The sequence below is a fragment of the Pantoea sp. GM_Pan_4 genome (assembly GCF_026541005.1).
GTDB lineage: Bacteria > Pseudomonadota > Gammaproteobacteria > Enterobacterales > Enterobacteriaceae > Pantoea > Pantoea dispersa.
This window is the reverse complement of sequence record NZ_JALNUZ010000002.1, coordinates 229,754-598,202: the sequence shown is the minus strand read 5'-3', so window position 1 is coordinate 598,202 and position 368,449 is coordinate 229,754. Positions and strand designations below refer to the sequence as shown.

Here is a 368,449-nt window from a genome sequence, read left to right as displayed (position 1 = left end):
CGAACTTATGGAAGCGCAAGTGCAAATTTCAACTTTTTTACTGTTCGCTTAAGATTTGTGCAGAAGGCCTGATTTCAGGCCTTTTTCATGCGCGCCGGCAGTTCTGCGAGACTATCAATTACCCAGTCCGCGGCCGCTTCGCCTTCGGCGGTGACTGGCTTACCGCTGCGCACCAGCACTTTGGTTCCCACGCCTGCCGCCTTTGCTGCCAGCATATCTTCCAGCTTATCGCCCACCATATAAGAAGCTGCCATATCGATGTTCAGGTGTTTCTGCGCCGAAAGCAGCATGCCCGGTTGCGGCTTGCGGCAATCGCAAGTCTGGCGGTACTCCACGACCGTTGCATCAGGCAGATGCGGACAGAAATAGATGCCGTCGAGATCGACATCGCGATCGGCCAGCGACCAGTCCATCCACTCGGTGAGTTGCATAAACTGATCTTCGGTAAACATGCCGCGCGCGATGCCAGACTGGTTGGTCACCAGCACCAGCGCGTAGCCCATCTTCTTTAACGCCTGCAGCGCTTCAATGGTGCCATCAATAAACTGAAAATTATCGATCTCATGAACATAGCCGTGATCGACATTCAGGGTGCCATCACGATCGAGAAAAATAGCCGGGACTGGGTTCGCCACGTAGAAACTCCTGCTGCAAATAGTGCCGCGCAGTATCGCATGATTGCGCGTACCGTGAGAATGGCAGATTGAATGACTTTGATTGATTTAGCCGTCTGGATGCCTTACCATCCATCCAGATTTCGCCTGCCCCGGCGGCGCGAAGACCGATACACCACGGACAACGCAACACGATAACAATTAAACTAATGATTAAACTCGAAAATATCACCAAAGTGTTCCAGCAGGGTTCACGCACTATTCAGGCGTTGTCAAACGTTAGCCTGCACGTGCCTGCCGGACAAATTTATGGCGTCATCGGTTCATCCGGTGCCGGTAAAAGTACGCTCATCCGCTGCGTCAATCTGCTGGAGCGCCCGACATCCGGTCGCGTGCTGGTTGACGGTCAGGATCTCACCGCGCTCTCTTCCGGGCAGTTGACGCTGGCGCGCCGCCAGATTGGCATGATCTTCCAGCACTTCAACCTGATGAACTCCCGCACCGTGTCGGGCAACGTTGCGCTGCCGCTTGAGCTGGGTAACCTGTCACGCGAGGCGATCAAAAAGCGCGTCAGCGAACTGCTGGAGCTGGTCGGTCTGGCGGACAAACACGACAGCTGGCCGGCGAATCTGTCCGGCGGTCAGAAACAGCGCGTCGCGATTGCCCGTGCGCTGGCCAGCAATCCGAAGGTCCTGCTGTGTGATGAAGCCACCAGCGCACTGGACCCGGCCACCACCCGCTCGATTCTGGAGCTGCTGAAAGACATCAATCGTCGTCTCGGTATCACCATTCTGCTGATCACCCACGAGATGGATGTGGTGAAACGCATCTGCGATCAGGTGGCGGTGATCAGCAACGGCGAACTGATTGAAAAAGACAGCGTCAGCGAAGTGTTCTCGCACCCGAAAACGCCCCTGGCCCAGCAGTTTATTCAGTCAACGCTGCATCTGGATATTCCGGATGATTACCAGCAGCGCATGCAGGCGAGCGCGGGCACCGACAGCGTGCCGCTGCTGCGGCTGGAGTTCACCGGTAAATCGGTGGATGCGCCGCTGCTGTCAGAAGCCGCGCGCCGTTTCAACGTCAATAACAACATTATCAGTGCCCAGATGGATTACGCCGGTGGCGTGAAGTTCGGCATCATGCTGGCCGAAATGGACGGCAGTGAAACAGATACACAAGCCGCTATTGCCTGGCTGAAAGAAAATCATGTGAAAGTAGAGGTGCTGGGTTATGTCTGAAGCGATGCTGTGGTTACTGACGCGTGGCGTCTGGGAAACGTTGATGATGACCTTCGTCTCTGGTTTCTTTGGCTTTGTGCTTGGCCTGCCGGTTGGCGTACTGCTGTACGTCACGCGTCCGGGGCAGATTCTGGCCAACACTGCGCTGTATCGCGTGCTGTCAGCCATCGTCAATATTTTCCGTTCTATTCCTTTCATTATCCTGCTGGTGTGGATGATTCCGTTTACCCGCGCCATCGTCGGCACCTCTATTGGTCTGCAGGCGGCCATCGTTCCGCTGACCGTGGGCGCAGCGCCGTTTATCGCCCGTATGGTGGAAAACGCGCTGCTTGAGTTGCCGACCGGACTGATTGAAGCCTCGCGCGCCATGGGTGCCACACCGCTGCAGATCGTGCGTAAAGTGCTGCTGCCGGAAGCGCTGCCAGGGCTGGTGAATGCCGCTACAATTACCCTGATTACGCTGGTGGGCTACTCCGCCATGGGTGGTGCTGTGGGCGCGGGCGGTCTGGGCCAGATTGGCTATCAGTATGGTTACATCGGCTATAACGCCACCGTGATGAATACCGTGCTGATTTTGCTGGTGGTGCTGGTGTATTTAATTCAGTTCTGTGGTGACCGCATCGTGCGTGCGGTATCACATAAATAAGCAAACAACATCAATAGTCCTCTATTAAGGAAAGGATATGTCTTTCACATTTAAAAAGATTGCCGCTGTGGGTGCTCTGATTGGCGCGATTGCGCTGGCAGGATGCGATCAGAAAGAGAAAGATCCCAACCACATTAAAGTGGGTGTGATTGTCGGGGCTGAACAGCAGGTTGCGGAAACTGCCGTGAAAGTCGCGAAAGAGAAATACGGTCTCGATGTTGAACTGGTTACCTTTAACGATTACGTGCTGCCTAACGAAGCGCTGAGCAAAGGCGATATTGACGTTAACGCCTTCCAGCACAAGCCGTACCTCGATCAGCAGATCAAAGACCGCGGTTACAAACTGGTGCCGGTCGGCAACACCTTCGTTTATCCGATTGCCGGCTACTCGAAAAAAATCAAATCGCTGGATGAGCTGCAGAACGGTGCGCAGATCGCTATCCCGAACGATCCAACCAACCTCGGTCGTTCTCTGCTGCTGCTGCAGAAAGTGGGCCTGATCAAACTGAAAGATGGTGTGGGCCTGCTGCCAACCTCACTGGATATTACTGAGAATCCAAAGAACCTGAAGATTGTTGAGCTGGAAGCGCCACAGCTGCCACGTTCACTGGACGATCAGCAGATTGCGCTGGCGGTGATCAACACCACTTACGCCAGCCAGATTGGCCTGACCCCGGCGAAGGACGGCATCTTCGTAGAAGATAAAGACTCGCCGTACGTGAACCTGATCGTTAGCCGCGAAGACAACAAAGACGCGGAGAACGTGAAGAAGTTTGTTGAGGCTTATCAGTCAGACGAAGTGTCTGAAGCCGCCAACAAAATCTTTAACGGCGGCGCAGTGAAAGGCTGGTAATTATCCCTTTCATGCGGTGCAGGGCGGCTTCGGCCGCCCTTTCTATTTCAGCATGTGGCAGCTGACTTGTTATTTCTGGTCGTCCTTGTTTCAATAACGCCACTTTTTATTACATGAGGATGTTGCCATGCGTTTTTTACCGCTCTGCTTGTTGGCATTGATGCTGACCGGGTGCGTGCGTGAATATCACCCAATAAGCAGTGCTCCGTCTCGCCCGCAGCAATCAACCAGCGAACCTCAGCGCAAACCGGCTGCGCGTCCGGCCCCGGTGAAGATCTATACCGATGCGACCGATCTGGTCAGCAATCCGTTCCGCGACCTGGGCGAAGTGTCGGGTGATGATTGCCAGAGCAGCACCCAGGACTCGCCGCCGAACCTCAATACCGCGCGTAAACGCCTGCAGATTAAAGCGGCCGGCATGAAAGCCAACGCCGTGCTGCTGCACAAGTGTGAAATTGTCTCCAGCACGCCAGGCTGCTATCGCCAGGCCGTATGCCAGGGCTCCGCGCTGAAAGTCTCCAATCAATGAGTGAATTTGCCTTTGCGCAAATCGGCGTGATCCGTTCGCCGTGGAAAGAGAAATTTGCCGTACCGCGCCAGCCGGGTCTGGTGCAGGACGGCGGTGGCGAACTGCATCTGCTGGCGCCGTACAATCAGCCTGAAGCGGTGCGTGGACTGGAGGCATTCAGCCATCTGTGGGTGCTGTTCGTCTTTCACCAGACCATGGCCGGCGGCTGGCGCCCAACTGTACGCCCGCCGCGCCTCGGCGGTAATGCCCGCATGGGCGTTTTTGCCACCCGCTCGACCTTTCGCCCCAATCCTATCGGCATGTCGCTGGTTGAGCTCAAAGGCATCCGCTGCGAGCAGCAACAGGTAGTTCTGCAATTAGGCAGCCTCGATTTGGTGGACGGCACCCCTGTGGTGGATATCAAGCCTTACCTGCCCTTCGCCGAAGCGTTGCCTGAGGCGCGCGCGGGTTTCGCTCAGAGCGCGCCCGACGCCAGCATGCCGGTGCGTTTCTCCGCGCAGGCGCAGCAGCAGTTGCAACAGCAGCAACGCCACTACCCGCAGCTGGCGCGCTTTATCACTGAAGTGCTGGCGCAGGATCCGCGCCCGGCTTATCGCAAAGGTGAAAGCCCTGGCCGTGAATATGCCGCCTGGCTGCTCGACTTTAATGTGCGCTGGCGCATTGACGCGGCGGGAACCGAGGTGATCGCGCTCGATCCGCGCTAAAACAAGCTTTTGAGTGACGGATCTCGCTGGTACACTAGCCGCCAGCAAATTTTTTGTTCGTATCCTTCCGTACAACTGGAATCGTAAATTAATGCGTACTACTCAATATCTGCTCTCCACCCTGAAGGAGACGCCTTCCGATGCTGAAGTGATCAGCCACCAGCTGATGCTGCGCGCCGGTATGATCCGCAAACTGGCTTCCGGTCTCTATACCTGGCTGCCGACCGGTATTCGCGTGCTGCGAAAAGTTGAAAACATCGTGCGCGAAGAGATGAACAACGCCGGTGCGATTGAGATCTCAATGCCGGTGGTTCAGCCAGCCGATCTGTGGGAAGAGAGCGGTCGCTGGGAGCAGTACGGCCCGGAGCTGCTGCGCATTAAAGACCGCCACGAACGTCCGTTTGTGCTGGGTCCGACCCATGAAGAAGTGGTCACCGACCTGATCCGCAACGAGCTGAGCTCCTATAAGCAGCTGCCGCTCAACGTCTATCAGATCCAGACCAAATTCCGTGATGAAGTACGCCCGCGTTTTGGCGTGATGCGTTCGCGCGAATTCATCATGAAGGATGCGTATTCGTTCCACACCTCGCAGGAGTCGCTGCAGGAAACTTACGATGCGATGTACCGCGCCTACAGCCAGAGCTTCAGCCGCATGGGGCTGGATTTCCGCGCCGTACAGGCCGATACCGGTTCGATTGGCGGCAGTGGCTCGCATGAGTTCCAGGTGCTGGCGCAGAGTGGTGAAGATGATGTGATCTTCTCCAGCGAGTCCGATTACGCGGCCAACATTGAGAAAGCCGAAGCGCTGGCTCCTGCCGGTGAGCGCCCGGCGGCAACGCAGGCGCTGACGCAGTTCGCTACGCCAAACGCGAAAAGCATCGCCGAGCTGGTCGAACAGCACCAGATCCCGGTAGAAAAAACGGTGAAAACGCTGATTGTGAAAGCCAGCGAAGAGAGCGGTCATTCGCTGGTTGCGCTGCTGTTACGCGGCGACCACGAGCTCAACGAAATCAAAGCCGAGCATCTGGACATTGTGGCCGCGCCACTGGAAATGGGCAACGAGGAAGAGATTCGCGCCGCCATCGGTGCCGGTTTTGGCTCTCTCGGTCCGGTCGGTCTGACCATCCCGGTGATTGCTGACCGCACCGTGGCAAAAATGAGTGACTTCGCGGCAGGCGCCAACATTGATGGCCAGCACTATGCCGGCATCAACTGGGGCCGCGATCTGCCAGAAGCACGCGTAGAAGATATTCGTAACGTGGTAGAAGGCGATCCGAGCCCGGATGGCAAAGGCGTGCTGATGATTAAGCGCGGCATTGAAGTCGGCCACATCTTCCAGCTCGGCACCAAATATTCGGACGCGATGAAAGCAGCGGTACAGGGTGAAGATGGTCGCAATCAGATCATGACCATGGGCTGCTACGGTATCGGTATCACCCGCGTCGTGGCGGCGGCTATCGAACAGAACCACGACGAGCGCGGGATTATCTGGCCAGCGGCGCTGGCACCGTTCGAAGTGGCGATTCTGCCAATGAACATGCACAAATCCTTCCGCGTGAAAGAGCTGGCGGAACAGCTGTACAACGAGCTGCGCGCCAAAGGCATCGATGTCATTCTTGACGATCGTAAAGAGCGTCCGGGCGTGATGTTCGCCGATATGGAACTGATCGGCGTACCGCACACTATCGTGATTGGCGACCGCAACCTGGATAACCAGGAGATCGAGTACAAAGCCCGCGCCGCCAGCGAGAAGCAGATGATTAAGCAGCACGACATCGTCGACTTCCTCAGCCGCGCCCTCAACAAGTAATCCCCTGACGCCTCCTGCCGGAGGCGTTTTTTTTAGCGCAGCTTGCCGCGCAGCGCCTTCACATTGCTGCGTCGTGATTTACCTTCCAGCCGCCGCTCTCGGGACGCCCGCGTCGGGCGCGTCGCGCGGCGCACTTTCTCCACCGTCGTCAGCTCGCGTATCAGGTTGATCAGCCGCTGCAGCGCCGCTTCGCGGTTCATCTCCTGGCTGCGATACTCCTGCGCTTTGATAATCACCACGCCATCGGCGCTGATCAAATGGTGGTTCGCCTCCAGCAGCCGCTGTTTATAAAACGGCGGTAGCGACGAGGCGTGAATATCGAAGCGCAGATGGATAGCGGTCGACGTCTTATTGACGTGCTGGCCGCCCGCGCCCTGAGCGCGAATGGCACTGAGCTCCACTTCATTGTCCGCAATTGAAACACTACGTGACAGCACAATCATCTGCCACCTGCCGTTATCAGCGCGGTTGTATCCGGAAATAACCTGTTCATCAACTTAACCTTTTGTGCGCCGCCAGGCTGGCTGAGACCAGTGCTGGCTGTCACTTTTTGCCCTTTCTTTGCCACCTTCCCTGCGCCCCCTGGCTGATTTCCAGCGAACCCCTGTGATATAGTCGCATATCAACCAGAGTATTGATGCTCTGCTGAGGAGGTGTATGTGCAAAAGTATTGTGAGTTAGTTCGCCAGAAGTATGCCGGGATTGGCAGCGGCGACCTGGGGTATGTGCCAGACGCGATCGGATGCGCACTGAAAGCACTCAATGATATTGCCGCTAATTCTGCGCTAAACTCTTCTGTCAGGGAACAGGCAGCGTATGCCGCTGCAAACTTATTGGTGAGCGACTATGTTGACGAATGAAGCCTACAAACCCATCAACTGTGATGACTACGACAACCTCGAGCTCGCCTGTACCAAACACTGGACGCTGTCGCTGGAGCTCAAAAACGGCGACCAGCTGAAAGCGAAAGCCGTGGACATGGTCTCACGTAAAAACGTCGAGTATCTTGCGGTCGACCTCTCCGGTGAAACGCGCGAGCTGCGTCTCGACCACATCGCCAGCTTCAGCCATCCTGAGCTGGGCACCGTTATCGTCAGCGAAGACGAATAATCTCTCCCCGGGCGGGAAAGCTGTTCCCGCCCACCTCGCTTAAGGCTGCAGCGAAGCGTAGTACGCCGCTAAATCATCCATATCCTGATCGCTCAACCCGGCAACAAAGGCTTTCATCACCTCTGCCTGACCGCCACTGCGCTCGCCTTTTTTGTAGGCCTGCAGCGAATGCAGCAGGTAGGGCGCATGCTGCCCGGCCAGATTAGGGTAAAGCGGCACCGCGCTCTTACCTTCCGCGCCATGGCACGCCATACAGCTGGCGGCTTTCTGCGCGCCAGCCTTGACGTCGCCCTGCGCAAACGCCGGCAGCGCAGCAGCCAGTAGCGCCGCGACAATCCACTGTTTCATCATTGCTGTTCCTTTTTAGGGTGTTGACCAGATCGCCTGCCAGCCTTGCGTCTCGCCCGCCGCGCCTGCGCAGGTGACAAACAGCCCGGGCGCAGCAATCAGCGTCTGGTTGTAGTAAATCAACGGAATGCGTTCGCGCTGCCACGGCGGGACGCCCAGCTCCTGCCACAGTTTTTTCATTTCGCGACCACCAGCCCGGCCGACAACATGGTGATAGCCGCGGGCCTGAAAGCGCACAATAACCTGCTCATCCGCCGCCGGCTGGCGCAGTTCCGCCTGCGCCGGGCTGGCGCGCAGTTCACCCAGCCCATCAGGCAAAATTAATGGCTGCGTCAGCGGCTGCCAGGTTAGCGAGTGCTGACTCAGTGAGTGCTGTCGCGGCAGCCAGTAAAGCCGCTCCCGGTAGCGCCGCAGTTCGTGCGCGCCAAAGCGCAGACACGGCTGCGCATCTTCACGGCTGTGCATCACCTCGTCGGTAATGCGCTGCAGCGCGTCGCGCGCGGGCATTGCGCCACCGCGTTCGCCTATCCAGCGCCGCAGCAGCGCGTGCCGCCGTGCCTCGCTACAGGCCAGCAGCGGCGGAAAACGCAGCGCGCCCTGGGCATCGGTCAGCTGCGCCAGCTGCTCGCTGAGCAGCTCATCCAGCAGTTGCTCCTGCTCACCGCATAGCGCTGCGCTGCGGGCACTGGCCGCGCTGAAGTGCGGCCAGCGCGCCTGCAGCAGCGGCAGCACGTCCTGGCGCAGGAAATTGCGATCGTAGCGACGGTCAGCGTTGCTCTCATCGTCAATCCAGTCCAGCTGGTGCCCGACAGCGTAAGCTTCCAGCTGCTGACGGCTGAGGTTGAGCAACGGGCGCAGATGCCAGCGGCCGTTAACCTGCCGCTGCTGCGGCATCGCCGCCAGACCCGCCGGACCGCTGCCGCGTTTCAGCGCCAGCAGCAGCGTTTCAGCCTGGTCATCGAGGTGCTGAGCAGTAAGTAAGTACTCACCGGGTTGCAGGTGAGTGAATAACGCCTGATAGCGCGCCGTGCGGGCTGCGGCTTCGATACCGCCGGCGCGAGCGTCCACCTGCACGCGCAGCACCTCGCAGGGAATGTGCCACTGCTGACACTGCTGCTGGCAGTGCGCCGCCCAGCGATCGGCGTTGGGGCTTAAACCATGATGCACGTGTAATGCGCGCACGCGCAGCTGCGGCTGCTGGCGTTGCCAGCTCACTAACTGATGCAGCAGAACGCTGGAATCGAGCCCGCCGCTGAATGCCAGCACGCAGCGGGCATCGGCTGGCAGCAGCGCAGCAAGATGAGAAAAGGACATGCACGCATTCCGTTGAGGTGAACCGCCGGATTGCGGCTCACTGCGCGCGCTATTTTACGCCTGATACAGCTCCAGCGGCAAACCATCCGGATCGGGGAAGAAGGTGCAGACTTTACCGGTGAGAGCATCGATGCGGATCGGCTCGCACACCACGCCCTTTTCTGCCAGCGCGGCAACCGACTGTTCGACATCATCCACACAAAACGCCAGATGGCGCAGCCCGCACGCTTCCGGCCCGCTGACGCGCGGCGGCGGCGCAGGAAACGAGAACAGCTCAATGGTATAGACGCCATTAAGGCCAAGGTCGCCTTTCCATGAGTCGCGCTCAGCGCGATAGTATTCGCCCAGCAGCTCAAAGCCCAGCACGTCGCAGTAAAACGCCTTACTGCGCTGATAATCGGTGGCAATAATGGCGATGTGGTGGATCTGTTTTATCTGCAGCATAGCGGCTCCGAAAGTATTCTGAGCCGCTTAGCCTACGTGCCCGGCGCGGCGCTGAAAAGAGGCAATTATCTGAAGTTAGCGCACAGGCTCGTCACGCAGCACGCGCACCAGATAGCGACCGTCGTCGGTGAGCGTGGCACCGTGAATATCCGTTTCAAAGCCGGGATAGTGCCGCCCGATGGTACAGAGCATCAGCAGGAAATCCAGCACCGCCCGGCTCTGTTCGGTAATCATCTCGCCCGGCATCACCAGCGGCACGCCTGGCGGATAAGGCAGGATCATGTTGGCTGAAATCCGCCCAACCAGCTCGCGAATGTCCACGGTTTCCACCTGCCCCTGCACCTGCCGCTGAAACGCCTGGTGCGGCGTCATCTTCATCTCCGGCAGAACGTCGAATGCCCGCAGCATCAGACGCGGCAGATCGTGCTGCAGGATCAGCTGATGAATGCCCTGCGCCAGCGTCTGGATGCGCATGTTACGGTAGAAGTCAGGATCTTCAGCATAGAGATCCGGCAGCATGTTTTTTACCCGCAGATTGAGATCGTAGGCGCGTTTAAACTCCGTCAGTCCGCGCAGCACGCTCATCGCTTTGGTTTTATCAATGCCAATGCTGAACAGGAACAACAGGTTATACGGTCCGGTCTTCTCCACCACGATGCCACGCTGGTCGAGGAATTTCGCCACCAGCGCGGCCGGAATGCCCTCTTCCGCCATCTGGCCCAGTTCGCTCATGCCCGGCGTAAGTATGGTGACTTTGATGGGATCAAGGTACATATGATCGCGATCGGCGTGGGTAAAGCCGTGCCACGCCTCGTCGCCCGGCTGAATCGGCCAGCATTCGGCTTCATCCACCTGCTCCGGCTGCCAGATATCAAAGAACCAGCCGTCAGACTCTTCGCGCAGCCGCTGGATCTCGCGGCGAAAATGCAGCGCGCGCTCCACCGAGCGATTAATCAGCCGCCGGCCCGGATTACCGCGCAGCATCGCCGCCGCGGTCTCAATCGAAGAGACGATCGCGTAGCTCGGCGAGGTGGTGGTGTGCATCATGTAGGCTTCGTTGAAGGTGTCGTGATCGTAATCGCCCTTGATGTGAATCAGCGACGCCTGTGAGAACGCCGCCAGCAGTTTGTGGGTCGACTGGGTTTCATAGATCACTTTGCCGGGAATGCGCTCGCCGCTCATGCCGCTTTTGCCGCTGTAGATAGGGTGAAAATTGGTGTATGGCACCCAGGCAGAATCGAAATGAATGGACGGCACGTCCAGCGTCTGTTTGATGTATTGCGTGTTATACAGCAGACCGTCGTAGGTTGAGTTGGTGATGACCGCATGCACCGGCCAGCGGGCGCGCGGTGTGTCGTTAACTTTCTGCTGGATGCTGTCGCGGGTGAATTCGCGCTTAGGGATGCCACCCAAAATGCCCAGGGCGTTGCGCGTTGGTTTGAGCCAGATGGGGATGATGTCGCTCATCATCAGCAGATGAGTCAGCGATTTGTGGCAGTTGCGGTCAATCAGCACCGTGCTGCCGGCCGGTGCGGCGTACATTCCGACGATTTTATTTGAAGTCGACGTGCCGTTGGTGACCATATAGCTCTGTTCAGCGCCAAAGGTACGCGCCACATACTCTTCTGCTTCGAGGTGCGGACCGGTGTGATCGAGCAGCGAGCCCAGTTCGGTGACCGAGATCGATACATCCGCTTTCAGCGTGTTGGCGCCGAAGAAATCATAGAACAGGCTGCCGACCGGGCTTTTCTGAAACGCCGTGCCGCCCATGTGGCCCGGCGTGCAGAAGGTGTATTTCCCCTCTTTGACGTAGGTGAACAGCGCTTTGGTCAGCGGCGGCATAATTTTGTCGATGTACTCATCGGTGTACTGCCGGATATGCAGTGCAATATCGTCAGCGGCGTTGAGCGCGTATTCGAAGAAGTGCAGCGCCATGCGCATTTCATTAATGCTGACATCCATCTGCGAATGGGTGTTGATGAAGGCATACAGCGGCAGTGATTCGTTAAGCTGATTGATGTCGCTGCACAGCGCCAGGCTGTAGTCGTCCCAGTCAAATATCACCCCGCAGACGCGCGGGTTGTGTTCAATCAGTTTCAGCAGGTCGCTGGCATTGTTGGGATAAACGGTCTGGAAACCCTGCAGCTTCAGCGCCGCGTCCAGTTCGCGAATCGGTTCATCTTTGTAGAACGCGCCGTGCGGTCCCATGATCGCAATAATATTCAATGCTCACCTCCTGTGGTGTTGTGGCACGGAATAAGGATAGCGAAAAGTGGCGGGTGAATGTTCCGGAATCGCGCCGTTGTTGGCCTGATGTTTGTCAGCGATGCATCTCAGGTCGCCATGAATGGCGACCCTACAGGATTACTACCCGGTTTTTCCCAGGGTGCGCATTGAGGTACAAACAGGCATAAAAAAAGCGGACCGGGGTCCGCTTCTGTGAAGGCTTTTCGGCGCTTACGCGTAGCCGTAGCTCATCAGGCGCTGATAGCGGCGGTTGAGCAGCTCTTCCGTGCTCAGCACATCGAGATCGGCCAGATCGGCCAGCAGCTGCTGCTTGAGCGCTGCCGCCATGTCCACCGGATGACGGTGCGCGCCGCCCAGCGGTTCCGGGATGATCGAATCGATCAGCTTCAGCTCTTTCAGACGCCCGGCGGTGATGCCCATCGCTTCTGCGGCCAGTGGCGCTTTGTCGGCGCTCTTCCACAGAATTGACGCACAGCCTTCCGGTGAGATCACCGAATAGGTGCTGTACTGCAGCATATTCACTTTATCGCCAACGCCAATCGCCAGCGCGCCGCCGGAGCCGCCTTCGCCGATCACGGTACAGATCACCGGGATCTTCAGGCCTGACATCTCGCGCAGGTTGCGGGCAATCGCTTCAGACTGACCGCGCTCTTCCGCGCCCACGCCCGGATAGGCACCCGGCGTGTCGATGAAGGTGATCAGCGGCATCTTAAAGCGCTCGGCCATCTCCATCAGACGCAGTGCTTTACGGTAGCCCTCGGGTGCTGGCATACCGAAGTTACGCCGGATTTTCTCTTTGGTTTCGCGGCCTTTCTGATGGCCAATGACCATCACCGGACGCCCATCCAGACGAGCGATGCCGCCGACAATGGCTTTATCATCGGCATAGGCGCGGTCACCGGCCAGCTCGTCAAAATCGTCAAACGCATTGCGGACATAGTCCAGCGTATAAGGACGCAGCGGATGGCGCGCCAGCTGCGCAACCTGCCATGCACCCAAATCGGAGAAGATTTTACGGGTCAGCTCGACGCTTTTCTCGCGCAGACGCTGCACTTCTTCATCCAGATTAATATCGTGTTTCTCATCCGAACGACCAATCGATTTCAGCGAGTCGATTTTCGCTTCCAGTTCAGCGATTGGCTGTTCAAAATCCAGGTAATTAAGACTCATAATGTTCCTGTTTTAGTCAAACTCCAGTTCCACCTGCTCCGACCCTACTAACGACCGCAAATCGTTGAGTAAACGATCGCTGGGCGAAATACGCCACGCTGCACCAAAGCGCAGCTTCGCCCGCGCATCTGCTCTCTGATAATAGAGATGCACCGGAATGGTCCCGGAGCGATGAGGCTCCAGAGACTGGCGGAGACGGTTTAAAAGCTGGTCATCAATTTGCCTGTCCGTCAGCGAGATAGCAAGTCCGCGCGCGTATTTTTCCCGCGCTTCGTCGATGTCCATGACTTCCCGGGCGGTCATTTTAAGCCCACCGCTAAAGTCATCAAAGCTGACCTGTCCACTGACGATCAGGATACGGTCTTTCTCCAGCAGCTGCTGGTATTTATCTAACGCATCGGTAAATAACATCACCTCAAGACGGCCAGAGCGGTCGTCAAGAGTACAGATACCAATTCGGTTGCCGCGCTTGGTGACCATGACGCGGGCGGCAATCACCAGCCCGGCCGCAACGGTCACTTTACCACGTTCTGTTGGATGCATGTCTTTCAGGCGCATGCCGCCAACGTAGCGCTCAATTTCTTTAAGATACTGATTGATCGGATGACCGGTGAGATACAGACCGAGCGTCTCACGCTCGCCGTCCAGCTGCACCTGTTCCGGCCACGGCGTAATGGCCGCGTAAGATTGCTCAACCTGCTCGGGCTCTTCCGCCAGCACGCCGAACATATCCGCCTGTCCCGTCGCTTCGGCTTTGGCATGCTGATCCGCCGCCTTCAGGGCGTCACCCAGCGCGCTCATCAGCGCCGCGCGGTGCGGGCCAAGACGATCGAACGCGCCGGACATGATCAGTTTTTCCATCACGCGACGGTTGATCTTTTTGGTGTCGGTGCGTGCGCAGAGATCAAACAGCTCTTTAAAGTAGCCGCCCTGATTACGCGCTTCGAGGATCGCTTCGATCGGCCCCTCACCCACGCCTTTGATGGCGCCGATGCCGTACACGATCTCCCCGTCATCGTTGACGTGGAACGGATAGAGCCCGGAGTTAATGTCTGGCGGCAGCACTTTCAGCCCCATGCGCCAGCACTCATCCACCAGTCCAACCACCTTCTCGGTGTTATCCATATCGGCGGTCATCACCGCCGCCATGAACTCGGCCGGATAGTGCGCTTTCAGCCACAGCGTTTGATAGGAGACCAGCGCATAAGCAGCAGAGTGCGACTTGTTAAAGCCGTAGCCTGCGAACTTCTCCACCAGATCGAAGATTTTCATCGACAGTTCGCCGTTGATGCCCATCTTCTCAGCACCGTCCTGGAACACCGAACGCTGCTTGGCCATCTCCTCCGGCTTCTTTTTACCCATGGCACGACGCAGCATATCCGCGCCGCCCAGCGTATAGCCGGACAATACCTGGGCAATCTGCATCACCTGTTCCTGATAGAGGATGATGCCGTAGGTCGGCTCCAGCACCGGCTTCAGGCTCTCATGCTGCCACTGAATGTCCGGGTAGGAGATGGCTTCACGGCCGTGCTTACGGTCAATAAAGTTATCGACCATGCCCGACTGCAGCGGCCCCGGACGGAACAGCGCCACCAGTGCGATCATATCTTCGAAGCAGTCCGGCTTCAGGCGCTTGATCAGATCTTTCATGCCGCGCGATTCAAGCTGGAACACCGCGGTGGTTTCCGAGCGTTGCAGCATGTCGAAGCTTTTTTTGTCATCCAGCGGGATGGCAGCGATATCGATTGGCGGTAACCCCTGCTTTTCGCGCCGCGGATTGATCATCTTCAGCGCCCAGTCGATGATGGTCAGCGTGCGCAGGCCGAGGAAGTCAAACTTCACCAGTCCGGCGTATTCCACGTCGTTTTTATCGAACTGGGTGACCGGGAACTGGCCGTTCTCATCGCAGTACAGCGGCGCAAAATCGGTGATTTTGGTCGGCGCAATGACCACGCCACCGGCGTGCTTGCCGGCGTTACGCGTGACCCCTTCCAGCTTGCGCGCCATGTCGATCAGCGCTTTGACCTCTTCGTCAGCTTCGTAGATCTCCGGCAGCTGCGGTTCCGCCTGGAACGCTTTTTCCAGCGTCATGCCCGGATCCGGCGGGATCAGTTTTGAGATGCGATCAACAAAGCCGTACGGATGACCCAGCACCCGGCCGACGTCACGAATCACCGCTTTCGCCGCCATGGTACCAAAGGTGATAATCTGCGACACCGCATCGCGGCCGTACATCTCAGCCACGTGATCGATCACCTGGTCACGTTTTTCCATGCAGAAGTCGACGTCGAAGTCGGGCATCGAGACACGTTCCGGGTTAAGGAAACGTTCGAACAGCAGGTCAAACTCCAGCGGATCGAGATCGGTAATTTTCAGCGCGTAGGCCACCAGCGAACCGGCGCCGGAACCACGCCCCGGCCCGACCGGAATGCCGTTGTCCTTCGACCACTGGATAAACTCCATCACGATCAGGAAGTAGCCGGGGAAACCCATCTGGTTAATGACGTTGAGCTCGATGTCGAGACGCTCGTCATACTCCGGCCGGCGTTCGGCACGCACCTGCTCATCCGGGAAGAGAAACGCCAGGCGCTCCTCCAGCCCTTCGCGCGACTTCATCACCAGGAAATCTTCGGTCGACATGTCGCCGGTCGGGAACTGCGGCAGGAAATATTCGCCGAGGCGCACCGTGACGTTACAACGCTTAGCAATCTCTACGCTGTTTTCCAGCGCTTCCGGGATGTCCGAGAACAGCTCGCACATCTCCTCTTCGCTGCGCATATATTGCTGAGGACTGTAGTTGCGCGGACGTTTAGGATCGTCCAGCGTGTAGCCGTCGTGAATCGCCACGCGGATTTCATGGGCATCAAAATCTTCTTCATTGAGGAAGCAGACTTCATTGGTGGCCACCACCGGCACCGATTCAGCAATCGCCAGCTCAACCGCGGCGTGCAGATAGGCCTCTTCGTCTGGCCGGCCGGTACGCGTCAGTTCCAGATAGTAGCGGTTAGGGAAATGCTGCTGATAGAAACTCAGGCACTGCGCCACCAGCGCGCTATTGCCGCGCAGCAGGCTGCGACCGACGTCGCCGCGCCGTCCGCCCGACAGCAGAATCAACCCTTCGCCCAGCTCCAGTAGCCAGTCGCGATCAATAATCGGTCCGGCGATACCGTAACCGCGCTGGTAAGCGCGCGAAATCAGCAGCGTCAGATTCTGGTAACCGGTGTTATTAGCGGCCAGCACGGTGAGCTGCGTCAGCTCATCGCCCATCAAATCGCTGGCCACCTGGAAGTCAGCCCCGACGATCGGTTTGATACCGGCGCTGTGCGCGCTGCCATAAAAGCGCACCAGCCCGCACAGGTTGGTGTAGTCGGTGATGGCAATGGCTGGCATGCCGAGCGCGGCCGCCTTTTTTACCAGCGGCCCGGTCTTGGCCAGACCATCAACCATGGAGTAATCGCTGTGTACGCGCAGATGTATAAAACGAGGTTCAGCCATATCAGTTTCCGGTTAAAACAGCGTCAGGCTATTAAAGCGTAGTCGGCTGGCGCGCGGCCAGCACATCAGCATCAATCAGGGCGTTACGCACCGGCGCAAAGCTGCGGCGGTGGTGAGGTGTGGCACCAAACTGCGTCAGTTTTTCCATGTGCAGCGCGGTCGGATAGCCTTTGTGCTGGGCGAAACCGTACTGCGGAAACAGCAGGTCCAGCTCGGCCATTTCACGGTCGCGCGTGACTTTGGCGATGATCGAGGCGGCGCTGATTTCCCGCACCAGACTATCGCCCTTCACCACTGCCTGCGACGGCATCGGCAGCGCCGGACAGCGGTTGCCATCAATCAGGACAAAATCCGGTGCAATATGCAGACCGGCAACCGCGCGCTGCATCGCCAGCATGGTGGCGTGCAGGATGTTCAGCTGATCAATCTCTTCCGGTTCAGCGCGGCCCAGGCTCCACGCCAGCGCTTTCTCTTTGATCTCATCAAACAGCGCAAGGCGGCGCTTTTCAGACAGCTTTTTGGAATCCGCCAGGCCGGCAATCGGCAGCGCCGGATCGAGGATCACGGCGGCGGTCACCACGGCACCGACCAGCGGGCCACGTCCGACTTCATCAACGCCGGCAATCAGCCGGGCGTCAGGATAGATAAATTCAGCCATTGGCAATCTCCAGTACCGCATCCGCCGCCTGTTCGTCGGCGTTCCAGCGAATCTGCTGATGCAATTGGGTGAAAGTGGCCAGCAGCGCATCACGCTCCGGACCGGCATGCAGCAGCGGCTCCAGCGCCGCGGCTAACGCTGCAGGCTGGCACTCCTCCTGCAGCAGCTCCTGCACCAGCTCACGGCCGGCCAGCAGGTTAGGCAGCGAAACGTACGGGGTTTTCACCAGCCGCTTCGCCAGCCAGAAGGTGAACGGCTTCATACGATAGCCCACCACCATCGGGCATTTCGCCAGCATGCACTCCAGCGCTGCAGTGCCGGAAGCCAGAATCGCTGCGTCGCTGGCGATCATCGCCTGGCGCCCTTTGCCATCCAGCAGGTGCATTGGCAATTCCGGCGCGACGCTGGCTTTGATCTGCTCGAACTGCGCGCGCCGCTTCGCGTTAACCAGCGGCACCACGATCTCCAGCGCCGGATAGCGCTGGCGCAGCAGCTGTGCAGCGCGCAGGAAATCGGCGCTGAGCATCTCCACTTCCGCGCCGCGGCTGCCCGGTAGCAGGCCAAGGCACAGCGCATTATCAGCAATGCCTAATTCACGCCGCGCGGCCAGTTTGTCCGGCTGCAGCGGCATCGCATCGGCCATGGTGTGCCCGATGAAGCGGCACGGCACGTTGTAGCGATCGTAAAACGCTTTTTCAAAAGGCAGAAACGCCAGCACCAGATCGGTGTTGCGGCCAATTTTGAACACGCGCTTTTGTCGCCAGGCCCACACGGAGGGACTGACGTAATGAATGGTGCGAATGCCGGCACGCTTGAGGTTGCCTTCCAGCGTGATGTTGAAATCCGGGGCATCGATGCCGACGAAAACATCCGGCCGCAGCTCGGTAAAGCGCTGGGTTAAATCCTTGCGGATGTGCAGCAAACGGCGCAGGCGGCCAAGCACCTCAACGATGCCCATTACCGCCAGCTCTTCCATCTCGTACCAGGCTTCGCAGCCTTCGGCCTGCATCAGCGGACCGGCAACGCCAACGAAGCGCGCGTCAGGATGGCGCGCTTTCAGCGCACGAATCAATCCGGCACCAAGAATATCGCCGGAGGTTTCTCCGGCGACCAGGGCAATCGTTAAGGGACGCACTGACATGAATTAACGAATCAATCCACGGGTAGAACGGGCAAAGAAGTCGTAGAAAGGCTGCACTTCGCTATGAAGTTTGGCCAGTTCTTCGATCTCCGGCTTCACTTCATCCAGCGTTTTACCGCTGCGGTACAGCAGCTTGTACGCGTTACGAATGGCGTGCAGTGCTTCTTTGCTGAAGCCACGACGCTTCAGGCCTTCGATATTGACACCGAACGGCGTGGCATGGTTGCCCTGCGCAATCACGTACGGCGGCACGTCCTGCGCGACGCCGGAACAACCGCCTACCATCACGTGGGCACCAATGGTGCACCACTGGTGCACCGCCGTCACGCCGCCGATGATGGCAAAATCATCCACGGTAACGTGGCCGCCCAGCGTTACGTTGTTGGCCAGAATACAGCGATTGCCGATCACGCAGTCATGAGCAATGTGCGCATTGACCATCAGCAGGTTGTCACTGCCGACTTTGGTCAGGCCGCCACCCTGCGTGGTGCCACGATGAATGGTGACGCTCTCGCGGATGCGGTTGCGATCGCCGACTTCAACGCGGGTCGGTTCACCGGCATATTTCAGATCCTGATTCACTTCGCCAATCGAAACGAACTGGTAGATCTGGTTATCTTTACCGATACGCGTGTGGCCATTCACCACCACGTGCGATTTCAGCACCGTGCCTTCGCCAATTTCCACGTTCGCTCCGACAACACAAAACGGACCGATTTGGACGTTGGCGCCGATCACCGCACCTTCTTCAATAATGGACGTTGGATGGATGCTGGCGGTTGAATCAATCACTAATTATGCCTCCCGGCTACGGGCACACATCATGGTCGCTTCACAGACAATCTTACCGTCTACGGTTGCCACGCCTTTGAAGCGCGTCAGGCCACGGCGGGTCTTCTCGAAGGTGACTTCCATGATCATCTGGTCGCCCGGCACTACCGGACGCTTGAAACGGGCTTCGTCGATACCGGCGAAATAGTACAGCTCGCCCGGCTCCAGTTTTCCAACGCTTTTAAACGCCAGAATACCGGTCGCCTGCGCCATCGCTTCCAGGATCAGTACGCCTGGGAAAATCGGTTTACCAGGGAAGTGTCCCTGGAAAAACGGTTCATTAACAGAAACGTTCTTTACCGCACGCAGGTATTTATGCTCTTCAAATTCCAGCACGCGGTCAACCAGCAAAAACGGGTAGCGGTGCGGCAGCAGTTCTAAAATCTCTTCAATTTTCAGAGTATGCGTTTCAGTTGTCAAAATACTCTTCCTGTCCTAAAAAATCTGATGGCAACAATAACACGGCCTGCACCGATCAAAATGATCTTTCGCAGGCCGCAAATCAGTTCAGTGGCGTTTCGCTTACCATGATACCTGCTGCCGCACTCTGGTTAACCCCGAGGTGAAAGAAGGTACGCTGCTTTATTATGAAAGCGGGTAGAGCCGGGATGTGCTCAGTCGTCTTTGCCGACCTTGCGTTCGATGGCTTTTAAGCGTTTGCTCATGTCATCGATGTTCATCACCAGCGCTGCCGTTTTACGCCAGGTTTTGTTGGGTTGCAGCGGGATACCCGATGAGTATACCCCAGGCTCTGTGATGGGACGCATGACCATGCCCATGCCGGTTACCGTCACTTTGTCACAGATTTCCATATGGCCGTTAATGACGCTGGCTCCGCCAATCATACAGTAACGCCCAATCTTCAGACTACCCGCCATGATCACACCACCGGCAACCGCGGTGTTATCACCAATCACGACGTTATGCGCAATCTGACACTGGTTGTCTATGATAACACCATTGCCGATCAGAGTGTTATCCAGCGCACCGCGATCGATCGTGGTACAGGCACCAATTTCTACCCGATCGCCAATCACCACGGTGCCCAGCTGAGGAATTTTCACCCAGTTGCCGCGGTCGTTAGCATAACCGAAACCATCGGCACCAATCACGGTGCCAGACTGAATCAGACAATCCTGACCAATCTGGATCTCATGATAAACCGTAACGTTGGCCCACAAACGGGAACCACGGCCAATGCGCGTGCGCTTGCCGACAAAGCAGCCGGCGCCAATCACCACGTCATCACCCAACTCAACGCCGGACTCGATGACCGCGTTAGCGCCCACCGAGACATTGTTCCCCAGCTTCGCGCTCGGATCAATCACGGCGCTGGGCGCGATATTTTGCGCGGGCTGCGGCGTGGTGTCCAGCAGTTGTGCCATGCGGGCATAAGTCAGGTAAGGGTTTTTCACCACCAGCGCGGCGGTTTTACACCACTCCAGATCCGCTTCCGTCAGCACCACGGCTGAGGCCTGAACCTGTGCGAGCTGCTCGCGGTAGCGGCTGTTGGCAAGAAAAGTGATTTGACCAGGGGTGGCGGATTGCATAGAAGCAATGCCGGAGATGGCGATATCGCCATCTCCGTGCAATTCTGCATCCAACTGCTGGGCTAAATCAGCCAGTCGAATTGATGACATCGATTATTTAACCTGTTTCAGCACGTCAGCAGTAATGTCTTTCGCGTTAGAAGCATAGGCAACGGCATTGGCGTCGATTACCACGTCATACCCTTCGCTGTCCGCCACTTTCTTCACTGCGTCCTGAATACGGCTCAGCAGTTTGTTACGCTCTTCCATCTGACGACGGCGGTTATCCTGATCGAAAGCCTGCGCTTTCGTCGAGAATGCTTCGCGCTGTGACATGATGTCTTTTTCCATGCGGCTGCGGTCGCTGGCCTTCATGGTTGAACCATCACGCTGCAGTTTCTGCATTTTAGTCTGCAGATCGCGCTCCTGGCTCTGCAGCTCAGTAGCACGGCCCTTGAATTCGTTTTCCAGCTGTTTAGCAACGGTCGCACGTTGCGGTAACTGTTGGAAAATGCTGGACACGTTTACCACTGCAATTTTGTCAGCAGCCTGAACGCCCGCGGAAACCGCTAAAGCAAGACCCAGACCTGCGGCACACAACAACTTTTTCACTATAAACTCCTTACCATCAACGTTTGTGTCAGCGACACAGTGTTGGCATCGTCCGGCTCCCGTCTGGCGCCGGCGCGATGCCGTACTACGACTCTGCTTCCGTGCTCAGAACCTTACCAGGTTTTACCGATGTTAAACTGGAACTGTTCTGCTTTGTCTCCCTCGACTTTCTTCACTGGCTGTGCGTAGGAGAACACCAGTGGTCCAAGTGGCGACATCCACTGCAGCGCAAGACCGGCAGAGACGCGAATGTTGTTCGGGTCGCTGTAGTCCGGAATGCCCGCCGCGCGGGTTTCCGCGGTGTTCTGCCACTTGGTATCCCAGACGGTACCGGCATCCATAAATACCGAGGTACGTACTGAGTTTGCATATTTCTCGCTCAGGAACGGCGTTGGCGTAATCAGCTCAAGGCTGGCAATCGCCATGGCGTTACCGCCCACCGCATCGTCAGACTTACAGATGCCGTCCGGATCGGTCAGATTACAGCTCGACGAGCGATCGTTCAGGTAAGCGGCTTTCGGACCAATGGTGTTGGACTGGAAGCCACGCACGGTACTGGAACCGCCGGCGTAGAAGTTCTCATAGAACGGCATCTCTTTGCCACCGAGTCCGTCACCGTAGCCAACACGGCCACGACCCAGCACCACCCAGGTGCCATCACGGTTCAGCGGCACGTACTGCTGGGTGTCCAGCGTCGCTTTATAGAACGAGTTATCCGAGCCCGGAATGGTCACTTTACCGTTCAGGTTGGTACGGTTACCGCGCGTCGGGAAGAAACCACGATCGAGCGTGTTGTACGTCCAGCCGTAGTTGAAGGTGAAGTCATCCGCAGAGAAATCACCGTCATCATTCAGCCCCTGATGACGCCCCACCGAGTCAAGGTAACGCCACATCGCCACCTGCGGACGCATGTTGGACAGGTCGTTGTGCACATAACCTAAGCCGACGCGCAGCGTGTTGTTTTCGTTAACCGGGAAGCCGAGCGTCCCGTCCACACCGTAACTTTTGTTGGTGTAGTCGGAGAGATCAGCATCATCCGCTTTAAAGTCGTTGTAGAAGAGGCGGCCGCCGAGGCTCACACCGTCCACCGTGAAGTACGGATCGGTGAGTGAGAATTCTGCGTAGGTCTGGTAGTCGTTCTTGGTACCGCTGATGCCGACGGTATTACCGGTGCCGAGCCAGTTCTCCTGGGTCACGCCAACCTGGAAGCTGACGCCACTCTCCGTACCGTAACCCACACCAAAGTTGAAGGTACCGGTGTTACGCTCTTTGACTTTGTAAACCACGTCAACCTGGTCTGGCGAGCCCGGAACGCGCTGGGTATCAACGTCCACGGTTTCGAAGTAACCGGTACGGTTCAGGCGCTCTTTGCCCTGATCGACGAGGTCGCTGCCCAGCCATGCGCCTTCCATCTGACGCATTTCGCGGCGCAGTACGGCATCTTTCGAAGTATCGTTACCTTCAAAACGCACTTTACGCACGTAGTAACGGTTACCGGCATCAACGTTGATGTGCAGCTTAACGGTTTTATCCGCATCGTTGATTTCCGGCTGCGTCACCACGCGTGGATAGGCGTAGCCATAACGGCCCAGCAGCTTCTTGATGTCATCTTCCATCTGGGTGACTTTGGTGCCGTTATACAGCTCACCGTTAGGAATCTGCGTCAGGTGCTCAATTTCCGCCGAGTGGCCCGCCATGCTGCCGTTGACGATCACGCCGGCAATCTTGTACTGATCGCCTTCAGTGATGTTGACGGTGATGTAGATGCCTTTCTTGTCCGGCGTCAGGCTCACCTGCGTGGAATCAATATTGAAACGCGCATAACCGCGATCCAGATAGAAGCTGCGCAGGGTTTCGAGATCGCCCGCCAGTTTCTGTTTCTGGTATTTACGATCGCCCACCACGTTCCACCACGGCACTTCATCGCGCAGCTGGAAGCGGGAGATCAGTTCGTCTGAGCTGAACGCTTTGTTGCCGACAATGTTGATCTGCTGGATCTTGGCCGATACGCCTTCCTGGAAGACGAATTTCAGATCGACACGGTTACGCGGCAGCGGCGTCGCGATGGCTTTGACGCTGGCGGTATATTTACCGACGCTGTAGTAAAAGTCCTCCAGCCCCTTCTCGATGGAAGAGAGCGTGGTGCGGTCAAGCGCTTCGCCGACGCGCACACCGGAGGCCTCAAGGTTCTCCTTCAGCTGATCCTCTTTCACCGCTTTGTTACCGGAGAAGGTGATGCTGGCAATGGTCGGACGTTCCTTCACCTGAACAATCAGGGTGGTGCCGTCACGCAGAACCTGGACATCTTCAAAGTTACCGGTAGCGAACAGTGAGCGAATGGTGTTTCTGATGTCATCATCATTCACCGTATCACCGACGCGTACCGGCATGCTGAGCAGAGCCGCGCCGACGGCGACTCGCTGTAGACCTTCGAAATGAATGTCCTTCACTACGAAATCGTCTGCACCGTAAACGGTGGCGCTGCTAAACAGCAGCGACGCTATGAGCAACTTTTTCATCGCCATCGTTGTTATGCGTTTTCCTAACACATCCCGCGCCTGTCTGCGTTCCAGCGATTACAGACGAGAGAAATCATTGAAAAGTGCAAGCCCCATTAAAAGCACCAGCAGAATTGAGCCGATACGATAACTGAAGTCCTGAACTCGCTCGGACACTGGTCCACCTTTGATCTTTTCGATCGCCAGAAAGAGCAAATGCCCACCATCTAAAACCGGCAGAGGGAACAGATTGATGATCCCTAAGTTGACACTAATCAGCGCGAGGAACATCAGGTAGTAAATCACCCCGTATTCGGCTGATAACCCGGCACCCTGCGCAATCGAAATTGGCCCGCTCAGGTTATTCAGCTTGACGTCCCCGGTTATCAACTTGCCCAGCATCGAAACCGTCAGCTTCATCAGTTGCCAGGTTTTGACACCGGCTTCACCGATAGCGGCAAAAGGCCCGTACTGTTTTACCGTTTTGTACTCATCCGGCAGCGGGATCACGCGCGGTATCACCCCCGCAAAACCTTCCGCTGCATTGCCCGGCTTGGCTTCCGGCGTTAGCGTCAGCGTTAACGGTTCACCGTTACGTTCGACTTCCAGCGCCATGTTTTTGCCGGGGTTATCCCGAACCTGAGCCGCAAAAACCTGCCATTGCGTTAATGGCTGACCATCGACTTTAACGATCCTGTCGCCGGCTTGCAAACCGGCAGCACTTGCCGGTGAACGCGCCTGCACTTCTGCCAGCGTGGTTTCAATTTGCGGCCCGCGCGGTCGAATACCTAAAGCGACCACCGGGTCCTGTTTGTCCGGTTCAAATTGCCAGTCGCGCAGATCCAGCTGCTTCTGCTGCGTCGCCTGCTGACCAAACTGCGACACGGTCAGCGTGGCGTTGCTGTCACCGATCTTGCCGATCAGCGCCAGGCGCACAGCATCCCAGTCAGGCGTTTCGATACCGTCAACCGCTTTAAGTTCCATACCGGAGGTAATTTGCGCTTCGGCCGCGACGGAACCGTTCACTATTTCGCCGACGACCGGACGCACACCCGGTACGCCATGGATGAAAACCACCCAGTAAGCGAATACGGCAAAGATGAAATTAGCGATGGGACCGGCGGCAATGATTGAAGCACGCTGCAGCACGGTTTTATTGTTGAAGGCCTGATGACGTAGCTCTGCCGGCACGCTCTCGACGCGCTCATCCAGCATTTTGACGTAGCCACCGAGCGGAATCAGCGCAATCACATATTCCGTGCCCTGACGATCGGTACGGCGCCACAGCGCTTTACCGAAGCCGATCGAGAAGCGTTCTACTTTGACACCGCAGCGACGCGCCACCCAGAAGTGGCCGAACTCGTGCACGGTAATCAGCACGCCGAGCGCCACGATAAAGGCGACAAAACTCCAGAGTATGCTCAACATTGTCGCTTATCCTCAGAGGGTGCGGAACACCAGCAGCAGCAGGCAGGCAAAAACCGGCACGGCAGCTGTCAGGCTATCAATGCGATCGAGGATACCACCGTGGCCCGGAATCAGGTTACCGCTGTCTTTGATACCGGCTTCACGTTTGAACATACTTTCGGTCAGATCGCCCAGCACCGAGGCCAGCGTGGCAATCACCGCACAGATAATCAGCGTGCCCGGCGCCACCGACAGCGGCGCCAGCAGCGCAAACAGCCAGGCGATAATCGCGGAAGAGAGCAATCCGCCAAAGAAGCCTTCCCAGGTTTTGCCCGGTGAAACCTTCGGTGCCAGCTTGTGCTTGCCAAACAGACGACCAAACATGTAGGCGCCGGAATCCGCGCCCCAGACGAGGAACATTACGAACAGCAGCCACCAGGCGCCGGCGAAGTGATCGGTATCGTAGTGATACTGACGCAGCGCCATCATGCCCCAGAAGAACGGCACCACGGTCAGCACGCCAAACAGCAGGCGCAGCGGACGCGATGCGCGCCACAGCGCAGCCGAGGCCGGATAGAACAGCACGAGAAACAGCGCGACAATCCACCAGCCCAGCGAGGCCCAGAGCGAGCTCTCCATCTGAAGCTGGTGCAGATTGCGTTGATAGGGTTGCAGGGTGAAGAGCATCACCGCCAGCAGCAGGCCGCACAGCACCGCCAGCCAGATACGCTGCTGACGCGTCGCCATACCCGCCAGCTGCCCCCACTCCCAGGCGGCAAGCATGCAGATGATGATGGTGGTAATCGCAAAACCGGACAGCGGCAACCAAAACAGAGCAGCGATCACCAGCGGAATCAGAATAAACGCGGTGATCAGACGAGACTTCAGCAAAGGTTACCCCCAGGTTGCTCAGGCGCCGCCTGGTGCAGCGCCGCCATAGCGTCGCTCCCGCAGAGAGAATGCATTCAGTGCACCTTCAAAAACGTGTTCATCAAAATCAGGCCAGAGAACATCGGTAAACCAAAACTCAGCATAGGCGATCTGCCACAGCAGGAAGTTGCTGATCCGATGCTCTCCCCCGGTCCTTATCACTAAATCCACCGGCGCTTGCTCCTGCATACACAGATGCGGAGCCAGACTTTCTTCAGTTATCTGGTCAGGACGTAGCAGTCCTTCCTGAACCTGTTCAGCCAGTTTTTTTACACCCTGGATAATATCCCAACGGCCGCCATAGTTGGCAGCAATGTTGAGGGTGAGTCCATCATTTTGCTGAGTCAGTTCCTCGGCGCGGCGAATGCGTTCCTGAATGCGGTTATTGAAACGGCTGATATCACCAATAATGCGCAGACGCACATTGTGCTTGTGCAGGCTTTTGACTTCGCTGTCGAGCGCCCAGACAAACAATTCCATTAAGGCCGTCACTTCCTGTACCGGTCGGCTCCAGTTTTCACTGCTGAACGCATAGAGCGTGAGCGCTTCCAGCTTGTTGCTGACCGCAAAGCTGACGGCCCGGCGTACTGATTTTACCCCGGCTTTGTGGCCTGAAATACGCAGTTTGCCCTGATTTTTTGCCCAGCGACCATTACCATCCATAATGATGGCCACGTGACGTGGCGTGCAGTACGACCCGTCATCGATTGTATTGTGATTGTTGGACGACATAACGCGTAATAATTCCTTTCATCAGAAATGCTGTAGTTTCTGAATACATTGCGCCTGCGGCAAACGCCGGTAACCTCACCGGATGACATCGAAACAATGTCGGGCCGTAAAACGCGAGCGAGCGACTATACCATTTTCACCCTGAGCGAACAAATAGCGCCACCATCAACCGGCTAAACGAAAGCGCGGCAGCAACGCCGTAGCCCGCACGCGTGCGATCCGATCAATCTCCATCACGTCATCCACGCTGCCCGGCTCCTGACACTGCAGGGTTGCCAGCACTTCACTGTTGATGGCCGCGATATCGGTAAAGCGAATCTGATGCTGCAGAAATGCCGCTACCGCGACTTCATTGGCTGCGTTCAGCGTGGTGGTGGCCGCCTGTCCGGTTGCGCATGCATCGATTGCCAGCTTCAGGCAGGGATAGCGTGCGTAGTCCGGCTCAGCAAACGTCAGCGCCTTCATTCGGGTAAAATCAAGCGGCGTTACGCCTGCGGTAATACGTGCCGGCCAGGCCATGCTGTGGGCGATTGGCGTGCGCATATCGGGTGAACCCAGCTGTGCCAGCACGCTACCGTCGCAGTATCGCACCATGGAGTGAATCACCGACTGCGGATGCAGGATGACTTCCATTTGTGCGTCGGTGGCGTTGAACAGCCAGCGGGCTTCAATGTATTCAAGACCTTTATTCATCATGGTGGCCGAATCAACGGAGATTTTACGCCCCATTGACCAGTTCGGATGCGCACAGGCCTGATCTGGCGTCATAGCAGCCAGCTCGGCTAATGGCGTGTCACGAAAAGGGCCACCCGATCCCGTAAGGAGAATCGACTCGATGCCATTCTCCCGCAGATCAGCGTACCCCAACTGATGCTGTATGGAAGCGGGCAAACTCTGAAAAATGGCGTTGTGCTCGCTGTCGACCGGCAGCAGCTGCGCCTGATGCTGGCGTACCGCCTCCATAAACAAACGGCCGCATGTGACAAGCGATTCTTTATTGGCAAGCAGGACGGTTTTGCCGGCGCGAATGGCGGCCAGCGTCGGTTGTAAGCCGGAAGCGCCCACAATGGCGGCCATTACCTGATCGACCTCATCCAGTGCGGCCAGTTCGCAGGCGGCCTGAACGCCGGAGAGCACTTCCGTATCGATGTTGAGTGCTTTCAGTCGTTCACGCAGCGCCGCAGCGGAAGCGTCGTCGGACATCGCCGCGTAGCGCGGTTTAAATTGCTGACACTGTTCGGCCATCAGCGCCACATTTTGACCTGCCACCAGCGCAGTCACCTGATAGCGTTCAGGATGCGCCGCCACTACCGCCAGCGTGCTGGTGCCAATTGAGCCGGTCGAACCCAGCAGAGTTAATCGCTTCATGGTGCTGTCCCTGTGAAGTCGTGGTGCGCGCCCGCGCGTACGCCGGGCACAATGTAAAACGCCGCCAGAGTCGTACTACGTCTCTGAACGGCGTTTTGTCAGGCAAATGACGGAATCAGAATTCCATAAGTTCCTTCTCTTTCTCGGCCAGCGCCGCATCAACGTGCTTGATGCGAACGTCGGTCATTTTCTGGATCTCGTCCTGCGAGCGACGTTCGTCGTCTTCGCTGATCTCTTTGTCTTTCAGCAGCGCCTTGATCTTGTCGTTCGCGTCACGGCGCACGTTGCGCACGGAAACACGGCCCTGCTCGGCTTCGCCACGCACAACCTTGATCAGATCTTTACGACGCTCTTCGGTCAGCGCAGGCAGTGGAACACGAATGTCGCTACCGGCTGAGCTTGGGTTGAGGCCGAGGTCAGAAGCCATGATGGCTTTCTCGACTGCCGGACCCATTGAGCGATCGAACACGTTGATTTTCAGCGTGCGTGAATCTTCAACGGTGACGCTGGCCAGCTGACGCAGCGGCGTTGGCGTACCGTAATATTCCACAACGATGCCGTCGAGCAGTGAAGGCGAAGCACGACCGGTGCGCACTTTGCTGATGGTGTTTTTGAATGCTTCCACGCATTTGTCCATGCGCGTTTCAGCATCTTTTTTAATATCGTTAATCACGTTGAAACCCTTGGATTCGGTTTGACCTGGCCACTTCCGGACGCAGCGGAACGGAAACGGTATCGATAAACATCGATCATCCTGAATGCTGCGCGACAGCAGTGCAGCGCGCCAACAGAATATACCTTATTTTATCCTGCGTCGGGTATTAATGCGTAATCAGGGTGCCTTCTTTTTCACCCATCACTACGCGACGCAGCGCGCCAGGCTTGTTCATATTGAAGACGCGGATCGGCAGTTGATGGTCGCGCGCCAGCGTAAAGGCGGCCAGATCCATCACTTTCAGCTCTTTTTCCAGCACTTCACCGTAGGTCAGCTGTTCATACAGCGTGGCATCCGGATTTTTCACCGGGTCGGCTGAGTAGACGCCGTCGACCTTGGTAGCTTTCAGTACCACGTCCGCTTCGATTTCGATGCCGCGCAGGCAGGCCGCTGAGTCGGTGGTAAAGAACGGGTTGCCGGTACCGGCAGAGAAGATCACCACGCGGTTATTACGCAGCAGGCTGATGGCTTCTGCCCAGCTGTAGTTATCACACACGCCGTTCAGCGGAATCGCCGACATCAGGCGCGCGTTGACGTACGCACGATGCAGTGCGTCACGCATTGCCAGGCCGTTCATCACGGTCGCCAGCATCCCCATGTGGTCGCCGACCACGCGGTTCATACCTGCCTGCGCCAGACCCGCGCCACGGAACAGGTTACCGCCACCAATTACCACACCCACCTGAATGCCCAGCTCAACCAGCTCTTTCACCTCTTGCGCCATACGGTCAAGCACGCTCGCGTCGATACCAAAACCTTCGGCACCCTGCAGTGCTTCGCCGCTCAGTTTCAGTAAGATACGTTGATATACAGGTTTTGCGTTGGTCGCCATGGTCAATTCTTCCTGGAAGATAAGATGAATGAGAAGTTAAATCTGATCGATCATCCGCTTAGCGCGTGAGAAAAGCTATTGGGATGAGACTGAAAATTGCTGCGCCAAAACGCAGACAAAAAAGAACCGCCTCTCGGCGGTTCCTGCAAACCATTAAGACTGTTTGGACATGGCAGCAACTTCGGCTGCAAAGTCAGACTCGACTTTCTCAATGCCTTCGCCCACTTCGAAGCGGATGAAGTTGATCACGTCAGCGCCCTGCTCTTTCAGCGCCTGGCCAACAGTTTTGCTTGGGTCGATAACGAAAGCCTGACCGGTCAGAGAGACTTCGCCGGTGAATTTCTTCATGCGGCCTTCAACCATCTTCTCTGCGATCTCTTTTGGCTTGCCAGACTGCATCGCGATGTCCAGCTGAACCTGGTACTCTTTCTCAACCACATCAGCAGAAACGTCTTCTGGTTTAACGAATTCAGGCTTGCTCGCTGCTACGTGCATCGCGATCTGTTTGATCAGATCTTCGTTAGCGCCTTTCGCTGAAACCAGAACGCCGATACGCGCGCCGTGCAGGTAGCTACCCAGCTCTGCGCCTTCGAGGACAGCAACACGACGGATGTTGATGTTCTCACCGATTTTCGCAACCAGTGCCACGCGCTCTTCTTCGAACTGCGCTTTCAGAACTTCCACATCAGTCACTTTACCGGCAGCAGCAGCATCCAGCACTTTGTCAGCAAAGGCCTGGAAACCGGCATCTTTTGCTACGAAGTCAGTCTGGCAGTTCACTTCCAGAATCACGCCATAGTCGCCAGCGATTTTGGTTTTGATCACGCCGTCAGCAGCCACGTTGCCTGCTTTCTTAGCAGCTTTGATCGCACCAGACTTACGCATGTTCTCGATCGCCAGCTCAATGTCGCCGTTCGCTTCGGTCAGCGCTTTTTTGCAGTCCATCATGCCTGCGCCAGTACGCTCGCGCAGTTCTTTTACCAGTGCAGCGGTAATTTCAGCCATTCCAGAATCCTCGATTCGTCTCGCAGTGCTTTCACACTGTCAGAAACTTGTTGCGGAAAATTTACTTGCCCCGCCAGCCCGAACAGGGTGCGTGACTAAGTGAGATAAATAAAGGGGCCTTCACGGCCCCTTAACAGATCACATCTGATGTCTAAGGGCTCTCAGAAAGAGCGAACCTTATTAAGCTTCAGCAGCTTCTTCAGCCTGCTCAGCCAGGTCCTGTGAACGGCCTTCGCGCACGGTAGTGGCAACGGCAGTCAGGTACAGGCTTACAGCACGGATCGCATCGTCGTTACCTGGGATAACGAAATCAACGCCGTCTGGATCAGAGTTAGTATCAACGATAGCAAATACCGGGATACCCAGGTTGTTTGCTTCTTTGATTGCGATGTGTTCGTGGTCAGCGTCAACAACGAACAGTGCATCCGGCAGACCGCCCATATCTTTGATACCGCCCAGGCTGTTTTCCAGCTTGGCCAGCTCACGAGCACGCATCAGTGCTTCTTTCTTGGTCAGTTTGTCGAAAGTACCGTCCTGAGACTGAGTTTCCAGATCTTTCAGGCGTTTGATTGACTGACGAACGGTTTTCCAGTTGGTCAGCATACCACCCAGCCAGCGGTGGTTAACGAAGAACTGGTCGCAGCTCAGTGCAGACTCTTTTACCGCTTCGGCAGCAGCGCGCTTGGTACCAACAAACAGAATCTTACCTTTACGGGAAGAGATCTTGTTCAGCTCAGCCAGGGCTTCGTTGAACATTGGTACGGTTTTCTCAAGGTTGATGATGTGAACTTTGTTACGCGCACCGAAAATGAATGGCTTCATTTTTGGGTTCCAGTAACGGGTCTGGTGACCGAAGTGAACACCAGCCTTGAGCATGTCGCGCATGGAAACAGTTGCCATGATTACCTCTAAAAGTTTGTTTGGGGTTGGGCCTCCATGTATCCCATACAACCGACCTCTTACGAGGCACCCCGGCGTACGTGTCGATACATGTGTGTTTTAGTACACATAATGAGATTTATGCGTTTCCTGCCCTCTCATACGAGGTGACAGAGAATCGTCGGCGCGCTTTATACCACAATGCGCAGGAATACGCCAACAGTTGTTAGCATGAGCGGCAGGCTGTAATCCCGATTTGGCAGCCCATTTGCTGACTGCTAACATGACTGCCACAGAACTCATTATTGTCGAAAATTGCGGCAATTGCGGATTATTTAATGGCCATTTCAATCAAAACCCCAGAAGAAATCGAAAAAATGCGCGTGGCGGGCCGTCTGGCTGCAGAAGTGCTGGAGATGATCGCTCCACACGTCGTGCCGGGCGTCACCACCGGCGAGCTCGACCGTCTGTGCCACCAGCACATCACCGAAAAGCAGCAGGCCATTTCAGCCTGTCTCGGCTACCACGGTTTCCCGAAATCAGTGTGTATTTCGGTCAACGAAGTGGTATGTCACGGTATTCCCAGCGACGATCGCGTGCTGAAAGACGGGGATATCGTTAACGTCGACGTCACGGTGATCAAAGATGAGTACCATGGCGATACGTCAAAGATGTTCATCGTCGGCAAACCGACGATTCAGGGTGAGCGCCTGTGCCGGGTTACGCAGGAGAGCCTGTACATTGCGCTGCGTCTGGTGAAGCCGGGCATTCGCCTGCGTGAACTGGGCCGGGCGATTCAGAAATACGTGGAAGCACAGGATTTTTCCGTGGTTCGCGAGTATTGCGGACACGGCATCGGTAAAGGCTTCCATGAAGAGCCGCAGGTGCTGCATTACGATGCCGACGACAGCGGCGTGGTGCTGCAGGCTGGCATGACATTTACCGTCGAACCGATGGTAAACGCCGGTGATTATCGCATCCGCACCATGAAAGATGGCTGGACGGTGAAAACCAAAGATCGCAGCTTGTCCGCACAGTATGAGCATACTATTGTGGTGACGGAAAACGGCTGTGAAATCCTGACGCTGCGCGCAGACGACACTATTCCAGCGGTGCTGGAAAACAACGCGTAACGCTCGTCATCAGGATAACAGGCCGGCTCAAAACGAACGCCTGTCAGTTTAGGTTCACCCATCCCTGCACCTCCCGTAGCGGCGCCATCAGTTGCGCGTTAACCCGCGCCGCTACTGCGGTGATGTCACGGACGGTGGCTAACTGAACGGCATCACGGCGTTAAGCCCGCTTTTATGGCGCAGAAGAGGCATGTTGATGAGTGGTAGCGTGACCGAAGCAGTACACAAAGGCCTGACCGATTCCCCCGCCAGCTGGCCAGACGACGCGCTGACGCGCGACAAACTCAAACAGTATCTTGAACAGTTTCAGCAGCATCTGGGCAGCGCTTTTGACGCCGGCAGCGATATCGAATCGCTGATTGATGCGCGCACGCTGTTTATCGATCGCCTGCTGCGCCGGCTATGGCGACTGTTTGGCTTTGACCAGATGAAAGAGATCGCGCTGGTGGCGGTGGGCGGCTATGGCCGCGGTGAGCTGCATCCGCTGTCGGACATCGACGTGCTGATCCTGAGCCGTCAGCCACTGGACGAAGCTGCCGCGCAGCGCACCTCAGAATTGCTGACGCTGATGTGGGATCTCAAGCTGGAGGTCGGCCACAGCGTACGCACGCTGGAGGAGTGTCTGCTGGAGGGCTTGTCGGATCTCACCGTCGCCACCAATCTGATTGAGTCGCGCATGCTGACCGGCGACGTGGCGCTGTTTCTCGAACTGCAAAAGAATATCTTCAGCGACGGTTTCTGGCCGTCGTCACGCTTCTTCGCTGCCAAAATTGAGGAACAGCTGGAACGCCATCAGCGTTATCACGGTACCAGCTACAACCTCGAACCGGATATCAAAAGCAGCCCGGGCGGGCTGCGCGACATTCATACTCTGCAGTGGGTCGCGCGCCGCCACTTTGGCGCCACCACCATGGATGAGATGGTCGGCTTTGGCTTTCTCACTGAAGCCGAACGCAATGAGATTAATGAGTGCCAGGAATTTCTCTGGCGCATCCGTTTCGCGCTGCACCTGACGCTGCCGCGCTACGATAACCGCTTACTGTTCGATCGTCAGCTCAACGTGGCACAGCGCCTCAACTATGGCGGCGAAGGCAATGAGCCGGTTGAGCGCATGATGAAAGATTTCTATCGCGTCACGCGCCGTATCGGCGAGCTGAACCAGATGCTGCTGCAGCTGTTTGACGAAGCCATTCTGGCGCTGTCGACCACCGAGAAGCCGCGCAGCATCGATGAGGATTTTCAGCTGCGCGGTAATCTGATTGACCTGCGCGATCCCACGCTGTTTGAGCGCGAGCCGCAGGCGATTCTGCGCATGTTTTACGTGATGGTGCGTAACGAAACCATCACCGGCATCTATTCCACCACGCTGCGCCAGCTGCGCTACGCCCGCCGTCATCTGCAACAGCCGCTGTGTCAGATCCCCGAAGCGCGCCGCACCTTTATGGCGATTCTGCGCCATCCAGGCGCGGTAAAGCGCGCGCTGCTGCCGATGCATCGCCACAGCGTACTGTGGGCCTATACGCCGCTGTGGGGCAACATTGTCGGCCAGATGCAGTTCGACCTGTTCCACGCCTACACCGTGGATGAGCACACCATCCGCGTGTTGCAGAAGCTGGAAAGTTTTGCCGACGAAGCCACGCGCCCGATGCACCCGCTGTGCGTCGAGCTGTGGCCGCGTCTGCCGCAGCCGGAGCTGCTGCTGATGGCCGCGCTGCTGCACGATATCGCCAAAGGGCGCGGTGGTGACCACTCGATTCTCGGCGCGCAGGACGCGCTGGACTTTGCTGAGCTGCATGGCCTCAATTCGCGCGAAATGCAGCTGGTGGCCTGGCTGGTGCGTCATCACCTGCTGATGTCGGTGACTGCTCAGCGTCGCGACATTCAGGACCCCACGGTGATTCAGCAGTTTGCTGAAGTGATGCAAAATGAAAACCGGCTGCGCTATCTGGCCTGCCTGACGGTTGCCGACATCTGTGCCACCAATGAAAGCCTGTGGAACAGCTGGAAACAGAGCCTGCTACGTGAGCTGTTCTTCGCCACCGAAAAACAGCTGCGCCGCGGTATGGAGAACAGCCCGGATCTGCGCGAGCGCGTGCGTCATCACCGGCTGCAGGCGCTGGCGCTGCTGCGCATGGAAAATCTCAACGAAGAGCGCCTGCATCATATCTGGAGCCGCTGCCGCGCCGACTACTTCCTGCGCCATACGCCCAACCAGCTGGCGTGGCACGCGCGGCATCTGATCAACCATGACCTTAGCAAACCGCTGGTGCTGGTAAGCCCGCAGGCCACGCGCGGCGGCACCGAGATATTCATCTGGAGCCCGGATCGCCCTTACCTGTTTGCCGCCGTAGCCGGAGAGCTCGACCGCCGTAATCTGAGCGTGCACGATGCGCAGATCTTTACCAGCCGCGACGGCATGGCCATGGACACCTTTATTGTGCTGGAGCCGGACGGCAGTCCGCTGGCAGCGGATCGTCATCCGCTGATTATTCAGGCGCTGGAGCAGGCGATCACCCAAACGCAGTGGGTGCCACCGCGTACGCGCCGGCCGTCGTCACGTCTGAAACACTTCAGCGTCGATACCGAAGTCAACTTTTTGCCCACCCATACCGACCGCCGCAGCTATCTGGAGCTGGTGGCGCTGGACCAGCCCGGTTTGCTGGCGCGCGTCGGCGAAGTGTTTGCTGACCTCGGTGTTTCGCTGCACGGCGCCCGCATCAGTACCATCGGCGAACGGGTGGAGGATTTGTTCATCCTTGCCAACAGCGAACGACGTGCGCTGGATGCCGAAATGCGCTCCGTGCTGCAACAACGGTTGACAGAGGTACTTAATCCAAACGATAAAATGTGACCCGGCTTCCATTCTTCACGTTGCCGATGCATTGGCCTGGTGACCCGGCCCATCCGTGGATCTCGCTCCGATAGGCGCGCCACCGTTCTGCAGCATGAAGGATGTTTGCCCGATAATTTTACTCTGCACGCCAGCTGGCGTGCATCCGCAATGACAGACTCAGGAATTAAATATGCAACAGTTACAGAGCGTTATCGAATCTGCCTTTGAACGCCGCGCCGACATTACGCCGACCAGCGTGGACAGCGCCACCCGTGAAGCGATCAACCAGGTGATTGGCCTGCTGGACAGCGGTGAACTGCGCGTGTCAGAAAAGATCAACGGCGAATGGGTAACGCATCAGTGGCTGAAAAAAGCGGTACTGCTGTCGTTCCGTATCAACGACAACCAGGTGATCGACGGGGCAGAAACCCGCTTCTACGACAAAGTGCCGATGAAATTTGCCGGCTGGGATGAAGCGCGCTTTAAAAGCGCCGGCTTCCGCGTCGTGCCACCGGCCGCAGTGCGTCAGGGTGCATTCATCGCGCGCAATACCGTGCTGATGCCGTCCTATGTCAACATCGGCGCGTATGTCGATGAAGGCACGATGGTTGATACCTGGGCCACTGTCGGCTCCTGTGCGCAGATTGGTAAAAACGTGCACCTGTCCGGCGGCGTCGGCATCGGCGGCGTACTGGAACCGCTGCAGGCCAATCCAACTATCATTGAAGATAACTGCTTTATCGGTGCCCGTTCTGAGATCGTTGAAGGCGTGATCGTCGAAGAAGGTTCGGTGATCTCCATGGGCGTTTACATCGGCCAGAGCACTAAAATTTATGACCGCGAAACCGGTGAAGTGCACTACGGCCGCGTACCGGCGGGTTCGGTGGTGGTTTCCGGTAACCTGCCGTCTAAAGATGGCAGCTACAGCCTGTACTGTGCGGTGATCGTGAAGAAAGTTGACGCGAAAACGCTGGCAAAAACCGGCATCAACGAACTGCTGCGTACCATCGATTAAGTTTTTTCTTCCCGCTTATTTCCAAACCCACGGGCCTGTATTCAGGCCCGTCATTTTTTCTTTACACTCCTGCCGCCATTACCTGTTTCGCGCCGCGAATTAACAGGTGCGTTTGTTTTTCAAACAGGTCATAATCCGCGCCAGTTAACTCCGGTCGCGCACTGTTCATCCCGGTTTTTGTGTCTACAGTTGATTAAGTATGCCGTAAGCGTTCGGTTCGTTGCGCTTATTACGCAGCCGAATGATGATGATAATCCTGCGCGCTCACTCACTCTCAGATGGAATATAAACGCTATGTACGACAACCTGAAAAGCTTAGGTATCAGCAATCCTGAAGACATTGACCGCTACAGCCTGCGTCAGGAAGCCAACAACGACATCCTGAAAATCTACTTCCGCAAAGACAAGGGCGAGTTCTTCGCCAAAAGCGTGAAGTTTAAATACCCGCGTCAGCGCAAAACCGTGGTGGCCGATCACACCACCCAGGGTTATAAAGAGATTCAGGAAATCAGCCCTAACCTGCGTTACGTGATCGACGAACTGGATCAGATCTGCCAGCGCGATCAGGTTGAGGTAGATCTGAAGCGCAAAATCCTCGCCGATCTGCGCCATCTGGAGAACGTGGTGTCGAACAAAATCGCGGAAATCGAATCCGATCTCGATCAGCTGACCCGCAACGGTCGCTAATCCCCGCCGCTTCTCAGGCCAGCCGCTGCTGGCCTTTTTTATGCCTGCTCATCAAGCTGCAGCGCCACATACAACAGCAGCCGATCGTCAAAGTTCGCCAGATTAAGGCCGGTCAGTTCCGAGATGCGGTTCAGGCGGTACTCCAGCGTATTGCGATGAATAAACAGCGCGCGCGCCGTGGCGCTCGGCTGCACGTTATGGCTGAACCACGCAACCAGCGTGCGCCGCAGCAAACCGTTATTGTCCATGCTCTTCAGCTTAGCCAGCGGACGTGCCAGCTCGCTGGCCTGCCAGCCGCCGCGCAGGCTATCCAGCAGCACCGGCAGCACCAGATCCTGATAGAAGAAGCTCCGCTGCTGCGGCATGCGCTGTTTGCCCACCATCATGGTGGTGCGGGCGGTGCGGTAAGAGCGCGCAATGCTGCCGGGCCCGGTAAAGAAATTGCCGAGCGCGATGCGCATCCGCACCTGACCGCTCTCTTTCATGCGCTGCAGCAGTTGATCGACGCGGCGGCGATGATCGTCCTGATCGTAACGGCCATGTGCATTCAGCGCTGGCTTCAGCACCACCATTTCGGTGAGCGAAACAATGGCGATCAGGTTGTCGCGATCGGGCGTGGTCAGCAGCGTCTGTAATTGCTGCAGTTCCGACATCGCGCTGTCGACCCCCAGCTGTCCGCTGTCCACTTCCACCACCGCCACCACGCGCGGCTGATTGAGATCGATGCCCAGTCGCTGCGCCCATTCGTTCAGCGCTGGCGACAGCGTATCGCTGCGGATCAGGTTCAGCACCAGCTCCTCACGCAGGCGGCTGTCCTGCGCCAGCATATGCAGCAGGCGCGCCTGTTCCAGCATCATCTCTGCCGTCATGCACACCAGCTCGCCGTAATGGCGTAACGTGCTGGGCTGGCCGGTGAGGCCAATCACGCCGACGATGTCGCCGTCAATGCGCAGCGGTAAATTGATGCCCGGCCGCACGCCGTGCAGGTGTTTAGCCACCGCTTCGTCAATATCAACCACCCTGCCCTGTGACAGCACCAGCAGCGCGCCCTCGTGCAATTCGCCAATACGCTCGCGATCGCCACTGCCAATAATGCGGCCGCGCGCATCCATCACATTGACATTGCTGTCGATAATTTTCATGGTGCGGGCAACGATATCCTGAGCCAGTCGCGCATCAAGATGATAGGTGGCCATCAAACACTCCAGAATTCGGGACGAACCGACAGAATACGCATCCCGATTCCCCCTGGCATTGTGCAACTGCACATAGCCGCAGGGCGATTACCGGAATTGCGGCAGCGGTCACACTGGGAAGGCACAGATGACTGGGGGCGCAGCAGCATACAGGCAATAAAAAGGCGAGCCGAAGCTCGCCTGAGAGACCAATAAAAGGATTACTGCATCAGCAGATAGAGGCTGCTGTCGCCGCGCTTGACGTTGAGCGCCAGCACCGACGGTTTGGTGTCGAGGATTTTACGCAGCTCGCCAAGGTTGCTTACCGCCTGCTGGTTCACACCGAGGATCACATCGCCTTTCTTCAGGCCGATACGTGCCGCAGCGCTGCCGGCTTTCACGCTGTCAACGCGCACACCCTTCTGGCCATTGCTGTCGATGTTGCTGAGATCGGCACCTTCAATGCCGGTGTAAATCGTCGCGGACTGCACTTTATCCTGTGAGCTCTGCTGCAGCTCAACCGTCACGTTCAGCGGTTTGCCGTCGCGCAGCAGGCCCAGCTGCAGTTTGGTGCCGACCGGCAGCGAGCCGACTTCCGCACGTAGCGCCGCAAAGCTGGTCAGCGCTTTACCGTTCATAGAGACCACCACATCGCCCGCTTTCACGCCGGCTTTCGCCGCCGCGGAGTTTGGCAGCACCTGGCTGACAAAGGCGCCGCGCTGCGCATCCACTTTCATCGCTTTAGCCAGCTCGGAGTTGAGCTCGGTGCCCATAATGCCCAACTCGCCGCGTTTCACCTGGCCATACTCCACCATCTGCGCGGTCAGGTTTTTCACCATGGAACTCGGGATGGCAAAGCCGATACCGATGTTGCCACCGTCCGGTGCGAGGATCGCGGTGTTAATACCGATCAGCTCGCCGTTCAGGTTAACCAGCGCACCGCCGGAGTTGCCGCGGTTGATGGCGGCATCGGTCTGGATAAAGTTTTCGTAATTTTCGACGTTAAGGCCGCTGCGCCCCAGCGCCGAGACGATGCCGGACGTGACCGTTTCGCCCAGGCCGTACGGGTTACCGATGGCCACGGTGTAATCACCGACGCGCAGATTGTCGGAGTCTGCGATCTTAATTGCCGTCAGGTTTTTCGCATCCTGCAGCTGGATCAGCGCGATGTCAGACTGCGGGTCTTTGCCGATGACCTTAGCATCGTAGCGACGGCCATCGCTCAGCTGTACCTGAATTTTGGTGGCGTTATCCACCACGTGGTTGTTGGTAACCACATAGCCTTTGTCGGCGTTGATGATTACTCCGGAACCGAGCGCGCGGAACTGCTGCTTCTGCGCGTTGGCGCCATCGTCGCTACCGTCACCGCCGCCGCCCTGGCACATGGGTGAACCCTGGAACGGCGATCCGTCCTGACAGAACGGGGAATTATCGCCAAAGAATTGCTGGAACTGCTGCGGCATGCGCGGGGTTTTCACCGTGGTGCTGCCTTCCACGCTGATACTGACCACGGAAGGCATCACTTTTTCCAGCATGGGTGCCAGGCTGGGCAGTTGCTGACTGGAGGAAGACGCTGTCTCCGCCGCGAAAACACTGACAGGGCTTAACGCCATGCCCAGACTAAGCGCCAGCGCACTTAACATTAATGTGCTTTTTTTCATTCGTCTGTGTCTCTCTGAAATTAACGTGCAGACCATTGCTGTGGTCGTGATGATGAGATTAAGTTTTTAGCGCGAAGTTCCTGATAAAGTATTGGGCAAAGGTAAAAATTTATTCTTCGTCTTTACAAAACTGCGCTTATTCCACCGCCATCAACCGACGATACTCATCCCAGGCGTAATTGTCCGTCATCCCGCTGATATAGTCCTGAATCAGCCGCGAGCGATAATAACGTTCCCATAACAATCGCTGATATTTATGCTGCACCACCAGGTTACGCATCTGTTGCTGATAAGCTTTACGATGTTTACCGGAAAGTTTATGAAACAGTCGGGTTTCGATCGGATGTTTCGCGAGAAAATCCTCATTCATTAACGTGGTAAACTGTTCATAATCGAGCTGCATCAGCGACTGATAAATTTCCAGTAATCCTTTAATGACCCGATAACCCTGTAATTCCAGCTGCTCAACTTCAGGGTGATTAAACACCTGCTGGCGCGCCACGGTTTTAAATAATTTTAACAGGCGCCCTTCATCACCGTCGTCTTCCAGTAGCGCATGGTTAAAGTTGCCGGCAAAAATGGCAGGTAAATTATCAACAAAGCGGCGCACCGCATGGCTGACCAGCACGCTCTGGACGTTAACCCGCAGCGACATGAAAAACTGATCGCTAATACTGCGACGCTTTTTCTGATTGGCCTCTTTCCACGCTTCATTAATGGTGCGGCTAAACGCGTCGCCAGGTTTCACCGGGCCCCAGGCGTTGAGCAAAGAATGATAGAGCGTATCGACGGTGAAGATGTCTTTTTCTACGGCGTCATCAAGGTCGGCAATACAATAGGAGATATCGTCAGCCGCTTCCATTATCCAGGTCAGCGGATAACGATGGTGCTCAGGTATATCCGTTGCCGCGCGAAGATCGGCCACATATTCACGTTCGGATAAATAGAAACCCGGCTTTTTCATTAATACGCTGAACTCCGCCGGCTTATCGCCCTGCCACCACGCCGGCGCGGTGTATTTTAAAATACACGCTACCTGCGCATAGCTAAGATTTAGCTGCAGCAGGGTATGCACCAGCCGAATGGCCTGCGCATTCCCTTCGAAATGGCACAAATCCTGACGAATCATTGCATTTAACCGGTCGAAATCGGCACGCTGCGCGTCATCCGCCACGCCCGCCACCAGCGGATCCACCAGTTCGGCCGGCAGGTTGTCATCAAACCAGTCATTGATCGCCGCTTCACCAAAATGGCCAAACGGCGGGTTGCCGACGTCGTGCAGCAGGCAGGCCATCTCCACCAGGCTCTCGACCGCGCCCTCAAAGCCATCGAGGCCGTAAGCCGCCAGCCCGCCGCCCTGGGTTTTCAGCGTATGCAGAATCTCTTTGGTGATGTAACGCCCGGTTTGCTGCACCTCAAGCGAATGGGTCAGGCGCGAGCGCACGGCCGCATTCCGCTCCAGCGGAAACACCTGGGTTTTTTGTTGCAGACGGCGAATCGCGGCAGAATTAATAATGCGTCCACGATCGCTTTCAAAGTGGCGGGTAATAAAGTATTCGCCTTCGGGATCTTTGCGACTGGTATAAGGGCGGGTGAAACTGATCTTCTTCCTGAAATTGATCGTCGCCATTGTTACCCCTTATTTTTCCTGAATTGATCCCCATTGAGCCATGTTAGACTATGCCTCACTTTAGCCTTATACATCCATAACTACAGCGAGATTCTTTATGAAAGCAGGCATTATTGGCGCGATGGAGCAGGAAGTCACACTGCTGCGTGACAAAATTGAAAACCGTCAGACGCTGACGCTGGCCGGCTGCGAAATTTACACCGGTACGCTCAACGGCGTTGAGGTGGCTCTGCTGAAATCGGGCATCGGCAAAACCGCGGCGGCGCTCGGTACCACGCTGCTGCTGGAGCTGTGCAAACCGGATCTGGTGATCAACACCGGTTCCGCTGGCGGTCTGGCGCCAACCCTGCAGGTGGGCGATATCGTGGTGTCCGACGAAGTGCGTTATCACGATGCCGATGTCACCGCTTTTGGCTATGAGCCTGGTCAGATGGCGGGCTGCCCGGCGGCGTTTGTCGCGGACAGCGCGCTGATTGCCGCCGCAGAGCAGGTGATCAAACAGCTGGATCTCAACGCGGTGCGCGGTCTGGTGGTCAGCGGTGACGCCTTTATTAATGGCGCCGCACCGCTGGAGCGTATCCGCAGCACCTTCCCGCAGGCGATTGCGGTAGAGATGGAAGCCACGGCGATTGGTCACGTTTGCCATCAGTTTAAGGTGCCGTTCGTGGTGGTACGCGCTATTTCTGACGTGGCCGATAAAGCGTCGCATCTGAGTTTCGAAGAGTTCCTCAGCGTGGCGGCTAAACAGTCGTCGCTGATGGTGGAAAACCTGCTGGCTCAGCTGGCGCGTGGCTAAATATCTGCTGCTCGGGTTGTGGCTGCTGTGCCACAATCTGCTGGCCGCACCGCGCGTCATTACCCTGTCGCCGCATCTCACTGAACTGGCGTTTGCCGCCGGCATCACGCCGGTGGCGGTGAGCGCGTGGTCAGACTATCCCGCTGCTGCTCGCCAGCTGGAGCAGGTGGCGAACTGGCAGGGCATTCGCGTTGAACGCATTGTGCAGCTCAGGCCGGATGTGGTGCTGGCCTGGCGCGGTGGCAATCCGCTGCGCCAGGTGGAGCAGCTGCAGCGTCTGGGCATCCATGTGGAATGGATCGATCCGCAATCACTCGACCAGATGATTGACGCGCTGGCGGCGCTGCAGCGCTGGAGCCCACAGCCCCAGCGGGCTACCGCGGCCGCACAGGCGTTACACCAGCAGCTGCAGACGCTGCGTCAGCGCTATCAGCAGCAAACGCCGGTGCCGCTGTTTCTGCAGTTTGGCCAGCAGCCGCTGTTTACCGCCGCGCGCAGCACGCTGCAGAATGAGGTCATCACCCTGTGCGGCGGTCGCAATATCTTTGCTGACAGCAGCGTGAGCTGGCCTCAGGTGAGCCGGGAGCAGGTGCTGACGCGGCATCCGCAGGCGATTGTCACTGGCGGTGATGCCAGCCGCGCCGCCAGCGTCGCGCGCTTCTGGCAGCCGCAGCTTAACGTGCCGGTGATTGCGCTTAACGATGACTGGCTGAGCCGGCCGGGTCCGCGCCTGCTGCTGGCGGCAAAACAATTGTGCGAAGCTTTACATCCGACGAAAAATAAAGCATTACCAGACTAAAGATTCGACGATTCATGTCGAAAATCAAATGACAAGGCACAGCGGCCACGTATGCTCTGTGCCCTTTTAGCGCGTAGCGCACTTTTGACATCACCAGGATTTCACCATGACCAGAGCGCTGCTGCTGGCCATAGGGCTGATCGTGGCTGCACCGATCGGTGCGGCAACCACCACGGGCTCTATCGCCGTCTCGCTAACGATTTTCTCCCGCTGCGATATCTCACGCCCGAGTGAGCAGACGCTGCCGTCTGTTGACTGTGGCCGGCATTTCAGCGCGCAGCCGCGCGTGACACAAAGCGTACTGAACCGCGATGCGTTGCGCCGTGAAACGGCACGCCTGGTGACGATTGAGTGGTAAATCATGGCTGCCAGAACGGCAGCCAGCCCAGCATCAGATGCTGAAAGAGGAGCCGCAGCCGCAGGTGGTTTTGGCGTTGGGATTGGTCACGATAAAGCGTGAACCTTCCAGACCCTCGGTGTAGTCAACCGATCCACCCACCAGATACTGCAGGCTCATCGGGTCAACCACCAGCGCCACACCCTGCTTCTCGATGGTCATGTCGCCGTCATTCATTTGATCGTCAAAAGTAAAACCATACTGGAAGCCACTGCAGCCCCCGCCGGTGATATATACGCGCAGTTTCAGCGCCGGATTCTCTTCATCCGCAATCAGGTTTTTTACTTTTTTCGCTGCTGCATCGGTGAACTGCAGAGGCAGCGCGGCTACGTCGTCACTCATCTTTTACTCCGGGTAAACGTCCAGGTCAGAAAACGACCTCAATTTCGCTATTATCTGCCAGCCGTCCAGTGCAATCAAGTAGCGCCCTTGACACTGTGTGCCGCCAGTTATGGCATAAAGTATAGCAATGTCGCAGGCGCAAGCGGCCGCGCGCCTTTCTTCACCGGCCGCTCTTCCGTAGAATGGCGCCAGATTTTTTCCAGAACAGCAGGAGCCGAACCATGAGTAAGTCAGAAAACCTGTATGCCGAAGCACAACGCCTGATCCCGGGCGGCGTGAACTCCCCGGTGCGTGCCTTTACCGGCGTGGGCGGCGTGCCGCTGTTCATCGAACGCGCCGACGGTGCCTATCTGTATGATGCCGATGGCAAAGCCTATATCGATTACGTCGGCTCCTGGGGACCGATGGTGCTGGGCCACAATAACGCCACCATTCGCAATGCGGTGATCGAAGCCGCCGCGCGTGGCCTGAGTTTTGGCGCGCCGACCGAGATGGAAGTGAAGATGGCCGAGCTGGTGTGCGAGCTGGTGCCAAGCATGGATATGGTGCGGATGGTTAACTCCGGCACCGAAGCCACCATGAGCGCCATCCGCCTGGCGCGCGGTTTCACCCAGCGTGACAAGATCATCAAATTTGAGGGCTGCTACCACGGCCATGCTGACTGCCTGCTGGTGAAAGCCGGTTCCGGTGCGCTGACCCTCGGCCAGCCCAACTCGCCGGGCGTGCCGGCGGATTTCGCCCGTCACACCCTGACCTGCACCTATAACGATCTCGACTCGGTGCGCGCGGCGTTTGAGCAGTATCCGCAAGAGATCGCCTGTATTATCGTCGAACCGGTGGCAGGCAACATGAACTGTATCCCGCCGCAGCCGGAATTCCTGCCGGGCCTGCGTGCGCTGTGCGATGAGTTTGGCGCGCTGCTGATTATTGATGAAGTGATGACCGGCTTCCGCGTGGCGCTGGGCGGTGCCCAGGCGTATTACGACGTTACGCCAGACCTGACCTGTCTCGGCAAGATCATCGGCGGCGGTATGCCGGTTGGTGCCTTTGGCGGCCGCCGCGAAGTGATGGCCGCGCTGGCTCCCACCGGCCCGGTGTATCAGGCGGGCACGCTGTCCGGCAACCCGATTGCCATGGCCGCCGGTTTTGCCTGCCTGTCGCAGATTGCGCAGCCTGGCACCCATGCGACCTTAACCGCGCTCACCGACCAGCTGTGTGCTGGCCTGCTGGCGGCAGCTGAGGCGGAAAATATCCCTCTGGTGGTGAACCACGTCGGTGGCATGTTCGGTATTTTCTTCACCGACGCCGACAGCGTGACCTGCTACGCCGACGTAACAAAGTGCGATGTGGAGCGCTTTAAGCGTTTCTTCCATCTGATGCTGCAGGAAGGTGTTTACCTCGCGCCATCGGCTTATGAGGCCGGCTTTATGTCACTGGCGCACAGCCAGGAAGATATTCAGCGCACCGTCGATGCCGCCCGCCGCTGCTTCGCGCAGCTGTAAACCTGCCGGGGCGCCATTCATAGCGCCCCGCTTCACTAAGCGCGCCTTAGCAGCCAGATAAAATACGGCGCGCCGAAGAAGGTCGCCATCAGACCCGCCGGGATTTGATCCGGGAAGGCCAGCATGCGGCCGCACCAGTCGGCGAACACCAGCAGGCCCCCGCCGAGCAGGCCAGCCATCAGCAATTGCGGCAGCGCGCGACGGAAGCCGAGCATGCGCACAATATGTGGTGCCATCAGGCCAATAAAACTCAGCGGACCGATAGTGAGCGTCGCGGTGGCGGTCAGCGCGGCCGCCAGCAACAGCAGGCCGAAGCGCGATCGGTTCAGCGCCATGCCGGCTGAGCGCGCCGTGGCACTGCCGAGCGGCAGCAGCGTCAGCCAGCGGCTGGCCAGCGGTGCCAGCGCCACCAGTATCATGCCCACGACAGCACTCTGCAGCGCCTGCGTCATTGAGATGTTGTACGTCGAACCGGAAATCCAGCTCAGCAGCCCGGCCATGCGCGGATCGCCGCTCGCCAGCAACACCATCAGTAACGTGACAAACGCACTGTTCAGCGCCATTCCGGCCAGCAGCATGCGTTCCGGTGCAAAACCGCCGCGGCTGGCCACCAGCATAATCACCAGCAGCGTCAGCGCGGCACCCAGCACGCCGGCCGGCAGCAGCCAGGCGACCGCGTTGCCGGGCACAAAGAACAGCATCACCACCACCCCGCAGGCCGCTCCGGAGCTGATGCCCAGCACTTCCGGACTGGCCATCGGATTACCGGTCAGGCGCTGAATCAGCACCCCGGCGACGCCCAGCATCGTGCCGACCACCAGCGCCGCCAGCACGCGCGGCACGCGCCACGGCAGCAGCTGTTGCAGCATATCGCCGCTGACCCACGTCCAGCCGTGTGCGTCGCGCCCAAACGCAATGCTCGCCAGACTGCACAGCGCCAGAATCATCACGCCCGCCAGACACCAGCGCAGCACGGCCTGCCGCTCCTGCGGCACTGTGTCGCCAGCATTCATCGCCGGCGGCAGCGAGCCCGTGCGCAGACGCGGCAGCAGCCACAGCAGAATCGGCACGCCAATCAGCGCGGTAGCCGTCCCGGTTGACACTTCACGCCAGTGCGCAGTCAGCCACAGCACGCACTGATCGGCCAGCCACAGCAGAAGTGCGCCAATCAGCGGCGCCAGCAGCAAGCGGCTCAGCAGACGACGCGCCCCCAGCATCTTCGCCAGCAGCGGCGCGAACAGCCCGATAAAGCCGATGATACCGGCGACGTTAACCAGCTGCGCACTGAGCAGGATCGCCAGCGCCAGCGCGGCAATGCGCGCCGCCGACAGCGCCAGACCGAGGTTTTTTGCCACGCCATCATCCAGCCCCATCAACGTCAGCGGACGCAACAGCGCCAGCGCCAGTGCGAACGCCAGCAGCAGGCGCGGCCACAGCAGCGCCACGTTGTGGCCGTCGAGCTGGTTCAGCGCGCCGGTGCTCCACAGAAACATGTTTTGCAGCTGATCGTGATTGAAGATGGCAAAGATTTGATTAACCGCGCCGGCGTACAGACTCAGTACCAGACCGGCCAGGATCAGCGTCACCGGCGACAGACGCTTGCCCCAGGCGATACCAAACACCAGCACGCCGACCAGCACCGCCCCGCCCATCGCAGCAAACTGCTGCGTCAGCTCCCCGCCCGGCAGCTGCCACAGAGTGGCGACGGTCAGGCCAAGCTGCGCGCCGGAAGAGACGCCCAGCGTGGTCGGCTCCGCCAGCGGATTGCGCAGCACCTGCTGAAACAGCAGGCCCGCGAGGCCAAGTCCGGCCCCGACCAGCAGCGCCAGCGCCAGCCGCGACAGCAGGCTGTAGTGGAACACCACCTGACGGATGTTATCGATATCCGGCGCGAACATCGCCTGCTGCCACTGCGCCAATGGCAGCGCCTGGCGCAGGTTGATAAACGTGAGCGCCAGCGCCAGTAAACTGAGCACGCTGAGCAGCGCGACGGGAAACAGACGGTTGCGCATCAGTGCGACTCCAGCGCGCGTTCCAGCACGCGAATAAATTTGATGGCTGAGTAAGTGGCGCCGTAGTACCACACCGCCGGCACCCGCCGGAAACGGCCGGAACGGACAAACGGCAGCGCCTGCCACAGTGCGCTTTGCGTCACCTGCTGCATATCGCGTTCGTTATCATGATCGAAACAGATCACCTCAACGTCACCGACCTCCGCCAGCCGCTCCAGCCCGACCACCGCACTGCCCCAGAAGTTGGTTTCGCCCTGCCAGGCATTGCGCAGGCCAAGCTGCTCCATCACCTCGAGGAACAGGCTGCCTTTACCGAAGGTAATGGCGTGACGCGGATCCATCAGCGACATCAGCAGCAGCGGACGCTGCGCCCACGGACGTAACCGCTCACGCGCGGCAGCCACTTCACCATCCACCCAGTGCAAATGGGCCTGTGCCTGCGCTTCAAGGCCAAGCCGGGCACCCAGCGCATGCAGCGATGTGCGCGCGGTGGTGAACGGTTTGCCATCGCCGCTGTTGAGGTCAAAGCCCATCGTCGGCGCAATGCGCTCCAGCTTGTCGACCGCCGGGCCGTAACCGTTGGAGTGCAGGATCAGCGACGGTGCCAGCTGGGTCATCAGTTCCAGATTGGGTTCGGTGCGTAAGCCGAGATCGAGGGTGCCGGCCGGCAAGACCGGGTCACCCACCCAGATGGCGTAGTTATGCAGATCGGCCACGCCGAGCGGGGCGACGCCGAGCGCCATCAGCAACTCCACCGGCAGCCACTCCAGCGCCAGGATGCGCTGGCTGTCCGGCGGCGCGGCGCGCAGCGGTGCAAGGTTCATCAGCGGTGAGAGCGCCAGCGCGGTCAGCAGACGGCGACGGGAAAGGTCGAACATCACGAGGCCTCAGTAGACAAAGCTGACGGGCGCGCCGCCCTGCGGATGCGGCAGAATGCCCATCGGAATGCCATAAATATCACCCAGCACCCCGGCCTGCATAATCGCTTCCGGTCCGCCTTGCGCGATCACTTCGCCCGCGCGCAGCGCCACCAGCTGGTCACAGTAGCGAGCCGCCATGTTGAGATCGTGCAGTACCGCTATCACCGTCAGGCCGCGTTCGTGGCTGAGGCGCTGAATCAGCGCCAGCACATCAACCTGATGGGCGATATCCAGCGCCGACGTGGGTTCGTCCAGCAGCAGGCAGCGGCTGTTCTGCGCCACCAGCATCGCCAGCCACGCACGCTGCCGCTCGCCGCCGGACAGGCTGTCCACCAGCCGCCCGGCGAAGGGTTTCAGTCCAACCAGCGCAATCGCCTCGTCTACCCGATCGCGATCTTCCTGGCCGTAGCGCCCCAGCGCACCGTGCCACGGATAGCGCCCAATCGCCACCAGCTCGCGCACCGTCATGCCCTCTGCCGCGGGCAGCTGCTGCGGCAGATAGGCTACCTGACGTGCAAAAGCTTTACTGCTCCAGGTATCAACCGCTTCACCGTTCAGCATCACGCGCCCTTCGCTGGCGGCATGGTGACGGCCGAGCATCTTCAGCAGCGTGGATTTACCGGAACCGTTATGCCCGATCAGCGCGGTGACTTTGCCCGGGGCGAAAGTCAGCGACAGCGGATGCAGCAGCGTGCGGCCGGGCACACGGAAGCTGACGTTTTCCAGTGAAAAGGTGGTTTCTGCGTGGTGCGGATGCTGCATGATAATCCCTGTTAACGGGCGCCGCAGCGCCCTGTGTTCAGTATCAGAAGCGGAAGGTGGCGGTACCGACGATCTGGCGCTCTGCGCCCCAGTAGCAGGCGTAGTCGCGGTAGCAGCTGGCAACGTATTCGCGATCGAACAGGTTGTTGATGTTGACGCCCACGGTTGAGCCCGGCAAGCCGAAGCGGCCCAGATCGTATTTCAGTGCGGCATCTACAGTGGTGTACGCGGCGACGTCAAAGTTCTGGTTGGCATTTGGGCCGCTGGCGTACAGGCCTTTGCTTTCACCCACGTAGCGCACCCCGGCACCCACGGTGAAGCCCGACAGTGCGGTTTCGTGGAAGGTGTAATCACCCCACAGCGAAGCCATATGCTTCGGCACCTGCACCGGCGTACGGCCTTTCAGCAAGGTGTCTTCGGTGTATTCCGCATCGGTATAAGAGTAAGCCGCCGTCAGGTTGATGTTGGCGTTAAGCGCCGCTTTGGCTTCCAGCTCGACGCCACGGGAGCGGATTTCACCGCTTTGCACGCTGGCAAATTGATGGCTTGCATCGGGATCGGCCGTCAGGTTCTTCGTTTTGGTCAGCTGATAGACCGCCGCCGTCATGACAATCGGACGATCTTTGGGAACGTATTTTACGCCCGCTTCATATTGTTTAGCGCGTGACGGATCAAACGCTTCGCCGCCCCATGTTGCGCCAGCATTAGGAATAAACGCTTCGCTGTAACTGAAATAAGGTGCAATGCCATTATCGAACACATAGTTAACGCCACCACGCCAGGTAAAGGCCTGATCGTTCTGGCGATCAACGCTCTGCGCTACGCGGTCGGTAACGGAGTTCATCGCGTAGTCGTAGCGGCCACCGAGCGTCAGCACCCAGCGGTTCCACTCCATTTGATCCTGCGCGTACAGACCGGTCTGGCGTTGCTGGTTCAAACGCTGATAAGGATCGTCATAAGGGGTGTAGCTGTCGTTGCCATATTGCGGATTGAATGGACTCAGGCCGGTGGCGGTGCCGAACTGACCATCAATATCGTTACGGGTGCGCTGAAAATCAACGCCCAGCAGTAACGTATGGGCTAAATCACCGGTTGCGAATTTAGCCTGCGCTTGCGTATCCACGGCAAACTGGTTGAGTTTTTCTTTTGAGAATGCGGCATTACGGGTAATCAGTTGATTCTCAGGGTTATAACCGAAGCCATAAATACTGCGATAATCGGTCTGCATTTCGGCATAGCGCAGATTCTGGCGCACCGTCCAGGTATCGTTAAAGCTGTGCTCAAAGTTGTAGCCAACCATTTTGGTGTTGCGCGAGATCTTATTGCTGTCTTCGCCTTCATCAAAATTGGTGGGCAGCTTATAGCTGCTGCCGTCCGGCCGGGTGATGCCCACCACGGTGCCTTCGCGCGGCAGCCAGCCGTAATAGCCGGTTTCCGGTTCGTTCTGGAAGTAGGTCAGCAGGTCAAAGCGGGTATTGGCATCGGGACGCCAGCTGAACGAAGGCGCAAGGGTATAGCGCTTCTCTTTGTTCATCTCCTGTTGCGCATCGGCGCTGCGCGCCAGGCCGGTCAGGCGATAGCTGTAAACGCCGTCATCATCCAGTGAGCCGCCAAAATCGAAGCCGGTGGAGAACAGGTTGTCGGTGCCCATCTGGAACTGGACTTCACGCAGCGTCTCCTGGGTCGGCCGCTTGCTCACCAGTGACACCACACCGCCCGGGTTGCTCTTACCGTATAGCACCGAAACCGGACCGCGCAGCAGCTCCGCGCGCTCGAGGAAGTAAGGATCGATAGCGAATTCGGAGTAGTTGTCACCCTGCAGCTTCAGGCCATCCAGATACTGGTTGGTGTTGGTTTCGCTGAAGCCGCGAATCGACAGCGCGTCGATAACGTCCGAGCTGCCGCGGTTACCGGTCAGCACGCCTGGCGTGTAATTGAACGCACCTTTGACGCTGGTCACCGCATGCATTGACATCTCTTCCTGCGTCACCACCGACACCGACTGCGGATTCTTCTCAATTGGCGTATCGGTTTTGGTGCCGGTCGCGCTGTGTTTAGCGGCGATGGTCGGCGACGGTCCCCATGCGCTCTCCTGCGCGACGCCGCTGCCGCCATCAGCCGTCACCACCACGGTATCTTCGGCCAGCGCCTGCATGCTGAGTGTGCCCAGAGTCAGGGAAATCAATAACGCGAGCGGTCGACGGGTGGTCACCGCGCGCAGAGAACAAGGAAAAGTGTTTCGCGCATTCATAGTGGGATCTCATGAAAATAGAACAATGCAGGCGAATGGAAACGAGAATGATTATTAGACGCACGGATTTTAGGCGAAACCCGGCAAGCACCGCAAGATGTAATGCCTGCTGGCGGTGAGTTTGCCAGCGGATCGCACATATCCATGATCGCGGCTAAAAAAATGGCGGGCAAAGAAAAAGGCGCCGCAGCGCCAGAGGGAGTTAAATTCAGCTTTTATGCAAGACTCAGGCTGGAGCGCCGCCATGTATCTGGCACCGCCACGTGGTGGTAAAACGCCGGCACCGCACAGGCTCTGAAGGTATAAAGCCGGTGCAGTGCCGGATGGCTTATTTACTGCCAAACATATCTTTAATCCAGCCCGCGACGCCGTCAGAGTCCTTCTGCTCGCCCTGCGGCTGTTGTTGTTGTTGCTGTTGTTGCTGCTCTTGCTGTTGCTGCTGCTGAATCTGCTGCTGTTGCTGCTGGCACAGCGCGTTCGGATCCAGCGCCCACACCGGCAGCGAACGCCATGTGCTGCTGCCGCTGCCGCAGACAAAGTTACCGGCCGAGTCGATATTCATCTGAGTGATATCTTCCGGTGGCGTCAGGACCAGTGGCATCGGCGCCTGGTTGTCGAGGTAGCGACGATAGATCTGCATCGCACCACTGGCACCGTACAGCTTCGAGGTCTGGTTGTTGTCGCGGCCAACCCAGGTGATCGCCACTTCTTTGCCATCAATACCGGCAAACCAGCTGTCGATCAGGTCATTGGTGGTACCGGTTTTCGCCGCCAGATGCGCACCCGGGAAGCGTGCGCCCAGCGCCCGCGCCGTACCGTGATCGGCCACCTGCTGCATGGTATACAGCGTCAGATACGCCGCCTGCGCCGGCTCAACGCGCTGCGCCTGCGGGAAGCTCTGATACAGCACCGTGCCATCTTCCGCAATCACCGAGCGCACCGCCGACAGCGCAGCGCGGTTACCGCCGCTGGCAATTGACTGGAACGCCTGCGCCACTTCAATCGGCGTCAGGTTAAGCGCCCCCAGCAGCATCGCCGGTACCGGATGCAGCTGATCTTTTGGCACGCCCAGTTTGGTCCAGGTATCCACTACCGCGTCGAGTCCCAGCGTCATACCGAGGTTAACGGTTGGCACGTTCATCGAGTTAGTTAACGCATCCACCAGCATCACTTTACCGCTGAAGCGACGATCGTCGTTCATCGGCTTCCACACCGAACCGTTTGGCTGTTTCAGCGCGATCGGCTCGTCGGCGATCCAGCTGTTCAGGCGATAGCTGTTTGGCTGGCTGAGGGCGGTCAGATAGGTCGCCGGTTTTGCCAGTGAGCCAATCGAGCGACGCGCCTGCAGCGCGCGGTTATAGCCGGCAAACTGCGGATCGGCACCGCCGACCATGGCGCGTACTTCACCACTGAAGCGGTCGACCACCACCATCGCGGTTTCCAGATCTTTCAGCCCGCGCTGTTTCTTCAGCGTGGGAATGCCGTCTTCAACCGCTTTTTCCGCCGCATCCTGCGAAATCGGATCGAGCGTGGTGAAAATCTTCACGCCGGAGAGGTCTTTGACCTTATCGCCCAGCTTCGCCTGCAGCTCATTACGCACCATCTGCATAAACGCCGGCTGCGGCGTGATTACCCCGCCTTTCGGCTGGACGCCAAGCGGCCGCGCCGACAGCATGTCGTATAGCTCCTGGTCGATCACTTTCTGCTGTTGCAGCAGACGCAGCACCAGGTTACGTCGCTCCAGCGCCAGCTGCGGATTACGCCACGGATTGTACAGCGACGCACCTTTAACCATGCCGACCAGCATCGCCTGCTGATCAAGGCTCAGTTCGTCCACCGGGCGGCCAAAGTAGTACAGGCTGGCCAGCGGGAAGCCGCGGATTTGGTCGTTGCCCGCCTGGCCGAGATACACCTCGTTCAGGTAGAGCTCAAGAATGCGATCTTTGCTGTAGCGCGCATCCATGATCACCGCCATGTAGGCTTCACGCGCTTTACGCCACAGCGAGCGTTCGTTGGTGAGGAACAGGTTTTTCACCAGCTGCTGCGTCAGCGTACTGCCGCCCTGCACCGCTTTACCGGCGGTGATATTGGCGAGGAAGGCGCGACCAATCGAGTACGGGCTGATGCCGTCATGCTCGTAGAAGTGGCGGTCCTCGGTGGCGATCAGCGTATCGACCAGCAGATCCGGGAACCCGGCGCGCGGCACAAACAGACGCTGCTCGCCGTTTGGCGACTGCAACATGGTGATCAGCCGCGGATCGAGACGGAAGAAGCCAAAGTCGCGTCCGGTATCGAGGTTTTTAATCTCGCTCAGCTCGTTGTTGCTGAAGGTGAGACGCGCGTTAATCTGGCCCTCTTTGCTGTCCGGAAAATCAAACGGACGGCGCAGCAGGTCGATAGTGTTGCCTTTCACGCTGAACTCACCCGGACGGGTAATACGCGACACTTCGCGATACTGCGTGCCTTCCAGCAGCGCAATCATCTCTTTCTTGTCGTAAGCCATGCCCGGTTCGAGGCTGACCATGCGCCCGTACACGGCCGCTGGCAGCTGCCACACTTTACCGTCAATGCGGCTGCGGATTTCCGAATCGAGATAGACGCCCCAGGCGGCCATCACCACGACAAACACCAGGAAGAGTTTAATCAACCAGCCTAACCAGCGGCGTTTGCCACGCGCGGGTCGTTTTCCTTTACCTTTGGGTGGCACCGGCGCACTCTCCTCATCATCTTCGTCAAAATCGTCCTGATCGATATCATCTTCAGGCTCCCTGCGGCGACCCCGGCGCGTAACGTTACGCGGCGGCTTTGGCGCTTTTCCTTTGCGCCCAATAGGTTCGCGATCGTTCCCAGACATGCTTTGTTTTCTCCAGGCATAGCTACGGCAGCGCCGCTACTCTAACTGCTTTCTCGTGCCGCGCATGGCAGAACCCTCTGAATTCGATCCACTGCGGGCTACGAGGAATATTTTTTGGTGCGCCTCGTCGGCAAGGCGCTGGCCGGATCGTCCGGCCACGGATGTTTGGGATAGCGCCCTTTCATCTCTTTCTGCACTTCAGGATACGCACCGCGCCAGAACGCCGCGAGGTCGCGGGTGATCTGCAGCGGACGGTGCGCCGGCGAAAGCAGCTCCAGCACCAGCGGAACGCGCCCATCGGCAACCGCCGGGTTCTGCGCCTCGCCAAACATCTCCTGCATACGCACCGCCAGCGCGGGGGGCTTTTCCGTGTCGTAGCGAATCGGCAGGCGACTTCCGGTCGGCACAGTGTAATGAGTTGGCAGCACAGTATCCAGCCGCTGCCGCTGTGACCATGTCAGCAAATGTAATAAAGCGCTGACAAGATTAACGCTCTGCAGCCCTTTCAAATCGCGTACTGCGCCCATCTCCGGCAGCAGCCAGTGCTCCAGCGAGGCCAGCAATGTGTCATCATCCAGCGTCGGCCACGCCTCTTCCGGCAGCCACTGCGCGGCGCACTGCAAGCGCACACGTAGCTGCTCTGCCTCTGGCGTCCAGCCGAGCACCGCCAGCCCTTTTTCGCGGATCCAGCGCAGCATCGCCGGATGCAGGATCTCCGGCTCGGGCCGCGCCTGCGGCTGGGCCCGCAGGATCAGGGCACCAATCGCTTCCCGCTTCCACGCGCGCAGCGTGCCTTTGTCTTCATCCCAGTCCACATCGGTGCGCTGCTCCACCAGCTGCGGGCACTGCTGGCGTAACGCATCCATCTCTACCGGCAGCGTCAGCAGCATGCGTGCATCGGCGCTGCTGGCCCCCTGCAGCAGGCTCGGTGCAATCAGCCACTCATAGCGGCTCAGGCCGTCGTGCTCATCCAGCATTGCGCCGATACCATTGGCGAGCTGATAGCGCGCGCTGTGACCGCGACGCTGCGCCAGCCGGTCAGCAAATCCGGCGGCCAGCAGCGCCGGGAAGCGATCGGCGTCAACGCGCCCCTGACCTGCATTCAGGCGCTGCTGCCAGTGGCGCGCGCGCCGCAGCCACTGCGGCTGTGGCTGGTTGAGCGCATCACGCAGATCGACACTGCCGCTGCGCGGCGGATCCTCCAGAATCGCCACCAGCAGCGCCGCGCTGGCGATGGCGTGCACATCGTCGCCGGCGGCGCACAGCATCGCCGTGAGACGTGGATCGCTGCCGAGCTGCGCCATTTTACGGCCGCGCGCGCTGAGCCGCCCTTCGCTATCCAGCGCGCCGAGCCGCTGCAGCTGTTGACGTGCCGCCTGCAGGCTGCGCGCCGGTGGACTATCCAGCCATTGCAGCTGAGCCGCGTCCTGACAGCCCCACTGCAGTAAATCCAGCTGCAGCGAGGCCAGATCGCTGGTGAGTATCTCCGGCTCACTCTGCGCCGCCGCACGCAGCGCCTGCTCCTGCGGCAGCAGATGCAGGCAGATCCCCGGCGCCAGGCGACCGGCGCGGCCAGCGCGCTGCGTCATCGATGCCTGGCTGATGCGCTGGGTCAGCAAACGCGTCACGCCGCTGCGCACGTCAAACTGCGCCGCGCGCTCCAGCGCGCTGTCCACCACCAGGCGGATGCCTTCAATCGTCAGGCTGGTCTCGGCGATATTGGTGGCGAGCACCACTTTACGCCGGCCCGGCGCGGCCGGCAGGATGGCCCGCCGCTGCGCCTCCAGCGACAGCGCACCATATAAAGGAGATAAATCCACCTCATCACTGACGCGCGACGCCAGTTCACGCTTCACCCGTTCAATCTCCGCCACGCCGGGCAGAAACAGCAGCAGCGAACCGGGCTCATCCCGCAGCAACTGTGCCACCTCGCGCGCCACTGCCTCTTCAAACCGCTGCTGCGGATTGAGCGAAGCGTAACGTCGGATCACCGGAAAGCTGCGCCCCTGTGACGCAATAAACGGCGCGTCGGGCAATAGCTTGCGTAGCTGCTGATTATCCAGCGTTGCCGACATCAGCAGAATTTTCAGGTCGTCGCGCAATCCCTGCTGCACATCAAGCAGCAGCGCCAGCGCCAGGTCAGCCTGCAGGCTGCGCTCATGGAATTCGTCGAGGATCACCAGCGATACGCCCTCCAGCAGCGGATCGCGTTGCAGCATGCGCGTCAGAATGCCTTCGGTGACCACCAGCAGACGCGTCGCTGCGCTGCTGCAGTTTTCCCCGCGCAGCCGATAACCTACCGTCTCGCCTGGCTGTTCACCCAGCTGTTCCGCCAGCCGCTGTGCCACGTTGCGTGCCGCCAGCCGGCGCGGCTCCAGCATGATGATTTGCCCTGACAGCTGCGCCTGTTGCAGCAGCTGTAGCGGCAGCCAGGTGGATTTCCCGGCGCCGGTCGGGGCCGCCAGCAGCACCTGTGGCGACTGCGCCAGCGCGGCCAGCAATGCAGGCAGTACCTCGCTTACCGGTAACTCACTCACACTCAACTCCCACTCTGCCTGTGCTAAGATGGCGCGCATTGTACACCACCCGGCGCCAATTACCGGAGTTCAGCATGGCCACGCAACGACTGTTTTTTGCCCTCGAATTGCCTGATGCCCTCCAGCAACAGCTGGTGCAATGGCGGGCCGATTGCTTCGCCGCAGATGCGGGTAAACCGGTGGCGGCGGCGAATCTGCACCTGACGCTGGCGTTTCTTGGTGAGGTCAGCACGGAAACAGCGGGCCAGCTGCAGCAGCTGGCGGCACGCATCCGCCAGCCGGGCTTTACGCTGGATCTCGATGACGCCGGTCACTGGCCGCGTCCCGGCGTGGTGTGGCTTGGCTGCCAGCGCGCGCCGCGCGGTTTACTGCAGCTGGCCAACCTGCTGCGCGCCCAGGCCGCGCGCCATGGTTGTGCGCAGAGTACGCAGCCGTTCCATCCCCACATTACCCTGCTGCGCCACGCTGCGCAGGCCGTGGCGCTGCCGCCGCGCGGTTTTCACTGGCGCGTTGAGGTGAGCCATTTTGCGCTGTTTGCGTCCAGCTTCACGCAGGGACGCACGCGCTATCGCCGGCTGGCGCGCTGGCCACTGTTATCTGCCACAGGAGCATAAATGCAGTTCGATCCGCCGTTACAATCAGCCCGCTTAATCACCCGCTATAAACGTTTTTTAGCCGATGTCATTACGCCGGAAGGAGACACCTTTACCCTGCACTGCGCTAATACCGGCGCGATGACCGGCTGCGCCACGCCAGGCGACACGGTGTGGTACTCCACCTCGGCCAGCGCGACGCGCAAATATCCGCATAGCTGGGAAATAACGCAAACCGCGCAGGGCCACTGGATTTGCGTCAACACCCTGCGCGCCAACCAACTGGTGCGCGAGGCGCTGCTGCGCGATGCAATTCCGGAATTATCCGCTTATAGCCACTGCCAGGCTGAGGTGAAATACGGCACGGAAAAAAGCCGAATTGACTTCCTGTTGCAAGCGGAGGGCAAAGCCAACTGCTATATTGAAGTCAAGTCCGTCACCCTTTTACAAAATGGTAAAGGCTATTTTCCGGATGCGGTGACGGCTCGTGGACAGAAACATCTGCGCGAATTAAGCACTATCGCGGCAGAAGGCCACCGGGCCGTTTTGTTGTTTGCTGTTCTGCACACGGGGATTGAGGACGTTTCCCCGGCGCACCATATCGATGCGCAATACGCAGAACTACTGGTACAGGCGCAGCGCTGCGGTGTGGAAGTGTTGGCGTATCAGGCTCAGATTTCACCGGCAGAAATGTTACTTACCCGGCCGTTAACGGTAACGATTAACGCACAGTTGTAATATTTAACGTTATTTGCTGTGATAAGAATGTTCTGAGCGGTGCGCTAAATACGCTGTTCCTCACAGGCTTGTCAAGGTGCGTTCATGAATAATTGCCAACCTTGATTGCTTCTGCTATTTATAGCGGCCTGTTTTTTTCCCTGATGGGAATCGATATGCCCCGCATGCGTCGGGTTGCAGGCAAAGGCTTTCGCAATCTGAAACAGAACGGGTAGTGCGTGTTATCCAGGAGAAACAACATGCAAGAAGGGCAAAACCGTAAAACATCGTCCCTGAGTATCCTCGCCATCGCTGGGGTGGAGCCGTATCAGGAGAAACCGGGCGAAGAGTATATGAATGACGCCCAGCTGAGCCATTTCCGCAAGATTCTGGAAGCCTGGCGCAACCAACTCAGGGATGAAGTAGACCGTACTGTGTCGCATATGCAGGACGAAGCTGCCAACTTCCCGGATCCGGTTGACCGTGCCGCCCAGGAAGAGGAATTCAGCCTGGAGCTGCGTAACCGCGATCGTGAGCGCAAACTCATTAAAAAGATTGAGAAAACGCTCAAGAAAGTGGAAGACGACGACTTTGGCTACTGCGAATCCTGTGGGGTCGAAATTGGTATCCGCCGTCTCGAAGCGCGTCCGACCGCCGATCTCTGCATTGACTGCAAAACGCTGGCAGAAATCCGCGAGAAGCAGATGGCAGGCTAATGGCCGTTAACAGACTGTCGCCGCACAGCCGGGAAAACCACTGTTTTCCCGCCGTGCGGTGTACCACAGCATGATGTCCGCCACGCTTCCCTGCATCGGGCGTTTCGCCCCCTCTCCTTCCGGTGATCTTCATTTCGGTTCGCTGATAGCCGCATTAGGCAGCTACCTGAGCGCGCGTGCGCAGCAGGGCCGCTGGCTTGTGCGCATTGAAGATATTGATCCGCCACGTGAAGTCGCCGGTGCCGCAACGCGCATCCTGCGTCAGCTGACCCATTATGGGCTGCACTGGGACGGCGACGTGCTGTGGCAGTCGCAGCGCCACGAGGCTTATCGCGCGGCGCTGAGTTGGCTGCGCGAACATCGTCGAAGCTACTTCTGTACCTGCCCGCGCAGCCGCATTCAGCAGCTGGGCGGCTTTTACGACGGTCACTGCCGCGATTTACATCTGCCGCCGGCCGGCGCCGCGCTGCGGCTGCGTCAGCATGCGCCGGTGTACGGTTTTGACGATCGCCTGCGCGGCCATCTGCAGGCGGAGCCGCGTCTGGCGCAGGAAGACTTTATTATTCACCGTCGTGACGGCCTGTTCGCCTATAACCTTGCGGTGGTGGTCGATGACCATTTTCAGGGCGTGACGGAGATTGTGCGCGGTGCGGATTTGATTGAACCAACGGTGCGCCAGATTGCGCTGTATCAGCAGTTTGGCTGGCCGGTGCCGGCTTATCTGCATCTGCCGCTGGCAATTAACCCGGACGGTAATAAATTGTCGAAGCAGAACCACGCGCCGGCCTTACCGGACGGCGATCCGCGACCGGTGCTGGTGCAGGCGCTGAGCTTCCTGGGGCAGTGGGTTTTGCCAGGCTGGCAGGACCATGGGCTGGAGGCGCTGCTGGACCATGCCATTACACACTGGGATAGCGCATCGATTCCGCGGCATGATGCGCAACAACCGGATGAGGCGACAACGCCATTCCTAAATGGTTCGCAACAGGCTATGATTAGCCGCTGATTTTATTCACACCCATTTTCTCACTGTCGAGGTGTCCCATTTTTACCCGAGTCGCTAATTTTTGCCGGAGAGTCCTCAAGCGTGATGAGGAGGCCCCTGAAGAGGTGGAAACCGTAAGTCTGATGACCGTTATCCCCCGGGAAAGCCACAATATCTCACGCAAAGATATCAGCGAAAACGCTCTCAAAGTGCTGTATCGCCTGAACAAAGCCGGATACGAAGCCTATCTGGTCGGCGGCGGCGTGCGCGATTTGCTGCTGGGTAAAAAGCCGAAAGACTTTGACGTGACCACCAACGCCACGCCGGAGCAGATGCGTAAGCTATTCCGCAACTGTCGCCTGGTCGGGCGTCGCTTCCGTCTGGCGCATGTGATGTTCGGTCCGGAAGTGATCGAAGTCGCCACGTTCCGCGGCCACCATCAGGAAGAGAGCGTCGACGATCGCAACGGTTCGCAGCGCGGTCAGAACGGCATGCTGCTGCGCGACAACATTTTTGGCAACATTGAAGATGATGCGCAGCGCCGCGATTTAACCATCAACAGCCTCTATTACAGCGTGGCTGATTTCACCGTGCGCGATTACGTCGGTGGCCTGCAGGATCTGCAGGAAGGCATCATCCGCATGATTGGCGATCCGGAAACGCGCTACCGCGAAGATCCGGTGCGTATGCTGCGCGTGGTGCGCTTCGCCGCCAAGCTGGATATGAGCATTGCGGCAGAAACCGCCGAGCCGATTCCCCGCCTCGCCACGCTGCTGAATGACATTCCGCCGGCGCGCCTGTTTGAAGAGTCGCTGAAGCTGCTGCAGGCCGGTTACGGTTATCGCACCTATCTGATGATGCGCGAATACCAGCTGTTCCAGCCGCTGTTCCCGACGCTGGCGCGCAACTTCACCGAACAGGGCGACAGCCCGATGGAGCGCATGCTGGCCCAGGTGCTGAAAAACACCGATACCCGCCTGCATAACGATATGCGCGTGAATCCGGCGTTCCTGTTTGCAGCGATGTTCTGGTATCCGCAGCTGGAGTCAGCCGAGCAGATTGCGCAGGAGAGCGGCCTGACCTATTTCGATGCCTTTGCGCTGTCCATGAACGAAACGCTGGATGAAGCCTGCCGTGCGCTGGCGATTCCGAAACGTATCACCACGCTGATTCGCGATATCTGGCAGCTGCAGCTGCGCATGTCGCGGCGTCACGGTAAGCGCGCATGGAAGCTGATGGAGCATCCTAAATTCCGCGCCGCCTACGACCTGCTGGCGCTGCGCGCAGAAGTCGAGAACAACGCCGAGCTGTTGCGCCTCAGCCAGTGGTGGGGCGAGTTCCAGTCGGCGGTGCCGACACAGCAGAAAACCATGCTCAATACTCTGGGTGACGATCCGGCCCCGCGCCGTAAACCGCGCCGTCCGCGCCGTCGTCCAGCTGGCCCGCGCCGCGACAGCAACCACAGCGCGTCATGACGCGGGTCTATCTCGCCTTAGGCAGTAATCTCGCCGATCCGCTGCATCAGGTTGATGCAGCGCTGGCCGCGCTGGATGCCATTCCCGATACCCACCGCGTAGCCACCTCCGCGTTTTATCGCACGCCACCCTACGGCCCGCCGGATCAGCCGGATTATCTCAACGCCGTGGTGGCGCTGGAGACCACACTGGCCGCAGAAACGCTGCTCGATCACACCCAGCGCATTGAGCTGGAGCATGGCCGGGTGCGCAAAGCCGAACGCTGGGGCCCGCGCACGCTGGACCTCGATATTATGCTGTTCGGCAATGCAGTGATCCACACGCCGCGCCTGACGGTGCCGCACTACGATATGCACAACCGCGCCTTCATGCTGGTGCCGCTGCTGGAGATCGCGCCAGCGCTGCGGCTGCCGAACGGCCAGCCGCTGGCCGGCATTCTGGCGACGCTGGACCGCAGCAGCATTCGCTTGTGGTCCGCCTGACGCGGCAGAATCGCACGCCCGTCGTATCGCCTTTGCAATCAATCCAGTACACTGCGCGCATCAGAAAATGCTGGAGATTGCGATGAAACCCACCACCCTCTCTCACTTACGCCAGCTGAAAGCCAGCGGCCGCAAGTTCGCCACGCTGACCGCCTACGATTTCAGCTTCGCGCGCCTGTTTGCCGACCAGGGCATTCCGCTGCTGCTGATTGGCGATTCGCTCGGCATGACCGTGCAGGGCCATGATTCCACGCTGCCGGTGACAGTCGACGATATTGCTTATCACACCGCCGCTGTGCGGCGCGGTGCGCCTAACGCGCTGGTGATGGCCGACCTGCCGTTTATGAGTTACGCCACGCCGCAGCAAACCTTTGAAAGTGCTGCGCAGCTGATGCGCGCCGGTGCCAACCTGGTAAAACTGGAAGGCGGCGCCTGGCTGGCAGAGACCGTGCGCATGCTGACCGAGCGCGCCGTGCCGGTGTGTGGTCATCTGGGATTGACGCCGCAGTCGGTTAATATCTTTGGTGGCTACAAGGTGCAGGGGCGCGATGAAGCGGCAGCCGAGCGCCTGCTGGCGGATGCGCTGGCGCTGGAAGCGGCCGGCATGCAGCTGCTGGTGCTGGAGTGCGTACCTGTCGCGCTGGCTGAGCGCGTCACAAAAGCGTTGTCGGTACCGGTGATCGGCATCGGTGCCGGTAACGTTACCGACGGCCAGATTCTGGTGATGCACGACGCGTTTGGTATTACCGGCGGCCACATTCCAAAATTTGCCAAAAATTTCCTTGCGGAAACCGGCGACATTCGTGCGGCAATTCGCCAGTATATGGCCGACGTTGAAGCAGGCACCTACCCTGCTGCCGAACACAGTTTCCAGTAAATCAGGAGATTTGCAGTGCTGATCATTGAAACGCTGCCGCTGCTGCGCCGTGAGATTCGACGCTGGCGCCAGGCAGGTAAACGCATCGCGCTGGTGCCCACTATGGGCAACCTGCATGAGGGGCATCTGACGCTGGTGGATGAAGCACGCCAGCGCGCAGATATCGTGGTGGTATCGATCTTCGTTAACCCGATGCAGTTTGATCGCGCCGACGACCTGGCGCGCTATCCGCGCACGCTGCAGGACGATTGTGAAAAACTCAATCGCCACAGCGTCGACCTGGTCTTTGCCCCGGCGCCGGCCGATGTCTATCCGCAGGGTCTCGACAGCCAGACGTTTGTTGAAGTCCCGGGCCTCTCCTCGCTGCTGGAGGGTGCCAGCCGTCCCGGTCATTTCCGCGGCGTGGCCACCATCGTCAGCAAGCTGTTTAATCTGGTGCAGCCGGATATCGCCTGTTTTGGCGAGAAGGATTTTCAGCAGCTGGCGATCATCCGCAAGATGGTGGCGGACATGGGCTTTGACATTGACATCGTTGGCGTGCCGACGGTGCGCGCCAAAGACGGTCTCGCGCTCAGCTCACGTAACGGCTATCTTACTGCCGATGAACGCAAGCTGGCGCCGGTGCTCAGCCAGGTGATGAACAGCATGGCGCAGCGCCTCAGCAACGGCGAGCGGCACGTGGATGAGATTATTGAACACGCCGAACAGACGCTGCGCGACCAGGGCCTGCGCCCCGACGGCCTGGCCATCTGCGATGCCGATACGCTGCAGCCGCTGACGGTCGACAGCCAGCGCGCAGTGATTCTGATGGCTGCCTGGCTCGGCAATGCACGTTTGATTGATAATCAGCAAGTGGATCTGACGGTTTAACGCCGTCGTTTATGGGCAGCATGTACCCGCTACACACTGCGCGGTAGAAACCGGCCGCGCACGGGTATAACAAAGGTATCACGCTATGATTCGTACCGTATTACAAGGCAAACTGCACCGCGTGAAAGTGACGCAGGCGGATTTGCATTATGAAGGCTCCTGCGCCATCGATCAGGATTTTCTTGATGCCTCCGGCATTCTGCAATACGAAGCCATCGACATCTATAACGTCACCAACGGCCAGCGCTTCTCTACCTATGCCATTGCCGCCGAGCGTGGCTCGAAAATCATTTCGGTCAACGGTGCAGCCGCGCGCTGTGCCTGTCAGGGCGATCTGCTGATCATCTGTTCTTATGTGCAGGTGGAAGATGAAGTGGCGCGCAGCTGGCAGCCCAAAGTGGCCTACTTCGACGGCGATAACGAGATGAAACGTATCGCTAAAGCGCTGCCGGTACAGGTGGCCTGATCATCCCGCGCGCTGTACTGACAGCGCGCCTTTCCCTTATACGCCCGCCAGCTGCGGCTGCCCTTTGCGCTTCAGCGTAAACAACCAGTCAAACCATCCTTTTGCCCGCAGTACGCACAGCGCCGTTGGCAACGCCAGCGCGACGCTGAACGCCAGCACAAAATGCAGGTCAGCCAGCCACGCAGAGTGGCCGTCGTGGCGCAGCAATTTACTGCACACCTGAATCGCCAGATAGTGCGACAGATAAAACACAATCGAATGGCGGCCAACGTAGTTAACCGCCCGCAGATTGATACGACAGGCCAGCGCAACGAACAGCGGGATTGAGGGCAGCGCCAGCGGCAGCAGCCACGGCGAATGCTGACGCAGCCCGCCCCACAGGCTGAACGCCGCGAGCAGCATAAAGGCGATCAGCGACAGCAGCAGCGGCGTACGACGCTGCGCGAACGCGGCAATATCAATATCCTGGCGCACCAGCCAGTCGGCGCTGTAGAAGAAGGCAAACAGCACCAGCGACTTGTTCAGATGCAGGTTGTCGAAACTGGCAAACAGCGAGTCAGGCGGCACCGGCGGCAGCAGCACCGCACCGGCAACGCACAGTGTCAGCACCAGCGCCGCAGGCAGGCGGCGCGCCGGGATAATCAGCACAAAAAACAGAAACAGCGAGTGCAGAAACCAGGTGATATCGCCGCCGCTCAGATGGCCGAGCGCGATAGCCAGCGGCGACTGTGGGTGATTGGCCATCGCGCTGAAGGTCCACTTCAGACCGCCGTAGATCAGCGCCCAGACGGCAAACGGATAGAGAATGCTGCTGACTTTGTTTCGCAGATAGCGCGCCTGCCCGTGGCGTAAACCGCTGGCGACGAACAGTCCGGAGACGAAGCACATCAGCCCCATACGCACCGGCGCCAGCAGCTGATTTACCAGCTCGTTAAAGGTAGTAAAGTGCCCGGCCTGCTGGTTCACTGCAATCATGCAGTGCAAAAAAATCACCGCCAGAATGCTCATGCCGCGTAAATTATCAATCCATGATACCCGATTCACTCTTCGCTTCCCCGCTGCTTTTTTGGTCAGCGGCCACTATGGGGAAAGCCACGGGCTGAAAGCACAAGACGCGTCTGGAACTGCGTAAAGCAGGTAAAAAAAAGCCGCCGCCGGACGACGCCGGCAGCGGCTTCTTATTCTGACCTGCGCCTCAGGTGCGCAAGCCGCGTCCGCGCTGAATCAGCGCATATACCAGCACGTAAAACACCACGATAAACGCCACCAGCACTGACAGCGTCAACACCAGCGGAACATCGTTGATGCCAAGGAAGCCATAGCGGAACCCGCTGATCATGTACACCACCGGGTTGAGCTTCGACACCGCCTGCCAGAACGGCGGCAGCAGCGCCAGCGAGTAGAATACGCCACCGAGGTAAGTTAACGGCGTCAGCACGAAGGTCGGGATCAGGCTGATATCGTCAAAGGTGCGCGCAAACACCGCATTCAGCAGGCCCGCCAGCGAGAACAGAATCGCCGTCAGCAGCAGCGTGATCGCCACCATCGGCCACGAGAATACGTGGAACGGCACGAAAAACAGCGACACCGCCGTCACCAGCACGCCCACGCACACGCCGCGCGCTACGCCGCCGCCGACATAACCGGCGATAATGATGTGCGTCGGCACCGGCGCCACCAGCAGCTCTTCAATGTTGCGCTGGAACTTGGCGCTGAAGAATGACGAGGCGACGTTGGCGTAAGCGTTGGTGATTACCGCCATCATAATCAGGCCCGGCACGATAAACTGCATATAGCTGAAGCCGTGCATATCGCCGATGCGTGAGCCGATCAGATTGCCAAAGATAATGAAGTACAGCGTCATGGTGATCACCGGCGGCACCAGCGTCTGAATCCAGATGCGGGCAAAACGGTTGATCTCTTTGCTCCAGATACTCTTGAGCGCCACCCAGTACAGATGCGTCATGCGGTTACTCCTGTTTTTCCCTGCGTCAGGCTGACGAACAGCTCTTCCAGACGATTCGCTTTATTGCGCATGCTGAGCACCTGCACGCCCTGCGCGCTCAGCTGGCTGAATACGCTATTCAGCCCCTGTTCACGCATCACTTCCACTTCCAGCGTTGAGGTATCAACCAGACGATACTGGAAGCCCTCCAGCTGCGGCAGCGGGCTGCGCGGCGCCAGGTCGAGGATAAAGGTTTCCGACTGCAGCTTGGACAGCAGCCCTTTCATTGAGGTGTTCTCCACCAGCTCGCCGCTCTGGATGATGCCGATGTTACGGCACAGCATTTCCGCCTCTTCCAGATAGTGGGTGGTCAGGATGATGGTGGTGCCTTTGGCGTTCAGCTCTTTCAGGAACACCCACATCGAGCGGCGCAGTTCGATATCCACACCAGCCGTCGGTTCATCAAGAATCAGCAGTTTCGGTTCATGCATCAGCGCCCGGGCAATCATCAGCCGGCGCTTCATCCCGCCGGACAACATGCGCGCCCGTTCGTTACGCTTGCCCCACAGGTCGAGCTGATTGAGGTATTTTTCCGCGCGCTTGTTCGCTTCGGCGCGTTCCACGCCGTAATAACCGGCCTGATTAACCACAATCTGCATTACGGTTTCAAACGGGTTAAAGTTGAATTCCTGTGGCACCAGCCCAAGCTGCCGCTTGGCGTTGACCACATCTTTCTGCAGGTCGTAGCCAAACACGCGCACGCTGCCGCTGGATTTGTTCACCAGCGAGCTGATAATGCCAATGGTGGTGGACTTACCGGCACCGTTAGGGCCCAGTAAGGCATAAAAGTCGCCTGCTTCCACGTTGAGATCGAGGCCTTTCAGCGCCTGTACGCCGCCGGGATAGGTCTTGGTCAGCCCGGAAAGTTCCAGTGCATAAGTCATTGCGAGTCCGTACCCTGTTGTAGTGACATCATAGCCATATGAAATGATAGTGCGCTCGCGTCGAGCGTGCGGGGTTATTCAGCGATAACGGTTGTGAAATCAAAGGAATTGCGCAGAGTGATAACCCACCACACTCTACCACTCTGCGTGCCGCAGGAAAACGCGTGCCGAGCCCGTAAGTCATTGAGTTACGGGCTGCGCATCTTATCGCAGGCGGAGGGAATCAGCCTTGGAAGATTGTGCGGTTATTCGTCCAGCAGCGTAACTTTGCCGATATACGGCAAATGACGGTAGCGCTGTGCGTAATCAATACCGAAGCCGACCACGAACTCATCCGGAATGGTAAAGCCGACAAACTCGACCGGCACCTCAACTTCACGACGCTCCGGCTTATCCAGCAGCGTGCAGATCGCCAGCGATTTTGGCTCACGCAGCTGCAGAATTTCACGCACTTTGCTCAGGGTGTTACCGGAGTCGATGATGTCCTCGACGATCAGCACGTCTTTGCCGCGAATGTCTTCATCAAGATCTTTGAGGATTTTCACGTCGCGCGTGGAGGACATGCCGCTGCCGTAGCTGGAGGCGGTCATGAAGTCGACTTCGTGCGCGACATCAATGGCGCGGCACAGGTCAGCCATAAACATGAAGGAGCCACGCAGCAGGCCGACCAGCACCATTTCGCTGCCGCTGTTGCGGTAGTGCTCGCTGATCTGCTTGCCCAGTTCGGCAATACGGGTTGCGATCTCCTGCTCAGAGATCATCACGTCGACGGTGTGTTTCATTGCATTCGCCTAAGAAGGTTTTCAGAAAGCCGCGCATTCTATCATAGTCGACGCACAGGCTAACGCCGCGCACAGAACGCAAACGTTATCGTGGCGAAATTTATTGCGCTGGCGTTAACTGTAAGCATCCTGCCCGCTCTCTCTGGAGATCCCTATGGCCGCTTCATCAGGTAAAAAAACGCAGATCGGCACGCGTGAACTGCATCCGGAAACGCAGATGCTCAACTACGGTTACGATCCGCGCCTGTCAGAAGGTGCGGTGAAGCCGCCGGTGTTTCTGACGTCAACCTTTGTGTTTAACAGCGCCGAAGAGGGCAAAGAATTTTTCGATTTCGTTGCCGGCCGCCAGCAACCGCCGGCGGGCAAAAGCGGCGGGCTGGTCTATTCCCGCTTCAACCATCCTAACAGCGAGATCGTCGAAGATCGGCTGGCCATTTATGAAGGTGCCGAAAGCGCCGCGCTGTTCTCTTCCGGCATGTCGGCGATTGCCACCACGCTGCTGACCTTTGCCCGTCCCGGCGAAGTGATCCTGCACTCGCAGCCGCTGTACGGCGGCACCGAAACGCTGCTGAGCAAAACGCTGCACGATCTGGAGATCAAAGCGGTGGGGTTCAGCGACGGCACCGACGAAGATAAAGTGTATGAAGCCGCGAAGCTGGCGTGGCAGCGCGGGCGCGTCGCAATGATTCTGATCGAAACCCCGGCCAACCCCACCAACAGTCTGGTAGATATCCAACTGATGCGTCAGGTGGCGGAGGTGATCACCCAGCAGCAGGGCTCCCGGCCGATTCTCGCCTGCGACAACACCCTGCTCGGCCCGCTGTTTCAGCGTCCGCTGCAGCACGGCGCGGATATCTCGCTCTACTCGCTGACCAAATATGTCGGCGGTCATTCCGATTTGATTGCCGGCGCCGCGCTGGGCAGCCGGGTGTTAATTAACAAGGTGCGTTCGCTGCGCAGCGCGATTGGCACCCAGCTCGATCCGCACTCCAGCTGGATGATTGGCCGCTCGCTGGAAACGCTGTCGCTGCGCATGGAGAAAGCCGCCAGCAATGCGGAACAGGTCGCGGCATTTTTACGCGATCACGCGCAGGTGGCGAAACTGCACTGGTTGCCCTATCTCGACGCCAGCAGTCCGGCAGGAGAAACCTGGCAGCGCCAGTGCAGCGGCGCCGGTTCCACCTTCTCCTTTGATATCGAGGGCGGCCAGGCTGCGGCATTCCGCTTTCTCAACGCGCTGGCGCTGTTCAAACTGGCGGTGAGCCTCGGCGGCACCGAGTCGCTCGCCAGCCATCCCGCCAGCACCACCCATTCCGGCGTGCCGCAGGAGGTGCGGGAGCGCATCGGCATCACCGACGCGACGGTGCGCCTGTCGATCGGCATCGAACATGCCGATGATTTGATTGAGGATATCCGCCTGGCGCTGGAAGCGGCCGTCAGCTCACCGTAAAGCCCAGCATCATGCCGGTATCTTCATGCTCCAGCAGATGGCAGTGCGCCATATAGGCATTTTCAGTATCGGCGACGTAGTTGAAGCGCACCAGCACTTCACTGCGCCAGCCGTTGACGCTGACCATATCTTTCCAGCCGGCGCGATGCGCCGCAGGCGGCTTGCCGTTCTCGGACAGAATGCGGAACTGCGTGCCGTGAATGTGGAACGGATGCAGCATGGCATCGCCTTCGCCGGAGATGGTCCATTTTTCATATTTTCCCAGCGGCACGGCAAACATGGGCTTTTCCATGTTAAAGGCCTGACCGTTGATTTTGTTGCCGTTGTGGAAATCATATGCGGCGCTGCTGGCAGGGTTGCCCTGATCCATCGCCATATCGCCGTGATCCATGTTGCCATGATCCATCGCCCCATGGTCCATGTTCATGCTGCCGTGATCCATCGCTTTGCCCGCGCCGTGCTGGCTGCCCATCGCTTTGGCACCGTAGCGCTGCTGCAGCGCCTGCATGCCCTGCTGATCCAACTGCGGATCCATCATCAGCTGCAGCCAGCGGCTCTGCAGCCCTTCCGTTGCCGGCAGCGGCGGCACATCCACCAGCTGGTCTGGCAGCGTACCGCTGGCCATCACGCGCAGCGGCAGAATCTGCACCAGCGGCAGCGGCTGATCGAACGGCGCCAGCGTCATGCCCATCTGCGTGACCGGCAGCGTTACGATATCGAAGGTTTTGCCGTCTGAAGTATCCACCAGCACTTCAAAGCGCTCGCCCGGCAGCAGCGGCAGGCTCTCCACCTTCACCGGTTCAGCCAGCAGGCCACCGTCGCTCGCCACCACGTACAGCGGACGTTTATCGCTGGCGGCGATGTGCAGCGAGCGCGCGTTGCAGCCGTTGAGCAGGCGCAGGCGCAGCCAGCCGCGCGGCACCGCGTGCTGCGGATACGGCACGCCGTTGGTCAGCATCAAATCGCCAAACCAGCCCACGGCGGCGCGCATGATATCCAGCTGATAATCGATACGCGTACCGTCCTGAGTGAGCTGCTTATCCTGGAAAATCAGCGGCACATCATCTTCGCCCCACTGCATCGGCAGCCGCAGCTTGCCGGACGCCTCATCTTCCAGCAGTACCAGCCCCGCCAGCCCCTGCGCCACCTGATAGCCGGTTTTGCCGTGCTGATGCGGATGGAACCAGCAGGTCGCCGCCGGTTGATCGGGGGTAAAACTCACCTGACGCGTGGCGCCGGGCGCAATCAGCGCCTGCGGACCGCCATCCACCGCGCCGGGAATTTCCAGCCCGTGCCAGTGCAGCGTGGTGGCTTCCGGCAGGCGATTATGAATATTGACGGTGACGCTTTTCTCACGCTGCAGGCGCAGCGCCGGGCCGAGCAGGCTACCGTTATAACCCCAGGTTGGGACGGATTTGCCGTTCCACTGGCTGCTGCCGGTCATGGCGGTCAGCGTGTACTGGCCGTGTGCATCGGGCTCCAGCAGCGACGGGATGGGCAACAGCGGGCGCGTAGCGGCCATCAGCGAGCGACTCCACAAGGGCAGCGCACCGGCTGCACTGAGGGCGGCGGTCAGCTTGAGAAAATGACGACGTTGCATATTCATATCCTTATCGTGAATAGGGGCACAGCGTAAACCTTTCCCCTGCGGGAGGGTCAAGCGATGAAAGCGCCCGCCGGGATAAAAAGCGCGCCAGTGGCCCATTTAGCCAAATTTAGCGGAATCCCGGCAATAACTGTGCTAACGTCATTAAATTGTCCCTTGTTGAGAACGATTATGACGAAAAGCATCAAGATCCTGCTGCTGGCGGGACTCCTTGGCTTCTCCTCCACCAGTTTTGCCCTGAGCGAATCCGAAGCAGAAGATCTGGCTGACCTCACCGCGGTGTTTGTCTACCTGAAAAATGATTGCGGCTATCAGGATCTGCCCGACGCGCAGATTCGTAAAGCACTGGTGTTTTTTGCCCAGCAAAACCGCTGGGATCTGAGCAATTACAGCGCTTACAACATGAAATCCCTCGGTGAAGAGAGCTACAAAGATTTGAGCGGTATCGCCATCACCAACGACAAAAAGTGTAAGTCGCTGGCGCGCGACTCCCTCAGCCTGCTTGCCTACGTGAAATAATCCTCCGCCCTGCGCTGCTGTTAACGCCCTGACCGTGCAAGCACGGTCATAATTCGTTATGCTTTTTTCTGGCATTATTGCGCGTTAACAGCATAAGGAGCGCTCCGGCATGGCCGAAAAAGAGACCTGGCATGAGACGCTGCATAGCGGCTTTGGCCAATATTTCAGCGTAGACAATCTGCTATACCGCGATAAAACCGCGCATCAGGATCTGGTGATCTTTGAGAACGCCGCGTTTGGCCGCGTGATGGCGCTGGACGGCGTGGTGCAAACCACCGAGCGCGATGAGTTTATCTATCACGAAATGATGACGCACGTGCCGATTCTGGCGCACGGCAACGCCCGGCGCGTATTGATTATCGGCGGCGGTGACGGCGCGATGCTGCGCGAGGTCGCCCGGCATCAGCACGTTGAGCACATCACCATGGTGGAAATTGATGCCGGCGTGGTGAATTTCTGTCAAACCTATCTGCCTAACCACAGCGCCGGCGCTTACGACGATCCGCGTCTGCAGCTGGTGATCGACGATGGCGTTAACTTCGTCAGCCAGACCCAGGAACGGTTTGATGTGATCATCTCCGACTGTACCGATCCGATCGGTCCCGGCGAGAGCCTGTTTACCTCGGCGTTTTATGCCGGCTGCAAACAGGCGCTCAATCCCGGTGGCGTGTTTGTCGCGCAGAACGGCGTCTGCTTCCTGCAGCAGGATGAAGCGGTCAACAGCCACCGCAAACTCAGCCACTATTTCGCTGACGTCAGCTTTTATCAGGCGGCGATTCCGACTTACTACGGCGGCATCATGACCTTCGCCTGGGCGAGCGATAATCCGGCGCTGCGCCAGCCGGACCTTGCGACGCTGCAGTCACGTTTTGCCGCAGCCGGACTGCCCTGCCGTTACTACACGCCACAGCTGCACATCGGCAGCTTTGCCCTGCCGCAATATCTTTTAAACGCGCTCAGCTGATCTCAGGAGGTGAACCCAATTGCAAAAGCTAAAACTACATGGCTTCAATAATCTGACCAAAAGCCTGAGTTTTTGTATCTACGACATTTGCTATGCCAATAGCGAAGCCGAACGTGATGGCTATATCGCCTATATTGATGAGCAATATAACGCCAACCGCCTGACGGAAATCCTCACCGAGACCTGTTCGATTATCGGTGCTAACGTGCTGAATATCGCGCGCCAGGATTATGAGCCGCAGGGTGCCAGCGTGACGATTCTGGTCAGTGAAGAGCCGATCAATCCGCAGGATATCGATAATTCCGAGCATCCCGGCCCGCTGCCCAGTTCGGTGGTAGCGCACCTCGACAAGAGTCACATCTGCGTGCACACCTATCCGGAGAGTCACCCGGAAGGCGGTTTATGTACCTTCCGCGCCGACATAGAAGTCTCGACCTGCGGCGTGATTTCGCCTCTGAAGGCGCTGAATTATCTGATCCACCAGCTGGAGTCGGATATCGTGACCGTGGATTACCGCGTGCGCGGCTTCACCCGCGACGTCAATGGCGTGAAGCATTTCATCGACCATGAGATCAATTCCATTCAGAACTTCATGTCCGAGGATATGAAAGCGATGTACGACATGGTGGACGTTAACGTTTATCAGGAAAACATCTTTCATACCAAGATGTTGCTGAAAGAATTTGATCTGAAGTATTACCTGTTCAACACCAAACCTGAAGAGCTGAGCCCGCAGGAACACAAGCGCATTACCAATCTGCTGTGGAAGGAGATGCGTGAGATTTACTACGGACGCAATATTCCGGCGACGGGATTGAAGTTGTTATAACTCAGCGCCAGCAGTGGGTGAAGGCTGCGCCGCGGTAGCGCAGCGCACGTCATTCACCCGCTGATGCGGGCGGCACATTTACGCGGTCAGCTGCAGGCCAATGCCGCGCTCGCGCAAATCACGGCATACCGCTTCATCAAGGCGGGAATCGGTCACCACATCGGTCAGGCTATCAATCGGTGCCGCGCAGTACAGCGACCATGAGCCATATTTACTGCTGTCGGCCAGCAGAATGCGCCGGCGCGCGTTGGCCAGCAGATCCATCTTCAGCCCGGCTTTGTCTTCCGTCGGCGTGGTAATACCGCGCTCAATACTCCATGAGTTACAGCTGACAAACGCAATGTCCGGATTGATGCTGCGCAGCAGACGCCGGCCGTGCTCACCAATGCACGACTGGCTGGAGTCGTCGATGCGGCCGCCGATGATGGTGGTCTCAATCTGTTTAAACTCCGACAAAAACAGCGCAATGTGCAGATCGGCGGTGATCACCCGCAGCTGCAAATGGGTCAGCTGTCGTGCCAGTTCCAGCATAGTGGTGCCGGCATCCAGCACTACCGCATCGCCGGACTGCACATAGCTGGCGGCGAACTGGGCGATGGCCTGCTTCTCCGCCAGGTTACGCTGCATCTTCTCCAGCGTGGTCGGCTGCGTCGGGATAAAGCGGTTCAGCGTGACGCCGCCGTGGCTGCGGCTAATCACCCCTTCCTTGTCCAGCTTAATCAGATCGCGGCGAATGGTGGCTGGCGAAGCAGAAATGGCGCTCACCAGCTGTTCAACAGTGACCAGATTATGACTTTTGAGATAGTCCATAATCTGGTCGAGACGGCTTTGTCCCTTCATATTTCCCTATGCAAGCTGCATCGCGAGTTTAATCGAGATCGCCATGCTCGCAGAGTTCGCTTTACCTGTCCAGGCGATATCAAATGCCGTGCCGTGGTCGGCGGAAGTGCGGATAAACGGCAGTCCCGCCGTGATGTTGACGCCATCGTAAAAACCAAGCAGTTTCAACGGGATATGCCCCTGATCGTGGTACATCGCCACTACCATATCGTACTGCCCCTGCTGGCACTGTAAAAACACCGTATCCGGCGGGCACGGCCCATAGACATCAATGCCCTGCTGCTTCATTGCCTGGATCGCTGGCGTCACCGTGGTGATCTCTTCATCACCAAACAGGCCATTCTCGCCCGCGTGCGGATTGACCCCGGCGACGGCGATGCGCGGTTGGTCATAGCCCACGCGGCGCAGGAAGCGGTCAGCCATGCCGATCACCGTCTGAATACGTTCGCCGTTCAGCGTGTCGAGGAACTTACGCAGCGCGATGTGCGTGGTCACGTGGATCACTTTCAGATGGTCGGTATACAGCACCATGGCGTAATTTTTGGTCTGGGTCAGCTGCGCCAGCAGTTCGGTATGGCCGGGATAAAGGTGGCCCGCCGCGTGCAGCGCCTCTTTGTTCAGCGGGGCGGTGGCAATCGCCTGCACGTCGCCCGCCAGCGCCAGTTCGGTGGCGCGCTTCACGCAGCGCCAGGCCAGATCGCCAGCCTGCTTCTGTACCTTGCCCGGCTGCAGCGCATCAGGATCGGCCAGCGGCTCATCGATGACGTTAATGATGCCCGGTGCGAAATGCGCATCCTGCACGCTGTCCAGCACGCGCAGCTCGGCGTGCGGCGTAATGTTCAGCGCCAGCACCCGACGCAGCGTCGCGGCACAGCCGACCACCACCGCCGGAATGCCCGCCAGCTCCCCTTCCGCCAGCGCTTTAATGATGATTTCCGGGCTGATGCCCGCCGGATCGCCCATGGTCACCGCAATAGTGTTATTCACTCGACTTCTCCTCAATAAAACGAATGGCTTCTGCCAGGGTGTTTTCATCACCAAAGCCACCCGCTTTGGTCATCACCGGCAGGTGTAATTCACTGTTAAGCAGAACCCCGTACGGCACACAGCCCGCCACCTGGCCCTGAATCTGAAAGCCGCTGGCCCCGAACGCCTGCGCCACTGCGATGGCCACGTCACCGCCGGAAAGAAACAGGCCGGCAGGCTGAATGTGCGCGCAGACGGCGCGCGTCAGCTGCGCCAGAAACTGGCAGATGCGCTCGCCGAGCTGCTGGCGCGTAATCTGCTGCTGCTGACACAGCTGCGCAATCGCGTGGCGCTGGTCAGCCTGTTGCGTGGTGCGCACCACACAGTGCACGCCCTCGCGCAGCGCCTGGACCATCGCCTGCTGCCAGGCTGCCGCCTGCGGCCATGCCGGTGTGGCAAACAGCTGGCAAATATCAATATCAATCAAGCGGATGTCACGCTGGCTGGCGAGCCGGGCGATTTGCTGCTGCGCCATGGCGCTCATCGAACCGACTATCGCCAGCACCGGGCGAGAGGGTCGCGCAGCAAGATGCGCACCCAGCGCATCGCTTAACCCGGACGCGCCGACCAGCAGCGGACGTTCCGGCAGCGTCGCGGCAGCCGCGATAATGGCGTCGATATCCGCCTGCTGTTCCGCGTCCAGTACCAGCAGGCCCTGACTGGTCGCCAGCCGTGCGGCCAGCGTGCCACTGCGTACCGTGGCAAGATCGATCTGCTCGCCCGGCAGATCGCATTGCATCTGCAGGCGCGTCAGCACGTTACTGCTGGTCACCGGGGTTTTAGGATCGCTGGCAAATTCGGTGTCGATCAGGCGCTGTTGATGGATCCACACTTCCCCGCCGCGCGTGATGCGGCCCAGCTTAGGCACCGCCGGCACCACCAGCGCCAGCCGTTTCGCGCTGACCTGCAGCGCGGCCGCCACCTCAGCGCCTGGATTGCCGCGCAGCGTTGAGTCAATCTTCTTAAACAGCCAGTCGTGTTGCGCTATCTGCTGATGCGGCTGCATGGCGGCATGCGTGCGGCTGGCGGCTTCCGCTGCGCTGACCGCGCGGCTATCGGTGCTGATCACCAGCACATCCGCAGCGCCGGCCTCCGGGGGTGTCAGGTTATTGAACAGCACGTGGACGCGCGCGCCGGCCAGCGCGAAACCGCTGCCTGCGTCATTGGCGCCGGTAAAATCGTCGGCAATCACCAGAACGGGCGTTTTCCATGGCGATGAAGTCATTATCTCTCCTGTCACGGCCCCTTGCCGTGCTGCATTTGATTATATTCAATCATGATTGATTATATGTGAGCAAGATCAAATTAATTGAAATCGATATCGCCTATAAATTTAGCCTCAGAAAGGGATACACCCCGCACAGCATTGAGCAAACCTAATCATAATGTGCAAAACCGTTATAAGGGCATGACATGAATATCAACAGCACCGTGATCAGTGGCTATCTGGCTCTGAACGATCTCAGCTATTTACTGCAGGATAAGCAGAAGGCGTTGCTGGTCACGGATAAAAACATTCTGGGTATTCCGGCGGTGCAGGCGCTTGTCGCCCGGCTGCAGCAGCAGATCGCCAGCCTGAGCCTGGTTGATACGGTGCCGCCCGAACCGAGCCAGCATGATGTGGCGGCGATTGTTGCGGCGCTGCCGCATGGCGACGTCGATCTGGTGATAGGCATTGGCGGCGGCAGCGTGCTGGATGTGGCGAAGCTGCTGTCCGTGTTGTGCGTGGCCGATGCGCCAACCCTGACGGCGCTGCTGGCCGGTGAGAAGCCGCACACGCGTACCGCTTCTTTACTGATCCCGACCACGGCCGGCACCGGCTCGGAAGCCACGCCCAACGCCATCCTTGCCATTCCGGAGAAAGAGACCAAGGTCGGTATTATTTCGCCGGTGATGCTGCCGGACTACGTGGCGCTGATTCCGGAACTGACCACCAGCATGCCGGCGCACATCGCCTCGTCGACCGGGATTGATGCGCTGTGCCACCTGATTGAGTGCTTCACCGCCACCGTGGCCAATCCGGTGAGTGATAACTATGCGCTGATCGGCATGAAAAAGCTGTTCGCCAGCCTCGAAAAGACCCTTGCCGAACCGGACAACCTGGAAGCACGGCTGAATATGTTGTGGGCGTCCTACTACGGCGGAGCGGCGATCGCCCATGCCGGGACACACCTGGTGCACGCCATGTCGTATCCGCTGGGCGGCAAGTATCATCTGCCGCACGGCGTGGCCAACGCCATTCTGCTGGCGCCGTGCATGCAGTTTGTGCGTCCGGCGGCGGTGAGCAAGTTCGCGCAGGCCTACGATCTGCTGCCGGATGCCGATAGTGCACTGGATGAAGAGGCCAAATCGCACGCGCTGGTGGCCTATTTCGCCGCGCTGGTGCAGCGCCTTAAACTGCCGGCCAGCCTGGAAGCACTGGGTATCGGGCCGGATCATCTGCCGTATCTGGTCGAAGCCGCGCTGGACGTGCAGCGCCTGATGAAGAATGTACCGATGAAAGTCAGCGCCGACGATGTGCGCAACGTCTACCTGACGCTGTTTCCGGCGTTAAATCACTCAGCATGAGCGGGGAAATCATGAGCAACACCATTCAGGGCGTACTGACCGCCATCGTCACCACTTTTGATCGCGACGGAGCCTACAATCCTGCCGCGCAGCGTGAACAGATTCAGCGTCAGCTGAGCGCCGGCAACGGTATTTTCTGCGGCGGCACCAACGGGGAGTTTTTCGTGCTGAACGAGCAGGAGAAGCTGGCGGTGACCGAGACCTGCGTCGACGAAGTAAACGGCAGCGCACCGGTGGTGGCGCACATTGGCGAGATCTCGACGCGTGAGACTATCCGGCTGGGCAGGCAGGTGGCAAAGCTGGGCGTGGATGCCGTCTCGGTGATCACCCCTTACTTTGTCCCGCTTAAACAGGAAGAGCTGATTGATCACTACCGTGCCGTGGCCGACGCCCTCGACGTCCCGCTGTTTCTCTACAACATTCCGGCGCGCACCGGTAATACGCTGCTGCCGGAAACCGTGCGCACGCTGGCAGCGCATCCCAACATCATTGGCATCAAAGACAGCGCCGGCAGCTACGAAAGCCTGAGCGGCTTTCTGCAGGCAGCGGCAGGTATTGCGCATTTCAACGTGCTGAACGGGCCGGATTCACTGATTCATCAGGGCTTCGTCGATGGCTGTTCCGCCTGTATTTCCGGGCTGGCTAACGTGGCGCCGAAAGAGATTAACGCCATCTGGGCGCGCTTCCATGCCGGTGACATCGCCGGATCGCGCGCCGCTCAGGAGAACGTCACCGGCCTGCGTACCGATCTCTACAGCATTGGTTTTTCCCCGGCGGCGGTGAAAAAAGCCGTGGCGCTGCTCGGCTATGAGGTCGGCGACAGCCGCTATGCGGTGCGCTTCTCTGCGGAGGAAGAGCAGAAGATCCGCCAGATCGTGAATCAGTATTTGCAGTAAAGCCAGTAAATTCAAAGCACTTACCGCACGCAGCTGTGGTAGCGGCGCGATTCATCGCGCAATACAGGCGCCGCTACACACCCCTGCCGCCATCAGGGTTAGGGTTAATCTGACGGTGGCGGGGCGGATTCAGGCAGCGATGGCTGCTGTTATTAACACCGGGACGCATTTGCTATGAAAGTCATCTGTACCTCACCTTCGTTCGCCCGCTACGACGCCGCGCCGATCGACACACTTCACCAGCAGGGCTTTGAGCTGATTACGCTGCCCGCCGACGCACCGCTCAGCGCGCTGGCGCCGCATCTCGCCGACACCGTCGCCCTGATCGTGGCCTTTACTGAGGTTAACGATGCGCTGCTGTCGCTGGCACCGCAGCTGAAAATTGTCTGCAAGCACGGCGTGGGCGTCGATAACATCGACCTCGACGCGACGCGTGCGCGCGGTATTTACGTGACGAACGTGCCGGACGCGAACAAACACGCGGTTGCCGATTTCGCCTTTGCGCTGATTCTCAATAGCGCGCGCCAGATCACCACCGCCGCAATAGAGACCCGCGCCGGCCACTGGCCACGCATTTTTGCCACCGACGTCTACGGCAAAACGCTCGGCATCATCGGTCTGGGCAATATCGGTAAGCAGGTGGCACTGCGCGCTAAAGGCTTCAATATGCGCATCCTCGCCTTCGATTTTTACCCCGATGACGCCTTCGCCGCCGAACACGGCGTGACGTTTGTCAGCCTCGATCAGCTGACGGAGCACAGCGACTTCATCACCTTACATATGCCGCTCACCGACCAGACGCAAAACCTGTTCGACGCTGCGCGCCTGAAGCGCATGAAGAAGAGCGCGTTTCTCATCAACGCGTCACGCGGTGGCGTAGTGAATGAGCAGGATCTCTACCAGGCATTGCAGGATAACGTGATTGCCGGTGCGGCGGCGGATGTCTTTGTGCAGGAGCCGCTGGCGCAGCATCCGCTGTTCACCCTGAGCAACTTTATCCCCACGGCGCACCTTGCCGGTTATACCGACGGTGCTATCAGCGCCATCGGCGAACGCTGCGTGACGCAGATTGTGCAGTGTATCAAACAGGGCGAACGCCCGATGAATGTCATGAACGGGCTGGCCTGACGCCGCCCTCCTCTGTCACCCTTTTCGCGTGGATAATGATTATGACCAACACCGCACGCTCAACACGCATCAGATGGTGGATCGCCGGCCTGATGTGGCTGGCCATTGCCATTAACTATATTGATCGTACCGTACTCTCTGCCGCCGCACCGCACCTGATCACCGAGCTCGACATCAATCCGGAGATGATGGGCTTTATCATGGCGGCGTTTTTCTGGTCTTATGCGCTGTTGCAGATCCCGGCAGGCTGGTTTGCCGACCGCTTCGGCCAGAAAAAAGGCCTCGGTATCGCTGTCGGCTGGTGGTCGATTGCCACCATGGCGATGGGGCTCGCCACCGGCTTTAAATCGCTGCTGGCGCTGCGTCTGGCGCTCGGCGTGGGTGAAGCGGCGGCTTATCCCAGCAACGCCGGTATTACCGCGCGCTGGTTCCCGGATCGCGAGCGCGCCACCGTTTCCGGCCTGTTCGACAGCGCATCAAAATTTGGCGGGGCCGTCGCCATGCCGCTGATCGTCTTTATGATCGCGCTGTTCGACTGGCGTCTGACCTTTCTGGCAATTGGTGCCGTCGGGCTGATTTGGGTCATCGCCTGGTACTTCATTTATGCCGAGAACCCGGAAGACCATAAAGCGATCAGCGCCGATGAAGTGCGCCTGATCCGCGATGGCCAGGCGCAGAAGCACGGCGATAAGAACGTGCGGCCGATGAAGTGGTACAAGCTGCTGCGCTACCGCAACATCTGGGCAATGTGTATTGGCTTCTTCACCATCAATTACACCTCCTACTTCTTTATCACCTGGCTGCCAACTTACCTGGTGAAAGACAAAGGGATGGATTTCCTGAAAATGGGCATGGTGGCGGCGCTGCCGCTGATCTGCGGCATGGTGATTGAAGTGCTGGCGGGCTGGGCGTCGGACCGTATGGTGCACAAAAAAGTGCTGTCGCTGACCGCCACGCGCAAGCTGTTCCTGACGATTGGCCTGCTGATGGCGCTGTGCATCGGGTTCGCGCCGTTCACCGATTCCGTGTTCATGACGGTGCTGCTGCTGTGTATTGCTAAGTCCGGCACCACCGTCGCGGCATCTCAGGTGTGGGCGCTGCCGGGCGATGTTGCGCCCACCAACAGCGTGTCAATTGTTGCCGGGCTGCAGAATACCGTCTCCAATATGGGCGGCGCGGTCGGGCCAATCATTACCGGCGCTATCGTTGGTGCCACCGGCCACTTTACCTGGGCGCTGGTGTTCTCGGCGGTGCTGGTAGTGATCGGAATCCTTAACTACCTGTTCCTGCTCGGCAAGGTCGAACCGATTGTGGATGAGGAACCTTTATCCCACGCCCGTTCCGCCATTAACGGCGTGTAACCTGCGCAACGACAGTGGCGCCCCGGCTGCGGGCGTCCGTTAACGGCCGGCCATAAACCGGCGATAAGCAGCAATCACCGCAAGAAAATCCTCCACGCCGCAGAACGACAGGCTCTCCTCATCGTAATAAGTCATGCCCTCTTCCAGGCCGTCATCCTCTAACGCCAGCTGATTGGCGCGGATCATCACCTCTTCCTCATCCAGCCACAGCGTATATTCGTGCCCGACGCGCTGCCACTGCTGCTGTGTGCCTTTGACTGCACGCACCGCGGCTTCGACTTCATCCAGCAGCGCAAAGTTCTCTTTCACCTCTTCATTGAACCAGTGCCCCACCGCTTCGTGGTCCATCGACATACGCACCCGGACCTGACCGGTCACGTCACGCAGAAATTCATATTCCATGTTGGCCTCATACCAGTGGCGCGCCAGACGGCACGCTTTCGTGCATTTTGTGCGCAGCGCGCGCAAGAAAGTGGGATCGCGCTCGCATTATGCCTGGAGACGGCGAGGGAAAAAAGCGCATAAAAAAAGGGACGATGCGCTCGTCCCTTTTTCACTGGCAGGCGTATTTTACACCGCGGTCTGGAAAATCACTCCGTCCGCTTTTTCGGTGTACTGGCCCAGCTGATCAAAGTTCAGGTAGCGGTAGGTGTCGGCAGCGGTTTTATCCACCTGCACCATAAACTGCTGATACTCGTCCGGCGTAGGCAGTTTACCCAGCAGGGAAGCGACCGCGGCCAGCTCGGCTGATGCCAGGAACACGTTGGCACCGGTACCCAGACGGTTCGGGAAGTTACGGGTCGAGGTGGAAACCACCGTCGCGCCGTCTTTCACGCGCGCCTGGTTACCCATGCACAGTGAACAGCCCGGAATCTCGATACGCGCACCGCTCTTACCAAAGACGCTGTAGTAGCCCTCTTCTGTCAGCTGCGCGGCATCCATCTTGGTTGGGGGCGCCACCCACAGGCGGGTTGGCAGCTGGCCTTTGTGCGCGTCCAGCAGTTTACCTGCCGCACGGAAGTGACCAATGTTGGTCATGCACGAACCGATGAACACTTCGTCGATCTTCTCGCCCTGCACGTCAGACAGCCAGCGCGCGTCGTCCGGATCGTTCGGCGCACACAGGATTGGCTCTTTGATTTCCGCCAGATCGATTTCGATCACCGCTGCGTATTCCGCATCGGCATCGGCTTCCAGCAGTTGCGGATCGGCCAGCCATTTTTCCATGCCCTGAATACGGCGCTCCAGCGTACGACGGTCGCCGTAGCCTTCGGAGATCATCCACTTCAGCAGTACGATGTTGGAGTTCAGATACTCGATGATCGGCTCTTTATCCAGCTTGATGGTACAACCCGCCGCAGAACGCTCGGCCGAGGCATCGGTCAGCTCAAACGCCTGCTCAACTTTCAGCTTCGGCAGACCTTCGATTTCCAGCACGCGACCGGAGAAGATGTTTTTCTTGCCTTTCTTCTCAACGGTCAGCAGGCCCTGCTTGATGGCGTACAGCGGAATCGCGTGCACCAGATCGCGCAGCGTGATGCCCGGCTGCATTTCGCCTTTGAAGCGCACCAGCACTGACTCCGGCATATCCAGAGGCATTACGCCCGTCGCCGCGGCAAACGCCACCAGACCAGAGCCGGCCGGGAACGAGATGCCAATCGGGAAGCGGGTGTGTGAGTCACCGCCGGTGCCGACGGTATCCGGCAGCAGCATACGGTTCAGCCAGCTGTGAATCACGCCATCGCCCGGACGCAGCGAGACACCGCCACGGTTCATGATGAAGTCCGGCAGCGTGTGGTGTGTGGTGACATCGACCGGCTTCGGATAAGCGGCAGTGTGACAGAAGGACTGCATCACCAGATCGGAGGAGAAGCCCAGACACGCCAGATCTTTCAGTTCATCACGGGTCATCGGACCGGTGGTGTCCTGAGAGCCGACCGAGGTCATTTTCGGTTCACAGTAGGCGCCAGGACGAATCCCTGCCACGCCGCAGGCGCGGCCCACCATTTTCTGCGCCAGCGAGTAACCACGGTTGCTTTCAGCCACATCTTTGGCTTTGGTGAACACATCGCTGTGCGGCAGACCCAGCGACTCACGCGCTTTGGTGGTCAGGCCGCGACCGATAATCAGCGGAATACGGCCACCGGCGCGCACTTCATCCAGCAGCACGTCAGTTTTCAGCGCAAAGGTCGCCAGCAGTTCATTGGTCTCGTGATTGCGTACTTCACCCTTGTAAGGGTAAACGTCAATCACATCGCCCATGTTCAGGCGCTCAACGTCGAGTTCGATCGGCAGCGCGCCGGCATCTTCCATGGTGTTGAAGAAGATCGGCGCGATTTTACCGCCGAGGCACAGACCGCCGCCTTTTTTGTTCGGCACATACGGAATGTCGTCACCCATGAACCACAGCACTGAGTTGGTCGCGGACTTACGTGAAGAACCGGTACCAACCACGTCACCGACATAAGTCAGCGGGAAGCCTTTCTGCTGCAGTGCTTCAATCTGTTTGATCGGGCCAACGTTGCCAGCATCGTCGGGTTCGATGCCGTCACGTGGGTTTTTCAGCATCGCCAGGGCGTGCAGTGGAATATCCGGACGTGACCATGCATCCGGCGCCGGAGAGAGGTCGTCGGTGTTGGTTTCGCCGGTCACTTTGAACACGGTGGTGGTGATTTTTTCTGCCAGCTTAGGACGCTTGAGGAACCATTCTGCATCAGCCCAGGACTGGAGGATTTTCTTCGCGTGGGGATTACCCGCTTTGGCTTTCTCTTCGACGTCGTAGAAGTTATCGAACATCAGCAGCGTGTGGGACAGTGCTTCAGCGGCAATCGGTGCCAGGGCCTCATCGTCAAGCGCCTCGATCAGCGCATGGATGTTGTAGCCGCCCTGCATGGTGCCCAGCAGTTCGACTGCTTTTTCACGAGTGACCAGAGGAGAGTGGGCTTCGCCCTTTGCGATAGCTGCCAGGAATCCGGCTTTTACATACGCCGCTTCATCAACACCCGGCGGGACACGGTTGACCAGCAGGTCAGTCAGGAATTCTTCTTCACCCGCTGGCGGGTTTTTCAGCAGTTCAACCAGCGCGGCCATCTGGGAAGCATCTAACGGCTTAGGTACGATTCCCTGGGCAGCACGCTCGGCAACGTGCTTACGGTATTCTTCTAGCACGACGTTCTCCTCGCTCTCATTGTATAGCTTTCCGGTGCACCTGTTGATGCTGTCAAACAGTAGGGTGAGGTGCCCGGTTCTGCGTCGGCCAGCATAGCAGGATTTCGGCTGATTGTTAATCCGTTTACAAAAAAGCAACATCCGCGCGTTATTTAGCAGATTTGTCTGCGCTTTGCGCCAGAAGAGAAGCCAGAGCGGCTCTGGTAGTGCCTGTTCGCGCCTGTGCCGGTAGCCAGTGGAGCCAGGTTTTAGCGCGTAATTTGTTGCATCCGGCCCTCACACAGCGAATCCATAACCTGCAATCCCCTTTCAGGCCGGTTCATTCACTTTTGGTTATGTGCTAATGCGCTTGCACTAAACGGCTACCCTTCAGCTTCCCGCACACGTTTTCCTGAGGAAAAATTAATACCACATCACCTGATAAATATTGAACGTGATGCCTTGCGCGTATTTAATTAATTATCAACGCAGTGCCGGTTTAAATTAACCTTTAAACTTAGTCACTCAATTAAAATACACCCTTAAAAAATAACTGCGATTTAAAAAAGAGATAAAAAAATAAAAGAGGAAATGATAAATAAATAGCGTAGACTGCCTGCGGGCGCTTGAGGCTATCTGCCTTAAGATCTGCAAAAGAAATTGAGGTGGATGGTGGAAGGTGAACCGTGCGATTAATTTTCATTAACCGCACGGGTGAGCCACTACCCTACACCCAGACAGTGTCAGGGTAATGGCTTGCTCGTGCTAATGCAAGGAGTAAGTGATTATGAAGGTGAAATTCAGCACGCTGATTATCAGCGGGCTCATCCTGTTAGGTTTATGCCTGGCAAATCGCAGTTCACTGTGTGAATTACGATTGCGGATATTCGCGGCTGAATTATCGGCTGTCATGGCTTACGAAGCACAACAGTAAACTTCAATAGCGGAGGGTCTCCTCCGCTATTCCGGCATCGTTAACGTGTTGCTCCTGCGCCCGCTTTTATCTATTCAACTTACGTTTTCGATTAATAAAAAAACGGCTCCTTACAGGAGCCGTTAATTAACCTAAGCCTCAGGCGAAATTATTTCTTTTTCGCTTTCGGATTTGGCAGGTCAGTAATGCTACCTTCAAACACTTCCGCCGCCAGGCCAACCGATTCGTGCAGGGTTGGGTGCGCGTGGATGGTCAGCGCGATATCTTCGGCATCACAACCCATCTCGATAGCCAGACCGATTTCACCCAGCAGCTCGCCGCCGTTGGTACCGACAATCGCGCCACCAATAACACGGTGCGTCTCTTTGTCGAAGATCAGTTTGGTCATACCGTCTGCACAGTCAGACGCGATAGCACGGCCCGATGCCGCCCACGGGAAGGTGGACACTTCGTAGCTGATGCCTTTCTCTTTGGCTTCTTTCTCGGTCAGACCCACCCAGGCCACTTCTGGCTCGGTATAAGCGATAGAAGGGATCACTTTCGGGTCGAAGTAGTGCTTCAGACCGGAAATCACTTCTGCCGCCACGTGACCTTCGTGCACGCCTTTGTGAGCCAGCATTGGCTGACCGACGATGTCACCGATAGCATAGATGTGTGGCACGTTGGTGCGCATCTGTTTGTCGACGCGGATAAAGCCGCGATCGTCCACTTCCACGCCTGCTTTACCAGCATCCAGACCTTTACCGTTCGGTACACGGCCAATCGCCACCAGCACTGCGTCGTAACGCTGTGGTTCAGCCGGCGCTTTTTTACCTTCCATTGATACGTAGATACCGTCGTCTTTCGCTTCTACCGCGGTGACTTTGGTTTCCAGCATCAGGTTGAATTTCTTGCTGATACGCTTGGTGAACACTTTCACCACGTCTTTATCGGCGGCCGGGATCACCTGGTCAAACATCTCGACCACGTCGATCTCTGAACCCAGCGCATGGTAGACGGTACCCATCTCCAGACCGATGATGCCACCGCCCATAACCAGCAGACGCTTCGGAACTTCTTTCAGCTCCAGCGCATCGGTAGAGTCCCACACGCGCGGATCGTTATGTGGAATGAAAGGCAGTTCGATTGGACGCGAGCCTGCAGCGATGATGGCGTTGTCGAAGTTGATGGTGGTTGCGCCACCTTCCCCTTCTACCACCAGCGTATTGGCGCCGGTGAATTTACCCAGACCGTTGACCACTTTCACTTTGCGGCCTTTCGCCATGCCAGCCAGACCACCGGTCAGCTGAGTGATGACTTTCTCTTTCCAGGTACGGATTTTGTTGATGTCAGTCTGCGGCTGGCCAAACACGATACCGTGCTCTTCCAGAGCTTTAGCTTCTTCGATGACTTTCGCCACGTGCAGCAGCGCTTTTGACGGGATACAGCCGACGTTCAGACAGACACCGCCGAGGGTGCTGTAGCGCTCTACCAGTACGGTTTCCAGACCTAAATCAGCGCAACGGAAGGCTGCAGAGTAACCTGCAGGACCTGCCCCAAGTACCACGACTTGAGTTTTAATCTCTGTACTCATCATGACCTCTTGTTAGATTGCCGGCGGTCAAAAGCGACCCTTTCCCAGGCTCTTGATGCCCTATCTCCACCGGGACATTTCACCGCGAGAGTTTACAGAATTGTTAACAAACTGCCAACCGCGGCAACTCCGAATGCTTACAACAAGGCCGGCATTTGCCGGCCTCGATTAACGTCACATCACCAGACGGCGAATATCAGACAGCATATTGTTAATGATGGTGATGAAGCGCGCACCATCCGCACCGTCGATGACGCGGTGGTCGAACGACAGCGAAATCGGCATCATCAGGCGCGGAGCGAACTCTTTGCCGTTCCACACCGGCTCCATCGCCGACTTAGACACCCCGAGGATAGCCACTTCCGGCGCGTTAACGATTGGCGCGAAGTGCGTGGTGCCGAGGCCGCCAAGGCTGGAGATGGTGAAGCAGCCGCCCTGCATATCGCTGGCGGTCAGTTTGCCATCACGCGCTTTCTTCGACGTCGCCATCAGCTCACGCGACAGCTCAGTGATGCCTTTCTTGTTCACGTCTTTGAACACCGGAACCACCAGACCGTTTGGCGTATCGACCGCCACACCGATGTTGATGTACTTTTTCAGTGTCAGCTTCTGGCCATCTTCCGACAGCGAGCTGTTGAAACGTGGCATCTGCTCCAGTGCCGCGGCGACCGCTTTCATGATGAACACCACCGGGGTGAACTTCACGTCCAGCTTACGCTTCTCGGCTTCCGCATTCTGCTGCTTACGGAACGCTTCCAGATCGGTGATATCGGTTTTGTCGAAGTGGGTCACATGCGGAATCATTACCCAGTTACGGCTCAGGTTAGCGCCCGAGATTTTCTGGATACGACCCAGTTCCACTTCTTCGATTTCACCGAACTTGCTGAAGTCCACTTTCGGCCATGGCAGCATGCCCGGAATACCGCCGCCTGCGGCCGCAGCCGGTGCCGCTTCAGCGCGTTTCACCGCATCTTTCACGTAAGCCTGCACGTCCTCTTTGAGGATGCGACCTTTACGGCCGGTGCCTTTGACTTTCGCCAGGTTAACACCGAACTCGCGCGCCAGGCGACGAATCACCGGCGTGGCGTGCACGTAAGCATCGTTTTCAGCAAATTCGCTCTTCGCATCGGCTTTCGCCGCTGCTGGCGCAGGTGCAGCAGCCGGTTTGGTTTCTGCAGCTGGTGCGGCTTCCTGTTTCGCTGCTGGTGCCGCAGCAGCCGGCGCAGCGCCTTCTACTTCGAACACCATGATAAGCGAACCGGTGCTGACTTTATCGCCGGTAGCCACTTTCAGCGCTTTAACCGTACCGGCAAACGGCGCCGGAACTTCCATTGACGCTTTATCGCCTTCCACCACGATCAGTGACTGCTCAGCCTCAACTTTATCGCCTACTTTGACCAGCACTTCGGTGACTTCCACTTCGTCGCCGCCGATATCCGGGACGTTAACGTCTTTGGCACCCGCAGCCGCGGCTGGCGCGGAGGCCGCCGCTTCTTTCACGGCAGGTTTGGCAGCCGCTGCTGGCGCCGCGCCTTCGGCTTCAAAGATCATGATCAGTGAACCGGTGTTCACCTTGTCGCCCGTGGCGATTTTGATCTCTTTCACCACACCGGCAAACGGTGCAGGCACTTCCATGGAGGCTTTGTCGCCTTCGACGGTGATCAGCGATTGCTCAGCCGCCACTTTGTCGCCCACTTTAACCAGAATTTCGGTGACTTCTACTTCGTCGCCGCCGATATCCGGTACGTTAACGTCTTTCGCTTCGCTGGCGGCAGCCGCAGCAGGTGCGGCTTCCGCTGGTTTCTCTTCGGCGGCCGGTGCCGCAGCAGCTGCACCTTCGGCGTCGAAAATCATGATCAGTGAACCGGTATTCACTTTGTCACCGGTCGCGATTTTGATCTCTTTGACCACGCCGGCCTGCGGCGAAGGCACTTCCATCGAGGCTTTATCGCCTTCCACGGTGATCAGCGACTGTTCGGCTTCAACCTTGTCGCCCACCTTGACCAGAATCTCGGTGACTTCAACTTCGTCTGACCCGATATCCGGTACGTTAATTTCGATAGCCATTACTCTCTTACCTCTTAAGCCAGACGCGGGTTAACTTTATCGGCATCGATGTTGAATTTCGCGATCGCATCCGCCACCACTTTCTTCTCGATTTCGCCGCGTTTAGCCAGTTCACCCAGGGCTGCAACCACTACGTATGACGCATCCACTTCGAAGTGGTGACGCAGGTTTTCGCGGCTGTCTGAACGGCCGAAACCATCGGTACCCAGCACGCGATAATCGCTGGCTGGCACGTAGCTGCGAACCTGCTCTGCGAACAGCTTCATGTAGTCGGTCGATGCCACCGCCGGCGCGTCGTTCATCACCTGAGCGATGTACGGTACGCGTGGAGTCTCCGTTGGGTGCAGCATGTTCCAGCGCTCACAATCCTGACCGTCGCGTGCCAGCTCGGTGAACGAGGTTACGCTGTAGACGTCAGAACCGATGCCGTAATCCTTCGCCAGGATCTGTGCCGCTTCGCGCACGTGACGCAGGATAGAACCTGAGCCCAGCAGCTGCACTTTGCCTTTGCTGCCTTCTACCGTCTCCAGCTTGTAGATACCCTTACGGATACCCTCTTCCGCACCCTGCGGCATCGCAGGCATGTGGTAGTTTTCGTTCAGCGTGGTGATGTAGTAGTAAATATTTTCCTGCGCTTCGCCGTACATACGTACCAGACCGTCATGCATGATGACTGCCACTTCGTACGCGTAAGACGGATCGTAAGAGATACAGTTCGGGATAGTCAGCGACTGAATGTGGCTGTGACCATCTTCGTGCTGCAGACCTTCACCGTTCAGCGTGGTACGACCGGACGTGCCGCCCACCAGGAAGCCGCGCGCCTGCTGGTCGCCTGCCAGCCACATCAGATCGCCGATGCGCTGGAAACCAAACATCGAATAGTAGATGTAGAACGGAATCATCGGCAGGTTGTTGGTGCTGTAAGAGGTCGCCGCCGCCAGCCAGGAAGACCCTGCGCCCAGCTCGTTGATCCCTTCCTGCAGAATCTGGCCTTTCTCGTCTTCTTTATAGTAAGCAACCTGCTCACGGTCCTGCGGCGTATACTGCTGGCCGTTCGGGCTGTAGATACCAATCTGACGGAACAGACCTTCCATACCAAAGGTACGCGCTTCGTCCGCGAGGATCGGCACCAGACGATCTTTGATCGACTTGTTCTTCAGCATCACATTCAGCGCACGCACGAAGGCGATGGTGGTAGAGATCTCTTTGCTCTGCTCTTCCAGCAGCGCACTGAACTCTTCCAGCGCCGGCATTTCCAGCTTTTCGCTGAACTCAGCCTGACGGGTTGGCAGATAGCCACCCAGCTTCTCGCGCTGGCCGTGCAGGTAGTTGTACTCTTCTGAGCCTTTTTCGAAGGTCACATACGGCAACTGTTCGATCTTGTCGTCAGCCACTGGCACGTTGAAGCGATCGCGGATGTAGCGAACGCCATCCATGTTCATCTTCTTAACCTGGTGCGCGATGTTTTTACCTTCCGCAGTGTCACCCATACCATAGCCTTTGATGGTATGCGCCAGGATCAGCGTTGGCTGACCTTTGGTCTCCTGCGCTTTCTTCAGTGCCGCGTAGATTTTCTTCGGATCGTGACCACCACGGTTCAGGGCGAAGATCTCTTCGTCTGACCAGTCTTTCACCAGCGCTGCGGTCTCCGGGTATTTACCGAAGAAGTGCTCGCGCACGTACGCACCGTCACGTGATTTGAAGGTCTGATAGTCGCCGTCAACGGTTTCGTTCATCAGCTGAATCAGCTTGCCGCTGGTATCTTTCTTCAGCAGCTCGTCCCAGCGTCCGCCCCAGATCACTTTGATCACGTTCCAGCCAGCACCGGCAAAGATGCCTTCCAGCTCGTTGATGATCTTACCGTTACCGGTGACCGGACCGTCGAGACGCTGCAGGTTACAGTTGATGATGAACACCAGGTTATCCAGCTTCTCACGGGTAGCGATGGTGATCGCCCCTTTGGATTCTGGTTCGTCCATCTCGCCATCGCCAAGGAAGGCGTAAACGGTTTGCTTAGAGGTATCTTTCAGGCCGCGGTGTTCCAGATATTTCAGGAACTTCGCCTGATAGATGGCGTTCAGTGGGCCGAGACCCATCGACACGGTCGGGAACTGCCAGAAGTCCGGCATCAGTTTTGGATGCGGATAGGAAGAGAGACCGTTGCCGTGGACTTCCTGACGGAAGTTGTTCATCTGCTCTTCAGTCAGACGTCCTTCAAGGAACGCACGCGAGTAGATGCCCGGAGAAATGTGGCCCTGGAAATAGACCAGATCGCCGCCATCCTGCTCGCTACGCGCGCGGAAGAAGTGGTTGAAGCACACTTCATAAATGGTGGCAGAAGACTGGAAAGACGACAGGTGACCACCCAGCTCCAGATCTTTCTTCGACGCACGCAGAACCGACATAATGGCGTTCCAGCGGATTGCGGAACGGATACGACGTTCAAGAGAGGTGTTCCCCGGATATTCCGGCTCATCTTCGACCGCAATGGAGTTGATGTAGTTGCTGACGGCATTGCCGCCCGCTGCCACTTTCACACCGCCTTTGCGTGCAGCACTCAATACCTGATCAATCAGATACTGCGCGCGCTCAACACCTTCTTCACGGATGACCGATTCGATCGCCTGTAGCCAGTCACGAGTTTCGATCGGATCCACGTCATTCTGTAAACGTTCTGACATGGGGTGTATTCCTTATCTGTGTCTAATACGTTGAATTATCAGGAGCCTGTCTGCTTGTGCTTTGCTTCTGATTCACAGCACAAGAAGACAGGCCCGTCGTTTATGTCGCACGTTCATTGCCGTGCGTTATTCCTTACGTTGCTGTAAACGACGCAGGGAGCGTTCACGACGGCTCTGCTCCCGACTTCTGTCCAGCAAGATTTCCTCAATGAACGCCAGGTGACGATGGGATGCCTCGCGTGCTTGTTCTGGCTCACGAGCCACAATCGCCTCAAAGATACTGGCGCGGTGACCGCTCACTTTCGCCAGCATTTCGCGGCGAGCGTAGAGCAATTCGAAATTCTGACGGACGTTCTGTTCCAGCATAGGGCCCATCGAACGCAGCAAATGCAGCAGCACCACATTATGGGCGGCTTCTGTGACAGCGATCTGATACTTCATGACCGCATCGGCCTCAGCATCTAAATCGCCGCTGTCCTGCGCCTGCTGGATGTTGACGTGACAGTCGCGAATACGCTGCAGGTCTTCATCGGTGCCGCGCAGCGCAGCGTAGTAGGCCGCAACGCCTTCCAGCGCATGGCGGGTTTCCAGCAGGTCAAACTGGGATTCAGGATGTTCAGCAAGCAGGCCGACCAGCGGGTCGCTCAGGCTTTGCCAGAGATTCTGCTGTACGAAGGTGCCACCACCCTGACGGCGCAGCAGCAGGCCTTTAGCTTCCAGACTCTGGATCGCTTCGCGCAGCGATGGACGTGAGACATCAAACTGTTTGGCCAGTTCACGCTCGGGAAGCAGTTTTTCACCCGGCTGGAGCGTCCCTTCCATAATCAGGGATTCCAGCTGCTGCTCGATTGCATCGGAGAGCTTGGGTTGGCGAATTTTACTGTAGGCCATCATCCCTTCTTATGAGCCAAACGTCCGGAGTAAATTGGTAATACCAATTGAAAAATGGTGCCCGTAAAGTAACAAAGTATTCACCTTGTGTCTATATGGCCCCCCGCACACTTTCACCGCAGACACCGGTTACCGTGCGCTAACTTACCGGGATCTGGCAGAAAAGCGTCTCAGCGCGGCAAATGTTAACAGATTTCACTTTTACCAAACCTTACACTGCATTAGCGCGCACCAGGCTGCGTAGCCATAAGCGAATGCTATTCGTGTTTAAGCCTTATTCATGGCAGAAATAGCGCAAGGGAAGCGCAGAGGATGCTGCTGCTTTTTCAGCCATCTCTCAGCACAAAAAGCAAAAGCAGGTGCAAAGCGGCGCGCTTATCACTATTCTGGTCGCCAGGGTAGCTCAGGCTTGCACACAGCCCGCCGGATACCGTAAAGAAAAGCGTACACAGATAGAACAGCCTTACAGTGCGCGCACTGCAGGTGCACAATAACAACATCATGAGGTTTGTATGGAACAACAGCATGGCGAAACGCTGCATCGCGGCCTGAAAAATCGCCATATTCAGCTGATTGCGCTGGGCGGTGCCGTCGGTACCGGTCTGTTTCTGGGCAGCGCATCAGTGATTAAATCGGCCGGTCCGGCCGTGATTCTCGGCTATGCCATCGCCGGTTTTATTGCCTTCCTGATCATGCGCCAGCTCGGCGAAATGGTGGTGGAAGAGCCGGTGGCCGGCAGCTTTAGCCACTTCGCCTATAAATACTGGGGCAACTTTGCCGGCTTTGCCTCCGGCTGGAACTACTGGGTGCTGTATGTGCTGGTGGCGATGGCTGAACTCACCGCTGTGGGCAAATATATTCAGTTCTGGTGGCCGGAATTCCCCACCTGGGCCACTGCGGCTATCTTCTTTGTGGTGATCAACGCCATCAACCTGACCAACGTTAAAGTGTTCGGTGAGATGGAGTTCTGGTTCGCGATTATCAAAGTGGTGGCGGTCATCGGCATGATCCTGTTTGGCGGCTGGCTGCTGTTTAGCGGCAACGGCGGCCCTCAGGCCAGCGTCAGCAACTTGTGGAACCAGGGCGGTTTCCTGCCGCACGGCGTCAGCGGGCTGGTGATGATGATGGCGATCATCATGTTCTCCTTCGGCGGCCTTGAACTGGTGGGTATCACCGCCGCAGAAGCCGACAATCCACAAGAGAGCATCCCTAAAGCCACCAACCAGGTGCTGTGGCGTATCCTGATTTTCTACATCGGCTCACTGGCGGTGCTGCTCTCGCTGCTGCCATGGACGCGCGTCACCGAAGAGACCAGCCCGTTTGTGCTGATCTTCCACGAACTGGGTGATGCGCTGGTGGCGAATGCGCTCAACGTGGTGATCCTGACCGCCGCGCTGTCGGTGTATAACAGCTGTGTTTACTGTAACAGCCGCATGCTGTTCGGCCTCGCGCAGCAGGGCAACGCGCCAAAAGCGCTGCTGAAAGTGGACCGTCGTGGTGTGCCGGTGGCGACCATTCTGGTCTCGGCGGTCGCCACTGCGCTGTGCGTGCTGATCAACTACCTGATGCCAGGTGAAGCCTTCGGCCTGCTGATGTCGCTGGTGGTCTCCGCGCTGGTCATCAACTGGGCGATGATCAGTCTCGCGCACCTGAAATTCCGTAAGAAGAAAGATCAGCAGGGCGTGACCACCCGTTTCAAAGCGGTGCTGTATCCGCTGGGTAACTGGATCTGCCTGCTGTTCCTGGCGGCCATTCTGGTGATCATGCTAATGACGCCGGGCATGGCGATTTCAGTGTGGCTGATTCCGGTGTGGCTGCTGGTGCTGGCCGTGGGTTATACCGTTAAAAATCGGGTACAGAAAGCCTGATGCTTCACCGGGCCCGGCACGCTGCTGCCGGGCCGATCCGCTTCACACTTTTCCCCGCCCGCGTATTTTGTCCATCATCCTGACCGATTGTTCCCCACCAGGTTACTGATTTAACGCTGATAATTTTTGCTCCACTTGTCGCAGGAGACGACTGATGAAAGGAGCAGCCCTCTCGTTCAGAGAAAAACTGGGATACGGCATGGGTGACGCCGGATGCAACATGATCGGCGGTGCCATCATGCTGTTCCTCAACTACTTCTACACCGACGTATTTGGCCTCGCCCCGGCGCTGGTCGGCACGCTGTTACTGTCAGTACGGGTGCTGGATGCGGTGACCGACCCGATAATGGGCGCAATTGCCGACCGCACACAGAGCCGCTGGGGACGCTTTCGCCCATGGCTGCTGTGGATATCGCTGCCCTACGTGCTGTTCAGCGTGCTGATGTTTACCACCCCGGACTGGAGCTACGACAACAAGGTGATCTGGGCATTTGTCACCTATTTCCTGATGTCGCTGACCTACACCGCCATCAATATTCCTTACTGCTCGCTGGGCGGCGTCATCACTAACGATCCCGGTGAACGCGTCTCCTGCCAGTCATACCGCTTTGTCATGGTGGGCATCGCCACGCTGATCCTCTCGCTGTCGCTGCTGCCGATGGCCGAGTGGTTTGGCGGCGACAACAAAGCGCGCGGCTATCAGCTGGCAATGAGCGTGCTGGCGCTGATTGGCCTGGTGATGTTTCTGTTCTGTTTTGCCACGGTGCGCGAGCGTATTCGCCCGGCGGTACCGAGCAACGATGATCTGAAGAAAGATTTGCGCGATGTATGGAAGAACGATCAGTGGGTGCGCATTCTGCTGCTGACGTTCTGTAATGTCTGTCCCGGTTTTATTCGCATGGCCGCCACCATGTATTACGTCACCTGGGTGATGGGCCAGTCGACGCACTTTGCGACGCTGTTTATCAGCCTGGGCGTCATCGGCATGATGCTGGGCAGCACACTGGCGAAAGTCCTCACCGACCGCTGGTGCAAGCTCAAGGTGTTTTTCTGGACCAACATTGCGCTGGCGCTGTTCTCCAGCGGCTTTTACTGGATCGATCCACACGCCACCGTCACCGTGGTGATCGCTTATTTCCTGCTGAACATCCTGCACCAAATTCCGTCGCCGCTGCACTGGTCGCTGATGGCTGATGTCGATGACTACGGCGAATGGAAAACCGGTAAACGCATCACCGGGATCAGCTTCTCCGGCAACCTGTTTTTCCTCAAGGTCGGACTGGCGGTAGCGGGTGCCATGGTCGGGTTTTTATTGTCGATGTATGGCTATGACGCAGCGGCGAAGCAGCAGTCTGCCAGCGCGCTTAACGGCATTGTGCTGCTGTTTACCCTGATCCCCGGCGTCGGCTATCTGATCACCGCCGGCGTGGTGCGCCTGCTGAAAGTGGACCGCGCGCTGATGCGCACCATCCAGCAGGATCTCGCCCTGCGTCGCGCCAACTTCCATGACCTGTCTGCCCCCGTTCGCCGCGCAACCTCACAACCAGGAGAAATTAAATGAGCTGGCCTAACCCGTTTATTACGCAACGTGCCGATCCGTTTATTTTGCGCCACGGTGATGGCTACTACTTTATCGCTTCGGTGCCCGAGTACGATCGGCTGGAGCTGCGCTATGCCAGCACGCTTAACGGCCTGATTACCGCCCCGGCCACAACCGTGTGGCGTAAACCGGACAGCGGTCCCTGCAGCGCCCTGATCTGGGCACCGGAACTGCACCTGATTAATGGCCAGTGGATGATTTACTTCGCCGTCGCGCCGTCCCGCGAAATCAAAGAGGGGCTGTTTCAGCACCGTATGTACGCGCTGGTATGTGATGATGCCGATCCGCTCAGCAGTCACTGGCAGCCGTGCCGCCGCGTGCAAACCCACCTCGATACCTTCGCCCTCGACGCCACCCACTTCGTGCATCAGGGTAAAAACTGGTATCTGTGGGCGCAAAAAGACCCGGCGATTCCCGGTAACTCCAACCTGTATCTGGCGGAATTACTGAATCCGTGGACGCTGAAAACCCAGCCGCTGATGCTCAGCCGGCCGGAGTATGAGTGGGAGTGTGCCGGCTTTAGCGTCAATGAGGGACCGGCGGTGATTCGCCATGGCGAGCGGCTGTTTGTCACCTACTCAGCCAGCGCCACGGATGAAAATTACTGCCTCGGCATACTGAGTATTGACGCGCAGGCCGATCCGCTCGACATCAGCGCATGGCACAAATCGGCGCGGCCGGTATTTGCCACCAGCTGGGATAATCACCAGTACGGTCCGGGGCATAACAGTTTTACCGTGGATGAAGCAGGACGGGACGTGCTGGTGTATCACGCACGGAATTACACCGAAATTGAGGGCGATCCGCTGTGGGATCCCAACCGCCATACGCGGCTTAAATATTTTGCCTGGCGCGAAGACGGCACACCGGATTTCGGCGTGCCGCCTGCCGATCACACTAACGTGCCGTAGATAGTCAGCAGCGCCACTACCACGACCAGCACCAGCGAAACGCGTTTGGCCAGCGCCACGGCAACCCGTGGCGTTTCCACTTTATCCAGATGCGGATCGCGCGCCAGCGAGAACTGCGCCAGGCTGGTCAGCACCTGATACTGTGGACGATGCACATCGCTGAGCGCAGCAAACCATGCCGGCAGCGCACGCTCGCCGTGGCCGAGCAGCGCATAAGCCACACCGGCCAGCCGCACCGGAATCCAGTCCAGCACGTGCAGAATGCGATCGATGCCGGACTGTGCGCGTTCCAGCGGTGAACGGTGTTTCGCCAGCCAGCTCTGCCAGGCACGCAGAAACGCATACCCCACCAGCAACACTGGCCCGTAAGGGCCACCCACGACAAACCAGAACAGCGGCGCAAGATAGAAGCGGAAGTTAATCCAGATCAGCGCGTTTTGCAGCGCCTGCAGAAATTCGCGCTCGCTACAGTCAACCGGCACGCCGTGAATCAGCGTCAGCTCTGCCGCCATCGCCTGATGGGCCGCTTCATCATCGTGGCTCGCCGCTTTAAGATACTGATGATAATGCAGCCGCACCGAGCCGGCACCAATGCACAGCAAACCGACCACAATCCAGAACAGCAGCTGCGCCACGCCAAACAGAATGCCCTTCAGGCTCCACACCACCAGCCAGACCAGCAGCATGGCGATCACGGTCATCAGCAGCGTACGCAGCAACGAGAAGCGCTGGCGACCGCGAAACAGCGGCTCAAGCCGATGATCCAGCTGCCAGTGTTCACCTAATTTAAAAAGGCGTTCCCAACCCAAAACTAACAACAAACTAAACAACGTCATACCTGCTCCTGCGGTGTCAGGGGTGCTCCTGCCCGATAGCCTGTTTATAGCGTATCCAGTCAAATGCCGGACCGGGATCGGTCTTGCGTTCCGGCGCAACATCGCTGTGACCGGTGATACGCTGCGGCGTCAGCGGATAATGCTGCATCAGCAGGCGGGTAACCTGCTGCAGCGTAGCGTACTGGGCATCGGTGTAGGGCAGCGTATCAGTGCCTTCCAGCTCTATACCCATGGAAAAATCGTTGCAGTTTTCCCGTCCGGCAAACTGCGAAATGCCGGCGTGCCAGGCGCGCTGGTCAAAGGAAACATACTGTACCAGCTCACCGTCACGGCGAATCAGACAGTGTGCTGCCACGCGTAACTGGGCGATATCCGCAAAATAGGGATGCGCATCAGCCGGTAGCGTACCGGTGAACAGCCGGTCAATCCACGGACCGCCAAATTCGCCCGGCGGCAGACTGATGTTATGAATGATCAGCAGCGACGGCGCTTCGTTATCCGGCCGCGCATTAAAGTGCGGCGACGGCACCTTGCGTGCGCTCGTGATCCAGCCGTGTTCCAGTTTCATGCCTGTTATCCTGAACAAAATCTGGCTGAGAATACCATGATTCCACCTCACTGCTTGTGACTTAATGCGCTATGGCATCAGCAAGTTAAGGATACTAAACATTTCACCTGGCGTGTCTGGCAATAGCTGCAAAATCAGGCTAAGGTGAGCGCACGTAATCCGCAGGGTGGAGCCGCAAAATCATGGTGTCGCGTCGTTATAATCCCGAACATCGTCGTCAGGAACTGCTTAAACGTATTCAGCTGGATATCCCGGAAACCGTGGCACGTGCGCTCCAGGAGGATTTAGGTGGTGACGTTGACGCTGACCGCGACATCACCGCCCAGCTGTTGCCGCAGGCGGCGCAGGCTGAAGCGCGCGTTATCACCCGCGAAGCCGGTGTTTTCTGTGGTAAACGCTGGGTGGAAGAGGTGTTTATCCAGCTGGGCAATAACGTTTCCATTACCTGGCACGTCGAAGACGGCCAACCGCTGGTGGCCGATCAGCTGCTGTTTGAATTACAGGGACCGGCACGGTTGCTGCTGACCGCAGAACGCACCGCGTTAAACTTTGTGCAGACGCTCTCCGGCGTAGCGACAGCCGTGAACCGCTATGTGGCGCTCTTATCTGGCAGCAATACCCAGCTGCTGGATACGCGCAAAACCCTGCCTGGCCTGCGCACCGCGCTCAAGTATGCGGTGCTGTGCGGCGGCGGGCAGAATCATCGCCTGGGCCTGTCCGACGCTTTCCTGATTAAAGAAAACCACATCATTGCCAGCGGTTCGGTCAGTAAAGCGGTGGAGAAAGCCCTGTGGCTGCACCCGGATGTGCCGGTCGAGGTGGAAGTGGAAAGTCTCAGCGAACTGCAACTGGCGCTGGCGGCCGGTGCCGACATCATCATGCTGGATAACTTCACTCTGGCGATGATGCAGCAGGCGGTTACGCTGACGGCGAAGCGCGCGCTGCTGGAGGTGTCCGGCAACGTGACGGAGACGACGCTGCCGCAGATTGCCGCCACCGGAGTGGATTATGTCTCGGTGGGCGCGCTGACTAAGCACGTGCAGGCGCTGGATCTGTCGATGCGTTTTCGCGAAGTCTGACGTAAGGCCATGCCGCCGGCGCTGGCGGCAAATTGCGAGCCGGCTTCCATCATCATGTGGCTTCGCCTGTAACGCGCTACATTGTCTGCGCGCCCCTTTCCGGGATTGAAACGCGCCCCCTTCCGCTTTTCCCCGCCCTTTCTTACCGTTGCGGCTCCACAACAAGGAGCCTCATTATGGATAAACAACGCGGTTTTACCCTGATCGAGCTGATGATTGTCATCGGTATCGTCGCCATCCTCAGCGCCATTGGCCTGCCCGCTTACCAAAATTATCTGCAACGTGCCGCGCTGACCGACATGCTGCAAACCATGGTGCCCTATAAGACTGCCGTGGAGCTGTGCGCCATTGAGCGCGGCGGACCGGCGCAGTGTCAGGCCGGCGAGCGCGGTATTCCCGCCGCCAAAGGCTCACGCTATGTGGCGAACCTGAGCGTGGTCAATGGTGCCATTACGCTGACCGGCCAGGAGAGCCTGACGGGGTTAACCGTTGCAATGTTGCCGATATGGAATGCGGCGGAAGGCGCACTCAGCTGGCAACGCAGCTGCACCAGCGACAACGCCAGCCTGCGCGACAGCTGCCTCGAACAGTTCCGCTTTGCCGACAAGGAAGAAAACAATGGATAAGCCGGATAGCACCCTGCAGGCACTGTGTGCCCGCTATCAGGCCGTGATACTGCACCATGACGCCACGCACTTGCGCGTGGCGGTCGCGGACGCGCCAGACCCGCTGTTGTTAGAGGCGCTGCAGTTTGCCAGCCAGTGCGCAGTCGAGGTCGAGTGCTGGCCCGCCGCACGGCTGGAACAGCTGCTGCATCAGCCAGAAAGCAGTGCGGCACCGCGCGAACAGGCCAGCGCCGAGTCCGCCATTCACGCGGTGGATCAGATTCTGCGCCAGGCCATACAGCGACGCGCCTCCGATGTGCACTTTGAACCGCAGCGTCACGGGCTGCGCGTGCGGCTGCGGATTGACGGCGTGCTGCATCCGCTGCCGCAGTTACCGGATGCCCCACCCGCCGCCGTGCTGGCACGCTTGAAAATCCTCGGCGGTCTGGATATCGCGGAGCGTCGGCTGCCGCAGGATGGCCAGTTCAGTCTGGAGGTGGATGACAAACCGGCGGCGTTCCGCCTGTCGACCCTGCCGGTCAGCCAGGGTGAAAAAGCAGTGGTACGCCTGCTGCAAAGCGAAAACAGCGCCATTGCGCTCGATAAGCTGGGCATGCCAGTACCACAGCTGCGCCTGCTGAAAAACGCGCTGGCCAAACCGCAGGGGCTGATTCTGGTCACCGGGCCAACCGGCAGCGGCAAAACCTTTACGCTGTACAGCAGCCTGAGCGCCCTCAACGTGCCGGAGAAAAACGTCTGCAGCGTGGAGGACCCGCTGGAAATTCCGCTACAGGGGATTAACCAGACACAGGTACAGCCACGGAGCGGTCTCGATTTTAACCGCGTATTGCGCGCGCTGCTGCGGCAGGATCCGGACGTCATTATGATCGGCGAAATCCGTGATGCTGAAACCGCCAGCATCGCCGTAAAAGCGGCGCAGACCGGACACCTGGTGCTCTCAACCTTGCACACCAACTCGACGGCCGAAACCCTGACCCGCTTACGGCAGATGGACATTCCCGGCTATCTGCTTGGCCCGGCGTTACAGCTGGTGGTGGCGCAGCGGCTGGTGCGCCGTTTGTGCGTGCACTGCCGTCAGCCGGGCCAGGCGATTGCCCATCTGCCGGGCGACATGTGGCCCGGCACGCTGCAAACCTGGCGTGCCCCCGGCTGCGATCACTGCTTCTCTGGTTATTACGGCCGCCTGGCGCTGTTTGAAATCCTGCCGATGAGCAGCAGATTGCAGAACGCCATCTCGGCTGATATGCCGCTGGAGCACCTGCTGACGCTGGCCGCGGAGCAGGGAATGAAAACGCTGCTGACCGCCGGGCTGGAGGCGGTGAGCCGCGGCGACACCTCTTTCGAGGAGATGCAGCGCGTGGTGGGCCTTGGCAATGGCTAATCGCTACCAGTTTCACTGGCAGGCACTGGACAGCATGGGCCTGCTGCAGGAGGGCGAGTCGCTGCAGCCCACGCAGGATGCCCTGCTCGGCCAGCTGGGCGATCGCGGCATGCTGGTGGTGAGCTGGCAGCGCGGGAAATGCTGGCGCGCGCGCGACTGGAAGTGGCAGCAGAAAATTGACCTGATGCGCCAGCTGGCGACGTTGCTGAAAGCCGGGCTGCCGCTGGCGGAGAGTCTGACATTGCTGGCCAGCGGCCATCCCCATGCAGGCTGGCGCGTGCTGCTGAGCCTTCTGCAACAGCGGGTCATGGCCGGAGAGCCGTTTTCTCAGGCGCTGCGCGCCTGGCCGGATATCTTCCCGCCGCTGTTTCCGGCACTGATGCAGGTGGGTGAGCTGACCGGGCAACTGGACGAGTGCTGCCGCCAGCTGGCACTACAGCAGAGCAGGCAACAGTTTCTGCGCCAGAAGGTAGTGAAAGCGTTGCGCTATCCGCTGTTCATCCTACTGGTGGCGCTGGCGGTCAGCGCCGGGATGCTGCTGTTTGTACTGCCGGAATTTGTTGCGGTGTACGCCAGTTTTGACGCACCGCTGCCGGCCTTTACCGCCGGCGTGATGGCGCTGTCGGCGCTGTTGCAGCAGGCGGCGCTGCCGCTGCTGTTGTGCGGTGTGGCGTCCGGGTGGCTGGCGCGTCTGACCTACCGACGATCCGTTGCGTGGCAAAAGCGCTGCCAGCAGTGGCTGCTGCGGCTTCCGCTGCTGGCCCCGTTGTGGCGCGGCGGTCAGCTCAGCCAGATATATGCGATTCTGCAACTGACGCAGCAGGCCGGACTGACGCTGCTGCAAAGCCTGCAGGCGGTGGAAGTGACGCTGGCCGCGCGACTGTGGCGCGATGCCATCGTGGCATTACAGCAGCATATTGCCGCTGGCGCACCGCTGCATCAGGCGCTACAGGGACATCCGCTGTTTACGCCGCTGTGCGCTCAGCTGATCCGCGTCGGTGAAGAGGCCGGTGCGCTGGATGTGATGCTGGCGCGGCTGGCGGAGTGGCACGAAGCGCAAACGCTGACGCGCGCAGACAGCCTCGCCGCTTCGCTGGAGCCATTAATGATGGTGGTGATTGGCGGCATTGTCGGCACGCTGGTGATTGCCATGTATCTGCCGGTATTTGGTCTGGGAGACGCCATACGTTAAACGGGCGCACGCGGCGCCCGTTGCGGCACATCAGCGGTTAAAGACGCGGTTTTCCTGCTCTGCCACACGAATAAAGGTGGTGCGTTTGGTCAGCTCTTTCAGGCGCTCTGCGCCGACGTAAGTACAGGCCGAACGCAGCCCGCCGAGGATATCCTTCACCGTCTCCGCGACCGGCCCACGCAGCGGCAGACGAACGGTTTTACCTTCTGCGGCGCGGTAGCCCGCCACACCGCCTACATGACGTTTCATCGCGGATTCGGAGCTCATGCCGTAGAACAGCATGAACTGCTCGCCCTGCTCTTCAACAAGAGTGCCTTCGCACTCATCGTGTGCCGCCAGCATGCCGCCGAGCATCACGAAGTCAGCGCCGCCGCCGAACGCCTTGGCGATATCGCCCGGCACGGCGCAACCGCCGTCACTGACAATCTGCCCACCGAGGCCGTGCGCCGCATCAGCACACTCAATCACCGCAGAGAGTTGCGGATAGCCAACGCCGGTTTTGACGCGCGTGGTGCAGACCGATCCCGGGCCGATTCCCACCTTCACAATGTCGGCACCGGACAGAATCAGCTCTTCGACCATTTCACCGGTCACCACATTCCCGGCACAAATGGTTTTCCCCGGGAAGCTTTCCCGCGCGCGCTGCAGGAAGGCAACAAAGTGCTCGGAGTAGCCGTTTGCCACATCAATACAGATAAAATTGAGCTGGGGCGACAGCGCGAGGATCGCGCTTAACTTTGTGAAATCTGCTTCTGAGGTCCCGGTGGAGACCATCACGTGGCTGAGCACTGTAGCCGGTACGCGCTGGATAAAGGTCTGCCACGCTTCAACACTGTAGTGCTTGTGAACGGCGGTCAGCACGTTAAAGCCTGCCAGCGCTTCGGCCATGGTAAAGGTGCCGACGGTATCCATGTTGGCGGCAATCACCGGAACGCCGGACCAGGCGAGGCCTGAATGTTTGAAGGTGAACGTGCGTTCCAGCTCAACCTCGGAACGGCTTTTCAGCGTGGAGCGTTTCGGGCGGATCAATACATCTTTAAAGCCCAGTTTTACATCTTCTTCGATACGCATAGCAGAGTGTCCTGGTTAGTGACGACGAACCGCAGTTCGGGTAGCGCTCACGGCTCCAGTGTCGTTATCATACGCGCCATTCGTTCCGCGACAAGACTGCGAATTTCACTTTATTTAAGCTACAATCCGTTAAATTTAGCTGAGAAAACCGATTGTGATCGGGCTCTCATCACGCTGCGGCAGATGAGAAAAATGTTGAGAGAACGCTATGCCTTTTACCGTTGCACTGACCGGCGGCATTGGTAGTGGTAAAAGCACCATTGCTGATGCTTTTGCCGCGCTGAACGTCGACATCATAGATGCCGATGTGATTGCCCGCGAGGTGGTTGAACCGGGCACACCTGCGCTCAGTGCGATTGTGAAACGCCACGGAGAATCGATTCTGACCGCAGAAGGCACGCTTTATCGCGCGCGTTTGCGGGAAATTATTTTCCAGCAGCCGCAAGAGAAAAACTGGCTCAATCAACTGTTGCATCCGCTGATTAACGCCCGTACCCAGCAGCTGAAGGCGCAGGCAGCTTCGCCTTACGTCATGTGGGTAGTGCCGCTGCTGGTAGAAAATGGTCTGCAGCATCAGGCTGACCGGGTATTAGTCGTGGATGTCGATGAGGCCACGCAGCTGCAGCGCACCCGCCAGCGTGATGGTATCTCTCTCAGCCAGGCGCAACGGATTCTTGCCGCGCAGGCCAGCCGTCAGCAGCGTTTAGCCTGCGCGGATGACATCATTGATAACAGCGGCACGCCGGAACAGGCTTTGCCGCGCGTTGCTGAACTTCACCAGCGCTATTTACGCCTGGCAGCAACCGGACGGGATTAATATCATGAGCACAGTGGTTCTGTTTGAACACCCATTGAATGAGAAAATGCGCACCTGGCTGCGCGTGGAGTTTTTGATTAACCAGCTGGACGAAACGCTGCCGGTCAACAGCTCGGTTGCCGCACTGGGTGTATTTCGTATTATTGGCGACTTGCTGGATATCTTCGAACGCGGCGATATGCGCACCGAGCTGTTAAAAGAGCTGGAGCGTCAGCAGCAAAAACTGCGTGCCTGGCTGGATGTGCCGGGTGTCGATGAACACACCGTCAGCCAGCTGCGCGAACAGCTAAAGCAGCAGTCCAGCGAGCTGATGGCCGCGCCGCGCATGGGTCAGCAGCTGCGCGAAGACCGGCTGATTGCCTCCGTACGTCAGCGCCTGAGCATTCCCGGCGGCTGCTGCAGTTTTGATCTGCCGGGTTTACACATCTGGCTGCACCAGCCACAGGCGCTGCGCGATACCCTGGTGAATAGCTGGCTGGCCTCGCTCGATCCGCTGCGCAACAGCCTGACGATGATCCTCAACCTGATTCGTCAGTCAGGCGTGTTTCGCCATCAGACCAGCCTCAACGGCTTTTATCAGGATAACGCCGAAGGGTCCGACCTGCTGCGCCTGCAGCTGACGCTGGAAGATGCGCTCTATCCGCAGGTCTCTGGTCATAAAAGCCGCTATGCCATCCGCTTTTTACCGCTCGATAGCGAACGCGGCGAAGTACCGGCGCGACTGAATTTTGAATTAGCCTGTTGTTAGAGGATGTTATGCAGGAAGAGATGATTACCGTACCTTGCCCCAACTGCGGTAAAGCCGTGATGTGGGATGAACTCAGCCCGTGGCGCCCGTTTTGCAGCAAACGCTGTCAGTTGATCGATCTGGGTGAGTGGGCCGCTGAAGAGAAACGCATTCCCAGCAGCGGAGACATGACGGAGAGTGACGACTGGAGTGAAGAGCAGTCGTGATCGGCAGGGGCACGCGGCCCCTGAGTTTAAATCTCGCCCGCCACTAAGCGGGCAATCAGGGCGTGGTTGGCAGGTGGAAATTCATCAGCCACTAAATCACGCTGCTCGACCCAACGCTGCGGCTGACCTTCGCGTCCCCACGGCTCACCCTGCCAGCCCTCCACCAGGAAAAAATGCAGCGTAACACGCAGGTCATCGTAACTGTGGTCGGCCTGACCAATCGCTTTCGCCGCCGTCACTTCAATACCGGTTTCTTCCATTAGCTCACGTTTTAACGCCTGTTCTGCGCTTTCGTGCTGTTCAATTTTTCCGCCCGGGAACTCCCATTTGTTGGCCATGTGGGAGCTTGCTGCGCGCTGGGCAAGAAAGATCTGACGACTGGCATTGCGAATGATGCCCACCGCCACCTGCAGGTGTTTCATAAGCTGGATTCCGCTTGTAGTGAGTGAGCGCTGATTTTAAAGCAGACGCCGGACGATGTTAACTGCTGTCGGCTTCACCGCGATCCTGTCGCACAGATTCCAGTTATTAAGACAGGTCGTAATGATCGCACGGCGCCATGTTGGGAATACTCGCAGCCACTTTACTCTAAGCCAGGCCGACTACACATGGAACGCAAACTAACAACGTTTCTGGCGCAAGATGCACAGAAACAGATGAATACCTTACGCCATTTGGTTTTTCACGACATCCTGACGCTCGACAGCGCGCAAAACACTTTAACCTGGTGGCCAGAACAGAAGACCATCCCGCTTAATGAAGCGCAGAAGCGCTTCTTCTCCTGCCTGCTGCTGCGCATCACCTCGAAACGGCAGATCATCGCCACAGTATGGAATGAGAGCTATCCGGGGATCAGCGATAACAACTATCACCAGCTGCTGTTTCAGAGCCGGGCGTTGCTGAAACGCTATGGTTTGCCGGATGGGCTGCTGGTTACGCTGCCCTACCATGGCGTGCGGCTGAATGAGGAGAAGCTGATGGCGATTACCCGCTAATCAGCCAAAGAAAAAGGAGCCCGCGGGCTCCTTTTTGTTATCAGGCCAGACGACCGTGACACTGTTTGTATTTTTTACCTGAGCCGCATGGGCACGGATCGTTACGTCCCACTTTTCGCTCACCGCCCTGTGCCGCCAGTGCAGCGGCCGCTGCGGTGTCGTCATCGACGTGACTGAGCTGCTGCTGCTGTGCCAGGCGCTCTGCTTCTTCACGACGCTGCTGCTCCATCGCTTCCACTTCTTCCGGCATCCGCACCTGCACTTTGCTCAGGGTGCTGATCACTTCGTACTTCAGCGACTCCAGCATCGCGGCAAACATGGCGAAAGATTCACGTTTGTACTCCTGCTTCGGATCCTTCTGCGCATAGCCACGCAGATGGATACCCTGACGCAGATAGTCCATCGCCGCCAGATGCTCTTTCCACAGCGAGTCGAGCGTTTGCAGCATCACGCCTTTTTCGAAGTTGCGCATCATTTCTGCGCCGACCACTTCTTCTTTCGCCGCATAGTTTTCGCTGGCGCGGCTCATGATGCGCTCACGCAGCGTCTCTTCATGCAGATCCGGCTCTTTATCCAGCCACTCAGCAATCGGCAGATCCAGATCGAAATCATTGCGCAGACGCTCTTCCAGCCCCGGAACATCCCACATCTCTTCCAGCGACTGCGGCGGAATGTAAGTGTCGATAGTGGCTTTGAACACATCTTCGCGGATGCTGTTGATGGTATCCGAAACGTCAGAGACATCCAGCAGTTCGTTACGCTGGCTGTAAATGGCGCGGCGCTGATCGTTAGCGACGTCATCGTATTCCAGCAGCTGTTTACGGATATCGAAGTTGCGGCTTTCCACTTTGCGCTGCGCATTAGCAATTGCTTTGGTTACCCACGGATGCTCAATCGCTTCACCCGGCTTCATACCCAGCTTACGCATCATGTTGGACACACGATCGGAGGCAAAAATACGCATCAGCGCATCTTCCATCGACAGATAGAAGCGCGAAGAACCGGCGTCACCCTGACGGCCCGCACGGCCGCGCAGCTGGTTATCGATACGGCGTGATTCGTGGCGTTCGGTACCGATAATGTGCAGACCGCCTGCCGCCAGCACCGCATCATGGCGCAGTTTCCACGCCGCCTTGATGACTTCAATCTGCTCTTCCGTCGGGTTTTCCAGCGCGGCCACTTCCGCCTGCCAGCTACCGCCGAGCATGATGTCCGTACCACGACCGGCCATGTTGGTCGCGATGGTTACCGCGGCTGGCTGACCTGCCTGCGCCACGATATCCGCTTCGCTGGCGTGGAATTTGGCGTTCAGTACGCTGTGCTTGATACCCGCGCGCGTCAGCTCCTGGGATACCACTTCCGATTTTTCAATCGAGATGGTGCCCACCAGTACCGGCTGCCCGTTAGCCGTACAGGTACGAATATCTTCAATAATGGCGTCAATCTTCTCTTTCTCGGTCATGTAGACCAGATCGGCCATATCTTTACGCACCATCGGACGGTTGGTCGGCACCACGATGGTATCGAGCTTGTAGATGGAGCTGAATTCAAACGCTTCAGTATCAGCGGTACCGGTCATACCGGCCAGTTTCTCGTAGATACGGAAGTAGTTCTGGAAGGTGATGGAAGCCAGCGTCTGGTTTTCATTCTGGATCTCCACACCCTCTTTGGCTTCGACCGCCTGGTGCAGGCCATCAGACCAGCGACGTCCCTGCATGGTACGACCGGTGTGTTCATCAACGATGATCACCTCGCCATCCTTCACGATGTAGTCAACGTCGCGGGTGAACAGTGCATGGGCGCGCAGTGCTGCCGTCACGTGGTGCATCAGCATGATGTTGGTCGGCGAGTAGAGTGATTCGCCCTCATCCATGATGCTCTGACTGACCAGCAGCTCTTCCACTTTCACCAGACCGCGCTCGGTCATGTGCGCCTGACGGGCTTTTTCATCCACCCAGAAGTCACCTTCGCCCTGGAAGTTATCCGAGTCTTCTTTTTCCTGGCGCACCAGGTGCGGGATGATTTTGTTGACCTTGATGTAGAGATCGGAGCTGTCTTCGGCCGGACCCGAGATAATCAGCGGCGTACGCGCTTCATCGATCAGGATCGAGTCCACCTCATCCACCAGCGCATAGTGCAGTTTACGCTGTACGCGCTCTTCCGGACTGAAGGCCATGTTATCGCGCAGATAATCGAAGCCGTATTCGTTGTTGGTGCCGTAGGTGATATCGGCTGCATAGGCAGCGCGCTTAGCCACCGCCGGCATGCCCGGCAGGTTAATACCGACTGTCAGACCGAGGAACTCAAACAGCGGACGGTTGTTTTCGGCGTCACGCTGCGCCAGATAGTCGTTGACGGTCACAACGTGCACGCCCTTGCCGCTCAGCGCGTTCAGGTAGGCTGGCAGCGTCGCAGTCAGGGTTTTACCCTCACCGGTGCGCATCTCCGCGATGCAGCGTTCGTTGAGCACCATGCCGCCGATCAGCTGCACATCAAAGTGGCGCATGCCAAACACGCGCTTACTGGCTTCACGCACGGTGGCGAAGGCTTCGGGAATCAGGCTCTCCAGCGTTTCACCTTTTTTCAGGCGCTCGCGGAATTGATCGGTTTTCGCTTTCAGTTCGTCGTCAGACAGTTTGACGAACTCCGGCTCCATCTTGTTGATGACATCGACCACTTTACGCATGCGGCGCAGAGTACGATCATTGCTGCTACCAAAAACTTTCGTTAACAATTTGATTAACATAATAAATTTATCTCAATTCAGCCGTGACAATACGGGCTGCAAAAGCAAAAAACAGAAAAAGGAAAATAACGTTAGCGTTAAGCAATGAAAGGTCCGGCGCGGATGCCATGAATAGCAGCCTGCCAGTCAGCAGAAGAGTGAACGTTGGGCGAAACATGATGCGCTCGCGACGGCGGTGCCATCGCGGCTAAAGGTTGCGCGGGTGAAGTCAGCAGCGCCTGCAGCGAGTCAATCAGCGCCAGCTTTTGCGCCGCCAGCGGCAATGCATGCTCCGCTTCCGCGGTCGCGGGCGGCGTCATGCTGAATGAGAGATGGCGAATAACGGTGCGGATGGCGTGCTGATGCCAGTAGTCAACGTTGAAACTGGGACGGCGCGCGCTTTCCTGCAGGCGAATCAGGTGATCAAACCGCACCACCTTGCCGGTAAACAGGCTGCTGACCGGCGAATCGCTGCTGGTGGGTTCTGCGCTTTGTGCACAGGCAGGCAGGCCGAGACTGGCCGCCACCATTCCCAACAGGAGATGAGGCCAGAAATAGCGTCTGCCGAGTTGTCGCCAGCGTGAGAAAATCCCGATCACCTTTCGTCCATCATGCCAGTCATTAAGCGCTAAGCCAGAGTTGCGTTACGCACCCTGCTTACATGAGCGCCAGATAATAGCACTTATGTGGGGCTTCGACATCAGGGATTAAAGGGCTTACGGCGGATTTCACGTTTTTTTGCGCAGGGTTTGGTCGCTGGCAACAGGGTTTTGCGAGCGGGATTACAGCTTAGCGGCGGGCAATAAAAAACGGCGGGTTCCACTGACCGGAGAGGGTGTCAGGGAAGCCCGCCGTTTGATGGCTGACTAATTAAGCCAGCACTAAATTTGGCGCTTTGAAGGCCAGTGGCAGTTCAGCTTCGTCTTCGAAGGTCGCCCATTCCCAGGCTTCCTGCTTCGCCAGTACCGCCTGCAACAGTTTGTTGTTCAGCGCATGGCCGGACTTGAACGCAGAGAATGCGCCAATCACGTTATGACCACACATGAACAGGTCGCCGATGGCGTCCAGCATTTTGTGACGCACGAACTCATCTTCAAAGCGCAGGCCATCTTCATTCAATACGCGGAAGTCATCGAGGCCAATCGCACAATCTAAACTACCGCCCAGGCACAGGCCTTTAGACTGCAGATATTCGATTTCACGCATAAAGCCGAAGGTGCGCGCACGGCTAATCTGACGCACAAAGGATTCAGCCGAGAAATTGAGCTGGTAACGCTGCGAGCTTGAGTCGATCGCCGGATGTTTGAAGTCGATGGTGAAGTCGAGTGAAAAACCGTTGTACGGTTTAATCTCGGCCCACTTATCGCCATCTTCAACCCGTACCGTTTGCTTCACGCGCACGAATTTCTTCGCGCTGTTCAGCTCTTCGACACCGGCATCCATCAGCAAATAAACAAAAGGCGCGGCACTGCCATCCATGATCGGAATTTCTGGTGCATCGACTTCAACAATAATGTTGTCGATACCCAGACCTGCCAATGCAGCATTCAGGTGTTCAACCGTCGAAATACGCACGCCTTCATCATTCACCAGGCAGGTACTCAGCATGGTGTCGCGCACGTATTTTGCATCAGCCGGGAAATCAACCGGTGGATTCAAGTCAGTGCGACGATAGATGACCCCGGTATTAGCCGACGCAGGGCGTAAAGTCAGCGTGACTTTTTTGCCGGTATGCAAACCGACGCCAGTCGCCTGAACAATACGTTTTAATGTCCTTTGTTTGATCATCGCATTATCTCGCAATATTACCCATCCGACCGCCAGTATAAATTACCGGCGGGCGAATACTTTAGCACAAAGAGCGGAGAATCCCAATTCTCAGGATATTCTTAGTCTGCCTGTTTACGCAGGAAGGCTGGAATATCAAGATAGTCAGGCTCTTTGCTGGATGACGCTGGCTGGTCATTCACCACTTTCGCGGCCGGTTTCTGCTCCTGCGGCAGCGGCGCCATGCCGTGCTGCTGGTAGCGATGATCCATGACCGGCTGAGTCGCAGGCTTGTTAGTCACCAGAGTGATTTCCGGACGCTTGTCCATGCCGATACCGGTCGCCACCACGGTGACGCGCAGCTCGTCGTTCATCTCTGGATCCAGCGAGGTACCGATAACCACGGTCGCGTTGTCCGAGGCGAAGGCGCGGATGGTGTTACCCACGGTTTCGAACTCATCCAGGCGCAGGTCGAAGCCCGCCGTGATGTTGACCAGCACGCCACGCGCACCCGACAGATCGATATCTTCCAGCAGCGGGCTGGAGATCGCCATTTCGGCCGCTTCTTCAGCACGGTCTTCACCACAGGCAACGCCAGAACCCATCATCGCGTAACCCATTTCTGACATCACGGTACGCACGTCGGCGAAGTCGACGTTCATCAGACCCGGACGGGTAATCAATTCTGCGATACCCTGCACCGCACCTTTCAGCACGTCGTTAGCCGCACCGAAGGCATCCAGCAGAGAGATACCACGGCCCAGTACTTTCAGCAGCTTGTCGTTAGGAATGGTGATCAGTGAATCAACATGCTTGGACAGCTCTGCGATACCCTGCTCAGCAAACGCCATGCGTTTTTTCCCTTCGAAGTTGAAGGGCTTCGTCACCACCGCAACCGTCAGGATACCTAAATCTTTGGCTACTTCTGCCACCACAGGAGCTGCACCGGTACCGGTACCGCCACCCATGCCCGCGGCGATAAACACCATGTCTGCCCCTTCCAGCGCAGAACGCAGTGCTTCGCGATCCTCTTCCGCCGAGGTACGACCGACTTCCGGGTTAGCACCCGCACCGAGACCTTTGGTGATATTGGTCCCGATCTGAATCGTCTGGCCGACCGCCGTTTTACGCAACGCCTGTGCGTCGGTATTCACAGCGAAGAATTCCACACCTTCGATACGCTCGCGTACCATGTGCTCTACGGCGTTGCCACCGCCACCGCCGACGCCGATGACTTTAATCACCGCGTCATTGGTTAATTCCATAGGTTCAAACATGATTTCTCTCCGTTATGTGCCTGTCGCCTGGAGATCATAAACATTGCCTGATGATCTCCTTTTTCAAAAAATTAAAACTCTTTCTTCAGCCAGCTGTTGATGCGTTTAAACCAATTGCCCACTGAAGCACGTTTTTCCGTTTCTGCATCACCGTTCATGTGTGACTCTTTGCCGTAATGCAGCAGGCCAACCGCCGTCGAGTAGTACGGCTCCTGCGCATAATCCGTCAGGCCGGTGATGTTAAGCGGCTGACCGATGCGCACCTGGGTGTGGAACACCCGCTGTGCACAGGCCGCCAGACCTTCAATCTGCGCCGCACCGCCGGTCAGCACAATACCGGCTGCCAGGTGATGCTTTACGCCCTGCTGGCGCAGTTGCTCCTGCAGTTGCAGAATCTCGTCGTTCACCAGATTCAGCAGTTCGGTGTAACGCGGCTCAATCACTTCTGCCAGCGTCTGGCGCTGCAGGCTGCGCGGTGGACGTCCACCCACGCTCGGCACCTCGACGTTTTCGTCTTTGCCGACAATCGAACCCAGCGCACAACCATGACGCACTTTAATCGCTTCGGCATCGGTTGGCGGTGTGCCAAAGGCATAGGCGATGTCGCTGGTCACCACGTTCCCGGCATAGGGAATCACTTTGGTATGACGCAGCGCGCCGCCGGTGTACACCGCGATATCCATTGTACCGCCACCGATGTCAACAACACAGACTCCCAGCTCACGTTCATCTTCGGTCAGCACCGAAAAACTGGATGCCAGTCCGGCAAAAATCAGTTGGTCAACTTTCAGGCCACAACGTTCAACGGCTTTCACGATATTTTTTGCCATATCGTTGTGGCAGGTGATGAGATGCACCTTGGCCTGCATACGCACGCCGGAAAGGCCAACCGGATTTTTGATGCCTTCCTGATAATCGATGGCGTATTCCTGTGGAATCACATGCAGAATACGATGTTCGTCGCGCACGCGAACGGATTTCGCCGTATGCACCACGTTTTCCACATCATCCTGAGTGACTTCCTCTTCGGAAATCGGAACCATCCCGATTTCGTTCTGACAACTAATATGTTTGCCCGATAAAGCAAGGTATACCGACGAAATCTGGCAGTCTGCCATCAATTCCGCCTGGTCGATGGCGCGCTGAACGCACTTCACCACCGACTCCAGATCGTTCACGCCGCCTTTGTCCATACCGCGGGACGGGCAGCTGCCGACGCCAATAATGTTGACCATACCATCGGGCAGAATTTCCCCAACCAGGGCGGCGACCTTCGCAGTGCCGATTTCAAGTCCTACTACCAGTTTTCTGTCCGTTGCCTTGATCATTGTGGTTTAGCCTGTGCCTGGTTTTGTTGCTGATTACTGTCCTGTGGCTCAATCGGTGCCGGTGCCCAGCCTACTGCGGCGCCGGAGTCATAGCGTAGATCAACATAGCTGATGCGCTGGTTCTGACTCTGGCCCTGCTGCTGCAACTCCGGATAGAGCTCAATAAAACGGTTCAGACGCTTCATGGTGTCGCTGCGCCCCAGTTCGATGCGCACATCGTCACTGGTCACCAGCTGCCACGAGCGCCGCGCCGTCATCGACGCGACCTTCAGGGTAAACTTACTGGCCCGCAGCACATCACTCATGGTGTGATAGCCGGCCAATACCTCTTTCTCACTGCCTTCCGGACCATACAGCATCGGCAACGTCTCTTTGCCGATGTGGCTGGCCGGGACGCTGAAGGAGACGCCATCGGCGTCCACCATGTGCGAGTCATTCCAGCGTGCCACCGGGACGTACTCCACCAGGTTTATCTTCAGCTCATCAGGCCACTGCTTGCGCACGCTAACCTGTTTAATCCACGGTAAACGCTCGATCTGCTGCTGGATAATGTCCACGTTCTGCGACATGAACGTTCCCGGCGCGCCGAGCGATAAAATCGCCTGACGAATATCATCGTGCGTGGTGTAGTGGGTTTCGCCCGTCACCACCAGCTTCGACAGCGGCAGACGCGACGCATCATTCATCCACTTCAGCACCACCAGGCCGCCAGCCACCATGATGCCCATCACCAGCAGCAGGAACACGATGCCAAACAGCCGTGCTCCGTTGCTCCGTCCGGAGCGCGCACGCTCCTGAGGTTCGCGATTTCTAACGCGCAGTGCCGCCTGAGACATATCAGTCAGCCAGCTCCAGAATGCGCGCCGCCAGTTGCGGGAAGCTGTATCCCGCCTGCTTTGCCGCCATCGGCACCAGGCTGTGGCTGGTCATGCCTGGCGAGGTGTTCACTTCCAGCAGCTGGAAATTGCCGTCACCGTCAACCATCACATCAACCCGTCCCCAGCCGGTGCAGCCTAACGCGCGCCACGCGGCCAGCACTAATGTCTGCAGTTCCGCCTCTTTCTCCGCACTCAGACCGCTCGGGCAGAAGTATTGAGTATCGTCAGAAATGTATTTTGCTTCATAGTCATAGAACTCGCTGGCGGTCTGAATTCTGATTGACGGCAGAATTTCGTCGCCGACGATGCCCACGGTGTATTCGGCGCCGCTGAGAAAAGCTTCCACCAGCACGTCATCATCATGGCGAAACGCCTCCTGCAGCGCGGCTGGCAGCGCTTCCGCCTGGTTCACGCGGCTGATGCCGACGCTGGAACCTTCACAGCTTGGCTTCACAAACAGCGGCAGTCCGAGCGCGTCAATCGACGCCTGCGCTGCAGCATCCAGCCCCTGCTCATACTGCTGGCGCGTCAGCCAGACAAATTTGCCCGCCGGCAATCCCCTGCCCTGCCACAGCAGTTTGCTGCGCAGTTTATCCATGGTGATGGCCGACGCCATGACGCCGCTGCCGGTGTAGGGCAGTTGCAGAAACTCCAGCAGCGCCTGCAGCGTGCCATCTTCGCCACCGCGACCGTGCAGTGTGATAAACGCTTTGACAAAGCCCTGCTGCGGGAGGTCCAGCACTGAGACGTCACGGGTGTCGACACCGTGCGCATCAATGCCCATCTCGCGCAGTCCTGCCAGCACCGCGCTGCCGGACATCAGTGACACCTCGCGCTCGGCGGAGGTACCGCCCATCAATACCGCGACTTTCTCAGCCATGGCGCGCCTCCGTGTTCAGAGCCGGCTGCAGCTGAATCTCAGCCAGCTTGCGGGCAATTTTGCCGATGTTGCCGGCGCCCTGCACAATCACCAGATCGTCGCCGGACAGCAGCGGCGCCAGCGCATCCGGCAGCGCTTCGTGCTCGGAGACCAGAATCGGATCGACCTTGCCGCGATTGCGGATGGCACGGCACAGTGAACGACTGTCCGCGCCCGGAATGGCGGCTTCGCCCGCCGGGTAGACATCCAGCATCAGTAATACATCCACCTGCGACAGCACATTGGCGAAATCATCGAACAGGTCGCGGGTGCGCGTGTAGCGATGCGGCTGAAACACCATCACCAGCTTTTTCTCTGGCCAGCCGGCGCGCGCCGCTTTGATGGTGACATCCACTTCGGTCGGATGATGGCCATAATCGTCGACCAGCATCGCGCTGCCTGGCTTACCGTTAACGGCAGCGGTGTCAAACTCGCCCAGCACGTCGAAACGTCGACCGGTGCCCTGGAAACTCTCCAGCGCCGCCAGAATAGCGTTGTCGTCAATGCCCTCTTCGCTGGCAACCGCCACGGCTGCCGCGGCGTTCAGCGCGTTATGGCGGCCCGGCGCATTCAGCGTCACGTGCAGCACCGGCTTGTCCTGACGAATCAGGGTGAAGTGGCCCTGCGCGCCGCGCTGTTCGTAATTTTCGACCCGCACATCCGCATCATCGCTGAAACCATAGGTGGTGACCTGACGGCCCACGCGCGGAATCAGGTCGCGAATCACCACATCGTCCACGCACATCACCGCGCGCCCGTAGAACGGCAGGTTGTGCAGGAAGTTAATAAACGTCTGCTTCAGGTTCTCAAAATCGCCCTGATAGGTATCCATGTGATCCGCTTCGATGTTAGTGACAATCGCCACCATCGGTTGCAGATGCAGGAAAGACGCGTCGCTTTCGTCTGCTTCCGCAATCAGATAACGGCTGCTGCCGAGGCGCGCGTGCGTACCCGCCGCTTTGACCAGACCGCCATTGACGAACGTCGGATCGAGACCGCCTTCCGCATAAATACTGGTCACCATCGCGGTGGTGGTGGTTTTGCCGTGCGTGCCGGCAATCGCGATGCCGTGACGGAAACGCATCAGCTCAGCCAGCATCTCCGCCCGGCGGATCACCGGGATACGCTGCTCACGCGCCGCCACCAGCTCCGGGTTGTCCTGCGCCACGGCGGTGGAAACCACGACGACGCTGGCGTCGGTAACATTTTCCGGGCGATGGTTGAAGTAAATGGTCGCGCCCAGCGAGGCCAGATGCTGCGTAACCGGATTGGGCGCCAGATCGGAGCCGCTAATGTGATAGCCTTCGTTCGCCAACACCTCGGCAATACCGCCCATGCCGGCACCGCCGATGCCGACAAAGTGGATGTGCCGGACGCGACGCATCTCGGGCACAATAGAACGCAGTTTTGCCAATTGTTGTGTATTCATCTGTCTCTGTTACCTGTTTTCCCGTTTGCACCTGCATTCAGATGCGGGCCAGTCAAACTGACCGGTTAACTTACTTCGCGACGCGCGCAACCTCTTGTGCCACCCGTTCGGTCGCATCAGGAATTGCCACCTGGCGGGCTTTTTCCGCCATCGCCAGCAGCGTGGCGCGATCCCAGTGGCGCAGCGTGTCTGCGACGGCCGCAGCAGTAAACTGCGGCTGCTCGAAAATTTTGGCCGCGCCGGCTTTTTCCAGCGGCAGCGCATTCCAGTATTGCTGACGATCTTTGTGCTGGAACGGCACGAAAATCGCCGGTAAACCCGCCGCCGCCACTTCACTGACGGTCAGCGCGCCGGAGCGGCACACCACCACATCGGCCCACGCATAGGCTTGCGCCATGTCATCGATGAACTCGGTGACCTTGTGCTGCGGCTGGCCAGTGGCCTGATACGCCTGCTGCACGGTCTCCCGTGCGCCTTTGCCGGTCTGATGCCACAGCGTGATGGCGTCACCCAGTTCGGCGGCGACCTGCGGCACGATCTGATTGAGGATGCGCGCGCCCTGACTACCGCCAATCACCAGCACGCGAATCGGCCCGCTGCGGTGTGCCAGACGCTGCGCCGGCAGCGGCAGCGCCAGCACATCATTACGTACCGGGTTGCCCACCACCTCGGCAGTGGGGAACGCGCCCGGAAAGGCCTGCATCACTGTGGTGGCGATTTTCGCCAGCCACTTATTGGTCAGGCCGGCAATGCCGTTCTGCTCGTGCAGCACCACCGGGATGCCGCAACTCCACGCCGCAAGGCCGCCCGGACCGGAAACATATCCGCCCATGCCCAGCACCACATCCGGCTGCCAGTTTTTCATGATGCGGCGCGCCTGGCGCCACGCATTGAAGATGCGCACCGGTGCCAGCAGCAGGGCCTTTACGCCTTTGCCGCGCAGTCCGCTGATGCGGATGAAGTCGATATCGATGCCATGCTTTGGCACCAGATCGGCTTCCATCCGGTCTGCCGTTCCCAGCCAGCGCACCTGCCAGCCTTGTTCGATCAGATGATGCGCCACGGCCAGTCCGGGGAACACATGTCCGCCGGTACCCCCTGCCATGACCATCAGCCGTTTACCACTCATCGGGCACCTCGGGTAAACGCCTGGGCTTTTGCCAGACGTGTTTCATAATCTATGCGCAATAAAAACACGATGGCGGTCGACATAATGATCAGACTCGATCCACCGTAACTGATCAGCGGCAGCGTCAGGCCCTTGGTCGGCAGCATACCCGCCGCCGCACCAACGTTAACCAGCGCCTGGAAGCTAAACCACACGCCAATGGAACAGGCGAGGAAGCCGGAAAAACGCTGGTCGATCTCCAGCGCGCGACGGCCAATCGACATTGCGCGAAAAGCGACGAAGAATACCATCAACAGCGCCAAAACCACACCGACATAACCCAACTCTTCACCGATAATTGAGAAGATAAAGTCGGTATGCGCTTCCGGCAGATATTCCAGTTTCTGCACCGAGTTGCCCAGGCCCTGCCCCCAGAACTCACCGCGGCCAAACGCCATCAGCGACTGGGTCAGCTGATAGCCGCTGCCGAACGGATCTTCCCACGGGTTCCAGAAGGAGGTCACGCGGCGCATACGGTAAGGTTCCGCGATAATCAGCAGCACCACGGCGAAAATGCCGGAGCCGATAATCGCCAGGAACTGCCACAGTTTGGCGCCCGCCAGGAACAGCATCGCCAGCGTGGTAACAAACAGCACCACCACGGTGCCGAGGTCCGGCTGGGCCAGCAGCAGCACCGCCAGCACCACCATCACGCCCATCGGCTTACAGAAGCCCCAGAAGTTGTTCCGCACCTCTTCCACTTTGCGCACCAGATAGCTGGCGAGATAGCAGAACAGCGACAGCTTGGATAACTCCGCCGGCTGAATACGCAGCGGCCCGAGCGCGATCCAGCGCGATGCGCCGTTAACCGAGCTACCGACCACCAGCACGATCAGCAGCATCGCCACCGAAGCCATCAGCATCGCGTTGCTGTAGCGCTGCCAGAAATCCATCGGTACGCGCAGCGTCACTAACGCCATACCCAGCGCCAGGGCGATATAAAAGGCATCACGCTTGGCAAAGTAGAACGGATCGTCGTTAAGACGCTGTCCAACCGGCATCGACGCCGAGGTGACCATGACAAAACCGATAATCGCCAGGCCAAATGTCAGCCACAGCAACGTGCGGTCATACAGCACCACCGGCGCGTCGTCGTTGTCGCGCGCGCCCATCACCCAATCACGCAGGCGCAGCGAAATAAAACTGGCGATACTGGCTCCGGGAATACGCATCAGCTCAGCTCCTTCGCCAGTTGCGCGAAGCGATCGCCGCGCTGTTCAAAATTACGGAACTGGTCGAGGCTGGCGCAAGCCGGTGACAGCAGCACCAGGTCGCCCGCCTGCACCTGAGCGGCAATCTGCGTCATCGCCTGTTCGAGCGTGTCGGTGCGCGTCGCCACCGCCGGACGCAGCGCGGCCAGCGCATCGCCGTCGCGGCCAAAGCAGAACAGCCTCACGTTGTCGCCCTGCAGATAGCGCGCCAGCGGCGTAAAGTCCGCCCCTTTGCCATCGCCACCCAGCAGCAGCCACAGCGTACCTTTCACCTGCAGGCCGTTAAGCGCGGCTTCGGTGCTGCCCACGTTGGTGGCTTTCGAATCATTAATCCAGCGCACGCCATGCGCTTCGTGCACCAGCTGGAAGCGATGCGGCAGGCCGCTGTAGGTGGTTAACGCTTTCAGGCTGGAAGCGCGCGGGATCTTCACCGCATCGGCCAGCGCCAGCGCGGCCAGCGCATTGGTGTAATTGTGCTGCCCGACCAGCTTCATCTCGTCGGTATTAAGGACTTTCTCGCCCTTCACCCGCAGCCAGGTACTGCCCTGCTGCTGGTTGAGGTGATAATCGCCAACGTCGATGCCAAAGCTGACGCAGCGGCGATCGGCGCCGCGCACCGGCATGGTCATGCCATCGTCGGCATTCACCACGCAGATATCCGCGTTTTCATAGATACGTAATTTAGCGGCGCGGTACTGCTGCATGCCGAGCGGATAGCGATCCATATGATCCTCAGTGACGTTGAGGATGGTTGCCGCCGCTGCTTTCAGGCTGTAGGTGGTTTCCAGCTGGAAGCTGGAGAACTCCAGCACATACAGCTGCGCCGGCGATTTAAGCAGCGTCAGCGCTGGCAGCCCAATGTTGCCGCCTACGCCCACCTGCCAGCCCGCAGCGCGCGCCATTTCGCCCACCAGCGTGGTGACGGTACTTTTGCCATTGGAACCGGTGATCGCCACAATCGGCGCCTGCGCCTCACGGCAGAACAGTTCGATATCGCCGACAATTTCAATGCCGGCGTCGGCCGCTTCGCTCAGCGCCGGGTGCGCCAGCGCGATGCCCGGGCTGGCGATGATCAGATCGCATGCCAGCAGCCAGTCGCTGTTGATACCGCCAACGTGGCGCTCCACCTGCTCTGGCAGTTTGTCCAGCCCCGGCGGTGACACACGGGTATCCATCACGCGGGGCGTCACGCCCTGCGCGAGGAAGAAATCAACACAGGACAGGCCGGTAATGCCTAATCCAATGATGACGACTTTTCTGCCCCGATAGTCAGCCATGATTAACGTACCTTGAGCGTTGCCAGGCCAATCAGCACCAGCATCAGCGAAATAATCCAGAAGCGCACGATCACGCGCGGCTCCGGCCAGCCTTTCAGTTCATAGTGGTGGTGAATCGGTGCCATGCGGAAAATACGCTGACCGCGCAGCTTGAACGAACCCACCTGCAGGATCACCGACAGCGTCTCAACCACAAATACGCCGCCCATAATCACCAGCAAAAATTCCTGACGCAGCAGCACTGCCAGCGTGCCCAGTGCGCCGCCCAGCGCCAGCGAACCCACGTCGCCCATAAAGACCTGCGCCGGATAGGTGTTGAACCACAGGAAGCCGAGACCGGCCCCGACAATCGCGGTACAGACAATCACCAGCTCACCGGCGTGGCGCAGATACGGGATGTGCAGATACTCGGCAAATTTCACGTTACCGGTCGCCCAGGCCACCAGCGCAAATCCCGCCGCGACAAACACCGTTGGCATGATGGCCAGACCATCCAGACCGTCTGTCAGGTTTACCGCATTACCGGTTCCGACAATCACAAAATAGGCCAGCACCACGTAGAACAGGCCGAGCTGCGGCATAACATCTTTGAAGAACGGCACCACCAGCTGTGTGGCAGGCGTATCTTTACCGGCGATGAACAGCGCGAACGCCACGCCGAGCGAAATCACCGACATCCAGAAATATTTCCAGCGCGCGATCAGGCCCTTAGTGTCTTTACGCACCACTTTGCGATAGTCATCAACAAAGCCAATTACGCCAAAACCGACCAGCACCACCAGCACGCACCAGACGTAAGGATTGGACGGATAAGCCCACATCAGCACCGAAACCGTGATGGAAGTCAGAATCATTATGCCGCCCATGGTCGGCGTGCCGCGCTTGCTGAAGTGCGACTCCGGACCATCGTTACGTACCACCTGGCCAATCTGCAGTTTCTGCAGCCAGGCGATCAGGCGCGGGCCCATCCATAAAGAGATGAACAGAGCGGTCAGCAGGCTGACAATGGCGCGAAACGTCAGATAGGAAAAGACGTTAAAGCCGGAATAAAATGCGACCAGATGTTCGGCCAGCCAGACTAGCATGTTCCTTTCTCCTGTAAGCTCTGTATTACCTGCTCCATGGCGGCACTACGTGAACCTTTAACCAAAATAGTGATGTCCGCATGTAGGGACAGCAGCGTGCGTAAACGTTCAGTCAGTTCAGCTTTACTGGCGAAATGTTCGCCCCGGCCGCTGCTTTCACTAATCAAATGGCTGAAGCTGCCGGTGCTCAGCACACAATCAATACCGGCGGCTTTCGCCGCTTCGCCCACCTGACGATGACAGGCTTCGGCTTCGTCGCCCAGCTCGCCCATGTCGCCGACCACCATGACGCGGAAGCCCGGCATATCGCCCAGCACCTGCGCAGCGGCGGTCATCGAGCCAACGTTAGCGTTGTAGCTGTCATCCAGCAGCAGCTGATTACCGGCGAGGCGAATCGGGAACAGGCGCCCAGGAACGGGCTGTAAGGTTTTAAGGCCAGACTGGATAGCGGTTAACGGCGCGTCAACCGACAGCGCCAGCGCGGCAGCAGCCAGCGCATTAGCGATATTGTGCCGGCCCGGCAGCGGCAGCTCGACGGCGATGTCGCCGCGCGGCGTGTGCAGGGTAAACAGCGTGGCGTCAGCGCGCAGTACGATATCGCTGGCGCGGAACTCCGCGTCTGCCATCGGCTGCGGCGAAAAGCGCCACAGGGTTTTGTCAGCAAACTGCGGCTGCCAGTTGGGCAGATCGTTGCTGTCAGCGTTGATGATTGCAGTGCCGTGCACCGGTAAGCCGCCAAAGATTTCGCCTTTGGCTTTTGCCACGCCCGCCAGTGAACCGAAGCCTTCCAGATGCGCCGCCGCCAGATTGTTGACCAGCGCGGTTTCCGGACGCACCAGATTGGTGGTGTAGGCGATTTCACCCTGATGGTTCGCGCCCATTTCAATCACGGCATACGCGTGTTGCGGGGTAAGACGCAGCAGCGTCATCGGCACGCCGTAATCGTTGTTGAGATTGCCGGCGGTATACAGCGTTTCACCGCACTGGCGCAGAATCGCCGCGGTCATCTCTTTCACGGAGGTTTTACCGGAGGAGCCGGTCAGCCCCACCACGCGCGCTTTCGCCTGCTGACGCACCCAGGCGCCGAGCTGACCAAAGGCGATACGCGTGTCAGCGACCACCACCTGCGGCACGTCGACCGCTAAACGACGATTCACCAGCAGCGCCTGTGCGCCACTGGCGATAGCGTCGGCGGCAAAATCGTGCGCATCAAAACGTTCGCCCACCAGCGCGACAAACAGGCTGCCTGGGGTAACTTTACGGGTATCCGTGGTGACATCAGCAATAGTGAGATCGCTGCCGTGCAGTTGCCCACCGCTAATCTCTGCCAGGGTTTTCAGCGTAACCGGAATCATGCCATTACCCCCAGCAAACGGGCGACGGTGTCGCGGTCAGAGTAGTCAAGGCGGCGGTTGCCGATGATTTGATAATCTTCATGGCCTTTACCGGCCACCAGCACGATGTCGTCGGCGCTGGCCTGCATCACCGCATGGGTAACCGCCTGCGCTCGTCCTGCAATAACGCGTGCCCGGCCCGGATCGAGCAGGCCGGTGAGAATGTCGTTAACAATCGCCGTCGGCTCTTCGCTCCGCGGATTGTCATCGGTGATCACCACGATATCGGCAAACTGTTCGGCAATCGCGCCCATCAGCGGGCGTTTGCCTTTGTCACGGTCGCCACCGCAGCCAAATACGCACCACAGCTGGCCCTTGCAGTGCAGCCGGGCCGCCTCCAGCGCTTTTTCCAGCGCGTCTGGCGTATGTGCGTAATCCACCACTACCGTCGGCTTGTGCGCGGCGGTGAACACTTCCATACGCCCGCACACCGGCTGCAGCTGGCTGGCACTGGCCACCAGCGTGTCGAGCGGATAATCCAGCGTCAGCAGTGTCGCCAGCGCCAGCAGCAGATTGCTGACGTTAAAGGCGCCCATCAGGCGGCTGTCAAACTCGCCGTTGCCCCAGCTTGAACTGAACTGCACGTGTGCGCCGCCGTCGTGATAATCGATCGCCGTCGCCTGCAGCCAGCGGCCACGACAGCCGGGCTGCAGATTGTTGCTCAGCGTAACGGCCACGGCATCCGGTAATTTTTCCAGCCAGCGGCGGCCCACTTCATCATCAGCGTTGATGATGGCCTCGCCTACCTGATGCTCAGAGAACAGCAGCCACTTGGCTGATTCGTAGCCCTGCATGTCACCGTGATAATCAAGGTGATCGCGGCTCAGATTGGTAAATACCGCGGCGGCAAACGGCAGCGCGGCCACGCGATGCTGCACCAGACCGTGCGAAGAAACCTCCATCGCGGCGACGCTAGCCCCCTGCCCGACCAGGTCGTGCAGAATATGCTGTACATCCACCGCTGAACCGGTGGTGTTTTCACTCGGCACCAGCTGACCGTACAGGCCATTGCCCACCGTGCCCATCACCGCACCGGTTTCGCCCAGCAGGTTGGCCCAATGCGCAATCAGCTGCGTGGTGGTGGTTTTACCGTTAGTGCCGGTCACACCAATCAGCTTTAATTTTTCAGCCGGCTGCTGGTAGAAACGCCCGGCCAGCGCGGAAAGGCGCTGCGGCAGCTGAGCCAGATAGATAACCGGGACGCCGTGCATCTCGCGGATATCCCCATCGCTGGCTTCGCCTTCAGCCTCGGCAATGACCGCCGCCACACCCTGGGCGATGGCCTGTGGAATAAATCGACGTCCATCAGCATGATGGCCCGCCACGGCGATAAACAGATCGCCAGCAGCCGCAGCGCGGCTGTCCAGTGTCATGTCACGGAGTGGACGCGCCGGCGCGCCAGGCACCCACGGGGCCAGCAAGTCGCGCAGGTTACGATCTGTCACTTGATTCCTCACTTCTCTTATTCTTCACCAACTCGTTTTTATCCACCGTTGGCAGCGCATCCGGTTCAATGTTCATGGTGCGCAGCACACCGCCCATGATGGCGCCAAACACCGGTGCAGAAACCGCACCACCATAATATTTACCGGCCTGGGGATCGTTGATCACCACCACCAGCGCAAAACGCGGGCGACTGGCAGGCGCAACGCCCGCGGTGTAAGCAATGTATTTATTGACGTAGCGTCCGTCCGGCCCGACTTTTTTCGCGGTACCGGTTTTGATCGCGATGCGATAGCCCTTGATGGCGGCTTTAACACCACCGCCACCCGGCAGCGCCACGCTTTCCATCATGTGCATCACGGTTTTCACCAGGTCTTCCGGGAAAACGCGCTCGCCCGCCACCGGCGGGTCAACTTTGGTAATCGACAGCGGGCGGTTGATGCCGTAGCTGCCAATGGTTGCGTAGACTCGCGCTAACTGTAACGGCGTTACCATTAGCCCATAGCCGAAAGAGAAGGTGGCCCTCTCTATGTCAGACCACCGTTGTTTTTGAGGGTATAAGCCACTACTTTCCCCGACCAGCCCCAAATTGGTCGGTTTACCCAGACCAAAGCGCGCGTAAGTTTCTACCAGCGCTGAGGAGGGCATCGCTAACGCGAGGCGCGAAACCCCGACGTTACTCGACTTCTGCAGAACCCCGGTAAGGGTCAATTCGTTATAGCGCGCCACGTCCTTGATCTCATGACCATTGACGCGATACGGCACGGTGTTCAGAACGCTGTTCTCTTTCACCACGCCGCGCTGTAGTGCGGTCATCACCACCATTGGCTTCACGGTGGAACCCGGCTCGAAGATGTCGGTAATAGCGCGGTTACGCATGACGTCTTTCGGCGTGTTGCTGAGATTATTGGGGTTGTAAGCCGGGCTGTTGGCCATCGCCAGCACTTCGCCGGTGTTCACGTCCACCAGCACCGCAGTACCCGATTCGGCTTTGTTGAAGGCAACGGCATTGTTCAGTTCGCGGTACACCAGCGCCTGCAGGCGCTCGTCGATGCTCAGCGTCAGGTTGTGCGCGGCGCGGCTATCGACCGAGGAGATATCTTCAATTACCCGCCCGTAGCGGTCTTTGCGCACGGTACGTTCGCCCGGCTCGCCGGTCAGCCATTTATCAAAGCTCTTCTCGATGCCTTCAATGCCCTGGCCGTCAATGTTGGTGAAGCCAATCAGGTGGGCAGTGACCTGACCGGCCGGATAGTAGCGGCGCGACTCCTGGCGCAGGTAAATACCGGGCAGCTTGAGCTTTTTCACGTATTCGCCAATCGCCGGGTTAACCTGACGGGCGAGGTAAATAAAGCGCCCTTTTGGGTTGGCGTTGACGCGCGCCGCCAGCTGATCCAGCGGGATCGACAGCGCATCCGACAGCGCTTTCCAGCGGCTATCAACGGTGACGCCGCCGTGCTCGGTCAGCTCTTTGGGATCGGCCCAGATGGCGTTAACCGGCACGCTTACCGCCAGCGGGCGTCCGGCGCGATCGCTGATCATGCCGCGTGCGGTAGGCACTTCCTGCACGCGCAGCGAACGTAAATCGCCTTCCTTCACCAGCTTATCCGGGCTGATGACCTGCAGCCACGCCACGCGCGACAGCAATCCGCCCAGCGCCAGAAGAATACAGCCGCACAGCAACGCAAAACGCCAGCTTACAAAGCTGGCCTTATCTTCCTGTTTTCTTAACTTCAGCGTTTTGCCTGCGCCGCTCATTGAGGTCTGCGATTCCTTATTTCTGCACCACAATATTTTCCTGTGAAGGATCAACATGCTGCAACTGCAGCTTGTCGGTTGCTATCCGTTCTACCCGGCTGTGATCGCCCAGCGCATTCTCTTCGAGGATCAGGTTGCGCCATTCGATATCCAGCGCATCACGCTCCAGTACCAGCTGCTCACGCTGCGCCGTCAGCAGACGGGTCTTATGCGTGGTGGTCACCACCAGCACCGAAGAAACCAGCACGGCGATCAGCAGCAGCAGCGGGATCTTGCCAAAACGCAGCAGATCGCCACCAATGACGCCGGGCAGGCTGTGACGCTCATTGCCAATCACGATGCGGTTCTCTCAGCGATACGCAGGACCGAACTGCGCGCGCGCGGGTTGTCTTTGACTTCGGCTTCGCCAGGAATCAGCTTGCCGAGGGTTTTCAGTTCACGTCCGCCCAGCGCTTTCAGCTGGCTCTCGGTCATCGGAATCCCGGCCGGCACCTGCGGTCCGCGGCTCTGGTCACGCATGAAGCGCTTCACCAGCCGATCCTCCAGCGAGTGGAAGCTGATGATGGATAAACGCCCGCCCGGTGCCAGCACCGTCAATGCCCCTTTGAGCGCGATATCGATCTCTTCCAGCTCACTGTTGATCCAGATGCGTATCGCCTGGAAGCTGCGCGTCGCCGGATGCTTAAACTTGTCTTTTACCGGCGTTGCCGCCGCAATCAGATCGGCCAGCTCTTTGGTGCGCGTCATCGGCTGTTCCCGGTTGCGCTCGACAATGGCGCGGGCGATGCGTTTCGCAAAGCGCTCTTCGCCGTAGGTTTTCAGCACAAATGCAATATCTGCCTCTTCCGCGCTCTGCAACCACTCGGCTGCCGACTGACCGCGCGTCGGATCCATACGCATATCCAGCGGCCCGTCGCGCATAAAGGAGAAACCGCGCTCGGCGTCATCCAGCTGAGGCGAAGATACGCCCAAATCCAGCAGTACGCCGTCGATTTTGCCGGTCAGCCCGCGCTCTTCGACATACTCAGCCAGCGCTGAAAACGGCCCGTGCACAATCGAAAAACGTGGATCTTTTATCTCAGCGGCTGCGGCTATGGCTTGCGGATCGCGGTCGATCGCCAGTAACTGTCCGTGCGCGCCAAGCTGCGACAGGATCAGGCGTGAGTGACCGCCGCGACCAAAGGTGCCGTCAATATAAATGCCGTCTTCCCTGATATTAAGGCCGTTAACCGCCTCATCCAGCAGCACCGTGGTGTGTTTAAAATTTTCCTGCATAGCTATAGCGACAAGTCCTGCAACCGCTCAGATAAAGGCTCCTGAGCTGACTGTTCTGCGTCAATATCGTCCTTAACTTGTTGATACCAGGTCTGTTCATCCCACAGCTCAAACTTGTTGAACTGTCCAACCAGCATCACTTCTTTGGTCAGGCTCGCATGCTGGCGCAACGTGTTCGCCAGCAGTAAACGGCCTGCGTTATCCATCTGGCACTCGCTGGCATGTCCTAACAGCAGACGCTGCACGCGACGCTCGTTCGGATTCATACTGGATAACCGGGCCAGTTTTTTCTCAATAATTTCCCATTCGGGCAGGGTATAAAGCAGCAGGCAGGGCTGATGGAGGTCAATGGTGCAAACCATTTGACCCTGAGACTCTGCGAGCAGCAATTCGCGATAACGCGTCGGCACCGCCAGGCGCCCTTTGCTGTCGAGATTGACTAACGTTGCTCCACGGAACATGCCAGCCCTACCCCTCAGTTACCCGTTTTCACCACTTTATCCCACTTTTTACCACGAAACGAGTTTACGGAGCCGATGAAATCCTTGTCAAGCCGCAACGGCAAGTGAATATCACTCTTTACACCGAATGAAATTAACCGGAGAGAAGAATAAGAGGAGAATGAATGGTCAATTTAAAATTAACCTGATGAATAACAGTATAAAAAAAATTTGCGTCAGATTTATCGGTGAAAATTAGCGCAATTTTACCGCTGCGATTATTCTGCCCCAATCTGCGACGGCGGCGGCATTTTAGGGGATTTCTGAAAGGAAGCCCAGCACCATCGCGTCAGCTCTGCTATGCGCGATTGCTGAAGATGTAAACAAATAAGAAAATCCAGCGCCGATAATTCGTTAGCCGGGGCGATGATAATTTACGCTTTTTTACGCCCGTGTGCGTCTGGTTAAATAGGGATGAGAGAAATTAGCGCGGGCGACGTCTCGCCCGACGCTTCATTTAGCGCGACGACTTAATTGTCCGCGGCGGAATAAATTACGGCGGATACGGGTTAAACCTGGCTTCGGTTTGCGTGGCTCATCCAGCGAAGCCAGCACCAGCTCCAGCACACGCTCAGCGACATCGCGATGGCGCTGCCCTACCGCCAGCACCGGGCACTCCAGAAAGTCTAATAATTCGTGGTCGCCGAAAGTTGCAATAGCCAGGTCAGTTGGCAAGCGGCCGTCACGCTTCAGCGTCACGTCCATCACCCCCTGCAGCAGGCCAAACGAGGTGGTAAACAGCGCTTCGGGCATCGCGTGGTCTTCAAGGTATTTTTCAAACAGCGTCGCCGCAGCGGCGCGGTCAAAGCTATTGCAATAGATGAAATCGATCGGGCGTTCATCGCCCTGCCACGCCTCGCGGAACCCCATTTCACGCAGGAAGCTGACCGACAGCTCCGGCAGCGCGCCGAGAAACAACACGTTTTTCACCGGCAGCTGACGCAATTCAGCCGCCAGCGCCTGCGCGTCATCCTGATCGGCACCGACCACGCTGGTGAAGTGTTCACGATCCAGCGCGCGGTCCAGCGCGATAATCGGCAGCGGATCGTTGACCCAGCGCTGATAGAACGGATGTTCCGGCGGCAGCGAAGTGGAGACGATGATAGCATCCACCTGTCGCTGCAGCAGGTGCTCAATGCAGCGCATTTCGTTATCCGGCTGATCTTCGGAACAGGCAATCAGCAGCTGATAGCCGCGCTGACGCGCCTGGCGTTCAAGATAGTTGGCGATGCGGGTATAACTGGTGTTTTCCAGATCGGGGATCACCAGACCAATCGAACGGGTGCGTCCGGCGCGCAGGCCCGCAGCCACCGCGTTGGGGTGATAGTTGTACTCACGCACCACCGCCATGACTTTCTCAACGGTTTTGTCGCTGACACGATACTGCCGCGCTTTGCCATTGATGACATAGCTCGCCGTGGTGCGCGACACGCCCGCCAGGCGCGCAATTTCATCCAGTTTCACGATGACACCTTAATTCTGATAAGCCAGGGCTGGCGAAAATGTCCGCAGAGTAGCTAAGGGTAAAACATTTGTAACATCTAACCGCAGAACAGTACGCTGAGCAACCGCTTTTCATGCACAAGCGGCCGAAGCGCATAAAATAAAAAAACCCGGCATTCCGCCGGGTTAGCTTGAAAACCGATGATAACTTTGCGGTATTAACGCATTACGCGATCGCCGCGTGATACCCCGACGATGCCGGAACGCGCCACTTCAACGATTTCCGCCACTTCGCGTACGGTGTTGAGGAACGCGTCGAGTTTATCGCTGGTGCCGGCCAGCTGAACCGTGTACAGCGTCGGCGTCACATCGATGATCTGCCCACGGAAAATTTCCGCACTGCGTTTTACCTCTTCGCGACCGTACCCGCTGGCCTGAATCTTCACCAGCATGATTTCACGCTCGACGTAAGCGCCCTGCCCCAGTTCGCTGACGCGCAACACGTCCACCAGCTTATGCAGCTGCTTTTCGATCTGCTCCAGCACTTTCTGGTCGCCCACGGTCTGAATGGTCATACGCGACAGGGTAGGATCATCGGTCGGCGCGACGGTCAGGCTCTCAATGTTATAGCCGCGCTGGGAAAACAGCCCCACCACGCGCGACAATGCGCCGGATTCGTTCTCCAGCAGAACTGATAAAATACGACGCATAATTAAGTCCTCTCCGTTTTGCTCAACCACATCTCATCCATCGCGCCACCGCGAATCTGCATCGGGTAGACGTGCTCGCTGCCGTCCACCGTGACATCCACAAACACCAGACGCCCTTTCGCCAGCGTATCGAGCGCCAGCTGCAGCTTCTCTTCCAGCTCAGCCGGATGCTGAATCGCGATGCCCACGTGGCCATAGGCTTCCGCCAGGCGCACGAAGTCCGGCAGCGATTCCATATAGGATTGTGAATGGCGGCCGGAGTAAATCATGTCCTGCCACTGTTTCACCATGCCGAGGAAGCGGTTGTTCAGGTTCAGCACCAGCACCGGCAGGTCATACTGCAGCGCGGTCGACAGCTCCTGAATGTTCATCTGGATACTGCCGTCGCCGGTCACGCAAATTACGGTCTCCTGCGGCAGCGCCATCTTCACGCCGAGTGCCGCCGGCAGGCCAAAGCCCATGGTGCCGAGGCCGCCGGAGTTGATCCAGCGACGCGGTTTATCGAACTGATAGTAAAGCGCGGCGAACATCTGGTGCTGGCCGACGTCCGAGGTCACATACGCCTCACCGTGCGTCAGACGACAAATGGTTTCGATCACCGCCTGCGGTTTGATTTTGTCGCTGGTACGGTCAAATTCCAGGCACTTGCGGCTGCGCCAGCCTTCAATGCTCTGCCACCAGTCACGCAGGCTGTCGAGCTCCTGCTTCGCCTCACTCTGCGCCAGCAGCTCCAGCATCTGCGTCAGCGTCTGTCTGGCATCGCCGACAATCGGAATATCGGCGCTGACGGTTTTGGAGATCGAGGTCGGATCGACGTCAATGTGCATCACGGTGGCATTCGGGCAATACTTCGCCAGATTGTTGGTGGTGCGGTCGTCAAAGCGTACGCCGATACCAAAGATCAGATCGGCATTGTGCATGGTCATGTTGGCTTCATAGGTGCCGTGCATACCGAGCATGCCCACACACTGGCGATGCGTGCCCGGGAACGCGCCCAGCCCCATCAGCGAGGTGGTGACCGGAATATTCAGCTGCTCTGCCAGTTGCAGCAGTTCCGCCTCGCAGCCTGAAGTAATGGCCCCGCCGCCGACGTAAATTACCGGCTTGTGCGCCGCCAGCAGCGTCTGCAGCGCGCGCTTGATCTGGCCTTTGTGGCCCTGCAGCGTCGGATTGTAAGAGCGCATGCTGACGGTTTCCGGCCACACGTACGGCAGCTTATTGGCCGGATTCAGAATATCTTTTGGCAGATCGATCACCACTGGTCCCGGACGACCGCTGGCCGCCAGCCAGAAGGCTTTTTTCAGCACTGTCGGAATCTCTTCGGTGCTTTTCACCAGGAAGCTGTGCTTCACCACCGGACGCGAAATCCCCACCATGTCGCACTCCTGGAAGGCGTCATAGCCAATCAGCGAGGACGGCACCTGACCGGAGAGGATCACCAGCGGAATGGAATCCATATAAGCGGTCGCAATACCGGTGATAGCGTTGGTGGCGCCAGGACCTGAGGTGACCAGCACCACGCCGACTTCGCCGGTCGCGCGCGCCAGGCCATCCGCCATATGTACGGCGCCCTGCTCGTGGCGCACAAGCACGTGGTCAATACCACCGACCGTTTGCAGCGCATCATAAATATCGAGCACCGCACCGCCCGGATAACCGAATACCTGCTTAACGCCCTGATCGATTAACGAACGGACGACCATTTCGGCTCCTGACAACATCTCCATTTTCTGCCTCCAGGCTTGAGAGCCAGCTGCGCCAGCAAACGCTATCCTGCGTGCCGCTCGCATCTGTCCCTTTATTGCCAATTAAGATCAAAACCTTATGTTTATGCTCAGAAGACGCCATTCATTTCGTCTTCCAGGTACAGGGAATCTACCTGCGTGGATTCTTTTGAGAGTAGGTCGATTACCATAACCGCAGAAAACCCGGCCTGCAAACGTCATAAGGCGGCACGGCGCTGTCAGTGGCAAAAAAGGCACTGACGCGTGATTATCGCCCGGGAGGAATAAACTAATGCGATGGCATATGGACAGAGGAAAATGCTGGTTTGCAGATTATTTACAGCGTGTTGTAAGAAATATGATTTTCATATTGCCAGCGTGTTTAGCCCACAATTTTTTCCGTTACCGCGTTTCTGGCGTGATTAACTCTTAAATCCCTCTTCCACATCACAATCTGCTAAGCAACAAGCTTTATCTTGTTTTTCCACCTGACGAATAAGCCTCACTAAAAACATATAATTCAGCAACTTAAAATTACCCGCCTTTTTTAAAAGATTTTTTAAAGTGGCATAACGCGCTAAGCCACCGTTAATTAATGGCAATGCTCTGTGATGACCGATAATCCCAGCACATCGCCCTTTTCCGGCCAGAGAAATACCCTTTCACTTAGGGTTGACATCGCCAGGCGAATCCAGTACCAATATGTGCAGCACTCATTTTACGAGGTTTGATTCATGTCACGTTCTTTTCGTCTACTCGGTCTACTACTTAACGCATCCAGTTTGCGCGGTAGACTCGTGGGCGAAATCAACAACTGATTCGAACCTGCTGAAAGTTAAAAAACCCGCGCCACTGCGCGGGTTTTTTTATGCTCGTAGCACCGGCGAAGTCAATGCAAAAGGAAGATGACCATGAGCCAGCAAGTAATAATTTTCGATACCACTCTGCGCGACGGCGAACAGGCATTACAGGCCAGCCTGAGTGTTAAAGAAAAACTGCAGATCGCCCTGGCGCTGGAAAGGATGGGCGTGGATGTAATGGAAGTCGGTTTTCCGGTCTCTTCGCCGGGTGATTTCGAATCCGTGCAGACCATTGCCCGGACCATCAAAAACAGCCGCGTGTGTGGTCTGGCGCGCTGTGTCGAGAAAGATATCGACGCGGCTTACGAATCGCTGCGCGTGGCCGACGCCTTCCGTATTCACACCTTTATCGCCACTTCGCCGATGCACATCGCCACTAAACTGCGCAGCACGCTGCCGGAAGTGATTGAACGCGCGGTGCACATGATTAAGCGGGCGCGCAACTATACTGATGACGTTGAGTTCTCCTGCGAAGACGGTGGCCGTACGCCGATTGACGACCTGTGCCGCATGGTAGAAGCCGCAATCAACGCCGGCGCCACCACCATCAATATTCCGGACACCGTGGGCTATACCCTGCCGGGCGAGTACGCCAACATTATTGGTCAGCTGGTGCAGCGCGTACCCAACATCGACAAAGCGATTCTGTCGGTGCACACCCATGACGATCTGGGCATGGCGACCGGTAACGCCATTGCGGCAGTGCTGGCCGGTGCGCGTCAGGTCGAAGGCACGCTGAACGGCCTGGGCGAGCGCGCCGGTAACTGTGCGCTGGAAGAGGTGATCATGGCGATTAAAACCCGTCAGCAGATCATGAACGTGCACACCAATATCAATCATCAGGAAATCTACCGCACCAGCCAGATTGTCAGCCAGATCTGCAACATGCCGATCCCGGCCAATAAAGCGGTGGTCGGTTCCAACGCCTTCGCCCACTCCTCCGGCATTCATCAGGATGGCGTGCTGAAGAACCGCGAAAACTACGAAATCCTGACGCCAGAATCGATTGGCCTGCACAAAATTCAGCTGAACCTGACCTCCCGCTCCGGCCGTGCCGCCGTGAAGCACCGTATGGAAGAGATGGGTTACAAAGAGTCCGATTACAACCTGGATACGCTGTACGACGCCTTCCTCAAGCTGGCGGACAAAAAAGGTCAGGTGTTCGATTACGACCTGGAAGCGCTGGCCTTCATTAATAAGCAGAATGAAGAGCCGGAGTACTTCCAGCTGAACGAATTCAACGTGCAGACCGGCTCCAGCGTCACCGCGACGGCGTCGGTGCAGCTGGGCTGCGGCGAAGAGGCCAAAGCCGACGCCGCCACCGGCAACGGTCCGGTTGATGCCGTCTACCAGGCTATTAACCGTATCACCGGCTTCGATGCTGAGCTGGTGAACTACAAGCTGACCGCGAAAGGCCACGGCGAAAACGCGCTGGGTCAGGTCGATATCGTGGTCAACTACAACGGGCGTAAATTCCACGGCGTGGGCCTGGCGACCGATATCGTCGAATCCTCGGCGAAAGCGATGGTGAATGCCCTGAACAACATCTGGCGGGCAAAGCAGGTCGAAAAAGAATTGCAGCGTAAATTTAAAGATCAGAAGGAAACGGTGTAACTATGACTCAGTCTTATCATATTGCGGTAATGCCAGGCGACGGAATCGGTCCGGAAGTGATGGCGCAGGCCATGAAAGTTCTCGACGCGATTCGCGCGCGCTTCGATATGCGCATCACCACCAGCGAATATGATGTCGGCGGTATCGCCATCGATCGTCACGGTGAACCTTTACCCCCCGCCACCGTGGCCGGTGCTGAGCAGGCTGATGCCATTCTGTTCGGCTCGGTCGGCGGTCCAAAATGGGAACACCTGCCGCCGGCTGGCCAGCCTGAGCGCGGTGCGCTGCTGCCGCTGCGTAAACACTTCAAACTGTTCAGCAACCTGCGCCCGGCGGCGCTGTACAAAGGTCTGGAAGCATTTTGCCCGCTGCGCAGCGACATCGCCGCCCGCGGCTTCGACATCCTGTGCGTGCGTGAGCTGACCGGCGGCATCTATTTCGGCCAGCCGAAAGGCCGCGAAGGCAGCGGCGCGCATGAACGCGCTTTTGATACCGAGGTCTATCACCGTTTTGAAATCGAACGTATTGCCCGCAACGCCTTTGAAGCCGCGCGCAAGCGTCGTAATAAAGTGACTTCCGTTGATAAAGCTAACGTGCTGGCGACCTCGGTGATGTGGCGTGAAATCGTCAACGAAGTGGCAAAAGATTATCCGGATGTGCAGCTGAGCCATATGTACATCGACAACGCCACCATGCAGCTGATTAAGGATCCGTCGCAGTTTGACGTTTTACTCTGCTCGAATCTGTTTGGTGACATTCTGTCGGACGAGTGCGCGATGATCACCGGCTCGATGGGTATGCTGCCTTCGGCCAGCCTGAATGAAGAGGGATTCGGCCTGTTCGAACCGGCGGGCGGTTCCGCACCGGATATCGCCGGCCAGAACATCGCTAACCCGATTGCGCAGATTCTGTCGCTGGCGATGCTGCTGCGTTTCAGCCTGAACGCTGACGCCGCTGCGGATAGTATTGAGCGCGCGGTAAGCCGTGCGCTGGAAGCGGGCCATCGCACCCGTGATTTGGCCGGTGACGGCCCTGCCGTGAGTACCGATGAAATGGGCAGCATCATTGCCGGTTACATCAGCGAGGAAAAATAACAAAATGAAAAGCTTATACCAGAAGTTATTTGATGCACATGTCGTTCACGAAGCGCCAGACGAAACGCCGTTACTGTATATCGATCGTCACCTGATTCACGAAGTCACCTCGCCGCAGGCGTTTGACGGTCTGCGTGCGCACGGCCGCAAAGTGCGCCAGCCGTCGAAGACCTTTGCCACCATGGATCACAACGTTTCCACCCAGACCAAAGACATCAACGCCTCGGGTGAAATGGCGCGTATCCAGATGCAGGAGCTGATGAAGAACTGTGCTGAGTTCGGCATTCAGCTGTATGACCTGAACCACCCGTTCCAGGGCATTGTGCACGTGATCGGTCCCGAGCAGGGCATGACGCTGCCGGGCATGACCATCGTTTGCGGCGACTCGCACACCGCAACGCACGGCGCCTTCGGTTCCCTGGCGTTCGGTATCGGCACCTCCGAAGTGGAGCACGTGTTCGCCACCCAGACCCTGAAACAGGGCCGGGCGAAAACCATGAAGATTGAAGTGCTGGGCGAAGCTGCGCCGGGCATCACCGCCAAAGACATCGTACTGGCGATCATCGGTAAAACCGGCAGCGCCGGCGGCACCGGTCACGTGGTTGAATTCTGTGGCCCGGCGATTGAAGCGCTGAGCATGGAAGGCCGCATGACGCTGTGCAACATGGCGATTGAGATGGGCGCCAAAGCGGGACTGGTGGCACCGGATGACACCACGTTTGCCTATCTGAAAGACAAGCAGTTTGCGCCGAAGGGCGAGCAGTGGGAACAGGCTGTGGCTTACTGGCGCACCCTGAAGTCCGACAGCGACGCGCAGTTTGACGCCGTCGTGACGCTGAATGCTGCCGATATCGCGCCGCAGGTCACCTGGGGCACCAATCCGGGCCAGGTGATGGCCGTGGATCAGGCCATCCCGAATCCTGCCTCGTTTGCCGATCCGGTTGAACGTGCTTCCGCCGAGAAAGCGCTGGCCTATATGGATCTGCAGCCGGGCATCAAACTGACTGAGGTAGCGATCGATAAAGTGTTTATCGGTTCCTGCACCAACTCACGTATCGAAGATCTGCGCGCGGCTGCCGCGATCGCCAAAGGCCGCAAAGTGGCGCCGGGCGTGGTTGCGATGGTGGTGCCGGGTTCCGGTCCGGTGAAAGCGCAGGCTGAAGCCGAAGGCCTGGACAAAATCTTCCTCGAAGCCGGTTTTGAATGGCGTCTGCCGGGCTGTTCGATGTGCCTGGCGATGAACAACGACCGTCTGAATCCGGGCGAGCGCTGTGCCTCAACCAGTAACCGTAACTTTGAAGGTCGCCAGGGTCGCGGCGGTCGCACCCATCTGGTGAGCCCGGCGATGGCTGCTGCGGCGGCGGTAACCGGTCGTTTTGCCGACATTCGTGAATTGACTCAGGGAGCTTAAGCCATGGCGAACAAATTTACCCAACACACCGGGATTGTGGCCCCGCTGGATGCCGCAAACGTCGACACCGATGCCATCATCCCGAAGCAGTTTTTGCAGAAAGTGACGCGCACCGGCTTTGGCGCGCACCTGTTCCACGACTGGCGTTTTGATGATGACGCCGGCACCCAGCCTACCGCCAGCTTCGTGCTGAATAAGCCGGAGTTCAAAGGCACCAGCATCCTGCTGGCGCGCGAGAACTTTGGCTGCGGCTCCTCGCGTGAACATGCGCCGTGGGCGCTGACCGACTTCGGTTTTCACGTGGTGATTGCGCCGAGTTTCGCCGACATCTTCTACGGTAACAGCTTTAACAACCAGCTGCTGCCGGTGAAGCTGAGCGAAGAGCAGGTCGATGAAATGTTTAAACTGGTGGCCGCGCAGCCGGGCATCCGCTTCACCGTGGATCTCGAAGCGCAGACCGTCACCGCCGGCGACAAGGTTTACCACTTTGAAATCGACAGCTTCCGCCGTCACTGCATGATCAACGGCCTCGACAGCATTGGCCTGACGCTGCAACATGAAGCGTCCATCGCCAGCTACGAATCCAGCCAGCCAGCGTTTCTGCGTTAAGGTTTACCCGGTGCGCAGCAAGGCGCACCCTACAGCAAACGCGTCAGTAATTTGGTCGCCATTGATGGCGACCAGAGATGCTTAAATGCACAATGCCCTGTAGGGTCGCCATTTATGGCGACCAAAAATGTGCAAAACATGCCCGAAATGCGCAATGCCCTGCTGGGTCGCCATTTATGGCGACCTTCAATCTCCACACCGCCCTCACCGCGCATCCCGTACCCGCGCCGCCAGCACCAGCGCCACCACCGCCATCACTAACGCCAGCCAGTACACCGACTCATGACCAAAGCGCTCACTCAGTATCCCCTGGATCAGGCCGGCGATAATCAACCCGGTTGAAATCGAGGTGGTGAACATGGTGGTCGCCGCACCGGCGCGCCCCGGCATCAAATCCTGAAACCACAGCATGCCAATACCGGCGATGATGCCGATAAACGCGGCATTAAACAGCTGCAGCACCATCAGCGCGGTTTGAGAACGGAATAGCACCAGCCCGAGATAAAATACAATCGCCGCCACCAGCGCCAGCAGCATCAGCTTGCGCTTGCCGTAGCGCTTCGCGTAATGGCCGGCCAGCAGCATGATCGGGATCTCCAGCCCGGCGGCGGTGCCCATCAGCAGACCCGCCAGCTTCTCCGGCAGGCCAAGGGTTGCGCTGATATACAGGGGCATATCAATGATATACATGGTATTACACGCCCACATCACCACCGAGGCGATAAACAGCAGCCGCACCTGGCTGTCTTTCCATGGGCTGAGCTGCATCAGCACCTGCTCCGGCGTGGCGGCGATGCGCGGCACCGAGGGCAGCGTGCGCCAGATCAGCAGCATACTCAGCAGAAAAATCACCGCCGCCACGCAGAACAGCGTGACGAAGCCGTAGTTAAGCGCCAGCGCGAACGACAGCGGCGGCCCAATCACCCACGCCAGCGACAGCTGCGCGCGCATCACCGAACTAAACATCACTACTTCACGCGCCGACTGATCGGCATATTCCCGCGCCAGCGCGAAGATCTGCGGAATCGCCACGCTGGCCAGCGCCGACAGCAGCACGCCGAGGGTGATGAGCGTCAGATAGTGACGGTTAAAGGCAAACAGTAGCGCGTTGGCCACCGCCATCAGGCAGCAAAACAGGATCAGATGACGGCGATCGCCACGGTTATCCGAACGCTTCGCCATCAGCAGGCTGATCACGATCCCGGCGACGGCGTTGATGGTAAAGAACAGGCCGACCCAGAACGGCCGCACCTGCACCTCACGCGTCAAAAACAGGCTGAGCGTCGGCGCCTGTAACGCCCCCGCCACGCCGACCATAAATGACACCGCCATAAAGGAGAGGTAAACCGGATTCAGGCGGCGCGGCCGCGGTAACAGCGATTTCATGCAGAAATCCCTTTGAGGAAAAAGACCGGGAAAAAAACAGCGTAGAAGATTCCACAGCAAAACGAAAAAAGCCAGCAGAGAAAAACTCCGCTGGCGGTGAAATTGCACCCTACTCAGAAAAGGTTCCACGTCGGCGGAACCGCTGGCAGAGCGCCATTCATTGCTGAATGCCTCCCGCTCTTCCATTGCCCGCCAGTATGCCTCTAATATGGGGCAGGAAAAACTGAGCGAAGTCGAGAAGGAGTTCCCCTTTTATGTCCTCTGCGCGTCTGCAACAGCAGTTCATTCGCCTGTGGCAACACTGTCAGGGCCAGGATCAGGAAACCACGCTGAGCGAGCTGGCCGAACTGCTGCACTGCTCACGCCGCCACATGCGTAACCTGCTGAACGCCATGCAGGCGGCGGGCTGGCTGATCTGGCAGGCTGAAGCCGGTCGCGGTAAACGCTCGCTGCTGAGCTTCTGCTACACCGGACTGGCGCTACAGCAGCAGCGCGCCGAAGACCTGCTGGAGCAGGATCGCATCGACCAGCTGGTGCAGCTGGTGGGCGATAAAAACCAGGTGCGACAGATGATTGCCGCGCACCTTGGCCGCAGCTTTCGCCAGGGCAAGCATATATTGCGCGTGCTCTACTACCGGCCCTTGCCTAACCTGCTGCCCGGCTCACCGCTGCGCCGTTCAGAAACCCATCTGGCGCGACAGATATTCAGCGGCCTGACGCGTATAAATGAGGAAAAGGGGGAAATCGCCGCCGACATCGCCCATCACTGGCAGCAAACCTCTCCGCTGCACTGGCGCTTCTTCCTGCGGCCGGCAATCCGCTTTCATCATGGCCGCGAGCTGGAGATGGAGGATGTCATCGCCTCGCTGGACCGGGTGCGCAGCCAGCCGCTGTTTTCGCACATCGACCAGTTGCACTCGCCGGCACCGTGGACGCTGGATATCCATCTCAGCCAGCCGGACTGCTGGCTGCCGTGGCTGCTGGCCAGCGTCAGCGCCATGATTCTGCCGCGTGAATGGCCGACACTGCGCCACTTCGCCCGTCAGCCCATTGGCACCGGTCCGTACAGCGTGGTGCGCAATCAGCAAACCCAGCTGAAAATCGCCGCGTTTGATGACTACTTCGGCTACCGCGCGCTGATTGATGATGTCTCGATCTGGGTGCTGCCGGAGATCAGCGATGAGCTGGTCTACGCCGGTGTAAAACTGGAAGGCGAAAACGACGACGAAAAATCGGAAGAGAGTCGCCTCGAAGAGGGCTGCTATTTTCTGCTGTTCGATCAGCGCTCTGAACGCGGGCGCGATGCCGGTTTCCGCCGCTGGGTGAGCGATCTGCTTAACCCTATCGCGCTGCTCAATCATGCCGGCGTCGGCTATCAGCGCTACTGGTTCCCGGCTTATGGCCTGCTGCCGCGCTGGCACCATCGGCGCGATATCACCCCAGCCCACAAGCCCGACGGCGTGACCCAGTTGACGCTCAGCTGGTACAGCCACCACGTCGAACACGAGGGCATCGCCAATGCGCTGCGACCGTTGCTGGCGCAGCAGGGCGTCGAGCTGATTACCCGCGAAGTGAGCTACGAAAGCTGGTTCGACGGCGCGGGCGAGAGTGACATCTGGCTGGGCAGCGTCAACTTTACCCTGCCGCTCGACTACGCCCTGTTCGCTCAGCTCTACGAGCTACCGCTGATGCATCACTGTATCCCGCTGGACTGGCAGGCCGACGCCGCGCGCTGGCGTGAGAAAGCGCTGCCGCTGGCGGAGTGGAGCAAACAGCTGGTAAACAGCGACTATCTGCATCCGCTGTTTCATCACTGGCTGCTGCTGGAGGGCCAGCGCAGCATGCGTGGCGTGCGGCTGAACACGCTCGGCTGGTTTAACTTCAAGTCCGCCTGGTTCGCCCCGCCGGAGCTGTAAAAAGGGCAGCATCAGACAACACGACCGGCAGGTGAACCTTTCGCGTTGTCCTGTAAATGTCTAGAATATGTCGTTCTCAACGGGGTGCCGGTTAACTGGCTGAGAGAGACCCGTCGAACCTGATCCGGCTCGTACCGGCGTAGGGATTTGAGATGCTCCGCCCTCAGATCCTTTGCGACGCAACCTTACCTTCTCCTTAAGGAACGCAAAGTGTTAAATAAAGTTCTGCCCCTGTTGCTGCTGATCGCTGCGCCGGCTCTGGCGGCCAAACCCGTCCTCACCGTGTATACCTACGACTCGTTCGCCGCCGACTGGGGCCCCGGTCCGGCAGTGAAAAAAGCCTTTGAGGCCCGGTGCGGCTGTGAGCTGAACTATGTGGCGCTGGAGGATGGCGTATCGCTGCTTAATCGCCTGCGTATGGAAGGAAAGAACAGCAAGGCCGACGTGGTGCTGGGGCTGGACAATAACCTGATTCAGGCGGCGGAAAAAACCGGCCTGTTCAGCAAAAGTACAGTGGATACCCGCGGGCTACAACTGCCGGACGGCTGGCACAATGACACTTTTATCCCGTTTGATTACGGCTACTTCGCGTTCGTTTACGACAAGAACAAGCTAAAGAATCCGCCGCACAGCCTGAAGGAGCTGGTCGAAAGCCCGGAAAAATGGCGGGTGATTTATGAAGACCCGCGCACCAGCACGCCGGGGCTCGGTCTGCTGCTGTGGATGCAGAAAGTGTACGGCGATGAAGCGCCGGCTGCCTGGCAGAAGCTGGCCAGCAAAACCGTGACCGTCACCAAAGGCTGGAGCGAAGCTTATGGTCTGTTCCTCAAAGGCGAAAGCGATCTGGTGCTGAGCTACACCACCTCGCCGGCTTACCACATCATTGAAGAGAAAAAGGATAACTACGCCGCCGCGCCGTTCAGCGAAGGCCACTATCTGCAGGTAGAAGTGGGCGCGCAGCTCGCCAGCAGCAAACAGCCGCAGCTGGCGCAGCAATTCATGCAGTTTATGGTGTCGCCAGCGTTTCAGAGCACCATTCCCACCGGCAACTGGATGTATCCGGTGATCAAAAGCGATTTACCCGCCGGTTATCAGGCGTTGCCGGTGCCTGCTAATGCGCTGCAATACACCCCGACAGAGGTGGCTGACCATCGCGCGGCGTGGATTAGCGCGTGGCAGCGCGCCGTCAGCCGCTGATGCCCGGCTGGCTGCTGCCCGGAGCGCTTAGCGCACTGCTATTGTGTGCGGTCGCGCTGCTGGCGCTCGGTGCCCTGCTGCTTGCCGCGCCGGCCACTGACTGGCGCGCGCTGCTCAGCGATAGCTATCTGCACCATGTGCTGGCGTTCTCCTTTGAACAGGCGCTGCTGTCAGCGCTGCTTTCGGTGCTGCCAGCCATTCTGCTGGCCCGCGCGCTCTATCGCCGCCGTTTTACCGGCCGCACCCTGCTGCTGCGCCTGTGCGCCATGACGCTGGTGCTGCCGGTGCTGGTCGCCGTATTCGGTCTGCTGAGCGTCTATGGGCGCAGCGGCTGGCTGGCGCAGCTGTGTGCCACAGTCGGTATCGATTATCACTTCTCGCCCTATGGCCTGCAGGGTATTTTGCTGGCGCACGTGTTCTTTAATCTGCCGCTGGCGACGCGCATGCTGCTGCAGGCGCTGGAGAGCATTCCTGGCGAGCAGCGCCAGCTGGCGGCGCAGCTCGGTCTGCGCGGCTGGTCGCTGTTTCGCCTGCTGGAGTGGCCGTGGCTGCGCCGTCCGCTGCTGCCAACGGCGGCGCTGATCTTTATGCTGTGCTTCGCCAGTTTTGCCACCGTGCTGGCACTGGGCGGCGGTCCGCAGGCTACCACGCTGGAGCTGGCCATTTATCAGGCGCTTAGCTTTGATTACGATCCCGGCCGCGCCGCGCTGCTGGCACTGTTGCAGCTCGGCTGCTGTCTGCTGCTGGTGCTGCTTAGCCAGCGCTTCAGTAAAGCGATTCCGGCCGGTAGCCAGACGGTGCGCGGCTGGCGCGATCCGCAGGATTCCTGGCGCGCACGCGTCGCGGATACGCTGCTGATTACGCTGGCGCTGCTGTTACTGCTGCCACCGCTGGCGGCGGTGCTGGTCGACGGCTTACGCGGCGGCATTGCCGGCGCGCTGCAACAGCCCGCGCTGTGGCAGGCCACGTGGACGTCGCTGCGCATCGCACTCGGTGCCGGTGTGCTGTGCGTGCTGCTGACCATGATGCTGCTGTGGAGCAGTCGCGAACTGCGCCAGCGTCAGCAGCGCTTCGCCGCGCAGGCCATGGAACTCAGCGGAATGCTGATTCTGGCAATGCCGGGCATCGTGCTGGCGAGCGGGTTCTTTCTGCTGTTCAACGCCACCGTTGGCCTGCCGCAGCGTGCCGATGCGCTGGTGATCTTCACCAACGCGCTGATCGCCATCCCCTACGCCATGAAAGTGCTGGAAAATCCGATGCGCGATCTCAACGCGCGCTACGCTCAGCTGTGCGCCTCGCTGGGCATCAGTGGGTTTACTCGCCTGCGGCTGATTGAACTGCGGGCGCTGAAACGTCCGCTGGCACAGGCGCTGGCATTTGCCTGCGTGCTGTCGATTGGGGATTTCGGCGTGGTGGCGCTGTTCGGCAGCGCCGATTTCCGCACCCTGCCGTTTTATCTGTTCCAGCAGATTGGCGCCTATCGCGGTGCCGATGGCGCGGTGACCGCGCTGCTACTGCTGCTGTTATGCCTGCTGCTGTTTACGCTGATGGAAAAATTACCGGGTCGCCATGCTGACACTGAATAACCTTACTTATCTCTACCAGCATCTGCCGATGCGCTTCAGCTTTAGCGCACAGGCTGGTGAACGTCTCGCCATTCTCGGCCCGAGCGGCGCGGGCAAAAGTACCCTGCTGAGCCTGCTCGGCGGCTTTCTGCCGGTGAGTCAGGGCAGCCTGCTGATCGATGGCGTCGACCACACCCGCAGCGTGCCTTCCGCGCGACCGGTATCGATGCTGTTTCAGGAGAACAATCTGTTTCCGCACCTGACGGTGCAGCAAAATCTGGGGCTGGGCCTGCATCCCGGCCTGAAGCTGACGCGCGAACAGCAGCAGCAGGTACAGCAGATTGCGGAGCAAACCGGGCTGGAATCGATGCTGACGCGTCTGCCCGGCCAGCTCTCCGGCGGTCAGCGCCAGCGCGTGGCGCTGGCGCGCTGCCTGCTGCGCAATCAGCCGGTCCTGCTGCTGGATGAACCGTTTTCGGCACTCGATCCGGCGCTGCGCAGCGAGATGCTGCAGCTGGTGCGCGCGGTGTGCGAGGCGCGCACTATCACGCTGCTGATGGTGTCGCACAGTCTGGAAGATGCGCAGCAGATTGCGTCACGCAGCCTGGTGATTGTTGACGGTCGGGTGTACTGGGATGGCAGCACCGCCAGCCTGCTGCGCGGTGAAAGCCCGGCGGCCGCCATCCTTGGCGTATCACCGCGTTAAGCGAAGAACACCTTCCACAGCAGCTGCAGGAAAATTGGCATCATCGGGTGGAACAACAGCGCAATAAAGGCACCCACGCCGATGAGCGCCATCAGCGGAGCCAGCCAGCGCAGGCGCGCCAGTGGCAGATAAGGCGTAGCCCAGTCGACGCTTTTGCCGCTGCGCCACCAGCGCCACAGCAGCCAGCCGCCGATCCACAGCAGCAGCGCCACCGCCAGCAGCAGCCATTTGAAGCTGTCGCCCTGCGCCGCCTGCGGCACGTCGATCGCCACGCCCGCCAGAATGCCCGGCATCAGGTAGGCCGGCGGCCACAGGATGCAGCCGATAATGTTCGGCGGCAGGAATTTACGCACCGGCAGCTCCAGCATGCCGGCCGCCAGCGGAATCAGTGGACGCGTCGGTCCGACAAAGCGCCCCACGAGGATGGTAAACATGCTGTGCTGATGCAGCGCGTGCTCGGTTTTATCCAGCAGCCCTTTGTATTTTTGCAGGTATTTCCAGCGGTGCAGCGGTCCCTGGAATTTCCAGCCAATGCCGTACGACACCCAGTCGCCAATCAGACAGCCGGCCAGCCCGGCGGCCCACGCCGGATAGAGCCCGATTTGTCCGCTGCCCACCAGCGCGCCGAGGCTGGCCATCAAGACCGTTCCCGGCAGCAGCAGGCCGACAAACGCCAGCGACTCAAGAAAGGTCACCAGCGCCACGGCAATCAGCGCGTACTCCAGCGATTGCGTAAACAGGTGTTGGATCCAGGCTTCCATAACTATCCTCTGCGGAATATAGAGGCTGGATTGTCCTGAGACAGCCCCACAGCGTCAAGCAATTCCCCGCGCTGCCGCACGCCCGCGCCGCGCGGACGACGGCACCACCGGCAGTACACTGTATAAACATCCATGATATACTGAAATGAATTCATTCTCCGGAGTTAACGTGACCGAACCGCGCGCAGGATTTTTGCTGACTCGCCACTGGCGGGATACCCCGACCGGCAGCGAGGTGGTGCTGTGGCTGGCCACCGACCAGGGCCCGCAGCGCCTGGTCCTGCCTGTGCAGGAGTCAGTGGCGTTTATTCCCCGGGAGTTCCAGGCGCAAACCGAAGCGCTGATTCGTGACGAGCGCCATACGCGCCTGCAACCGCTGAATCTGAAAGATTTCCGGCGCCGACCGGTGCTGGGACTCTATTGCCGCAGCCACCGGCAGTTGCAAAGCATCGAAAAACGCCTGCGTGAAAACGGCATTGCGGTGTATGAAGCAGATATCCGCCCGCCGGAACGCTACCTGATGGAGCGCTTTATCACGGCACCGGTGTGGTTCAGCGGCGAGCCGCGTGGCGACAGCCTCGTCAACGCGCGCCTCAAGCCGCATCCCGATTACCGTCCGCAACTGAAATGGGTGTCGCTCGACATCGAAACCACCGAGCACGGCGAGCTGTACTGTATCGGGCTGGAGGGCTGCGGCCAGCGCCAGGTGTATATGCTCGGCCCGCCGAACGGTGATGCCAGCCAGCTGGATTTTGAACTGATTTACCTCGACAGCCGGCCACAGCTGCTGGAGCAGCTTAACGCCTGGTTCGCCCGTCACGATCCCGATGTCATCATCGGCTGGAACGTGGTGCAGTTTGACCTGCGCGTGCTGCAAAAACATGCCGACCGCTACGGTATTCCGCTGCGTCTTGGCCGTCAGCAGCAGCCGCTGGAGTGGCGCGAGCACGGCTTTAAGCCCGGCGTGTTCTTCGCTCAGGCCAGCGGCCGGCTGGTGATTGACGGTATCGAGGCGCTGAAATCGGCGTTCTGGGACTTCGCCTCATTCAGCCTGGAAGCGGTGTCGCGCGAGCTGCTGGGCGAAGGCAAAGCCATCAACAATCCGTGGCAGCGCATGGAAGAGATCAACTGGCGCTTTGCCCACGACAAACCGGCGCTGGCCACCTACAACCTGAAGGATTGCGAGCTGGTTACGCGTATTTTCCAGCACACCGCCATCATGCCGTTTTTGCTGGAGCGCGCCACCGTCAATGGCCTGGCAGTGGATCGCCACGGCGGATCGGTGGCGGCGTTCAGCCACCTGTATATTCCGCGAATGCACCGCGCCGGCTTTGTCGCGCCCAATCTCGGCGAAGTGGCACCGGAAGCCAGCCCTGGCGGCTACGTGATGGATTCGCGCCCCGGACTGTATGATTCGGTGCTGGTGCTGGATTATAAAAGCCTCTATCCGTCGATCATCCGCACCTTTCTGATCGATCCGGTCGGGCTGGTCGAAGGCCTGGCGCATCCGGATGACGCCGATTCGGTTCCCGGTTTTCGCCACGCGCGCTTTTCGCGCCGCACCCACTGTTTACCGGCGATTGTCGGGCAGATCTGGCAGGGGCGCGAGGCCGCCAAACGTGACGGCAACCAGCCGCTGTCGCAGGCGCTGAAGATCATCATGAACGCTTTTTATGGCGTACTTGGCACCAGCGCCTGTCGCTTTTTCGATCCGCGCCTCGCCTCGTCGATCACCCTGCGCGGTCACGCCATCATGCAGCAAACGCGTGAGCTGATTGAAGCCGAAGGTTTTGACGTGATTTACGGTGACACCGATTCTACTTTTGTCTGGCTGAAAAGCGCCCACAGCGAAGCCGATGCCGCCGCGATCGGCCAGCGGCTGGCCGGGCACGTGAATCGCTGGTGGCAACAGCATCTGCAGCAGACTTACGGTCTCGACAGCGCGCTGGAGCTGGAGTACGAAACCCATTTCAGCCGCTTCCTGATGCCAACCATTCGCGGCGCCGAACAGGGCAGTAAAAAGCGCTACGCCGGACTGATTCGCCGCGACGGTGACGAGCGGCTGGTGTTTAAGGGGCTGGAATCGGTGCGCACCGACTGGACGCCGCTGGCGCAGCAGTTCCAGCAGACGCTGTATGGCCGCATCTTCCGCGGTGAACCCTGGCAGGATTACATTCGCGACACCGTAGCACAGCTGCTGGCCGGCGAACTGGACGAGCTGCTGGTGTATAAAAAGCGCCTGCGCCGGCCGCTGAAAGATTACGAACGCAACGTGCCGCCCCACGTGCGTGCCGCGCGCCTCGCCGATGAACATAACCGTAAACTGCAGCGTCCGCTGCAGTATCAGAACGGCGGATCGATCCGCTACGTCATGGCCACCGCCGGGCCGGAGCCGCTGGAAGCGCGCAGCACGCCGCTGGATTACGATCACTACGTCAGCAAGCAGCTGCAGCCGATCGCCGAAGGGATTTTACCGTTTGTCGGTGATGACTTTGCTACACTGATCACCGGGCAACTGGGGCTTTTTTGACAGGTGACGAATGCCCTGCCATCCAGTACCATAGCGCCCTTCCTGATTCTCACCGCGTGCACCAGCTGACCAGATAACTGTCTGGCGGTGGGGTATTGTCTGAGAGCAGGCGAACGTCTTTCTATCTTTTAGAGAATCGAGCAAAAAATATATGGTTTTTACACTGGGTCAACGCTGGATTAGTGATACGGAAAGTGAGCTGGGACTGGGGACAGTCGTGGCGCTGGATACGCGCATGGTCACACTGATGTTTCCCGCCACCGGCGAAAACCGCCTCTATGCCCGTAATGATTCTCCGGTCACCCGCGTGATTTTTAATCCGGGTGATACCGTCACCAGCCACGAAGGCTGGCAGATGCAGGTTGATGAAGTCCGCAACGAAAACGATTTAGTGACTTACATCGGCACGCGTCTTGATACCGACGAAAGCAACGTGGTGCTGCGCGAAGTGATGCTCGACAGCAAACTGGTGTTCAGCAAGCCACAGGATCGCCTGTTTGCCGGCCAGCTGGATCGCATGGATCGCTTCGCCCTGCGCTTCCGCGCACGCAAATACCAGAGCGAACAGTATCGCCTGCCGATTAGCGGCCTGCGCGGTATGCGCACCAACCTGATTCCGCACCAGCTGCACATCGCACATGACGTCGGTCGCCGTCATGCGCCGCGCGTGCTGCTGGCCGATGAAGTCGGCCTCGGTAAAACCATTGAAGCCGGGATGATTATCCAGCAGCAGCTGCTGGCCGGACGCGCCGAGCGCGTGCTGATCGTGGTGCCGGAAACCCTGCAGCACCAGTGGCTGGTGGAGATGCTGCGCCGCTTCAACCTGCGCTTTGCCCTGTTCGACGACGATCGCTACACCGAAGCGCAGCACGACAGCGACAACCCGTTTGATACCGAGCAGCTGATTATCTGCTCGCTGGATTTTGTCCGCCGCAACAAACAGCGGCTGGAGCTGCTGGCCGAAGCTGACTGGGATCTGCTGGTGGTCGACGAAGCGCACCATCTGGCGTGGAGCGAAGCCGCGCCGAGCCGCGAATATCAGGTTATCGAACAGCTGGCGGAAAAGACCGCCGGCGTGCTGCTGCTGACCGCGACGCCGGAACAGCTCGGCATGGAGAGCCACTTTGCCCGTCTGCGCCTGCTGGACCCGAATCGTTTCCACGATTTCGCGCAGTTTGTGGCCGAGCAGCAGCACTACCGCCCGGTGGCAGACGCCGTCAGTACGCTGCTGGCCGATCACGCCATTAGCAAAGACGAGATGAACCTGATCAACGATCTGGTCGGTGAGCAGGATATTGAGCCGCTGCTGCAGGTGGCGAACAGCGATCGCGACGGCAAACACGACGCGCGTAAAGAGCTGATTTCGATGCTGATGGATCGCCACGGCACCAGCCGCGTGCTGTTCCGTAACACGCGTAACGGTGTGAAGGGCTTCCCGAAACGCGAACTGCATCAGATTCGCCTGCCGCTGCCGGCGCAGTATCAGACGGCGATTAAAGTCTCCGGCATTATGGCGGCGCGCAAAACGGCGGAAGAGCGCGCGCGCGACATGCTGTATCCGGAGCAGATTTATCAGGAATTTGAAGGCGACAGCGGCACCTGGTGGAACTTCGACCCGCGCGTTGAGTGGCTGATGGGCTACCTCACCAGCAACCGTAAAGAGAAAGTGCTGGTGATTTGCGCCAAAGCCGCCACTGCGCTGCAGCTGGAGCAGGTGCTGCGCGAGCGCGAAGGCATCCGCGCCGCGGTGTTCCATGAAGGACTATCGATTATCGAACGCGACCGCGCGGCCGCCTTCTTCGCTTCGCAGGAAGATGGCGCCCAGGTGCTGCTGTGTTCGGAAATCGGCTCGGAAGGGCGTAACTTCCAGTTCGCCAGCCGGCTGGTGATGTTCGATTTACCGTTTAACCCGGATCTGCTCGAGCAGCGTATCGGCCGTCTCGATCGTATCGGCCAGCTGCATGACATCCAGATTCTGGTGCCGTGGCTGGAGAAAACCGCCCAGGCAGTGCTGCTGCGCTGGTACCACGAAGGGCTGGACGCGTTTGAGCACACCTGCCCGACCGGCCGCACCATCTACGACAGCGCCTACCCGCAGTTGATTGAGTATCTGGCCGCGCCGGACAACCCGCAGGGGCTGGACGACTTTATCGCCCAGAGCCGCAAACAGCATGACACCCTGAAGGCGCAACTGGAGCAGGGGCGCGACCGTCTGCTGGAGCTGAACTCGAACGGCGGCGAAGCCGCGCAGGCGCTGGCTGATGCCATCGGCGAGCAGGATAACGACACCGAGCTGGTGAACTTTGCGCTCAACCTGTTTGATATCGTCGGTATCAACCAGGAAGATCGCAGCGATAACCTGATCGTCCTGACGCCTTCTGACCACATGCTGGTGCCGGATTTCCCCGGCCTGCCGGAAGATGGCTGCACCGTAACCTTTAACCGTAACCAGGCGCTGTCACGCGAAGATACCCAGTTCATTACCTGGGAACATCCGCTGATTCGCAACGGCCTCGACCTGATTCTCTCCGGCGACACCGGCAGCTGTGCGCTGTCGCTGCTGAAGAACAAGGCGCTGCCGGTGGGCACGCTGCTGGTAGAGATGATCTATGTGGTCGAAGCACAGGCGCCGAAGCACCTGCAGCTTACCCGCTTCCTGCCGCCCACGCCGGTCCGCCTGCTGATGGATCGCGCCGGAAATAACCTCGCCGGCAAGGTGGAATTCGAAAGCTTTAACCGTCAGCTCAACGCAGTCAATCGCCATACCGGCAGCAAGCTGGTGAACGCGGTGCAGCAGGATGTGCATCCCATCCTGACGCAGGCGGAAAAAGTCATCGTGCCGGAAGCGCAGGCGCTGATTGCGGCGGCCAAAGCCGAAGCCGATGAGAAGCTGAGCGCCGAGCTCTCGCGCCTTGAAGCGCTGAAAGCGGTCAACCCCAACATCCGTGATGATGAGGTTGATGCGCTGGAGAGCAACCGCGAGCAGGTGCTGGCCAGCCTCGGTGAAGCCGGCTGGCGGCTGGATGCGCTGCGTCTGATCGTTGTGACACACCAATAATCGCTGAGGCCGCGCCCAATCATGCTGATGGAACCCTACAATCCGCCGCTCGACCCCTGGCTGCATATTCTGTATCAGGACGAGCACATCATGGTGGTTAACAAGCCGAGCGGTTTGCTGTCGGTGCCTGGCCGCCTTGAGGAGCACAAGGACAGCGTGATGACGCGCATCCAGCGTGATTTTCCGCAGGCGGAGTCGGTGCACCGGCTCGATATGGCCACCAGCGGTGTGATTGTGGTGGCGCTGACCAAGGCGGCTGAGCGCGAGCTGAAGCGGCAGTTTCGCGAGCGCGAGCCCGCGAAGCAGTATGTGGCGCGCGTCTGGGGACATCCGGCAGCGGAACAGGGCATGATCGATCTGCCGCTGATTTGCGACTGGCCTAACCGGCCGAAGCAGATGGTGAGTGTGGAGCTGGGTAAGCCGGCGCAGACGGAGTATCAGGTGCTGGCGTATGACGCCGATAACAGCGCGCGGGTGCAGCTGAAGCCGATCACCGGCCGTTCACACCAGCTGCGCGTGCATCTGCTGGCGCTGGGGCATCCGATTCTCGGCGATCGCTTCTATGCCCATCCCGAGGCGTTAGCCATGGCGCCACGCCTGCAGCTGCACGCCGAATCGCTAACCATTACCCATCCGGCGTTTGGCAACAGCATGACGTTTCGCCAGCCGGCTGATTTTTAAGGGGCCGCCGCCCCTTATTTAAAGCCCTTCTCTTTGCGAATCAGGTCGTACGCGGCCTGAATTTCCTGCGCTTTCTGCTTCGCCATCTCCATCATCTCCGGCGGCAGACCTTTCGCCACCAGCTTATCCGGATGGTGCTCGGCCATCAGCTTGCGGTAGGCGCGCTTAATGGTGGTGCTGTCGTCGCTGCTTTTCACCCCCAGCACGCTGCAGGCATCTTCCAGCGTCGGGCCACGTTTCGCCTGCTGATAAGCGCCGCCGCCGTACGACGAACCGCCACCAAACTGCTGACCGCCCTCCATCATGCGCAGGAACTGATCGAACTGCGCGCGGGAAATCCCCAGCTCTTCCGCGATGACGTACAGCACCTGACGCTCGTTGGGATGCAGCGAACCATCAGCAAACGCCGCCTGGATTTGAATTTCCAGAAACATCCGAATCAGGTCGAAACGGCCAAAGCAGGCGCTGCGCAGCTCGCGCAGTTTGTTACGTAACGGATATTCGCTCTGTTTACCTTCACGAAACGCACGCTGCGCCGCGGTACGTGCCTCGCCATGCAGCTGCATACGATCCATAAATAAAGAGGCAATCTGGATATCCGCTTCGGTGACGCGCCCTTTCGACTTGGTCAGATGGCCCATCACCTGGAACGTGGTGCTGAAGAACAGCGTCTGACGCGCCTGATTGTTGGCGAAGTAGCCCTGTCCTTTTACGCTGCGCACTTTGTCAAACAGATGACCAATGATCAGACCCAGTACGATGCCCCAAAAGCCTGCTCCGGAAAGTAAGCCAAGAGCCAGACCAATAACTTTTCCCCAGTAGCGCATAAACTCCTCAATTCGCCATGCTTGCGGCTGAAAATTGCATTATCATACCTGTCATTTATCTCCGCGCCTAACGGCAACGCAGGCAGAGCAGGATTAACACTGGCGCAACGCCGGGCGGTACGTTAGTCTCTGTCCGGATTGTCGGCATGATGCCAGTTTTCATGGAATTATCGAAACCGCGTATGAAAAAACGTATACCTACCCTGCTGGCTACCATGATTGGTGCAGCGCTTTATAGTCAGCATGCACTGGCCGACGATCTGATGTCGCAGTGTATGCTGGGCGTGCCGAGCTACAACCGTCCGCTGGTCAGTGGCGACGCGAATTCGCTGCCGGTAACCATCAACTCTGACTCAGCAAAAGGGAACTATCCGAACGACGCGGTGTTCACCGGTAATGTTGATGTGCAGCAGGGGAACAGCCGTCTGGTTGCCGACGAGATGCAGCTGCATCAGCGTCAGCAGGACGGACAAACGACGCCGGTGCGTACCGTCGATGCGCTGGGTAATGTGCACTATGACGACAACCAGGTCATCCTGAAAGGTCCGAAAGCCTGGTCCAATCTGAACACCAAAGACACCAACGTGTGGAACGGTAATTATCAGATGGTCGGCCGTCAGGGTCGCGGTGATGCTGACCAGATGAAACTGCGCGGTAATAACCGCTATACCATTCTGGAAAACGGCAGCTTTACCTCCTGTCTGCCGGGTTCCAACAGCTGGAGCGTGGTCGGTTCGGAAGTGATTCAGGACCGTGAAGAAGAAGTGGCGGAGATCTGGAATGCGCGCTTCAAGCTCGGCAACGTGCCGGTGTTTTACAGCCCATATCTGCAACTGCCGATTGGCGACCGCCGCCGCTCCGGCTTCCTGATCCCCAACGCGAAATACGGCAGCAACAACGGCTTCGAATTCATGCTGCCGTACTACTGGAACATCGCGCCTCAGGCCGATGCCACCATTACGCCGCACTACATGAGCAAGCGCGGTCTGCAGTTGCAGAACGAGTTCCGCTACCTGACGCAGTTTGGTGCCGGCCTGTTAGAGCTGGACTATCTGCCGTCTGACAACCAGTACAACAAAGATAAAGCCGCGCGACCATCGGTGCAGAACGACAGCAACGATGACCGCTGGCTGTTCTACTGGCGTCACTCCGGCGTCTACGATCAGCACTGGCGCTTCAACGCCGACTACACCAAAGTCAGCGATCCTTATTACTTCAACGATCTTGATTCGAAGTACTACAGCTCGACTGACGGCTACGCCACGCAGAAATTCAGCGTAGGCTACGCTGACACCAACTGGGATGCGACGCTGTCCAGCAAAGACTTCCAGGTGTTTGGTAATACCAGCAGCCAGAACGTGTATCGGGCGATGCCGCAGCTGGATGTCAATCTGTACCAGAACGATATCGGGCCGTTTGACGGTCGCATCTATGCGCAGGCGGTGAAGTTCACTAACGTCAGTAACCGAATGCCGGAAGCGACGCGTTTGCACATCGAGCCAACGCTCAACCTGCCGCTGTCCAACGGCTGGGCCAGTCTGGATACTGAGGCAAAGCTGCTGGCAACGCATTACCAGCAGGATAACGTTAACTACTACAACGAAAATATCGATACCACCCGCACCAATCAGCTGAAAGAGTCGGTCAACCGCACCCTGCCGCAGTTCAAGGTAGATGGTCGCCTGGTATTTGACCGCAATATGGACTGGGCCGAAGGCTACACCCAGACGCTGGAACCGCGCGTGCAGTACCTGTATATCCCGTACCGCAACCAGAGCAACATCTATCCGTACGACTCCACGCTGCTGCAGACCGACTACACCGGCCTGTTCCGCGATCGCACCTACAGCGGCCTCGATCGTATCGCTTCGTCTAACGAAGTGGCGACCGGCGTGACCACGCGTATTTATGATAACGATCTGGTTGAACGTTTTAACGTTTCCGTGGGTCAAATCTACTCGTTTACCCCGTCTCGTACCGGCGTAAACCAGACGAATAAAGAAGATGATACCGGTAGCCTGGTGTGGGCGGGTGATACTTACTGGAAAGTCAGCGATCGCTGGGGCGTGCGCGGTGGCTTGCAATACGATACGCGGCTGGACAACGTTTCCCAGGGCAATGCCATTGTGGAATACCGTCGTGATGCCGACCGTATGGTGCAGCTGAGCTACCGCTACAGCAGCCCGGAGTATGTGGCGCAGGCGTTGAATAACCCCAGCTATGTCACTAACCCGATCTACAAAAACGGTATCTCGCAGGTGGGCGCCACGGCCAGCTGGCCGATTGCCGATGCCTGGTCGCTGGTGGGGGGTTACTACTATGACACCCGTAACAGCCGTCCGGCCGAGCAGCTAGTCGGTCTGCAGTACAGCTCCTGCTGCTACGCCATTCGTCTGGGTTACGAACGCAAGATCAACGGTTGGGAAAACAACGACAGCAAGTATGACAACCAAATCTCATTCAACATTGAGCTGCGTGGTCTGAGTTCTAACTATGGCTTAGGCACCAATGAAATGCTGCGTCAGGGCATCATCCCTTATCAGCGCGCTTTCTGATGTTGTGATATTTGACAGGCTATCCCGCAGTGCGGAAACAACAATGGATAAAGTATGAAGAACTGGAGAATGCTGATTCTTGGTGTGGCGATTACCGCTAACACTGCGTTCGCAGCCCCACAGATGGTCGATAAAGTTGCCGCAGTCGTGAACAACGGCGTGGTGCTGGAAAGTGACGTAGACAACATGCTGCGCACGGTGAAGTCACAGGCGCAGCAGGCTGGTCAGCAGCTGCCGGATGACAAAACCCTGCGTCATCAGATCCTTGAACGCCAGGTCATGGACGCCATCATTCTGCAGATGGGCGAAAAAGCCGGTCTGCAGGTGAGCGATCAGCAACTGGATCAGGCGATTCAGAACATCGCCGCGCAGAACCGCATGAGCGTTGATCAGCTGCGCAGCCGTCTGGCCTATGACGGGATGAACTACAACGATTATCGCGCGCAGATCCGCAAAGAGATGCTGATCTCTGAAGTGCGTAACAATGAAGTGCGTCGTCGCGTCACCATTCTGCCGCAGGAAGTGGATACGCTGGCTAAGCAGATTGGCTCGCAGAATACCCAGGGCACCGAACTTAACATCAGTCAGATTCTGCTGCCGCTGCCGGAAAATCCAACTCAGCAGCAGGTTGACGACCAGGAAGCGCTGGCGCGTCAGCTGGTGGGTGAACTGAAAGGTGGTGCCGATTTCGGTAAACTGGCCGTGACCTACTCTGCCGATCCGCAGGCGCTGAAAGGCGGCAACATGGGCTGGGGCAAAATTGAAGAGCTGCCAACGCTGTTCTCGCAGGCGCTGAGCAGCGCGAAGAAAGGCGACATCGTCGGCCCAATCCGCTCCGGCGTTGGCTTCCATATCCTGAAAGTGAACGACCTGCGCGGCGAGAGCAAAAACATTTCGGTCACCGAAGTGCATGCCCGCCACATTCTGCTGAAGCCGTCACCGATCCTTACCGACGATCAGGCACGTCAGAAGATTGAACAGATCGCCGCAGACATCAAGAGTGGCAAAACCACCTTCGCCGCTGCCGCGAAACAGTTCTCCGACGATCCGGGTTCAGCGAACCAGGGCGGCGACCTCGGCTGGGCGTCACCGGAAATCTACGATCCGGCGTTCCGTGATGCGCTGCTGAAGCTGCAGAAAGGCCAGGTCAGCGCGCCGGTGCACTCCTCCTTCGGCTGGCACCTGATTCAGCTGCTGGATACCCGTCAGGTGGATAAAACCGATGCCGCGCAGAAAGAGCGCGCTTACCGTCTGCTGTTCAACCGTAAGTTTGCCGAAGAAGCGCAAACCTGGATGCAGGAACAGCGCGCCAGTGCTTACGTGAAGATTCTGGATGGCAATGGTCAGTAATTATCGTGTGGCGATCACGCCCGGCGAACCCGCCGGGATTGGTCCCGATCTCGCCGTTGCGCTGGCTCAGCGTGACTGGCCGGTTGAGCTGGTGGTGTGCGCAGACGGCGACGTGCTGCGCCAGCGCGCGGCTCAACTGGGTTTGCCGCTGACGCTGCGTGACTATCAGCCCGGCGTGGCACCGCAGCCGCAGCAGGCCGGTACGCTGACGCTGCTGCCCATCGCGACGGCGCAGCCGGTGACCGCCGGCGAACTGACGGTCGCCAACGGTCATTACGTACTGGAGACGCTGGCCCGCGCCTGCGACGGCTGCCTCAGCGGCGAGTTTGCCGCGCTGGTAACCGGTCCGGTGCACAAAGGCGTGATCAATGACGCCGGCATCCCCTTCACCGGCCACACTGAGTTCTTTGCTGAGCGCGCCGGTGGCGATCGCGTGGTGATGATGCTGGCGACCGAAGCGTTGCGCGTGGCGCTGGCCACCACGCATCTGCCGCTGAAAGATGTCGCGAACGCCATCACCCGTGACAGCCTGCATGAAGTCATCACCATCCTGCATCAGGATTTGCAGCAAAAGTTTGGCATTCCGCAGCCGCATATCTTTGTCTGCGGGCTCAACCCGCATGCTGGCGAAAGCGGTCATATGGGCCGGGAAGAGATCGATACCATCATCCCGGCGCTCGACGAACTGCGCCAGCAGGGCCTGCAGCTCACCGGTCCGTTACCGGCGGATACGCTGTTTCAGCCGAAATATCTGCAGCACGCTGATGCAGTGCTGGCGATGTATCACGACCAGGGCCTGCCGGTGCTAAAATTCCAGGGATTTGGTCGCGCGGTGAATATCACCCTCGGCCTGCCATTTATCCGTACCTCTGTTGACCACGGCACCGCGCTGGAACTCGCCGGTCTGGGCAGCGCAGAGCCGGGCAGCTTTATTACGGCGCTTAACCTCGCCATCACTATGATCAAGAGCAGTAATGAATAATCGCGTCCATCAGGGGCACTACGCCCGTAAACGTTTCGGGCAGAACTTCCTGAACGATCAGTACATTATCGACAGCATCGTCTCCGCTATTCATCCGCAAAAGGGTGAAGCCATGGTGGAGATTGGCCCAGGGCTGGGTGCGTTAACCGAGCCGGTGGGCGAGCGTCTTGATGCGCTGACTGTCGTCGAGCTGGACCGCGACCTTGCCGCGCGTTTGCAGACGCACCCGTTCCTCGGTCCTAAGCTGACGATTTATCAGCAGGATGCGATGACCTTCGACTTCTCCGCGCTGTCAAAGGAGCAGGGTCAGCCGCTGCGCGTGTTTGGCAACCTGCCTTACAACATCTCGACGCCGCTGATGTTCCACCTTTTCAGCTATACTGGTTCGATTAAAGATATGCACTTCATGCTGCAGAAAGAGGTGGTTAACCGTCTGGTAGCCGGCCCGGGCAGCAAAGCTTACGGGCGTCTCAGCGTGATGGCGCAATATTATTGTCAGGTGATTCCGGTGCTGGAAGTGCCACCACAATCGTTCACCCCGCCACCGAAAGTGGATTCGGCGGTAGTGCGTCTGGTGCCCTTTACCCAGCCACCGTATCCGGTCAGCGATGTGCGTTTACTGAGCCGTATCACCACCGAAGCGTTTGGTCAGCGACGCAAAACCCTGCGTAACAGCCTGGGACACCTGTTCACGGCCGGTGCGCTGGATGAACTCAACATCGACGCCTCGCTGCGGGCAGAAAATGTCACCGTGGCGCAGTATTGCCAGCTGGCAAACTGGCTGGGCAATCATCAGGCTGAATCTGCGGAGAACTGAGTGCATGAGTGAACTGGCCCGCGTTTGTGTTCAGGTACTGAGTCAGTATGTGGAATCGCAATCCTCTCCCGATGAGGATCGCTACGTGTTTGCCTACACCATCACCATCCGTAACCTCGGGCGCAACAGCGTGCAGCTGCGCAGCCGCTACTGGCTAATCACCAATGGCAACGGGCGCGAGACCGAAGTGCAGGGTGAAGGCGTGGTCGGTGAGCAGCCGCATATCGCGCCCGGCAATGAGTTTCAGTACACCAGCGGTGCGGTTCTGGAAACGCCGATGGGCACCATGCAGGGACACTATGTGATGATCGACGAAGAGGGCGAGACCTTCCACGTGGAGATTCCGGTGTTCCGCCTCGCGGTGCAAACCCACATTCACTAATTCCTCCTCCGCCCGGCCAGTCCGGGCGGCGCGTTTTCATCGGACTGACTTAATGAGTACATACCTGATTGGCGATATTCACGGCTGTTATGACGAATTACGTGCGCTGCTGGCGCAGGTCAATTTTGATGCGCAGCAGGACGAGCTATGGCTGACCGGCGACCTGGTGGCGCGCGGTCCGGGTTCGCTTGAGGTACTGCGCTACGTCAAGTCGCTCGGAGACTGTGTGCGCATAGTGCTGGGCAACCATGACCTGCATTTGCTGGCAGTGTATGCCGGGATCAGTCGTAACAAGCCCAAGGATCGCCTGACTCCCCTGCTGGAAGCGGACGATGCCGACGAGCTGATTAACTGGCTGCGTCGCCAGCCGCTGCTGCAGGTGGATGAAGAGAAAAAGCTGCTGATGGCGCATGCTGGCATTACGCCGCAGTGGGATCTGGAGACGGCACAGCAGTGCGCGCGCGAAGTTGAGGCGGTCTTGTCCAGCGACAGCTATCCGCTGTTTCTCGATGCCATGTATGGCGACATGCCGAACAACTGGACACCGGAGCTGAGCGGACTGGCGCGCCTGCGTTTCAGCACCAATGCGCTGACGCGCATGCGCTTCTGTTTCCCCAATGGTCAGCTCGACATGATTTGCAAAGAGGCACCCGCCTCAGCGCCGCCGCCGCTGAAACCGTGGTTTCAGGTGCCCGGCAAAATCAGCAGCGATTATACGCAAATCTTTGGTCACTGGGCTTCGCTGGAAGGAAAAGGCACGCCAGAGCATGTGATCGGGCTCGACACCGGCTGCTGTTGGGGCGGAACGCTGACCCTGCTGCACTGGGAGAGCGGCCAGTATTACACCCAGGTCTCGAACCGTGACCAGGCCATGGCGGAAAGCGCGGTGAATGCGCCCTCCCCCCTGAGCGATATGCAGTAAACAAAAAGCCCCGCGATGTTAGCGGGGCTTTTTTGGTCACCATAAATGGCGACCCTGCAAAGACAATCTGTACCGTGACAGCCATCAACCTGATATTGCACGGGTTTATCGCGTCATAAACAGCAATTGATCCCTGTCTTTACAGGCTGCGCATTCATACGCACCTGGCCACAATCAACGGCGGCGATCCAGAATCTCAAAGCAGTAACTGTGCGAATTCTGCGCATCGGCATCGTGGAACTCACTGAACGTCGACTGCCACTCGTCCGGCTCGTAATCCGGGAACTGGGTGTCGCCTTCCACTTCCGCATCGATATGCGTCAGATAGAGACGATCGGCGCGCGCCAGCATCTGCGCATAAATCCGGCCACCGCCAATCACCATGATCTCTTCTGCCTCACCCGCTGCGGCAATCGCCTCTTCCGGCGACGTCACCCAGGTCACGCCGTCATGGTTGCCGGGCTGGCTGCTGACCACAATGTTCAGACGTCCCGGTAACGGGCGACCAATCGATTCAAAGGTCAGGCGGCCCATAATCACCGGTTTGTTCAGCGTGTTGCGCTTGAACCACGCGAGGTCGGCAGGCAGGTGCCATGGCATGGCGTTTTCCATGCCAATAATACGATCTGCTGCCAGTGCCGCGATCAAACTAATCATGTTAAAAGACCTACAGGAAAAAAATTGGCGCAATGATACGTAAAGGTGAAACTTTCGTCGATAGGACGACCGTGCTATTTACGTAAAGCCCGCTTGGCTCGGCGTTTTGTCTGAGCGACAGAGTTTTACTCCGGCTTTGCGGCCGTTAGCGGAAAGAGCCGCCAGAATTCGCGGTGAAGGCGCTACAACTCAGGGTGATGCTCCACGCTGCCCGCGCGCTGTGTAAAGAAAAGCGCACTGTGTCCGCCCCAAAAAAACGGCTCCCGCAGGAGCCGTTGATTTACGCATCAGAAATCGTAGCGCAGGCGCACCAGATTAACGTTGCCCAGTGATTTATCGGTACTGGAGGTGATCACGTACTCGTAGTCGACGCGGAAACCGTAGTCGAGCTGCGCGCTGACGCCCACGCCGTTATCGATACGCTTGTAGTTACGTCCATTGACGAACTCCAGGCGATCGCCCATGAAGTACGGCTGGATGCTCTTCACAGCATACTGGCCGATCGGGAATTTATAACCGGCGAAGTATTCAACGCCCCACGCATCATCCGCGAAGTAGTTGTTAACGGTGTTGAGTTTAGTTGGCGAGAAGTTCTCATACCAGCCCGCACCGGCGGACAGCGTCCAGTTGTCCGGCGTCCAGCTCAGCGCGGTGCCGTAGATATTCTGGTCGTAACGCTTGCTGTCACCATTGCCCGGATTGCGGATATCTGCGCGGGTGTAGTTCCACGCGGTGCCCCACGCCAGATCTTTGGTGATGTGATAGTTCACACCCAGCGAACCGCCGCCCTTACGCTTGTAGCGCAGGCCGTTGCCCGGCAGATAATCGTCATCTTCAAACAGATAAGCGGCATAGACATCCGCATCGCCAAAGGTGTTTTTATACTTCAGCATCTTGCGCGAGCGGTAAGATCCGTCGTAGTCACCGTTGATGCCGTTACCCGGTGCCTGGGCCAGCATATCGTAGTCCCAGATATCGGTTTTAGCGCCGACGACATCGTAATAAACGCTGTTCTGCTGGCCAAAATAGAGCTCGCCCAGCGATGCGCTTTTGAAACCGGTATACAGCTGGCGACGCGTGGTGTTATGGGCACCGTCCGCATAGTGGTTATCCCAGCCCCACCAGGCCGGGAAGTTAACGCCCAGCTCGTAGTAACCCACCCAGCTGACATCGTCAAACAGGTAGTAGTTGGCGCTGAAGCGGAAACGTGAACCGCCGTCGTAGCCGTTACGCTTATACGATTTATCGTTAACCCCGTTCTGATGCAGATACTGCGGACGAACACTGCCGCCCACTTTGAAATCAAGACGGCTAAGCGGATCGCCGGCCTGCGGATCCTGCTTCAGCAGGGTGATTTCCGCCTGACTGGCGAGAGGTGCAGCAACAAATAACGCAGCCACTGCGCTGAGAGTGAAAGCACGCATTTTCATTTTTATATCCCGTAAAGGTGAGCGCTCTATGATTGAGCAGCGGAATAGTACGGTGCGCTTAGCGGAGAGGTATTTATAATTTTGTGCGGATACGCCTGAATGTAACTGGTTTCGCATCAACTGATAAAAATTATGTCAAATCAATAGATTTGTAACGTATAACCTTATGCAGCACAGGCAAAACAGCAAAAAAAAAACGGCCCGCGCGGGGCCGTTTAGTCACAGAGCAGGCAGTTTAGCCTTTGATCTGCGCGTGCATTTCCTGCACCGAAATCACTTTTTCGGTCGGATCCGCATTCAGCGCCATCGCGGTAGCAAAACCACCGTTCAGCGTGGTGTCGTAATGCACTTTGTACTGCAGCGCGCTGCGGCGAATCAGTTTCGAATCCTCAATCGCCTGACGTCCTGCGGTGGTGTTGACGATGTAGGTGTACTCACCGTTCTTCAGGCGATCCTGAATGTGCGGACGCCCTTCGTGCACCTTGTTCACCAGGCGCGGATTGATGCCGGCTTCACCCAGCACCACGGCGGTACCGTGCGTCGCATCCAGCTCGAAGCCAAATTTCTGCAGCTTCGCGGCCAGGTCAACAATACGTTTCTTGTCGCCTTCACGCACCGACAGCAACGCACGTCCCTGCTTCTTCATATTGCTCTGCGCGCCGAGCATAGCTTTGCTGAATGCTTCCGCGAAGGTGCGGCCCACGCCCATCACTTCACCGGTCGAACGCATTTCCGGACCAAGAATCGGGTCCACGCCCGGGAATTTGTTGAACGGCAGCACCACTTCTTTCACCGAGTAATACGGCGGAATCACCTCTTCGGTCACGCCCTGTTCAGCCAGGGTTTTGCCAGCCATCACACGCGCAGCCACTTTTGCCAGCGGCACGCCGGTGGCTTTGGAGACAAACGGCACGGTACGCGCGGCACGTGGGTTCACCTCAATCAGGTAAACTTCGTTGTCTTTGACCGCAAACTGCACGTTCATCAGGCCACGTACGTTGAGTTCGAACGCCAGCTTTTCCACCTGCTGGCGCATCACGTTCTGAATCTCAGTGCTCAGGGTGTACGCCGGCAGCGAACAGGCCGAGTCACCGGAGTGCACGCCCGCCTGCTCGATATGTTCCATGATGCCGCCAATCAGCACGCGTTCGCCGTCGCAAATCGCATCGACGTCCACTTCCACCGCGTCATCGAGGAAGCGATCCAGCAGCACTGGCGCATCGTTGGACACGGACACCGCAGTCTGGAAGTAGCGCTTAAGATCCACTTCGTCATAGACGATTTCCATCGCCCGGCCGCCCAGCACGTAGGAAGGACGCACCACCAGCGGATAGCCAATCCCTGCGGCTTTCTCTACCGCCTGTTCCAGCGTCGCCACCGTGGCGTTAGCCGGCTGTTTCAGTTTCAGGCGATCCACCGCCTGCTGGAAACGCTCACGGTCTTCCGCGCGGTCAATGGCATCCGGGCTGGTACCAATCACCGGGACGCCAGCCGCTTCCAGCGCGCGCGCCAGCTTCAGCGGCGTCTGGCCACCGTACTGCACGATAACGCCTTTTGGCTGCTCGATGCGCACGATCTCCAGCACGTCTTCCAGCGTTACCGGCTCGAAGTAGAGACGGTCTGAGGTGTCGTAATCAGTTGACACGGTTTCCGGGTTACAGTTGACCATAATGGTTTCGTAACCGTCTTCACGCAGCGCCAGCGCCGCATGCACGCAGCAGTAATCGAACTCAATGCCCTGACCGATACGGTTTGGCCCGCCGCCCAGAATCATGATTTTGTCGCGATCCTGATTAGGATTGGCTTCGCACTCTTCTTCATAGGTGGAGTACATGTAGGCGGTGTCCGTGGCGAACTCTGCCGCACAGGTATCCACGCGCTTGTAAACCGGATGCAGGTTGAACTGATGACGCAGCTTGCGGATTTCACTTTCCGCCACACCGGCCAGCGTTGCCAGACGCACATCGGCAAAGCCTTTACGCTTCAGCGCACGCAGGAAATCCGCGCTCAGCGAGTTGACACCTTCGCGCGCCACCTGCTCTTCCAGGCGCACCAGTTCTTCAATCTGCACCAGGAACCAGCGGTCAACATTGGTCAGGTTGAACACGCCATCGACTGACATGCCGGCACGGAACGCATCAGCGATATACCAGATGCGGTCAGAACCGGCATCTTTCAGCTCGCGGCGGATACGGGTCAGGGCTTCGCCATCATCCAGATCCACTTTCGGGTCGAAACCGCTGGCGCCCACTTCCAGACCGCGCAGCGCTTTCTGCATCGACTCCTGGAACGTGCGGCCAATCGCCATCACTTCACCGACCGATTTCATCTGCGTGGTCAGACGGTCATTGGCACCGGCAAACTTCTCGAAGTTGAAGCGGGGAATCTTGGTGACGACGTAATCGATGGACGGTTCGAACGAGGCCGGCGTACGGCCACCGGTGATGTCGTTCATCAGTTCATCGAGGGTAAAGCCCACCGCCAGCTTGGCCGCGACTTTGGCAATCGGGAAGCCGGTCGCTTTCGAGGCCAGCGCTGAGGAGCGCGACACGCGCGGGTTCATCTCAATGACGATCAGGCGACCATCTTTCGGGTTCACCGAGAACTGCACGTTGGAACCGCCGGTTTCGACACCGATTTCACGCAGTACCGCCAGCGAGGCGTTACGCATGATTTGATACTCTTTATCCGTCAGCGTTTGGGCAGGCGCCACGGTGATGGAGTCACCGGTGTGAATCCCCATGGCGTCAAAGTTTTCGATCGAGCAGACGATGATGCAGTTGTCGTTTTTATCACGCACCACTTCCATCTCGTACTCTTTCCAGCCAATCAGCGACTCATCAATCAGCAGCTCATTGGTTGGCGACAGATCGAGGCCGCGCTCGCAAATCTCTTCAAACTCTTCGCGGTTGTAAGCGATACCACCACCGGTGCCGCCCATGGTAAACGACGGACGAATGATGCACGGGAAACCGACCTCTTCCGCTACCGCCAGCGCTTCTTCCATGGTGTGCGCGATACCGGAACGCGCGGTATCCAGGCCGATGCTCTTCATCGCCACGTCGAAGCGGCGACGGTCTTCTGCTTTATCAATCGCATCGGCGGTGGCACCAATCATGGTCACGCCAAACTCGGCCAGCACACCCTGGCGCTCCAGCTCCAGCGCACAGTTCAGCGCGGTCTGGCCACCCATGGTCGGCAGCACCGCATCCGGGCGCTCTTTTTCAATGATTTTACGCACAACTTCCCAGTGGATAGGCTCGATGTAGGTCGCATCCGCCATTTCCGGGTCAGTCATGATGGTGGCCGGGTTGGAGTTCACCAGAATGACGCGGTAACCCTCTTCACGCAGCGCTTTACACGCCTGCGCACCTGAATAGTCGAATTCACATGCCTGGCCAATCACAATCGGGCCAGCGCCAAGGATCAGGATAGATTTTATGTCAGTACGTTTTGGCATCGTGGGCTCCTGATTACTTCGCGTTAGAACGGTAAGCTTCGATCAGTTCGATAAAGTGATCGAACAGCGGCGCCGCATCGTGCGGGCCTGGGCTGGCTTCCGGATGTCCCTGGAAGCTGAACGCCGGTTTGTCGGTGCGGTGAATGCCCTGTACGGTCTGGTCAAACAGGGAAACATGGGTCACACGCAGGTTAGCCGGCAGGTTGGTTTCATCGACGGCAAAACCGTGGTTCTGCGCGGTGATCATCACGGTGTTGTTATCGAGATCTTTCACCGGATGGTTGCCACCGTGATGGCCAAGCTTCATCTTCACGGTTTTCGCACCGCTGGCCAGCGCCAGCAGCTGATGGCCAAGGCAGATACCAAACACCGGAATGTCGGTCTTCAGGAAAGCCTGAATCGCACTGATGGCGTAGTCGCACGGCTCCGGGTCGCCAGGGCCATTCGACAGGAAAATCCCGTCCGGATTCAGCGCCAGCACTTCATCTGCCGGCGTTTGCGCCGGGACAACCGTCAGGCGACAGCCGCGATCCACCAGCATGCGTAGAATGTTGCGCTTGGCGCCGTAGTCATAAGCCACCACGTGGAACGGCAGCGCGTCAGCGCTTTGCTGCTCGGGCAGGCCGCCTTTCAGCGCCCAGCTCCCCTGCTGCCACGCGTAGGTTTCCGCCGTGGTCACTTCTTTCGCCAGGTCCATGCCTTTCAGGCCCGGGAACGCCTGGGCTTTCTGCAGCGCCAGCGCCGCATCCGGACTGTCGCCGGCGATGATGCAGCCGTTCAGCGCCCCTTTCTCACGCAGCAGGCGCGTCAGTTTGCGCGTATCGATATCGGCGATACCGACAATGTTGTTGCGCTGCAGATAGGCTGACAGGCTCTCTTCGCTGCGGAAGTTGCTGGTAATCAGCGGCAGATCGCGGATGACGAGGCCCTGAGCATGAATTTGACTGGATTCTTCATCGGCGGCATTGGCACCAACGTTGCCGATATGAGGATAAGTGAGGGTGACGATCTGGCGGGAATAGGAAGGATCAGTGAGGATTTCTTGATAACCGGTCATTGACGTATTGAAAACGACCTCCCCCACTGCCGATCCCGTTGCCCCGATGGCCCGACCGTGGAATTGGGTTCCGTCTTCCAGAACCAAGAGCGCTGACTTAATCAAAACATCCTCCAGGGAATAAACAGTCACAATATCTGCATATTAATTCAAAATGATGCGCTGAATCAATGCAAAAACCGCCTGACCGCTCGATTTTTGGCAAATTGCGCGCATTCTAATGATCGACCTGGTGATTGTCTACCCTGAGCGGTTATTTTTTTGTATATTTCGGGCTACTGAATGTTAAAAGTGAAGCAACGCGACAAAATAGTGAGAGATCTCCGATAAATAATCGGTTGCCTGACGCAATTAATGGCAAAACACCGTCTGACTGCGTAAATTTTTGACCAAATGGTCAAAAAAAGCCACTCAACATGAAAAAACGTGCAGATAAATCACAAAAATAACCATCATAAACAAAAATGACACTCAGCTTGCCATTTTACAGACAAAATAAAGGGCAATGAAAACATTGCCCTGTTCAATCAATATCTTACCGATTGAAATAACCACATCACGATGGTTCACAACACTCACAACATCGATAAATCCAGCACATCACGCATATCATAAAGGCCGGATTTTTTATCTTTCAACCATGCGGCGGCTTTAACGGCCCCATTGGCGAAGGTCATGCGGCTGGAAGCCTTGTGCGTAATCTCTACGCGCTCGCCGATATCCGCAAACATCGCGGTGTGCTCACCGACAATATCGCCCGCGCGCACGGTGGCAAAGCCGATGGTTTGCGCCTTGCGCTCGCCGGTATGGCCTTCGCGCGCGTAAACCGCGTGCTCATCCAGCTTCCAGTGCATGGCGTCGGCAATCGCCTCTCCCATCGCCAGCGCTGTGCCTGATGGCGCATCCACTTTGTGGCGGTGATGCGCTTCCACAATCTCGATATCCGCATAGTCGCCCATCACTTTTGCCGCCTGCTGTAACAGGTTAAGCACCAGATTGACGCCTACGCTGAAGTTAGCGGCAAACACGATGCCAATCTCTTCAGCTGCTTCACGGATGGCTGCCTTACCGGCTTCATCAAAACCGGTGGTGCCAATCACCATCGCTTTTTGATGCTGACGGCAGAACGCCAGATATTCCAGCGTGCCTTCCGGACGGGTGAAATCGATCAGCACATCGAAATCATTCACCACCTGCCGCAGATCGTCGGTCACCCGTACGCCGGTTTTGCCGATTCCCGCCAGTTCACCGGCATCCGCCCCCAGCAGCGAGGAACCGCTGCGCGCCAGCGCCGCGCCTAACACCACGCCTTCCGCCTGCTGTGCGGCCTGAATCAGATTGCGTCCCATGCGACCCGGCGCACCAACAATAGCAATGCGGATTTCACTCATATTTATTCATTCCTGATACAAAACTATGCATGCAAAGCGTAAACAGGTTAACGGTCAGATAACAGTCACGCCACAATAATAACGGGATAATAAGAATTTTAGGCCAGCCGCGATAGATTATCAGTAAAAGCAATCCCGCCCGCTGGAAGTCACGGCTGAGGTGATAAAGGATAAAGAAAAGGCCGAACATTGTCGGCCTGTTTCTGTCAGCAAATTGAAGTGCTTACTGCACGTTGCGTACGTCGACGCGCAGCTCTTTCGGCACTTCAAACACGATATTCTCTTCACGGCCAATCAGCTCAATCGCCGCTTCGCCGCCCAGCTCACGCAGGCGCTGAATCACCTGCTGCACCAGAATATCCGGAGCCGAAGCGCCGGCGGTAACGCCGATACACTGCACGCCTTTGACCCACTCTTCCTGAATATCATCCGCAGAATCAATCAGCTTCGCCAGCTTGCCGGCACGCTGCGCCAGCTCCGCCAGACGATTCGAGTTGGAGGAGTTTTTCGAGCCGACCACCAGAACCACCTCCGCATCCTGCGCCAGCACGCGCACCGCTTCCTGGCGGTTGGTGGTGGCGTAGCAGATATCATCCTTACGCGGTCCAATGATTGCCGGGAAGCGCTGACGCAGCGCATCGATCACGTCCGAGGTATCATCCACCGACAGCGTGGTCTGCGTCATAAAGCACAGGTTGTTTTCATCTTTTACCTGCAGCTTAAACACATCCTCTGGCGACTCCACCAGATACATGCCGCCGTTCGGATTGCTGTACTGACCCATGGTGCCTTCCACTTCCGGATGGCCGGCGTGGCCGATGAGGATCGCTTCCACGCCTTTACGGCTGGCACGCGCCACTTCCATATGCACCTTGGTCACCAGCGGACAGGTGGCGTCAAACAGCATGGTGAGGCTGCGCGCTTTCGCTTCGGCCCGCACGGCCTGGGAAACGCCGTGTGCCGAGAAAATCAGGATGGCGTTGTCCGGAACTTCACTGATCTCTTCAATGAAGATCGCACCGCGCTCGCGCAGACTGCTGACCACGTAGCGGTTATGCACCACTTCATGGCGCACGTAAATTGGCGCGCCATACATCTCCAGCGCCCGCTCGACAATGCTGATAGCGCGGTCGACGCCTGCACAGAAACCGCGTGGGTTAGCTAACAGGATTTGCATCGCTGGCCTCCAGCACCGGATCGATCTCCAGCACTTCAATCTCAAATTTAATGCGCTGACCCGCCAGCGGATGGTTGAAATCGACGGTAATCGAGTCACCGGAAATTTCACGAATCACGCCCGGCATCTCGCTGCCGCCCATGCCGCTGAACAGCATGATGGCACCGACTTCCGGCTCGCCCGCGTCGATGAAATCACGGCGCGAGAAGTACTGGATCAGATCCGGGCTGGCAGCGCCAAAGGCGTCTTCCGGCTCGAGCGTAAAGGCGTGCTGATCGCCCACTTTACGTCCGACCAGCTCCTGCTCCAGCGCCGCCGACAGGCTGCCATCTCCCAGACGGAACAGCGCAGGCTTGCCGTTGGCGCGCGTGGATTCAGCCGTCGAGCCATCCTCCAGCTTCAGTGTAAAATGCACCAGCAGCGCGCTGTCGCGCTGAACGATGTCTGTCATCTGTTACCCTTATTTATTCGTGACCTGTTTGCCTTTCGGGCTCAGAAAGCCCTCCAGCACCACCAGCGCCGCACCAATGCAGATTCCGCAGTCGGCAATGTTAAAGGTGGCGAAGTGCCAGTCACCGACATAGAAGTCGATAAAGTCGACCACAAAGCCGTGCCAGGCACGATCAAACAGGTTACCCAGCGCCCCGCCAATAATCAGCGCGTAGGCAATGTTGGTTAATTTATTGCTGGCGCGATTGCGGTACATCATCACCAGCAGCGACACCACAATGGCGATGGCGATACCGGCAAAGAACCAGCGCTGCCAGCCGCCTTTGTCTGCCAGGAAGCTGAACGCCGCGCCATAGTTGTGCGCGTAGAACAGGTTCAGGAACGGCATCAGCGGCTGAGTTTCATGCAGCATCATGTTGTTCATGACCCACTGCTTGCTGGCAAAATCGACCACGATCACCACCAGCACCAGCCATACCCAGCGCAGTCCGGTTGAGCACAGTTTACTCATCAGGCAAATTTCCGCACTTCACCGTTTCCGGCTACGTTGGTGTAGCAACGTCCACACACCGCAGCATGCTCCGGATTCTGGCCGACGTCAGTAGTGTAATGCCAGCAGCGCGGACATTTCTCGCCTTCTGCTTTATGCAGCGCGATTTTCAGACCTTTTAACAGCTCGCTCTGCTGCGCTTCGTCGCTGGCCGTCACGTAATCCGCCACGGTCGCGCCCGAGGTCAGCAGCACGAAACGCAGCTCATCGCCCAGCGCCTGCAGCTTCGCCGCCAGTTCCGGATCGGCGTACAGCGTGACGGTGGCTTCGAGTGCACCGCCGATGCGCTTGTCGCTGCGCGCCTGCTCGATCACCTTATTCACTTCACCGCGCACTTTCAGCAGTTCTGCCCAGTAAGCATCATTCAGCGCTTCATCCTGCGCCAGACCAAACAGGCCCTGATACCACTCTTCGGTGAACACGTACTGTGGACGCTCGCCAGGCAGATAGCCCCAGATCTCATCCGCGGTGAACGACATGATCGGCGCCATCCAGCGCACCAGCGCTTCAGCGATATGCCACAGCGCGGTCTGGCAGCTGCGACGCGCCAGGCTGTCGCCCTTCGCGGTGTACTGACGATCTTTGATCACGTCGAGGTAGAACGAGCCCATCTCGATGGAGCAGAAGTGCATCAGACGCTGCACCACTTCGTGGAAATCGTAGTTCTCGTACGACTGCACAATGTCCTGCTGTGCCGCCAGCGCACGGCCTACGGCCCAGCGATCCACCACTACCATCTCTTCCGGGCTGACGCAGTCGGTCGCCGGGTTGAAGCCTGCAAGGTTCGCCAGCAGGAAGCGCGCGGTGTTACGGATACGGCGATAGCTGTCGGCGGCCCGTTTCAGGATTTCGTCGGATACTGCCATCTCACCGGAGTAGTCGGTAGAGGCCACCCACAGACGCAGAATATCCGCGCCCAGCTTGTCCATCACATCCTGCGGTGCCACGGTGTTGCCGATGGATTTCGACATTTTGCGGCCCTGACCGTCGACGGTGAAGCCGTGGGTCAGTACCTGACGGTAAGGCGCTTTGCCTTTCATCGCCGTGGAGATCATCAGCGACGACATGAACCAGCCGCGATGCTGATCCGAGCCTTCCAGATACATATCCGGTGCGTGCCCGTCAAATTCCGGACGCGCATCCACCACCGAGAAGCTGGTCGATCCGGAGTCAAACCAGACGTCGAGGGTATCCGGCACTTTGACGTAGTGATCGGCGTCATCGCCCATCAGATCGCGCGGATCGAGATCCCACCAAGCCTGAATACCGTCCTGCTCGACGCGCTGCGCCACTTTCTCCATCAGCTCCAGCGTATCCGGGTGCAGCTGCTCGCTCTCTTTATGGACGAACAGCGCCATCGGCACGCCCCAGGTGCGCTGACGCGAGATGCACCAATCCGGACGGTTAGCGACCATCGCTTCGATACGCGCCTGGCCCCAGTCCGGGATCCACTGCACACCTTTGATCTCTTTCAGCGACTGCGCACGCAGGCCTTTCTGATCCATGCTGATAAACCACTGCGGCGTAGCCCGGAAGATGATTGGCGTTTTATGACGCCAGCAGTGCGGATAGCTGTGCAGCAGTTTTTCCACGTGCAGCAGCGCACCTTTCTCCTGCAGCAGCGCAACGATCATGTCGTTGGCTTTAAATACGTTAACGCCATCCAGGGTTGGATAGGTGCCCGGCAGATACGCGCCGTCCGGCCCGACCGGGTTAGCGGTTTCGATGCCGTATTTCTGGCCGATCACATAGTCATCCGGACCGTGGCCTGGCGCGGTGTGCACCGCACCGGTACCGGCGTCCAGCGTGACGTGCTCGCCCAGCACCACTTTCGACTGGATCTGCTCAAGGAACGGATGCTGGAACAGCTGCAGCTCCAGCGCGGCGCCTTTGCATTCGCCCAGCACCTGCCACTCGCTGATGCCTGCGCGTTTCAGTACCGATTCCACCAGATCTTTCGCGAGGATCAGGCTGCGGCCAGCAATCTGCACCAGCTGGTAGTCGAATTCCGGATGCAGCGAGATGGCGCGGTTTGCCGGCATGGTCCACGGCGTGGTGGTCCAGATAACCAGTGAAACCGGGCCTTCTGACGTTGCAACGCCAAACTTCGCGCGAACCGCATCGGCGTCCAGCGCGTTAAACATCACGTCGATAGAAGGTGAGGTTTTGTCGTAATACTCCACTTCCGCTTCCGCCAGCGCGGAACGGCAGTCCATGCACCAGTGCACCGGCTTGGCGCCTTTGTGCAGGTGGCCATTACCGATGATTTTGCCCAGCGCGCGAATGATGTTGGCTTCGGTCTGGAAATTCATGGTCAGATAAGGACGATCCCAGTCACCGAGCACGCCAAGGCGGATAAAGTCCTTCTTCTGGCCTTCAACCTGCTCCGCCGCGTAGTTGCGGCAGGCAGCGCGGAATTCAGCGGCGCTGACTTTCTCGCCCGGCTTGCCGATCATCTGCTCGACTTTGTGCTCAATCGGTAAGCCGTGGCAGTCCCAGCCCGGAACGTACGGCGAGTCAAAGCCCGCCATGCCTTTCGACTTAACGATAATATCTTTCAGAATCTTGTTAACTGAGTGACCAATATGAATGCTGCCGTTCGCATACGGAGGGCCATCATGCAGGATAAAGGTTTTTTTCCCTTTTTTGGCTGCGCGGATGATGCCGTACAGGTTGTCATCATACCAACGTTGCAGCATTCCCGGTTCGCGTTTGGCCAGATCGCCACGCATCGGGAACCCCGTTTCCGGCAAATTCAGGGTAGATTTATAGTCACTCATCAGATTCTCGGTTCCGTATTTCGGTCATTAAACCGGTGTTTTTAGCCCAAAAAATTGGCGGGCCGTCACCACATCTTTCGCAATTTGTTCTTTCAGCGCGTCCAGCGAAGCGAAACGCTGTTCGTCGCGAATCTTTTGCTTCAGCACCACCTCAATGTGGCGCCCATAAAGATTCATATGTGTGTCGAGCAGGTGAACTTCAAGCTGCTGACGCAGACCTTTTACCGTCGGGCGCGTACCAATGTTTGCCACGCCGGGAATCGGCTGCTCGCCCAGCCCCAGCACTTCTACCGCAAAGACACCTTTTACCGGCGTCACGGTGCGACGAAGCGGGAGATTGGCGGTCGGGAAACCAATGGTGCGTCCCAGTGCATCACCGTGCACCACGCGGCCAGAAATACTGAACGGATGACCGAGCAGCTGCTGCGCCTGAGCAAAATCGTCCTGCGCCAGCGCCTGACGTACCGCCGTACTGCTGATACGTTTGCCGCCATGACAATAGGTTTGGGTGCTGATGACCTCAAAGCCATACTCCGCACCGGCTTTCTGTAATAACAGGAAATCCCCCTGGCGACCAGCGCCAAAGCGGAAATCATCCCCCACTGCGAGGAATTTCACATTGAGCTTGTCGACCAGCAGTTCGCTGATAAAGCTTTGTGCTGAGTGTGCCGCAAAACGGCGATCGAAGCGCACGCACACCACGGCATCAACGCCCGCCAGTGCGAGGTATTTGAGCTTTTCACGCAGACGCGTCAGGCGCGCCGGCGCTTTGTCGCCGGCAAACAGCTCCAGCGGCTGTGGCTCAAACAGCATCACCACCACCGGCAGGTTGCGTTTACGTCCTTCGGCAATTAACTCCGCCATCAGCGCCTGGTGGCCGCGATGCACGCCGTCAAAATTACCAATGGTCAGGACGCAGCCGCGATGCTGCTCTTTCAGATTGTAAATACCGCGGATAAACTTCATGGCTGACTCAAACCGGTGGAAATCGGCGGATTATACCCTTGAATAGCGTTCAGGTTAACCCGTCTGCGTGCCTTTCCTGCGCCTGATTCAGCGTCAGGCGCCCGCTGGCTGGCGGCTCCGGCCCCATCACAACAATTTTGTTGCGAAATACTGTATTCAGCGCGGTGTTGCTGGTAGAATCTTGCGCCATCAATTACGTAAGCGGGTGTCGTGGTTAAAACGACGCTTTATTGCACAAATCCATTGACAAAAGAAGGCGCAAAAGGCATAGTCCTCGGCCTTTGATTTGTCCATATAGAACACATTTGGGAGTTGGACCTTGGCTAATATCAAATCAGCTAAGAAACGCGCCGTAACATCTGAGAAACGTCGCAAGCATAACGCGAGCAATCGTTCTATGATGCGTACTTTCATCAAGAAAGTATACGCGGCTATCGCAACCGGCGACAAAGCTGCTGCGCAGAACGCATTCAACGAAATGCAACCAATCGTGGACCGTCAGGCTGCTAAAGGTCTGATCCACAAAAACAAAGCTGCACGTCATAAAGCAAACCTGACTGCTCAGATCAACAAACTGGCTTAATCGCCGTCTGTTTATCGCTTTGTTAAAAGAACCGGCGCTTCGCCGGTTTTTTTATGCCTGCGATCCGTGGCTGAATAGCGCGCTGAAGTCGCGATGGCAAATGCTCTGCACCGCCGGATGCTGAATCATGCGCCCGGCAAAAATAACGTGATACTCCTCCATCACCGTCTCCAGCCTGCCGATCTCGCGCACGCTATCGTCACGGTAGATATCGTCTCCGTACAGCGTCGGTGCGACAAAGATCGCATTGTTCTGCGCGCCAAACGCCTTCATCAGCGCCGCATCATCAAATTCACCGAGAATCTCAACCTGTAACCCCTGGCTGTGGATCCAGTTCAGCAGCTTGCGCCCCAGCATCGAACGCCGGCCGGGCAGCAGCAGGCGCCGCTGCTCCAGACAGGCGGGAAATGGCAGCTCAGGCAGTGGCGCATTACACCAGAAGCTAACCGGACATTCGCCGAGCTTGACCGAAAACAGCCCGGCCTGCTGGGTTGAATCTATCGGGCAGTCGGAGAGGATCATATCCAGCTTATGCTGGCTGAGCTGCTCCAGCAGCATTTCATGCGTTGATTCAAAGCAGCGCAGCTGAATTTTCTCGCCGGCCATCACCACCGTTTCCAGCACCTTGCTCACCAGCTGTTTTGACAGCGCATCCGCCACGCCAACATCAAACAGCAGATGCGACTCCTTGCGGTAGTTAACGATATCGAGCATTTCCTGGCTGAGCATAAACATGCGATCGGCATAGCGAAACACCAGCTGCCCCAGCTCGGTAGGTACCAGACCGCGCCCCTGACGGCGAAACAGCACGCCATTCAGCTGCTCTTCCAGCGCCTTGATCTGGCCAGTCACGGTTTGCGGCGTCAGGCACAGCACTTCAGCGGCGCGCACCACCGAACCGGTTTTGCACACCTGCCAGAAGTAGTAGAGATGATTAAAATTGAGCTGATTCATACGATAAAGGAGGCTTGCGCCTCCCCTTATTAGCGCAGTTTGATGCGCAGCAGCGTGTAACCTATCACCGCCGACAGCAGTGAACCGCTAAGAATGCCCAGCTTCGAGAACGTCACCAGCTGTTCATGCGCGGCATCAAACGCCAGCGAACTGATGAAGATCGACATGGTAAAGCCGATACCGCACAGCACGCCGATTGCCATAATGTCGCGAATTGTGGTACTGCCTGGCAACGCCGCCAGCCGCAGCTTCACCGCCAGCCAGCAGAACAGCGTGATACCTAACGGTTTACCAATCAGCAGACCGAGGATAATGCCAAGCGGCTCCGGCGACAGCACATCGCCAAAGGTGATGCCGCTGAGCGAGATGCCGGCGTTGGCGAACGCGAACAGCGGCAGGATCAGCCAGTTCACCCACGGCATCAGGCCGTGCGCCAGGTGCTCAGCCGGTGAGTGTCCCTCTTTCTCCTCCAGCGGCACAAAGAAGCCCACCACCACGCCCGCCAGCGTGGCATGCACGCCGGACTTCAGTACCGCGGTCCACAGCACCACGCCCACCAGCATATACACTGCGATGTTGCGCACACCGCAACGATTGAGGATCGCCAGCAGCACGATAGCGCCGCCCGCCACGCTCAGCGACAGCACTGACAGGTCGCTGGTGTAGAACAGCGCAATTATCACGATGGCACCGAGGTCATCAATGATCGCCAGCGCCATCAGGAACACTTTCAGCGCCGCCGGTACCCGGCTGCCGAGCAGCGCCAGCACGCCGAGCGCAAAGGCGATATCGGTGGCCGTGGGAATTGCCCAGCCGTTGCGGGCTACCTCGTTATCATGATTGAACAGCAGGAAAATGAGCGCCGGCGCGACCATACCGCCCAGCGCCGCAATCACCGGGAAGATGGCGCGATCGCGGCTGGCCAGCTCGCCGCTGATCAGTTCGCGCTTCACTTCGAGGCCTATCAGCAGAAAGAACAGCGCCATCAGCGCATCGTTAATCCACAGCAGCAGGTTTTTGCTGATATCCAGCGCGCCGAAGCGAATCTGTACCGGCTCCGCCAGCAGGTTTTGATAGCCCTGCGCGGTGGCGGCATTATTGGCCAGCACCATCGCCGCCACCGCCGCCAGAATCAGTACCATGCCGTTGCTGGCGTCACTTTCGATAAAGCTTTTCAGCAAGCTTCGAATACTACGGGGTTTGTTCACAACTCCTCCTGAGCAGAGACATTTGGTGGAGAAGTTTAGCCGCTGTAACACCTCGTTAAAAGCAGCTTATGTCTCGTTTATTGCTCGGGATTTTCGAGTTATTCGCCAGGCCGGGCGTATTGCAGCGGAGGGAGAGGCTGAAAGCGGATGGACGCAATACGGCGCTGGTCGCTAAGCAGGTAGCGCGCCGTCAGGCCTGGTGGTTAGTGCAGGTCAGCAGCGTCACGTCATCGCTATGCTGCTGGGGCAGCGCATTGTCGCCGGCAATCTCGTGCTGGGCGCAATGCGGCTGATGCGGATGCAGGCCGCCTGGCGGTGAGAAAGGCTCAGCCATCTGGGCACTTGCCAGCGCGGAAAACGCCACAAGCGCTGTTGAAAGTAACAACGGTAGAAGTCGCATAATTTTTTGTCTTTTCACTATAACGGTCCGGAATGGACCAGGCATGCAGGTGATAATCCAGCCTGAGAGGTGGCAAACAGTGTTTTCCACGGTCAGTCAGGTTTCAGTGAAGGATTTTACGCCACTCAGGCGCAGGAATTTATAAAATCGTGCGGTTTATCACAGTTTACCGCACGATTTATGCATTATCCGACTTTGACCGGAATGTAAAAGGTGCCCTGCAGCAGATCCGGCGTGCTGTAGCGGAGATCGAGCTTAATCAGGTCCTTGCCCGACCGCCGCGCCACGCCGAGCGCAGGCAGATGGTTGTAGTACACCTCTGCGGTGAACGCATTGATCTCTTCCGGCGCGCCGTGCCAGTCAATCTCCGCATACAGTCCGCTTTCACCGGTCCAGTTCTGTACATTGCCGGTCAGCACGTCGGCGTACTGGCTCTCCAGCGCCTGAAACAGGCTGATATGCTGCTGATCGCTGGAGTTGACGCCCGGACTGAACTGGAAACCCAGCCAGCCACGCTGCACGTGCTGGCCGGCGAAGGCGATGAAATCACGCGTATGCTGCGCCACCACGTGATTGTGGTGGTCAATGTATTCGCCGAAGCGGCACTCCCACTCGATCACTTCTCCGCACAGCTTCAGCTCCGGCTTCTCTGCCAGGCGCGCACTCACCCACTGCCGCTGGGTTGAGATGCGGCTGTGGAAGTCTTTCATCTGCATCTCAGGAATGCGGCGATAAGCGCCTGGCGTCATGGCGAAGTGGCTTTTAAACACCCGGGTAAAGTTTTGCTGATTATCAAAGCCAAACCGCACGGCGATATCGATAAGCGGCATGCTGGTCAGGCGCAGCGCCATGGCAGCGAGCGTCAGACGACGTTTGCGCGTGTACGAGGCCAGCGTCTGGCCGGTCATCTCTTTAAACATGCGCTGCATGTGCCACTTGGAGTAACCGGATTTCAGGGTAATCAGATCGATGTTGAGCTCGTCGGTCAGATTGGCCTCGATCCAGTCCACCAGATCGTTGATGTACTGTTTTTTCAGATTCAGGCTGAGCATTTTTTTTAATTGAATGGGTTGGGAAAGGCGGTGCTTTTGCGTAATCCGTCACATAAATATAACAAAATCGTATGGATAACGTAAGGAAGAGTAAAGACAGCGAGACGGGAAAAGCATTAATTGCTTAGGTGACTAACCTTTTATCGTCTTAACGGCATCGCGCATGAGAGGCATTGATAATTCGATTCATATCGGTGCGCATCAATGCGCACCCTACGAAAAGCGTGCCAGTACTCTGTCGGGGCGCCATGTATGGCGACCAAATGCTGGCCAATCTGATGAGCCGACACATGATCGGTGCACATTAATGCGCACCCTGTAACATCGTGCATCACCTGTAGGGTCGCCATTGATGGCGACCGATAATGCTTAATCAACCGGGCAGGCGTGCCTGCCCTCATCGACCACTCAGTGCGAACGCATGCCCGCTGCCGTCATCATCATACGAAACAGTGATGCCACCACGCCCAGTGCCAGCACGCTTGCGCCGTAGATGATTACTAACCACAGCACGCGCTTCCACCAGGGGGCTTTCGTTTCAGTGGGGTTGTTCATATTGCTGACCTCGGTTTGCATCTCAGTGGTATCCTTCGTCGGCTTTGATTTTTCCGCGGAACACGTAGTAACTCCAGAAGGTGTAACCCAGAATCACCGGAATAATCAGTAAGCTACCGACCAGCATAAAGGCCTGACTCTGAGGCGGTGACGCGGCGTCCCAGATGGTGATCGACGGCGGAATGATGTGCGGCCACACGCTGATACCGAGGCCGGAGAAGCCGAGAAACACCAGCGCCAGCGTCAGCAGGAATGGCGAGTAGTGCGCCTCACGCTTAATGGCGCGCACGATGCCCCACGAACACAGCAGCACCAGCACCGGCACCGGCAGGAACCAGAACAGGTTAGGACGGCTGAACCAGCGGTGCGCAATCGCATCGTGGGTGAACGGCGTCCACAGGCTGATAATGCCGACAATCAGCAGCAGCGCGATCACCAGCGGCGTCGCCAGCGCGGACATCTTACGGTGCAGCTCATGCTCGGTTTTCATGATCAGCCAGGTACAGCCCAGCAGCGCGTACGCCACCACCAGACCGACGCCGCAGAACAGCGGGAACGGCGCCAGCCAGTCCAGCGCCGAGCCGGCAAACTCGCGCCCTTTCACCGGGAAGCCGTCGATAATCGCACCGACTGCAACGCCCTGACTGAAGGTCGCCAGCAGTGAACCGGCGATAAATGATTTATCCCAGAACGCGCGGTGCTCTTCCGTGGCCTTGAAGCGGAACTCAAACGCCACGCCACGGAAAATCAGGCCAATCAGCATCGCGGTGAGCGGAATGGCCAGCGCATCGGCAATCACCGAATAGGCCAGCGGGAACGCACCGTACAGACCGGCACCGCCCAGCACCAGCCAGGTTTCGTTGCCATCCCAGACCGGCGCAACGGTATTCACCATCATGTCGCGCTCAACTGCATCTTTATTGAACGGGAACAGGATACCGATGCCAAGATCGAAGCCATCCATCACGATATACATCAGGGTGGCGAATACGATAATGGCGAACCAGATAATGGAGAAATCGATCATTTATTTACCCTCCTGCGGTTCGTTCAGACTCTCATGGGCCGCAGAAAGCGGACGCGCAGGTGTTTTATCCTGCCCCGGACCACCGTGGCGCACATCTTTACCCTCGCCGGTCAGCGGACCTTTCTTGATCAGGCGCATCATGTAAACGTAGCCGACACCAAACACCGACGAATAGACGAGGATGAAGGCCAGCAGGCTGATGCTCATATGCAAATCACCATGCGCCGACACCGCATCAATGGTGCGCTGCACGCCGTACACCACCCATGGCTGACGACCAATTTCCGTGGTAAACCAGCCGGCAAGAATGGCGATCAGGCCGGACGGGCCCATCAGCAGGGCGAACCACAGGAACGGCCGGGAGTTATACAGCCGCTTTTTGTAACGCAGCCACAGGCTCAGCACGCCGAGGGTGATCATCAGCAGGCCCATCGCCACCATGACGCGGAACGACCAGAAGATCACCAGCGAATTCGGGCGGTCCTCTTTCGGGAAGCTCTTCAGCGCCGGGACCTGTTTGTCCAGGCTGTGGGTCAAAATCAGGCTGCCGAGGTACGGCACTTCCAGCGCATATTTGGTGCGTTCTTCATCCATATCCGGAATACCGAACAGAATCAGCGGCGTCGCTTCTCCCGGCGGGTTTTCCCAGTGGCCTTCAATCGCCGCAATTTTTGCCGGCTGATGCTCAAGGGTATTCAGGCCGTGCGCATCGCCGATCATCGCCTGAATCGGCGCTACGATCAGTGCCATCCACAGTGCCATGGAGAACATTTTGCGGATTGCCGGGTTATCGTTACCGCGCAGCAGATGCCACGCGCCAGACGCGCCAACAAAGAAGGCACTGGCGAGGAAGGCCGCCACCGACATATGGAACAGGCGGTACGGGAACGACGGGTTGAAGACAATCTTAAACCAGTCCTGCGGCACCACGATGCCATTCTCAATGATGTAGCCCTGCGGGGTATGCATCCAGCTGTTGGACGCGAGGATCCAGAAGGTTGAGATGATGGTGCCGAGCGCAACCATGCACGTGGCAAAGAAGTGCAGGCCCGGCCCAACGCGGTTCCAGCCAAACAGCATCACGCCGAGGAAGCCTGCTTCAAGGAAGAAGGCGGTGAGTACTTCATACGTCAGCAGCGGACCGGTAATACTGCCGGCAAACTGCGAGAAGCCACTCCAGTTGGTACCAAACTGATACGCCATCACCAGTCCGGACACCACGCCCATACCGAAGTTAACGGCAAAGACTTTGGACCAGAAGTGGTAGAGATCGCGATAGGTCTCGTTACGGGTTTTCAGCCACATGCCTTCGAGCACCGCCAGGAAACTGGCGAGACCGATGGTGATGGCCGGGAAAATAATATGGAAGGAAACAGTAAAGGCGAACTGAATCCTGGCCAGGTGGAAGGCATCTAATCCAAACATTGCTTACCTCTTTGCCACAAGATTACACCGAATTTTTACTTATAATTAACAAGTTTGACGCACAAAATTATTATTTCGTGACGTCGGAAGAGATTCACGCCAATTGTAAGGCAAGCGGCGAGAACAAAAAGAAACAGTGGGAATGGCTAAAACTATAACAGTATTTTTTGATTTCGATCATTGTTTTCACCAGAAACTACTTGTTTAAAATCACTAAGTTAAGGTTAAAGCCCGTGATTTATTGTGACAATCTTGTTATTAAGCAGAACGAGAGGAAAAGGCGTTAATCTGGTAACTGGCTAATTTAGCTGTTAATTACTGCGCAAGACAAAACGGCACAGGACCGCATCGTCACGTTACGCTGTAAAATTTCCTGCACAGTCGCCAGAAAGAAACTTTGTCAATTAAAAGATAATTTTTATAGACCAAAAAGAAATTAATTTGCTGCCTTTCGGTGACATTCTGTGAGCCATCGCGCATTAACCCGCTGGGGCATGGCATTTGCCAGCGGCGTCAGGCTGTGCTTTGTTAAAGCAGCACAGTCCGGTTAATCAGCGAAGGAGAGGTTATGACCCGTCTTACCGCCCAGGATTTTCCCCAGGAACTGCTTGAGCTTTATGACTACTATGCGCACGGTCGCATCAGCAAGCGCGAGTTTCTCTCGCTGGCCGCGAAGTTCACCATCGCCGGCATGACCGGAGCCACCCTGCTCAGCGCCATGAGCCCCAATTATGCGCTGGCAGAGCAGGTGTCGTTTACCGATCCTGATATCAACGCCGAATACATTCACTACCCGTCGCCCCAGGGACATGGCGAGGTACGCGCTTATCGGGTGCGCCCGACTCACGCCAGCGGCAAGCTGGGTGCCGTGGTGGTGGTACACGAAAATCGCGGCCTGAATCCTTACATTGAAGACGTGGCGAGACGGGTCGCCAAAGCGGGCTATGTCGCGCTGGCGCCGGATGGCTTAAGCTCGCTGGGCGGCTATCCGGGCAATGATGAAGAGGGCCGTGCGATGCAGGCTAAAGTCGACCCGACCAAACTGATGAACGATTTCTTCGCGGCGGTCGATTTCCTGATGCAGCATCCCGAGGGGAACGGCAAGGTCGGCATCACTGGCTTCTGTTATGGCGGCGGCGTAGCCAATGCGGCGGCAGTGGCGTTTCCTGAGCTGGCCTGCGCCGTGCCGTTCTACGGCCGCCAGCCAAAAGCGGAAGATGTGGCGCGCATTCAGGCGCCGCTGCTGCTGCACTATGCCGCGCTGGATAAAGGCATCAACGAAGGCTGGCCAGCCTATGAAGCCGCTCTGCAAGCCAGCCACAAAACCTATGAAGCGTATATTTATCCCGGCGTGAATCACGGCTTTCACAACGACTCAACGCCACGCTATGACAAAGCCGCCGCCGACCTCGCATGGGGTCGCACACTCGGCTGGTTTGAGAAATATTTGCACGCCTGAGCCTGGCGCGCCGCGACGGCACTCACGCCGTCTGCGGCGCTTTAATGATGCGGTGGACATTGCTTTCCAGCCAGTCGGCGAGGCCGATGACCTGCCCTTCCACCTCATGGCCCAGCGCCGTCAGCCGGTACTCCACGTGCGGCGGCACCACTTCATAGGCGATACGCTCAATGAAGCCATCCTCTTCCATGTAGCGCAGCGTCTGCGCCAGCATGCGTTCACTGATGCCACCAATCCGGCGGCGCAGTTCGCTGAAGCGCAGCGTTTCAGCGCGCAGCGCCAGTAACACCAGCACACTCCAGCGGCTGGTAATCCGTTTTAACACTTCACGTGACGGGCAGTTCACATTGAGCAATTCACCACGGGAAAATTTATCACTCAGGTTTTCAGCCATTTACATCACTCCGCTCAAACTAACAAATTTGTAAGTACTTACTAAAAGTTAGTTTATCTCGTAGGCTGTTTCCATACCAGTTCAACCTGAGGAAAAACACCATGATTGCGATAACCGGAGCCACTGGCCAACTGGGCCGTTTAGTGATTAATGCCTTGCTGAAGAAAGTACCGGCCAGCGAGATCATCGCGCTGGTACGTTCACCGGAAAAGGCGCAGGACCTGCAGGCGCTCGGCGTCGCGCTGCGTACCGCGGATTACAACCAGCCACAGACGCTGCACAGCGCCTTTGCCGGCGTGCAGAAAGTGCTGCTGATCTCCTCCAGCGAAGTGGGCCAGCGCGAAGCCCAGCACCGGGCGGTGATTGATGCCGCCAAAGCGGCAGGCGTGTCATTTATCGCGTATACCAGTCTGCTGCATGCCGATACCTCGCCGCTGGGTCTGGGCGTCGAACACCGCGCCACCGAAGCGCTGTTGCAGGCTTCAGGCATCCCTTATGCCCTGCTGCGTAACGGCTGGTACAGCGAAAACTATGCGGCCAGCATCGCACCGGCGTTAGCGCATCATGCCTTTATCGGCGCGGCGGGCGACGGGCGCATCGCGTCGGCGGCGCGCGAGGATTACGCTGCCGCGGCGGCAGAGGTGATCAGTCGTGACGATCAGGCTGGCAAAGTGTACGAACTGGCCGGCGATGACAGCTATACGCTGGCAGAATTCAGTGCGGAGATCGCCCACCAGTCCGGCGAACAGGTGGAGTACGTTAACCTGCCGCCTGCGGAATTCAGCGCGGCGCTGATCGGCGCCGGTTTACCCGCGCCGCTGGCCGAACTGCTGGCGGATTCCGACGCCGGTGCCGCTCAGGGTGCCCTGTTCGACGACAGCCACACGCTCAGCAAACTCATTGGCCGCCCGACCACACCGTTCGCCGCGGTAATTAAAGCCACGCTGGCAAAGTAAGGCGCTGATGGCGCCCTCACCTGCGGTGAAATCCGGGGTGAGGGCGATGAAAACCCCTCTTTTCCCCGTCTCGTTTGCCATCAAATGATCAACCTCTTCCCGCTTTTTTGCCGTTATCACTGACGATTTTCTTATTTACAGATAAATCTGTTCATTTATTTAAAGCTCCATCTGAAACACTGCTTTCAATTCCTGAAATATAGGACGTTGTATTCGCTGAAAAAAGCCTTAAATAGCCGATCAATCGACAAGATTTATTACGTTCATAGATATTTCGCATTGTTGTCTCATCGGGTCAGAGATCTATAATTTGTCCTTTGAGCAACCAGGCAATTTCAGGAGGCCGCTATTAATACTAACCACCAGCAACGTCAAGCTTTCGGAGAACACGAAGCCCATGCTGATCTGGGGTATCAATACGATCCTCACGAGTTTATCCGCGAAGGTATGCAGGATTCGGAGCCGGAACCCGAGCTGATCGAAGGCCTGCCTGCGCCTGATGCGCTGACGCCTGCCGATCGCTATCTGGAGCTGTTTGAGCACGTGCAGACGTCACGTATTTTTGCCGACAGCAAAACGTTTCCGGACTGCGCGCCTAAATTCGATCCGCTGGATATTTTAATCCGCTATCGCCGCCGCAAACGCTCGGCGGAGTTCGACCTGGAAAAATTTGTCCACGAGCATTTTTATTTACCGCAGGTCAATGAGAGTTTTTATGTTTCCAATCCGGATAAAACCCTGACGGAACATATTGACGATCTGTGGCCAGTGTTAACCAAAATGCCGCAGCAGCATTTACCGCATTCGTCGCTCCTGCCGCTGCCGAAGCCTTACGTGGTGCCCGGCGGGCGTTTTGGTGAAACGTATTACTGGGACTCTTACTTCAGCATGCTGGGACTGGCCGAAGCGGGCCGCGACGATCTGCTGCGTCATATGGCGGACAACTTCGCCTGGCTGATTGATAACTACGGTCACGTGCCGAATGGCAACCGTACCTATTACCTCAGCCGCTCGCAGCCGCCGGTGTTCGCGCTGATGGTCGAGCTGTTTGAAGAGGACGGCATTCGCGGCGCGAAGCGCTATCTTGACCAGCTGATGAAAGAGTATCAGTTCTGGATGGACGGAGCCGGCGAGCTGATGCCGCATCAGGCCTACCGTCACGTGGTGCGCATGCCGGATGGTTCGCTGCTCAACCGCTACTGGGACGATCGCGACACGCCGCGCGATGAGTCGTGGATGGAAGATGTGGAAACCGCCAGCAAATCGCGTCGCCCGGCCAGCGAGGTCTATCGCGATCTGCGCGCCGGTGCCGCTTCCGGCTGGGATTACTCCTCGCGCTGGTTGCGCGATCCGCAGCGTCTGTCCAGCATTCGCACCACCCAGTTTATTCCGGTGGATCTGAATGCGTTTCTCTACAAGCTGGAGCTGATGATCTCGACGCTGGCGCACGCGAAGGGCGAAGAACTCACCGGCCTGGCGTGGCAGAAGAAAGCGGATGCGCGCAAGCAGGCGATTCATCGCTATCTGTGGGACAACACCGCTGGCGTGTACCGCGACTACGACTGGCGACGTGAACGCTTTGGTGCCTTTACCGCAGCGGCGGTGGTACCGCTGTTCCTGGGGCTGGCATCACCCGAGCAGGCGCATCTGCAGGCGGTGGCGCTGCGCCAGCTGCTGCTGACGCAGGGCGGGCTGGTGACGTCCATGGTGGAGAGCGGCGAGCAGTGGGATAAACCCAACGGCTGGGCACCACTGCAGTGGATGGCGGTGGTCGGACTCAATAACTACGGTGAAGAGACGCTGGCAACGGAGATTGCGGTCAACTGGCTGACCACGGTGAAGAATTTCTATTCGCTGCACCATAAGCTGGTAGAGAAGTACGATATCAGCGGCGATCGCGCCCGCCCGGGCGGCGGCGGTGAGTATCCGCTACAGGACGGCTTCGGCTGGACCAACGGCGTCACCCGTCGCCTGCTGGCGATGTACGGGCATTTGCTGGCGGACTGATAATGCGGTTGGGTGTGGTAGCAGGCGGGATACTGCGGCCTGATGCCCTCACCCTGGCCCTCTCCCACCGGGAGAGGGAAACGCTGCCATATGCAGGACTGAGACAGCCCAGGTTAATTCAAGAGCCAATCCCCCGCTCGATCGGCCCCCTCTCCCACCGGGAGAGGGAAACGCTGCCATATGTGATTAACGAATTAATTGTTCACTCGATCGGTTCCCTCTCCCGCAAGCGGGAGAGGGTTAGGGTGAGGGGAAAAAACGCACTCCCCCTTAATTCCCCTGCAAAAACGCCAGCAGATCCGCATTCAGCTGGTCCTGATGCGTCACCGCAAAACCGTGCGGGCCATTCTCATACACTTTCAGCTGCGAACCCGCAATCATCTCATGCACCAGCTTGCCGGTGGCTTCAAACGGCACCACCTGGTCATTACTGCCGTGGATCACCAGCGTCGGCACATCCACTTTGGCAATATCCGCACGGAAATCCGTCTCAGAGAACGCGGTCACACAATCCAGCGTACCTTTCAGCGACGCCAGCAGTGCAATGTTCAGCGTCTGCGTCAGTACGCCATCGGAAACCGTCTGGCCCGCGTTGGTGCCGTAAAACGGCGTGGCGAACTCTTTGATAAACTGCGCACGATCCTTCAGCAAACCCGCTTTAATCCCGTCAAACACCGCTGATTCCACCCCTTCCGGGTGATCGTCGGTTTTACCAAAGATCGGGGTGACGGCGCCCAGCAGCACCAGTCCTTTCACTTTCGCGGTACCATAACGACCGATGTAGCGCGACACATCCCCGCCGCCCATCGAGAAGCCCACCAGCGTCACCTCATCCAGCTGCAGATGCTCGATCAGGCCGTGAATATCGTCGGCAAAAGTGTCGTAATCGTAGCCTTCCCACGGCTGATCGGAGCGACCAAAGCCGCGGCGGTCAAACGCGATGACGCGGTAGCCGCGCTCGGCGAGGAAGTTGAGCTGGCTGTCCCACATATCGGCATCCAGCGGCCAGCCGTGGCTGAACAGCACCGGCTGCCCCTTGCCCCAGTCTTTGAAGTACAGGTTTACGCCGTCTTTAGTCTTGAATGTGCTCATGTTTTTTCTCCGTTAGTCAGTGATGTTGTGTCTGGCAATCAAACTAGCGCGGGATGCTGGAAAAACCTAAAGCAGAGATTTTGACAACTTGTGCAAAGATTTTTGCTAAGCCCTGCCGTCAAAAATCCTTGTACAAGTTGGCCGATTTTTTCCGCTATCTCCTGACGGGCGAGCTTCGTATCGTGCTCTCATCGCACACTGACAGGAACAGCCTGATGAACCAGCCAAATCCACAAACAGCGCGCAGCGGCGCGTTTTCCCCTTTCGCCTACGGGCTTTTCGCCGTGATCTGGACCGCTTCGGTGCTCGGCAATACCGGTAGCTTTATCCGTGACGTCGCCAGCGCCTGGCTGATTACCGGACTGTCGGATAACCCAACCGCCGTCGCGCTGATGCAAACCGCCGCCACGCTGCCGGTATTTCTGCTGGCGCTGCCGGCCGGCGTGCTGTCAGATATTGTTGACCGCCGCCGCCTGCTGATTGTGGTGCAGCTGCTGATGGCCAGCGTCAGCGGCACGCTACTGCTGCTGTCGCACAACCACTGGCTCACCGTTGAATGGCTGATCGGCCTGACCTTTGTCGGCGGCGTCGGCGCGGCGCTGTTCGGTCCGGCATGGCAGGCCATCGTGCCGGAGCTGGTGCCCCGCCATGAGCTGAAAAATGCCGTCGCGCTCAACTCGCTGGGCATCAATATCGCCCGGGCGATTGGACCGGCTACCGGCGGCCTGCTGCTGGCAAGTTTAGGTGCTATGGCCGCTTACGGTGCCGATGTCGCCAGTTATTTTTTCGTCATCGCCGCGCTGCTGTGGTGGAAACGTCCGGCGAAAGCCGCTACCGCGCTGAATGAGCACTTCTTTGGCGCTTTCCGCGCCGGGCTGCGCTATGTGAAAGCCAGCCGCGAACTGCACCGCGTACTGTTGCGCGCCGCGCTGTATTTTGCCTTCGCCAGTGCCATCTGGGCGCTGCTGCCGCTGGTGGCGCGCACCATGCTGCACGGCAGCGCAGGCTTTTACGGCTTGCTGCTCGGGGCCGTCGGTGCCGGTGCCATTGCCGGCGCGCTGCTGCTGCCGCGCCTGCGTGCCCGGCTGAGCCATGATGGACTGATGCTGCTCTCCGCCGTGCTCAGCGCGCTGGTCATGGTAGCGCTGGCGCTCAGTCCGCCGCAGTGGCTGGCGCTGCTGCTGATGCTGGTCCTGGGCACCGGCTGGATCATCGCGCTGACGACCCTCAACGGCGTGGCGCAGGCGGTGCTGCCCGACTGGGTGCGCGGTCGCGGGCTGGCGGTCTATCTGATGGTGTTCAACGGCACGCTGGCGGGTGGCAGTCTGGCCTGGGGTCTGATCGCCCAGCACATGGGTCTGGCGTCAACGCTGATGCTGGCCGGCGCGGCGCTGCTCATCACGGCGCTGCTGGCAAAACGGCTGGCGCTGCCGGCGGGCGAAGCGGATCTGCAGCCGGCGAAGCACTGGGCTGAACCAGTGGTAAGCGATGCGGTGGATATCCGCCGTGGCGCCGTACTGATCCAGATTCGCTACCGTGTTCCCCAGGCCGATCGCGCCGCTTTCCAGCACGCCATGCACAAACTGGCGCAGGCGCGACGCCGTGACGGTGCCTATGCGTGGGGATTAATGGAGCAGACCGACGATGCCGGAGCGCTGCTGGAGTGGTTTATGGTGGAGTCATGGCAGGAGCATTTGCGTCAGCACCAGCGCGTCTCGCGCGCCGATGCTGAGTTACAGCAGGCGGTACTGCAGTTCCATCAGGGTGATGAACCCCCGCAGGTCAGCCATCATATTGCGCTGTGATCAGGCTGGCGCGTAGATGTCACTCAGGCCGGGCAGCGTCGGCAGGCGCTCGCGCCACCAGATAGCCGCGTTGCCGCAGGCGCTCTCATTCCACGCCAGATAGGCGATATCGCGCCGGCACTCGCTATCCAGCTGGCGCGCCACCAGCGCACCGCTCGCCAGGTGCGGGCGCGCCAGATAAAGCGGCAGATAACCACAGCCGAGCCCGGCGAGATGCGCCTGCAGTTTGGCCGGGAAATCATGCACGCTCAGCGTCTTCTGCTCATCCAGCACGCGTAAATCCATCCCGGCACCGTGGCGGGATGAATCATGCACCGTGACCGCGCGATACTGGCGAATCTGTTCGCGCAGCAGCGGTTCCGGCTCCGCCGCCAGCGGATGGTCAGGAGCGACAGCGAACACATACTCCAGCCAGCCCAGCGGCTGGCAGACAATCTCTTTGCGCGTGGCGGGTTCCTGAACCGCGCCAAAGACAATGTCCGCTTCGCCGTAGTGCAGCGCTTCCCAGCAGCCGGCCAGCACGTCCTGACGGAACTGCAGCTGGGTGTGCGGGTGCTGCTGATAAAATTCGTCAATCAGCGGCGTGAGGATGCTGAACGGCAGCGAAGCATCCACGCTGATGGTCAGCAGACTCTCCCAGCCGCTCTCCACGTAGCGCGCCTGCTGCTCCAGCTCGTTCACCGCACGCAGCAGCGTCCGCCCTTTTTCCAGCATCAGACGGCCGGTCGGCGTGAATGTGGCGCGATGGCCGGAGCGATCGAGCAGCGTGATTTTTAAATCGCTCTCCATCTTCTGCACGGTATAGCTCAACGCCGACGCGGTTTTGAACAGTCGCGCGGCCGCAGCGGCAAAGGTGCCATGACGATCGAGCGCATCCAGAATCAGCAGCGCCTCCAGATTTAAACGCATTCCCTACCCTCCGTAAAAAAAGTTGAACGACAACGTAAAAACAATCCGTTATCAATAACTGCTGTCATTTCGTATTTTTTTCCTCATCGGCGCAAGCATTTTTAACCGCGCATTAACACGGTGGCTGAGGGCCGCTACGCTTAATTTAACGGAGAGAACAGAATGACGACCGCATCCCTGATTTTTACCAACGGTAAGTTTCACACCGTCGACCGCGCAAACCCGCTGGCTACCGCCGTGGCCATCAAAGACGGCAAGTTCCTCGCCGTAGGTAGCGAAGCGGACGTCATGCGCTTTGCCGGCAGCGACACGCAAATCATCGACGCCAAAGGGCACACCGGCATTCCCGGCCTGAACGATTCCCACCTGCATCTGATTCGCGGTGGCCTCAACTACAATCTTGAGCTGCGCTGGGAAGGCGTGCCGTCGCTGGCCGATGCGCTGCGTATGCTGCGCGAACAGGCCCTGCGTACGCCGTCACCGCAGTGGGTGCGCGTGGTCGGGGGCTGGAGCGAGTTCCAGTTTGCTGAGCGCCGCATGCCGACGCTGGACGAAATCAACGCCGCCGCGCCCGATACGCCGGTCTTCATTCTGCATCTGTATGACCGCGCGCTGCTCAATCGCGCCGCGCTGAAAGTGGTGGGCTACACCAAAGAGACCCCCAACCCGCCGGGCGGCGAAATCCAGCGCGACAGCAATGGCAATCCGACCGGCATGCTGATCGCCCGTCCTAACGCCATGCTGCTGTACGCCACGCTGGCGAAAGGGCCCAAACTGCCGCTGGAACAGCAAGTTAACTCGACGCGTCAGTTTATGCGTGAACTGAACCGCCTCGGTCTGACCAGCGCCATTGACGCCGGCGGCGGCTTCCAGAATTACCCGGACGATTACGACGTGATCGCCGAACTGCACGCGAAAAAGCAGCTGACGGTACGCATCGCCTATAACCTGTTCACCCAGCGTCCCGGCCACGAGCTGGAAGACTTTGAGAAGTGGACCGATATGCTGAAGCCGGGCCAGGGCACCAATTTCCTGCGCCACAACGGTGCCGGTGAAATGCTGGTGTTCTCGGCGGCGGACTTCGAAGATTTCCTCGAACCGCGCCCGGATCTGGCACCCGGCATGGAAGATGAGCTGGAGCGCGTGGTGCGTCACCTGGTGGAGCATCGCTGGCCATTCCGCCTGCACGCCACCTATAACGAATCGATCAGCCGCATGCTGGATGTGTTTGAGAAGGTGAATCGCGACATTCCGTTCAATGGCCTGCACTGGTTCTTTGACCATGCGGAAACCATCACTGAAGCCAATATTGAACGGGTAAAAGCGCTCGGCGGCGGCCTGGCGGTGCAGCATCGCATGGCTTTCCAGGGGGAATACTTTGTCGATCGCTACGGTAAAGAGGCCGCGAAGCAGACGCCGCCGGTGGCGCGCATGCTGGAGGCCGGTGTACCGGTCGGTCTTGGTACCGATGCCACCCGCGTTGCCAGCTATAACCCGTGGACCGCACTGTACTGGCTGGTTTCAGGCCGTACCGTCGGTGGGATGCAGTTGTACGATGACAACGCACGCATCGACCGTGAAACCGCACTGATGCTGTGGACCAAAGGCAGCGCCTGGTTCTCCAGCGAGCAGAGCGCCAAAGGTGAGATCAAAGTCGGCCAGCTGGCGGATCTGGTGCTGCTGTCGAAAGATTTCTTCAGCGTGCCGGAAGAGGAGATCAAAGGCATTGAATCAGTGCTGACGCTGGTGGATGGCAATGTGGTGTATGCCGCCGGCAGCTTCACGCCGCTGGCACCGCCGCCGGTGCCGGTGTTGCCAGAGTGGTCGCCGGTGGTTACCGTGCCCGGTCACTACCGCAGCGCCCCGCCGCAGACCAGCGGCCGTGCCGCGCGGATGCCGCAGGTACACCAGTGCAGCGGCCCCTGCGGCGTGCACAGCCACGCTCATGATGTCGCGCGCCAGTCATCGGTGCCGGTGTCAGACAACAACGCGTTCTGGGGGGCGCTGGGCTGTTCCTGTTTTGCGTTTTAAGTGATCAAGGGGTGCGGGCGCTGGCCCTCACCCCATCGATATATTGCCTGCCAGGCCAAAGCCCTGCTTACCGTTCTTCTTAATCTGGTACATCGCGCCATCCGCCCGGGTCAGCGCGTCGTCGAAGCTGTCGCGCCGGTGTACCGGGGCGATACCGATCGAAGCACCAATCCGCGCATGACCATTGTCGATATCAAACGGCGTCAGCGCCGCATCCAGCACCGCCTGCGCCAGAATGCGCACCTTGGGGTAATCAATCAAAAACGGCAGCAGCAGCACGAACTCATCGCCGCCAAGCCGCCCGACGATGGCCTCTGACGGCAGCAAATCGCGGATGCGCTGGCTGAGCTGAATCAGCACCTCGTCACCGCTGCGATGGCCGAGCGTGTCATTGACATGCTTGAAGTTGTCGAGGTCGATAAATGCCACGCACAGCGGCCCGGCGCGTTGCAGCTGACTAAAATGCGCCTGCAGCGCGTGGCGGTTGGGCAACGCGGTTAACGGGTCGTGATGCGCCAGCAGGGAGAGCTGGGCTTCGTAATTCTTCTCTTTGGTCATGTCGATATGGGTGCCGGTCACTTTGAGCGGATTACCCTGCTCGTCCCACTCGCTGACGCGTCCGCGATCCAGCACCCAGGTGATTTTGCCGTTCTTGCCGATCATACGGTGCAGCGCCTCGTAATAGGGCGCGCGTCCTTCAATATGATCGTAAAAGGCGCGCAGCACCTCATCGGCATCTTCCGGATGCAGGCACTCGCGCCAGGCATCAAAGCGCGCTTTGGTCTCTTTCGCCTGAAAGCCGAGCATCGCGCCCCAGCGCCGGTTAAAAATCACCAGTTTGCCGCTGGGAATATCCAGCTGCCACAGGCACAAGCCGGTGCCGTCCAGCGCCGCGTTCAGCTTATTACGCGCGTCGTGCGCCAGGCGCTTGAGGCGCGCATTGTGCTTTTTCAGGTTCTGAATCTGCTGGCGCAGCGCTTCTTCGGACATGGTTGATCGCTGGAGAGAAAATAAGGGCTATTTTGCCTGCACGATAGATTCTGTAAATAAAACAAATGAAAAGGCGATTAGCGTCGGAAAATTGCGCCGGGTTCAGCAGGAATGGCGAAGCAACGCGGTAATTTCAGCAAACAAAACTTACACTTACTAAAAATAGCAGCGCGCTTCGCTTCGGCGCGCTGGCGAAACCTGGCTTTCACCAGGAATTTTCCCTCCTGTTTTTAAGAAATTTCTTAAGCGCGATTTAAGTCCACTTGTATTAAGTCGCTGTTGAAGGATGCCTGACGCGCAACGTGCTGTCAGAGAAGAAGCGCCGTCATGGTGGCGGCGCGCGCAACCGGTCCAGCGAGTGAAACCATCCGTGAGTAAACGCATCCTCAGCCTCCTTCTGTTACTGGGCTTTTGTCTGTCTGCCTGGGGTGCAACCACGTTAAATTTCTCGCCGCGCTATGGTCTGGTAGCACCGGAAGTCACGCTGTCGCCGCAGAGCCAGCAGTGGCTGAAACAGCACTCTGTACTGCGCGTCGGCGTGTGGAACAACCCGCTGCCGCCCTATTCCGTGTCGTTTGAAGCCAATACCTACGAAGGACTCTCGGCCGATTATCTGGCCATCGTGGCAAAGGCGTTGAATCTGCCGGTGAAAATCAAGGTATATAAAACCCGGCTGGAGCTGGTGGATGCGCTCAACGACGGTGAAGTCGATCTGATTCCTTACTACACGCTGGCCGCCAATCAGGATACGCAGCTGGCGCTGAGCCTGCCGTATTCACTGGCGCGCAGCGTATTAATCAGCAAACGTAACGCGACCTTCGACAGTGAGCTGAAAAATAGCCGCTATCGCCTGCTCTATTACGGTGATGCAGAACTCAAAGCGCTGCTGCACAAGCGCTATCCGCGCGCCACGCTGGCGCCGGCCGCGCCGCCGCTGTGGGCCTACACCGACACCGCGTTTAGCGAAAACACCCTGTTCTGGAGCAACAGCGCCACTCAGCGCTTTCTTTCGCATCGCGGCCTGCAGAATGTGATTGAAGCGCACAGCACGCCGTACACCAACGATGTCGACGCGCGCTTTGCCAGCAACAGTGCCAATCTGCCTCTGATCGCAGCCATCGATGAAATCCTGAAAAACATTCCGCTGCGCAACGCGGTACAGATCGCGGAAGCCTGGAGCCTGGATTATCAGTCGGTGGTGAAAAATTATCCCCTCGATCTGAGCGAACAAGAGGCCGCGTGGCTGGCAGAGCACCGCGAGATCACCGTTAATTACGATCCTTCGCATACGCCGTTTACCTTTACTGATAACCGCCAGCGCGTGGTCGGCCTGAGCATGGACCTGCTGAAAATGATTTCCCAGCGCACCGGCATTCGCTTTCGCTACAATCCGATTCAGGGGTTGAGCAACATGCGCGATACGCTCAACCGCCAGCGCGATGCGATTATCGCCGTCAGCGACGCCACCGCGCAGCAGGACGACAAAATCCGCTACACCCGCTCTTACATCTACTCGTCGTGGGTAGTGGTGACGCGCAAAGACAGCCCGTGGAAAAGCTTTGATGAGATGGCGGGCAAGCGCATCGGCATCTATGAGCGCGCCTATTATCGCTACGATTTACGCGAACGCTGGCCGGGCATCAACTTTGTCGAAAACGGCGTGTCGATTGATTCACTCGGTCAGCTGCTGGATAAGCAGCTGGATGGCTTTATCGTGCCATACGAGTCGTCGCTGTTTCTGCTCAACAATCACTTCAGTGACAGCTTCAAAGTGGCTTTTGTCGCGCCGCTGCCGATGTTCCGTATGGCGATGGCGGTCAATGGGCAGGATCAGGTGCTGCTGTCGATCCTTAACAAAGCGCTGTCCGATATTCCGCAGCCGACCATGCAGTCGCTGATGGAGCGCTGGATCAAATACACGCCGCCCGCTACCAGCACCTCGTGGCAAAGCTATCGCAGCTATATATTGCGCATCGTCGCCGTAGCCGGGCTGGCCCTGCTGTTTTTCCTGTGGCGTAACCATCTGCTGAAAGCCTCACTGGCGAAACAGCGCGAGCACGAGCGTGAAATCAGCGAGCAGCTGGCGCATATCGAAGCGCTGATGGCCGACCTGCGCAAAGCCAACGAAGTCGCGGTGCGCGCCAGCGAAGCGAAAAGCACCTTCCTGTCGCACATGAGTCATGAAATTCGCACGCCGCTGGCGGCGCTGATTGGCCTGCTGGAAATCGAGCATCTCGGCCAGAGTAATGAACAGCAGCGGCAGAAAAACATTGATGTCGCCTGGGAGTCGTCGCGTTCGCTGCTGTCGCTGGTGGGCGATATTCTCGACCTGGCAAAAATCGAATCCGGGCATTTTAGCGTGCAGCTGCAGCCGATGTCGCTCAGCGAAGTGGTGCATGACTGCGAAGCGCTGTTCCGCCAGGTGGCGCTGAATAAAGGCCTTGAGCTGAATATTGTGCTGGAGCTGACGCAGGATCAGGTGCTGTTTGACCCGGTAGCGCTAAAGCAAATCCTCTCCAATCTGGTGAGCAACGCCATCAAGTTTACCTCGCACGGCGCAGTGGAAGTGGCGCTGTATCAGGCAGAGAGCACGCGGCCGGAGTATGTGCTGGAGGTGAGCGACAGCGGAGTTGGCCTGACGGCAGAGCAGCAGCAGGCGATCTTCGAGCCGTTCATTCAGGTCGATCAGGGCAGCAACCGCGCCAGCGGCACCGGGTTAGGCCTGAATATCTGTCGCCGGCTGGCGGTGATGCTTGGCACCGAGCTGCACGTCGAGAGTGAACCGGGTGACGGCAGCGTGTTTATGCTGCGCTTCCGCGCGGAAGCGGCGCGTATTGAACATGAGCAGCCCGCCCTGCCACAGGCGGTGGAGCCAGCAAAACAGGCTGCACTGCGCATTCTGATTGTCGATGACAACGCCACTAACCGTCTGCTGCTGGCCCAGCAGCTGCGCTACGCCGGGCACCATGTGCTGGTGGCGGACGGCGGTGCAGCGGCACTGGCGCTGTGGCGCGAAAATCAGCCGGACCGCGTGATTACCGACTGCAACATGCCGGAGATGGACGGCTTCGAATTCACCCGCCAGCTGCGCGCCGAAGAGAAGCGCCTGGTGCGACGCGCGGTGCCGGTTTACGGCCTGACGGCGATGGCGGAGGAGCGCGTGGCGCAGCTGGCGCAGGACGCCGGCATGAACGGTTGTCTGTTTAAACCGCTGGAGCGCGCGCAGCTGCTGCAGGTGATCACCGGCGCACCGATGAACCCGACGCGCGACGATACCCTGCTGACACTGGAGAATCTGGCGGCAAACAACCCGCAGGCGTGGCGCGACCTGGTGACCACCGCGCGCCAGCAGAACAGTTACGATCTCGCCCAGCTGACGCAGGCGGTGGCTGCGAACAATTTTGCTTCGGCGCGTCACGCCGCGCATCAGCTACTCGGCAGTGCCCGGATGCTGCGCGCCGACGCGCTGCAACATCGCTGCCGCGCCGCCGAACAGGCGGCGGAGCATGAAGATGGTGCGCTATTACAACAGCTGCTGCCGGAGGTCGCCGGGGCGGTGGCCGAGCTGGACGCGCTGTTCCTGCGTGCCCTGGAAACGCCCATTCCTGAAGAGGTAATTTAATGAAAGAGAGCGCAATCTGGCAGATTGCCGTGCTGGACGATCATCCGCTGATCGGTAAAGCCATGCAGTACCGTTTAGCGCAGGAATCGCAGCTCGATCTGGCCGGGGCCTTTGCCCAGCGCCAGCAGCTGATGACCTTCCTGCAGCGCCACCCGATCGACATCCTGGTACTGGATTACATGCTGGGTGAAGACCAGCTCGACGGGCTGCAAATGGTGAAGCAGCTGCGCCTGCACTATCCGCAGCTGAAGATTCTGGTGTCGTCCGCAGTGGAGAAACCGGCGATTGTTCAGCTGTTGCTGAAAGCCGGCGTGCAGGGATTTGTCGGCAAAAGCCACGATCAGGAAGTGCTGATCGATGCCATTCATCAGATCTGTCGCGGCAAGCGTTTCCTGACGCCGGACATGATGCTGGAGCTGGATAAATTCCAGGAGAGCGACCGTGAAATGCACGACTACCTGACGCCGCGCCAGGCGGGCGACGACATCACTCTGTTGTTGCGCGAGCTGAGTCCGCGCGAAATCGAGGTGATTCGCTGCTATCTGGATGGGTTGAGCATTACGCAGATCGCCGGTAAATACGCGCGCAGCCGCAAAACCATCAGCGGTCAGAAGCAAACCGCGCTGCGCAAACTGGGGCTGCGTTCGGACCTGGAACTGTTCAAGTACAAGCAGTACTTCAACCAGCTGGTGACGGCGCAGTAACCCGCCGCAGCGCGGATAAACCCGGTTCTGTGACGCGGATCAAGACTTAGTCGCTGCGTAATGCTGCCTCTGTGAATTCTAGTATGGTAGTTTAACACTTATCATACAGACACGATGACGGTGGATGACATAATGCAACTGACAATGCGGTGGTTTGGTCCGAAGGAAGACAAGGTTTCGCTGGAATATATTCGCCAGGTGCCGGGCGTACGCGGCGTGGTGGGCGCGCTGTACGATGTGCCGGTGGGCGAAACCTGGCCGCAGGAGAAGATCCAGGCGCTGGTCGATCAGGTACATGCGGCCGGACTGACGGTTGAAGTGATTGAAAGCGTCAATATTCATGACGACATCAAGATCGGCCTGCCGAGTCGCGATCGCTACATCGCCAATTATCAGCAAAGCATCCGCAACCTGGCGGCCGCCGGGGTAAAAGTGATCTGCTACAACTTCATGCCGGTGTTTGACTGGATGAAGACGGATATGAATTATGTGCTGCCGGATGGCTCCATCACCATGGCCTTCGAGAAGCAGGGCATTGATAAAAGCCTTGACGAAGTGGTGAAAGAGGTGCTGGGCAGTGCTAACGGCTTCGCGCTGCCGGGCTGGGAGCCGGAACGGCTGGCAAAAGTTCAGGAGCTGTTTGCCAAATATCAGGACGTAGATGACGCGAAGCTGCGCGAAAACCTCGCGTATTTCCTCAAAGCGGTGATCCCGGTGTGTGAAGAGGTGGGCGTGAAGATGGCGATCCACCCGGACGATCCGCCGTATTCGATCTTCGGTCTGCCGCGCGTGGTGAAGAACCGCGACGATCTCGACTGGATCTGTAACGTCGTCGATTCTGAAGCCAACGGCATCACGCTGTGCACCGGATCGATTGCCGAGGATCCGCAGAACGATGTCTATGCCATTCTGGCCGAATTCTCGCGCCGCAAGCGCATCCCGTTTGCCCACGTGCGCAACATCAAGATCATCCGCGATAAAGATTTCTACGAGTGCGCGCATCCGACGGAATATGGCTCGCTGGATATGTATAAAGTGCTGCAGTCGATGTATGACAACGGCTTTGACGGCTATATCCGTTCGGATCACGGCCGCTTTATCTGGGGTGAAACCGGACGGCCCGGCTACGGTTTGTACGACCGCGCGCTGGGCACCACCTATCTGCTGGGCCTGTGGGAAGCGCTGAGTAAACGTTAATGGGCTGCGATCTGGCGCTCACCCTTGCGGCTTTTTCAGTAACGGCACCAGCAGCGCCGCGACGAAAAAGCCTGTCATGATCAGCCAGAACGCGTCGGAAAAGGCCTGGGTGCGCGCTTCACGCAGCGTCAGCGCCGCCAGCGACTGCAGCGCGGCCGTATGCGCAGCATCCGGGCTCAGGCCGCTGGCCATCAGCGCCTGAGCGCGCCCCTGCAGAAAATCACCCAGCGTCAGGCTGGCGCTGGTGAGGTGATCCGCCAGCCGGCTAAAGTGCAGGTTGGTGCGGTCGTTGAGCACCGTACCGCACAGGGCAATGCCAATCGCGCCGCCAAGGTTGCGCATCAGATTAAACAGGCCAGACGCGAGCTTCAGGCGTGCCGGTGGCAAACTGCCCAGCGTCAGCGTCACCGTCGGTGCCACGGCAAACTGCTGCGCCATACCGCGAAATGCCTGCGGAAACAGCAGCTCCTTCGCCCCCCAGTCATGGATAATCGGCACGAAGAAATGCATCGACAGCGCAAAACAGATCAGCCCCGCCGCCAGCAAAATACGCAGATCGACGCGGTTCGCCAGCCAGGCATACAGCGGGATCGACAGAATCTGAAACACCCCGGTGGAGAAGATCGCCAGTCCAGTCTCCAGTGCGCTGAAGCCGCGCACCTGGCTGAGAAACAGTGGCGTAAGGTAAATGGTGGCGAAGATCCCTACGCCCGCCATAAACGAGAAGTAGCAGCCGAGGCTAAAGTCGCGGTCCTTGAGCGCGCGTAAATCGACGATCGGTTTGGCATGCCGCAGCGTGCGGATCACAAACAACACGCCCGCCGCCAGCGCAATCCAGCCGGTGGTGGCAATGGTGTCATCATCAAACCAGCCCCAGCGCGGCCCCTCTTCCAGCGTATATTCCAGACAGCCGAGCGACAGCGCCAGCAGCACGATGCTGAGATAATCCGCGCCGCGCAGCAGTTCGCGGTTGGGCGCGTCGATGTTCACCAGCAGCGGAACCGCAATGGTGATGTAAATACCGGGAATGATGTTGATAAAAAACAGCCAGTGCCAGCTGAAGTTATCGGTGATCCAGCCGCCAACGGTCGGGCCAAGCGTCGGCGCCAGCGACGCCAGCGCGCCGACGGTCGCGGCAGCAATCACCCGCTGCCGGCCCTGGAAAAAGGCGAAGGCGGTGGTGAACACCAGCGGGATCATTGAGCCGCCCGCCAGCCCCTGCAGCGCACGGAACGCGATCATGCTCTGAATGTTCCACGCCCAGCCGCACAGCAGGCTCATCAGCGTAAAGCCACAGGCCGAGGCGGCGAACAGCCAGCGTGTAGACAGCACGCTGGCCAGCCAGCCGGAGAGCGGAATAATGATGATTTCGGCGATCAGGTAGCTGGTCTGCACCCACACGGTTTCATCATCGCCCGCCGACAGGCCACCGCCAATGTCGCGCAGCGAAGCTGAGACAATCTGGATATCCAGCAGCGCGATAAACATGCCGATGCACAGGGTGGCAAAGGCGAAGACTTTCCGGCTGACCGGCATCTGCGCGGGCGCGATCGGCGCGGCGGCCACGCGGCTCATCGCGCGCTGCGCTCATCGACGGTAACAGTCACCGACAGTCCCGGACGCAACAGCCCGAGCGTGGCCGCATCGCCGTCCAGCGCAATGCGCACCGGCACGCGCTGGACAATTTTGGTGAAGTTACCGGTGGCGTTTTCCGCCGGCAGAATGCTGAAGCGCGAACCGGTCGCAGGCGACAGGCTGGCGACATGCCCGCTGAAGGTGCGGCCTGGCAGCACGTCCGCGACAATTGTTGCCGTCTGGCCTGGCCGCATGTGCGCCAGCTGGCTCTCTTTGAAGTTGGCGTCAATCCACAGCCCCTGCGCCGGCACCAGCGACAGCAGCTGCGTGCCGCTGCTGATATACGAACCAGCCCAGGCGCGGCGATTGCCAATTACGCCATCAAACGGCGCGCGGATAGCGGTGTATTCCAGATTGAGCTGTGCCAGTGCCAGGTCGGCCTGCGCCTGTGCCAGCGCGGCGTGCGTCTGCTGCTCGCGCGCATCCAGCACCTGCAGCTGACGTTCGGCGACCGCGCGATCGGCACGGGTTTTACCTTCCTGCGCCAGCGCCTGATGGTAATCGGCCTGCGCATGATCGCGAATCTGCTGCGACACCGCAGCGCTGCTCACCAGCGCGTCATAGCGGCGCTGGTCGGCGGTGGTTTTCTGCGTCACCGCCTGCGCCGCCAGCAGCGCAGCACGCGCGCCGTCGATGGTGGCCAGCTGGAGCTGGCGCGTGGCGGCGATATCCTGCAGCGCCGCCTGCTGCGCGGCGACTTCGCCCGCCGCACGGTCAACCGCCGCCCGATAGTCGCGGTTATCCAGCTGCACCAGCAGGTCGCCCTTTTTAACCGCCGCATTATCCTGCACCGCAAGCGTCTGGACATAGCCGGACACTTTGGCCGAAATCGCACTGATATCCGCGCCGACGTAGGCATCATCGGTCGAAGGCATAAAGCGCGCGCTGTGCCACCAGTAATAGCCATAGCCGGCCAGCGCCACGCCGCCGCAGGCCAGCATCAGCAGCAGTGCCGCTTTTTTCCGCGTCAGGCTCATGGTTCGTTCCCGGCCACCGTCTGCGGGGCGAATTTTTGCGCCGTATCGCCTGCGCGCTTTCTCGCCAGATACTGCTGGCGATAGTGCATCATCGGGCTGGCCGCCGGGCCTGGCACCATCTGGTATTTGTCACTGGAGAGCGGCTGGCCGGTGGCGCTGTCGACCATTTGCGGCGTCACCGGGCGCTGAGTGGCGCTTTCAACCAGCTGCATCTGCCGCCCTTCCGGTGAGAAGTGGGTGCTACCCCACTCGGCCAGCGCCAGTATTACCGTACGAAAATCGCGGCCCGCCGCAGTGAGCTGGTACTCGTAGCGTGCCGGAGTGTCGCTGTAACACACCTTTTCCAGCAATCCGTCCTCCACCAGTTCTTTCAGCCGGCGCGACAGAATATTGGGCGCCACGCCGCTGCTTTTCTGAAACTCATCAAAGCGGGTAAAGCCGGCCAGCGCATCGCGCATAATCAGCATGCTCCAGCCGTCGCCGATGCGTCCAAGACTGCGTGCGATAGGGCACGGCATATTACACAGAGGTTGGTTTTTCATGGGCCAGTTCCCGATGTGAAGTCGATGCGGGATACTGTGGCAGGGTAGCTTTCATTTTGCAAGTCACTTGAAGAATGAAAGTAACAAACAGATAGTCAGCGTGCGTTCCGGCGCAGCCTCACAGCCTGTCGATCAATTCCTGCCGGTGGTCATGCAGCAGACGCAGCATTTCACGCAACAGCGGATCTTCGTTGCCCTTCTGCCACGCAATACTCAGCGGCAAGCCTTTGATCTGCTCAGGTAACGTCAGCGCGATATAGCGCACGCTGTCGCTGTTCATGGTGCGATAAGAGGCTGGCACCACCGCCAGACCGAGGCCGGCGGACACCAGGCTGAGAATGGTTTGCTTCTCTTCGGCATATTGCGCGATATGCGGCGTCAGGCCAGCCTGCTTAAACAGGCTGATGGTGAGATCGTGGCTGTGCGGCCGGGTGCGGCGGTCCGGAATAATCATGGCTTCATGCTGAAAATCTGCCACCGTCACCTGCGCTTTATCCGCCAGCGGATGCGTCAGCGGCACTGCCAGCACGCAACTTTCGCGGGTAATAAAACGCAGCGCCAGTGACGCATCCATGCGCTGCGGCGCGCGGATAATAATCATATCCAGCCAGCCGGATTTTAATTTGGGAATCAGGTTAAGGGTTTTATCTTCGATAATATGGATATCGCTCAGCGGATGACGCGGCACAAATAAATTCAGCAGTGCCGGAACTAAACCGCGCGCGGCGCTATCGATAGCGCCAATGCGTAATGTCCGGCGTTCATCTTTTAATCCGCCTTTAAAACGCAGCGCCAGCGCATCAAACTGATCGATCAGTTTTCCCGCTTCGTCAAAAAACAGGGCTCCCTCAGCGGTTAATGAAACATTGCGCGTTGAGCGGTTTAACAGGCGCACGCCGAGATCCTCCTCCAGCAGGCGAATAAAGCGGGAAAGTGATGCAGGCATCATTTCCATACTTTGTGCCGCCCGGCCGAAATGCAGTTCTTTACCCACCGCGACAAAACAACGCAATTGATTTATATCCACATTTCCCTCACCGCACGATTATTCAAATAGTTTATATAATCCACGCCTGATGATCGCGCAATACAAACCTGCATACTGCATTCGACAACCAGAAAATAATACTACCCTACACAATCTGGAGCACTTTAATATGAACTCTCACCTCGAAAAAAGGGTGATGCGTAAAGTGACGTTGCGCATTGTGCCCTTCATCATGCTGCTCTATTTCATCGCGTTTCTCGATCGCGTCAATATTGGTTTTGCCGCGTTAACCATGAATCAGGATTTAGGTTTCTCGCCCACGGTATTTGGTTTTGGCGCCGGGATTTTTTTCCTCGGCTATTTTCTGTTTGAAGTCCCGTCGAATTTAATTTTGCACAAAGTGGGCGCACGCATCTGGATCGCCCGCGTGATGATCAGCTGGGGATTGGTCTCTGGCTGCATGGCGCTGGTGCAGGGCACCACCAGCTTCTACGTCCTGCGCTTTCTGCTCGGCGTGGCGGAAGCCGGTTTCTTCCCTGGCATCATTCTCTACCTCAGCTACTGGTTTCCGGCGGCGAAGCGCGCGCAGGTTACCGCCATCTTCATGGCCGCCGCCCCGCTCTCTACCGCGCTCGGCTCGCCGGTCTCTGCCGCGCTGCTGGAGATGCACGGTCTGCTGGGCTACGCCGGCTGGCAGTGGATGTTTGTATTAGAAGCGATTCCGGCGTTGCTGCTGGGCATCGTAGTGCTGTTTTTCCTCACCGACCGTCCGGCGCAGGCTAAATGGCTGAACGCAGAAGAGCGGCGCTGGCTGCAGGAGACCATGCAGGCTGAAGAGCAGGCACGGTCGACGCAGCACGGCCACAGCAGCGCCTGGCGCGGGCTGGCGGACAAGCGCGTACTGGCCCTGGCGCTGGTGTACTTCGGCACGTCGGCCGGGCTGTACACGCTGGGGATCTGGTCACCGCAAATCATCCGCAGCTTCGGCGCCTCCTCGCTGGAAATCGGCTTCCTCAACGCTTTCCCGGCGGTGATCGGCGTGTTCGGCATGATCCTGTGGGCACGTCACTCCGATCGTCGTGGCGAGCGCAGCTGGCACGTCATTGGCGCCTGTTTACTGGCTGCCGCCGGGCTGATTTATGCCGGTAACGTCAGCACGCTGCTGGCGGTGATTATTGCGCTGACGCTGGTCACGGTCGGCATCAGCGCTTCCAAGCCGCCGCTGTGGAGCATGCCGACGCTGTTTCTCAGCGGGCCGGCCGCAGCTGCCGGCATCGCCACCATTAATTCCATCGGCAACCTCGGCGGTTTTGTCGGCCCGATGATGATTGGCGTGATCCGCCAGCAAACCGGCAGCTACACCTGGGGACTCTATTTCGTCGCCGCGCTGCTGGCGTTGTCCGCGCTCATCGTGCTGATTCTCGCCGCGCACACGCCAAAACCGCAAAGCGCCGATCTGCCTCATCCTCATACCCATTAATTGACTGGAGAACACTATGCGTAACTACAAAATTGCCGCGATTCCGGCAGACGGTATTGGCCCGGAAGTGATTTCGGCTGGCGTTGAGGTGCTGCAGGCGCTGACGCGGCACGATGAACAGCTGACGTTTGACGTGCAGACCTTTGACTGGGGCTCGGATTACTACAAACAGCACGGTGTGATGATGCCGGAAGATGGCCTGCAGACGCTGAAGCAGTTTGATGCCATCTACTTTGGCGCGGTGGGCGCGCCGGACGTGCCGGATCACATCACGCTGTGGGGGCTGCGCCTGCCGATTTGTCAGGGCTTCGATCAGTACGCCAACGTGCGGCCTACCAAAATTCTGCCGGGCGTGACCTCGCCGCTGCGCAACCGTGGACCGGGCGATCTTGACTGGGTCATCGTGCGCGAGAACTCGGAAGGGGAATACTCCGGCAACGGCGGCCGTGCGCACCGCGGCCTGCCAGAAGAGGTGGGCACTGAAGTGGCGATTTTCACCCGCGTCGGCGTAACGCGCATCATGCGCTACGCCTTTAAACTGGCGCAGTCGCGGCCGCGCAAACTGCTGACGGTGGTGACCAAATCCAATGCCCAGCGGCACGGCATGGTGATGTGGGATGAAATTGCGGCGGAAGTGGCGCAAGAGTTTCCGGATGTGCAGTGGGACAAGATGCTGGTGGATGCCATGACGCACCGCATGACGCTCCACCCGCAATCGCTGGACACCATTGTCGCCACCAACCTGCATGCGGATATTCTTTCCGACCTCGCCGGCGCGCTGGCCGGCAGTCTCGGCGTCGCGCCGACTGCCAATATCGATCCGGAGCGGCGTTTTCCGTCGATGTTCGAACCGATTCACGGCTCGGCGTTTGATATCACCGGCAAAGGCATCGCTAACCCGATCGCCACCTTCTGGACGGCGGTGCAGATGCTGGAGCATCTGGGCGAACGCAACGCGGCCGCGCTGATAATGCAGGGCATTGAGCACGTGTGTGCGGCGGGCATTCTGACGCCGGACATCGGCGGCAGCGCCACCACAGCTGACGTGACGCGCGCGCTGGTGCAGTTTATTGAAGCCAAATCTCAGGTGGCGGTAACCGCCTGAGTCGAAAGCCGGGGTGTTACAGCGCCGCCGCCAGCCGGTCCAGCGCCAGCAGGATGCCATAGCGCCGCGCCGGTGCTGCATCCGGCAGCGGCAGCCAGTAGTTGGCCTGGCTGGCGAGATCCAGCGCCGCCGGGCACAGCGCCATCACTGGGGTCTGCTGGATGTGAGCGTGATGCACCGCGCTGAGCACGCTGCTGTTGATGGTGTCCGGCGCGAGGATCAGCAGCAGATCGTCCGGCTGCAAACGGCTGAGCGTCAGACGCAGCAGGTTGTCGTCCTGGATCCACGCCAGCGCCAGCCCGGCTTCACTCAACCGCTGCTGCACTTCCGCCACCAGCGGCGTGTGCTGGCCGGCGGCACCGATCAGCAACACGCTGCGTGCCTGACGCAGCGCCTGCGCCGCCTGCTGCCAGCGGCTGTCATCCAGCAGCTGCCACTGCTGGGTCAGCGCCTGATGCAGACTCACCAGCTGCGGCACCGCACCGTGGCTGGCGCTGGCTGGCTCGGCGCTGGCGCGTGCCAGCCGCATACGCAGATCGCGAATATCGTCGCAGCCGACCGAACGGGCAAAGCGGGTAATGGTCGCCGCACTGACTTCCGCCCGGCTGGCCAGTTGTTCAATGGTGGCCGAGGCCGCAAACGCGGCGTCACGCAGGATGGCGCGCGCCACCCGCTGCTCCTGCTGGCTGAGCGAAGCCTGCCGCTGACGAATCACCGTCATAAACGCACTTTCCTGCTGGCCGGCCTGGCGCACCTGGTGCAGAAAATCATCCAGATCGCGGTAGCCCGCCGAGGCAGCAAAGCGCTGGAGTACAGCCGGGCTGACACCCGCCTGCGTCGCCAGACTCTCCATAGTGGCCTGCGCGCTGGCGTGCAGGTTATCCAGAATAAATCGCGCCAGCTTTGATTCCTGCGCATCAAAACGCGCCGACTGCTGCTGCAGTTGCCAGACAATATCCATTAGCTCATCACATCCTCAGTAACGAACTCTCATGATGCATGAAAATATTTTTCATGGTGAGATTTTTTTCAGCTGAGCGCACTGAATTTTCCTGGAATTAAAGCACTCGCAACAGAAAATCATCGTGCCGATCACACCAATGAAAATTATTTTCATGGCAGTTTAATGATTAAGCTATTGATAAATAATACTTTAAATAATTTTCATCACAAAATCATCTGGCCGCAGGGTATTTACAGTGCGACTGCGACAGGTCTTAAATGCCGGAGTCAATTCACAGGAGGATAAATTATGCGCATTGTTCTTTGCTGTGCCGCCGGCATGTCTACCAGCATGCTGGTGAATAAAATGCAGCACGCCGCACAAGCGCGCGGGCTGGCGATCAACATTCAGGCCGTCCCGGTGGCCGATTTCGAACGTATCCTGCCGGACGCAGACGTGGTGCTGCTCGGCCCGCAGGTGCAGTTTGAAGCTGCCCGCCTCACCGCCATCGCAGCCCCGCAGGGCAAGGCGGTCGCCGTTATCGACATGATGGATTACGGCATGATGCGCGGCGAACAGGTGCTGGATAAAGCGCTGGCGCTGCGCGCTTCCTGATTCTTCGTTTCCCCCAATCTGACTGATAACACACGGCGTTGCGCTGTGGGAGATTCTGCATGCCTGAAGATGACGTAATGGTGGTTCCGGAAGAGGAGATCATGCTGCTGCTGGTGCAGGCCGGTGCTGCGCGCAGCGCCGCCCTCAGCGCCCTGCGGCTGGCGCGCGCCGGCCAGTTTGATGCGGCACAGCAGCAGCTGGCGGCGGCGCGGGAAAACGTAAGCAGCGCGCACCAGCAGCAGACGGCGCTGATTAGCCTGGACGAAGGCAGCGGCCGGCTGCCGGTTACCCTGATTCTGGTTCATGCCCAGGATCACCTGATGAACGCCATGCTGATTCAGGATTTAGCGGGCGAAATCATTGAACTCTATCGCCGTACTACGGCAGGAGAAAACGATGCTTAAGATAGCAATCATTGGCGGCGGCAGCAGCTATTCGCCGGAGCTGGTGGAGGGAATCATTAACCGTTATGCGCAGCTGCCGGTAACCGAACTGGCGCTGGTGGATGTGGCGGCAGGACGCGAAAAGGTGCAGATCATCGCCGATCTCACGCGCCGCATGCTGCAAAAAAACGGGCTGGAGCAGGTTAAGGTCAGCGTGCACTTTGCGCTGGATGAGGCGATTCGCGGCGCGCGCTTTGTGCTGACGCAGCTACGCGTCGGCCAGCTGGCGGCACGCGCCGCCGATGAGCGGCTGGGCCTGAAGTATGGCCGTCTCGGCCAGGAAACCACCGGCGTCGGCGGCTTCGCCAAAGCGCTGCGCACCATTCCGGTGATGCTGGAGATTGCGCGCAAAGTGGAACAGCTGGCACCGGACGCCTTCATCATCAACTTCACCAATCCGGCGGGCATCGTTACCGAAGCCGTGGCGCGCTACAGCAACGCGAAGATCATCGGCCTGTGTAACGTGCCGGTGAATATGCACCATATGATCGCCGGCATGTTACAGGCGCCGTTTGACGAGGTGGCGCTGCGCTTCGCCGGGCTGAACCATCTGGTGTGGGTGCATCAGGTGCTGTGCCGCGGCGAGGACGTGACCGCCGGGGTGATCGAACAGCTGTGCGAAGGCCAGGCGCTGACCATGAATAACATCAAAGAGATGCCGTGGTCGCCGGCGTTTCTGCGCGCGCTGCAGGCGATTCCCTGCCCTTATCACCGCTACTACTGGCAAACACCGCAGATGCTGGCCGAAGAGCAGGAAAAAGCGCAGCACGGCCAGGCCGGAACGCGCGCCGAACAGGTGATGAAAGTGGAAGCCGAGCTGTTCGCGCTGTATGCCGATCCGCAGCTGGCGCACAAGCCGGAGCAGCTGAGTTTTCGCGGCGGCGCATATTACTCCGAAGTGGCCGTTGAGCTCATCAGCGCCATCCATAACAATAGCGGGCAAAATCTGGTGGTGAACTGCCAGAACCGTGGGGCGATTCACGGTCTGCCGGACGACGCGGTGGTGGAAGTGAACTGTGTGGTCGATGCGCAGGGCGCGCACCCGCTGGTGTTTGGCGCGCTGCCACCGCTGATGCACGGGCTGACGCAGCAGATCAAAGCCTTCGAGCGATTAACCATCGACGCGGCGGTGCACGGCGATCGCGGTGCCGCGCTGCTGGCGCTGGTCGGCAACCCGCTGGTCGGCGATGTCGCCAGCGCCGAAGCGCTGCTGGACGAAGTGCTGACGCTGAATCAACCGTGGCTGCCGCAGTTTGCGTAATATCCCTGTCGCAAACCGCCCCCTGGCCGTCGCGGCGCGCTTCATCGCGCAATAAATTGCGCCGCGCCGAAATGACACGCATTGACCTGTTAATTTGTTGCGCCATTGTGCCCAAGGAGGCCCTATGTCCAACCGTAATATCATCGAACGTTATGTGCTGCCCGCCGCGCTCAAGGTGGCCGGGCAGAAGCATGTGCTGTCCGTGCGGGACGGCATCATTCTCAACATGCCGTTCATGCTGATCGGCAGCTTTTTTCTGATCTTCGCCTACCTGCCGATCCCGGCGTGGGGCCATCTGATGGCCGACCTGTTCGGCGACAGCTGGCGCAATAAACTGCTCTATCCGGTGCGTGCCACCTACGACATCATGGCGCTGATCTCCAGCTTCGGCATCGCTTACCGGCTGGCGGAGAAATACCGCACGCTCGACCCGCTAACCAGCGGCGCGATGGCGCTGGTAGCGTTTGTGATGACCATTCCGCAGCAGACGCTGTTCGCCCCGGTTGAAGGCGCGCCCGCGCAGCTGGTCACCGGCGTGCTGCCGATTTCACTGATCGGCAGTCAGGGCCTGTTCGTGGCGATTGTGATTGCGCTGCTCTCCACCGAAATCTACCGCTTTGTGCACAGCCGTAACCTGGTGATCAAGATGCCGGAGGGCGTGCCGCCGGCGGTGGCGAAATCGTTCCTCGCGCTGGTTCCCGGCTTCTGCGTGCTGGCCGTGGTGCTGCTGCTGCGCCTGGCCGTTGAAGCCTCACCGTTCCACGACATCAACAATCTGATTGCCACGGTGATTGGACTGCCGATGCACCACGTCGGCGGCACGCTGCCGGGGATGATTTTCTCAGTGCTGTTGATTGGCATTCTGTGGACGCTCGGCCTGCACGGCGATGCCATCGTGCTGGTGTTCATTCAGCCGGTATGGCTGTCGAACATGAGTGAAAACCTCGAAGCCTTTCAGCATAACCAGCCGATTCCGCACATCTTTACCCAGCAGTTTTATGATTTATGGATTGCGCCCGGCGGCACCGGCGCGCTGCTTGGACTGGTGATCTTTATGCTGATCCGCGCACGCAGCCGTCAGATGAAACAGCTGGGGAAAATCGCCGCGCCGGCAGCGCTGTTCAACATCAGCGAGCCACTGGTGTTCGGCATTCCGCTGGTGATGAACCCGTACCTGTTTCTGCCGTTTATCCTGACGCCGGTGCTGCTGGTGATTGTTTCGTGGGCGGCAATGAGCAGCGGTCTGGTGGCGCCGCCGGCCGGCATCGCCCTGCCCTTCACTACGCCGATCTTCGTCAGCGGCTATCTCGCCACCGGCGGCCATATTTCCGGCACGGTGTTGCAGGTGGTCAACCTGACGATTTCGCTGGTGGTCTACTATCCGTTTTTCCGCGTGTGGGATCGCCTGAAACTGCGCGAAGAGCAGCAGAACGAACAGCAGGCGCAGGCCGCCAGCGGCAGTGCCGTCGTGCCTTCCTGAACCACTCCCTCTGCCGGGTGCGCCCTGCTGCGCACCCGGCCGCATCCTTCCACTTTTTGCAATAATGACTTCGCAGATCTGGCTATTCTGCCAGCAATACGGCTGTGCGAACCTTAGGCCACGGCTCGGGATCACCCCGGCCACTACCTGAGGAATCGCATGATGAAACTGTACAATTTAGCGCTCTCCGGCCACGCCCACCGCGCACTGCTGGCGCTGTCACTGCTCGGCATAGCGCATGAAACGGTCGAAGTCGACCTGCCTGGCGGCGAACATAAAACCCCGGCGTTTCTCGCCATCAACCCATTCGGTCAGGTGCCGGTGCTGGAAGACGAAGGCGTTTATATCGCGGATTCCAATGCCATTCTGGTGTACCTGGCGAAGAAATTTAACCGCAGCGACTGGCTGCCGGAAGATGCGCTGGGCGCCGCCCAGGTGCAGCGCTGGCTGTCGGTAGCGGCCGGTGAACTGGCTTACGGTCCGGCGGCGGCGCGCCTGATTACCGTGTTTGGTGCCAGATTTAATGCTGAAGAGGTGCTGGCGCGCGCGCATCTTATTCTTTCCCGGCTGGAAAGCCATCTCAGCCAGCGTGAGTGGCTGGTGGGCGACCATCCCACCATTGCTGACATCGCTTTATATAGCTACCTGGCCGGTGCCCCGGAAGGCAACGTCGAGATGTCCGGTTACCCTGCGGTGAATCAGCTGCTGCGCCGGATTGAAGCGCTGCCCGGCTTTGTGCCTTTTCCGCAGACCGCCGCCGGCCTGCGCGCCTGACAGGAGCCAGCATCATGGGCGAGAAACTGATTACGCTGCCGGTATGGCATGACGGTGAAATTGCGCTGCAGCAGCAGGCGGGGGTGGCGGAACGTATGGCCGATGTCGGGCAGCGCGTGATCCGCGATTACATGCCCGATCAGCATCGTGACTTTTACGCGCAGCTGCCGTTTATCGTTGCCGGCAGCGTTGATGCACAGGGTGATGCCTGGGCCACGCTGCTGGAAGGCCAGCCCGGTTTTATCTTCTCGCCCAACGCCACCACACTGGATATCGCGGCCCGCCCTGACGCCAGCGATCCGGCGTCCGCCGGGATGACCGATGGCGCACCGGTGGGCCTGCTCGGCATCGAGCTGCACACGCGGCGGCGCAACCGCATGAACGGCGTGCTGACGGCGATTGGCGGTGGCCTGCGCGTGCAGGTTGACCAGAGCTTCGGCAACTGTCCGCGCTATATTCAGCTGCGCGATTTCCGCTTCGACCATGCGCCCGGCAGGGCTTATCAGGGCGAGGTTGAGACGCTCAGCGCGCTGGATGACGCCGCGCGCGCCGCCATCGGGCAGGCGGACACGTTTTATGTCACCACTTATGCCGACCAGGCGCGCCGTCAGGTGGACGTTTCGCATCGCGGCGGCAAAGCCGGATTTGTGCGCATCGGTGCCGATGATGTACTGACCATTCCGGACTTCAACGGCAACCTGTTCTTCTCCACCCTCGGCAATATCGTGCTCAACGGCAAGGCCGGGCTGCTGTTTATCGACTACGCGAGCGGCGATGTATTGCAGATGAGCGGCGATGCCACGGTGATAACCGATTCCGCCGAAATCGCGGCCTTTCAGGGAGCCGAGCGGCTGTGGCGCTTTAGCGCGCGCCGCATCGTGCGCCGGCGCGCTGCCCTCGCCCTGCGCTGGGCCGATCAGCCAGACGGCATATCGCCCGCCTCGCTGATGACCGGCGACTGGCCGTCCGCCAGCGAACGCCTGCAGGCGCAGCAGCTGGCGGCGCAGTGGCGACCATTTCGCATCACGCAAATTGTCGATGAGAGCGCGCAGATTCGCTCGTTTCATCTTATGCCGGATGATGGCGCTGGCGTACTGCCGCATCTGGCGGGCCAGCATCTGCCGATCCGCCTGACGCTGCCGGGCAGCGCTAAGCCGCTGATTCGGCAATATACGCTGTCAGTTGCGCCGTCGGACGGTTATTACCGCATCAGCGTGAAGCGCGACGGCGCCGTCTCGCAGTATCTGCACGATGCCCTGCGCGTCGGCGATCGGCTGGAGGTGCGCGCACCGGCCGGTGATTTCACTATTGATGCACACGAAACGCGGCCAGCGGTGCTGCTGGCGGCGGGCGTCGGCATCACGCCGCTGCTGGCGATGCTGCGTCACCTGATTTATGAAGGCCGACGCAAACGCCGGATGCGTCCGGTGTATCTGCTGCAGTCGGCGCGTAACCTGGCCGAACGCCCGTTTGTGCGTGAGATCGATGCGCTGCTGGCAGCCAGCGAAGGTGCGTTGAAACTGGTGCGGGTGCTCAGCCAGCCGGGCGAAGCCGAAGCCGGCGTGGATTACGACGTTGCCGGACGCATCGATATGGCGCTGCTGTCGCAGGTGCTGCCGTTCAACGATTACGATTTCTATCTGTGCGGTCCGCCGTCATTTACTCAGGCGATGTATGACGGACTGCGCGGCCTGAACATTGCCGACGCGCGTATTCACGCCGAAGCGTTTGGTCCGTCGTCGCTGCAGCGTCAGCAGGAGGATGCGCCAGAGCCCGCCGCGCTGCCGCCGGTGGCGACCGAAGCGGTGCCGGTGGTGTTTACAGAGTCACTGAAAGAAGCGCGCTGGACGCCGCAGTCCGGCACGCTGCTGGAGCTGGCCGAAGCACGCGGCCTGAGCCCGGCCTACAGCTGTCGCGCCGGACATTGCGGCAGCTGTAAGACCAGACTGGTGAAAGGTGCGGTGACTTACCCTTCCCGGCCAGACATCACGCTGGCGCAGGATGAAGTGCTGATCTGCTGCGCAGTGCCGGCGCAGCAGGATGAAACCACGGATATTCAGCTGGCGTTGTGAAGTGAGTGCCCGGCAAATCGTTTTGCCTTCGGTCAGATCACCATTCTGGCCGTAAGATCGTCATTTACCGCTGGCGTTTTTATTTTCTCATCCATGTACCGGTCCCTCTTTTGCCCGCGCGACCGCTTCCAGCACCCGTTCAGGCGCAGAGGCGAGAAGATCTTTCGGTTTTTGATTTCCCAGCCAGCTATTCGGTGAGCCAAACCAGAGCGCCAGTGACCAGGGGGTTTTTGTTTCACCAAACAGCTGAATAATTTTCTTCATCTGCGGCAGCGGTTGCCCGCCTACGTCCAGCGCGTAAGCAGGATAAAGATCTTTGCCTTCAGAAGTAATGGCAAAAATTTTATCGGCCCGCGTCCAGCGGTTCGGTAGACCGCTGGGATTTTTGATATCCACGGCAGAGCCGCTGCGACGTGAGACTTCCTGAGCAGGCAACCATTCAGCATCATCAAGAATGGTTTGCTTCAGCTTCTCAAGTCGTGCCGTGTTAGAACTGCTTGCCGGCTTGCTTCTGCCTGTGCTTTTTATCTTTGCAGCAGGAGGGATTTCGTCCCGTTTTTTACCGGTGAGCTTTTCCAGCCCCGCTACCGCATGGAAAGCGGCCTCCAGCGCGATCTGAAATGCGACCTCGTCGATGTAAGCTGGAAGCTTCAGGACATAATAGAGCTCTTCCTGCGCGCCACTTAAATCCGGAACCGAGATGGTGATGTCGGCATGTCCGTCGCTGCTCGTTGAGTAAGAAACATTGCCAGAAGACACCGCAATCACTTCAAATTCAGTCGGTTTAACCGCACTGACCATAGCTGACTCCTGATTTCGACATATATCTCATATCTACAATATAAACAAAATATTGGCTTCAGGTTATCGATTGTTGATTGGGATTTCTGGCAGTGAGGGAGGGGTTGTGAGTGCCGTTGAAATTTATATTATTCTGTATATTACAGTAGATTAACTCTATATCTGATGTATGAGGTCGCGGTAAACGTTTGCCAAATACTCATCTAACTCCTGAGCAGGTTATGTCGTGCTGAGCCTTATAAACTGATAAAAGTACCTAAGATTTAGTGGGCGACTTGCTACCTGCTGTGTGATCACTTTGCTGGTGGGGTACTTTGCACTTACCAGTCAGCGCGGCAAAGCTATCCAGGTTTTATGACGGAATGCTTTTATCCGGCAGGGATGAATGTTTCTGTGTGACTAGTTACCCACTCCTGAAGTAAACATCATGACTGTTACCACTACCAACAACGCTGCAAACAACACCACTTCTACCAAAGCTGAATACTGCAATCTCAACATTAAGGGCCTAGGTTATTTGAGCAACATTCGCAGAATTGAAACCCTGAATGATGGCATCCTCAGCGTGGTGATTAATGCGCTGAGCGGCCCTACTGACAACCCTACCTATGTGCGCTTTGATGCCACTGTCGCCGGTAAGGAAGCAACGGACCTTATAAGCCGCTGCCAGATAGCCGTAGACGAGGATCAGAAATTGCTGCCTGGGTTTACCTTCAGCAACCTGACGTCTAAAATTTTCACGCTCAACAAAGGTGATCATGCGGGCGAGCAGCGGGTTAGACTGAAAGCTAGGCTGATGAAGGTCGATTGGATTAAAATTGGTCAGGTGATGGTTTATAAGGCTGAACGTGTGGAAGCAACGTCACCGTCTTAAGCTAAATCAAACCAAATTTATGTTAAAAACTCATTTTAAAAATGCCCTGCGTTATCTCAGGGCATTTTCTTATTAGCTTTTACGGGATGATTTGGACGCTCTTGATGACTTAATACTTAGATAGCTTGTTTCATAAAGCGTCAGCAGTTTACTCATTTGCTCATCAATCACATCATGTCTTTCTGGGCTTCTTAATTTTTGCAATAGCTTAGCGATATACTTCGCAGGGAATTTCATGATGATCACATTATGTGACTGGAACATTTCTTTAGTCCAATCAAGCTCTTTTCCTGCATGCAATTGCTCGGTCTCGTCTCTATTAATTATGAAACCTAATTTTCCATACACCCCAGTCAAATAAGATTGTAACTGCCTGTATTCTGTGGGACCGATGTCAACGTAATTTTTAGCATCAAACACAATATGTCGTGATTTGTAATCATTTAATACACGGCCCCAAAAATCAGATTTCCCTCTATTCGTCCCTATAATATCACGACGCTGAACTGATGCGCCGTTTGGATGGTGTTTTATATCCATCAAGTGCGCTGCAAAAATAATTCTTAGCGCATCCAAACACCAAAGCTCAAATTCTGAATCACCCTCTTTACCCGTGGGGATTTGGTTCAAATGAGTAACTATCTGTCCTATTTTTGCGTTGCGAACGTCTGAGTTTTCAGAAACCACCTTGATTTCATATTCATCATTTATTTCTTGAGCCTCGTCGGGAGATAAGGCATCCTTATTCAAATTCAACCCTAGCCAGTAACAAGGATGGATCAATATCTTATCAGTGTCATTAAATCCTTTGTCAGGCGTTCTCCCATCATGACAAAAGGAATATGCTCCTGAGTTCTTATCCTTAATACCAAAGAAACCCACACTATAGAGACTTTGCAATATTCCTGAAGACTTTAACAAGCTAAACTCTGATTCTAACTTCGGGTCTTCAGACTCACTAATTGCTTCAAATGCAGCGTCTATTTTTCTTCTAGCTATAGCAACTGTCTGCTCAGGCTCAGCAGACTTAAAGGCATTGGTACAAATATGAATTGAAGGAAATATCTTTTGATATTCTTTCCAAAGATCTTCTAAGCGCGCTATTGATATTGATTTGGCGGCGTATTCAAGGTCATCTTGTACAGCGGTATGCCTTTGGTGGCGAAAAGCACAGAAAAAAGCTTCATTCAAAAGAGATAGCAAATCTCTAGGTCTATACAAAGTGAACTGCAAACAACGTTTGAATCCTTCTCGACCAACTAACTCACCAGCCACACATCGATCCCACACGCGCTGGTCCTTTTCAATATCGAGCGAGAAATGAATTTTCAGCCGCTTTGCCGCAAGACCTAACAGTTGAGCCCAATCCCAATGTAATCTAATTACTTGACCTTCAACATTCCTTGAATAATCAGGATCTAGTTTAGCGAGCGCACGAAATATATTATCCCTTAGGAATATAATGGGTCTAATATATTTGGTTTTCTTGTTCAGCTCAATTGAAGCATAAGTCAATCCAGCAATAATACCAATACCTATTGAATCTGGCTCATATCCTTCATCTAGCCTATCCATCAGTATAACAATATTTTTTTCGTTCTTATCTAATGCCTTAACCACCTTGTCCTCAATCATTGATAATTCCAGTTCATACTGAAGATCACCAATTGAGGATTCGGGGTCAGAGTTAGAAAGAAACTCAGCCGCTATTGTACGACATTTTTTAAGAACATCTCCGCGCACTGAAATCCATCTATCAATGTGCGCTCGCAACTCAGGGTCAGACTTTATATTTGTGGATAATTTATAGTGTGAATGAAAATATGAAACTATTTCCATCAATAGAGAGTACTTCCATAAAATCCTTGTAGCTGCTCTCGATAAATTAAAAGAATCAGAAAAGGGTCTTAAAAGTGATCTAAATCCTATAATTTGAGTATCTTCAGGAGAGAATGTAAAAACTTTCGTTGTTTTATCTCTTTCCCAATGCTTATTCAACTGATAGAAAAGAGCACTTTTACCAGTTCCCCTTCGGCCAACCACAACAGTTCTATCATCGGATTCAATGAGAGTTCTAAAATCAGCAGTTTCGATAAATGCCTCAGACAGCATGCGGTTGTCATTCTCAGCAGTGGTATCGCCTAACGGATTGGATTTTAATAATTTATCACTAAAATCAACCATTTGATTCTCCATATCAAATCATCAATTAGAATTATGTCTAACGACCTAAGATAAGTCCCAGTGGCATAAGAGTGCAAACAAACATTTCACAAAAGTGCACTAATTTTTTACAGCTCTTTAGGCAAGTTGGGCAAAGCTGACTTATCAATGAAAATGTTCGTATGAGAAGTTAATTAACTCTTTGTTCTTCTTACATGCGATGTTCATATCACCTCAATTAACAATAAGTGCCGAACAATGAAATATCTCTCTATATCAAACACTTGTGCGTTATCGTGCTTACTATTTTCTGAGTAAAAAGCTTTAGAGATCAATCAAACAGAAACAGATTCTGTATCATAAGTACAGAAAGCTCAACAAATTCAAGCGACTCCCTCAGATACGATGAATTAATAAGAGGATTGAGAGGAAAGTTATCCCCTAACATAGATAAACTCACCGCTTTTGGCATCGAAGCTCGCAACGATGCCGAGCCCCGCCACTACGCCGAACTTTGGGTAAAACATGAATACGAGCGTACCGAAAAAGAACTCAAATTTCAGCGCGAAGTCGATGCGGCTTGGAAGCGCCTTGTGCCCAACATGCTGCCGGTTAATATGGGCAACGCAGATGGTATCGCGCATGACTCCGGTGGCCGCCTGGTGCTGTTCGTGCGTGAAGGAGATTGCCAGCGCTGCAATATCCGACTCTCCGCCGTTCTCGCTGATAAACGCCCCGTAGATATCTATCTTGTCGATAGTGAAGGCAGCGATCAGAAACTCCGCAACTGGGCGCAACAGCACCGCATCCCCGCCGAACAAGTTCGCGAGCGTCGCATAACTCTGAATCACGACGCAGGCCGCTGGATGCGTTACGGCAACGGCATCATGCCGGTCCTTCTCCAACAGGGAGAAAGCGGATGGCATATCGCAGCGTTCTAACCGCCGCTTTGTTGTTGAGTGCCGCCAACTCACTGGCGTCAACCAACATGCAAAGCGTGCCGTCAGGTTATCAGAAAGTAGCGCTGCAACATGGCGTGTCTGCTGAATCACTGAGCTCACTGACATTGGCAGAGTCATCACACCAGTTGCCACACGGCACGCGCCCGTGGCCCTGTACCATTAAGGCTACCGGGCTAGCAGCTTGGCAGGCGCTACAGCAGTTTATGAAAATCCATCCGCTTAAGAGAATCGATGTCGGCATCGCGCAGGTCAATCTCGGCTGGAATGGCCATCGCTTCAGCTTAACATGGGATGCGTTTAATCCGTATATCAACCTGAACGCAGCGGCGCGCATTCTTCGCGAGTGCTGGGAACGCAGCCCGGCAGTTGGTTGAAAGCGGCTGGCTGCTATCACCATCCGGCTGGCGACAAACCGGCTGCACGCTATCGGCAGATTGTCAGCCAAAAATTGGCCTCACTCTCGCCAATTCAGCCTCGGCCAATTACAACTTCGGCTCCTGCCAATCTCGCGAGTAACCAAACCCCTTCAACCGAAATCATCTGGACAGAACCCCGGAGGCAGCAATGAATAAATTGATGCTGGCTGGCGCCATTGCCGCACTGCCATTTATCTCACATGCGGAACTCAACGTTATCGCGGATCTCGGCGGACGATCGGCATCGCCGTTCTATGAGGGAATCAACGCTGAGCCTCAGTCGCAACAGCAGTCAATCCAACCTTTTTACAGTGAAGGTTCAGTGTTGCCAGTGGCAACACTGAACTCACTCCCGGCATCATTGAGCCGCGCGCGCTGAAACTACCAGGAATTGGTGCGCTGTTTCTGGTTAGCGATGATGCTCAATCGCAAGAATGGCTATCACGTAACGCTGAACCGCTCAGCCGTCGTGGTGCGGTTGGGATGGTGGTCAACGTAAGCAGCTCGGCATCCTTGCAGCAGTTGCGCCAGATTGCGCCCGATCTGCATCTCGCACCGGTATCAGGTAGCGATTTGGCGCGCAGCCTCAAGTTGGAACATTACCCGATGCTGATCACCGAGCATTCACTGAGCCAGCAGGTACCAGCCCAGTGATGGGATTCGCTGGATTGCATGGAGTACCCCATGCAGCGCTGATGCTGCTTCAACTGTTCATCATCTTTTCTCTGGCACTGCTGCGAGTGCGTGAGAACCGCACCGCCGAACTGCTAACCAGTTAACTGCCTGAAGTGGATGTGTATTCCAAAACGCTGGTTTCGGGTTACACCGATATCACCAACCAGGAGCAAGTCACTGTTTTCATTTTAAACACGCAGGATCGTGTGAGCATGGTGAAAACGCCGATACTCACTCCCGCTGACACCATCAACCTGTCCAAAGGCCAGGCTTTCGCACTGTTAGAAGGTGGTCAGCTATGCAAGATTCGTAGGCCACTGCCTGCTGATAATAAAACCGATTTGATGCTAGAAAGCTTGCAGAAGATCGCTGCAGAGATGCAACGCAATTACCGCACCAGTGAAGCCTGGTGGTCTGGTGCTGCTGGCGCAGAACCGCCGGGAGGTGATTAATGCCACCACCAAAATACTTCAGCGCCGCCAGCCCGCGTTCAGCAGTCTAAAGAGCATGGCTTTCTGTTTAATCTGTCATGGGGATGGCCGTGGAAGCTGGTCGGCATGCTGCTGGCGTCGCTGTTTTTCAGCCTGGTAATGGAGTATATCGGCATTGCTTTCTTCTGGACGGAGCAAGGCGCGGCGCATAGTCAGCAAGTGATGCAGATTGAGAGCGGCTATCTCTCCACTGAGTTCACGCGCAACCTGCTGCTGTTACAGCCCACGGTGACGGTCACTGCCTGGGTAACACAGGGTTATCAGTGGCTGGTTGTCGATAGCGGCCTGCAGAAATGGATCGCGCAGCAGAATCTGGCAATGGAAAGCGGCGGGAATGCAGTTGCTACCGGATTGAGTGCCGGTAGCCGCTGGCTGGCATCGGTGCTGCATGAATATCTGCTAGCGACGGTATAAGTTGCTGTGGTTACGCTGATTAGCGTGACGATTTTGATGCTTTCAATACCGTTGTTTCTGATGGTAGTGCTGGTCGCGGTGGTCGATGGTCTGGGACGTAGAGATCTGCGGCGTTATGGTGCTGCATATGAATCCAGCTTTGTTTATCACCCTGTCAAACGCTTCGTAAAACCCGCGTTCTATGTGCCCTGTATGGTGTATCTCTCGTGGCCATCGGCTGTGTATCCAAATCTATTGTTGCTGCCTGCTGCGCTGATGCTGGACATGGCGCTGGCGGTGCTGACTGCTTCATTTAAGAAGTATTTGTAAGCTGGACGACAGCGTACAAAGCTCGACTTTGTGCGCTGTAGTAAGCAGGCAAGCCGCGAGAGTGGCGCGGCAGGTTTAAATCCGACTCTGCAAATTTAATATAAAATTGCCACTTTATTAATTTTGCTTGAACAATCTTAACTTGCTGGTAAAAAATTTGATTTATTAGAGTTGAAGACTGCTTATATTATGATGCACACCATTAATTAAAATTGGTCTTACTCACACAACGGAATAAGTAAGGAAGTTATCAACCAAGATATAAAACTGATGGTTATTACGGCTTCAAATAATCTATAATGAGTTCTTCCATCATTGTGAAATCAGCGATTCTAGCTCTAGTTCGTTTCTGATATGCAATAGCACTCTCTACGTGACCCTTTGTGCAAGGATAATTTAATATTTTGTATACAATATCTGCTATTTGGCCATGAGTGAGGTCTCTTTTATGAAGGTATGCCACTCTCGCAAGTAACTTTGCATCATTATCAGAAATTACAGCTCTATTAAATTGCTCGTCAATTTTTTGAGCCAACTTAAAAGCAACACTTTGCGTTCTGATTATATCTCCGTCATCAAGCTGAATTGCATGGCCGATTTTTGAGAATTTCTCAGGCCACTCTTCTGTAAGTTCAAGGTTGATTAGCTTTGCGTTGTGAATTAACGCATTTCTCAAAGTTACTTTTCTAGTCCAGCGCTCTATAAGAGTTTTCTCTCCGTTCGATAGTCCTCCTCTAATTAGCTTGTCGATTTTTTTAATCATTTTGCTATGGCTGTTATTTCGTATGTATTTGCTAACTACTTGTTCTGCAAGCCAGTCTTGTTGATCATAATGGCTGAATGACGTGGCAATCTCTCCGGCAGTAAACTCAATGCCAGACTCCTCAATCAGTGAAGGATTTATATATATTGCCCTTTTGGTTTGATAATACAGATAAGTTTCAAAGGCAGTTACTATATTAGTTAAGGCATTTCCTCTTACTGACCAAAGCACATCATCTTTTGTTTGTAAATACTCTGAAGGTGAAATATCAATACTACTATGCAAAGTGGTATTATCACCTGGGTATTGTGTGATTAAATTAAAATACTTATACTTATCATTTTCTTCCCACCACCTTTTCGTATACTCAAAAGATGTTCTGCAATACCAATAGCTTCTAACTTCCGCAGTCAACCTACGCTGAAATATCTTAAAAGAAATTGATCTAATGTCTGCACTTGTCATAAAATACCCCTACGATTCTTTATATATAATATTAGTTCTTTGTACGTAATTAACTTTACATTTCAATATTTATAACTGAATGTATTTGTTACATTCGTTTTTGTTTTGGTATAAATCTAAAGTTTTTATATCCAAATGGTGATGGATGGTTAGTCCATGTTCCAATTGTATGATAAAATTGTAAGCAGAAATCGTCATCATTTAGTAAAGCATGATTGAAATTAACCCCTGAAAATTCATCATCTCTTTCTATTAAATCGATGATCTCTTGCTTTTTACCTTCATTCATCGCACAACCAAACGTTATTGATTTAATGCTTTTTTTATTGAATTTGAATAAATGATACTTATCATCTACTATTCTTGAAACTTCGCTTAACGGTAACACTACCCTGTACTCTTGCTCATACCCCCATTCCTCAGACTTATTGAAGAAGATCTGTTGAAAGTTATTGTCATCTATATCTTCAAAAGTTAAGCGGCCTCTATTAGTACAGTACTTTACCTTTTCAATTTCAATGTTTGGTATAAAATCAGGATCAAATTCGATGACAAATCCCCTATGAGAATTTGCATAGTGTGACCACATTAATATATTGCTTCTAGGGTCTTTTTTTTCAGGAATACAGACCGATAATAATGGATTCACATTAATGTTCGAGGTTAAGCTGAGGACACCATATCGACTTACTTTTTCACGATATATTTTTTGATACTCTTCTAACTGGAGTTCTCTTTCTGAAGAAAAATCCATATCCTCTTTAGATAACTTAATGTTTTCAATCTCTCTTTCTGAATAATGATGGATGGATTCCAAAAAATCACGAGATAGTGGGGTTATTATAGGCTCTAACTCAAACGGATCATTGAATTCACCTATTGGTGAAAACCTAATGCACCCATTCTTCAAAATATCCTTTCTTTCAGATGAAACAAATTTAAAATAAGACGAAGGTTTCTCTTTCATTGCTAACCTATAATTTAGGAAAACGCTTAACAGTAGCATACTTATAAAATCAACACTACCCTGCCTACTTTCGAGATATTTACTCATTAGAAAGTAACGCTGACTGACGAATATTTCAACATATTTTTGTAGTTAATGAAGTTGAGATTGACAAAATCAACAAAAATGATTAATGGCTCATAAATTAAGAAAACTAGTGTACTTTATGTGCTCACTTGGCATGTACGTACTAACAAGAAGGAAGGCCTGCGCTGAAAGAGAAATTTTACATTAAATTAGATGAGAGTTCTGCTAACAGAATGACGTATTTGTTTTCGTGTACATGATGTTTTCATGCGCTTTTCAAAAAGTTTAAGCGCAATCGAACCTTAAAAAAGTCGTACCACAGGAATATCATTCCAACGAGTAGTCTATTACGACGACAATTAACTGGATTGAGACAATCCACTTTGTTATCATGATTTGTTCAATAGTGCTAAATGTTCTCTCGCGAGTCAGATTATAGTCATTCAGATAGAGTGTAAAAATTTTAAAGAACTTCGTTTTTTTAAAGGAACAGTTAATAGGAGGGTATATGATTTATGTAACTTTAGATGGAGATGATGTGGGTCAGAGAATTTCAGCGTCATATCTTTTTGATAATGTTGATGAGTTGATTAAAATTAACAAATTGGTTAATAATGCAACTTTGGAAATATCTAAAATATTAGAGAGGAATGGATTTGATATAATATTTCGTGCCGCGGATGGTGTGGCAGGAACTATACAAAATGATTCAATTGATCTCGATAAAATATTTGAAAACATTCAAACTATGTTCGGTGTTGATATTACATTTTCAATGGGATCGGGTAGAACCTTGAAAGATTCGTACGTGGCTTTAATTACTGCAAAAAGCAATGGGAAAAACCAACATTATAGCTTAGTGGCTGGGATTAAAAATGTTTAGAATTATCAACTTCATTAAGTTGTTAAGAATATCAGCGTTAGTTACAACTATTGTTAGCATTTTTAGTTATCAATTTCTTCATCACTTTTGGGATAACGATCTTCCATTAATAAAAGTAATTAGCATTACTCCTTGGGTTAGTTTCCTTATCGTCATTATGCTTACAACTGCCACAACCTCAAGGTTTTTTTGGCGTGTGCTGAGATACTTTAATAAGGACTTATACCCAGATATAAATGGAAGCTGGATTGGTGAGATTACAACGGAAGGAAACATAATTATCCAAGCTAAAGCAACAATAAAGCAAACCTTAATAAAAACTGAAATCATACTTCATACAGAGACCTCAAAATCAGTAACTTTAGAAACAACTCCTTCTGTTGATAGTGGTCAGTGTAAACTTTATTATGTATATAGATCTATTCCAAAAGATCCGTCAAGGCAACCTTACACTGGCTCCACAATATTTGATATTAGAACTAAAGTAGCAGGTTCATCTTTTATTATGGAACTATCGGGATCATATTTTACAGATAGAAAAACTATAGGTCGTGTAAGGCTAGAGCAGGAAAGCACAAATGTACATAAAGATGTTTCTTTCTATTGAGAATTATTTGACAACATGGTTGGCTAGCAACTAACAATCGATTCAAAGCAAAATGAGAGGATAGAATGACTGACGTGGCAACATTCCGAGCTGGGTGTCCAGAATGCATGGGGGAAAGAAACTATATAGTTGTCGATGAAACTAAGCGGAATTGGGATAGTGGAGATATGAGAAACTCTATGCAATGGGGCACGGAATATCGCCTGTTACAATGCAAAGGATGTGATACGGTTTTTTATCATTCAAAATCTTGGGACAGCCAAGATTTATATTACGATTATGATTATGAGGGCCAGACTGTTATCACTCCTAATTATAAATTCGATACCTATCCAAGAACACTTGAACACCGACCGGAATGGATTGAAAACATAGCAGCCGTCGATTATCAACTTTATCTCTTACTTAATGAAGTGTGCCAATCTTATTATAATGGGTCATATATTTTAGTCTCCATTGGTTTAAGAACCGCATTTGACCGAACTTCAGAGATTCTGAATATATTTCCTACATTACCCTTAGGTAAGAAAGTCGAAAAACTTGCAGAGAATGATTACATTGGTGAAACTGAAAAAAGTCAGTTTTTTATAGTAACTGATGCAGGAAGTGCTGCTGCACATCGCGCTTGGTCACCGACAAAAACGAGTTAAATCTCTGTTGACTATAAGTGAAGACTTTATTCGCATGTCTGTTCTGCGCGATGATAGTATTATTAAAATTGCCGGAAAAATCCCGAACAAAAAGACCAAAAGCAATGACGCTAATAAAGAAAAATCCTTCCTGATCTTTCAGCTCAGCCTTATAGAGAAAGTAAGTGATTATAACCGCTTTTGTTTATCTAGCTGTTGAATGACCCTATATTTCATACAAATAGAGGTTCATTAGTCTGTTCTTTTCGTAAATTTAAACGCATCGATAAATGAAATAGGATTGCCGATAATTTTGACTATGATATCTAGTACTGCCGCGAAGCTAATTGCCACGTAGAATAACCTCCACTGCTCATACAATTATTTTAAGCTGAAAGGCAGCTTGCAAAGCTCGGTTTGGTGAGAAATTGTGAGATGGCAAGCGACTGTGACGCCACCTCAAAAATATAAAGATTTTCTGAATAATGCCGATATTAGTGAGATTGTGATTTAAGTTTTATCATCATCATGAAGGTGAAGTTAGCATATACATCAATGATGCTAATGCGAAATTAACCACTCAATCCTGAAGTAAATTAGTCCAAGGTATATATATGTTCAAGTATTCTTTTTGGGTTTTCGCCATTTCAATACTATCAATTGTGGTCAACACACTTACTATAAAAAGTCCTTCAATAACTATATACACCACAAACACAATCATAGGACTATGTTGTTTTAATTTTTTTATGCCAGTAGCTTTTGCAATTAGGCAGTTGCACTCCAATGCTATTGGGCAAATTAAATTTAAATTATTAAGATCATTAGTGGCCACAAGGAAATATTACTCTATTACAGACATCAATAATTATATTTTGCACATGGGTGCTGCCGGGATGTTAATTGTAGGGTTCTTTTACCTCGTGGGTTATGAGTCAGTTAAAGTATTTTTGCCCTATATAGCAATTGTTATATCGCTGTCATTTGTACTTGATTTAAAAAAAAGGATGAAGTTCATTGCCAAGAAAATCTGGTCAGGAATTTTAGGCAAGATTTTCATGGCGCTGATAGCTGCATTCTCATACACATTATCAACTGCTCTAGCTAGAAGTTGGATTTTTAACACTACTCATATTGACCCTCAGTCTTTTAGTGAATATATAAACACCATCAGTATATTGTTTGTCCCCTTGGCTTACCTCCTCTTGATCTGTGCATTGTCGCTAGTCATAGTTTTGCCTGAAATGATATTTTTCATTGCAATTGGAATGTTTAGTTATATAAAGGGAGCATTCTCAAGGAATTGGCTGTCTAAGCTAGATTCACTATCCATAAGATTGAAAACAGGAAAGCGACCAGAACAACTAAATGAAAAAGAGAAGGCATTGATTAATTCAAGGTTAATTTTCTTTAGGGGGCTTTCATCGGTTGTATTCGTTCTGTCCTTAGTTTTCCTAAGTTCTGAATTCTATAATCTGATTAAGAGTTCATTTGACTCTGCACTGAGATCTGGTCTGGTTTCATATTATTATCATCAAAAAGATAATCCTATCGAGGATGATGCCTACTATTACAGCATCAATGAAAAAATTGATTCAAGAGCAGTACTTACGAACGGTGGCTGGTTATTCAGCAAGTCGGCACCTATTGAAAACGGAAAGAAAAATTAAATTTTAAACTTTAATTTTTACGTTGTTTTAACGATGGTAATTATCGAGATTCATAATTCACACGCTTAATAAAGATCTGATTTATGAATCTCCTAAAGTTACAGTTTCAAGTTATCTTAAGTGTTCTTTTATTATCCTCAGTCTTAATAAAAGCAAATGCTAGCGGGTTCGACGAACTCGCTAGCACTAAACGCCTACTAGACCAAGTCCAGCTCTCACTCGACCGCGCCCGCACCGTCACCGCGCAGTCCGCCCCCAACAACCGCCGCCGTTACCTGTTCGATTACAGGAAAGCCAATGAAGACCTCAACACCATGCGTGCTGGCATCGGCCGCTACACGCAGCCTTCGCGTGCGCAGCCGCTGTATTACGGCAAGGTCAGCGGCGATTACACGCGAGGCCGTCCGTTATGGCGATGACTGCCGCGCAGATCAACGCATTTAAAACGGCATCCGGCAAAATCGATATTGGCGTTTTGTAACGGGTGACCGTTGGTCTACTGCTGTGCGTGCTGTTTCTCTGGTCAGCCTGAGCTGCATTGGATGTCTGGCATGGACGGGAAAATACCTAAGTCAGGGATGCCGCGCTAGTCCGATTTGTTATCCGTTCTATGGCTTTACCGATCGTCTGCATCTGGATGTTCGCCAGTTAACGCAGCCATTTTTGAAGTGCTTTACCCGTCAGGTTACTTAAGAGGAAGGCACATTCTGGATAGCTGAAGCAGTACAGTGACCTCAGCAGTCAAAGTGACCAGAAATCATTGGTGCTTCAAAAAGCAAAAACCCAGCCATAAAGGCTGGGTTTTCAGAATGTTGGTGCCCGGACGCGGAATCGAACCACGGACACGGGGATTTTCAATCCCCTGCTCTACCGACTGAGCTATCCGGGCAACGGGGCGCATTAAACCTTACTCGCGCCGTACCGTCAAACGCTTTTCGGTAAAAATCAGCTGACTGCTGTCTTTTGCAGCAACCGCCGGACCCGATGGTAAAAACCTGCGCAACCGCGTTATTTAGTGATGAATTTTTAGCCACCCACGCCGATAACCGTGCTGACATCCCATAACCATAATAAGGTCCACTATGTTCAGCACTATTACATCGGGAATCCTGTCGCGCCTCGCGTGGCAGAAACGCAGTCACAGCAGCGCAACGCTCAGTTCGCTGCAGGAGGCCATCGCCATGGTTGAGTTTACGCCTGATGGTCACATCCTCACCGCCAACGCGCTGTTTCTGGAGCGCATGGGCTACACGCTGGCTGAAATTGTCGGCCAGCATCACAGCCTGTTCTGCACGCCGGATATGGTGCAGTCACCGCAGTATCGCGAGTTCTGGCAGCGTCTGAATCGTGGCGAAGGCTTCAGCGATAAGTTTTTGCGCGTAGCGAAGCACAGCCGTCCGATCTGGCTGGAAGCCAACTACGTACCGGTGCAGGATCGCCACGGTCGGGTGATTAAAATCGTTAAGCTGGCGAGTGATATCACCGCGCGCATCATGGATGCGCAGGAGCAGCGCGCCATGACCACCGCCATTGAGCGCTCGATGGCGGTGATTGCCTTCAACCTCAAAGGTGAAGTGCTGATGGCCAACGATAATTTCTTGAATACCATGGGCTATCGCGCTGATGAGATCATCGGTCGCCATCACAGCCTGTTCTGTCCGCCCGAAATGCGCACCAGCGAGGCCTATCGCCGCTTCTGGCACAAGCTCAATCAGGGTGAATACATCTCCGGCCAGTTCGAGCGCGTCAATAAGCAGGGCAATACCGTCTGGCTGCGCGCCACCTATAATCCGGTGTTTAACAGCGCCGGCGAGCTGTACAAAGTGGTGAAGTTCGCCACCGACGTTACCGCGCAGGTGGAAAAGAACCAGCTGGAGCGCGAAGCAGCGCAGCAGGCATGGCAAACCGCGCTGCACACCAGCGAAAGCACACAACAGGGTGCGGCGGTGATTGAGAACAGCGTGCAGAATATCAATGCGCTGGCCAGCGAACTGCACGGTATTTCTGGTGATATTAATGACCTGAGCGACTCTTCCGATCGCATCGGCGCCATCGTGGAGAGTATTCGCCGCATTGCCGACCAAACCAATCTGCTGGCGCTCAATGCGGCAGTGGAAGCCGCGCGCGCCGGTCAGCATGGCCGCAGCTTCGCCGTGGTTGCCAGTGAAGTGCGCACCCTCGCAGCGAACATCAATCGTGCCACCAGCGAAATCGAGAATCGGGTGAGGCATAACCACCTGCTGGCGGATAAGGCGCAGAAAGGCATCGCGTCGAACCTGAAACGTGCCGATCAGGGCGTAGTGCTCGCGCAGCAGGCGGGCGGTGTGATTGCCGAAATTCGCGGCAGCTCCAGTGAGGTGGTGCGCGCCATTAGCCACGTCGCCGATGCACTAAAAGCCCCGCAGTAAGCGCCGTAGCGTGCACTGGCCGGCGGTGACATAAAAGTGTCATCGCCGTGCCGTAACCTAAGATTATTCCCAATAAACGCCAGACTCTTTCTCATGCAGCAGCCTGATTTCCGCACCGGGCTTAGCGCCCTGACGGGTCGTGCCCGCGCGCGTTCGCTGTGTATTGCGGTGCCGTTCGTCACGCCAGCGATGGACAACACGGCGGTAATGGCGCTGTTTAGCGAACACAAAGATTTGATTGGCCTGCCGGTGGTGGAAAACGGCACGCCGTTCGGCATGATCAACCGCCACATCTTTCTGTCGCAAATGACGCGCCCGTTCTTCCGCGAGCTGTACGATCGTAAAAGCTGTATCGCCTTTATGGATAAACAACCGCTGGTGATCGATGCCGAAACCGAACTCGATCGGGTCGCGCAGCAGGTGGTCGCCAGCGGGGATAAATCAGTGACCGATGGTTTTATCGTGACTGAACAGGGCCGCTATATTGGCATCGGCCTCGGCATAGACCTGATTCGTACCGTCTCCGATTTGCAGGCGCAGCAGCATCAGCAGATTTTACAGAGCATCGATTACGCGCGGGTGATTCAGGACGCGATGCTGGACCGCTCGCGGCAGCAGATGGCGCAGCAGCTGAGCGACTGGTGCCTGCACTGGCAGCCGCGTGACGGCGTGGGCGGCGACTATTACGCCTTTCACCGTGACGAGCACGGCTGGCTGGCGCTGATTGCCGACTGCACCGGTCACGGCATTCCCGGCGCGTTTATGACGGTGATTCTGCATGCGGCGCTGGAGCGTGCGCTGCAGCACAACCATCGTACGCCGTCTGCCCTGCTGCAGGCGCTTAACCGCCACATCAAACAAACCCTGGGCCAGCTTAATGCTTCGCAGCAGACTTCGCTGTCCAACGACGGCTGCGATGCGATTGCGCTGCGGCTGGAGACGGCCAGCCATCAACTGAGCTGGGCCAGCGCGCGCATGCACGCCGTGCTGCAGCCGCTACAGGGTGAAGCCGCCGCGCTGCAGGCCGATCGCGTCGGCGTTGGCTACACCGATACACCGCACGACTATTGCTGGCCGCAGCAGCAGCGCACACTGCAGCCCGGCGATGTGCTGCTGGTGATGAGCGACGGCGTGACCGATCAACCCGGCGGCGCGCGGCACATCATGTTCGGCAAAAAGCGGATTCAGACGGTCATTGCACAACATAAAACCCTGCCGATGGCCGAGCTCTCCGCGGCGTTTGCGCAGGCATTTCTTCACTGGCAGGGCAACCAGCCGCGACGCGATGACGTCACCTGGTTTGGCCTGCGTTATTAACGAGCCTCTTATGCATCCAGCTTCCACCGGCACGCACCTGCCGCCCGACAGCGTTGCGCTGCACTATACCGGCTTCTTTTCGCCGCAGAACATCACCGCGATGGGTGAAGTGATCAAAGTGTTTCTGGAAAACCAGCAGGCCCCGCTGAAAGTGCGCCGCCGGCTGTTCTCCAGCTTTGTCGAGATTGTGCAGAATATCCTGCGCTATTCGCAGGACAGCCGTACCCTGAGCCACGCCGAACAGCACTTTCGCTTTGGCACCGTAACGCTGCACGTGGATGGCGATAGCTATGTGCTGGAGAGCAGTAATCAGGTCGAACAGGCCGCCTGCGAGCAGCTGCGCGACTGGCTCGATCTGCTGCGTACCATGAGTAACGACGAAATTAAGCAGGCCTACCGTGTCGGTCTGCGCACCGAGAGCCCCGCCACCAGCCAAGGGGCCAATATCGGTTTGCTGACGCTTGCCCGTGATGTCAGTGAACCGCTGGAGTATGAACTGCGTCCGCTGCCCGCCAGCGGCTACGCCACGTTTTGGCTTAAAGCCACCATTCACCAGGATTGAGGTTGTATGCAAAACCTGATTATCGCTGCCACTGAGAGCACGCCCGAAGTGAGTTTTGATTTTGCCACCCGCCAGTTTGCGTTGCGCGGCGAGTCGTGGCCGGAGAACGCGGCGGCGTTTTATCGCCCGCTGCTGGATGCCCTTGAGCAGTGGCAACCCACCGACAACGACGCGGTGGTCGTCACTATCGCGCTGCGCTACTTCAACAGCTCCAGCACCAAAATGCTGTTCAGCCTGTTCGATCTGTTCAACCAGCTGGCGCAGCGCGGTCAGCGCGTCACGCTCAACTGGCTGTTTGATGCGGAAGATGACATCGCGGAAGAGTTTGGTCAGGAACTGGCGCTGGATTTTACCGATCTGCAGGTTAATCTGCAGGCGGAACTGGCGTCATGATGGACCTCAATGAGCTGTTTCGTGAAGAGAGCGAGGTGCTGAATCGCTCACAGCATGTGGCGGCGCAAAACACGCTGAGCGCGCAGGATTACCGCGAGGCGCTGCTGCACCTGAATCGCCACTATCAGCGCCTGATGCGCGAAACCTGGCGGCTGATCTCCCGCAGCGATCGCGCGGAGCGCGAGCTGAACCGCGTGAATGAGCAGTTAAACCAGCTGGCGCAGGAGCTGGAGTACAAAGCCAGCCACGATCCGCTGACGGCGGTGTGGAATCGCGGCGCGATTATTCAGCGCATCAGCCAGACGCTGGAGAGCGGTCCGGCGGCACTGATCATTCTGGATATCGACCACTTCAAGAAGATCAACGACGAATACGGCCATCCGATGGGCGATAAGGTGATTTGCGGGCTGGTGACGCGCATTCAGGCGCACTGCCCGGCCGGCGCCAGCATTGGCCGCATCGGCGGCGAAGAGTTTACCGTGCTGCTGCCGCACTATCGCCTATCCGACGCGGTGATTGTCGCCGGTGCGATCCACGCCTCGCTTAACGCCTCGCCGCTGGCGGTGCTGCCGCAGCAGCTGGTGACCGCCAGCCTCGGCGTGAGCTACGGTAAGCCGGGCTCCGATTTCGACACGCTGTACAGCAATGCCGATGCCGCGCTCTACGATGCCAAACACCACGGCCGCAACCGGGTATTTTTCCGCTGATCAGTGCACCTGCGCGGTGCTGGCCGTCTGCATCGGCACGCTGCTATCCGGCGGCGGCAGGAAGATGTGGTCGAGGATATTGCGCATCACCGGCGCGGCCGTAATGCCTTCGTTACCGCCGTTTTCCAGAATCAGCGCCACCGCCACCTGCGGGTTGTTAAACGGCGCAAAGGCGGTATAGAAAATGTGGTCGCGCAGGCGCACCGGGATCATTTTCGCGTTGTAAGTCTGGTTCTGCTTCAGGCTAAACACCTGCGACGTACCGGACTTGGCGGCGATGCCGTACGGCGCGGTATGGAAATATTTATAACCGGTGCCGTTAGGCGCGTTAGCCATACCAAACATGGCGTGGCGCACCAGCGACCAGTACGGTGATTTCGCATCGCCAATCTGCGGCTGCGGCGCGGTCGGCTGGTAAACCTGCTGCCAGGTGCCGCGCTGTGCTTTGGCCAGCAGGTGCGGATTAATCACCCGGCCGTTATTGATCAGCGCCACCATGGCTTTCACCATCTGAATCGGCGTGGCGATCCAGTAGCCCTGGCCGATGCCCACCGACACCGTATCGCCCTGATACCACGTATGTTTATGCACTTTCTGCTTCCATTCGCGGCTTGGCAGCAGCCCGGCGTACTCTTCATTCAAATCGATACCGGTAGGTTTGCCGTAGCCGAACTGGCTGAGCATGCTGTGGATGCGGTCGATGCCCATCATGAACGCCACCTGATAGAAGAAGGTGTCGGCGGACTCTTCAATCGCTTTGGTGACGTCGAGCATGCCGTGGCCGGACTTTTTCCAGTCGCGGTATTTGCGATCGGTGCCCGGTAGCGTCCAGGTCGGCGCGCCAAAGAAGGTGGTGCCCGGCGTAATCACTTTGCTCAGCAGCGCCGACATCGCCATGTAGGGTTTTACCGTCGATGCCGGTGGATACAGCCCCTGGGTGACGCGATTGATCAGCGGCAGGTTTTTATCCTGCAGCAGCGTTTTATAGGCTTTGTAGCTGATGCCCTTCACGAACGGGTTGGGATCGTAGCTTGGGCTGGAGACCATCGCCAGCACGCCGCCATCGTGCGGATCCTCAATCAGCACCGCCGCACGCTGCCCGGCCAGCTGGCTCTCCACATACTGCTGCAGATGCAGATCCAGCGTCAGCCAGATGTTTTTGCCTGCTACCGGCGGCACCTCTTTCAGCACGCGCACGATGCGGCCGTGGTTATCCACTTCCACTTCCTGATAGCCGGTCTTGCCGTGCAGCAGGGATTCGTAGTAGCCCTCAATACCCTGCTTGCCGATGTTATGGTCGGCGGCATAGTTTTCGCCGACGCCCTCGGCATTGAGCCGCTTGTAATCATTGTCGTTAATCTTCGACACGTAGCCGACCACGTGCGCCAGATCGGCACCGTACGGGTATTCCCTATCCTGATAGGTATCAATGGTGACGCCGGTGAAGCGGAACTGATTGACCGAGAAGCGCGCCACCTCTTCGTCGGTGAGCTCGGCTTTCAGCTCCACCGGTTTATAGCGGCTGCTCTGCTTCAGTTCATGCTCAAAGGTTTCGATATCATCCGGAGTCAGATCAACGATGGGAGTCAGCGCCTTCAGCGTCGCCTGCATGTTGTCGATTTTATACGGCGTGACAAGGATGTCGTACCAGGTGACGTTGCGCACCAGCGGGATGCCGTTGCGATCGAAAATCAGCCCGCGCGTTGGCGCGATGGGGATCATTTTGATGTCGTTCTCGTTGGAACGCGTCTGGTAATAGCTGTGCTGATCCACCTGTAAGCGATACAGGTTGATGCCAAGAATGGTGAAGCAGATAACAACCAGGGCAAACGCCACCAGTGCGCGGCGCACAAACAGTTTCTCTTCGGCTTCGAAATTGCGGAAATTCATCAGGGGTTTAGTCTCTTCATTATCACGCTAATGATAGGGAGAGATCGCCGCAGAGCCAGCAGGAAGATGCACAAGCCTGGGTAAAAGTGTGTCAGATGTTTACGGTGGGGCTGCTGTGTCAGGAATGCGGGACAGAGGCTGGAGATAGGAAGCGGAAATGAGGACGGTGTGCGTGGACGCCCTTCCCGCGCGCGGGCGTTAACCGTTGCTCGATCAGTTCCCTCTCCCGCGTGCGGGAGAGGGTTAGGGTGAGGGCGAAGGAAAAGCGAGGAAAATCAATCCCCCAGCAGCACCGACTCCAGCGCGATCTTAATCATATCGTTGAACGTCGTCTGACGCTCTGCCGCGGTGGTTTGCTCGTGCGTACGGATATGATCCGACACGGTACAGATGGTCAGCGCTTTGGCACCAAACTCTGCCGCCACACCGTAGATGCCGGCCGCTTCCATCTCAACGCCGAGAATGCCGTACTTCTCCATCACGTCGAACATCTGCGGGTCCGGCGTATAGAACAAATCAGCAGAGAAGATGTTACCGACGCGCGCGTCCACACCCAGCGCTTTAGCTGCGTCAACCGCGTTACGCACCATGTCGAAATCCGCGATGGCGGCAAAATCGTGATCCTTGAAACGCATGCGGTTAACTTTTGAGTCGGTGCAGGCACCCATACCAATCACCACATCACGCAGTTTCACGTCTGCACGCACTGCACCGCAGGAACCCACACGAATGATCTTCTTCACGCCGAAATCGGTGATCAGCTCTTTGGTGTAGATCGAGCAGGATGGAATACCCATACCGTGGCCCATCACGGAGATTTTGCGGCCTTTGTAAGTCCCGGTGAAGCCCAGCATGCCGCGTACGTTATTCACTTCGACCACATCGTCGAGGAAAGTCTCGGCAATGTGTTTTGCACGCAGCGGATCGCCTGGCATCAGCACCACGTCCGCGAAATCGCCCATTTCGGCATTAATATGAGGAGTTGCCATTGTTGTTCTTCCTTATGAAAAAGTGGTGGCTGTTTTACAGCAAGCTTTTGCCGTAGTCCATGCTGGACAGGCCAAAATAGCTGGCGATAGTCTGGCCGATATCGGCGAAGGTATCGCGGTAACCCAGCGAGCCCGGTTTTACTTCTGGACCGTAGATCAGAATCGGGATGTGCTCGCGCGTGTGCTCGGTGCCATGCCAGCTCGGATCGCAGCCGTGGTCAGCGGTGAGAATCAGGATATCACCCTCTTTCACCAACGCCATCAGCTCCGGCAGACGGCGGTCAAACAGCTCCAGCCCACCGGCATAACCGGCGATATCGCGGCGATGGCCCCAGGTCGAGTCAAAATCGACGAAGTTGGTGAACACAATTGAGTTGTCCGGCGCCTTCTTCATCTGCTCAATGGTGGCGTCAAACAGCGCATCCAGACCGGTGGCTTTAACTTTTTGCGTGATGCCCTGCTCCGCGTAGATATCAGCGATTTTACCCACTGAAATCACTTCACCGCCCTTCTCATCCACCAGCTTTTTCAGCATGGTTGGTGCCGGTGGTTCGACCGCCAGATCGTGACGGTTACCGGTGCGCTGGAAGTTACCGGCTTTATCGCCGACAAACGGACGCGCAATCACACGGCCAATGTTATAGCCGCCGTTGGTCAGCTCTTCACGCGCGATTTCACACAGCGCGTACAGGCGATCGAGGCCAAAGGTCTCTTCATGACAGGCAATCTGGAACACCGAATCTGCCGAGGTGTAGAAAATCGGCTTGCCGCTTTTCATGTGCTCCTCGCCCAGCTGGTCAAGAATTACCGTGCCGGAGGAGTGGCAGTTGCCGAGGTAGCCCGGCAGATCGGCGCGTTTTACCAGCGTATCCAGCAGCTCCTGCGGGAAGCTGTTCTCTTTGTCGCTGAAGTAGCCCCAGTCAAACAGCACCGGCACCCCGGCGATTTCCCAGTGGCCGGACGGCGTATCTTTGCCCGAAGAGAGTTCGCTGGCGTAGGCGTACGCGCCGATAATTTCCGCCTGCGGATCCAGTCCCGGCGGGAAGCGGCCGGTAGAGAGTTCCGCCGCTTTGCCAAGGCCGAGCGCGGTCATGTTGGGCAGATGCAGCGGACCTTCGCGGCCTTCATTGGCGCGGCCTTCAAAGCACGCTTCGGCGATATGGCCGAGCGTATCCGATCCTTCATCACCGAATTTATCGGCGTCTTTGCTGGAACCAATCCCGAAGGAGTCGAGAACCATAATAAAAGCACGTTTCATGCAAGTCTCCTGCGCCATAGCGCGATGACAAGTCAAAAAAAAGCGATCAGATCAGTATACCCGAACGGCCGCTGCCTGGCACGCAGTTACGCCACTATTCGCTGATGCGGCGATACACCACCGGCATGGCCTCCGGAGCGTGGTCGCTGAGCGTTATCGCCGCTTTCACTGCCGCAGCGGCCTGCTGCCACTGTGCTTCCGACGCGGCATGAATCACCGCCAGCGGCTGCTGCGCATTTACTTCACTGCCCAGCGTGATCATGTCGCTGAGGCCCACGCTGTAATCAATGCTGTCGCTGGCGCGCTGACGGCCACCGCCCAGCGCCACCACCGCCATGCCCAGCGCCCGCGTGTCCATGGTGCTGACGATGCCGGGACGATCGGCGTACACCGCTTTGCTCAGCATCGGTGCCGGCAGGTAGCGGTCCATCTGCTCGATGAAATCCGTCGGGCCGTTCTGCGCCGCCACCATGCGGGCAAACACCTCAGCCGCTTTACCGTTATCCAGCACCTGCTGCAATTTTTGCCGCGCTTCGGCTTCGTTCGCCGCCAGTTTGCCGGAGATCAGCATCTCAGCGCACAGCGCCAGCGTGACCTCCAGCAGCCGCGGATTGCGCGCCTCACCGGTGAGGAAATGCACTGCTTCGCGCACTTCCAGCGCATTACCGGCGCTCGACGCCAGCACCTGATTCATGTCGGTGAGCAGCGCGGTAGTTTTGCATCCCGCACCGTTGGCGACGCCGACAATCGCCTGCGCCAGCTGCTGCGAGGCCTCAAAGGTTGGCATAAACGCCCCGGATCCGACTTTGACATCCATCACCAGCGCGTCTAATCCTTCGGCTAATTTTTTGGCGAGGATCGAGGCGGTGATCAGCGGAATAGAATCCACAGTGGCGGTGATATCGCGCGTGGCGTAGAACCGCTTATCCGCCGGCGCCAGCGAATTGGTCTGACCGATAATGGCAACGCCGACCTGTTTGATGATCTGACGGAAGCGATCGTCGCTGGGGAAGATATCGAAGCCGGGAATGGCTTCCAGCTTATCCAGCGTGCCGCCGGTGTGGCCGAGGCCGCGCCCGGAAATCATTGGCACGTAGCCGCCGCAGGCCGCCACCATCGGACCCAGCATCAGCGAAGTGACATCGCCCACGCCGCCGGTCGAATGTTTATCAACAATCGGTCCGTTGAGATTCAGCGCCTGCCAGTTGAGCACCGTGCCGGAATCGCGCATCGCCATGGTCAGCGCCACGCGCTCTTCCAGGTTCATGTCGTGAAAATAAATCGTCATCGCCAGCGCGGCGATTTGCCCTTCAGACACGCTGTTATCACGCACGCCGTTGATGAAAAAGCGGATTTCCGCTTCGCTCAGCGGCTGGCCGTCGCGTTTTTTACGAATAATTTCTTGTGGCAGGAACAAGGTTGCCTCCCCGGAAAAGCGATGTATCGCTGAATGACAGCCGCCAGCTGCGCGGCAATGCGCACCTGACGGCAGTAACACCGTGGGCCGCCATTGTGGCGACCGCGTGGATCAATAACCGGCTTTGCTGGTCGCCGTAGCGTGGCCCAGGGTATTCAGCAGGCTGGCTAACAGGCTGGAAGCGCCGAAGCGGAAATGACGCGCATCCGCCCAGCCGCTGCCGAGGATATCGTCGGCCAGCTGCAGGTAGATAGCGGCATCTTCCGCCGTGCGTACGCCGCCAGCCGGTTTGAAGCCCACCTGCTGCTGCACGCCTTTGTCACGGATTACCTGCATCATGATCGCCGCCACCTCTGGCGTGGCGTTGACCGGCACTTTACCGGTAGAGGTTTTGATGAAATCCGCGCCGGCATCGATCGCGATTTCGGACGCCGCACGAATCAGCGCTTCCTCTTTCAGCTCGCCGGTTTCAATGATCACTTTCAGCAGCACGTTCGCCGCCGCACAGGCCTCTTTACAAGCTTTTACCAGCGCAAAGCCAACGTCACGATTACCGGCAATCAGCGCACGGTACGGGAACACCACGTCAACTTCATCCGCGCCATAGGCGATTGCCGCACGGTTTTCCGCCAGCGCGATGTCGATGTCGTCGTTACCGTGCGGGAAGTTAGTGACGGTCGCGATACGAATTTCCGGCGTGCCCTGCTCGCGCAGCGTTTTACGTGCAACCGGGATAAAGCGCGGATAGATACAGATCGCCGCCGTGTTACCGGCCGGTGATTTCGCCTGATGGCACAGCGCAATCACTTTTTCATCGGTGTCGTCTTCATTCAGGGTGGTCAGGTCCATCAGTTGCAGCGCGCGCTGCGCGGCCGCGTTCAGATCGGTCATGGTGCTCTCCAAAGTCAGGCCGGTGAAAATCTGCTCACCGGAGAATGTGATAATTATAACAACCCACGCCGTGTGGAATTGCGAGGTTTGTCACAAGGAAAAGGAAACCGCGCTCTGATATACATGAATTTAGCGATTTTAATCACATTAAATCGCTATTTTGCCGAACAGCGCGGTATGATGCGATTGTGATTATTATCACAAATGTTGCCGCAAAAAGGTATCGGATATCGTTAAAGCGTAGTTAATTTGCGACAGAGCGGGAGTTGTCAGCACATCATCAGAAGTGGCAGAGGCGTTGCAGCGACGCGATTCATCGCGCAAGAAATTGCGCCGCTGGCACAATTGCAACGGCCATTAACCGTGACGGCGCTATTAGATGAAGTGAGGTGACGGCAGGCGCAGGATCAATACTCAATCCGGCAGGGCGAACAAACGCAGGCTGTTGTGCCACAGCGCATCGGCGATCTCATCGGGCGGTTCCGGGCGCAGCTGGCACAATACTTCGAACACATTACGCGCGCGCTCCGGGCGATTTGGCTGGCCCTGAAAACCGTGCAGCGGCATATCCGGCGCATCGGTTTCCAGCAGCAGCGCCTGCAATGGCAGGCTGGCGATGGTGTGGCGGGTTTTGCTGGCGCGCGTATAGGTAATGGTGCCGCCGACACCAATCGCGTAGCCAAGCGCGATGAAACGCTCCGCCTGCTGCTGGCTGCCGGCAAAGCCGTGCACCACGCCGCGTCGCGGCACGTCGTGACGGCGCAGATGCTGCGCCAGCTGATCGTGCGTACGTCGCGAATGCAGGATCACCGGCAAATCATAGCGCCTTGCCAGCTTCAGCTGCGCCTCCAGCAGCCGGGTTTGCCGCGCAAAATCCGGCGCTTCCATATACAGATCCAGCCCGATTTCCCCGATCGCCACGCGTTTTACATCCGGCGTTTGCAGGTACTGCTCAAGGCGATCGAGATCGTCATCCTGATGTTGCGCAATATTGATCGGGTGCAGCCCGAGCGCGCTATACAGCGCCGGATGCTGCTGCGCCAGCTGGCTCACCACGGCAAAACGGCTGGCATCCACGCACGGCACGATGATGCGTTCCACGCCCGCCTGCGCCGCCTGCGCGATACTCTGTTCGGCAGCGGTGACAAATGGCGGAAAATCAAAGTGGCAGTGGGTGTCGATAAATCTCATGCCAGCGATCCTGCATCGTAGTCGGCGTCATTGCCCGCCAGCGGCGGCGTGCTGACCGGCCGGTTATCCGGCGCGTTGGCGACGGCGGCTGGCGGCGTCACGGCAATCGGTCGCGCCAGCGGTTCAGCATCGCTCAGCCACTGGCCCAGCGTCGCCAGGAAATAGCGCCCGCTGCGGCGGCCCAGATGATAATCCTGATTCAGCGACGCCAGACGACTGCCCAGCGCCATGCTGGCCAGCGGCTTAGGCGGAAAGATTTCAATGATGCGCAGATTATCCGGCGGCTGTTCAATAAACTGCTGAATCTGGCGGTAGCTCTCTTCGTGCTGATGCAGGATATTGATCATCGGCTGCAGGGCGCTGTCGCTCAGCCAGCGCTCCATGCGTTTAAACCACTTCGGCGTATACGCCATCTGTGACGGCACGGTACGGATCACTACAATGGTATCGGCGCCACGCCGCGCCGCTTCGCGCACCGGAATGGCGTCACTGATGCCACCGTCGAGATAGCTCACGCCATCCATCAGCACGCCGCTGCGGTAGAAACCGGGGATCGCGCTGGAAGCCTTAATGATGTCATGCCAGGTCAGGTTGGTGGGATTGAAATACTGCGCGCTGTAATCATCGCTGCGGCAGGCGCACATGTAAAATTCGCTGCCTTTGGCAAACAGGCTTTCAGCGCTGCTCAGCGCCAGCGGGAACTCCTGTTTAGTGATATCCACCAGCCAGTCGAGATCGATTAGGTGGCCACCGCGCACAAAACGCAGCGGATCGAAAAACAGTTTACTGGTGGTGTAACGGGTGATCACGCGCCGCGCATAACCGGGCTGAGCACAGACAAAAGCTGAGAGGTTTTGTGCACCGGCTGAGGTGCCGAGCATTAACTGAAAGGGGTTAAACCCTGCGCGCTGAAATTCATCCAGTACGCCCGCCGTGAAGATGCCGCGTTGCCCGCCGCCTTCGCAGACCAGCGCGATTTTTTTGGATTTGAATGGCGTGAGTGCCAGTGGCTCAAAGGTGTCCAGCGACACCGGGATGCGTATTCCCAATGGATGTCCCTCAGTGTTTGCTGCTCTGAGGGAGGCGCTCAATCAGCATCCCGGAGAACCAGTCATTGTCGTTCCCTGACCAACCGCATCCTGCAATCGTCGCGGCGCACCTTCAATGGTGGCAATGACTGGCCTCCGCTTTATGTGACTAGCGGGTTAACATGGTTAACGCAGTGGGTCAGGGTCGTTTGCGCCCGGTAAACAGGCTCACGAGGAACAGAATAATACCGACAATAAAGACAATTTTAGCTGCCCATGCTGCCGTACCCGCCAGACCGCCAAAACCTAATGCTGCAGCAATCAGAGCGATGACCAGAAAGATAATACCCCAACGAAACATAAGCCTCTCCTTTACCATAGTGAAAATCGAACTGCTTATTCTTCACATCACTGTTTTTAATACGGAACGGCACCGTTGGTGATGCCGTTCCGGTTGCGTTAAGATTTCACCTTGAGGTCATTCTTCACGCTTTTCACGCCTTCAATGGCTTTGGCGATCTTCTCAGCCCGATCGGACTGGGCCTGATTCGCCACTTCCCCGGACAGCTGTACCACGCCATCGGTGGTTTCCACCTTCACGTTGCGCGATGGCACAATGTCATCTGCTAAAAGTTTAGCTTTTATTTCACTGGTGGTTGCTGCATCACCTGCATAACCTTTCAATGAACTCTGTTTGCTGTCTCTGACGTGTAGTTTGTCGCTGACGGATTTAACCCCTTCCACCTTCTGCACCAGCGCCACAGCCTTCTCGGCCTGGTCCTGCGAGGTGACAAAACCGCTCAGCGTCACGACGCCTTGCTGCGTTTTTACTGAGATATCCGTACTTTTAATCGCTTCATCGTCCACCAGCGCGGCTTTGGCTTTGGCGGTGATGCCGCTGTCATCCATAAAGCCATCGACTTTTTTCATAGAACTATCGATTTTGGAACCCGCGCTGCTGCTGGTATCAGCCGCCATTGCCGCGCCGCTTAACAGCGCAGTACCGGCCAGTGCAGCAATCAGGGTTTTAGCAATCTTAGTCTTATTCATCGATATCATCCTTCTATCAGTTAACCCACTCGCAACCGCGAATGCGCCAGCAACACACCACGTTGCTGCGTGATGGACGTAATCAGACCCACAGGTCCGTTTTCTCGTCCGACAGAATAATCATAGTAGGGATTACAGCTTTTGCTGGCTTTTGTGGTTGATATCTCGCCAAAAAGCGATAACCGCAGCGCAATTAAGAGGAGTCTGTATCGGAGAAAACCGGGCGGCAGAAAGCAGCAGCCCGGTGAAGACGGCGAACTTAGTGTTCGCGCGTTTTACGGAAGGTCACGTCAGGATAGCGCTCCTGCGTGATGTTGAGGTTGACCATGGTCGGGGCGATATAGGTGAGGTTGTCACCGCCATCGAGCGCCAGGTTGATCTCGTTTTTGCGCTGGAAATCGTCAAACTTCTTCGCGTCGCTGCACTCAACCCAGCGGGCGGTCGACACGTTGATGGCCTCGTAAATCGCCTCAACGTTGTACTCGCTCTTGAGACGCGCCACGACCACATCAAACTGCAGCACGCCCACCGCACCCACGATCAGATCGTTGTTGTGCACCGGACGGAACACCTGCACGGCGCCCTCTTCCGACAGCTGGACCAGCCCTTTCAGCAGCTGTTTCTGCTTCAGCGGATCGCGCAGGCGAATGCGACGGAACAGTTCCGGGGCGAAGTTCGGAATACCGGTGAACTTCATGGTTTCGCCCTGGGTGAAGGTGTCGCCAATCTGGATAGTGCCGTGGTTATGCAGGCCGATGATATCGCCCGGATAAGCTTCTTCAACGTGCGAACGGTCGCCCGCCATGAAGGTCAGCGCATCGGAGATCACCACATCTTTACCGGTACGCACCTGACGCAGCTTCATGCCCTTCTCATATTTGCCGGACACCACGCGCATAAAGGCCACGCGGTCACGGTGTTTCGGGTCCATGTTGGCCTGAATCTTAAACACGAAGCCGCTGAACTTCTCCTCTTTGGCTTCGACTTTGCGGGTATCGGTCTGGCGCGGCATTGGCGCCGGCGCCCAGGCAACCAGACCATCCAGCATGTGATCGACACCAAAGTTGCCCAGCGCGGTACCAAAGAACACCGGCGTAATTTCGCCGCTCAGGAACAGCTCTTTGTCGAACTCGTGCGATGCGCCCTGCACCAGCTCCAGCTCGTCGCGCAGCTGCTGCGCCAGCTCTTCGCCGACGGCCGCGTCCAGTTCCGGGTTCGCCAGCCCTTTTACCACGCGCACTTCCTGAATCGTGTGGCCTTTGCCGCTCTGATACAGGTAAGTTTCATCGTTGTAGAGGTGATACACGCCTTTGAACAGCTTGCCGCAGCCAATCGGCCAGGTGATCGGCGCACAGGCGATTTTCAGCTCGCTCTCGACCTCATCCAGCAGTTCCATCGGATCGCGAATGTCGCGGTCCAGTTTGTTCATAAAGGTGATGATCGGCGTGTCGCGCAGACGGGTCACTTCCATCAGCTTGCGGGTACGATCCTCAACCCCTTTCGCGGCGTCGATCACCATCAGGCAGCAGTCCACCGCCGTCAGCGTACGGTAGGTATCTTCCGAGAAGTCTTCGTGCCCGGGGGTATCCAGCAGGTTAACCAGGCTGTCGCGATACGGGAACTGCATCACCGAGGTGGTGATGGAGATACCGCGCTGCTTCTCCATCTCCATCCAGTCTGATTTGGCATGCTGGCTGGAGCCGCGACCTTTGACGGTACCGGCGGTCTGGATCGCCTGTCCGAACAGCAGGACTTTTTCGGTAATTGTGGTTTTACCGGCGTCCGGGTGCGAGATGATCGCAAAGGTACGACGGCGCGCCACTTCTTCTAAAAAGGGAGCAATAGACATGAGTGAATTCTTCTTCAGGGCAACGCGCGAGCGGCGCGCTGCGAATAAATCATTCCGGAGCCAGTCCGGCGGATAACGGTGCCAATGGCGACGCATGCGCGTCGGGTCACAGCAGGGTGTGTGCGATCTACATTGGCGGCAGTCCGGTTATCCCATCAGCATTGAGGCGGCATAGCATACAATATTTCAGCAGGCGGGGGAATCTGCGGCAGGATGAGACGATGCTCGCGCAGTTCAGGACATGTCTTGTAAACACTAAGCGATGTGTGGCTGAGAATGCCTGTCCGGAACCGTCACCCCGGCAAGGACAGCAAAATGACTCTACAGCTTAACCCACATACCTACAGCCCGTCGCACCGAAACGCCGCCCTGGCGTCGCCCGCGCAGATGTACTGCAAACCCGGCGAGATGCTGCTGATGAATGCGCCGGATAACCCAGTCGTGCCTGCCACCGGCCGCACTGATTTTTCCCGCAGCAGCCTGCCGGCGCACCTGCATTATCTGCTCACGCCGCGTCCCGGTTTTTCTGCCGGTCAGCATTTTGTCCCGGAGTATCCGTACATGCTGGACGCCGCGCTGTCGGTCACTGCACGCCGGGGCGCGGTGTCGTTAGCACCGTATCACGCCGACAGTGACAAGTGCGCGCTGGTGATTGAGCGGCAGACGCTGGTGAAGTTTGATCTGCCGCCGCTGCACGATTTGGTGCTGAGCTACATCGGTCTCAACACCTACTTTAGCGAAGTGCGCTTCTACAACCGTGCCGGACGCATCGTGGCGTTTCGTCGCCTGAACGCCAGCAAAAAGCGCCACGAAGTGTTCTGCTTCGCCGGCATGAAGCCGGTCTCACTCGTGATTGAGACCAGCCAGCACAGCTCGATTTTGCTCGATGAGATGGTGTGGAATCAGACCGTGGGCACGGGCGCGCGCTGAGGCGCGTTATCCCAGCATGCGCACCACCGCCGCCTTGAAGATCTTCACGCCGATCTCCAGCGAACTCAGCTCAAAGCGCATCTGCGGATGGTGCAGTCCCGGCACCAGATTGGTTCCCAGCCCCCAGAAACCGGCTTTCACCTGCGGATTTTTCACCGGATAGTAGAAGAAATCCTCGCTGCCCGGCGTGGTTTTCGCCGCCAGTAATCCCTGCTCGCCGAGCACATCGACAATCGCGGCGCTCAGCAGCGCGGTGGCATCAGCATCAATTTCCGCCGCCGGCATCTCTTTCAGCACCACCACTTCAGCGGTTGCGCCCAGCGCGGCCACGCTGTGCTGAATCGCCTGGCTGACTTTCTCTTTGAGCAGTTCCATCGGCGCGTTCTCCTGCGAACGCAGATCCCACACCACGCGCGCCTCGTCCGGCACCGAGTTGGTCACGCCGGCGTCGCACAGGAAGCGCGTCGCTTTTACGCTCCAGGTGAGGCCCGGTGCCAGATGAATGCTGTTCACCGCCTGCACCGCCTGGACTGCTGCATCAAGTGCGTTGACGCCGAGATGCGGTCGCGCGGCATGGGCCGGAACACCTTTAATGGTGGCCTCCAGCGTGCTGCACGCTGAATAGATCACCGCAGGCGTCGCCTGCCCGACCTGGCACTCCTCCAGCGGGCGCAAATGGAAGCCGAGGATCATCTCCACGTCATCCAGCGCGCCGCCCTCAATCATCGCCAGCGCGCCGGCCCCCAGCTCTTCAGCCGGCTGGAACAGCAGCTTCAGCCGCCCTTTTTTAATAGCGCCTTCCTGCAGCAACTCCTGCGCGGCGGTCAGCACCACCGACGAGTGGCCGTCATGGCCGCAGGTATGGCGGGCGCAGGCAACGCCGTCGATCACATGCCCGAGCGCATCCATGTCAGCGCGCAATGCCAGCACCGGGCCCGGCGCGCCGCTGTCGATCTCTGCCACGATGCCGGTGGTCTGGTTGATGCCGCGCGTGACCTTAATGCCAGCCTGTTCCAGCTGGCCGGCGATGTAGGCCGAGGTTTTAACTTCCTGAAACCCCAGCTCGGGGATTTCATGCAGAAAATGGTAGTGGTCGAGAACTCTGGACACCGTTTCGCTCCTAAACAAAAAAACGCATCACGAACATAGCGATAACCGCATTGATAATGCTGGTGAGCATCAGCAGCGGCCAGTATTTTTTCGGCACATCAGCGACGCCCAGCAGGCGGCCCATGTACTGCAACTGCGAACCCATAAGAAAAATCGCCGGCGCGAGGATAGTGATGTCGGTACCGCTCAGCAGGCCTTTCGCCATCAGGCTCACCGCCACCCCGACGCTGGCCGAGGATGACAGCCATGCGGTCAGCAGCACGGTGATCGCCTCGCCGGGCAAACCGAAAATCCCCATCAGCGGTGCAAACGCGTGGCCAAGAAACTGCATGATGCCGAGCAGATTCAGCACTTCCGCCAGTACGTAGGCCATCACCACATTGGGCATCAGATTGTGAATAGCAATATGGAAGCCTTTACGCGCGCCGACAATAAAAATATCAAACGGATTATTATTGACCCGCGTCTGTACGTTATTTGACATCAGCAAAATCCTTTTTATAAACACTGTTTAACACAAAACGGACAAATGCCGCACCGACGAATTTCAGCACAAACATCAGCAGCAGCGGAATAATGATTGGTGCACTCATGGACGCAAATAGCGCCGAACCAATGGCAAAATAATTATTGATCAGTCCGGCACCGGAATATTGCCAGGCGCTCATCACCACCAGCTCTTTTTTACCAATTTGCTGCTGATCCGCCATCTCTTTGGTGAGCGCCGCGCCGGCATCGGTACTTTGCAGATCGGTAATCAGCGCCAGGCCGCAGCGTCCCGGCAACCCCATCAGCGGTTTCAGCAGTGGCGTCAGCAGCGTGTGGGCGGCACGAATCGCGCCGTAGTGGGTGAAAATCTCCAGCACGCCCAGCGCCAGCATCACAGTGGGTGCCAGCGACAGCGCGAACAGGAAGCCGGCTTTGGCGCTGATGCCACCGGCGCCGAGAAAGGTGGAACCTGACTCTTTGATGGTGCCAAAGCTGCCGCCCAGCGTGGTGAAATCAAACGCGCCCAGCCAGCTAAAGCCTTCGACCTTATAAAGCAAACCGGAAAAAAACAGTATTGCCAGTATCAGCGCGAGATAATTTCCGGCGCTCGCCGTGACCGATTGTGGCGCGGCCATGATTTTTTCTTCAGACATCTTTTCTCCTGCTGGCCCTATTTCTGCCAGACGTGGTTGCAATATACGGAACTATTAACCAAGCAGGATTTATGCCAACGCGCACTTTCTTTAATTTCGCTATGGCTAATTTTGTTCAGTAACAAGCAGCAGCCGGAATAAGCGTTTATATCGCTGTGCCAGGTTTATTGCCGGTCGCGCCAGTGCTTATTTTATCGGCGGGTTGACTGGCGAAGAAGTGATCGGTGCGGTTGTGCGCTGCACCGCCAGCAGGCAACGCAGCTGCACTAAAACGGTGCTGCGGACTGTGAATGAAAATTAGTCAAAGTTGAGAATTCTTCGCATTCAACTAGCGGAATAATTCCATTTATAATCAATAAGATAAATTCAACTTTTTTACGAAAAAACCTTCACAAAAAAGTATAGATTGATGCATAATTCGCCGTACTTCACCTGACAAATTAAAAAGGACTCAGCCATGTTAACCGCTGAAATGACCTCACGCCTGAACGACCAGCTCAATCTCGAATTCTTCTCCGCCAACCTCTATCTGCAGATGAGTGCCTGGTGCAGCGACAAAGGCTTCGAAGGTGCCGCCTCGTTCCTGAAAATGCACTCGCGCGAAGAGATGCAGCATATGCAGAAGCTGTTTGACTACGTCAGCGATGCCGGTTCACTGCCGGTGCTGGGCAGCATCGCCGCGCCGGCGGTAAGCTGGAACTCGCTGAATGATGTCCTGGAAGAAGCGCTGAAGCACGAGCAGCTGATCACCAGCAAAATCAACGAGCTGGTGCACGCCGCGCTGACTTCGCAGGATTACTCCACCTTTAACTTCCTGCAGTGGTACGTTGCCGAGCAGCACGAAGAAGAGAAGCTGTTCAAAACCGTGCTGGACAAGCTGGCGCTGGTGGGCAACAAAGGCGAAGGTCTGTTCCTGGTGGACAAAGATCTGGGCCGCATGAACGTCGAAGGCCACGGCCAGTAAAAAAAATAAAGATTATGCACAGCAGCATGCACAACGCCCGACTCCGTCGGGCGTTTTTTTGTGCTTACTCCAGCGCCTTCAGTCTGAGCTCCGACGGCTGTGGCCGGCCAAACAGGTAGCCCTGGAACAGCGTACAGCCCTCTTCGCGCAGGCGGACAAACTGCTCATTATTCTCCACGCCCTCTGCGGTGATCTGAATATCCAGGCTGCGGCTCATGCCGGTAATCGCGCGGATGATCGCCAGCGCCTCGCGGCTGTCGCCCATATCATTGATAAATGACTTGTCGATTTTGATCTTATCGAACGGGAACGAACGCAGATAGCTGAGCGACGAGTAGCCGGTGCCGAAGTCGTCGAGCGCAATCTGCACGCCCAGCGTTTTCAGGCTCTGCAGCGTGCGGATATTGCCGAGCGTATCATCCAGCAGCACCGATTCGGTGATCTCCACCTCCAGCCGATGCGGCGCCAGGCCGGATTCGCGCAGCGCGCCCTCCACCACCGACACCAGCGAGCTGTTCTTAAACTGCAGCGGCGACAGGTTGACCGAGACCGACTGTTCGGTTTCCCAGCTCTGCGCCTCGCGGCAAGCCTCGTACAGCGCATAGGCGCCGAGCATATGGATCAGCCCGGTCTCTTCGGCAATTGGAATGAAGTCATTCGGCATGATCAATCCTTTAATCGGATGATGCCAGCGCATCAGCGCCTCATAGCCAATGATGCCGGTCTCGTTGGTGATCGGCTGATAGTAGAGTTTGAGCTGCCGTCCGGTGATCGCCTCGCGCAGATCGTTCTCGATCACCCGGCGGCTGCGCGCCACATTATCCATCTCCAGCGTAAAGTGCTCATAGCGGTTACGGCCGTTACGCTTGGCTTCATACAGCGCCATGTCGGCGCAGCGCAGCATATGTTCCGGCGTATTGGTGGCCTGCGAAGTCAGCGCGATGCCGACGCTCAGCCCGACCGACAGGTTGTGGCCTTCAACATTCACCGGCGGGCGGATCGCCTCGATCAGGCGCTGCGCCACAATCGCGGCCTCATCGGCATTCCGCACGTTGGGCAGCACGATGGCAAACTCATCGCCACCGATGCGCGCCAGCGTGTCCTGATCGCGCAGTACGCTGCGCAACCGCTTCGCCACCACCCGCAGCAGATCGTCACCGATCTGATGCCCCAGCGCATCGTTCACGTTCTTGAAGTTATCCAGATCGAGACACAGCGTGGCGCTGGTCTGGCCCTGCTGCTGATCGACACGCAGCGCCTCGCTCAGCTTCTGGCGAAACAGGATGCGGTTCGGCAGGCTGGTAAGATTATCGTGATGCGCCATGTGACGAATGCGCGCATCGGCTTCGCGCTGATCGGTGACATCTTCCACAATCAGCATCACGTAATTCTGCCGCATGTCTTTGCCGCTGATGGTAGTGGCGCGGGTGTGCAGCACCCGCTCACCGCCGGCGGTCAGTAACAGCTGCTCGCGCGCGTGAATGCCTTCGCTGCGCAGCGCGATATCCGCCAGGCTGTTGAAGTAATCACTCAGTTCCGCCGACATACATTCGTGCGGCCGCTTATGCATAATCAGCGACTTACTGAAGCCAAACAGCTGCTCGGCTTTGTCATTGACCATCAGGATTTCGCGGCTGATGGCGTCTTCGACGATCACGCAGGAGGGAATGTTGCTGATGATGGTGTCGAGGAAGCCGGAAAGCTCCGACATTTTGGCGCTCTGCGCCTGCGCCAGATCGCGCGCGCGCAGCAGCTGCTGCTCGTGCTCACGCCGCTCGGTGACGTCGCGGGTGATCTTGGCAAAGCCGATCATTTTGCCCTCTTCATCATGAATCGCGTCAATCACCACATGCGCCCAGAAGGCGGAGCCGTCTTTGCGGTAGCGCCAGCCCTCGTCCTCAAAGCGACCGGTTTTCAGCGCGATGCCCAGATTGGCATCCGGCGTGCGCGCCTGACGTTCCGGTGAGCCGTAGAACACGGAGAAGTGCTGGCCCACGATCTCGTCAGCCATGTAGCCTTTGGCGCGCTGCGCGCCGGCGTTCCAGTTCACCACCCGGCCCTGTAAATCCAGCATGTAGATGGCGTAATCCGTCACGCCTTCCACTAACAGGCGGAAGGTTTTCTCGTATTCACGCTGCTTGCGCAGCAGCGCCTGCTGTTCGGTGCAGTCGCGGGTGATTTTGGCATAGCCGATCAGTTTGCCGGCGTCATCGCGAATCGCGTCGATGATCACATGCGCCCAAAAGGCGCTGCCATCTTTGCGATAGCGCCAGCCTTCGTCTTCAAAGCGACCGGTTTTAAACGCGGTGGTCAGGTTGCGTTCCGGGATATGGTTCAGGCGATCCTGTGCGCTGTAGAAGCGCGAGAAGTGCTGACCGACAATTTCTTCGGCCACGTAGCCTTTGGCGCGCTGCGCGCCGGCGTTCCAGTTTTCGACGTTGCCGTCAAGGTCGAGCATGTAGATGGCGTAGTCCGTTACGCCTTCAACCAATAAACGGAAACGCTGCTCCTGTTCCTGTTGTTTACGCTGCTGCGCCTGCTGTTCGGTGCAGTCGCGGGTGATTTTGGCAAAGCCCAGCAATTCGCCGTACTCATCGCGGATGGCGTCGATCACCACGTGCGCCCAGAAGGCGCTGCCGTCCTTGCGATAGCGCCAGCCTTCGGTTTCATAGCGCCCGGTGGCGGTGGCGATGGCCAGACCGCGCTGCGGCGCGCCGTTGCGCCGATCCTCTTCACTGTAAAACAGCGCAAAATTCTTCCCGACAATCTCTTCGGGGGTATAGCCTTTGGCGCGTTGCGCCCCGATGTTCCAGTTAGCCACCGTGCCATCCGGCTTAATCATGTAGATGGCGTAATCCACCACGCTCTGCACCAGTAGCCGGTACATTACGTCTGAGTTATTGTTCATTGTTGTTCGCCTATGCTGGCCTGGTCTCGATGCGCAGTTAAGATAATTCTTAATCTTCAGGCAGACTTAAACGCAAAAGCGCATCGCTTACAAGCGCAAATCATCCGCAGACAAAAGTTGGTAGTGTGGTTATCGGTAGTGGCGAGAAAATGTTCAGTGGGATAGTGGATTTATTGCGCAAAGTTGACAGCACGCCGCGCGGAGATTCTCCGGCGGCGTGCTGTCAGGTGGCATTAACTGACGTCATCTGGCGCGTTCAGGTTAAATGCATGCCGATATAGCGCTCATAACGTGCGGGTTTCACGCGTGACAGATCGACCAGCACCAGACCATCAATGCAGTGATTGAAATCCGGATCGCTGCCGAAATCGATAAACTGCACGCCGCCCGGCTCGCACACTTCCGAATACTGTTTGTACAGCGTCGGAATCGCGGTACCGAGATTAGCCAGCAAATGCTTGAGACGCCGCAAATCGTCGGCGTAGTTATCGCCGGTGAACTGCGCCAGCACCTCCGGCAGCGACGCCGGATAAGGGCGGCGCGATTTCGCCAGCGGCAGATCGGTCGGAAAGTAGAGACGGTAAAACGCCACCAGCAGATCGCGTGCCGCCAGCGGCATGGTGCCGGAGATTGATACCGGGCCAAACAGGTAGCGCGTCTGCGGATAGCGCGCAATGTAAGCGCCGATGCCCATCCATAAATAATCCAGCCCGCGCTTGCCCCAGTAGGCCGGCTGAATGAAGCTGCGCCCCAGTTCCAGCCCCTGCTGAATAATCGGCAGCATGCGCTCGTCATAGTGGAACAGGCTGTCGCTGTAGATGCCCTGCAGCCCGCGTCGCGCCAGCTGCTCGGCGCCGGGAATAAAGCGGTAGGCCCCGACAATCTCCAGCGCCTCGTCATCCCATAAAATCAGGTGATAGTAATCATCGTCATACTTGTCGAGATCGCGCCGCCGGCCGCTGCCCTCGCCCACCGCACGGAAGGCGATTTCGCGCAGCCGGCCCAGTTCACGCAGCAGCGGCACCCAGCTGGCCCCGTTGCGCCGCCACAAATAGATCTGTTTGCCGTCCGGCAGCGTCCCGAGCCGTTCACTCTCCAGCAACCCTTTTTTCAGCTCAGCGCGATCTTCCGGGCGGGCGATGGCGGCTTCAGTAAGAAACAGACCGCGCCGTCCCTGACCGATGCGGTACAGATGCTTGCGCAGCCGCTTCGCCAGCTCTTTGCCCGGCGTATGGCCATCGTGCCAGTTGGCGAAGGGAATCTGCTCGCCGATATGCAGTTTGATGCGCGTGCCGCGCTGGCGGAACATTTCGCGCACCAGCATCAGCAGCGCCAGCGGTGCCGCCACCTTCGCCGCGGCGTAAAACGCCAGGCTGTTACGTCCGACCACGTGCACCGGTACCAGCGGCGCGCGGGCGCGGGCGGCGAGGCGCAGAAAACTATGGTGCCAGTGACGATCGCGCACGCCGCGGCTGGACAGGCGCGAGACTTCACCGGCCGGGAAGATGATCAGCGCGCCCTGATTGTCGAGATGCTGCTGCATGCGCGTCAGCTGCTCGCGGCTGGTGCGGTTGCCCATGTTATCCACCGGCAGCATCAGGTTGTTGATGGGCTCCAGCATCATCAGCATGCGGTTGGCAACGATTTTCACGTCGCGCCGCACCTGCGATACTGCCGCCAGCAGCGCCAGGCCGTCCAGCGCGCCAAGCGGATGGTTGGCGACGATCACTACCGGCCCGTGCGTCGGGATCTGTTCAAGGTCGCGTTCGCTGAGCTCACAGCGCACATCCAGGTGTTCCAGCACCTGCTCCACCATATCCACCCCTTTCAGATGCGGATAGCGCTGGGCAAAGTCCTGAAACTCCTGTTCACGCACCGCCCACTTCAGCAGGCTTTTCTGCCAGTGCGCTGGCTGCTGGCCTGGCCAGTAAGTATTGAGAAGCTGGTCAACGGAAAACATGGTGCACCTTTTTATACGCAGCGGTTTATTCCCCTGACGTTAAAACGGCTTGTTTTCAGATTTATGACCACGGCAGATGCGGACAGGAAAAAGTATCGGCGCGCTTTGTGCTGGCGCATAAAAAAGTCAAATTTACCTTAAATGAGAATTTTCCAGACAGGACTTAAATCTTATTCTTAAGACCCATGAATTAATCTGGTCACACCTCTGCTAATGAATTTTCATCGGTGTTTATTCCTTGCGTTCTTTTTTTGTTTATTTTTGGACTACACATATGATTCATTCGGTATTTATAGTTGATGACCACCCATTAATCTGTGCGGGTATTCAGGCACTGCTGCACGCTTATGACTATTCGGTTGCGGGCATTGCCAACAAAGGCGATTTATTGATTAGCGAATTACATCATGCGCAGCCAGACGTGGTGCTGCTGGACCTGACCATGCCCGGCCGCGCGGGCATTCCGCTGATTGCCGACATTAAACGTATTTTGCCGCAGCAAAAAATCATTGTTTTTACCGCCTCAGAAAGCCTGTTTTATCAACGCTGTTGCCTGCAGTTAGGGGTAGAAGGCTATGTGTGTAAACGCGGCGATTTGGAAACTTTATTGACAGCAATAAAAGAAGTCGAGCGCGGAAAACGTTTTTATCCGGTCACGCACAGTGCGGCGGATGCCGCCGAGCTGATTGAAAGCGAGAAATTGATGAGTTTAACGCGCCGCGAATTGATTGTGCTGGTGAAACTGGCCTCCGGGATGAGTAATAAAGAGATCGCCTCACAATTACAGCTGAGCAGTAAAACCATCAGCACTTATAAAATTAAAATTCTGCGTAAGCTCGGCCTGAAAGGGATTAGCGGAATTAATACGGCGGCGCGCGCCAATGAGCTGGTGTGAGTCAAACCCGGCCCGGTCCGCCAGCGTGACGACCGGGCAGCAGGTCAGAGCTTGAGCGGCGGCAGCTGAGAGAATACGCTCAGCAACCCTTTGCTCCACAGCTGGCGGATCTGGGAAAAGTAGGGATGCTGTTCGGTGATGTGGTACTGCTCGCTGTCGCTGAAGCTGTCGCTGTGGTAAACCATCGCGTCGAGCGGCAGGCCGACGGAGATGTTACTCGCCAGCGTCGAATCCATGGAGATCAGCGCACACTGCATCGCCTGGCTGAGCGAGGTCTCATAGCGCAGCACGCGATCAATTATTGGCTTACCGTATTTGCTCTCACCAATCTGGAAGTACGGCGTGTCGACGCTGGCTTCAATAAAGTTGCCCTGCGGATAGATCTGGAACAGCCGCGGCTCTTCGCCGCGAATCTGCCCGCCCAGCAGCAGCGTGCCGCCAAACTCCTCGCCGTCGCGCGCAATCACTTCACGCAGCGTGGCGCCCACCAGCAGCGCAATGTCGTACAGCGAACGCCCATTGAGCAGATTAGGTTGTTCGCTGTCGTTGCAGTTGCGCCGCAGCAGGCTCATCACGCTCTGCGTCGTTGCCAGATTGCCGGCGCTTTGCAGCACCAGCGTGCGCTCATCATCCACCTGAAACACATGCAGTTTGCGAAACGAGGAGATATGATCCACGCCCGCATTGGTGCGTGAATCCGAGACAAAAATCATCCCGGCCGATAAACGCATTGCCACACAATAAGTCATAGTTACGCCTGTTCCGATTACTGCTGCCCGTGCACCTGTTGCACCGCAGCCACCGCCAGCATATCTTCACCGCCGCCGCCCAGACGAATGCCGCGCACCGGACAGGCATCGAGATAGTCGACGCCCACCGCCAGCCGCAAATGCTGCCGCGTACTGCGCGTGTTATTGGTGATATCAAAGCTGTGCCAACTGCCATCCAGCCAGGCTTCAACCCAGGCGTGGGTAGCAACGTGTTCAACGTTGTCAGTATACAGATAGCCACTGACGTAGCGCGCCGGGATCCCCAGGCTGCGACAGCAGGCGAGAAACACGTGGCTGTGATCCTGGCAAACGCCGCTGCCGGCAGCAAACACTTTCGCCGCGCTGTCGCTTACCTGCGTGCTGCCGGGCTGGTACGGCATTTTCAGCAGCAGCTCGTCCATAAGTTTTTCCAGGCTGGCGAGCGGTTTCTCCGCCTGCCAGTAACGCCGGGCGAAGTCGCGGATTGCCCCGTCCGGCTGGGTCAGCGGCGTGGCGCGCAGAAACACCAGCGGCGACAGCGTCGACTGCGGATCCGGCGCCAGCTCGCTGGCATCCAGAATCTCGACCACGCCGCGCGCGGCAAACTCCAGCCGCTGATGCGGCCTGTCCAGCGTCAGCACGTGCAGCACGTTGCCGTAAGCATCCAGCGTGCGCGTCGCCTCACACGGCAGATCGAGCTGCCACGACAGCACCTGCTGGTGCACCGAATTCTGCGGCGTCAGGCGCAGATACTGGGTGCTGAGTTTTACCTGCTGCTCATAGGCGTACCAGGTTTTATGCTCAATGTTCAGTCTCATTTCGCCTCCAGATAGGTGTGATTGATGCTCTCCGCCAGCGCGTTGATGCGGCTGAGAAAATGGTCCAGCCACGGCTGCAGGCCGTCGCGCGTCAGGCTTTCCCAGGTGCTGAAGCGCATCTCCGCCAGCAGGACCGTACTGAGATAGCGCGGACGATCCTCGCCGCTGCTGCCAATCTGCTCCAGCTGGCTGGCGATCTCTTCAATGCAGGAGTGCAGCGAGCGCGGACTTTCGCTGCGCAGGATCAGCATTTCGTTGACCAGCGGCGGCATCAGTTGCTGCTTAAAGATGGCGTTGTAGGCCTCGCGCGCCGACACCGCGCGCAGCAGGCTGTCGAGGCAGTAATATTCCCGCACCGTGTCGGGATGTTGCTCCAGCAGCTGCTGGTTAACGCTCAGCAGCCGCGCGGTGCCGTCGCTGCGCTCCATCAGCGTGCCAAGCCGGATAAAACGCAGCGCATCGCCGCGCAGCAGCGTGCCGGACATCGCGCCGCGAAACAGATGCGAACGCTCTTTCACCCAGTCGAAGAAGCTGTCGGCACCGGCCGGCGAGATGCCGCGGCGGCGCGTGTTGCGCATCTCAATCCACGTCGAGTTAATGCTCTCCCACACTTCGGATGACAGGCTGCCGCGCACCGCGTGCGCGTTGTTCCACGCCGCCTGCCAGCAGCTGAAAATACTGCTCGGGTTACGCTCATCCAGCGCGAAGAAGTTGAAAAGCTGCGGCATGGTGCAGCGCCCGTTGAGGGTTTCAAACAGCTGACGCGTGCCGGTCAGGTTGAGCGGCAACAGCAGTTCGTCGCCCTGACGATTGCGCACCGGCATCAGCGACAGGCGATGGGTCACATCCAGCACCCGGGCAAGTTGTTCTGCGCGCTCCAGATAGCGCGCCATCCAGTAAAGGCCACTGGCCGTCCGGCTTAGCATGATGTGTCATCCTCCAGCACCCAGGTGTCCTTGGTGCCGCCGCCCTGCGACGAGTTCACCACCAGCGAGCCTTCGGTCAGCGCCACGCGCGTCAGGCCGCCCGGCACCAGCCGGATATCCGCGCCGTACAGCGCAAAAGGCCGCAGATCGATATGGCGCGGCGCCAGACCGTTGTCGATAAAAGTCGGGCAGGTGGAGAGCGACAGCGTATCCTGCGCGATGTAATTATCCGGCCGCGCCAGCAGCCGATCGCGAAACTCGCTCAACTGCTGCTGGCTGGCGACCGGGCCAATCAACATGCCGTAACCGCCGGCACCGTGCACCTCTTTCACCACCATCTGCGCCAGATTGGCCAGCACGTAGCTCAGATCCTGCGGCTTGCGGCACTGCCAGGTAGGCACATTGTTGAGGATCGGATCTTCATCAAGGTAGTAGCGGATCATCTCCGGCACGTACGGATAGATCGACTTGTCATCGGCGACGCCGGTGCCGATCGCATTGGCCAGCACCACATTGCCGGATCGGTATACCGACAGTAATCCCGGCACGCCGAGCATCGAATCCGGCCGGAAGGCGAGCGGATCGAGAAACGCGTCGTCCACGCGGCGATAGATCACATCCACTTTGCACGGCCCGGCGGTGGTACGCATCAGCACCGCGCCGTCTTTGACGAACAGATCGGCGCTCTCCACTAGTTCCACGCCCATCTGCTGAGCGAGAAAGCTGTGTTCAAAGTAGGCGCTGTTGAAACGTCCCGGCGTCAGCACCACCACCACCGGATCGTTAACCGGCGAGCTTTCGCGCAGCGTCTGCAACAGGTGCGATGGATAGCGCTCCACCGGCGCGATATGCTGCGCGGCAAACAGCTCCGGATAGAGGCGCATCATCATTTTGCGGTTTTCCAGCATGTAGGAGACGCCGGACGGCGTGCGCAGATTATCCTCCAGCACGTAATAGTCACCGTCGCTGTTGCGTACCATATCGACACCGGTAATGTGCGCGTAGATCTGGCGATGCAGATCGACATCCTGCATACAGGGCTGATACTGATCGTTAACCAGCACCTGTTCGGCCGGCACGATGCCGGCTTTGAGAATATATTGCTGATGGTAGATATCGTGCAGGAAGGCGTTGAGCGCCTGAACGCGCTGGCGAATGCCGCGTTCCAGCATCGCCCACTCGCTGGCAGGAATGATGCGCGGCACGCTGTCGAACGGGATCAGCCGCTCGGCACCGCCATCGTCACCGTAGACGTTGAAGGTGATGCCAACGCGATGAAACAGCAGTTCTGCCTCTTCACGTTTACGCGCCACCGCCTCTTTGTCCGCCTGTTGTAACCATTCCCAGTAATGCTGATAGTGAGCGCGGTGCTGACCGTCGCTCTGCAACATCTCATCGTAGAAGGTTGATGCTATCTGGTCGCGTGCTTTCATGATTTACCCGGCGCTTGTCAGAGGACCTGACTTCTTTCCTGCACAAAGTGTGCCAGAGGCCCGCCGCCGCAACGGCACGCGCGCCCCAAAAGCGGAGCCGCGCCGGATAATCGTTGCCTTGCACCTTACTGGTGCATCAGCTGCTGCGCCACTGGCAGCCAGATTTCGGTCATTGCTCCTTCGCCGCCGGTAAACGGGTCGCGATCCGGCAGCGGCACGCGCTGGATCTGCTCTTTCGACGCGCGCAGCCGGGAGGGTTCGTCGCGCACGGTTTCCGGTGACATCCCTTCAGGATAGGCGCCAACGGTGAAAAAGTCGTCGGAGGCAAACACCTGTTTATGGCCCACGCCGGCCGGGATCAGCACCGCATCCCCTTCACGCAGCGTCACCATGCGGCCGCTGTCGCCGCCAAACAGCACTTCCGCCCAGCCCGCGCCGACGCCCAGTACCTCATGGGTGTTGGGATGATAGTGGGTGTAAGGAAAAATCGGCGCGCGCCACGCCGCAGGCCAGCCGCTGGCGCTAAAGGTTTTTTCAAACCAGGCCGCGCTGTCCTCCTCCTCTTCCGGCACCACGCACGGCCAGATGATCAGCGGCAGCGGATTATTGGGTACACCGCCGGACGGCAGCGATAACATTAAATGCTGCGGGTTACCTGACGATCCCGCGGAAAAGGTACCGGCGGCGAAAGACATCAGTAACAGCAGACTGGAAGATTGGGCAGACATACTCTTTCTCCGGATAGCCACGTTGCCTAATTGTGGCAAAGCCACCGGGCATTGCAATGTGCGCACACCGGCAAAATTCACATAAAAGAATGATTTAGCTTACTAAAGCCAAATTACTTATTAACATATTTAACATTTCGTGGCATGCCGTGGCGCGCCTCGTTTACCCGGCGTCTGCCGCAGCAAAAAACAGGCAAAAAAAAACCGGTGGATTTCGCCACCGGTAGAATCAACAGTTGATTCAAAGGCACTGACAGGTTATCGCAGGCGGTCAGCGATGGGTTTCACCACGTTCTCCCCTTCGCGACCATAAAACTGAAACAGCGTCTCGGCGGCCGCCTCGGTGAGCACCATGATTTCAATACGGCGGTTACGTGCGCTGAGCGGATCGGCTTTGTCCAGCGGCATACGGGATGACATGGCATTCACCTGCAGCACGCGCGTGCTTTCCAGCCCGCCGCGCTCCAGCGCGCGCCGCGCCGCCAGCGCACGGTCACCGGAGAGATTCCAGTTGTTGTACGCCGCGTTGCCGCTGTACTGCGCGGCGTCGGTGTGGCCGCTGATCATGATTTTGTTGTCGATACGGTTAAACACCGGACCAAGTTCGGTCAGCAGGCGCTGATAAAACGGTGTCAGCACCCCGCTGCCGCGCGGAAACATCATGCGATCCTGGTCATCCTGAATCAGGATACGCAGCCCCTGCGGCAGGGTTTCCAGCGTCAGCAGGTTCTGGGCGTGATAGCTGTTGATGATGCTCTGGATCTGCTGACGCAGATGCGCCAGCTCGGCGTCGGAGCGCGACAGCACGCTGTCCAGATCTTCCTGCGGCTGGCTGGCGTTACTGTTGTTGTCGCTGTTTTCCGCGCTGGTGTCACTGACGGTGGCGCCCTCGGTCGGCGGCGCAATCGCCAGCGTTTCACCAATGATGGCGGAGCCGCGTCCGGTTTCGACATCGAACGGATTAAAGCCGGAACCGTTAAACACCGAGGTGCCGTTAAGCTGCGCGACAATCTCCTTACGCTCGTCTTCGGTGACGGCGCCCATGATCCACAGCACCATAAACAGCGCCATCATCGCCAGCGTGAAGTCGGCAAAGGCCACCTTCCATGCGCCGCCGTGAGCCCCGTGATGCGCTTTTCTGCTGCCGCGTTTAATGATGGTGGTGTGATGCTGACCGGCTTTCATCAGGCACCTTCAGTCAGCTGATTCACCCAGCCGTCCAGCGTGGCGAAGGTCGGTTTGGTATCCAGCGGCAGCATTTTACGTCCGGCATCCACCGCCAGCAGCGTCGGCTTACCGGCCACCTGGTTCACCAGCACGGTACGGATACACTCCAGCACCGCCAGGCGTTTCTTCATGTTCTGTTCCATGGCGTTAGCCAGCGGATCGAGCAGGCAGTAGCAGAAGAACACGCCGAGGAAAGTCCCGACCAGCGCCGCCGCCACTTTCACGCCGATCATGGCGATCGAGCCATCAATCGACTGCATGGTGATGATGATGCCGAGCACCGCCGCACAGATGCCAAAGCCCGGCATCGCTTCGGCGGTGCGCTGCAGCGAGCGCGACGGCTTGAGCAGATCCTCTTCCACCGCCTGCAGCTCGGACTCAAGAATGCCTTCCAGCTCGTGTTCGTTGATCTTGCCCATCGCCATCAGGCGGAAGTTGTCGGAAATAAAGGCGACGAAGGTACGATCGGCAAGGATCAGCGGATATTTCTGGAACAGATCGCTGTTTTCCGGCACTTCAATGTGCGCGTCGAGCGCCTTCAGACCGCCGTCCTGCACCAGCTCCAGCAGTTCAAACAGCAGCATCAGCAGCTGCTGCTGAAACTCAGCGGTGTAGGTGTTTTTCTTCATCGCGCCGCGCACCTGCGCCCACATCTCTTTCAGCACGCTTTTCGAGTTACCAATCACCATGGCGCCAGCGCCGGCACCGAGAATGATCACCAGCTCGCCCGGCTGCCAGAAGGCGCTCAGCAGGCCACCGGAGGCGAGATAGCCGCCCACCACGCTGCCCAGCACCACTAAAATTCCTATCAGTTTCTGCATGATATTTATCCGAAGAATTGTTTAATTTTTTCCGCGATCTTTTTATTGATCTGGCAGACGCGCGCTTCGGTCAGCGCCAGCACCTGAGCGATCTCTTTCAGGCTCATTTCGTGCTGATAGTAGAGGCTGAGAATCAGCTGCTCGCGTTCGCTCAGCGACGCCAGCGCGCGCTTCAGCGTGCGCTGAATAGTCACTTCCTCTTCCAGCGCGCGGCCGCTCATGGCGCTGCCCAGACCGTCACCTGACAGCAGTTCATCAAAGCTCTCCATGGCGCTCGCCGACTCCAGCAGCAGATACTCCTGCACCTCTTCATGGCTGAGCTTCAGATGCTGACGAATCTCCTCTTCGCTCGGTTCGTGGCCGAGACGACGCGTCAGTTCGCGCACCGCATCGTTGATTTTGTGGGTTTTCTGCCGCAGACGACGCGGACGCCAGTCGTGCAGACGCAGCTGGTCCAGCACCGCGCCGCGCACGCGCTGCAGTGCGTAACCGGCAAAGTTTTCATCCGGATGGCCGTAGCGACGCAGCGACTCCAGCAGCCCCATCAGCGCAATCTGTTCCAGATCTTCGCGATCCATCACCGCATCCGCCTGGGTCGCCAGCTGGCGCACCACGCGTTTCACCAGCGGCAGCCACTGCTGCAGATAGCGGCTCTCTTCCTGCGGCGTCAGTTCGGTCACTTCGTTGAATACGCTCATGACATCCCCTTACTGGAAGACCATTTTCGAGATCATCACGTCGGAAAACGGCTGGTTTTTACCAAAGGCCCCTTCGTAGCGCGTCATCATCTGCATATGAATGTCGTCGACCGACATGGTGCGCACCGTGTCGTACTCCATGCCGGAGAACATCGACACCAGCACGCTTTTCAGCTTCGGCAGGTTTTCTTCGGTGGCTTTCAGCTCCGCAGCGCTGTTGGCGACATACGCGAGATCCAGCAGCAGATAGCGCTCTTTCGCGGTGTTGCCCTTCAGCGTGATGACCTGATTTTTCACTTCCAGATAGTGCACCTCCGGCGCTTTCTCCTTTCTGGCGAACAGGGAAAGCGGCGCGCTGGCATCCTCGCTGGCGGGTTTGATTAACTGAGTGCCGACTACCACCAGCGCAGCGGTCAGCACGGAGCCGAATACCACCATCACCAGGCCGATAGCCATATTTTTAGTTTTCATAAAGTTATACCGTTGTCAGTATGGAAAGGTCGTGGTGACGTTGTTCTCCCGTCACTTCTTCAAAACTGTTATTGGCCAGCACCGTCTCCTGCGACGGCGACTGACGCGGCGCATGGCGCTGTTCGCCCTGCTGCTGCTGCGAAATCTGTACGTTAACCGCCACCTGGTTGTGCTCGCTCAGCGCGCCGCGCAACTCCTGGCTCACCTGCTGTAGCGCGCGATACACATCCGGCTGCGCCGCCTGGATCTGCACCTGCAGCTTGCCGCCCTCGTAGTGCAGCGAGATATCCAGCTTGCCGAGGTTGGGCGGATCGAGACGGATGGTGGCTTTCTGGCTGCGCTGCTCAACCTGCAGCTGTAAACGCTCGCCGAGCGCGTCACGCAGCGTCGCGGCACGCGCTTCCGGCTGCTCCGGCAACACCAACGGTGGCTGTTTGATGCCGCCCGGCGTGGCCGGCTGCTGGCCCTGTAACAGCGACAGCGCCTGCATCGGATGCTGCTGCGGCAGCGCCTTCGCCAGCGTCTCCTCCGGATGCGCCTGCATCAGCGCCACAATCTGCTGGCTGGCGGCGCGCGCATCCTGCGGCGTACGCAGTTTGAACGGCTGCGCCGGCGTGACGGGGCTGGCGCTATTGCGCATCAGCTGCGGATTGGTCAGCGGCTGTGGCGCAGGCGGCACACTCTGCGCGGCGGGCGCTAACGCGGCAGTGGCGGCGAGGCCGGGCTGGAAAGCAGGTGCTGCCGATGGCGCGGTGCCTGGCAGCGGCTGCACCGGGGGTGTGGCGATCGGTGCCGCAAGTGCCGGATCGAGCAGCAGCTGCAGCAGCTGTTGCGGATCGGCCATCTCTTCCACGGCAGGCGCTTCGCTGGCAGGCGTCGCGCTCGCAGGCGGCGTCACGCTGCCGCCCAGCATGAATGCCGGCAGCAGCGGCGCGCTTCCCGGCAGTGGCAGCGCGGCGGCGGGCGGCGTTAGCGTCTCCGCCGTCTGCGGCAGGGTGGAAACCGGTAGTGCAGGAATCATTCCGCACCTCCTGTCTCATCGCTGAACAGTTCGTAGGCCTGTAAACCTTCGCGCTGGGATTGGTGTTGCTGCAGTTTGTGGCGCAGCTGATCGAGGCGCGTGCGGCACTGATCGGCCACGCGCAGATGGCGCTGCTGCAGCTGTTTCAGCTGGGCCAGCGTCGCCGCGTTCAGGCTGCGATCGCGCAGATCCTGCAACAGCGCATTAATCTGTTTGTCGATGTGCGTGACCTGCGGCCAGTTATCGTCCTGTGCCGCCTGTTCCAGCGCATCGCCGAGCGCCACAATCTGCTGCTGGGTCATGGCTGCATGCCCTCCCAGCCTTCACGCAGCGTGGCCAGCACGCTCTCGACCTCTTCAATCTGCGCCACGGACAAGTTGTGGCTGGCGTCATACAGGCGATAAACGCAGTAGTCGTAAAGGGCCGCGAGGCGCAGCGCCAGTTCACCGCCGCGCTCATAGTCAAGCGCGCTGGTCAGCGCATTGAGGATATCGATGCTTTTAGAAATGCTGCTGGCTTTGCGTTCAAAGCGGCGCGCTTCGATGTGGCCTTTGGCCCGTACCAGCTCATCCTGCAAGCCGGTAAACAGCATCAGCACCAGCTGATGCGGCGAGGCGGCAGCGGTGCGGATCGCCAGATCCGCATCGTTGTAGCCGTGAATGTCTGAAGAATTACCGTACATGTTTTAACCTTATTAACCGAAGAAACTCGACATGGTGTCCTGCATTTGCGACATGGCGGTCTGCGCACGCGTGAACTCTTTCAGGTAACGCGCGTAGTTGGTGTCGTAGCGACGCTGCATCTGGTCGGTTTTGGCGGTGAGCTGTGAGCTGCGGCGATCGAGGGAATCCTGACGGGCTTTAATCGAACCGCTGCTGGTGCTGAGGAAGCTGTCGAGGCCTTTATCCATCTGCTTCACCATGCCGTCGCTGCCGCCAAACAGGGCATCCAGCGCTGACGGGTTATCGCGCACCGCTTCCTCAAATTTCTCGCTGTCGAGCTGCAGCTTGCCTTCTTTGTCGGTGGTGATGCCGAAGTCGAGCAGCTTTTTGCCACCCACGCTTTTACGCAGCAGCGAGGTCATCTGCTGTTCCAGCACGCGCAGGCCGGAGTCGCCCGCCAGCGCACCACGCTTATCTTTCTCGCCGCCGCTTTTGGTCAGTTCGTCGAGTTTGCTTTGCAGCGCGTTATAGGCATCGACAAACTTCTGCGCCTGCTCTTTGGTGCCGGCCTCATCGTTCTCAACGCTGATGATCAGCGGACGCGTCGGATCGGTTTTCTGCACCACGTTGATCTCCACGCCGGGGATCACATCTTTAAAGGTGTTGGTGGCGCTGCTGACTTCCATACCGCCGAGCCTGATCTTTGCATCGCGCGCTTCGGAGATCTTGCTGGGCGTGTCAATGGCATCCTTAAAGGCATCGCCGGTGAGAGCACCGGTTTCGATTTTAAAGGCGTTCTTCACGCCGGTTTTTTCACTGCCCATCAGCAGGCGGGTCTCACCGTTGACCTTCATCAGCGAGGCGGTGACGCCAGAATTATCCGGGTGTTTGTTGATGGCATCGCGCAGCTCCGCCATGCTGCTCACCTTGTCCATGTCGACGATAATGTCTTTGCCGCCGACGCTGATGGTCAGGGGGCCGCTGGCCTCTTTCACCATCTCGTCGGTCAACTTGTCGAATGACTGCTGTTGCGCGCCGGCAGTTTCCAGTACCTGCACTTCATACAGGCCCTTGCTGGCGCTGGCGCTGGCTTTCAGGTTGACGTATCCCTCAACGTTGGCCTTCGCGCTGTTTTTCACCACATTGCCGTTAGTGCCAAACCCTTTCAGCGCAGTACGAAATTCGGTCAGCGCGGTCTTCAGCGCCGTCAGCGCCGTCTGCTCAGCGTCAACTTTCTTCTGCTGGGATTGCAGGCGCGACTGCAGCGCGGCAATGCTGTCGGTGGCTAAAATTTCCGCCCATTGAGACGGTTCCATACCTATATTCATACTTTTCCTCCTGGGAATGACTCATCTAATAGCAATTGGCGTGCCAGTTTTTAATTTTCATTAAAATCAATAAGATGAACTAAAAAAGTGGGAAATTTTCTTTCCGCTGCGGCGGAAACCGGTGTGGCGCAGGCGGAAACAAAAACACCGCTACGCGAGCGGTGTTTTATCAATGGCAGAGACTTAGCCCAGCATGCCCAGAACCATCTGACCCATGCCGTTTGCCTGCTTCAGCATCGCCTGACTGCTCTGCATCAGCATGTTCTGACGGCTCATTTTTGAGCTTTCCGCCGCAAAGTCCGCATCACGGATGGTGCCGAGGTTGAGGTCGGTGTTGTCTTTCATGTTGGCGAGGTTCGCCGCGGTGTGGCCCAGACGGTTGATGTTGGCACCCAGATCGGAACGAATGCTGCCGACAGCGTTCAGGGCGGTGGTCACTTTATCCAGCATGGCGTTCGCGCCAGATGCGCTGGCAGCGATGCCGCTTGCGCCAGTCAGCGCAGTCAGTGCACCCGTCACGCCGCTCAGGCCCGCGCTCAGGTCAACTTTCAGGGTTTCGTCTTTAGACGCACCGATCTGGAACTGCAGCTGTTTGGTCAGCTTACCTGCTGCTGCGCCAGAACCACCGGTCAGCAGTTTTTCTGTACCGTAAGAGGTGTTTGCCATGATGTTGTCCAGTTCAGAGTTCAGTGCATCGAACTCTGACTGCAGCGCAGTACGGTCATCGGCGTTGTTGGTGTCATCCGCCGCCTGAGTGGCCAGATCTTTCATACGGAACAGGATGTTGTTCACTTCGTCGAAAGCACCTTCAGCGGTCTGCATCATCGCGGTGGCTTTTGCGATGTTGTCTTTTGCTACGCTCATACCGCGTGACTGACCGTCGAGGCGGGTAGCGATCTGCAGGCCAGCTGCGTCGTCTGCAGCGGAGTTGATGCGTTTGCCGGTACCCAGACGCTGCATTGCCGTGGACAGTGCAGAGTTTGCACGGTTCATGGAGTTGGTAGAGGACATGGCTGCTGAGTTGGTAAACATAGTTAACATGAGTTTTATCTCCAAAAAGGAATCAGGGGGATTCCGTTACAAGTATCAGGAGAAAACGGCACGTTATTCGGGGCTCTTAAACGGCTTTTTTAAATTTTAACGCAACAAAGGTTTATTTATGGCGTCATCAGAAAATGAAGAGAAAATAACAGCGGCCGTCAATAGATCGAAATTAAACGTTTAACCCATTCAGGTTAAAATCATCAAGGCATTGATTTAATTGGAAATAGATAAAAACAGGTTAAATAAACACTTAATAAGCGCCTGCTTTTCGGATTCCAGCCCATTATTCAGAACGCCAGCCTGATATTTTTTAAACAATTAATGACGCTTTTTGCCATTCACAGCCGTATTGAAATCAAAGTTTTTTGAGACTAGTCTTGCTTCAGAATAAATTATTCGTCTAACTATGCGTTTGCAACGCTGAGGGTGAGGCGATAACAGGCTAACAGCCGCTGGACGGGATAACCGCTTACGATGACGTCGAACTGTATTATCAACCACTGGCTGCTCGATATTTCCAGTGCCTCTTTAATACACCAGGAGAGCGGCGAACAGCGCCGGTTGGGCGAGTATCAGCTGAAATTGCTGGTGGTGCTGATTCAGCATGCCGGACAGATTTTATCGCGCGAAGAGCTGAACCAGCTGGTGTGGGAGCGGCGGGTGATTGGCAACAACAGCCTGCCGAATGCGATTCACGCGCTGCGCGTGGCGCTGGAAGATGATGGTAAGCAACAGCGCATCATCAAAACCGTGCCGAAAAAAGGTTACATCCTCGAAGCCGAATATTGTCAGTTTCAGCGCCGCGTGACGGATGAAGAGGATGAAACATGGCTGGAAAGCGGCGACGCCGCGCTAAGTTTTAATCCGCCTCCGCTGCCGGTGCCCACCATGACCGACAGCGCCCCCGCGGAGGCGCCGCTGCCACAGGCAGCACTACCAGCGGACACCGGCTATCTGCCGGCCAGCAATAAAAAGCGCGAGCGCGGCATGCTGGCGTTTTGTCTGATGCTGGTGGTGTTGCTCGCCGTGGCGGCGATGGTGTGGCGCAGTGCCGGGCAGCAGCCGGCGCGTTTCGACACCGTGCCGCTGGAGAATGTCAGCCAGGTGCGACTGCTCAGGCTGTCCAATACGCCGCGCGACGCGTCGACCAACCAGCTGAATATGGTCCAGTTGATCGGCCCTGCGCTGCGCGCCCTTAACGCGCCGCTGCAGCAGCATCAGGTGACGATGGATGTTTATTACTCTGCGTCTGGCACCAACATCAACCTGACGCTGTATCTGAAAAGCGCCTGCGCGCGTCACCAGCTGGCGATGAACATTTTTAACGGCCGGGAAAAACCGGACGCGCTGCGTGAGCTGGTGCGGGTGGAAACGGAGAGAAAGCTGCATGAAATGGCGACTTGCAACCCTTAGTCTGCTGGTGCTGACGCTGCTATTGCTGGGCGTTGCCGCGCTGCGCGGCTGGCTGCCAACGTTCAGCCATCAGGTGTTTGACGATAGCTTTAACGGCAACGGCGTGGAGCTGGGCTATTACGATCTGGAAAACGGTCATCAGGAGCTTTACTACCCGTTTTTCGCCGTGCAGCCGGATAGCGTGCTGATGACGCTCACCAGCGAAAATGACAGCCAGTTTATGGCTAAAGTACGGCTGACGCATCAGGCGGATACCCGCGCCGGCCAGCTCTACAGCTATCAGCCGATGATGTTCCACGTCAGTAAAGGGCATCCGCTGGTACAGAGCGTGTTTAACTTTATGGCCCACAACGGCGTAACCTTTAACAGCGTGACCTTTGAAGGCAATCACATGCTGGTTACGCCGTCCGGGTTAATCATTAATCAGGAAAACTAACCTCAGCCGCGCAGCAGCGCCTGCGCGCCCAGCACGTTCTTCACCGTGGCGCGCGGCACATTAGCCTGCGCGCCCAGCGCGTCCGCCAGCCCGCGATAATCCCCGCTCCCCATCTGCTGCGCCACATCCTGCGCACTCAGATGCGCCTGCGCAGAACTCAGGTTCGCCATGCTGTCTACCCGCTGTTGCACCAGCGCTTTGGTGCGCACCAGCTGTTTGCGCTGACGCGTCAGCTGCTCCAGCGTGCTGTCCAGCACCGGCTGCAGCGAGTCGAGCTGGCCCGGATTGGCCAGTACGCGCGCCACTTCATCCTCCAGCGCGTTTTCCGCCTGCGGTTTTACCGGGAAAAACTGGCTGTGCGGATAGCGTTCGCCGCCGCCCTGTACGCTGAGATGCTGATTGACGCGCGACCACTGCTGCTCATCCACCTGAAACTGCACGTCGCGCTGTGCATCCAGCCGGCCGTGAATGCCCCACTTGCCCAGCGCCTGATTCAGGCTGATCAGCGTCTGCTGCGGCGTGCTGTCGGCAGCAATCGCCGCCGCGCTGATTTCCCGCTGCGATCCGGCCAGCGAAAAAGTCAGCACTTCCGGCTGCGGATTGCTGAGCAGCGCCTGCCCGTCGCGCAGCTGAAAATTCACCTGCGATTTGCCTTCCAGCGTCACCTGCAGCTGGCGATTGACGCTACCGCCGGATAACGTCTGGCGCTGCGCCAGCAACGACTGCAGCGCACTGGTCTGCGCCAGCGCCTGCTGCCGATCGCCGCGCCGGCTCAGCGCGTGGCTCACCTTCAGCAGCTGGCTTTCGGTAGCCTGCAGGAAGTGATCCGCCTGCTGCACGCGCGTCAGCTGCTGATTAAGCTGCACGTTGTAGCGCAGCGGCTGGGCGGAAATCAGCGGGGCGTCAGGAAAGCTGGCATTGTGGCGTGTGTTGCTGTTCGCCACGCTGCTGACCGGCGTCTGCGCTTTCAGCGGGGTGCTGCTGAGCGCGCCAGGCTGTAACCCGGCCGACAGACGATTCTCCACCTGCATCATGGCATTACCTCAGGTTGAACAGCGACAGCGTGGCGATCTGGTTATACGTCTTGTAAGACGACTGCGAAGCCGTGGTGTAGCGATTAAGCTCCAGCAGCGCGCTGGCCATATCCAGTCCCTGCAGCTGGCCGGCGACTTCATCATGAATGGTTTTGTTATCCAGGTGTGCTTCATCCATCAGCGTCAGGTTGTTCTGACGGCCGCCGAGATCGGTAAAGAGGCTGGCAACGCGGTCGGACGTGCCCTGCAGCGTGTCGATCATCGCGGACATCTCGTCGGCGTAGCTTTCCGGCGACTGCGTTGCATCGCTCATTTTGCTCAGCAGCGCTTCCAGCTGATTCACCATCTGCATATCGTTGCCAAACGCTGCGGCCAGATCGGTGTTGGATTTCATCAGTACGCCATGACCAATCGGTGTGCTGTTGCTCTCGTGGTTACCGGCAAAGGTCCACTCGCCGCTGGTGGCGTCGCGCACCATCGGCTGCTGATTGGTTTTGGTGCCGGCAAACAGAAAGCGTCCGCTCTCGTCGCGGCTGTTCATCAGTTCAACCAGCATATCTTTCATGGCGCCCAGCTCGCTGGCAAACCCGCCCATATCCACAGCGCTGTGGCTGCTGTTGTTGGCTTCGCGCACTTTATCCAGCATGTTGAGCAGCTGCTGACTGGCGGAATCCACCAGCGTTTCCTGCTGCGACAGGCTGTGGCCTAAACGTTCGATATTGCGCTGATACTGACCGATCGCTGCCTGTTCGCGGCGAATCTGCGCGATCTGGGTACTGGCGATCGGATCGTCAGACGGATTGATCACCCGCTTCTGCTCGTTGATCTGCGTCATCAGCTTATTAAGCTTGCTGCTGTTGCGTCCCAGATTGTGCAGCATGGTGCTGGAGAAACTTAAACTATTCACTCGCATGGTGTTTTCCTCAGAACAGCGCCAGCAGATCGCTAAAGATCTGGTCGCCGGTGGCGATCACCTTCATGTTGGCCTGATACGCCTGGGTGTAGTTGGTCAGGCTGACGTACTCTTCGTCGTAATCCACCGCGCTGTAGTTATCGCGCTGGGTCACGGCGTCTTCCAGCAGCGCGGCGGCGGCGGTCAGCTCGGTCTGATTCTGGCGGCTCTTAATGCCGACGGTGCTGATCAGCGAGGCGCTGGCGCTGTCCAGCGTGGCATCGCCGATGCCGGGAATGTTGAAGGTCTGATTTTTGATGCCAATCAGCGCCAGCAGGTTTTTATTGTCGCCGGTGGCGCTGGCGTCGCCGGAGAACGCCAGTTCATCCCACGCCAGATCGTTAACCTGCAGCATGCCGTTCGGGTTAGCCGGATCGAAATCAAACAGCGCTTTACCGGGATTGCCTTTGAGATCAAAACCTTTGCCCAGCTGATCGTTAAACGCGTTAGCCAGCGACTCCGCCATGCCGAGCACGCTCTGCTCGATGCCGTTCAGGGTGTTGACCTGATAATCATGCAGCGCGCCAAACTGGCCGCCGGTCGCCATGTCCACCTGATAACGGCTGCCGGCAAAGCTCAGCTGCAGGAACGGCTGACCGTTCGCGTCCATCTCCATCGACAGCTGCCCGACGTCGCTGCCGCTCACCAGCGGCTGACCGGAAGGCAGCATCAGGCTGTACTCGCCCTTATCATTTTCCTGCACGCGCACATCGACGTAGCCGCTCAGCTCGCGCACCAGCTCGTCACGCTGATCGCGCAGCACGCTGGTATCTCCGCCGATGGCTTCGGTTTCACGGATCTTTTTGTTGTATTCGGCGATGTTGCCGCTGACGCTGTTAATCGATGCCGTGAGGTTGCGCTGCTGCAGTTGGCTGTCGCTGCGCTGCTTCTGCAGGAACGACTGAATATTGTTGAAACGGGTAGCCAGCGCGCGCGCTTCGGTCAGCACGTCCTGGCGCATCGCCTGGTTGTCCGGCTTCTCGCTGGCGCCGCTCAGCGATTTGAAGAAGTTATCCAGGCCGTCGCCGATGCCGCTGGTTTCGGTGCCCAGCAGGCTCTCCAGCGCGCCCAGATACACCTGTCCCTGATCGAAATAGCTGGTCTGGGTGTTGGCGCGCCACACCTGGCCGATGCGGAACTGATCGGCCATCCGGCGAATGTTAGTGACTTCGACGCCGTTGCCGCTAAACAGGCGCTGGTTGCCCATCGGGCCAATCGCCTGCTGCTCAATGCGCTGGCGGCTGTACCCGGCGGTGGCGGCGTTGGCAATGTTCAGCGCGGTGACGTTCATGCCGATACGTGCCGCGTTGGCGCCGCTGTAGCCGATATTAATAATGCTCATGGTTTCCTCATGCTCTCCACGGTTCTGCTCAGGCAGAGCGACAAATGCGCCGCGTTTATTAAGCGCCTTTCGGTGACAGCTGCTTAATCAGGATGTTGGCGATGCCGGTGCTGCGCTGGCTGGCCAGCTCCTGCGCCAGCGCATCGTCGTAAAAATCGCGCATGTGCCGCGCTTCCCGGCTGCTGAACATGCCGTCCTCGCCGGCAAACGCATCGGTGCCTTTGCGCATCTCGCTCAGCAGTGTGCGCAGGAACATCGCCTCAAACTGCTCGGCGGCCTGCTCCAGGTTGTTAGGTTTGACGCTGCCGGTGATGTCCGCGGCTATTGGCGTGAACGGCGTTGCGATACGGTCAATCATGATCAGATCACCACCAGTTCGGCATCCAGCGCGCCCGCTTCGTGCAGCGCCTGCAAAATCGCCATGGTGTCATCCGGTGCGGCACCGAGGCTGTTGATGGTATTGACGATGCTGCGCAGGCTGGTGCCGGTCGGAATGGTCACCATCTGACCGCGACCGCGATCGACATTGATGTCGCTGTCCGGCGTCACCGCCGTCTGGCCGTTGCTGAACGGGCCGGGCTGGCTGACCTGCGGACGCTCGGTGATGGTCACCGTCAGGTTGCCGTGCGCCACTGCGGCGGCACGCACCACGATGCCCTCGCCCAGCACGATGGTGCCGGTGCGGGCGTTAAATACCACGCGCGGCGGCTGTTTGCCGGCATCGATCTGCACCTCTTCAAGCATCGACATGAATGCCACGCGGGCCGCGGCGTCGCGCGGTGCGTTCACCGATACGTTGGTGGCGCTTTTCGCCACGGCGGTGCCGGCGCCGAACGCCTGATTGAGCGCGACCGCGATGTTGTTGGCGGTTTTAAAGCTCGGGCGCTTCAGGTTAAGCATCACATCGCTGTTGTCCTGAAAATCGCTCGGGACTTCACGCTCGACGGAAGCCCCGCCGGGAATGCGGCCCACGGTGGGCGTGTTAACGGTGATGCTCGAACCGCTGTCGCCTTCGGCTTTGACGCCGCCAACCACCACGTTGCCCTGCGCCAGCGCGTACACTTCGCCGTCGGCACCGCGCAGCTGGGTCAGCAGCAGCGTGCCGCCGCGCAGGCTTTTGGCATCACCAATCGACGACACGGTGACGTCGATAGTCTGACCGCGCGCGTACATCGGCGGCAGCGTAGCACTCAGCGCCACGGCGGCCACGTTTTTCACTTTCGGGTCCATTTTGCCCGGCATCTGCACGCCGAACTGGCGCAGCATGTTGCCCAGCGACTGGCCGGTAAACTTCACCTGGCTGCGATCGCCGGTGCCATCCAGCCCGACCACCAGGCTGTAACCCACCAGCTGGTTGCCGCGCACGCCCTGTACATCGACCAGCGCGCCGAGCGACTGCGCTTTGGCGTGGTTAGCGGCCATCAGACCGGCGGCCACACACAGCGGCAGCAAATAACGGAGTGTCATTCTGATCATCATCTTCACCTTAAATCGGGAACAGCGGATGGTTGAAGAAACGCGTGAGCCAGCCCGCTGCATTGGCATCACTGAGCGCGCCGCGCCCGGCGTAAGAGATGCGCGCATTGGCGATGCGCTGCGAGGAGATGCTGTTATCGCGTTCGATATCGTCGGCGCGCACCAGCCCGGTGACGCGCATGTACTCATCGCCCTGGTTGAGCGTCAGCCACTTCTCGCCACGGATCACCAGCACGCCGTTTGGCAGCACCTTGTGCACCGCCACCGAGATCGAACCACGCAGCATGTTCTGCTGCGCTGAAGAGGCGTTGCCATTAAAGTTGCGTTTGCCCTCCAGCGAACCGCTCAGCTGGTCATAGGTTTTGCCCATGGCCGACGGGATGCCGAGCTCAACATCGTTTTTCTTACCGAAGTTGGTGCGCGCCTGCTTGCTGGACTGGGTCGATTCGTCGAGCCGCACGGTGAGGATGTCACCGACGCGATAGGCGCGGCGATCCTGCATCAGCGACCACTGATACTGGCTGTTGTACAGCCCGCCGCCGCTGACGCGCGTATCCGGCTGCATCAGCTCCTCCGGCGGCGCAAAGGCGGCATCATCTTTTTGCACCAGCAGCGCCGGGCTTTCACAGCCGGTCAGCAGCAGTGCGGCGGCCAGCAGCAGGCCGCGGGTGAGTTTTTCTGTCAGTTTCATTGTTGTTATGGCCTTGCTCAGCGGGCGGAAGTCAGACTTCCGCCCGGAAAATTACATCTGCTGGGTGACAAACTTCAGCATGTCGTCCGCCGCCGACACCATTTTGGCGTTCATCTCGTAGGCGCGCTGCACGGTGATCATGTCAACCATCTCTTCCACCACCTGCACGTTGGAGCCCTCCAGCGAACCCTGTTCCAGCTGGCCGAACGCCTCTTCGCCCGGTACGCCTTCGACTGCTTCACCGCTGGCGGCGGTTTCGCGATACAGGTTGCCGCCCAGCGCATCGAGACCGGCTGGATTGACGAAGTTCACCAGGGTGATCTGGCCCAGCTCAACCGGTTCCTCTTCGCCGCCCACCGTGGCGCTGACGGTGCCGTCTTTGCCGATGGTGAGATTTTTGGTGCCTTCCGGCAGCTCAATCTGCGGGATCAGCGGCAGGCCCTGCGCGTTGGTCAGCACGCCGTCCGGGCTGATTTTCAGGTTGCCGGAGCGGGTATAGGCGATATCGCCATCGGTGGTTTCCACCTGGAAAAAGCCCTGCCCGGTGATCGCCACGTCCAGCTCCTGCTGGGTGTTGCTGATCGATCCCTGCGTGAACTGCTTCTGCGTGCCAAGGATCTTCACGCCGCTGCCGAACTGCACGCCGGTAGGCGTCATGTTGTTCTGATCAAGCTGCGTACCCGGCGCGCGCTGCGTCTGGTAGAACAGATCCTCAAACACCACGCGATCGCGCTTGAAGCCGGTGGTATTCACGTTCGCCAGGTTGTTGGAGATGGTGGTCATTTTGGCGTCCTGCGCCGCCAGACCGGTTTTACTGACCCAAAGAGCCGGATTCATGTTTTTGCTTCCTGTTAGCTGCCGCGGATCAGGCGATTGCCTGCCTGCACGAGGGTTTCTGCGGCTTTCATCATTTTGATCTGCGCTTCGAACTGGCGGCTGAGCGACACGGTTTGCACCATCTCATTCACCGCCGACACGTTGCTGGTTTCCAGATGCTCATGCGCCAGCTGCACTGCTTCGCTGCGCGGTGCCACCAGACGGTTAGCGCTCAGCCAGCCATCGTTGTTTTTGCGCAGCTGCGCGGCAGGAATGTCCACCAGCTTGATGCGCGCTACGTCCATCGCCGCCGCCACGTTGCCATCTTCCGGAATCACCGTGATGGTGCCGTCGTCGCCAATCGCTACCTGGGAAAACGGCGGCAGCTGAATCGGGCCGTCATCGCCCAGCAGCGGCTTGCCGCCGATAGAGAGGTTGCCCATGTCGTCGATATCGATATGGCCGTTGCGCGTATACAGCTCGCGCCGCCCTTCCCGTACGGCGATCAGGCCGTCGCCTTTGATGCCGACATCCAGCTCGCGCCCGGTCTCCTGCAGCGCACCATGCGCCATGTTGATGCCGCCGTTTTCGCTGCGTACCTGATGACGGCTGTCGTAGCCGCCGCCGGTAATCGCCTGGGTGCTGGCGCGCTCCAGATCGGCACGGAAGCCTTCGGTATTGGCGTTCGCCAGGTTGTTGGCGTGGATCATCTGCTGCGTCAGGCTGCGGTTCGCGCCGCTGACGGCGGTATATATCAGGCGATCCATGGTTACAGCGCCTGGAACAGAGCGTTCATCATCGAATCATTGGTCGAGATGACTTTGGTGTTGGCCTGATAGTTACGCTGCGCGTTCATCAGCCCGACCAGCTCCGCCGTCATATCGACGTTGGAATCTTCCAGCGCGTTGGATTTGATGCTGCCGTTGAGGCCGCTTTTCGGCGTGCCGAGAATCGGCTGGCCGGACTGATTGTTAGCGGTCCACGCGGTACCGTCTTCGGAGGTCAGGCCGTTAGGATTGGTGAAGCCCGCCAGTACCAGCTGGCCCTGCAGCAGACGCTCGCCGTTGCTGTAGGTGGCGTAAATCTTGCCGTCGTCGTCAATCTGCTCGCCGTTCTTCTCACCGGCGGCGTAGCCGTTCGGGCTGTTGCGCGAGACGTTGAACTCGGAGCCGTACTGGCTGGTGCCGGTGTAGTCGAGACCGATAGTCAGCGCGTCGGCGCCGGGAATAGCGGCAGACACATCGACCGCACCGGTCGGGCTGGTCAGCACGCCGTTGGTGCTGAACTCCAGCTGCTGGCTGGCCGGGGTAGCAGGCTGGCCGTCAACGAAATAGTGCGCTTCCCACTGGTTATCGCCGGTTTTTACGAAGTACTGCTCCAGCGTGTGCTCACGGCCCAGCGAGTCATAAATTTTGCTGCTGTAGGTGTTGTTGTAGCTGGTGCTGTCGTCTTTATTAAACGGCGCGGTAGCAGGCGTTTTGCTGTTGGCGTTCAGGTTGCCGACAAAGTTCATCTCGTCGGTGGCTTTGGCCGGAATGCTGCCGGAATTGATCTGCAGATCGCTGATCACCCCGGTCTGCAGCTGGCCGTTCGCATCCACCGGATAGCCCTGCAGGCGCTTGCCGAGGTTGTTGGTCAGATAGCCCTGGCTGTCGATCTGCGAATAACCGGCGCGGGTGTAGCTGATGTTGCCGCTGCTGTCTTTGGTCATAAAGAAGCCGTTACCGGCGATCGCCAGGTCGAGACCGCGACCGGTACCAGAGATACCGCCGTTCTGGCTGATGCTCTGGGAAATACTGCTGACGCCAACGCCCAGCGGCTGACCGCTGGCATACAGCGAGGCGAACTCGGCGCGCATCGATTTATAGCCGACGGTGCCGCCGTTGGCGATGTTGTTACTGATGGTGCCGAGCTGTTTGGTCACGGCGTTGAGGCCAGAGGTGGCAATGTTAAAACTCATGAAAAATTCCTCAGGAGAAAAGACGTGATGGGTTCACGCCAGAGAACAGGTTCTGCTGCTGGTCGCCGCCGTTGCGGCTGCCAAACTGGCGGATAGTGTTGTAAGCGACTTCGCCAAGGCCGGGGATATTCAGCAGCGGCGCGCCGGTTTTCGGATCGAAGCGCACGCTGTTGACGGTGCCGGCGATCTCAATCGGGATTTCGGTTTCGCCGACGTCGGTGACCACGCTAAGGGTATATTCGCCGTCGGCGAGGCCCAGCGCTTCCGGATCGATGGTGAACGGCACATCGCCCTGCGACTGTTTGCCGAGCGGGAACTTCACCTCTTTGCCGGCGCTGTCTTTCACGTGCAGGGTGACGTTTTCCGCCGGATGCTCAAGGTGCAGACGGCCATCGATCGGCTTGCCGTCGAGCTGCACTTTGTCGCTGTTGACGAACACCTGCTGGCCGACGAGGTTCGACATCGCCAGCATTTGCAGGTTTTCACCCATGTAATAGACGCCGGTCATGGTGTCGGTCAGGGTCTGCATCGACTCCATCTGCGACATCATCGACAGCTGGTTAATGTAGTCGGCGCTGTCGGTCGGGTTGGTGGGATCCTGGTTCTGGATTTGCGCCACCAGCAGCGTCAGGAACATATTGCTGGTGCCGCCGTTAGCCTGCGGCCCCTGCACATCGTTGTTGCCGTTACTGCCGTTGTTGTTAACGTTGTTGACGCTCATACTTAGCCTTCTCCCAGACGCAGCAGGCTCTGCTGCATGCTTTTCACGCTGTTCAGCACTTCTACATTGGTTTCAAAGTTGCGCGAGGCGGACATCATGTCGGCCATCTCTTCCACCGTGTTGATGTCGGGATAGAAGACATGGCCCTGGGCGTTCGCCAGCGGATTGCCTGGCTCATAGCGGCGCACCGCACTGCCGGTTTCCACCACATCCAGCACCTGCACGCGCGCACCGGCCATCGCGGGCGCATCCATCAGCTGGCTGTTCTGGTAAATGGCGGCGAAAACCGGACGGCGCGCTTTATAGGTTGCCGCTTCGCTGGCCGCCGGTGATTCGGCGTTCGCCAGGTTACTGGCGATGGTGTTCAGGCGGACGGTTTGCGCCGTCATGGCGGAACCCGAAACTCGATAGATATCGTTAAAGGACACGGTTATTTCCCTTCAATGGCCTGCTTCAGGCCAATAAACTTGCTGCTGAGGAATTGCAGGCTGGTCTGGTAATCCAGCGAGTTTTTCGAGAACTCGGCCTGCTCAACGTCCAGCGCCACGGTGTTGCCATCGGACGCTGGCTGATACGGCACGCGATACTGAATTTCTGGTGAAGAAGTGAACGAACTTTTTTGCAGAGAACGTTGCATCTCAGCGGCGAAATCAATATCTTTAGCCTGGTAATTCGGGGTATCCACATTTGCCAGGTTGGCCGTTAACAGCTCTGCTCGCGAAAGTCGAAGCTGTAAGGCGGCGGGATGAATCCCCAGCGCTTTGTCAAAACTTATCCCCACGGTGTGTTCCTCAAAAGTTGTCATTCACACGCTCTTAAGCAAACAGCGTGCCAACTTTTAAATCATTGATTTAATGAGGTTTATATGAACACATTGCGTGATGGCGGGAAGTCACTTTTCCGCCTGATTCCGCTTAGCCTGCTGCTTTTTTCTGCTGCGACGTTTGCCACTCCCGATGCGCAAACCGCGCGCAAACAGGTGTATAACCAGGCGGTGGCCAACGCCACGGCAGACATTCAGCGTCTCGCCCGCCAGAAAGGCTGGAAAGATTTCAGCAGCAAACTCAACGTCTTTATTCCCACCGAAGTGAGCCGCCTGGCGCGCTGCACTAAACCGTTAACCTCGGCGCTGCCGGCCGGCGATCGGCTGGATCTGGCGCGGCTGCGTTACGACATTCGCTGTGAAGACAGCAACGGCTGGGAGCTGGCGGTCACCGTCAAACCGGATGTGTACCTGCCGATTCTGGTGGCGAAAACCACCCTGGAACGCGGTAAACAGCTGGCGGCCAGCGATGTGGAAGTGAAGAAGCGCAATATCGCAGGCCTGCGCGATGGCTTTATCAGCAATCCGGATGAAGCCCTCGGCTACACCCTGAAGAAGCGCGTGCGTGAATTACAGCCGATTGCGCCCAGCCATCTCGACCAGCCGGTACTGGTGGAGCGCGGCCAGCAGGTGCTGATGATTGCCGAGCAGGATGGCGTGCAGGCGAAGATGATGGGCGAAGCCTTAAAGAAAGGGCGCAAAGGCGACATGATTAAGGTGCGTAACCTGCAAAGCCAGCGCGTAGTGACCGCGCGCGTCGACGATATCGGCGTGGTGCGTATGCTGGTGGCGCCGGGAAATCCCTGACGGCGGAATTTAAGTTTCCGCCAGGCAGTGTCGTTGTGCTGAGGTATGCCGTTATCGACCCTGAGAAACAAGACAATGAAGATCACCCGTACCGAGACTGGTGTGACGCCAGTCAACCAAGCCGTCACTACATCGCTGAACGACGCGCCGCAGGCGCACACCACCGCGCGCACGGCCAATCGCAGCGAACCGGCCGCGCAAAGCCCGCTGCAGGTGGCCAGCCAGCAGCTGCGTGAGATGCCGGACGTGGACAGCACCTTTGTCAGCGCCATGCAGGACGCACTCAAAGCGGGCCGTCTGCAGGTGGATACCGAGACGCTGGCGCAGGCCATGATGGACTATTACCGTTCATGACCAGCACCGCGGAACGGGTTAAATCCCTGCTGCGTGATATCAAACAGGACACGCAGCACTACGATGCGCTGACCCACCTGCTGAAGCAGCAGCGCGAAGCGATGATCGCCTGCGATGCCGGCCATCTGCAGTCGGTCAATGACCAGCTGCTGCACATCTATCAGCAGCTGCACGACTCCGCGCAGCGCCGCAGTGAAACCCTGCAGGCGCTGAAGCTCTCCTCCGACAGCCGCGGCGTCAATCAGCTGCTGCCGTACCTGCCCGCCACGCTGGCGCAGCAGGCCGAAAGCTGGTGGCGCACGCTGGAGCTGAGCGCGCTGACCTGCCAGCAGATGAACGATCGCAACGGCGTGCTGCTGGCCATGCAGCAGGAGACGCTGAACACCCTCACCGGCCAGCCCGCGCACGATTTCCTCTATCAGAGATAAAGCATGAAAACTTTGCAGGTCGGTTTCTCTATGGAAACCGGCTTTGTAATGTCAGCAACCTGGCAGAAATCAAAACAAAAAACGGGCACGCTGCCGATGACGCAGGTGCCCAAATTGAGATCGCGCAAAATATCTTAATGACAATCCCGCTGTCCCGCAGCCTCACTTCAGCAGCGACAGCCCGATCAGCAGCGCATTGTCGTCGCTCAGCGCCGGCAGCGGCTGACGCTCCCACGCGGCAAACAGCGCCGCCAGCGTGTTGTCATCCAGTTCACACTGCTCTATCTGCAGCAGCCCGACAATCACGCTGATGCCAAACACGCGCTGGCTCAGCTGTAAAAACTGGTTCTCCCACTGCGCCGCGTCCGTGCCCGGGAACATGGTGTGATAGGCGTACCACAGCACATAGTTGCGCCATTTCTCCGCGTGCTGCTGCATAAATGCCTGTACCTGTGCATCGTCACGCAGTTCGTTGAGCAGCGGTAACAGATAGTCATCGCTCAGCGCCGCCAGCTCATTCAGCTTCATCACCAGCGTCATACCGGTCAGCGGATCGAGGCTGGCATCCAGCTCAATCTGGCCCAGCTGACGCAGGGCCGCCAGCGGATAAGCATCGATAGCCGGCAGCGCGGCAAAGGCTTCACGCATCAGGCCGCTGTGGGTCAGCGCCTGCAGCTCATCGCCCACCTGCTGAATGGCGTCAACCTCCTGCAGCTTCTGACATTTGCTCAGCAGCACCCCCACCGCGTACAGGCGCTCCGCCAGCGGTACTTCGTCGTTGATCAGCAGGAAAATGGTTTGCTGATTGAGGGCCTGCAGACGCGGACACAGCGCTGGTGCCTCCAGCGGAGCCACGGCAGCATGCTGCAGCGCAAACGCCTCGTTCAGGCATAAAATCGCGGCGGCGGCGCTGTCGCACTGCAGCGTGGCGCTGACGCGCTGCTCCTCACGCCAGCGCAGCTGCTGCAGCGGTTTCTCGCCGTGGCAACCGGCACACTGGCAGGCCCAGGGGTGCGCATCCAGCTGCGCGACAAATTCGGGGGTATACATCATGGCACTGTTCATAAAGGCTCCTGAGCACCGGCGCGCGGCACGGTACCTAATTTGCGGAAAAAGCGCGCGGTACAGGCTTGCCCCGTTTCATCCTCGCTGAGGAAAAACATACTGGGGTATAACGCAAACCAGCGCAGATCGGCTGTATTGAGATAGCCGGCCTGCGCCAGCTGATCCTGTAATCGTTCAATAAGCGGGGCGTAGGCCTGCTGGTTGACGCAGCAGGCAAGATGCGGCAGCGACTGCACCACTGCGGCAGCCACGCCCGGCAGCTGTTCCAGCGGCTTGCCGGCTTCAATTTCAGCCGCAAGGTGAAAGCCATCCCACGGAATCTGGCGCAGCGCGCGCAGCAGGCGGTTCAGCCCGACAATCACCCGCTCCTGGCGCACCCATTCGAGGCGGCTGTCGAGCAGCAGATAGTTCAGCCAGCCTTCGCGCTGGGCGCGCTGCGTCAGCGCCAGATGGGTTAATCGCGCATCGCTTTCCGTCACCGGCACGATGTCAATCAGGGTCGCTGGCAGACCGGCCTGTTGCAGCCGCTGCAGCAGGCCATCACCCGCGTCCGCATGCTGCAACAGCACCACGCGATGGAAAAAGCCCCAGTCCGGCTGCTGCGTCAGCGGCGCCTGATGCAGGCGCTGATAGAACTTGTAGATAAACGCATCTTTCACCACTTCGCTCAGCGGGGTGCGCTGCATCTCACTGCTGCCCAGCACAAAATCTTTGTCGAAGGTGTTATTACTGTGCGAGACGCAGAGAATCGAGCGCCACGGATCAAGCAACAGCACCGGCGCGGTATAATCGTTGGTAAAGCTCAGCTCTTCGCCCAGCGTGACGCGATCGTCATAACGGTGTTTTTTCAGGAAGTTACGATGATAGGCGAAGGTGCCATTCAGCACGTGGCGCGGGCTCTGCGCGGCGGTGGTAAAGATGCGGTTCACGTGGCTGTACCACACCGGCAGAATGTTACAGGCGGCAAACAGCGCATTGTGGCGCCGCATCTCTGCGATGGTGTAGCTCAGCTTGTCGCTGCGATAAAAATCATCATCGTCCATGCAGACGATATACTCGCCGCGCGCCAGCTCGTTCAGCCGGTTGCGCTTGGCGCCGATCGGCAGGCGTTCGCTCTGGTGGTAATAACGAATCAGCTCCGGATGCGGTGCATAGCGCGTCAGCGTGGCGATCAGCTCAGCGTTGCTTTCGGCTGAATCATCAAGGATCACCAGTTCGCGGCGATCCGCCGGATAATCCTGATACTGAAACATGTACAGCAGATAAGGCAGAAATGCGCGCCGGTTCCAGGTGGGCGTAACCACGCTGATAAACGGTAGTTCGCCGCTGGCCGGCAGCTGACGGCGCGCCATCAGCTGCGAGAACAGAGTGTTGTTCATGCCATTCTCCGGTTGCGCACCCAGCACTGCATGGCCTGGGCATCGGTCAGTTTCTGCTGCTCGCGCGCCTGCGCCAGCGCCAGCTCCTGCTGCTGCTGGCTGCGCATCAGCGCCACGGTTTTTTCCTGGCAGGCATGCGTAATCAGCTCGCCCTGGATCGTCTCCTGCTGTTTTTCAGCAATCACCACTGCCTGGTTCTGCCAGTCAATCACGCGCTGAATGTGCGCTTTGTAAGTGGCGCGGTTCACCAGATGCACGGCGTTACGCACGTCCACCGCTTCGCCCGCCGTCAGCTGACTGAGCGACTCGATATTTTCGTGATAGCGCTGCACCAGCTGTTTCTGCTGCGCCAGTTGGCCGCTGAGATCGGTCACTTTGCGCTCACGCAACGTATGCAGCTGCGATAAAGTACCGATCATCTTCTTTTTTCTGATCATACGGTTACCTATGCCTGGCTCAGCGCCAGTAAGTCATCAATGGATTGCGCCAGGCTAGCCGGTTGGTCGACCGTCTGACACAGAAAACTGGTTATGGCTGGCTGCAGGCGCACCGCCCGATCCGCCTGCGCATCAACGCCCGCGACGTAGCCGCCCAGCGGCAGCAACGGTTTGATCGCCATATATTCGGCGTACAGCTGCTTGAGGGTGCGCGCCGCCTGCTGGTGCGCTTTGCCGGTCACCTGGCTCATGCAACGGCTGATGCTCTGGCCGATATCGATGGCCGGATAATGGCCGGACTCCGCCAGCTGGCGCGTCAGCACAATGTGGCCGTCAAGCACCGCGCGCGCGCAGTCCACAATCGGATCCTGCTGGTCATCGCCCTCGGCCAGCACGGTATAGATAGCGGTCATGCTGCCGCTGGAATCGCTGTTGCCGGCGCTTTCCACCAGCTTTGGAATGATGCCGAACGCGGACGGCGGATAGCCTTTGGTGGCGGGCGGCTCGCCGAGCGACAGCGCGATTTCGCGCTGCGCCATGGCGTAACGCGTCAGCGAGTCCACCAGCAGCAGCACGTCGTAACCGGCGTCGCGATACCACGCCGCCAGCGTGTGGCATAGTTCAGTGGCTTTGATACGCATCAGCGGTGATTCATCGGCGGGTGCAGCGACCACAATCGATTTCGCCATGCCGGCCGCGCCGAGGGAGTGATCGATAAACTCTTTCACTTCGCGTCCGCGTTCACCGATCAGCCCGACGATCACCACCTGCGCATTGGTGCTGCGGGTGATCATGCCGAGCAGCACGCTTTTACCGACGCCGGAACCGGCCATCAGCCCGACGCGCTGGCCTTTGCCGATCGTCAGCAGGCCGTTGATGGCATTGACGCCAACGTCGAGCGGTTCCGCCACCGCTTTGCGCGTTAGCGGGTGGATCTGCACCGGCTGTGCCGGCAGCACCGCTTCACCGCCGAGCCGGCCTTTGCCGTCGATCGGCTCGCCGAGGCCGTTGACCACCCGCCCCAGCCAGCTGGCGCCGACGTGAATGTCACTCTGTTTTTCCAGTGGAAAAACCCGCGCACCGGCCATCAGTCCTTCCGGGCTTTTGAACGGCATCAGCCAGGTGACGTCACGATCAAAGCCCACCACCTGCGCGGCGAGCAGCGTGCCGTCGGCCTGTTCAATGCTGCAGCGCTGCCCGACCGCCAGCGGGCAGCCCACGCTTTCCAGCAGGATGCCGTTGACGCGCACCAGCCGTCCGGCGACGCGCGCCAGCGGGATGTTGTCGAGCGACTGCAGCAGATTGTTGAAGGACTGTGTCATGTGACTCCACCGTTATGGTTGGTTTTGAGGATGGTGCGCGCTGCCCCTCACCCCAACCCTCTCCCGCAGGCGGGAGAGGGAGCTGTCGGGTGCATGCTTCCCCTCGCCCCGGAGCGGATTTATCCCCTCTCCCCATGGGAGAGGGTTAGGGTGAGGGCAGCAAACCGCACCAGCCCTCACCCCAGCCCTCTCCCGCAGGCGGGAGAGGGGGCTGTCTGTGCGCGCTTCCCCTCACCCCGGCCCTCTCCCGCAGGCGGGAGAGGGAGCTGTCTGTGCGTGCTTTCCCCTCGCCCCGGAGCGGATTTATCCCCTCTCCCTGTGGGAGAGGGTTAGGGTGAGGGCAGCAAACCGCACCGGCCCTCACCCCGGCCCTCTCCCGCAGGCGGGAGAGGGGGCTGTCGGGTGCGTGCTGTCGGGGGCGTGCTGGCGGGTGAGGGCAGCAAACCGCTCCAGCCCTACAGATTCTCCTGCAGTACGCTCATGCACTGGCTCAGGCGCTGGTTACAGCCGATATCCATCTCGCTGGCGTCGGTGACAATGCGGCACTCGCCGGGCTCCAGCTCGCTGTCGGCGCACAGGCCCCAGCTCTGTACTTTCTCCGGCTCCAGCTCTTTGATGCGGCTGAACTCTTCGGCATTCATCAACACGCGCAGCTGTTTCGGCAGCTCCGGTAGCGTACTCAGCGCTTCATCCACCAGCGCCAGCAGCTGTGACGGCTGCAACGCCAGTTCCACGCGGATCACCTGACGCGTCACCTTCTCCACCAGCGCCAGCAGCTCGCTCTTGCGGCGCTGCTCGTGCTCGTCCAGCTGCTGTTGCAGCTGCGCGCTCAGCGCATCCAGCGGTGCCGCCGCCGCGAGAAAATGTTCGCGCGCCTGCTGCTTACCGGCGTCGAATCCCTGCTGCTGGCCCGCGCTGCGCCCCTGCTCCACCCCTTCCTGATAGCCCTGGCTTTTGCCCTGCTCCAGTCCCTGGGCGAAACCGTCGCTGATGCCCTGCTGAAAACCGTCCATCAGCTGCTGCTGCAGCGTGGCGGCATCGGCCGGTTCGCCGCTCTCTTCCACGCGCTGCCAGGCTTTGCGCAGCGGCGGAAACTGATGCAAACGCATCTGTGTGCTCATCGCTTACTCCACCGTCTGTTCGCTAAACAGCTGAATCTGGATCTCGCCGCCTTCGGCCAGTTCGCGCACCCGCGTCATGATCTCTTTGCGCACCTGTTCGATGCGGCTGATCGGCACCGGGCCCAGACGCGAGGTGGTGTTCTGCAACAGCTGCACCTGACGGCGCGGCATCGCGTCGTAAACCGCCTGACGCAGCACCGGTTCGGTGCCCTTCAGCGCCACCGCCCACTGCTCCATAGGCACCTCTTCCAGCAGACGCTGCAGCACGGCCGTGTTCTGACGGCTGAGGATAAAGAATTCGTACATCTCGCTTTTCAGCTCATCGACCACCGTCTCATCGCGCATCTCCAGCTGCGCCAGCAGCGACTGCTGGTTGCCGCTGATGCGGTTGACGATGTTGGCCGCCTGGCGGATGCCCTGCACTTTGGAGCCGTGTTCGGACAGCACCGCCACGCCGCGATCGATCAAGCGGTCCAGCTCATCAACCACGTCACGGTTGATGTCGTCGAGGCGCGCCACGCGGTACAGAATTTCGTCCTGGCGTGATTCATCAAGCTGTGCCAGCACGCCTGCGGCGACGTCCGGCGGCAGGAAGGCGAGGAATACCGCCTGCAATTGCAGATGCTCCTGAGCAATCATCGCCGCCAGCTGCGGCGTATCGACCCACTGCAGGCGCGCCATGCGGTGACGGATCTCGTCGCCGTAGATGCCGTTGATCACGCTGCGGGCAATTTCGCCGCCCAGCGCGCGCTCGAGAATATTGCGCAGGTAGCTGCGCGAAGCGCCGTTGATGCCGCTCTGCTCGCGGTACTCCTGAAAAAAGTTGTTCATCGCCAGGCGGGCGTGCGTCAGCTTGACACCGTGCAGGCGCGCCATGGTTTCCGACAGGCGCAGCACCTCTTCCCGGCTCATCTTGCTCATCACCTGTGCCGCCGCCTCTTCGCCAATGCTCAGCAGCACGATGGCAGCCTGTTCGAGGCGTGAGCGCACCTTGCTGGAGTCGCTGCTTTTGCTGGTTTTACTTTCTGCTGCTTCGCTCATTGCTGCTGATCCATTGTTTCAACACTTCGGCTACGCGATCGGTTTCGCTTTGCGCCAGCGTCTGGAGGTAGTTGATTTTGGTTTCGAGGCCGGAGCCCTGCGGCGGTAAATTATCGTCGGTGCCGAAGCTGGTGCCCGGCAGCGCTGGCGCGTCTTCTTCCCCTTCAGCTGGCGCTTCTGCCAGTACCGGCAGCGTCTCAGCAAGCGGCTCAGCCTCCTGCGGCTGGCGCGCCACGCGGCGCATCATTGGCAGCAGACCAAACAGAATCACCAGCAGCGCCAGCAGGCCGATGCCGCCGCGCTCCGCCCACAGCAGCGTGCTGTCACGCTCCCACCACGCCAGCACGTCCGGCTGTACCTCGGCCGGTTGCGTAAAGGCCAGCAGCGCGAGACTCAGTTCGTCGCCGCGCTGGCTGTCAATGCCGGCGGCTTTGGTCAGCAGCGTGTTGATTTGCGCCTGATTGTCGCCGGTCCAGCCCTGCACGGCCGCCGCGTTCTGGTTCAGCACCACCGCCACGGTGAGCTTCTGCACGGCAAAGCCCTGATGTTTGATATGACGTACATCGCGATCCCAGCTGAACTGGCGCTGCGCCTGATTGCGCGTCGACATCTGCGGCTGCGCGTTGTTCTGCGGCGGCGCGTTGGCCGGCCGGTTGCTGAGCGAGCCCGGAATGCCGACCGCCAGCTGCTCGGTGGTGTTGTCCTGCGCCAGCTGTTCACTGGTCATGCGCGGTTCGTTGATGTAGCGCTCCTGCGTCTCTTCGATCTGGCTGAAGTCGACGCGCGGTACCACGCTGACGCGGAAGTTCTCGCGCCCCAGCACCGGCACCAGCAGGTTGGCGATATTTCGCTCCACCTGTTCACGCATCTGCTGTACCAGCTCACCGCTGCTGCGCAGCCCCGGACGCCCTTTCAGCTGGTCGGCAATGTTGGCGGACAGCAGCGCACCCTGTTGATCGACCACGCTGACCTGCTCCGGCTGCATGCCCGGCACGCTGCTCGCCACCAGGCTGACAATCGCGCCGACCTGCTCATCGCTCAGCTGGCGGCCGTATTTGAGGCGCAGCACCACGGAGGCCGTACTGTTGGGTTTATTGGAGAGTACAAAGGAGCTGGTTTCGCTGATGCCAAGGTGCACGCGGGCGTAGTCGATGCTGTCGAGCGCCATGATGCTCTGCGCCAGCTCGCCTTCCATGCTGCGGCGCAAGCGCACGTTCTGAATGAACTGGCTGCTGCCGAGCATCTCCTCTTTATCCATCAGCTCGTAGCCGCCCGGCGACTGCGCGCGGATGCCTTTCGCCGCCAGCGCCATGCGCGCCTGCGGCAGATCGCCTTCGCGCACCAGCACCAGACCGCTGTCCGGTGCCACGCGATAGCTCAGCCCTTCACCGCTCAGGGTTTCCACCACATCGGCCATCGGCAGGTTCTCCTGCGAGCCGAACAGCGCGGTCCATTGGTTGTTGCTCTGCCACAGCAGCGCGACGATCACCGCGGTAATCACCGCCGCAATCGCTGCCGGCAGCAGCCACTTTTTTGCCACGGCGGTCGGGTTTTCCGGCCACAGCGCCTGTAATTTCGCTAACACGCGTTACCCCTTAAAGTGGACTGCTGATGACTTCATCGAAGCCTTGCTGCAGCTTGTTGCGCACCTGCATCAGCGCGGAGAACGCCACGCTCGCTTTCTGGCTCTCAATCATCGCGCCGCTCAGGTCATCGCTCAGGCCCATATCAATGGCTTTTTGCTTTTGCGACGCCACATGCTGCTGGCGATCGACGTGATTAATGGCGCCGTCCAGCACATCGGAGAAGTCCGGCGTGCTGAGTGAAGCCTGCTGTTGCGCGGGGGCAATCGCCGGGCTCTGCGCCTGCATCTGCATCCGCTGCATCTCGGCCAGCATCTGCCCCTGCACGCCGATGGCGGGAAGTTTGTCTATCATTGCAGTGTTCTCTTCAGGAGGCGCAGCCGAGGTCAAAGCCCTGCTCGCGCATCGATGCCAGTCGATAGCGCAGCGCGCGTGGAGTGATGCCAAGAAACTCGGCGGTTTTGGATTTGTTTCCCTGGTGTCGTTTCAAAAGGTCAAGAATGTACTGCGACTCTGCGCGACGCCCGTGGCTCTTGATTTGGCTCTCGTCAGCGTTGGCGGCGTCCACCTGCGGCAGCATCACTTCCGGCAGCAGCGTGGTATGGCTTTTCAGATTGAAGCAGCCGGCGTGCAGGTCGCCGTCGGCGCACATGATCAGGCCGCGCTGCATAATGTTTTCCAGCTCACGCACGTTACCCGGCCAGGCATAACTCTGCAGCGCACGGCGCCCGCATTCAGTAATGCGCGGACGATGCTTAACAAAGCCCTGATATTTTTCGATGAAGCGTTCGGCCAGCGGCAGGATATCGGCGGTGCGCTCGCGCAGCGGCGCAATGTGCATCGGCACCACCGCCAGGCGGTAAAACAGGTCCTGACGGAAACGCCCTTCGGCGATCTCCACTTCCAGATCTTTATTGGTCGAGGCAATTAAACGAATATCGAGCGGAATCTTTTTATGGCTGCCGAGGCGCTCAACTTCCTGCTCCTGCAGCACACGCAGTAATTTCACCTGCAGCGCCAGCGGCATATCACCAATTTCATCCAGTAATAAGGTGCCGCCGTTCGCCAGCTCAAATTTGCCTGGCTGGCTGGAGACCGCGCCGGTAAATGCGCCTTTTTCGTAACCGAAGAGAATGGCTTCCAGCATATTTTCCGGAATCGCCGCGCAATTGACGCCGACATAAGGTGCCGCCTCGCCAAAGGCCTGCTGATGAATGTATTTTGCCACACACTCTTTGCCGGTACCGGTTTCACCGGTGATTAACACCGGCACGTTGAATTTTGCTACACGCTGCGCCAGTGCGAACAGATTTACACTCGATTCTGCCTGGGCAATAAAGCGTTCATCCTGATTCTTCTGCATCGTATCAACCATATTCATATTGAAAGTATCCTGGAGACCTTTAAGCACACAGTCTTTATTTTGTGAAAGACCTGTCTTATTACGCATTTAGAGTTATGCGGTGGTTTAAGGTGAAAGCCAGACACTTCGCTATTAAGAATCGGCCTAAGTTGCGCCGGATGAGGGTGTCAAAATGTTGCTTCCGCCTGTGATGTGCGCTGAGTATACGCATAAGACAATTCTTAGCTAGCGGCTTGACAGTATTAAAACATTAATCTATTAAAATCATACAGTTGACAAATTTAATTAATGTTTTTCACCGGTTTAAATTAATAGATTAATAAATTTAAGCGCCTTGTTTTAATGTGCGCAAAAAGCTTTAATTTGCGCCAGAGAAAACATTCCGGCCAATTTAGTTAGAAGATTCCTAAACGGTTTGATGCAGTGAAATGCAACGAAGCTTAAACGGGAAATTTCTTGCACGGGATGACATTCAACAATGAATTGATAAATTGAGTCCTGACAGGCGAAAGCATCATTATGCGTACGAAATCAAATCGGGTACGAATTTACACGCCAGACAATCAGCCAGAGCTGATGAAGCTGGAAGTCAATAAGCTGGGGCGGCCTTATCATAAGGTGCCGAAAGTATTTAAAGACAACAGCGATCGCTTAGATGCCAAACTGAGCATCTATTTCCTGAAGAAGTTTCGCGTCGATGTCAGCCTGCGCGATATGCAATTTCAGATGGACTGTGCAGTTAAGCAGGCCACGATATTCAGTACCGAGCTGGGCAATCTGGCCTTTCGCCTCGATCGCACGCTGCTGCTGAATATTCTGCACGATTATTACGGCTTATCGCGTGACGATCAGCATGAGATGGTGGCGGATAATTTTCCCGTCACCAAAACCGAAGAGCGACTGCAAAATAAACTGGCCAGCGAGCTGCTGCATTTAATTTGTGGCGACGAGCTGTTCGGCGAACCGCTGACGATAAAACCCGACCCGGCTTCGCTATTGACCCAGTGGTCCTATCGCGTCGATTTCTTCCTCGACGGTTACAGCAACGGCAATTTCTCGCTGCTGCTGGATGCCGCGCACGTTGACCGCCTGCTCAGCAGCCTGCGCCAGCCCGCGGATGCCAGCCGCAGCGCCCCGCTGACCAGCGGCGCACACAGTTTCAAACAGCTGCCGGTACGCCTGCGCGGGCGTCTGGCCACGCTGCCGCTGACCGTCGCCGACCTGGCGCGCCTGAAACCCAACGATGTGCTGACCTTCGCCATGAACGATCGCATTCCGTTGCTGGTCGGCGATCAGCCGCTATTCAGCGCCGTGATCTGCGAAGAGCGCGGCAAACTCTTTTTCTCCGAATTCAGTGACCGTACGAGTGAATAATATGAGCGATTTAAACGATTTAGCCGATGCGCTGGACCTTGATTTCTCCCTGGAAAACCAGCCTGCGACCGAGGTCGCCGACGCGGCACCGGCGGTCACGCGCGATGCGCCGCGTAACCTGGCGCTGTTTAGCCGCATTCCGGTCACCCTGACGCTGGAAGTGGCGTCGGTGGAGATTTCCCTTGCCGATTTGATTGGCGTGGGCAACGACTCGGTGATCGAACTGGACAAGCTGGCCGGCGAGCCGCTGGACGTCAAAGTCAACGGCATCCTGTTTGGTAAAGCCGAAGTGGTGGTGCTGAACGACAAATACGGCCTGCGCCTGATTGAGTTCAACAACAGCGACCTCAGCGAACTGGCGGGTTAATCATGAAGCGCCTATCCGGTGGGTTAACAGGCGGCCTGGCACTGGCTGGCCTGCTGCTGGTGCCGTCACTGGCGCTGGCGGAACAGCAGGGACTGCCGCTGTTTTCTGCGGTGCCTGGCGCTAACGGCAGCCAGGATTACAGCGTGAAAGTTGAAATCCTGATTCTGATGACGCTGCTTGGCCTGCTGCCGATCATGCTGCTGATGATGACCTGCTTTACCCGCTTTATCATCGTGCTGGCGCTGCTGCGTCAGGCAATTGGCCTGCAGCAGAGCCCGCCGAACAAGGTACTGACCGGTATTGCGCTGGTGCTGACGCTGCTGGTGATGCGCCCGGTGTGGCTGAATGTTTACGACAACGCGGTGGTGCCGTATCAGAACGATGAGATCAGCCTGAAGCAGGCGTTGACCACCGGCCAGGTGCCGCTGAAGAAGTTTATGCTATCGCAGACGCACAGCACCTCGCTGGCACAGATCATGACCATCGCCAACGCCAGCGGCGAACCGGAAGCGCAGGATCTCACCATCATTGCGCCCGCCTTCGTGCTGAGCGAGCTGAAAACCGCGTTTAAGATCGGCTTCATGATCTACATTCCGTTCCTGGTGATCGACCTGATCGTCGCCAGCATTCTGATGGCGATGGGCATGATGATGCTGTCGCCGCTGATTGTGTCGCTGCCGTTCAAACTGATTCTGTTTGTGCTGTGCGACGGCTGGTCGCTGATTGTCGGCACGCTGACGCAAAGCGTGCAGGGGCTAGGCTTATGATGAGCATCGACGTCGCCGGTGACATCCTGGCGCAGGGTCTGAAGCTGGTGCTGCTGATCTCCGCGGTCGCGATCATTCCCAGCCTGCTCACCGGCCTGCTGGTGAGTATTTTCCAGGCCACCACGCAGATTAACGAGCAGACGCTGAGCTTTTTGCCGCGCCTGATCATGACGCTGCTGGTGCTGGTGTTTGCCGGTAAATGGATGCTGACGCAGCTGATTGATTTTACCCAGCTGATCTTTCAGCAGGCCGCGCAGCTGGTCGGCTGACGATGGGGATCGCCATCAACGACCTGATCCAGCCGCTGTTTGCGCTGTGGCTGCCGTTTGTGCGCATCCTCGCCTTTCTGCACTTCTGCCCGCTGCTGGATAACCGCGCTTTTACGCGCAAAGCCAAAATCGGCCTCGCGCTGCTGCTCAGCATCGTGATGACGCCGATGCTGACGCACAACGTGGTGCTGAACGGGCTGATGTCGGTGCAGAGCCTGCTGCTCACTGGCGAGCAGCTGCTGTGGGGTCTGCTATTTGGCCAGATGCTGTGGTGGACGTTCTGGGCGCTGCAAACCGCCGGCAACATCCTGTCGATGAACATGGGGCTGGGTATGGCGGTGATGAACGATCCCGCCAGCGGCAGTTCGACCATGGTGATCTCACAAATCATTTATATCTGGGCTGGCCTGCTGTTCTTCAGCATGGACGGTCATCTGCTGCTGCTGACCATTCTCTACACCGGCTTCAGCTACTGGCCGATTGGCCAGGCGATCAATGAGGTTTCGCTGCGCACCCTGACCGGCGGCGTCGGCTGGATCTTCAGCGGCGCGCTGCTGCTGGCGATGCCAACGGTGGTGATCATGATGCTGGTGCAGGGCGTGTTCGGCCTGCTCAACCGCGTGTCGCCGACGCTCAACCTGTTCGCGCTGGGCTTCCCGATAAGCATGCTGTTTGGCCTGTTCTGCTTCACGCTGCTGATCGGCAACGTCGGCAGCCACTACCTGGAGCTCACCAACCAGGTGCTGGCGATGCTGGAGAAGATGCGATGAACGCGGGTGCGCATCAATGCGCACCCTACGGGGAGCATGCTGGCAGGCGCGCATGCTGTAGGGTCGTCATTAATGGCGACCGCCCGGCGCAACACGGTGCGCACGCCGACAGGCACGCATGCTGTAGGGTCGCCATTAATGGCGACCGCCCGGCGCAGCACGGTGCGCATCAATGCGCACCCTACGGGGAGCACGCCGACATGCACGCACGCTGTAGGGTCGCCATTAATGGCGACCGCCCGGCGCAACACGGTGCGCACGCCGACAGGCACGTACGCTGTAGGGTCGCCATTAATGGCGACCGCCCGGCGCGGCGCGCATTAATCTGCACCCTGCGTAACCGTTGATTGATGAGGAATAACTGATGTCCGGCAGCGGCGATAAGAGCGAAAAACCCAGCGCGGGCAAGCTGAGCAAGGCGCGCAAAAAGGGCGATATTCCGCGCTCCAAAGAGGTAAATCTGGCGGTGAGCCTGATCATGGCGCTGATCATGCTCGGCATATTTTTCCCTTATTACCGTGAGCTGATTCAGGCGTCGTTTATCGCGGTGCGCCAGATGGCGGACCGCATCCACGATGACGGCGCGCTGCACCAGTTCATGCTGACGCAGGTGCTCATCATCCTGAAGTTTATCGCCACGCTGATCCCCATCCCGTTCGCGGCAGCCGTCTCCACGCTGGTGCCGGGCGGCTGGATTTTCGTGCCGACGCGCATCAAACCGGACCTGAAAAAGCTCAACCCAATCAGCGGTGCGAAACGCATGTTCTCGATGCAGCACTACGTCGACGTGCTGAAGATGATCGCCAAATGTCTGGTGCTGCTGGCGCTGCTGTGGAGCACCATCAAAGGCAACCTGGTGGAGATGATGAACCTGCAGGGCCTGTTTCTGCGCGATGCCATCACCCAGGGGCTCGGGCTGTATGAATCGATGATGCGCCTGTTCGTGCTGACCATCGCGCTGTTTGCGCTGGTCGACGTGCCGCTGACCAAATTCTTCTTCACCAAAAAGATGAAGATGACCAAAAAAGAGGTGCGCGATGAGCATAAAAACAACGAAGGCAACCCGCAGGTAAAAGGACGTATTCGCAGCCTGCAGCGTCAGATGGCGCTGGGGCAGATTAATAAGCAGGTGCCGCAGGCCGACGTGGTGATCACTAACCCGACCCACTTTGCTGTGGCGCTGAAGTATGACCCGAAAAAAGCGCCGGCGCCCTATATCGTGGCGAAAGGCGTCGATGACGTGGCGCTGTATATCCGCAGCGTGGCGGGTAAACACAAGGTCGATGTGGTGGAGTTTCCCCCACTGGCGCGCGCGGTTTACCACAGTACCCGCGTCAACCAACAGATTCCTGCCAGCCTGTTCCGCCCGATAGCCCAGGTGCTGACCTATGTCATGCAGCTGCAGGCGTGGCGTAACGGCGAGGGCGAGAAACCGCGGCTGGATACCCAGCTGCCGAACCTGAACGAGGTAATGAAAGCTCATGAGCCAACTTAAACCGCGCCAGTTCAGCCAGCTTTTGCGCCAGGCGCACATCGGCGTGCCGGTGCTGCTGCTGTGCGTACTGGCGATGGTGATTCTGCCGCTGCCGCCGATCGTGCTGGACGTGCTGTTCACCTTCAACATCGTGCTGGCGATTATGGTGCTGCTGGCGAGCGTGAACAGTAAACGCCCGCTGGATTTCTCCATCTTCCCGACCATTCTGCTGGTTACCACGCTGATGCGTCTGACGCTCAACGTCGCCTCGACGCGCGTGGTGCTGCTGAACGGTCATGACGGCGCGGGCGCAGCCGGTAAGGTGATTGAAGCCTTCGGTAACGTGGTGATCGGTGGCAACTTTGTGGTCGGCTTCGTGGTGTTCGTCATCCTGATGATCATCAACTTTGTGGTGGTGACCAAAGGGGCCGAGCGTATTTCTGAAGTATCGGCGCGCTTTACCCTCGACGCGCTGCCGGGCAAATAGATGGCGATCGACGCCGATCTCAACGCCGGGCTGATCAATCAGGAACAGGCGCGGGTGCGGCGTCAGGATGTGGCCAACGAAGCGGACTTCTACGGCGCGATGGACGGTGCCTCCAAGTTTGTGCGCGGTGACGCCGTCGCCGGCATCATGATCCTGCTGATCAACGTGCTGGGCGGCATCCTGATCGGCGTGTTCAAACACGGTTTACCGGCCGGCCAGGCGTTCGAACAGTATGTGCTGCTGACCATCGGTGACGGTCTGGTGGCGCAGATTCCGTCGCTGCTGCTGTCGACGGCGGCGGCGATCATCGTGACGCGTATCAGCGACGGCGCTGACATGGGCGAGGAAGTGAAGTCGCAGCTGCTGGCGAAACCGGCCACGCTGTATACCGCTGCGGGCGTGATGTTTGTGCTGGCGATTGTGCCGGGCATGCCGCACATGGTGTTCCTCGTCTTCACCGCCCTGCTGCTGTTCGCCGCGTGGCGCCAGAGCCGCGTGGTGCAGAAGCCGACGCAAAGCCATGTCGACATGGAGGCGATCAATCAGGCGCTGGCGCAGCCGGAGGAACAGCCGACCATCAGCTGGGACAATATTCCGCTGGTCGAGCCCATCGGCCTTAACCTGGGCTACAAGCTGGTCACGCTGGTGGACAAAGGCAAAGGCGCGCCGCTGACCCAGCGTATGCGCGGCGTGCGCCAGGTGGTGTCGGAAACCAGCGGCGTGCTGCTGCCGGAGATCGCCCTGCGTGAAGATTTCCACTTAAAGCCGTCGCAGTACGCGATTAAGATCAACGGCGTCCGCACTGCCGTGGGCGAAGTGCACGCCGACCGCCTGATGGCGCTGCCGACGCCGGATCAGTACGGTGAGATCGACGGCCTGCTGGATACCGATCCCGCGTACGGTATGGCGGTGACCTGGATCCTGCCAGAGCAGAAAGCCAAAGCGCTGAATCTGGGTTATCAGGTAGTCGACTGCGCCAGCGTGGTGGCCACGCACGTCAACAAAGTGGTGCGCGAAAACCTGCCAGAGCTGTTCAACTACGATGATATTACTCAGCTGCATCAGCGGCTGGCGAGCGTGGCGCCGAAGCTGTCAGAGGATCTCAACGCCGCGGTGAACTACAGTCTGCAGCTCAAGGTGTATCGTCTGCTGCTCAACGATCAGGTATCGCTCAAGGACATCACCACCATTGCCACCACGCTGCTGGAGAGCGTGGCGATCACTAAAGATCCGATCCTGCTGACCTCCGACGTGCGTTATGCGCTGCGCCGCGCCATGGTGGCGGCGATTGCGCCGGACAACAAACCGCTGTCGGCCTATACGCTGGATAACAGCCTGGAAAACCTGCTGCTGGCAGCGCTCAATCAGGCGCAGCAGGGCGGCAAAGTGGCGCTGGACAGCTTCCCGGTCGACCCTAACATTCTCACCCAGCTGCAGAGCACGCTGCCGGTGATGATGGAGCAGCTGAAAGCGCAGAACCTGACGCAGGTGCTGCTGGTGACGCCGCAGCTGCGGCCGCTGATTGCGCGCTACGCCCGGCTGTTCGCCAGCGGGCTGAATGTGCTGTCGTATAACGAGGTGCCGGACGATGCCAATCTGCAGATTGTCGGGCAGGTGAGCTGATGCGTTGCGGAAAACTGTTATAAAAAAACACCTCTGATCTGTCTCTGCCGCCCTTCACTGTTATGTGGTTTACTGGCAGGCAGTGATATTCAGAGGTGAATAATGGACGCGATTAAACAAATTCTGATCGATGAAATCGACACGCTCAACCGCGAGGAGCGGCGCGATAATCTGCCGCGTTTCAGCTTTAACTTCCTGAAAACCCATCCGGGGCTGTGGGGCGTGATGTACCTGTGCTACGGCCTGTGCGTGGCGCTGATTTTCTCGACTGAGATGCTCGGCTGGCCGGCCTTCTGGTTCGCCACGGTGTTCGTGCTGGTGATGAGTTTTCTGATGTTGCTGGACATCAACCCGAAATACCGCTTCGAGGACATCGATACGCTGGATTTGCGCGTGTGCTATAACGGCGAGTGGTATTACGTGCAGCCGGTCTCACAGCAGGCGCTGGACAAGATCCTGGAGAATCCGGGCACGCCCGAGCGCGTGCGCAGCGGCATCGATCGCCTGATGCAGCAGAAAGGAGAAGTGGATTTTTATGATGTCTACTACCTGACCTGGGGCCATCAGCGCGCCGCGAAGATCTGATCGGGCAAATTCATTCCTGCTTCCATGGTATTTATAAGCCCTTAATGACTCACTGCTTAATTACTACCCCCTGCGTCTTTACACAGAAGGTATGCGAAGCTAAAGAGGGTAGTAAGACAACGCCTGAAGGCTGGGTCAGGAAGTTTCGCCGCGCGCACCAAATCAAAACGCCGGCACGCCGCTGTGAAAGCGCAGCTCAGTGTCCGGTTCGCTGATCAAGCGCGCTTCCGCTGCCCCAATCGCCCGCACGCGCGGTGCGATATCCTTCGGTGAAATCTGTGCCGCCAGCGTCAGGTAATCCTGATAGTGGCGCGCTTCGGAACGCAGCAGTGAGATGTAAAACTTCTCCAGCTGCGCATCCAGGTACGGCGCCAGGCTGGCGAAGCGCTCGCAGGAACGCGCTTCGATATACGCCCCGCAAATCAGTTTATCCACCAGCGTATCCGGTTCATGGGTGGTCACTTCACGCAGCAGCCCTTTGGCGTAGCGGCTGGCGGTGATCTTGCGATAGGGCAAACCGCGCGCCTGCATGATTTCCCACACCTGATAAAAGTGGTGCAGCTCCTCTTTGATCAGCAGCACCATCTTTTCCACCATCTCATCAGCCCACGGCAGTTCATTACGCACAATAATGCTTTTGCTGAGATTCTTGTGGGCATTGATAAAATCGCTGTCGTGATTCTCACCGAAAATAAAATCTTCGTACGGCTGCAGCCACGCCAGGATCGCGTCACCACTGGGTTTATCCGCGACGTATTTGCGGATCAGCCACACTGCGGTCTGCGCCGCTTTCAACTCGCATACCATGTGATCGGTAAGCAGCAGCGTGAGATTTTCCGGCTTGCGCGCTTCATCAATCCACGCCTGCGGCGTGCGGCACTGTAAAAACTGGTGAATGGGGTCTAATAGCGAAGCGTAATTCATCAGAGGTTCTTTGCTGGCAGGAAAATTACCGGGCGGCATGTGCCGCCCGTCAGGGCTTAGTGACGCACACCGTCATCGTCTTCGTCGTCGATCTCTTCGCCATCGTCTTCATCTTCGGCATCCGGATCTTCAAAGTAAGTGCCCCAGCCGTCGTAATCGACGTTGTATTTCCCGACCAGATTCACCAGCTGCTCGACCTGCGCGTCAATCAGTTCCGGCTTCAGCGCCGATTCGCTCAGGATGTCGACGCACATCACGGTGCTACCGTCTTCCAGCTCCAGCTCTTCCGGCTCGGTGACTTCATAGCCCAGCTTGAAAGCGTCAACCGCGGCTTTCTCCAGCGAGTCGAAGTTGTTGCAGGAGAGATGATGCTCGATGGTGTAAAGCGCATCCGGATCGCTGCCGTCTTCCAGCAACTCTTCAATGATCAGGCGCGTCTCTTCGCGCTGTTCTTCCAGCAATGCTTCGTATGCCATGGGCGTGTCCTCAAAATAGTGGCAGTGAATGCAATTATTTTCCCACACTGCCTCGCGCGCCACTACACAAAACAGAAAGTTTCTTAGCGCTGGGGTTGAAAATGCATATTCATACGGTTAGATTGAATTTTAATTCATTATTGATGTAATGCGGAGCGCAGTATGAGTCAGCTGTATTCGAGACATTTCCTGAGATTGCTGGACTTCACCCCAGCCGAAATCACCGGTCTGTTATCACTCGCCAGTGAATTAAAACAGGCAAAGAAAAACGCCAGCGAAACCCAGTACCTGAAAGGCAAAAACATCGCGCTCATCTTCGAAAAAGACTCGACCCGTACCCGATGCTCTTTCGAAGTTGCCGCCTACGATCAGGGCGCTAACGTCACCTATCTCGGCCCGAGCGGCAGCCAGATCGGCCATAAAGAGTCGATGAAAGACACCGCGCGCGTACTGGGACGCATGTATGACGGCATTCAGTATCGCGGCTACGGTCAGGCGCTGGTAGAGACGCTGGCCGAATATGCCGGCGTGCCGGTGTGGAACGGCCTGACCACCGAGTTCCATCCGACGCAGCTGCTGGCTGACCTGCTGACCATGCAGGAGCATCTGCCGGGCAAAGCGCTGAGCGAGATGACGCTGGTGTACGTTGGCGATGCGCGCAACAACATGGGCAACAGCATGCTGGAAGCGGCGGCGCTGGTGGGGCTGGATCTGCGGCTGGTGGCACCGAAAGGCTGCTGGCCAGAAGAGGAGCTGGTGGCGCAGTGCCGCGCGGCAGCACAGCACACCGGCGGCAAAATTACCCTGACAGAAGAGATTGCCGAAGGCGTGCAGGGTGCTGATTTCATCTATACCGACGTCTGGGTATCAATGGGCGAAGCGAAATCGGTGTGGGAAGAGCGCATCGCCCTGCTGCGTCCTTATCAGGTTAACAGCGCGATGCTGGCGCTGACCGGCAATCCGCAGGTGAAATTCCTGCACTGCCTGCCCGCGTTTCATGATGACCAAACCACGCTCGGACGGCAGATGGCCGAACAGTATGGTCTGCACGACGGCATGGAAGTCAGCAACGAGGTGTTTGAATCCGACCATAGCGTGGTGTTTGACCAGGCGGAAAATCGCATGCACACCATTAAAGCGGTGATGGTGGCGACGCTGAGTCAGCGCTAAGCCTGCGCGGCGCAAACGTTTACCTCGCGCGTGATTTCTGCTTGATGCGGCTCAGTGAATGCGTATAATGCGCCACAATTTGCCGGAGGAAACATGCAACAGCGCAGCGCACAATTTGCCGCTCCCGTACGCCTGAATGCAGGCGGCGCACCTGTTTCTTTCCGTCATTCATCGATCGCCAGAAAGCCCCTGTAAAGGGGCTTTTTTTTGTCCGCAATCCGGCAGCGCAGAGGAGAGAGCTATGGCCAACCCGCTATATCGCAAGCACATTATTTCCATCAACGACCTCAACCGCGATGAGCTGGAGCTGGTGCTGCATACCGCCGCCCAGCTGAAAGCCCATCCGCAGCCGGAGCTGCTGAAACACAACGTTATCGCCAGCTGCTTCTTTGAGGCCTCAACGCGCACCCGCCTGTCATTTGAAACCGCGATGCACCGGCTGGGCGCGTCGGTGGTGGGATTTGCCGACGGCAGCAACACCTCGCTGGGCAAGAAAGGGGAAACCCTCGCCGATACCATCTCGGTGATTGGCACCTATGTGGATGCCATCGTGATGCGCCATCCGCAGGAAGGGGCGGCGCGGCTGGCCACGGAGTTCTCGGGCGGCGTGCCGATCCTTAACGCCGGTGACGGCGCCAACCAGCATCCGACGCAGACGCTGCTCGATCTGTTCACCATCCGGGAAACCCAGAGCCGCCTCGATAACCTCAACGTGGCGATGGTCGGCGACCTGAAATATGGCCGCACCGTGCATTCGCTGACCCAGGCGCTGGCGAAGTTCAGCGGCAACCGCTTCTACTTCATCGCACCGGATGCGCTGGCGATGCCGTCCTACATCACCGATATGCTGGATGAACAGAACATTGCCTGGTCGCGCCACGACAGCATCGAAGAAGTGATGCCGCAGCTGGATATTCTCTACATGACGCGCGTACAGAAAGAGCGTCTCGATCCCTCAGAGTATGCCAACGTGAAAGCGCAGTTCATCCTGCGGGCAGCCGACCTGGCCGGTGCGCGCGATAACATGAAGGTGCTGCATCCGTTGCCGCGCATTGATGAGATCACCACCGATGTCGACAGCACGCCGCACGCCTGGTATTTCCAGCAGGCCGGCAACGGCATCTATGCCCGCCAGGCCCTGCTGGCGCTGGTACTGAATAGCGAACTGGCACTGTAAGGAGCAGAACGATGACCCACGATAACAAACTGCAGGTTGAAGCCATCAAACGCGGCACGGTGATCGACCATATTCCGGCGCAGGTCGGCTTTAAGCTACTGTCACTGTTCCGCCTCACCGAAACCGATCAGCGCATCACCATCGGCCTTAATCTGCCGTCGGGCGAGATGGGGCGTAAGGATCTGATCAAAATCGAAAATACTTTTCTGACTGATGATCAGATCAATCAGCTGGCGGTGTACGCGCCGCACGCCACGGTGAATCGCATTGATGAGTATGAAGTGGTGGCGAAGATCGCACCGACGCTGCCGGAACGCATCGAGCGCGTGCTGACCTGCCCCAACGGCAACTGCATCAGCCGCAGCGAGCCGGTGTTCTCCAGCTTTGCGGTGAAACAGCGTGACGACGATGTGCACCTGAAGTGTAAATACTGCGAGAAAGAGTTCGCGCGCCACGTGGTGCTCGGTCACTGGTAATCGCCCGTTTCCTCCCTATAATGGGGCGAACATTTTCGCGGCGGGCAAGGGTTCGCCGCGCATGCCTAAGGAGAAACAATGTCTCGCGAAATCAGTACTGAAAAAGCCCCGGCAGCGATTGGCCCGTACGTCCAGGGCGTGGATCTCGGCAGCATGATCATCACCTCCGGCCAGATCCCGGTCGATCCGGCCACCGGTGCGGTTCCGGACGACATCGCCGCGCAGGCGCGTCAGTCGCTGGAGAATGTGAAGGCGATTGTGCTGGCCGCTGGCCTGCAGGTGGGCGACATTGTGAAGACCACCGTGTTCGTCAAAGACCTGAACGATTTCGCCACGGTCAACGCCACCTATGAAGCGTTTTTCACCGAGCATCAGGCCAGCTTCCCGGCGCGCTCCTGCGTGGAAGTGGCGCGTCTGCCGAAAGACGTGAAGATTGAGATCGAAGCCATCGCGGTACGTCGCTGATTTAGCGGTCATCAATCACCCAGCATGCAGGGGGCGTATCCGTGCGCACCTGGCGAGATCGCCTGGTCGTCATCAATGACGACCCTGCATAGTTCGTGACTTCCGATCTTCCCTATCTCGACGATCGCAGCAGTTTCTCCAGTGGTCGCACCAGCGCCAGCACCGTTTCATCCTGCACCTGCGCCGCCGCATCCAGCTGGGCGTGCATCTGCGCCACCTCGCCTGCACCGTAGGCCTGGTTGCGCTCCAGCGCGTTCACCAGATCCAGCCCCATCCGGCTCAGCTCTGCGACCTGGCGCACCTGCGGCTGCAGTGCTTTCAGCTGATAATTGCCCAGCACCAGCGGCATCACCGCATCGCTGTTGCGCTGCCAGCGCTGCAGCTGAAGGCGCAGGGCGCTGGCGGCAGCGTGATCGCCGCGATTAGCAATCAGCGCATCCACCTGCTTATCCAGCAGCCGCACCGGCTCGCTCTCGGCTGGCAACACGTCCGCCAGCCGGTTCAGCGGCTCAAAATAGTCATAATGCCCGGCCTGAAACTTCAGGTGCTGGCGGGTGTAATACTGCGCGGGTTCCAGCACTTCCGCCAGCACGCGCAGCGGAGTGATATCGCTGCTGTTGGCCAGCCGCATCATCTGCACCTCGGCCTGCTGATGCTGCTGCAGGCCGACCGACACCGTCCCCCAGCGATCAATCGCGCTGAGCCGCTGGTACATATTCTCGCTGTCGGTCACATCCTGCGCCGACCACAGCCGCTCCGCCACCACAAAGGCGCGCGGCCACAGCCGTGTATCAATCACCCGGCTATTCACGTTCTCCGCCCACAGCGCCGCTTCACCGCCCAGCAAATCACGCTGCAGCTGAGCGGGCGTGGGCAGTACCGGAGCAATACCGGCCGGTATCTGCGCCAGCCTGCTGCCTGTGGTCGGATAGCGCACGTTGCCCACCAGCACGTAGCCGGTCAGGTTGTCACGCGTCAGCGTCACCACCGGCTGAAACGGCCCCATCCAGCTGTCGACGCTGAAGGTCAGCTGCGTCGGTGATAGCCAGCGAATGTCGCTGACCTGGCGTCGCGCCTTGCCGCTGAAATCGATAAAACCGCGCCAGCCGTTTTTGCCCTCAATCAGGGTGAAACTGCCCTGCACCGCGCTGCCTTTCAGACGCGGCATAGTGAACTGCCAGCTTTGCGCCTGATCGTCGGCGCGCAGTTGATCGACGCCGTTCAGCCCCTGCGGCCAGAGCTCGTTGCGATAGTGATACGCGGCGCTCTGCGGCTGGTCGAGATAAAAACCGGTGGAAAGAATGCCGCGATACCCCTGCTTTACCACTTCGCTCAGCGCGTCCTGCCCCTGCCACGACTGAATCACAATATTTTTCGGCAGGTCGGGATGGTACACCTCATCCCAGCCAAGCATGCGCCGCTGATGCGCGGCGAGAATCTTCTCAACCCGCTGGTTGAACCACGCCTGCAGCGCATGGGCGTCTTGCAGGCCGTGGTCACGCATAAACTGTTGAATCTTCGGTGAGGCGCTCCACTGACTGGGATCGACTTCATCCCCGCCGATGTGAATGTAGGGATCGGGAAAGATCGCCGCGACTTCGCCGATCAGCGTGTCGATAAAGCGAAACACCGCTTCATTGCTGGGATCGAGCAAGGGTTTAAACACCCCCCAGCCGCGCTCCATGGCATACGGCCCCGGCGCGCTCATCAGCTCCGGCATCGCTACGGCCAGGGCGGAAGCATGGCCGGGCAGATCGATTTCCGGCACCACGCGCACGCCGCGCTGAGTGGCATAGTGCACCAGCTCGCGCATTTGCTGCTGGCTGTAGAACAGGCCATCACTGGCCTGCTGCTGCAGCTGCGGATAGTGACTGGAAGCAAAGCGCCATCCCTGATCGTCGGTCAGGTGCCAGTGAAACACGTTCATGCGCGCCGCGGCGATACCATCAATCTGCCGCTTAAGGGTTTCCAGCGGCAGGAAGTGGCGCACCGGGTCGATCAGCACGCCGCGCCACGGGAAGCGCGGCCGATCGTCGATGGTGACAAAGGGAATTTGCGTGCCGCTGGCAGTGTTGGCGATCAGCTGCAGCAGGGTTTCCATGCCGCGCATCGCGCCAAAACGGGTAGGTGCCTGCAGCAGTACGCCACTGCTGCTGACCTCCAGACGGTAGCTTTCGTCGCTGTCCGGTTGCGGTAGCGGATCGACCGCGTCGGCAATCCGGACCTGAATGGCGGGACGATCGCTGGCCGGGCTGGCGGGCAGCAGCGCCCAGCCGGTTTGCCGCGCAATGCGGGCGCGCCAGCGCGCTTCGGCCCCTTCCAGGTGATCGCCGGTGATGTGCAGCGAAAATTGCGGCGTCAGGGTAAACGCGCCACCGCCAGCGGGCTGCGTCACCTGCTGTGGCCATGGCATCAGCGGCAGATCGCTTGCCGGTGCGGCCTGCGTGGAAAACGTCAGGGAACACAAAACGGCCAGCAGCGTACGGGGCAGAAGCATGGTGGGCATCCTTGTAAGGCAAAACGATGGGCCGGAAATGGCGCAAAACGCTCATTAAACCTGTTTCGCAACGCAAAGCAAGTTGCAACCGGCTGAAGTTTGCCCAGCTTAAAACTTTTCAGTGTAGCGGCTGTTGACCACTGCACGGCTTTCAGGCGCTGGCCGCGCTTCTTTGCTATAGGTCAAAAACAGTGCGATTAATTTCCTCCGAAACACCACATGTTGCGATTACACTCCTTAAAATTATCTACATGTAGTTTCCAGCGGAGAAAGGGAAGATGGCAACGGTAGTGATTAAGCGTGACGGCTGCAGGGTGCCGTTTGATGCCCGGCGCATTGAAGCTGCAGTGCGGGCCGCCGCGCAGGCCGCCCAGGTTGACGACCTGGCCTGGTGCACGACGGTCGCTCAGCAGGTCAGCGCGCAGCTGGCAACCCAGGCTGAGGTCGATATTCGTGACATCCAGTGTGCCGTGGAAGAGGCGCTGATGAGCGGACGCTGGCCACAGCTGGCGCGCGCCTATATCGAATACCGTCACGACCGGGATCTGGCGCGCGAGCAGCGCGGCAAGCTGCATCATGCCATTCGCGGCCTGGTGGAACAGACCAACGCGGCGCTGCTCAACGAAAACGCCAACAAAGACAGCAAAGTGATCCCGACGCAGCGCGACCTGCTGGCCGGCATCGTGGCCAAACATTATGCCCAGCAGCAGTTGCTGCCGCGCGATGTGGTGCTGGCGCACGAGCGTGGGGAAATCCACTATCACGACCTCGACTACTCTCCCTTCTTCCCGATGTTTAACTGCATGCTAATCGATCTGCACGGCATGCTGACGCACGGCTTCAAAATGGGTAACGCCGAGATTGAACCGCCAAAATCCATCGCCACCGCCACCGCGGTGACGGCGCAGATCATCGCGCAGGTCGCCAGCCATATTTACGGCGGCACCACCATTAACCGCATTGACGAAGTGCTGGCGCCGTTTGTCACCCTCAGTCTCGACAAGCATCGCCAGATTGCCCGCGAATGGCAGATTGCTGACGTGGAAGCATACGCGCGCGCGCGCACGGAAAAAGAGTGCTACGACGCGTTTCAGTCGCTGGAGTACGAAGTCAATACGCTGCACACCGCCAACGGCCAGACGCCGTTCGTCACTTTTGGCTTTGGCCTCGGTACCGACTGGGCGGCGCGCCTGATTCAGCAATCGATTTTGCGCAACCGCATTGCCGGGCTGGGCAAAAACCATAAAACCGCGGTGTTTCCTAAGCTGGTGTTCGCCATTCGCGAAGGCGTCAACCGCCGCGCCAGCGACATCAATTACGACATCAAACAGCTGGCGCTGGAGTGTGCCAGCAAGCGCATGTATCCGGATATCCTCAACTACGACAAAGTGGTGGAAGTCACCGGCTCGTTTAAAACGCCGATGGGCTGCCGCAGCTTCCTCGGCGTTTACGAGGAAAACGGCGAGCAGATTCATGAGGGCCGTAACAACATCGGCGTGATCAGCCTCAACCTGCCGCGCATTGCGTTAGAAGCTCAGGGAGACGAAGCCCGCTTCTGGACGCTGCTGGATGCGCGTCTGGCACTGGCGAAGCGGGCGCTGATGACCCGCATTGCCCGGCTGGAAAAAACCAAAGCGCGCGTCGCACCGATTCTTTACATGGAAGGCGCCTGCGGCGTACGGCTCAACGCGGACGACGAGGTGGGCAAGATCTTTCGCAACGGCCGCGCCTCGATCTCGCTGGGCTATATCGGCCTGCATGAAACGCTTAACGCGCTAAGCGGCAACGCCGTGCATCCGTATGATGCCGCGCACCTGCGCGCAACCGGCGTGGCGATTGTGACGCATCTGCGCCAGGCGGTGGATGCGTGGAAAGCGGAAACCGGCTACGGCTTTAGCCTGTACAGTACGCCCAGTGAAAACCTGTGCGATCGCTTCTGTCGCCTTGATGCCGCCGAATTTGGCGTAGTGCCGGGCGTGACCGACAAGGGCTATTACACCAACAGCTTCCATCTCGACGTAGAGAAAAAGGTCAATCCGTACGACAAAATCGACTTTGAAGCGCCCTACCCGGCCATCGCTAACGGCGGCTTCATCTGTTATGGCGAATACCCCAACATTCAGCACAACCTGCGGGCGCTGGAGGATGTGTGGGATTACAGCTATGACCGCGTGCCCTATTACGGCACTAATACGCCGATCGATGAGTGCTACGAGTGCGGCTTCAGCGGCGAGTTCAGCTGTACCAGCAAAGGCTTTACCTGTCCGTGCTGCGGCAATCACGATCCGGCGCGCGTTTCGGTCACGCGCCGCGTCTGCGGCTATCTTGGCAGTCCGGATGCGCGGCCGTTCAACGCCGGCAAGCAGGAAGAGGTGCAGCGCCGCGTCAAACACCTTGATACCGGACAGCTGGGATGATGCACATTCATCGCTACTACGATGTGGATATCGTGAATGGTCCCGGCACGCGCTGCACGCTGTTCGTCGCGGGCTGCGAACATCAGTGTCGCGGCTGCTACAACCAGAGCACCTGGCGGCCTGACTCCGGCGTGCCGTTTACGCTGGCCATGGAGGAGCAACTGATCGCCGATCTGCAGGATCAACGCATTCCACGTCAGGGGCTGTCGCTGAGCGGCGGCGATCCGCTGCATCCGCACAATGTGCCGCATATTCGCCGGCTGGTGAAGCGCGTGCGGCGCGACTGTCCGGATAAAGATATCTGGCTGTGGACCGGCTACACCCTGGCGGAGCTGACGGCGGCGCAGCGTGAAGTGATTGCGGAAATCGACGTGCTGATTGATGGACGTTTCATCGAAGCGGAAAAAGATGCGCGGCTGCTGTGGCGCGGCAGCCGCAATCAGACTATCTGGTATCTACGCCAGCCACAGTGCGAGGATGCCGAGCAGCATGCCGCTGACGGCCACGCCGCAGAAGGCGATCCACAACGCGCGCGGCGGGAACGCGCGATGCAGCATCAGTAGCGACGGCACGCTGACCGCGGGCAGCGTCACCAGCAGCGCCAGCGCCGGTGCGATGCCCATGCCCGCCAGCATCATGGTTTGCACGATGGGGATCTCGGCGGCGGTCGGGATCACAAACAGGCAGCCGGCGATGGCCATCAGCATCACCCAGAACAGCGTATTCCCCACCGCGCCGTCCGCGTGCGGAAACAGCCAGACGCGCGCGGCGGCGAGCAGCAGCACCGCCACGATGTAGAGCGGAATGGTGTTACAGAACAGCCGCCACATCACGCGCAGCCAGCGCGTCACAAACCGTTCATGGTTTTCTTGCGGCAACAGCGGCGCGGCAACGGCGGTTTCCGGCACGCTGCGCTGCACCAGCATGGCAATGCCCAGCACCATCACCCCACCCGCCACCAGCCGAATGGCGGCAAACTGCCAGCCGAGCACAAAGCCCATAAACACCAGCGTTGCCGGATTGAGCAGCGGATTCGCCAGCCAGAACGCCATCGCCGCGCCGCTTGAAACCTGCGCCTGGCGCAGGCCGACGGTCACCGGCGCGGCACAGCAGCTGCACATCATGCCCGGCAGGCCAAAACCGGTGCCGACCAGCGTGGCCCCCAGCCGGTTGCTGCCCATCAGGCGCAGCAGCCAGCGGCGCGGAATCAGCACCTGCACCAGCGAGCCCAGCACCACGCCGAGCACCGCGGCTTTCCACACCGCGAGAAAATAGACCATGGCGTAATCCAGCGCGGCGCGCCACGGCGAATCTGCGACATTGGCAAGAATAGAGCGGCCGATGGAATGGGTTTCTGCGGCCGTGAAGGCTTTGCCATAGTAAGGCTGCCATTTTACGTACCACAGGCCGATAAGCACCACAGCGAGGAACAGCAGCGGTTTCCACCAGGCGAAGCGGGCCGCTGGTGCAGGTGAGGCGAATTGGGTCATAACCGGTTCCGTATTCAACTGAATAACGTATGCCGCGCGGAGGGCGCGACGCAGATCCCACAGTGTTATTCAGGTTATGCCCGTGTGCCAGCGTCGTCACGCTTAAACTTGATCTGTCTCCGGAATTTAACCAATCCCGCCTGTGCCGGCTGGCTTGCGTTTCCGCGCTCAGGGTCCAGACTTGTCTGTTGAAACGTGTCACGCACAGCAGGTGCGTGACCAGCAAGGAGGAGAAAGATGAGCAAGAAAATAGCGGTTCTGATTACCGATGAATTTGAAGACTCAGAGTTTACCTCACCGGCCGAGGCCTTCACCAAAGCGGGCCATGAAGTGGTCACCATTGAGATGCAGGCGGGCAAAACCGTGAAGGGAAAACAGGGCAAAGCCGAAGTCAAAATCGACAAGGATATTGACCATGTCAGCCCGGCCGAGTTCGACGCGCTGTTGCTGCCCGGTGGTCATTCGCCTGACGCGCTGCGCGGTGACGATCGCTTTGTCACCTTTACCAAAGAGTTTGTTGCCAGCGGCAAACCGATTTTCGCCATCTGTCACGGTCCGCAGCTGCTGATCAGCGCGAACGGCGTGCGCGGTCGCAAAATGACCTGCGTGAAAGCTATCGCCATCGATCTGCGTAATGCCGGCGCGGACTTTTACGATAAAGAGGTGGTGGTTGATGATGACAAGCTGGTTACCAGCCGCACGCCTGAAGACCTGCCCGCGTTTAACCGCGAATCCCTGCGCATTCTGAACGCAGCGTAAGGCGGTCGCCCGGTGCGCCTGTGCGCGTGCCGGGCTAACGCTGCCAGACAATCTTTTTGCCAAACCCCAGCGCGTTATCGGTCATTTTCAGCTCATCCAGCGTAATTTCCCACAGCGGAGCAGTGACTTTTTTTGCCACCGGAAAGCGCGACTGATAGGCCTTCAGCGCCTGCGTCTCATCGGTCAGTTGTATACGACCACTATACTGCACGCCTTTAATCAGCAGCACCGTTTTCGGCTGGCCGTTCACCGTACCGGCGACGCGTGGATGACGCGCCATCAGCGCGCCGTGACGCGTATCGGCTTCGGTCATCAGCCAGAACGCCATACGCGCTTCATCGAACACGTAGAAACAGTTGGCGCACCATAGCGCATCGCCGTCGCTGGCACACAGCGACAGCACGTGCTGTTTTTTCAGATAGCGAATCAGATGAGAATGGTCAGACAAGAGCAACTCCGTGCGTTGATAGCGATGCGGCCGCAGGCGCGTTACACTGCCCGCCAGCACATAAACGAGGTTTGTAAATGGAACAGGGCTGGCAGCTGTATATGCTGCAAACCGCCGCCGGGATGCTTTATACCGGCATCACCACTGACGTCAACCGTCGCCTGCAGCAGCACCAGCAGGGGCGCGGTGCCCGTGCGCTGCGCGGCAAAGGTCCACTGACGCTGGTGTTTCACTGCGCGGCCGGCGATCGCGCGGCGGCTTCCCGGCTGGAGTATCAGGTAAAACAGCTGAGCCGGGCGCAGAAACTGCTGCTGGTTGCCCAGCAGCCGGCCTGCTTAACGGCGTGGTTTAGTCGATACGATTGAAAGGTGCTGAGAAGGCGATCAGCCCTTCTGCCCCATCGAACGCATCGTCCGCCAGTTTATACACCTGAAACGCCGCTTCGCTGCCGGGCCAGCGGCAGTGCAGGCCGTGACGCGCCGCCGGTTCAAAGCCGAGCGGATTGTAGAACTGCGGATCGCCCAGCACCACCACGGCGCTGTAGCTGAACTCATTGAGCGAATCGAGCCCTTCATACACCAGCTGTTTAGCAATGCCCTGACTGCGCACCGAGGCATCAACCGCCAGTGGCGCCAGCGCCACCCAGTTACGATCCTCGCCCTGCAACGTCACCGGACTGAAGGCGGCATAACCCAGCACCTGGCCTTCGTCATCGGTGGCCACCACGCCCAGCGTGAGTAAGCCGTCTTCACGCAGCTGCTGTACCAGTTCCGCTTCGGCTGCGGTGGCAAAACTGCGCTTTAACAGGCTGTCGATGCCTGCCGCGTCCACACCAATTTCAGTACGAATCAACATGAGATCCCCGCGCGCGCCTCAGCGGCCTTCGCGTCCTGTGTCATTCCTGCCTCAACAAAAGCAGCCAGCTGCAGCAACCCCGTGCGCAATGGCGTGGGCATGGCGTCCAGTTCTATGGCATCCATCAGATTCTTCACCTCCAGTCCCAGCTCCGTGTCGCCCTCAATCACCAGACGGCGCTGAAAGAACAACATATCGGGGTCGGCTTTGCGTGCTGCTACCAGCAGCAGATCGTTGGCTTCGCCACGAAACCAGACATCTGCTTCGGCATCGCGCGAAACGGTCAGGCGCCCGTCCTGCAGCGTGGTGATCCAGCGCAGATTGACGTCCGCGATCTCAATGCCGAGATAGCGCCCTTGCAGAAAGTCTAACTCACCTTCAGCCAAAGCATGACGAAATTGCCAGTTTAGGAGTTGTTGCAAAACCGTTTTTTTCACGGCGAATGGTGTTAGCGACACCGGTAAAGCGAGGAATTCCGGCCCTTTTTCAATTAACAGGCCGCGTAAGCGTGCGAACATGCGCTGCACTCCCTTGAGAAAATTTTATCTATATTGCCACATCCGTCGGCTTTCGCCTCAACCGGGATCAAGGAAATCGCCCCGCGTCTGTGCGAAAATTCTCCATTCCGCCCTGGCAATCCCGCTTTCACTGCCTTAAATCAACATTGCTGCACCTGCGCTTCCTTACACTCAACGGCGTTCAGAATCCGGGGGAGGAAATTGTATGGAACTGCTGAGTCCGGCGGGGAATTTACCTGCGCTGAAATCGGCGGTGGAGCACGGCGCTGACGCGGTGTACGTCGGCCTGAAAGATGACACCAACGCCCGCCACTTTGCTGGCCTCAATTTTACCGATAAGAAACTGGCAGAAGCCGCGCGCTTCCTGCATCAGCACCGGCGTAAACTGCACGTGGCGATCAACACCTTCGCCCATCCCGACGGCCTTAACCGCTGGCAAAGCGCCATTGACGTCGCCGCACAGAACGGTGCCGATGCGCTGATTCTGGCCGATATCGCCACGCTGGAGTACGCCGCCAGCCGCTATCCGCAGGTTGAACGTCACCTGTCAGTGCAGGCATCCGCCACCAATCTGCAGGCCATTCAGTTTTATCACCGCCACTTTGCGCTGAGTCGCGTGGTGCTGCCACGCGTGCTGTCGATGCACCAGGTGAAGCAGCTGGCGCGCGAAACGCCGGTGCCGCTCGAGGTGTTCGCCTTTGGCAGCCTGTGCATCATGGCCGAAGGCCGCTGCTATCTCTCGTCGTGGCTGACCGGCGAGTCGCCGAACAGCGCGGGCGCCTGTTCACCGGCCAAATTTGTGCGCTGGCAGCAGACGGCACAGGGCATGGAGTCGCGCCTGAACGAAGTGCTGATTGACCGTTACGCCGCCGATGAGAGCGCGGGCTATCCGACGCTGTGCAAAGGGCGCTACGAAGTGGACAACCAGCGCTATCACGTGCTGGAAGAGCCCACCAGCCTGAATACCCTGGCGCTGCTGCCAGAGCTGCTGCGCGCCAATATCGCGTCGGTGAAAATTGAAGGACGTCAGCGCAGCCCGGCCTATGTGGCACAGGTGGCTAAAGTGTGGCGTCAGGCGATCGATCGCTGTATGGCCGATCCGCAACAGTTCACAGTGCAGGATCCGTGGATGCGCGCGCTCGGTGAGCTTTCCGAAGGCAGCCAGACCACGCTCGGTGCCTATCACCGCGACTGGCAATAAGGAGACCGTATGAAATACGCCATCGGCCCGGTGCTGTGGTACTGGCCAACCGCCACGCTGGAGCAGTTTTACCAGCGCGCCGCAGAGAGCAGCGCAGAGATTGTCTACCTCGGCGAAGCGGTGTGCAGCAAACGCCGCGCCACTGCGTTCAGTCAGTGGATGGAGATGGGCCGCACGCTGGCGGCCAGCGGCAAACAGGTGGTGCTGAGCACGCTGGCGCTGCTGCAGTCGCCTTCGGAAGTCAAAGAGCTGCGCCGCTATGTTGAAAACGGTGAGTTCTTACTGGAAGCCAACGATATTGGCACCGTGAACATGGCGGCAGAGCGCAAACTGCCGTTTGTCGCCGGTCCCACCCTGAATGTGTATAACGCGCAGACGCTCCAGCTGCTGCTACAGGAGGGCATGACGCGCTGGTGCATGCCGGTGGAGATGTCACGCGACTGGCTGATTCAGCTGTTGCAGCAGTGCCATGACGCTGGCCTGCGCGACCGGTTTGAGGTTGAAGTGCTCGGCTATGGCCATCTGCCGCTGGCGCTGTCGGCGCGCTGTTTTACCGCGCGTTCCGAAAACCGTGCCAAAGATGATTGCCAGACCTGCTGTATTGATTATCCCACCGGGCGCCGCGTGCTGTCGCAGGAGGGCCAGCAGGTATTTGTCCTGAACGGCATTCAGACCATGAGCGGCTACTGTTACAACCTTGGCAACGATCTCGCCGGTATGCATGGCTGGATCGATATTGTGCGCCTGTCGCCGCAGGATGAGCGCACGCTGGCACAGGTTGATCGCTTCCGCGCTAACGAAGCGGGTGAAGCGCCGCTGATGATGGCGCGCGGCAGCGACAGCAACGGTTACTGGCGCCGCCTGGCCGGAATGGCGCTGGATAGCGGCGGTTAAAGGCACATTCCGGCTATATTCCTGCCGTTATTAGCAGTTTTAATATGGGTAATGATACGTAATACTGACTGGTGCAGGTTTACTTATCACCTGCGCCATCCTTTGCTGGAGTACCCATGTCTGAGAAGAAAACTGTTCGCCTGTCCGTGCTGGATCTGGCCCCCATTCCGCAAGGCTCGTCTGCGCGCGATGCCTTCCATAATTCGCTGGCGCTGGCGCGTCAGGCTGAAGCCCTTGGCTTTCATCGCTACTGGCTGGCCGAACACCACAACATGACCGGCATCGCCAGCGCCGCAACGTCGGTGCTGATTGGCTATCTCGCCGCTAACACCGAAACGCTGCGCCTCGGCTCCGGCGGGATCATGCTGCCTAACCACGCACCGCTGGTGATTGCCGAACAGTTTGGCACCCTGGAATCCCTCTACCCTGGCCGTATCGATCTCGGACTGGGCCGCGCGCCCGGCTCCGATCAGCGCACCATGCTGGCGCTGCGCCGTCATCTTTCGAGCGCCCAGGCCGACAGCTTCCCGGAAGATGTGGCCGATCTGATCCGCTGGTTCGATGCCGAAGAGGGCGAACATCCGCCGGTACAGCCGGTGCCTGGCCTCGGGCTGAAAATTCCGGTGTGGCTGCTGGGTTCCAGCCTGTATAGCGCGCAGCTGGCGGCGCAGCTTGGTCTGCCGTTTGCCTTTGCTTCGCACTTCGCGCCAGACCTGCTGTTGCAGGCGCTGCACCTGTATCGCGAAAAATTCCAGCCCTCTGCGCGCCTGGCAAAACCTTACGCTATGGTGTGTGTCAACGTGGTGGCGGCAGACAGCGATCGTGATGCGCGCTTCCTGTTCACCTCGATGCAGCAGCAGTTCATTAATCTGCGTCGCGGCAAGCCCGGCCCGCTGCCGGCGCCGGTGGAGAACATGGATAACCTGTGGTCGCCGTCCGAACAGTATGGCGTGCAGCAGGCGCTGAGCATGTCGGTGGTGGGCGATAAAGATAAAGTGCGCCACGGCCTTGCCGCGCTGCTGCGCGAAACCCAGGCGGATGAGATCATGGTCAACGGCCAGATTTACGATCCGCAGGCGCGCCTGCGTTCGTTCGCGCTGGCGATGGAAGCCGCACGCACACTGTAAGCCTTACTGCGGTGGGGAGAGGAGTCCTTCCGGCCCCACCGCCATCTTGCGCACATCGCGCGCCGGAGACTGCCCGTAAAAACGGCTGTACTCCCGGCTGAACTGCGACGCACTCTGATAGCCCACCCGATAGCCCGCCGTCCCGGCATCCAGCTTCTCAATCATCATCAGCCGGCGCGCTTCGTTGAGCCGCAGCTGCTTCTGATACTGCATCGGCGTCATCGCCGTAACCGCTTTAAAGTGATGGTGCAGCGATGAAATGCTCATGCCAACGCTGCTGGCCAGCTGATCCACCTTCAGCGGTTGATGAAAGTTTTCGCGCAGCCAGCGCGCCGCGCGCGCCACTTTGTTGCCCGGGCGCTCGGTCAGCGCCATGTTCAGAATGCGCGGCCCTTCCGGCCCGGTCAGCAGGCGATAGAAAATCTCCTGCTCAATCAGCGGTGCCAGCGCGGCGATATCCTGCGGCTGATCCAGCAGCGCCACCAGCCGCATCACCGCATCCACCAGCGGCGGCGCGACTTTGTGCACGGTAATGCTGCGTTCTGGGGCGGCGCTGCCAATCTGCTGCGGCGGGAAATGCTCCAGATAGCGCAGCAGGCGCGCTTCGTTGATGGTGATGCCGACGCCAAGACAGGGTTTCTCTGGTGTCGCCAGCACCACGCAGGACTGCACCGGCATGTCCATGGTGACCAGCAGCAGATCGCCCGGCCCGTAATGCATCACATCATCGCCCATGCGCAGTGCTTTCTGGCCCTGGGCCATCAGCGCAAACCCCGCCCAGCTGGCAATATGCGCCAGGCTGGAGGGGTGCGAGCTGCGGCCAAAAGAGAGAAAGTCAATCGCGCTGGCGGTACGCCCATCCTGCTGCGCGTGACGGGCAATCATCGCCACCAGCTGCTGCCACTGTTCCTGATGAATCATGCGTTATGCACTCCGCGATGAAAAATCACTGAATCCCCATTCTTACCTGCCGATGCGGTTGCGCCTAGTCCCTGCGCCACAGATTTGCAGGATCGTGCAAAAAGCTTGCAGGATTGCGCTACCGCACAAAGCGGCAACAGCGCATGCTTTACTCACCCGAAATCTCAGGTGGAGAGACACAATGCAAGCACTTGAAGGCAAAATTGCGCTGGTGACGGGCGCGTCGAAAGGCATTGGCGCCGCCATCGCCATGACTTTCGCCGCGGCCGGCGCCCGGGTGGTGGTGAATTATCGTCAGGATGAAGCGGGCGCGGCGGATGTGGTGACCGATATCTGCGCGCTGGGAAGCGACGCCATAGCCGTACAGGCCGATATATCCCGTGAAGCTGACGTGCAACGCCTGTTCGCCAGCAGTATTGCGCAGTTTGGCGCGCCAGACATCGTGGTCAACAACGCCGGCATGTTTCACCATGGCGACTTCGCCAGCCTCAGCGTCAGCGACATGCAGCAGCAGCTCAACGTCAATCTGCTCGGTACGCTGCTGGTGTGCCAGCAGGCGGCGCAGCATTTCCCGGCGCGCGGCGGCTGCATCATTAACCTCAGCGCGCTAAACAGCCAGCGCAGCCTGCCCGGCTCGGTACTGTGGTCAGCGACCAAGGGCGCGATCGATACCTTAACGCAGGGGCTGGCACGTGAGCTGGGCCCGCGCAACATTCGCGTCAACGCGCTGGCACCGGGGATCATTCTGACCGAAGGGCTGCTGGCAGCGAAAAAAATGAATGCGGAATTTAAAGCGCAGCTGATCGCGGCCACGCCGCTGGGACGCTTTGGTCTGCCGGAGGATGTGGCGCAGGTGGCGCTGTTTCTGGCGTCGGAGGAGTCGGCTTATGTTACCGGTGAGCGGGTGCTGATAGCCGGCGGCGTGTAAAGCCCGCGTTACAGACATAAAAAAAGGACGCTTGCGCGTCCTTTTTATTTTTAAGCGATTAACGCTTATGCATCACGACGACGTGGTGCAGCTGCGCCTTCGTCGCGACGTGGGCCACGGCCACCTTCACGGCTGAAACGTCCGCCTTCACGACCGCCTTCGCGACGCTCAGAGAAACGACGCGGTGCGCCACCTTCACGGTTGCCACCCTCGCGGTTACCACGGCGCTCACCACCGAAGTCACGACCGCCGCTACGACGCTCGGTGCGCTCGTGTGGCTGTGCATCGCCCAGCAGCTGCATATTCATCGGCTTGTTGAGAATACGCGTGCGCGTGAAGTGCTGCAGAACTTCACCCGGCATGCCTTTTGGCAGCTCGATAGTGGAGTGAGTACCAAACAGCTTGATGTTACCGATGTAACGGCTGCTGATGTCGCCTTCGTTAGCAATCGCGCCCACGATATGACGCACTTCAACACCGTCATCACGGCCCACTTCAATGCGGTACAGCTGCATTTCGCCAACGTCACGACGTTCGCGACGTGGACGATCGCCACCTTCGCGGCTGTCACGGCTGTCACGACGTGGACGGTCGCCGCCACGCTCATCGCGATCGCGGAATTCACGACGCTGTGGACGTGGTGCATCCGGTGGCAGAATCAGTGGACGTTCGCCCTGCGCCATTTTCAGCAGTGCAGCGGCCAGCGTTTCCATATCCAGCTCTTCTTCTGGCTGCATTTTTGCCAGCAGCGCACGGTACTGATCCAGATCGCTGCTTTCCAGCTGCTGCTGAACTTTCGCAGCGAACTGCGCCAGACGACGCTGACTCAGCAGCTCGGCGTTAGGCAGCTCAACTTCCGGAATAGTCAGCTTCATGGTGCGTTCGATGTTGCGCAGCAGACGACGCTCGCGGTTCTCAACGAACAGCAGCGCACGGCCAGCACGACCCGCACGACCGGTACGGCCGATACGGTGCACATACGATTCGGCATCCATCGGGATGTCGTAGTTAACCACCAGGCTAATACGCTCAACGTCCAGACCACGGGCCGCAACGTCAGTCGCGATCAGGATATCCAGACGACCGTCTTTCAGGCGCTCCAGCGTCTGCTCACGCAGCGCCTGGTTCATGTCACCGTTCAGCGCGGCGCTGTTGTAGCCGTTACGCTCCAGCGTTTCTGCGACTTCCAGCGTGGCATTTTTGGTGCGCACGAAGATGATGGCAGCATCGAAGTCTTCCGCTTCGAGGAAGCGCACCAGCGCGTCAGACTTACGGCCGTAAGCGGTCCAGTAAGACTGAGAAATGTCCGGGCGTGTAGTGATGCTGGACTGGATGCGCACTTCCTGCGGATCCTTCATGAAACGCTTAGTGATACGGCGAATCGCTTCCGGCATGGTTGCAGAGAACAGTGCGGTCTGATGACCTTCCGGGATCTGCGCCATGATGGTTTCAACGTCTTCGATGAAGCCCATACGCAGCATTTCATCGGCTTCGTCCAGTACCAGACCACGCAGGCTGGACAGGTCCAGGGTACCGCGTTTCAGGTGATCCAGCAGACGGCCCGGGGTACCAACCACGATCTGTGGACCCTGGCGCAGTGCGCGCAGCTGCACGTCATAACGCTGGCCACCGTACAGGGCCACGACATTAATACCGCGCATGTGTTTAGAGAATTCTGTCATCGCTTCAGCCACCTGAACCGCCAGTTCGCGGGTCGGCGCCAGCACCAGGATTTGCGGTGCGCGGACAGAAGGATCAACGTTGTTCAGCAGCGGCAGCGAGAACGCTGCTGTTTTACCACTACCGGTCTGCGCCATACCCAGCACATCACGGCCCGCCAGCAGGTGAGGAATACACTCAGCCTGGATTGGCGATGGCTTAACGTAGCCCATACCGTTCAGTGATTCGAGGATGTCGGCGTTCAGGCCCAGCTCAGCAAAAGTGGTTTGAATATCAGTCATGTAGTACACGTGCCTCTTAGATTGCGGCGGCCAGTCTACATAACTCGTCGTGAAAACTTTCAGTCATTTTCATCAAAAAGTGTGAACCGGCTCAAATTAGAAGTTTTGACGAACAGAAAAGCCCTCACCTGTTCAGGCGATGACTTTACGGGTAAATCAGGCAATAAAAGTTCGTCAGCTATTGCTGGTCAGATTCTGATAAATCGTCTTGTGTCTGGCCGAGTTGCGCCAGTTCCAACAATGCGTATCGGTGTTCAACAAAGTTATTGACGTTGTTGGCCACCGCCAGTTTGAACAACGCTTTCGCGTCGTCCTTCTCCCCCAGACTTAGGTAGTACTTACCTAAATAGAAGTTGGTTTCACTGAGATGTTCAGCGAGCGAGGTGTTATCCGTTGCGTCCGCCTTGAGACGTTCCATCAATGTTTTTTCACTGATGTCGCCCAGGTAGAACTCGACAATATTCCATCCCCATTGGTCCTTAGCCGCCTTGTCGTAACGCTGTTGTAGCGTCACTTTTGCCTTGTCGGCATCCATCTCGCGTTCAACGAGGTAGAGCCACAGGCTGCGGAACGGATCGTTAGGATCGTCTTGATAAAACGCCAGCAGATCATCTTGCGCTAACTTGTATCGACCGCCGTAATAGAGGGCGATACCACGGTTTAAATGCGCATAGTTGTAAGTTGGATCAAGCTCAAGTACAGAATCAAACGCTTCATAGGCAGCATCAAAATTGCCTGCCTGCGTTAAGTAAATGCCGAGATAGTTAAACACTTCCGGCATATCCGGTCTGATAGACAGCGCTTGCGAGAAATCGTTTCGCGCTAATGCCCTCAGACCCAAACTATCATACAACACTCCGCGCTCATATAACAGCTGTGCGCGTTCATCATCGGTCAGGGCCCGACTGGCAAGAATTTGTTCCATTCGCGCCAGAATAACCTCTTGCTGCAGTGTGGGCTGCAAAGGTACTGCCAGAACTTCGTTCTTACGCCAATTGGAGTTGCTGCATCCTGCCAGCGTGATAGCTGTCGCAACAAAACACCAGCGCAAAAAAGGCTTCATTTCCCACTCCCGAATACAAACATTGGGATAACCATCCTGTCATCCGCCTGCTATGCACAAGGGTTCCCGCCCTCGCGATGATACCCGTCCTGCTTCAGCTAACTGGTGCGCTGACCAGCGCGCGACGCATTTCGGGTATACAAACACCGCTCCCCGCCAGCTGGCAGGGAGCGGCTGATCAGGAAAACGCTTACTCAGCGTCAGGTGCACTCACCGCAGCGGTTTCTTCTGCTGGCTTCTGCTCTGTCGCTTCTTTGATGCTGAGACGAACGCGGCCCTGACGATCCACTTCCATCACTTTAACTGGCACTTCCTGACCCATCTGCAGGTAATCGGTCACTTTCTCTACGCGCTTGTCGGCGATCTGAGAAATGTGTACCAGACCTTCTTTACCGCCGCCGATCGCCACGAAGGCACCGAAATCAACGATACGGGTCACTTTACCGGCGTAGATACGGCCCACTTCGATCTCAGCGGTGATCTCTTCGATGCGGCGAATCGCTTCTTTGGCTTTCAGGCCGTCGGTCGCTGCGATCTTCACGGTGCCATCATCTTCGATTTCGATGGTGGTGCCGGTCTCTTCGGTCAGCGCACGGATAACTGAACCGCCTTTACCGATGACGTCTTTGATCTTGTCTGAGTTGATCTTGATGGTGTAGATGCGCGGCGCGAACTCGGAGATCTCCTGACGCGGCGTGCTGATCGCCTGTTCCATCACGCTCAGAATGTGCAGACGCGCACCCTTGGCCTGGTTCAGTGCCACCTGCATGATTTCACGGGTGATACCTTCAATTTTGATGTCCATCTGCAGCGCGGTGATACCTTCACGGCTACCGGCTACTTTGAAGTCCATATCGCCGAGGTGATCTTCGTCGCCGAGGATGTCAGACAGCACCACGAACTTCTCGTCTTCTTTCACCAGACCCATCGCGATACCGGCAACGGCCGCTTTGATCGGTACGCCAGCGTCCATCAGTGCCAGCGATGCACCGCACACGGAAGCCATAGAAGAAGAACCGTTCGATTCGGTGATTTCAGACACGACGCGCACGGTGTACGGGAACGCATCCTGTTTAGGCATTACTGCCAGCACGCCACGCTTCGCCAGACGGCCGTGACCAATTTCACGACGCTTCGGTGAGCCAACCATACCGGTTTCGCCCACGGAGTACGGAGGGAAGTTGTAGTGGAACAGGAAGCTGTCAGTACGCTCGCCCATCAGCTCATCGAGATTCTGTGCGTCACGCGCGGTACCGAGGGTGGCAGCGACCAGCGCCTGCGTTTCACCACGGGTAAACAGCGCAGAACCGTGGGTACGCGGCAGTACGCCAGTGCGCACGTCCAGACCACGGATCATATCTTTTTCACGGCCATCGATACGCGGTTCGCCGTTCAGGATACGGGTACGCACCACGTTCTTTTCCAGGCTGTGTACGATGTCACCGATTTCGGCATCATCCAGCGTTTCGTCTTCAGCCAGCAGTGCGGCGATGGTTTCGTCTTTGATGACGCCAACCTGCGCATAGCGCTCCTGCTTGTCAGTGATGCGGTACGCATCGCTGATGCGCGCTTCGGCCAGGGCGGCAACGCGTGCGATCAGCGCATCGTTCGCCGGCTCTGGCTGCCAGTCCCAGCGTGGTTTGCCGGCTTCGGCCACCAGCGCATTGATGTTTTCAATCACAACCTGCTGCTGGTCGTGGCCGAACACCACAGCACCCAGCATCTGATCTTCGGTCAGGATGTCCGCTTCAGATTCCACCATCAGCACTGCATTCTGCGTACCGGCAACCACCAGATCCAGACGAGACTGTTTGATCTCATCCGCGGTTGGGTTCAGCACGTACTGATCGTTGATGTAACCGACGCGTGCCGCACCGATTGGGCCGTTGAACGGAATGCCAGACAGTGACAGCGCAGCAGAAGCACCGATCATTGCAACGATGTCCGGGTTAACCTGCGGGTTCACGGATACCACAGTCGCGATAACCTGTACTTCGTTAACAAAACCTTCCGGGAACAGCGGACGCACCGGGCGGTCAATCAGACGCGCAATCAGGGTTTCGCCTTCGCTTGGACGGCCTTCACGACGGAAGAAGCTGCCCGGAATACGGCCAGCAGCGTAAGTACGCTCCTGATAGTTCACTGTCAGAGGGAAGAAGTCCTGACCGGCTTTGGCTTTTTTCTGGCCCACGACGGTAACGAATACCGCGGTGTCGTCCATGCTTACCATTACTGCTGCGGTGGCCTGGCGCGCCATCATGCCGGTTTCCAGCGTGACGGTATGCTGACCATATTGGAATTTGCGTACGATCGGGTTCAGCAAAATTTAAGTCCTTAAATTCGTGGCAAAGCCTGCTCGGCCCGCCGGGGATTACCGATCTTTAGTTGCATCCTCGCGACTAATGACAACCCTTAACCGCCCCTGCGGTAAAGCCTCTCATTAGCCGCGCGAACCTCTGCAAGCAAAGATCACTCTCAGCAACAATACATGAGTTTGGTCCGGATTGCTGCGGATTGCTCGAAAAAAGGGGCCATAAAGGCCCCCTTTTCGCGAAACTCGCACAAATCTGATCGCCAGATGCGGTTTTTTGCATACTGCATGCGCTACATCGTTGATCAGATTCTTCAGACTTAGCGACGCAGACCCAGGCTTTCGATCAGGCTGGTGTAACGTGCAACGTCTTTACGCTTCAGGTAGTCCAGCAGCTTACGACGCTGGGATACCATGCGCAGCAGACCGCGACGGCTGTGGTGGTCTTTCTTGTGCTCAGAGAAGTGACCCTGCAGGTGGTTAATCTGAGCAGTCAGCAGAGCAACCTGAACTTCAGTTGAACCGCTGTCGTTAGCGCCACGACCGTATTTAGCAACGATCTCTGCTTTAGCTTCTACGCTTAGAGACATAATAAACTCCAGTAAAAAATGAATGTATGGGTGCCGATCTCTAATTCAGCAGCCCGCTTTTAAAGCCGCGCTATTCTACTCTTCGCCCGGTAGCAACGCAAATGCGCTGTAACGCCCAGCGGTAATACGCGGTCAGTCGGCAAACTCCACTACCAGACGACGCGGTGCCACGCGACCATCGTCGGCGATTTCCGCCATACCGATAAATTTCTGCTGCTCACCTTCGGTCACCCGCACCAGCCCGCTGGCCGGCGCGTTTTCCGCCTGGACCGGCATGCCCTGTTTGAACCAGGCCGCGATCGGCGTGGGCAGATTGACCGCTGGAAAATCTTCCGCCGGGCTGTCCATTGGCAACAGCAACGCGTCCAGCGGTGCGTAATCCGGCGTTTCCGCCGCATTAACCTGCGCCGCCAGCGCCTGCAGCTGTTCCAGCGTCATCATGCGCGCAATCGGGTAACGCGCCACCTGCAGACGGCGCAGCATGATTACATGTGCACCGCAGCCGAGCTTCTCACCTAAATCGTCAATGATGGTGCGAATGTAGGTGCCTTTGGAAACATGGATTTCCAGTTCCAGCTCGTCGCCCTGCCAGCGAATAAACTGCAGTTCAAACACGGTAATCGGTCGCGCTTCACGCGGCACGGTGATGCCTTCGCGCGCATATTCGTACAGCTTGCGGCCCTGATACTTGAGCGCCGAGAACATGGTGGGCACCTGCAGCGTCTCGCCGCGAAAGCTCTCCAGCGCCACATCCAGCTCAGCCTGGCTGAAGGTCATCGGCCGCGTTTCAACGATATTGCCGTCCGCATCGGAGGTATCGGTGCGCTGGCCCAGACGGGCAATCACGCGGTACCGCTTGTCCGAATCCAGCAGATAGCGGGAAAACTTGGTGGCTTCGCCGAGGCAAATCGGCAGCATACCGGTGGCCAGCGGATCGAGCGCGCCGGTATGGCCCGCCTTGTTAGCATTAAACAGGCGTTTTACTTTTTGCAGCACATCGTTGGAGGATGCGCCCTGGTGTTTATCCAGCAGGAAAACACCGTGGACATCACGACCACGGCGACGAGGACGACTCATCAGTCCTCCTTGTCGTCTTCCGCCGGGCTTTCACCCCGTCGCTCAGCATCGTTTCTGATCACGTTAGACACCAGATTCGACATGCGCATCCCTTCAATCAGCGAGTTATCGTAGAAGAAGGTCAGCTCCGGCACGATGCGCAGACGCATCGCTTTACCGAGCAGAATACGGATGTAGCCAGACGCTTCTTTCAGCGCTTTGAGGCCGTTTTTCACCGCTTCTTCATCCTGGTCGTTCAGGAAGGTCACGAACACTTTGGCATACGCCAGATCGCGTGACACCTCAACGCCAGACACGGTGACCATCATACCCAGACGTGGGTCTTTGATTTCGCGCTGCAGGATGATCGCAATCTCTTTCTGCAACTCCTGCGCCACGCGCTGTGGGCGACCAAACTCTTTCGCCATACTATTTCTCCCAAATAATTCGGGAGGCCAGAGGCCTCCCAAATTGCATCACATCGACCAGCAATTACTCGATGGTGCGTTTAACTTCAATCACTTCGAACACTTCGATCATATCGCCAACGCGAACGTCGTTGTAGTTCTTCACGCCGATACCACACTCCATGCCGTTACGCACTTCGTTGACGTCATCTTTGAAGCGACGCAGAGATTCCAGCTCGCCTTCATAGATAACCACGTTGTCGCGCAGTACGCGGATCGGGTTGTGACGTTTGATGTTGCCTTCGGTGACCATACAGCCGGCAATCGCGCCAAATTTCGGTGACTTGAATACGTCACGGACTTCGGCCAGACCGATAATCTGCTGTTTGAACTCCGGTGCCAGCATGCCGCTCATGGCTGCTTTCACTTCGTCAATCAGGTTATAGATGACGGAGTAGTAGCGCAGGTCAACGTTTTCAGCGTCAATCACGCGACGCGCAGAGGCATCAGCACGCACGTTGAAGCCGAGGATGATCGCGTTGGACGCAGCGGCCAGGGTGGCGTCGGTTTCGGTGATACCGCCCACGCCAGAACCGATAATCTTCACCTTCACTTCGTCGGTGGAGAGTTTCAGCAGCGAGTCGGAGATCGCTTCCACAGAACCCTGTACGTCGGACTTCAGGACGATGTTCAGCTCGGACACTTCGCCTTCGGTCATGTTGGCAAACATGTTTTCCAGCTTGGACTTCTGCTGACGCGCCAGTTTGACTTCACGGAATTTGCCCTGACGATACAGTGCCACTTCACGCGCTTTCTTCTCGTCACGCACCACGGTCGCTTCGTCACCCGCTGCCGGCACACCGGACAGACCGAGGATTTCCACCGGAATCGATGGACCCGCTTCCAGCACTTCGCGACCCAGTTCGTCACGCATCGCACGCACACGGCCATATTCGAAGCCGCACAGTACGATATCGCCCTTGTTCAGCGTACCTTCACGCACCAGCACGGTTGCTACCGGACCACGACCTTTGTCGAGGAACGATTCGATCACCACACCGCTCGCCATACCCTGACGAATCGCAGTCAGCTCCAGTACTTCCGCCTGCAGCAGAATTGCGTTCAGCAGGTCGTCGATGCCGGTACCGGCTTTCGCCGAGACGTTAACGAACATGTTCTCGCCGCCCCACTCTTCCGGAATGATACCGTACTGAGTCAGCTCGTTCTTCACGCGATCCGGATCGGCTTCTGGTTTGTCGATCTTGTTCACGGCCACGACCACCGGCACACCGGCCGCTTTCGCGTGCTGGATAGCTTCGACGGTTTGTGGCATCACGCCATCGTCAGCCGCCACCACCAGGATAACGATATCCGTGGCCTGCGCACCACGTGCACGCATTGCGGTAAACGCGGCGTGGCCCGGGGTGTCGAGGAAGGTGATCATGCCGTTATCGGTTTCAACGTGATACGCACCGATATGCTGGGTAATCCCGCCCGCTTCGCCGGAGGCGACTTTGGTGGAGCGGATGTAGTCCAGCAGCGAGGTTTTACCGTGGTCAACGTGACCCATGATGGTCACGACCGGCGCACGACTTTCCTGCGCAGCATCGGTATCACGATCGTCCATTACCGCTTCTTCCAGCTCGTTCTCGCGGCGCAGGATCACTTTGTGACCCATCTCTTCGGCCACCAGCTGGGCGGTTTCCTGATCGATAACCTGGTTGATGGTCGCCATGGCACCCATCTTCATCATCGCTTTAATAACCAGCGAGCCTTTCACCGCCATTTTGTTGGCCAGTTCGGCAACGGTGATGGTTTCGCCAATGATGACGTCACGGTTCACCGCCTGAGCAGGTTTGTTGAAGCCCTGCTGCAGCGTGCTTGGTTTACGATGTTTGCCACCTTTACCGCCGCGTACCTGAGCACGCGCTTCTTCACGGTCAGTTTTGGCTTCAGAGTGCTTGTTGCCCTTTTTGGCCGGACGCGCTGCCTTGGTGGTGCGGGTGCGACCACGACCGCCTTCAACTTCGCGATCGTTTTCGTCTTCTGCCTGACGGGCATGAGTTGAAGTGGTGACGTGGTAGTCGCCCTTATCTTCTTCCTCTGGTTTTTCCCATTCAGCGGCTTTCTCTTCGGCCAGACGACGGGCTTCTTCCGCCGCGCGGCGCGCATTCTCTTCCAGCTTACGGCGCGCTTCTTCTTCCGCTTTACGCTTCAGTTCGGCGGCTTCAGCTTCACGACGGGCTTTGTCAGATTGCGCAGCCTTGGTCATTTCGTCGGTAGGTTGATTAGTCACTTTCTCATTTTCCGCTGCTTCACGCTTAGCCTTGTCAGCGGCTTCGCGCTTGGCTTTCTCTTCGGCTTCACGTTGCGCTTTTTGTTCAGCTTCGCGACGGGCTTGTTCTTCAGCCTCGCGACGCGCCTGCTCTTCCGCTTCACGCTGCGCCTCGGCTTCTGCTTCCGCCTGAGCTTGCTCAGCGTCGGCATCACCTTTCACGTATGTGCGCTTTTTGCGGACTTCGATTTGCACCGACTTACTTTTACCCCCGGTGCCTGGAATATTCAAGGTGCTGCGCGTTTTGCGCTGCAACGTCAGTTTGCCTGAACCGGTCTGACCGTGCTCACGATTCAGGTGGGACAGTAAGGTCTCTTTCTCTTGCTGGGATACGGCGTCGTTTTCAGACTTACGGATCCCTGCATCAGCAAATTGCTGTACCAGGCGATCGACCGGAGTCTGAATTTCGGCGGCCAGCGATTTTACGGTTACATCTGTCATGCTGTTCCTTCCTGTTATTACGCGTCATCGCCGAACCAGCAGATATTACGTGCAGCCATAATCAGCGCACCGGCTTTCTCATCATCCAGCCCTTCAATATCTGTCAGATCGTCAACACCTTGCTCAGCGAGATCTTCCAGCGTGCAAACGCCTTTTGACGCCAGGCGATACGCCAGCGCACGATCCAGGCCTTCAAGATTCAGCAGGTCCTCAGCAGGTTCCTGATTACCAAGGCTCTCTTCTTTCGCTAATGCCAGGGTGGTTAACGCATTTTTTGCTCGTTCACGCAGGGCTTCAATGGTCTCTTCGTCGAGGCCGTCGATTTCCAGCAGCTCGTTGATTGGCACGTAAGCCAATTCTTCCAGCGAAGAGAAGCCCTCTTCCACCAGAACGGTGGCGAACTCTTCGTCGATGTCGAGATGTTTAGTGAACATATCGATCGCTGCATGGGCTTCGGCCTGATGCTTCGCCTGCAGATCATCGACGGTCATCACGTTCAGCTCCCAGCCGCTCAGCTGGGATGCCAGACGCACGTTTTGGCCATTACGGCCAATCGCCTGAGCCAGATTGCCGGCTTCAACAGCGATATCCATGGTGTGATTGTCTTCATCCACCACAATTGACGCCACATCGGCAGGTGCCATGGCGTTAATCACGAACTGTGCCGGGTTGTCGTCCCACAGCACGATATCAATACGCTCGCCGCCCAGCTCGCTGGACACCGCCTGCACGCGCGCACCGCGCATACCGACGCAGGCACCGACCGGATCGATACGTTTGTCGTTAGTTTTTACAGCAATTTTGGCGCGTGAACCCGGATCGCGCGCTGCCGCTTTGATCTCGATAACTTCTTCGCCAATCTCCGGCACTTCAATGCGGAACAGTTCGATCAGCATCTCTGGTTTGGAGCGGGTAACGAACAGTTGCGCACCACGCGCTTCCGGACGCACGGCATACAGCACGCCGCGAATACGGTCACCCGGGCGGAAGTTTTCACGCGGCAGCATGTCTTCACGCACAATCACCGCTTCGGCGTTGTTGCCGAGATCCAGTGAAATGTTGTCGCGATTCACTTTCTTCACCACGCCGGTGATGATTTCGCCTTCCTGCTCGCGGAACTGATCGACCACCATCGCGCGCTCGGCTTCACGCACTTTCTGGACGATAACCTGTTTCGCGGTCTGCGTGGTGATACGGTCGAAGGTGACAGATTCGATCTGATCTTCAACATAATCGCCCAGATTGAAGGCTTCATCTTCAAAGCGTGCTGCTTCCAGCGTGATCTCGCGCGTTGGCTGCGTGACTTCTTCTACAACCACCCAGCGACGGAAGGTGTCGAAATCGCCGCTGCGACGGTCAATGCTGACGCGCACGTCGATTTCCTGCTCATACTTCTTCTTGGTCGCAGTGGCCAAAGCGCTCTCCAGCGCTTCGAAGATTTTCTCACGCGGCAGGGCTTTTTCGTTAGAAACGGCTTCTACTACAGCTAAGATCTCTTTGTTCATCCTGGTTAGCCTCAATCCGGACTTTTAAAAGTGGGGGACCAGGTTCGCTTTCTGAATGTTGCTCAGCGCGAACACTTCATCGTTACCCTCAACGGTTACCGTGATCATCTCGCCTTCGACAGACTTGATGATGCCCTGCCATTTACGGCGGTTCTGCACGGCCATACGCAGTACCAGGCTCACCTCTTCACCAGCGAAACGCGCATAGTGCTCCGCGGTGAACAGAGGGCGATCGAGACCCGGTGAGGAAACTTCAAGGTTGTAAGCCACCGTAATAGGATCTTCCACATCCATTACAGCGCTGACCTGGTGGCTAACATCGGCGCAATCATCAACATTGATACCCTCTTCACTATCAATATAGATGCGCAAGGTTGATGTGCGACCACGAATGAACTCGATACCGACCAATTCGTAGCCAAGCGCTTCTACCGGAGCAGAGATCAACTCTGTCAACTTTTGCTCTAATGTGGACAAGCCCACCCCCAAGACATAAAAAAAGGGCCTAAAGCCCAGTGTTACGATTTCCTGATAACAAAAAACCCCGAATATTCGGGGCTTTTTGTGACTGGACCCTGTATGCCGCGATGCGGCTTCGGCACACCATCCAGCAGAATTTTTTTCAAAACTGACTGCGGATGCGTCCGTCGATGCATACAGTATATTTGAAAAAGAACTCTAAGGGAAAGTGGTTGCGGGGGCCGGATTTGAACCGACGACCTTCGGGTTATGAGCCCGACGAGCTACCAGGCTGCTCCACCCCGCGTCCGAAAACGTGGCGAATATTACGCCGATCTTGCGAAAAATGCAAGTTATACTGAGATTTGGTACCGAGGACGGGACTTGAACCCGTAAGCCCAATCGGGCACTACCACCTCAAGGTAGCGTGTCTACCAATTCCACCACCTCGGCACTTCACTGACTGCGACGATACGATGTCGCTTTAGCGCTGACGATCTTACTGCGGGATATCATTGCCCGGCGTTGCCGGTTTAGCTGGCTGAGTCTGCTGTTGAGACTGAGCCGGCGCGCTGAGGTTTTCCCACTCGCTTCCTTTGGAAGTCTTGTTACTGTTCAGGTTGCCCAGAATCAGACTGATGATGAAGAACAGCGTAGCCAGTACCGCGGTCATGCGAGTCATGAAGTTACCAGACCCGGTTGAACCGAACAGCGTACCAGAAGCGCCTGCACCGAATGAGGCTCCCATATCAGCGCCTTTGCCTTGCTGCAGCATGATCAGACCAACGAGGCCAATCGCTACAATAAGGAAAACAACCAACAGAGCTTCGTACATAATCAACCTGTTTCCTTGCGCGTTATCCGCACAGTTAAAGCTTCAACCAATATTGACGGGGAGTCTCGTCATCACCCATCAGAAGCGGGTGTGAATACTAACCAAAGGCGCATACCTCTGCAAGCGCAATTTACATGAAGTTTTGCGATTGCGGAAAAAAGCGCCATCCCGGTGATTTTACAGGCGGAAAGCAGCAAACTGACCGCCCGTAACGCGGTTACACCGCTTTTACCGCATCAGCAATTTTGTGCGCCAGCTCGGTCACCTGCGCCTCATCCTCGCCTTCCACCATTACGCGAATCAGCGGCTCGGTGCCGGATTTACGCAACAGCACGCGCCCGCGCCCGGCCAGCGTTTTTTCCACCTCTGCGGCAGCCGCTTTGACGCTGTCGCTCTCCAGCGGATCGTGGCTGCCGCTGAAACGCACATTCACCAGCACCTGTGGCAGCATCTTCATGCCGCTGCACAGATCGTGCAGACTCATGTGGTTGCGCACAATCGCAGTGAGCACTTGCAAACTTGCTACGATGCCGTCACCGGTGCTGATTTTATCCAGCAGGATCACATGGCCGGAGTTCTCCGCGCCCATGCGCCAGCCCTTCTCCTGCATTTTTTCCAGCACATAGCGGTCGCCCACTTTGGCGCGGGTAAACGGAATCCCCAGCTGTTTCAGCGCCAGCTCCAGCCCCATGTTGCTCATCAGCGTACCGACCACGCCGCCACGCAGCTGGCCCTGACGCAGCGCTTCACGCGCGATGATGTAGAGAATCTGGTCGCCATCCACCTTCTGTCCAAGGTGATCCACCATCATGATGCGATCGCCGTCGCCGTCATAGGCCAGGCCGAGATCGGCTTTTTCATCCAGCACGCGCTGCTGCAGCTGACGCAAATCGGTAGCGCCGCACTCTTTGTTGATGTTCATGCCGTCCGGCTGCACGCCAATCGCAATCACCTTCGCACCCAGTTCACGCAGCACATTCGGCGCGATGTGATAGGTCGCGCCGTTGGCACAGTCCACCACGATCTTCAGCCCGTTCAGGCTCAGCTCGCTGGGAAAAGTGCCTTTGCAGAACTCAATGTAACGCCCGGCGGCATCGACGATGCGGCTGGCACGGCCCAGCTCAGCGGATTCGACGCAGGTCAGCGGCTTCTCCAGCTCCAGCTCAATGGCGGCTTCGACGTCGTCCGGCAGTTTGGTGCCTTCGGCAGAGAAGAATTTGATGCCGTTGTCGTCAAACGGGTTGTGCGACGCGGAGATCACGATGCCCGCCTCGGCGCGGAAAGTGCGCGTCAGGTAGGCAATGGCCGGCGTGGGCATCGGGCCGGTGAAAGCCGCAGACAGCCCGGCAGCCGCCAGACCGGCTTCCAGCGCCGATTCCAGCATGTAGCCGGAAATCCGTGTATCTTTACCAATCAATACCTTGCGCGAGCCGGAACGGGCCAGCACTTTGCCGGCAGCAAAACCCAGCTTCAACACAAAGTCCGGGGTAATGGGCGCTTCACCCACTTTGCCGCGAATCCCATCCGTACCGAAATATTTACGATCGCTCATGCCTTTATCCTTTTGCTCTCCGTGTCGCCTCGACGATGCGCATCGCTTCGACAGTTTCTTTAACGTCATGCACGCGAATAATCTGCGCGCCCTGCATGGCGGCGATCACCGCGCAGCTCAGGCTGCCGGTCAGACGCTGTGCCGGGCCGACGTTTAACAGCTGGCCAATCATCGACTTACGCGACATGCCCACCAGCAGCGGCAGACCATGATGGTGAAAATCACTGAGATGCGCCAGCAGCTCATAATTGTGGCTGAGATTCTTACCGAAACCGAAGCCCGGGTCGAGCAGCAGACGCTCTTTTTTAATGCCGGCCGCTTCACAGCGCGCAATCTGCGCAGCGAAGTAAGCGTCCACTTCGCTTACGATATGCTGATATTCCGGTGCCTGCTGCATGGTGCGCGGTTCGCCCTGCATGTGCATCAGGCATACCGGCAGACCAGTATCTGCGGCGGCCTGTAACGCACCCGGCTCGGACAGCGAGCGGATATCGTTAATGATGTGAGCGCCTACTCGCGCAGCTTCGCGGATCACTTCTGCTTTTGACGTATCCACCGAAATCCACACTTCAAAGCGCTGCGCAATGGCTTCCACCACCGGAATCACCCGCGCCAGTTCCTCTTCCACTGAGACTTCATCGGCACCGGGACGCGTTGATTCGCCGCCCACATCGATAATCGTGGCACCGGCATTCACCATCTCGTTGGTGTGCGTGAGCGCGTCGACCAGCGTGTTGTGCGTTCCGCCATCAGAAAAGGAGTCCGGCGTGACATTTAAAATTCCCATCACATGGGGAAACGACAGATCGAGATGGGTATCACGGGCGTACAACTTCATGGCGAAAATCTCCCTGAGGAATCACTGGATTGTGGAATGTAAAAAACCCCGGACCAGCCGGGGTTTTTGCTTAGGAACAGGCCTGTTACTTGTCGAACTGTTCTGACATGGTGTTGCCTGGGTTTGGCGTACGCGGTTCATCAACCGGACGTGGCGCCTTTGGCGTACCGTTGCTGTCAGAGTTGTTGCTGCCTGGATCTTCCCAGCCTGCTGGCGGACGCACTTCGCGGCGCGCCATCAGGTCGTCGATCTGCGGTGCGTCGATGGTTTCATACTTCATCAGCGCGTCTTTCATCGCGTGAAGGATGTCCATGTTCTCACCCAGAATACGGCGTGCACGCTGGTAGTTGCTGTCGATCAGGTGCTTAACTTCCTGGTCGATGATGCGTGCCGTTTCGTCCGACATGTGTTTGGCTTTCGCCACTGAACGGCCGAGGAACACTTCACCGTCCTCTTCCGCATACAGCAGCGGACCGAGTTTTTCCGAGAAGCCCCACTGCGTCACCATGTTGCGCGCCAGGTTGGTCGCCACTTTGATGTCGTTTGAAGCACCGGTAGAAACGTGTTCCGCCCCGTAGATGATCTCTTCTGCCAGACGACCGCCGTACAGCGTTGAAATCTGGCTCTCCAGCTTCTGACGGCTGGCGCTGATCGCGTCGCCTTCAGGCAGGAAGAAGGTCACACCCAGCGCACGGCCGCGCGGGATAATCGTCACTTTATGCACCGGATCGTGTTCCGGCACCAGGCGACCAATAATCGCATGGCCCGCTTCGTGATACGCGGTGGATTCTTTCTGCGCTTCCGTCATCACCATGGAGCGACGTTCCGCACCCATCATGATTTTGTCTTTCGCTTTCTCGAACTCGACCATCGACACCACGCGCTTGTTGCCACGCGCAGCGAACAGCGCCGCTTCGTTGACCAGGTTCGCCAGATCCGCACCGGAGAAGCCCGGCGTACCACGTGCGATAATCGCGGCATCAATGTCGGTTGCCAGCGGCACACGACGCATATGCACTTTCAGAATCTGTTCACGGCCGCGCACGTCTGGCAGACCTACCACCACCTGGCGGTCAAAACGGCCTGGACGCAGCAGCGCCGGGTCCAGTACGTCCGGACGGTTAGTCGCGGCGATAACGATGATGCCTTCATTGCCTTCGAAGCCATCCATCTCAACCAGCATCTGGTTCAGCGTCTGCTCACGTTCGTCGTGACCACCGCCTAAACCGGCGCCACGCTGACGACCCACCGCATCGATCTCATCGATAAAGATGATGCACGGTGCCGCTTTCTTCGCCTGCTCGAACATGTCGCGCACACGTGATGCACCGACACCGACAAACATTTCTACGAAGTCAGAACCGGAAATCGTAAAGAACGGTACTTTCGCTTCGCCGGCAATCGCTTTCGCCAGCAGCGTTTTACCGGTACCCGGAGGGCCCACCATCAGCACGCCTTTCGGGATTTTACCGCCCAGCTTCTGGAAGCGGCTCGGCTCACGCAGGTATTCCACCAGCTCACCCACCTCTTCTTTTGCTTCGTCGCAACCCGCAACGTCAGCAAAGGTGGTTTTGATCTGGTCTTCGGTCAGCATACGGGCTTTGCTCTTGCCGAAGGACATCGCGCCCTTGCCGCCGCCGCCCTGCATCTGCCGCATAAAGAAGATCCACACGCCAATCAGTAGCAGCATCGGGAACCAGGAGATGAAGATGGAAGCCAGCAGGCTCGGCTCTTCTGGTGGTTCACCCACAACTTTGACGTTTTTGGTCAACAGGTTATCGAGTAACTTGGGATCGTTGACAGGAATGTAGGTCGTGTATTTATTACTGTCTTTTTTGGTTACGTTGATCTCACGCCCGTTAATACGTGCCTCGCGGACCTGATCCTGGTTCACTTCCGACAGGAAGGTTGAATAATCAACCCTACGGCCATTCGACTCGCTGGGCCCAAAGCTCTGGAATACTGACATCAGCACGACCGCGATGACTAACCAGAGAATCAGGTTTTTCGCCATGTCACTCAAGGGATTAACCTCATATTACAACGGTGTTAACAGACAGCGTAGGGTACTATATATCCTTCATACCTGGAATCGCGGCGCTGATGATTTTGCCTGTTTAGCCTGAAACTCAGAATTACGCATCAGAATAAACGCCGTTTCGCCTTGCTTTGATTCCGGTATGGAGGGCTACAGTTTGCGCCCTGTCGCCACAATGTACACTTCGCGCGAACGTGATCGCGAAGCGTCCGGCTTACGAATTTTCACTTTCGTAAACAGGGAGCGAATTTCCCGCAGGTATTCATCGAAGCCATCTCCCTGAAACACTTTCACTACAAAACTGCCGCCAGGTGCCAGTACATCCCGACACATTTCTAACGCCAGTTCAACTAAATACATGGAACGCGGGATATCGACTGCAGGCGTACCGCTCATGTTCGGCGCCATGTCCGACATCACCACCTGCACTTTCTGGTCGCCCACGCGCTCCAGTAACGCTTTCAACACCGCTTCGTCGCGAAAATCGCCCTGCAGGAAGTCAACGCCGACGATGGGATCCATCGGCAGCAGATCGCAGGCAATAATACGGCCACCCGAACCAATCTGTTGTACCACATATTGCGACCAGCCGCCGGGCGCAGCGCCCAGGTCAACCACGGTCATACCGGGTTTGAACAGCTTGTCACCCTGCTGAATTTCATCCAGTTTAAACCAGGCGCGCGAGCGCAACCCTTTTTTCTGTGCCTGTTGCACATATTTATCGCTAAAGTGTTCCTGAAGCCAGCGACTGGAACTGGCCGAACGCTTTTTACCCGTCATAATATTTCCAGTTAAATCGTCATCGTAGCGATAAATCAGCACGCAATGGGTCGCGTTGATTTGGCGATATACCCGAGATGGCGGTAGAATGAACCGTTTTCAATCCCTGAGTAAGCAAAAAATACGATGAATCTGAGTACCAAACAAAAACAGCACCTGAAAGGCCTTGCCCATCCACTGAAGCCAGTGGTCATGCTGGGCGGCAATGGCCTGACTGAAGGCGTGCTCGCCGAGATCGAACAGGCGCTCGAACATCACGAATTGATCAAGGTAAAAATTGCCTCGGAAGATCGTGAAACCAAGCAGCTGATCGTGGACGCTATCGTGCGTGAAACTAAGGCAAACAACGTTCAGGTTATCGGCAACGTGCTGGTGCTGTATCGCCCTGCCAAAGAGCGCAAAATTACTCTGCCACGTTAAGCGTACCGTTACGGCTCGTCCGACGGGCAGAGAAAGTGCCATGCTCCTGCATGGGATAAAAGGCCGCAGCGCGGCCTTTTTCCTTTCTTTACAATATGCAGCTGCGCATTTCAAAGCGTAGCAATATCTTAGATGTATTCCACTTTCAGTACTTCATATTCCACGTCGCCGCCTGGGGTTTTGACAATAGCCACGTCATCGGCCTCTTTGCCCACCAGACCGCGCGCCATCGGCGAATTCACGGAAATCAGGTTCTGTTTAAAGTCCGCTTCGTCGTCACCGACAATCCGGTAAGTAAACTCTTCATCGGTATCGACATTCAGCACGGTGACGGTGGCGCCAAAAATCACGCGGCCGGTTTTCGGCATGGCGGTCACGTCAATCACCTGTGCATTGGAGAGCTTGGCTTCGATCTCCTGAATACGCCCTTCGCAGAACCCCTGTTCTTCGCGCGCAGCGTGGTATTCGGCATTCTCTTTCAGATCGCCGTGCTCACGGGCTTCGGCGATAGAGGCGATGATGCGCGGACGCTTAACGGTTTTCAGTTCGTTCAGCTCTTCACGCAGCTTCTCAGCGCCTTTCAACGTCATCGGAATCTGATTCATTTTGGCTCCTCGTCATCTATCCTGGTTAACGGCGTCATCCTGACCGGTGACAGCAGAAGATCGGCTTCTGCGGCGCGTAACCTCTTTTCACAAGCAAAAGAATCCTGACCCGGAAAGCTTTCCGGGTCAGGTATCGGTTTTGCATTTTGATACGTATTTTACCCCAGAGTTCCCTGTGGGTCATTGTTTACTTTGCACCGTCCGGGGACATAGTATTGACGCCTTCACCCGTCAGTTACCGCGAGATTATGCGATTTTCACGACTTGTTACCGGATTAACCTGTGCGTTTATGCTGCAGGCACAAGCAGCACCCGTTGAAGAATACATGCAGTATTTGCCAGACGGCGCAAACCTGGCGCTGATGGTACAAAAAGTGGGCGCATCCACCCCGATAATCGACTATCACGGCAAACAGATGGCGTTGCCGGCCAGTACCATGAAAGTGATCACCGCGCTGGCGGCACTGCTGGAGCTGGGCCCGGACTTCCGTTTTCAGACCACTCTGGAGACCAAAGGCGCAGTCAGCGATGGCACCTTAAATGGCGACCTGGTAGCGCGCTTTGCCGGCGATCCGACGCTCAGCCGCCAGGATCTGCGCAATATGGTGGCGGCGCTGAAAAAGCAGGGCATCAACCATATCAAAGGCAATCTGGTGATCGACACCTCGGTGTTCGCCAGTCACGATATGGCGCCAGGCTGGCCGTGGAACGATCTGACACAGTGTTTCAGCGCCCCGCCTGGTGCGGCGATTGTTGATAAAAACTGCTTCTCGGTTTCGCTCTACAGTGCCAATACGCCCGGCGAAAACGCTTTTGTGCGCATCGCCTCTTATTATCCGGCGCACATGTTCAGCCAGGTGCGCACGATCGGACGCAACAGCGGTGACGGGCAGTATTGCGAGCTCGACGTGGTGCCCGGCGAGCTTAATCGCTACACGCTGACCGGCTGTATGCGCCAGCGTGCGGAACCACTGCCCCTGGCGTTTGCCGTGCAGGATGGCGCCGCGTGGGCCGGCGAGATCCTTAAAGCGCAGCTGCGCGACGCCGATATTGATTACAGCGGCCATTTAGTGCGCCAGACGCAGGTGACGTCACCGGGCACGGTGCTGGCCTCGACGCAGTCCGCACCGCTGCACAACCTGCTGCACACCATGCTGAAAAAGTCAGACAACATGATCGCTGATACCGTGTTCCGCACCATCGGCCATCACTACTTTAACGTGCCGGGTACTTTCCGCGCCGGTTCGGATGCGGTCAGGCGTGTGCTGCGCGAAAAAGCCGGCGTCGACCTCGGCAATAGCATTCAGGTGGATGGTTCCGGCCTGTCGCGTCACGACCTGATCGCGCCGGATACCATGATGCAGGTGCTGCAGTTCATCGCCAAAAATGACGCTACGCTGAATTATATTTCGATGCTGCCGCTGGCGGGTTATGACGGCACGCTGCAGTATCGCGGCGGTCTGCACGAAGCGGGACTGGATGGCAAAGTGTCGGCAAAAACCGGTTCGCTGCAGGGCGTCTATAATCTGGCTGGGTTCATCACCACGTCGAGCGGTGCGCGCGTGGCCTTTGTCCAGTTCCTCTCTGGCTATGCGGTACCGCCGGAAGACCAGAAAACGCGGCGGATTCCGCTGGTGCGCTTTGAGAGCCGCCTCTATACCGACATTAACAAGAACAACTAATGAAACTGTTGATCGTTGAAGATGATGCGTTATTACAATCGGGGCTAGCGCAGGCGCTGAGCAGCGAGGGCTACGCCGTGGATTGCGCTGGCAGCGCGGCGGAAAGCAACGCCCTGCTGCGCAGCAGCCAGTACAGCCTGATCGTGCTGGATCTCGGTCTGCCGGATCGCGATGGCGCCACGCTGCTGCGCCAGTGGCGACGCGACGGCATCGCGGTGCCGGTGCTGATCCTGACCGCGCGCGATGCGCTGGAGGATCGCGTTGACGGGCTGGACGCCGGTGCCGACGATTACCTGGTCAAGCCGTTTGCACTGGCAGAACTGCAGGCGCGGGTGCGCGCGCTGATCCGCCGCTATCAGGGGCACAGCGACAACCTGCTGCAGCAGGGCGATCTGACGCTCAATCTCAGCTCGCAGCAGGTGCTGCTGGAAAATCTGCCGCTGGAGATCACCCCCAAAGAGTTTGCCCTGCTCACCCGCCTGCTGATGCGCGTGGGGCAGAATGTGCATCGCGAAACGCTGCAGCAGGATCTCTACAGCTGGAACGACGATCCCGGCTCCAACACTTTAGAAGTCCACATTCATAATCTGCGCCGCAAGCTGGGAAAAGATCGCATCAAAACCGTGCGCGGCGTTGGCTACCGGCTGGAACTGCGCGAATGAACAGCATGCGTCAGCGGTTACTGATCATGCTGGCGCTGATTCTCCTCACCTGCCAGGTGATGAGCGCCATCTGGCTGTGGCACGAAAGCCGCGAACAGATCAGTTTCCTCGTCAACGAAACCCTGTCGGCCCAGGCGCGTAACGATCGCGTGGAGAATGAGATCCGTGAGGCCATAGCCTCGCTGTTGCTGCCTTCGCTGGTGATGGTAAGCCTGACGCTGCTACTGTCGTTCTGGGCCATCAACTGGATTATCCGTCCGCTCAAATCGCTACAGGACAGCCTTGCCCACCGCTCTGCCGACAACCTGACGCCGCTGCCGATTTACTCCGAGATGGATGAGATCGTTGCGGTCACCTCCTCTATCAACCAGCTGTTTTCCCGTCTCGACCACACGCTGCAGCAGGAGCGATTATTCACCGCCGACGCCGCGCACGAGCTGCGTACGCCGCTGGCCGGGCTTCGCCTGCATCTCGAGCTTCTGCATCAGCAGCAGGTGCCGCAAAGCGCCATGCTGATTGAGCGTATCGACCAGTTGATGCACACCGTCGAACAGCTGCTGATGCTGTCGCGCGCCGGTCAGGCGCTGGCGGGCGGCCACTATCAGCAGCTACAGTGGCAGCGTGACATCATGCAGCCGCTGATGCCGGAGATGGCTGAACTGTATGCCCAGCGTCAGCAGACGCTGCACTGGCCAGACGGCGACGATGTGCCGCAGCAGGGTGAAGCGGTGCTGCTGCGCCTGATGCTGCGTAATTTGCTGGAGAACGCATCGCGCTACAGTCCGGAAGGCAGCAGCGTGCAGGTGAAGCTGCGTCAGGTGCAACAGCAGGTCTGGGTTGAAGTGTGGGATCAGGGGCCGGGTATTGATGCCGATGCGGCAGAAGAGCTGACGCAGGCGTTCCGGCGGCGCGATCAACGCTATGGCGGCAGCGGCCTGGGCCTGAACATTGTGCTGCGTATTGTGCAGATGCATCGCGGCAGGCTGGAACTGGTCAACCGCGAAGACAGCAGCGGACTGGTCGCCCGCTGCTGTTTGCCAACGCAACTGATTGGCTGAACGCCGTCAGAAGTGGGTGTTGAGGCTCATATAGTAAGTACGGCCTGATTCGTTATAGGTATTGGCACCGGCACCGTAGAGATAAGCGCCGGTGGTGGCGTTACCGGTGGTTTGCGCATTGCCCTCACGGAAGTGGCGCTTATCGAACAGGTTATCGATGCCCAGCGTCACGCTGGCGTACTTATTGATATCGTAAGTACCGCTCAGGCCGACAATCGAGTACGGGCTCACTTTGTCGGTGGCGCTGCCGGTCACCGGCTGTCCTTTGTAGTCGTACTTCTTCGGCGTCTGGGTGCCGTACCACGTCAGGGTGGTTTGCAGCGACAGATCCTGCGTTGCCTGCCAGCTCAGCGTCGAGTTCAGCGTATACTCCGGAATGATCGACAGACGATCACCGGTCTCCTTGTTCTTGCTCTGCAGCATGTAGGTGAAGTTGTTATTCCACATCACGCTGTCAGAGAAAGGAACATTGACCGTACCTTCCAGCCCTTCCACCACCGCTTTCGGCACGTTCTCCCAGCGATAGATATCCGTGGTGCCGTTAGAGGCTTTACCTGAAGGCGCATAGCCAGCTTCAATCTTGTTACGGTAGTCGTTACGGAACCAGGTCAGACCGGCCTGATAACCTTCATGCTTCCACTCCAGCCCAACTTCTTTATTGATGCTGTTTTCCGCTTTCAGATTCGGATTACCCTGCAGATAGCAGGCGCCGGTGCTGGCGGCGCAGCCCTGGCCGTTGCTGTACAGCAGGTAGTTCGGGTTCGTCTGGTACAGACTCGGCGCTTTGTAGGCCCGGCCAATCCCCATCTTCAGCGTGAAGTCATCGCCCAGCCCCTGTGACAGGTTAAGCGACGGGCTCCAGTTGTTGCCAACGATGGAGTGATGATCGAAGCGCAGCGCCGGCGTCAGCATGGTGCTGTCGGTCAGCTCCATGTTGTCTTCGGCAAACAGGGAGAAAATCTCCGCCTGGGCATAAGGACTGCGGCCGGTGCTGGCGATGCCTGGCACAGCGCCATTGCTGGCGGCCTGGGTGGTCGACGAAGGATCTTTCATGCGCTGCTGGTTCCACTCGGTGCCCAGCGTCGCGGTCTGATTGACGCCCAGCTCAAACGGCAGGCTGATTTCACTGTGCAGCAGCACATCGTCCAGCTGGATGGTATTGAACCCGCTGTTGGAGAAGATCCCTTCCGTGCCGCCCGCCAGACCTTCATTAATGCGCGTATTGCGGGTTTTCTCGTAGCGCGCCCAGCTGCTGGTGCTGATGCCGTTGTCCCACGCGCCGGTCCATTTCAGTGAAATATTCTGGCGATACAGACGGTTGGTTTCATCGCCGTACAGGCTCTTCACCAGCGCGTTAGTGTTGGTGTTCTGCGTATCGCCCGCGTACAGGTTGCCCTGACGACTGTAACCAGCCTGCAGCTCCAGCGTCTGCATGGGGGCAAACGCCCAGCTCAGCAACGCATTGATGTCTTTGTTCACCGAGCCTTCGCGGCCTGCCGGGTAGCTGCCAGCATAGCTGCCGGTGCGCGCTGCCGCGTGCCCTTCATTGATGTCGTACGCGTCGGCCTGGGTTTTGGCTAAGCCGCCATACAGCCGGAAGTTGAAGTCGTCGCCCAGCGGCCCTTCAAGGCTGAAGTTGGTGCGTTTGGTTGCCCCTTCCGATTTGTGTTCCGGCGCGTTGAAGTAGGTATTCCACGAACCGTGCCACTGCTGATCGCTGTACTTTTTGGTGATGATGTTCACCACACCGCCCGCCGCGCCGTTACCGTAGCGCACCGCGGCCGGCCCGCGAATCACGTCGATGTGATCAATCATCTCCGGCGGCACCCAGTTGGTATCGCCGCGCGTATCACGCTCACCGCGCCAGCCGAGACGCACTGAGTTACGGCTGGTGATCGGCATGCCGTCCACCATGATCAGGGTATTTTCCGGTCCCATGCCGCGAATATCGATCTGACGGTTGTTGCCGCGCTGGCCGCTGGTCGAGTTACCGGTCAGGTTAACCCCCGGCATGGTACGGATAATTTCTGAGACATCGCGCGCCGGCGGATGCTTTTTGATCTCATCGGCGGTGATGGTGGAAACCCCCGGTGCCTGCAGCGTCTGCTGCTGGGCCGTCACCATTAAGGTGCCACCGTCCATTGCGCTGGCGTCGGGAGAAGAGGCGTTGCTGGAAGTCGTCTTGCTGGAAGTCTCTGCTGCCCAGGCGCTGCCGGAAAGCAGTGAGGCGCTGAGCCCCAGTTCGATCAAAATTGCGAAGGTTAACCGCGAGTAATGCTTCATTTTTTTCATTCCTGGAAGGCCAGTTCTGCGCCACAGCGGAGTGACTGGCGAGCCGGTGAGAAGATCCCTGTCTTTATCGCGCAGCCGTTCACACCTGGCAGGGCCATCCTTTGCTGAATCCCATGACTTACCGGGTGCCAGACGGAACGTGCGTGCTCATTTTGAGCGCAGTCACCCTATTGCAAATGCAAATAATTATCAATAGTATTATTTATCAATCCTATGTAAACCTCCCCGTACAGACGGCGACTGGCAGCCCCTATGACCTGGCGAAATGATGGAATTGGTAGCGAAGCCTGGTGGCAGGAGCAACAGACTCAGGGCATTCCGCGCATTGAGCCGCAGCAGGATGGCACCTGTCTGGTGACCTTCTTCTGGCGCGATCCGCAAGGCAGTGAAACCACCTCCCACACCCAGCGCGTGTGGATCAACATCACCGGCGTGACCGATCACCACCAGCGGCGCCCGCCGCAATCGCTGATGCGCGTCGCCAGTAGCGATGTCTGGTACTGGCAAACCGTGCTGCCGTCACACTGGCGCGGCAGCTACTGCCTGATGCCGGATCGGCAGGCCAGCGATTTCAGCGGCGAGCCTGACATGCATGCGCTGCGCCACTGGTGGCGCGAAAAATTCCCTGCCGCGCAGGCCGATGCGCTCAATCCGCTGCGCAGCTGGTCCGGCGGACGCGGCATGGGCGTGTCACCGCTGCACCTGCCTGACGCGCCCGACCAGCAGGTGTGGCGTGCGGTGGATGAGGGCCGCGCCCCGGCGCTGACGCTGCAGGAGCAGCAGTGGGACAGCGCGCTGCTCGGCAATCGTCGCCGGGTGTGGCTGTACGCCACAGGCGAGGCGCAGCACGGCCCGCGTCCGCTGGCGATACTGCTCGATGGTCAGTTCTGGGCGCAGCAGATGCCGATTGCCGGACCGCTGCAGCAGCTGACCGCCGCGGGCAAGCTGCCGCCGGCGGTCTACCTGTTTATCGACATCATCGATCGCGAACACCGCAGCCGCGAGCTGCCATGCAATCCGCAATTCTGGCAGGCGGTGCAGCAGGAGCTGTTGCCGCAGGTGGCACGCTGGATGCCGTACGATGCGCAGCCGGCGCGCACGCTGGTTGCCGGACAAAGCTTCGGCGGTCTGGCCGCGGTGTTTGCCGCGCTGCACTTTCCCCACACCTTTGGTAATGCGCTCAGCCTGTCCGGCTCCTTCTGGTGGCCCGAGCGCGGTAACCCGCATGGCTGGCTGTTGCAGGCGCTGGACCATGGCCTGGAACCTCGCCAGCCGCTGCGTTTCTGGCTGGAGGCAGGCCAGCGTGAAGGCCTGATTCTGCAAGCCAATCAACAATTACAACAACAACTTACCGCTGCCGGCTATCAGGTGCATTACCAGTCGGTAGAGGGCGGCCATGACGCGCTGTGCTGGCGCGGTGGCCTGCTCGACGGTCTGCAAGCTTTGTGGCGCAATCCAAATTCATTCATCACGCCAGACGTGAACCGGAGCGACAGTAAATTCTCTGATGAACGACACTATGATTGACCAACAAACTCTGCCGCTGGTGGCAGCGCAGCCTGGCATCTGGATCGCCGACCAGCTCAGCCGCCATCACAACGCCTACGCGGTCGCGCACTTTGTCGAACTGCGCGGCGACATCAACAGCGCGCTGCTGGCGCAGGCCATTGTCGACGGCATGCAGGAAGCCGATACCCTGAATATGGCGTTCGGCGAAATCGACGGCGAGCCGCTGCAGTGGCCGCAGCCGCAGACCTTCAGCCTGCCAGACATCGTTGATCTGCGCGGCGAAGCGGATGCCGCTGCCGCCGCGCGCGCCCTGATGCGTGCCGATATGCAGGGCGACCTGCGTGTGCTGAGTGGCGCACCGCTGTGGCACCATCGTCTGTTCCGCCTCGGCGAGCAGCACTGGTTCTGGTATCAGCGCTATCACCATCTGGTGGTGGATGGCTTCAGCTTTACCGCGCTGACACGCCGCATCGCCAATCTGTACAGCGCCGCCGTACAGCAGCAGCCGCCTGAGCCGACACCGTTTATTCCGTTCAGCGCCGTGGTTGACGAGTATCAGCGCTATCAGCAGTCGGCGTCTTACAGCCGTGACGGCGAATTCTGGCGCGAAAAAGGCCGCGCCCTGCCCGCGCCCGCCTCGCTGTCGCCATTGCCGCTGGCCGGTCAGAGCGCCAGCACCGATCTGCTGCGCCACAGCGTTACGCTGGATCGTCACCGCTTCCAGACGCTGACCAGCCAGCATCCACAGCACAGCGCCGCCGATCTGGCCTTTGCACTGGTAGCGCTGTGGCTGGCTCGCCTCAGCGGGCAAAATGATTTTGCTGCCGGCTTCATCTTCATGCGTCGCATCGGCTCCGCCGCGCTGTGCGCCACCGGTCCGGTGATCAACGTGCTGCCAATGGCGGTGCATTATCAGCCGGGACAAACGCTCGGCGATCTCGCCGCTCAGCTGGCCGCGGAAGTGAAAAAAATGCGCCGTCATCAGCGTTACGATGCTGAACAGGTGCAGCGCGATCTCGGCCGCCTCGGCGATAGCGATCCACTGTATGGCCCGGTGATCAACCTGAAGATGTTTGACTACCAGCTCGATTTCGCTGGCATTGAAGGCATCACGCATCAGCTGGCCTCCGGCCCGGTGCGCGACCTGGAAATCGCGATTTACCTCAGCGAGCACGGCGATCTGACGCTGGAGCTGCTGGCGAACGCGCAGCGCTATGCTGCCGAGACGCTGCAGCGCCATGCCAGCCGCTTTGCCCTGCTGCTCAGCCAGCTGGCCGCGCAGCCGCAGCGCGCGCTGGGCGAGCTCGATCTGCTGACGCCAGCGGAGCAGCAGCAGATTGCGGCCATCAATCAGACCGCCCATCCGCTGCCGGCGGAAACCCTGGCGTCGCTGCTGGCGCAGCAGGCGCAGCGCACCCCGGACGCACCGGCGCTGGCCGATGCGCAGCACCAGCTGAACTATCGCCAGATGCAGCAGCAGGTATTCGCGCTGGCGGCCGATCTGAGCGCGGCCGGCGTGCAGCGGGGCGATATCGTCGCCGTGGCGCTGCCGCGTTCAGTGCAGCTGTCGCTGGCGCTGCAGGCGATTGTGACGCTCGGGGCCGCTTATCTGCCGCTGGATACCGGCTATCCGGACGAGCGGCTCCAGCTGATGCTGGAAGACGCCGCGCCCAAAACGCTGATTACCACTGCCGCGCTCAGTGCCCGCTTCCGCGCCATCGCGCCGGTCAGTCAGCTGCACTTTGACACCCTGTACAATGCCGAACATGCACCGGCCCCGGCCAGCGCGCCGACGCCGCAGGATGGCGCGTACATCATCTATACCTCCGGCTCTACCGGCCGGCCGAAAGGCGTACTGGTCGGCCATCAGGCGATCGTTAATCGCCTGCTGTGGATGCAGGATCGTTATCCGCTGCAGGCGGATGACGTGGTGCTGCAGAAAACGCCGAGCAGCTTTGATGTCTCGGTGTGGGAGTTCTTCTGGCCGCTGCTGGTCGGCGCGCAGCTGGTGATGGCGCCGCCGGATGCACACCGCGATCCGGAAGCCTTACAGCAACTGTTTGCCCGCTACAAAGTCACCACCACGCATTTCGTACCCTCGATGCTGGCGGCCTTTGTCGCGGCGCTCGACCACCCGGCCGCGATAGCGTGCTGCGCCAGCCTGCGCAACGTGTTCTGCAGCGGTGAAGCATTGCCCACCGATCTGTCGCGCAGCTGGGAAACATTGACCCGCGTGCCGCTGCACAATCTGTATGGGCCAACCGAAGCGGCCGTTGATGTCAGCTGGTATCCGGCGTATGGCGCGGCGCTCGCCGCCGTCGATGGCCCGAGCGTACCGATCGGCTTCCCGGTATGGAACACTGGCCTGCGCATTCTTGATGCGCAAATGCAGCCGGTGCCGCCGGGCGTGGCCGGCGATCTCTATCTTACCGGCATTCAGCTGGCACATGGCTATCTCAACCGGCCGGAGCTGACCGCCAGCCGCTTTATCGCCGACCCGTACGCCGCTGGCGAGCGCATGTACCTGACCGGCGACGTAGCGCGCTGGCTGGACAACGGTGCGGTGGAGTATCTCGGGCGCAGCGATGACCAGCTGAAGATCCGCGGTCAGCGTATTGAGCTGAACGAAATCGATCATGCGCTGTGCGCCCAGCCCGGCATTGAGCAGGCGGTGACGCATGCGGTGGTGCTGGGCTGTGCGGCGGCACAGGGCGATGCGCGTCAGCTGGTGGGCTACGTGGTTGCGCCTCAGCCGGTGGATGGCGATGCGCTGCGTCAGGCGCTGGCACAGCAGCTACCGGCACACATGGTGCCGGTGGCCATCGTCCAGCTGGAGGCGCTGCCGCTCAGCAGCAACGGCAAACTGGATCGCAAAGCGCTGCCGCTGCCGCAGAGCACCACGCAGCGCCAGGGGCGCGCGCCACTGCCCGGTTTAGAGAGCACGCTGGCCGCAGCGTTCTGCCGCCTGCTGGCCTGCGACACGATCGGTGCGCAGGATGATTTCTTTGCGCTCGGTGGCCATTCGCTGCTGGCGATGCGCCTTGCTGCGCAGCTGCGCCGCGAGCTCCAGCTGCCGGTCTCGGTCGGGCAGATCATGATCGCCCCGACAGTGGAAAAACTGGCGGCGCTGCTGAGCGATGGACAATCCCATCAGCAGGCGGGCTTTGAAGCGGTGCTGCCGCTGCGTAAAGGCAGCGGACCGACGCTGTTCTGCTTCCACCCGGCGTCCGGCTTCGCCTGGCAGTTCAGCGTGCTGCAGCGTTACCTTGACCCACGCTGGTCACTGGTCGGCATTCAGTCGCCAGACACGCAGGGACCACTGAACCAGAGCGCGCACCTCGATGAGGTCTGTGAAGCGCATTTGCATACGCTGCGAGAGGTACAACCGCACGGGCCCTACTATTTCCTCGGCTACTCGCTGGGCGGTACGCTGGCGCAGGGCATTGCTGCCCGGCTGGAAGCGGCGGGTGAAGAGGTCGCCTTCCTTGGCCTGCTCGACACCTGGCCGCCGGAAACGCAGAACTGGGATGAGAAGCGCGGCGAGAATGTGCTGGATCCGGCGGTGCTGGAGGAGGTGAATCGCGAGCGCGAACAGTTTATCGCCGCGCAGCGCCATCAGGCCGGTGAAGAGATGCAGGCCATGTTCGATACCATCGAAGCCAACTACGCCAGCTCGGTGCGTCTGCTGGCCACGGCGCGCAGCGCACGCTTCGGCGGCCGCGCTACGCTGTTCCTCGCCGAACAGACGCAGCAGCCAGGCCAGGATGCGCGCCGCGCCTGGGCGCCCTATGTCGGTGAGCTGACGGTGTGGCCGATGGATTGCGCCCACGTCGAGATTATCTCGCCTCGCATGTTTGAGCAGATCGGGCCACTGTTGCAGCAGTTGCTGGCGTAGCGGTTTTGCCCTCACCCTCTCCCGACGGGAGAGGGAACCGTATGGCAGAAAACGTTTACACCACCGCCCCTTCTCGGCTTTAGCGCCCGCGCCCCAGCGGCACAATCATTGGCGTATGCGCCACCGGATCCTCAACAATCACACAGCGTAATCCGTACACCTGCTCAATCAGCGCCGGCGTCACAATCTCGCCAGGCTTGCCCTCGGCAATGATCCTCCCGTGACGCATGGCGATCAGATGGGTGGCGTAGCGGCAGGCGTGATTAAGGTCGTGCAGCACCACCACCAGCGTGCGGCCATGCTGCTGATTGAGCGTCTGCATCAGCTCAAGCAGCTCAATCTGGTGGGTAATATCCAGCCAGGTGGTGGGCTCATCCAGCAGCAGCAGCGGCGTCTGCTGCGCCAGTACCATGGCGATCCACACGCGCTGACGCTGCCCGCCGGACAGGGTATCGACCGCCTGTTGCGCCAGATCCGCCACGCCGGTGGCCAGCATCGCCTGCTGCACCGCCGCTTCATCCTCCGCGCGCCAGCGGCCAAACAGTGACTGATGCGGATAACGTCCGCGCGCCACCAGCTCGCTCACGCTGATGCCCGCCGGTGCGTTCGAACTCTGCGGCAGCAGGCCAAGGCGGCGCGCCACCTCTTTGGTGGGATAACGTGCAATTGCCTCGCCGTCCAGCAGCACGTCGCCTTTCAGCGGTGCCTGCAGGCGGCTGAGAGTACGCAGCAGGGTGGATTTACCGCAGGCGTTAGGGCCGATAATCACGGTCAGCTCCCCTTGCGGAATCGCCACCGACAGATTTTCCGCCACCACTTTTTTGTCATAACCCAGCGTCAGGCCTTCGCCATACAGCCGTGAAGGAATATCGATCATTGGCGTCGCGCCTCCCGCACCAGTAACGCAATCAGATAGAGTCCGCCCAGGCTGACGGTGATCACGCCAACCGGCAGTTGATAAGGCAGGAACAGATGCTGCGCGGCATAATCGGCGGCGCACAACAGCAGCGCGCCGCACAGCGCTGCCAGCCACAACGCGCCTTTTTCCCCGCCGCTCAGCCGGCGCGCAATCTGCGGGGCCAGCAGCGCCACGAACGAGATCGGCCCCGCCAGCGCGGTGGACGCTGCGGTCAGCAGCACGCCCAGCAGCATCAGCCACAGGCGGCTGCGCTCCACCGGCACGCCGAGCGCGCAGGCGGTGTCGTCGCCCATCTCCAGCAGACGCATGCGGCGCGTTAACAGCGCCACCAGCAGCAGTGACAGCAGCAGCACCGTCACCACCGGCGGCGTTTTCGCCCAGGTGATGCCGTTGAGCGAGCCGGCGCTCCACAGCCCGGCGCTGAGCGCCGACTCCAGCGAAGCGCTGATAATCAGCCAGGCATTGAGCGCCATCAGCAGCGCGCGCACGCTAATGCCCACGATGATTAACCGAAACGTTTCCACCCCGTTGCGCCAGGCAAACAGATACACCAGCGCAGCCGTCGCGATACCGCCGATCAGCCCGGCCCCGGTCATCGCGGTAATACTTTGATTGAACAGCACCAGCGCCACCAGCACACCGCTATAAGCGCCGGTATTGAAGCCGAGGATATCCGGGCTGCCGAGCGGGTTACGCAGCAGCGACTGAAAAATTGCCCCGCTGACACCCAGCGCCGCACCGATCAGCAGCGCCATCAGCACGCGCGGCAGCCGCCACTCCACCACAATCAGCTGCACGTTGGCCGCTCCCTGCCCGCGCAGCGCCTGCCACACCTGCTCCGCCGTAACCGGCAGCGCACCGCGCGTCAGCGCCAGCCACGTCAGCAGCGCACACGCTAATAGCAGCCAGCCGCCATGCAACCAGGCACGCCGCGTCATAGTCCACCTCGCCCGCGCTGGCGCCGTACCAGCAAAATCAGCATCGGCGCGCCAAGGATGGCGGTCACTATTGAGACACGCAGTTCGCCTGCCACCATCATCCGCCCCAGAATATCCGCCGCCAGCAGCAGCGCCGGGGTGATCAGCGCCGTCGCCGGCAGCAGCCAGCGGTGATCGTTGCCCACCAGCCAGCGGGCAAAATGCGGTGTCATCAGGCCGATAAAAGCGATCGGCCCGACGGCGGCGGTCGCCGCGCCGCTCAGTAAGGCAATCGCCAGCAGGCCCAGCAGTTGAGTGCGCACCACGTGCGTGCCCAGCGCCGCCGCCATATCGCCGCCCATGCTCAGGCTGTTCAGCGATTGCGCCAGCCCCAGCGCCAGCGCCGCACCGGCCAGCACCGCCGGGCTCAGGGTGCGCAACACGCTGAAATCGCGGATATCCAGCGAGCCGCTCTGCCAGAAGCGCAGGTGATCGTAAATGTCCGGATTGAGCAGCGACAGGCCGGAGGTTAAGCCCTCCAGCACCGCCGCCAGCGCCACGCCCGCCAGCGTCAGACGCACCGGATTGACGCGCCCGCCGCCCATCGCGCCAATCACCGTCATCAGCAATGCCGCCAGCAGTGCGCCGCTGAAGGCCAGCGTCAGCCACTGCAGCGGGGAGTCCGCCCCCAGCAGCGCGATGCCGAGCACGATGGCAAAACCGGCACCGGCGTTCACACCCAGAATGCCCGGCTCGGCCAGCGGATTACGCGTCAGGCTCTGCATCAGCGCGCCAGCCAGCCCCAGCGCCACACCCGCCAGCAGACCGGCCAGCGTGCGCGGCAGGCGCGCATCGCGCACGATGATGCACTCCGCGCTGGAGCAGGAGGCGGTGAGAGCGTGATACACATCGGAAAGCGGTATTGATTTGGCACCCAGCATCAGACTGAGCGCCATGAGGAGCAAAAGCAGAATCCCTGAGCCTGCTAATGCACGGATCTGGCGCATAGCGTTCTAAACCTTCACTGTTCGACGTCGTTGCGGTGCAACGTAATGTGATAATGATATTTGTTATCGTTATTACTCGCGTTTGCCTATGTTACCATGAGTCGCCTCGCGGATGATGAGGAAAATTGGTGCAAAAAGGCGAAACAATGAACAAACCCTCTCACTTTATCGATCTCTCACTGCTGAAAACCCACGCGGCGTTTCGCGCGGTGTTTATTGCGCGTTTTATCTCGATTGTGGCGCTCGGCATGCTGGCCGTTGCCGTACCGGTGCAGATTCAGCAGATGACCCATTCCCCGCTGCTGGTGGGCCTCGCCGTCACACTGTCCGCTGCCGGCATGTTTACTGGCCTGTTGACCGGCGGCGTGCTGGCCGATCGCTATGAGCGTAAGAAGTTGATCCTGTTTGCCCGCACCACCTGCGGGCTGGGCTTTGTCGCGCTGGCGATAAATGCCGCGCTGCCCGCGCCTTCGCTGCTGGCGGTCTATCTGCTTGGCTTGTGGGACGGCTTTTTTGGCGCGATTGGCGTCACGGCGCTGCTGGCCGCTACGCCAGCGCTGGTGGGGCGCGAAAACATCATGCAGGCCGGTGCCATTACCATGCTGACGGTGCGCTTCGGCTCGATTTTATCGCCGGCAATTGCTGGTGTAGTGATCGCGCACGGCGGCGTGCTGTGGAATTACGGACTGACCGCCTTCGGCACGCTGCTGACGGTGCTGACACTGCTGAAGCTGCCTGCGCTGCCCCCGCCTCCGCAGCCGCGCGAGCATCCGTTGCGGGCGCTGGCAACCGGCGTGCAATTCCTGTTCGCCAGCCCGCTGGTCGGCATGGTGGCGCTGACCGGTGCGCTGGTAACGCTGGCCAGCGCCATCCGCGTGCTGTACCCGGCGCTGGCACCGCACTGGTCAGTCAGCGCCGACCAGCTCGGCATGCTGTACGCCGCCGTGCCGCTCGGTGCCGCCGTGGGTGCATTTACCAGTGGCAGGCTGAAACAGGCGGCGCGCCCGGGGCGGCTGGTGCTGGGCAGTGCCGTGGCCGGTTTCGTTGCCCTGGGCCTGTTCAGCCTGATGCCGACGCTGTGGCTGGCGCTGCTGTGTCTGGCGGGCTTCGGCTATTTCAGTGCCATCAACAGCCTGGTGCAGTACGCAATGATTCAGCTGCTGACGCCAGATCATCTGCTGGGCCGCATCAACAGCCTGTGGACGGCGCAGAACGTGTGCGGCGATGCCCTCGGCGCCGCGCTGATTGGTGCCCTCGGTTCGTGGCTGTTACCGGCGCAGGCTGCCGCGGCGTTTGGCTGTGCCGCGACAGGGCTTGGCGTCATGATGTGGCTGATGATGAAAGGATTACGGCGCTATCAGGCGCCCGCGCCCGTGCTGGCGCAGCAAACATCATGATTTGACGAACAGCTGATGCAGACGCGTCAGCAGATTGCTGGCGCTGTAGTAATCCAGGCGGAAGTTGTCAATACCCATCGCATAGACCTGCTTATCGCGCACCGCCGCGTTTTGTGCCAGGAACGGGTTGCTCAGCACTGACTGCGCGGTTTTGTCATCGCCGGCAAACAGCAGGAAGCTGTGGCCGGTCAGGCTGGCGGCGAGATTCTCGCCCGAGAGCTGAATAATGTCTTTGCGCTGGCCCATGCTGTGCCCCTGTTGCGTGTCAGCCGGCGGCTGCGCCAGGGAAAAACCGAGCTGCTGCAACAGTTTGCCCTGCGCCGATGCGGCGGTCCACAGATTCACCGCCCGGCCATCACCGTTCCATACCATCGCGGAGACCGGCTGCGGTGGCAGCGTAATGGCCTGCTTCAGCGCCGCTTCGCGATCGTCGAACTCTTTTACGCGCTGCGCCGCCTGTGCTTCATGGCCGGTGGCCTGCCCCAGCAGCGTAACCACATCCTGCCAGCTCTTATCGTCGTAGTTGACCACCAGCGTGGGGGCAATGGCGGACAGCTGACTGACCAGCTTCAGGGCGGAGTCATTACCGGTGGCGCTGACGATGATCAGATCCGGGGCTTGCGCCGCAATCGCCTCGGCGCTCGGTTCACCAATATACAGCCGCTTAACGTGGCGCTGCTTTGCCACCTCGCCCCACTGACGGAAGAAGCCCTGATCGTCGGCCAGGCGGCTTTTCGGTGCGGTCGCGCCTGAGGCGATGACCGGCGCGTCAATCGCCAGCAGCGAGCCGGTCAGCGTGACGCTGGTGGAGACAATGCGCTGCGGTGCCTGGTGAAGCGTTACCGTTCCGGTCGCGCCCTGTACGCTGCGCGGCCAGCCCTGGTCGGCCCGCGCTGTCCCTGACAGCAACTGGAAAATAAACAACAGGACAGCCATGCCCCATAAACCGCATTTATTCATAAGTTTTGATCCACCTTTTAGCTTAATGCCTTGCCCGGCGTCAGTCGCCGCTTACGTCTGACAGCACGGTAAATCCCGCGAATGGATTGACTCTTTGCCCCTTTCGACGTAGGTTACAGAGCCATAATAAAAATGATAATCATTCTTAATAATCTTATCATTTATAGGTGAAAATTATGGTGGAAAGCTCCACGTTTGAAAATGCCTGGCTGAAGGATTTTTCCGCGCTGTGCCGCGGTTTCCTTTTCACCTCGCCATGGCGCAGCCTGGCCACCCAGGGGTGCTATACCACGATCAACACGCCGGTGGGCGATGCCGCGCTGCTGCAGGGCGACTTTCAACAGCAGCTGCGCCAGCACTTTGCCGCGGCGAAAAAGCAGGGGATCGCCAATCCGCTGCTGGTGGGCGCGATTCCGTTTGACGTCAGCCAGCCAGCGTCGCTGTTCATACCCGAATCCTGGCAGAGCTTTAATCGCGCCGACCTGCAACAGGCGCTGCCGGTGCAGCAGAGCGATCTGCCGGCAGTGCGGCGGCGGACGGCAGTGCCAGACCACGCGGTATTTACCCGCATGGTGGCCGACGCCGTTGCCACCATCCAGCGCGGCGATCCGGACAAAGTGGTGCTGTCGCGCCTGATGGATATCGTCACGGAGCAGCCGGTGGATACCGCCGCGCTGATGCAGCGCGTGATCGCGCAAAATCCCAATAGCTACCATTTCCATCTGCCGCTGGCGGAAGGCGGCGCGCTGGTGGGCGCCAGCCCGGAACTGATGCTGCGCAAACAGGGGCGCGATTTCTCCTCCTGCCCGCTGGCCGGCTCGGCGCGCCGCCATCATGACGACGCCAGCGCCGATCGCGCGGCAGGTAACACCCTGATGGCGTCAGCCAAAGATCGACACGAACATCAGCTGGTGACCGACGCGATGCGCAGCACGCTGCAGCCGCGTAGCCGCCTGCTGTCAGTGCCTACCGTGCCGTCGCTGATCACCACCGCCACGCTGTGGCATCTGGCGACGCAAATCGATGGCGAAGTGCAGGATGAGCGCGAAAACGCGCTGTCGCTGGCGGCGCTGCTGCACCCAACCCCTGCCCTGAGCGGCTTCCCGCACGCCCGCGCGCAGCAGCTGATTCAGCAGCTCGAACCCTTTGATCGCCAGCTGTTTGGCGGCATCGTCGGCTGGTGCGACAGCGAAGGCAATGGCGAATGGGTGGTGACCATTCGCTGCGGAACGGTAAACGGCACGCGCGTGCGGCTGTTTGCCGGCGCTGGCATCGTCGCCGACTCGCAACCGGAATCAGAATGGCGTGAAACGGGTGTGAAGCTGGACACCATGTTGCGCGCTTTTGGACTGCAATAAAGGAACAAGCATGAGCATTCCCTTCAGCCGCTGGCCGGCACATCTGGCCGCGCGCTATCGCGAGAAAGGCTACTGGATCGACGTGCCGCTGACCGACATCATCGACCGCCATCGCGAAAACGACGCTATCGCCGTGATCGACGGCCCTTTGCAACTCAGCTACCGCCAGCTGGCGCAACGCAGTGATAATCTGGCGGCGGCGCTGCAGCGGCGCGGTTTACAGCGCGGTGACACGGCGCTGGTGCAGCTCGGCAACGTGGCCGACTTTTACGTTACGCTGTTTGCCCTGTTTAAGCTGGGCGTGGTCCCGGTGTACGCGCTGTTCAGCCATCAGCGCACTGAACTGCTGGCCTATGCGCAGCAGATTGCACCGAAACTGCTGATTGCCGATCGCCAGCACGCGCTGTTTGCCAGCGACGACTTCATCGCCACGCTGTGCGAGGCGCAGCCCACGCTGCAGCAGGTGATCCTGCGTAACGACGCGCAGGCGGAAAATACGCTGGCGTCGCTGCAGGATGAAGCGGCTGGCAATTTTGTCGCGACACCGACGGCCGCCGATGAAGTGGCGTTTTTCCAGCTCTCCGGCGGCAGCACCGGCACGCCGAAGCTGATTCCGCGCACCCACAACGACTATTACTACAGCATCCGCGCCAGCGACGAGATTTGCCACATCAATGCCGACACGCGCTATCTGATCGCCCTGCCCGCGCCGCATAACTTCGCCATGAGTTCCCCCGGTTCGCTCGGGGTGTTCTATGCCGGTGGCCAGGTGATTCTCGCCGCGGATCCCAGCGCCACGCTCTGCTTCCCGCTGATTGAGCAGCACCAGGTGACCGATACCGGACTGGTGCCGCCGGCGGTCGGCCTGTGGTTGCAGGCAATTCAGGAGTGGGGCAGCAATACAGCGCTGGCCTCGCTGCAGCGCATTCAGGTGGGCGGAGCCAAACTGGGCGAAACGCTGGCCGCACGCATTCAGCGTGAAATCGGCTGCCAGCTGCAGCAGGTGTTTGGCATGGCGGAAGGGCTGGTTAACTACACGCGCTTCGGCGATGACGAGCAAACAATTCTGACTACCCAGGGGCGGCCGATTTCGGAAGATGACGAAGTGTGGGTGGCCGACGAGAACGGCAATCCGCTGCCGCCGGGCCAGGTGGGTCGCCTGATGACGCGCGGCCCTTACACCTTCCGGGGTTACTACAACAGCCCGGAGCACAATGCCGCCAGCTTCGACGCCAACGGTTTTTACTGCTCAGGCGATCTGATTGAGATCAACGCTCAGGGTTACATCACCGTACAGGGACGCGAAAAGGATCAGATCAACCGCGGCGGCGAGAAGATCGCGGCCGAAGAGATTGAAAACCTGCTGCTGCGCCATCCGGATGTGATCCACGCCGCGCTGGTGTCCATGCATGACGAGCTGATGGGTGAAAAGAGCTGTGCCTTCATTGTGGCGCGCCAGCCGGTGAAACCGGTCGCGCTGCGCCGCCATCTGCGCGAGCTGGGCATTGCCGAATTCAAACTTCCCGACCGCATTACCTGCGTCGACGCCCTGCCGCTTACCCCGGTGGGCAAAGTGGATAAAAAACGTTTACGCCAACAGCTTGCTGAGCAGACGCAAGCCTGATTTTTTCCGGAGATTGTAATGGCTATTCCAAAACTGACCTCTTATGCGCTGCCCGCCGCCACTGAGCTGCCGGCTAACAAAGTACAATGGGCGCTGGAGCCGCAGCGCGCGGCGCTGCTGATTCACGATATGCAGGCCTATTTCCTCAACTTCTGGGGCGAAGACAGCCCGCTGGTGAATCAGGTGGTGGAGAACATTGCTCGCCTGCGCGCTTACTGCAAAGCGCAGGGCATTCCGGTGTTCTATACCGCCCAGCCCAACCAGCAAAGCGATGAGGATCGCGCGCTGCTGAATGATATGTGGGGACCAGGGCTGAACAAACATCCGGATCAGCAGAAGATCGTCGACGCGCTGGCGCCGGATCAGGACGATCAGGTGCTGACTAAATGGCGCTACAGCGCGTTCGTGCGCTCGCCGCTGGAGTCTATCCTGCAGGAGATGGGCCGCGATCAGCTGATCATTACTGGCGTGTATGCCCACATCGGCTGCCTGACCACCGCTACCGACGCCTTCATGCGTAACATCCAGCCGTTTATGGTGGCCGATGCGCTGGCCGACTTCTCGCGCGACGAGCATATGATGGCGCTGACTTACACCGCAGGTCGCAGTGGCAAAGTGGTGATGACCGCCGACCTGATGCCGCTGCCACAGAGCAAGGACGCACTCCGCGCGCTGATTCTGCCGCTGCTGGAAGATGATGACGTGCCTGAAGATGATGAAAACCTGATCGATTATGGGCTGGATTCAGTGCGCGTGATGGCGCTGGCGGCGCGCTGGCGTCAGGTGCACAGCGATATCGACTTCATCAGCCTGGCGAAAAACCCCAGCATTGATGGCTGGTGGGCGCTGCTGTCACGGGTGCCAGCCCAATGAGCGCCTGTTTTGATTTCAGCGGAAAAATTGTCTGGGTGACCGGTGCCGGCAAAGGCATCGGCTACCACACCGCACTGGCGTTCCATCAGGCCGGTGCGGAGGTGACCGGTTTTGATTTGCACTTTGGCCAGGATGACTATCCGTTCGCCACCTGCCAGCTGGACGTCGCCGACAGCGCTGCGGTGCGCGACTGCTGTCAGTCACTGCTGGCCAGCCAGCCGCGGCTGGATATCCTGGTGAACGGCGCAGGCATTCTGCGCATCGGCAGCACCGATGCGCTGTCGTTTGCTGACTGGCAGGCCTGTCTCGCCGTGAACGCCGGCGGCGCGTTTAACCTGTTCCAGCAGACGCTGCCGGTCTTCCGCCAGCAGCGCGCTGGCGCGATTGTCACCATCGCCTCTAACGCCGCGCACGCCCCGCGCCTCGGCATGTCAGCCTATGGCGCGTCCAAAGCAGCGCTGCGCAGCCTGTGCCAGACGGTTGGGCTGGAGATGGCACCGTATGGCGTGCGCTGCAATATTGTCTCACCGGGATCAACCGATACCGATATGCAGCGCAGCCTGTGGCATACGCCGGAAGCCGAGCAGGAGATGATCAACGGTTTCCCGGATCAGTACAAACTGGGGATCCCGCTGCGTAAGATCGCCCAGCCGCAGGAGATCGTGAACAACATCCTGTTCCTGGCCTCGGATCTTGCCAGCCACGTGGTGCTGCAGGATATTGTGGTGGATGGTGGCGCAACGCTGGGAGCCTGAGGCATGGCAATCTGGAAACGTACGGTGGATCTTGCCACGCTGAATCAGCTGGGCGATAACTCGCTGGTGGCGCATCTGGGCATCGTGTTTACCGCCATCGGTGACGATTATCTGGAGGCCACCATGCCGGTAGACAGCCGCACGCAGCAGCCGTTTGGTCTGCTGCACGGCGGCGCGTCGGTGGTGCTGGCGGAGTCGATGGGCTCCATTGCCGGTTACCTGAGCGTGGAAGAAGGTAAAAGCGTGGTGGGCATTGAGGTGAGCGCCAGCCATCATCGGGCGGTGAGCAGCGGCGAGGTGCGCGGTGTTTGTCGTCCGCTGCATCTGGGGGCGCGCAATCAGAGCTGGCAGATTGAGATACGCAATGGTCGCGATCAGCTGTGCTGCAGTTCGCGGCTGACGGTGGCGGTGCTGGGGTAGGTTTGGTTCCTCTGCGGCCTGATGCCCTCACCCTGCCCTCTCCCACGGGGAGAGGGAATGATTGTGCGGCCTGGTGCTTTCTCCTGCGGGGAGAGGGAATGATGGTGCGGGCTGGTGCTCTCCTGCGGGGAGAGGGATGATGGTGCGGGCTGGTGCTCTGCGCTAAACAGCAATAAAAAAAGCGGCCATCTGGCCGCTTTTTTCGCTGACATCAACGCTGATAAATGATCTCGACGCCTTCGTCGTCGTCTTCATCCCAGTCGTCATCCCAGTCTTCTTCTTCTTCCACTTCCTGAGCATTTTCCAGCGCTTCACGGTGGTAATCATCCCACATGAAGGCCACTTTTTCTGGCTGCTTCGCTTCTTCTTCCGCTTCTTTTGGATTCGCGATGATAAAGCTCATCACATCCCAGCACAGCTCATTGACACCGTCACGGCTGGCGGCGGAGATCAGATAGTATTTCTCATCCCAGCCCAGCGCTTCGGCAATCGCTTTAGCGCGGCTTTCCGCCTCTTCACGGCTCAGCAGGTCGGTTTTGTTGAATACCAGCCAGCGCGGTTTCTGGTACAGCTTGTCGCTGTATTTCTCCAGCTCGCCGAGAATGATGCGGGCGTTCTCTACCGGATCGGATTCGTCGATTGGCGCGATGTCGATGAGGTGCAGCAGCACACGGCAGCGCTCCAGATGCTTGAGGAAGCGAATTCCGAGGCCCGCGCCTTCCGCCGCGCCTTCAATCAGGCCGGGAATGTCGGCGACCACGAAGCTCTTTTCGCTGTCCATACGTACCACGCCGAGGCTTGGCACCAGGGTGGTGAACGGATAATCCGCCACTTTTGGCTTCGCCGCTGATACCGCGCGGATAAAGGTCGATTTACCGGCGTTAGGCAGACCCAGCATCCCCACGTCTGCCAGCAGCATCAGTTCCAGCTGCAGGTCGCGCTTCTCGCCCGGCGTGCCCATGGTTTTCTGACGCGGCGTACGGTTCACGGACGATTTGAAGCGGGTGTTGCCCAGACCGTGCCAGCCACCCTTCGCCACCATCAGCTTCTGCTCATGGCGCGTCATGTCGCCCAGCGTTTCGCCCGTGCCCTGATCGATCACGCGCGTACCCACCGGCACTTTAACAATGATGTCTTTACCGCGTTTACCGGTACAGTCACGGCTCTGGCCATTCTGACCGCGTTCGGCGCGGAAAGATTTTTCGAAACGATAATCGATCAGGGTGTTGAGGTTTTCATCCGCCAGCAGGTAAACATCACCGCCGTCACCGCCGTCACCGCCGTCCGGTCCCCCTTTGGGAATGTACTTCTCGCGGCGGAAGCTGACGCAACCGTTGCCACCATCACCCGCGACCACCAGGATCGTCGCTTCATCAACAAACTTCATTTTTTATCTCCGTCACACTGTCGTTTGCGCCACGCTGCGGGCGACAAACGGGTCCGCCAGGGTCTTCTGCGCTGACCGGCGGCGGATAATACAGGATTGGCAAAGCCATGTGTACATAAAGTGTACAGCAAACTGAGGCGCAAGGTCAGCGTGATTGCCGTAACCTGCGGCAGAATGTAAAAAGCCCCGCAAAGCTGCGGGGCCTTCCATTCGTGTGTTCAGACGTTAATCGTCTGCGGCACAACAACCTTACTCAGCAACGATGCTGATGTATTTACGGTTGTTAGGACCTTTAACTTCGAATTTAACTTTGCCGTCTGCGGTAGCAAACAGAGTGTGGTCACGACCACAACCTACGTTGTTACCGGCGTGGAATTTGGTACCACGCTGACGAACGATGATGCTACCTGCCAGAACAGATTCACCACCGAAACGCTTAACACCCAGACGTTTTGCATTGGAGTCGCGACCGTTACGAGTCGAGCCACCAGCCTTTTTATGTGCCATTTGTCAGATCTCCTCTTACGCGCTGATCACAGTGATTTTCACATCAGTGAACCACTGACGGTGACCAGCTTGCTTACGGTAGTGTTTACGACGACGAAACTTAACGATTTTAATTTTCTCGCCACGACCGTGAGCAACAACTTCTGCCTTGATCACACCGCCTGAAACCAGTGGCGCGCCGATTTTCACGTCTTCGCCATTTGCAATCATCAGAACCTGGTCGAACTCGATGGTTTCACCGGTTGCGATGTCCAGCTTTTCCAGGCGAACGGTCTGACCTTCGCTTACTCGGTGTTGTTTACCACCACTTTGGAAAACCGCGTACATATAAAACTCCGCTTCTGCGCATGCCTTTCTGTTCATCAGGCGGCGCGATAAATATTCACAATAGGGCGCGAATTCTACGCAAAACTCCAGCAGAAGACAAGTGCACTTTGCACTCTCTTGCAGAAAAAAAGCGCAGGACGAATGCAAACGTTTCTCAACCCGATTTTTCAAGTACAATCAGTAACAGATTACCTGAACTCACGCTGGGTAAAAGCGCTTACCATGCAGAAAACGAGTCAAAGCTGAACAGACGAATGAACTTAGAACAGATTAACGAATTAACCGCGCAGGACATGGCGGCCGTCAACCAGACCATCCTCGACCAGCTGAATTCAGATGTCTCACTGATTAACCAGTTGGGCTATTACATCATCAGCGGGGGAGGCAAACGCATCCGTCCGATGATCGCGGTGCTGTCAGCACGCGCGCTGAATTATCAGGGATCGCTGCATGTGACCAATGCGGCGCTGATCGAATTTATCCACACGGCGACGCTGCTGCACGATGATGTGGTGGATGAATCCGATATGCGCCGTGGCAAAGCCACCGCTAACGCCGCGTTCGGCAATGCGGCGAGCGTGCTGGTCGGGGATTTTATCTATACCCGCGCCTTCCAGATGATGACCAGCATGGGATCGCTGAAGATCCTTGCACTGATGTCCGAAGCGGTGAACGTGATCGCCGAAGGGGAAGTGCTGCAGCTGATGAACTGCAACGATCCGGATATCACCGAAGAGAGCTACATGCGGGTGATCTACAGCAAAACCGCCCGCCTGTTTGAAGCCGCTTCGCAGGCTTCGGCGATCCTCGCGGAGGCCACGCCGGCGCAGGAGAAAGCGCTGCAGGATTATGGCCGCTATCTCGGTACGGCGTTTCAGCTGATCGACGATCTGCTGGATTACAGCGCCGACGGCGAGACGCTGGGCAAAAATACCGGTGACGATCTGAGCGAAGGTAAGCCGACGCTGCCGCTGCTGCACGCCATGCACAACGGCACGCCCGAGCAGGCGCAGATGATCCGCAAGGCGATCGAAGAAGGTAATGGCCGTCATCTGCTGGAGCCTGTGCTGGCGGCAATGCAGCAAACCGGTTCGCTGGAATGGACGCGCAAACGCGCTGAAGAAGAGGCGGATAAAGCCATCGCGGCGCTACAGGCACTGCCAGAAACGCCGTGGCGCAGCGCGCTGGAAGCGCTGGCGCACATGTCGGTGCAGCGCGATTTCTGACCTGCTACGGGGCCGTTCGGCCCCGTTTTTATTTCTCCCCCCTGCTCTGCCCGTCTGATTACATTCCCTTGCAGCATTTTTGCGAAAAACTGCGCAGTTTCGTGCACAGGCAAAACAATTACTGGAAACATATGGAAATTATTTGCTATAAAAATCCGGATTTTTCCAGTTATCTCTGCGCAGGAGAGCCACAGCGCTGCAGAGATGGAGCACTAACACGGACACGGAGAAGAGAGTTATGCATGCAAGGAGAGAAGACTGGCATCCGGCAGATATCATTGCGGCCCTGCGCAAGCGCGGTACGTCACTGGCCGCCCTGTCACGTCAATCTGGCCTCAGTTCATCGACGCTGGCCAACGCGCTGTCACGCCCCTGGCCTAAAGGTGAATGGCTGATCGCCACGGCGCTGAAGGTCCATCCTTCCGAGATCTGGCCCAGCCGCTATTTTGATCCGGTCACGCAGCGTCTGCTGGATCGTAAAAAGCGCATTCGATCGCCCCAGGATCTGAAAAAGATCGTCTCACGCGGGTAAAGCAAAAAAAAACCAGCCACGCTGTCGTGACTGGTTTTCATGCCTGGCAATCAGGACAAAGGATTACTCGCCGCTGACGCGCTCGATGTTGGCGCCTAACGCTTTCAGCTTGTCTTCAATGTGCTCGTAGCCACGATCGATGTGGTAGATACGATCCACCAGCGTCGCACCTTCTGCAATGCAGCCTGCCAGTACCAGACTGGCTGACGCACGCAGATCGGTCGCCATCACCTGCGCGCCGGACAAGGTTTCAACACCGTGACAGATAGCGGTGTTGCTTTCGATTTCGGCGTGCGCACCCATACGAATCAGCTCCGGGATGTGCATGAAGCGGTTTTCGAAGATGGTCTCGGTAATGACGCCGGTGCCTTCAGCCACCAGGTTGAGCAGCGTAAACTGTGCCTGCATGTCGGTCGGGAAACCCGGGTGCGGTGCGGTACGAATGTTAACCGCTTTCGGACGCTTGCCGTGCATATCCAGGCTCACCCAGTCTTCACCGACTTCAATCTCCGCACCCGCATCACGCAGTTTCGCCAGCACGGCGTCCAGCGTGTCTGGCTGCGCATTGCGGCACACCACTTTGCCGCGCGAGATGGCGCCGGCCACGAGGAAGGTGCCGGTTTCGATACGGTCCGGCAACACGCGATAGACGCCGCCGCCGAGGCGCTCAACGCCCTCGATGGTGATTTTGTCGGTGCCGGCGCCGCTGATTTTCGCGCCCAGCGTGTTAAGGAAGTTTGCCGTGTCGACAATCTCCGGTTCACGCGCCGCGTTTTCAATGATGGTGGTGCCCGTCGCCAGCGTTGCGGCGCTCATGATGGTCACGGTCGCGCCCACGCTGACCTTATCCATCACAATGTGCGCGCCCTTCAGGCGGCCATCCACAGAGGCTTTAACATAGCCCTCTTCCAGTTTGATCTCGGCACCCAGCTGCTCCAGGCCGGTAATGTGCAGATCGACCGGACGCGCACCAATCGCACAGCCGCCCGGCAGAGAAACCTGGCCCTGGCCAAAACGCGCCACCAGCGGCCCCAGCGCCCAGATGGAGGCACGCATGGTTTTCACCAGATCGTACGGCGCACTGAAGACATTAACTTCGCGCGCATCAACGTGGACCGAACCATTGCGTTCCACGCGCGCACCGAGCAGGCTCAGCAGCTTCATGGTGGTATCGATGTCACGCAGCTTCGGCACGTTCTGAATCTCTACCGGCTCTTCAGCCAGCAGCGCAGCAAACAGAATCGGCAGCGCAGCATTCTTCGCCCCGGAAATGGTCACTTCACCGCTTAAACGGGTGGGGCCTTGCACACGAAATTTGTCCATTAACACGGCTCTCAATTATCTATCAACAAAACAGCCAGAGTGGCGCTTAGAAACCGTTGAGTTTACGGTCGCGCGCCCACTCGGCTGGGGTATAAGTCTTGATGGACACCGCATGAATACGGTTATCCGCAATGTATTCCATCAGCGGCGCGTACACAGCCTGCTGTTTCTTTACGCGGCTCAGCTCGCCAAACATTTCGCCCACGGCAATGACCTGGAAATGGCTGCCATCGTTGCTGAGAACATGTACTTCTTCTAACGGCAGCGCCTGCATTAGCACGGCCTGAACTTCACTATTTTCCATCGCTCATTGCTTCACTTGATAATAATAAGGCGGATATCTTAGAGGAAAGCGCCTGACTCTTAAATACGCAAAAGCCCCTGAAAAAATCAGGGGCTTTGTCAGCAGCGCCGTTAATCAGGCGATTTGTTCCGCAGAAACAATAATCTGCTGCAGGTTGTACAGCTTGATTAACGAGTCGAGCTTATCGGTGATACCACTGAAAAGCGGTGTCGTGCCCTGCGCCCGCGCGATTTCGCGCAGATGCACCAGCAGCGCCAGCCCGGCAGAATCAACCCGATCCAGCGCCGCCACGTCAATCGTGGTGATACCGGCCATGGCGCTGTCACGCGCCTGCCACAGCGCCAGCAGCGTATCGCGGTCCAGTTTGCCGCTCAGGGCCAGCGTGCTGGCAGTGCGCTGCCAGCGTAACGGTTCGCTCATTATTGCTGCTTGTCCAGGGTGATAGGCTGCGCGGCATAGGTTTTCAGCTGCGCAGTCAGGCCGTCAATGCCTTTGGTGCGCAGCAGATCGCTCCACTCATTCTGTTTGGTGGTGATCATGCTGATGCCTTCGGCAATCATGTCATAAGCCTGCCAGTTGCCGGTCTGGCTGTTCTTGCGCCACTGGAAATCAAGGCGCACCGGCGGACGACCGTTGGGATCGATGATGGTGACGCGAATCGCTACGATATTGGCATCGCCAATCGGCTGCTCAGGCTGAATCTGGTATGTCTGGCCGTGGTACAACGCCAGCGCCTGACCATAAGCCTGCGCCAGGTAATCCCCGAACGCGGCAAAGTAGGCGTCGCGCTGCGCCGGCGTGGCTTCGCGGTAGTAACGGCCCAGTACCAGCGCCCCCGCGTATTTAATCTGCACGTACGGCAGCAGCTCCTGGCGCACGATTTCGCGCAGGTAATTCGGATCCTGCTTAATCTTCGGCTGTTCGTTCTTCAGGCGGGTAAAGGTTTTCTCCGCCGCTTCGTTCATCATCTTGTACGGATTGCTCTGGTTGGCGTCCGCTGCGTTTGCCGCCAGCGGCGCGATGGCCAGCAGGGCCACCATCAGGAAACGTTTTAACATCGTGTTGTACCTCTCTGGGTTATTCCGTTGTAGCAGGTGCTGCCGGGGCACTCGCGCTGGCGGCGCCCGACGATTTCTCATTGTCCTTGTTGTCGCCGCTCTTGTAGAGGAACTGGCCGATCAGGTCTTCCAGCACCAGCGCCGATTTGGTATCCCGCAGCGTGCCGCCATCTTTCAGCATCGCCGAGCCAAGCTCCGGATCGTCAAAACCTAAGTTGAGCGCGAGGAACTGCTCACCCAGCAGACCCTGGGTGCGAATCGCCAGCGAGCTGGTGTCAGGAATTTTATTGGCATACTGTTCGCTGATGTCCATGGTGACGCGCGGCGACAGCGTTTTGTCATCCAGTGAAATGTCGGTGACGCGGCCAATCACCACGCCGCCAATTTTCACCGGCGAGCTGACTTTCAGGCCGCCGATATTATCGAAGGTGGCGTATAGCTTCCACGTTGGCTCGGTGCCCAGCGATTTAAGATCGGCGACGCGCAGGCTGAGGAACAGTAGCGCCAGCAGCGCAGCCAGCATAAACACGCCAACCCAGATTTCGTTTTTTTTGCTTTGCATTGCATTAATTCCCAAACATCAGTGCCGTCAGCACAAAATCCAGTCCAAGCACCGCCAGCGAAGCATGGACTACGGTACGCGTCGTCGCGCGACTGATCCCTTCCGAAGTCGGGATGGCGTCATACCCATTGAACAGCGCGATCCAGGTCACCGTGATGGCAAACACCGCGCTCTTGATCAGGCAGTTGATCACATCGGTACGAAAATCCACCGCGTTCTGCATCGCCGACCAGAAGAAACCCGGGTCGATGCCTTTCCAGGCCACCCCGACCAGCGCGCCACCGGCAATGCCCACCGCGGTAAAGATCAGCGCCAGCAGCGGCATACTGATAAAGCCGGCCCAGAAGCGCGGCGACACTACGCGGCGCAGCGGATCGACCGCCATCATCTCCATGCTGGAGAGCTGCTCAGTGGCTTTCATCAGGCCAATTTCCGCAGTGAGCGCCGAACCGGCGCGCCCGGCAAACAGCAGCGCGGTGACTACCGGCCCCAGTTCGCGCAGCAGCGACAGCGCCACCAGCATACCCAGGCTGGTTTCCGCGCTGTAAGTGGTGAGTACCAGATAGCCCTGCAGCCCCAGCACCATGCCAATGAACAGGCCGGAGACCACAATGATCAGCAATGACAGCACGCCCACGCTATACAGCTGCTTCACCAGCAGCGGCGCATGCTTACGAAACGCCGGTTTACCCACCAGCGCATGGAAGAGCATTAAGCCCGCCCGGCCAAAGGCCGCACAGGTGTTAATTCCCTGACGCCCAAATGACGCCAGTGCCTGTAACCACATCAGTTTAGCTTCTCCCTGTGCGGGTCAGATCGCTGAGGTAATCCCCGGCAGCGAAGCGGAACGGCACCGGACCATCCGCATGACCCTCAATAAACTGGCGCACGCGCGGATCGGGATTCTCCCTCAGCTGCGGCGCACTACCCTGAGCAATAATCTTTTGCCCGGCAACAATATAGGCATGATCGGCAATGCTCAAGACCTCTGGCACGTCGTGTGAAACCACAATGCAGGTGACGCCCAGCGAATGGTTGAGCTCATCGATTAGCTTGACCAGCACGCCCATGGTAATGGGATCCTGGCCGACAAAGGGTTCGTCGAACATAATCAGCTCCGGCTCCAGCGCAATTGCACGCGCCAGCGCCGCCCGGCGCGCCATGCCGCCGGAGAGTTCGGCCGGCATCAGCTGGGCTGCGCCGCGCAGTCCCACAGCTTCCAGCTTCATCATCACCGTGCTGTGCAGTAATTCCGCTGGCAGCCGGGTGTGTTCGCGCAGCGGCCAGGCAACGTTTTCATAGACGTTAAGGTCGGTGAACAGCGCACCGGACTGGAACAGCATGCTCATTTTTTTACGCACGTCATACAGCTTACGGCGCGACAGCGTCGGAATGTTCTGGTCACGAAACCAGATCTCACCTTTGTCCGGCTGCAACTGCCCGCCAATCAGGCGCAGCAGGGTGGTTTTACCGATGCCGGAAGGGCCCATAATCGCCGTGACTTTGCCCGCCGGAACGGTCAGCGAAATGTCGTCGAAGATGGTGCGATTGCCGCGCGTAAAACTGACGCCACGAACCTCAACCAGATTCGTTTGCTGCTGGATCATCATTACCTCTTTAAACGGATCGGGCGTAATTAACGTGGTGGATGGTAGCCTGGTAAACCACAATGCACGATAGTTTTACAGAAACTTACCCGTCCGGTGTGGCGAAAACGGCCTTAAAATTTACTTTTGCCTCTCAGACAGTCAAAATCAGCGCCTGATTCCGCACGCGCACTGCTTTTACCTGTCGGACAAGGTTTGCCGGCACCGTTATCCATCAAGGATTTTTCATGTTCGTAGCCACTGCCCTGCTGTTTATCGGATTGATTTTACTGGCTTACGGAGCTGACCGCCTGGTGTTCAGCGCCGCGATCCTGTGTCGATCCCTTGGCATTCCCCCGTTGATCATTGGCATGACGGTGGTGAGCATTGGCACTTCACTGCCGGAACTGATCGTCTCGTTCTCTGCCGCGCAGCATGGTCAGATGGATTTAGCCGTGGGTACCGCGCTGGGCTCGAACATCACCAATATTCTGCTGATTCTGGGTGGCGCTGCGCTGCTGCACCCTTTAACCGTACACTCCAATCTGATTCGCCGCGAACTCCCTCTGCTGCTGCTGGTCTCACTGCTCAGCGGCATCATGCTGTTTGATAACCAGCTCAGCCGGCTGGATGGCGTGGCACTGCTGCTGCTGGCGCTGGGTTATCTGCTGGTGGCGATCCGCATCGCCCGGCGGGCCGAGCGCGATAATAATGACACCCTGACGCGTGAACAACTGGCGGAGCTGCCGCGCGACGAAAGCGGCAACACGGTGGCGTTTCTCTGGCTGGCGGTGGCGCTGATTATTCTGCCGATGTCGACGCGCATGGTGATCGACAACGCCACAGTGTTTGCGGATTACTTCGGCGTTAGCGAACTGGTGATGGGACTGACGCTGATTGCTGTCGGTACCAGTCTGCCGGAACTGGCCACGGTGCTGGCCGGCGCGCTGAAAGGCGAAGACGATATCGCCATCGGCAACCTGATTGGCGCCAATATCTTCAATCTGGCGATTGTGCTGGGCCTGCCGGCGCTGGTGCATCCCGGCGCGATCGATGCGCACGCCTTTGCGCGGGATTACTGGATTATGCTGGGCGTCAGCGTGCTGTTCGCCCTGCTGTGCCTGCTGCGCAAGCGCCGCATCGGCCGCATCGCGGGCACGCTGCTGTTAGGTGGATTTATCGTGTGGGTGCTGTGGCTGTGGCTCAGCCCCACGCTTATCGCAAGCTATTAAGGATGACTGACCATGTCACATCAGCAACCGGATTTCGACTTCCAGCAGGCAGGTAAAGCGGTACTGCGCATTGAACGCGAAGGGCTGGAACAGCTCGACCAGTATATTAACGCCGACTTCAGCCGCGCCTGCGAAATGATCTTTGCCTGCCGTGGCAAAGTGGTGGTGATGGGCATGGGCAAATCCGGCCATATCGGCAAGAAGATGGCCGCCACTTTCGCCAGTACCGGCACGCCGGCGTTCTTCGTCCACCCGGGTGAAGCCAGCCACGGCGATCTCGGCATGGTCAGCACCAACGATGTGGTGATCGCCATCTCGAACAGCGGCGAGTCAGGCGAAATCCTCGCGCTGATCCCGGTGCTCAAACGGCAGAAAGTGCAGCTGATTTGCCTGACCAGCCGTCCGGAGAGCGCCATGGGCCGGGCTGCCGATGTGCATTTATGCGTGAAAGTGCCGCAGGAAGCCTGTCCGCTCGGGCTGGCACCGACCTCCAGCACCACCGCCACGCTGGTAATGGGCGATGCGCTGGCGGTGGCGCTGCTGGAAGCGCGCGGTTTCACGCAGGAAGATTTCGCGCTGTCGCACCCGGGCGGCGCGCTGGGGCGCAAACTGCTGCTGCACGTCAGCGACATTATGCACAGCGGCGATGAAATTCCCCACGTCACCCGTGACGCCTCGCTGCGCGACGCGCTGCTGGAGATCACGCGCAAAAACCTCGGCCTGACGGTGATTGTCGACGACCTGATGAAAATCGAAGGGATTTTCACGGACGGTGACCTGCGCCGCATCTTCGATATGGGCATCGATTTCCAGTCGGCCCGCATCCAGGATGTGATGACGCGCGGCGGGATTCGCGTGCGTCCTAACCTGCTGGCGGTGGACGCGCTTAATCTGATGCAAAACAAAAACATCACTGCGCTGCTGGTGGCCGATGACGATCGCCTGCTCGGTGTGGTACATATGCATGACATGCTGCGCGCTGGCGTGGTCTGAACGGGAAACAACAATGAGTGCTGAAACCACGATGGTCGACACCTGCTACGGCCCGGTGAGCGCCGACGTGATGGCGCGGGCGGCCAACATCCGCCTGCTGATTTGCGATGTCGATGGCGTGATGTCCGACGGCCTGATTTACATGGGCAACAGCGGTGAAGAGCTAAAGGCCTTTAACGTGCGCGACGGTTACGGCGTGCGCTGCCTGCTGACCTCGGACATCGAAGTGGCTATTATTACCGGCCGTCGCGCTAAACTGCTGGAAGATCGCTGTAAAACGCTCGGCATTACGCATCTTTACCAGGGACAGTCGGATAAGCTTTTGGCCTGGCGCGAACTCCTGGATAAACTGTCACTATCGGCAGACCAGGTCGCGTATATTGGTGACGACCTGATCGACTGGCCGGTAATGGCACAGGCGGGTCTGAGCGTGGCCGTCGCCGATGCGCATCCGGTATTACTGCCGCGCGCGCATTACGTGACGCGCATTGCTGGCGGTCGCGGTGCAGTACGTGAGCTATGCGACCTGATTTTGCTGGCGCAGAACAAATTTGAGGATGCCAAAGGGCAATCAGTATGAGTAAAAGCAGGCGTTGGATAACGCTGATTCTGGCGCTGATCGCCCTGGTGCTGATCGGCTGGAATCTTACCAACCAGGACGACAGCGCCACGCCGGTGGCGACCAACGATCAGGCGCCGACCTACACCAGCGCCAACTCCAGCACCGTGGTGTATAACCCGACGGGTGCGCTGGCCTATAAGCTGGTCTCGGATAAAGTGACCTACTTTTCGGCCGAAGAAGTGAGCTGGTTCGATAATCCGGTGATGACCACTTACGACGAAAACAAAGTGCCCACGTGGTCGGTTCGTGCTGACAAGGCAAAGCTGACGAAAGATCGTATGCTGTATCTTTATGGCCACGTTGAAGTACACACATTGACGCAGGATTCCCAGCTTGAGCGCATCATCACGGATAATGCTCAGGTTAATCTGGTCAGCCAGGATGTGACGTCTGACGATCAGGTCACCCTATTTGGCCGCAGTTTTAACTCCACTGGCATGAAGATGCGCGGCAACCTACGGACAAAGAATGCCGAGCTGCTTGAAAAGGTCAAAACCTCCTATGAAATTCAAAATGAACAAAAATAGCCTTAAGTTGCTGCTGGTGAGTGCGCTGCTGGCAACCAGCCTGCCGGCGCTGGCGTTAACGGGCGATTCGGACAAGCCGGTTAACATCGACTCGGTGAACCAGGCGCTCGATTTGCAGGGTAACGTCGCCACCTTTACCGGCAACGTGATCGTGACCCAGGGCACCATCAAAATTACCGCCGATAAAGTGGTAGTAACGCGTCCCGGCGGCGACAGCAACAAAACCATCGTTGATGCCTACGGCAATCCAGCCACCTTTTATCAGATGCAGGACAACGGCAAACCGGTGCAGGGGCACGCCGCCAAACTGCACTATGAGCTGGCCAACGATTTCGTCGAGCTGACCGGCAACGCCTTTATTGAGCAGCAGGACAGCAACATCAAAGGCGATCGCATCACCTATCTGGTGAAAGAGCAGAAAATGCAGGCCTACAGTCAGGGCCAGAGCAAGCGTGTCACCACCGTGCTGGTGCCGTCGCAGCTGCAGGATAAAAACGGTTCGTCTGCGAGCCCCAAAAAGAGTAACTGATCGCTATGGCCACATTAGTCGCTGAAAACCTGGCGAAAGCCTACAAAGGCCGTCGCGTAGTAGAAGATGTCAGCCTGCAGGTGAAATCCGGCGAGATTGTCGGCCTGCTGGGCCCCAACGGGGCCGGTAAAACCACCACCTTCTACATGGTGGTCGGCATCGTGCCGCGTGATGCCGGCCGCATCATCATTGATGAAGAAGATATCAGTATTCTGCCGCTGCATGCGCGCGCGCGCCGCGGCATCGGTTATCTGCCGCAGGAAGCGTCGATCTTTCGCCGTCTGAGTGTCTACGACAACCTGATGGCGGTACTGCAGGTGCGTGACGACCTGACGGAAGAGCAGCGTCAGGATCGCGCCAATGAGCTGATGGAAGAGTTCCACATTGGCCATCTGCGCGACAGCATGGGCCAGGCGCTGTCGGGCGGTGAACGTCGCCGCGTCGAGATTGCCCGTGCGCTGGCCGCCAATCCAAAGTTTATCCTGCTGGATGAACCTTTTGCCGGCGTTGACCCCATCTCCGTTATCGATATCAAAAAGATCATCGAACACCTGCGTGACAGCGGCCTCGGCGTGCTGATCACCGACCACAACGTGCGTGAAACGCTCGCGGTGTGTGAGCGCGCATATATCGTCAGCCAGGGCCATCTGATTGCCCACGGCACGCCAGATGAAATTCTTGCAGATGAGCAGGTTAAGCGGGTTTATTTGGGCGAAGAGTTCAGACTCTGATAAGGTGTCGGCATACCCGACATTTGCTTAGGAAATTCTAGCCGGATTATGAAGCAAGGTTTGCAACTCAGGCTCAGCCAACAGCTGGCGATGACCCCCCAGTTGCAGCAGGCAATCCGCTTGCTGCAACTCTCTACGCTTGAACTCCAGCAGGAACTGCAACTGGCGCTGGAAAGCAATCCGCTGCTTGAACAAACCGATCTGCACGATGAAGTCGACGCCCGCGAATTTCAGGAGAACGAGGCGTTAGATACCCGTGAGGCACTCGAACAGAAAGAGATGCCGGAAGAGCTGCCGCTCGATGCCACCTGGGACGAGATCTACACGGCCGGTACGCCCTCCGGCACCGGCACCGATTACCAGGACGACGAGCTGCCGGTGTATCAGGGTGAAACCACGCAATCGCTGCAGGACTATCTGATGTGGCAGGTGGAACTGACGCCGTTCACCGACACCGACCGCGCCATCGCTACCTCCATCGTCGATGCCATCGACGATACCGGTTATCTCACCGTCAGCTTACAGGACATTTGTGACAGTATTGGTGACGAAGAGCTGACGCTGGAAGAGGTGGAAGCGGTGCTGAAGCGCGTACAGCGTTTCGATCCGGTGGGCGTCGGCGCACGCGATCTGCGTGACTGCCTGCTGGTGCAGCTGTCGCAGTATGCGGCCGATATGCCGATGCTGAACGAAGCACGGCTGATCGTCAGCGAGCATCTCGACCTGCTGGCTAACCACGATTTCCGCAGCCTGATGCGCGTGACGCGGCTGAAAGAAGAGGTGCTGAAGGAAGCGATGCTGCTGATTCAGTCGCTCGATCCGCGCCCCGGGCAGTCGATCAATACCAGCGAGCCCGAGTATGTGATTCCCGATGTGCTGGTGCGCAAGACTGGCACGCGCTGGACGGTGGAGCTGAACGCTGACAGCCTGCCGCGCCTGAAGATTAATCAGCATTACGCCGCGATGGGCGGTTCTGCGCGTAATGACAGTGACAGTCAGTTTATTCGCAGCAACTTACAGGAAGCCCGCTGGCTGATTAAGAGCCTGGAGAGCCGCAACGACACGCTGCTTAAAGTGACGCGCTGTATTGTCGAACAGCAGCAGGCGTTTTTTGAACAGGGTGAAGAGTATATGCGTCCGATGGTGCTGGCGGATATCGCCCAGGCCGTGGATATGCATGAATCCACCATTTCCCGCGTCACCACGCAAAAGTATTTGCACAGCCCGCGTGGCATTTTTGAACTGAAGTATTTTTTCTCCAGTCACGTCAGCACCGAAGGCGGTGGCGAAGCCTCGTCGACGGCGATCCGTGCACTGGTGAAAAAATTAATCTCCGCGGAAAATCCCGCAAAACCCTTGAGCGACAGCAAACTGACCTCCATGTTATCTGAACAGGGCATCATGGTGGCGCGACGTACGGTTGCTAAGTATCGCGAGTCTTTATCTATACCGCCATCAAACCAGCGCAAGCAGCTGGTTTGACCGAAACAAGAAGGAAGACCTATGCAGCTAAACCTTACCGGACTGAATGTTGAGATAACCGACCCACTGCGCGAATTTGTAAATAACAAATTTGCCAAACTGGAACACTATTTTGATCGTATCAATCAGGTTTATATTGTTCTGAAAGTGGAGAAGGTGACGCAGATTGCGGAAGCAACCCTGCACGTCAACGGCGGGGAGCTGCACGCCACATCGGAAGCGGAAGACATGTACGCGGCCATCGACGGGCTGATTGACAAGCTGGCCCGTCAGCTGACCAAACACAAAGACAAACTGAAAAAACACTAACCTTCACGCTTGCAGAGTGCTGACGGGTTCAGCACTCAGAGGAGAAATGGGGCGGGTCACCGCCCCGTTTTGTCATCTGCGCAAGCGCCTGCAGTCACCTGCCCTGCCCGTTCGCGGTGTCCCGGTACGTGCCTTACGGCTATGTGAACACGCAAGTGAAACGATGATGAACAACGATCTGACACTGGAATTGAGCGCGGTCCTTTCGCTGGACTGCACCCGCAGCGGCGTACACTGCCAGAGTAAAAAGCGCGCGCTGGAAATTATCAGCGAGCTGGCCGCTAAGCAGCTCAATCTGCCGCACCAGACGCTTTTTGAAGCCATCCTGACCCGTGAACGCATGGGCAGTACCGGCATTGGCAACGGCATCGCCATCCCGCACGGCAAGCT

Annotated in this window: 334 protein-coding genes, 3 tRNA genes, 6 pseudogenes and 1 riboswitch (1 of these 344 only partly in view); of the genes and pseudogenes, 146 read left to right on the top strand and 197 right to left on the bottom strand. The window is 58.0% G+C overall.

The window, feature by feature from the left end:
• Positions 1–74: 74 nt before the first annotated feature.
• Positions 75–635, bottom strand: coding sequence for a D-glycero-beta-D-manno-heptose 1,7-bisphosphate 7-phosphatase (gmhB, locus tag OXR61_RS08775; RefSeq protein ID WP_021507462.1), 561 nt, complete (start codon positions 633–635; stop codon positions 75–77).
• A 188-nt stretch (positions 636–823) separates the two neighbouring features.
• Here gmhB and metN point away from each other — a divergent pair, with 188 nt between their 5' ends.
• From metN to proS, 6 genes are all read left to right on the top strand, one after another.
• Positions 824–1,855: a methionine ABC transporter ATP-binding protein MetN gene (gene metN / locus OXR61_RS08770; protein ID WP_021507463.1), complete on the top strand. Its 1,032-nt coding sequence runs from the start codon at positions 824–826 to the stop codon at positions 1,853–1,855.
• A complete protein-coding gene (locus tag OXR61_RS08765; protein WP_021507464.1) occupies positions 1,848–2,501 on the top strand; it encodes a methionine ABC transporter permease MetI in 654 nt (217 codons plus the stop codon). The genes metN and OXR61_RS08765 overlap by 8 nt, the downstream gene beginning before the upstream one ends.
• 37 nt (positions 2,502–2,538) lie before the next feature.
• Positions 2,539–3,354, top strand: a complete 816-nt coding sequence (locus tag OXR61_RS08760; RefSeq protein WP_021507465.1) for a MetQ/NlpA family lipoprotein — start codon at positions 2,539–2,541, stop codon at positions 3,352–3,354.
• A gap of 127 nt (positions 3,355–3,481) precedes the next feature.
• Positions 3,482–3,883 carry an Rcs stress response system protein RcsF gene (gene rcsF / locus OXR61_RS08755; protein ID WP_021507466.1) on the top strand — a complete coding sequence of 134 codons (402 nt, stop codon included), beginning with the start codon at positions 3,482–3,484 and terminating at the stop codon, positions 3,881–3,883.
• A complete protein-coding gene (tsaA, locus tag OXR61_RS08750; RefSeq protein ID WP_021507467.1) occupies positions 3,880–4,587 on the top strand; it encodes a tRNA (N6-threonylcarbamoyladenosine(37)-N6)-methyltransferase TrmO in 708 nt (235 codons plus the stop codon). The genes rcsF and tsaA overlap by 4 nt, the downstream gene beginning before the upstream one ends.
• 91 nt (positions 4,588–4,678) lie before the next feature.
• A complete protein-coding gene (proS, locus tag OXR61_RS08745) occupies positions 4,679–6,397 on the top strand; it encodes a proline--tRNA ligase (protein WP_021507468.1) in 1,719 nt (572 codons plus the stop codon).
• Positions 6,398–6,429: 32 nt separating this feature from the next.
• Here the strand turns inward: proS and arfB are convergent, their stop codons facing one another.
• Positions 6,430–6,840, bottom strand: coding sequence for an alternative ribosome rescue aminoacyl-tRNA hydrolase ArfB (arfB, locus tag OXR61_RS08740; RefSeq protein ID WP_021507469.1), 411 nt, complete (start codon positions 6,838–6,840; stop codon positions 6,430–6,432).
• Positions 6,841–7,056: 216 nt separating this feature from the next.
• On the opposite strand from arfB, the gene OXR61_RS08735 reads away from it, so the two are divergent.
• A complete protein-coding gene (locus OXR61_RS08735) occupies positions 7,057–7,257 on the top strand; it encodes a YaeP family protein (RefSeq protein WP_021507470.1) in 201 nt (66 codons plus the stop codon).
• Positions 7,244–7,507, top strand: coding sequence for a Rho-binding antiterminator (gene rof, locus OXR61_RS08730; RefSeq protein ID WP_021507471.1), 264 nt, complete (start codon positions 7,244–7,246; stop codon positions 7,505–7,507). The genes OXR61_RS08735 and rof overlap by 14 nt, the downstream gene beginning before the upstream one ends.
• 39 nt (positions 7,508–7,546) lie before the next feature.
• Here rof and OXR61_RS08725 read toward each other — a convergent pair whose 3' ends face one another.
• The 21 genes from OXR61_RS08725 to rpsB all read right to left on the bottom strand — a co-directional run bounded on the left by OXR61_RS08725 (position 7,547) and on the right by rpsB (position 31,683).
• Entirely contained in the window at positions 7,547–7,855 is a 309-nt protein-coding gene (locus tag OXR61_RS08725; RefSeq protein WP_031279691.1) for a cytochrome c, read from the bottom strand.
• Between the two features lie 15 nt (positions 7,856–7,870).
• Positions 7,871–9,169 carry a tRNA lysidine(34) synthetase TilS gene (gene tilS, locus OXR61_RS08720; RefSeq protein ID WP_021507473.1) on the bottom strand — a complete coding sequence of 433 codons (1,299 nt, stop codon included), beginning with the start codon at positions 9,167–9,169 and terminating at the stop codon, positions 7,871–7,873.
• A 54-nt stretch (positions 9,170–9,223) separates the two neighbouring features.
• On the bottom strand, positions 9,224–9,613 hold the full coding sequence (locus tag OXR61_RS08715) for a VOC family protein (RefSeq protein ID WP_021507474.1): 390 nt from the start codon (positions 9,611–9,613) through the stop codon (positions 9,224–9,226).
• A gap of 75 nt (positions 9,614–9,688) precedes the next feature.
• Entirely contained in the window at positions 9,689–11,839 is a 2,151-nt protein-coding gene (locus OXR61_RS08710) for a lysine decarboxylase LdcC (protein WP_021507475.1), read from the bottom strand.
• Positions 11,840–12,070: 231 nt separating this feature from the next.
• Positions 12,071–13,030, bottom strand: a complete 960-nt coding sequence (gene accA / locus OXR61_RS08705; protein WP_021507476.1) for an acetyl-CoA carboxylase carboxyl transferase subunit alpha — start codon at positions 13,028–13,030, stop codon at positions 12,071–12,073.
• Between the two features lie 12 nt (positions 13,031–13,042).
• Complete coding sequence (gene dnaE / locus OXR61_RS08700; RefSeq protein WP_021507477.1) at positions 13,043–16,525, bottom strand: DNA polymerase III subunit alpha; 3,483 nt, start codon at positions 16,523–16,525, stop codon at positions 13,043–13,045.
• A 31-nt stretch (positions 16,526–16,556) separates the two neighbouring features.
• Positions 16,557–17,183, bottom strand: a complete 627-nt coding sequence (gene rnhB / locus OXR61_RS08695; RefSeq protein WP_021507478.1) for a ribonuclease HII — start codon at positions 17,181–17,183, stop codon at positions 16,557–16,559.
• Positions 17,176–18,324, bottom strand: coding sequence for a lipid-A-disaccharide synthase (gene lpxB / locus OXR61_RS08690; protein ID WP_021507479.1), 1,149 nt, complete (start codon positions 18,322–18,324; stop codon positions 17,176–17,178). The genes rnhB and lpxB overlap by 8 nt, the downstream gene beginning before the upstream one ends.
• A gap of 3 nt (positions 18,325–18,327) precedes the next feature.
• Positions 18,328–19,116: an acyl-ACP--UDP-N-acetylglucosamine O-acyltransferase gene (gene lpxA / locus OXR61_RS08685; RefSeq protein WP_021507480.1), complete on the bottom strand. Its 789-nt coding sequence runs from the start codon at positions 19,114–19,116 to the stop codon at positions 18,328–18,330.
• Between the two features lie 3 nt (positions 19,117–19,119).
• Positions 19,120–19,575 carry a 3-hydroxyacyl-ACP dehydratase FabZ gene (gene fabZ / locus OXR61_RS08680; RefSeq protein ID WP_013507953.1) on the bottom strand — a complete coding sequence of 152 codons (456 nt, stop codon included), beginning with the start codon at positions 19,573–19,575 and terminating at the stop codon, positions 19,120–19,122.
• A gap of 194 nt (positions 19,576–19,769) precedes the next feature.
• The gene (lpxD, locus tag OXR61_RS08675; protein WP_021507481.1) at positions 19,770–20,795 is read right to left on the bottom strand and encodes a UDP-3-O-(3-hydroxymyristoyl)glucosamine N-acyltransferase; all 1,026 of its coding nucleotides are present in this window, start codon (positions 20,793–20,795) and stop codon (positions 19,770–19,772) included.
• A gap of 3 nt (positions 20,796–20,798) precedes the next feature.
• Complete coding sequence (gene skp, locus OXR61_RS08670; protein WP_021507482.1) at positions 20,799–21,296, bottom strand: molecular chaperone Skp; 498 nt, start codon at positions 21,294–21,296, stop codon at positions 20,799–20,801.
• Positions 21,297–21,409: 113 nt separating this feature from the next.
• Positions 21,410–23,821 (bottom strand): outer membrane protein assembly factor BamA, encoded by a 2,412-nt coding sequence (gene bamA / locus OXR61_RS08665; RefSeq protein ID WP_021507483.1) that lies wholly within the window; start codon positions 23,819–23,821, stop codon positions 21,410–21,412.
• 51 nt (positions 23,822–23,872) lie between these two features.
• The gene (gene rseP, locus OXR61_RS08660) at positions 23,873–25,222 is read right to left on the bottom strand and encodes a sigma E protease regulator RseP (protein ID WP_021507484.1); all 1,350 of its coding nucleotides are present in this window, start codon (positions 25,220–25,222) and stop codon (positions 23,873–23,875) included.
• Between the two features lie 12 nt (positions 25,223–25,234).
• On the bottom strand, positions 25,235–26,092 hold the full coding sequence (gene cdsA, locus OXR61_RS08655) for a phosphatidate cytidylyltransferase (RefSeq protein ID WP_021507485.1): 858 nt from the start codon (positions 26,090–26,092) through the stop codon (positions 25,235–25,237).
• Between the two features lie 18 nt (positions 26,093–26,110).
• Positions 26,111–26,863 (bottom strand): (2E,6E)-farnesyl-diphosphate-specific ditrans,polycis-undecaprenyl-diphosphate synthase, encoded by a 753-nt coding sequence (ispU, locus tag OXR61_RS08650; protein WP_021507486.1) that lies wholly within the window; start codon positions 26,861–26,863, stop codon positions 26,111–26,113.
• A 165-nt stretch (positions 26,864–27,028) separates the two neighbouring features.
• The gene (gene ispC / locus OXR61_RS08645; protein ID WP_021507487.1) at positions 27,029–28,231 is read right to left on the bottom strand and encodes a 1-deoxy-D-xylulose-5-phosphate reductoisomerase; all 1,203 of its coding nucleotides are present in this window, start codon (positions 28,229–28,231) and stop codon (positions 27,029–27,031) included.
• A 115-nt stretch (positions 28,232–28,346) separates the two neighbouring features.
• Complete coding sequence (gene frr, locus OXR61_RS08640) at positions 28,347–28,904, bottom strand: ribosome recycling factor (protein WP_021507488.1); 558 nt, start codon at positions 28,902–28,904, stop codon at positions 28,347–28,349.
• A 148-nt stretch (positions 28,905–29,052) separates the two neighbouring features.
• Entirely contained in the window at positions 29,053–29,778 is a 726-nt protein-coding gene (gene pyrH, locus OXR61_RS08635; protein WP_010616191.1) for a UMP kinase, read from the bottom strand.
• A gap of 153 nt (positions 29,779–29,931) precedes the next feature.
• Complete coding sequence (gene tsf, locus OXR61_RS08630) at positions 29,932–30,783, bottom strand: translation elongation factor Ts (RefSeq protein ID WP_021507489.1); 852 nt, start codon at positions 30,781–30,783, stop codon at positions 29,932–29,934.
• A 180-nt stretch (positions 30,784–30,963) separates the two neighbouring features.
• A complete protein-coding gene (rpsB, locus tag OXR61_RS08625; RefSeq protein ID WP_031279692.1) occupies positions 30,964–31,683 on the bottom strand; it encodes a 30S ribosomal protein S2 in 720 nt (239 codons plus the stop codon).
• A 317-nt stretch (positions 31,684–32,000) separates the two neighbouring features.
• On the opposite strand from rpsB, the gene map reads away from it, so the two are divergent.
• The 4 genes from map (at position 32,001) to OXR61_RS08605 (ending at position 37,330) form a co-directional block, all read left to right on the top strand.
• Positions 32,001–32,795, top strand: a complete 795-nt coding sequence (gene map / locus OXR61_RS08620; protein ID WP_021507491.1) for a type I methionyl aminopeptidase — start codon at positions 32,001–32,003, stop codon at positions 32,793–32,795.
• A gap of 196 nt (positions 32,796–32,991) precedes the next feature.
• Positions 32,992–35,646, top strand: a complete 2,655-nt coding sequence (gene glnD, locus OXR61_RS08615) for a bifunctional uridylyltransferase/uridylyl-removing protein GlnD (protein ID WP_021507492.1) — start codon at positions 32,992–32,994, stop codon at positions 35,644–35,646.
• Between the two features lie 172 nt (positions 35,647–35,818).
• Positions 35,819–36,643 (top strand): 2,3,4,5-tetrahydropyridine-2,6-dicarboxylate N-succinyltransferase, encoded by an 825-nt coding sequence (gene dapD, locus OXR61_RS08610; RefSeq protein ID WP_021507493.1) that lies wholly within the window; start codon positions 35,819–35,821, stop codon positions 36,641–36,643.
• A 294-nt stretch (positions 36,644–36,937) separates the two neighbouring features.
• Entirely contained in the window at positions 36,938–37,330 is a 393-nt protein-coding gene (locus OXR61_RS08605) for a DUF3461 family protein (RefSeq protein WP_010616197.1), read from the top strand.
• Positions 37,331–37,368: 38 nt separating this feature from the next.
• On the opposite strand, the gene OXR61_RS08600 is transcribed toward OXR61_RS08605, so the two are convergent.
• The 3 genes from OXR61_RS08600 to dgt all read right to left on the bottom strand — a co-directional run bounded on the left by OXR61_RS08600 (position 37,369) and on the right by dgt (position 41,796).
• The gene (locus tag OXR61_RS08600; RefSeq protein ID WP_021507495.1) at positions 37,369–38,526 is read right to left on the bottom strand and encodes a CdaR family transcriptional regulator; all 1,158 of its coding nucleotides are present in this window, start codon (positions 38,524–38,526) and stop codon (positions 37,369–37,371) included.
• Positions 38,527–38,726: 200 nt separating this feature from the next.
• On the bottom strand, positions 38,727–40,166 hold the full coding sequence (degP, locus tag OXR61_RS08595; protein ID WP_031279693.1) for a serine endoprotease DegP: 1,440 nt from the start codon (positions 40,164–40,166) through the stop codon (positions 38,727–38,729).
• Between the two features lie 136 nt (positions 40,167–40,302).
• On the bottom strand, positions 40,303–41,796 hold the full coding sequence (gene dgt / locus OXR61_RS08590) for a dGTPase (RefSeq protein WP_021507497.1): 1,494 nt from the start codon (positions 41,794–41,796) through the stop codon (positions 40,303–40,305).
• Between the two features lie 97 nt (positions 41,797–41,893).
• Here dgt and mtnN point away from each other — a divergent pair, with 97 nt between their 5' ends.
• The 3 genes from mtnN to OXR61_RS08575 all read left to right on the top strand — a co-directional run bounded on the left by mtnN (position 41,894) and on the right by OXR61_RS08575 (position 43,749).
• Complete coding sequence (gene mtnN, locus OXR61_RS08585; RefSeq protein WP_021507498.1) at positions 41,894–42,592, top strand: 5'-methylthioadenosine/S-adenosylhomocysteine nucleosidase; 699 nt, start codon at positions 41,894–41,896, stop codon at positions 42,590–42,592.
• Positions 42,585–43,391 carry a vitamin B12 ABC transporter substrate-binding protein BtuF gene (btuF, locus tag OXR61_RS08580; protein ID WP_021507499.1) on the top strand — a complete coding sequence of 269 codons (807 nt, stop codon included), beginning with the start codon at positions 42,585–42,587 and terminating at the stop codon, positions 43,389–43,391. Before mtnN ends, btuF begins: the two co-directional genes overlap by 8 nt.
• Positions 43,392–43,497: 106 nt before the next feature.
• Positions 43,498–43,749, top strand: a complete 252-nt coding sequence (locus OXR61_RS08575) for a hypothetical protein (protein WP_021507500.1) — start codon at positions 43,498–43,500, stop codon at positions 43,747–43,749.
• 33 nt (positions 43,750–43,782) lie between these two features.
• Here the strand turns inward: OXR61_RS08575 and erpA are convergent, their stop codons facing one another.
• Entirely contained in the window at positions 43,783–44,130 is a 348-nt protein-coding gene (gene erpA / locus OXR61_RS08570) for an iron-sulfur cluster insertion protein ErpA (protein WP_021507501.1), read from the bottom strand.
• Positions 44,131–44,351: 221 nt separating this feature from the next.
• Here erpA and hemL point away from each other — a divergent pair, with 221 nt between their 5' ends.
• A complete protein-coding gene (gene hemL / locus OXR61_RS08565) occupies positions 44,352–45,632 on the top strand; it encodes a glutamate-1-semialdehyde 2,1-aminomutase (protein ID WP_021507502.1) in 1,281 nt (426 codons plus the stop codon).
• Between the two features lie 35 nt (positions 45,633–45,667).
• Here the strand turns inward: hemL and fhuB are convergent, their stop codons facing one another.
• The 6 genes from fhuB to hrpB all read right to left on the bottom strand — a co-directional run bounded on the left by fhuB (position 45,668) and on the right by hrpB (position 57,007).
• Positions 45,668–47,644, bottom strand: a complete 1,977-nt coding sequence (gene fhuB / locus OXR61_RS08560; RefSeq protein WP_021507503.1) for a Fe(3+)-hydroxamate ABC transporter permease FhuB — start codon at positions 47,642–47,644, stop codon at positions 45,668–45,670.
• Positions 47,644–48,522, bottom strand: a complete 879-nt coding sequence (fhuD, locus tag OXR61_RS08555) for a Fe(3+)-hydroxamate ABC transporter substrate-binding protein FhuD (RefSeq protein ID WP_021507504.1) — start codon at positions 48,520–48,522, stop codon at positions 47,644–47,646. Before fhuD ends, fhuB begins: the two co-directional genes overlap by 1 nt.
• A gap of 9 nt (positions 48,523–48,531) precedes the next feature.
• On the bottom strand, positions 48,532–49,326 hold the full coding sequence (gene fhuC, locus OXR61_RS08550) for a Fe3+-hydroxamate ABC transporter ATP-binding protein FhuC (RefSeq protein ID WP_021507505.1): 795 nt from the start codon (positions 49,324–49,326) through the stop codon (positions 48,532–48,534).
• A gap of 43 nt (positions 49,327–49,369) precedes the next feature.
• On the bottom strand, positions 49,370–51,577 hold the full coding sequence (fhuA, locus tag OXR61_RS08545) for a ferrichrome porin FhuA (RefSeq protein WP_031279694.1): 2,208 nt from the start codon (positions 51,575–51,577) through the stop codon (positions 49,370–49,372).
• A gap of 328 nt (positions 51,578–51,905) precedes the next feature.
• Positions 51,906–54,431 (bottom strand): bifunctional glycosyl transferase/transpeptidase, encoded by a 2,526-nt coding sequence (gene mrcB, locus OXR61_RS08540; protein ID WP_021507508.1) that lies wholly within the window; start codon positions 54,429–54,431, stop codon positions 51,906–51,908.
• A 98-nt stretch (positions 54,432–54,529) separates the two neighbouring features.
• A complete protein-coding gene (gene hrpB / locus OXR61_RS08535) occupies positions 54,530–57,007 on the bottom strand; it encodes an ATP-dependent helicase HrpB (RefSeq protein WP_267411732.1) in 2,478 nt (825 codons plus the stop codon).
• Positions 57,008–57,042: 35 nt separating this feature from the next.
• On the opposite strand from hrpB, the gene thpR reads away from it, so the two are divergent.
• The 9 genes from thpR (at position 57,043) to panD (ending at position 64,149) form a co-directional block, all read left to right on the top strand.
• Complete coding sequence (thpR, locus tag OXR61_RS08530) at positions 57,043–57,582, top strand: RNA 2',3'-cyclic phosphodiesterase (RefSeq protein ID WP_021507510.1); 540 nt, start codon at positions 57,043–57,045, stop codon at positions 57,580–57,582.
• Entirely contained in the window at positions 57,583–58,299 is a 717-nt protein-coding gene (gene sfsA / locus OXR61_RS08525; protein WP_021507511.1) for a DNA/RNA nuclease SfsA, read from the top strand.
• A gap of 239 nt (positions 58,300–58,538) precedes the next feature.
• The gene (dksA, locus tag OXR61_RS08520) at positions 58,539–58,994 is read left to right on the top strand and encodes an RNA polymerase-binding protein DksA (RefSeq protein WP_021507512.1); all 456 of its coding nucleotides are present in this window, start codon (positions 58,539–58,541) and stop codon (positions 58,992–58,994) included.
• A 73-nt stretch (positions 58,995–59,067) separates the two neighbouring features.
• Positions 59,068–60,000 carry a tRNA glutamyl-Q(34) synthetase GluQRS gene (gluQRS, locus tag OXR61_RS08515; protein ID WP_040679710.1) on the top strand — a complete coding sequence of 311 codons (933 nt, stop codon included), beginning with the start codon at positions 59,068–59,070 and terminating at the stop codon, positions 59,998–60,000.
• A gap of 38 nt (positions 60,001–60,038) precedes the next feature.
• Positions 60,039–61,454, top strand: a complete 1,416-nt coding sequence (gene pcnB, locus OXR61_RS08510; protein WP_206099480.1) for a polynucleotide adenylyltransferase PcnB — start codon at positions 60,039–60,041, stop codon at positions 61,452–61,454.
• Positions 61,451–61,936 (top strand): 2-amino-4-hydroxy-6-hydroxymethyldihydropteridine diphosphokinase, encoded by a 486-nt coding sequence (gene folK, locus OXR61_RS08505; RefSeq protein ID WP_021507515.1) that lies wholly within the window; start codon positions 61,451–61,453, stop codon positions 61,934–61,936. Before pcnB ends, folK begins: the two co-directional genes overlap by 4 nt.
• Before the next feature lie 82 nt (positions 61,937–62,018).
• Positions 62,019–62,813 (top strand): 3-methyl-2-oxobutanoate hydroxymethyltransferase, encoded by a 795-nt coding sequence (panB, locus tag OXR61_RS08500; RefSeq protein WP_021507516.1) that lies wholly within the window; start codon positions 62,019–62,021, stop codon positions 62,811–62,813.
• 15 nt (positions 62,814–62,828) lie between these two features.
• Complete coding sequence (gene panC / locus OXR61_RS08495) at positions 62,829–63,683, top strand: pantoate--beta-alanine ligase (RefSeq protein WP_021507517.1); 855 nt, start codon at positions 62,829–62,831, stop codon at positions 63,681–63,683.
• Between the two features lie 85 nt (positions 63,684–63,768).
• Complete coding sequence (gene panD / locus OXR61_RS08490; protein ID WP_021507518.1) at positions 63,769–64,149, top strand: aspartate 1-decarboxylase; 381 nt, start codon at positions 63,769–63,771, stop codon at positions 64,147–64,149.
• 36 nt (positions 64,150–64,185) lie between these two features.
• Here the strand turns inward: panD and OXR61_RS08485 are convergent, their stop codons facing one another.
• The 4 genes from OXR61_RS08485 to hpt all read right to left on the bottom strand — a co-directional run bounded on the left by OXR61_RS08485 (position 64,186) and on the right by hpt (position 67,820).
• Positions 64,186–65,193 carry an acyltransferase gene (locus tag OXR61_RS08485; protein ID WP_031279697.1) on the bottom strand — a complete coding sequence of 336 codons (1,008 nt, stop codon included), beginning with the start codon at positions 65,191–65,193 and terminating at the stop codon, positions 64,186–64,188.
• Between the two features lie 151 nt (positions 65,194–65,344).
• A complete protein-coding gene (locus OXR61_RS08480; protein ID WP_021507520.1) occupies positions 65,345–66,115 on the bottom strand; it encodes an ABC transporter permease in 771 nt (256 codons plus the stop codon).
• The gene (locus OXR61_RS08475) at positions 66,112–67,038 is read right to left on the bottom strand and encodes an ABC transporter ATP-binding protein (RefSeq protein WP_021507521.1); all 927 of its coding nucleotides are present in this window, start codon (positions 67,036–67,038) and stop codon (positions 66,112–66,114) included. The genes OXR61_RS08480 and OXR61_RS08475 overlap by 4 nt, the downstream gene beginning before the upstream one ends.
• 245 nt (positions 67,039–67,283) lie before the next feature.
• Positions 67,284–67,820 carry a hypoxanthine phosphoribosyltransferase gene (hpt, locus tag OXR61_RS08470; RefSeq protein WP_021507522.1) on the bottom strand — a complete coding sequence of 179 codons (537 nt, stop codon included), beginning with the start codon at positions 67,818–67,820 and terminating at the stop codon, positions 67,284–67,286.
• A gap of 154 nt (positions 67,821–67,974) precedes the next feature.
• On the opposite strand from hpt, the gene OXR61_RS08465 reads away from it, so the two are divergent.
• Positions 67,975–69,270, top strand: a complete 1,296-nt coding sequence (locus OXR61_RS08465) for a cystathionine gamma-synthase family protein (protein ID WP_021507523.1) — start codon at positions 67,975–67,977, stop codon at positions 69,268–69,270.
• Here OXR61_RS08465 and cueO read toward each other — a convergent pair.
• Positions 69,257–70,870: a multicopper oxidase CueO gene (cueO, locus tag OXR61_RS08460; protein WP_021507524.1), complete on the bottom strand. Its 1,614-nt coding sequence runs from the start codon at positions 70,868–70,870 to the stop codon at positions 69,257–69,259. The two genes, OXR61_RS08465 and cueO, sit on opposite strands and share 14 nt — an antisense overlap.
• A gap of 177 nt (positions 70,871–71,047) precedes the next feature.
• On the opposite strand from cueO, the gene OXR61_RS08455 reads away from it, so the two are divergent.
• The 3 genes from OXR61_RS08455 to speD all read left to right on the top strand — a co-directional run bounded on the left by OXR61_RS08455 (position 71,048) and on the right by speD (position 73,188).
• Positions 71,048–71,395 carry a YacC family pilotin-like protein gene (locus OXR61_RS08455; protein ID WP_021507525.1) on the top strand — a complete coding sequence of 116 codons (348 nt, stop codon included), beginning with the start codon at positions 71,048–71,050 and terminating at the stop codon, positions 71,393–71,395.
• Positions 71,396–71,504: 109 nt separating this feature from the next.
• Positions 71,505–72,359, top strand: coding sequence for a polyamine aminopropyltransferase (gene speE / locus OXR61_RS08450; RefSeq protein WP_021507526.1), 855 nt, complete (start codon positions 71,505–71,507; stop codon positions 72,357–72,359).
• Between the two features lie 19 nt (positions 72,360–72,378).
• A complete protein-coding gene (gene speD, locus OXR61_RS08445) occupies positions 72,379–73,188 on the top strand; it encodes an adenosylmethionine decarboxylase (RefSeq protein ID WP_021507527.1) in 810 nt (269 codons plus the stop codon).
• A 78-nt stretch (positions 73,189–73,266) separates the two neighbouring features.
• Here the strand turns inward: speD and OXR61_RS08440 are convergent, their stop codons facing one another.
• The 3 genes from OXR61_RS08440 to OXR61_RS08430 are packed head-to-tail and all read right to left on the bottom strand — an operon-like array spanning position 73,267 to position 76,279.
• A complete protein-coding gene (locus OXR61_RS08440) occupies positions 73,267–74,028 on the bottom strand; it encodes a DeoR/GlpR family DNA-binding transcription regulator (protein WP_022547144.1) in 762 nt (253 codons plus the stop codon).
• Between the two features lie 6 nt (positions 74,029–74,034).
• On the bottom strand, positions 74,035–75,015 hold the full coding sequence (locus OXR61_RS08435; protein WP_021507528.1) for a D-threonate 4-phosphate dehydrogenase: 981 nt from the start codon (positions 75,013–75,015) through the stop codon (positions 74,035–74,037).
• A complete protein-coding gene (locus OXR61_RS08430; protein ID WP_021507529.1) occupies positions 75,008–76,279 on the bottom strand; it encodes a four-carbon acid sugar kinase family protein in 1,272 nt (423 codons plus the stop codon). The genes OXR61_RS08435 and OXR61_RS08430 overlap by 8 nt, the downstream gene beginning before the upstream one ends.
• Before the next feature lie 188 nt (positions 76,280–76,467).
• On the opposite strand from OXR61_RS08430, the gene OXR61_RS08425 reads away from it, so the two are divergent.
• The 4 genes from OXR61_RS08425 (at position 76,468) to OXR61_RS08410 (ending at position 81,007) form a co-directional block, all read left to right on the top strand.
• Entirely contained in the window at positions 76,468–77,622 is a 1,155-nt protein-coding gene (locus tag OXR61_RS08425) for an iron-containing alcohol dehydrogenase (RefSeq protein WP_021507530.1), read from the top strand.
• Between the two features lie 11 nt (positions 77,623–77,633).
• Positions 77,634–78,518 carry a dihydrodipicolinate synthase family protein gene (locus OXR61_RS08420; RefSeq protein ID WP_021507531.1) on the top strand — a complete coding sequence of 295 codons (885 nt, stop codon included), beginning with the start codon at positions 77,634–77,636 and terminating at the stop codon, positions 78,516–78,518.
• A gap of 174 nt (positions 78,519–78,692) precedes the next feature.
• Positions 78,693–79,646 carry a phosphoglycerate dehydrogenase gene (locus tag OXR61_RS08415; protein ID WP_021507532.1) on the top strand — a complete coding sequence of 318 codons (954 nt, stop codon included), beginning with the start codon at positions 78,693–78,695 and terminating at the stop codon, positions 79,644–79,646.
• 41 nt (positions 79,647–79,687) lie between these two features.
• On the top strand, positions 79,688–81,007 hold the full coding sequence (locus tag OXR61_RS08410; RefSeq protein WP_021507533.1) for an MFS transporter: 1,320 nt from the start codon (positions 79,688–79,690) through the stop codon (positions 81,005–81,007).
• Positions 81,008–81,046: 39 nt separating this feature from the next.
• Here the strand turns inward: OXR61_RS08410 and yacL are convergent, their stop codons facing one another.
• Both yacL and acnB read right to left on the bottom strand, forming a co-directional pair.
• Positions 81,047–81,409, bottom strand: a complete 363-nt coding sequence (gene yacL, locus OXR61_RS08405) for a protein YacL (protein ID WP_031279698.1) — start codon at positions 81,407–81,409, stop codon at positions 81,047–81,049.
• 168 nt (positions 81,410–81,577) lie between these two features.
• Positions 81,578–84,175 carry a bifunctional aconitate hydratase 2/2-methylisocitrate dehydratase gene (gene acnB, locus OXR61_RS08400; RefSeq protein ID WP_141496256.1) on the bottom strand — a complete coding sequence of 866 codons (2,598 nt, stop codon included), beginning with the start codon at positions 84,173–84,175 and terminating at the stop codon, positions 81,578–81,580.
• A 766-nt stretch (positions 84,176–84,941) separates the two neighbouring features.
• Here acnB and OXR61_RS08395 point away from each other — a divergent pair.
• Complete coding sequence (locus OXR61_RS08395) at positions 84,942–85,088, top strand: Hok/Gef family protein (protein ID WP_021314460.1); 147 nt, start codon at positions 84,942–84,944, stop codon at positions 85,086–85,088.
• Between the two features lie 148 nt (positions 85,089–85,236).
• Here OXR61_RS08395 and lpdA read toward each other — a convergent pair whose 3' ends face one another.
• The 4 genes from lpdA to pdhR all read right to left on the bottom strand — a co-directional run bounded on the left by lpdA (position 85,237) and on the right by pdhR (position 92,300).
• Positions 85,237–86,661, bottom strand: a complete 1,425-nt coding sequence (gene lpdA / locus OXR61_RS08390; RefSeq protein WP_021507536.1) for a dihydrolipoyl dehydrogenase — start codon at positions 86,659–86,661, stop codon at positions 85,237–85,239.
• A gap of 174 nt (positions 86,662–86,835) precedes the next feature.
• Positions 86,836–88,728, bottom strand: coding sequence for a pyruvate dehydrogenase complex dihydrolipoyllysine-residue acetyltransferase (aceF, locus tag OXR61_RS08385; RefSeq protein ID WP_021507537.1), 1,893 nt, complete (start codon positions 88,726–88,728; stop codon positions 86,836–86,838).
• 14 nt (positions 88,729–88,742) lie between these two features.
• A complete protein-coding gene (gene aceE, locus OXR61_RS08380; RefSeq protein ID WP_021507538.1) occupies positions 88,743–91,409 on the bottom strand; it encodes a pyruvate dehydrogenase (acetyl-transferring), homodimeric type in 2,667 nt (888 codons plus the stop codon).
• 126 nt (positions 91,410–91,535) lie between these two features.
• The gene (gene pdhR, locus OXR61_RS08375) at positions 91,536–92,300 is read right to left on the bottom strand and encodes a pyruvate dehydrogenase complex transcriptional repressor PdhR (RefSeq protein WP_021507539.1); all 765 of its coding nucleotides are present in this window, start codon (positions 92,298–92,300) and stop codon (positions 91,536–91,538) included.
• A gap of 512 nt (positions 92,301–92,812) precedes the next feature.
• On the opposite strand from pdhR, the gene aroP reads away from it, so the two are divergent.
• The 3 genes from aroP to OXR61_RS08360 all read left to right on the top strand — a co-directional run bounded on the left by aroP (position 92,813) and on the right by OXR61_RS08360 (position 96,679).
• On the top strand, positions 92,813–94,168 hold the full coding sequence (gene aroP, locus OXR61_RS08370; protein ID WP_021507540.1) for an aromatic amino acid transporter AroP: 1,356 nt from the start codon (positions 92,813–92,815) through the stop codon (positions 94,166–94,168).
• Between the two features lie 154 nt (positions 94,169–94,322).
• Positions 94,323–95,729 carry an MFS transporter gene (locus tag OXR61_RS08365; RefSeq protein WP_031279699.1) on the top strand — a complete coding sequence of 469 codons (1,407 nt, stop codon included), beginning with the start codon at positions 94,323–94,325 and terminating at the stop codon, positions 95,727–95,729.
• On the top strand, positions 95,726–96,679 hold the full coding sequence (locus tag OXR61_RS08360) for a family 43 glycosylhydrolase (protein WP_267411714.1): 954 nt from the start codon (positions 95,726–95,728) through the stop codon (positions 96,677–96,679). The genes OXR61_RS08365 and OXR61_RS08360 overlap by 4 nt, the downstream gene beginning before the upstream one ends.
• On the opposite strand, the gene ampE is transcribed toward OXR61_RS08360, so the two are convergent.
• Positions 96,661–97,515, bottom strand: coding sequence for a beta-lactamase regulator AmpE (gene ampE / locus OXR61_RS08355; protein WP_031279700.1), 855 nt, complete (start codon positions 97,513–97,515; stop codon positions 96,661–96,663). The two genes, OXR61_RS08360 and ampE, sit on opposite strands and share 19 nt — an antisense overlap.
• Before the next feature lie 16 nt (positions 97,516–97,531).
• Positions 97,532–98,083 carry a 1,6-anhydro-N-acetylmuramyl-L-alanine amidase AmpD gene (ampD, locus tag OXR61_RS08350; RefSeq protein WP_010618114.1) on the bottom strand — a complete coding sequence of 184 codons (552 nt, stop codon included), beginning with the start codon at positions 98,081–98,083 and terminating at the stop codon, positions 97,532–97,534.
• Between the two features lie 182 nt (positions 98,084–98,265).
• On the opposite strand from ampD, the gene nadC reads away from it, so the two are divergent.
• The 4 genes from nadC to hofC all read left to right on the top strand — a co-directional run bounded on the left by nadC (position 98,266) and on the right by hofC (position 102,361).
• Positions 98,266–99,162 carry a carboxylating nicotinate-nucleotide diphosphorylase gene (nadC, locus tag OXR61_RS08345; RefSeq protein WP_021507544.1) on the top strand — a complete coding sequence of 299 codons (897 nt, stop codon included), beginning with the start codon at positions 98,266–98,268 and terminating at the stop codon, positions 99,160–99,162.
• A 176-nt stretch (positions 99,163–99,338) separates the two neighbouring features.
• A complete protein-coding gene (gene ppdD, locus OXR61_RS08340) occupies positions 99,339–99,788 on the top strand; it encodes a prepilin peptidase-dependent pilin (RefSeq protein WP_021507545.1) in 450 nt (149 codons plus the stop codon).
• Positions 99,781–101,169, top strand: a complete 1,389-nt coding sequence (gspE, locus tag OXR61_RS08335; protein WP_021507546.1) for a type II secretion system protein GspE — start codon at positions 99,781–99,783, stop codon at positions 101,167–101,169. The genes ppdD and gspE overlap by 8 nt, the downstream gene beginning before the upstream one ends.
• Positions 101,162–102,361, top strand: coding sequence for a protein transport protein HofC (hofC, locus tag OXR61_RS08330; protein ID WP_021507547.1), 1,200 nt, complete (start codon positions 101,162–101,164; stop codon positions 102,359–102,361). The genes gspE and hofC overlap by 8 nt, the downstream gene beginning before the upstream one ends.
• A 30-nt stretch (positions 102,362–102,391) precedes the next feature.
• Here hofC and OXR61_RS08325 read toward each other — a convergent pair whose 3' ends face one another.
• Positions 102,392–103,432, bottom strand: coding sequence for a GMP reductase (locus OXR61_RS08325; protein ID WP_021507548.1), 1,041 nt, complete (start codon positions 103,430–103,432; stop codon positions 102,392–102,394).
• Between the two features lie 208 nt (positions 103,433–103,640).
• Between OXR61_RS08325 and coaE the strand changes: the two genes are divergently transcribed.
• Genes coaE through yacG form a run of 3 tightly spaced genes read left to right on the top strand, consistent with a single transcriptional unit; the run spans position 103,641 to position 105,203 of the window.
• Positions 103,641–104,249, top strand: coding sequence for a dephospho-CoA kinase (gene coaE / locus OXR61_RS08320; RefSeq protein ID WP_021507549.1), 609 nt, complete (start codon positions 103,641–103,643; stop codon positions 104,247–104,249).
• Between the two features lie 4 nt (positions 104,250–104,253).
• Positions 104,254–104,997, top strand: a complete 744-nt coding sequence (zapD, locus tag OXR61_RS08315) for a cell division protein ZapD (protein ID WP_031279701.1) — start codon at positions 104,254–104,256, stop codon at positions 104,995–104,997.
• Between the two features lie 8 nt (positions 104,998–105,005).
• Positions 105,006–105,203 carry a DNA gyrase inhibitor YacG gene (gene yacG, locus OXR61_RS08310; RefSeq protein ID WP_021507551.1) on the top strand — a complete coding sequence of 66 codons (198 nt, stop codon included), beginning with the start codon at positions 105,006–105,008 and terminating at the stop codon, positions 105,201–105,203.
• 26 nt (positions 105,204–105,229) lie between these two features.
• Here the strand turns inward: yacG and mutT are convergent, their stop codons facing one another.
• Complete coding sequence (gene mutT, locus OXR61_RS08305) at positions 105,230–105,625, bottom strand: 8-oxo-dGTP diphosphatase MutT (protein ID WP_010618124.1); 396 nt, start codon at positions 105,623–105,625, stop codon at positions 105,230–105,232.
• 186 nt (positions 105,626–105,811) lie between these two features.
• Here mutT and OXR61_RS08300 point away from each other — a divergent pair, with 186 nt between their 5' ends.
• The gene (locus OXR61_RS08300) at positions 105,812–106,198 is read left to right on the top strand and encodes a transcriptional regulator (RefSeq protein ID WP_021507552.1); all 387 of its coding nucleotides are present in this window, start codon (positions 105,812–105,814) and stop codon (positions 106,196–106,198) included.
• A gap of 40 nt (positions 106,199–106,238) precedes the next feature.
• On the opposite strand, the gene secA is transcribed toward OXR61_RS08300, so the two are convergent.
• The 22 genes from secA to OXR61_RS08190 all read right to left on the bottom strand — a co-directional run bounded on the left by secA (position 106,239) and on the right by OXR61_RS08190 (position 132,111).
• Complete coding sequence (gene secA, locus OXR61_RS08295) at positions 106,239–108,944, bottom strand: preprotein translocase subunit SecA (RefSeq protein ID WP_021507553.1); 2,706 nt, start codon at positions 108,942–108,944, stop codon at positions 106,239–106,241.
• A gap of 77 nt (positions 108,945–109,021) precedes the next feature.
• The gene (gene secM, locus OXR61_RS08290; RefSeq protein WP_031279702.1) at positions 109,022–109,522 is read right to left on the bottom strand and encodes a secA translation cis-regulator SecM; all 501 of its coding nucleotides are present in this window, start codon (positions 109,520–109,522) and stop codon (positions 109,022–109,024) included.
• A gap of 271 nt (positions 109,523–109,793) precedes the next feature.
• On the bottom strand, positions 109,794–110,711 hold the full coding sequence (gene lpxC, locus OXR61_RS08285; protein ID WP_031279703.1) for a UDP-3-O-acyl-N-acetylglucosamine deacetylase: 918 nt from the start codon (positions 110,709–110,711) through the stop codon (positions 109,794–109,796).
• 101 nt (positions 110,712–110,812) lie between these two features.
• Positions 110,813–111,967: a cell division protein FtsZ gene (gene ftsZ / locus OXR61_RS08280; RefSeq protein WP_021507556.1), complete on the bottom strand. Its 1,155-nt coding sequence runs from the start codon at positions 111,965–111,967 to the stop codon at positions 110,813–110,815.
• Between the two features lie 71 nt (positions 111,968–112,038).
• On the bottom strand, positions 112,039–113,295 hold the full coding sequence (ftsA, locus tag OXR61_RS08275; protein ID WP_013507861.1) for a cell division protein FtsA: 1,257 nt from the start codon (positions 113,293–113,295) through the stop codon (positions 112,039–112,041).
• The gene (ftsQ, locus tag OXR61_RS08270; RefSeq protein WP_021507557.1) at positions 113,292–114,131 is read right to left on the bottom strand and encodes a cell division protein FtsQ; all 840 of its coding nucleotides are present in this window, start codon (positions 114,129–114,131) and stop codon (positions 113,292–113,294) included. Before ftsQ ends, ftsA begins: the two co-directional genes overlap by 4 nt.
• A gap of 1 nt (position 114,132) precedes the next feature.
• On the bottom strand, positions 114,133–115,053 hold the full coding sequence (locus tag OXR61_RS08265) for a D-alanine--D-alanine ligase (RefSeq protein ID WP_021507558.1): 921 nt from the start codon (positions 115,051–115,053) through the stop codon (positions 114,133–114,135).
• Entirely contained in the window at positions 115,046–116,521 is a 1,476-nt protein-coding gene (gene murC / locus OXR61_RS08260; RefSeq protein WP_031279704.1) for a UDP-N-acetylmuramate--L-alanine ligase, read from the bottom strand. Before murC ends, OXR61_RS08265 begins: the two co-directional genes overlap by 8 nt.
• 70 nt (positions 116,522–116,591) lie before the next feature.
• Positions 116,592–117,650, bottom strand: coding sequence for an undecaprenyldiphospho-muramoylpentapeptide beta-N-acetylglucosaminyltransferase (gene murG / locus OXR61_RS08255; protein ID WP_021507560.1), 1,059 nt, complete (start codon positions 117,648–117,650; stop codon positions 116,592–116,594).
• A complete protein-coding gene (gene ftsW, locus OXR61_RS08250; protein ID WP_021507561.1) occupies positions 117,647–118,861 on the bottom strand; it encodes a cell division protein FtsW in 1,215 nt (404 codons plus the stop codon). Before ftsW ends, murG begins: the two co-directional genes overlap by 4 nt.
• Complete coding sequence (murD, locus tag OXR61_RS08245; RefSeq protein ID WP_021507562.1) at positions 118,861–120,177, bottom strand: UDP-N-acetylmuramoyl-L-alanine--D-glutamate ligase; 1,317 nt, start codon at positions 120,175–120,177, stop codon at positions 118,861–118,863. Before murD ends, ftsW begins: the two co-directional genes overlap by 1 nt.
• Positions 120,178–120,179: 2 nt before the next feature.
• Positions 120,180–121,262 (bottom strand): phospho-N-acetylmuramoyl-pentapeptide-transferase, encoded by a 1,083-nt coding sequence (mraY, locus tag OXR61_RS08240; protein ID WP_021507563.1) that lies wholly within the window; start codon positions 121,260–121,262, stop codon positions 120,180–120,182.
• Entirely contained in the window at positions 121,256–122,617 is a 1,362-nt protein-coding gene (gene murF / locus OXR61_RS08235) for a UDP-N-acetylmuramoyl-tripeptide--D-alanyl-D-alanine ligase (RefSeq protein WP_021507564.1), read from the bottom strand. Before murF ends, mraY begins: the two co-directional genes overlap by 7 nt.
• Positions 122,614–124,101 carry a UDP-N-acetylmuramoyl-L-alanyl-D-glutamate--2,6-diaminopimelate ligase gene (gene murE / locus OXR61_RS08230; RefSeq protein ID WP_021507565.1) on the bottom strand — a complete coding sequence of 496 codons (1,488 nt, stop codon included), beginning with the start codon at positions 124,099–124,101 and terminating at the stop codon, positions 122,614–122,616. Before murE ends, murF begins: the two co-directional genes overlap by 4 nt.
• The gene (locus OXR61_RS08225; RefSeq protein WP_021507566.1) at positions 124,088–125,857 is read right to left on the bottom strand and encodes a peptidoglycan glycosyltransferase FtsI; all 1,770 of its coding nucleotides are present in this window, start codon (positions 125,855–125,857) and stop codon (positions 124,088–124,090) included. Before OXR61_RS08225 ends, murE begins: the two co-directional genes overlap by 14 nt.
• Before the next feature lie 16 nt (positions 125,858–125,873).
• Complete coding sequence (gene ftsL, locus OXR61_RS08220; RefSeq protein ID WP_021507567.1) at positions 125,874–126,194, bottom strand: cell division protein FtsL; 321 nt, start codon at positions 126,192–126,194, stop codon at positions 125,874–125,876.
• Complete coding sequence (gene rsmH / locus OXR61_RS08215; protein ID WP_021507568.1) at positions 126,191–127,132, bottom strand: 16S rRNA (cytosine(1402)-N(4))-methyltransferase RsmH; 942 nt, start codon at positions 127,130–127,132, stop codon at positions 126,191–126,193. Before rsmH ends, ftsL begins: the two co-directional genes overlap by 4 nt.
• A 2-nt stretch (positions 127,133–127,134) precedes the next feature.
• Positions 127,135–127,593 (bottom strand): division/cell wall cluster transcriptional repressor MraZ, encoded by a 459-nt coding sequence (gene mraZ / locus OXR61_RS08210; protein ID WP_021507569.1) that lies wholly within the window; start codon positions 127,591–127,593, stop codon positions 127,135–127,137.
• A gap of 492 nt (positions 127,594–128,085) precedes the next feature.
• Positions 128,086–129,096, bottom strand: a complete 1,011-nt coding sequence (cra, locus tag OXR61_RS08205; protein ID WP_010615604.1) for a catabolite repressor/activator — start codon at positions 129,094–129,096, stop codon at positions 128,086–128,088.
• A gap of 197 nt (positions 129,097–129,293) precedes the next feature.
• Positions 129,294–129,785, bottom strand: a complete 492-nt coding sequence (ilvN, locus tag OXR61_RS08200; protein WP_010615603.1) for an acetolactate synthase small subunit — start codon at positions 129,783–129,785, stop codon at positions 129,294–129,296.
• 2 nt (positions 129,786–129,787) lie between these two features.
• A complete protein-coding gene (gene ilvI, locus OXR61_RS08195; protein ID WP_031279705.1) occupies positions 129,788–131,512 on the bottom strand; it encodes an acetolactate synthase 3 large subunit in 1,725 nt (574 codons plus the stop codon).
• Between the two features lie 419 nt (positions 131,513–131,931).
• A complete protein-coding gene (locus tag OXR61_RS08190; RefSeq protein ID WP_125308878.1) occupies positions 131,932–132,111 on the bottom strand; it encodes a hypothetical protein in 180 nt (59 codons plus the stop codon).
• Between the two features lie 309 nt (positions 132,112–132,420).
• On the opposite strand from OXR61_RS08190, the gene leuA reads away from it, so the two are divergent.
• Genes leuA through leuD form a run of 4 tightly spaced genes read left to right on the top strand, consistent with a single transcriptional unit; the run spans position 132,421 to position 137,097 of the window.
• On the top strand, positions 132,421–133,983 hold the full coding sequence (leuA, locus tag OXR61_RS08185) for a 2-isopropylmalate synthase (RefSeq protein WP_021507571.1): 1,563 nt from the start codon (positions 132,421–132,423) through the stop codon (positions 133,981–133,983).
• Positions 133,984–133,985: 2 nt separating this feature from the next.
• Complete coding sequence (gene leuB / locus OXR61_RS08180) at positions 133,986–135,077, top strand: 3-isopropylmalate dehydrogenase (protein ID WP_021507572.1); 1,092 nt, start codon at positions 133,986–133,988, stop codon at positions 135,075–135,077.
• A 4-nt stretch (positions 135,078–135,081) separates the two neighbouring features.
• On the top strand, positions 135,082–136,488 hold the full coding sequence (gene leuC, locus OXR61_RS08175) for a 3-isopropylmalate dehydratase large subunit (RefSeq protein ID WP_058759634.1): 1,407 nt from the start codon (positions 135,082–135,084) through the stop codon (positions 136,486–136,488).
• Positions 136,489–136,491: 3 nt separating this feature from the next.
• Positions 136,492–137,097, top strand: a complete 606-nt coding sequence (leuD, locus tag OXR61_RS08170; RefSeq protein WP_021507574.1) for a 3-isopropylmalate dehydratase small subunit — start codon at positions 136,492–136,494, stop codon at positions 137,095–137,097.
• 204 nt (positions 137,098–137,301) lie between these two features.
• Here the strand turns inward: leuD and OXR61_RS08165 are convergent, their stop codons facing one another.
• Positions 137,302–138,483 carry an MFS transporter gene (locus OXR61_RS08165; protein ID WP_021507575.1) on the bottom strand — a complete coding sequence of 394 codons (1,182 nt, stop codon included), beginning with the start codon at positions 138,481–138,483 and terminating at the stop codon, positions 137,302–137,304.
• A gap of 254 nt (positions 138,484–138,737) precedes the next feature.
• Here OXR61_RS08165 and sgrR point away from each other — a divergent pair, with 254 nt between their 5' ends.
• The 4 genes from sgrR to thiQ all read left to right on the top strand — a co-directional run bounded on the left by sgrR (position 138,738) and on the right by thiQ (position 143,867).
• Positions 138,738–140,399: an HTH-type transcriptional regulator SgrR gene (sgrR, locus tag OXR61_RS08160; RefSeq protein WP_021507576.1), complete on the top strand. Its 1,662-nt coding sequence runs from the start codon at positions 138,738–138,740 to the stop codon at positions 140,397–140,399.
• A 70-nt stretch (positions 140,400–140,469) separates the two neighbouring features.
• A riboswitch (TPP riboswitch) is annotated at positions 140,470–140,563 on the top strand.
• A 46-nt stretch (positions 140,564–140,609) separates the two neighbouring features.
• Entirely contained in the window at positions 140,610–141,596 is a 987-nt protein-coding gene (gene thiB / locus OXR61_RS08155; protein ID WP_021507577.1) for a thiamine ABC transporter substrate binding subunit, read from the top strand.
• The gene (gene thiP / locus OXR61_RS08150; protein WP_021507578.1) at positions 141,572–143,182 is read left to right on the top strand and encodes a thiamine/thiamine pyrophosphate ABC transporter permease ThiP; all 1,611 of its coding nucleotides are present in this window, start codon (positions 141,572–141,574) and stop codon (positions 143,180–143,182) included. The genes thiB and thiP overlap by 25 nt, the downstream gene beginning before the upstream one ends.
• On the top strand, positions 143,166–143,867 hold the full coding sequence (gene thiQ / locus OXR61_RS08145; protein ID WP_021507579.1) for a thiamine ABC transporter ATP-binding protein ThiQ: 702 nt from the start codon (positions 143,166–143,168) through the stop codon (positions 143,865–143,867). The genes thiP and thiQ overlap by 17 nt, the downstream gene beginning before the upstream one ends.
• Here the strand turns inward: thiQ and OXR61_RS08140 are convergent.
• A complete protein-coding gene (locus OXR61_RS08140; RefSeq protein ID WP_021507580.1) occupies positions 143,864–144,628 on the bottom strand; it encodes a DedA family protein in 765 nt (254 codons plus the stop codon). The two genes, thiQ and OXR61_RS08140, sit on opposite strands and share 4 nt — an antisense overlap.
• A 169-nt stretch (positions 144,629–144,797) precedes the next feature.
• On the opposite strand from OXR61_RS08140, the gene polB reads away from it, so the two are divergent.
• The 3 genes from polB to rluA all read left to right on the top strand — a co-directional run bounded on the left by polB (position 144,798) and on the right by rluA (position 150,897).
• Positions 144,798–147,158, top strand: a complete 2,361-nt coding sequence (polB, locus tag OXR61_RS08135; RefSeq protein ID WP_021507581.1) for a DNA polymerase II — start codon at positions 144,798–144,800, stop codon at positions 147,156–147,158.
• Between the two features lie 151 nt (positions 147,159–147,309).
• On the top strand, positions 147,310–150,216 hold the full coding sequence (gene rapA / locus OXR61_RS08130) for an RNA polymerase-associated protein RapA (RefSeq protein ID WP_021507582.1): 2,907 nt from the start codon (positions 147,310–147,312) through the stop codon (positions 150,214–150,216).
• A 21-nt stretch (positions 150,217–150,237) separates the two neighbouring features.
• Positions 150,238–150,897: a bifunctional tRNA pseudouridine(32) synthase/23S rRNA pseudouridine(746) synthase RluA gene (gene rluA, locus OXR61_RS08125; RefSeq protein WP_021507583.1), complete on the top strand. Its 660-nt coding sequence runs from the start codon at positions 150,238–150,240 to the stop codon at positions 150,895–150,897.
• Positions 150,898–150,911: 14 nt separating this feature from the next.
• On the opposite strand, the gene djlA is transcribed toward rluA, so the two are convergent.
• Positions 150,912–151,724 (bottom strand): co-chaperone DjlA, encoded by an 813-nt coding sequence (djlA, locus tag OXR61_RS08120; RefSeq protein ID WP_021312869.1) that lies wholly within the window; start codon positions 151,722–151,724, stop codon positions 150,912–150,914.
• A 182-nt stretch (positions 151,725–151,906) separates the two neighbouring features.
• Between djlA and lptD the strand changes: the two genes are divergently transcribed.
• The 6 genes from lptD to apaH are packed head-to-tail and all read left to right on the top strand — an operon-like array spanning position 151,907 to position 158,732.
• Positions 151,907–154,279, top strand: a complete 2,373-nt coding sequence (lptD, locus tag OXR61_RS08115) for an LPS assembly protein LptD (RefSeq protein WP_230857095.1) — start codon at positions 151,907–151,909, stop codon at positions 154,277–154,279.
• Between the two features lie 54 nt (positions 154,280–154,333).
• Positions 154,334–155,629, top strand: a complete 1,296-nt coding sequence (gene surA, locus OXR61_RS08110) for a peptidylprolyl isomerase SurA (protein ID WP_031279707.1) — start codon at positions 154,334–154,336, stop codon at positions 155,627–155,629.
• Positions 155,619–156,611: a 4-hydroxythreonine-4-phosphate dehydrogenase PdxA gene (gene pdxA, locus OXR61_RS08105; RefSeq protein WP_031279708.1), complete on the top strand. Its 993-nt coding sequence runs from the start codon at positions 155,619–155,621 to the stop codon at positions 156,609–156,611. The genes surA and pdxA overlap by 11 nt, the downstream gene beginning before the upstream one ends.
• Entirely contained in the window at positions 156,604–157,428 is an 825-nt protein-coding gene (gene rsmA / locus OXR61_RS08100) for a 16S rRNA (adenine(1518)-N(6)/adenine(1519)-N(6))-dimethyltransferase RsmA (protein WP_021507587.1), read from the top strand. Before pdxA ends, rsmA begins: the two co-directional genes overlap by 8 nt.
• A 4-nt stretch (positions 157,429–157,432) precedes the next feature.
• The gene (apaG, locus tag OXR61_RS08095; RefSeq protein ID WP_021507588.1) at positions 157,433–157,810 is read left to right on the top strand and encodes a Co2+/Mg2+ efflux protein ApaG; all 378 of its coding nucleotides are present in this window, start codon (positions 157,433–157,435) and stop codon (positions 157,808–157,810) included.
• Between the two features lie 52 nt (positions 157,811–157,862).
• On the top strand, positions 157,863–158,732 hold the full coding sequence (apaH, locus tag OXR61_RS08090) for a bis(5'-nucleosyl)-tetraphosphatase (symmetrical) ApaH (RefSeq protein ID WP_021507589.1): 870 nt from the start codon (positions 157,863–157,865) through the stop codon (positions 158,730–158,732).
• Between the two features lie 174 nt (positions 158,733–158,906).
• Here the strand turns inward: apaH and folA are convergent, their stop codons facing one another.
• From folA to ribF, 10 genes are all read right to left on the bottom strand, one after another.
• The gene (gene folA, locus OXR61_RS08085; RefSeq protein WP_031279709.1) at positions 158,907–159,389 is read right to left on the bottom strand and encodes a type 3 dihydrofolate reductase; all 483 of its coding nucleotides are present in this window, start codon (positions 159,387–159,389) and stop codon (positions 158,907–158,909) included.
• 287 nt (positions 159,390–159,676) lie between these two features.
• Positions 159,677–160,825, bottom strand: a complete 1,149-nt coding sequence (locus OXR61_RS08080) for an autotransporter domain-containing protein (RefSeq protein WP_196368255.1) — start codon at positions 160,823–160,825, stop codon at positions 159,677–159,679.
• Positions 160,826–161,054: 229 nt separating this feature from the next.
• A complete protein-coding gene (gene carB / locus OXR61_RS08075) occupies positions 161,055–164,279 on the bottom strand; it encodes a carbamoyl-phosphate synthase large subunit (RefSeq protein WP_021507592.1) in 3,225 nt (1,074 codons plus the stop codon).
• A gap of 13 nt (positions 164,280–164,292) precedes the next feature.
• Positions 164,293–165,441, bottom strand: a complete 1,149-nt coding sequence (carA, locus tag OXR61_RS08070; protein ID WP_031279710.1) for a glutamine-hydrolyzing carbamoyl-phosphate synthase small subunit — start codon at positions 165,439–165,441, stop codon at positions 164,293–164,295.
• Positions 165,442–165,911: 470 nt separating this feature from the next.
• Positions 165,912–166,727, bottom strand: a complete 816-nt coding sequence (gene dapB / locus OXR61_RS08065; protein ID WP_021507594.1) for a 4-hydroxy-tetrahydrodipicolinate reductase — start codon at positions 166,725–166,727, stop codon at positions 165,912–165,914.
• Between the two features lie 223 nt (positions 166,728–166,950).
• The gene (gene ispH / locus OXR61_RS08060; protein WP_021507596.1) at positions 166,951–167,904 is read right to left on the bottom strand and encodes a 4-hydroxy-3-methylbut-2-enyl diphosphate reductase; all 954 of its coding nucleotides are present in this window, start codon (positions 167,902–167,904) and stop codon (positions 166,951–166,953) included.
• Positions 167,885–168,355: an FKBP-type peptidyl-prolyl cis-trans isomerase gene (fkpB, locus tag OXR61_RS08055; RefSeq protein WP_021507597.1), complete on the bottom strand. Its 471-nt coding sequence runs from the start codon at positions 168,353–168,355 to the stop codon at positions 167,885–167,887. Before fkpB ends, ispH begins: the two co-directional genes overlap by 20 nt.
• 9 nt (positions 168,356–168,364) lie before the next feature.
• Positions 168,365–168,865, bottom strand: a complete 501-nt coding sequence (gene lspA, locus OXR61_RS08050; protein ID WP_021507598.1) for a signal peptidase II — start codon at positions 168,863–168,865, stop codon at positions 168,365–168,367.
• A complete protein-coding gene (gene ileS / locus OXR61_RS08045) occupies positions 168,865–171,684 on the bottom strand; it encodes an isoleucine--tRNA ligase (RefSeq protein WP_031279711.1) in 2,820 nt (939 codons plus the stop codon). The genes lspA and ileS overlap by 1 nt, the downstream gene beginning before the upstream one ends.
• A 27-nt stretch (positions 171,685–171,711) precedes the next feature.
• Positions 171,712–172,650 carry a bifunctional riboflavin kinase/FAD synthetase gene (gene ribF, locus OXR61_RS08040; RefSeq protein WP_021507600.1) on the bottom strand — a complete coding sequence of 313 codons (939 nt, stop codon included), beginning with the start codon at positions 172,648–172,650 and terminating at the stop codon, positions 171,712–171,714.
• Between the two features lie 319 nt (positions 172,651–172,969).
• Here ribF and rpsT point away from each other — a divergent pair, with 319 nt between their 5' ends.
• Complete coding sequence (rpsT, locus tag OXR61_RS08035; protein ID WP_013507813.1) at positions 172,970–173,233, top strand: 30S ribosomal protein S20; 264 nt, start codon at positions 172,970–172,972, stop codon at positions 173,231–173,233.
• A 51-nt stretch (positions 173,234–173,284) separates the two neighbouring features.
• Here rpsT and nhaR read toward each other — a convergent pair whose 3' ends face one another.
• The 7 genes from nhaR to OXR61_RS08000 all read right to left on the bottom strand — a co-directional run bounded on the left by nhaR (position 173,285) and on the right by OXR61_RS08000 (position 179,854).
• On the bottom strand, positions 173,285–174,187 hold the full coding sequence (nhaR, locus tag OXR61_RS08030; protein ID WP_021507602.1) for a transcriptional activator NhaR: 903 nt from the start codon (positions 174,185–174,187) through the stop codon (positions 173,285–173,287).
• 29 nt (positions 174,188–174,216) lie between these two features.
• Positions 174,217–175,395 carry a Na+/H+ antiporter NhaA gene (gene nhaA, locus OXR61_RS08025; protein ID WP_031279712.1) on the bottom strand — a complete coding sequence of 393 codons (1,179 nt, stop codon included), beginning with the start codon at positions 175,393–175,395 and terminating at the stop codon, positions 174,217–174,219.
• A gap of 190 nt (positions 175,396–175,585) precedes the next feature.
• Positions 175,586–175,729 (bottom strand): hypothetical protein, encoded by a 144-nt coding sequence (locus OXR61_RS08020; protein ID WP_021507604.1) that lies wholly within the window; start codon positions 175,727–175,729, stop codon positions 175,586–175,588.
• A 251-nt stretch (positions 175,730–175,980) separates the two neighbouring features.
• Positions 175,981–176,847, bottom strand: coding sequence for a helix-turn-helix domain-containing protein (locus OXR61_RS08015; protein ID WP_021507605.1), 867 nt, complete (start codon positions 176,845–176,847; stop codon positions 175,981–175,983).
• 408 nt (positions 176,848–177,255) lie between these two features.
• Positions 177,256–177,423: a DUF2474 domain-containing protein gene (locus OXR61_RS08010; protein ID WP_021507606.1), complete on the bottom strand. Its 168-nt coding sequence runs from the start codon at positions 177,421–177,423 to the stop codon at positions 177,256–177,258.
• A gap of 1 nt (position 177,424) precedes the next feature.
• Positions 177,425–178,429, bottom strand: a complete 1,005-nt coding sequence (cydB, locus tag OXR61_RS08005) for a cytochrome d ubiquinol oxidase subunit II (RefSeq protein WP_021507607.1) — start codon at positions 178,427–178,429, stop codon at positions 177,425–177,427.
• The gene (locus OXR61_RS08000) at positions 178,430–179,854 is read right to left on the bottom strand and encodes a cytochrome ubiquinol oxidase subunit I (protein WP_021507608.1); all 1,425 of its coding nucleotides are present in this window, start codon (positions 179,852–179,854) and stop codon (positions 178,430–178,432) included.
• Positions 179,855–180,422: 568 nt separating this feature from the next.
• Between OXR61_RS08000 and yghX the strand changes: the two genes are divergently transcribed.
• Complete coding sequence (gene yghX, locus OXR61_RS07995) at positions 180,423–181,313, top strand: YghX family hydrolase (protein WP_021507609.1); 891 nt, start codon at positions 180,423–180,425, stop codon at positions 181,311–181,313.
• 22 nt (positions 181,314–181,335) lie between these two features.
• Here yghX and OXR61_RS07990 read toward each other — a convergent pair whose 3' ends face one another.
• Entirely contained in the window at positions 181,336–181,707 is a 372-nt protein-coding gene (locus OXR61_RS07990) for a helix-turn-helix domain-containing protein (RefSeq protein ID WP_021507610.1), read from the bottom strand.
• 101 nt (positions 181,708–181,808) lie between these two features.
• Between OXR61_RS07990 and OXR61_RS07985 the strand changes: the two genes are divergently transcribed.
• Positions 181,809–182,663, top strand: a complete 855-nt coding sequence (locus OXR61_RS07985; protein ID WP_267411682.1) for an SDR family oxidoreductase — start codon at positions 181,809–181,811, stop codon at positions 182,661–182,663.
• 348 nt (positions 182,664–183,011) lie between these two features.
• The gene (treF, locus tag OXR61_RS07980) at positions 183,012–184,670 is read left to right on the top strand and encodes an alpha,alpha-trehalase TreF (RefSeq protein ID WP_052022814.1); all 1,659 of its coding nucleotides are present in this window, start codon (positions 183,012–183,014) and stop codon (positions 184,668–184,670) included.
• 270 nt (positions 184,671–184,940) lie between these two features.
• Here the strand turns inward: treF and OXR61_RS07975 are convergent, their stop codons facing one another.
• Positions 184,941–185,762 (bottom strand): alpha/beta hydrolase, encoded by an 822-nt coding sequence (locus OXR61_RS07975; RefSeq protein ID WP_010616452.1) that lies wholly within the window; start codon positions 185,760–185,762, stop codon positions 184,941–184,943.
• A 215-nt stretch (positions 185,763–185,977) separates the two neighbouring features.
• On the opposite strand from OXR61_RS07975, the gene OXR61_RS07970 reads away from it, so the two are divergent.
• Positions 185,978–187,567, top strand: coding sequence for an MFS transporter (locus tag OXR61_RS07970; RefSeq protein WP_021507613.1), 1,590 nt, complete (start codon positions 185,978–185,980; stop codon positions 187,565–187,567).
• Here OXR61_RS07970 and OXR61_RS07965 read toward each other — a convergent pair whose 3' ends face one another.
• Positions 187,568–188,476 (bottom strand): LysR family transcriptional regulator, encoded by a 909-nt coding sequence (locus OXR61_RS07965; protein ID WP_021507614.1) that lies wholly within the window; start codon positions 188,474–188,476, stop codon positions 187,568–187,570. It abuts the gene before it with no gap.
• Between the two features lie 162 nt (positions 188,477–188,638).
• Here OXR61_RS07965 and OXR61_RS07960 point away from each other — a divergent pair, with 162 nt between their 5' ends.
• The gene (locus tag OXR61_RS07960; protein ID WP_021507615.1) at positions 188,639–190,507 is read left to right on the top strand and encodes an amidohydrolase; all 1,869 of its coding nucleotides are present in this window, start codon (positions 188,639–188,641) and stop codon (positions 190,505–190,507) included.
• A gap of 27 nt (positions 190,508–190,534) precedes the next feature.
• On the opposite strand, the gene OXR61_RS07955 is transcribed toward OXR61_RS07960, so the two are convergent.
• Positions 190,535–191,497, bottom strand: a complete 963-nt coding sequence (locus OXR61_RS07955) for a sensor domain-containing diguanylate cyclase (RefSeq protein WP_021507616.1) — start codon at positions 191,495–191,497, stop codon at positions 190,535–190,537.
• A gap of 370 nt (positions 191,498–191,867) precedes the next feature.
• Here OXR61_RS07955 and OXR61_RS07950 point away from each other — a divergent pair, with 370 nt between their 5' ends.
• From OXR61_RS07950 to uxuA, 3 genes are all read left to right on the top strand, one after another.
• On the top strand, positions 191,868–195,119 hold the full coding sequence (locus OXR61_RS07950; protein ID WP_021507617.1) for a transporter substrate-binding domain-containing protein: 3,252 nt from the start codon (positions 191,868–191,870) through the stop codon (positions 195,117–195,119).
• Positions 195,119–195,823, top strand: a complete 705-nt coding sequence (locus OXR61_RS07945) for a response regulator transcription factor (RefSeq protein ID WP_021507618.1) — start codon at positions 195,119–195,121, stop codon at positions 195,821–195,823. The genes OXR61_RS07950 and OXR61_RS07945 overlap by 1 nt, the downstream gene beginning before the upstream one ends.
• 132 nt (positions 195,824–195,955) lie before the next feature.
• Positions 195,956–197,020, top strand: coding sequence for a mannonate dehydratase (gene uxuA, locus OXR61_RS07940; RefSeq protein ID WP_031279714.1), 1,065 nt, complete (start codon positions 195,956–195,958; stop codon positions 197,018–197,020).
• A gap of 18 nt (positions 197,021–197,038) precedes the next feature.
• On the opposite strand, the gene OXR61_RS07935 is transcribed toward uxuA, so the two are convergent.
• The 4 genes from OXR61_RS07935 to OXR61_RS07920 form a co-directional block, all read right to left on the bottom strand.
• Complete coding sequence (locus tag OXR61_RS07935) at positions 197,039–198,595, bottom strand: DHA2 family efflux MFS transporter permease subunit (RefSeq protein ID WP_021507620.1); 1,557 nt, start codon at positions 198,593–198,595, stop codon at positions 197,039–197,041.
• A complete protein-coding gene (locus OXR61_RS07930; protein ID WP_021507621.1) occupies positions 198,592–199,632 on the bottom strand; it encodes an HlyD family secretion protein in 1,041 nt (346 codons plus the stop codon). The genes OXR61_RS07935 and OXR61_RS07930 overlap by 4 nt, the downstream gene beginning before the upstream one ends.
• A complete protein-coding gene (locus tag OXR61_RS07925) occupies positions 199,629–200,174 on the bottom strand; it encodes a helix-turn-helix domain-containing protein (protein ID WP_031279715.1) in 546 nt (181 codons plus the stop codon). Before OXR61_RS07925 ends, OXR61_RS07930 begins: the two co-directional genes overlap by 4 nt.
• Positions 200,175–200,292: 118 nt before the next feature.
• Positions 200,293–201,201: a LysR family transcriptional regulator gene (locus tag OXR61_RS07920; protein ID WP_031279716.1), complete on the bottom strand. Its 909-nt coding sequence runs from the start codon at positions 201,199–201,201 to the stop codon at positions 200,293–200,295.
• A gap of 130 nt (positions 201,202–201,331) precedes the next feature.
• On the opposite strand from OXR61_RS07920, the gene OXR61_RS07915 reads away from it, so the two are divergent.
• Both OXR61_RS07915 and OXR61_RS07910 read left to right on the top strand, forming a co-directional pair.
• Positions 201,332–202,642, top strand: coding sequence for an MFS transporter (locus OXR61_RS07915; protein WP_021507624.1), 1,311 nt, complete (start codon positions 201,332–201,334; stop codon positions 202,640–202,642).
• Between the two features lie 16 nt (positions 202,643–202,658).
• Positions 202,659–203,747 carry a tartrate dehydrogenase gene (locus OXR61_RS07910; RefSeq protein ID WP_021507625.1) on the top strand — a complete coding sequence of 363 codons (1,089 nt, stop codon included), beginning with the start codon at positions 202,659–202,661 and terminating at the stop codon, positions 203,745–203,747.
• A gap of 16 nt (positions 203,748–203,763) precedes the next feature.
• Here the strand turns inward: OXR61_RS07910 and OXR61_RS07905 are convergent, their stop codons facing one another.
• Complete coding sequence (locus OXR61_RS07905) at positions 203,764–204,708, bottom strand: MurR/RpiR family transcriptional regulator (protein ID WP_021507626.1); 945 nt, start codon at positions 204,706–204,708, stop codon at positions 203,764–203,766.
• Positions 204,709–204,996: 288 nt separating this feature from the next.
• Here OXR61_RS07905 and OXR61_RS07900 point away from each other — a divergent pair, with 288 nt between their 5' ends.
• The 6 genes from OXR61_RS07900 to OXR61_RS07875 all read left to right on the top strand — a co-directional run bounded on the left by OXR61_RS07900 (position 204,997) and on the right by OXR61_RS07875 (position 211,335).
• Entirely contained in the window at positions 204,997–205,305 is a 309-nt protein-coding gene (locus tag OXR61_RS07900) for a PTS sugar transporter subunit IIB (protein WP_031279718.1), read from the top strand.
• 59 nt (positions 205,306–205,364) lie between these two features.
• On the top strand, positions 205,365–205,709 hold the full coding sequence (locus OXR61_RS07895; RefSeq protein WP_230201125.1) for a PTS lactose/cellobiose transporter subunit IIA: 345 nt from the start codon (positions 205,365–205,367) through the stop codon (positions 205,707–205,709).
• Complete coding sequence (locus OXR61_RS07890; protein ID WP_021507629.1) at positions 205,702–207,009, top strand: 6-phospho-beta-glucosidase; 1,308 nt, start codon at positions 205,702–205,704, stop codon at positions 207,007–207,009. The genes OXR61_RS07895 and OXR61_RS07890 overlap by 8 nt, the downstream gene beginning before the upstream one ends.
• A 124-nt stretch (positions 207,010–207,133) precedes the next feature.
• Positions 207,134–208,489, top strand: a complete 1,356-nt coding sequence (gene celB, locus OXR61_RS07885) for a PTS cellobiose transporter subunit IIC (RefSeq protein WP_021507630.1) — start codon at positions 207,134–207,136, stop codon at positions 208,487–208,489.
• A 162-nt stretch (positions 208,490–208,651) separates the two neighbouring features.
• On the top strand, positions 208,652–209,263 hold the full coding sequence (locus OXR61_RS07880) for a glutathione S-transferase (RefSeq protein ID WP_021507631.1): 612 nt from the start codon (positions 208,652–208,654) through the stop codon (positions 209,261–209,263).
• Between the two features lie 14 nt (positions 209,264–209,277).
• Positions 209,278–211,335, top strand: coding sequence for a pyridoxamine 5'-phosphate oxidase family protein (locus OXR61_RS07875; protein WP_021507632.1), 2,058 nt, complete (start codon positions 209,278–209,280; stop codon positions 211,333–211,335).
• An 87-nt stretch (positions 211,336–211,422) separates the two neighbouring features.
• Here the strand turns inward: OXR61_RS07875 and OXR61_RS07870 are convergent, their stop codons facing one another.
• Positions 211,423–212,136, bottom strand: coding sequence for a hypothetical protein (locus tag OXR61_RS07870; protein WP_267411680.1), 714 nt, complete (start codon positions 212,134–212,136; stop codon positions 211,423–211,425).
• Positions 212,137–212,563: 427 nt separating this feature from the next.
• Here OXR61_RS07870 and OXR61_RS07865 point away from each other — a divergent pair, with 427 nt between their 5' ends.
• The gene (locus OXR61_RS07865) at positions 212,564–213,010 is read left to right on the top strand and encodes an STY4534 family ICE replication protein (protein WP_021507634.1); all 447 of its coding nucleotides are present in this window, start codon (positions 212,564–212,566) and stop codon (positions 213,008–213,010) included.
• Between the two features lie 72 nt (positions 213,011–213,082).
• Here the strand turns inward: OXR61_RS07865 and OXR61_RS07860 are convergent, their stop codons facing one another.
• On the bottom strand, positions 213,083–215,194 hold the full coding sequence (locus tag OXR61_RS07860; protein WP_031279719.1) for a hypothetical protein: 2,112 nt from the start codon (positions 215,192–215,194) through the stop codon (positions 213,083–213,085).
• Between the two features lie 338 nt (positions 215,195–215,532).
• On the opposite strand from OXR61_RS07860, the gene OXR61_RS07855 reads away from it, so the two are divergent.
• The 5 genes and pseudogenes from OXR61_RS07855 (at position 215,533) to OXR61_RS07835 (ending at position 218,440) form a co-directional block, all read left to right on the top strand.
• Positions 215,533–216,114: a TIGR03759 family integrating conjugative element protein gene (locus OXR61_RS07855; RefSeq protein ID WP_230857096.1), complete on the top strand. Its 582-nt coding sequence runs from the start codon at positions 215,533–215,535 to the stop codon at positions 216,112–216,114.
• Positions 216,093–216,703, top strand: a pseudogene (locus OXR61_RS07850) (lytic transglycosylase domain-containing protein). Before OXR61_RS07855 ends, OXR61_RS07850 begins: the two are co-directional and overlap by 22 nt.
• Positions 216,700–217,205, top strand: a pseudogene (locus OXR61_RS07845) (integrating conjugative element protein). The pseudogenes OXR61_RS07850 and OXR61_RS07845 overlap by 4 nt, the downstream one beginning before the upstream one ends.
• Before the next feature lie 68 nt (positions 217,206–217,273).
• Positions 217,274–217,678: pseudogene (locus tag OXR61_RS07840) on the top strand (conjugative coupling factor TraD, PFGI-1 class); the annotation flags it as partial.
• Positions 217,678–218,440: pseudogene (locus OXR61_RS07835) on the top strand (TIGR03747 family integrating conjugative element membrane protein). The pseudogenes OXR61_RS07840 and OXR61_RS07835, both read left to right, overlap by 1 nt.
• 277 nt (positions 218,441–218,717) lie before the next feature.
• Here the strand turns inward: OXR61_RS07835 and OXR61_RS07830 are convergent.
• Together OXR61_RS07830 and OXR61_RS07825 are read right to left on the bottom strand one after the other, a co-directional pair.
• Entirely contained in the window at positions 218,718–219,668 is a 951-nt protein-coding gene (locus OXR61_RS07830) for a hypothetical protein (RefSeq protein WP_155519909.1), read from the bottom strand.
• Between the two features lie 88 nt (positions 219,669–219,756).
• Complete coding sequence (locus OXR61_RS07825) at positions 219,757–220,635, bottom strand: DUF2971 domain-containing protein (protein ID WP_196368254.1); 879 nt, start codon at positions 220,633–220,635, stop codon at positions 219,757–219,759.
• A gap of 574 nt (positions 220,636–221,209) precedes the next feature.
• On the opposite strand from OXR61_RS07825, the gene OXR61_RS07820 reads away from it, so the two are divergent.
• The 5 genes from OXR61_RS07820 (at position 221,210) to OXR61_RS07800 (ending at position 224,909) form a co-directional block, all read left to right on the top strand.
• On the top strand, positions 221,210–221,584 hold the full coding sequence (locus OXR61_RS07820) for a mCpol domain-containing protein (protein WP_021507644.1): 375 nt from the start codon (positions 221,210–221,212) through the stop codon (positions 221,582–221,584).
• Positions 221,577–222,191, top strand: coding sequence for a hypothetical protein (locus OXR61_RS07815; RefSeq protein ID WP_071813595.1), 615 nt, complete (start codon positions 221,577–221,579; stop codon positions 222,189–222,191). The genes OXR61_RS07820 and OXR61_RS07815 overlap by 8 nt, the downstream gene beginning before the upstream one ends.
• 65 nt (positions 222,192–222,256) lie before the next feature.
• The gene (locus tag OXR61_RS07810) at positions 222,257–222,841 is read left to right on the top strand and encodes a hypothetical protein (protein ID WP_267411673.1); all 585 of its coding nucleotides are present in this window, start codon (positions 222,257–222,259) and stop codon (positions 222,839–222,841) included.
• 593 nt (positions 222,842–223,434) lie between these two features.
• Complete coding sequence (locus OXR61_RS07805) at positions 223,435–224,490, top strand: hypothetical protein (RefSeq protein WP_021507646.1); 1,056 nt, start codon at positions 223,435–223,437, stop codon at positions 224,488–224,490.
• A gap of 83 nt (positions 224,491–224,573) precedes the next feature.
• Positions 224,574–224,909: an RAQPRD family integrative conjugative element protein gene (locus OXR61_RS07800; protein ID WP_052022818.1), complete on the top strand. Its 336-nt coding sequence runs from the start codon at positions 224,574–224,576 to the stop codon at positions 224,907–224,909.
• 394 nt (positions 224,910–225,303) lie between these two features.
• On the opposite strand, the gene OXR61_RS07795 is transcribed toward OXR61_RS07800, so the two are convergent.
• Positions 225,304–225,379, bottom strand: a tRNA-Phe gene (locus OXR61_RS07795).
• Positions 225,380–225,572: 193 nt separating this feature from the next.
• Here OXR61_RS07795 and OXR61_RS07790 point away from each other — a divergent pair.
• From OXR61_RS07790 to OXR61_RS07770, 5 genes are all read left to right on the top strand, one after another.
• The gene (locus OXR61_RS07790) at positions 225,573–226,898 is read left to right on the top strand and encodes a PAS domain-containing methyl-accepting chemotaxis protein (RefSeq protein ID WP_021507648.1); all 1,326 of its coding nucleotides are present in this window, start codon (positions 225,573–225,575) and stop codon (positions 226,896–226,898) included.
• Positions 226,899–226,991: 93 nt separating this feature from the next.
• Complete coding sequence (locus OXR61_RS07785) at positions 226,992–228,215, top strand: SpoIIE family protein phosphatase (protein ID WP_021507649.1); 1,224 nt, start codon at positions 226,992–226,994, stop codon at positions 228,213–228,215.
• 10 nt (positions 228,216–228,225) lie between these two features.
• Positions 228,226–228,777 (top strand): SiaB family protein kinase, encoded by a 552-nt coding sequence (locus tag OXR61_RS07780; RefSeq protein ID WP_021507650.1) that lies wholly within the window; start codon positions 228,226–228,228, stop codon positions 228,775–228,777.
• Between the two features lie 6 nt (positions 228,778–228,783).
• Positions 228,784–229,170 carry a DUF1987 domain-containing protein gene (locus OXR61_RS07775; protein WP_021507651.1) on the top strand — a complete coding sequence of 129 codons (387 nt, stop codon included), beginning with the start codon at positions 228,784–228,786 and terminating at the stop codon, positions 229,168–229,170.
• Positions 229,167–229,877, top strand: a complete 711-nt coding sequence (locus tag OXR61_RS07770) for a GGDEF domain-containing protein (protein ID WP_021507652.1) — start codon at positions 229,167–229,169, stop codon at positions 229,875–229,877. The genes OXR61_RS07775 and OXR61_RS07770 overlap by 4 nt, the downstream gene beginning before the upstream one ends.
• Here OXR61_RS07770 and mrdA read toward each other — a convergent pair whose 3' ends face one another.
• The 10 genes from mrdA to prfC form a co-directional block, all read right to left on the bottom strand.
• A complete protein-coding gene (mrdA, locus tag OXR61_RS07765; RefSeq protein ID WP_021507653.1) occupies positions 229,878–231,767 on the bottom strand; it encodes a penicillin-binding protein 2 in 1,890 nt (629 codons plus the stop codon).
• A 275-nt stretch (positions 231,768–232,042) separates the two neighbouring features.
• The gene (gene deoD, locus OXR61_RS07760) at positions 232,043–232,756 is read right to left on the bottom strand and encodes a purine-nucleoside phosphorylase (RefSeq protein ID WP_021507654.1); all 714 of its coding nucleotides are present in this window, start codon (positions 232,754–232,756) and stop codon (positions 232,043–232,045) included.
• A gap of 34 nt (positions 232,757–232,790) precedes the next feature.
• Positions 232,791–234,014, bottom strand: coding sequence for a phosphopentomutase (deoB, locus tag OXR61_RS07755; RefSeq protein ID WP_021507655.1), 1,224 nt, complete (start codon positions 234,012–234,014; stop codon positions 232,791–232,793).
• A gap of 94 nt (positions 234,015–234,108) precedes the next feature.
• Positions 234,109–235,431, bottom strand: a complete 1,323-nt coding sequence (gene deoA, locus OXR61_RS07750) for a thymidine phosphorylase (protein WP_021507656.1) — start codon at positions 235,429–235,431, stop codon at positions 234,109–234,111.
• Between the two features lie 111 nt (positions 235,432–235,542).
• Positions 235,543–236,322: a deoxyribose-phosphate aldolase gene (deoC, locus tag OXR61_RS07745; protein WP_267411668.1), complete on the bottom strand. Its 780-nt coding sequence runs from the start codon at positions 236,320–236,322 to the stop codon at positions 235,543–235,545.
• A gap of 414 nt (positions 236,323–236,736) precedes the next feature.
• The gene (locus OXR61_RS07740; RefSeq protein ID WP_021507658.1) at positions 236,737–237,513 is read right to left on the bottom strand and encodes a TatD family hydrolase; all 777 of its coding nucleotides are present in this window, start codon (positions 237,511–237,513) and stop codon (positions 236,737–236,739) included.
• Positions 237,510–238,562 carry a DUF6363 domain-containing protein gene (locus OXR61_RS07735; RefSeq protein WP_031279725.1) on the bottom strand — a complete coding sequence of 351 codons (1,053 nt, stop codon included), beginning with the start codon at positions 238,560–238,562 and terminating at the stop codon, positions 237,510–237,512. The genes OXR61_RS07740 and OXR61_RS07735 overlap by 4 nt, the downstream gene beginning before the upstream one ends.
• Before the next feature lie 178 nt (positions 238,563–238,740).
• Positions 238,741–238,902 (bottom strand): DUF1328 domain-containing protein, encoded by a 162-nt coding sequence (locus OXR61_RS07730; RefSeq protein WP_007893192.1) that lies wholly within the window; start codon positions 238,900–238,902, stop codon positions 238,741–238,743.
• 98 nt (positions 238,903–239,000) lie between these two features.
• Positions 239,001–239,591, bottom strand: a complete 591-nt coding sequence (osmY, locus tag OXR61_RS07725; protein ID WP_021507660.1) for a molecular chaperone OsmY — start codon at positions 239,589–239,591, stop codon at positions 239,001–239,003.
• Between the two features lie 259 nt (positions 239,592–239,850).
• Positions 239,851–241,440: a peptide chain release factor 3 gene (gene prfC / locus OXR61_RS07720; protein WP_021507661.1), complete on the bottom strand. Its 1,590-nt coding sequence runs from the start codon at positions 241,438–241,440 to the stop codon at positions 239,851–239,853.
• A gap of 315 nt (positions 241,441–241,755) precedes the next feature.
• On the opposite strand from prfC, the gene OXR61_RS07715 reads away from it, so the two are divergent.
• On the top strand, positions 241,756–242,370 hold the full coding sequence (locus OXR61_RS07715) for a hypothetical protein (RefSeq protein WP_267411657.1): 615 nt from the start codon (positions 241,756–241,758) through the stop codon (positions 242,368–242,370).
• Positions 242,371–242,376: 6 nt separating this feature from the next.
• Here the strand turns inward: OXR61_RS07715 and OXR61_RS07710 are convergent, their stop codons facing one another.
• From OXR61_RS07710 to OXR61_RS07700, 3 genes are read right to left on the bottom strand one after another with little or no spacing between them, the layout of a single operon-like run.
• A complete protein-coding gene (locus OXR61_RS07710; RefSeq protein ID WP_267411656.1) occupies positions 242,377–243,480 on the bottom strand; it encodes a M20 peptidase aminoacylase family protein in 1,104 nt (367 codons plus the stop codon).
• Between the two features lie 10 nt (positions 243,481–243,490).
• Positions 243,491–243,964 carry a YjiG family protein gene (locus tag OXR61_RS07705; protein WP_021507664.1) on the bottom strand — a complete coding sequence of 158 codons (474 nt, stop codon included), beginning with the start codon at positions 243,962–243,964 and terminating at the stop codon, positions 243,491–243,493.
• Positions 243,954–244,622 (bottom strand): nucleoside recognition domain-containing protein, encoded by a 669-nt coding sequence (locus OXR61_RS07700; RefSeq protein WP_267411655.1) that lies wholly within the window; start codon positions 244,620–244,622, stop codon positions 243,954–243,956. The genes OXR61_RS07705 and OXR61_RS07700 overlap by 11 nt, the downstream gene beginning before the upstream one ends.
• A 457-nt stretch (positions 244,623–245,079) precedes the next feature.
• On the opposite strand from OXR61_RS07700, the gene ftnA reads away from it, so the two are divergent.
• Positions 245,080–245,586, top strand: a complete 507-nt coding sequence (gene ftnA, locus OXR61_RS07695; RefSeq protein WP_021507666.1) for a non-heme ferritin — start codon at positions 245,080–245,082, stop codon at positions 245,584–245,586.
• A 64-nt stretch (positions 245,587–245,650) separates the two neighbouring features.
• Here the strand turns inward: ftnA and OXR61_RS07690 are convergent, their stop codons facing one another.
• Together OXR61_RS07690 and OXR61_RS07685 are read right to left on the bottom strand one after the other, a co-directional pair.
• Positions 245,651–248,494 carry a bifunctional diguanylate cyclase/phosphodiesterase gene (locus tag OXR61_RS07690; RefSeq protein ID WP_241798025.1) on the bottom strand — a complete coding sequence of 948 codons (2,844 nt, stop codon included), beginning with the start codon at positions 248,492–248,494 and terminating at the stop codon, positions 245,651–245,653.
• Positions 248,495–248,750: 256 nt separating this feature from the next.
• Positions 248,751–250,454 carry a GNAT family N-acyltransferase gene (locus OXR61_RS07685; protein ID WP_267411654.1) on the bottom strand — a complete coding sequence of 568 codons (1,704 nt, stop codon included), beginning with the start codon at positions 250,452–250,454 and terminating at the stop codon, positions 248,751–248,753.
• A gap of 274 nt (positions 250,455–250,728) precedes the next feature.
• On the opposite strand from OXR61_RS07685, the gene OXR61_RS07680 reads away from it, so the two are divergent.
• Complete coding sequence (locus OXR61_RS07680; RefSeq protein WP_021507669.1) at positions 250,729–251,349, top strand: response regulator transcription factor; 621 nt, start codon at positions 250,729–250,731, stop codon at positions 251,347–251,349.
• Between the two features lie 44 nt (positions 251,350–251,393).
• On the opposite strand, the gene OXR61_RS07675 is transcribed toward OXR61_RS07680, so the two are convergent.
• From OXR61_RS07675 to OXR61_RS07610, 14 genes are all read right to left on the bottom strand, one after another.
• The gene (locus OXR61_RS07675; RefSeq protein ID WP_031279727.1) at positions 251,394–252,098 is read right to left on the bottom strand and encodes a proteasome-type protease; all 705 of its coding nucleotides are present in this window, start codon (positions 252,096–252,098) and stop codon (positions 251,394–251,396) included.
• Positions 252,099–252,115: 17 nt separating this feature from the next.
• Positions 252,116–252,916, bottom strand: a complete 801-nt coding sequence (locus tag OXR61_RS07670; RefSeq protein ID WP_021507671.1) for a transglutaminase family protein — start codon at positions 252,914–252,916, stop codon at positions 252,116–252,118.
• A complete protein-coding gene (locus OXR61_RS07665) occupies positions 252,913–253,842 on the bottom strand; it encodes an alpha-E domain-containing protein (RefSeq protein WP_021507672.1) in 930 nt (309 codons plus the stop codon). Before OXR61_RS07665 ends, OXR61_RS07670 begins: the two co-directional genes overlap by 4 nt.
• Entirely contained in the window at positions 253,836–255,275 is a 1,440-nt protein-coding gene (locus OXR61_RS07660) for a circularly permuted type 2 ATP-grasp protein (protein ID WP_021507673.1), read from the bottom strand. The genes OXR61_RS07665 and OXR61_RS07660 overlap by 7 nt, the downstream gene beginning before the upstream one ends.
• Positions 255,276–255,400: 125 nt before the next feature.
• Complete coding sequence (locus tag OXR61_RS07655; RefSeq protein WP_021507674.1) at positions 255,401–256,003, bottom strand: hypothetical protein; 603 nt, start codon at positions 256,001–256,003, stop codon at positions 255,401–255,403.
• A gap of 258 nt (positions 256,004–256,261) precedes the next feature.
• Complete coding sequence (gene lafU / locus OXR61_RS07650; RefSeq protein WP_267411652.1) at positions 256,262–257,188, bottom strand: putative lateral flagellar export/assembly protein LafU; 927 nt, start codon at positions 257,186–257,188, stop codon at positions 256,262–256,264.
• On the bottom strand, positions 257,188–258,051 hold the full coding sequence (gene motA / locus OXR61_RS07645; protein WP_166711290.1) for a flagellar motor stator protein MotA: 864 nt from the start codon (positions 258,049–258,051) through the stop codon (positions 257,188–257,190). Before motA ends, lafU begins: the two co-directional genes overlap by 1 nt.
• A 5-nt stretch (positions 258,052–258,056) precedes the next feature.
• Positions 258,057–258,749: a FliA/WhiG family RNA polymerase sigma factor gene (locus OXR61_RS07640; RefSeq protein ID WP_166711292.1), complete on the bottom strand. Its 693-nt coding sequence runs from the start codon at positions 258,747–258,749 to the stop codon at positions 258,057–258,059.
• A gap of 9 nt (positions 258,750–258,758) precedes the next feature.
• On the bottom strand, positions 258,759–259,220 hold the full coding sequence (locus OXR61_RS07635) for a flagellar basal body-associated FliL family protein (protein WP_267411651.1): 462 nt from the start codon (positions 259,218–259,220) through the stop codon (positions 258,759–258,761).
• Between the two features lie 4 nt (positions 259,221–259,224).
• Positions 259,225–260,241, bottom strand: a complete 1,017-nt coding sequence (locus OXR61_RS07630) for a flagellar hook-length control protein FliK (RefSeq protein ID WP_267411650.1) — start codon at positions 260,239–260,241, stop codon at positions 259,225–259,227.
• Complete coding sequence (locus tag OXR61_RS07625; RefSeq protein WP_267411649.1) at positions 260,238–260,543, bottom strand: hypothetical protein; 306 nt, start codon at positions 260,541–260,543, stop codon at positions 260,238–260,240. The genes OXR61_RS07630 and OXR61_RS07625 overlap by 4 nt, the downstream gene beginning before the upstream one ends.
• Positions 260,540–260,923, bottom strand: a complete 384-nt coding sequence (gene fliS, locus OXR61_RS07620; RefSeq protein ID WP_166711298.1) for a flagellar export chaperone FliS — start codon at positions 260,921–260,923, stop codon at positions 260,540–260,542. The genes OXR61_RS07625 and fliS overlap by 4 nt, the downstream gene beginning before the upstream one ends.
• Before the next feature lie 12 nt (positions 260,924–260,935).
• Positions 260,936–262,231 (bottom strand): flagellar filament capping protein FliD, encoded by a 1,296-nt coding sequence (fliD, locus tag OXR61_RS07615; RefSeq protein ID WP_267411647.1) that lies wholly within the window; start codon positions 262,229–262,231, stop codon positions 260,936–260,938.
• 183 nt (positions 262,232–262,414) lie between these two features.
• Positions 262,415–263,272, bottom strand: a complete 858-nt coding sequence (locus tag OXR61_RS07610; RefSeq protein ID WP_168714911.1) for a flagellin — start codon at positions 263,270–263,272, stop codon at positions 262,415–262,417.
• 477 nt (positions 263,273–263,749) lie between these two features.
• On the opposite strand from OXR61_RS07610, the gene OXR61_RS07605 reads away from it, so the two are divergent.
• Both OXR61_RS07605 and OXR61_RS07600 read left to right on the top strand, forming a co-directional pair.
• Positions 263,750–264,688: a transcriptional regulator gene (locus OXR61_RS07605; protein ID WP_267411644.1), complete on the top strand. Its 939-nt coding sequence runs from the start codon at positions 263,750–263,752 to the stop codon at positions 264,686–264,688.
• A complete protein-coding gene (locus OXR61_RS07600) occupies positions 264,663–265,124 on the top strand; it encodes a hypothetical protein (RefSeq protein ID WP_166711304.1) in 462 nt (153 codons plus the stop codon). The genes OXR61_RS07605 and OXR61_RS07600 overlap by 26 nt, the downstream gene beginning before the upstream one ends.
• Before the next feature lie 2 nt (positions 265,125–265,126).
• Here OXR61_RS07600 and OXR61_RS07595 read toward each other — a convergent pair whose 3' ends face one another.
• The 12 genes from OXR61_RS07595 to OXR61_RS07540 all read right to left on the bottom strand — a co-directional run bounded on the left by OXR61_RS07595 (position 265,127) and on the right by OXR61_RS07540 (position 274,897).
• Positions 265,127–266,158 (bottom strand): hypothetical protein, encoded by a 1,032-nt coding sequence (locus OXR61_RS07595; protein ID WP_267411643.1) that lies wholly within the window; start codon positions 266,156–266,158, stop codon positions 265,127–265,129.
• Positions 266,159–266,162: 4 nt separating this feature from the next.
• Positions 266,163–267,071 (bottom strand): flagellar hook-associated protein FlgL, encoded by a 909-nt coding sequence (gene flgL, locus OXR61_RS07590; protein ID WP_166711308.1) that lies wholly within the window; start codon positions 267,069–267,071, stop codon positions 266,163–266,165.
• A gap of 10 nt (positions 267,072–267,081) precedes the next feature.
• Positions 267,082–268,452 carry a flagellar hook-associated protein FlgK gene (gene flgK / locus OXR61_RS07585; RefSeq protein ID WP_166711310.1) on the bottom strand — a complete coding sequence of 457 codons (1,371 nt, stop codon included), beginning with the start codon at positions 268,450–268,452 and terminating at the stop codon, positions 267,082–267,084.
• 58 nt (positions 268,453–268,510) lie between these two features.
• Positions 268,511–268,810 carry a rod-binding protein gene (locus tag OXR61_RS07580; protein ID WP_166711312.1) on the bottom strand — a complete coding sequence of 100 codons (300 nt, stop codon included), beginning with the start codon at positions 268,808–268,810 and terminating at the stop codon, positions 268,511–268,513.
• Positions 268,811–268,812: 2 nt separating this feature from the next.
• Positions 268,813–269,874: a flagellar basal body P-ring protein FlgI gene (locus OXR61_RS07575; protein WP_267411771.1), complete on the bottom strand. Its 1,062-nt coding sequence runs from the start codon at positions 269,872–269,874 to the stop codon at positions 268,813–268,815.
• A 64-nt stretch (positions 269,875–269,938) separates the two neighbouring features.
• The gene (gene flgH / locus OXR61_RS07570) at positions 269,939–270,619 is read right to left on the bottom strand and encodes a flagellar basal body L-ring protein FlgH (RefSeq protein ID WP_267411638.1); all 681 of its coding nucleotides are present in this window, start codon (positions 270,617–270,619) and stop codon (positions 269,939–269,941) included.
• Between the two features lie 51 nt (positions 270,620–270,670).
• Positions 270,671–271,456, bottom strand: coding sequence for a flagellar basal-body rod protein FlgG (gene flgG / locus OXR61_RS07565; RefSeq protein ID WP_166711316.1), 786 nt, complete (start codon positions 271,454–271,456; stop codon positions 270,671–270,673).
• 14 nt (positions 271,457–271,470) lie between these two features.
• Entirely contained in the window at positions 271,471–272,202 is a 732-nt protein-coding gene (locus OXR61_RS07560; protein WP_166711318.1) for a flagellar basal body rod protein FlgF, read from the bottom strand.
• Positions 272,203–272,204: 2 nt separating this feature from the next.
• Positions 272,205–273,395, bottom strand: coding sequence for a flagellar hook protein FlgE (gene flgE, locus OXR61_RS07555; RefSeq protein ID WP_267411637.1), 1,191 nt, complete (start codon positions 273,393–273,395; stop codon positions 272,205–272,207).
• 10 nt (positions 273,396–273,405) lie between these two features.
• Complete coding sequence (locus OXR61_RS07550) at positions 273,406–274,116, bottom strand: flagellar hook capping FlgD N-terminal domain-containing protein (RefSeq protein WP_267411636.1); 711 nt, start codon at positions 274,114–274,116, stop codon at positions 273,406–273,408.
• A 2-nt stretch (positions 274,117–274,118) separates the two neighbouring features.
• Positions 274,119–274,544 (bottom strand): flagellar basal body rod protein FlgC, encoded by a 426-nt coding sequence (gene flgC, locus OXR61_RS07545; protein ID WP_166711324.1) that lies wholly within the window; start codon positions 274,542–274,544, stop codon positions 274,119–274,121.
• Positions 274,545–274,546: 2 nt separating this feature from the next.
• Positions 274,547–274,897, bottom strand: a complete 351-nt coding sequence (locus tag OXR61_RS07540) for a flagellar basal body protein (protein WP_267411770.1) — start codon at positions 274,895–274,897, stop codon at positions 274,547–274,549.
• Between the two features lie 84 nt (positions 274,898–274,981).
• Here OXR61_RS07540 and flgA point away from each other — a divergent pair, with 84 nt between their 5' ends.
• The 3 genes from flgA to OXR61_RS07525 all read left to right on the top strand — a co-directional run bounded on the left by flgA (position 274,982) and on the right by OXR61_RS07525 (position 276,528).
• Positions 274,982–275,746 carry a flagellar basal body P-ring formation chaperone FlgA gene (gene flgA / locus OXR61_RS07535; protein ID WP_267411635.1) on the top strand — a complete coding sequence of 255 codons (765 nt, stop codon included), beginning with the start codon at positions 274,982–274,984 and terminating at the stop codon, positions 275,744–275,746.
• Positions 275,747–275,821: 75 nt separating this feature from the next.
• Positions 275,822–276,100, top strand: coding sequence for a flagellar biosynthesis anti-sigma factor FlgM (gene flgM / locus OXR61_RS07530; protein ID WP_267411634.1), 279 nt, complete (start codon positions 275,822–275,824; stop codon positions 276,098–276,100).
• Complete coding sequence (locus tag OXR61_RS07525; RefSeq protein ID WP_166711330.1) at positions 276,097–276,528, top strand: flagellar protein FlgN; 432 nt, start codon at positions 276,097–276,099, stop codon at positions 276,526–276,528. Before flgM ends, OXR61_RS07525 begins: the two co-directional genes overlap by 4 nt.
• A gap of 162 nt (positions 276,529–276,690) precedes the next feature.
• Here the strand turns inward: OXR61_RS07525 and OXR61_RS07520 are convergent, their stop codons facing one another.
• From OXR61_RS07520 to OXR61_RS07480, 9 genes are all read right to left on the bottom strand, one after another.
• Positions 276,691–277,593 (bottom strand): hypothetical protein, encoded by a 903-nt coding sequence (locus OXR61_RS07520; RefSeq protein ID WP_267411631.1) that lies wholly within the window; start codon positions 277,591–277,593, stop codon positions 276,691–276,693.
• Complete coding sequence (locus tag OXR61_RS07515; RefSeq protein ID WP_267411630.1) at positions 277,590–278,972, bottom strand: glycosyltransferase family 2 protein; 1,383 nt, start codon at positions 278,970–278,972, stop codon at positions 277,590–277,592. Before OXR61_RS07515 ends, OXR61_RS07520 begins: the two co-directional genes overlap by 4 nt.
• On the bottom strand, positions 278,969–279,391 hold the full coding sequence (locus OXR61_RS07510; protein ID WP_267411628.1) for a flagellar FliJ family protein: 423 nt from the start codon (positions 279,389–279,391) through the stop codon (positions 278,969–278,971). Before OXR61_RS07510 ends, OXR61_RS07515 begins: the two co-directional genes overlap by 4 nt.
• Positions 279,392–279,417: 26 nt before the next feature.
• Entirely contained in the window at positions 279,418–280,731 is a 1,314-nt protein-coding gene (gene fliI / locus OXR61_RS07505; RefSeq protein ID WP_166711336.1) for a flagellar protein export ATPase FliI, read from the bottom strand.
• A gap of 455 nt (positions 280,732–281,186) precedes the next feature.
• On the bottom strand, positions 281,187–281,852 hold the full coding sequence (gene fliH / locus OXR61_RS07500) for a flagellar assembly protein FliH (protein ID WP_166711338.1): 666 nt from the start codon (positions 281,850–281,852) through the stop codon (positions 281,187–281,189).
• 3 nt (positions 281,853–281,855) lie between these two features.
• A complete protein-coding gene (locus OXR61_RS07495) occupies positions 281,856–282,893 on the bottom strand; it encodes a flagellar motor switch protein FliG (RefSeq protein WP_166711340.1) in 1,038 nt (345 codons plus the stop codon).
• Entirely contained in the window at positions 282,871–284,478 is a 1,608-nt protein-coding gene (fliF, locus tag OXR61_RS07490) for a flagellar basal-body MS-ring/collar protein FliF (RefSeq protein WP_267411621.1), read from the bottom strand. Before fliF ends, OXR61_RS07495 begins: the two co-directional genes overlap by 23 nt.
• A 10-nt stretch (positions 284,479–284,488) precedes the next feature.
• On the bottom strand, positions 284,489–284,830 hold the full coding sequence (locus tag OXR61_RS07485) for a flagellar hook-basal body complex protein FliE (RefSeq protein ID WP_267411620.1): 342 nt from the start codon (positions 284,828–284,830) through the stop codon (positions 284,489–284,491).
• A 13-nt stretch (positions 284,831–284,843) separates the two neighbouring features.
• A complete protein-coding gene (locus OXR61_RS07480; RefSeq protein ID WP_166711346.1) occupies positions 284,844–285,857 on the bottom strand; it encodes a sigma-54 dependent transcriptional regulator in 1,014 nt (337 codons plus the stop codon).
• A 501-nt stretch (positions 285,858–286,358) separates the two neighbouring features.
• Here OXR61_RS07480 and OXR61_RS07475 point away from each other — a divergent pair.
• The 8 genes and pseudogenes from OXR61_RS07475 (at position 286,359) to OXR61_RS07440 (ending at position 293,555) form a co-directional block, all read left to right on the top strand.
• Positions 286,359–287,213 carry a FliM/FliN family flagellar motor switch protein gene (locus OXR61_RS07475; RefSeq protein ID WP_211075195.1) on the top strand — a complete coding sequence of 285 codons (855 nt, stop codon included), beginning with the start codon at positions 286,359–286,361 and terminating at the stop codon, positions 287,211–287,213.
• 1 nt (position 287,214) lies between these two features.
• Positions 287,215–287,580: a flagellar motor switch protein FliN gene (gene fliN, locus OXR61_RS07470; RefSeq protein ID WP_166711348.1), complete on the top strand. Its 366-nt coding sequence runs from the start codon at positions 287,215–287,217 to the stop codon at positions 287,578–287,580.
• Positions 287,581–287,582: 2 nt separating this feature from the next.
• Complete coding sequence (gene fliP, locus OXR61_RS07465) at positions 287,583–288,347, top strand: flagellar type III secretion system pore protein FliP (protein WP_166711350.1); 765 nt, start codon at positions 287,583–287,585, stop codon at positions 288,345–288,347.
• Complete coding sequence (gene fliQ / locus OXR61_RS07460) at positions 288,344–288,616, top strand: flagellar biosynthesis protein FliQ (protein WP_166711352.1); 273 nt, start codon at positions 288,344–288,346, stop codon at positions 288,614–288,616. The genes fliP and fliQ overlap by 4 nt, the downstream gene beginning before the upstream one ends.
• A 2-nt stretch (positions 288,617–288,618) precedes the next feature.
• Positions 288,619–289,386, top strand: coding sequence for a flagellar biosynthetic protein FliR (gene fliR / locus OXR61_RS07455; RefSeq protein WP_267411611.1), 768 nt, complete (start codon positions 288,619–288,621; stop codon positions 289,384–289,386).
• Between the two features lie 361 nt (positions 289,387–289,747).
• A complete protein-coding gene (flhB, locus tag OXR61_RS07450) occupies positions 289,748–290,881 on the top strand; it encodes a flagellar biosynthesis protein FlhB (protein WP_166711493.1) in 1,134 nt (377 codons plus the stop codon).
• Positions 290,868–292,970, top strand: a pseudogene (locus OXR61_RS07445) (flagellar biosynthesis protein FlhA). The gene flhB and the pseudogene OXR61_RS07445 overlap by 14 nt, the downstream one beginning before the upstream one ends.
• 102 nt (positions 292,971–293,072) lie before the next feature.
• Positions 293,073–293,555, top strand: coding sequence for a YlaC family protein (locus OXR61_RS07440; protein ID WP_021507677.1), 483 nt, complete (start codon positions 293,073–293,075; stop codon positions 293,553–293,555).
• Positions 293,556–293,717: 162 nt separating this feature from the next.
• Here OXR61_RS07440 and miaE read toward each other — a convergent pair whose 3' ends face one another.
• Positions 293,718–294,479: a tRNA isopentenyl-2-thiomethyl-A-37 hydroxylase MiaE gene (gene miaE, locus OXR61_RS07435; protein WP_031279729.1), complete on the bottom strand. Its 762-nt coding sequence runs from the start codon at positions 294,477–294,479 to the stop codon at positions 293,718–293,720.
• A gap of 56 nt (positions 294,480–294,535) precedes the next feature.
• On the bottom strand, positions 294,536–294,955 hold the full coding sequence (rraB, locus tag OXR61_RS07430; protein WP_010615961.1) for a ribonuclease E inhibitor RraB: 420 nt from the start codon (positions 294,953–294,955) through the stop codon (positions 294,536–294,538).
• Positions 294,956–295,117: 162 nt separating this feature from the next.
• Between rraB and argF the strand changes: the two genes are divergently transcribed.
• From argF to ridA, 4 genes are all read left to right on the top strand, one after another.
• A complete protein-coding gene (gene argF / locus OXR61_RS07425; protein WP_021507679.1) occupies positions 295,118–296,125 on the top strand; it encodes an ornithine carbamoyltransferase in 1,008 nt (335 codons plus the stop codon).
• Between the two features lie 241 nt (positions 296,126–296,366).
• Positions 296,367–297,302 carry an aspartate carbamoyltransferase gene (gene pyrB, locus OXR61_RS07420; protein WP_021507680.1) on the top strand — a complete coding sequence of 312 codons (936 nt, stop codon included), beginning with the start codon at positions 296,367–296,369 and terminating at the stop codon, positions 297,300–297,302.
• A gap of 11 nt (positions 297,303–297,313) precedes the next feature.
• Positions 297,314–297,778 (top strand): aspartate carbamoyltransferase regulatory subunit, encoded by a 465-nt coding sequence (gene pyrI, locus OXR61_RS07415; protein ID WP_010615964.1) that lies wholly within the window; start codon positions 297,314–297,316, stop codon positions 297,776–297,778.
• A 78-nt stretch (positions 297,779–297,856) separates the two neighbouring features.
• Positions 297,857–298,243, top strand: coding sequence for a 2-iminobutanoate/2-iminopropanoate deaminase (ridA, locus tag OXR61_RS07410; protein WP_010615965.1), 387 nt, complete (start codon positions 297,857–297,859; stop codon positions 298,241–298,243).
• A gap of 112 nt (positions 298,244–298,355) precedes the next feature.
• Here ridA and OXR61_RS07405 read toward each other — a convergent pair whose 3' ends face one another.
• The gene (locus OXR61_RS07405; protein ID WP_021507681.1) at positions 298,356–300,740 is read right to left on the bottom strand and encodes a family 20 glycosylhydrolase; all 2,385 of its coding nucleotides are present in this window, start codon (positions 300,738–300,740) and stop codon (positions 298,356–298,358) included.
• A gap of 278 nt (positions 300,741–301,018) precedes the next feature.
• Between OXR61_RS07405 and nrdD the strand changes: the two genes are divergently transcribed.
• The gene (gene nrdD / locus OXR61_RS07400; RefSeq protein ID WP_021507682.1) at positions 301,019–303,157 is read left to right on the top strand and encodes an anaerobic ribonucleoside-triphosphate reductase; all 2,139 of its coding nucleotides are present in this window, start codon (positions 301,019–301,021) and stop codon (positions 303,155–303,157) included.
• Positions 303,154–303,618, top strand: a pseudogene (nrdG, locus tag OXR61_RS07395) (anaerobic ribonucleoside-triphosphate reductase-activating protein); the annotation flags it as partial. The gene nrdD and the pseudogene nrdG, both read left to right, overlap by 4 nt.
• On the opposite strand, the gene OXR61_RS07390 reads toward nrdG, so the two are convergent.
• Positions 303,613–304,647 (bottom strand): permease, encoded by a 1,035-nt coding sequence (locus OXR61_RS07390; RefSeq protein WP_031279731.1) that lies wholly within the window; start codon positions 304,645–304,647, stop codon positions 303,613–303,615. The pseudogene nrdG and the gene OXR61_RS07390 overlap by 6 nt on opposite strands.
• Positions 304,648–304,884: 237 nt before the next feature.
• Between OXR61_RS07390 and OXR61_RS07385 the strand changes: the two genes are divergently transcribed.
• Entirely contained in the window at positions 304,885–305,406 is a 522-nt protein-coding gene (locus OXR61_RS07385) for a type 1 glutamine amidotransferase domain-containing protein (RefSeq protein ID WP_021507686.1), read from the top strand.
• A gap of 34 nt (positions 305,407–305,440) precedes the next feature.
• Here OXR61_RS07385 and OXR61_RS07380 read toward each other — a convergent pair whose 3' ends face one another.
• Positions 305,441–305,854: a YhbP family protein gene (locus OXR61_RS07380; RefSeq protein ID WP_021507687.1), complete on the bottom strand. Its 414-nt coding sequence runs from the start codon at positions 305,852–305,854 to the stop codon at positions 305,441–305,443.
• Positions 305,855–305,931: 77 nt separating this feature from the next.
• On the opposite strand from OXR61_RS07380, the gene OXR61_RS07375 reads away from it, so the two are divergent.
• Positions 305,932–306,219 (top strand): GIY-YIG nuclease family protein, encoded by a 288-nt coding sequence (locus OXR61_RS07375; protein ID WP_021507688.1) that lies wholly within the window; start codon positions 305,932–305,934, stop codon positions 306,217–306,219.
• On the opposite strand, the gene OXR61_RS07370 is transcribed toward OXR61_RS07375, so the two are convergent.
• Together OXR61_RS07370 and OXR61_RS07365 are read right to left on the bottom strand one after the other, a co-directional pair.
• Entirely contained in the window at positions 306,203–306,709 is a 507-nt protein-coding gene (locus OXR61_RS07370) for an N-acetyltransferase (RefSeq protein WP_021507689.1), read from the bottom strand. The two genes, OXR61_RS07375 and OXR61_RS07370, sit on opposite strands and share 17 nt — an antisense overlap.
• Complete coding sequence (locus tag OXR61_RS07365) at positions 306,703–307,227, bottom strand: SCP2 domain-containing protein (protein WP_058759570.1); 525 nt, start codon at positions 307,225–307,227, stop codon at positions 306,703–306,705. Before OXR61_RS07365 ends, OXR61_RS07370 begins: the two co-directional genes overlap by 7 nt.
• 205 nt (positions 307,228–307,432) lie before the next feature.
• On the opposite strand from OXR61_RS07365, the gene OXR61_RS07360 reads away from it, so the two are divergent.
• From OXR61_RS07360 to OXR61_RS07350, 3 genes are all read left to right on the top strand, one after another.
• Positions 307,433–308,428, top strand: a complete 996-nt coding sequence (locus OXR61_RS07360; protein ID WP_267411603.1) for a peptidase U32 family protein — start codon at positions 307,433–307,435, stop codon at positions 308,426–308,428.
• Between the two features lie 9 nt (positions 308,429–308,437).
• On the top strand, positions 308,438–309,322 hold the full coding sequence (locus tag OXR61_RS07355; RefSeq protein WP_021507692.1) for a U32 family peptidase: 885 nt from the start codon (positions 308,438–308,440) through the stop codon (positions 309,320–309,322).
• Between the two features lie 116 nt (positions 309,323–309,438).
• Positions 309,439–310,449, top strand: a complete 1,011-nt coding sequence (locus tag OXR61_RS07350; protein WP_021507693.1) for an LLM class flavin-dependent oxidoreductase — start codon at positions 309,439–309,441, stop codon at positions 310,447–310,449.
• A 3-nt stretch (positions 310,450–310,452) separates the two neighbouring features.
• On the opposite strand, the gene OXR61_RS07345 is transcribed toward OXR61_RS07350, so the two are convergent.
• Positions 310,453–311,370, bottom strand: coding sequence for an AraC family transcriptional regulator (locus OXR61_RS07345; RefSeq protein WP_021507694.1), 918 nt, complete (start codon positions 311,368–311,370; stop codon positions 310,453–310,455).
• Between the two features lie 181 nt (positions 311,371–311,551).
• Here OXR61_RS07345 and OXR61_RS07340 point away from each other — a divergent pair, with 181 nt between their 5' ends.
• Positions 311,552–312,298 carry a glucose 1-dehydrogenase gene (locus OXR61_RS07340; RefSeq protein ID WP_021507695.1) on the top strand — a complete coding sequence of 249 codons (747 nt, stop codon included), beginning with the start codon at positions 311,552–311,554 and terminating at the stop codon, positions 312,296–312,298.
• A gap of 65 nt (positions 312,299–312,363) precedes the next feature.
• Here OXR61_RS07340 and OXR61_RS07335 read toward each other — a convergent pair whose 3' ends face one another.
• From OXR61_RS07335 to rlmE, 16 genes are all read right to left on the bottom strand, one after another.
• The gene (locus tag OXR61_RS07335) at positions 312,364–314,259 is read right to left on the bottom strand and encodes a DEAD/DEAH family ATP-dependent RNA helicase (protein WP_021507696.1); all 1,896 of its coding nucleotides are present in this window, start codon (positions 314,257–314,259) and stop codon (positions 312,364–312,366) included.
• Positions 314,260–314,437: 178 nt separating this feature from the next.
• On the bottom strand, positions 314,438–315,322 hold the full coding sequence (nlpI, locus tag OXR61_RS07330; RefSeq protein ID WP_021507697.1) for a lipoprotein NlpI: 885 nt from the start codon (positions 315,320–315,322) through the stop codon (positions 314,438–314,440).
• A gap of 190 nt (positions 315,323–315,512) precedes the next feature.
• Entirely contained in the window at positions 315,513–317,645 is a 2,133-nt protein-coding gene (pnp, locus tag OXR61_RS07325) for a polyribonucleotide nucleotidyltransferase (RefSeq protein WP_021507698.1), read from the bottom strand.
• Positions 317,646–317,953: 308 nt separating this feature from the next.
• Positions 317,954–318,223 (bottom strand): 30S ribosomal protein S15, encoded by a 270-nt coding sequence (rpsO, locus tag OXR61_RS07320; protein ID WP_010615981.1) that lies wholly within the window; start codon positions 318,221–318,223, stop codon positions 317,954–317,956.
• Between the two features lie 132 nt (positions 318,224–318,355).
• Positions 318,356–319,300: a tRNA pseudouridine(55) synthase TruB gene (truB, locus tag OXR61_RS07315; protein ID WP_021507700.1), complete on the bottom strand. Its 945-nt coding sequence runs from the start codon at positions 319,298–319,300 to the stop codon at positions 318,356–318,358.
• Complete coding sequence (gene rbfA / locus OXR61_RS07310; protein WP_021507701.1) at positions 319,300–319,707, bottom strand: 30S ribosome-binding factor RbfA; 408 nt, start codon at positions 319,705–319,707, stop codon at positions 319,300–319,302. Before rbfA ends, truB begins: the two co-directional genes overlap by 1 nt.
• 64 nt (positions 319,708–319,771) lie before the next feature.
• Positions 319,772–322,462 (bottom strand): translation initiation factor IF-2, encoded by a 2,691-nt coding sequence (infB, locus tag OXR61_RS07305; protein WP_021507702.1) that lies wholly within the window; start codon positions 322,460–322,462, stop codon positions 319,772–319,774.
• Positions 322,463–322,479: 17 nt separating this feature from the next.
• Positions 322,480–323,967, bottom strand: a complete 1,488-nt coding sequence (gene nusA / locus OXR61_RS07300) for a transcription termination factor NusA (protein ID WP_021507703.1) — start codon at positions 323,965–323,967, stop codon at positions 322,480–322,482.
• A 24-nt stretch (positions 323,968–323,991) separates the two neighbouring features.
• Positions 323,992–324,444, bottom strand: coding sequence for a ribosome maturation factor RimP (gene rimP / locus OXR61_RS07295; RefSeq protein WP_031279732.1), 453 nt, complete (start codon positions 324,442–324,444; stop codon positions 323,992–323,994).
• A gap of 212 nt (positions 324,445–324,656) precedes the next feature.
• Positions 324,657–324,733: transfer RNA gene (locus tag OXR61_RS07290), tRNA-Met, on the bottom strand.
• Between the two features lie 59 nt (positions 324,734–324,792).
• Positions 324,793–324,879: transfer RNA gene (locus tag OXR61_RS07285), tRNA-Leu, on the bottom strand.
• A 46-nt stretch (positions 324,880–324,925) separates the two neighbouring features.
• On the bottom strand, positions 324,926–325,261 hold the full coding sequence (gene secG / locus OXR61_RS07280; protein WP_010617340.1) for a preprotein translocase subunit SecG: 336 nt from the start codon (positions 325,259–325,261) through the stop codon (positions 324,926–324,928).
• Positions 325,262–325,478: 217 nt separating this feature from the next.
• Positions 325,479–326,813 carry a phosphoglucosamine mutase gene (gene glmM / locus OXR61_RS07275; protein WP_021507705.1) on the bottom strand — a complete coding sequence of 445 codons (1,335 nt, stop codon included), beginning with the start codon at positions 326,811–326,813 and terminating at the stop codon, positions 325,479–325,481.
• Between the two features lie 4 nt (positions 326,814–326,817).
• Positions 326,818–327,651: a dihydropteroate synthase gene (folP, locus tag OXR61_RS07270; RefSeq protein ID WP_021507706.1), complete on the bottom strand. Its 834-nt coding sequence runs from the start codon at positions 327,649–327,651 to the stop codon at positions 326,818–326,820.
• 85 nt (positions 327,652–327,736) lie between these two features.
• Positions 327,737–329,665 (bottom strand): ATP-dependent zinc metalloprotease FtsH, encoded by a 1,929-nt coding sequence (gene ftsH / locus OXR61_RS07265; protein WP_021507707.1) that lies wholly within the window; start codon positions 329,663–329,665, stop codon positions 327,737–327,739.
• Positions 329,666–329,839: 174 nt separating this feature from the next.
• Positions 329,840–330,469, bottom strand: coding sequence for a 23S rRNA (uridine(2552)-2'-O)-methyltransferase RlmE (gene rlmE, locus OXR61_RS07260; protein WP_021507708.1), 630 nt, complete (start codon positions 330,467–330,469; stop codon positions 329,840–329,842).
• A gap of 126 nt (positions 330,470–330,595) precedes the next feature.
• Here rlmE and yhbY point away from each other — a divergent pair, with 126 nt between their 5' ends.
• Positions 330,596–330,889 (top strand): ribosome assembly RNA-binding protein YhbY, encoded by a 294-nt coding sequence (gene yhbY / locus OXR61_RS07255; protein ID WP_010617345.1) that lies wholly within the window; start codon positions 330,596–330,598, stop codon positions 330,887–330,889.
• 128 nt (positions 330,890–331,017) lie between these two features.
• Here the strand turns inward: yhbY and greA are convergent, their stop codons facing one another.
• Positions 331,018–331,494 carry a transcription elongation factor GreA gene (gene greA / locus OXR61_RS07250; protein WP_021507709.1) on the bottom strand — a complete coding sequence of 159 codons (477 nt, stop codon included), beginning with the start codon at positions 331,492–331,494 and terminating at the stop codon, positions 331,018–331,020.
• 248 nt (positions 331,495–331,742) lie between these two features.
• On the opposite strand from greA, the gene dacB reads away from it, so the two are divergent.
• Genes dacB through pmrB form a run of 3 tightly spaced genes read left to right on the top strand, consistent with a single transcriptional unit; the run spans position 331,743 to position 334,896 of the window.
• Positions 331,743–333,176, top strand: a complete 1,434-nt coding sequence (gene dacB / locus OXR61_RS07245) for a serine-type D-Ala-D-Ala carboxypeptidase (protein ID WP_031279733.1) — start codon at positions 331,743–331,745, stop codon at positions 333,174–333,176.
• A complete protein-coding gene (pmrA, locus tag OXR61_RS07240) occupies positions 333,176–333,838 on the top strand; it encodes a two-component system response regulator PmrA (RefSeq protein WP_021507711.1) in 663 nt (220 codons plus the stop codon). The genes dacB and pmrA overlap by 1 nt, the downstream gene beginning before the upstream one ends.
• Positions 333,835–334,896, top strand: a complete 1,062-nt coding sequence (gene pmrB, locus OXR61_RS07235; protein WP_021507712.1) for a two-component system sensor histidine kinase PmrB — start codon at positions 333,835–333,837, stop codon at positions 334,894–334,896. Before pmrA ends, pmrB begins: the two co-directional genes overlap by 4 nt.
• 6 nt (positions 334,897–334,902) lie before the next feature.
• On the opposite strand, the gene OXR61_RS07230 is transcribed toward pmrB, so the two are convergent.
• Positions 334,903–337,179, bottom strand: a complete 2,277-nt coding sequence (locus OXR61_RS07230; RefSeq protein ID WP_058770686.1) for a TonB-dependent siderophore receptor — start codon at positions 337,177–337,179, stop codon at positions 334,903–334,905.
• Positions 337,180–337,440: 261 nt separating this feature from the next.
• On the opposite strand from OXR61_RS07230, the gene fes reads away from it, so the two are divergent.
• Both fes and OXR61_RS07220 read left to right on the top strand, forming a co-directional pair.
• The gene (gene fes / locus OXR61_RS07225; protein ID WP_021507715.1) at positions 337,441–338,715 is read left to right on the top strand and encodes an enterochelin esterase; all 1,275 of its coding nucleotides are present in this window, start codon (positions 337,441–337,443) and stop codon (positions 338,713–338,715) included.
• On the top strand, positions 338,708–342,592 hold the full coding sequence (locus OXR61_RS07220; RefSeq protein WP_021507716.1) for an enterobactin synthase subunit F: 3,885 nt from the start codon (positions 338,708–338,710) through the stop codon (positions 342,590–342,592). Before fes ends, OXR61_RS07220 begins: the two co-directional genes overlap by 8 nt.
• Positions 342,593–342,671: 79 nt before the next feature.
• On the opposite strand, the gene OXR61_RS07215 is transcribed toward OXR61_RS07220, so the two are convergent.
• The 3 genes from OXR61_RS07215 to fepD are packed head-to-tail and all read right to left on the bottom strand — an operon-like array spanning position 342,672 to position 345,435.
• Positions 342,672–343,469: an ATP-binding cassette domain-containing protein gene (locus OXR61_RS07215; RefSeq protein WP_021507717.1), complete on the bottom strand. Its 798-nt coding sequence runs from the start codon at positions 343,467–343,469 to the stop codon at positions 342,672–342,674.
• A complete protein-coding gene (gene fepG, locus OXR61_RS07210) occupies positions 343,466–344,449 on the bottom strand; it encodes an iron-enterobactin ABC transporter permease (protein ID WP_267411587.1) in 984 nt (327 codons plus the stop codon). The genes OXR61_RS07215 and fepG overlap by 4 nt, the downstream gene beginning before the upstream one ends.
• Entirely contained in the window at positions 344,446–345,435 is a 990-nt protein-coding gene (gene fepD / locus OXR61_RS07205) for a Fe(3+)-siderophore ABC transporter permease (RefSeq protein ID WP_031279737.1), read from the bottom strand. Before fepD ends, fepG begins: the two co-directional genes overlap by 4 nt.
• Positions 345,436–345,581: 146 nt before the next feature.
• Between fepD and entS the strand changes: the two genes are divergently transcribed.
• On the top strand, positions 345,582–346,832 hold the full coding sequence (entS, locus tag OXR61_RS07200; protein ID WP_021507720.1) for an enterobactin transporter EntS: 1,251 nt from the start codon (positions 345,582–345,584) through the stop codon (positions 346,830–346,832).
• Here entS and fepB read toward each other — a convergent pair.
• Positions 346,827–347,792: a Fe2+-enterobactin ABC transporter substrate-binding protein gene (fepB, locus tag OXR61_RS07195; RefSeq protein WP_021507721.1), complete on the bottom strand. Its 966-nt coding sequence runs from the start codon at positions 347,790–347,792 to the stop codon at positions 346,827–346,829. The two genes, entS and fepB, sit on opposite strands and share 6 nt — an antisense overlap.
• 176 nt (positions 347,793–347,968) lie before the next feature.
• On the opposite strand from fepB, the gene OXR61_RS07190 reads away from it, so the two are divergent.
• Genes OXR61_RS07190 through OXR61_RS07170 form a run of 5 tightly spaced genes read left to right on the top strand, consistent with a single transcriptional unit; the run spans position 347,969 to position 352,822 of the window.
• Positions 347,969–349,150 carry an isochorismate synthase gene (locus OXR61_RS07190; protein WP_031279738.1) on the top strand — a complete coding sequence of 394 codons (1,182 nt, stop codon included), beginning with the start codon at positions 347,969–347,971 and terminating at the stop codon, positions 349,148–349,150.
• Between the two features lie 10 nt (positions 349,151–349,160).
• Entirely contained in the window at positions 349,161–350,774 is a 1,614-nt protein-coding gene (locus tag OXR61_RS07185; protein ID WP_021507723.1) for a (2,3-dihydroxybenzoyl)adenylate synthase, read from the top strand.
• Between the two features lie 18 nt (positions 350,775–350,792).
• Positions 350,793–351,647, top strand: coding sequence for an isochorismatase (locus OXR61_RS07180; RefSeq protein ID WP_021507724.1), 855 nt, complete (start codon positions 350,793–350,795; stop codon positions 351,645–351,647).
• The gene (dhbA, locus tag OXR61_RS07175) at positions 351,644–352,402 is read left to right on the top strand and encodes a 2,3-dihydro-2,3-dihydroxybenzoate dehydrogenase (RefSeq protein ID WP_021507725.1); all 759 of its coding nucleotides are present in this window, start codon (positions 351,644–351,646) and stop codon (positions 352,400–352,402) included. The genes OXR61_RS07180 and dhbA overlap by 4 nt, the downstream gene beginning before the upstream one ends.
• 3 nt (positions 352,403–352,405) lie before the next feature.
• On the top strand, positions 352,406–352,822 hold the full coding sequence (locus OXR61_RS07170) for a hotdog fold thioesterase (protein WP_021507726.1): 417 nt from the start codon (positions 352,406–352,408) through the stop codon (positions 352,820–352,822).
• A 211-nt stretch (positions 352,823–353,033) separates the two neighbouring features.
• Here OXR61_RS07170 and cgtA read toward each other — a convergent pair whose 3' ends face one another.
• From cgtA to rplU, 3 genes are all read right to left on the bottom strand, one after another.
• A complete protein-coding gene (gene cgtA / locus OXR61_RS07165) occupies positions 353,034–354,209 on the bottom strand; it encodes an Obg family GTPase CgtA (protein ID WP_021507727.1) in 1,176 nt (391 codons plus the stop codon).
• A 249-nt stretch (positions 354,210–354,458) separates the two neighbouring features.
• Positions 354,459–354,716: a 50S ribosomal protein L27 gene (gene rpmA, locus OXR61_RS07160; RefSeq protein WP_006121751.1), complete on the bottom strand. Its 258-nt coding sequence runs from the start codon at positions 354,714–354,716 to the stop codon at positions 354,459–354,461.
• A gap of 15 nt (positions 354,717–354,731) precedes the next feature.
• Complete coding sequence (gene rplU / locus OXR61_RS07155; RefSeq protein WP_021507728.1) at positions 354,732–355,043, bottom strand: 50S ribosomal protein L21; 312 nt, start codon at positions 355,041–355,043, stop codon at positions 354,732–354,734.
• Positions 355,044–355,297: 254 nt separating this feature from the next.
• Between rplU and ispB the strand changes: the two genes are divergently transcribed.
• On the top strand, positions 355,298–356,269 hold the full coding sequence (gene ispB, locus OXR61_RS07150; protein ID WP_021507729.1) for an octaprenyl diphosphate synthase: 972 nt from the start codon (positions 355,298–355,300) through the stop codon (positions 356,267–356,269).
• A 238-nt stretch (positions 356,270–356,507) separates the two neighbouring features.
• Positions 356,508–356,801 carry a helix-turn-helix transcriptional regulator gene (locus tag OXR61_RS07145; protein ID WP_021507730.1) on the top strand — a complete coding sequence of 98 codons (294 nt, stop codon included), beginning with the start codon at positions 356,508–356,510 and terminating at the stop codon, positions 356,799–356,801.
• A gap of 63 nt (positions 356,802–356,864) precedes the next feature.
• On the opposite strand, the gene murA is transcribed toward OXR61_RS07145, so the two are convergent.
• From murA to mlaF, 7 genes are all read right to left on the bottom strand, one after another.
• Positions 356,865–358,124 (bottom strand): UDP-N-acetylglucosamine 1-carboxyvinyltransferase, encoded by a 1,260-nt coding sequence (murA, locus tag OXR61_RS07140; protein ID WP_021507731.1) that lies wholly within the window; start codon positions 358,122–358,124, stop codon positions 356,865–356,867.
• Between the two features lie 46 nt (positions 358,125–358,170).
• The gene (gene ibaG, locus OXR61_RS07135; RefSeq protein WP_007886637.1) at positions 358,171–358,428 is read right to left on the bottom strand and encodes a BolA family iron metabolism protein IbaG; all 258 of its coding nucleotides are present in this window, start codon (positions 358,426–358,428) and stop codon (positions 358,171–358,173) included.
• Between the two features lie 114 nt (positions 358,429–358,542).
• A complete protein-coding gene (gene mlaB, locus OXR61_RS07130) occupies positions 358,543–358,848 on the bottom strand; it encodes a lipid asymmetry maintenance protein MlaB (RefSeq protein WP_021507732.1) in 306 nt (101 codons plus the stop codon).
• Positions 358,848–359,486 carry a phospholipid-binding protein MlaC gene (mlaC, locus tag OXR61_RS07125; protein ID WP_021507733.1) on the bottom strand — a complete coding sequence of 213 codons (639 nt, stop codon included), beginning with the start codon at positions 359,484–359,486 and terminating at the stop codon, positions 358,848–358,850. Before mlaC ends, mlaB begins: the two co-directional genes overlap by 1 nt.
• 19 nt (positions 359,487–359,505) lie before the next feature.
• Complete coding sequence (gene mlaD / locus OXR61_RS07120) at positions 359,506–360,048, bottom strand: outer membrane lipid asymmetry maintenance protein MlaD (protein ID WP_021507734.1); 543 nt, start codon at positions 360,046–360,048, stop codon at positions 359,506–359,508.
• A gap of 4 nt (positions 360,049–360,052) precedes the next feature.
• Entirely contained in the window at positions 360,053–360,835 is a 783-nt protein-coding gene (mlaE, locus tag OXR61_RS07115) for a lipid asymmetry maintenance ABC transporter permease subunit MlaE (RefSeq protein ID WP_021507735.1), read from the bottom strand.
• A 4-nt stretch (positions 360,836–360,839) separates the two neighbouring features.
• Positions 360,840–361,655: a phospholipid ABC transporter ATP-binding protein MlaF gene (mlaF, locus tag OXR61_RS07110; protein ID WP_021507736.1), complete on the bottom strand. Its 816-nt coding sequence runs from the start codon at positions 361,653–361,655 to the stop codon at positions 360,840–360,842.
• 227 nt (positions 361,656–361,882) lie between these two features.
• On the opposite strand from mlaF, the gene OXR61_RS07105 reads away from it, so the two are divergent.
• From OXR61_RS07105 to ptsN, 9 genes are all read left to right on the top strand, one after another.
• Positions 361,883–362,866, top strand: coding sequence for a calcium/sodium antiporter (locus OXR61_RS07105; RefSeq protein WP_021507737.1), 984 nt, complete (start codon positions 361,883–361,885; stop codon positions 362,864–362,866).
• A 12-nt stretch (positions 362,867–362,878) separates the two neighbouring features.
• A complete protein-coding gene (gene kdsD / locus OXR61_RS07100; RefSeq protein WP_021507738.1) occupies positions 362,879–363,859 on the top strand; it encodes an arabinose-5-phosphate isomerase KdsD in 981 nt (326 codons plus the stop codon).
• 13 nt (positions 363,860–363,872) lie between these two features.
• A complete protein-coding gene (gene kdsC, locus OXR61_RS07095) occupies positions 363,873–364,439 on the top strand; it encodes a 3-deoxy-manno-octulosonate-8-phosphatase KdsC (protein WP_021507739.1) in 567 nt (188 codons plus the stop codon).
• Positions 364,436–365,008, top strand: coding sequence for an LPS export ABC transporter periplasmic protein LptC (gene lptC, locus OXR61_RS07090; RefSeq protein ID WP_021507740.1), 573 nt, complete (start codon positions 364,436–364,438; stop codon positions 365,006–365,008). Before kdsC ends, lptC begins: the two co-directional genes overlap by 4 nt.
• Positions 364,983–365,537 (top strand): lipopolysaccharide ABC transporter substrate-binding protein LptA, encoded by a 555-nt coding sequence (gene lptA / locus OXR61_RS07085; protein ID WP_031279739.1) that lies wholly within the window; start codon positions 364,983–364,985, stop codon positions 365,535–365,537. The genes lptC and lptA overlap by 26 nt, the downstream gene beginning before the upstream one ends.
• Before the next feature lie 5 nt (positions 365,538–365,542).
• Entirely contained in the window at positions 365,543–366,268 is a 726-nt protein-coding gene (gene lptB, locus OXR61_RS07080) for an LPS export ABC transporter ATP-binding protein (RefSeq protein ID WP_021507742.1), read from the top strand.
• A gap of 48 nt (positions 366,269–366,316) precedes the next feature.
• Positions 366,317–367,750, top strand: coding sequence for an RNA polymerase factor sigma-54 (rpoN, locus tag OXR61_RS07075; RefSeq protein WP_031279740.1), 1,434 nt, complete (start codon positions 366,317–366,319; stop codon positions 367,748–367,750).
• A 21-nt stretch (positions 367,751–367,771) separates the two neighbouring features.
• The gene (gene hpf, locus OXR61_RS07070) at positions 367,772–368,059 is read left to right on the top strand and encodes a ribosome hibernation promoting factor (protein WP_010618250.1); all 288 of its coding nucleotides are present in this window, start codon (positions 367,772–367,774) and stop codon (positions 368,057–368,059) included.
• Between the two features lie 166 nt (positions 368,060–368,225).
• On the top strand, positions 368,226–368,449 hold the 5' portion of the coding sequence (gene ptsN, locus OXR61_RS07065) for a PTS IIA-like nitrogen regulatory protein PtsN (protein ID WP_031279741.1). The gene runs 259 nt beyond the window's last position; only the first 224 of its 483 coding nucleotides appear in the window; its start codon is at positions 368,226–368,228; its stop codon lies beyond the right edge, outside the window.

Coding starts and splice junctions, on each gene's coding strand:
- mraZ (WP_021507569.1), bottom strand. CDS start 127,593: ATGTTCCGTGGAGCAACGTTAGTCAATCTCGACAGCAAAGGGCGCCTG.
- OXR61_RS07375 (WP_021507688.1), top strand. CDS start 305,932: ATGGAACAGGGCTGGCAGCTGTATATGCTGCAAACCGCCGCCGGGATG.
- argF (WP_021507679.1), top strand. CDS start 295,118: ATGAGTCAGCTGTATTCGAGACATTTCCTGAGATTGCTGGACTTCACC.
- ampD (WP_010618114.1), bottom strand. CDS start 98,083: ATGAAACTGGAACACGGCTGGATCACGAGCGCACGCAAGGTGCCGTCG.
- OXR61_RS08015 (WP_021507605.1), bottom strand. CDS start 176,847: ATGCTCAGCCTGAATCTGAAAAAACAGTACATCAACGATCTGGTGGAC.
- rplU (WP_021507728.1), bottom strand. CDS start 355,043: ATGTACGCGGTTTTCCAAAGTGGTGGTAAACAACACCGAGTAAGCGAA.
- rpoN (WP_031279740.1), top strand. CDS start 366,317: ATGAAGCAAGGTTTGCAACTCAGGCTCAGCCAACAGCTGGCGATGACC.
- yacG (WP_021507551.1), top strand. CDS start 105,006: ATGCAGGAAGAGATGATTACCGTACCTTGCCCCAACTGCGGTAAAGCC.
- nrdD (WP_021507682.1), top strand. CDS start 301,019: ATGGCAACGGTAGTGATTAAGCGTGACGGCTGCAGGGTGCCGTTTGAT.
- OXR61_RS07705 (WP_021507664.1), bottom strand. CDS start 243,964: ATGTCAAATAACGTACAGACGCGGGTCAATAATAATCCGTTTGATATT.
- erpA (WP_021507501.1), bottom strand. CDS start 44,130: ATGAGTGACGACGTAGCCGCGCTGCCTCTGCAGTTCACCGATGCAGCA.
- OXR61_RS07185 (WP_021507723.1), top strand. CDS start 349,161: ATGAGCATTCCCTTCAGCCGCTGGCCGGCACATCTGGCCGCGCGCTAT.
- bamA (WP_021507483.1), bottom strand. CDS start 23,821: ATGGCGATGAAAAAGTTGCTCATAGCGTCGCTGCTGTTTAGCAGCGCC.
- OXR61_RS07520 (WP_267411631.1), bottom strand. CDS start 277,593: ATGAACAGTGCCATGATGTATACCCCCGAATTTGTCGCGCAGCTGGAT.
- lpdA (WP_021507536.1), bottom strand. CDS start 86,661: ATGAGTACAGAGATTAAAACTCAAGTCGTGGTACTTGGGGCAGGTCCT.
- tilS (WP_021507473.1), bottom strand. CDS start 9,169: ATGTCCTTTTCTCATCTTGCTGCGCTGCTGCCAGCCGATGCCCGCTGC.
- OXR61_RS08300 (WP_021507552.1), top strand. CDS start 105,812: ATGGAACGCAAACTAACAACGTTTCTGGCGCAAGATGCACAGAAACAG.
- OXR61_RS08725 (WP_031279691.1), bottom strand. CDS start 7,855: ATGAAACAGTGGATTGTCGCGGCGCTACTGGCTGCTGCGCTGCCGGCG.
- OXR61_RS08395 (WP_021314460.1), top strand. CDS start 84,942: ATGAAGGTGAAATTCAGCACGCTGATTATCAGCGGGCTCATCCTGTTA.
- yhbY (WP_010617345.1), top strand. CDS start 330,596: ATGAATCTGAGTACCAAACAAAAACAGCACCTGAAAGGCCTTGCCCAT.
- degP (WP_031279693.1), bottom strand. CDS start 40,166: ATGAAAAAAAGCACATTAATGTTAAGTGCGCTGGCGCTTAGTCTGGGC.
- murD (WP_021507562.1), bottom strand. CDS start 120,177: ATGGCTGACTATCGGGGCAGAAAAGTCGTCATCATTGGATTAGGCATT.
- OXR61_RS07870 (WP_267411680.1), bottom strand. CDS start 212,136: ATGGTCAGTGCGGTTAAACCGACTGAATTTGAAGTGATTGCGGTGTCT.
- carB (WP_021507592.1), bottom strand. CDS start 164,279: ATGCCAAAACGTACTGACATAAAATCTATCCTGATCCTTGGCGCTGGC.
- sgrR (WP_021507576.1), top strand. CDS start 138,738: ATGTCCTCTGCGCGTCTGCAACAGCAGTTCATTCGCCTGTGGCAACAC.
- tsaA (WP_021507467.1), top strand. CDS start 3,880: ATGAGTGAATTTGCCTTTGCGCAAATCGGCGTGATCCGTTCGCCGTGG.
- folP (WP_021507706.1), bottom strand. CDS start 327,651: ATGAAGTTGTACGCCCGTGATACCCATCTCGATCTGTCGTTTCCCCAT.
- rpsB (WP_031279692.1), bottom strand. CDS start 31,683: ATGGCAACTGTTTCCATGCGCGACATGCTCAAGGCTGGTGTTCACTTC.
- OXR61_RS07770 (WP_021507652.1), top strand. CDS start 229,167: ATGATGGACCTCAATGAGCTGTTTCGTGAAGAGAGCGAGGTGCTGAAT.
- fepD (WP_031279737.1), bottom strand. CDS start 345,435: ATGCGCCAGATCCGTGCATTAGCAGGCTCAGGGATTCTGCTTTTGCTC.
- OXR61_RS08265 (WP_021507558.1), bottom strand. CDS start 115,053: ATGGCTGAGAAAGTCGCGGTATTGATGGGCGGTACCTCCGCCGAGCGC.
- mlaC (WP_021507733.1), bottom strand. CDS start 359,486: ATGTTAAAACGTTTCCTGATGGTGGCCCTGCTGGCCATCGCGCCGCTG.
- OXR61_RS07875 (WP_021507632.1), top strand. CDS start 209,278: ATGGGCGAGAAACTGATTACGCTGCCGGTATGGCATGACGGTGAAATT.
- OXR61_RS08325 (WP_021507548.1), bottom strand. CDS start 103,432: ATGCGTATCGAAGAAGATGTAAAACTGGGCTTTAAAGATGTATTGATC.
- OXR61_RS07340 (WP_021507695.1), top strand. CDS start 311,552: ATGCAAGCACTTGAAGGCAAAATTGCGCTGGTGACGGGCGCGTCGAAA.
- secG (WP_010617340.1), bottom strand. CDS start 325,261: ATGTACGAAGCTCTGTTGGTTGTTTTCCTTATTGTAGCGATTGGCCTC.
- OXR61_RS07990 (WP_021507610.1), bottom strand. CDS start 181,707: ATGGCTGAAAACCTGAGTGATAAATTTTCCCGTGGTGAATTGCTCAAT.
- rraB (WP_010615961.1), bottom strand. CDS start 294,955: ATGGCATACGAAGCATTGCTGGAAGAACAGCGCGAAGAGACGCGCCTG.
- aroP (WP_021507540.1), top strand. CDS start 92,813: ATGGAACAACAGCATGGCGAAACGCTGCATCGCGGCCTGAAAAATCGC.
- OXR61_RS07985 (WP_267411682.1), top strand. CDS start 181,809: ATGATTGCGATAACCGGAGCCACTGGCCAACTGGGCCGTTTAGTGATT.
- folA (WP_031279709.1), bottom strand. CDS start 159,389: ATGATTAGTTTGATCGCGGCACTGGCAGCAGATCGTATTATTGGCATG.
- OXR61_RS07630 (WP_267411650.1), bottom strand. CDS start 260,241: ATGATTCCTGCACTACCGGTTTCCACCCTGCCGCAGACGGCGGAGACG.
- OXR61_RS07480 (WP_166711346.1), bottom strand. CDS start 285,857: ATGAATATGGTTGATACGATGCAGAAGAATCAGGATGAACGCTTTATT.
- lpxB (WP_021507479.1), bottom strand. CDS start 18,324: ATGTCAGTGCGTCCCTTAACGATTGCCCTGGTCGCCGGAGAAACCTCC.
- dapD (WP_021507493.1), top strand. CDS start 35,819: ATGCAACAGTTACAGAGCGTTATCGAATCTGCCTTTGAACGCCGCGCC.
- dapB (WP_021507594.1), bottom strand. CDS start 166,727: ATGAGTGAAATCCGCATTGCTATTGTTGGTGCGCCGGGTCGCATGGGA.
- fliS (WP_166711298.1), bottom strand. CDS start 260,923: ATGTACGGTAATTCTTCAGACATTCACGGCTACAACGATGCGGATCTG.
- OXR61_RS07355 (WP_021507692.1), top strand. CDS start 308,438: ATGAAATACGCCATCGGCCCGGTGCTGTGGTACTGGCCAACCGCCACG.
- map (WP_021507491.1), top strand. CDS start 32,001: ATGGCCATTTCAATCAAAACCCCAGAAGAAATCGAAAAAATGCGCGTG.
- metN (WP_021507463.1), top strand. CDS start 824: ATGATTAAACTCGAAAATATCACCAAAGTGTTCCAGCAGGGTTCACGC.
- mutT (WP_010618124.1), bottom strand. CDS start 105,625: ATGAAACACCTGCAGGTGGCGGTGGGCATCATTCGCAATGCCAGTCGT.
- OXR61_RS07905 (WP_021507626.1), bottom strand. CDS start 204,708: ATGGATATTGTCTGGCAACTGCAGCAGCAGTCGGCGCGTTTTGATGCG.
- ilvN (WP_010615603.1), bottom strand. CDS start 129,785: ATGCGTCGTATTTTATCAGTTCTGCTGGAGAACGAATCCGGCGCATTG.
- OXR61_RS07550 (WP_267411636.1), bottom strand. CDS start 274,116: ATGAGCGTCAACAACGTTAACAACAACGGCAGTAACGGCAACAACGAT.
- OXR61_RS07665 (WP_021507672.1), bottom strand. CDS start 253,842: ATGCTAAGCCGGACGGCCAGTGGCCTTTACTGGATGGCGCGCTATCTG.
- OXR61_RS07180 (WP_021507724.1), top strand. CDS start 350,793: ATGGCTATTCCAAAACTGACCTCTTATGCGCTGCCCGCCGCCACTGAG.
- lpxC (WP_031279703.1), bottom strand. CDS start 110,711: ATGATCAAACAAAGGACATTAAAACGTATTGTTCAGGCGACTGGCGTC.
- ftsH (WP_021507707.1), bottom strand. CDS start 329,665: ATGGCGAAAAACCTGATTCTCTGGTTAGTCATCGCGGTCGTGCTGATG.
- OXR61_RS07215 (WP_021507717.1), bottom strand. CDS start 343,469: ATGATCGATATTCCTTCACGGCTGTATGGCGAAGGCCTGACGCTGGGT.
- fliN (WP_166711348.1), top strand. CDS start 287,215: ATGAGCGATTTAAACGATTTAGCCGATGCGCTGGACCTTGATTTCTCC.
- OXR61_RS07405 (WP_021507681.1), bottom strand. CDS start 300,740: ATGCTTCTGCCCCGTACGCTGCTGGCCGTTTTGTGTTCCCTGACGTTT.
- OXR61_RS08020 (WP_021507604.1), bottom strand. CDS start 175,729: ATGGCTGAGCCTTTCTCACCGCCAGGCGGCCTGCATCCGCATCAGCCG.
- yghX (WP_021507609.1), top strand. CDS start 180,423: ATGACCCGTCTTACCGCCCAGGATTTTCCCCAGGAACTGCTTGAGCTT.
- OXR61_RS07945 (WP_021507618.1), top strand. CDS start 195,119: ATGAAAGAGAGCGCAATCTGGCAGATTGCCGTGCTGGACGATCATCCG.
- OXR61_RS07910 (WP_021507625.1), top strand. CDS start 202,659: ATGCGTAACTACAAAATTGCCGCGATTCCGGCAGACGGTATTGGCCCG.
- OXR61_RS07600 (WP_166711304.1), top strand. CDS start 264,663: ATGAAATGGCGACTTGCAACCCTTAGTCTGCTGGTGCTGACGCTGCTA.
- fliH (WP_166711338.1), bottom strand. CDS start 281,852: ATGAGCACACAGATGCGTTTGCATCAGTTTCCGCCGCTGCGCAAAGCC.
- OXR61_RS08480 (WP_021507520.1), bottom strand. CDS start 66,115: ATGACGCATCTGTACTGGGTGGCGCTCAAGAGTATCTGGAGCAAAGAG.
- OXR61_RS07610 (WP_168714911.1), bottom strand. CDS start 263,272: ATGTTAACTATGTTTACCAACTCAGCAGCCATGTCCTCTACCAACTCC.
- OXR61_RS07785 (WP_021507649.1), top strand. CDS start 226,992: ATGCAGCAGCCTGATTTCCGCACCGGGCTTAGCGCCCTGACGGGTCGT.
- OXR61_RS08360 (WP_267411714.1), top strand. CDS start 95,726: ATGAGCTGGCCTAACCCGTTTATTACGCAACGTGCCGATCCGTTTATT.
- OXR61_RS07635 (WP_267411651.1), bottom strand. CDS start 259,220: ATGAAAACTAAAAATATGGCTATCGGCCTGGTGATGGTGGTATTCGGC.
- celB (WP_021507630.1), top strand. CDS start 207,134: ATGTCCAACCGTAATATCATCGAACGTTATGTGCTGCCCGCCGCGCTC.
- OXR61_RS07230 (WP_058770686.1), bottom strand. CDS start 337,179: ATGAAGCATTACTCGCGGTTAACCTTCGCAATTTTGATCGAACTGGGG.
- hofC (WP_021507547.1), top strand. CDS start 101,162: ATGGCTAATCGCTACCAGTTTCACTGGCAGGCACTGGACAGCATGGGC.
- uxuA (WP_031279714.1), top strand. CDS start 195,956: ATGCAACTGACAATGCGGTGGTTTGGTCCGAAGGAAGACAAGGTTTCG.
- flgG (WP_166711316.1), bottom strand. CDS start 271,456: ATGAATCCGGCTCTTTGGGTCAGTAAAACCGGTCTGGCGGCGCAGGAC.
- murF (WP_021507564.1), bottom strand. CDS start 122,617: ATGATTCCGGTTACGCTGAAAACCCTGGCAGAGATTAGCGGTGGGCAA.
- fliR (WP_267411611.1), top strand. CDS start 288,619: ATGGGGATCGCCATCAACGACCTGATCCAGCCGCTGTTTGCGCTGTGG.
- hrpB (WP_267411732.1), bottom strand. CDS start 57,007: ATGCGCGCCATCTTAGCACAGGCAGAGTGGGAGTTGAGTGTGAGTGAG.
- OXR61_RS07965 (WP_021507614.1), bottom strand. CDS start 188,476: ATGCGTTTAAATCTGGAGGCGCTGCTGATTCTGGATGCGCTCGATCGT.
- OXR61_RS07370 (WP_021507689.1), bottom strand. CDS start 306,709: ATGTTGATTCGTACTGAAATTGGTGTGGACGCGGCAGGCATCGACAGC.
- OXR61_RS08465 (WP_021507523.1), top strand. CDS start 67,975: ATGGCCGCTTCATCAGGTAAAAAAACGCAGATCGGCACGCGTGAACTG.
- mlaB (WP_021507732.1), bottom strand. CDS start 358,848: ATGAGCGAACCGTTACGCTGGCAGCGCACTGCCAGCACGCTGGCCCTG.
- OXR61_RS07350 (WP_021507693.1), top strand. CDS start 309,439: ATGTCTGAGAAGAAAACTGTTCGCCTGTCCGTGCTGGATCTGGCCCCC.
- OXR61_RS07740 (WP_021507658.1), bottom strand. CDS start 237,513: ATGAGATTTATCGACACCCACTGCCACTTTGATTTTCCGCCATTTGTC.
- glmM (WP_021507705.1), bottom strand. CDS start 326,813: ATGAGCGATCGTAAATATTTCGGTACGGATGGGATTCGCGGCAAAGTG.
- pdxA (WP_031279708.1), top strand. CDS start 155,619: ATGGTCAGTAATTATCGTGTGGCGATCACGCCCGGCGAACCCGCCGGG.
- OXR61_RS07335 (WP_021507696.1), bottom strand. CDS start 314,259: ATGACTGATATTCAAACCACTTTTGCTGAGCTGGGCCTGAACGCCGAC.
- OXR61_RS07895 (WP_230201125.1), top strand. CDS start 205,365: ATGCCTGAAGATGACGTAATGGTGGTTCCGGAAGAGGAGATCATGCTG.
- OXR61_RS08415 (WP_021507532.1), top strand. CDS start 78,693: ATGAAAGTCATCTGTACCTCACCTTCGTTCGCCCGCTACGACGCCGCG.
- greA (WP_021507709.1), bottom strand. CDS start 331,494: ATGAATCAGATTCCGATGACGTTGAAAGGCGCTGAGAAGCTGCGTGAA.
- mraY (WP_021507563.1), bottom strand. CDS start 121,262: ATGCTAGTCTGGCTGGCCGAACATCTGGTCGCATTTTATTCCGGCTTT.
- mlaD (WP_021507734.1), bottom strand. CDS start 360,048: ATGCAAAGCAAAAAAAACGAAATCTGGGTTGGCGTGTTTATGCTGGCT.
- OXR61_RS07780 (WP_021507650.1), top strand. CDS start 228,226: ATGCATCCAGCTTCCACCGGCACGCACCTGCCGCCCGACAGCGTTGCG.
- leuD (WP_021507574.1), top strand. CDS start 136,492: ATGGCGAACAAATTTACCCAACACACCGGGATTGTGGCCCCGCTGGAT.
- fes (WP_021507715.1), top strand. CDS start 337,441: ATGACCTGGCGAAATGATGGAATTGGTAGCGAAGCCTGGTGGCAGGAG.
- pyrI (WP_010615964.1), top strand. CDS start 297,314: ATGACCCACGATAACAAACTGCAGGTTGAAGCCATCAAACGCGGCACG.
- OXR61_RS07810 (WP_267411673.1), top strand. CDS start 222,257: ATGACTGACGTGGCAACATTCCGAGCTGGGTGTCCAGAATGCATGGGG.
- OXR61_RS07830 (WP_155519909.1), bottom strand. CDS start 219,668: ATGACAAGTGCAGACATTAGATCAATTTCTTTTAAGATATTTCAGCGT.
- secA (WP_021507553.1), bottom strand. CDS start 108,944: ATGTTAATCAAATTGTTAACGAAAGTTTTTGGTAGCAGCAATGATCGT.
- dksA (WP_021507512.1), top strand. CDS start 58,539: ATGCAAGAAGGGCAAAACCGTAAAACATCGTCCCTGAGTATCCTCGCC.
- OXR61_RS07975 (WP_010616452.1), bottom strand. CDS start 185,762: ATGAGCACATTCAAGACTAAAGACGGCGTAAACCTGTACTTCAAAGAC.
- murC (WP_031279704.1), bottom strand. CDS start 116,521: ATGAATACACAACAATTGGCAAAACTGCGTTCTATTGTGCCCGAGATG.
- rbfA (WP_021507701.1), bottom strand. CDS start 319,707: ATGGCGAAAGAGTTTGGTCGCCCACAGCGCGTGGCGCAGGAGTTGCAG.
- dgt (WP_021507497.1), bottom strand. CDS start 41,796: ATGGCGACGATCAATTTCAGGAAGAAGATCAGTTTCACCCGCCCTTAT.
- lpxD (WP_021507481.1), bottom strand. CDS start 20,795: ATGTCATCAATTCGACTGGCTGATTTAGCCCAGCAGTTGGATGCAGAA.
- fhuD (WP_021507504.1), bottom strand. CDS start 48,522: ATGTTCGACCTTTCCCGTCGCCGTCTGCTGACCGCGCTGGCGCTCTCA.
- OXR61_RS07790 (WP_021507648.1), top strand. CDS start 225,573: ATGTTCAGCACTATTACATCGGGAATCCTGTCGCGCCTCGCGTGGCAG.
- coaE (WP_021507549.1), top strand. CDS start 103,641: ATGCCTTTTACCGTTGCACTGACCGGCGGCATTGGTAGTGGTAAAAGC.
- OXR61_RS07605 (WP_267411644.1), top strand. CDS start 263,750: ATGACGTCGAACTGTATTATCAACCACTGGCTGCTCGATATTTCCAGT.
- rlmE (WP_021507708.1), bottom strand. CDS start 330,469: ATGACGGGTAAAAAGCGTTCGGCCAGTTCCAGTCGCTGGCTTCAGGAA.
- dacB (WP_031279733.1), top strand. CDS start 331,743: ATGCGATTTTCACGACTTGTTACCGGATTAACCTGTGCGTTTATGCTG.
- OXR61_RS07595 (WP_267411643.1), bottom strand. CDS start 266,158: ATGATGCAGGTGGAGAATCGTCTGTCGGCCGGGTTACAGCCTGGCGCG.
- hemL (WP_021507502.1), top strand. CDS start 44,352: ATGAGTAAGTCAGAAAACCTGTATGCCGAAGCACAACGCCTGATCCCG.
- ispB (WP_021507729.1), top strand. CDS start 355,298: ATGAACTTAGAACAGATTAACGAATTAACCGCGCAGGACATGGCGGCC.
- motA (WP_166711290.1), bottom strand. CDS start 258,051: ATGCAGAAACTGATAGGAATTTTAGTGGTGCTGGGCAGCGTGGTGGGC.
- lptD (WP_230857095.1), top strand. CDS start 151,907: ATGAAAAAACGTATACCTACCCTGCTGGCTACCATGATTGGTGCAGCG.
- OXR61_RS07385 (WP_021507686.1), top strand. CDS start 304,885: ATGAGCAAGAAAATAGCGGTTCTGATTACCGATGAATTTGAAGACTCA.
- zapD (WP_031279701.1), top strand. CDS start 104,254: ATGAGCACAGTGGTTCTGTTTGAACACCCATTGAATGAGAAAATGCGC.
- OXR61_RS08475 (WP_021507521.1), bottom strand. CDS start 67,038: ATGACTTATGCACTGGAACTTTCCGGGCTGACCAAGACCTATCCCGGC.
- ftsA (WP_013507861.1), bottom strand. CDS start 113,295: ATGATCAAGGCAACGGACAGAAAACTGGTAGTAGGACTTGAAATCGGC.
- fhuB (WP_021507503.1), bottom strand. CDS start 47,644: ATGCGCAACCGTCTGTTTCCCGTCGCGCTGCTCAGCGTGCTCAGTTTA.
- arfB (WP_021507469.1), bottom strand. CDS start 6,840: ATGATTGTGCTGTCACGTAGTGTTTCAATTGCGGACAATGAAGTGGAG.
- OXR61_RS07625 (WP_267411649.1), bottom strand. CDS start 260,543: ATGACCCAGCAGCAGATTGTGGCGCTCGGCGATGCGCTGGAACAGGCG.
- hpf (WP_010618250.1), top strand. CDS start 367,772: ATGCAGCTAAACCTTACCGGACTGAATGTTGAGATAACCGACCCACTG.
- gspE (WP_021507546.1), top strand. CDS start 99,781: ATGGATAAGCCGGATAGCACCCTGCAGGCACTGTGTGCCCGCTATCAG.
- lptC (WP_021507740.1), top strand. CDS start 364,436: ATGAGTAAAAGCAGGCGTTGGATAACGCTGATTCTGGCGCTGATCGCC.
- mrdA (WP_021507653.1), bottom strand. CDS start 231,767: ATGAATTTCCGCAATTTCGAAGCCGAAGAGAAACTGTTTGTGCGCCGC.
- ispU (WP_021507486.1), bottom strand. CDS start 26,863: ATGTCGTCCAACAATCACAATACAATCGATGACGGGTCGTACTGCACG.
- OXR61_RS07105 (WP_021507737.1), top strand. CDS start 361,883: ATGTTCGTAGCCACTGCCCTGCTGTTTATCGGATTGATTTTACTGGCT.
- OXR61_RS07365 (WP_058759570.1), bottom strand. CDS start 307,227: ATGTTCGCACGCTTACGCGGCCTGTTAATTGAAAAAGGGCCGGAATTC.
- OXR61_RS07525 (WP_166711330.1), top strand. CDS start 276,097: ATGACCAGCACCGCGGAACGGGTTAAATCCCTGCTGCGTGATATCAAA.
- panD (WP_021507518.1), top strand. CDS start 63,769: ATGATTCGTACCGTATTACAAGGCAAACTGCACCGCGTGAAAGTGACG.
- OXR61_RS08575 (WP_021507500.1), top strand. CDS start 43,498: ATGACCAGAGCGCTGCTGCTGGCCATAGGGCTGATCGTGGCTGCACCG.
- accA (WP_021507476.1), bottom strand. CDS start 13,030: ATGAGTCTTAATTACCTGGATTTTGAACAGCCAATCGCTGAACTGGAA.
- thpR (WP_021507510.1), top strand. CDS start 57,043: ATGGCCACGCAACGACTGTTTTTTGCCCTCGAATTGCCTGATGCCCTC.
- OXR61_RS07700 (WP_267411655.1), bottom strand. CDS start 244,622: ATGTCTGAAGAAAAAATCATGGCCGCGCCACAATCGGTCACGGCGAGC.
- mtnN (WP_021507498.1), top strand. CDS start 41,894: ATGAAAGCAGGCATTATTGGCGCGATGGAGCAGGAAGTCACACTGCTG.
- ftsW (WP_021507561.1), bottom strand. CDS start 118,861: ATGCGTATTCCCGGAGCCAGTATCGCCAGTTTTATTTCGCTGCGCCTG.
- kdsD (WP_021507738.1), top strand. CDS start 362,879: ATGTCACATCAGCAACCGGATTTCGACTTCCAGCAGGCAGGTAAAGCG.
- pyrH (WP_010616191.1), bottom strand. CDS start 29,778: ATGGCGACCAACGCAAAACCTGTATATCAACGTATCTTACTGAAACTG.
- dnaE (WP_021507477.1), bottom strand. CDS start 16,525: ATGGCTGAACCTCGTTTTATACATCTGCGCGTACACAGCGATTACTCC.
- nadC (WP_021507544.1), top strand. CDS start 98,266: ATGGTGTCGCGTCGTTATAATCCCGAACATCGTCGTCAGGAACTGCTT.
- OXR61_RS08765 (WP_021507464.1), top strand. CDS start 1,848: ATGTCTGAAGCGATGCTGTGGTTACTGACGCGTGGCGTCTGGGAAACG.
- flgE (WP_267411637.1), bottom strand. CDS start 273,395: ATGAGTTTTAACATTGCCACCTCTGGCCTCAACGCCGTGACCAAACAG.
- cgtA (WP_021507727.1), bottom strand. CDS start 354,209: ATGAAGTTTGTTGATGAAGCGACGATCCTGGTGGTCGCGGGTGATGGT.
- ppdD (WP_021507545.1), top strand. CDS start 99,339: ATGGATAAACAACGCGGTTTTACCCTGATCGAGCTGATGATTGTCATC.
- OXR61_RS07890 (WP_021507629.1), top strand. CDS start 205,702: ATGCTTAAGATAGCAATCATTGGCGGCGGCAGCAGCTATTCGCCGGAG.
- OXR61_RS08430 (WP_021507529.1), bottom strand. CDS start 76,279: ATGACTTCATCGCCATGGAAAACGCCCGTTCTGGTGATTGCCGACGAT.
- flgA (WP_267411635.1), top strand. CDS start 274,982: ATGAACACATTGCGTGATGGCGGGAAGTCACTTTTCCGCCTGATTCCG.
- gluQRS (WP_040679710.1), top strand. CDS start 59,068: ATGTCCGCCACGCTTCCCTGCATCGGGCGTTTCGCCCCCTCTCCTTCC.
- rcsF (WP_021507466.1), top strand. CDS start 3,482: ATGCGTTTTTTACCGCTCTGCTTGTTGGCATTGATGCTGACCGGGTGC.
- OXR61_RS07345 (WP_021507694.1), bottom strand. CDS start 311,370: ATGATTCATCAGGAACAGTGGCAGCAGCTGGTGGCGATGATTGCCCGT.
- OXR61_RS07170 (WP_021507726.1), top strand. CDS start 352,406: ATGGCAATCTGGAAACGTACGGTGGATCTTGCCACGCTGAATCAGCTG.
- nusA (WP_021507703.1), bottom strand. CDS start 323,967: ATGAACAAAGAGATCTTAGCTGTAGTAGAAGCCGTTTCTAACGAAAAA.
- OXR61_RS08455 (WP_021507525.1), top strand. CDS start 71,048: ATGACGAAAAGCATCAAGATCCTGCTGCTGGCGGGACTCCTTGGCTTC.
- ftsZ (WP_021507556.1), bottom strand. CDS start 111,967: ATGTTTGAACCTATGGAATTAACCAATGACGCGGTGATTAAAGTCATC.
- murA (WP_021507731.1), bottom strand. CDS start 358,124: ATGGACAAATTTCGTGTGCAAGGCCCCACCCGTTTAAGCGGTGAAGTG.
- OXR61_RS08760 (WP_021507465.1), top strand. CDS start 2,539: ATGTCTTTCACATTTAAAAAGATTGCCGCTGTGGGTGCTCTGATTGGC.
- miaE (WP_031279729.1), bottom strand. CDS start 294,479: ATGAATTACGCTTCGCTATTAGACCCCATTCACCAGTTTTTACAGTGC.
- flgK (WP_166711310.1), bottom strand. CDS start 268,452: ATGAGCATTATTAATATCGGCTACAGCGGCGCCAACGCGGCACGTATC.
- pyrB (WP_021507680.1), top strand. CDS start 296,367: ATGGCCAACCCGCTATATCGCAAGCACATTATTTCCATCAACGACCTC.
- entS (WP_021507720.1), top strand. CDS start 345,582: ATGAACAAACCCTCTCACTTTATCGATCTCTCACTGCTGAAAACCCAC.
- OXR61_RS07960 (WP_021507615.1), top strand. CDS start 188,639: ATGACGACCGCATCCCTGATTTTTACCAACGGTAAGTTTCACACCGTC.
- cydB (WP_021507607.1), bottom strand. CDS start 178,429: ATGATCGATTTCTCCATTATCTGGTTCGCCATTATCGTATTCGCCACC.
- OXR61_RS07145 (WP_021507730.1), top strand. CDS start 356,508: ATGCATGCAAGGAGAGAAGACTGGCATCCGGCAGATATCATTGCGGCC.
- prfC (WP_021507661.1), bottom strand. CDS start 241,440: ATGTCTATTGCTCCCTTTTTAGAAGAAGTGGCGCGCCGTCGTACCTTT.
- OXR61_RS08410 (WP_021507533.1), top strand. CDS start 79,688: ATGACCAACACCGCACGCTCAACACGCATCAGATGGTGGATCGCCGGC.
- ispC (WP_021507487.1), bottom strand. CDS start 28,231: ATGAAGCGATTAACTCTGCTGGGTTCGACCGGCTCAATTGGCACCAGC.
- OXR61_RS07675 (WP_031279727.1), bottom strand. CDS start 252,098: ATGACTTATTGTGTGGCAATGCGTTTATCGGCCGGGATGATTTTTGTC.
- OXR61_RS07575 (WP_267411771.1), bottom strand. CDS start 269,874: ATGGCCGCTAACCACGCCAAAGCGCAGTCGCTCGGCGCGCTGGTCGAT.
- folK (WP_021507515.1), top strand. CDS start 61,451: ATGACGCGGGTCTATCTCGCCTTAGGCAGTAATCTCGCCGATCCGCTG.
- lspA (WP_021507598.1), bottom strand. CDS start 168,865: ATGAGTAAACTGTGCTCAACCGGACTGCGCTGGGTATGGCTGGTGCTG.
- apaH (WP_021507589.1), top strand. CDS start 157,863: ATGAGTACATACCTGATTGGCGATATTCACGGCTGTTATGACGAATTA.
- fliI (WP_166711336.1), bottom strand. CDS start 280,731: ATGACACAGTCCTTCAACAATCTGCTGCAGTCGCTCGACAACATCCCG.
- aceF (WP_021507537.1), bottom strand. CDS start 88,728: ATGGCTATCGAAATTAACGTACCGGATATCGGGTCAGACGAAGTTGAA.
- yacL (WP_031279698.1), bottom strand. CDS start 81,409: ATGGAATATGAATTTCTGCGTGACGTGACCGGTCAGGTCCGGGTGCGT.
- ftsQ (WP_021507557.1), bottom strand. CDS start 114,131: ATGTCTCAGGCGGCACTGCGCGTTAGAAATCGCGAACCTCAGGAGCGT.
- OXR61_RS08000 (WP_021507608.1), bottom strand. CDS start 179,854: ATGTTTGGATTAGATGCCTTCCACCTGGCCAGGATTCAGTTCGCCTTT.
- hpt (WP_021507522.1), bottom strand. CDS start 67,820: ATGAAACACACCGTCGACGTGATGATCTCTGAGCAGGAGATCGCAACC.
- tsf (WP_021507489.1), bottom strand. CDS start 30,783: ATGGCTGAAATTACCGCTGCACTGGTAAAAGAACTGCGCGAGCGTACT.
- mlaF (WP_021507736.1), bottom strand. CDS start 361,655: ATGATCCAGCAGCAAACGAATCTGGTTGAGGTTCGTGGCGTCAGTTTT.
- OXR61_RS07820 (WP_021507644.1), top strand. CDS start 221,210: ATGATTTATGTAACTTTAGATGGAGATGATGTGGGTCAGAGAATTTCA.
- OXR61_RS07440 (WP_021507677.1), top strand. CDS start 293,073: ATGGACGCGATTAAACAAATTCTGATCGATGAAATCGACACGCTCAAC.
- OXR61_RS08600 (WP_021507495.1), bottom strand. CDS start 38,526: ATGGCCACCTATCATCTTGATGCGCGACTGGCTCAGGATATCGTTGCC.
- flgM (WP_267411634.1), top strand. CDS start 275,822: ATGAAGATCACCCGTACCGAGACTGGTGTGACGCCAGTCAACCAAGCC.
- ribF (WP_021507600.1), bottom strand. CDS start 172,650: ATGAAGTTTATCCGCGGTATTTACAATCTGAAAGAGCAGCATCGCGGC.
- dhbA (WP_021507725.1), top strand. CDS start 351,644: ATGAGCGCCTGTTTTGATTTCAGCGGAAAAATTGTCTGGGTGACCGGT.
- OXR61_RS07935 (WP_021507620.1), bottom strand. CDS start 198,595: ATGAGCCGCGTGGCCGCCGCGCCGATCGCGCCCGCGCAGATGCCGGTC.
- OXR61_RS08140 (WP_021507580.1), bottom strand. CDS start 144,628: ATGGAAGCCTGGATCCAACACCTGTTTACGCAATCGCTGGAGTACGCG.
- OXR61_RS07775 (WP_021507651.1), top strand. CDS start 228,784: ATGCAAAACCTGATTATCGCTGCCACTGAGAGCACGCCCGAAGTGAGT.
- OXR61_RS07690 (WP_241798025.1), bottom strand. CDS start 248,494: ATGAACAATAACTCAGACGTAATGTACCGGCTACTGGTGCAGAGCGTG.
- OXR61_RS07915 (WP_021507624.1), top strand. CDS start 201,332: ATGAACTCTCACCTCGAAAAAAGGGTGATGCGTAAAGTGACGTTGCGC.
- rapA (WP_021507582.1), top strand. CDS start 147,310: ATGGTTTTTACACTGGGTCAACGCTGGATTAGTGATACGGAAAGTGAG.
- OXR61_RS07390 (WP_031279731.1), bottom strand. CDS start 304,647: ATGACCCAATTCGCCTCACCTGCACCAGCGGCCCGCTTCGCCTGGTGG.
- OXR61_RS07660 (WP_021507673.1), bottom strand. CDS start 255,275: ATGAAAGCACGCGACCAGATAGCATCAACCTTCTACGATGAGATGTTG.
- OXR61_RS07360 (WP_267411603.1), top strand. CDS start 307,433: ATGGAACTGCTGAGTCCGGCGGGGAATTTACCTGCGCTGAAATCGGCG.
- surA (WP_031279707.1), top strand. CDS start 154,334: ATGAAGAACTGGAGAATGCTGATTCTTGGTGTGGCGATTACCGCTAAC.
- OXR61_RS08365 (WP_031279699.1), top strand. CDS start 94,323: ATGAAAGGAGCAGCCCTCTCGTTCAGAGAAAAACTGGGATACGGCATG.
- pmrA (WP_021507711.1), top strand. CDS start 333,176: ATGAAACTGTTGATCGTTGAAGATGATGCGTTATTACAATCGGGGCTA.
- fhuC (WP_021507505.1), bottom strand. CDS start 49,326: ATGCAGCATCCGCACCACGCAGAAACCACCTTTTCACTGGAAAACGTC.
- nhaR (WP_021507602.1), bottom strand. CDS start 174,187: ATGAATCAGCTCAATTTTAATCATCTCTACTACTTCTGGCAGGTGTGC.
- rnhB (WP_021507478.1), bottom strand. CDS start 17,183: ATGGCTGAATTTATCTATCCTGACGCCCGGCTGATTGCCGGCGTTGAT.
- fliP (WP_166711350.1), top strand. CDS start 287,583: ATGAAGCGCCTATCCGGTGGGTTAACAGGCGGCCTGGCACTGGCTGGC.
- deoD (WP_021507654.1), bottom strand. CDS start 232,756: ATGGCAACTCCTCATATTAATGCCGAAATGGGCGATTTCGCGGACGTG.
- OXR61_RS07475 (WP_211075195.1), top strand. CDS start 286,359: ATGCGTACGAAATCAAATCGGGTACGAATTTACACGCCAGACAATCAG.
- OXR61_RS07815 (WP_071813595.1), top strand. CDS start 221,577: ATGTTTAGAATTATCAACTTCATTAAGTTGTTAAGAATATCAGCGTTA.
- leuB (WP_021507572.1), top strand. CDS start 133,986: ATGACTCAGTCTTATCATATTGCGGTAATGCCAGGCGACGGAATCGGT.
- lptB (WP_021507742.1), top strand. CDS start 365,543: ATGGCCACATTAGTCGCTGAAAACCTGGCGAAAGCCTACAAAGGCCGT.
- mlaE (WP_021507735.1), bottom strand. CDS start 360,835: ATGTGGTTACAGGCACTGGCGTCATTTGGGCGTCAGGGAATTAACACC.
- rluA (WP_021507583.1), top strand. CDS start 150,238: ATGCTGATGGAACCCTACAATCCGCCGCTCGACCCCTGGCTGCATATT.
- OXR61_RS08440 (WP_022547144.1), bottom strand. CDS start 74,028: ATGAAGGGACAAAGCCGTCTCGACCAGATTATGGACTATCTCAAAAGT.
- OXR61_RS07825 (WP_196368254.1), bottom strand. CDS start 220,635: ATGAAAGAGAAACCTTCGTCTTATTTTAAATTTGTTTCATCTGAAAGA.
- deoC (WP_267411668.1), bottom strand. CDS start 236,322: ATGACCGATCTGAACGCGGCCGCGCAGCGCGCGCTGCAACTGATGGAC.
- OXR61_RS07220 (WP_021507716.1), top strand. CDS start 338,708: ATGATTGACCAACAAACTCTGCCGCTGGTGGCAGCGCAGCCTGGCATC.
- ampE (WP_031279700.1), bottom strand. CDS start 97,515: ATGACGTTGTTTAGTTTGTTGTTAGTTTTGGGTTGGGAACGCCTTTTT.
- OXR61_RS07655 (WP_021507674.1), bottom strand. CDS start 256,003: ATGTCTGCCCAATCTTCCAGTCTGCTGTTACTGATGTCTTTCGCCGCC.
- flgH (WP_267411638.1), bottom strand. CDS start 270,619: ATGAAACTGACAGAAAAACTCACCCGCGGCCTGCTGCTGGCCGCCGCA.
- OXR61_RS07560 (WP_166711318.1), bottom strand. CDS start 272,202: ATGGATCGCCTGATATATACCGCCGTCAGCGGCGCGAACCGCAGCCTG.
- panB (WP_021507516.1), top strand. CDS start 62,019: ATGAAACCCACCACCCTCTCTCACTTACGCCAGCTGAAAGCCAGCGGC.
- OXR61_RS08425 (WP_021507530.1), top strand. CDS start 76,468: ATGAATATCAACAGCACCGTGATCAGTGGCTATCTGGCTCTGAACGAT.
- OXR61_RS08010 (WP_021507606.1), bottom strand. CDS start 177,423: ATGCAAACCGAGGTCAGCAATATGAACAACCCCACTGAAACGAAAGCC.
- OXR61_RS07495 (WP_166711340.1), bottom strand. CDS start 282,893: ATGAGCGAAGCAGCAGAAAGTAAAACCAGCAAAAGCAGCGACTCCAGC.
- kdsC (WP_021507739.1), top strand. CDS start 363,873: ATGAGTGCTGAAACCACGATGGTCGACACCTGCTACGGCCCGGTGAGC.
- OXR61_RS08605 (WP_010616197.1), top strand. CDS start 36,938: ATGTACGACAACCTGAAAAGCTTAGGTATCAGCAATCCTGAAGACATT.
- OXR61_RS07880 (WP_021507631.1), top strand. CDS start 208,652: ATGAAACTGTACAATTTAGCGCTCTCCGGCCACGCCCACCGCGCACTG.
- ilvI (WP_031279705.1), bottom strand. CDS start 131,512: ATGGAGATGTTGTCAGGAGCCGAAATGGTCGTCCGTTCGTTAATCGAT.
- deoB (WP_021507655.1), bottom strand. CDS start 234,014: ATGAAACGTGCTTTTATTATGGTTCTCGACTCCTTCGGGATTGGTTCC.
- fliD (WP_267411647.1), bottom strand. CDS start 262,231: ATGAATATAGGTATGGAACCGTCTCAATGGGCGGAAATTTTAGCCACC.
- lafU (WP_267411652.1), bottom strand. CDS start 257,188: ATGAAAGCCGGTCAGCATCACACCACCATCATTAAACGCGGCAGCAGA.
- aceE (WP_021507538.1), bottom strand. CDS start 91,409: ATGTCAGAACGTTTACAGAATGACGTGGATCCGATCGAAACTCGTGAC.
- OXR61_RS07580 (WP_166711312.1), bottom strand. CDS start 268,810: ATGATTGACCGTATCGCAACGCCGTTCACGCCAATAGCCGCGGACATC.
- OXR61_RS07515 (WP_267411630.1), bottom strand. CDS start 278,972: ATGAACAACACTCTGTTCTCGCAGCTGATGGCGCGCCGTCAGCTGCCG.
- flgL (WP_166711308.1), bottom strand. CDS start 267,071: ATGCGAGTGAATAGTTTAAGTTTCTCCAGCACCATGCTGCACAATCTG.
- djlA (WP_021312869.1), bottom strand. CDS start 151,724: ATGCGCTACTGGGGAAAAGTTATTGGTCTGGCTCTTGGCTTACTTTCC.
- fliQ (WP_166711352.1), top strand. CDS start 288,344: ATGATGAGCATCGACGTCGCCGGTGACATCCTGGCGCAGGGTCTGAAG.
- rpsO (WP_010615981.1), bottom strand. CDS start 318,223: ATGTCTCTAAGCGTAGAAGCTAAAGCAGAGATCGTTGCTAAATACGGT.
- OXR61_RS07970 (WP_021507613.1), top strand. CDS start 185,978: ATGAACCAGCCAAATCCACAAACAGCGCGCAGCGGCGCGTTTTCCCCT.
- OXR61_RS07190 (WP_031279738.1), top strand. CDS start 347,969: ATGGTGGAAAGCTCCACGTTTGAAAATGCCTGGCTGAAGGATTTTTCC.
- sfsA (WP_021507511.1), top strand. CDS start 57,583: ATGCAGTTCGATCCGCCGTTACAATCAGCCCGCTTAATCACCCGCTAT.
- OXR61_RS07930 (WP_021507621.1), bottom strand. CDS start 199,632: ATGAGCCTGACGCGGAAAAAAGCGGCACTGCTGCTGATGCTGGCCTGC.
- OXR61_RS08715 (WP_021507474.1), bottom strand. CDS start 9,613: ATGCTGCAGATAAAACAGATCCACCACATCGCCATTATTGCCACCGAT.
- cueO (WP_021507524.1), bottom strand. CDS start 70,870: ATGCAACGTCGTCATTTTCTCAAGCTGACCGCCGCCCTCAGTGCAGCC.
- OXR61_RS07865 (WP_021507634.1), top strand. CDS start 212,564: ATGACTGTTACCACTACCAACAACGCTGCAAACAACACCACTTCTACC.
- rsmH (WP_021507568.1), bottom strand. CDS start 127,132: ATGCAGGAAAATTTTAAACACACCACGGTGCTGCTGGATGAGGCGGTT.
- nlpI (WP_021507697.1), bottom strand. CDS start 315,322: ATGAAGCCTTTTTTGCGCTGGTGTTTTGTTGCGACAGCTATCACGCTG.
- OXR61_RS07640 (WP_166711292.1), bottom strand. CDS start 258,749: ATGAGCGTATTCAACGAAGTGACCGAACTGACGCCGCAGGAAGAGAGC.
- apaG (WP_021507588.1), top strand. CDS start 157,433: ATGAGTGAACTGGCCCGCGTTTGTGTTCAGGTACTGAGTCAGTATGTG.
- OXR61_RS07925 (WP_031279715.1), bottom strand. CDS start 200,174: ATGAAAAACCAACCTCTGTGTAATATGCCGTGCCCTATCGCACGCAGT.
- OXR61_RS07800 (WP_052022818.1), top strand. CDS start 224,574: ATGAATCTCCTAAAGTTACAGTTTCAAGTTATCTTAAGTGTTCTTTTA.
- speE (WP_021507526.1), top strand. CDS start 71,505: ATGGCCGAAAAAGAGACCTGGCATGAGACGCTGCATAGCGGCTTTGGC.
- OXR61_RS07510 (WP_267411628.1), bottom strand. CDS start 279,391: ATGATCGGTACTTTATCGCAGCTGCATACGTTGCGTGAGCGCAAAGTG.
- lptA (WP_031279739.1), top strand. CDS start 364,983: ATGAAATTCAAAATGAACAAAAATAGCCTTAAGTTGCTGCTGGTGAGT.
- OXR61_RS07955 (WP_021507616.1), bottom strand. CDS start 191,497: ATGTCCGAAGAAGCGCTGCGCCAGCAGATTCAGAACCTGAAAAAGCAC.
- pdhR (WP_021507539.1), bottom strand. CDS start 92,300: ATGGCCTACAGTAAAATTCGCCAACCCAAGCTCTCCGATGCAATCGAG.
- fepG (WP_267411587.1), bottom strand. CDS start 344,449: ATGACGCGGCGTGCCTGGTTGCATGGCGGCTGGCTGCTATTAGCGTGT.
- OXR61_RS07715 (WP_267411657.1), top strand. CDS start 241,756: ATGACTCTACAGCTTAACCCACATACCTACAGCCCGTCGCACCGAAAC.
- truB (WP_021507700.1), bottom strand. CDS start 319,300: ATGAGTCGTCCTCGTCGCCGTGGTCGTGATGTCCACGGTGTTTTCCTG.
- ftnA (WP_021507666.1), top strand. CDS start 245,080: ATGTTAACCGCTGAAATGACCTCACGCCTGAACGACCAGCTCAATCTC.
- pmrB (WP_021507712.1), top strand. CDS start 333,835: ATGAACAGCATGCGTCAGCGGTTACTGATCATGCTGGCGCTGATTCTC.
- OXR61_RS07670 (WP_021507671.1), bottom strand. CDS start 252,916: ATGAGACTGAACATTGAGCATAAAACCTGGTACGCCTATGAGCAGCAG.
- fhuA (WP_031279694.1), bottom strand. CDS start 51,577: ATGAATGCGCGAAACACTTTTCCTTGTTCTCTGCGCGCGGTGACCACC.
- rof (WP_021507471.1), top strand. CDS start 7,244: ATGTTGACGAATGAAGCCTACAAACCCATCAACTGTGATGACTACGAC.
- leuA (WP_021507571.1), top strand. CDS start 132,421: ATGAGCCAGCAAGTAATAATTTTCGATACCACTCTGCGCGACGGCGAA.
- ibaG (WP_007886637.1), bottom strand. CDS start 358,428: ATGGAAAATAGTGAAGTTCAGGCCGTGCTAATGCAGGCGCTGCCGTTA.
- OXR61_RS08225 (WP_021507566.1), bottom strand. CDS start 125,857: ATGAGCGGCGCAGGCAAAACGCTGAAGTTAAGAAAACAGGAAGATAAG.
- OXR61_RS07730 (WP_007893192.1), bottom strand. CDS start 238,902: ATGTTTCGTTGGGGTATTATCTTTCTGGTCATCGCTCTGATTGCTGCA.
- osmY (WP_021507660.1), bottom strand. CDS start 239,591: ATGAATAAGACTAAGATTGCTAAAACCCTGATTGCTGCACTGGCCGGT.
- rseP (WP_021507484.1), bottom strand. CDS start 25,222: ATGTTGAGCATACTCTGGAGTTTTGTCGCCTTTATCGTGGCGCTCGGC.
- leuC (WP_058759634.1), top strand. CDS start 135,082: ATGAAAAGCTTATACCAGAAGTTATTTGATGCACATGTCGTTCACGAA.
- glnD (WP_021507492.1), top strand. CDS start 32,992: ATGAGTGGTAGCGTGACCGAAGCAGTACACAAAGGCCTGACCGATTCC.
- rpmA (WP_006121751.1), bottom strand. CDS start 354,716: ATGGCACATAAAAAGGCTGGTGGCTCGACTCGTAACGGTCGCGACTCC.
- OXR61_RS08165 (WP_021507575.1), bottom strand. CDS start 138,483: ATGAAATCGCTGTTACCGCGGCCGCGCCGCCTGAATCCGGTTTACCTC.
- fepB (WP_021507721.1), bottom strand. CDS start 347,792: ATGAATAAATGCGGTTTATGGGGCATGGCTGTCCTGTTGTTTATTTTC.
- murG (WP_021507560.1), bottom strand. CDS start 117,650: ATGAGTGGTAAACGGCTGATGGTCATGGCAGGGGGTACCGGCGGACAT.
- fkpB (WP_021507597.1), bottom strand. CDS start 168,355: ATGACAGACATCGTTCAGCGCGACAGCGCGCTGCTGGTGCATTTTACA.
- proS (WP_021507468.1), top strand. CDS start 4,679: ATGCGTACTACTCAATATCTGCTCTCCACCCTGAAGGAGACGCCTTCC.
- ileS (WP_031279711.1), bottom strand. CDS start 171,684: ATGAGTGACTATAAATCTACCCTGAATTTGCCGGAAACGGGGTTCCCG.
- thiQ (WP_021507579.1), top strand. CDS start 143,166: ATGCTGACACTGAATAACCTTACTTATCTCTACCAGCATCTGCCGATG.
- OXR61_RS07805 (WP_021507646.1), top strand. CDS start 223,435: ATGTTCAAGTATTCTTTTTGGGTTTTCGCCATTTCAATACTATCAATT.
- OXR61_RS07685 (WP_267411654.1), bottom strand. CDS start 250,454: ATGTTTTCCGTTGACCAGCTTCTCAATACTTACTGGCCAGGCCAGCAG.
- OXR61_RS07860 (WP_031279719.1), bottom strand. CDS start 215,194: ATGGTTGATTTTAGTGATAAATTATTAAAATCCAATCCGTTAGGCGAT.
- ridA (WP_010615965.1), top strand. CDS start 297,857: ATGTCTCGCGAAATCAGTACTGAAAAAGCCCCGGCAGCGATTGGCCCG.
- OXR61_RS07485 (WP_267411620.1), bottom strand. CDS start 284,830: ATGATAGACAAACTTCCCGCCATCGGCGTGCAGGGGCAGATGCTGGCC.
- mrcB (WP_021507508.1), bottom strand. CDS start 54,431: ATGTCTGGGAACGATCGCGAACCTATTGGGCGCAAAGGAAAAGCGCCA.
- ispH (WP_021507596.1), bottom strand. CDS start 167,904: ATGCAAATCCTGTTAGCTAACCCACGCGGTTTCTGTGCAGGCGTCGAC.
- OXR61_RS07680 (WP_021507669.1), top strand. CDS start 250,729: ATGATTCATTCGGTATTTATAGTTGATGACCACCCATTAATCTGTGCG.
- infB (WP_021507702.1), bottom strand. CDS start 322,462: ATGACAGATGTAACCGTAAAATCGCTGGCCGCCGAAATTCAGACTCCG.
- OXR61_RS08420 (WP_021507531.1), top strand. CDS start 77,634: ATGAGCAACACCATTCAGGGCGTACTGACCGCCATCGTCACCACTTTT.
- rsmA (WP_021507587.1), top strand. CDS start 156,604: ATGAATAATCGCGTCCATCAGGGGCACTACGCCCGTAAACGTTTCGGG.